Raw genomic sequence first — 461373 nt, forward strand, 5'->3', positions numbered from 1 at the left:
CGTTAAATCATGAATGCAGGGCTCGCCGCCGGTAATGACCACGTGGCGGGCCGTCCAGCCCTGACGCCCGATGATAGCCAGCAGATCTTCGCTGCTCGCCGGGCCCCATTTATCGCTCTCTTTGGTTTTTGCCAGAATGCTGAACAGCGACACTTCCCGATCGGCAAGCTTATCCCAGGTATGTTTGGTATCGCACCAGGCGCAACCAATCGGGCATCCCTGTAAACGAATAAAAATGGCGGGAACGCCGGTGAAGTAACCTTCGCCTTGCAAGGTCTGGAACATCTCGTTAATCGGGTACTGCATAATCATCTCTGCTTAGGGTTGTGAGCGCGCATTATCGCAGATTTGCCCGCGCAGATCTTGTCCCGCGCTGCGCCGCGTGGTGGGTAGAACCTAAACCTTAATGATAAACGTCCGGCAGCTGGCCGATTCCATTATCCCGCACCGGCTGATTTAATTAGTCTGATAATCATCAGGCGACTATTAAGCGGCACGGCTAAAATTTTTGGTGTAACAAAACATGTATAATTTTGAAAGCCAAAAATAAAATAACAAACTTAAAAATAATAAATTTCAACGATGTACAAATGGATACACGAAATAATGAATTTATTGTCATAGCTTAGGGTCAAATTCGATCCACGATGCTAAATTACCTTAAAATAACCTTAATAAACCGCATCTTATGTTCATTTTCCATTTAATATCCGTTTAATTTTCCGCGCCTAGAATCCAGTCAACCAACCATAATGAGACTGCATTCATGAATACATTATTAATTACTGGCGCGACCGGTTTTCTCGGTGGAGCAGTGTTAGAAAGCATTCTGAATAAAAAGAATGCGCCTAATCTATTACTGTTAGTTCGTGCAGATAATAGTGTAGCTGCCGTAGAACGGGTAAAGGAAAACCTGCGAAAATTCAATATTAGCGAAGAGAGATTAACGGCCCTGACGCCCGGCAACATTCTGCTGGGGGATCTGGCCAATCCGCAGCCCTTTCTCGACGACCCGCGCCTGAATCAGGTTACCCACGTGCTCAACTGCGCCGCCGTCGCCTCATTTGGTAATAATCCGCTTATCTGGAAGGTCAACGTCGAAGGCACGCTGCAGTTTGCCCGGCGGATGGCTCAGGTCGGCGGCCTTGAGCGCTTTCTGCACGTGGGCACCGCGATGTCCTGCTCGCCAGACCCCGATTCGCTGGTAGCGGAAAGCACGGCGTTTCGTGAACGCGCCGAGCATCTGGTCGAGTACACCCACTCTAAATCAACAATTGAGCGTCTCATGCGGCAGGAGTGCCCAACGCTACCGCTGGCGATCGCCCGTCCCTCTATTGTTGTTGGCCACACTCATCACGGCTGTCAGCCCTCCAGCAGCATCTTCTGGGTGTTCAGCATGGGGCTGATGCTGCAAAAATTTATGTGTTCGATGGAAGACCGCATCGATGTAATCCCCGTCGATTACTGCGCCGATGCGCTGCTGATGCTGCTTACCAGCCCGCTGGCGCGCGGAGAGGTGGTGCATATTTCCGCGGGAGAGGAAAACAGCGTAAGGTTTGCGGATATCGATAACGCGATGGCCTCCGCCCTCGAGCAGGCGCCGGTCGGCGATAAATACGCGCAGGTCAGCTATGAAACGCTGGTCAAAATGCGCCGTGAGCTGAAGGCTATTTTTGGCCCCTGCAACGAACGGCTGATGCTAAAAGCCATGCGCCTGTACGGCGCCTTCGCCACGCTTAACGTACGATTCAGCAACGACAAGCTGCTCAGCATGGGTATGCCAAAACCGCCGCGCTTTACCGATTACATTGACCGCTGCGTACAGACCACGCGCGGACTTTCTATCCCGCAGCAAATGGCGGTAGATTTTAAGTAGCCGCTTTTGCAGGTATAAAAAAAGCCAGCCCGAAGGCTGGCTTTTTCATATCAGATTAAGACAGGCTTATGCCTGACCTTTGATCTCTTTACGACCGTTGTACGGTGCTTTTTCGCCCAGCGCTTCTTCGATACGAATCAGCTGGTTGTATTTAGCAACGCGGTCAGAACGGCTCATAGAACCAGTTTTGATCTGGCCTGCAGCGGTACCCACAGCCAGGTCAGCGATGGTCGCGTCTTCAGTTTCGCCAGAACGGTGAGAGATAACGGCAGTGTAGCCAGCGTCTTTCGCCATTTTGATCGCAGCCAGAGTTTCGGTCAGAGAACCGATCTGGTTGAATTTGATCAGGATGGAGTTAACGATGCCTTTCTCGATGCCTTCTTTCAGGATCTTGGTGTTGGTTACGAACAGATCGTCACCAACCAGCTGGATTTTGTCGCCCAGTACTTTAGTCTGGTATGCGAAACCGTCCCAGTCAGATTCGTCCAGGCCATCTTCGATGGAGACGATCGGGTACTGTTTGGTCAGCTCTTCCAGGAAGTGGGTGAATTCTTCAGAGGTGAACGCTTTGTTGCCTTCGCCGGCCAGAACGTATTTACCGTCTTTGTAGAATTCAGAAGCCGCGCAGTCCATCGCCAGAGTGATGTCTTTGCCCAGCTCGTAGCCAGCAGCTTTAACCGCTTCAGCGATAACAGCCAGCGCTTCAGCGTTGGAGCCCAGGTTCGGCGCGTAGCCGCCTTCGTCACCAACAGCGGTGTTCATACCTTTAGCTTTCAGAACTTTAGCCAGGTTGTGGAACACTTCAGAACCCATACGTACGGCTTCTTTCAGGGATTTAGCGCCAACCGGCTGAATCATAAATTCCTGGATGTCGACGTTGTTGTCAGCGTGCTCGCCGCCGTTGATGATGTTCATCATCGGAACCGGCATGGAGTATTTGCCCGGGGTGCCGTTCAGCTCAGCGATGTGCTCGTACAGCGGCTGACCTTTAGAAGCAGCGGCAGCTTTGGCGTTAGCCAGAGAGACGGCCAGGATGGCGTTCGCACCGAAGTTAGATTTGTTTTCAGTACCGTCCAGGTCGATCATGATTTTGTCGATGCCAGCCTGATCTTTGGCATCTTTGCCAAGGATTGCCTGAGCGATCGGGCCGTTAACCGCGCCAACAGCTTTCAGTACGCCTTTACCCATGAAACGGGATTTGTCGCCATCGCGCAGTTCCAGCGCTTCGCGGGAGCCAGTAGAAGCACCTGACGGAGCAGCTGCCATACCGACGAAACCACCTTCCAGGTGTACTTCGGCTTCAACAGTCGGGTTACCACGGGAGTCGATGATTTCACGACCGATGACTTTAACGATTTTGGACATTAGGTTTTCCTCAGTACAAGTTAAACTAAAACTCCAGACAAACAATGCACCCGGATGGGTGCATTGCCGTTCTAACTCTTTTACTTCGCCTGACGCTTCTGGTACTCGCCAGCGGCTTTCACAAAGCCAGCAAACAGCGGATGGCCATCACGCGGCGTCGAAGTAAACTCCGGATGGAACTGACAGGCGACGAACCACGGATGGTTAGGCACCTCGATGATCTCGACCAACTGATCATCCCCGGAACGGCCCGCAATACGCAGGCCCGCATTTTCAATCGGCTTCAGCAACATATTGTTGACTTCGTAGCGGTGACGATGGCGTTCGGTAATGGTTGGCTCGCCGTACAGCTGGCGCACCAGGCTATCTTCAGCCAGCTGGCACTGCTGCGCGCCGAGGCGCATCGTGCCGCCGAGATCGCTCTTATCAGAGCGGACTTCGACATTACCGTCTTCATCACGCCATTCGGTAATCAGGGCCACGACCGGGTACTTACAGTCTGGCACAAATTCCGTTGAGTTGGCGTTTTCCATCCCCGCTACGTTGCGCGCGAACTCAATCAGCGCAACCTGCATCCCCAGGCAAATGCCCAGGTATGGAATGTTGTTTTCACGCGCGTAGCGCGCGGTGGCAATCTTACCTTCAACCCCGCGATAGCCGAAGCCACCAGGAATCAGGATTGCGTCTAAATTCTTCAGAATTTCGACGCCGCGCGTTTCCACATCCTGCGAATCAATCAGCTTGATGTTGACGGTGACGCGATTTTTCAGACCGCCGTGTTTCAGCGCTTCAATCACCGATTTGTAGGCGTCCGGCAGTTCAATGTACTTGCCGACCATACCAATGGTGACTTCACCTGCCGGGTTCGCTTCTTCGTAGATAACCTGTTCCCATTCGGCCAGGTTCGCTTCCGGACAGTTTAAGCTGAATCGTTTACAAATATAATCGTCCAGCCCCTGAGATTTCAACAGGCCCGGGATTTTATAAATGGAATCGACATCTTTCATCGAAATAACGGCTTTTTCCGGCACATTGCAGAACAATGCAATTTTGGCACGTTCGTTCGCCGGAATAGCGCGATCGGAGCGGCAGACCAGAATGTCAGGCTGAATACCGATGGAGAGCAGTTCTTTAACGGAGTGCTGGGTCGGCTTGGTTTTGACTTCACCCGCGGCGGCCATGTACGGCACCAGGGTCAGGTGCATAAACAGCGCGTTTTCACGACCGATATCCACCGCCAGCTGGCGAATCGCTTCAAGGAACGGCAGCGATTCGATATCGCCAACGGTGCCGCCGATTTCAACCAGCACCACATCATGGCCTTCACCGCCGGCCAGCACGCGCTCTTTGATCGCGTTGGTGATATGCGGAATAACCTGAACGGTGGCACCCAGATAGTCGCCGCGACGCTCTTTGCGCAGGACGTCAGAGTAAATACGACCCGTGGTGAAGTTGTTGCGACGGGTCATCTTGGTGCGAATGAAACGCTCGTAGTGACCCAGGTCCAGATCGGTTTCAGCGCCGTCTTCAGTAACGAACACTTCCCCGTGTTGGATTGGGCTCATGGTGCCCGGATCGACGTTGATGTACGGATCCAGTTTCATCATGGTCACGTTAAGCCCGCGGGCTTCGAGAATGGTTGCGAGGGAAGCTGCGGCAATGCCTTTACCCAGAGAGGATACGACCCCGCCGGTCACAAAAATATAGTTCGTTGTCATGCTGAACCTGAGAAGTTAGGTTTAAAAGACGATGGAATAACCAGGACGGGAAAGCAGTATACCCGATCATGACTGACGCCACAAACTTTCATTATCCCTCCTTTTCATCAGGCCCACACAAACGCAGGGAGTGAGAAAATAGCCGCTTTTGGCGAAATGTTTTTGACGTAAATCAAGCGCTTGTTATTTAAAAAATCACACAAATAGCGCTTGATCACGAAAACTCTTTAGAGATCAGTTTCCTGGCGTTTTACTTCCTGCCACACCCGCTCCATGGTATTGAGGTCAACGCCGGTCATTTCCAGGCCGCGCGCGGCGACAATCCGCTCAACTTCGCGGAACCTGCGTTCAAACTTCAGGTTGGCTTTTTGCAGCGCAACTTCGGCTTTTACCCCTAAATGGCGGGATAAATTGACCGTCGCAAACAGCAGGTCGCCCACTTCCTCCTCCAGTTTAGCTTCATCCACCACGGCCTGCTGCGCTTCGTGCATCACTTCATCTATTTCTTCGTGCACTTTATCCAGCACCGGCCCCAGAGAGGTCCAGTCAAAGCCTACCGCCGAGCAGCGTTTCTGGATTTTATGCGCGCGCATCAGCGCCGGAAGGCTATGCGGGATGTCGTCCAGCGCGGAGTGCTGGGACTTTTCCGCTCGCTCAGCGCTTTTGATCTGCTCCCAGCGGGCCAGCACTTCGCTGCTGCTACCGGCGCTCGCCTCGCCGAAAATATGCGGATGACGGCGCTCCAGCTTGTCGCTGATGGCGGCGCAGATATCGTTAAAATCAAAGCGCCCCTCTTCCTGCGCCATCTGAGCGTAGAAGACGACCTGGAACAACAGGTCGCCCAGCTCACCGCGCAGATCGTCAAAATCTTCGCGGGCGATAGCGTCGAGCACTTCATAGGTTTCTTCAAGGGTATACGGCGCGATGGTGGCAAAGGTCTGCTCTTTGTCCCACGGGCAGCCGTTTTCCGGATCGCGCAGACGCCGCATAATGCCGAGCAGGCGTTCGATTTGAGTCATAAGTCTGTCCTGATAAAAAAATGCCGGGTGGCGGTAGCGCCTGACCCGGCTGACATAAGCGTGGGAGTTTATCCGCCGTGCAGACGACGGGCGTCGATGACGTCAGGAACCTGATTCAGCTTCGCCAGTACGCGCCCCAGCACCTGCAGGTTGTAGATCTCAATGGTCATATCGATCGTCGCCATCTGCTGTTTAGTATCGCTGCGGCTGGCAACGCCCAGAACGTTGACCTTCTCATTGGCGAGAATGGTGGTGATGTCGCGCAGCAGGCCGCTACGATCGTTGGCCTGGACGCGCACCACCAGCGAGTAGCCCGCCGAGTAGCTCTCTCCCCACACCGCGTCAACGATGCGCTCGGGAGCATGAGACTGTAGCTCCGCGAGCTGATCGCAATCCGCGCGGTGCACCGAGATCCCGCGGCCCTGGGTGATAAAGCCCACGATCTCGTCGCCGGGAATCGGCTGGCAGCAGCGCGCAATGTGGTGCATCAGATTGCCGACGCCCTCCACCACCACGCGACCATTGTCTTTGCTGCGATTCTGCGGAGCGTGGGTTTTCTGCTGCAGCTGCTTTAACGCCGCCGCATCCTGCTCCGCCGCGCTGGGTTTATTAAACTGCGCCTGCAGGAAATTAACCATCTGGTTGAGGCGAATATCGCCCCCGCCAATCGCCGCCAGCAGTTCGTCCTGCTCGTTAAAGTTGTAGCGCGGCAGCAGATGCTTTTCCGCGTCCTTCAGGCTGATGCCGAGATGCTCGAGCTCATCATCAAGGATCTGTCGCCCGGCAAGAATATTCTTGTCGCGATCCTGCTTGCGGAACCAGGCGTGAATTTTGGAACGCCCGCGGCTGGTGGTGACGTAGCCAAGGTTCGGGTTCAGCCAGTCGCGGCTGGGGTTGGGCTGCTTCTGGGTGATGATTTCAATCTGGTCGCCCATCTGCAGCTGATAGGTGAACGGCACAATACGCCCGCCGATTTTCGCCCCGATGCAGCGGTGGCCGACATCGCTGTGTATATGGTAGGCAAAATCGAGCGGCGTCGAACCCGAAGGCAAATCCACCACGTCGCCCTTCGGCGTAAAGACATAAACCCGATCATCAAAGACCTGGCTACGCACCTCATCCAGCATCTCGCCGGAATCAGCCATCTCTTCCTGCCAGGCGATCAGTTTACGCAGCCAGGCAATGCGATCCTCATAGCCGCGCCCGCCGCTGGCCGCTGCGCTGGCGCCCTCTTTATACTTCCAGTGCGCGGCCACGCCCAGCTCGGCATCTTCATGCATCTGGCGGGTACGGATCTGAATTTCAATGGTTTTTCCGCCGGGGCCAAGCACGACGGTATGAATTGACTGGTAGCCATTAGGCTTGGGATTGGCGACGTAATCATCGAACTCATCCGGCAGATGGCGGTAATGAGTATGCACGATCCCCAGCGCGGCATAGCAGTCCTGCAGGCGCTCGGCGACAATACGCACCGCCCGCACGTCAAACAGCTCGTCGAAGGCGAGATGTTTTTTCTGCATTTTGCGCCAGATGCTGTAGATATGCTTGGGACGCCCGTAGACCTCAGCCTTGACGCCCTCGGTTTTCATTTCCGTGCGTAAATGGCTGACGAATTCATCAATATAATGTTCACGATCGATGCGCCGCTCGTGTAACAGCTTAGCGATTCGCTTATATTCCGCCGGATGCAGATAGCGGAAGCAGTAATCTTCAAGCTCCCACTTCAGCTGGCCGATCCCCAGGCGGTTGGCCAGCGGCGCGTAAATATTGGTACACTCTTTTGCCGCCAGTACGCGCTCATCTTCCGGCGCATCTTTCACTTCACGCAGATGGGCGATGCGCTCGGCGATTTTAATCACCACGCAGCGGAAGTCATCGACCATCGCCAGCAGCATGCGGCGAATGTTGTCCACCTGTTCAGAGGAGACCGAATCCGTATGGGTGGCTTTAAGCTGGCGTATCGCGGCCATGTCCCGCACGCCGTGGATCAGGGTGACGACCGATTTCCCGACGCTCTCCTGCATGATCTCTTCGCTGACGACGTTGCCGTCCGCCAGCGGGAAAAGCATCGCCGCGCGCAGCGTATCGATATCCATGCTCAACATGGAGAGAATTTCCACCATCTCCACGCCGCGCCATAGCAGGAGATCGGCCTGCGGATGCCCCTGCGTTTTCTCTCGACAATAATCCCAGGTTTCGGCTAAGCGTTCACACGACTGCTGGCTGGAAATTCCCAGACTCGCGATCCATTTCTTCGGGTCAAATTCACCAGCTTTATTTAAATGTGCACTTCTTACCGCAACCATTGTCCTCTCCTTAAGGGACCGCCTGCCGAAGTCGGCAAGCCTCAACTTTTACACTTCATCCTTCAAACCGCGTCAACGCTGGCGTTCGTCTTTTATCTCAGTCACCTGCTTCTGAGGATGCCGCTTCACTGCGATTTGAATGATTCTTGTGCTCAAACAACACCATTGATTCCAGATGTCCGGTATGCGGGAACATATCGAGCATCGCCAGGCGTTGAATGGTATATCCCGCCTGCAATAAAACGTCGCTATCGCGCGCCAGGGTCGCCGGGTTACATGAAACATACACCACCCGACGCGGCGCTAATTTTATAATATGTAACATAACGCCCGCCGCGCCGGCGCGCGCCGGGTCGAGCAAGACCTTATCAAAACCGTGCTTCGCCCACGCCTGGCGGGTGACGTCCTCTTCCAGGTTCTCATGGAAGAAAGTCACATTATGCAACCCGTTCAACGCCGCGTTCTCCTGGCCCTTCGCCACCAGCGCGGGAACCCCTTCAACGCCAACCACCTGCGCCGCACGCTTCGCCAGCGGCAGGGTAAAGTTGCCCATGCCGCAAAAGAGGTCCAGCACGCGATCCTGAGGCTGGATATCCAGCCATTCCAGCGCCGTACGCACCATCAGCTGGTTTACGCCATCGTTCACCTGGATAAAATCGCGCGGACTGAACACTAAGCGTAGACCGTCCGAGGTATACCAGGGGGCTTCCCCGCGAATATGTTCCAGTATCTCGCTTTGCGGGGCGAGGTACAGGGAAAGACCGTGAGATTGCGAAAAACGTTCCAGCTTTTCTTTATCTGCCGCGGGAAGCGCCGCCGTATGGCGCAATACCATCAGCGGGCCGTTATCCGCCTGCACCAGCTCAACGTGGCCAAGCTGACGCACCGATTTCAATTCGCTAAGACATTCACGTACCGCAGGCAATAACGCACCAAGAGTGGGCACCAAAACGGGGCACTGCACCACATCGACGATCTCGCTGGCGTTAGCCTTGCGGAAGCCCATCTGTAATTGTTGGGACTTTGGCTGATAATTCAAGCTCAGACGCGCCCGGCGGCGATAGCCCCACGGCGAAGCGGCTATAATGTCATCAACGTCGCGCTTCATCAGCCTCGCGAGCGCGGCGCGTTTGCTCTGCTGCTGCAGCTCAATGCTGGCGTGCTGCTGCTGGCACCCGCCGCAGATGCCAAAATGCGGGCAGCGCGGCGCCTGCCGCTGCGGGCTATCGCTAAGACGGCGTTTAACCTGGGCGCGGGCGTACTGTTTATTATCTTCGACCACAACAACGTCAGCCTGCTCCTGTGGCAATAAACCGCTGATAAACAGCGCCTTACCCTGATGACGCGCAACGCCCTGGCCGAAGGGGTCAAGGTCATTTACTGTAACGGTTATGATCTGGCGCGTCGTCACACGCCGTTTTGCAGAGTAGAATTGCGCCATCGTAGAGATTTGTCTCAATTAAATATACTGACTCTGAATAAGAGTTCGGTCAGGATGAGCCAGAGTAACAACGCACCAGCCTCCTGAAAGATGATGTGTATATTCTCCCATAATGGAACCGCATGACCAACTACAGCCTTCGTGCCCGCATGATGATTCTTATTCTGGCGCCTACCGTTCTGATCGGTCTGCTGCTCAGTATTTTCTTCGTCGCACACCGCTATACCGACCTACAGCGCCAGTTGGAGGATGCTGGCGCCAGTATTATCGAACCGCTGGCGGTCTCCAGTGAATATGGCATGAATTTGCAAAACCGCGAGTCAATCGGGCAGCTCATCAGCGTGCTGCACCGCCGCCACTCCGATATTGTGCGCGCCATTTCCATCTACGACTCGCAAAACAGGCTGTTTGTCACCTCTAACTTTCAGCTCGATCCCGGCGAACTTCAGCTGCCAAAAGGGGAACCCTTTCCCCGCCGCCTGAGCGTGGTGCGCCACGGCGATTTGATGATTTTGCGTACCCCTATTATCTCGGAAAGCTATTCACCGGATGAATCACCGGGAAGCGATGCCAAGATGCCGGACAATATGCTGGGCTACGTGGCGCTTGAGATGGATCTCAAATCGGTGCGGCTACAGCAGTACAAAGAGATCTTTATCTCCAGCGTGATGATGCTGTTCTGTATCGGTATTGCGCTGATCTTCGGCTGGCGTCTGATGCGCGACGTGACCGGGCCGATCCGCAATATGGTGAACACCGTTGACCGCATCCGCCGGGGCCAGCTTGATAGCCGCGTCGAAGGCTTTATGCTCGGCGAGCTGGATATGCTGAAAAACGGTATCAACTCCATGGCTATGTCGCTGGCGGCCTACCACGAAGAGATGCAGCATAACGTCGATCAGGCGACATCGGATCTGCGGGAAACGCTTGAACAGATGGAAATCCAGAACGTCGAGCTGGACCTGGCGAAAAAACGCGCGCAGGAAGCGGCGCGAATCAAATCCGAATTCCTCGCCAACATGTCCCATGAACTGCGCACGCCGCTCAACGGCGTCATTGGCTTTACCCGCCTGACGCTGAAGACCGACTTAAACACCACCCAGCGCGATCACCTGACGACCATTGAGCGTTCCGCGAATAATCTGCTGGCCATCATTAACGATGTTCTGGACTTCTCTAAGCTCGAAGCCGGGAAGCTTATTCTGGAGAGTATTCCGTTCCTGCTGCGCACTTCGCTGGACGAGGTGGTCACGCTGCTGGCGCACTCGGCGCACGATAAGGGGCTGGAGCTGACGCTGAATATCAAAAACGATGTGCCGGATAACGTCATTGGCGACCCGCTGCGCCTGCAGCAAATTATTACCAATCTGATGGGCAACGCCATCAAGTTTACCGAACACGGCAATATCGACGTGCTGGTGGAACAGCGCGCCATCAGCAACTCAAGGGTACAAATCGAAGTCCAGATCCACGATACCGGTATCGGAATTCCTGAACGCGATCAGTCGCGTCTGTTCCAGGCGTTCCGCCAGGCCGACGCCAGCATCTCCCGTCGCCACGGCGGAACCGGACTTGGGCTGGTCATCACCCAGCGGCTGGTGAAAGAGATGGGCGGCGATATCTCCTTCCATAGCCAGCCTAATCGCGGTTCGACGTTCTGGTTCCATATCAGCCTCGACCTCAACCCCAACGCGGTTCCCGACAGCGTGCCAACCCACTGCCTGGCGGGTAAAAAGCTGGCCTATATCGAGGCCAACGCGGCGGCGGCGCAGTGTACGATGGAGCTACTGGCGACAACGCCGCTGGAGGTGGTTTACAGTCCGACGATGACCGCCCTACCGGATGCTCACTACGATATCCTGCTGGCCGGCATTCCCGTATCAATACGCGACCTGAGCCAGCATCGCGATAAGCTGGAAAGAGCCAGCAAGCTTGCCGATCATCTGGTGCTGGCCCTGCCGTGCCACGCCCAGGTCAGCGCCGAAACGCTGCGCCAGGACGGCATTGCCGCCTGTTTGCTTAAGCCACTGACCTCAACGCGCTTACTGCCGGCGCTGACGGCCTCCTGCCAGACGCAGCCGACGGTTCTGCCGCCGCGTTCCGATAGTAAGAAGCTTCCGATGACGGTCATGGCCGTTGATGACAATCCGGCGAATCTCAAGCTTATCGGCGCCCTGCTGGAGGATTTAGTCCAGCACGTTATCCTCTGCGACAGCGGCCAGCACGCCGTCGAGCGGGCCAGAGAAACGCAGCAGGATCTGATTCTGATGGATATTCAGATGCCGGAGATGGATGGGATCCGCGCCTGCGAACTGATTCACCAGCTCCCTCATCAGCAGCAAACGCCGGTGATCGCCGTGACCGCCCACGCCCTGGAAGGGCAGCGAGAGAAATTACTCAGCGCGGGGATGAACGACTATCTGGCGAAACCCATTGAGGAGGATAAGCTCTACAGCCTGCTGCTGCGCTACCAGCCGGGAAAGACGCTACCGCCGCAGGTCACCGCGGAGCCTGTTGAGCCGCCCGTTAACCATGACATCACCCTCGACTGGCAGCTGGCGCTGCGTCAGGCGGCGATGAAACCGGATCTGGCGCGGGAAATGCTGCAGATGCTGCTCGCCTTTATGCCGGAGGTGCGTAATAAGGTAGAAGAACAGCTGGTGGGAGAGCAGCCGGAAGGCGTGCTGGATCTCATTCATAAGCTTCACGGCAGCTGTAGCTATAGCGGCGTGCCGCGGCTGAAAAAACTGTGTCACACCCTTGAGAGCCAGCTACGCGCGGGCACCGCCGCCGAGGAGATGGAGCCGGAGTTTCTGGAGCTGCTGGATGAAATGGACAACGTCGCGCGCGAAGCCTGTAAGCTGTTGGGGATTTAGAGGATGTAAAACGCGAGCCCCGGTCTGCGCTTCGCGACCGGGGAAAAACCTATAATAGCCGGCCCATTTTCAGCACGGCGGCGACGTTTCTCGCCGTCATACGCACGTTTTCGGCGGCATTTTCCAGTGCTTGCTCCAGGGTGCAAACTGAATAAATCACGCTGAATACCGCATCCAGGCCGTGCTGATGCACGACGCCGACGTCAGCCGTCAGGCTCCCGGCAATGCCGATGACCGGCAGGTTGTAGCGTTTTGCCACCCTCGCCACGCCAACCGGCACTTTGCCGTGAACCGTCTGGCTATCGATACGCCCTTCGCCGGTGATCACCAGGTCCGCATCCGCCACGATATCGGCAAGATGGAGGGCGTCGGTCACAATCTCAATGCCCGGCCGCAGCTTTGCACCGCAAAAGGCGTACAGGCCCGCGCCCATTCCCCCCGCCGCGCCGCCGCCTTCAAGATGCAGCACATCAAGTTCTAAATCGCGATGGATAATATCGGCAAAATGGGCCAGCGCGTTGTCCAGGCAGGGGATCATCTCTGCCGTCGCCCCTTTCTGCGGCCCAAATACCGCCGTCGCGCCCTGTGGTCCCGTCAGCGGGTTGGTAACATCGCAAGCGACGTCAATACGACAGCCGGCCAGGCGTTTATCAAGTTCGCTAACGTCGATGCGCGCGAGGCTCTCCAGCGCGCGTCCGCCGGCGGCAATCTGCTGGTTATCTTTGGTCAGCAGTTTCGCCCCCAGCGCCTGTACCATCCCGGCGCCGCCGTCGTTCGTCGCGCTGCCGCCGATGCCGATAATAATTTGGCTCACTCCGGCATCCAGCGCATGGCGAATCAGCTCGCCGGTCCCCCATGAAGTGGTCAGCAAAGGATTTCGCCGCGCCGGCGGTACGCTCTCCAGGCCGCTTGCCGCCGCCATTTCAATAAACGCGCACTGCCTGTCGCCCGACAGGCCATAAAAGGCCTCCACGGGTTCACCGAGCGGACCGGTGACGGTGACCGCAATCCGGCATCCCTGGGTCGCGGCAACCATGGCTTCAACGGTTCCTTCGCCACCGCCGGCAACCGGCAGCTTAACGTACTCCGCATCGGCGTAAATTTCCCGAAAACCTTGTTCTATCGCGGTTGCGACATCCAGCGCACTCAGGCTCTCCTTGTATGAATCCGGTGCGATCACTATCTTCATATGCTGTCCTTAAAATGAACGATTACCCGACGCCGTGCAGGAAACCGGTCCCCGAAGGGACCGGTATTTCTTTAGCGCACCATGCACGGACGCTTGTTATCAAACGTCCAGTTCGGGATCAAATACTGCATGCCCATCGCGTCATCGCGCGCGCCCAGGCCGTGTTTCTGGTACAGCTCATGGGCTTTCATCACCCGATCCATATCGAGCTCCACGCCCAGACCCGGTTTCGCCGGTACCTGTACCATCCCGCCTTTAATTTCAAAGGGCTCTTTGGTCAGACGCTGGTTACCCTCCTGCCAGATCCAGTGGGTGTCGATGGCGGTAATTTTACCCGGCGCTGCCGCTGCCACGTGGGTAAACATCGCCAGCGAGATATCAAAGTGGTTGTTAGAGTGCGAGCCCCAGGTCAGGCCAAACTCGTGGCACATCTGCGCCACGCGGACGGAACCCTGCATGGTCCAGAAGTGCGGATCCGCCAGCGGGATATCGACGGACTGCAGCGACAGCGTGTGGCCCATCTGACGCCAGTCGGTCGCGATCATATTGGTCGCCGTCGGCAGGCCGGTGGCGCGGCGGAACTCCGCCATCACTTCGCGTCCGGAGAAGCCCTGTTCTGCGCCGCACGGATCTTCCGCATAGGCCAGAGAGCCTTTCAGGTATTTGCCAATTTTGATCGCTTCATCCAGCGACCACGCGCCGTTCGGATCGAGGGTCACGCGCGCCTGCGGGAAGCGCTTCGCCAGCGCAACGATGGACTCCGCTTCCTCTTCCCCGGCCAGTACGCCGCCTTTCAGTTTAAAGTCATTAAAGCCATATTTCTCATACGCCGCTTCCGCCAGGCGCACCACCGCATCCGGGGTCATCGCTTCATCATGACGCAGGCGATACCAGTCGCATTTGTCATCGGGCTGGCTCTGATACGGCAGCGGCGTGGCTTTACGGTTACCGACGAAGAACAGGTAGCCGAGCATTTCCACTTCGCTGCGCTGTTGGCCATCGCCCAGCAGAGACGCCACGTTCACGCCCAGATGCTGGCCCAGCAGGTCAAGCATCGCCGCTTCGATCCCGGTCACTACGTGAATTGTGGTACGCAGATCGAAGGTCTGCAAACCGCGTCCACCGGCGTCGCGGTCGGCGAAAGTATTGCGCACGGCGGTCAACACGTTTTTGTATTCACCCAGCGTCTTACCGACCACCAGCGGGATCGCGTCCTCCAGGGTGGTGCGGATTTTCTCTCCGCCGGGGATTTCACCGACGCCGGTATGGCCGGAATTATCTTTGATCACCACGATATTGCGCGTGAAGAACGGGGCGTGCGCGCCGCTCAGGTTCATCAGCATGCTGTCGTGGCCCGCGACCGGAATGACCTGCATAGAAGAAACAACGGGGGTCGAAAATTGTGCGCTCATAATTTAGTCCTTATTCAAATCAGTGACGGCCGAAAACGGGGCGTTTACGGTCAAAAGTCCATCCGGGGATCAGGTACTGCATTGGGCCTGCGTCATTACGCGCGCCGCCGGGCAGCTTTTTATACGCCTCATGCGCTTTCTGTACCTGCTCCCAGTCCAGCTCAACGCCAAGTCCTGGCGCGTCCGGAACAGCAATTTTTCCGTGCTTAATCTCCAGCGGATTTTTGGTCAGGCGGCAATCTCCCTCCTGCCAAATCCAGTGGGTATCGATGGCCGTGGGGTTACCCGGCGCCGCCGCGCCGACGTGGGTGAACATGGCCAGTGAAATATCAAAGTGGTTATTGGAATGACAGCCCCAGGTCAGGCCCCAGTCATCGCACAGCTGCGCCACGCGCACCGCGCCGGACAGGGTCCAGAAGTGCGGATCGGCCAGCGGAATATCCACGGCGTTCAGCATCACCGCATGGCCCATTTCGCGCCAGTTGGTGGCGATCATGTTAGTTGCCACCGGCAAACCGGTGGCGCGGCGGAATTCCGCCATCACTTCGCGGCCGGAAAAGCCCTGCTCGGCGCCGCAGGGGTCTTCGGCGTAGGTCAGCACATCGTTCAGCCCTTTGCACAGGGCGATGGCTTCATCCAGCAGCCAGGCGCCGTTAGGGTCGACCGTAATGCGCGCATCCGGGAAACGCTTCTTCAGCGCGCGGGCGGTTTCGATCTCCTGCTCGCCGGGCAGCACGCCGCCCTTGAGTTTGAAATCTTTAAAGCCGTAGCGATCCTGCGCGGCTTCCGCCAGCCGCACCACCGCCTCGCTGTTCAGCGCTTCCTGATGACGCAGGCGATACCACGCGTGGCTGCCCGGCGTGCTTTCCAGATAGGGCAGATCGGTCTTCGTACGATCGCCCACGTAGAACAGGTAGCCCAGCACGGTCACCGCATCGCGCTGCTTGCCCGGCCCCAGCAGTTCGCAAACCGGCACGTTGAGCGCCTTGCCCAACAGATCCAGCAGCGCAGCCTCCAGCGCCGCCACCGCGTTCACCCGCAGTTCGAACGTCCAGGCGCCTTTACCAAAGGTGTCAAAATCCGCGGCCTGGTTGCCTTTATGCACCTGCTGAACCACTTTATTCAGGCGGGCGATTTCCTGCCCCAAAACCATCGGGATCGCCTCCACCAGCGTCTGATAAATCACCTCGCCGCCGGGCGCTTCGCCGACGCCGGTATTGCCGGCGCTGTCGGTCAACACCACGATATTACGGGTAAAGTACGCGTTATGGGCACCGCCGATATTGAGCAGCATACTGTCCTGCCCGGCAACCGGGATAACCTTCATGTCCGTGATAACGGGGCTCGATTGCGTTGTCATGATGATTGTCCTGCCACAGGTTTCAGTTCAATACGCTTAATATCGCCGACCAGAACCAGATAGCTCAGCACCGCCACCAGCGCATGGACGCCCACATAAATCAGCGCGCCGTTAAACGAACCGGTGGTGCCAACGATGTAGCCAATCGCAATTGGCGTCACGATGCCGGAGATATTGCCGAACATGTTGAACAGACCGCCGCTCAGCCCGCTGATCTCTTTCGGTGCCGTATCAGCCATGACCGCCCAGCCCAGCGCGCCGATGCCTTTACCGAAGAAGGCCAGCGCCATAAAGCCGATGATCATCCACTCCACGTTGACGTAGTTACAGAACACCATCACCATCGACAGCAGCATCCCCATCACGATCGGCGTTTTACGCGCGATGTTCAGCGAGCCGGTACGACGCATCAGCCAGTCGGAAATAATCCCGCCGAGCACGCCGCCCGCGAAGCCGCAGATAGCCGGCACCGAAGCGACAAAACCGGCTTTCAGAATGGACATGCCGCGCGCCTGCACCAGATAAACCGGGAACCAGGTGATAAAGAAATAGGTTAAAGCGTTAATGCAGTACTGTCCGATATAGACGCCAATCATCATGCGGGAGCCCAGCAGCTGCTTAATTTGCCCCCATTTTACGCTAAACGGCACCTTAGCTTTGGCCGCCGCCTGATCCATGTTGATCAGCGCGCCGCCAGCGGCGATGTAATCGAGCTCTTTTTGGTTCACGCCCGGATGCTGGTTGGGTTCATGAATGACCTTCAGCCAGACAAAGCTGATGATAATCCCGAGTCCGCCCATAAAGAAGAACACGTGCGACCAGCCCACCTCATGGGTCAGCCAACCCATGATTGGCGCAAAAATAACGGTGGCAAAGTATTGCGCGGAGTTAAAGATAGCCACCGCGGTGCCCCTCTCCTGCGCCGGGAACCACGCCGCGACGATACGGCTGTTTCCGGGGAAAGATGGCGCTTCGGCCAGGCCGACAAGGAAACGCAGGGTAAACAGCGCGACGATAATGCCGAAGCCGCTGAAGATATCGACGAAGCCCTGCAGCAGGGTAAACATGGACCAGATAAAAATGGACCAGAAGTAGACGCGTTTTGAACCGAAACGGTCAAGCAGCCAACCGCCCGGGATTTGGCCGATCACATAGGCCCATGAAAACGCGGAGAAAACATACCCCATGCCAACGGCGTCAAGACCAATATCTTTGGCCATCTCCGATCCGGCAATGGATAAGGTGGCGCGGTCGCCGTAGTTGAAGGATGTGACGATAAACAGCATCACCACTATCCAGTAGCGAGCATTGGTGCGCTTTTCAGCGCCGCTCGCCGCCTGACTTAATGAACTCATTGTTGCACTCCTGAATCATAGCGTTAGCTACGTTCATTCTGAACAGCACAACCTGTAGGGTACTCAGAATGACGTGTTAGTGTTTTTCATTGTTTTCGTTATATCTGGCACTGCATTGGGAACTGGCAGGGAAAGTATAAAAAGAGGGGCTGGCGGGCTCACCGTGCAAATACACAGCTTTCACCGGCTGAGTAAATGTGATTTATGGCGTATGCCTAATGAGATGGGGGATGGTTCACGGAAATGAAAAACCGCGCGCGTTCAGAGGCGGAAACGGCGGTGCAAAAGGCAGGAGTGTGAATCAACTCTCTTGACCCCGTGAAATAGCCCGGTAAAGGCCCTGGCATTACACAGGTTTTAAGGCAAATGCCCGAAGCCAGCCACGTGGAGAATTGGTACGATCTTTTTGACCGTTAATCTGGCTCTGGCATTGAACATCAGTAAAAAAGGAGCGCCCTCTAGTGTAGGGAGAGGGCGAAACTTTTTAATCGAGCAGCGACGCCCACTGCGTTACCCATGGGTTAGAGACGCTTTCGGGTTCCGGATCTTCGCTGGCGTCAATCATCAGCATCTCGCCAACGCGCGTGCCGCCCTGTTCCTGCAATAACGCATCAAACTTTAAGCCGCCGCCGCAGAAGTTAGCGTAGGTGCTATCGCCCAGGGCGATAATCCCATAGCGTAAATGCGGCTGATACATATCTTTGATGCCTTCGTACAAGGGCACGATACTGTCCGGTAAATCGCCCTGTCCGGTGGTCGATGTCACCACCAGCACATATCTACCGCTATACGACTCCCAGTCTTTGACCTCGGGATCCTCAAAGACTTTCGCCTGATGCCCCAGCCCGCTCAAAATAGCCTGCGCCTCTTCGGCGACCAGGAGCGAATTTCCATACATCGTGCCGACAAAAATTCCGACTTCTGCCATGACTATCTCCCTGAATTGACCTGTATCTCTTCATCCTGACCGCAGTCGTCGGCAAACTCAACCCTTTCATTTAGCGGGAGAAGGCCGCGCCAGCCAAACTGCGACAGCGCGCGCATCCAGACGTCGTCAAGACCGGCGCGAATAACCAACGGTTCGCCGGTAAAGGGATGCGTTAACGAGAGCTGGCTGGCGTGCAGCATCAGCCGATCGCAGCCAAAGTGCGCCGCCGCGCTGCGATTCTGCCGCAAATCGCCGTGTTTGCTATCGCCGATAATCGGATGGCGAAGATGGGCAAGATGGCGACGTAGCTGGTGTTTACGTCCGGTTTTCGGTTCAAGCTCCACCAGGCTATAGCGGGTCGTGGGGTAACGGCCGGTCGCCACCGGCATCTCTACCGTCGCCAGGCCGCGATAATGCGTCACCGCCGGCTGCGGGTCTTTATTTTCGCGGGCAAACTTATCGGCGATTTTATCCAATTCCTCAACCAGCGGGTAATCAAGCACCGCTTCGTCGCTCAGCCAGCCGCGAGCGATCGCATGATAGCGTTTCTGCATTTGATGCTGCTCGAACTGCTGCGACAGCAATCTTCCCGCTTCGCTCGACAGCCCCATCAGCAGCACGCCGGACGTCGGCCTGTCGAGGCGATGGGCGGTGAACACGTGCTGGCCTATCTGGTCACGCACGGTCTGCATCACCACCACTTTTTCATCACGATCCAGCCAGCTGCGGTGCACCAGCCAGCCCGATGGCTTGTTCACCGCGACCAGCCACTGGTCCTGATATAAAATCTCCAGCATCAGGCTTCGCCGCCGGCAAACAGCGCATCCAGCAGGACCAGTTCGGCCAGCACCCGCTCGCGCACGGGGTGAGCATTATCCAGAGCCATCTCATAATAGGGCGCAACGGCGAAGTTCTGCGGCAGCGGCGTTCCGCTTTCCAGAAGCTGGTGCATACGCGGAATCAATACCCACTGCAGCCATTCAAGCGGCTCCATGGTGTCGAGGCAAAACGGCTGTTCGCTGGCAAACGCGCGGCTATCGGGGGCACTATCCTGCCAGTGTTCCGTTTCGCGCAGCAGCGCTTCAATGGCGAGCAGGCGCTCGCGCACGCGATGGTCAAGAGTCATGGGAAACCTCGGTGAGTTAAAAACCGGCGCAGAATAGCAAATTCAGACGAGAAATAAAAAAAGGGAGCACTGTATAAAACAGTGCTCCCGGTTCGTTTTGCAGCAATCCAGCTACATTGGTGCTCCCTGCTCGTCCTTGAAAACTTTTCCTGAGGTCTCCTGACCATGTTCATCCATAAACAGTTGCATCCTGCTTTCACACCACCCCGATGCGAAATAACTCATCCTTAAGTCTGTCCTGATCTTCCTGATCCACCGAACGTCCCGCTCGGCTCTCGTTCTCCTTCCTGGAGGTGTCCTTTTACGCAATCCTGCGTTATCCTGTGCTTCATCCTGAAGCCTGTCCTTGCAACGCCATCCCGGCGGGTCCTGCAGAAGCGTCATCATCCTGATGTTCACTTCGTTTATCAACTCCCTGTCGATGTGTATAGAATCCCTGATTCCGCCCTGTCTTACAACCCTTGTTAAGACAATATCTTAAGATTAATCGTCAGTATCCTTAATGAGAAAATCATTAATCACTTGAAAAATATTATATTTCTTAAAATACGCCCCCTGAAGGATCGGCTTAAATGATGACGATCTCTTACAGGTCTTGTAAGAGATCTCTCACAAAAGTTTGGGTACTGTGGATTACAGAACTGGCTTAAGGGAATTAAGGAAACTCGCAAGCGAGGGAGAAAGGGTCGTCCGTTTTCGGGTGCCGAGGGTCTCTTTGATCACTTCACCGCTCATATTACAGACCGAAATGACCTCCAGTTCGCTGTCCAGCGTGGCGATAAACAGCGTGGGCGACAGCTTCAAACGCTTTTGCACCAGCAGATGACCAATCAGATTCTCCTGCACCCGCTGGAAATCATCCGGGCTCCAGGTTTGCAGCAGCGTCATGGTTTCATCGGCAGTTTCATCGGCAAAACGCGCCTGCATATCGCCGGCAAACTGAGTGGTATAATAAGCATGAAGCGGTTGTTGTACCACAATCTCCAGCGCCCGTTCAACCGCGTCAATATTTTGTGCTAATGAAAACGGCTGCGGCTGCCAGAAAACGCCGTCATCATCCGTGCCGTTGACGCACGGCGACGGGATACCGTAAAGCTCTTCGCTGCGCGGCAGGCTGGAGCGCTGCTGCTGCCACGCCTCACAATAACGTTGGGTAAATGCTTGTAGCGCTTCTGCGGTTTGCTGGTCCACCGGTTTCTCTCTTCACGTTAGACAGGATACACTTGGCATATAGTGTAACCGCTTTAACTATGGTGAAACATGTCTTCTTACGATAATCATCAGGCGCTGGCTGGCCTGACGCTCGGAAAATCAACCGATTACCGCGATACCTACGACGCAAGCCTGCTTCAGGGCGTCCCGCGCAGCCTGAACCGCGACCCGCTGGATCTGCACGCCGATAACCTGCCGTTTCACGGTGCCGATATCTGGACGCTGTATGAGCTCTCCTGGCTGAACGCCAAAGGCCTGCCGCAGGTCGCCGTGGGCCACGTGGAGCTCAGCGATACCACCGTAAACCTGGTGGAATCAAAAAGCTTTAAGCTCTATCTCAACAGCTTCAACCAGACGCGCTTTGCCGACTGGCAGGCGGTCGAGGCGACGCTGGCGCGCGATCTCAGCGCCTGTGCGCAAGGAGAAGTGAAGGTAGCGCTGTATCGCCTCGATGAGCTCGAAGGCCAGCCGGTCGCTCATCTGCACGGCACCTGCATCGACGACCAGGATATTGAAATCGATAATTACCAGTTCAGCGCCGATTATCTGCAGGACGCCGCGGCCGGCAAAGTGGTCGAAGAGACCCTGGTCAGCCATCTGCTGAAATCCAACTGCCTGATTACCCACCAGCCAGACTGGGGGTCGGTGCAAATCCAGTATCGCGGGGCGAAAATCGATCGCGAAAAGCTGCTGCGCTATCTGGTGTCATTCCGCCACCACAACGAGTTCCACGAGCAGTGCGTAGAGCGCATCTTCAATGACATTCAGCGTTTCTGCCAGCCGGAAGCCCTTTCCGTTTATGCGCGCTACACGCGACGAGGCGGTCTCGATATCAACCCGTGGCGCAGCAATACCGATTTTGTGCCGGCCACCGGTCGCCTCGCCCGTCAATAGTAAACATTTTCACAATTTGCGCGCGTTAACCCGCGCGCAAGGTTGTGAAAACGCCATCAGCAGGGCTATTGTAATCACAGGAAGACGATAATCGTCCTGTAAGGAGTTCACTTGATTACACATGTTAGCCCGCTTGGTTCAATGGATATGCTGTCGCAGCTGGAAGTGGATATGCTTAAACGCACCGCCAGCAGTGACCTGTATCAACTCTTTCGCAACTGCTCGCTTGCTGTGCTCAACTCGGGGAGCCTGACCGATAACAGCAAGGAGCTTCTGTCTCGTTTTGAAAACTTCGATATTAACGTGCTGCGTCGCGAACGCGGCGTGAAGCTGGAACTGATCAACCCGCCGGAAGACGCTTTCGTTGACGGGCGTATTATCCGTTCCCTGCAGGCCAACCTGTTTGCCGTACTGCGCGATATTCTGTTCGTCTACGGCCAAATCCACAATACCGTTCGCTTCCCGAATCTCGATCTTGAAAGCTCGGTACATATCACCAACCTGGTTTTCTCCATTTTGCGTAACGCCCGCGCCCTGCACGTCGGCGAAGCGCCAAACATGATTGTCTGCTGGGGCGGCCACTCGATTAACGAAAACGAATATCTGTACGCCCGCCGCGTCGGCACTCAACTGGGCCTGCGCGAACTGAATATCTGTACCGGCTGTGGGCCGGGCGCGATGGAAGCGCCGATGAAAGGCGCCGCCGTCGGCCACGCGCAGCAGCGTTACAGAGACAGCCGCTTTATCGGTATGACCGAGCCGTCGATTATCGCCGCCGAGCCGCCGAACCCGCTGGTGAACGAACTGATCATCATGCCGGATATCGAAAAACGTCTGGAGGCGTTCGTGCGCATCGCCCACGGCATCATCATCTTCCCGGGCGGCGTGGGCACGGCGGAAGAGCTGCTCTATCTGCTGGGCATTTTGATGCACCCGTCGAACAAGTCGCAGGTTCTGCCGCTGATTCTCACCGGGCCAAAAGAGAGCGCCGATTATTTCCGCGTGCTGGATGAGTTTATCGTCCATACGCTGGGTGAAGCCGCCCGTCGTCACTATCGCATTATCGTTGACGACGCCGCGGAAGTGGCCCGGCAGATGAAAAAAGCGATGCCGATGGTGAAAGAGAATCGCCGCGAGACCGGCGACGCCTACAGCTTCAACTGGTCGATGCGCATTGCGCCGGACCTGCAGATGCCGTTCGATCCGACCCATGAGAATATGGCCAACCTTAAACTCTATCCGGACCAGCCGGTGGAAGTGCTGGCAGCGGATCTCCGCCGCGCCTTCTCCGGTATCGTCGCCGGTAACGTTAAAGAGGTGGGTATCCAGGCTATCGAGAAATTCGGCCCGTATAAGATTCACGGCGACCCGGCAATGATGCGCCGCATGGACGATCTGCTGCAGGGCTTTGTGGCGCAGCATCGTATGAAGCTGCCGGGCGGCACCGCTTACATCCCCTGCTACGAAATCTGTTCCTGAGTTCTCTTCTGCTCTTCTCCCGGGCGGCGGCTTACGCCCCCGGGCTATTTCTCCCCGCCCGGGCGGCACTCTTTCTCCGCTTTTTCGCTTCTCCATTCGCCCGTATGCTTTCCAGATAAATCATTCCTTTTATGAATTTTTAGCATCGCCTTTACAAAAGCCAATCGTTTGCGTTTCCAAAAACTGCAATAAATATCACCAGGAAAAACGCCTTTTAACGTAAAAACGTCGAGAACTTCGCATTTTTACAGTAAAAACCTCGTTATTACGTCGCGCCACTATTCTCTCATATGCTGAAAATGATAGCCTCCGCGCCACAAATCTCTGGCTGATCACCAGAAACAGGCTGTTGGACTAAAATTGCTTACATTTAAAGTGGATTATTGCATTTGAGATCGCGATCACTGATGCATTCACCATATAAATGTATCTTCCCGCACCAATTGTTACGGAGAAAATGCCTAAAAAACCGTAAACAAACGAATTTCATATTATTTGGTCTTTTTTATTCAATAGATTTTGTTGCTTCCTCCAGGAGATACAGATGGAAACCACTCAAACCAGCACCATCGTTTCGGATGCTACCCGTAGCGGTTGGCGTAAGACGGACACCATGTGGATGCTGGGCCTGTACGGCACGGCTATCGGCGCGGGCGTCCTGTTTCTACCGATCAACGCCGGCGTCGGCGGTATGATCCCGCTGATCATCATGGCGATTCTGGCCTTCCCGATGACCTTCTTCGCCCACCGCGGGATGACCCGTTTCGTGCTGTCCGGTAAGAATCCGGGCGAAGACATCACTGAAGTGGTCGAAGAGCATTTCGGCGTTGGCGCAGGTAAGCTGATTACCCTGCTCTACTTCTTCGCCATCTACCCGATTCTGCTGGTCTACAGCGTGGCGATCACCAACACCGTGGAAAGCTTTATGCTGCACCAGCTGCACATAACGCCGCCGCCTCGCGCCATTCTTTCCCTGATTCTGATTGTCGGCATGATGACCATCGTGCGCTTCGGCGAGCAGATGATTGTGAAAGCGATGAGCGTGCTGGTGTTCCCGTTCGTGGTCGCGCTGATGATTCTGGCCTTTTATCTGATCCCGCAGTGGAACGGCGCGGCGCTGGAAACCCTCTCCCTGAGCAGCGCGACCGCGACCGGCAACGGCCTGTGGATGACCCTGTGGCTGGCGATTCCGGTGATGGTGTTTTCTTTTAACCACTCGCCGATCATCTCCTCCTTCGCCGTCGCGAAACGCGAAGAGTACGGCCAGGGCGCAGAGAAAAAATGTTCCAGCATTCTGGCCCGCGCGCACATCATGATGGTGCTGACCGTCATGTTCTTCGTCTTCAGCTGCGTACTGAGCCTCTCCCCGGCGGATCTGGCGGCGGCGAAAGATCAGAACATCTCGATTCTGTCTTACCTGGCGAACCACTTTAACGCGCCGATCATCGCCTGGATGGCGCCAATCATTGCGATGATCGCCATCACTAAATCCTTCCTTGGCCACTACCTGGGCGCTCGCGAAGGCTTTAACGGCATGGTGATTAAATCCCTGCGCGGTAAAGGCAAGTCCATCGAAATCAATAAACTGAACAAAATCACCGCCCTGTTCATGCTGGTCACCACCTGGATTGTGGCGACGCTGAACCCCAGCATCCTTGGGATGATCGAAACCCTGGGCGGCCCGATTATCGCGATGATTCTGTTCCTGATGCCGATGTACGCGATTCAGAAAGTCCCGGCGATGCGTAAATACAGCGGCCACGTCAGCAACGTGTTCGTGGTGATTATGGGCCTGATTGCTATCTCCGCGATTTTCTACTCTCTGTTTAGTTAATATCCCCCGCGCCGCCTGACGGCGGCGCTCCCGACAGCACTGGATGCATCATGATCAGCGTATTCGATATTTTTAAAATCGGCATTGGCCCTTCCAGCTCCCACACCGTTGGACCGATGAAAGCGGGCAAACAATTCACGGACGATCTTATTGAGCGCGGGCTGCTTTCCGAGGTAACCAAAGTCGTCGTCGATGTCTACGGCTCCCTTTCCCTGACGGGAAAAGGCCACCATACCGATATCGCGATTATTATGGGCCTGGCGGGCAACCTGCCGGATACCGTCGACATCGACGCGATTCCCGGCTTTATCCAGGACGTCAACACCCATGGCCGCCTGATGCTGGCAAACGGCCAGCAGGAAGTGGCGTTCCCGGTCGATCGGTGCATGAATTTCCACGCCGACAACCTGTCGCGGCATGAGAACGGCATGCGTATTACCGCCCTCGGCGGCGAGAAGGTTCTCTACAGCCAGACGTATTACTCCATAGGCGGCGGGTTTATCGTCGATGAAGACCATTTCGGCGTGACCCGCGAAGCGCCGGTCGCCGTACCTTATCCGTATAAAAACGCCGCCGATCTGCAGCGCCACTGCCGCGAAAGCGGGCTATCGCTCTCCGGGCTGATGATGCAAAACGAGCTGGCGCTACACAGTAAAGAAGCGCTGGAGCAGCATTTTGCCGCGGTCTGGGAAGTGATGAGCAGCGGAATTGAGCGCGGCATCACCACCGAGGGGGTTCTGCCGGGCAAGCTGCGGGTGCCGCGTCGCGCCGCCGCGCTGCGCCGGATGCTGGTAAGCCAGGACAACACCAACAGCGACCCGATGGCGGTCGTTGACTGGATTAACATGTTCGCCCTGGCGGTTAACGAAGAGAACGCCGCCGGCGGACGCGTCGTGACCGCGCCGACCAACGGCGCCTGCGGTATCGTACCTGCGGTGCTGGCCTACTACGACAAGTTCATCCGCAAAGTGAACGCCAACTCGCTGGCGCGCTATATGCTGGTCACCAGCGCCATTGGCTCGCTCTATAAGATGAACGCCTCGATTTCCGGCGCCGAAGTGGGCTGCCAGGGTGAAGTCGGCGTAGCCTGTTCAATGGCGGCGGCCGGTCTGGCTGAACTGCTTGGCGGCAGTCCGGGTCAGGTATGCATCGCGGCGGAAATTGGTATGGAGCACAACCTCGGTCTCACCTGCGATCCGGTTGCCGGCCAGGTGCAGGTGCCGTGAATCGAGCGTAACGCTATCGCGGCGGTCAAGGCGGTCAACGCCGCGCGTATGGCCCTGCGCCGCACCAGCGAGCCGCGGGTGTGCCTCGATAAAGTCATCGAGACCATGTACGAAACGGGCAAAGATATGAACGCCAAATATCGTGAAACCTCGCGCGGCGGCCTGGCAATGAAGATTGTCGCCTGCGATTAACGCCCCTCTCCCGGTATGCTGCGGCATACCGGGCTTCCTTTCCCTACCCTCCTCCTTCATTTATGTTATATAAATGATAATTTAGTTATTTATTAGTTATAAAGACGATTTGTTACCTTACGGAAAAACCGCTCAAGGAGAACAAATCATGCTCAGATTATCCCGCCCGGCGCTGCTGCTACTGCTTGCAGGCTTATCCGCATCCGCGCTGGCGAAAGCGCCGGAGACCGTGAATATCGGTTATCAGAAAGCTAATATCTTCGCGCTGCTTAAATATCGCGGCACCCTCGATGAAAGCTTCAAAAAGCAGGGTATCGCCGTCCGCTGGATTGAATTTCCCGCCGGGCCGCAGATGCTGGAAGGGCTGAACGTCGGCAGCATCGACCTCGCCGCCACCGGCGATGCGCCGCCGGCCTTTGCTCAGGCGGCGCAGGCGGATCTGGTCTACTTAGCCCACTCCCCGGCGAACCCAAAAACCGAGGCCATCGTGGTGGCGGAAAACTCGGCAATTAAGAGCGTGGCCGATCTTAAGGGCAAGCGCGTGGGGCTCAATAAAGGCTCCGACGTAAACTACCTGCTGGTGACCGCGCTGGAGAAAGCCGGGCTGAGCTATACAGATATCACGCCGGTCTATCTGCCGCCTGCTGACGCCCGCGCCGCCTTCCAGCGCGGCGCTATTGACGCCTGGGTTATCTGGGATCCGTTCCTCGCCGAAGTGGAAACGAATGCCAAAGCGCGACAGATTGGCAATGCCGAAGGGCTGGTGCCGCACTACACCTTCTACCTGGCCAGCCGCAAATTTGCCGACACCTATCCGGATACCGCAAAGCAGGTGGTGGATGAGCTGGGTAAACTGAGCGAATGGGCCAACAGTCATCAGGACGATGCCGCCGGGATCCTCTCCACCTCAACCGGGCTGGATAAGGCTATCTGGCTGAAGACGCTGGCGCGTCTGCCTTATGGCGCCGAGCGTATGACGCCTGCGGTCTATAACGAACAGCAGGCGCTGGCGGATACCTTCACCCGTATCGGCCTGCTGCCGGTGAAAGTCGATGTTCGCAGCGCGACCTGGTCGCTGGATAAGCAGTAAGCCTTCCCTTCCCGGGCCGCGGCGCAGGCGCCTTATCCGGGCTACCGGCCCGCAGACGGTGGTGGACCCGTAGCCCGGACAGGCGCGTCAAGCGCCGCCTCCGGGGAAAACCTCCCGCCCCACAGTTCAGTCCCTCACCCTTCGGGGAGAGAGGGACCGGCAAAATTAACTCACCTTCTCTTCACTTCCGACCGCGACCTGCGCGCCGTAGCGATAGCCTGCGCCCGGATGCGGCGCAGCCAGCCGCGGGCCGGCGCCAAACAGCTTCTCGCGCAGGGTTCCCTCGCGATACTCCTGCTTAAACACGCCGCGCTTTTGCAGCTCCGGAACCAGCAAATCCACCACGTCGCGGAAGGTTTCGTGGGTCACCGCATAGGCGAGGTTAAACCCATCGACGTCGGTCTCTTCGACCCAGGACTGCAGCTCATCGGCGACCGTCTGCGGGCTGCCGACCACCAGCGGCCCGAAGCCGCCGATCCCCGCCCAGTCCGCCAGCTTCTGCACGGTCCACTGGCTGTTCGGATCGGCGGTAGAAAACGCCTCTACCATCGACTGAATCGCGTTGGTATGCAGATACTCCAGTACCTGATCCGGCTGATACTGACCAAGGTCGATGCCGGTCCAGCCGGAGAGCAGAGCCAGCGCCCCTTCGTAGCTGACGTACGGTTTATACTCCTGCCATTTAGACTGAGCTTCACGGTCGGTTTCGCCGACGATGACCGTCTGCATATTGAAGATCAGGATGCTGCGCGGATCGCGCCCGGCCTCCTCGGCGCGACGGCGAATATCCGCCACCGTCTTTTTCAGCAGCACTTTCGACGGCGCGCCGACAAATACGCACTCCGCGTGGCCGGCGGCGAACTGCTTGCCGCGGCTGGAGGCTCCCGCCTGATAGAGTACCGGCGTACGCTGCGGCGACGGCTCGCAGAGGTGGATCCCCGGCACCGAGAAGAAGTTCCCCTGATGGTTAATCGGGTGAATTTTTCGCGGATCGCTGAAGATCTTACGTTCCCTGTCGCGCAGCACCGCGCCATCCTCCCAGCTCCCCTCCAGCAGCTTATAGACCACCTCCAGATATTCATCGGCGTAGTCGTAGCGGGCGTCGTGGTCGGTCTGCGCTTTCTGGCCAATATTACGCGCCCCGCTCTCAAGATAGGAGGTCACGATATTCCAGCCCACTCGCCCCTTGGTCAGATGGTCGAGGGTTGAAAGACGGCGGGCGAACGGATAGGGATGCTCAAAAGAGAGCGAAGCGGTCAGGCCGAATCCCAGATGCTCCGTCACCAGCGCCATCGGCGTAATCAGCGCCAGCGGATCGTTGACCGGCACCTGCGCCGCCTGACGGATCGCCGCATCGCCGTTGCCGTTCAGCACGTCATAGACGCCCAGCACATCGGCGATAAATAGCCCGTCAAACTTGCCCCGCTCCAGCAGACGCGCCAGGTCGACCCAATACTCGAGGTCTTTATACTGCCAGGAGCGGTCGCGCGGATGGGCCCACAGCCCCGGCGACTGATGGCCGACGCAGTTCATATCAAAAGCGTTCAGACGAATTTCACGTTGTGATGACATAGCACTCTCCACGGCGCGCCCCGCTGTCGGGACGCGCGCATAATCATTAAAGGAATCAGGGGATAAAAGGCGTTCAGAACGCCGGACATCGGGCGGATTGTTTGACGCCCAGGGTCCGCAGCGCTTCGTCGGCCACGGCGGCGGCATGGTCGGCCACCTGCGGCAGCCCCATTAATTCTCCGAAATACGCCCGCGCGGCGGGTCCGGAAACCAGCAGATTGGGCGTAATCCGCCCTTCCCGGCCTATCGCCCGCGAGCGGCGATCGACGTCCAGGCCAAGGCCGAACGCATCGGCGCGAATCAGCCCACGCTGGCTCAGCTGACGCAGCAGCGGCTGGCTGTCGGTCAACCCGCCGTGCGCCGGGCCGGTGGTTAAAATAAAGTGGTCAGCGCTCACCCGCAGCGTTTCACCGCGCCGGGGCGCCAGGGTTAGCGCCAGCTTTTGCGCGTCGCCTTCCAGCGCCGTCAGCCTGGCCGCCAGCACCCGCAGGCTGCCGTCGCGCTGGCGCTGCTCAAGGACCCCGGCGACCTGCGGAGCGATACGGTAGCGGTGAACGTCCCAGTAGCTGCGCAAATGACGCAGGAAGCGCTGGCGATCGGCCACCGTCAGCCCCTGCCAGATGCTCTGCCCCTGATTACGCACCGCGTCCAGCACCACCTGCCAGGCCTGTCCCTGCTCCGCCGCGCGCTCGATATCCAGACGAATTTGCCGCAGCCGCTGGCGCAGCGTTCCGCGATCGTATTCGCCAGGCCAGGGTTCACTACTGCCGCTGAGGTTGCTGCGGGACAGCAGCCCGCGGCGTGAAAATGCCGCGATCGGCCCCCGATGGCCCAGACGCGTCAGGGTCGCGACGGTGTCCGCCATCGTCAGGCCAGTGCCCATGACCGCGACGCTCGCTTCCGGGGCGATAGTTGCCAGCGCGCCCGCTCGCCAGGGGTTAGCGATGAGCGCCGGATGCGTTGCGAACGGCGTCGCCAGCGACGGCAGCGACGGCGGCGGATGGCTGATGGCCAGCACCAGCAGATCGGCCTGCAGCCGACGCCCGCCGTCGGTGACAACTTCACCATGATTAACGCTCAGCGCCTGCTCGCGCAGATGCGTCAGCCGCCCGCCGCTGGCGCGCGCCTCCTCGGCGAAACGCTGGGCGACATAGCGGCCAAACTGACCGCGCTGCGGATAGACCGCGCCGTCTGCCAGCAGGGCATGCGGGTCATCCGCAAAGGCGGGCTGGCTGCGGTACCAGCGATCGAACGCGCCCTCCTCTTCACCGGCAAGCTGCATCCGCGCGGCAGGAACGTTAATCCGATGGCTCGGTTCGGTCGTGGAGTAGGCCACGCCCGCGCCGGGCACCTCGCGCGGCTCCAGCAGCGTGACCCGCACGCCAACCGGCGCCAGGCGCAGGAGATGAATAGCCACCGCCGCACCGCTAAATCCGCCGCCGACAATCACCACGTGCGGTTCAGTTTGCATAGCCCACCGCCTTCACAAATCGGTGTAACATACGCGCCTCCTCAGCTTGCGCTGACCTGTTTCACCGGACGCTTATCGCCACCGATGGTTTCGCCAAACGGGCCGGTATTGACGCTACGCGCCTTAGGCTGATCGTGGCCTGCCAGCGGCAATAGCGGCATAACCAGGTCAGCGAAACGATGGGCTTCTTCCAGATGCGGGTAGCCGGAGAAGATAAAGTTGGTGATACCGAGCGCCTGATATTCACGAATGCGTTCTGCCACCTGCTGCGGATTGCCGACCAGCGCCGTCCCGGCCCCGCCGCGCACCAGCCCCACGCCCGCCCACAGGTTCGGCGCAATACGCAGATTGTCGCGCGATCCTTTATGCAGCGAACTCATTCGCGCCTGGCCGGTGGAGTCCATACGGGCAAAAATTTTCTGCGCCTGGGCGATAGTTTCGTCATCAAGGTGTGAAATCAGCCGATCGGCGGCGGCCCACGCCTCCTCTTCGGTTTCGCGAACAATCACATGCAGACGAATCCCGTACTGCAACGTGCGGCCCCGGGCGGCGGCGCGCTCGCGCACTATCGCCAGCTTTTCGGCCACCAGCGCCGGCGGCTCCCCCCAGGTCAGGTAGGTATCGATTTGATCGGCGGCAACGTCGATGGCTTCCTCAGAGGAGCCGCCAAAAAACAGCGGCGGGCCGTTTTCCTGTACCGGCGGAAACAGCACTTCCGCGCCTTCCACGTGGATATGGTCGCCGTGATAATCCACCTTTTCACCTTTCAGCAGGCGCGAGTAGACGTCGAGAAATTCGCGGGTGACCTGATAGCGTTCGCCGTGGCTGAGGAAAATACCGTCGCCTTTGTTCTCCACCGGATCGCCGCCGGTCACCACGTTAATCAGCAGCCGACCGCCCGACAGGCGGTCGAGCGTCGTCGCCATCCTCGCCGCCAGCGTCGGCGGCTGCAGGCCCGGACGAACGGCCACCAGATAGCGCAGGCGGCGGGTCAGCGGCGCCAGCGCCGAGGCCACCAGCCAGGAGTCTTCGCAGCTTTTCCCCGTTGGGATCAGCACGCCGTAGTAGCCGAGGCTGTCGGCCGCCAGCGCCACCTGCTGCAGGTAAGGCAAATCAACCGGGCGTCCGCCCTCCGAGGTGCCCAGGTAGCGGCCATCGCCGTGGGTGGGCAGAAACCAGAACACGTTGATTTTATCGTCGGTTTTTTGCGTCATTATCCATTTCCTATATAACCATATCCGATATTTATCGAAGAGTTGTTTTAATTTGGTTATATGAGTGTTAGCGATAATCGTGCCAATGGTGAATAAAAAATTAACAATATAAATTCAGTGAGTTACAGAAAACCGAACCTTACGCCGCTGTTGCAAATGCCGCAGCCAATGCGTCCGGACTGCGGCATTTGCAACAGACCGGCGAGTTAGCCCTCTGGTTTCCGTCCCCGGCACAGGATAACTTCAGGACATCAAATACCGGAGGTCACCATGCTGAATCCTGAATTTCCATCCTCTACGCCCGCGCTGATCGACCCGGCGTCAAAAGCGTTTCAGAGCCTGCTGGATAAACTGGCCCCCACCGAGGCGACCGTGCTGATTGTCGGCGAAACCGGCACCGGTAAGGAGGTCGTCGCCCGCTACCTGCATCACCATAGCCCGCGCCGCCACCGGCCGTTTCTGGCCGTCAACTGCGGCGCGCTCAGCGAAAGCCTGGCGGAAGCCGAGCTGTTCGGCCATGAAAAAGGGGCGTTTACCGGCGCGGTACAAGGCCATCCCGGCTGGTTCGAGGCGGCGGAGGGCGGCACCCTGCTGCTCGATGAAATCGGCGAGCTTAGCCTGCCGCTTCAGGTCAAACTGCTGCGCGTTCTGCAGGAGCGCGAAATCACCCGCGTCGGCTCGCGCAAGGCCATTAAGGTGGACGTGCGGGTGATCGCCGCCACCCACGTGGACCTGATGCAGGCCATCCGCGAGCGTCGTTTCCGCGAAGACCTCTACTATCGCCTGAATATCGCTCTCGTCCCGCTGCCGCCGCTGCGCCAGCGTCGCCAGGATATTCCCGTACTGGCGGACCATTTTCTCTCGCTCTACGCCCGCCGCCTGGGCCGCCCGGCTCGTCGTCTGGCCCCGGAGACGCTGGCAAGGCTGATGGAGTACCCCTGGCCGGGCAATATTCGCGAGCTGGAAAACACTCTGCATAACGCGGTATTGCTGAGTAAAGAAGAGGAGATCGGCCCCGCCCAGCTGCGGTTGACGACGCTGAACAATGAGCCCTCGGCGGCGAGCGATAATGAGCTCGACGATTTTATTCGTCGTCAGCTTTCCCTGCCGGGCGAGCCGCTGTGGGAGAGGGTCACCGGGGCGTTAATACGCGGCGCGATGGCCCACAGTGACGATAATCAAAGCCAGGCCGCGGCGCTGCTCGGTATTAGCCGCCACACGCTGCGCACGCAGCTGGCCAATTTTGGCATCATTAAAAGCCGCCGCCGTCAGGAGCCTCTCTTCGGCGCGGCGGTCAACAGCGTCTCTCGCGACCGGGAATTGCGCATCGGCTTCCAGCGCTTCGGCAATCTTGGCATCCTGAAAGCGCGGCAAAGTCTCGAGCAAGCCTTTGCCAGCCGCGGCGTCAGCGTGCTGTGGAGCGAATTCCCCGCCGGGCCGCAGCTGCTGCACGCCCTCGCCTGCGATGAGATCGATTTTGGCACCACCGGCGAAGCGCCGCCGGTTTTCGCTCAGGCGAGTAACGGCGAGCTGGTCTACGTCGCCTGGGAGCCGCCCGCTCCGCAAAGCGTGGCGATGGTCGTCCCGCAGCACAGCGACATTCGCACCATTGCCGACCTGCGCGGCAAGCGTATCGCGCTGAATAAGGGCTCTAACGTGCACTGGCTGCTGCTGCATATCCTGGAAGAGGCCGGGCTGGCATTAAACGACGTCAAAGTGGTCTATATTCCGCCGAAATATCCGCTGACCGCCAGCGATTACCTGGCGGTGGACGCCTGGATGATGTGGGATCCGCTGCTCAGCGACGCGGAATATAGCGGCGAATTACGGGTTGTTGCCAGCGGCGAGGGGCGCGTCAATAACCACCAGTTCTACCTGTCGCGCCGCGACTACGCCAGCCGCAATAGCGATATCATGCAGCGCCTGTTAGCCGAGCTGGCGCAGACCGGCCAGTTTATTGACCAGCACCGGGAGCAAGCCGCCGGACTGCTCTCCGCCGAGCTGGGGCTTAACGCCGCCTCTCTGACGCGCGCCTTATCGCGCCGCAGCCATCGTCCGCGGCCGATGGATCTCAACGTGATTCGCGCCCAACAAAGTATCGCCGATCGCTTTTACGCGCTGGGGCTTATCCACAAACCGGTTTCGGTGCGCGAGGCGGTCTGGTACGGCGAAGCCACCAATAGCGATCTCGGCCTGCTGATGCACGTTGATTAGCCGGAAACTGCGAGTCATCTTCCTGATTTCCCTGGCGCCAATAGCCTCATCCGCGCGGCGATGTTACCCTGAAAGGCACTGCAATAAGAGCCTATTTATGAGGATATCCGTGGCCGTTCATCTGTTAATCGTCGACGCACTTAATCTGATTCGCCGCATCCACGCGGTGCAGGGGTCACCCTGCGTCGACACCTGCCTGCATGCGCTTGAACAGCTGGTAGTCCATAGCCAGCCAACCCACGTGGTGGCGGTATTTGATGATGAAGACCGCGGCCACGGCTGGCGACATCAGCGTCTGCCCGATTATAAAGCCGGGCGCGCGCCGATGCCGGAGACCCTCGAAGCGGAAATGCCGGCGCTGCGGGCGGCGTTTGAGCAGCGCGGGTTTCGCTGCTGGGCGCTCAGCGGCAGCGAAGCCGACGATCTTGCCGCGACCCTGGCGGTCAAAGTGGCGCAGGCCGGCCATCAGGCAACCATCGTTTCAACCGACAAAGGCTACTGCCAGCTGCTGTCGCCAACGATCCGCATCCGCGACTATTTTCAGAAGCGCTGGCTTGATGCGCCGTTTATCGCCAAAGAGTTTGGCGTGACGCCGGAACAGCTGCCTGACTACTGGGGGCTGGCGGGCATCAGCAGCTCAAAGGTTCCCGGCGTGGCGGGCATTGGGCCGAAAAGCGCCGCCCAGCTGTTAACCGATTTTCAGGATCTGGAAGGGATCTACGCGCGGCTGGCGGACGTGCCGGAGAAGTGGCGCAAGAAGCTGGAAGAACAGAAAGAGATGGCCTTCACCTGCCGGGACATCGCGCGCCTGCAAACCGATTTACAGCTGGACGGCAACCTCCAGCAGCTGCGGCTGTCCCGGTAGCGCCGGGCTGCGGTGCGCGCGGCTTCCCGGAGGCGATGCTGCGCATCTGTCCGGGCTACCGGCCCGCAGACGGTGAGCGCATTCCCCGGGTCGCGGCTTACGCCTTACCCGGGCTACCGCAGACGGCGGAATACCTGTAGCCCGGGCAAGGCGCGTCAAGCGCCGCCCCCGGGAGCAGAGCGCAGCGTGGCACCATTTCCCCGGAGGCGATGCTGCGCATCTGTACGGGCTACCGGACCGCAGACGGTGAGCGCATTCCCCGGGTCGCGGCTTACGCCTTACCCGGGCTACCGCAGACGACGGTGAGCCCGTAGCCCGGGCAAGGCGCGTCAAGCGCCGCCCCCGGGAGCAAAGCACAGAGGGACAGCCCGTAGCCCGGCTAAGCGCTGCGCAAGCCGGGGAATAACAGCGCCGGGGTATCAGCCCAGCACATCTCCCGGAAGCAGCCGGCAGAAGCCTTCGCTTACGGCATCACTCTTCGATACGCAATCCGTAGGTTTTGAATTTCTCCAGCACGATAGCAATGGCCTCGTCGCCAAGAACCGGCACCGGATCGGTGATGGCCAGAGTGCTGAGATAAAGCTGCGCCAGCACCTCAACTTCATGCGCCAGCCACAGGGCCTTCTCCAGATTCTCTTCACAAGCGATCAGGCCATGGTGCTGCAGCAGCGTCGCTTTGCGGTTTTTCAGCGCCACGGCCACATGCTCAGACAGCTCGCGGGTACCAAACGTGGCGTAGGGCGCACAGGGGATAGAGTTACCGCCCGCCGCCGCAATCATATAGTGAATGGCGGGAATGGGACGATTGAGGATCGACACCGCCGTAGAGTGAACCGCATGATTATGTACCACCGCGTGAGCATCAGGCCGCGTCTGATAAGCCGCCATATGAAAACGCCACTCGCTGGACGGCAGTTTGCCCTGTTCATGCTGACCTTCGGCATCGATATACACAATGTGCGCTTCCGTCAGCTTTTCGTAAGGAATACCCGTTGGCGTGATCAGCATCCCCCCTTGATAACGCACGCTCACGTTACCGGCGGTTCCCTGATTTAACCCCAGGCGGGTCATTTCCAGGCAGGTATCAATAATCTGCCGGGCCAGTCTATTTCGTTCCATTCTTTACCTCTCTTTATGATGCGCAATGCGACAACAGACGGCTCGCCGGAGATGACGCTCCGACGCTGTTGAATAGCTCAAATAATTACTCACCATCATCATCCCGAATAAGCAGAAAGGAATTTACATCCGCCGGTTCTGTGATTCCTCTCACTTATTTCAGTATAAAAACAACCGTTCATTGATTTTTGCTTTCTGAAAAATGCCCGTTCTTACTAATAGATTTAAAAACGGGCATTTTACTGATAGTTTTAACAACTGCCCGTTTTCCACATAATAAAATAAATCGGTCATCGACCCTGTGGGTTTTACAATTAACTTTCTCAAACGGTCATGTTTTTCTGATTATTAAAGTGATGATAATCACATAAAATCACCGAGTGGATACGAAGTGTGACCGCTATCATATTAAAAGGCTTTTTTAATTTGAAAATGAATTCATGAGTTCACTCCGTGATGTTTATTTCACTGTTGATGTCGTCACAAGAGCTCGCCTGATTTTTGCGGTCTGGTGGGCATAAGCCGGCTGCTGAACACGCTTCTGAACCAATGAGGATGCTATGGGAAACACAACAATACAAACGCAGAGTTTTCGTGCGGTAGAGACAGGACAAAGCAAGCGCTACATTATTCCCTTCGCCCTGCTGTGCTCGCTGTTTTTTCTTTGGGCGGTCGCAAATAATCTCAACGATATTTTATTACCACAATTTCAACAAGCCTTTACCTTAACCAACTTCCAGGCTGGACTGATTCAATCCGCATTTTATTTCGGCTATTTCGTCATTCCCATTCCGGCCGGAATTTTGATGAAAAAGTTAAGTTACAAAGCCGGCATTATTACCGGACTGTTCTTATATGCTTTTGGCGCCGCGCTATTCTGGCCGGCCGCTGAGGTTATGAATTACACCTTATTCCTGATTGGCCTGTTTATTATTGCTGCAGGCTTAGGGTGTTTAGAAACCGCGGCAAACCCGTTTGTTACCGTCTTAGGACCAGAAAGCGGCGGTCACTTCCGGCTTAATCTTGCCCAAACGTTTAACTCGTTTGGCGCCATTATTGCGGTGGTTTTTGGGCAAAGTCTCATTTTGTCTAATGTGCCGCATCAATCGCAGGATGTGCTCGATAAAATGGCTCCGGAGCAGCTTAGCGCCTATAAACACAGCCTGGTGCTCTCGGTGCAAACCCCGTATATGATCATCGTCGCGGTTGTCTTACTGGTCGCTCTGTTGATTATGTTGACCAAATTTCCAGCCCTGCAGAGCGACGACCATAGTGACGCCAACCAGAGTTCCTTCTCCGCTTCCCTTGCTCGCCTGGTCCGCGTTCGCCACTGGCGCTGGGCGGTGCTGGCGCAGTTCTGCTACGTCGGCGCGCAAACCGCCTGCTGGAGCTATCTGATTCGCTACGCTATCGAAGAGATCCCCGGCATGACGCCCGGTTTCGCCGCCAACTATCTGACGGGCACGATGGTGTGCTTCTTTATCGGCCGCTTCTCCGGTACCTGGCTCATCAGCCGCTTCGCGCCGCATAAAGTGCTGGCAGCCTATGCCCTGCTCTCGATGATCCTGTGCCTGATTTCCGCTTTCACCGGCGGCCACGTGGGTCTGCTGGCCCTGACGCTGTGCAGCGCCTTTATGTCGATTCAGTATCCGACCATCTTCTCGCTGGGCATCAAAAACCTGGGGCAGGACACCAAATACGGCTCCTCTTTTATCGTCATGACCATTATTGGCGGCGGGATTGTCACCCCGGTGATGGGCTTTGTCAGCGACGCCGCCGGCAACATCCCCACCGCGGAGCTGGTCCCGGCGCTGTGCTTTGCCGTCATCTTCATCTTTGCCCGTTTCCGTTCGCAAACGGCAGCTAACTAAATATTTATCCGAATAACGTGAGGAATCTGGAATGAAAAAAATCAGCTTACCGAAAATTGGCATCCGCCCGGTGATTGATGGACGCCGCATGGGGGTGCGCGAGTCGCTGGAAGAGCAAACCATGAATATGGCGAAAGCCACCGCCGCGCTGATCGCCGAAAAACTGCGTCACGCCTGCGGCGCGCAGATTGAGTGCGTCATCGCCGACAGCTGCATTGCGGGCATGGCGGAATCCGCCGCCTGCGAGGAGAAATTCAGCAGCCAGAACGTCGGCGTCACCATTACCGTGACTCCGTGCTGGTGCTACGGCAGCGAAACTATCGATATGGACCCACTGCGGCCAAAAGCCATCTGGGGCTTTAACGGCACCGAGCGCCCCGGCGCGGTTTACCTGGCGGCAGCGCTGGCGGCCCACAGTCAGAAGGGTATTCCGGCGTTCTCCATTTATGGTCACGACGTGCAGGACGCCGACGACACCCCCATTCCGCCGGATGTCGAAGAAAAACTGCTGCGATTTGCCCGCGCCGGCTTAGCGGTGGCCAGCATGAAGGGCAAAAGCTATCTTTCCGTCGGCGGCGTGTCGATGGGGATCGCCGGTTCTATCGTCGATCACAACTTCTTCGAGTCCTGGCTCGGTATGAAAGTGCAGGCGGTGGACATGACCGAACTGCGCCGCCGCATCGACCAGAAAATCTATGATGAAAGCGAGCTGGAAATGGCGCTGGCGTGGGCGGATAAAAACTTCCGCTACGGCGAAGACCAGAACGCGCAGCAGTATAAGCGCAACGCCGAACAGAGCCGCGCGGTGCTGAAAGAGAGCCTGCTGATGGCGATGTGCATCCGCGACATGATGCAGGGCAACAAGAAGCTGGCGGAAAAAGGGCTGGTCGAAGAGTCGCTGGGCTACAACGCCATCGCCGCGGGCTTCCAGGGCCAGCGCCACTGGACCGATCAATACCCTAACGGCGATACCGCCGAAGCGCTGCTCAATAGCTCGTTCGACTGGAACGGCGTACGCGAACCCTTCGTCGTCGCCACGGAAAACGACAGCCTCAACGGCGTGGCGATGCTGATGGGCCACCAGCTGACCGGCACCGCCCAGGTATTTGCCGACGTGCGCACCTACTGGTCGCCGGACGCGGTTAAACGCGTTACCGGCCAACCGCTCACCGGACTGGCGGAACACGGCATTATCCACTTGATCAACTCCGGTTCAGCAGCGCTGGACGGCGCCTGCAAACAGCGCGATGCGGAAGGCAAGCCAACCATGAAGCCGCACTGGGAAATCAGCCAGCAGGAGGCAGACGCCTGCCTCGCCGCCACCGAATGGTGCCCGGCGATTCATGAATATTTCCGCGGCGGCGGCTTATCCTCCCGCTTCCTGACCGAAGGCGGCGTGCCGTTCACCATGACCCGCGTGAATATCATCAAAGGCCTCGGCCCGGTACTGCAGATTGCCGAAGGCTGGAGCGTAGAGCTGCCGAAAGCGATGCATGACCAGCTGGATGCCCGCACCAACTCCACCTGGCCCACCACCTGGTTTGCGCCGCGCCTGACCGGTAAAGGCCCGTTCTCCGACGTCTACTCGGTGATGGCGAACTGGGGCGCTAACCACGGCGTGCTGACCATCGGCCACGTTGGCGCCGACTTTATCACCCTGGCGTCGATGCTGCGGATCCCGGTGTGCATGCATAACGTAGAAGAGGCGAAAATCTACCGCCCCTCCAGCTGGTCTGCGCACGGGATGGATAGCGAAGGCCAGGATTACCGCGCCTGCCAGAACTACGGCCCGCTGTATAAACGTTAAAAATGCCTGATGGCGCTGCGCTTATCCGGCCTACGGATGATACCGTCCCGCAGGCCGGATAAGCCGTTTACGCCGCCATCCGGCAACGTCTCGGGAGAGATTATGAAGAATGAAGTCATCCTGGTCCTCGACTGCGGCGCCACTAACGTACGGGCGATTGCCGTTGACCGCCAGGGGAATATTATCGCCCGCGCCGCGACGGCCAACGCCAGCGATATCGCCGTGGAGAACAGCGCCTGGCACCAGTGGTCGCTGGAGGCGATCCTGCAACGCTTCGCCGAATGCTGTCGGCAAATTGCCGACCCGCTCTCATCCTGCACGGTTCGCGGCATCACGGTCACCACCTTCGGCGTCGACGGCGCGCTGGTGGATAAACAGGGTAAGCTGCTCTATCCGGTCATCAGCTGGAAATGCCCGCGTACCGCGGCGGTGATGGACAATATCGGCCGCTTTATGCCCGCGCAGCAGCTCCAGCAGATCTCCGGCGTCGGCGCATTTGGTTTCAACACCCTGTATAAGCTGATATGGCTGAAAGAGAACCACCCGCAGCTGCTGGAGCAGGCCCACGCCTGGCTGTTCATCTCCTCGCTTCTCAACCAGCGTCTGACCGGGGAATTCACGACCGATATCACCATGGCGGGCACCAGCCAGATGCTGGATATCCACCAGCGGGATTTCAGCGCGCAGATTCTGCAGGCCACGGGATTGCCGCGCCGCCTGTTTCCCCGGCTCGTTGAAGCGGGCCAGCAGATTGGCACGCTGCGGAGCGATGCCGCGAAGATGCTGGGTTTAGCCGTCGGCATTCCGGTTATCTCCGCCGGGCACGACACCCAGTTCGCGCTGTTTGGCGCGGGCGCGGAGCAGGATGAACCGGTGCTGTCGTCCGGCACCTGGGAAATTCTGATGGTGCGCAGCGCCCAGGTGGACACGTCGCTGCTCAGCCACTATGCGGGCTCCACCTGCGAGCTGGATTGTCAGCCGGGACGCTATAACCCCGGCATGCAGTGGCTGGCCTCCGGCGTGCTGGAATGGATACGCCAGCTGCTGTGGACGCCTGAAACGCCGTGGCAAACGTTGATTGAAGAGGCCCGGGCCCTCCCCCGCGGCGCTCAGAAAGTGAAGATGCAGTGCGACCTGCTATCCAGCCCAACCGCAGGCTGGCAGGGCATAACGCTGAATACCACCCGCGGTCATTTCTACCTCGCCGCGCTGGAAGGATTAGCCGAACAGCTGGCGCACAATCTGCAAACGCTGCAGCAAATCGGCCACTTCAAAGCCCGCGAGCTGCTGCTGGTCGGCGGCGGCAGCCGCAACGCGCTGTGGAATCAGATCAAAGCCAACAGGCTGGAGATCCCCATTAAAGTACTCGATGACGCCGAAACCACCGTCGCCGGCGCCGCCATGTTTGGCTGGTATGGCGTCGGTGAATTCAGCAGCCCGGAGCAGGCCAGAGCGCAGGTGAGCTACCGGTATCGTTACTTTTACCCGCAAACCGAACCCGAACTGATTGAGGGAGTATGAGATGCTAAAAACGATTTCCCCGTTGATTTCCCCGGACCTCCTCAAAGTGCTGGCGGAAATGGGGCATGGCGATGAGATTATTTTTTCCGATGCCCACTTCCCGGCCCACAGCATGGGGCCACAGGTCATTCGCGCCGACGGCCTGCGGGTGAGCGACCTGCTGCAGGCGATTATTCCGCTGTTTGAGTTAGACAGCTACGCTCCGCCGCTGGTGATGATGGCCGCCGTGGACGGCGACGCCCTCGACCCTCAGGTAGAAACGCGCTATCGCGAGGCGCTTTCCGGCCCCGCGCCCTGCCCGGAGATCGCCCGCATCGACCGCTTTGCTTTCTACGAGCGGGCGCAAAAAGCCTTTGCGATCGTTATCACAGGTGAGCGCGCTAAGTACGGGAATATTCTTTTAAAAAAAGGAGTAACGCCGTAATCTCATGCCGGAGCGCCCGTCTGATGCGGGCGCTCAGCGAACGCCAGGGTGAGAAAAATGAAAGCGGCACGACAGCAAGCGATACTAGACCTGCTCATTAACCATAACAGCCTGACCACCGAAGCCTTATCGCTACAGCTTAACGTCAGCAGAGAAACCATTCGCCGCGATCTCAGCGAGCTCCAGTCCCAGGGGAAAGTGCTGCGTAACCACGGTCGGGCAAAAGTCATTCACCGGCAAAGCCGTGACAGCGGCGACCCTTTTCATATCCGTCTGAAAAGCCACTACGCGCACAAAGCGGACATCGCCCGCGAGGCGCTTGCGTGGATAGAAGAGGGGATGGTTATCGCCCTTGATGCCAGTTCCACCTGCTGGTATCTGGCCCGCCAGCTGCCGGATATCAACCTTCACGTCTTTACCAACAGCCAGCCGATTTGCCAGGAGCTCAGCAAGCGAGAGAACATTCAGCTTACCTGCTCCGGGGGTACGCTCCAGCGAAAATACGGCTGCTACGTCAGCGCGTCGCTTATCTCACAGCTCAAAGCGCTGGAGATCGACCTGTTCATTTTTTCCTGCGAGGGCATCGACAGCGACGGCGCGCTCTGGGACTCAAATACGGTGAACGCCGAGTTCAAATCGCTGCTGCTTAAGCGAGCGTCGCAATCGTTATTGTTGATTGATAAGAGCAAATTTAATCGTTCAGGGGAGGCGCGGATCGGCCATCTGGATGATGTGACGCATATCGTTTCGGACGTGTCGCAGTCGTAACGGCTATTGCAGCGCCGGATAGCGGCTTAACACCCTATCCGGCCTACAGATCAAACTAGCGTTCGTCGCGACGTCCGCCGACGGCAGCCCACAGGCGGCGAACGTGAACCGTCACCTCTTCGCGATCGTGATACAGCTGGCGCGCCTGGATTTGCGCGTTGATACCGTGCTCATCCAGCTGCTCCTGGATATAGGCCAGATTGCGCGACAGCTCTTCGTAGCGTTTTTTCATCGGCAGCTTCAGGTTAAAGATGGTTTCCCGGCACCAGCCGTTCACCAGCCACTGCGCCATCAGCGCCGCCACTTTCGCCGGTTTCTCCACCATATCGCACACCATCCACGAAATGTTGTTGCGCGTCGGGCGATACTTGAAGCCATCTTCACGCAGCCAGGTCACCTGGCCGGTATCCATCAGGCTTTGCGCCATCGGACCGTTATCCACCGAGGAGACCCACATGTTGCGTTTCACCAACTGATAGGTCCAGCCGCCGGGACAGGCGCCGAGATCCACCGCGTACATACCGTTCGCCAGACGCTCATCCCACTCATCCGCCGGAATAAAGACGTGAAACGCCTCTTCCAGCTTAAGGGTCGAACGGCTCGGCGCATCGGACGGGAACTTGAGGCGCGGAATGCCCATATAGAACGGCGAGTTGTTGTTAGACAACGAGTAACCGGTGTAGCAGCAGCCGGGGGCGATAAAGAACACGTGGACCACCGGACGCTTTGGCGTTTCATAGTTGGTCAGCACGCCCGCTTCGCGCAGCGCCGCGCGCAGCGGTACCGTAAACTTGCGGCAGAACTTCATCAGCTCTTTGCTTTCGTTGGTATCGGCCACTTCAACGCGCAGCTCGCCGCCCTTCTCCACCACGCCCTGCAGCATACCGACGATCGGGGAAATCCGGTCTTCCGGCGGCAGGTCGCGCAGCAGTTCGCCAACCACAAACATCTGGCGGGCAAACACCAGCGAGCTGAACGGCAGTTCGCGCACCAGCTTTTCGCCATCTTCGGCCTGGTAGCACTCAAAAATCACATAGCCGGAGTCGTCTTTGACCCGGGCAAAACCAAACACCTCAAGGCGCGAGGCCTTATCGGTAATTTCTGCTGCGCACTCTTTCTCAAACCCAGGGCGACAATAGAGGACAACTTTATTCATGAACAACGCCCTTACGTTTCAGACGAATTGCACCAATTAACATTAATATCCAACCGGCGAGGAAGCAGACGCCCCCAACCGGCGTAACGAACGCCCACAGGCGTAAATGCGAGAGCGCCAGACAGTAGAGGCTGCCGCTAAAAAGAACGGTACCGAGCGCCATAAAGACGCTGCTCCAGTAAAACCAGATGCTGATGCGGCGCTGCATCGCCACCGCCAGGCCAAAAATAGCCAGCGTATGGAATGCCTGATACTGCAGGCCGGTGTGGATCCAGCCCATTTCCGCAACGCCCATGGTTTTACTCAAAACGTGCGCGCCAAAAGCGCCCAAAGCCACAAAGATAAAACCGCTTATCGCGGCGAAAATCAGCATAAAACGGCTGGTCATGTGTTTACCCTACGATGATTTATTGTTCATAACGAAAGCGAAATTTTTCTTGTTCATTAGCCGCTTTTGCCAGAATCCACTGGCGGAAGGCGGCTATTTTACCCAGTTCTGCCTGACTGTCATGACAAACGAGATAAAACGCATTCTTACTGACCAGAACATCATTAAACGGGCAGACCAAACGGCCCGCCTCAATCTCGGACTGCGCCATTACATTGTTGGCCAGCGCGACCCCCTGTCCATGGATTGCCGCCTGCAGCACCATTGCGCTGTGGCTAAATATAGGTCCCTGTTGAACATTAATATGGTTTAGACCTAACTGGCGGGTATAAGTTTGCCAGTCGCGGCGGGAAGCATCGTGCAACAGGGTATGTTGCGCCAGATCGGCAGGCGTTTTCAACGCTTTATCGCCGGTGAGCAACAGCGGTGAGCACACCGGGAGCAGATATTCGGCGTACAGCTTTTCCACCCGCAGCCCCGGCCAGTTGCCGCGGCCGTAAAAAATCGCCACGTCGACATCGTCGGCCAGCTTATCCTCCTGACGGTCCACGGCCTGGATCCTGACGTCGATTCCCGGATAAGCTGAGTTAAAGCTTGTGAGCCTTGGCACCAGCCACTGAATGGCAAAACTGGGGAGCATACTGACTGTTAAGGCCCCTTTTGCGCTTCGGGCCTGAAGCTTGCGGGTCGCTTCGGTGAGCTGCGTGAAAATCTCTTTGATATCCTGAAAATAGCTCTGCCCCTCCTCCGTCAAAAGAAGAGAACGATTGCGTCGACGGAACAGCTTGAGGCCGAGGAAATCCTCCAGGGACTTGATTTGGTGGCTGACTGCGGCCTGCGTCACAAAAAGCTCATCGGCGGCGCGAGTGAAGCTAAGATGGCGGGCGGCTGCATCAAAAACACGTAATGCATTCAGAGGTGGCAAACGCTTGGACATAGTTATTCTGGCTTAGATGTTAAGGCAATTTAACAAACAGGAAACAATAGTTAACCTATTAGTTTTTTTTATCTGAGCTATTATAATTTGTCCGTTGAGCTTCTACCAGCAAATACCTATAGTGGCGGCACTTCCTGAGCCGGAACGAAGAGCTTTTTTTGGAATGCGTGTTCCAACAAGCTTTTGGCTTACGGTTGTGATGTTGTGTTGTTGTGTTTGCAATTGGTCCGGGTTTGCGGACCATGGTAGCTCAGCTACCCCTTTTCACTTCCTGTACATTTACCCTGTCTGTCCATAGTGATTTAATGTAGCACCGCACTGCGCGGTGCTTTTTTTTGCCTGCTATACCGAAATCACTTATCCAGCTCGCCCAGCTGTTTTACGTCAGAACGGTTAATCTGCTGCTTGTTACCCCAGGCATCTTTGTACGAAATCATGCCAGTATCATTATCCGTTTGCGGTTTGCCGTCGGTCACGATGGTGCGCCCATCGTTGGTATGCATCACGTAGTTGGAGGAGCAGGCGCTCAGGCCAAAGGTCAGCACACAGGCAGAAATAATTGCGGCAGTCTTATTCATTTTCATCTTTCTCTCCTTTCGACTATTTATACTGTTTATGATTCGTTCTGTACCAGGTTAAAACGCAAACCCAACACTATTCAGCATAACTATCTTTTACCCACCCGAAGTCATATTCAGAAAATTCCAGTCGTTAGCAGAAACCTTGTATCACCCGCCGATTTGCGCGACGATCCTGATATCGATACGAGGAATCTCATGAACGCATTCAACCCCGTCCAATTTCGCGCCCAGTTCCCGGCGCTGGCCGACGCCGGCGTCTATCTTGATAGCGCCGCGACAACCCTCAAACCGCTGGCGGTCATTGAGGCCAGCGACCAGTTCTATCGCCTTAGCGCCGGTAACGTCCACCGCAGCCAGTTCGCCACCGCCCGTCAGCTAACCGAACGCTATGAAAACGCGCGCGAACGGGTGGCAACGCTGCTCAACGCCCCTTCCGGCCAGGATATCGTCTGGACGCGCGGCACCACCGAAGCCATTAATATGGTGGCGCAGAGCTACGTGCGCCCGCGCCTGAAACCCGGCGATGAGATTATCGTCAGCGAAGCGGAACATCATGCCAATCTGGTGCCGTGGTTAATGGTTGCCGGGCAAACCGGCGCGCGGGTGGTGAAGCTGCCGCTGGCGGGCAACCGCCTGCCGGACGTGGCGGCGCTTGGCGCGCTTATCACGCCGCGCAGCCGGGTGCTGGCGATTGGCCAGATGTCCAACGTCACCGGCGGCTGCCCGGATCTGGCGCTGGCAATACGCCAGGCCCGCGCTGCCGGGATGGTGGTGATGGTCGACGGCGCGCAGGGGGCGGTGCATTTCCCGGCGGACGTCCAGGCGCTGGATATCGACTTTTATGCTTTTTCAGGCCATAAGCTCTACGGGCCGACCGGCATCGGCGCGCTGTATGGCAAAAGCGAACGGCTGGCGGAGATGTCGCCGTGGCTCGGCGGCGGAAAAATGATTACCGAAGTCACCTTCGATGGCTTCAAAACCCAGCCCGCCCCCTGGCGCTTCGAGGCGGGAACGCCCAATATCGCCGGGGTGATCGGCCTGAGCGCGGCGCTGGAGTGGCTGGAGGAGACGGACATCGCGCAGGCGGAAAACTGGAGCCGCGGCCTGTCGACGCTGGCGGAAGACGAGCTGGCGAAACGTCCGGGCTTCCGCTCCTTCCGCTGCCAGGACGCCAGCCTGCTGGCGTTTGATTTTGACGGCGTTCACCATAGCGATATGGTGACGCTGCTGGCGGAGTCGGGGATCGCGCTGCGCGCCGGTAAGCACTGCGCCCAGCCGCTGCTGGCGGCGCTTGGCGTCAGCGGCACGCTACGGGCCTCCTTCGCGCCTTATAACACGCAAGACGATGTTTACGCGCTGGTGCACGCCGTGGACCGCGCTCTGGAAATACTGGTGGATTAATGACGACTTCTCACCCTTTTGGTACCCGCATCACCGAGGCATCTCTACGGCAGACCTTTACCCCGCTCAGCCAGTGGGAAGATAAATACCGCCAGCTGATTTTACTGGGTAAGCAGCTTCCCGCGCTGCCGGACGACCTCAAAGCGCGAGCCAAAGAGATTGCCGGGTGTGAAAACCGCGTCTGGCTGGGGCACGTCGTTGACGCCGAGGGCAAGCTGCATTTCTTCGGCGATAGCGAAGGCCGCATCGTGCGCGGCATGCTGGCGGTGCTGTTGACCGCTATAGAAGGCAAAAGCGCCGCTGAGCTGCTGGCGCAGGATCCGCTGGCGCTATTTGATGCGCTGGGGCTACGCGGCCAGCTGAGCGCCTCGCGCAGTCAGGGGCTCAGCGCCCTGAGCGAAGCGGTGCTCGCCGCCGCCCGCGAGGTTTAAGCTTATCCGGGGGCGGCGCTTGACGCGCCTTGCCCGGGCTACGGGTTCGTGCGGTTTTGTCGCCCGGACAGGTGCGCAGTTTTGTAGCCCGGGTAAGGCGCCTGCGCCGCGACCCGGGAATTTACGCCGTCTGCCGCTCCGCCTTCGCCAGCATTTTCTTCAGCGCGTGGGAGACGGCGACAAAACCAAAGGTCGCGGTCACCATCGTCGCGGCGCCAAAGCCGGATGCGCAGTCCATTCTCTTCGGCCCCTCAGCGGTGCTTTTCATCGCACAAACGCTGCCGTCCGCCTGCGGATAAACCAGCGCTTCGGTGGAAAACACGCAATCCACGCCGAGCTTACCTTTGCTGTTCTTCACCACCCCAAACTGGCTCTTCAAACGCTCACGCAGCTTTGCCGCCAGCGGATCCTGGATGGTTTTCGCCAGATCGGCGACCTGAATTTGCGTCGGATCGATTTGCCCGCCCGCGCCGCCGGTGGTCACCAGCGGAACCTTATGGCGACGACAGTAAGCGATTAGCGCCGCTTTCGGGCGCACGCTGTCGATGGCGTCAATCACGTAGCTAAAGCCAACGCCAAGATACTCGGCGACGTTTTCCGGGGTGACAAAATCGTCCACCACCGTGACCCGGCACTCGGGGTTGATCAGGCGAATACGTTCCGCCATCACCTCGGCTTTCGCCAGGCCAACGTTGCCGCCAAGGGCGTGGATCTGGCGATTGGTGTTGGTCACGCAGACATCATCCATATCGATCAGGGTAATCGCGCCAATTCCGGTTCTCGCCAGCGCTTCCGCCGCCCATGAGCCTACGCCGCCGATGCCGACCACGCAGACGTGCGCGTCGGCAAAACATTGCAGCGCCTTTTCACCATATAAACGCGCCGTGCCGCCAAAACGCTGGCGCCAGGCATCGCTGATTACAACAGACATAAAACCTCAGAATTAATGGACATTCCCGGGTCGCGGCGCAAGCGCCTTACCCGGGTGACAAAATCAGCCGTAGCCCCGGTAAGCGCAGCGCGACCGGGGAAGAGAACCGGCGTACTAGCCGCTAAAGACGTTGCCCGCGCCCGGGGCGTTTTTCAGCACCCATACGCGGCCGTAGTGGTTATACCAGCCGGCACGATGCCCGGCATCCGGGCCAATGCCCTGGTAAATATCGAAGTGCTGGCCTTTAATCGCCCCGCCAACATCGAGAGCCACCATTAAACGCAGCTCGTACTGGCCGTTAAACTTGCCGTTATTATCCAGCAGCGGCACCTCCGCCAGCAGCGTGGTGCCGGCAGGAACAATGGAACGGTCGGAAGCCACCGATGCCCGGCCGATCAACGGCACCGCGCTGGCGCCTTTCACTGGCGCAAAAGACTGCGGTTTAAAGAAGACGAACGACGGGTTCTGCTCCAGCAGCTCGCGCACTTCCGCCTCGCTGTGTTTTTCGCCCCATTCGCGGATCGCCTGCATCGACATATCTTCGCGCTTCACTTCGCCGCGGTCGATCAGCACTTTACCGATGCTGTAGTACGGCCAGCCGTTTTTCCCGGCATAGCTGAAGAAGTTCAGCGGCGAGCCGTCGCCAAAGTCAATGTAACCGCTGCCCTGCACGTCCATGATGAAGTTATCCATCAGCGAGTTGCTGTAGGCCAGAATGTAGTTGTCGCTCAGAGCCCCGGCGTAGATGCTGGCGCGGGACGGCAGCTTGCCGCGCTTCGGCGGCATCCGGTAAATCGGGTACTGGAACTCGCCCTGGCGAGTATGGCGCGCCTGCACCACCGGCGTGTAGTAGCCGGTAAACTGGACGTTACCGTAGTTATCCGTCCCCTGCATCTGCCAGGCGTCGATACCAAACTGGCTCAGCGTGCGGGTGTCGCCGCCGGAACGCAGCCACTCCTGAATCGCATTGTAGACGTTGCTCTGGCTGGTGTAGAGGCGCGGAGAGGCGCTACGAATCTGTCTCACCTGCTCGGAGAAATCGCCGGCGTTGATCGGCGAGCCGACCGCATCAGGCTGGTTAACCAGTGAAAACGGCTGGGTGAGTTTACCTTCATTATACTGCTGACCGCGATCGGTCGGTTTTGAGGAACAGGCGGCCAGCATTGCCAGCATCGCGCCTGTTACTGCGTATTTTGCCCAACGTCCTTTCATGGTATCTCTTCTTTATGCTGCTAAGCCCGGGTGCGTGATGAAGATAACAAACCCCCAGGGCTAATGAAATGCGCTTAGGCACCGCAAAGGCAGTTTTGCGCAAAAAATAGGCTGAAAGTGATTCTATATGCACCATTTTTTACAAAATTGATGATTTCTGCCAAAAAGGGTTGCATCAAAACGTTAGCGGAGTATAGTGCGCTTCCACGGACGCGGGGTGGAGCAGCCTGGTAGCTCGTCGGGCTCATAACCCGAAGGTCGTCAGTTCAAATCTGGCCCCCGCAACCAATTAAAATCAGAGAAGTAACGTTACTCGATGGAAGAGTAATGACGGACGCGGGGTGGAGCAGCCTGGTAGCTCGTCGGGCTCATAACCCGAAGGTCGTCGGTTCAAATCCGGCCCCCGCAACCAATTAAAATCTGATGCAAGTTTACTCGATGAAGAGTAAAGACGGACGCGGGGTGGAGCAGCCTGGTAGCTCGTCGGGCTCATAACCCGAAGGTCGTCGGTTCAAATCCGGCCCCCGCAACCAACATCATAAACACCCTCAAGGGTGTTTTTTTGTTTCTGCGCTGCGCAAAATCTTATGCCTGATTCAGGGAACGGCGCAGCGCCGCTCCCCGGCCCTTTTTCAGCCCTTCGGCAACACAATATTGCTCGCCGCCAGCATGCCCATCTCGTGATACATCGCGCAGGCCGCTTCCACGATCGGCATCGCCAGCGCCGCGCCGCTGCCTTCGCCCAGGCGCATCCCCATGTTGAGGTAGGGTTCCAGCTCGAGATGCATCAGCGCCGTACGCGTCCCCTTCTCCGCCGAATAGTGGGACGGGATCAGATAGGGTTTCACTTCCGGCGCAATTCGGCACGCCGCCAGCGCCGCCGCGTAGGAGAGGAAACCATCGAGCAGCACCGGCAGGCCGCAGGAGGCCGCGCCCAGCATCACGCCCGTCATCCCCAATAAATCAAAACCGCCCACTTTCGCCAGCACGTCGAGACCATCGTTCGGGTCAGGCCGGTTGACGGCGATAGCCCGGCGCACCACTTCCACTTTATTAGCGACCTTCGCCAACGGCAGATTAGCGCCAATCCCGACCACCTCCTGGGCATCGCTGCCGGTCAGAACGCTGACAATCGCCGCCGCCGGGGTGGTATTGGCCATTCCGAGCTCCCCGACGCCAAACAGCGTGACGCCATCCTTCGCCAGCCCTCGGGTATAGCGCATCACCTCCAGCAGCAGCTCTTCCGCCTGGCCGCGGCGCATTGCCGGACCGACGGCGATATTGCCGCAGCCGCGCGCCACGCGCATGTTGATAACGCCCGGTATCAGCTCGGCATCGATCCCGACATCAATCACGTGCATTTTCGCGCCCGCCTGCGCCGCCAGCACGCAAACGCCGGTTTTACCCAGCGTCATATTCGCCGCCTGGATGGCGGTCACCGCTTTCGGCGAGATGGCGACCCCTTCGTCCCACACGCCGTGGTCGGCGCACATCACCAGCAGCGCCTTCTTTTTCACCTGCGGCACGCCGTCAAGACCGGGCATGCCCGCCAGCTGTACGGCAAGATCTTCAAGGCGTCCAAGGCTTCCGGGCGGCTTCAGCAGGCCGTCGATATGAAGCCGGGCGCGCGCCATCGCGCTTTCATCAGGCGCCGGGATCGCGCCCAGTAGAGAGGTTAAGCTTTGCATAGAGGTTCTCGTCTTGTTGGCTGGCTCATGGCAGAGCCAGCAGGAAGAATAACGCCCGGTACGGCGCGCCTGGCCTATTTGATTTTTACGCCAATGCCCGACACCACCAGCCACACCTCGTCCGCCGCCGCCGCCAGGCGCTGGTTGACGCGCCCGGCGATGTCGCGGAAATGGCGGGCCAGACGGTTTTCCGGCACAATCCCCATCCCCACTTCGTTGGTCACCAGCACCACGCGGGCCGGGCAGCGCTGGCAGGCGGCAATCAGTACCGCGATTTCGGCGTCGATCGCCCGCTCCATCGCCGCATAATCCCAGTCGTCCGGCGCGCTGTCGCCCCCCAGCGCAAACAGCAGGTTGGTTACCATGGTGGTGATGCATTCCAGCAAAATCGCCTCCTCCGGGGCGATATCCGCGGTGATCAGTTCATCAAGCTGCTGCCAGCGCTCGGCGGTGCGCCAGTGCGCGGGCCTGCCGTCGCGGTGGTGCTGGATCCTCGCCGCCATCTCGTCATCAAAGATCTGTGAGGTGGCGATATAGAGTACCTGCGGCGCATGGGCGATCAGCGCTTCGGCATGGCGGCTTTTACCGCTGCGCGCCCCGCCGGTCACTAAAGTCAGCATACGGGCTCCTGATGTTGGCGCATGATGGCGTAGATTTTTTCGATATCAATATGCTGACGCATCGCGTCCGCCAGCAGATCGAACTGGTGAGATTTATACTGCGCATACTCGAAATCGCTATCCAGCGCCGCCAGCCCTTTACGCTGGCGCAGGCCGTTAACCAGCGCGCGGGTAAATGCATCGCTATCGAACAGGCCGTGCAGATAGGTGCCAAACGCCAGGCCGTCATCGCTGACCGCGCCGTCCGCCACGCTCAGGCCGCCTTTATGTAATTGCATCAGCGAACGGCAGCCGTCGCGCAGCTCGGTTTCGCCCATATGAATTTCGTAGCCGCTTACCGACAGCCCCGCCGTTGCCGCCAGCCACGCCGGCAACGGCGGAGCCAGAGTCGCCGTTACCTGGGTGGTCGTTTTGCTGTGCGCAAAGTGGGTGACGGTATTGAGCAACCCCAGCCCCGGCTGGGTGCCAAGCCCCGACTCCACCTCATCGATTATGGTTTCGCCGAGCATCTGATAGCCGCCGCAGATCCCCAGCACCGGTACGCCCTGACGCCGGGCCTGCAGTACCGCGTGCGCCATGCCGCTCTCGCGCAGCCAGCCCAGGTCGCCGAGCGTATTTTTACTGCCCGGCAGGATAATCATATCCACGCCCGCCAGCTCCTGGGGCTGGCGAACATAGCGGACGCGGACGTCCGGCTGCGCCGCCAGCGCGTTGAAATCGGTAAAATTGGCGATGTGCGGCACCTGAATCACGGCAATCTCAATATCACGCCTGTCGGTACGCAGATATTTCCCTTTTTGCAGCGCGACGCCGTCCTCATCTTCAAGATCGACGTCCAGCCACGGCATGACGCCGAGCACCGGGACGCCGGTGAGCGCTTCTATCTGCTCGATCCCGGAATACAGCAGCGCCACGTCGCCGCGAAATTTATTGATAATCACCCCTTTGACCCGCGCGCGCTCGCGATCGTGCAGCAGCGCGAGCGTGCCGTAGATGGAGGCGAATACGCCGCCGCGATCGATATCCGCCACGAGGATCACCGGGCACTGGGCCATCTCGGCCATGCCCATATTGACGATGTCGCGATCGCGCAGGTTGATCTCCGCCGGACTGCCCGCCCCTTCCAGCACCAGCACATCATGTTCGGCGGCAAGGCTGTTATAAACCGCGAGGATCTGTTCGCGCAGGCGCGGCTTGTACTCGTGATAGCTCACCGCGTCCATATCGGTCGCCACTTTGCCCATCAGCACCACCTGCGCTTTACGGTCGCTGGTTGGCTTAAGCAGCACCGGGTTCATGCGCACATCCGGGGTAATGCCTGCCGCTTCGGCCTGGAAAATTTGCGCGCGGCCCATCTCTTTGCCATCCGGCGTGATACCGGAATTAAGCGCCATATTCTGCGATTTAAACGGCGCGGTGCGCTGCCCGTCCTGATAAAAGATGCGGCACAGCCCCGCGACCAGCACGCTTTTGCCGACGTCGGAAGCGGTGCCCTGTAACATAATTGCCAGCGTCATGACGCCTCCTTCATCGCGTTGCTTCGCATCCGCGTAAAAAATTCTTCTTCGGTTTTACACAGCGGCAGCCCGAGCTGCGCGTGCAGCTTCACCAGCCACGGCTGGGTTAGCCCGGCCTGGGCCATCAGTTCGCTGCGGGCAAACACCTCCCCGGGTTCGCCGTGCGCCAGCACTTCGCCGCGGCGTAACACGTAAACCGCATCGCTGATTTCATAGATCAGATCGATATCGTGGCTGGAGATCGCCACGTGGTTGCCCCGATCGGCAATGCGCTTAATGATGTCGATCATCTGCGCGCGTCCCGAGGGATCGAGCCCCGCCGTCGGCTCGTCGAGCAGTAAATAGCGCGCCTGCAGCACCAGCGCGCCGGCTATCGCCACGCGCTTTTTCTGCCCGTGGCTCAGGCACTGAATCGGCTGGTGACGAAACCCCTGGGCATCGACGAGAGTCAGGGCATCGTCCACCCGGCGGGCAATTTCCTCTTCCGCAACCCCCAGGTTACGCAGGCTAAAGGCGATATCGCTGTCGATATCGGTATAGAAAATCTGCTGGTCCGGGTCCTGGAAAACGGTCGCCACCTGCTGACGCAGCGCCAGCAGGCCGCGTTTGCTGTAGTCCAGCGGTTTTCCCTGCCACAGCACCGCCCCGCTCTGCGGGCGCAACAGACCGCTCAGGTTCATAAACAGCGTGGATTTTCCGCAGCCGTTCGCCCCCACCAGTCCGGTCACCGCGTGACGGGAAAAATCCAGCGTCAGCCCCTTCAGCACCGGCTCGTCCTGATAGCGAAACCAGAGATCGGTCGTGGCAAGCATACTTATCCTTAGAGGTGAAAGTCACCCTGATACAGTTTGATATCCAGCGTGGTGCTCATCTGCTGGTAGCGGATCATCACCCGGGTAAACAGCAGCCCTACCAGCATCGCCAGCGAACGATAGCCCTTCGGCACGCTACGGTAGCCAAAACGTAATGTTTGCGCACGATGAATCGCCAGCGCTTCGTCTAACAGAATAAAAATAAAGCGCCAGGTTAGCAGAATTTGCTCGGTCAGCAGCCGCGGCACCCGCCCGCGCTTGAGCAGCACAATAAGCTGCGGGAACGGCAGATTCAGCACCAGCCAGAAGGTGGACGCCAGCGCCGCCAGACTGCGCCAGAAGGTCTGATTGGCGGTCGTCAGCCCCTCCGACGTAATGCCCAGCCAGACGCTGCCCAGCGGCAGGCTCACCAGCAGATCCTGCGGATTGCGGCTGACGCTAAACAGAATGGTCAGCACGCCGATCAGCAGGAAGCCAAACGGCAGCGCCATCCAGCGGCACCAGCGCCACGGCGAGACCCGCAGCAGCCAGCAGGTTAAGGCGGCAATCAGCGCCATTTCGATACCCTGCCCCAGCGGAGGCAGGGTAAAGGCCAGCACCATCAGCAGCAGCCAGAACAGGAACTTGCGCTCCGGCGCGACGTGAAACCAGCGGCTCTGATAGCTGAGTCGGTCAAACCCGGTCATCACGGCGCTGTCTGCCTTTGCTGTAGCCCAGAATATAGAAAATCACCGCCGCGCCGAGGGATCCCTGGAGCGTAAACAGCAGGCTCTCAATTTCTCCACTCGCCGGTTCGTACAGCGGCTGGAACCACGGCTCATAGTGCGGCGCGACCACCTGAATCTGGCTCTCCGCCTCGCCGTCCGAACCGCCAAACTCGCCGCCGTGATCGACAAAGAACGGCAGGATCACCAGCGCCACCACCATGGCTAACAATATCAGCGTCTTTTTCATGTTAATGCCCCTGTGCGGTAATCAGCTGACGTTTGGTCAACTGGTCGTAGATCATGACGGTTAACAGTCCTTCAGCAATGGCGATCGGGATCTGGGTCAGGCAGAAGATCCCCATAAACTTGACGATCGATCCGGTCGCGCCGGCGGTCGGATCCGGGAAGGCCACGCCGAGCTGTACGGAGGTGACAAAGTAGGTCACCAGATCCGCCAGCATCGCGCAGAGAAACACCCCGACATCGCGGCGAATGCCCGCGCGGCAGGCCATTTTCCACACCATATAGCCGACCACCGGCCCGATTACCGCCATCGACATCCCGTTCGCGCCGAGCGTCGTCAGCCCACCGTGCGCCAGCAGCAGCGCCTGGAACAGCAGCACGATGGCGCCAAGGATCGCCACCACGCCAGGCCCGAAGAGAATCACCGCCAGGCCGACGCCGGTCGGGTGCGAACAGCTGCCGGTCACGGAAGGAATTTTCAGCGCCGAGAGGACAAAAATAAACGCCCCGCACAGCGCCAGCAGCACCTTCTGGTTGTTATCTTCCTGCACGATACGGCGCAGGCGCACCAGCCCGTACCACAGGCAGGGTAAAAACAGCAGCCACCATGCCAGGGCCCACATCGGCGGTAAAAACCCCTCCATAATGTGCATCGCGAAAGCCTTTTCGGGTACCACTATCAGCAATAGCGCCGCGGCTAACCCGCTGAAAGACAGCTGTTTTAGCTGTTGTTCAAGTTTCATTCTGCATACTCCCACTGTTTATTGACCAGAATGGTCGAGAAATAGGGCAGCGGCTGGTCGTCGCTGACGTCACGGAGATGGCGCCAGCACTGCTCGCCCGGCAGCGTGGCTTCGGACATCATCAGCGCGGCATCCAGCAGACCGTTTTTCGCCAGCAGCGCTTTGATGCGGGGAAACCGCCCGTACACTTTCATCAGCACCAGGCTTTCATGCTGGCGCAGCGCCTGCTCGATTTCCGTTTCCGGCGCGGTGCAGGAGATCACCGCCAGCGACTGCTGCTCCATGGCCAGCGGCGTTTGCGAACGCGCGGCAATGGCGGCGAAAGAGGTGACGCCGGGAACAATCTCCAGCCACTCCGGGCTGCCGATACGCTGGAGTAAGAACACCCAGGTGCTGAACAGCATGGCGTCGCCGAGGGTAATAAACCCGACCTGCTTGCCCGCCTCCACTTCCTGCACCAGCGCGGCGGCGACCTCATCCCATACCGCCTCTTTTTCCGCGCTGTCGGCGCTCATCGGGAAATGGCAGCAGCGCACTTCGGTCCGTTCGCCGATATACTCCCGCACGATGGAGAGCGCGAGGCTGTCGCCGCCTTTACGTCCGGCGGGCGCGTAGAGAATGTCCAGCTTGCCCAGCACCCGCGCCGCGCGCACGGTGATCAGGTCAGCGGCGCCAGGGCCGGTACTCAGGGCATACAGTTTGCCGCTCATGCCGCCTCCTCCATCGCCAGGCTCAGCGCCTGCTGCAGGTGAGCGACGAACATTGCGCGCACCGCCGGATTCTCTCCCAGCCCGTTCAGCCACGGCGTCGCCGTGATACCGGCGGCGTTGAACAGCGTTTTCCAGGAGTCCTCTTCGTCCGAGGCCATATCGTTAATGGCGTGATCGCCGGCCACCAGCATCAGCGGCATCAGGTGCACGCCCTTCACCCCCTGCCGGCGCAGGCTGTCGATAAGAATATCGACTTCCGGATAGCTCTCGACCGCGCCGACCCGCGCCGGAAACCCCTTCGCCGTCATCATATGGTCCAGACAGGCGTAGGCGGCGAAAGCGTGATGGCTGGCGCCGTGGCCCATAAAGACCACCGTTTCATCGGCGGCAATCGGCGGCATCTGCTGGCGCAGCGCCTGCATCAGCTGGACATAATCATTATGGCTGCTCAGCAGCGGCGCCCCCAGCGTCAGGCGGAGGAACAGCGGGCGCAGGCTTTGCACTTCACGGACGATCTTTTCATATTCATCGCCGTTGATAATGTGCAGCGACTGAATCGCCACATCCTGGTAGCCCTGCTCGGCCAGCTTCTGCAACGCCTGCAGCGGCGTATCAATCTCGATACCGTCGCGCTGCTTGAGCTTGCGGATAATCATCCCGGAGGTGAAGGCGCGAAAGGTGTCGCGGTCCGGGCAGCTGGCCGCCAGCTCGCGCTCGCAGGCGACGATATTCTTTTCACAGGTGTCGGGATAGCTGGTGCCAAAACTGACCACCAGAAGCGCTTTTTTCATTTCGGACTCCTTAAGCAGCGGCCAGCCAGCGCGCTAAGCGCCGGGCAAAGGCAGCCTGACTTTCCAGTAATTCTTCACCGGTCACCAGCGGTGCCGGGCGCGTAATCACGATGCAGGGGATACCGGCATCCAGACAGGGTTGTACTTTTTCCTGATAGCCGCCTTCGGCGCCGGAGGCCTTAGTGATCACCACATCGGCCCGGCACTGGCGGTAGAAAGCGGCGTTGAACTCGGCGCTGAACGGCCCGCACAGGGCGAAGATCTCGCCAACGCCGAACCCCAGTCCGGCGCACTGGGCGATGACATCGGCGACCGGCAACACCCGGGCCAGCAGCGTTTTTTCGCCTAATCCCGCCCGCCAGCGCGCCAGATCTTTGCTTCCGGTGGTGAGCAGCACGCGCTGGCCGAAGCGCCGCGCCACCTCGCAGGCCTGTTCAATGCTCTCCACGGTATAGAGCAGCGGATGCGTCAGGCCGCTCAGCTGTTCAGGGCGCTGATAGCGGCTCAGCAGCACGCCGGCGGTTTCGCAGGCCCGGACGATATTGCGGCTCACCGCTTCGGCATAGGGGTGCGAAGCATCGATCACCCAGCGGGTCCGGTTAGCCTTCAGCCAGGCGATCATCTCCTCCAGCTCGAGACGCCCGCAGCGCACCTGGCCGCGAATGTCTCCCGCCAGCTGCTGGCCGGTGGGCGTCGCCACCGACAGGGTGTATTTAACCTGCGCCGCGTCAAGCTGCTGGCACAGCGCCCGCGCGTCGCTGGTTCCGCCCATCACCAGCACCTCGCCGTGGCTCACAGCACGTAGCCTCGTGGGGTGATCATCAGGCCATCCTGGATATACGTCGCTTTGTTGCCAACGATCACCAGGCTGGTCATATCGACCGGTGCAAAATCCATCTCCCCCAGGGTGGTCAGCCATTTCTCCTGTTTTTTACGTCCGGCGGACTTCACGACCCCCACCGGAGTCTGCGCGCTTTTGCTGGCCGACAGCAGCTCAAAGGCGCGCGCCAGATGGCCCTCGCGGCCGCGGCTGCGCGGATTGTAAAAACAGATCACGAAGTCGGCTTCCCCGGCGGCGACAATACGCTTTTCAATCACCGGCCACGGTGTCAGCAGGTCGCTGAGGCTGATATGGCAGAAGTCGTGCATCAGCGGCGCGCCCAGCAGCGAGGCGGCGGCGATGCTGGCGGTCATCCCCGGGATCAGGCGGACTTCCACATCCAGCTTCTGCTTGCTGACCAGCTCAAGCACCAGTCCGGCCATGCCGTAAATACCGGCGTCGCCGCTGCTGATCAGCGCCACGTTATGCCCGGCCTGCGCCAGCTCAATCGCCGCCTGGCAGCGCTCAATCTCTTTGCACATCCCGGTTTTGATCACCTGCTTATCGCCGGTAAAGGCTTTCACCAGGTGCGTGTAGGTTTTATAGCCAACGACGATTTCCGCCGCCTGCAGCGCTTCAATGGCTTCCATGGTCATCATGGACTGCGAGCCAGGGCCGATTCCGATTACGCTTAACATCAGTGTGAAACTCCCAAAGTGATAGTGACGCCCTGTTCGCGCAGGGTTTCGCCCAACAGTTGCCCATGGCTCAGCAGCCAGGCCGCCGGGCCGGATACGCTCCCCACGCCGACGGTTTTTCTGACGAACGATGAGGCGGGGAAATGGTGCTCATGCTCGCGCAGCGCATCAGCGGGAAAGGTTTCGAACGGTACGCGACAGCAGGAGGCCAGCTGAATCAGCCCCTGCTCGTGCTTCTTCAGCGTCACGCTGCCGATGGCTTTCAGCGCCAGCGGATCCAGGCGCTGCGCCTCAAGCTGGCGCGCCAGCAGCGCTGCTAACAGCGGGAATGGCGTATCGCGACGGCAGCCAATTCCGGCGACCACCCGCTGCGGCACCAGCTTCCAGTGCAGCACGGCGATGGCCGGCAGCTCGTTGCGCAGCGTGACGCAGACCAGCGCGTCCAGCTCGGGAAGCTGGTGCAGATCGGTCACGGTGATAAATCCCCGCCGGTCGCAGCGGCTGACGTCTTCATCCAGCTCGTCGTCCCACCACAGGCCGACGCGCTGCTGGCTGACCAGCATCTGGTTGACGGTTTTCACCGCCGCGCGGAAATCGCTCATCCGGGCATTAAGCTGGAATGCCAGGGTATCCAGCGCCGCCATCTCGTTGACGTCGGTGGCGGTGGTGATCACCGGGTCGGCGCCGAGCATCCCGGCCAGATAGCGGCTGAGGGCATTCGCGCCCCCCGCGTGGCCGGAAAGCAGGCTAATAACGTGCTGGCCGCGCTCGTCAATCACCACCACCGCCGGGTCGCTGAACTTGTCATTCACCAGCGGGGCCAGTACGCGTACCGCGATCCCGGTGGCGCCGATGAAAATCAGCGCCGAATAGCTGCTGAAGGCCTCGCGCGCGGCGCTGGCAAAACCGTTTTCAAAGGGGAGAAACCCCTCTTCCAGCAGCTTCTCGCTGGTAAAGCAGGTTAACGGCAGCATCGCCGCCAGCCGTTTCGCCAGCCGCACGCCGCCAGGGGTCAGGCAGAAAAGCGCGATTGATTCAGGCTTTACGGTATTCATGGCTAAAGTCCGCCGCGTAGAGTTTTGAGTAGTGATACTCAGAGCCCAGGAAATTCCCGACCAGAATGAGCGCCGTTTTGCGGATCCCCGCCTCGCGCACCTTGTCGCCGATATCAGCCAGGGTACCGCGTACGGTCTGGCTTTCCGGCCAGGTCGCTTTGTAGATCACCGCCACCGGCGTGGTTGCCGGGTAGCCGCCTTCCATCAGGCGCTCCGCCACCCGGTGAATGCGCTGTACGGAAAGGTAAATCGCCATCGAGGTCTGGTGGCTGGCAAACGACTCAAGCTGCTCGCGCTCCGGCACCGGCGTGCGCCCTTCGAGGCGGGTAATAATCAGGCTCTGGGAGACTTCCGGGACGGTGTATTCGACGCCAAGCTCCGCCGCGGCGCCCAGAAACGCGCTGACGCCCGGCACCACCTGCCAGTCGATGCCGCGTTTGGTTAGCTCTTCGCCCTGCTCGCGGACAGAGCCGTACAGCGACACGTCCCCGGTCTGTAAACGCACCACCGTTTTCCCGGCTTTAACGCCGGCTTCCATCAGGTCGAGAATTTGCGCCAGATGCAGTTCGGCGCTGTCGTGACACTCGGCGCCGGGCGGACAGTACTCCAGCAGCGCGGTGTTTATCAGCGACCCGGCGTAGATCACCACCTGGGCCTGCTGGAGCAAGCGGTAGCCCTTGAGGGTAATCAGCTCACGGTCGCCCGGCCCTGCGCCAACGAACCACACACAACGGGGGTCAAATGTCTCAGCCATGGTTTTCTTCCTTCTGACAGGCGATAACAAAAACGGGATTATTCGGTTTGAAATAGTGGCCGCTGCCCAGCGCGGTCAGCGATGAAACGTTCAGCTGCAGGCAATCAATCTGCGTAATTCCCCGCTGCCGCAGATAGTCGAGAGCGGCGTTCAGGTTCTCCTGCAGGATAAAGGTCATCACCAGGCGACCGCCGGGGTAGAGCTGCTGCCACGACCAGTCAATGAGCTCGTCGAGGCGGCCGCCGCTGCCGCCCATAAAAATGGCGTCGGCCCGCTCGGTGATCACCATCGGCGCTTCGCCGGGCAGGATCTCAATGTTGCCGCAGGCGAAATGCTGGCGGTTTTCGTCCAGCAGCTGCAGGGCCGCGGGATTGCGTTCGACCGCCGTTACCTGCAGCGAGGGGTACTGCAGCGCCGCCTCAATCGACACGCTGCCGGTACCGGCGCCGATATCAATCAGGTGGCTTGCCCGGTGTAGCTCAAGTTTGGCCAGCGCCAGCGCGCGAACCGCCTCTTTGGTCATCGGCACCTTCTCGCCGCGCAGAAAAAGCTCATCTTTCATCGAGGATCACCACCGCGTTCATCTCATATTCGCCGTCGACCTCACTGACCGGTAGCCAGCGGATCCGCTCGTTATCCATCGCCAGATTTTCGCCAATCACCATCCAGCGATACCCTTTACCCCGCGCCGCCAGCTGGGCGGCGATTTCCCGCGGCCCGCAGCGCCCGTCGGTCACCATCGCCACCTTGCGCTGGCGAGCCAGCTCATCAAAACAGACGTCCCGCCCGTGGCTGCTGGTCAGCCAGATATCGTTCATATCGATACCGGCCTTCGCGCAGAGATACTGCACCGCGCTGATGCCGGGGATAATGCGCACGCGCTCGATGCCAAAGTGGGCGATCAGCCGCGTACCGATGCCGTAAAACAGCGGGTCGCCGGAGGCCAGCACCACCACCTTCTGCGCTTCGCGTTCGCCGAGCCATACCAGCAGTTCGGCAATATTGGCGCCCAGCGCAAACCGTTCGCCGTCAAACTCAGGGAACTGCTGTAAATGCCGCTTGCCGCCCACCAGCGCGTCCGCGCTGGCGACCGCGTCCCGCGCCGCCGGCGTCATCAGATGCAGGCCTGACGGGCCCATGCCGACGACCGTTAACATGCCATCTCCCGCGCAATCTCGGCGATCGGGCGATTGCTGCCGAGGACCTTGTTATCAAAGGAGAACATGATGGCGTCGCAGACGGGCGGCGTTTTAGTAAAGCGCAGCATCTGCATCACCCGCAGGCAGATGCGTTCGGCAAGATGGTGATAGATATGCTGAAAACCGTACGCGTCGATGTGCTCCATCGCCGCTTCGGTGGTATCGCATTCGCTCACCAGCTGCAGCAGCGCCAGCGGCGCGCCCAGCAGCGCCAGATGCGCGACCAGGGTTTCCATCCGCGCATCGGCGATATGGCTGTGGGTGTGGAAGATCCCGGCGGCGACTTTAATCAGCTTGCCGGGATGGCCAATCAGCACGATCTGGCGGAACCCCAGGCGCACGGCCTCTTCAATCATGTAGCCGACGAAGTTGCTCATGGTGACCACCACCTGCGAGTCGATGCCCATCTGCTCGCGTACGAAGCGCTCGCCGTGGTTGCCCGGCACCAGCACTACCCGCTCCAGCCCCGCCGCGCGCTTAATTTCCAGCTCCAGCGATAGCGAACGCTTCCAGCTCTCCTCCGACATCGGCGTCACGATACCGGTGGTGCCGATAATCGAGATGCCGCCCAGAATCCCCAGCCGCGAGTTATAGGTTTTCTGCGCCCGCGCCTCGCCTTCCGGGGCGAAAATCTCTACCGTCGCCCCGCGCGACGGGCCAATCGCTTCGCGCACCGCCGACTCGATGGTGTGGCGCGGGGTGCGGTTAATCGCCGGGCTGCCGATGGGCAGGCCGATCCCTTTGCGGGTGACCGTGCCGACGCCTTCGCCGCCGCGCAGGGTAATCTCGCCGGAATCGTCGAGCGTCACGCGGGCGAAAATCAGCATCCCGTGGGTGGCGTCAACATCATCGCCGCCGTCTTTACGGATGGCGGCGATCGCCTGCTGCCCTTCAACGTGCGGCGACTCGACGTTAAGGCACAGAGTGACGCCGGAAGGGGTGACAATGGAGACCTGATGAATCAGATGCTGACGCATCACCATCAGCGCCGCGACCTTTGCTGCCGCCGTGCGCATGATCCGGTGGTATAGCCTTTGCGCAGCGCCTTGCCGTTGTGCCATACCGGGGCGTCAAAGGATTGCTCGCTCATCGCGCCCCCTGTAAGTGGTACAAAATGGCGTTGACGATGGCGGCGGCGACGTTGCTGCCGCCTTTACGACCCAGCGCGGCGATGCCCGGCAGGCCGCTCTGCGTCAGGGCCTCTTTCGACTCCGCCGCGCCGACGAAACCGACCGGCACGCCAATCACGCCGTTGACCGCGACGTCATGCTCCAGCAGACGAAACAGCGCGGTGGGCGCATTGCCGAAAACAAACACCTTCTCGCCCTCTTCGGCGACCGCGATATCAACCGCCGCCATCGAGCGGGTCATCCCCTGCGCTTTGGCCTCCGCCACCACCCGCGGATCGCTGATATAGCAGCGGCACTCGCCGCCGAATTTCGCCAGCAGGGTTTTATTGATCCCGGACAGGGCCATGGTGGTATCGGTATAAAGCGTGCAGGGCTGGCTCAGGGCGGCGCTCAAGCGCGGAAGCACGTCGGGTGAAAACCACAGGATATCCAGCCAGTCAAAATCAGCGGTGGTGTGGATCACCCGCTTGATAATGGCTTCGTGCAGCGGGCTGGCAAAGCGGTAGTCCGGGCGGGTCTGCGCAATAATATCGCCAATAATGTCGAAGCTTTTCGCCTCAATCGCCTGCGGTTGCTGGATATAGTGCATTCATTTGTCCTCAGGCAGCGCCGACCAGCCAGTACCGGACCGCCATAAACAGCGCCAGCGCCAGGGTCGAAGACACCCACATCAGTCGAATCGTTCGGGAAATATCGTCTACGGAAATATCGCGCGTCGCGTCGCCGATCCACGGCTTCTCCACGCGCTGTCCAAAGTAATCGTTAGGGCCGCCAAGCCGGATGCCGAGCGCCCCGGCGACCGCCGCTTCCGACCAGCCGCAGTTCGGGCTGCTGTGGTTGTAGCGGTCGCGCCAGCCGATGCGCAGCGCGCGGCCGCCCGCTTCACCGCAGAGGAGAGCGGCGAGGCTGATAAGCAGCCAGCTCAGGCGGGCGGGGATAAAGTTGGCGACATCATCGAGGCGGGCGCTGACCATGCCGATGGCCCGATATTTTTCGTGCTTATAGCCGACCATCGAATCCAGGGTGTTGACCGCTTTATAGGCCATCGCCAGCGGCGCGCCGCCCAGCAGCAGAAAGAAGAGCGGCGCAATAATGCCGTCGACGGTGTTCTCCGCGACGGTTTCCACCACCGCGCGATTAATCTGCTGCGGCGCAAGCTGCGACGTGTCGCGCCCGACGATCCACGACAGCTTGATACGGCTCTCCGCCAGATCCCCCGCGCGCAGCGGGCGCTCGACGTCCCGCGCCGACTGCGCCAGGCAGCGTCCGGCCAGCACGGTGAAAATCATCCATACCTCAACCAGCCAGCCAAGCCACGGATGAATCGTCCGCGCCAGCGTCAGCACGCCCCAGCAGACGCTCCACGTTAGCCCGACCACCACCAGCCACATCACGGCGCCGCCGACGCGCAGGGCGACATCGCTGCGGCAATAGCGGCGCACGTCGCGCTGAACGGCGGCGATCAGGTTGCCTATCCAGCGCACCGGATGCGGCCAGCTCTGCGGATCGCCGATGATAAAATCGAGGAGCCAGGCAACGCCCCATGCCAGCAGCGTCATAGCGCGCTCCTTGCCGCAGCCAGCCAGTGGTTAAGCATGATGGGACGCTGCGCAAAGTGCAGGTGCAGATAGCTGGCGAACGTGTTGCCCACCTGCCAGCCGCCCGACCACTGCTGAAGGGTCATACCGTCGCGGACTTTGCGGCAGGCCAGGACCGCCGGGATCTCAGGGGTAAAATCCGAGTAGTGAAACTCATGCCCGCGCAGGGTTTCGCCGGGCGCCGCCAGCAGCGTTTGCCGCATCGCCCGCGCCTCGCAGTAGCCAAAGCGGGTAAGCCGTTTGCCCATCTTGCTGTGGCCGGGAATCAGATTGGCCATCGGATAGATGTCGCCGCTGGCGTCTTCAAGGGTGCTGCCGAGATACATCAAACCGCCGCACTCGGCGTAAATCGCCACCCCGCGCCGGTGCGCCTCCCGCAGCTGCGCCAGCATCGACGTATTGGCCGCCAGCCCGGCGGCATGAATTTCCGGATAGCCGCCGCCGAGCCAAATCATCTGGCACGGCGGAAGCTCGCTATCGCGCAGCGGACTGAAGCGCACGATATTCACCCCGCAGCGTTCAAGCAGCGTAAGGTTATCCGGGTAGTAAAAGTTGAAGGCTTCGTCGTCGGCCAGCGCCAGCGTCAGGCCCGCGCCGGCGTCGGGCGACGGCAGCGGGGGCCACTCCCCGGCGGGTAGGGCGGTGAGCTGGCTAAGAGCCAGGAGCCGTTCAATATCCAGCGTTTGCGCCAGCGTTTGGGCAAAATCGCGCCACGGCTGCTGATTGACCAGCGACTCGCGGGCGGTGACCAGCCCCAGATGGCGTTCGGGTAACGCCACCCCTTCCACGCGCGGTACGTAGCCGAGCACCGGCAGCCCGCAATAGCGTTCAATGGCGCCTTTGAGAAGCTGATAATGGGATTCGCTGTTGACGCGATTGACGATAACGCCGGCGATATTCAGGCTGGGGTCGAAGTGTTGAAATCCCATCACCGTGGCGGCGATAGAGGTGGAAACCGCTTTGCCATCTACCAGCAAAATGACCGGACAGCCGAGCTGTTTAGCCATCGCGGCGGTGCTGCAGTAGCCAGGGTCGGTACCGAAGCCGTCATACAGCCCCATCACGCCCTCAATGACCGCGATATCCGCCTGCTGCATCCGTTCGCAAAACAGCGCATTGAGCACCGGTTCCGGGAGCATAAAGCTGTCGAGGTTGCGGGAAGCGACGCCGCTGACGGCGGTGTGCCAGCCGGTATCGAGGTAGTCCGGGCCGACTTTGCAGGGCTGAACCCGCATACCGCGCTGCTTCAACAGGCTGAGCAGACCAAGCGTAACGGTGGTTTTACCACAACCGCTGCCGGTACCTGCGAGAATAAATGCGTGCTGCCTGGCTGCCATACCCCGATCCTGTGCCGGGTGGTAGGGCTGCGTGCATTCCCAGTCTTTCGACTGTACGCATCTGAGCAACCCACTTCCCACCGAAGTTGTTGATTGTTACCGACAGGCAGGTCTTCTGGCTTAGCGTCGTCCTCTCCCATCCTTCCCAATCCGCTAAGCAGATCAGTGGCTAAATATGGGTTCGTCAGCATCACAGCAGCGGGGGCTGCGGGGGATTCACACCCCCTTCCCTGGCGCCTGTCGGTTTAGTCCGTCATGATTCGAGCGGGACTGCCCGGCTCGCATGATTTCCGGAATATCTTACGGAAGCTGGATGGCTCCCGTCGTGTTTAATTTTTAATTACCAAGGCCGTTTCATTACGCCGATGGCGCGCTGAAAGCCATTTCAGATATCACTCTATCCCATCAAATAAATAAAAACTGGTGCAGCTTATCGTTCTCTCATTATTATTTTGTTGCGCTATGACAATTTATTGCTCTGAATGAGATATTTTCATTTTAGAATGAGCCAGATACAAGGGCATATCAAAAATCGGCAATAACAAAATATTGTCATTTAAAATGACTCAGTTTGTGATCTGGCGTTAATTTGCTGGCGATAGGCCTGCGGAGTGACCTGATAAGCCTGGCGAAAAACTTTGCAAAAATAGCTGGTTTGCGAAAATCCTAAATTCCGCGCAATGCTGGCGATGCTCCAGTCGCTGTGGCAAAGCAGCTCTTTGGCGCTCACCATCCGCTGATGGTTCACCCACGCGTTAAAACCGATACCCTGATATTTTTTAAATAGCTTACTGAAGTAATAGGGGCTGAGATAAACGTGGGCGGCGACGTCTTCCAGGCGAAGCTCATCGGATAAATGGGCGTCAATGTAGCGCAGCGCTTTCTTCATTTTGCTGTCGTGAGGGCTGGCGACCCGGCTGGCGCGCGTGGGTTCCGGCTGCTGGGGATTATCTTTAATCACCACAAAGTTGAGCTGCTTTTTCAGGCAGTTCTCGACGATCAGCTTCAGTAAATCCGCGGAGGCAATCACTCTGGAGTAGTCCATCTCCGGCACGTCGCGGAACGCGTTGAGCAGCTCGGGGTCCGCCTGCCAGCCGTCGTCCACGTTGAGGATATCCACCAGTTCTACATCGTTGCTTAAGCGCACCTGCCCGCATAGCACGAAGCCCACAAGGTGCCCGGCGATAACCAGAGGAATGGAAAAATCAGTTAACCCGGCGTGGCAGCGGTAGATACAGAGCTGATCGGTTTTTGACGCCTCGAGGCCGCCGCAGCGGTCGCTCATCCGGCAGCGGGTGCTGTGCTGAGGGTGCTGGCGCATCAGCTGGCAGAAAGGGGTGAAGTTAAACAGTTCAGATATTTCATCACCGTGAATATTGACAACCACAACCGCCAGACTGGTGGCCTGCGCAAAATCCTGTGCGATTTTATTAATGAGTTCTGAGTTCAGTGTGCTCGCAGAAATCATGATAAAACCTCTCAGTTAATTTTTTGTTATAAATAAAACATTTCTTTAATATTCACTTCCTTTCATCATCATTTACCGCCAACGATAAAAGAATATTACGATAGCAAAAGTCTCCCATCCGTGGGAGACGTTTTTGGCCAGTTCGTGATACCGGTTCATGAAAATTTTTCGCTATTTCAGCGGATGCATTAATCCTCTAATTTACAGGTATTACACGGTAAGTTATTTCCTATCAGATAACGATAGATGGCCGCGCCGAGGCAGGCGCCGATCAGCGGCGCAATAATCGGCACAATAAAGTACGGAATATCCCTTCCGCCGGTCATCGCGATATCGCCCCAGCCCGCCATCCACGTAAACAGCTTCGGCCCAAAATCACGCGCCGGATTCATCGCAAAGCCGGTCAGCGGCCCGGTTGACGCGCCAATCACCGCCACCAGCAGGCCAATCAGCAGCGGGGCCAGCGGCCCTTTCGGCACGCCGTTGCCGTCGTCGGTCAGCGCCATAATCATCCCCATCAGCATGGAGGTGATCACCACTTCGACCAGCGCCGCATGCCAGATGCTCAGCGACGCCGCCGGGTAGGTGCTGAAAATACTCGCCAGCTGCAGGCTCTCAACGCTGCCGCGAGCGATATGGTGGGCGGATTCAAACTCGGTAAACATAGTGCTGTACAGCACATAGGCCAGCACCGCGCCGCCGAAGGCGCCCGCGACCTGGGAGACAATATAGGGGAAGACTTTGCGCCCAGGAAAACAGGCAAATAGCCATAACGCAACGGTCACCGCCGGGTTGAGATGGCCGCCGGATATTCCCGACGTCAGATAGACGGCAAGCGAGATCCCCAGACCCCAGATAATGCATATCTCCCACAGTCCGAGGCTGGCTCCCGCCACCTTTAACGCGCTCAGGCAGCCGATGCCGAAAAACAAAAACAGCCCGGTGCCCAGAAACTCGGCGGTACATTGCGCTTTTAACGAATCATTCATGGTGACACCTTCTTAGCAGAGTTCGTGTCCTGACCAGCCAACCTCCTGCTGGCAGTAGAGTACAACGGGCCCACTATATGAACTCCGCTCCGCAAATTGTTGGCAACCTGCTGACGGCGGCCCCGGAAAATTCGGGCATCAATAACAAATTATTGTCATTGAATAACTCAGAATAGCATTGCTCACGCGCGGATTTCGCAATTACGCCATCGCCATGACATGCAAAAATATTGCTAAAACCAACTCATCGTTTTCCAACAAACATCACAAATCAGTTTTTCTCGCATAGCAGATAAAATTAAATTCGTCATGAACAAATTTGTAAATATGGAATATACAAAACAAGATAATCACATAACAACAAATAAAAATAACAATTAAAATCAATAGATTAAATTTAAATTTGGCAATTTTATATTATTCAATACCCACTATATTTTCACCATCAAATTCAAGTCAGCCATTCTTTTTCCTCGCATCTTCTTATAGTCCCAACTATCGGAACACTCCATGCGAGGTCTTTATGCAACAAGAAGCACTAGGAATGGTAGAAACCAAAGGCTTAACCGCAGCCATAGAGGCCGCTGATGCAATGGTTAAGTCAGCCAATGTGATGTTAGTGGGCTACGAAAAGATTGGCTCCGGACTGGTGACCGTCATCGTACGCGGCGACGTTGGCGCGGTAAAAGCGGCCACCGATGCGGGAGCCGCCGCCGCACGTAACGTGGGTGAAGTGAAAGCCGTACACGTCATCCCACGCCCCCACACCGATGTAGAAAAAATCTTACCGAAGGGAATTAGCCAATGAGCAGCAATGAGCTGGTGGAACAGATCATGGCTCAGGTGATTGCCCGCGTGGCAACGCCGGAACAGCAGGCCATCCCTACTGAAAACCATCCAATACGAGAGACGGCTATGGCAGAAAAAAGCTGCAGTTTAACGGAATTTGTCGGGACCGCCATTGGCGACACCCTGGGTCTGGTTATCGCCAACGTCGATACCGCCCTGCTGGATGCGATGAAGCTTGAAAAGCGCTATCGCTCCATCGGCATTCTCGGCGCCCGCACCGGCGCAGGCCCGCACATTATGGCGGCGGACGAAGCGGTGAAAGCCACCAATACCGAAGTGGTCAGCATTGAGCTGCCGCGCGATACCAAAGGCGGAGCGGGCCACGGTTCGCTGATTATTTTGGGCGGTAACGACGTTTCCGACGTTAAGCGCGGTATCGAAGTCGCGCTGAAAGAGCTCGACCGCACCTTTGGCGATGTTTACGGCAACGAAGCCGGGCATATCGAGCTGCAGTACACCGCTCGCGCCAGCTACGCGCTGGAAAAAGCCTTCGGCGCGCCGATTGGCCGGGCCTGCGGCATCATCGTCGGCGCACCGGCCTCCGTGGGCGTGCTGATGGCCGATACCGCCCTGAAGTCAGCCAACGTGGAAGTCGTGGCCTATAGCTCTCCGGCGCACGGCACCAGCTTCAGTAACGAAGCCATTCTGGTGATTTCCGGCGACTCCGGCGCGGTCCGCCAGGCGGTCACCTCCGCGCGCGAAATCGGCAAAACCGTCCTTGCGACCCTCGGTGCTGAACCGAAAAACGATCGCCCGTCCTACATCTGATACCCACGAGGCTGATTCATGAGATCGAAAAGATTTGAAGCACTGGCGAAACGCCCTGTGAATCAGGACGGCTTCGTTAAGGAGTGGATCGAAGAAGGCTTTATCGCGATGGAAAGCCCGAACGACCCGAAACCGTCGATTCAAATCGTTAACGGCGCGGTGACCGAGCTGGACGGGAAACCGGTAAGCGATTTTGACCTGATCGACCACTTTATCGCCCGCTACGGTATCAACCTGAACCGCGCCGAAGAAGTGATGGCGATGGATTCGGTCAAGCTGGCCAACATGCTGTGCGATCCGAACGTTAAACGCAGCGAAATCGTCCCGCTGACCACCGCGATGACGCCGGCGAAAATTGTCGAAGTGGTTTCGCATATGAACGTCGTCGAGATGATGATGGCGATGCAGAAAATGCGCGCCCGCCGCACCCCGTCCCAGCAGGCGCACGTCACCAACGTCAAAGATAACCCGGTACAGATTGCCGCCGACGCCGCCGAAGGGGCATGGCGCGGATTTGACGAACAGGAAACCACCGTTGCGGTAGCGCGCTATGCGCCGTTCAACGCCATCGCGCTGCTGGTGGGCTCGCAGGTAGGCCGTCCGGGCGTGCTGACGCAGTGCTCGCTGGAAGAAGCCACCGAGCTGAAGCTCGGCATGCTGGGCCACACCTGCTACGCCGAAACCATCTCCGTCTACGGCACCGAGCCGGTCTTTACCGACGGCGACGACACGCCGTGGTCGAAGGGCTTCCTCGCCTCGTCCTACGCCTCTCGCGGGCTGAAAATGCGCTTTACCTCCGGCTCCGGCTCGGAAGTGCAGATGGGCTACGCCGAAGGCAAATCCATGCTTTATCTGGAAGCGCGCTGCATCTACATCACCAAAGCCGCGGGCGTACAGGGTCTGCAAAACGGTTCCGTCAGCTGCATCGGCGTGCCGTCTGCGGTGCCTTCCGGCATTCGCGCGGTGCTGGCGGAAAACCTGATCTGTTCGTCGCTGGATCTGGAGTGCGCCTCCAGTAACGACCAGACCTTCACCCACTCCGATATGCGTCGTACCGCGCGCCTGCTGATGCAGTTCCTGCCGGGCACCGACTTTATCTCCTCCGGTTATTCCGCGGTGCCGAACTACGACAACATGTTCGCCGGCTCCAACGAAGATGCCGAAGACTTTGACGACTACAACGTCATCCAGCGCGACCTGAAGGTGGACGGCGGTTTGCGTCCGGTTCGCGAAGAGGACGTCATCGCCATCCGTAACAAAGCCGCCCGCGCACTGCAGGCCGTGTTTGCCGGAATGGGGCTGCCGCCGATTACCGATGAAGAAGTTGAAGCCGCGACCTACGCCCACGGTTCGAAAGATATGCCGGAGCGCAACATCGTCGAAGACATCAAGTTCGCCCAGGAAATCATCAATAAAAACCGCAACGGTCTGGAAGTGGTGAAAGCGCTGGCGCAGGGCGGATTCACCGACGTGGCCCAGGACATGCTCAACATCCAGAAAGCCAAGCTGACCGGGGACTACCTGCATACCTCCGCGATTATCGTCGGCGACGGGCAGGTGCTGTCGGCCGTCAACGACGTCAACGACTATGCCGGTCCGGCAACGGGCTATCGCCTGCAGGGCGAACGCTGGGAAGAGATTAAAAACATCCCTGGCGCTCTTGATCCCAACGAGATTGATTAAGGGGTGAGAAATGGAAATTAATGAAAAATTGCTGCGCCAGATAATTGAAGACGTGCTCAGCGAGATGAAGGGCAGCGATAAACCGGTCTCGTTTAATGCGCCGGCGGCCTCCGCGGCGCCCCAGGCCACGCCGCCCGCCGGCGACGGCTTCCTGACGGAAGTGGGCGAAGCGCGTCAGGGCACCCAGCAGGACGAAGTGATTATCGCCGTCGGCCCGGCTTTCGGCCTGGCGCAGACCGTTAATATCGTCGGCATCCCGCATAAGAGCATTTTGCGCGAAGTCATTGCCGGTATTGAAGAAGAAGGCATTAAGGCGCGCGTGATTCGCTGCTTTAAATCCTCCGACGTGGCCTTCGTCGCCGTTGAAGGCAATCGCCTGAGCGGCTCCGGCATCTCTATCGGCATCCAGTCGAAAGGCACCACGGTGATCCACCAGCAGGGGCTGCCGCCGCTCTCTAACCTGGAGCTGTTCCCGCAGGCGCCGCTGCTGACCCTGGAAACCTATCGCCAGATCGGCAAAAACGCCGCCCGCTATGCGAAACGCGAATCGCCGCAGCCGGTCCCGACGCTGAATGACCAGATGGCGCGGCCGAAGTACCAGGCGAAATCGGCCATTTTGCACATTAAAGAGACCAAGTACGTGGTGACGGGCAAAAACCCGCAGGAACTGCGCGTGGCGCTTTGATAAAGGATAACTCCATGAATACCGACGCAATTGAATCGATGGTACGCGACGTATTGAGCCGCATGAACAGCCTGCAGGGCGAGGCGCCTGCGGCGGCTCCGGCGGCTGGCGGCGCGTCCCGTAGCGCCAGGGTCAGCGACTACCCGCTGGCGAACAAGCACCCGGAATGGGTGAAAACCGCCACCAATAAAACGCTGGACGACTTTACGCTGGAAAACGTGCTGAGCAATAAAGTCACCGCCCAGGATATGCGTATTACCCCGGAAACCCTGCGCTTACAGGCTTCTATTGCCAAAGACGCGGGCCGCGACCGGCTGGCGATGAACTTCGAGCGCGCCGCCGAGCTGACCGCGGTACCGGACGATCGCATTCTTGAAATCTACAACGCCCTCCGCCCCTATCGCTCGACGAAAGAGGAGCTGCTGGCGATCGCCGACGATCTCGAAAGCCGCTATCAGGCGAAGATTTGCGCCGCTTTCGTTCGCGAAGCGGCCACGCTGTACGTCGAGCGTAAAAAACTCAAAGGCGACGATTAATTACAGGGGTATGTGATGCGATATATAGCTGGCATTGATATCGGCAACTCATCGACGGAAGTCGCCCTGGCGACCCTGGATGAGGCTGGCGCGCTGACGATCACCCACAGCGCGCTGGCGGAAACCACCGGAATCAAAGGCACGTTGCGTAACGTGTTCGGGATTCAGGAGGCGCTCGCCCTCGTCGCCAGAGGCGCCGGGATCGCCGTCAGCGATATTTCGCTCATCCGCATCAACGAAGCGACGCCGGTGATTGGCGATGTGGCGATGGAAACCATTACCGAAACCATCATCACCGAATCGACCATGATCGGCCATAACCCGAAAACGCCCGGCGGCGCGGGGCTTGGCACAGGCATCACCATTACGCCGCAGGAGCTGCTAACCCGCCCGGCGGACGCGCCCTATATCCTGGTGGTATCGTCGGCGTTCGATTTTGCCGATATCGCCAGCGTGATTAACGCTTCCCTGCGCGCCGGGTATCAGATTACCGGCGTCATTTTACAGCGCGACGATGGCGTGCTAGTCAGCAACCGGCTGGAAAAACCGCTGCCGATCGTTGACGAAGTGCTGTACATCGACCGCATTCCGCTGGGGATGCTGGCGGCGATTGAGGTCGCCGTACCGGGGAAGGTCATCGAAACCCTCTCTAACCCTTACGGCATCGCCACCGTCTTTAACCTCAGCCCCGAGGAGACGAAAAACATCGTCCCGATGGCCCGGGCGCTGATTGGCAACCGTTCCGCCGTGGTGGTCAAAACGCCATCCGGCGACGTCAAAGCGCGCGCGATACCCGCCGGTAATCTTGAGCTGCTGGCCCAGGGCCGTAGCGTACGCGTAGACGTTGCCGCCGGCGCCGAAGCCATCATGAAAGCGGTCGACGGCTGCGGCAGGCTCGATAACGTCTCCGGCGAGTCGGGAACCAATATCGGCGGCATGCTGGAACACGTGCGCCAGACCATGGCCGAGCTGACCAACAAGCCGAGCAGCGAAATATTTATTCAGGACCTGCTGGCCGTTGATACCTCGGTACCGGTGAGCGTCACCGGCGGTCTGGCCGGGGAGTTCTCGCTGGAGCAGGCCGTGGGCATCGCCTCGATGGTGAAATCGGATCGCCTGCAGATGGCAATGATCGCCCGCGAAATCGAGCAGAAGCTCAATATCGACGTGCAGATCGGCGGCGCAGAGGCCGAAGCCGCCATCCTGGGGGCGCTGACCACGCCGGGCACCACCCGACCGCTGGCGATCCTCGACCTCGGCGCGGGCTCCACCGATGCCTCCATCATCAACCCCAAAGGCGACATCATCGCCACCCACCTCGCCGGCGCAGGCGACATGGTGACGATGATTATTGCCCGCGAGCTGGGGCTGGAAGACCGCTATCTGGCGGAAGAGATCAAGAAGTACCCGCTGGCTAAGGTGGAAAGCCTGTTCCATTTACGCCACGAGGACGGCAGCGTGCAGTTCTTCTCCACGCCGCTGCCGCCCGCCGTGTTCGCCCGCGTCTGCGTGGTGAAAGCGGACGAACTGGTGCCGCTGCCCGGCGATTTAGCGCTGGAAAAAGTACGCGCCATTCGCCGCAGCGCCAAAGAGCGGGTCTTTGTCACCAACGCCCTGCGCGCGCTGCGTCAGGTCAGCCCCACCGGCAACATTCGCGATATTCCGTTCGTGGTGCTGGTCGGCGGTTCGTCGCTGGATTTCGAAGTCCCGCAGCTGGTCACCGATGCGCTGGCGCACTACCGCCTGGTTGCCGGACGGGGAAATATTCGCGGCAGCGAGGGCCCCCGAAACGCGGTGGCCACCGGCCTGATTCTCTCCTGGCATAAGGAGTTTGCGCATGAACGGTAATTACAGCGCCCCGGCCATCGCGATCGCCGTCATCGACGGCTGCGACGGCCTGTGGCGAGAAGTGCTGCTGGGTATCGAAGAGGAAGGTATCCCTTTCCGGCTCCAGCATCACCCGGCCGGAGAGGTCGTGGACAGCGCCTGGCAGGCGGCGCGCAGCTCGCCGCTGCTGGTGGGCATCGCCTGCGACCGCCATACGCTGGTCGTGCACTACAAGAATTTACCCGCATCGGCGCCGCTTTTTACGCTGATGCATCATCAGGACAGTCAGGCCCATCGCAACACCGGTAATAACGCGGCACGGCTGGTCAAAGGGATCCCTTTCCGGGATCTGAATAGCGAAGCAACAGGAGAACAGCAGGATGAATAACGCACTGGGACTGGTTGAAACAAAAGGGTTAGTGGGCGCCATTGAGGCCGCCGATGCGATGGTGAAATCCGCCAACGTGCAGCTGGTCGGCTACGAAAAAATTGGCTCGGGCCTCGTCACCGTGATGGTGCGCGGCGACGTCGGCGCGGTCAAAGCGGCGGTAGACGCGGGCAGCGCGGCGGCGAGCGCGGTGGGCGAGGTGAAATCCTGCCACGTGATCCCGCGTCCGCACAGCGACGTTGAGGCCATTTTACCGAAATCAGCCTGATTGATGGCGAATAAGGAGCACCGCGTGAAGCAATCACTGGGATTACTTGAAGTTTGTGGTCTGGCACTGGCTATCAGCTGCGCCGATATCATGGCGAAATCCGCTTCTATCACGCTGGTCGCCCTCGAAAAGACCAATGGTTCAGGCTGGACGGTGATTAAAATTACCGGTGATGTGGCCTCCGTGCAGGCGGCCATCACCACCGGCGCACAGTTTGCCGAGCAGCGAAACGGCCTGGTGGCCCACAAAGTCATCGCCAGGCCCGGAGAAGGGATCCTGCGCGCGGAGGCTCCCCCGCCCTCCGTCATGCAACCTGAGCCTGAAGCGTCAGGGACGGCAGATGTCGTTTCACCAGCGCCAGCAGAAGAGCTTCCCCAGCAACACGGCGTGGTCAGCTGCAACCTGTGCCTCGATCCAAAATGTCCACGCCAGAAGGGTGAGCCGCGCTCGCTTTGCATTCATCCCGGCAAGCGAGGTGAAGCGTAATGGATAAACAGCTTCTGGAATCAACGGTCAGCAAAGTTCTCGACGAGATGCGGCTACGCCCCATCCCGCTGGGGGTTTCAAATCGTCATATCCACCTGTCGGCGGCGGATTACGAACGCCTGTTCCCCGGCCATCCCATCAGCGAGAAAAAGGCGCTGCTGCAGCCGGGACAGTACGCCGCGGAGCAAACCGTCACCCTGGTGGGGCCGAAGGGGCAGCTTAAAAATGTGCGCCTGCTCGGTCCGCTGCGCTCGGTAAGCCAGGTGGAAATCTCGCGTACCGATGCCCGAACCCTGGGGGTTGCGGCGCCGCTGAGGATGTCCGGCGATCTGAAAGGGACGCCGGGCATCCGCCTGGTCAGCCCTTTTGGCGAGCTGGAGCTGGCGTCAGGGGTTATCGTCGCGCAGCGGCATATTCATATGTCGCCGCTCGATGCGCTGATCCTGCGGGTCGCCCACGGCGACAGAGTTTCGGTGGCCATTGAAGGCGACGCGCGCGGGCTGATCTTCAACAACGTGGCGGTTCGCGTTTCGCCGGATATGCGCCTCGAAATGCACATCGATACCGATGAAGCCAACGCCGCCGGCGCCGATAACCCGCAGGTCTTTGCCCGGCTGGTAGGCCCGCGATGAACGGCGAAGTTCTGCAGCGCATCGTGGAGGAGATTGTCTCCCGGCTGCAGCGTCGCGCCCATAGCACGGCGACGCTGAGCGTGGCGCAATTGCGCGATGCCGACTGCCGGAGTCTGTTCTGCCAGCACGCGTCGCTGCGCATTCTGCTCGTCGACCTGCCCCTGCTGGGCCAGCTGACGGAGGCGGAAACCGACGATCCCGCGGCCCGCAACATTCACGACGCGCTGGCTTTTGGCCTCCGCGTACAGCTCACCCTGCACCGCCAGCTGCTGCCGGTTATCCCGGTTAAAAAACTGGCCCGCCTGCCGGTGAACTTCACCGACGAGCGCGGAGTGCCGCTGATCCTGCACGCGGGTTCGGTGCTGAGCTATCGCGACGTCGCGCCGCTGGGCCAGGGGCGCCTGGTTATCCACCGCAAATGCCTCGTGACCGCGCTGGCGCGCGACGCGGCGCAGGCGCGGAATATTGAACTCATTAAGCAGGAGTAAATCATGCATCTGGCACGAGTCACAGGCGCGGTTGTCTCCACGCAAAAATCGCCTTCCCTGGTCGGCAAAAAGCTGCTGCTGGTGCGGCGGGTCAGCGCCGATGGCGAGCTCCCCGCCTCGCCGACCTCCGGCGATGAAGTCGCCGTGGATTCCGTCGGCGCGGGGGTTGGCGAGCTGGTGCTGCTCAGCGGCGGTTCCAGCGCCAGGCACGTTTTTTCCGGGCCAAACGAGGCCATCGACCTCGCCGTTGTCGGCATTGTCGATACGCTTTCACGTTAAGGAGCGACTATGGCGATTTATACCCGAACGGGCGACGCTGGCACCACCTCACTCTTTACCGGCCAGCGGGTGAGCAAAACCCACCCGCGGGTTGAAGCCTACGGCACGCTGGATGAACTGAACGCCGCGCTGAGCCTGTGCGCCTGCACCGCCGCGGATGAACACCACCGCGCCCTGCTCGAAGCTATCCAGCAGCAAATTTTCTGGTTTAGCGCAGAACTGGCCAGCGACAGCGAACGGCCGTCGCCGAAACAGCGCTACATCAGCAGCGAAGAGATTTCCGCTCTGGAAGCCGCTATCGATCGGGCCATGGCCCGCGTCGAACCGCTGCACAGCTTTATTTTACCCGGCCGCTGCGAAGCCGCGAGCCGCCTGCATTTTGCCCGCACGCTGGCCCGCCGGGCCGAACGCCGGCTGGTTGAGCTGGCGGCGGAAGTCAACGTGCGCCAGGTGCTGATGCGCTACATCAATCGCTTATCAGACTGCCTGTACGCCCTGGCGCGCGCGGAAGATAGCGATGCTCACCAGAACAACATCATCCGCGAAGTGAGCCGGCGCTATCTGGCCGCCAGCCAGCCGAGCCGCAGCAAGGAGACGACGCCCGTGGCCCTCTCATTCCACGATCTGCACCAGCTCACCCGCGCCGCCGTTGAGCGCGCGCAGCAGCTAAAGGTGCCGGTGGTGATCAGCATCGTTGACGCGCACGGCACCGAAACCGTGACCTGGCGGATGCCGGACGCTCTGCTGGTCAGCAGCGAGCTGGCGCCGAAAAAGGCCTGGACCGCGGTGGCGATGAAAACGGCGACCCATGAGCTGAGCGACGCCGTTCAGCCGGGCGCCGCGCTTTATGGCCTCGAAACGCACTTACAGGGAAAAGTGGTCACCTTTGGCGGCGGTTACACCCTGTGGCGCGACGGCTTATTAATCGGGGGTCTTGGCATCAGCGGCGGCAGCGTTGAGCAGGACATGGACATAGCACTGGCCGCCATCGCGGCCATTAACGTGGGAACTCATCAATGAATACTTCCGAACTCGAAACCCTTATTCGCACCATTCTTAGCGAACAGTTAACCCCGGGGCAAACGCCGGAGCAGCCGCAGGGCAAAGGGATTTTTCAGTCCGTCAGCGAGGCTATCGACGCCGCGCACCAGGCGTTCTTACGTTATCAGCAGTGCCCGCTGAAAACCCGCAGCGCCATCATCAGCGCAATGCGTCAGGAGCTGACGCCGCAGCTGGCCGCGCTGGCGGAAGAGAGCGCCAATGAAACGGGGATGGGCAACAAAGAAGATAAGCTACTGAAAAACAAGGCTGCGCTGGACAACACGCCGGGCGTGGAAGATCTCACCACCACCGCGCTGACCGGCGACGGCGGCATGGTGCTGTTTGAGTATTCGCCGTTTGGCGTTATCGGGTCGGTCGCGCCGAGCACCAACCCGACGGAAACCATCATCAACAACAGCATCAGCATGCTGGCTGCGGGCAACAGCGTCTATTTCAGCCCGCATCCGGGAGCAAAAAAGGTCTCTCTGAAGCTGATTAGCATGATTGAAGAGATTGCCTTCCGCTGCTGCGGCATCCGCAATCTGGTGGTCACCGTGGCGGAACCGACGTTTGAAGCCACCCAGCAGATGATGGCCCATCCGCGCATTGCGGTCCTCGCTATTACCGGCGGCCCCGGCATTGTGGCGATGGGCATGAAGAGTGGTAAGAAAGTGATCGGCGCCGGCGCGGGCAATCCGCCCTGCATCGTCGATGAAACGGCGGATCTGGTCAAAGCGGCGGAAGATATCATCAACGGCGCCTCGTTCGATTACAACCTGCCCTGCATTGCCGAGAAGAGCCTGATTGTGGTGGAGAGCGTCGCCGAACGTCTGGTGCAGCAAATGCAAACCTTCGGCGCGCTGCTGCTGAGCCCTGCCGATACCGATAAACTCCGCGCCGCCTGCCTGCCTGAAGGCCAGGCGAATAAAAAACTGGTCGGCAAAAGCCCATCGGCCATGCTGGAAGCGGCCGGCATCGCCGTTCCGGCGAAAGCGCCGCGTCTGCTGATAGCGCTGGTTAACGCCGACGATCCGTGGGTCACCAGCGAGCAGCTGATGCCGATGCTGCCAGTGGTGAAAGTCAGCGATTTCGATAGCGCGCTGGCGCTGGCGCTGAAGGTTGAAGAGGGGCTGCATCATACCGCCATTATGCACTCGCAGAACGTGTCGCGCCTGAACCTCGCGGCCCGCACTCTGCAAACCTCGATATTCGTCAAGAACGGCCCCTCTTATGCCGGGATTGGCGTCGGCGGCGAAGGCTTTACCACCTTTACTATCGCCACGCCGACCGGTGAAGGGACAACCTCGGCGCGCACCTTTGCCCGCTCCCGTCGCTGCGTGCTGACCAACGGCTTTTCCATTCGCTAACCGAGGTCGCGATGAAGACTTTCTCACTACAAACGCGGTTGTACAGCGGTCAGGGTAGCCTGGCGGTGCTCAGGCGCTTTACCCACAAGCACATCTGGATCATCTGCGATGGCTTTCTTGCGCGCTCGCCGCTGCTGGAAACCCTGCGTCAGGCGTTGCCCGCAGATAACCGCATCAGCGTCTTTAGCGAGATAACCCCGGACCCCACTATCCATACCGTGGTGCAGGGCATTGCGCAAATGCAGGCCCTGCAGCCGCAGGTGGTCATCGGCTTCGGCGGCGGCTCGGCGATGGACGCGGCGAAAGCCATCGTCTGGTTTAGCCAGCAGAGCGGCATCAATATCGAAACCTGCGTGGCGATACCAACCACCAGCGGTACCGGTTCGGAAGTGACCAGCGCCTGCGTGATTAGCGACCCGGATAAAGGCATCAAGTATCCGCTGTTCGACAATGCGCTCTATCCCGATATGGCGATCCTTGACCCGGATCTGGTGGTCAGCGTGCCGCCGCAGATTACGGCCAACACCGGCATGGACGTGCTGACCCACGCGCTGGAGGCGTGGGTCTCTCCGCACGCCAGCGACTTTACCGACGCGCTGGCGGAAAAAGCCGCCAGGCTGGTGTTTCAGTATCTGCCCACGGCGGTGGAAAAAGGCGACTGCGTGGCGACGCGCGGGAAAATGCACAATGCCTCAACGCTTGCCGGGATGGCGTTCAGCCAGGCGGGGCTGGGGCTTAATCACGCCATCGCCCACCAGCTTGGCGGGCAGTTTCATCTGCCGCACGGGCTGGCCAACGCGCTGCTGTTAACCGCGGTTATCCGCTTTAACGCCGGTCATCCGCGCGCCGCAAAACGCTACGCCCGGCTGGCCAAAGCCTGCGGCTTTTGTCCGGCAGACGCCAGCGATAGTACGGCGATCAATGCGCTGATCCAGCAAATCGAACGGCTCAAGCAGCGCTGCGCGCTGCCGTCACTGGCGGTCGGGCTGAAAGAGGGACGATCCCAGTACTCAGCGCGTATTCCGGCAATGGTGCAGGCCGCGCTGGCTGACGTGACGCTACGCACCAATCCTCGCCCGGCCAGCGCCGGGGAGATTCAGGAACTGCTGGAGGATCTGCTATGAGTACCGCCGTCAACGCTGCTGAAATGGCCTGGAGCGCCGAGGAGATCCGCGAGCGCGTGCGCGCGGCGGGCGTGGTCGGCGCGGGGGGCGCGGGGTTTCCCGCCCACGTGAAGCTGCAGGCGCAGGTAGAGATTTTTCTGGTGAACGCCGCCGAGTGCGAACCGATGCTCAAGGTCGACCAGCAGCTGATGTGGCAGCAGGCTGCACGTCTTGTCCGCGGCGTGCAGTACGCGATGACGGCAACCGGCGCGCGCGAAGGGGTGATAGCCCTGAAAGAGAAGTACCGCCGGGCTATCGATGCGCTCACCCCGCTGCTGCCTGCCGGTATTCGCCTGCATATTCTGCCGGATGTCTATCCCGCAGGCGATGAGGTGCTGACTATCTGGCTGGCTACCGGTCGCCGGGTCGCGCCCGCCGCGCTGCCGGCCAGCGTCGGGGTCGTGGTGAATAACGTGCAAACGGTGCTCAATATTGCCCGCGCGGTTGAGCAGCAGTTTGCGGTGACCCGCCGTACGCTGACCGTTAACGGCGCGGTCGCACGACCGCTGACCGTCACCGTCCCCATCGGCATGTCGCTGCGCGAAGTGCTGGCGCTGGCGGGCGGCGCGACGGTCGACGACCCCGGTTTTATTAACGGCGGCCCGATGATGGGCGGCCTGATTACCTCCCTCGATAGCCCGGTAACCAAAACCACCGGCGGCCTGCTGGTGCTGCCGAAAAGCCATCCGCTTATCCAGCGGCGGATGCAGGACGAGCGCACGGTGCTTTCCGTGGCCCGTACCGTCTGCGAGCAGTGCCGACTGTGTACCGATCTCTGCCCGCGGCATCTGATCGGCCACGAACTCTCTCCGCACCTGCTGGTGCGGGCGGTGAACTTTCATCAGGCCGCTACGCCGCAGCTGCTGCTGAGCGCCCTCACCTGCTCGGAGTGCAACGTCTGCGAAAGCGTGGCCTGCCCGGTGGGGATCTCGCCGATGCGCATCAACCGCATGCTCAAACGCGAGCTGCGGGCGCAAAACCAGCGCTATGAAGGGCCGCTCTATCCGGCCGACGAAATGGCGAAATATCGCCTCGTGCCGGTGAAGCGGCTGATCGCCAAACTGGGGCTGAGCCCCTGGTATCAGGAGGCGCCGCTGGTGGAGGACGAACCGGCAGTAGAAACCGTGACGTTGCCGCTGCGCCAGCATATCGGCGCCAGCGCGGTAGCGAACGTTGCGGTGGGAGAGCGCGTTACGCGCGGGCAATGCGTTGCCGATATCCCGGCAGGCGCATTAGGCGCGCCGATTCACGCCAGCATCGACGGCGTGGTTGCGGCCATCAGCGAACAGGCCATCACGGTGGTAAGAGGTTAACCATGTCTCAGGCTATAGGAATTTTAGAACTCACCAGCATTGCCAAAGGAATGGAACTCGGCGATGCGATGCTGAAAAGCGCCAACGTCAATCTGCTGGTCAGCAAGACTATCTGCCCGGGTAAGTTTTTATTGATGCTCGGCGGGGATATCGGCGCTATCCAGCAGGCTATTGAAACCGGTGCCTCGCAGGCCGGCGAAATGCTCGTCGACAGCCTGGTGCTGGCGAATATTCACCCCAGCGTCCTTCCGGCCATCAGCGGCCTGAACAGCGTGGACAAGCGCCAGGCGGTCGGCATCGTTGAAACCTGGAGCGTTGCGGCCTGCATCAGCGCCGCCGATCGGGCGGTGAAAGGCTCCAACGTCACCCTGGTGCGGGTGCATATGGCCTTCGGCATCGGCGGTAAATGCTACATGGTGGTGGCGGGCGACGTTTCCGACGTCAACAACGCGGTCACGGTAGCCAGCGAAAGCGCGGGCGAAAAAGGGCTGCTGGTCTACCGTTCGGTGATCCCGCGCCCGCATGAAGCCATGTGGCGACAGATGGTGGAGGGATAATGGAAAGACAGCCGACCACGGATCGCATGATTCAGGAATACGTTCCCGGGAAACAGGTGACCCTCGCGCACCTGATAGCCAACCCCGGGAAAGATCTCTTTAAGAAGCTCGGCCTGCAGGATGCGGTTTCCGCCATCGGCATCCTCACCATTACGCCCAGCGAGGCGTCGATTATCGCCTGCGATATCGCCACCAAATCCGGCGCGGTGGAGATCGGTTTTCTTGACCGCTTTACCGGCGCCGTGGTGCTGACCGGCGACGTTTCCGCCGTCGAGTACGCCCTCAAGCAGGTGACGCGCACCTTGGGCGAGATGATGCAGTTTACTACCTGCTCAATAACCCGGACGTAGCGCGATGAAACGTCTGATGTTTATCGGCCCCAGCCAGTGCGGCAAAACCTCGCTGACCCAGGGCCTGCGCGGCGAAGCGCTCCATTACAAGAAAACCCAGGCGATTGAATGGTCGCCGATGGCCATCGACACGCCGGGCGAATATCTGGAGAACCGCTGCCTTTATAGCGCTCTGTTGACCAGCGCCTGCGAGGCCGACGTTATCGCTCTGGTGCTGAACGCCGACGCCCAGTGGTCGCCGTTTTCTCCGGGTTTTACCGCCCCGATGAACCGCCCGACGATTGGCCTGGTCACCAAAGCCGACCTGGCCGACCCGCAGCGGTTATCGCTCATCGAGGAGTGGCTCAGGCAGGCTGGGGCGCAGCAGATTTTTGTCACCAGCGCGCTGAATAATCTGGGTCTTGATGCCGTGCTGGATTTTCTGAATTCGAAGGAACCTCTATGTCTTACAAAATAATGGCCATTAATGCCGGCAGCTCATCGTTAAAATTCCAGCTGCTGGAGATGCCTCAGGGCGATATGCTCTGCCAGGGATTGATTGAACGTATCGGCATGGCAAACGCCCAGGTGACCCTCAAAACGCCGGCGCAGAAATGGCAGGAGACGGCGCCGATTGCCGATCACCGTGAAGCGGTCACCCTGCTGCTGGAAAAGCTCCTCGACCACCGGATTATCCAGAGTTTGCAGGATATTGACGGCGTCGGCCACCGCGTGGCGCACGGCGGAGAGCGCTTTAAAGATTCGACGCCGGTCACCGATGATACCTTAGCGGAAATCGAGCGCCTGGCGGAGCTGGCCCCGCTGCACAACCCGGTCAACGCGCTGGGCATTAACGTTTTCCGCCAGCTGCTGCCCGAAACGCCGTCGGTGGCGGTATTTGATACCGCTTTTCACCAGACGCTGGACGAGCGCGCCTTTATCTATCCGCTGCCGTGGCGCTACTACAGCGAGCTGGGCATTCGCCGCTACGGCTTCCACGGCACCAGCCATAAGTACGTCAGCGCGACGCTGGCGGAAAAGCTGGGCGTGCCGCTGAGCGCCCTGCGCGTGGTGAGCTGCCATCTCGGCAACGGCAGCAGCGTATGCGCAATCAAAGGCGGGCGCTCGGTTAACACCTCAATGGGCTTTACGCCGCAGTCCGGCGTGATGATGGGCACCCGCAGCGGCGATATCGATCCGTCGATTCTACCGTGGCTGGCGCTGCATAAGGGGCAAACGCCGGAGCAGCTTAATCAGTTGCTGAATAACGAATCCGGCCTGCTGGGGGTTTCCGGCGTGTCGCACGATTATCGCGATGTCGAGCAGGCGGCGGACAGCGGCAATCGTCGGGCGGCCCTGGCGCTCTCGCTGTTTGCCGAGCGCATCCGCGCCACCATCGGCAGCTATATTATGCAGATGGGCGGCCTGGACGCGCTGATCTTTACCGGCGGCATCGGCGAAAACTCCGCCCGCGCCAGGAGCGCCATCTGCCATAACCTGAATTTCCTCGGGCTGTCGGTCGATGAAGAGAAAAACCAGCACAACGCCACCTTTATCCAGGCCGAGAATGCGATGGTTAAAGTGGCGGTCATCAATACCAATGAAGAGCTGATGATTGCCCGCGATGTGATGCGCCTGGCGCTTCCCGAAGCGCAGACGTTAACCGTTTCAGCCTGAGCTCGCCGCCCGGCAAGTTGCGGTGAATCATGGTAATAGCGGGATCGGCATGACACTATGCGCTTAAAATTCTGAAACTTTACCCTAAATAATTCAAGTTACAGGACAAAGCACTTGTGCTTTGAACAGCGCTTGCGCTGGCCCCGTTGGGGCGAGGCCGCAGGCCGAGTAACGCGGCAAACGAGTGAGTCCCCAGGAGCTTACATAAGTAAGTGACTGGGGTGAATGAGAGCAGCCAACGCCCCTGTAGCTTGAAGTATAACGGGTAAAAAGGTGAATACGTGGCCGTAGCACAATGCCCCGCCTCCTGCGGTGAACTCATCCAGGGCTGGATCCTCGGCAGCGAGAAGCTGGTCTCCTGCCCCGTTGACTGGTACAGCACCGTCGAGGTGGACTACGGTTCGCCTCGCGCGGATGAACGTCCGCTGGCGCGGGCGATGGTCGACCGGCTGCTGAGCTACTGGCGCTATCCGGCGGAGCTCGGCAAAGAGATTCGGATCGATATTTGCTCCACGATTCCGGTCGCCAAGGGGATGGCCAGCAGCACCGCGGATATCGCCGCGACGGCGGTGGCCACCGCGCATCATCTCGGCCATCCGCTGGATGAAACCACCCTCGCCCGGCTCTGCGTCTCCCTGGAGCCCACCGACAGCACCCTGTTCCGCCAGCTGACCCTGTTCGACCACAACACCGCCGCCACGCAGATTGCCTGCGGCAGCCAGCCGCAGCTCGATCTGCTGGTGCTGGAAAGCCCCGCCACGCTGCTGACCACCGATTACCACCGCCTTCCCCGGCTTGAAAAGCTGCACGCCCACTCCGCGTCTCTGCAACTAGCCTGGGAGAAAGTTCAGCTAGCCTGCGAGACGGATAATCCGCGGCGGATGGGAGAGGCCGCGACGCTCAGCGCCGTCGCCAGCCAGCATCTGCTGCCTAAGCCGGGGTTTGATACGCTGCGGGGGCTGGTGGAAGAGTGCGATTTATACGGTATTAACGTGGCGCACAGCGGCAGCGTGGTCGGCCTGATGCTCGACCGCCAGCGTCACGATATTGAGTATTTGCAGCGACGGCTGGGAGAGACGCGGCTTAGCGAGCTCTGGCCCCGGCAGCACCTGCTGCGCATGGTGCAGGGCGGCGTCGAGCTGCGCTAACGCTTGCGCAGCCATGCCCCGGGTTGCGGCGCTGCGCGCCTTACCCGGGCTACCGACCCGCAGACGGCTATGAGCCCGTAGTCCGGCTAAGCGCAGCGCGAGCCGGGGAGAAGACCGCACCGATGCATTCATCCCGGCACATTCCCCGGGTTGCGGCGCTGCGCGCCTTACCCGGGCTACCGACCCGCAGACGGCTATGAATCCGTAGCCCGGCTAAGCGCAGCGCGAGCCGGGAAGAAGACCGCAACAAAACCTCATGCTGTGCACCTTCCCCGGAGGCGGCGCTGCGCGCCTTACCCGGGCTACCGACCCGCAGACGGCTATGAACCCGTAGCCCGGCTAAGCGCAGCGCGAGCCGGGAAGAAGACCGCAACAAAACCTCATGCTGTGCACCTTCCCCGGAGGCGGGCTACCGGTCCGCAGACGGCTGTAAACCCGTAGCCCGGTCAGCGCAGCGCCACCGGGAAGAACCGCAGACGAACAATGGCGGCAGACATCTACTCGTTAAATACCCGCCTGAAGGCCGTCAGCAGCCGGGTATTTTCCTGCTGGCTGCGGATCGCGACGCGGAAGTAGCGCCCGTCGAGCCCCGGGTAGTTGGCGCAGCTGCGGATCAGGATGTGCTGTTGCAGCATCGCGTATTGCAGATCCAGATCCGCCACGTCGCAGCGCAGAAACAGATAGTTTGCCCGCCCGGGATAGACCGTCAGGCCGGGAATATGGCGCAGCTGATGGTAAAAGCGCTGCCCCTCCTCCGCCAGCCACTGCCAGGTTTGCTGCTGGTAGGCGCTATCCTGGAGAATGATTTCCCCCGCCAGGGCGGCAAACGCGTTTATCGACCACGGCATCTGGCGCTCGCGCATTCTCGCCACCGCCCGCGCATCGCCATTGGCCAGATACCCCAGACGCAGGCCGGGAATAGCATAAAACTTGGTCAGCGAACGCAGTACCCACACGTGCGGGTTGTGGCCCAGCAGCGGAATAAATCCCGGCTCGTCGGGGATAAAATCGATAAACGCTTCATCGAGAATCAGGGCAATGCCCAGCGACCGACAGCGTTCAGCAATCATCTCCAGCAGACGGCGCTCGGGCAGCAGGCCGGTAGGATTGTTCGGCGTGCAGAGAAATAAGCAGTCCAGATCCGGCGTCAGGGCGTCAAGAATCGCCCCGGTGAGCTGCCAGCCATCCGCCTCGCGCAGCAGAAATTCCCGCACCGCGCAGTCCACCGACTGCAGCGCCCGGCGGTATTCGGCAAAGCCCGGGGTGACGATCATCGCCTGGCGCGGCTTCAGCCCCTGAACCAGCGTAAAGATCGCTTCGGTTTCGCCGTTTCCGGCGAGGATCCACGAGGCGGGGATCTGATGGTGTTCCGCCAGCGCAAGGTGCAGCTGCTGATACTCAACGTCAGGGTAGCGTTCGGCGCAGGCCATATTGTCGAGGATGGCGCGCTTTAAACTTTCCGGCATCCCCAGCGGATTAATATTGGCGCTAAAATCCAGCAACTGCGCCGCAGAGATGCCCAACAGCGCGGCGGCCTCGCGGATATTGCCGCCGTGCGCGCTCTTTAATAGAGCCATTTCACTTTCCTGTTGCGTTACCCTCGCCTTGCCAGCGTCGCGCCGTCGGCGAAGTAGGCTTTAATCCCTGCCAGAATCGACTCTGCAACTTCCTGCTGGAATTTCGCCGTTTTCAATTTACGCTCTTCTTCGACGTTACTGATAAACGCGGTTTCCACCAGAATCGATGGAATATCCGGCGCCTTCAGCACCGCGAAGCCCGCCTGCTCAACCCGGTTCTTGTGCAGGTTATTAATGTTGCCCATCTTTTCCAGCACCGCCTTGCCGAACTTCAGGCTGTCGGCGATGGTCAGCGACTGCACCATGTCGAACATCGTGTGGTCGACGTAGCGATCGCCGCTTTTGCTGACGCCGCCGATCAGGTCAGAGGCGTTCTGGGTCTGCGCCAGATATTTAGCCGCGGTACTGGTGGCTCCTTTGGTTGACAGGGCAAACACCGACGATCCGCTGGGCTGGCGGCTGGTAAACGCGTCGGCGTGAATAGAGACAAACAGGTCGGCGCGCTGCTTCTGCGCTTTGGCGACGCGGACCTTCAGCGGGATAAAGACATCCTCGTTGCGGGTCATATAGACCTTCATATTGCCCTCTTTCTCGATCAGCGCGCGCAGCCGTCGGGCTATCTGCAGCACCACGTCTTTCTCGCGGGTGCGGTATTTTCCCACCGCGCCGGAGTCTTCGCCGCCGTGGCCGGGATCGAGCATGATAACAATGGGCCGATCGCGCCCGGCTTTACCCGGTTTAGGCCCGCTCTCCGCAGGCGGAACCTGCCGCTGTAGATCGCCTTTGTTGTAATCTTCGAGCAGCGCCAGCAGCGGATCCTGCACGTCGGTGGCGTTAGCGGGATAGAGGTCCATGACCAGACGCTCTTTAAACCCGGCGACCGGAGCCAGCGCAAACAGCTGCGGTTTCACGTTCTGTTTCAGCTCAAACACCATGCGCACGGTTTGCGGATCGAACTGCCCCACGCGAGCGGATTGAATATAGGGATCGTCACCGCGAATCTGACTCCCCATACCTTTCAGTACGGAGTTGAGATTAACCCCTTCCAGATCCACCACCACACGTTCAGGATTGCTGAGCGCAAACTGCCGATATTTCAGGATATGGTTGGACTCCACGGTGACGCGCGTGTAGGTCGATGATGGCCAGACGCGTACGGCAACCACCTGCGCCGCGGCAGCCAACCCAACCGGACTCACACTCATTAACCACATGGCGCCCGCCCCCTGTAAAAATCGGCGGCGGCTTAATCCTGACTTGTATCCCGACATGCCACTCCCAAGCAGTAAGAAATCATTCGTATTTAAAACAAACAGATTGACCGGAAACTTTAACGAAAGGCGCATAACCTGTCATCTATAAAAGGGTAAACAATCTTTGACACCCTGATTTGGCTCACACTGTTTTCCCGGCTCAGCCAAAAATTGGGGCTTGCGTTTGCCGGCGAAACAGAATAAAAATACAGTAATTACGAATAATCATGCATTGAGGTTGTGTCATGGTGAAGGAACGTCGCACCGAACTGGTAGAGGGATTCCGCCATTCTGTCCCCTATATTAATGCCCATCGGGGTAAAACGTTTGTCATCATGCTGGGCGGGGAAGCCATCGAGCATGATAATTTCTCTAGTATAGTCAATGACATTGGCCTGCTTCACAGCCTGGGAATTCGTCTGGTGGTGGTCTATGGCGCCCGTCCGCAGATCGATGCCAACCTGGCGGAGCATCGTCACGAGCCGGTTTATCATAAACAAACCCGAGTGACTGACGCCAAAACGCTCGAGCTGGTTAAGCAGGCGGCGGGCATGCTGCAGCTGGAAATTACCGCTCGCCTGTCGATGAGCCTCAACAACACGCCGCTGCAGGGCGCCCATATCAACGTGGTCAGTGGCAACTTCATTATCGCGCAGCCGTTAGGCGTGGACGACGGCGTGGATTACTGTCACAGCGGGCGCATCCGGCGCATCGATGAAGAAGCCATTCACCGCCAGCTGGATAACGGCGCGATTGTGCTGATGGGCCCGGTTGCGGTGTCGGTCACCGGCGAAAGTTTTAACCTGACCTCCGAAGAGATTGCGACCCAGCTGGCGATTAAGCTGAAGGCCGAAAAGATGATCGGCTTCTGCTCATCGCAGGGGGTTCACAATCAGGATGGCGAGATCGTCCCCGAGCTGTTCCCCAACGAAGCCCAGGCGCGGGTGGAAGAGATGGAAGCGGACGAAGACTACAGCTCCGGCACCGTGCGCTTTCTGCGCGGCGCGGTAAAAGCCTGCCGCAGCGGCGTGCGCCGCTGCCACCTGATCAGCTATCAGGAAAACGGCACCCTGCTGCAGGAGCTGTTCTCACGCGACGGTATCGGTACCCAGATAGTGATGGAGAGCGCCGAGCAGATCCGCCGCGCCACCATTAACGATATCGGCGGCATCCTCGAGCTGATTAGCCCGCTGGAGCAGCAGGGCATTCTGGTCAGGCGTTCGCGCGAACAGCTGGAGATGGAAATCGATAAATTCACCATTATTCAGCGCGACAACACCACCATCGCCTGCGCCGCGCTCTATCCTTTCCCGGAAGAGAAGATCGGCGAAATGGCCTGCGTGGCGGTGCATCCGGATTACCGCAGCTCATCGCGCGGCGAAGTGCTGCTCGAACGCATTGCCGCGCAGGCGAAGCAAATGGGCCTCAGCAAGCTGTTTGTTCTTACGACCCGCAGCATTCACTGGTTCCAGGAGCGCGGATTTACGCCGGTCGACGTCGACCTGCTGCCGGAGAGCAAAAAAGAGATGTACAACTATCAGCGCCGCTCCAAGGTGCTGATGGCAGACCTGGCCTGATCCCTTCTCCCCGGAAAGCGCGCGGCCGACCGGGGAAAACCTCACTGGGCGGAAAAGATATCCGTCAGGCCGCTGCGTCGTTCGGTACGCGCAGCCACCGCCTGAGTCAGCACCTGCTCATCGGCATAGATCGACAGCTGCCGTTTCGCACGCGTAATGGCGGTATAAACCAGCTCGCGGGTTACCAGCGGCACGCTGCGCGAAGGCAGGATCAGCGCCGCGTGATCGAACTCCGATCCCTGCGATTTATGCACCGTCATCGCCCAGGCGGTATCGTGCTCCGGCAGACGACTTGGCTGTACCGACTTGATGCTGCCATCGGGCATCGGGAACCAGACGCGCAGGCCATCGCCTCTTTCCAGCGCGATGCCGATATCGCCGTTAAACAGCCCCAGCGCGCTGTCGTTGCGGGAGATCATCACCGGCCGTCCTTCATACCAGCGCGAATGCCGCGGTAACGCGATCGCCCGCTTGCGGTTCAGCATCTGCTCCAGCTGTTCGTTCACGCCGCTGACCCCATACGGCCCCTCGCGCAGCGCGCACAGCAGCTGGAATTCGCCAAAGGCGGCGATCATCTCTTCGGGCTCAGCCCGCTCGCGCAGCAGCTGCAGGAAGCGGCCATAGCCCGCCTGTGCCTGATTCAGCATCGCTTCATACTCTTCGGTGGCGCTCAGCGGATACAGGGCGATATCGTCGAACGACTGACGCAGCGTTGCGCGTACCGCGCTGCGCTCGCCGCTGTTCACCGCCCACGCCAGATGGCCGATACCGGAATGGCGACCAAAACGGTAGCTTTTTTGCAGCAGGCACAGGCTGTCGCGCAGCGCACCGGCAACGTTGCCCTCGCCCGCCGGCACCGGCTGGCCGGTCAACCGGGCGAGCTGTGCCGCCCGCGCCGGGGTATAGCCTGCATTAACCCAGGCGCAAATATCCCCCAGCACCGCTCCGGCCTCTACCGACGCCAGCTGATCGCGGTCGCCAAGGAAAATCACCCTTCCGTGCTCAGGCAGCGCGTCGATCAGGCGCGACATCATCGGCAGGTCAATCATTGAGGCTTCATCCACCACCAGCACGTCAAGATGCAGCGGGTTGCCGGCGTGATAGCGCATCCGCTGGCTGCCGGGCTGCGCGCCCAGCAGGCGATGGAGGGTGCTGGCTTCGGTGGGCACCAGCGCCTTTTGTTGGTCGCTGAGAGGGAGGCGGCGCAGCGCCGCGCCGAGGGACTCGGTCAGGCGCGCCGCGGCTTTACCGGTCGGCGCCGCCAGGCGAATACGGCAGCGCGGGTTGGAGAACGTCTGGATCAGCGCGGCCAGCAGTTTAGCGACGGTCGTGGTTTTACCGGTGCCCGGACCGCCGGAAATCACCGAAATCCGTCGGGTCAGGGCGACCGCAGCCGCCACTTTTTGCCAGTCCGTTTCCTCAGCGGGCGGAAACAGCGCGTCGAGCGTCGAAGCCAGCCGGGCTTCATCCACCTCCAGCACCTGATTGGCCTCATTGAAAAAGCGCGCGACGGTTAATTCGTTGCGCCACATGCGGTTGAGGTAAAGCCGTTCGCCGCAGAGGATCATCGGCGTCGGGCGCTCACCGCCGCTGACCGCCTCAGCATCGTTAAGCAGCGGCAGCCAGCCGTCCGGGGCGCCGGTCAGCTCAAGGATCTGCTCACTCAGGCCTGCCGCTTTTGCGCTCAGCAGCTCATCCTCGGCGAGACGCGAAATCGGCAGGCAGACGTGGCCTTCACCGGCATCGCGGCTGAGAATGGCGGCGGTGAGCTTCACCGCCGGATGCGCCTCCTGCGCCACCATGAGCGCAAACTGGACGTCCAGCGGGCGCAGCAGGCGCTGTTCAACCGCCTGCAGTAACAGTTCATCCATGGTCATAGCACAACCTCCTGGGTTTCCCCGGCAAACAGCGCATCGAGGCCGTTAATCAGCGGCAGCGCCGGCCGGGTGGTGAAGATACCCTGCCCGCCGTCCTGCCCGTCCATGCCGCGTAAAAAGAGATAAATAACACCGCCGAAGTGGCGTTCGTAATCATAATCGGCAATGCGGTGGCGTAAATATCGGTGCAGCGCCAGGCTATAGAGCTGGTACTGCAAATCGTAACGGTGCGAACGCATTGCCTGCCGCATCGCGTCCTGGGTATAGGCCTCGCGATTTTCCCCCAGCCAGTTGGATTTGTAATCCAGCAGGTAATAGCGACCGTTGTGGCGAAACACCAGGTCGATAAAGCCTTTCAGCATCCCCCGCACCTGGCGGAAATCGAGCGTTGGGGTATCCACGGAGAGCGGATCGTACTGACGAATCAGCGCATCCAGACGCAGGGGATCCAGCGGCTGTTCGATGGGCAGATAAAACGCCATCTCCACCTGTTTATCGCCTTCGCTCAGCTGATTAAGGGCAATCCCCGCGCCGGGCAGAGGGGTACGCAGCACGCCGTCGAGCCATGCGGTCAGTACCGGGGTCCACTTTTCCTCGAAGCCGCTCAGCTGGAGCCTGGCCGCCATCCAGTCGGCGGGAACCGGCTGGGTAAAATCGAGATCTTCGAACAAACTGTGGAGAAACGTCCCCGGCGACGCGCCGCGGGGGAACTGGTGCGGCGTAAGCTGCGGCTCTTCCGCAACCTCACCGACGCCGGCAGCATCGACATCCAGACGCGGCAGAAGATCCTGCGCCGCGCTGTGTCCATTCTGCTGCAGGCCGGAGTAGCTGGTGACCCGCCAGTCATCGGTCACCGAACGCGCGAGCAAACGGGCTGAAAGCGGCGGTAGCGCCGCCTGCGGAGCCTGCCACGGAGTTGGCGCAGCCGTATCCGGGAGCCGCAGGGCGATCTCCCCGCTGCAGAACGCCTGCAGGCGGGCCATCAGCCCTGCGGCATCCATCGCTTCCCCGCCCTGCAGCAGTCGGCCCAGCGCGCTGTGGTGAAAATCGCTGGCGCCGGGCTTGTCGCTGCGCCGGGTGCTGAGCGGCGCAACGCCAAGGCTGCAGTGCCAGACCGCACGGGTCAGCGCGACGTAAAGCAGGCGCAGATCTTCGGCCAGGCGTTCGGCCTCCGCCAGCTCCATGCTGCCCTCCGCCTGCCCCAGGTCGAGAACGGCGGCAAAGGAGGTTCTGTCGTGATAAAACGCCTGATCCTGTTTACGGAAACGCGCAATAAACGGCAGCCAGACCAGCGGATACTCCAGCCCTTTCGATTTATGGATGGTGACGATCTGCACCAGGTGCTTATCGCTCTCCAGGCGCATCTGCTGGCTGGAGGCGTTGCTATCCGGCTCGGCGATATGCTGCGCCAGCCAGCGCACCAGCGCATGTTCGCTCTCCAGCTGGTTCGCCGCCTCCTGTAGCAGCTCGCTGATATGCAGGATATCGGTCAGGCGCCGCTCGCCGCCGCTGGTCGCCAGCAGGTTTTCGGCAATGCGCCGCGCGGTCATCAGCGCGCGCAGCATCGGCATCACGCCGCGCTGCCGCCAGACTTGCCGGTAGCCGCTAAACTCTTCTACCAGCTCATCCCAGGCCCGTTCGCTCTGGTTGAGGTTTTCAATGTCCTGCGCGTTGAGGCCGAACATTGCGGTTGCCAGCGCGCTGCGCAGGGTATTTTCCCGCTCGGGGGCCAGCACCGCCTGCAGCACCCACAGCAGCTCCTGCGCCTCGGGGGTTTCAAACACGCTATCGCGGTTGGAGAGATAGACGGAGGGAATCGACAGCAGCTGAAGGGCATCGCGAATTAACGACGCCTCCTGACGATTGCGCACCAGCACCGTGATGTCCGAAGCCCGCACGGGTTCAGCTTTTTCACCGCGCCACAGCAGCGCCTTGCCCTGCTGGCCCGCGCTGAGCCAGTCGCGAATTTGCGCCGCGCACAGCTGGGCCATAAACGCCTGGTAATCCCCCGCCCCGACGGCCTCGCCCGACATCAGCCAGATATTCATCGCCGGTACCGCAGCATCATCGACGGTAAAGCGCAGCCCCTGGTTTTTATCGGCCGACTTCACCGGCATAAACGGGATTTCGCGGAACATAAAGGGGTTATCGCTGAGGCTAAACAGGCGATTGACGCTATCAACCATCCCCGGCGCAGAGCGCCAGTTGGTATCGAGCGTATAGTGGGCGGTGACGTCCCCACGCGCTTTCATGTAGGTAAAGATATCCGCGCCGCGGAAGGCGTAAATGGCCTGTTTGGGGTCACCAATCAGCAGCAGCGCGGTGTCTGCCTGGCGCCGCCAGATGCGGCGAAAGATGCGGTACTGCTGCGGGTCGGTATCCTGAAATTCGTCGATCATCGCCACCGGAAAGCGCTGGCGAATCGCGCTGGCCAGCGCTTCGCCGCTCTCCCCGCGCAGGGCGTCATCCAGGCGGCTAAGCATATCGTCAAAGCCCAGCTCGCCGCGGCGGCGTTTCTCCCGCGCGACCGCTTCGCGGATTTCAACCATCGCCCTGGCAATCACCAGATCGGTCAAGGTTAACGGTGTCGCCAGCAGCGCTTCTACCGCGCTGAACAGCGGGTGTACCGGCGGCGCGCCGTCCGCTTTGGTGCGCTCAAGCAAGAAGGCCTGGGAGAACTTCTCCAGCGCATCCGGAAGCTGGTAGCTGAGGGTCTCTTCCTGGGCCCAGGCGGTCACTTTCTCCAGCCATTTCCCCTGATTGCCGCGATTAAACTTGCGCCGGTCGAGGCCCGAGTTTTCCAGCACCGCCTCAACCTCGCCCACCTGTGCCAGCCACTGCTGCTTCAGCGCGTTGATGCGTTCGATAATTTGCTGATGGCGTTCGGCCAGCGTTTCGTCAGCCGGCGGCGGCGATTTGAGCTGCGGCGCCTCTCCCTGTAGCCAGCGGTCGATGGATTTCAGCAGATCGCGCGGCCCTTTCCACGCTTCGTGGATAACCGCCGCGATGTCACGCGGCAGCGGGTAACAGTGGCGACGCCAGAAGTCGGCGCAGGCCTGATAGCGCAGGCGGGATTCATCTTCAATCAGCTGCTGTTCGAACAGCATGCCGGACTCAAAGGCGTTAAGGCTCAGCATCCGCTGGCAGAAGCCGTGAATGGTAAATACCGCCGCTTCGTCCATCTGCCGTTCGGCCAGCAGCAGCGTTTGCGCCGCCTGGGTTTTATCGGCGATTTCCGCCAGCAGCCCGGCGTAGAGAGGATTGTCGGTACTTTCGCGCAGGCAGGCGATACGCAGCTCGTGGATATTGCTGCGAATACGCCCGCGCAGCTCTTCGGTCGCCGCTTCGGTAAAGGTCACTACCAGCAGCTCTTCCACGCTGACCTGGCGGGGAAAGGCGGATTCCCCGCCCAGCCCCAGCAGCAGCCGCAGATAGAGGGCGGCAATGGTAAAGGTTTTTCCTGTGCCCGCAGAGGCTTCTATCAGGCGCTCGCCCGTCAGGGGCAAGCGCAGTGGGTCAAGAGACTCGGCGGTGTCGGTCATTCATTCTCTCGCATCAGGGGTAAGGATTTCTGCAATGCGCTGACGTTCTCCCAGACTTTGCCATCCTGCGGATGCGCGTATTCCGCCTTGCCATTCTGGCTACCGGAAACCTGGGAGAGAATTGCCATGCCCTGCGGATCCACCACCGTCTGATGGAAGAAGTCGGCAAGCTTTTGCGGCGTCAGCAGTTTAATCTGAGCCACTACTTTATCACGTGAATCGAAGCGCATATTACCGCGATCGAAATCTTTGCTCAGCTTCGACGCTTCATCGCCCAGCGTTTGCGGCGCTTCCAGCATCTGACCGATCACCGCCTGCTGAATCTGCGCAAACTCTTCCGGCTTCATTGCCCGCAGTTTGGCTTCCGCCGTGGGGAAGAAGGCCTGGAAACGCTGCCAGAGGTAAGCCGGCTGCTTATCGCTGCTTTGCAGCAGGAAGCCCATCCCCCACTGGCGGCCAACGTTCATCGAGAAGGCGAAGACCGCGTAGCCCAGCTGCTCTTCCGTACGTAGCTGGTTATAGAACCACGGCTGTACGATTTGCCCGAGGAGCGAGCTGGCGGCAGAGCTGGCGTATTCGTCCACGTTCGGCGGCGCGAAGACGGCGGCCAGCGCGGAATCGGTACTGTTGCCCGCTTTTTCAAAAATCGCCAGCTGTTTACGATCGACCAGAACGTCTTTGTTACGGCACCACTCGTTGCCGTCGGCGCCCAGCTGTTTTTGAATCTGCCGCGCCATGGCGGTGGATTGATCGGCGGTAAGATTACCGATGACCATCAGCTCCGGTCGCCCTTTCGCCTTGAGATTATCGCGGTATTCCAGCACCTCTTTCAGGGTGATCGATGGCAGCAGCGCCCGACGCTCTTCGCGCTGGAAGTACGGCACCTGAGAAACCATCTGAATCGGCATGATCGCCTGATCGTAGGCTTTGCCTTTATCCGCCGAATCCATCATCTGGGCGTACCAGGATTTAGCCTGCTCCAGCTGCTCTTCGGTTGGCGTATAGCTGAAGTAACCGTCGAGCAGGGCGTTAAACAGCTCAGGTAGATGCTGCGTATAGCCGTTGGCGTTAACCATCAGGCCGTTATTCGCGCCGGTAGAGAAGCTTATCCCCCCGACCGCCGCCTGGTTGCTGAGCTGGTCGAGCGCAATGCCCGCCAGATAATCATTGAGCGCAAACATCACCTGCCGGCGGGCGCTGTCCATTGCCTGCGGGTTACGCAGAACCAGCGAAATATCCGCTTTCGGTTCGCTGGCGAAGTACTGGCTCGGCGCGTAAATCACCCGCAGCGTCGGTTCATCTACAATCAGCTGCGGATGCGGGTAAGCCTTGTCGCTTTTGATTAAGCTGAAATCATCCGGAATATAGGGGTTCAGCACCGGCAGCTTGAGGTCGATGGCGCTGGACTTCTGCTGCCAGTCGGCAAAGGTCTGCTCGCTGATCTTATCCACCTGATAGGGCGCATTGACGAAGTAGGCGGTCTTGTTATGCGGCTCTTTCGGGCTGATGTACCAGATGCGGGCGTTTTGCGGCGTCATCATCGCCAGGCGGTCTTCGATCGCCTGCGGATCGTAGCGATCGGCAATGTTGACAACGTCCAGCGTATGCTCGACCGGCACGCGGATCATGGTGTCCGCCAGCCATTCGACGTAATCCATATTGCGGTTGATGGACGGGTAGCGGAAGTCGAGCGCCAGCACGTGGGCCAGCTCATCAAAATAGCGCTTATCGATTCCCTGGCTGCGCAGCAGATTGAGGTAGCTGAAGATGGCCGCGGTAACTTCATCGCGGTGCGCCAGACCTTTGTCCGTCAGGGTCGCGGATATAGCCAGCACCCCGCTGTTGCCGTTCACCACCGGGTCGGAGTCCGCGCGAATCCCTTCAACCAGCCCCTGCTTTTGCAGCCAGTCTGAGAGCGTGCCGGGACTGCGATTACCGATCATATAGGTCACCAGCTCGTCGGTTTTGCTGCGGAACTTGTCGCTATTATTATCAATGCGGAACTCCACGCGCAGCACTTTACGAGGCATCGCCGGAACGTAGTGAATGATGATGCCCTTTTGCGCATCGGTCACCACCGGGACGGTAATCTCCGGTTTGCTGATATCGTGGTTCGGCACGCGACCGTAGGTGGCCGCCGCGATGCTCGCCAGCTCCGGCAGAGGCTTGTTGCTGTAGATCACCGCTTTCATCAGGTTGGCGGAATACCAGCTATCGCGAAAGGCGTGCAGGGCATCAAGCACCGGTTTGCCGGGCTTGTCGCTCAACGTTTCAAGGTTACCGCCGGAAAACTGCGAGCCGGGGTGCGCCGGGTTAATGGTTTCCGCGCTAACCTGCGCCATTCGCATCCCGTCCCGGGTACGCGCCATCGTGAGCTCGGCGTTAACCGCATTACGCTCGCGGTCGGCATATTTTTTATCCAGCAGCGGCGCGGCGATGGCGTCGGCCAGGCGATCGACCGCGCCGTCCAGGGCATCGTTTTCCACTTCAAGATAGAAGGCGGTGCGATACGGGGCGGTGCTGGCATTGTGGCTGCCGCCGTGCATTTTGAGATACTCGGCGAGGCTGTCAGGCTGGGGATACTTTTTCGAGCCCATCAGCGTCATATGCTCCAGGAAGTGAGCCAGCCCCTGATGCTCGGCGGGATCCTGCAGCGATCCCACGGGAACGACCAGCGCCGACAGCGATTTTACCGCCTGGGGATCGGAAACCAGCAGCACTACCATGCCGTTATCGAGGCGGATCGCCTGATATTGACGGGTATCTTTTTCGCTTTTACGGATGGTTTCCTGGATCGGTTGCCATCCGGTGTCTGCCTGACTTAACGGCGCCCAAAGGGCGGCCAGTAAAACAATAACCTTGAACCATAAACTGCGGGGCATTCACGGACCTCATCATTAACAAACCTGGCGCTGCATAATTGGCAGCCTTTATAAACATCAGTCCGTGATTCGTTGCGCATCATAAATGAACTGCCATCCAGTGCGCAATTTTTATACTATTACAATGTTATTCGGACTGATGGAAACGAAACACCGGTAGCAAATAACGCTGCGTTTGCGTCAGGATCTCTTCATAGTATTCCGCTTCCAGCGTGCGCCACAGGCGCTGATACCAGACGTCGGCACCTTCGCCGCTGACCACCATGTTCCCTTCATAAGCCTGAAGAAATTTACTGCGCGCTTTTTGCTGCGTCTCTTCGTCCATTAACATGACATCCTTTTCGGCGTCATAACAGACTTTTAGCCATGCGCCGCCGCTTTCCGGCAGCAGCAGCAGCGGTTTGGACATTCCCTGCAGGTAACCGTCAACCAGATCGTTGAGGTAGCCCTGGGCCTGCTCCTGCGCCAGCGGTGGAAAACGCCACTCGCCCTCTTTGCGCACAAAGAGCCGACTTTCGCCGGTACCGCCGCTAGCACAATAGACAAGATGCTCCAGCCAAAGTTGCATCCCCTGCGCCACGCTTAATAGCGAAGGCCGCCAGCGCAGCAAACCGTCGGATTGTACCTGCTGCAGCCAGCCGGTGATGTTGACTCCGTTGCATTGCAGATCGATTTCCATGCTCTGCCCCGGCTGGCGGCAGGCGATCACCCGTTCGGCCAGATTTTGCATCTCCTGACGCTGGGTCTCCCAGGCCAGTTCGCCGAACGCGCCATAGGGTAGCTCCCCGGCGGCACGGAAGCGGCGATACATTGCCGAGGCATCCTGCTGCTCAATCAGCGTATTGAGCAGCTGCTGGTTCAGCTGATAGCGGCTCAGCCCTTCGAGGGTAAAAGGTTCATCGTCGGGGATCTCGCTCTCCTCCGAGCGGAAATTCACCCGCAGCCGCTGCTGAAAGAACGCGCGAACAGGATGCTGCCAGAAGCGCAGCAGCTGTTCGAACGGTAAGTGATCGATGTCCGGTACCGGTAGCGGCTGGATGAACGCGCCGTGCGCTTCCCCCTGCTGGCTGGCGGCCGCCAGCCATTCCCGGGCATAGCTTTGATCTTCATTAGCCAGAAAATTGGCGGCATCGAAAGGCATGCGGGTATGCAGATGCGTGATGTGCTCTTTGACCCGCCGTTCGCTGGCATCGCAGTCCAGCTCTTCGTCCCCTTCCAGGCAGTGGCTCTGGCCGATGTAGTCCGCCAGCTCCTGAACCAGAACGGAGGGATAGCGCTCGCTATTGTCCTGAATGGAACGACCGATATAGCTGATATAGAGCTTCTGCTCGGCCGACATCAGGGCTTCAAGGAACAGATAGCGGTCGTCGTCGCGACGGCTACGGTCTCCGCGCTGCGGCTTCTGGCTCATTAAATCGAAGCCCAGCGGCGCCAGGGTGCGCGGATAAACGCCGTCGTTCATCCCCAGCAGGCAGACCACCTTGAAAGGAATCGAACGCATCGGCATCAGGGTACAAATGTTAACCGGCCCGGCGAGAAAGCGCTGGCTGATGCGCTGCTGATCGAGCCTCTGGGACAGCTCATCGCGCAGCAAAGAGAGCGGTACCGTTTCGCCATACTGCGCGTCGACGCCGCCGTCAATCACCGCCTGCCACTGCTGTTCTATCAGCGCCAGGGCGGCTTCCGTTTCGCTGTCCGGAAGGAAGAAGTCGTTCAGCAGGTCGCGGCATACCGGCAGCCACTCGGCTAATGGGCGATCCTGTGCCAGCCCGCGGCGCCAGAGATTAAGCTGCATCAGCAGCGATGCCAGGTTGCCCACCAGCTCGGCGATAAGCCCGCTCGACTCATCATAAGGCAGCACCGAGCGCCACTCCCCTTCGCTGCTGTCCATGGCGTAGCCCAACAGCATACGCGTCAGGCCAAAGCGCCAGGTATGCTGGCCGGTAGCCGGGAGATCGAGTTCACGCACGTTGTCGTCATCCATTCCCCAGCGTACGCCGGATTCGTTAACCCACTGGCGCAGGTAGCGCAGCCCCTCTTCGTTAATGTTAAAGCGCGCGGCCAGCACCGGCACATCCAGCAGCGCCAGCACGTCTTCGCTGGCAAAGCGGCTGTCGGGCAGCGAAAGCAGGGTGATAAACGCCTGCAGCGCCGGATGCGATTCGCGGGCCCGCCGGTCGGATATCGCCCACGGCAGCCAGCGCTCGCCGCTGGCGCTGCCGAAGACCGCCTGAATATAGGGGCTGTAGCTATCGATATCCGCCACCATGACGATAATATCGCGCGGCGTGAGCTCGGGATTCTCTTCGAGCATCGCCAGCAGCCGGTCGTGCAGCACCTCAACCTCGCGCTGCGGGCTATGGCAGACATGAATCGTCAGGCTGCGGTCGTCCGCCGCCAGCAGCCGCTTGCTGCGGCTGTTGGCAAACTCCTCGGCGCTGCGCCCGGCCACCGCCGCATTACGCAGTTCGAGAATATCCGCCTGAAGATTATGCAGCAGGTTATCCGGCGCGATATCGACAAAGGCGTCCAGCTCTTCATAGCGCTCAAGACCCGCCAGCAGGTAAATATAGTCGCGCCCCAGCTTGCCCCAGGAGGCCAGCAGCGGATTGCCGACATCCTGTTCCCCGGCATCGTTGAATAATCCCGGAGCCTGTTGCGTATCGCGAAACAGGGGCAGCTCTCGCGTCGTTTCGCGGTGGTGGCGGCGCTGGCGGGAGAGCAGCTTTGCCAGAAATGCCGGATCTTTAATGTCGCCCCAGTAGTAGCGGCACGGGTTAGTGAAGAGAACATATACATCGACATGCTTACCCAGCGCCTGGAGCGCCTGCAGGTATACCGGCGGCAGCGCCGAAATCCCGCAGATAAACACCCGCGACGGTAGCCCGGCGGGCGGCTGTTCGGCGGCCTCAAGCGCGCTGATAAAGCGTTGGTATAAATTGGCGCGATGCCACAGCGGCTGGCCCAGCTCAGCGGTATATTCCACCAGCGCTTTCCACAGCGGCGCCTGCCACTCCTGCGCGTCTCCAAGCCCGTCAACGCGCTGGTCGGCCTCCCAGCGCATCAGCCATTCGGGGCGATAAACCAGATACTGATCATAGAGATCCGCCACTCTGGCGGCCAGCTGAAACAGCTTGCGCTTGTCGCTATCGTCGTGCAGATAGTGGCGCAGTAGCGTAAAGGCTTCATCGTTCAGCCGCTGCGGTAGCAGGGTCATGAGTTTCCAGCTCATACTTTGCTTACTGAACGCGCTTTCTCCGGGAATATCTTTTAACACCCGCACGAACATGTCCCAGATAAAACTGGCGGGTAGCGGGAACTCAATGTTGGCCGCAATCCCAAAGCGCTGCGCCAGCGTCATCTGCAGCCACTGCGCCATCCCGGTACTCTGTACCAGCACCATTTCCGGCATAAAAGGGTCATCCAGCCGCTGGCGCTCGACGATAAACTCCATCAAGGCTTCAAGCACATCCAGACGGTTTGAGTGGTACACCCTTAACATATTCGCTCCTGGCTACTGACTGACCGGGCAGTGCAGCCGGGTCATCTGCGCCCGCCTGGCTGCGGGCATCGTGATCGTTACCGTGATGCTGACACATCTTTGCACCGATGTCTGCATGCGGGATACCTGGCGATTCGCGGGAATCACCGGTGGGCTAAGCTGACTGAATCGCCACGCATCGCGCCACAGTTGACGGTACTGGTTGAGCTGCATAAAGCCGTTGGCCAGCCCACGCTGATAGCCCGCCAGCGCGGTCACGGTTGCGATAAGCAAGACTAAAGCCAGCAGCGTTTCGGGCAGGCTAAACCCTCTCTGCCGCCTCAAGGCATCTGGCATAGGCTTGCCTCCTTTAACGGGCAAAAATCGCTCCAGCCGTGAGGCGAAAAGCGGACGCGGTTTTGTTCGATTACGCCTGACTGCCACAGCAGTATGCCGCCGCCATCGCTGCCGCCAATCAGCAATACCGAGGCGTCGCTAAAGACTCGCAGGCAGGCGCGCCAGCCGAGCGCCGCGTTCTGCTGGCAGCTAACCGTTTCCTGAAGCGGCCAGACGAGCCCCTTTCCCCACTGCAGCGCGGAATGCGCATCAGCGGCATCGCCAAGCGCCCGCGTTTCGCTGGCCGTCTGCGCTAACAGCGAACGCTGCTGCTGGTGCAGCCCCTGGAGTAATAGCGTGCCGAGCGCTAACAGCAGCAGCACCATCAGCAGCGAAGAGAGCCCGCGCTGGCGATTCACAGGTTATATCCCGTTACGCCGTATTCCGCCCGCGCGCGGATTTGCGGGTCGGCGACCGAGTGCGCCGCAAGGGTAATCGATAATTCAGGCGCGAAGCCCGCCCTCTCCAGGCGCGTAACCTGAAACGCGGTGACCTGAATCACCGCCGGGTTGGTCATTTTCTCCCAGCCTTTGCCGCTGCAGGCGCTTGCGCCGCGCAGGGTTTCCAGCGCGCCATCGCGCAGGCGAAACCCGGTGGTATCCGATTCCGATGACGGCGCGCTATTCCAGACGCCATCGCTGTTGCTATCCCAGCTCACCAGCAGGCAATCACCGCCCTCTGCGATATACAGCGCCTGCCCGTAACAGCGGCCGCGGCAGTATCCGGCGCGCTGCAGATGCTTCGCGACGGTGTAGATTCGCTGCCAGAGCTCATTTTCCAGCGACTGCTGCCGGGTCTGGCGAAGCGCGGCCCACTGCAGCGCCGGAAGAAAACGCGCGCTGCCGAGCAGCAGCACGGAGCTGATGGCCATCGCGATCAGCGTTTCCGGCAGGGAAAAGCCGCGCTGTTTTACAGACACGATGCCGTCTCCTCGCCGCGACACAGGCGGATGCGCCCCCAGTGAGAAACGATAATGTTCCAGCCGCCCGCCGCGCTTTGCAGGCGGATATGCCCGGCCCAGGCGGTATTACGCAGGCCATAAAACCCCAGCCCCGGCGTCATCGCGCTGAGCGAAACCTCCGGCCATAGCGGTTGCAGCGTGAAAGCGTCCCTGCGGAGACAGTCGGCCATCGCCCCGCTGGCGCTCAGGCACCAGCCCTCCGCGCTTTGGCCGACGCTTAATACCCTGTCGCGGTTGTGCCAGTTGGCGTCATCGCGTAGCAGCACCAGGTAGTCGCGGACCTGGCAGGCGGTTTGCCACAGGCGCTGCTGCCGTTGCCAGCTCTGCCAGCCGTACAGCCCGCTGGCGCCGAGAATGACGACCACGACCATGGTGAGCAGGGTTTCAATCAGGGTATAGCCATGTTCTCTGTTCATGGGCCAAGTATGCGGAGCATTGAGGCTTTATTCGAACGGTAAAATGCGGGTTTGCGGCGCGCGCCGGAGAGTATTAAAGGCGTTGCAGCGGGTTTCAACAGTGCCGGAAATCTGCTCGCAAAAAAGCGTTCCGTTGGGGGAATAAAGCTGGCCGTCGGCTCGGCTGAGGCATAAAAAAACCGGCGCTCGCAGGCGCCGGTTTTTCGTCGTCACTTCCGGGTTAAATCGCCACTGGCGCTTTAATCCCCGGATGCGGGTCGTAGCCTTCGATTTCGAAGTCTTCAAAACGGTAGTCGAAAATCGATGCCGGCTTACGTTTGATCACCAGCTTCGGCAGCGCCCGCGGTTCGCGGCTCAGCTGCAGATGCGTCTGCTCCATGTGGTTGCTGTACAGGTGCGTATCGCCGCCGGTCCAGACAAAATCGCCCACTTCGAGGTCGCACTGCTGCGCCACCATATGCACCAGCAGCGCGTAGCTGGCGATATTGAACGGCAGGCCGAGGAATACGTCGCACGAGCGCTGATAGAGCTGGCAGGAGAGCTTGCCGTCGGCGACGTAGAACTGGAAGAACGCGTGGCACGGGGCCAGCGCCATTTTGTTCAGCTCGCCGACGTTCCATGCCGAGACGATAATCCGGCGAGAATCCGGGTCGTTTTTCAGCTGTTCCATCACCGTGCTGATCTGGTCGATATGACGGCCGTCCGGCGCGGGCCAGGAGCGCCACTGCTTGCCGTAAACCGGCCCCAGATCGCCGTTTTCATCCGCCCATTCGTCCCAGATAGTGACGTTGTTTTCGTGCAGATACGCCACGTTGGTGTCACCCTGCAGGAACCACAGCAGTTCATGGATGATGGAGCGTAAATGACAGCGCTTGGTCGTCACCAACGGGAATCCTTCCTGCAGGTTAAAACGCATCTGGTGACCGAAGATGGAGACGGTGCCGGTACCGGTGCGGTCATTTTTTTGCGTGCCCTCATCGAGCACTTTCTGCATCAAATCAAGATACTGTTTCATGGTTCCTCAAGAATTTTGTTGCTGCGGACGACAACGGTACGCCCAGACCATCATGATGATACCCGCAAGCACCATCGGAATCGAAAGAATCTGCCCCATGCTGATGTACTGTACCCAGCCGCCGGTAAACTGGGCATCGGGCTGACGGAAGAACTCCACGATGATGCGGAACAGACCGTAGCCAATGAGGAACAGGCCGGAAACCGAACCGGCCGGACGCGGCTTGCGGATAAACAGGTTCAGGATCAGGAACAGCACGACGCCTTCCAGCGCCAGCTCATAGAGCTGCGAAGCATGACGCGGCAGCGCGCCGTAGGTATCGAACAGCGATTGCCACTCGGGATGCGACGGCAGCAGCGCCAGGTCTTCTGCCCGAGAGCCGGGGAAAATCATGGTGTAGTGGAAGTTCGGATCGACGCGGCCCCACAGTTCACCGTTGATAAAGTTGCCCAGACGCCCGGCGCCGAGGCCAAACGGAATCAGCGGCGCAATGAAGTCGGAAACCTGGAAGAAGGTGCGCTTCGTGCGTTTGGCGAAAATGATCATCACCAGAATCACGCCGATCAGGCCGCCGTGGAAGGACATACCGCCGTCCCAGACGCGGAACAGATAGAGCGGATCGTCGAGGAACACCGGCAGGTTGTAGAAGAAGACATAGCCAAGACGCCCGCCGAGGAAAACCCCGAGGAAGCCGGCGTACAGCAGGTTTTCAACTTCGTTTTTTGTCCAACCGCTGCCCGGACGATTGGCCCGACGGGTGGCCAACCACATCGCAAAAACAAACCCAACCAGGTACATCAGACCGTACCAGTGGAGGGAGACCGGTCCAATGGAAAAAATTACCGGATCAAACTCCGGAAAATGCAGGTAGCCACTATTCATCTGTCACCATAAACACTTGTTATTCCGCCGAAAGTGGACAGCGGGGATCGTTCGCGCGCGTCAGAAACGGGCGCTCCAAAGGCTGCGAATGATAGCATAAGCGCGAAGGGCGATCCGCGCCGGACATGTAAAAGATATGTATACGAATGCGAATTCGCGGCTGAGCATTCCCGGAGGCGGCGCGCTGCGCCTGTCCGGGCTACCCAACCCTCAGGCCGCCCGAACCTCGTCAGCGTAGTCCCGGGTCACGGCTAACGCCTTACCCGGGCTACAAATTCATGAACCGTAGCCCGTGCTAGCGGCCGCCGCGAATCAGGCCGCCGAGTCCGCGTCGCTCCATAAAAGCCGCGACCTGATGGCGCACTTCGGCGGTCATCTGCGCTTCCAGGCTACGCTGGGAAAGCTCCTGGGCTTCATTGATATCGATGCGCCGCAGCAAATACTTCACTCTCGCCACCGAACGACCGTTCATCGACAGATGACGATAGCCCATACCAATCAGGATCGTCACGCACATCGGATCGCCCGCCATTTCGCCACACAGGCGCAGGTCGATACCAAAACGCTCGGCGTCGCGGGCAATCATCGCCAGCGCCCGCAGTACCCCCGGATGCAGGCTGTCATACATACTCGCGACCCGGGTGTTGTTGCGATCCACCGCCAGAATGTACTGGGTCAGATCGTTGGTGCCAACGGAGATAAAATCAACGCGGTTCGCCAGCTGCGGCAGCATAAAGACCATCGACGGCACTTCCAGCATCACGCCAAGACGCGGGCGGGGAATGGCGTAGCCGATCATCTCTTCCACTTCGCGGCTGGCGCGATCGATCAGGCGACGAGCCTCATCCACTTCATCCAGGCTGGTGACCATCGGTAGCAGGATGCTGAGGTTTCCGGTTGCCGCGTTGGCCCGCAGCATCGCGCGGACCTGTACCAGAAAGATCTCCGGCTGATCGAGCGTGATCCGAATACCGCGCCAGCCAAGGCACGGATTCTCTTCGCTGATCGGCATATACGGCAGCTGTTTATCCGCGCCGATGTCCAGCGTGCGCAGCGTCACCGATTTCTCGTTGAACATCTGCAGCATGCCCTGATACTGGGCAACCTGCTCCTCTTCGGAAGGGAAGCCGCTTTGCAGCATAAAGGGGATTTCGGTACGGTAAAGGCCAATACCGTCGACGAAATTGCCGAGTTTTTCTTCATGCTCGGGGCTCAGGCCCGCGTTGAGCATGACTTTTACCCGCTCGCCGCTTTTCAGTTCGGAAGCGCGTTCAAGATCGTCCTCGGCCAGGCGGCTAAGCTCGTTCTCTTCGCTGATCAGGCGCTGATACTCTTGCAGCAGCACCGGCTCGGGATCGACCAGCAGCTCGCCGCGATAGCCGTCGACAATCAGCGTATGGCCGTGCAGCAGCGAAGGCTGAATATCCGCCCCCATCACCGTCGGAATGCCCAGCGCGCGCACCATAATCGCGGCGTGGGAGTTCGCCGCGCCATCGCGCACCACCACGCCGGCTAAACGATCCTGAGGAACCTCCGCTAAGGTGGTGGCCGACAGTTCATCCGCCACCAGCACGATGCGCTCCGGCCAGGTATTGGGCCCCTGGATACTGTCATCGAGATGGAAAAGCAGCCGCTGGCCCAGCGTGCGCAGATCGCCCGCGCGCTCTTTCAGGTAGCCGTCGCTGAGCGCGGCAAACTGTTCGGCGAATTTCTCGATGATCTTCTTCACCGCCCATTCGGCCACCGCGCCTTTATCCACTTCAGCGAACAGCTCGCGGCGCAGGCGCGCGTCGGAAAGCAGGTGCGAATAGAGGTCAAAGATGGCCGCCGTTTCTTTCTGCGCGCCGGCAGAGTAGCGTTTGCTGTAGCGGCGAAACTCATTCGCCGCCTCTTCCAGCGCGCCGGTCAGCCGCTCGCGCTCGGAAGCGGTATCGAGCGTCGAGGCTTCATAAACCTGCTCCATCAGCGGCAGGCTGACGTCCATCCAGCCTTCGGCAATCGCCACGCCTGACGAGGCGGGCAGCGCGCGGATGCGGGTCTGACGATATTGGCCAAACAGCGCGTTCAGCTGGGATTGAGAGAGAATGCCGGCGATTTGCGTGGCCAGGGTGACCAGGAAGGACTCTTCGCTTTCGTCAAACTGGCGCAGTTCGCGCTGCTGCACAACCAGCACGCCGAGCAGCTGACGCCGCTGGATAATCGGCACGCCGAGGAAGGCGCGAAAGCGGCCCTCTTTGACCGCGGGAATATATTTAAAGCTGGGGTGCTTTTGCGCGTCGGCGAGGTTAATAGGTTCGGCCAGGCGGCCAACCAGGCCCACGAGGCCTTCGTCAAAAGCGAGCGCAACGATGCGCCCGCGCGGCTTTTTCAACCCGCGCGTCGCCATCAGGTAATAACAGCGTCGGTCATTGTCAGCCAGATAAACCGAACAGACTTCCGTCTCCATCGCGGCGCAGATATCGGTGACCAGGATATCCAGCGCCTCGTTTAAACGCGGCGCACTCGCGACCTTCTCGACTATTTCTCGCAACCGAGTGAGCATAATGTGCGTGGCTTAACCTCTTTTACGTCGATATGCAGGCGCGCTTTGCGGCTTAGGCGTGCTTTCCGCCAGCGCCATGGTGACGCTGGCAAACTCTTTCATCACCCTGCGGTATACGTCGCGCTTAAACGACACCACCTGACGCACCGGGTACCAGTAGCTTACCCATCGCCAGCCATCAAACTCAGGTGTACTGCTGGTTTGCATATTGACATCCGCATCGCTGCCGATCAATTGCAGGAGAAACCACTTCTGTTTCTGGCCGATACATACCGGCTTTGTGTCCCAACGCACCAAACGTTTAGGCAATTTGTAACGCAACCAGTTACGGGTTGAAGCAAGGATCCGCACATCTTTACGGCTTAGCCCAACTTCTTCGAACAATTCCCGATACATCGCCTGCTCTGCTGATTCCCCTGGATTTATGCCCCCTTGCGGGAACTGCCACGAGTGCTGACCATAGCGCCTGGCCCACATAACCTGGCCCTGGCGATTACAGATTACAATACCGACATTTGGGCGGTAGCCATCGTCATCAATCACCGGACTACCTCAAAATAAGCTTCAATGTGAATGATTGTTTCACACTCGTTGGAAACGGTAAACCACTCTGTGAGGGGGATGAGATCGAATAACATTTGAATAACTCACAGTAATACCCGGAGTTATAAACAGCGAAAGCCATACCCGGACGATTTTATTCACTTTTTCTGTGGATAGAGTTGTGAAGAAGTACGGAATTAACCAGGGAAAACCCGGAATCATCCGAACAGCGTAGCGATAGCACCTGATTATAATGACCTAATTTTCATAAAGTTAGCATGTTAAAATTTCATAATTCACAGTATAACGTGACGATCATCACATAAGAGATCCTGGAACTGATGAAAGATCGAGCAATGTTGGTTTTATCCACAGATTACGCATGTGCTCTGGGCATATTTTGTCTAAAAACTCGATTTTCATCTCACGTCAAGGCTGTAAATGGAAACAGTAGTGGGGCTTTTCCCCAGTTATCCCATTTTTCTGTGGATAACAGGGTGTAAGATCCTGTTCATTGTCGGTGACCAGTTCTGGAAAACCCGGTTTCACCATTTTCACCGCGGCAAAAAATCGCAAAAAAAACCATATGAATCATCAAATTGTCATACTTACTCAAGAAAAGGTAAACTCTATCCACAACGGATGAAATTACTGCTCACTTTTTAGTCAGAGGTTTTACGTTATGCCGACCATCGCGCCGCTCTTATCCCCCCCGCAAAGCCAGGAGCAGCTTCTGGCCCAGGCGCAGCAGCTGGCAGGCTATTCGCTGGGGGAGCTGGCCCAGCTTGCCGGAATTCCGATTCCGCGCGATTTAAAACGTGATAAAGGCTGGATCGGCATCCTGCTGGAGATATGGCTTGGCGCCAGCGCAGGCAGCAAGCCGGAGCAGGATTTCGCCGCCCTCGGCGTCGAGCTGAAAACCATCCCCATCGATTCATCAGGTCGCCCGCTGGAAACCACCTTTGTCTGCGTCGCGCCGCTGACCGGCAACAGCGGCGTCACCTGGGAGAGCAGCCACGTGCGTCATAAGCTCAAGCGGGTACTGTGGGTACCGGTAGAGGGCGATCGCGCGATTCCTTTGGCCGAACGCCGCGTCGGCGCACCGCTGCTGTGGAGCCCCAGCGAAGAAGAAGATCGCCAGCTGCGTATGGATTGGGAAGAGCTGATGGATTTGATCGTCCTCGGCCAGGTCGAGCGCATCACCGCCCGCCACGGCGAAGTGCTGCAGCTGCGCCCGAAAGCGGCAAACAGCAAAGCGCTGACCGAGGCGGTAGGCGCCCGCGGCGAACCGATCCTCACCCTACCGCGCGGTTTCTATCTGAAGAAAAACTTTACCGCCGCCCTGCTCGCCCGCCATTTCCTTCTCTCCTCGAAATAACGGCCTGGAGATGATTAATTTTTTGTTCTGCCGTGGCGGTTGCATATACTCGCATCTTTCTATTTTGCAGGACTTTGAACGATGTTATTTGCATGGGTAACCGATCCTAACGCCTGGCTGGCGCTTGGTACGCTGACGCTGCTGGAGATAGTGCTCGGGATCGATAATATTATTTTCCTCTCTCTGGTGGTGGCAAAACTGCCCACAGCGCAACGGGCCCACGCCCGCCGTATTGGGCTGATGGGGGCGATGATCATGCGTCTGGCGCTGCTGGCGTCAATCGCGTGGGTCGTCAAGCTCACTAATCCTCTCTTTACCGTGCTAGGCCAGGAGATCTCGTTTCGCGATCTGATCCTCCTGCTGGGCGGGCTGTTCCTGATCTGGAAGGCGAGTAAAGAAATTCACGAATCCATTGAAGGCGAAGAAGAAGGGCTGAAAACCAACGTCCATTCATTTATGGGCGCCATCGTGCAGATTATGCTGCTGGATATTATTTTCAGCCTCGATTCGGTGATCACCGCCGTCGGGCTGTCGGACCATCTGTTTATTATGATGGCGGCAGTGGTTATCGCGGTGCTGGTGATGATGGTTGCCGCCCGTTCGATAGGCGATTTTGTTGACCGCCATCCTTCGGTGAAAATGCTGGCGCTGTCGTTTTTGATCCTCGTCGGCTTTACGCTGATGCTCGAAAGTTTCGACGTGCACGTGCCGAAAGGCTACATCTATTTCGCGATGTTCTTTTCGATTGCGGTTGAAAGTCTCAACCTGCTGCGCAATAAAAAAAATCCGCTGTAGCCCGCTAAAATGCAGCCCTGAAACGGGCTGCAATTCTTTTTTAAGACTTAACTGCTTTTTATGTCTCACAAATCAGGCTATTAATATACTGGTACGAGGTGCGGCTATAATAGGGGTGATAGCGATGAAAAAATGGGCAGTATTGATTTCCGCGGTAGGACTGGCGTTCTCGGTTTCCGGTTGCAGCAGCGATTACGTCATGGCAACCAAAGATGGTCGCATGATTCTGACCGACGGCAAACCCGCCATAGACGACGACACCGGCCTTATCAGCTACGAAGATCAGCAGGGTAATAAAATGCAGATCAATCGTGACGACGTTTCGCAGATTATTAAACGTTAAGTCCCGCCGTCAGGTCGCGATTTAGCGTTTTATCGCACCATTGAGCAGCGTTCTTTATTCTTCAGCATTCAGAGAAAAGTCGGGATAAACCTGATCTGTCCGCGAGGATTCATCAGGCCGGATTCCGTCAGCCCGGCTTTTTTGATTTTTTTACTTCCCCTTTTTCTCCCCCTCTGCCATTTTTATATTCCTTTGTCGGGGAACGCCTGACCTTGTTGATAAAAAAGGAAGCCGGCTATGCAGTATCACCGTATCCCACACAGTTCTCTTGAAATCAGCACGCTGGGGCTGGGCACAATGACGTTTGGTGAGCAGAATAGCGAGGCAGACGCGCACGAGCAGCTCGATTACGCGGTGAGTCAGGGCATTAACCTGATTGACGTCGCGGAAATGTATCCCGTCCCGCCGCGCCCGGAAACCCAGGGCCTGACGGAAACCTACGTCGGTAACTGGCTGGCGAAGCGCGGCAATCGCGAAAAGCTGATTATCGCCTCTAAAGTGAGCGGCCCTGCCCGCAATAACGACAGCAGCATTCGTCCTGACCACAAGCTGGATCGTAAAAATATCCGTGAGGCGCTGCACGACAGCCTGAAGCGCCTGCAGACCGATTATCTCGACCTCTATCAGGTACACTGGCCGCAGCGCCCGACCAACTGTTTCGGCAAGCTGGGCTACACCTGGGCCGATTCCGCCCCGGTCGTCACCCTGCTGGATACGCTGGACGCGCTGGCCGAATTCCAGCGCGCCGGCAAGATTCGCTATATCGGGGTCTCTAACGAAACGGCGTTTGGCGTGATGCGCTATCTTCATCTGGCGGACAAGCACGACCTGCCGCGCATCGCGACGATCCAGAACCCGTACAGCCTGGTGAACCGCAGCTTTGAAGTGGGCCTGGCGGAAGTCAGCCAGTATGAAGGCGTGGAGCTGCTGGCCTATTCCTGCCTGGCGTTCGGCACGCTGACCGGGAAATACCTCAACGGCGCAAAACCGGCAGGCGCACGCAATACGCTGTTCAGCCGTTTTACGCGCTACAGCGGCGAGCAGACGCAAAAAGCGGTGGCAGCCTATGTCGATATCGCGAAGCGGCACAACCTTGACCCGGCGCAGATGGCGCTGGCCTTCGTACGTCGTCAGCCGTTTGTCGCCAGCACCCTGCTGGGCGCGACCACCATGGAGCAGCTGAAAACCAACGTCGAAAGCCTGCATCTGGAGCTGAGCGCAGAGGTTTTAGCCGAGATTGAAGCGGTGCATCAGGTTTATACCTACCCGGCACCGTAAGGCCGTAAAAGCCCCCGGAGGCGATGCTACGCATCTGTCCGGGCTACAAGTTCGTGCGGTTTGTAGCCCGGACAGGCGCGACGCGCCGCCTCCGGGAGATTATTTACGCCGTCCCCAAATCCACAGGGAAGTAATCGCCAGGGCGAACACCACGCCAAAGCCAATCCCTACGCCGACGACAGGAATACCGATGCTCACCGCCAGCGAATAGAGGCCCAGCATCAGCAGCATCGCCACGTTTTCGCCGAGGTTCTGCACCGCGATAGCGTTGCCCGCGCCGACCGTATGTTTCCCTCGCTCCTGCAGCAGGGCGTTAAGCGGCACGATAAAGAAGCCGCCGAACGCGCCGAGCAGCAGCAGCAGGGCAAACGCCGGCAGCAGCGCCTGCTGGATGGCGAAAAAGATGACCGCCACGCCAATCAATATCCCGGCGGGCATGCAGCGCGACACCGTTTCCAGCGTCACCAGCTTCGCCGCCGCGCCGGCTCCCAGCACAATCCCCACCGCCACCATCGCGTTAAGGTAGGTCGGCATGGCGTTGCTGGTAATGCCCAGCGCCGCCGGCACCCACAGCACCAGCAGGAAGCGCAGCGTCACGCCCGCCCCCCAGAACAGGCTGGTGCCGACTAACGAAAAGCGGGTCTCACCGTTGCGCCATAGCGTCGTACAGGCGCTAAAGAAGCTGTGGGTCACCGGCCTGAAACGCCATGATTGCCCGGGACGCGCCGCCGGCAGCTTCGGGATCCACAGGTTGGCGACCACCGCGCCGGCGTACACCACCGCGCAGACGCCGAGCGCCGCCATGATATGCCAGTCCGCCAGGATACCGCCCGCCATCGAGCCGAGCAGGATCGCCGCAATGGTCGAGGACTCCATCAGGCCGTTCGCTTTCACTAACTTATCGCCGGTGGTCAGCTCGCCGAGAATGCCGTATTTAGCCGGAGAATAGGCGGCAGCGCCGATGCCCACCAGCGTATAGCCAATAAACGGATTCACGCCAAAGCAGATACAGCCTGCGCCAACCAGCTTCAGGCCGTTCGCCACCATCATCACCCGCCCTTTGGCAAAGCTATCGGCAAACTGTCCGACAAACGGCGCGAAGAGAATGTAAGCGCCCACAAACAACATCTGTAATACCGGTTGGCTCCACTCCGGGTAGAACAGCTGCTTCATCAGCGCCAGGGTGGCGAACAACAGCGCGTTATCGCCAAACGCCGAAAGAAACTGGGCGCAGATAACCGCCATCATCCCTTTCGAATACAGCGACGTGTTAGTGTGTACTGACTCACTCATTCGAATCTTCCGCCTGTTCAACCATGCCTTTAAGGGTGACAAAGTCCGGCTTGCCGCTGCCCAGTACCGGGAGCTGCTTCAGCCAGCGAATGTCGCGCGGTACCGCCAGCTCCGGTACGCCGTGTTCACGGGCATAGCGCAGCAGTTTTTCACGATTCAGTTCATTATCGGTGGTAAACAGCACCAGCGCCTCGCCTTTGCTGGCATCCTGTTTAATCGCCGTGGCGTGCATTTTGTCCGGCGAAACCGCCAGCGCCACCTGCTCGACCATCTCCAGCGACACCATCTCACCGGCGATTTTGGCAAAGCGCTTCGCGCGGCCCTGAATCCGCACATAGCCCTGTTCGTCAAAGCTGACGATATCCCCGGTGTCATACCAGCCGGCCTCGACTACGCCGTGCTGATTTTCCGCCGCGGGCGCTTCCAGCACGCCGGGATTCTCCACCCGCAGATAGCCGTTCATGATGTTCGGCCCTTTAAGCTGTAAACGGCCCCCCTCTTCAATACCGGGCATGGCCAGCAGACGCGCGTCCATCCCCGGCAGAATGCGGCCAACGGTGCCCACTTTCGCCGCCATCGGCACATTGATCGATACCACCGGCGCGCATTCAGTGACGCCGTAGCCTTCAAGAATGCGCAGGCCAAACTTGTCCTGCCAGATCTGCTTTGTGCTCTCCTGCAGCTTCTCCGCCCCGGCGACAACGTAACGCAGGCGATAAAAATCATACGGATTCGCAAAGCGGGCATAGTTGCCAAGGAAGGTGGAGGTGCCGAACAGCACGGTACAGTTGCGGTCATATACCAGCTCCGGCACCACGCGGTAGTGCAGCGGGCTGGGATAGAGGAAGACCTCCGCGCCGGTAAACAGCGGCGTCAGCAGGCCGACCGTCAGGCCAAAGGAGTGAAACAGCGGCAGCGCCGACATAAAGCGGTCGTTGGCGGTAAAGTCGGCAATGGTTTTAATCTGCTCGACGTTGGCCAGCAGGCTTTTATGGCTATGCACGACCCCTTTCGGATTACCTTCCGAGCCGGAGGTAAACAGAATCATCGCCGCGTCTTCCGGCTGCTGCGTAACCTGAGCCAGCTTCGGCATCAGCAGATGGCCAAAAATCCACAGCTTATCGGCGGCGGTAACCTCGCCTTTTAAATCTTCGAGAAATACCCAGCGTACCTGCGTCAACTGCTCCGGCAGGTGCCAGAGCTTGCCTTTATCGAGGAAGGTGCGGGAGGTAAAGATGGTTTTGATTTCCGCCGCGGTAATGGCGCTGCTCAGGCCTTTGACCCCGGCGGTATAGTTCATCATCGCCGGGATTCGTCCGCGGGCGATCGCGCCAAAAATCACCGCCGCGCTTATTCCGGCGTTCGGCAGCATCAGGCCGATTTTTTCGCCCTGGGCGCTGTATTTTTCCAGAATGCGCGCCACGAAGAGGGTTTTGGTCAACAGCTTACGGTAGGTGTCCGGCTGAAAATTGATATCTTCCACGCAGTGTTTGCGCGCGCCGAAGCGGTCCTGGGCCGCCAGCAGCGACTCATACAGCGTTTCGCGCGGGCGCACCGCCATCCGCGCCTCCATCATGATCTGATGCAGCATTTCACCGGCAATTTTACGCCGGTCGCGGGCGCGCGGCGCATCGGGCATCGGCAGATGCGTCGGCGGCAGCAGATGCAACTGAATGCGCGGGAACAGGCGGCGCTTGACCAGCCCCTTCAGGCGGCTAAAGGGGGTTAATTCAGCGCCTTCGATTCTCAGCGGCACGATGGTCGCCTGCGACTTCGCCGCCACAAAGGCGGCGCCGTCGTAAATTTTCATCAGCGAACCGCTCACCGAGATCCGCCCTTCCGGGAAAATCACCACCGGGCGCCCCTGCTCAATCAGGCGGACCAGATGTTTTATCGACATCGGTTTGGTCGGGTCCAGCGGCACAAAATCAATAATCGGCTTTAGCGCGCGCATAAACCAGCGATCGCTGATTGAGGAATAGACCGCAAACACCGGGCGCACCGGCAGGAAAAGCGCCAGCAGTACGCCGTCAATAAAGGAGACATGGTTTGGCGTAATCAGCACCTTTTGCTGCTGCAGCGCCTGGGGGTCACCGGTTAACTTGACCCGGTACAATCCTTTGAAAAGTAGTCTGAAAAATCCCAAAAGCATAACAACTCCGTTTGACCGGTTAATCAGTCAAAGCAGGTTACATGAGAAGGGACGGGAAATGCACCAGGAGGAGCGGAATTCAGGACAAAAAAAACCTGCGCATCCGCGCAGGTCGGTGCAAGATAATCAGTACGAAAAGCGTACTTAAAAAACTCACCAATCAATACCTCTGGGATCCTGATTGTCTCGTTTTTCCCGCCGCCGGCGCCAGCCATAAAACGCAAGGGAATGAGCCTAAGTGCAACCAGTTATTACTTTTTTCGCGAACTGTAACAACGGCTAGCGGCGGGCAAAAAAAAACCTGCGCATCTGCGCAGGCTGGTGTAATTAAGTGGTCAACCTGAAGTTGACTCCACCTATCAATACCTCTGGGATAGCCAGAGTATCAATGCAATGAATGGGTAAACCAGCGAACATTCGCAACAGCCAATCGCAAAGTGTAAGCAAAGGTGTGAATTGTCCGTTCCCGGAATCATTCTCCGCACCCCTGTGGGTAACTATTTCACCCGCAACGCTAATCTGCGTCACAATTGCATTAACCCAAAAGTACCAACCCTTGAATCTGCCGCGCTTTCCCGTAACATAAATGCCATGTAAACGCTTACCCTAAAAAAGGCCTGGTATGGCGACTATTAAGGATGTAGCCCGGCTCGCAGGAGTCTCCGTCGCTACCGTCTCCCGCGTTATTAACAATTCACCGAAAGCCAGCGAAGCCTCGCGCCAGTCGGTAGGCGCCGCGATGGAAACGCTAAATTATCACCCCAACGCCAACGCCCGCGCGCTGGCGCAGCAGTCAACGGAAACCGTCGGCCTGGTGGTGGGCGATGTCTCCGACCCCTTCTTCGGCGCGATGGTGAAAGCCGTCGAGCAGGTCGCCTACAATACCGGCAATTTTTTGCTGATCGGTAACGGCTATCACAACCTCCATAAAGAGCGCCAGGCGATTGAACAGCTGATTCGCCACCGCTGCGCGGCGCTGGTGGTCCACGCCAAAATGATCCCCGATGACGAACTGGCCTCGCTGATGCAGCAAATCCCCGGCATGGTGCTGATTAACCGCATCCTGCCCGGTTTCGAGCAGCGTTGCGTGGCGCTGGATGACCGCTACGGCGCATGGCTCGCGACCCGCCACCTGATTCAGCAGGGGCACACCCGCATCGGCTATCTCTGCTCTAATCACGCTATTTCCGATGCTGAAGACCGGCTGCAGGGCTACTGGGCAGCGTTAAAAGAGAGCGATCTGCCGTGCAACGATCGCCTGGTGACCTTTGCCGAGCCCGATGAGAGCGGCGGAGAACAGGCGATAACCGAGCTGCTGGGCCGCGGCAGGAACTTCAGCGCCGTCGCCTGCTATAACGACTCGATGGCCGCCGGCGCGATGGGCGTATTAAACGATAACGGGATTGATGTGCCGCGTGAGATTTCGCTGATTGGCTTTGATGACGTGCTGATTTCGCGCTACGTGCGCCCGCGTCTGACCACCGTACGCTATCCGATTGTCACCATGGCGACGCAGGCCGCGGAGCTGGCGTTAGCGCTGGCGGAGCATCGCCCGCCGCCGGAGATTACCCACCTTTTCAGCCCCACGCTGGTCCGCCGTCACTCGGTGATTGCGCCCCTCGACAGCGATAAATCGTAGCGGTATAAACTGACGGCGCTGGCCGGATAATCCAGGCCTTCGCCGATATACTGCCAGCCAAAACGCTCATAAAAATCGCGGCAGGCGGAGTAGAGAAATAGCTCGGTATAGCCCTGCGCTCTGGCATATCCGATGACGTGCTGCTGTAGTTTTCCCGCCAGCCCCTGCCCGCGCGCCTCAGGCGCCACGTAGAGCGCCGCCATCCACGGATAGAGATCCTGACGGCTGATTAAATCGCAGCGCCACAGGCCGACGGTGCCCAGCAGCCTCTCGCCCTCCACGGCCACAAAGGTAATGGGCAGCGCTCCCGGCGTCTGGCTATGTTCGACAATGCTGGCGAAGAACGCCCGCGGCAGCGCGTCAGCGCCAAACGCTCGCCAGAGCCACTCCGTTACGCATGAAGCGTGCTGCGGCGCAGCGTAGAGGGGGTGAATAATCATACCAGCTTTCCCTGAAAAATCGGTACCGATTCAAAGAGATAGCCGTCAAAGTCCGGCGCGTCTTCATCGGAGAGCTCCAGCAGGCTGTTTTTGACATTTTCAAGATGCTGCCACATTGCCTGCCAGGCCCCCATCACATCGCGTCGGCGCAGGGCGGCGAGCAGCGTTTGCCGGTCCCCGAGCCACTTCAGCCGGTACGCCCTGCTGGCGATATGCACGTTGAACTGCTGCCACAGCGGGCTGCTGTCCATCTGCAGCCAGATGCGCTCAACCGTCGCCAACAGCATCTGATTTTGCGTCGCGCCGGCCAGCACCAGGTGAAACAGCCGGGCGTTATCCTGGCTGGTATCGTTGGCGGCAATCGCCCGCTGTTCCTGCTCGATAATCCGCTTCAGGTTATCGATATCGGCGCGGGTGGCCATTTTGGCGGCAAAAGCGGCGATATTGCTCTCCAGCAGCTGGCGGGCCTGCAGGATTTCGAACGGCCCGACGTCGCTGCTCAACATCTGTTCTTCCTCGCTATCGTCCTCGTGCGGGATGCGCATCACGTACACCCCGGAGCCCTGGCGAATGTCGACCGTCCCCTGCAGCTCCAGCATCAGCAGCGCTTCGCGGACGATGGTCCGGCTCACGCCGTAGGTCTCGGCGATATTGCGTTCCGGCGGCAGGCGCGACCCGATGGGATAGCGCCCCTGCGCAATCTGTGCGCGTAAATCATCACCTATTTCCTGGTAGGGTTTCTTTTCCGGCGGAATGATAGCCTTCTCCACAATATCACCTGTGCGTTATGAGCCTGCGAGTCAATATCGGCCGCTATCTTAGCAAAATTTCAGCCCGGCTAGCGCCACTCATCGTCAATATCCAGCGTCAATTCCCGGCTCTCGCCTAGCTTACGGAACCAGCTGGCGGACGCCTTGGGCCGCCGCGCACGATTATTTTGCAGATCGATTTCAATCAGCCCGTAGCGATTTTTAAACGCGTTCATCGGCGAAACGTTGTCGGTAAACGCCCACAGCATGTAGCCGTGGCAGTTGGCCCCCGCTTCCCGCGCGCGCAGCGTTTGCCACAGATGCTCGCTGATAAAACGGATCCGGTAGTCGTCGGCGATGGTGCCTTCGCCATTGCGAAACTGCCCTTCGTTTTCCACGCCCATGCCGCTTTCCGCCACGAACCACGGAATATTGCGGTAGTCCTGCTTGATCCGCATCGCCATATCAAAAACGATTTGCGGATAAATTTCCCAGCCGCGGGAGTGGTTCATCCGCCGCCCCGGTAGCTCAAAGGGCTCATAGTAGTAAGCCGGATGGAACGGCGTCTGCGGATGCCAGGCGCGCGATGGAGCCTTAACCCGATGCGGGTAGTAGAGGTTAATCCCCAGCTCATCAACGGTGTTGTCGCGGATTATCGCCAGCTCCTCCGAGTTATAATCCCAGGAGACCCCGTGCTGTTCGAGCAGAGCCAGTAGCTCAGGCGGGTAGAGGCCGTGGACCAGCGGATCGAGGAAAACCCGGTTATAAAACAGATCGTAGCGTTCGGCGGCGCGTACATCGTGCGACGCTTTTGAGCGCGGGTAGGTGACCTCCGGGTTAAGAATGCAGCCTACCGTGCCGCGATAGCCTTTCTCGCGAAACAGCCGGACCACTTTTGCCGTCGCCAGCACCTTGTGGTGATTCCACTGCATCCAGGTGCCGGTGTTCTGCTCGTAAGGCCAGCGCAGCGCATCCAGATAAACGCGGGTCTGCACCACGATCGGTTCATTGAAGGTAAACCAGCGCGTGACTTTGTGGTGATAGCGGGCGAACACTTTCTCCGCGTACTGCACAAACAGCTCAACCACCTTTTTTGACGCCCAGCCGCCGTACTGCTCCAGCAGATAGCCGGGGAGTTCATAGTGCTCAAGACAGATCATCGGCTCGATGCCGTTGGCCAGCAGTTCATCGAACAACTGGTCGTAGTACGCCGCATAGTCTTCATCGACCGTGACGTTTTCATAATCGGTGAGAAAGCGCGACCAGTTAATCGACGTGCGGTAGTGGGTCAGCCCCGCCAGCTTCATCAACTGCACGTCTTCGCGGAAGCGGTTGATAAAATCGGTCGCCACCGCCGGGCCGTAGCCGTTATGCCAGACGCGGCGGTCGTTCTTGTACCAGAGATCCGGCCAGGAATCCTGGCCCGCTTTCTTACCGCTCCAGCCCTCGGTTTGCCACGCCGAAGCGGCGGCGCCGAGGATAAAGTCGTGGGGGATCGCCATCTTTACTGTCGTCATTGTGTCCTCATATCTGTTGGCTGGCCTGCTCGTTCTCCGCCTGGCGCTGAGCGTTTTCCGCGCGGCGGGAGGCTATTTTGACGAACGGCAGATAGATCAGCACCGCGGTCAGGATGCAGATAAGCTGCGTCACCACCGCCCCCATCGAACCCGCCGTAGAGAGCCAGGCGTTGATCAGCGGCGGGGTGGTCCACGGCACCATCACCACCGCTTTACCGGCAAAGCCGGCGGCGGTCGCGAAGTAGCCGATGCTGCCGGTCACCAGCGGCGTGATGATAAAAGGGATCGCGAGGATCGGATTGAGCATGATCGGCATGCCGAAAATCACCGGTTCGTTAATATTGAACAGACCCGGCCCAATCGACAGCTTGGCGATCTCTTTCATCTCTTTGCGTTTGGTGGCGATCATGACCGCGATCAGCAGGCCAATCGTCAGCCCCGATCCGCCGATGCTCATATAAACGTCCCAGAACGGCATGGTGATGATATTAGGCACCTCTTTGCCCTGCTCAAAGGCGCTCATATTGACGGTGATGGCTCCCAGCAGCAGCGGTTCGCGGATCGGTTTGATCAACTGGTTGCCGTGGATACCGATAACCCAGAACAGCTGCGCGACAAACATCAGCAGCAGGATCCCCGGCAGGCTTTGCACCACCCGCTCCAGCGGCTGCTGCACCACCTGATAGACCGCGTCATACAGGTACATGCCGGTGGCCTGATGGAAAATAAAGCCAAAGGTGGCAATCACCGTGGTGGTGATAATGGCCGGGATCAGGGCGGAGAACGACGCCGATACGTTGGGCGGTACGGTATCCGGCATCTTGATCTTCAGCCCCTTGCGGCCCTCCAGCCAGCAGTAGATCTCCACCGACAGAATGGCGATAAACATACCGAGGAACAGGCTACGGGTATCGGAAAACTGGCGCAGCAGCACATCTTTCACTTCATGCATTTGCCCGTCGACCATCATTTCGACGGTGGTCGGCGTCACGCAGATAAAGCAGATCACCGCCAGCAGACCGGGGAACAGGCTCTTGATGCCGTTAATCCGCCCCAGCTCGATGCCGATAAGAAAGACCGCGCCAATATTGAGAAAGTTAAGGGTGGCGTAGTTGATCGCGCTGGTAATGGGTTTCAGCGCCGCCAGAAAAGAGAGCGCCTGAAAGCTGGCGAGTCCGTTTTTCGGATCCAGCACCATATTGGAGATCAGCACCGAAAAGGCGCCGACGATGATCACCGGCATCAGGGTAATACAAGCGGATTTTATCGCCATGATGTAGCGGTAGCTGTTGAATTTCGTGGCGAAACTCCCCAGTGAGTCGATCAGTTTGTCCTGCAATGCCATAGAGGATACCTCAGGTTTAAGGGCTTTTAGCGCACCAGGTGTACAGCCAAACACCTATTGGCATACCAAAAAATAGCCACTGGGGAGAATAAGTTCTGTGATTAAGCTCCCAACCCGTTCATTGGTATTCCAGAAAGGCGATAATTGGCATACCGCATTTGCGGTTTTCTTTTCCCTGCGATCAATTCCTGTAAAAGCGTGATCGCGATGGTTTTTTACCGCGCCATGAAGCCATATCCCCCTGAATGTCTGTGATAAACTGCGGTTCACCACGTGATATCAGGAATCGGATGAATGGCTACAATGCTGGATGTCTCAATTCGCGCAGGCGTCTCTAAAGCGACGGTTTCCCGCGTGTTGAACGGCACAGGTCAGGTGAAAGAGAGCACCCGCCAACAGGTTTTTAAGGCGATGGAAGAGCTGGGCTATCGGCCTAACTTTCTCGCCCGCTCGCTGGCGAACCGCACAAGCAACAGCATCGGTCTGGTGGTTTCCACCTTTGACGGCTTCTATTTTGGCCGCCTGCTGCAGCAGGCTTCTCGCCAGACGGAAGCCTGGGGCAAACAGCTGATCGTCACCGACGGCCACGATGCGCCGGAGCGTGAAGAAGAGGCAGTGCAGATGCTGGCCGATCGCCAGTGCGATGCCATCGTGCTCTACACGCGCCATATGAGCGAAAAGAAGATTATGTCGCTTATTGAGTCTATCGCCATGCCGCTGGTGGTGATCAACCGCGACGTTAGCCAGGCCCGGGAGCGCTGCGTGTTCTTCGAACAGCAGGACGCGGCGTTTCAGGCGGTTGAGTACCTCATTGCCCAGGGCCATCGCGATATTGCCTGTTTGACCGTGCCGATGCACACGCCGACGGGTAAAGCTCGCCTGGAAGGCTATCGCAACGCGCTGAAGAAGCACGGCATCAAGTGGGATCCGGCGAAGGTGAAATACGGCGACTCCACCATGAGCCGCGGCTATGAACTCTGCTGCGAGCTGCTGGAAGAGAAAACGCCGTTTAGCGCGCTGTTTTCCTGTAACGATGATATGGCGCTGGGCGCGTCGAAAGCGCTGCATCAGGCAGGGCTGCGGATCCCGCAGGATATTTCGCTATTTGGTTTTGATGACGCGCCGAGCGCGAAATGGCTGGAGCCGGGGCTATCGACGGTCTATCTGCCGATCGATAACATGATCACCACCGCTATCGATCAGGCCATCAAGCTGGCCAACGGCCAGCCGATCGAGACCATACCGCCGTTTACCGGCAAGCTGGTGCTGCGCGAGTCGGTCACCACCGGGCCGTATTACGCATAATTAGCGGGCCCGATAAGCGAAGCGCCATCGGGCACCACCTTACAGCTGCTCGAGCGACAACAGCTCTTCAATGGTCTGGCGACGACGGATCAGCCGCGCTTTGCCGTTGTCGAACAGCACTTCCGGCAGCAGCGGACGGCTGTTGTAGTTAGAAGACATCGACGCGCCGTAAGCGCCGGTATCGTGCAGCACCAGATAATCCCCCGGCGCCACCGCAGGCAGCAGGCGGGTTTCCACTTTCCCCCCCTCCTGCTGGGTAAATACATCGCCCGATTCGCACAGCGGCCCGGCCACTACGGTTTCAACCTCCGCCGCGGCGCGCAGATCGCGGCCGTCCGCGGCGAGAGCGGTAATATGGTGATAGCTGCCGTACATCGCCGGGCGCATCAAATCATTAAAACCGGCGTCAATCAGCACGAAGTGGCGGCTGCCCATCTCCTTCACGCTGCGAACCTGAGAAACCAGCACGCCGGACTCCGCCACCAGGAAGCGACCCGGTTCGATCTCAAGCGCGACCGGATGGCCCAGATGTTTAGCGATCTGCTCGCGCGCCGCGTTCCACAGGCCGAAGTAGTGATCGGTATCGATCGCCTCTTCATCTTCGTGATACGGGATCGACAGTCCGCCGCCGGCGGAGATCGCCTGCAGATCCTGCCCGAATTCAACAACCTGACGCACCATCGCGCCGCAGACCTGTTCCAGGTGACCATAGTCGACCCCAGAACCGATATGCATGTGAATCCCCACCAGCTGGAGCTGATAGCGACGCATCACTTCCAGCGCCGCCGTTAAATGGCTGTGCCAGATCCCGTGCTTGCTGTTCTCGCCGCCGGTATTGGTTTTTTGGCTGTGGCCGTGGCCGAAGCCCGGGTTAACGCGCAGCCAGACGCGGTGGCCCGGAGAGACTTCGCCCAGCTGGCTCAGCATATCAATTGAGCCGGCGTTGACTGGGATCTGCAGCTCTTTAACCCGCGCCAGGGTTGCATCGTCGATCAGATCGGCGGTAAAGACGATATCTTCCGGATGCTGATGCGGATCGTACCCGGCCGCCAGCGCGCGCTCGATCTCGCCCAGCGACACCGAATCCACCTTCACGCCCTGCTCGCGCATCAGGCGCAGAATGTGGATATTGGAGCAGGCCTTCTGCGCAAAACGCACCACGTCGAACTGGCTCAATTGGGCAATCTGGCGGCGGATAATCTGCGCGTCGTAAACCCAAACCGGGCAGCCGAATTCGGCGGGCAGACGCAGCAGGTTTTCTGCGCTCAGGTCGGTATCGGTAGCGTAAAGCGAGTGTGGCATAAGGAACTCCGGTGCTGTGTGTGCGTTATTTCTGTTTTTTACGATTACGCCACAGCGCGTACGCAATAAAAAATATCGTTTTATTGCCACTCTATGCAAAAATGATATGGCTTGCGCCACTTAAGGAACCCCCATGCCCGCCGTCAACCTGCGTCATATTGAAATCTTTCATGCGGTGATGACCACCGGCAATCTGACCGAGGCCGCACGCATGCTGCATACCTCGCAGCCCACCGTCAGCCGCGAGCTGGCGCGCTTTGAAAAGGTGCTGGGGTTGACGCTGTTCTCCCGCACGCGCGGGCGCCTGCAGCCTACGGTTCAGGGATTACGTCTGTTTGAAGAGGTGCAGCGATCCTGGTACGGTCTGGACAGAATCGTCAGCGCCGCAGAAAGCCTGCGCGAGTTCCGCCAGGGCGAGCTGTCGATAGCCTGTCTGCCGGTCTTCTCCCAATCGCTATTGCCGCTGCTGCTGGCGCCGTTTTTAGCGCGCTACCCGGACGTCAGCCTGCAAATTGTCCCCCAGGAATCACCGCTGCTGGAGGAGTGGTTGTCGGCCCAGCGCCACGATCTGGGATTGACGGAAACCCTGCATACCCCCGCCGGAACCGAGCGTACGCCGCTGCTGACCCTGAATGAAGTGTGCGTACTGCCGCAGGGCCATCCGTTAGCGGCTAAGCCGATGCTGACGCCTGCGGATTTTCACGGCGAAAACTACATTAGCCTGTCGCGCACCGATAGCTATCGCCAGCTGCTCGATGCCCTGTTTGTCGAACATCAGGTCAAACGGCGGATGGTGGTGGAGACGCACAGCGCCGCCTCCATCTGCGCGATGGTAAGAGCCGGGGTCGGCATTTCGGTGGTTAACCCGCTCACCGCCCTCGATTATGCCGGGAACGGCGTGGTGGTACGCCGCTTTAGCGTTGAAGTGCCTTTTACCGTTAGCCTGGTGCGCCCGCTTCACCGCCCCGGCTCCGCGCTGGTCGATGCCTTCGCCCTGCATTTGCAAAACAGCATGTCGCGTATCCTGACGCCGCTCGAAGCGGTACTCACGACAGCATAAACTCCACCGCGTCCGCCGCGTGAATCGCGGCCGTATCAAACACCGGCAGCGGGCTGCTCTCTTCCGGCACCAGCAGGCCGATTTCGGTACAGCCGAAAATCACCCCTTCCGCCCCCTGCTCCGCCAGGAGCTCGATGACCTGAAGATAGTAGTCGCGTGAATGCTCGCTAAAGACGCCGAGGCACAGTTCATCAAAAATGATCTGGTTAATCCGCTCACGATCTTCAGCCTCCGGGATCAGCGTGTCGATAGCGAACTGCTGCTGCAGGCGCCCGCGATAAAAATCCTGCTCCATGGTATAGCGGGTCCCTAATAGCGCAACGCGGTTCTGCCCTTTCGCGGTAATCGCCCGTCCGGTCGCGTCGGCAATATGCAAAAACGGCACATCGCAGCGCGTTTCAATCGCCTGCGCGACTTTATGCATAGTGTTGGTACACAGGACAATCCCCTCTGCGCCCGCCTGCTGCAGGCCGGCCGCCGCCTGGGCGAGGATCTCGCCCGCGCGCTGCCAGTCGCCGCTTGACTGGCAGGCTTCAATTTCGTGGAAATCCACGCTGTGCAGCAGCAGGCTGGCGGAGTGCAGGCCGCCGAGGCGCGCTTTAATACCTTCGTTAATCAGCCGGTAGTAAGGAATCGTCGATTCCCAGCTCATGCCGCCTAACAGACCAATCGTTTTCATCATCCCTCCTTGTGTGAGGTTTTCAGTAAAACAAAGTTGTGATCGACTTTCCACTTCTCCCGACGATCGTTTCCTTTTAGAAGATTATGCGATAGATTAAATGAAACATTGTTTCATTTAATTACAGGACCAGCGGATGTTTATTTTTCATAAAGAGACCACCCTTGAAGATCTGGGCAATGGCGTCACCCGCCGCATCCTTGCGCACGATGGCAAGATGATGGCGGTTGAAGTGAACTTCGAAGCGGGCGCTATCGGGCCGATGCATAATCACCCGCACGAGCAGCTCACCTATGTGCTCTCCGGCGAGTTTGAGTTCACCATCGGTGATGAAAAGCACGTGGTCAGCGCCGGCGATACGCTCTATAAGAAGCCGGAAATTATGCACGGCTGCGTCTGCCTGAAGCCGGGCACGCTTCTTGATACCTTTACTCCCGTTCGTCAGGATTTTCTGCAAAAGTAATTTCTCCTGCCCCAGGGCATGCCAGGCGTGCCCACCATTTTCTGAACTTTTCCGCTAATAATAATTGTCATAAAGTATGTCGTAGCATAATGATTAGCAGAGCAATTAATCCCGCCTGAATAGCCTCACTGCGCCTGCCGCTCATCCTTTTCTATGACCTGGCCTCCTGCAAAATGCGCGCGCCAGCACCTTTTTGAAACATCGTTTCGACTTTGATCACATTTCCGCGATCAACCGAATGACTCCGTAATAAATAGCAATAAAATAAAATTAAAACGGCGTTTTACAAAATCAGGACGCCGGGTAAGACAAAATCAAAAAACAGATGTTCTCCAGGGACGACAAGCGCGCAAAAGCGCTCAACACACGCACCGTTAACAAGGAATGATTTACCGCTGACATACCAGGAACGCATTAACTTTCCGGCGGCACGGGCCGCGGGAAAGGCAGTAACCCCGAATCCGTATTACAAACTCGTAAGCCAGGTAGGTATGTATGAATGAAAACAGAATGCTGGGATTGGCATGGATATCCCCCTATATCATAGGGTTGATAGTCTTTACCGCCTTTCCCTTTGTTTCATCTTTCTTCCTCAGTTTCACTGAGTACGATTTGATGAGTCCACCGGTGTTTAACGGCATCGAAAACTATCGCTACATGCTGACCGAAGATGGCCTCTTCTGGAAATCAATGGGCGTGACGTTTGCGTATGTCTTTTTAACCATCCCGTTAAAGCTGGCTTTCGCGCTGGGGATCGCTTTTGTCCTCAACTTTAAGCTGCGCGGCATCGGTTTTTTCCGTACCGCCTACTATATCCCGTCCATTCTCGGTAGCTCGGTGGCGATCGCCGTTCTGTGGCGCGCGCTGTTTGCTATCGACGGCCTGCTGAACAGCTTTATCGGCGTACTTGGCTTCGACCCGGTCAACTGGCTCGGCGAGCCTTCGCTGGCCCTGATGTCCGTCACCCTGCTGCGCGTCTGGCAGTTCGGTTCGGCGATGGTCATCTTCCTTGCGGCGCTGCAGAACGTTCCGCAATCACAATATGAAGCGGCGATGATCGATGGCGCGTCAAAATGGCAGATGTTTATGAAGGTCACGGTGCCGCTAATCACGCCGGTGATTTTCTTCAACTTCATCATGCAGACCACTCAGGCGTTCCAGGAGTTTACCGGCCCGTACGTCATCACCGGCGGCGGCCCAACCTACTCCACCTATCTGTTCTCGCTCTATATCTACGACACCGCCTTTAAGTACTTCGATATGGGCTACGGCGCGGCGCTGGCGTGGGTACTGTTCCTGGTGGTCGCGGTCTTTGCCGCCATTGCGTTTAAGTCTTCAAAATATTGGGTGTTCTACTCCGCCGATAAGGGAGGCAAAAATGGCTGATATCCAACAAATCTCTGAAGCAAGGGACATCGCCGAACGTGAAGTCGCGCGGACGCTGCGTCGTGAAAAAGTCAGCCGCTCAATTCGCTACGTGATCCTGCTGTTCGTCGGCCTGCTGATGCTCTACCCGCTGGTATGGATGTTCTCGGCGTCGTTCAAACCGAACCACGAGATCTTCACCACCCTGAGCCTGTGGCCTGCCCATGCGACATGGGATGGCTTTATCAACGGCTGGAAAACCGGCACCGAGTACAACTTCGGCCACTACATGCTGAACACCTTCAAGTATGTGATCCCTAAAGTGCTGCTGACCATTATCTCCTCCACCATCGTGGCCTACGGCTTTGCCCGCTTCGAGATCCCGTGGAAGAAATTCTGGTTCGCCACGCTGATCACCACCATGCTCCTGCCGAGCACCGTACTGCTGATCCCGCAGTACCTGATGTTCCGTGAAATGGGCATGCTGAACAGCTATCTGCCGCTGTACCTGCCGCTGGCCTTCGCCACTCAGGGGTTCTTCGTTTTCATGCTGATTCAGTTCCTGCGCGGCGTTCCGCGCGACATGGAAGAAGCGGCGCAGATTGACGGCTGCAACTCCATTCAGGTGCTGTGGTACGTGGTGGTGCCGATTCTGAAACCGGCGATTATCTCGGTGGCGCTGTTCCAGTTCATGTGGTCCATGAACGACTTTATCGGTCCGCTGATTTACGTCTACAGCGTGGATAAATACCCCATCGCGCTGGCGCTGAAAATGTCCATCGACGTCACGGAAGGCGCTCCGTGGAACGAAATTCTGGCAATGGCGAGCATCTCCATTCTGCCGTCCATCATCGTGTTCTTCCTGGCACAACGCTACTTCGTACAGGGCGTTACCAGCAGCGGAATTAAAGGTTAAGAGGGAAATATCATGGCTGAAGTTATTTTCAACAAACTGGAAAAAGTCTACTCCAACGGCTTCAAAGCGGTACATGGTATCGATCTGAAAATCGCGGACGGCGAGTTTATGGTTATCGTTGGGCCGTCCGGCTGCGCCAAATCCACTACCCTGCGCATGCTGGCCGGCCTGGAAACCATCAGCGGCGGCGAAGTGCGGATTGGCGAAAAAATCGTGAATAACCTCGCGCCAAAAGCGCGCGGTATCGCGATGGTCTTCCAGAACTACGCGCTCTATCCGCATATGACGGTGCGCGAAAACCTTGCCTTCGGCCTGAAGCTAAGCAAGCTGCCGAAAGATCAGATTGAGGCCCAGGTAAACGAAGCGGCGAAAATCCTTGAGCTGGAAGAGCTGCTGGACCGCCTGCCGCGTCAGCTCTCCGGCGGCCAGGCACAGCGCGTGGCGGTTGGCCGCGCGATTGTGAAGAAACCGGATGTATTCCTGTTCGATGAACCGCTCTCTAACCTTGACGCCAAGCTGCGCGCCTCGATGCGCATCCGTATTTCCGACCTGCATAAGCAGCTGAAGAAATCCGGTAAACCGGCGACCACCGTGTACGTTACCCACGATCAGACCGAGGCGATGACCATGGGCGACCGCATCTGCGTGATGAAGCTGGGCCATATCATGCAGGTGGATACCCCGGACAACCTCTATCACAAGCCGAAAAACATGTTTGTGGCCGGGTTTATCGGCGCGCCGGAGATGAATATTCGTCCCAGCAAGCTGGTTGAGCAAGCGGGTCGCCTGCATCTGACCGTTGGCGACGGGCTGCTGCCGCTAAACGACAGATTGCAGAGTAAGGTCGAGACCCATAAGAACCAGCAGGTGTTCTTTGGCGTCCGCCCGGAGTTCGTCTCCATCTCCGATGAACCGTTTGCTGAAGGCTCCTGCGCCGGTGAAATGGTGCGGGTGGAAAACATGGGCCATGAATTCTTCGTCTACCTGAAGGTTGCCGATTATGAACTGACCGCCCGCGTGCCTTCCGATGAAGCGAAGCCAATGATTGAGAAAGGGCTTCATCGCACGGTGCATTTCAAGTTCGATCTCAACAAGTGTCATATCTTTGACGCCAAAACTGAACAGAACATCTCTCTGTGAACCCTGGAGTATTAAAATGAAAAAAGTGCTTTTAAGCGCCGCAATCTCCGCAACTTTGGGCCTTACCGCGTTACCTTCCATGGCGAAGGATGTCGACCTGCGTATGTCATGGTGGGGCGGCAACGGCCGCCACCAGGTAACCCTGAAGGCGCTGGAAGAGTTTCATAAACAAAACCCGGATATTAATGTTAAAGCGGAATATACCGGCTGGGACGGCCATCTTTCGCGCCTGACCACGCAAATCGCCGGCGGCACGGAGCCGGACGTGATGCAAACTAACTGGAACTGGCTGCCGATCTTCTCGAAAAACGGCGAAGGCTTCTACGATCTGAATAAGATGAAGGACGTAATCGACCTAAGCCAGTTTGATGCCAAAGAGCTGCAAACCACCACGGTGGACGGCAAGCTTAACGGTATCCCTATTTCCGTCACCGCGCGCGTGTTCTACTTCAACGACGAGACCTGGAAAAAAGCCGGCGTCGAGTACCCGAAAACCTGGGACGAGCTGATGGCGGCGGGTAAAACCTTTGAGAGCAAGCTGGGTAAACAGTATTACCCGGTGGTGCTGGAGCACCAGGACACCCTGGCGCTGCTCAATTCATATATGATTCAGAAGTACAACCAGCCGGCTATCGACGAAAAAACCAAGAAATTCTCCTACAGCAAAGAGCAGTGGGTCGAATTTTTCCAGATGTATAAAAAGCTTATCGACAGCCACGTCATGCCGGACACCAAGTACTATGCCTCGTTCGGTAAGAGCAATATGTATGAAATGAAGCCGTGGATTCAGGGCGAGTGGGCGGGGACCTATATGTGGAACTCCACCATTAACAAATACTCCGACAACCTGAAGCCGCCGGCGAAGCTGGAGCTGGGCAGCTATCCGATGCTGCCGGGCGCTACCGACGCGGGTCTGTTCTTTAAACCTGCGCAGATGCTCTCCATTGGTAAATCCACCAAAAATCCGGAAGCGGCGGCGAAGGTGATCAACTTCCTGCTGAACAGCAAAGAAGGCGTTGAGACGCTGGGACTTGAGCGCGGCGTGCCGCTGAGCAAAGTCGCGGTGCAATACCTGACCGAAAACGGCGCGATCAAAGAGGACGATCCGGCGGTATCAGGTCTGCGCCTGGCGCAGTCCCTACCGGCCAAACTCTCGGTGTCGCCATACTTTGATGACCCGCAGATCGTCGCCCAGTTTGGCACCTCTCTGCAGTACATCGACTACGGGCAGAAAACCGTAGAAGAGACGGCAATTGACTTCCAGCGTCAGTCTGACCGCATCCTGCGCCGCGCGATGCGCTAACAACCCGTTATCGGTCCCTACCCCGCAGCTCCGGCTGCGGGGTATTTTTTTAGCAAGGAGTGAATGAATCATGAAAGGCAAAATCATCCCGCTGAGCTTTCTGCATACGCAGGACAGCGAAACCGGTCACCAGGTGATCCGGATGACGCCACCGCATGTTATCTGCCACCGCAACTACTTCTATCAAAAATGCTTTACCCGGGACGGCAGCAAGCTGATTTTCGGCGGCGCGTTTGAAGGCCACTGGAACTACTATTTACTCGATATCGCCGGCCAGCAGGCCACCCAGCTCACCGACGGGCCGGGCGATAACACCTTTGGCGGTTTCCTTTCCGCCGACGACCGGTCGCTGTGGTACGTGAAAAACAACCAGCAGCTGCGCCGCGTGGATCTGGCCTCGCTGGAGGAGCAGGTGGTGTATCAGGTGGATGACCAATGGGTGGCCTACGGAACCTGGGTCGCCAATAGCGATTGCAGCCAGATGGTGGGTATCGAAATCAAAAAAAGCGACTGGCAACCGCTGACCGACTGGGGCAAGTTCCGCGCATTCTACTTCACCGAGCCGGAGTGCCGGCTGATTAATATCGACCTGCGCAGCGGCGAACAGCGCGTGGTATTGCAGGAAAAACGCTGGCTCGGCCACCCGATTTACCGCCCGTTTGATGACGGCACCATCGCCTTCTGCCACGAAGGCCCGCGCGATGCTATCGATGCCCGAATGTGGCTTATCAACGCTGACGGCAGCCATATGCGCAAGGTTCGCCAGCACCGGTCGGGAGAGAGCTTTACCCACGAATTCTGGGTGCCGGATGGTTCCGCGCTTTACTATGTCGCGCATCAGGAAAACGATCCGCATCGCTATCTGTATCGCGCCGACCCGGCAACGCTGGAAAATCGCCAGCTGATGGCCATTCCTCCCTGCTCACATCTGATGAGCAATCACGATGGCAGCCTGGTGGTCGGCGACGGCGCGCCGCACAGCACCGGCGATATACAGCTTAACGATCCGTTTATCTGGGTGTTTGATATTGCCGCCGATAAGCAGACTGCGGTGTGCCGCCACGACTCCACCTGGAAAGTGATTGAAGGCGAGCGCCAGGCGACGCATCCGCATCCGTCATTTTCACCGGATAACCGCTGGGTGCTGTTTACCTCCGATAAAGAGGGTATGCCGGCGCTGTATCTGGCGGAGGTGTAGTGATTCGGCAACGTCCCGGCTCGCGCGGTGCTTAGCCGGGCTACATGTTCACAGCCGTCTGCGATCCAGTAGCCCGGGTAAGGCGTTTACGCCGCGACCCGGGAAGACCGTCAGAAGAAATATTTAAACCGCACCCGCGCGCCGTAGCGTTCATCGGTATTGCCGCTTTTCGCTGCCGATGAATCAAGCCATGACGCATAGGCTCCGAGATAAATATTAAAGTTCGGCATATCCATAATATTCGGCAGATGCCATGAGGTATGAATGGTGTGAATGTCGTAGCGCCCCGGCGCCAGAATCGCGCAGTCGCTATCGCACTCCGCGTTGACGCCGGACATATTAAACTGGTCGATTTTGTTATGCGCATAGATATAGCCCAGCTCCACGCGATGCCATAACGCATTGATACCGGCGCTGAAATCCTTTTCGTCCGCCGCGTCCAGATACGCGGTGCTTAAGTTCACCACCGCCCCGTCCTCGGCATCGGTTTTCAGCGTGTTCCAGCTCATCGTCATGCCGTAGCCGGTGCGGCTGGACTGATCGACCCAACGTCCATTCTGATTCTCATAACCGTAAGCATTATTAACGAGGTTACTCTCCATCGCCGCCGCCACCGACCAGGCGCCGGATTGCCAGGCCGCGACCGGACGCACGTAAACCACATTTTTACGGTTATCCAGCGCGTTGCCGTGATAATTCTGGTCCACGAACAGCGAGCTGCCGTCCTCCACCAGCGTATTCACCTCAAAATACCAGTTATCGAGATTTTTACTCAGCAGGAAGTTGCCGCCGCTGCTGCTGCGTCCGCGCCCCTCTTTCATCATATAAATATAGCCGTAGCCGTCGCTATACAGATCGTTCGCCGTGTTGCCGGAATATTCAACAAACGTATCCTGATTAAGCGGGAACATATCGTAGGCTTCGAAGCGACCGATTTTAATTTTCCAGTCGTCCTGCTGACCGAAGAAAAAGGCTGCATCATCAAGATTCATTTTACCGTTCATATCCGCCAGCGGCTGCACGCTGAATCCGGCATATTTACCGTTAGCCCCTTTGCGTAATCCATCAAAGCCCAGAAGAATACGGCCGTTAATATCCCAGCGTTCTTTATCTCCCGGCGCCCAGTTTTTATTGGCGCTGGTTTTCACCGACGTCAGGCTACCGGTGCGGCTGGCGCCGTCCATATTAAACTCAACGTCGCCATAGAATTTTAATTCACCATAATCATTAAGTTGTAAAGCGGGTTTAGCCGGTGCGGCGCTGGCCACCGTCGTCGCTTGTGCCTCCTGTTTTTTTAGCTCGCGGATTTCCGCCTCCGCGCTGGCCGCCCGCTGCTCTGTCGCCTTTAGCCGTTGTTCCATTTGCGCCAGCCGCTCCTCAAGGGATAGCGGCGCCTGTGCATTAGCCAGAGGGGTAAATAAAGACGTCAGAACACACCCGACCCAGATTTTATTCATCGGAATAACCCTTTATTATTTAGTTAAATAGTATTTTTTATTTATGGGTAAAGCTCGACAATAATAACCCGTCCACCGTCGAAGACGGGTTATTAACAACTATTCAGTAAAACTTATTCCAGCTGCCAGGCGCCGGCTTCGGTTAAATAAGCCGAACCGCTCCAGGCAAATAAAGCCAATTCGCGACGATCGGCATCCGGATATATACGACTGCTAAGACAGGCCTCGCCATCATTAACAAACACTTCGACGGAAGAGCTATCGAAGAATATCCTTAGCTTCAGATCGGCGCCTTCATTCAACGGGACGCTGCGGGTGCCGCACAGGCCATGCTGCGGATAGTGCCGCTCGAGCACCAGGCGCTGCATCTGCGCATCCACGTAAACGCGCAAACCTTCGCCGAAGCTCAGGCCATACTGCTCGGCGCTGCTGTTCAGGCCATCCCAGTGCAGGATCACCTCCATCGCTTCGCAGTTCTCCACCATCGTGGTCTGCTGGTTTTTCAGGGTCGTCACCGGCCACGGGAAGCTGGCGCCGCGCATGCTCTCGACCTCTTTCGCCGGACGCATCTGCAGTCGATTATCCGCGCTCAGGCTCAGTTCACGCGGCAGCGACAGCATGCCTGCCCAGCCGTCCTGCTGCTCCGGCAGCGGCGACTCCCACATATCCAGCCAGCCGATGACAATGCGGCGGCCGTCGGGAGTGAGGAAGCTTTGCGGGGCATAAAAGTCGTGGCCGTGATCCATTTCCACAAACTCGCCCTCACGCACAAACGCCTGCCCCGGCCGCCATTCACCGAGCAGATAGCCGCTCTGGAACAGGTTGCGGTTTTGATAGCCTTTAGCCGCCAGCCCCTGCGGAGAGAACATCAGAATATGCTTGCCGTTGAGGGCGAAGAAGTCCGGGCATTCCCACATGTAGCCCATCTCTTTTTCCGCCTCATCGAGGACGCCAGCATCCTGCCACTGGCGCAGATCGGCTGAACGATACAGCCGCACCTGGCCGGTGTCGCCATCGCGAGCGCCGACGATCATGTACCAGCTGTCCCCTTCTCGCCACACTTTCGGGTCGCGGAAATGGTGCATGCCCGGCGGAGTGTCGACCACGATCCCCTGGCGCTCGAAGTGAATGCCGTCGCGGCTGGTAGCCAGACATTGCACCTGATAAAGGTTGGCTTCATCGCTGGGATCGCCATGAAATTTATGCCCGGTATAAATCAATGCCAGCGTATCGCCATCCACCACCGCGGAGCCGGAGAAGCAGCCGTCTTTATCCTCCGGGCCTTCCGGGGCCAGCGCCACCGGCAGATGCTCCCAGTGCACCAGATCTTTACTGCGCGCGTGGCCCCAGTGCATCGGCCCCCATTTGGTGGAGTACGGATGGTGCTGGTAAAACGCGTGGTACCAGCCGTCAAACCAGACCAGGCCATTGGGATCGTTGATCCAGCCCGCACGGGCGGCCAGGTGATAGCGCGGATACCAGCGCAGGTTCAGCTGTTCATGTTTAGCCTGCAGTTCTTGCTCAGCCCGGGAAATTGAATACGTCATATTCATTACTCTTTTGATTCAGATAGCGGAAGTTTGCGGCATTAGCGGGTCCGAAGAGGACTTACTGGAGCGCAACAAGAAGATGGAGATAAAGGTGGTGCAGAACACCAGCAGTCCCATAATCAGATAGGACTGGGCGAAGCCGTATTTCTCATAGCTATAGCCAGCGAGCGGCGACAGAACCGTCGCGATAACCGAGCTGGTGCAGGCAAAGCCGACCAGATACAGCGTGGATGAAAGACGCTTGTCGAAGTTTAAGCTGTTGTATTTAAAGATAGATACCAGCAGTACCGGCAGCTCGACGGCGTGGAGCAGCTTGGTGATGGAGATCAGCAGCGGCCCCTCCACCAGCCCAGAAGCCACCATACGCATGGCCATCACCATTCCGGCGAAGATCAGGCCGTTTTTCGCGCCGACGCGGTTAACCAGCCACGGTGCGCAGAACATACCGGCGGCTTCCAGGAACACCTGGAACGAGTTCAGGTAGCCGTACATCGCGTTGCCTTCCTGCAGGGTCGGGAACTGGGAAGAGAAGTAGACCGGGAACTGCTGGTCATAAACGCCGTAGATGCAGGTGCCGATGACGAAGAAGACCAGCGCCCAAAAGCGCGGCAGGGTCAGCAGACGCAGGGCGTCTTCCAGCGTGACTTTACCGCCGGATACCGCCTCCTGCATGGCATGCGGCGCGGAAGAGACCCGCAGTCGCGCCAGTAGGAAAAAAAAGACCAGTCCGGAGCAGCTGGCCACCGCGAAGTTTAAGTGCGGGTTAATGTTGAACAACAAACCGGCGAAGAAGGTCGCCACCGCCCAGCCCAGCGAGCCCCACATCCGCGCCTTGCCGAATTCAAACTGGCTCTGGCGCGCGACGCGCTCGGTGTAGGATTCCAGCACGCCGATACCGCCGTTAAAGGTCAGTCCGATATAAATCCCGCCGAAGATGCTGCCGAGTAAGACGTTAATTTTGAGGAGGTAGCCAAACGCCATATAGGCCGGGCCGGAGAGGATCAGCAGTACGGTGATGTACCAGAGCAAATTTTTACGCAGGCCGAGTTTGTCCTGAATAAAGCCGTAGCACACCTGGGCGAAAAGCGCGGAGACGGAAAGCACTGAGAAGATAATTCCCGTATCCCCCGGCTTAAGTCCCACTTCCTGATGTAGCCAGATAGAGAGCAGCGAACCTGAAGAGGACCAGGTCACGAAAAAGAAAAAGAGTAACGCACTGAGTAACGGATAGCTGTGAGAGTGATGCGCTTTCATCATGACATTCTCATGTTGGAGTAATGCTATTATGGTAACGTTAACAAAAAGCGAAACTCACTTCGTTTTGTTGCGATTCATGATGTTAATCACAAAAGTTAACGTTAACATAAAGGAGATGAGATCTCGATCAAATATTCATCTTCTTCGCTCGCGCTACGTGTACGATAGAATATTGTATGATCCTTTTACATCAGTAACTTAGTTGACCCCGCTGCTGGCGGCAAGGGTGGAGCACTTAATATGGCATCTCTGAAGGATGTAGCAAAGCTGGCGAATGTCTCGCTAATGACGGTCTCCCGGGCGCTTAATAGCCCGGAAAGGCTCAAGCCGGAGACCCTGGCTCGGGTCCAGGCGGCTATCGAAGAGACCAACTACGTCCCCGACCTGTCGGCGAAGAAAATCCGCGGCGCTCACGCGACGCCAAACACCATCGGTGTACTGGCGCTGGATACCGTCACCACGCCGTTTTCGGTGGAGATTACGCTCTCCATCGAAGAGACCGCGCGAGCGCACGGCTGGAACAGCTTCGTGGTCAACATGTTCTCTGACGATAGCCCGGACGCTATCGTCGACCTGCTGCTCTCCCATCGTCCGGACGGCATTATCTACACCACGATGGGTCTGCGTCAGGTACCGCTACCGGCCAAGCTGTTAACCCTCCCCTGCGTGCTGGCCAACTGCGAAAGCCTGCACGACCCGGTGGCCAGCTATATCCCGGACGACGAACAGGGTCAGTATACGGCGGTGCAGGCTCTGCTGGCCGCCGGTTATCGCCGGCCGCTGTGCCTGCATCTGCCGGCGAATCATCTGGCGACCGTCCGCCGCCGTCAGGGGCTGGAACGCGCCTGCCGGGAAGCGGGTGTTGACCCGGATACGCTCGCTCACTGCTATATGGCCTACGGCGATGAGCACTATCGCGATATTCCCGCTGTCGTGCTGGCCCATATTCAACAACGCAAGCCGCAGTTCGACTCGGTGATTTGCGGCAACGACCGCATCGCGTTTATGGTCTATCAGACGCTGCTGGCGCGCGGGCTCCGTATTCCGCAGGATGTGGCGGTGGTGGGTTATGACAATATGGTGGGGATTGGCGATCTGTTTTTCCCGTCGCTCTCAACGGTGCAGCTACCGCACTATGATATCGGGCGCCTGAGCGCCCAGCACATTATTAACGGCGACAGCCATCGGGAGACGGTGAAAGTAACCAGCCCGTGGCTGCCGCGCGAGTCGTTGTAATTAATTGCCGATATTGCGCAGCTTCTCGCCGGACATCAGCCTGCGTTCAATATGCTCCAGGGTGACGTTTTTGGTTTCCGGGATCAGCCAGAACGTCACGCCGATAAAGGCGACGTTCAGCGCGGTGTAAAGCCAGAAGGTTCCTGCCGCGCCGATCGCGTCCAGCAGCGTCAGGAAGCTCGCGCCGATAATCATGTTCGACACCCAGTTGGTGGTGGTTGAGCAGGTGATGCCGAAATCGCGGCACTTCAGCGGCTGAATTTCCGAACACAGGATCCACACCACCGGCGCGGCGCTCATCGCATAGCCGGCAATACACATCATGGTCATCCCCACCGACAGCCAGGAGAGACCGCTGGAGGCGGTGCCGTTATCAAACTGCATCAGACAGTAGCCCAGCACCAGCGTGCCGATGGCCATCACGCTAAAACCGATTTTCAGCGCCGGCTTACGTCCGGCCTTATCGACGGTAAAGACGGCGATAAAGGTAGCGAACATAAAGGTCAGGCCAACCACCAGGGTCGCGACCATCTGCTGTTCGGTGGTGGTGAAGCCCGCCATTTTAAAGATGCGCGGCGCGTAGTACATGATGATATTCATACCGGTAAACTGCTGCATCGCCTGCAACAGCATGCCGAGGAATACCGCCCGCCGCACGTTGCGGTTGACCTTAAACAGCGCCCAGCCGCCCTGCTTCAGCTTCAGGCTTTCGCGGATCTCGTTGAGCTCGTCACGGGCTTTTTCTGACGTGTCGCGCAGCATCCGCAGCACCTCTTCCGCTTCCACGTGACGCCCTTTTTCCGCCAGCCAGCGCGGGCTGTTCGGCAGGAAGATCACCAGAATAATCAGCACCACCGCCGGCAGCGCCAGTACGCCAAGCATCGCCCGCCAGTTGCCGCTATAGCTGAACGCGGTGTCGGAGAGAAACGCCATCACGATACCCAGCGTCACCATCAGCTGATACATGCTGATCATCTTGCCGCGCACGTTTTCGCTCGCCATTTCCGACAGGTACAGCGGCGCGGTATAAGAGGCGATCCCCACGGCGACCCCGAGAACGATCCTTGCCACCAGCAGCATTTCGACGCTGGTCGCAAACGCGGAGCCCACGGAGCCAGCAACGAACAGCACCGCCCCCACCATCAGGCTGTATTTGCGCCCGAGGCGGAAAGAGAGCCAGCCGTTAAATAACGCGCCGATGGCGGCTCCCAGCATCATGCTGCTCACCACCCACTCCTGCAGGCGGCTGGATAAAACAAAATGGTCGGTAATAAAGGGCAGCGCCCCGGCAATCACCCCGATATCGAGGCCAAACAGCAACCCTGCCACCGCGGCGGCAATGGAGACAAACTGATTCATGCGCCGGGTATCGCGCTGCGTACGCGGCATGGTTGTAGAGTCGTGACTGAGAGTGGTCATTTTTTTCCTGCCAGACGAAGTAAGACATACGATGAAACTACGGGATCGGCGGCGTAAGGTGTCAGGCAGGACACGCCAAAGATATGGATTAAGTTGCTACAGGCAATGGTTTTGTGATGGACATTCAACTTTCAGAAGAGCATAAAATAAACATTTCATCTTCAACAACCCCTGTTACATATAGATACTTACCTCAAAAACAAATAAACCATATGGACTATTTCAGTTTCATCATATGGACAATTGTTATTCAGACATAAAAAAACCCTGCCGAAGCAGGGTTCCATTTTGCGCTGATAACGCGGCAAATATTAGCGCGCCAGCCAGCCGCCATCCACCGCGACGGTGTAGCCATTGATGTAGTCAGAAGCGCTGGAGGCCAGGAAGACCACCGGCCCCATCAGGTCGCTCGGCAGACCCCAGCGTCCCGCCGGGATACGGTCGAGGATCTCGCTGCTGCGCTGTTCGTCGGCGCGCAGCTGCTGGGTATTGTTGGTCGCCATATAGCCCGGCGCCAGCGCGTTGACGTTGATGCCGTGCTTCGCCCACTCGTTCGCCAGCAGACGAGTCACGCCCATCACCGCGCTTTTTGACGCCGTGTAGGAAGGTACGCGGATCCCGCCCTGGAAAGAGAGCATCGAGGCAATATTGATAATCTTGCCGCCGGTCCCCTGGGCAATAAAGTGCTTCGCCGCCGCCTGAGACATAAAGAACACGCTCTTAATGTTCAGGTTCATCACGTCGTCCCAGTTTTTCTCGCTGAATTCGATCGCGTCTTCGCGACGGATCAGGCCGGCGTTGTTAACCAGGATGTCGATATGGCCGAACTCCGCCACCGCGCGCTCCAGCAGCTGCGGGATACCGTCAATCTGGCGCAGATCGGCGGTCAGGCTGAGAAAACGACGGCCCAGCGCCGTGACGCGCTCAATGGTTTCCGTCGGTTCAACAATATTGATACCCACGATATCGCAACCGGCTTCCGCCAGGCCCACCGCCATGCCCTGGCCCAGACCCGTATCACAACCGCTCACCACGGCTACTTTGCCCTGCAGGGAGAATGCGTCGAGAATCATACTTGGTTCCTTAATCTTTCAGAGCCTGTGTAGGTACAGGCAAGGTTCTGATAGTCCAGCCTGCGGCTTGTGCAGACCCTTATGGTTTGAAGAACTCGCAGGGATTGCCCCTTCTAAAAATAAAACAGAGTTCCGTTTTACAGTGAGCACATCTTAGCCCCGGCTAAAGTCATTTTCAATTATTATTAAAACATCGTTTCAATTTTAAGACTGTTAAATGTTAAAAATGCAAAACAGATCACGAAGCGGTGATTGATAAACCGTGAAACTCCTATTTAATTCAATAAAATACAATGAGTTATTCAAACTTTAAAAAAAGACGGCGGATCGAAAAAAAACGGCAGGAAAACAAAGAGAGCGGGGATGCCGGCCGTACTGTCAGCAAAAAAAGGCGATCTATAGCAAGAAGTTGTTGCGAATTGCGTCCGCCATCACAAATAATGAAACGATGTTTTGATAAATTAACACCCATCTTTTAAATCTACTTCCACTGGCCGGTCAACGCAGGCGGGCAACATCTCAGGAAGAAAAAGGAGTACATCATGGCTAAAGGCATGCGGGTTAAACTGAATTATGACGTCAGCCGCGATCCGGACACCGGCGCGGAGATCACCCGCTTAACCCCACCGGAAGTAACCTGTCATCGTAACTATTTCTATCAGAAGTGTTTTTTTAACGATGGCAGCCACCTGCTGTTTGCCGGCGAATTCGACGGCAACTGGAACTACTATCTGCTGGACCTCGCAAAGGCCGAGGCGGTGCAGCTAACGGAAGGCGCCGGTGATAACACGTTTGGTGGTTTCCTTTCTCCGGATGATAAATCCCTTTATTACGTGAAGAACGACCGTACGCTGCTGGAGGTTAACCTCACCACGCTGCAAGAGCGTGAAGTGTATCGCGTCGCCGATGACTGGGTGGGCTACGGTACCTGGGTGGCCAACAGCGATTGCACCAAACTGGTTGGCATCGAGATTGCCAAAAGCGACTGGACGCCGCTCAACGACTGGCAGATTTTCCATGATTTCTTCCACAAAGGCCCCCACTGCCGCCTGCTGCGCGTCGACCTGCAAACCGGCGAAAGCAGCGTGATCCACGAAGAGAAGAAATGGCTGGGCCATCCGATTTATCGTCCGTTCGATGACCATACCGTCGCCTTCTGCCATGAAGGGCCGCATGACCTGGTCGATGCGCGGATGTGGATGGTAAATGAAGACGGTAGCAACGTGCGTAAAGTCAAAGCGCATGCGGAAGGCGAAAGCTGCACCCACGAATTCTGGGTACCGAACGGCTCCGCGCTGGTGTACGTCTCTTATCTGAAGGGCCAGCAGGGCCGGACGATCTACAGCTTCAACCCGGATACCGGCGTTAATGAAGCGGTGATGCAGATGCCGGCCTGTTCGCATCTGATGAGTAACTTTGACGGCACGATGCTGGTTGGCGATGGTTCCGGTACACCGGTGGACGTCAAAGACACCAGCGGCTACACCATTGATAACGACCCGTATCTGTACGCTTTCGATGTCGCGAAGCAGGCCTATTTCCGCGTTGCGCGTCACGATACCTCCTGGGCAACCGTGGCCAATAGTCGCCAGGTTACCCACCCGCACCCGTCCTTTACGCCGGACGATAGCGCCATTTTGTTCAGCTCCGATAAAGACGGCAAACCTGCCGTGTATATCGCGAAGCTGCCGCCCCAGCCTGAGATGCTGAAGGCATAGCGTTAGCCACTGTTTGAGTTAGTGTTTCTGTAACTGGCCTTGCCCTCCTTTCGGAGGGCTTTTTTATGCCCGGCGTTTTCCCCGGATCGCGCTGCGCTTATCCGGGCTACATTCCGTGCCGATGGGGCGCATTGCGCCGCTCCGGGAAGAGGGATTCATACCAACGGAAAACCCCGGCTGACCGCTCCGGGGTAAACGATGAGGACATTTTTTAAGTTAGAACGAGTAGGCAACACCTACGCGGAAACGGGTCTGGCGGTCGCTGCGATCGTTGACGCCAACGTTGCCGAGCTCGCCGTACGGCGCCCAGTTTTTATCCAGCTTGTAGGCAACCTTGAGATTGTACTCCTGCGAGTACGGTTTGTTGTCGTTGCGCTTAACCCCTTCGGTACTGCGCGCATAAACGTAGTTCAGCTCGGTACGCCAGTCGCCTAAAGCAAAACCGGCCCAGGCATCGCCGCGGTTAACTTTGTCATCATCTTTCCCTGCATTCGCCGGGTAGCGGGTATAGTCGTAACGATAGCGGGCGGCGACGTAGAAGCCATTATCGAAGCTGTACTGCACGCGCAGGTTTGGCTTGTAGATCGAGCGGCTATCGTTACTTTCAATATTGAACCCCGGCGTGACCGAGAAGTTTTTATTCGCCTTCCACTGCCAGGTAATGCTCTCTTCATGACCATTACCGACGAAATCTGAATAAGGCTGGCTGGTGTTATCGCCGCCCGACTTCCACTTCGCCTCAACGGAGAAGCCAAAGCCGTTAGCGAAACGATGGGAGACGGAGACGCGGTCGGCGTTGCTCTTATCCGATTTGCCGCCGTCAATGAATTCGTGACGTAAATCTACCGTGACGGCTGAAGCCGCGAAAGACATGCCACAGAGTGCAGCAAGGGCCAGAGATCTTGCGAACATAAATTACCCCTCATAATTAAAATATCGTTTCGTTTTTATAAAACCGTATTTTATTTTTTAGGCGATAATGTTTTAGTGATCGCGATCGTAAATATTTGTTTCAAAAAAGGTGGCACAGAAAGACGTGACAACGCTCAACAAAATAGCGCGTCAGAAAGGAATTTTTGGCAGGGTAACGGCTGGCGGGAAGCAAAAAAAAGCCTCCACAGGGAGGCTCAGTTAACGCATATATCAGAAGGGGCTTATTCGCGTTCAACTGCCAGCGCCACGCCCTGGCCGCCGCCGATGCATAGCGTGGCCAGCCCTTTGCGGGCATCGCGTTTAATCATCTCGTGCACCAGGGAAACCAGAATGCGGCAGCCGGAAGCGCCAATCGGGTGGCCCAGCGCAATGGCGCCACCGTTCACGTTCACCCGCCGCTCGTCCCATTCCAGTACCCTGCCCACCGAAATGGCCTGAGCGGCAAAGGCTTCGTTGGCTTCGATAAGATCGACTTCATCCAGCTTCCAGCCCGCGCGTTCAAGGCAGCGACGGGTGGCATGGACCGGCGCGATCCCCATCAGCGCCGGATCGACCCCCACGCTGGCAAAAGCGCGGATCCGCGCCAGAATCGGCAGCCCCAGCTCCTCGGCTTTAGCTTCGCTCATCATCATCACCGCCGCCGCGCCATCGTTAATGCTTGAGGCATTGCCGGCGGTGACCGAGCCCTGCTGGTCAAAGGTCGGCAGCAGGCTGGCCAGCGCTTCTGCGCTGGGGTCGACGCGCGGCTGCTCATCGGTATCCACCAGGCGCGGAATACCGTTAAGTTCGCTGGTCACCGGCACGATTTCATCGCGAAAGCGTCCGGAATCAATCGCCCGCCGCGCTTTGTGCTGCGAGCTAAGCGCCCACGCATCCTGCAGTTCACGGCTGATGCCATACTCGCGCGCCAGGTTCTCCGCCGTCACGCCCATATGGTAGTCGTTAAACGCATCCCACAGGCCATCGTGGACAAGGCTGTCGATAAGCTGGCTATTGCCCAACTGGGCGCCGGTACGGCTGTCGGTCAGCACGTGCGGGGCGCGGCTCATATTCTCCTGCCCGCCGGCGATCACTACGTCCGCTTCGCCGCACTGAATCGCCTGGGTCGCCAGGTGCAGCGCCTTCAGTCCGGAACCGCAGACGTCGTTGATGGTAATAGCAGAAACGGTATTAGGCAGCCCGCCGCGGATCGCCGACTGACGCGCCGGATTCTGTCCGGTTCCTGCCGTCAGCACCTGGCCGAGGATCACCTCATCAATACTTTGCGGATCGACGCCGCTGCGCTCAACAAGCGCCTTCACCACCACGCTGCCCAGCTCCACCGCCGAATGACGCGACAGCGCGCCCTGAAAACAGCCGATTGGCGTTCGCAACGCGCCGACGATTACGACATCTTTCATCCTCTACCTCTGCGCAAAGAAACAGCATCATAGTAGTGAATTGTTATCAAAAATTTTCGCAATTGTTTAAAAAAAGTGAGGGGAATCACAAAGATCGTCGGCGATGGCAAAAATGGCCCCTATTCGCGCCCGTGCCCCTGCAGATGCTGACGCAGCCAGCTTCCCGCTTCTCCCGGCGGCGCCTTTTTATTCCACAGCAAATCGGTGGAGATCATCCGCGGCCAGCCGGCAATATCCAGCGCCACCAGGCTTCCGCTCCCGGCGAACTCCTCCACCAGCGCGCTGGGCAAAATACACCATCCCAACCCCTGCGCCGCCATGCTGAACAGCAGCAGATAGTTAGGCGCCGACCATACCAGACCGCGCGCCGGTTCCGCCGTATTTTCCAGATAGGTGCTCAGGCGCAGCTCGCGCCAGCTGAACAGCTCGTCGCGGGTGACGCTGCCCTGGGCCGCCAGCGGGTGCCGGGGCGCCACGAAGATAGCCATTTCGGTTTGCATCGGCAGCCGGATACTGCCTATTTCTGTCGGATAGCTGTCCCTGGCCTCAATCAGCCCCACCTGCGCCCGCTCCTTTTGCAGCAGATCGATAACGTCGTCGTCTTCGCCAATCAGGCACTCAAATTCGGTGTGCGGAAAACGACGATCGAACTGCGCCAGCAGATCTTCCAGCACATCGGGATGCAGCGTATCGGAGAGCACAAAGGTCAGACGCGCTTCGGTGTTGCCAGACAGCGAAATGGCCAGCTCATCCAGCCTGTCGCTGGCCGCCAGAATCGCCTTCACGTAGCTCAACACCTGTTCGCCCTGCGGCGTGAGCGTCGGCTGTCTGGAGGTGCGATCGAACAACGTCACGCCAAGATCGGCTTCCAGGTTGGCGATTGCGGTGCTGATGGTGGACTGGCTTTTGCGCAGCCGCCGCGCCGCGGCAGAGAATGAACCGCAGGCCACGGATTCGACAAACGCGGTTAAAGCTTCGGGAGAATAGCGCATGAACTATCTACTTTATCGATGGATACTATCTTTTGTTTATCATATTTATCCATAAAATGCCGGGTAATTTCATATAAAGACCGGAGGCAACAAGCCATGCAACAAGTCAACGCCCAGCGCAAAACGCTGACGGAACGGGTAATCCACGCGATAAGCTTTGAAGGTCTGGCGACGCTGATCCTCGCCCCAACCGCCGCATGGCTCATGCAGCGTTCGGTCGTTGAAATGGGCGGGCTCAGTATCCTGCTCGCGACGCTGGCGATGGTCTGGAACATTATCTATAACGCCCTCTTCGACCGGCTGTGGCCGGTAACCCGGGTCGTCCGTACCCTGCGGGTCCGCGCGCTGCACGCGATCGGCTTCGAATCAGGCTTTATTATTATCGGCGTCACGATGGTCGCGCTGGTGCTGGGCGTTTCGCTGATGCAGGCGTTTATGCTGGAAATCGGCTTTATGCTGTTCTTCCTGCCCTACACCATGGCCTTTAACTGGGTCTGGGATATGCTGCGCGAGCGGGTCATTAAGGTTCGCCAGCAGCGGATCGCCGCCCGCGAGTAATCTTTAGCAAAGCGCCCGGCCGGTAACGGGCGCTCCGCCGCTTCATTTCTGCGCCAGAAACTATCGCCACAGCTCATCCATAAATGTGATAAATTGCACTCCTTTTTGTTCGTTTTCTGGTTGATAAAGTCGCATAATGTCTAAAATTTGGTCTAAAGAAGAAACTCTCTGGAGTTTCGCCTTATATGGCACTGCTGTAGGCGCTGGCACGTTATTCTTGCCGATCCAACTGGGATCCGCGGGCGCTATCGTTCTGTTCATCACCGCGCTGGTCGCCTGGCCGTTAACCTACTGGCCGCATAAAGCGCTGAGCCAGTTTATTCTCTCCGCCAACATCGCCCCGGGCGCGGGGATCACCGGCGCCGTTAATCACTATTACGGTAAAAAGATCGGTAGCCTGATTACCGGCCTCTATTTCCTCGCCTTTTTCGTGGTGGTGCTGATCTACGCCGTCGCCATTACCAACTCGCTCGCGGAGCAGCTCTCCAGACATGTGCCCATCACTTCTCAGGTCAGGGCGCTGCTCAGCCTGGGCGTGGTGCTGGTGCTGAATCTGATCTTTTTAATGGGCCGCCACGTCACGATTAAAGTCATGGGCTTTTTAGTCTTCCCGCTGATCGCCTGTTTCCTGTTCCTCTCCATCTATTTAATGGGGAGCTGGCAGCCGGCTTATCTGACCAGCCAGATGCAGCTGACCCCGCACACGTTCCACCAAATCTGGATCTCGATTCCCGTGATGGTTTTCGCTTTTAGCCATACGCCGATCATATCGACTTTTGCTATCGATCAGCAGGAGAAATACGGCGAGCAGGCCATGGGTAAATGCAAAAAAATCATGAAGGTGGCCTACACCCTCATCTGCGCCAGCGTGCTGTTTTTCGTCTTCAGCTGCCTGCTGTCGATACCGGCGGGCTATATTGAAACCGCCCGCCATCAAGGGGTCACGATTCTTTCCGCCCTGTCGATGATGCCGGGGTCGCCGGCGTGGCTGGCGATCACCGGGATTATTGTGGCGGTGGTGGCGATGTCGAAATCGTTCCTTGGCACCTATTTTGGCGTGATTGAAGGGGCCAGTGAAATCGTCAAAACGTCCCTCGCCCAGGCGGGGATTCGTAAAAGCCGCGCGTTTAACCGGGCGATGTCGATCCTGCTGGTTTCGACGCTGACCTTCGTGGTGTGCTTTATCAATCCCAACGCTATCTCAATGATTTACGCCGTCAGCGGCCCGCTTATCGCGATGATCCTGTTCATCATGCCAACCCTCTCGACGTATCTTATTCCGGCGCTGAAGCCCTACCGCTCGGTGGGTAGCTTTATTACCCTGGTTGTCGGTTTGCTCTGCGTGTCGGTGATGTTTTTTAGCTAATCCTCTCCGTGCGGCGAGTCTTTTCCTCGCCGCACGTTCTGCCAACATTCTCCCCCCACCAATCTCCCTGACGGAGATACACTTATCCCTTGCACACCTAGAAAGCAGGGGTTTATATGTCCAGCGTAAAATTATCCGGTACTGCGACGTTAGGCGATCGTCAGGTTTATCGTCTGGGATACGGGGCGATGCAGCTTGCGGGGCCCGGCGTCTTCGGCCCGCCAAAAGATCCGCAAACCGCTATCCGCGTACTGCAGGAAGCGGTCGAGTCGGGCGTCAATCATATTGATACCTCCGATTTTTACGGTCCACACGTGACTAATCAGCTCATTCGCCAGGCGCTGCATCCCTATTCCGCCGATCTGTGCATCGTCACCAAAGTCAGCGCTCGCCGCGACGATAAAGGCAACTGGCTGCCCGCGATGTCGCCCGCGGAGCTCACTGCGGCGGTGGAGGACAATCTGCGCAATCTGGGCCTCGACGTGCTTGAGGTGGTGAACCTGCGCAGTATGCTCGGCACGCATGGCCCGGTTGAAGGTTCGCTGGAGGGGCCCTTAACCACCCTTCTGGAACTGAAAGAACGCGGGTTGATTCGCCATATCGGGCTGAGTAACGTCACCGCCAGACAGGTGAGCGATGCGCAAAAACTGACGCCAATCGTCTGCGTTCAGAACCAATATAACGTGGCGAACCGTCAGGATGATCCGCTGATCGACGAGCTGGCGGCGCAAAATATCGCCTGGGTGCCCTTTTTCCCCCTCGGCGGTTTTACCCCGCTTCAGGCCCGGGAGCTTAACGAAGTCGCCGCTTCGCTTGACGCCACGCCGATGCAGGTGGCGCTGGCCTGGCTGCTCCAGCGCTCGCCGAATATCCTGCTCATTCCGGGTACCTCCTCGCTACAGCATCTGCACGAGAATCTTGCCGCCGCGCAATTAACGCTCCCACCAGAAGCGTTAGCCATTCTGGATAATCTCCAGCCCCACTCCTGATTTCAGGCTTCTGCGGATCGATATTCGCAGAAGCCTTCTCCTCAATATTTGCCTGGAATTACCTTAACGCCACTGGCACTATACATCCTACAAATTAGGCGTTATCCGCTTTATTCTCTTACGGATAACCCTATGCAAAGCATAGATTTAAACTTTTTCGACTGGCCTCCTAATTGGAGGCTTCTGTCGTTTTTGTCTCGCCAAAATTTTCGAACTCTTGATTACAGGAAAAACAATATCTCATTCAAAGTTTATACAAATCAATTTAGCTGCAAAGATAGCTAACAACATCAAATGCTCATAAAAACATCTGGTTAACACAATCAGAATGTTTGTATTGCTATATAAAAAATCGACCACACACAATAACAATTTACAAGGATTTCACATGACAGAGGGAACGATAAAGACGAGTAAGTATGAAATTATTGCTATTTTCAGGGAAGAGCTCCGAAAGCAGGCGGAGATAGAAGTTTTTGTTAATAACAAAAGCACTATTACCCAGCTAACGCGGGTAGATTTTGCCGAGTTTCATATCTCCACCACCAGCAAAATCCCCGCGGGGCATAAAGTTAAATTTATTCTGCATAGCGATTCAGGGAAAATCGAGTTTTGCTCTACGCTAAAGAAAAGCTATGCCGGCGGCGAAGGGAAATGCAGGAAGGTCGCATTTACCTTACCGGAATGTATCCAGGTGGTTCAACGCCGGCGCGATCCCCGATTCCGCCTGCGCCACGAGCACGAATTCTTCTGTCACGGCCGACACAAAAACGGAGAAAACTATCTATTCGAAATCAAAGACATTTCGGACGGCGGTTGCGCGCTGATGACCAGGAGCCCCAATCTGAAATTCCTCAGCCATAACGCCATCCTCAAGAACGCTATCCTCGCCCTCGCTGAATATGGCGAAATCACCGTAGATTTAGTTATAAAAAATGTTGTTATGGTGACTTTAGATGATAACGAGAAGTCAGATAGCTACTACCAGATCTCCTGTCAGTTTAAATTTCGCCATCTTGATAACAAGAAGCGAATAGAGAAAGTACTGCTCGACTTGATTATGGAAGCCAAGAGAAAAAAGAGAGTCTGAACCATTGGACAGTATATTACTTTACACTGATGACAATATCATCGGGCAATCAATCCATGATTATATGATTGATCGCGCCAGGGATATCACCACCCTGAAATTTCAGGATATTGTGAAAGGGGTCGGCGCCTCCCCGGCAGCCACCGTTATTATCAATATCATCCACAAAGATATCTCTGCGGCCACAACGGTCGCATTACTGAACACTTTGCGCAAGCGCCTGACGCATTGCGCGCTGCTGGTGCTGATCGTCAAAAGCGAGCTGTCCAGCCTGTTCCGGGAGCTGCTTGATCTAGAAAACCTGTTGATTCTGACCGAAAAATCCTCGCTGGCAGATTACTCAGCTATCATCAGCAGGCCCTCAACCGCCGAAGGCTGCCAGGGGCTATGCACCCGCCGCAAGCTGACCGCCAGGGAACTTCAGGTGCTGGAGTTAATTATTGCCTGCAATAACAGTAAAAGGATTGCGGTGCTTCTCGACATTGATCATAAAACGGTCCACAGCCATAAGGTACATATTATGAAGAAACTCGGGATGAATAACTCGCGAATAATGAACAAAAGCATAGTCAATATGTATCAGTGCTAAAACCAAAAATATGTGGGTGACCAATCAAAACCCGATAATTTATTGGCGATAAGCCATTAATAATCATTCCCATCGGTAGAAAGGTCACCTATAATATTCTCCTCTCTTTACCTCTGACCTGATTTTTGACGAGAGATAATGAACGCAACTCTTTTTTCCAGGCATAATTTATCACGTAGCGATATATCCGTTCGTTATGTCTTTCAAAAAATGTTTTCCCCAAAAGGTACGCTCGTCGCCGTTGAGTGCCTGAGCCGCTTTGACCGCCTGTCTATATCGCCGGAAAACTTCTTTCGCTACGCCAATACGGGACTACGCGAAAGCATTTTTATGGAACAGCTGGCGCTTATTGAAAAACATAAACAGTGGTTTAAGCAAAATGCTATCTCGGCGACGATTAATGTTGATGACCATATACTTAACGTATTGCAACGCCCGGAGATTAAAGCGCTCGTCGACCAAATCGGCTGCGTCCATTTTGAAGTGACCGAGAATTCCCATAATCTTTTGAATAATGCTCTCGCAACCTGGAATAACCCGCAAAGCACTACGCTCTGGCTCGATGATTTTGGCTCTGGCAACGCCGGTATTCACGCTATTCGCGACTATCATTTCGATTATGTCAAAATCGATAAAGACTTCTTCTGGCTTTTAATGCAAAAAGATTCCGGTCGTCCGTTAATGGATGCCCTCGTCACTTTCCTTTCCCGCAACCACCATAATGTGATTATTGAAGGTGTAGAAAGCGAAGCGCATAAGGCCTGGTTGCAGGACATGGAATGGTTTGCTATTCAGGGACACTACTGGAAGGAAGTGAGCATTGAACAATTGGTCCAGGAAGATATTACCGCATAAATAAATGCCGGATAACTCCGGCATCAAAAGTCATACTCGCGCAATACCCTCTCCCCTTCAATTATAAACGAGCTCCCATGTTGCCCAACTGGTCAACGGGCCGCTGGTTGCTTTTTCCGGCGCGGGGGTCACGTAGCCGATGTAATAGGTAAATACGCCGCCATCGACCGCTTTTTCGACCAGCGGCACCCGGTTTTGCAAGGGGTCGGCCGGGACGATTTTATTACTTTTATCGAGGGTATTATTATCATTGGTCGACAGCGCGAGGAAAATATGGCTGGCGCCGTCCGCCCGCGTATTCCTCAGGTAGCCGGCATTTTCATTGCCCACCGCATTGACCGTAAAGCCGTCAACCCAGCGGACGTTAACCAGGCGGATCTCGTCTTTATCCGCCGCGCCGCCGTCGTGACGCAGCTGGCAGTTCGAGAGTTCCAGCGTAAAAGGCTGCGGCTTCATAAATGCCCCGGCGCCGCGATCGTGTACTTCGGCCAGGCTGACCGGCGCCAGCCAGACGCTGCCGCTCCCCGCGTTGTTGCCGCCGTTCAGCGCCACGCTACAGGAGATATCCGTCACCCGTCCGGCAAAATCCACCCGCCCTCGATCGTAGTTGGTCTCAAAACCCGACGCCGGGGAGGCCATCAGCATCCCGCCGATCAGCGCCAGCTGAATGAGTCGTTTGCTATTTTTATATTGTGCTGAATCACGCATACCCGCCTCCCGAATTAATCGTACGTCAGGTTAAAGATCATGTGCGACTCTACCTCACCGGTACTGGTGGTCGGCGCATATTGATAGAAACGCGCATGCAGAGGCAGGGTGATGTATCGGGTTTCTTGCGTGCGCAGCGTACCGACGCTGTATTTCTTGTTGAATTCCAGCGGTACGCCCTCTTTCAGAACCTGGATACCAATTCCTTTCGCCAACGAGGAGCCGGATTTTTCGTTCAGCAGCGCGCCTCGGCTCACCGTGGTGCCGGTGGCCAGCGTGCCGGAGAAAGAGGTCTGGATATTGGCGTATCCCGACTCGCTTAACCCGCCGCTGCACTGCAGCTCAATATTAAAATCCTTCCCGCCCGCGGTGGTGCCGACGCCGTTGAGATCGCTGCGCTTGATGGTACCGACATCGACGTTCATATTTTTGCCGCTCAGGATGGTACATGAGGGCGATACCACGGTGATGGCGTTGGCGCTCAGGCGGGTTTCGAGGATCGGGTTGTTGCCGTTCTCCCAGTCGTAAGAGGTGTACTTACCTGCCGCCAGGGTTCCGCTGCCGGTCACGCTCGCGGTTTTAATCACCTCCAGCGTAAAGCGGGAGCCTTCCAGCGAGTAATTCGTGGTCCGGCTGACGTAGCTGGAGAACGTGTCAGGGTAGATAATATTGACCGTCGCCCCGCCGCGGCTGAACCGCAGGCCAATCCCGGGCACGTTGGTGGAATAAATTTTATTTCCCAGATCGGTCGCCCCGGGGGCGACGATTTTGGCCACAAAGCGGTTAGTGCCGCTGCTGCAGCTATAGCTGGCCCCGCCCGGCGCCGACATGGTCCAGTCCCGGGACACGATCACCGAGCCTACCGGCAGATCCGGCGGAACCACCACCCGACCCACAACCATGTCGAGGCTAACCGTCGGCTGCGACAGGCGCGTACAGTACGCCCATGCCGACGTGGTCCCCATCGCCATTAAGCCAATAAAAAGCGTCAGTTTTTTCATTAGCGACATAGCGTTTCCTTTGTTTTTTCCTGACTTAATTCCACCGAGCACTGTCCGCCGCTCCACTTAACCGTGGCCTTCGGCGCGCTGGCGTCGCTGATAAACATCATGCTGCCCTGGCCCACCACGCCGATCTCTTTCCCGGAGGGGTTGTAAATCGTGGCGGCGAACGGTAGCGGCAGACCGTTTGCCTGACGCGCCTGCAGAGTGACGTTGTTCTGCAGCGTGGTATCGAAGGAGACCTTGACCACGCTCCCTTCCCACGGCACCACCTGCGCCACGGTACTGCCGAAGGCGACATCGTCGTTGCTGCCTTTCGGGTCAATTTCAACGGAATTTATCCGGTAAGGCCGCAGATACGGCAGAATGGCGTAGCCGTTGCTGTCGATGCGGGTACCCGGCGAGCCGGGCAACATCGCCCCCGCGGCGTCTTTCGCTTCGATCAGCGCCATGGTGGTGCCGCTTTCCGGCGAGAATACGACGCCGTGCTGATGCGCGATCAGCGTCCCGCTGGCGCCTACGCCGCTCTGGCGATAGCCTTCGCCCTGGCTATAGCTGCCGTTCAGCGTGGTCCACGGGGTACGGTAGCTGCCGTTCAGCGCCACATCGTGCTGGCCACCGGTAGAGGTCGTGGTCGACACGCCGTAGTTGAGGTTGTTTTCACTATCCAGCGAACCGTTGACGCCAATCTGCGAACTGGCGAAGCGTGAGTTATTAAACGCGGTATTCGACGTCAGGTTAGCCGTACGGTTTTCACCGAACCACAGCGGGTAGCTAAAGTTGAGCGACACGCGATCGTCGCGACGGTGGCCGGAGCTATCCGGGGTATAGACGCGCTGGGCGCTGACCGACCACGAGAGCCGACCGTACATGTTGTTGTAACTAAACTGGTACTGCTTCTCCGTTCCCGAACGGTTCCAGTAATCCGCCACCCGGCCGCTCAGATAAAAACCGCCCCAGCCGTCCGGCAGGTTCTGGTTGACGGTAAAGGTCATCCCGTTTTTCTGGCGCCACACGGTGTAGTTGCTGTTGTAGTTCTTCTCCTGATCGACGGCGTAGAGGGCGTCGTTCAGGTTGTAGTAGCCTTTGGTGGAGTAGCGATACGCCGCCAGCACGATGCTGGTCTGGGTTTCGGTAAACATGCGGTTAAAGGTGGCGCGATAGCTTTGACCGTGCTCGTCAAGGGTATCGCTCTTCAGCCGCGAGTGAGTCACGTCGAAGGAGAGCGCGCCGATGCCGGTATTCATCCCGGTCCCCAGCAGGAACGCCTGATAGTCATCAAATCCGGTGACGCCGGTATAGCCGGTAAACAGGTTATTTAAACCATGCTGCCAGGTTCCCTGGTAGAGCATCGGTTTATTACGCAGCGAACTATCGTCGACTTTACCGGCGGAGAGCGCGTAGCGGGTCATCCCCGGACGCAGCAGCTGCGCTACCGAGGCGTAAGGTACGCTAAATACCTCGACCGAACCATCGGCCTCTTTAACCGACACTTCAAGGTCGCTACCGTAGCCGGAAGGATAGACATCCTGCAGGGTAAACGGCCCCGGCGGCACCGTGGTCTGATAGATAATATTGCTGCCCTGGCGCACCGTCACCAGGGCGTTGCTTTGCGCCACGCCGCGAATTTCAGGGGCGTAGGAGCGCATGCCGTCGGGGAACATATTGTCATCGGTCGCCAGGTTAACCCCGCGCAGGCCGATGGTGTCAAAGAACTCGCCGTTGGTAAAAATCTGCCCGCCGCTGACTATCGAGTTAATCTGCGGAATCGGCCGCTGCAGGTAGGTCTGGTTGCTGTTCCAGTGCGCTTTCCCCTGCTGCTGCTGCCAGTTCAGGTTACCGATATGCTTGAGCAGCCAGCCGTCCCACGACAGGCCCGCGTTAACGCCAAGATACGCGCTGCTGTTATCGGAACCGTTGGCCGAGGAGATATGGCTGTTCCAGGCGTTGGCCATCCAGCCTAAATTCAGCGCCGCAACGCCTTTATCCCAGAACTGCGGGCTGACAAAGTTTTTCAGGCGCTGATCTTCGTAGATTTGCGGTACGGCAATATCCAGTCTCAGGGAGGACTGAATCAGCGTGTCTTTGACGTTATCTTCGTGACGCCACTCCTGCAGGCGTCCGCAGAAGCCCTCTTTTTCGCTGAGCTGCGGATTTAATTTTTCCGGCGAAATACCATACTGCATCAGCATCGCTTTGGTATAGCAGACGCCCATTTTGCCGTCTTTACCGGCGGTGATTTTCAGGTCGTAGCGCCCTTTCCATTCGCCGTTGGTATAGACATCAAGGGAGTAGACGCCCTCGCTGATAGCGCTGGTCGAGAAGCGCGACAGGTCGACCTTTTCGCGACTGCCGACGATAAAACCATCGTTAAATTGATAGATCGTTCCCGGGTTTTCCTGTCCGCTGGAAAATGGCGGAAAGCAGCACAGCGCAACCGCGATAGCCGTGCTTAATCTTCCCGGGCAGATTGACCTCTGCTTCATGATCGTTTCCCTTATTTGACGGTAACTTTCACTGCGACATCTGCACCATAATCATTAATGTTGTTAACGGTCAGGGTCTCGCCTTTGCTCACCGCTGAAGAGAGGGCGATGGTCTGGCTGGACTGCGGGGCAAACATGACCGTTTTGCTGTTGAGCGCTTTGCCGCCGTTACGGGAGATACGGCTTACGGTGATATAAAAGGGCGTTGGGTTACTGACGGACAGGCTGCTGCCGTTAGCGGAGAGCGCCAGTTTTTCTGCCGCAGCGTCGCGATTGCCTAGCCCGGCAGGGCGATAAATAAACTTAAAGCGCGAACGAATCGCCAGCTGCAGAATATTTTGCCCTTCGTTTTTCTGGCTGGCCTCAACCGGCGGTATTTCCAGAAGGTTCAGCCACCACAGCGTCTCTTTATCTTTAGCCAGCCCTGCATTACTGCCGAGCTTAATACGCAGGGTTTGACCGCTTTTCGCATCAACCCGGGAAATAGGCGGCGTGATAATAAAGGGGGTAGTAATGGTATCCGGCGTCGCGTCGGCATTACCGTTATCCAGCCAGGCTTGCGCCAGCGCCGGACGGTCGGCGGTGTTAGAGAGCTGCACCGTTATTTCTTTTTCATTTCCTGGATAAATAAAGCGGGTACCGTTAACAATAATATTATTGGCATGGGCCGCAAAACTAAAAATGAAACAGAAAAAAAGGGCAATACGCTTCATGCTGACCTCAGAATAAAAAAATAAGCGGCAGCAGTGGCCGCTTTATTATTGTTGTATACCCTGAATAATTCGAATTACAGAAAGGCGGCCAGAGAGTGACTGGGGTGAGCAAACGTCGCCAACGCCTGTGCAATTCGAAGTATGACGGGTATAGACCGCCCCGGCGCGAGGCGGCTTTATCTCTCAGTCGATATTACTGATAAGTAATTTCGTAAGTCGCGTAGCTGTTAACCACACCGGTGGTAACCGTGGTCGGGGTGCTGGTCGCGTAGCCGACGTAGTAAGTGAAGCGCGCGCCATCCTGAACGGCAGAGGCATCACCGGCCGCTTTAGGCTGGGTGCTGTCGCCCGGGATGATTTTGTTGGTCAGCGCGGTGGCGTTGTCGGTGGAGAGAACCAACTGGATATTCTGCGCGCCGGCGGCTTCGGTGTTAGCCAGGTAGCCCTGCTGTTTAGCGGTTGCGCCCGCCAGCAGGTTACCGCCGGTCCAGTTCACGCCCAGTTTGCTCACATCATCCTGTTTGGTGCCATCAGCCGCCTGGCAGTCAGAAACATCGATGGTGAAAGATTTCGGTTTCAGATAGGTATCCGCCGCGGCAGCTTTAACTTCCGTTAAAGTCACTGGTGACAGATAAACGTTCGCATCGCTGCCCTGGCCGTTTACGGAAACAGTACAAGATACGTCGGTAACTTTACCGAAGAAATTAACCTGACCGCCGCCTACATTGGTATCAGCAGCATTTGCCGCAGCCATACCAAAAAACGCAGTTGCCATTGCAGCAGAGAGAAGAACCTTTTTCATTGCCATTTCCTTGTCAGAGTGAATTAAGTATCAATGAGCAAACAGTTAATACGCACAAAAGTCAGAAGCGATTTGCGATGCTCACTTTTGCAACTGTTAATAGAAACTTCGACTGACCGGAAGCCGCAATATTTAAGGCGTCAGGAACGAACTCGATAAAAGAATTCGTCAAGGCTGTCGGCGTCAAAGAATGCTATTTTTCGCTGACAAATATACATATGTTCACGAGCTGTTAATCAATGTAACAGATAGCTCACAACTATTAATTACTGGAGATTGATAGCAAGAAACAAAGCTATTGTTATTTACACTGAAGGGGAAAAGACGATATGGAATTAACAATATAGCAACCTATAGTTGCATAAAAGGTTATTTCTCTACAGAGAGAACAATCCTAATCCGTCAGCAGTCTCCCTTTTTCGTCAGTTGAAAATGCAGATACAAAGCGCGCCACCCTGCCGGCGTAATCGTCACTTCGCGAAATCCCGCGGTAGTGCTAAACCAGCCGTTCTCCAGACCGTGCTGCAGCAGCGCCGCGCCCGCCGCTCCTCCAAGATGAAAGCGTCGTTCGCTCCAGTCCAGACAGCCGCAGCAGGCTTTGCGCCGGGAGCCGCGCTTCACCACCACTCCCAGCCGCGCAAAGTGCGCTTCCCCGGCGGGCGTCAGCGCCGTTCCGTCAGGCGTTATCCACGCTTCACGCTGCAGAAAATCATACAGCGATACCGCCACTTCTCCGGCCAGATGATCGTAACAGGTGCGCGCCAGGCGCAAATTGACCGGCGTGCTGGTTGCGAGCGCCACCGCGCGCTTGCCGGCCATGGTCATCATATTCTCCAGCAAACCGGCGACATCGCTACCGGCGAAGCGGTAGTAGCGATGCCGGCCCTGGGCAAGGCAGATTAATAAACCGCTGTTGACCAGGCGGCTAAGATGCGCGCTGGCGGTCGAAGGGGAAATATCGGCGACGGCAGAAAGCTCGGTCGCCGTCCACGCCCGGCCGTCCATTAAGGCGCACAGTATCTTCAGGCGCGAGGCATCCGCCATCGCCGACGCCACTGCCGCCATCGCTTCGGCCAGGGACTCATCGTCTTCAATCAGCTCAACAGGCTTTAACATAGGGCCTCGCTTATTTTCCCTAACCACAAACAGCAGCCAGAGTACCGGGGATGGGCAGGTTAAGCACGGTATTCGCGCAGCACCTGAGCCACCCGAATGTGATAACAGGCGAAAATGCTCTCCCGCCCCTCTTTCTGCGCAGCCTGATGGCAAAGGTTGCGTTTCCACGCCTGCACCGCTTCCTCATCCCGCCACCAGGAGAGCGACAAAATTTTCCCCGGTGTGGTCAGGCTTTGGAAACGCTCAATGGCAATAAAACCGTCAATATTGTTCAGCAGCGGCTTCAGCTCCGCCGCCAGCGCTAAGTAACGTTCCTGACTCGCCGGAGTGACCTCGGCTTCAAAGAGTACGGCAATCATCCCATTGTCCTCACGCAATCTGTGTGAGGGTCACTGTATCTTTTCACCCTGGCTCAATGCTTCGTTGACGGGCGAAATATCGCCGCCTTATTTGTTCAAAAAACAGCCAATGCATTCACATTAAAAATAATTAATCACGCGAGGCGAGAAAACTGCGCGGCTGTTGAGATCGTTTTCCACGGCGAAAGAGACGCTGCAGAATAAATCATCTGTTTGTTTTTATTGAAAATAAAAAATTAAAATTTAGGCATCCGTCATCATACCGTCACGAAAGTGTGATCTAAATCGCACTTTTTGCAACGCGCGTTATAGTTAGCAGGCTTATTATAAGTCCATCGAAAGCAACAACGCTTTCCACCATAAAAGTTAAAAGGATAAACACCATGAAAAACGTAAAATTACTTGCCGCTGCCGGTATGCTGTCTCTGGTCTCTTTCGCTAGCTTCGCTCAGCCTGTTAGCGTAACCGCTGATACGCTGGACAACGCCGAAGCCAAAATCGCCGCCATTGCTAAAGACCAGGGCCAGTCTTACCACATTACCGAAGCGTATACCGGTAACCAGGTTCATATGACCGCCGAGCTGTCTAAATAACCGAATGGTTGCAGAGGGAGCTGCCGGACAGGTCGCCTGACGGCGGCTGGTCTGGCTCCCGCCACATAATAAGCACACAGCAATGTCGAGCCCCTTGATGGGGCTTTTTTTGTTGCTGGCGAACAGTGCCCCCACAGCCTGGTTTGTGGGTTCACTGCCGTCTGCGGTGCCGTAGCCCGGACAGATGCGCAGCATCGCCTCCGGGAAATTCAGCCACTCTGCGCGCTGCTCCCGGGGGCGGCGCCTGACGCGCCTTGCCCGGGCTGCAGGTTCATTGCCGTCTGCGGGCCGGTAGCCCGGACAGATGCGCAGCATCGCCTCCGGGAAATTCAGCCACGCTGCGCGCTGCTCCCGGGGGCGGCGCCTGACGCGCCTTGCCCGGGCTACAGGTTCATTGCCGTCTGCGGTGCGGTAGCCCGGACAGATGCGCAGCATCGCCTCCGGGATTTACCGACCTGCTACAGCTCTCTTATTCGATAACGCACGCTGAATCGACAGCACGCTGAACAGCACAATCACCAGCCCCACCAGCGCCAGCCCCTCGATCTTTTGCCCGAGGAAAACCCAGCCTAATAGCACCGCCGTCACCGGACTCAGCAGGCTCATCGCCGACACCGCCACCGGGGAAAGGCGGCTGATACCGCGAAACCACAGGCCGTATGCCAGCATAGCCCCGGCAATGCACAGCCACAGATAGCCCGCCGCCTGAGTCAGCGTCATCTGATGCAGCGGCGGATCGACCAGTAACGCAATTGGTGCCAGTACGATACCGCCAATCAGCAGCTGCCAGCCGGTCAGTGCGATAACCGGCAAAGCGATCGCCCAGCGACGCGACAGCCAGGTTCCCAGCGCCATGCTCATCGCCCCCAGAAACGCCGCGGCGATCCCCAGCGGTTCGAGCGTGGTTTGCGGCGACAGCAGCAGCATCGCCATTCCCGCGATCCCCATAAATGCCGAGAGCACCGCCAGCCAGGGCGATCGCTGACGATCGACGCACCAGGCCAACAGCATCACCAGCAGCGGCTGGATCGCCCCTATCACCGCCGCCAGGCCGCCCGGCAGCCGATAGGCGGCAATAAACAGCAGCGCCTGAAACGCGCCGATATTCAGGATCCCGGTAACGATCAGCTTCCACCACTCGGCGCGCAGCGGGAAACGGCGGCTCCAGATCAGCAGAGCGATCCCGGCCGGCAGCACCCGCAGCAGCGCGGCGATAAACGGCCGATCCGGCGGCAGAAACTGCGAGGTCACAATATAGGTGCTGCCCCAGATGGCGGGGGCCAGCGCGGTTAAAAACAGATCAACCATCAAATTGCGCGAAACAAAGGCCATGATTTTATCTTCACATCAAGGTAAATTGTGGCCTAAGTATGTATCGATATTTATCTTGATATCAAGACAAGTGAGCATTAATGGACAAATCACCGCAGACCGACGCCGTGGATCGCATTCTTGAACAGTGGAAACGGGAACGTCCCGATCTCGATTGCAGTCCGATGGGGCCGTTTGGCCGCCTGAAACGCTGCGCGCTGCTACTGGAGCCGCGCATTGAAGCGGCTTTTCTTCGTCATGATTTAGTGCGCTGGGAGTTTGATATGCTGGCGACGTTGCGGCGGGCGGGCGAACCGTTCGTGCTGTCGCCCACCCAGCTCTTTTCAACGTTAATGATCACCTCCGGCACCATGACCCATCGTCTGAAAGCGCTGGAAAAACGGGGGTTTATTCGCCGTCTGCCAAACCCGGACGATGCGCGCAGCATGCTGGTCGCGCTGACGCCAGGGGGGCGAGAGTTAATCGACAGGGCGGTGGAAAGTCACGTGGAGAATGAACGGGAGCTGCTAAGTGGACTCTCTGCGGCGCAGCGCCAGCAGCTTGATGAAGCGCTGACGATTTTTATGCGCCTGCTGGAAAAAGAGTAATACCCACCCGCTTTGAATAAGGCGCTTACCTTGTTGCCGGATGGCGGTTGATGAAGCACCACCGTTATTTCCCGGAGGCGATGCTGCGCATCTGTCCGGGCTTGTATGATTACTCCGTCAGAAAGAACCGGCCAGTTCTCTCTGATGGCGGTCCGGATGCCGTGTCCGGGCTTAGGCTTTCGCGCCTGTTCCGTAGATCCTTTGCACCGGACCGCCGTTCTTTCTCATGTGATAAACCGGACAGTATCATGGACCGGCTTTCACCGGTAACCCGTATTTGCAAGGTTGGTTTCACTATGGAAAATGAACTCCACTTCATCGGTATTGATGTCGCCAAAGCTAAACTGGATGTCGATATTCTTCGCCCTGATGGCCGGCATCGCTGTAAAAAATTTGACAATACCCTCTCCGGACACGAAGCGCTGGTCCGCTGGCTTCGCGGCCATGACGTGAACCGTGCCCATGTCTGCATGGAGTCCACCAGCACCTACATGGAAGACGCGGCCGCGCATCTGAGTGATGCCGGGTATACCGTGTCCATCATCAACCCCGCCCTCAGTAAAGCTTTCGCACAGAGTGAGGGGTTGCGCAGTAAAACTGACAAAGTGGACGCCCGTATGCTGGCTCACTTCTGCCGGGAAAAACGCCCGTCAGCCTGGGAGGCCCCTCATCCGACAGAGCGGGCACTGAAAGCCCTGGTGTTAAGGCATCAGGCGCTGACAGAGATGCAGACGCAGGAGAAAAACCGGCGGGAAACCGCGCCGGAGGTTCAGCTGGCCAGCATTGACATCCTGCTGGGATGTCTGAGCGCGGAGCTGGCGCGTATCGAAAAACAGATAAAAGACCTGACGGATAACGACCCGGATATGAAACGACGGCGGAAGCTGCTGAACAGTATCCCGGGCATCGGGGAGAAAACAGCGGCTGTTCTGCTGGCGTATACGGGCCTGAGGCTGAAGTTCGGTACAGCGCGGCAGTTCGCGGCGTATGCAGGACTGACGCCGGTGCAGCATGAGTCGGGCAGCAGCGTGATGCGGGCGAGCCGGATGAGCAAAGCGGGGCCGGTTCAACTGCGCAAGGCGTTATACATGCCAGCGTTATCGGCGCTGTACCATACGGCGTGGGGAAAAGCGTTCAGGAAAAGGCTGGAAGAGAGCGGAAAGGGGGCAAAAGTCATCATAGGGGCGATGATGCGAAAGCTGGCGCAGGTGGCTTATGGAGTACTGAAGTCAGGAAAGGCGTTCGATGCCTCACAGCATGAGCTGTTGATAGCGTAACAACGTTCCCTGAGAAAAAACGACAGCACCAGAGAGTGCTGTCGTTGGTGTGCCTGTCATCCGGGAGCCGGAGAAAGTATCGGCAACTAAAAATGGTTGCAGGCGTTCACAGTATCTACCGGCCCGCAGACGGCGGTGAACCCGTAGCCCCGGTAAGGCGTTAGCCGCGACCGGGGAGCAGAGCGCAGAGTAGCTGAATTTCCCGGAGGCGATGCTGCGCATCTGTCCGGGCTACCGGCCCGCGGACGGCTGTTAACCTGTAGCCCGGGCAGGCGCTTTGCGCCGCCCCCGGGAGCAGCGCGCAGAGTAGCATAATCACCCCTTACCGAGCGGAAACGGGCGATCCTGCACAACCGTTTTCATCACCAGCGTCGACCGCAGGTGCTGCACGCCGGGCATTGCCGAGAGTTTGTCATCATACAGTTTCTGGAACGCCGGGAGATCGCGGGTTACCACGTGCATCAGGTAGTCCGGATCGCCAAACAGGCGCTGCGCCAGCACGATTTGCGGTATCTCTTCCACCGCCTCCTCAAACGCGCTTACCGCTTTCTTATCGCCCTCTTTTAGCGTCGCGAAGACGATCGCCAAAAAGTTAAAGCCCATTTTGGCCGGATCCAGATTAGCCCGATAGCCGGTAATCACGCCTTCTTGCTCCAGCGTCCGCAGCCGTCGATGACAGGGCGAAAGGCTGAGATTCACCCGCTCGGCCAGCTCGGTTATCGACAGCCGTCCGTCAGCCTGTAGCTCAGCAAGAATTTTTCGATCGATGCTATCCATTTGGAAGATTTTCCCTCAGAAGAACGCCTTAAAGCATAACATTGAAAGCTCATTGCGCAATAAACTCGATATTCTTTCCCTCAAATAACCGCCGCTTAACGAGGGAAAATGATGAGAAATTGCCGTCAGCACGCAGAGGTGAGCCGTCCATGGAAATGAGCTTTATCGCCAGCTTTTGGCTGGTCTCCTTTCTGCTGATCATTACGCCGGGCGCTGACTGGGCCTATACCATCAGCGCGGGGATCAACGGACGGCGCGTGATACCCGCCGTCGCCGGACTCATGTCTGGCCACCTGCTGGCCACGCTGATCGTCATCGCCGGAATCGGCGTGTTAATCGCCAATCATCCGCTGGCACTATCGACGCTCACGCTGCTGGGCGCAGGCTATCTGATGTGGTTGGGGATCGCTATTTTACGCCATCCGCCGATGCCTGATACCCAGCAGCACAGCGCGGGCAGCTGGAATCGCTGGGCGATTAAGGGATTATGCATTAGCGGCCTGAATCCAAAAGTCTTTCTTCTGTTTCTGGCCCTCCTGCCGCAGTTTACCGACCCCCAGGGAAGCTGGTCGGTCACGCAGCAAATGCTGATACTCAGCAGTTTACATCTGTTAACCTGCACACTGGTTTACCTGGTCGTTGGATACTGTTCACGCGCTATTTTAACAACCCGCCCTCATGTGGCGTATTTAATTAGTATGCTATCCGGCTCTATTATGATTCTGACCGCCTCCATCCTGATTTACGGAGAGTTGACTTAACCAAATAGCCAGAGTGTGAGATCAGATCTCACACTCTGTGTTATTCGTTGTTGTGCCGAAGCTAAAGCTTATATGTGAATATGCATATGCCAATCTTTGATTATGTACAGCTATTTGATACATGTAACATCTCTACTATCCTTCTCATCCATTACGTAGTTATACGTAATTCCCCCTCTCTCTTAAATGTTGAAATTGGTTTACTTCAGTCAGCTTTTTTAGTTTTGTTTAACATGTGTTGTAGTTTCTCTTTAGTAAAAAAGATATATTATCTTCGCACTGAGTTGGTTCCAGGAAAACCCTCACATCAAACAATTTAACTTATTGATTTTTCAACAATTAATAAATCAAAAAGCAAGCCAACGGCATTTTTGGGATTGAGACTCAAATACATGCCAGCATCATAAAAATGGATATAAACAAACAGCACACCATAACAAATGATACAATTCACCTCGCAAATTGAATACAACAAATAAATCATGAGAAGCATGTGAAGTAGCATAATAAAAGAATATCTATTGTACGTAACTCAAGCGGCTACAACTCTTTTATGCCACCAACTCTTACGCTTACTGGCTGGACTTCAATTTCCGTTCCGAGACATAAATCAGGCCCATTATATACTTATCCGAAATAGTATTGATTTCACACGCAGAAAAAAATCAATCTAAACATTCATGTTCAAGAAATAAAATGGAGTAATAATATATACCCTAAATAATTCGAATTACTGAACAAAGCGAATAAACGTTTTGAAAAGCGCTTAGGCTGGCCCAACGGGGTGAAGCTGAAAGGCGAGTCCCCGGGAGTTACTGGAGTCAGTAACGGGGGTGAGCGAAAGCCCGTAAGGGCAAGGTCATCATGGATGATGACGAGTCACTCAGAAGCCAATGCGCAAGCAAGTGGAAGTATGACCGGTATCCATTAGTTAAATGGCTGTTAGCTGGATGCTAGCCCCATATCGCGTAATAAAAGGGACATTATGAAGAGCAATACAGGCAATACGAAAAGGAATTTCTTAACGCAAAACGAAATTGAGGCACTGTTAGCCGCAGCGAACACAGGAGCTCACGCCACACGTAACTACTGTTTGACGTTGTTGTGCTTTATTCACGGGCTACGCGCCAGTGAGATCTGCCGTCTGCGGGTCTCAGATATCGATCTTCAGTCAAAATGTATCTACGTCCACCGGCTGAAAAGAGGATTCTCGACCTCCCACCCATTAATTAATAAAGAAATTCAGGCATTAAAAAGCTGGCTGACTGTTCGGGAAACCTATCCGCAGGCAGACAGCGAATGGTTATTTTTGTCACGTAAAGGAAATCCTTTATCGCGGCAGCAGTTTTATCATGTTATCTCAGTCGCAGGTGGCAATGCCGGCCTGCCAATTGAAATCCATCCGCATATGCTTCGCCACTCATGTGGTTTTGCTCTGGCCAACATGGGCATTGATACCCGTCTGATTCAGGACTATCTCGGACATCGAAATATTCGCCATACCGTCTGGTATACCGCCAGCAATGCCGGTCGTTTCTATGGTATCTGGGATAGCGCCCGCGATAAAAAAAGGCGAGTTATTTTATAACCCTTCTCTTCGACGCCGATTACGGCGTCGAAATCCTTCCGTACGCAGCGAATACATCTTTAGCGTCAACACATACCCACTCGTTACTATTAAAATCAAAACAGTCACACACATAACTACATTGCAAAATAATTATGACTTTCCGCACTGATTTACTGTAATGCAAAATATTTAAGTAAGATATTTCTCAAGCCAATCAGATTTAATTATTTTTCCTTTAATTTTAATAACCTGATAGCAGGGGGACTGCGCGTCTCTTGTGATATCAAATAAAAATCGATAAACATTATGGGTGACAAATTTGTCAGCTTGAACTTATCACAGCTTCAGTAACCCGTATTTATATACCCTAAATAAATCGCGTTGCAGGACAACACGGTTAACCGTTTTGCACAGCGCTTGCGCTGGCCGCGTAAGGAGGAGGCCGAGTATTGCCAACGCACAAGCAACTGGAAGTATGACGGGTATATGCGCAGATAATTTTCGGCTTTATTGCGGTGCGTCTGACGCATGCTGATGATTTGTCCCGCGACATCCGCCCACATGCATATATCAGGAGTGATACATTATGAATCGACGTCGTTTTCTTACAGCTAAAGAAGTTCAGGCAATGATGTTAGCTGTACGTCATGGCCCTACCGGCGAACGCGATTATTGCCTTATCTTGCTAGCGTTTCGCCATGGTATGCGCATCAGTGAACTTCTTGATTTGCATTATCGGGATTTTGATCTCAATGAAGGACGCATCAATATCCGTCGGCTGAAGAACGGCTTCTCCACGGTGCATCCCTTGCGTTTTGATGAACGTGACGCGCTTGAATGCTGGAGCCAGATTCGCGCCAGTTGGTATAGGGCAGATAAAAGCGATGCGGTGTTCATCTCGCGCCGCGGCACCCGACTTTCCCGTCAACAGGCTTACCGCATCATTAAAAGCGCAGGTATCGCTGCCGGCACCGCTACGCCTACCCATCCGCATATGTTACGCCATGCCTGTGGTTACGAACTGGCAGAGAGAGGAGCGGATACCCGCCTGATACAGGATTATCTCGGTCATCGTAACATTCGCCACACAGTACGATATACCGCCAGTAACGCTGCTCGATTCGCTGGATTATGGGAGAGAAAAAACTTATTAGCTGAAAATTTATACAATCAATAATTTATGGCTAATTTATTGATTTTTTTCTTTTTTTTGAAAAACGAATGGGTCAATTAGGACCAAACTGTCCGTATGATAAAAAAGTTTTGAAACATTCTGCAACTCAAATATGATCTTTTTTGGCAAAATAAATATAACCACCTGATTTATAAATAAATTACCCTCCACCATTTATGGTATTCCTCCTCCTGTTTCAGCATATTCACTTTTCCATCGACTCTCATCATCAGCTTGTTTGTTTTCCTTTCCCACCTCACCACATACGATAAAGAACCAAGAAAACAACAAAAAACAGATTAAAAACCCGCTTAAAAAAATGAAAAGCGATAAAACAAGACATTTATTTCAATGAGTCAAAATGGTCCTAACTGTTACATCAGTCAGGTAAAAACTTTGAAGAACCGGCAGTCGGACCATCGGCTAAAAATGGAGTGCCTGGAAGGCATAACGACTGCCAACAACGGTTCGTAATATCGATAATGTTTAAAGGAAAACAACATGAAAATCAAAACACTGGCTATCGTTGCTCTGTCAGCTCTTTCCCTGAGTTCTACCGTTGCTCTGGCCGCAACCACCACCGTAAACGGCGGCACCGTGCATTTTAAAGGGGAAGTGGTCAACGCAGCCTGTGCGGTAGATGCCGGTTCTCTCGATCAAACCGTTATGTTAGGTCAGGTGCGTTCAGCAAAACTGGCTACCGCTGGCAGCACCAGCTCTTCCGTTGGTTTCAATATCCAGCTGGATGAATGTGACACCACCGTTGCAACTAAAGCGTCTGTTGCGTTCTCTGGTACTGCGGTTAATAACACCAATACAAACGTACTGGCACTGCAGAACTCCGCTGCGGGCAGCGCAACCAACGTTGGCGTACAGATCCTCGACAGCACCGGTACCCCGCTGGCACTGGATGGCGCAACCTTCAGCAAGGCGTCTACCCTGAACGACGGCACTAACGTCATTCCGTTCCAGGCTCGCTACTACGCAACCGGTGCAGCCACTGCCGGTATCGCTAACGCTGACGCGACCTTTAAAGTCCAGTACGAATAATCCATTTGTTGGCAAGGAAGCAATTCGGGCCAGGATGGCCCGTTTTTCACTAAACAACTGGAGCGATCACGATGCATAAAATGAGATTAGGTTTGTTCATTTTTCTGCTACCGCCACTCGCCCTGGCGGGTAATCGGTGGAACGTCACTTTACCCGGTGGAAATATGCGTTTTCAGGGAGAAATTATCGCTGAATCCTGCCGGGTAGAAGCCGGGGATAGGCAGATGATCGTCAATATGGGACAGATCTCCAGTAACCGATTTCACTCAGCCGGCGAGGATACCTCCCCTGTGTCTTTCGATATTCATCTGCAGGACTGTAATACCACCGTTAGCCGGCATGTTGGCGTAGCGTTCAGAGGGGTCGCAGACGGTAAGAATCCAGACGTACTTTCGATTGGTGAAGGACCGGGGATTGCTACAGGTATAGGTATCGCGCTATTCGACAAAGATAACAGCCTCATACCGCTCAATCACCCTCCCAGAAGGTGGATGCAAATTTATTCCGGGCCTACCACTCTCCATTTCGTTGCAAAGTATCGGGCCACAGGAAAACAGGTGACTGGAGGCGTCGCAAATGCGCAGGCCTCATTTTCTTTAACCTATCAATAACTGGCCTGCCAACCTACCGAAAAGGGAAATAACGGTGAATACACAAGGAATATATGTGAAAAATAAGCTGAAAATGACACGTGGCCTGCTGGCAGGCATGATGATGACTGTCCTGGCAAGTTTTACTTCCTCCGCTGAAGCGGGCGTGGCTTTAGGGGCAACCCGAGTTATTTATCCAGCTGAACTCAAACAGGTCCAGCTAGCCGTCACTAATAATGACGAGAAAAGCACCTATTTGATTCAGTCATGGATCGAGAATAATGACGGGAGTAAAGATGGTCATTTTGTCATCACCCCACCGTTATTTTCTATGCAGGGGAAAAAAGAAAATACTCTGCGAATTATCGATGCCACTAACAATCAATTACCGCAGGATCGGGAAACGCTTTTCTGGATCAATGTTAAAGCTATTCCTTCAATGGATAAATCAAAGCTTAATGATAATACCCTGCAGTTGGCAATTATCAGCCGTATCAAGCTCTATTATCGCCCGGCAAACCTGGCGCTCTCGCCAGATCAGGCTGCAGAAAAACTAACATTTCGTCGTAATGGAAATGTTCTCACGCTTAGCAATCCAACGCCGTACTACCAGACGGTCACCGAGCTTAATGCTGGAAAACGGGTACTGGAAAATGCGCTGGTGCCGCCTTTAGGAGAGACCTCCGTCAAATTACCGTCCGATTCAGGTAGCGAAATTACCTACCGGACAATTAATGATTATGGCGCGCTGACCCCGAAAATGACGGGTAAAACACAATAACTTAAGGCAATAGTTAACGCTATCGCTTGAAATAAAAAGAACTGACAGCCGGCGATTTTAGACCGGAGGGACTATGTCATATTTGAAATATGGACTTTACCATTTGGGCTCACAATGCATTCGACGCAATAACCTGCGCTCAACACGCATCCTGGCCAGGATTCCCCTTTTTATTTTACTCACCTCACAGGCTTTTTCTGCGCAGGCAGAGTTTTATTTCAATCCACGGTTCCTGTCAGACGATCCTACCGCCGTAGCGGATCTGTCCGGTTTTGAAAATGGACAAGAGATACCGCCGGGAACCTACCGTGTGGATATATATCTCAATGACGGTTATATGACCACCCGCGACGTCACGTTTGATGCCGGAGATAAAGGTAAAGGATTGCTGCCCTGCCTTACCCGCGGGCAGTTGGCCAGCATGGGCCTCAGCACCTCTTCAATCGCAGGGCTGGGGGAACTGCCCGCCGATAGCTGCGTCCCCTTACTTGAGATGATCGAGGATATGACGATCCGTTTCGATGTGGCTCAACAACGTCTTTACCTCACCATTCCTCAGGCATTTATGGGCAACCGCGCCCGCGGTAGCATTCCTCCGGAGCTGTGGGATGATGGTATCAATGCGCTACTGCTGAACTACAACTTCACCGGCAACACCGTGCATAACGACGTCGGCGGTAGCAGCAACTACGCGTACCTGAACCTGCAGAGCGGGCTGAATCTGGGCGCCTGGCGCCTGCGCGACAACACCACCTGGAGCTACAGCAGCGGTTCCGCAAACAACGAAAATCAATGGCAGCACATTAACACCTGGCTGGAGCGAGACGTTACGCCATTACGCTCGCGCCTGACCCTTGGCGACAGCTACACCAACGGCGATATCTTTGACGGCATCAACTTCCGCGGCGTGCAGTTAGCTTCCGACGATAATATGCTGCCGGACAGCCAGAAGGGTTTCGCCCCGGTCATTCACGGGATTGCCCGCGGCACGGCCCAGGTCTCGGTCAAACAGAACGGCTATGAGATCTACCAGAGCACGGTACCGCCCGGCCCGTTTACCATCAACGATCTCTATGCGGCCGGTAATAGCGGCGATCTACAGGTCACCATCAAAGAGGCCGACGGCAGCAGTCAGGTGTTCACCGTCCCTTACTCTTCCGTTCCGGTGCTCCAGCGCGAAGGCTACTCCCGCTATACGGTCACCGCCGGCGAGTACCGCAGCGGCAACAATCAGCAGGAGAAACCTAAATTCTTCCAGGGCACGTTGCTGCAAGGACTCCCGGCGGGCTGGACGCTGTACGGCGGCACCCAGCTGGCGGACCGCTACCACGCCTTTAACCTCGGCGTGGGGAAAAACATGGGGGAGCTGGGGGCGCTGTCGCTGGATGTCACCCAGGCCAATGCCACCCTGCCCGATGACAGCGATCACCAGGGTCAGTCGGTCCGCTTCCTCTATAACAAGTCGCTGACGGATACCGGCACCAATATTCAGCTGGTGGGTTACCGCTACTCCACGCACGGCTACTTCAGCTTCGCCGATACCACCTACAGCCGGATGAGCGGCTACAACGTCGCGACCCAGGACGGGGTGATTGAAGTGAAGCCGACGTTCACCGACTACTACAACCTCGCTTACAACAAGCGCGGCAAAATACAGGCCAGCATCACCCAGCAGCTGGGGCGTACTGCGACTCTTTACCTGAACGGCAGTCATCAGACCTACTGGGGCACCGGCAAGGCCGATCAGCAGCTCCAGGCGGGGCTGAACACCGCCGTCAATGATATCAACTGGACGCTCAGCTACAGCCTGACCAAAAACGCCTGGCAGCAGGGGCGCGACCAGATGCTGGCAGTCAACGTCAATATTCCGTTCAGCCACTGGCTGCGTTCCGACAGCAAATCGGCCTGGCGGCACGCCAGCGCCAGTAGCAGCATGTCAAACGATCTGCATGGTCGGATGAGCACTCTGGCGGGCCTGCACGGCACGCTGCTGGAGGACAACAACCTGAGCTACAGCATGCAGACCGGCTACGCCGGCGGCGGTGAGGGCAACAGCGGCGGCACCGGCTACGCGGCGCTGAACTACCGCGGCGGCTACGGCAACGCCAACGTCGGCTACAGCCGCAGCGACGGTATCAAACAGCTGTACTACGGCCTGAGCGGCGGCGTGCTGGCTCACGCCGACGGCGTCACCCTGAGCCAGCCGATGAACGACACGGTGGTGCTGATCAAAGCCCCCGGCGCAGACAACGTCAAAGTGGAAAACCAGACCGGGGTTCAGACCGACTGGCGCGGCTACGCCGTGCTGCCCTACGCCACCGAATACCGGGAAAACCGGGTGGCGCTGGACACCAACAGCCTGGCCGATAACGTCGACCTGGACGATGCGGTTGTCAGCGTCGTCCCGACCCACGGCGCGATTGCCCGTGCGGAGTTTAAAGCCCACGTCGGGCTCAAGCTGCTGATGTCGCTCATCTATAACGGAAAGCCGGTTCCCTTCGGCGCGCTGGTCACCCCGGCCGGTAGCCAGGGCAGCAGCATCGTCGCCGATAACGGCCAGGTCTATCTAAGCGGGATGCCGCTGGCCGGCAAAGTCCTGGCGAAATGGGGCGAAGGTCCGAACGCCAGCTGCGAGGCTGACTACAGCCTGCCGCCCGAAAGTAAGAACCAGGCATTGAGCCAGCTGTCGGCAGTCTGCCGTTAAGGAGTCATGATGATGAGAATACCTTTTTATCTACTGAGCGCCGCCCTGTCGCTGGTGATTACCAACGCCAGCGCGGCGGATAGCACCATCACCATCAGCGGCTACGTTCGCGATAACGCCTGCGCCGTGGCGGGTGAGTCGAAAGATTTTACCGTCGATCTGATGGATAGCACCGCGAAGCAGCTGTCCAGGGTCGGAGCCACAACGCCTTTGGTGCCGTTTCGCATTGTGCTGTCGCCCTGCGGCAGCGCGGTCACCTCGGTGAAGGTCGGCTTTGTTGGCGTTGCCGACAGCATCAATACCGACCTGTTACAGCTCGATCGCGGCACTTCAGCGGCGGCGGGGATGGGCGTGCAGATCCTTGACGCGCAGCAGACGGCGCTGCCGCTTAATGCCGCGTCGTCTGCAATCCCGTGGACTATTCTGACCCCCAGCCGGACCAACACGCTGAACTTTTACGCCCGGCTGATGACCACCCGGGTGCCGGTCACCGCCGGGCACGTTAGTGCTACCGCGACATTCACGCTCGAATTCCAGTAAACGGAGGCTCTGATGAAATGGATTCATGCCGGGTGGCTTCTGGCAATCACGCTGACCGCATTTTCCCCGGTGCTGCAGGCCACCGACATTACTATTACCGTTAACGGCAAAGTGGTGGCCAAACCCTGTACCGTTTCCACCACTAACGCCAGCGTCGATCTGGGGGAACTCTATACCTTCAGCCTGGTATCAGCAGGTTCCGCGTCGGCCTGGCACAGTACCGAGCTCGATTTAAGCAACTGCCCGGAGGGCACTTCACGGGTGGTAGCCACTTTTAGTGGCACAGCAGACAGCACCGGCTATTACAAAAATCAGGGGACTGCGGGCAATATCCAGCTCGAATTGCAGGATAACAGCGGCACAACGCTTAATAACGGAAAACAGAAGTCGGTTGAGGTTAACGATAGCTCGCAGTCGGTGCGTTTTCCACTGCAAGTCCGCGCTTTATCAATCAACGGCGGCGCCACCCAAGGAACTATTCAGGCTGTGATTAACGTCACCTATACCTACGCCTGAGCCAGGAGAGTGTGTTAATGAAAAATGTCCTTGTTCTTTTTACTACCCTGCTTCTAATAGGCTGGTCGCTGGGTGCCGCGGCATTCACCTGTAAAGTTGTCAATTCAGGGCAAACGCTGCCTGCCGGCTCGGCGAGTGTTTACGTCGCTCTGAATCCTTCTATTGGCGTGGGGCAAAACTTGATTGTCGATTTATCCTCTTCAATAGACTGTAAAAATGACGACTTAAGCAACTCAATTATTGACTACGTTAACCTCACCAGCGGTACTGCATTTGGTGGGGCATTGGCAGCGTGTACCGGTAGCATTTATTGGGATAAAAATAGTTATCCATTACCAATGAATAATGATTCATCAGTGTATTCTATCACCCATAAGGACTATCGCGGGTTGCCGTTGCGCATGTATCTTACGGCAACAGGCACCGCGAGCGGCGTCGTGATTAATGCTGGCGAACTCATAGCGAGACTTAATATGCATAAAGTTGCCAGCGACGGAAACCCCAGGGATTTTACCTGGAATATCTACGCTAATAATAATGTTGTCGTCCCCACTGGCGGTTGCGACGTGTCAACCCGAGATGTCATCGTCACGCTTCCAGACTACCCGGGCACAATGGCTGTCCCCGTCACGATTCACTGCGCACAAAATCAAAACATCGCTTATTACCTGACGGGGACAACGGCGGACACGAGTAATTCCATTTTCCGCAACACTGCTTCCGCCTCACCAGCGCAGGGAATTGGCGTGCAGATGGTTCGCAATGGTACCGTCATCCCTGCCAACCGTAACGTCTCGCTGGGTAAGGTAGGCACCTCATCGGTGAACCTGGGTCTGACCGCTACCTACGCGCGCACCAGCGGCAAGGTGACCGCTGGCAATGTACAATCAATTATTGGGGTAACATTTGTCTATGAGTAATCTCGTAACACGCCGGTTGCCGATGACTTATAATAGAAAGTACCGCAGTACGTGGTGACCAGCTCTCGACTCAAATTGTTGCGCCAGCATGCTGGCGCATTTATTCAGGCGCGAATATCGTCGTACTCGCGAGTATTATCAAATTCATGTTTGGCAAACGGGCATAGCGGAATAATTTTACGCTGCTCGCCGCGCATTTTTTCCACCACTTTCGCCACCAGCTTTTTCCCCACCCCCTGACCTTTCAGGCTGGGGTCGACGTCGGTGTGTTCAATAATGCTGAGGTGCTCGCCCGTGGGTACAAAAACAATTTCCGCCACCTGCTTCCCGTCGGCGTCATTGACGTAAAACTTGTTATGACCTTCAAGTATTTCCATCATTTCCTCGCTTATTTTTGGCGATACTTTAGTGCGCCGCTCGGGCAGGTATCAATAACCTTAACCACCGTGGCCACGTCCACTTCATCCGGGACGATCCACGGTTTGCGTTTCAGGTTGAAAAGCTTCGCGCTACCGCGCACGCAGTTACCCGAGTGCTGACAGATATCGGTGTTAAAGTAGACATCGATTTTCTCGCCGGTATAGGCGCGATAGCCCGCTTCCAGTAGTTCTTTATCCATGACATTGCCTCAGTTCTGACTATTTTTTTAGCTTTGGCTCTAAGCATAGCCCTGCCAACAACCGCTGACTATCGGCGACGGGCGAAATTTATATTCCAGCGGCCTCACGCCATTAATGCAGAATGAATGATTTTCTATGCACTCGTTATCCAAAGAAAATGTTCTGTTTATCGATGAAATACAGACGCTTCGGTTATATCTATCTTTTATTTCCCCGGTAGGGAGATTACACTCATTTCACCTTAACCCGAGCACTCAGGTATTCAGTCTTGAATCGCATTGTAAAGCTGCCGCGCCCTACGCTCTTATTCTTGCTATTTACGCTCTCCGGCTGCTCATTATCCCCGGCGATTCCGGTATTAGGCGCCGCATTCCCGGGCTGGTTTTTCTGCTTAACAGGCGCCGCGCTGTTACTTATTCCCTGCCATATCCTGATTGTGCGTAAAGGATGGCAGTCGCGATTTTCTCCGCTGGTCTTCAGCTATCTGGCGCTGATGTTCCTGTTCGCCACGATTCTGTGGTTCCTGCTCTTCGTAAACTAGATACCTATGACCTCATCCCGCTCAAGCGTTATCCGCAAAAAATGGCCCCTGCTGGCGCTCGTTCTCGCCGCTATCGTGGCGCTGATTCTGGTTATCTGGCAGCTGCAAACCTCGCCGGAAACCAACGATGCCTATGTCTATGCCGACACCATCGACGTGGTGCCGGAAGTGAGCGGGCGGATCGTCGAGATGCCGATTCGCGACAATCAGCGGGTAAAAAAAGGCGACCTGCTGTTCCGCATCGATCCGCGCCCCTACCAGGCGATGCTCGACGATGCAAAAGCCCGCCTGACCACGCTTGATGCGCAGATTATGCTGACTCAGCGCACGATCAAAGCGCAGGAGTACAACGCGCAGTCGGTCAGCGCCGCCGTTGAACGCGCTAAAGCGCTGGTTAAGCAAACCACCTCTTCACGCATTCGCCTTGAGCCGCTGGTACCGCAGGGGTTTGCCTCCCAGGAGGATCTTGATCAGGCGCGAACGGCAGAAAAAGCGGCGCGCGCCGAGCTGGAAGCCACCCTGCTGCAGGCCAAACAGGCTTCCGCCGCCGTGACCGGCGTCGATGCCATGGTGGCGCAGCGGGCGGGCATCCTCGCGCAAATTGCGCTGGCCGAGCTGCACCTCGAATTTACCGAAGTCCGCGCGCCGTTTAACGGCGTGGTGGTGGCGCTGAAAACCACGATCGGCCAGTACGCCTCGGCCCTGAAGCCGGTCTTTACCCTGCTTGATGACGACCACTGGTACGTGGTGGCGAACTTCCGCGAAACCGATTTAAAAAACGTGCGGCCCGGCGTTCCGGCCAGAATCACCGTGATGACCAACCACAGTCGCGCCTTCGAGGGCGTAGTCGACTCGGTCGGCACCGGCGTTCTGCCCGACGGCGGCAGCGTGATTGAAGGCCTGCCGGTGATCCAGAAGAGTATCAACTGGGTCCACGTCTCCCAGCGCTTCCCGGTCAAAATCGCCGTTAAAGACCCCGACCCGAACCTGTTTCGTATGGGCGCCTCCGCCAGCGCCGTTCTGCAGCCGCAATAAGGAGACGGCATGCAGAGCTTGTGGCCCTTTCTGACCCGGGAACTCCGCGATGCGCCGGGGCGGGCGAACTACACCCTGCGCCTGACGCTCAGCTGCGCGGTGCTGATTGTGCTGTTTATGACGCTGCATATTCCCTTCCTCGCCGTCGCGCTGATCGTGGTGTTTTACGTCAGCCAGCCGAACGTCCTGATGATCAAACTGGTAAGCGTGGTTTTCGTGGTGACCGTCAGCGTCGCGCTGGGCGGCGTGCTGCTGATTATCAAGTGGACCTATGACTATCCGCTGATCCGCCTGGTCGCCTCGGTGATCCTGTTCTTCTGCGCCATTTACCTGATGCGGGTGCTCGGCAAGCTCGGGCTGGCGTTTTTCGTGGTGGCGCTGGCGGTCATCTATGCCCAGACCTTCCCGTCGATGACCAGCCAGAGCGAAATTCTGGTGCGCCTGCTGCTGTGGCTATGGGTGGCGATCAACACAGCCATTCTGGTGACCCTGCTGGTCAACGCCTGTTTCCAGCAGGCCTTTCCCGGCTATCAGTTCAAAGCCCGGCTGGTGGTGATGCTCCGCCAGACAGCGCGGCGCCTGAGCCAGCCGGACGATGGCACGCCGCCGCCCACCGTTACCGAGATTGCCGGGCAGTTTAACCAACTGCGGTCCCTGTATCAGCAGGCCGCGCGCGCCACGCCGGAGATTGCCGCCAGCCCGCAGGCCTGGCAGTCGCTGATGGCCGCCGCGCTGAGCTGCTCTCATTTGACGGCGCTGCTCCAGCCGGGCGACGACCATCCCGATGCGCGTCGGCGGATAGCCAGCCAGCTTAACGCGCTGGCGGATAATCTGCCCGCGGCGGCGGAGGTCCAGCCGCTGATTGTCCCGCGCGACGGCGCCAACAGCGCCATTTTGCAGGAGATCGCCGAGGTTCTGGCGCGGCTGGCGCGCGGCGAAACCATCCCGCTGCCGCAGGGCGAAGTGGAAAAAGCGCCGCTGCTTTTGCCGGACGCGTGGTCCAATCCGGCCTATCTGCACTTTGCCCTGAAAACGCTGCTGGCGACGCTGCTGTGCTACGTTTTTTACACCGCCGCCGACTGGCAGGGCATCCACACCATCATGCTGAGCTGCGTGATCGTCGCCCAGCCGGGCCTGGGCGCCACCATGCAGAAAACGTGGCTACGCATCGGCGGCGCGCTGCTGGCCACGCTGATTGCGCTGCTTCTGATCGTCTTTGTGCAGCCCTGGACCGATTCGCTGAGCGGCCTGCTGGCGATGACCCTACCGGTCTTCGCGCTGGCAGCGTGGATTGCGGCGGGGTCGGAGCGCATCGCCTACGCCGGCATTCAGATAGGCTTTACCTTCGCGCTGGCGTTCCTGAGCTGGTTTGGTCCGCTCAGCAATCTTACCGAGCTGCGCGACCGGGTTATCGGCATCCTGCTCGGCGTGCTGGTTTCCTCCATTGTTCATCTCTATTTATGGCCCGATAGCGAAGCGCCGCAGCTGAAAGCGCGTCTGGCCCAGCTGTATCGCCAGCTGGCGCAAACCCTCGCCGCCCGCGACGATGAGGTTCAGCAGGTACCGCTGTTTGCCGCGCTGACCGAGAGCGAAACCTTAATCAACCGGGTGGCCGCCGAGCCGCTGGGAACCTATGCGCACCCGTGGCCGGAAGCCAAAAGCTGGCCGGCGCGGGCAACCTTTCGTCAGGCAGAGGAGATCCTGCGCCTCAGCGAAGGCTATCGCCTCTACGCCGCGCCGGAAGATACCTTTTTAGCCCGCTGCGCCCGGCGGCTTGAAGCCTATGCCAGCGATATCGATGCGCAGCAAAATACCGTTGAGCGCGTTCAGGCGCAGCAGCCGGATCCGGCGAATCCGTTCGGCGCGCCGCTGGTCAATGCGCTGGCCGCGCTGCCCACGTGGCCGCTTGCGTCTTCCGTTATTCCGCGACAGGCAACCCGATCATGACGAAAACCACTCCTCTTCCGCGCGTCTGGCGCTCCCTGGCGCTTGCCTTCGCCCTCACGCAATTAGCCGGCTGCGCGTTAATTCAGGACGATCCCGGCCAGGTACCGCTGGTCAACCCGCAGCAGGCCGAGCTGGCGCAGGTGATCCACCTGGCGAACAGCGGCTGGCCGACGGCGCGGTGGTGGGAAGGCTATCAGGATCCCCAGCTCAATATGCTGGTTAATCGCGCGCTGCAGAACTCCCCCACCATGCAGGCGGCGCGGCTGCGTATTTCGCAATCGCAGTCCACGGTTGAGCTGGCGCAGTCGGCAATGGGCGTTCAGGCCACCGCCGTGGCGGCGCAAAACCGCCTGCGGGTAACCAATAAACAGTTTACCTGGCCCTACTCCTTCTCCCTGCCTGTGGATAAAAACGGCCCCTGGTACACGCTGAACACGGTCGGCGTCGGAGCGACGCTGAATATCGATTTATGGGGCGCCGACCGCGCCCGCGTCGCCGCCGCGATTGGCGAAAAGAACGCCCGCCAGGCGGAGACCGCCGGTATCGAGCTGGATCTCGCCAGCAGCGTGGCTCAGCTCTATTTCGCGATGCAGGCAACTTTTCAGAAAATCGAATTACTCAACCAGCTGGAGGCTATCGCCCGCCTCTCGGTGCAGGCGCACGAGCATCGTACCGCGCGCGGCGTCGAGGATAGCGTCGATGTCGCCAATGCCCAGGCGGAGCTGCTGGCGGCGCAGCAGCAGGTGATTACGGCGCAGGGGACGCTGACGCAGTACCGGGAAACCCTGCGGGCGCTGATCGGCGCCGATGCGCATAGCATGCCGGAGATTCACCCCGTGGCGCTGCCGACGCTGCAGGAAACGCTCCCGGACTCGCTCTCGTTTGAGCTGCTGGCCCGCCGCCCGGACCTGCAGGCGCTGCGCGGCTACGTTAGCGCCTCCATGAGCCAGGTGGACGCGGCAAAAGCGGCCTTTTACCCGCACTTTGATATCAAGGCCTTCTGGGGCTACAACGCGCTGAGCGTCGGCGATCTGTTTAAGTCCTCATTCCAGCAGATCAATATACTGCCGGGGCTCTATTTACCGCTGTTTGACGGCGGGCGCTTAAACGCCAACCTGAAATCGACGCGTACGGCGAGCAATATTTTGATTAAGCAGTACAACCAGGCGGTGCTGGACGCGGTGCGCGACGTGGCGATTAGCTCGAGCCAGCTGAACGATTTGAACCAGCAGGCCGCCCTGCAGCAGCAGAAAGTGACGGCGGCGATGGTGACCACCCGCAGCGCTAGCGCGCACCATCAGCGCGGGCTGGTCAGCTACTATGCGGCGCAGGAGGCGCGTCGCCCGGCCATCGCGCAGCAGCTTTTGCTGCTGGATATCCAGGCCCAGCGGCTCAGCACCGATATCACCTTGATTAAAGCGCTGGGCGGCGATTATCGCGGCCCGGCGCTGAGCGAGAACGCCCCATCGCGCTAGCTTAACAGGCGCCATTCGCGCGCCTGGTTTACCGCCTGGATGCGCCCCTTCACCTGCAGCTTTTCATACAGCTGCTTAAGGTGCCATTTGACGGTTTCCGCCGAAATGCCCAGCTCGCGCGCCACGCCCTTGTTGGAATGGCCGTTGGCAATCAAACGCAGGGTCTGCTGCTCCCGTTCAGTCAGCCGCAGCGCGGGCGGCTGCGGACGCGCCGTATCAATCACGATACCGGCGGCGGCGAAGCGGGACAGCAAAGCGACGATATCGGCGGTCAGCGCATCATCCGCCGCGCCGCGCTTGTGCATCTCCGCCAGCAGCGCAGCCATCTCTTCCCTCCCCTCCAGCAGGCTGCGCCACAGCCCCTGACGCAGCGCGCGCGCAAGCGCCGGTCGGCAGACAGCCATCGCCTGCTCCCGCTCGCCGGCACGCCAGAGGGCAAGCGCCTGTTTGAGCCGCAAACGCACGGCGAATAGCCACTCGCCGCTGGTTTCCCGCACGCCGGCCAGCGTATCCAACAGCCGGGCGGCGGCCTGCGGTTCGCCGGCGGCGATAAGGAGACGGCTCTGGCTGAGCGCGATATATCCGCCGGCAGCCTCCGTCTGGCTAAGGGTCTGCAGGCGAAGCAGCAGCGCGTCGGCGGCCAGTTTGTCGCCCGCGTGAAGGGCAACGGCAATCCGCTCCGCCAGCAGCGGAGCCTGCGCCCGCAGCCAGCCGCGCTGGGCCGCCAGCCCTTCGGCATGCAGTAATAGTGATTCGGCTTCCGCCAGTCTCCCCATTTCACGGGCCTGACGGGCCAGGATGATATAGCCGCGGCTAAGGCCGTCGGGCGGACAGAAGCTATCGATGGTCTCCAGACGCGGAACCAGCAGGCTTTGCGCCTGCTCGCCCTTCCCCTGCTCCCAGGCGATCTCGGCGAGAATGGGCGCCAGGGTAGCGCCGCTGCTGGCGTTCTCGCCGGTATGCTGCTCCGCATAGCGCAGCGCCCCCGCGGCCTGACGTTCCGCTTCGGCAAGATTCCCCTGGCGCAAATAGCTCTGCGCCATAACAAAGGCCCGGTAGACCGTCACGAACAGGTTGCGGTTAGCAACGCTGACGCCGGATACCCGCTGCTGTACCTCCAGCGCCTGCTGCGGCCGGGAGTCCGCAAGATGGCAGTAGCTGAGGATGTTACACACCAGGCCATCAACCCAGATATCGCCGCAGGGCACCTCGCGCAACAGCGGTTCGACTATAGCGATACTGCGGGCAATATTGTCGGCAAAGGCTTCGCAGATCGCGCGAACGACCCGCAGCTTCACCCACGAGCTGTGGGCCAGCGCCCCGCCATGCGCCGCCGATTGCGTCTCAATGGCGTCGAGCAGCTGGCGAGCGTCGCTAAACCGAAAGCGGTGGGCTAACGCCCAGGCCAGATTAAGCTGAAGCTCGATGCGCGACGGGTCGAGATTGGCTGGCAGGTAGCGTATCCATTGTACCAGGGTATCGATATCCCCCTCCTCCGCCAGAGACTGCGCGCCCGCTTCCGCATCCCTGGCCGCCGATTTTCCGGCGGCCAGCGCATGGCGTATCGCCTCGGCCCACAGCTGCTGCGAGGCGAACCAGGCGCTGGCGCGATCGTGCAGCTGGCGAATATCAATTTCCCCGCCGTGGCGCAGGCGATGCAGCAGCGCGTCGCGCATCAGCGGGTGATAGCGAAACCAGCGGCCGCTGTCGTCCAGCGCGGAAAGAAACAGATTGTGCTGTGCTATCCACCTCAGCATCTCGCCGCCGTTATGGCGGCCGCAGACGGCATCGCACAGATCCGGATGCAGGCGATTAAGCACGGAAGTATGCAGCAGGAAGTCGAATACTTCAGGCGGCAGCGGCGCGAAAATCACTTCATCCAGATAGCGGGAGATTGACCGCGAGCCGGCGCCAAGGCCCATCGCCGTAGACGCGTCCGGGGAGAGCGCGGCCATTTTCATTCCCGCGACCCACCCTTGTGTGAGCGCGATAAGCCGGGGGATCGCCTGCGGATCCAGTCCCGACGCGCCGGCGAAATAAGCGCGGGCTTCGCTGGGGTTAAAGCGCAGCTCCGGGTCATAGACCTCCAGCAGCTGATCCTGCATATGCAGACGGCTCAGGGCTAAAGGCGGCTGACTACGGCTACCGATAAGCAGATGCAGCGCCGGCGGCGCATGGTGCAGCAGCCAGCTCATTCCCTGATGAATCGCCGGGTCGCTGATGCACTGATAGTCGTCGAGGATCAGGTAGAGCGGGTGCGGGCACTGATTAAGCTGATTAACGAGCTCAGCAAAGAACAGGGGGAGCTCGACCGGAAGATCGTCTTGTAACAGATGCAGAAACGACGGGCTCCACCCCTGCCACAGCGGCCGCAGCGCCTCCTGTAGATAGCGCATAAACAGCAGCGGCGCGTTGTCGTCCTCTTCAAGGCTCAGCCAGGCCAGCGCATCCCCTTGTCGAAGGCGGTGCCGGTACCACTGCGCCAGCAGAGTGGTTTTGCCAAACCCGGCGGGCGCGCGCAGCAGGGTTAAACGGCGGGAGACGGCGCCGTCGAGGCGCTGCAGCAGGCGCTCCCGCGACAGCAGGCTTTCCGGCGTACGGGGCGGCGTAAAGCGCGTGGAAATAAGCGGCAGCGTCCCGGTGAAACGTAAAGGTTCCTGATGAACAAACGCTGTCAGTGAATCATCCGCCGAGGGTAAAAAAGCCATACCGCGATTACTCCTTAAATCCAGTCCGTACGCTCATTATCCCCCCCATCAGGGGGGTAGGCCACGCTTATTGCGCCCGATAGAGTAGTGCCATTCGCCGCAGCGGCTACGACGACATCGGCCGCGGGCCTCCCTGGTTTATTAATCAGTACAAGGTGAGTACAGACATGGCTATCGAAAATAAAGTTGCGCTGGTGACCGGCGCCGGTCAGGGCATTGGTCGCGGTATCGCGTTGCGTCTGGCTAAAGACGGCGCGTCGGTGATGCTGGTCGACGTGAACCCGGAAGGGATTGCCGCCGTCGCCGCCGAAGTGGAAGCGCTGGGGCGCAAAGCGGCCACCTTCGTCGCTAACATAGCCGACCGCACGCAGGTGTACGCCGCCATTGATGAAGCGGAAAAACAGCTCGGCGGCTTTGATATTATCGTGAACAACGCCGGGATCGCCCAGGTTCAGGCGCTGGCCGATGTGACGCCTGAAGAAGTGGACCGCATCATGCGCATCAACGTTCAGGGTACCCTGTGGGGCATTCAGGCGGCGGCGAAAAAATTCATCGATCGTCAGCAGAAAGGGAAAATCATCAACGCCTGCTCTATCGCCGGTCATGATGGTTTCGCGCTGCTGGGCGTCTATTCCGCCACCAAATTTGCCGTACGCGCCCTGACGCAGGCAGCGGCGAAAGAGTACGCCAGCCGCGGCATCACGGTAAACGCCTACTGTCCGGGGATTGTGGGAACCGGAATGTGGACCGAGATCGATAAGCGCTTCGCCGACATTACCGGTGCGCCGGTGGGCGAAACCTATAAAAAATACGTGGAAGGCATCGCCCTTGGCCGCGCCGAAACGCCGGACGATGTGGCAAGCCTGGTCTCTTATCTGGCAGGCCCGGACTCCGATTATGTTACCGGTCAGTCGATTCTGATCGATGGCGGTATTGTTTACCGTTAAGGGATAAACCCGGCGCAGAACGCGCCGGGTTTTTGCGGGATTACGCGTTAGCCGCGGGCTCCTGCGGCTTGTCGCTGCGGGTGTTTTCCAGCATCCGGCGAACCGGAACAATCAGCAGGCACAGCACCGCGGCGCAGATCAGCAGCGCAATGGAGCAGCGTGCGAACAGGTCAGGCAGCATATCCAGCTGATCGGCCTTAACGTGCCCGCCAATCAGGCCCGCCGCCAGGTTACCCAGGGCGCTGGCGCAGAACCACAGCCCCATCATCTGGCCGCGCATTCTTTCCGGCGCCAGCAGGGTCATGGTCGCCAGGCCAATCGGGCTAAGGCACAGCTCCCCCAGCGTCAGCATCAGAATACTGCCCACCAGCCACATCGGCGAAACGCCCGCGCCGTTGTTGCTCAGGACGTTTTGCGCCGCCAGCATCATCAGGCCAAAGCCCGCCGCCGCGCATAAAATACCGATAACAAACTTAGTGATGCTGCTCGGACGGACGTTTTTGCGCGCCAGCGCAGGCCATGCCCAGCTGAATACCGGCGCCAGCAAAATAATAAACAGGGCGTTGATCGACTGGAACCACACTGCCGGGATCTCGAAGGAGCCGAGCATACGGTTGGTATAGTCGTTAGCGAACAGGTTAAACGAGGTCGGTTTCTGCTCAAACGCTGACCAGAAAAAGGCGGCGGAGATGAGCAGGATAAAGCATACCAGCAGGCGGGCGCGCTCTTTGCGGCTGAGTCCGGCGAAGACGAACAGGTAGATAAAATAGAGCACCACCGACGCCGCAATCACGTAGACCAGCACGCTGGCGACCGCCACCGGGTTAATCACGATAACGCCCTGGGCAATCAACGCGATGATAACCGCCACGCCGACCGTCAGCGCCAGCAGCCATGCGCCGACGCCGTTTCGTTTCACTACCGGGCTGTTCCAGGTGGAGTCGAGGCCGACTTCGCTGTCGTAGCGTTTCATCGCCGGAACGGCAAAGACGCGGAAGATAATCAGCGCGACCAGCATCCCGATGCCGCCGATGCCGAAGCCCCAGTGCCAGCCGTGAGATTTAATCAGCCAGCCGGAGATCAGCGGGGCGATAAACGACCCCATGTTGATGCCCATATAGAACAGCGAGAAGCCGCCGTCGCGGCGCGCATCGCCTTTCTTGTACAGCGTACCGACCATCACCGAAATACAGGTTTTGAACAGGCCGGAACCGAGCACGATAAACATCAGGCCGATAAAGAACAGGCTATCCCCCATCACCGCCGACAGCGCGATGGAGAGATGGCCGAGGGCGATCAGAATCGAGCCGTACCAGACCGCCTTTTGTTGCCCGAGCCAGTTATCCGCCAGCCAGCCGCCGGGCAGTGCGGCAAGATACATGGTCCCGGCAAAGATCCCGACAATGGCCGACGCGTTCTCGCGCGCCAGCCCCATCCCGCCGTCATAGACGGTGGCCGCCATAAACAGGATCAGTAATGGTCGAATACCGTAAAACGAGAACCGTTCCCACATTTCGGTGAAAAACAGCGAACCGAGGGGGTAAGGATGACCAAAAAAGGTCCGAGTTTCATTTTTATTAACAGAGGAATGCATAACTTCTCCCAAAGATGTCCGCAGCGCTTTAACGCAGCGGAAAGCGTGTTGGCCTTTTATACACAAGGCCAATCATTCACATTTAATGTGACGTAATTTAACCATTTGATAACCTAATAATGGTCCTGTCTAGTCCCTTCCCCCAACTTTTTAGATGAAAAGTCGACAAACGTCTACTTTTACAGATTTAAAGTTGGCAACAGAGGAAATGTGATTGACAGAGGCATTCATGACAAAAATGATACTTTTTCATTTATTTACAAGGAGTTAAGAAATCACCCTGGCAACTTCATCCCACCAGAAAACCCGGGCGATAAAAGGGGTAAAAGCGGGAAAAAACAGCATTAATGGGGGCTTTATTGAGTAATGCCGTTTAATGACATTCTCATCGACTCAAACCAGGAGGAACTCGCGGCAGGAAATATCCAACCTGCAGCCGGAAGAACGATCGAAGCGAGCATCCCGGCTCATTGGCCCATTGGCGGAGAGGAAATATCTACAGATAGCGGATCAAAAAGACGATAAGCTCCTCAATCAGCTGTGGCTTCATGACTCTAAAAATATACTTAAACTTTTTATGGGATATTTTTACAATGCGCCATTTCGCTTTTGATGCCGTCAGCCGCAGGGTGAGCCTGACTTTCAGCGACAGGCTTTCTTCAGATACAATAATCCGCACTTTATTTCTTGCGTAGTCATATTTGAAACTAATATCAAAAAAGAAACCATCGTTTGCCACGGTGATTTTTTTAGCATCACCAAAAGAACCCTTAGTAACTTTATTACCAGGATTTGCTTTTAGATGTGACAATATTGAGACATATAAGCACACGAATTTTATTTTAAACTCACGCCGCTGTCGCTTTATCTCCTCCTTTTCCTTCCTTAATCTTTCCAGGCTATTTGTCATCGAACTCATTTATTCTTCCTGCCATATGATTTATATCCTATATAATCACCAGCGAGGTTTTTAAGACAGGATAGCATCACGATAATTCTCCATGCGAATAATCAGACAACGCCTCAGAATGTTATTTCTGTAGCGTTCGTTAGTATCCGCTCATTATGGCTTGCATAATGACAATATATAAAATATGGTTTTTACTGCCATAACGCGATTCTGACATAAAGATTGAAATAAAATCCACTTTTTATTTCATTGGACATCTTTTTCAGAAGTTTCGCGTTACATTTTAAATGTCCGCGCGCTAAGAATTATATTAGCTACGCGCATAATGTATTGAAAACTTTTAAAAAGGGAGAGAACCAGTAACCGTTTGTTCGTTGACGGATAAGCCGATGCTCCCGATGGCATACAGGAACGTTTGAGGGGCTATACCCTTCAGGGGGTATCTTTCCTGTACGCCACTATCAACGACGCTTTAATCCAGCGCGCTTTAATTGCGCTATATTCGGGAGAAGCCGTCACTTTCTCCAGCGCCGGATTGATACGCGGCGCAATACCGAGCCCTTTACCGTAGTACTCCGGATCGGTGCGCCTCTGCCGGAACAGAACGCTAGAGGTGCGCCTCTTCATCCAGGGAGATCACCTGAATGCCGGCATTACGATACGCCTGAACGTCATCGGGCAGACGATCGACCACCACGGTATCAATCCGATCCGCGGCGGTAAACTGGGCAAGCGAGGTATTATTCAGCTTGCTATAGTCGCAGACGATAATCACCTGGCTGGCGTGTTCAACCATGCCGCGTTTCGTTTCTGCCAGCATGATATCGGCCACGCAGGCGCCGTGTTTCAGCGACAGCGAATTGGCGCCCATAAACGCTTTATCGACGTTCAGGGTATCAAGAATAGAGCGTCCGTTGATCGCCACCACGCAGTGGTACCCCTTCTTCACGATCCCGCCCAGCAGAATGGTTTGAATCGAGGGGCTGGCTTCCAGCTCGCGGGCGATTTGGTAATCGTTGGTGACCACCGTGACGTTTTGTCGGTCGCGAATATTGCGCGCGATATGCAGGGTCGTTGTGCCGGTATCCAGCACGATAATGTCGCCATCCTCAACCAGCGCCGCTGCGCGCTGGCCGATCCGCTCTTTCGCGCTGAGGTTGACAATTTCACGCGCGTCCGACGCCTGTTCAAAGCTCGCCCGCGTGCGAAGGACGGCGCCGCCGTGGGTACGGGTCAGCAGTCCCTCCTCTTCCAACTGGCGGAGATCGGCACGAATGGTGGCGCCAGATACATTAAAGACGTCACACATCTCAGAAACAGCCACTTTGCGTTTTTCCCTGAGAATACTGAGCAACTTCTCCTGTCTTTCTTCTGCAAACATTCTGCCTCTCTCTTATTTACGGCACGTTACGCGCGACGCGGCGCTGGCTTACCGTTGCTTATCAGTCGGGTCCTGCGCTCAGGGCATCCAGCCTGTCGTATAAGGCGGCGGATTGCCGGTAGAGCGTATCAAAAAGCTCGCTGCAGGCGTGGTAATAATCCCGCAGACGGGGATCCGGCGAAATCAGCTTACCGAACTGCACCGTCTGCCTCACGCCGCTGGCAAAATCCGCGTACAGCCCCGCGCCAACCCCGGCGATAATACCGCATCCGGTGACGCCATTCTCCTGGTTGCGCGTAGATAATATCGGAAGATTGTACGCCGCGGCTTTGATTTCAAGCCACAGCGGGCTTCGCGCGCCGCCGCCGGAAGCGATCATTTGTTGCGGATATTGCCCGCACGCCTGCAGCTGGCGCAGATTGCGCCAGGACGCAAAGGCCACCCCTTCCAGGACCGCGCGGAATAAATGACCGCGGCGATGCTTGCGCTGCAGGCCGAAGAACTGCGCCCGCGAGTTCGTGTGTTCGGCCAGGCGCTCTCCCGTCAGATAGGGAAGAAAGAGCAGCCCTTCCGCACCGGCCGGCACCGCCGCCGCTTCCTGCAAAAGCTGCGGGTGGGTAATCTGGTTATCGGCAAGCGCCAGCCGCGCCTAGCGGACGGCATCGCCGCCGGCGTCGAGAATCGTAAATCCGCCCCAGGCCGCGTTAGCCAGATGAAGGTTATTGACCAGCGGGTGGCGTAACGGCCGCGGCGACACCACGGTGATCAGCGTCGACGTGCCGGTGGAGTCGGACGCCATCCCCGGCTCATATACTCCCGAGCCCAGCAGAGAGGCCGCCATGTCCGACGTACCGGCAACCACCGGGATCCCTGGAGGCAGGCCCGTCAGGCCGGCGGCGCGTGGGGTTACCTGGCCGATAATGTCGCTGGAAAGTTTGAGGTCCGGTAGCTGATCGACCCGCAGGCCAAACGTTTCGCAGGCTTGCGAAGACCAGGCGCGGGTTTCGCTGTCCATCAGGAAATAGCAGGACGCCTCGCTATAGTCGGTCGCCAGGGCGCCGGTCAGCATGAAATTAATATAGTCCTTCGGCATTAACACTTTGGCGAGCTGCGGCCAGCGCTCCGGATGATGTTCACGCCACCAGGCTAATTTGAAAGCGGGCCACGCCGCCGCGGGTGGATTATTTAAATGCGCCAGCCACTTTTCCCGCCCTTCGCGCGCGGTAAAAGCTTCCACCTGCGGCTGGCTGCGCTTGTCATTCCACAGCAGCGCCCTGTCCTCCACCAGCTCGCCGCGATCGTCCAGCAGGACGGTGCCGTGCATCTGCCCGCAGGCGCCAATAACCGCAATCTGCGCAGCCGTTTCAGGATAGCGGTAAAGCACCTCGCGTATACAGTCGCAGGCGGCCTGCCACCATAAAGACGGGGCCTGTTCTGACCAACCCGCACGCGACGTGGTCTGTTCATACTCTCTTTGCGCAAAGCCGACCATCGTGCCGTCAACGCGCAAAAGAGCGGCGCGGGTACTGCCAGTGCCAACATCAATCGTGAGTATTTTATCTTTCATCACTGACTCCGGTGACGTCTTAAGGCGGGCCATCAGGCCCGCGGTCTCTCAGTTTAATCGGCGTTCAGCTCGGGAAAGCGTTCCGGGTGCTGCTCCAGTTCAGCCAGCACCTTTGTGACCGCGCCATGGCTCATGCCAAAGCGGCGGACGCCAAGCTGGTACAGGGCGCGCACCGTTGCCAGATCGCGAATCCCCCCGGCACCTTTGATATCGATTCGGCCTTTAAGCTGGTCGGCAATAATGCTGACTTTTTCCACCGTCGCGCCGGTCGGCGCCCAGCCGGTGGAGGTTTTGACCCACTTCATCCCCACCTCTACGGCGATATCGCACACGCGGCGAATCTGCTCCTCATTGAGATAGTGCGTTTCGAGGATCACCTTCGCCGGTACCGGCGCGGCGGCCTCCACCACGCGGCGCAAATCTTCGCGCACATAGTCATAATCGCCGGATAACACTTTGCCGATATTCACCACCATATCCACTTCGCGGGCGCCATCGGCAATCAGCTGCCGCACTTCCTGAACCTTGGTGTCAGTCGCATGCCCGCCGCCGGGAAAGCCGACCGGCCCGCCAATCATCACCTCTCCCGTCCCCTGCTGTGGCAGCAGCGTACTGAGAAAACGCGTCCAGCAGGGCAGAACGTGGACGGAAATAATGTTGTATCGGGTTGCCAGCTCGGCGCAGGCGCGAACGTCCGCTTCGGTACTGGTGGCCTGGACTGCGCTCAGGTCGACTAAACGTGCAAAACGACGGGTTGTTTCATTCATGGTTTTATCCTGCTCTTTGTTTTTAGTTGCTTTCATTTAATGCTCTTACTCGGCTTAAATCCATTTAAAAACGCATCAAATGAAAATAACGTGATCAAATTAGCATTTTTTTATTTTCATTTGCTTTTAATTAGCAGACGAGAAATGAGCGAAGCCCTTGATGAACGGGCGTAAACGGGCATAAACGGGCGCAAAGGCAATATTGCATTTATTTTTGTTTGTTTTTGTTTATGCCTGAATAACGGGCGAGAGAGCGAAACCGCTGCCGGATATGACGCCAAAATGCGTACGCTGTCACATTGACCGGCGACAAAACGGTCGCCTTCGCCGGATATTCCGGAGGTCTCAACGCCCTGCGCAAGGGAAAGGTAATCTGATTATGTACTTCAGGAGAGAGCTATGTTGCCGCTGGAACGTCATCGTTTGATTGTTGAACTGCTGGGCCAACGCGGCGTGATGCGGGTGAATGAGATTGCGCAAGCGACTCGGGTCTCCAGGGAAACGATTCGCCGCGATCTGAGCGAGCTGGAACGGAAAGGGATCTTAAATCGGAGCCATGGCGGAGCGCTGGCGGCGGAGAACCCGCTGCCGGCGATCCGAGCGGCGTCGCCCGCCCTGCCGGTCGAAGATAGCCAGGGAAGCTTTCAGCAGAGAACGCTGCTGCACAGCGAAGGAAAAATGCGCGTTGCCCGCAAAGCGCTGCAGTGCCTCCAGCCGGGACAGACCATCGTCCTGGACGGCAGCAGCACCAGCTGGTTTTTGGCCCGGCAGATGCCGGAGATGGCGCTAACGGTTATCACGCCCTCTATCCGCATCTTGCAAACGCTGATGAGCAGACGCTCGTTGCATCTCGTGGGACTGGGGGGCGATTTTTCCCCGACCGAGGAGTCGTTCTTCGGTGAAACCGCCTCACGAACGCTGCGCGAGTACGCCGTCGATACGCTCTTTTTCTCCTGCCAGGGGCTGGAGCGCGATAGCGGTTTATATGCGGGTACGGAAGCCCACGCCGCCCTGTTGAAACAGATGATGCTGGCCGCCCGTCAGACCGTGGCATTGGTCGACGGCAGCAAGCTGGGGCGAACAGGCGTCGCACGGATCGGCGGATTGGGCGAGCTGGACTGTTTAATCACCGAAAAGTTTGTCGATCCGCTGCTGGAAAAAGAGATGACCTGGCATAACGTCGGGCTACAGATCGCCTGAGTACGCCGTCATGACGTGACGGTGACTACGCGCATTGTCGAAACGCTGCTTCCCGCGGCAGGGCCAGACTTTGCCTGAAATCAGCCACTACCGGAATAAAAGAGGCCTTATGCGTTATTACCTTTCTCCCTCGCTCATGTGTATGGACATGATGAAGCTGGCGGAACAGCTGCACTTTTTAAACGGCAAAGCCGACAGGCTGCACGTCGACGTGATGGACGGGCACTATGTGAAAAACCTGGCGCTATCGGCCAGCTTTGTGGCGCAGATTCGGCCCTATACGTCGCTTCCCATCGATGTCCACCTGATGGTCGAAGAGCCCGCCCCGTTTATCCCGGCGCTGATAGAAGCCGGAGCAGACGCCATTTCACTACATCCGGAAACCATCTGCCGCGAAGCTTTTCGGGTCATCAATATGCTTCGCCAGGCGGGGAAAGAGGTGGGGATGGTGCTTAATCCCGCCACGCCGGTTGAGAGCATCCAGCACTATCTGCATCTGCTCGATAAGGTCACGGTGATGACCGTCGATCCGGGCTATGCCGGTCAGCCGTTTATTCCCGAAATGACCGCCAAAATCGCGCAGCTTCATCAGCTAAAAGAGAGCCGCAGCCTCAACTTCTTGCTGGAAGTCGACGGCTCATGCAACCGCAACACCTACCGTGAGCTGCTGGGAGCCGGGGCGCAAGTATTGGTGATGGGCAGCAGCGGTTTATTCCGCCCGGATATGCCGCTCGAGCAGGCCTGGGAAAAAATGTCCCGGGATCTGTCCGCCGCGCTGCACTCCCCCGAGCACGTATAAAGGAGCGAATGATGTCAGGAAAAGTCTGTGTTTTTGGTTCATTCAATTTCGACATGGTGGCCAGAGTGGAGCGCTTCCCGGTGCCGGGCGAGTCGTTAGTGGCCTGCGGGAGCATGACCAGCGCCGGCGGAAAAGGGGCGAACCAGGCCGCCGCCGCGCTAAAAGCGGGGGCGAATGTCCACTATATCGGCAAGATTGGCAATGATACCTTCGGCCATTTTGCCCGTCGTCATCTGAAGAGCGTGGGGTTTAACGCCGTGACGCTGCTGGTCGCCGAAGAGGTCCCCACCGGCAATGCGCTGATTTATGTGGCCGGCAACGATGCCGAAAACATGATTGCCGTCGACCCCGGCGCGAATATGACGGTGACCGATGATGAAATCGCCGGCTGCATTCCCGCTATCGGCTGCGCGGATGTGGTGCTGGTTCAGCTGGAGAATAATCTTTCCGCCATTGAACAGGTCGTTGACGCCGCGAAAGCAGCCGGGGCCTTCGTGGTGCTTAATCCCGCTCCCTGGCAGCCCGTTGAGCACGCCTTTCTAAGCAAAGTGGATTTGCTCACGCCGAACGCGACGGAGGCCGGGTTAATGACCGGGCGCCGGGTTGACTCTCTGGCGGCCGCGGCCGAGGCCGTCGATGCGCTGCATGCCCAGGGCGCGCGCAACGTCATTATCACCCTCGGCGCTAAGGGCGCCCTGCTGAGCGAGCAGGGCGTGAAATCCCCTGTTCCGTGCTTTCCTTCTCATCCCCGCGATACCACCGGCGCGGGCGATGCCTTTAACGGCGCGCTGGCGGCGCGTCTGGCCTGCGGCGATCCGCTGCATAGCGCGGCCCGATTTGCGGCAGCCTACGCCGCCGTCAGCGTCGAAAAGCAGGGCGCATCATCTTTACCGGATTACCAGGAGGCACGAGAACGGCTTTTACGTGCCGCCTCTGATTATGAAATGGCTTAAACCCTACTGTATAAAAACCATTAAGAGGATAGCTCAATGAGTACGCTAATCACGGATAAGGTCGATAAAGCGGCGGTCCACAATGAAAAACTGGACACCAGCGCGTATTTACCGCACACCCCCTGGCTGCAATTTTTACTGGTCTGTTGCCTGTTTGCGCTCTGGGGGATGGCGGGCAACCTGAATGATATTTTGATCGCCCAGTTTAAAAAGGGCTTCGATTTAACGGATACCCAGACGGCGCTGGTGCAGTCGATTTTTTTCCTCGGCTACTTCTTTGTCGCCCTGCCTGCGGCGGCGCTGATTAAGCGTTATTCCTATAAAGCGGCGATTATTATTGGGCTGTGCCTGTACGCCCTCGGCTGTTTCCTGTTCGTCCCGGCCGCGCAGATCATGACCTACGGCGCTTTCCTCGCCTGCCTGGGGGTAATCGCCTGCGGACTCTCTTTTCTGGAAACCTCGGCAAATACCTACTCCAGCCTGCTGGGCCCGATCCACTCCTCCACCCAGCGCATTAACTTTTCGCAGATCTTCAACTCGCTGGGCGTGATTTCCGGCGTGCTGATTGGCCAGGTGATGGTCTTCGGCGAAAACGATGCGAGCCATGAACAGCTGCTGGCGATGCCCGCCGCCGCCGCGGACGCCGCGCGCCATCAGATGGTCGGCCAGGTGGTCGGGCCTTATCTGATTATCGGCTCCGTGCTGGTGGTGCTGGCGCTGGTGTTCGTGTTTATTAAATTCCCGTCGTGCAAGGGCACGCCCTCTCAGCAGCAGCAGCTCCCGACGGAAAGCATGGGGCCTACGCTGAAACGCCTGTTTGCCATCCCGCGCTTTCGCCTCGGGATCCTGTCGCAGTTTTTATACGTCGGCGCCCAGGTTGGCGTATGGAGCTTCACGATTCGCTTTGTGCAGCTCGTGCAGCAGGGCACCAGCGAGCACTCCGCAACCTACTGGCTGCTGGCTTCTCTGGTGATTTACGCCGTGGGTAAAACCGTGGCCACCTGGTTGATGAACCGCCTGAATCCGGCGCTGCTGCTCGGTACCTTTGCCCTGGCCGCCACCGCCCTTTTACTGGTTGCCGTATTCAGCAGTTCAATGCTGGCGGTCTATGCGCTCATTCTGGTCAGCTTCTGTATGGCGCCATGCTGGCCGACAAACTTTGGTCTGGTCATCAAAGGGATGGGGAAAGATACCCAGACCGCAGGCTCGATCGTGGTGATGTCGATTATCGGCGGGGCCGTGATTCCGCTGGTGATGGGCATTATCTCGGATATGAACGGCGGCAATATGCAAATCGCTTTTATCGCCCCACTTGTGTGCTTTGTGTATGTCGCTTTCTACGGTTTCTGGTGCGTGCGTAAGGGGGTATAACATGCGCGAACTGATCAACACGATTGCTCATATTGGCTATCAGGTCAGCGACTTAACGCGTTCGCTTGCCTTCTATGAACCGCTGGGCTTTCAGCGCCAGCAGCGGTTTAGCAAACCGTCGCCGCAGGGCGCTATTGAAGTCGCGTTTCTTGAAATGGCGGGCGCCGTCCTCGAGCTGTACCAGCTTCCCGAAGGAACGCCTTTTGACGCCCCTCGCTGCGGTATCGATCATCTGGCGCTGGAAGTCAGCGATCTGGATGCGGTGCAGCAGCGGCTGGCGGCGCTCGGTTATCCGCTCGATGAAGGGCCGATTGAAGAAGAAAATGTGCGCTTCCTGCTTATTCGCGGCCCCGATGGCGAACGGCTCGAGTTCGATGCCTTTAAGCGCTAAACGGCCGGGCTGATCCCCTTCTCCCTTTTAGGCCCGGTTAACTCGGGTCTAAAAGTGGGCTTCCTCAGGCTTTACAAAAGCCTGCCTGCTTCCAGATTTTCTCTCCCCCAACCGGCCTCTCCTGCCTATTGTGCAATGTTACAAAATTGCTTCTGTTTTGTTGATTTTCTATTGTGAGCCATTCGGCAATTTCCTCTCCTGAATTTCCCCAGACTACTTCCAGTCAATACGCAATATCAGGAGAGACAAATGAGCAGCACCTCCGCCGACTTCCAGAATCTGTACCAGGCCCTGAGCCACAGCGCCGCCCGCAGCCCGGATGCCCTGGCGCTGGCGTTTGAGGATCGGCGCTATCTGTACCGCGATTTTCACCTGCGGGTACAGCGAGCGATGGCGCAGCTTGACCAGGTCTGGTCGCTGCGCAAAGGCGATCGAATCCTGCTGGCCTGGGGGAATCATCCCGCTTTTTGCGAAGTCCTTTTTGCCGCGCTTGGTCTGGGCATCGAAGTGGTGCCTTTCAGCACGAAGCTTAAGCAGGCCGAAAGCGAGGAGCTGGTGGGCCATATCGCCCCGCGGGTCGTGCTGTTCGATGCGACCGTGCAGGACTGGCTGAAAAACACCCCCGACGCGCGCGCGGTTTCGCTCAGCGAATGGCAGGCGCTCCCCCTTCCCGAACCGCTGACCCGCCAGCCGGTCCCGGTTAACCGCGACGATACGGCTGTGATGATGTTCACCTCCGGTACCACCGGAGAGCCTAAAGGGGCGATTATCACGCACAATAACCTGCTCTGCGCGATTGACGCCTATACGCAAAAACTGAATCTCACCGCCGCGGATAGCACCATTCTGGCGGTACCTATCTATCACATCACCGGCCTGTCGGCGCTGCTGGCGCTGTTTATTAGCCTCGGCGCGAGCATCTGGCTGCAGCACCGGTTCAACGCCCCGCAGGTGATCGGCACCCTGCGCGAACAGAACATTACCTTTCTGCACGGCTCGCCAACCATCTTTATCCTTCTCTGCCAGGCGGCACGCGAGCAGAGCGCCAGTCATCCTGGCGATTTCCCCGCGTTGCGCACGATTGCCTGCGGCGCGGGCCATCTGAGCGATGGACTGATCAACGAGTTAAAAACCCTGTTCCCGCATACGGCGATTCAGCCGATCTACGGTCTCACCGAAACGACCTCACCCGCGACGATTTTTCCGGGCGACGTCTGGGGCAGCGATAAATGCGGCAGTTCGGGCCAGGCGATCCCCGGCCTCGCCATTACGATCCGCAACGATCGCCAGCAGCCCCTCCCCGCCGGGCAAATCGGGCATATCTGGCTAAAAGGCGACGTGGTGATCCGCGAGTACTGGCAGCACAGCGAACGACGCCCGAGCTGCGATGCGCAGGGCTGGTTTTGTACCGGCGATCTGGGCTATCTCGACGACGAAGGCTGGCTGTACATCAAAGACCGCAGCAAGGACATGATCAATCGCGGCGGAGAGAAGATTTACTCGCTGGAGCTGGAAAACATTCTCTCTACCTATCGGGGAGTGCGGGAAGTTGCCGTCATCCCGACCCCCAGCCCGATCTATGGCGAAGAGCCGGTGGCGTTTATCGTGCCGGACGGCCAGCACCACCTGACCAGCGAAGAGATCCTCGGCTGGCTGAAGGTCAAAATCGCCCGCTTTAAGCTGCCGGCGCGCATTATTTTCACCCGCGTTTTACCGCGCACCCATAACGGAAAAGTGAGCAAACAACAGCTCAAAACGCGCCTCGCGGAATCCATCATCACGCTATCAACGGAGGATAAAAAGTGAGCAGCAAATTTATCAACGCCCATCAAGCGGCTCAGTGGGTCGCCAGCGGCGACACCGTCTGTACCGTCGGGATGACGCTAATCGGCGCGGCGGAGTCCATTTTAAGCGCTATCGAAGCGCGCTTTCTGACCGCGGGCGAACCGCGCGACCTGACGCTGCTGCATGCCGCCGGGCAAAGCGATCGCCAGCGCGGCATCCAGCACTTCGCCCACCCGGGTATGGTAACGCGGCTTATCGGCTCGCACTGGGGCCTGGCGCCGCGCTGGATGGCGATGATCAACAACAACGAAGTGGAAGCCTGGTGCCTGCCGCAGGGGCAGATCGTCCATCTCTATAGCGCGATGGCCGCCGGGCTTACCGGGCGGCTTTCCCCCGTCGGGCTCGGTACCTTTGTCGATCCGCGCATGGAAGGCGGGCGGATGAACGCCCGCACCCGCGAACGACCCGATCTGATCGAGCACGTGACGTTTCGCGGCGACGAATATCTGTTCTACCCGGCCATTCCTCTGGACGTGGTCATTGTGCGCGGCACCCATGCTGATGAAGAGGGCAACCTCACGACCGATGAAGAGGTGATGAAGCTGGAAGTTCTGCACGCGGTTCTCGCCGCCAGACGCTATGGGGCGAAGGTGCTGGCGCAGGTGAAATATCGCGTGGCGAAAGGCTCGCTGCATCCGAAAAGCATCACCGTTCCCGGCAACCTAATCGACGCCATTGTGGTATGCGAAGAGCCACAGACGGATCACCGCCAGACCTCCAGCTGGGACTTCGATCCGGCGCTGTGCGGCGATATCCAGCTTCCCGCCGCGCAGAACGCGCCGCTGCCGCTCGACCTGCGCAAGCTTATCGGGCGGATTGCCTGCCGCTATCTGACGCCCGGCTGCGTCATCAATCTCGGCACCGGCATTCCCAACGACGTTATTGGCTCCATCATTCACGAAGAACGGCTCGGCGAGCAGGTCACCATCACCGTGGAGTCAGGGATCTACGGCGGGCAGCAGGCGGGCGGCGTTGATTTCGGCATCGGTCGTAACCTGAGCGCGATGATAAGCCACCAGGATCAAATGCTCTATTACAACGGCGCGGGGGTCGATATCACCTTTATGGGCGCCGGCGAGGTGGACCCGCACGGCCACGTCAACGCCACGCGGCTCGGCGCATCCTGCCCCGGCGCGGGCGGTTTTATCGATATCACCCAGAATGCCCGCCACGTCGTGTTCTGCTCCTCTTTTACCGCCAAAGGGCTGGAGATCGCCTGTGAACAAGGGGCCCTGCATATCCGCCGCGAAGGCGAGGTACGTAAATTCGTCGCCGGGGTTAATCAGATTTCTTACAACGGCGAGCTGGCCCGCGCCAAAGGACAAACCATGCATTACGTCACCGAACGGGCGGTTTTCGAACTGCGCCCGGAGGGGCCGGTGCTGACGGAAATCGCCCCCGGTATCGATCTTGAGCGCGACATCCTGGCGCATATGGATTTTCGTCCGGCGATCGCCGCGGATCTTCAGGTTATGGACAGCCGCTTGTTCACCCCGCAGCCCTGCGGCCTCGCGGAACATCTGTCCCGGAATTCATCCTCTGACTTACAAGGAAATTAGCTATGAAACTTGCCAGTAAAACCGCCATTGTTACCGGCGCCGCGCGCGGTATCGGCTTTGGCATTGCTCAGGTGCTTGCGCGGGAAGGCGCGCGAGTGATCATCGCCGATCGCGACGCTCACGGCGAAGCCGCCGCCGCATCCCTGCGCGAATCGGGCGCACAGGCGCTGTTTATCAGCTGCAATATCGGTGAAAAAGCGCAGGTCGAAGCGCTGTTTTCCCAGGCCGAAGAGGCGTTTGGCCCGGTGGATATTGTGGTGAATAACGCCGGAATCAACCGCGACGCCATGCTGCACAAACTCTCCGAAGCGGACTGGGACACGGTGATCGATGTCAATCTGAAGGGCACTTTTCTCTGTATGCAGCAGGCCGCCATCCGCATGCGCGAGCGCGGCGCGGGCCGCATTATCAATATCGCTTCCGCCAGCTGGCTTGGCAACGTCGGGCAAACCAACTATTCGGCGTCAAAAGCCGGCGTGGTGGGGATGACCAAAACCGCCTGCCGCGAACTGGCGAAGAAAGGCGTCACGGTTAACGCCATCTGCCCGGGCTTTATCGATACCGATATGACGCGCGGCGTCCCGGAAAACGTCTGGCAAATCATGATCAACAAGATCCCTGCGGGCTACGCCGGGGAGGCGAAAGACGTTGGCGAGTGCGTGGCGTTTCTGGCGTCCGACGGCGCGCGCTATATCAACGGGGAAGTCATTAACGTCGGCGGCGGCATGGTGCTGTAAGGAGAAAAACGATGACACAGGCTAATGATATTGTGGTTGTCAGCGGCGTCCGTACCGCTATTGGCACGTTTAACGGCAGTCTTAAGCATACCCACCAGCACGATCTCGGGGCAGCGGTTATTCGCGAAGCGATCGCCCGCGCCGGGCTTGCGCCACAGGATATCGATGAAACGATCGTCGGCAACGTCGGGCAAATCGCCGAAAGCGGTTTTATCGCCCGCATCTGCCAGCTGCGGGCGGGGATCCCGCAGGAGAGCACCGCGTATTCGGTTAACCGCCAGTGCGGCTCCGGGCTTCAGGCCCTGGCGGACGGCATGATGCAGCTGCAAAGCGGCCAGGCCGAGGTGGTCGTCGCCTGCGGAACGGAAAATATGACCCAGTTGCCCTACTACCTGCGCAAAGCGCGCGATGGCTATCGCATGGGCCACGGCGAGCTGGAAGATGGACTGATCTCCATCCTTACCTGGCCAGAAGGGCCTTATCACAACGGCATCACGGCGGAAAACGTCGCGCAACGCTTCGGTATTACTCGCGAAGCGATGGACGATTTCGCCTGGTCGAGCCAGCAGAAGGCGCTGAAGGCGATCGCTGAGGATCGCTTCCGCGAGCAGATTCTGGCCCTTGAGGTGCCGGACGGCAAAAAAGCGACCCGCCTGTTCGCGACCGATGAACACCCGCGCGACACCCCGCGCGAAAAGCTCGCCGCGCTGCGTCCGGCATTTAAAGCCGACGGCGTAGTGACGGCGGCCAACTCCTCCGGCATTAACGACGGCGCGGCCGCGCTGGTGATGATGACCCGCCAGCAGGCGGAACAGCGCGGCTTAACTCCGCGCATGCGGATTCGCGGCTGGGCGGTCGCCGGCTGCGGCGCGGAGATTATGGGGTTTGGCCCCTCTCCCGCTACCCGACGCCTGATGGACCGTCTCAATATGGATGTTCACGCCATCGATTTAATTGAACTCAATGAGGCCTTCGCCGCCCAGGCGCTGGCGGTGATGAACGATCTGCGTCTCGATCCAGCCCGCGTTAACGTCAACGGCGGCGCGATCGCCCTCGGCCACCCGGTGGGCGCCAGCGGTGCGATCCTGCCGGTCAAACTGATGTATGAAATGGCGCGCAGCGGCGCGCGCACCGGTCTGGTCACCATGTGCATCGGCGGCGGCCAGGGGATTTCTATGCTGTTCGAGCGCGAAGGCGCTTAGGAAAAGACGGCCCGAAGTGGGGCTTCGGGCCGGGCGTCGTTCGGGTCAGCACCCGGCGACAACCTGTGAGCTGACGAACGGGATCGACGCGATCCCGGCAAGGCTTCTGACCACGAATACGGGGAAATAATAACCATGTCCGCAATAAATGAAAAGGCGGTAAACGGGACGCAGCTACAGCGCACCCATAAAAAGATCTACCGCCATTTGATGCCGCTGCTTATCGTGGCGTACATCATCAGCTTTATTGATCGTACCAATATTGGCATGGCGAAAGCGACCATGTCGGTGGATATCGGCCTTTCCGCAACCGCATTCGGCCTCGGGGCCGGGTTGTTTTTTCTCACCTACGCGGTGCTGGAGATCCCCAGCAACCTGTTTTTAACCCGGATTGGCGCACGGCGCTGGATCGCCCGCATCATGATCACCTGGGGGATCATCTCCTGCGGCATGGCGTTTGTCACCGGGCCTACGTCCTTTTACGTGATGCGCCTTTTGCTCGGCGCCGCCGAAGCGGGGCTCTATCCGGGCATTATTTACTACCTGACCCTCTGGTTTGGCCGCGAAGAGCGCGCTAAAGCCACCGGTCTGTTCCTGCTGGGAGTCTGCCTGGCCAATATTATCGGCGCGCCGCTGGGCGGATTGTTATTAAGCCTTGATGGAATGTCCGGCTGGCACGGCTGGCAGTGGATGTTCTTTATCGAAGGGCTGCCCGCGATAGCGCTGGCGTTCGTCGTCTGGCGCAGACTGCCGGATAAACCGGCTGACGCCCGCTGGCTGGACAGCAACGACGTGCAGGCAATCAACGCGGTACTGGAGAAAGAAGCCGAGGAGACGCGCCATACGCCGAGCCGTTTTTCCCTGAAAACAGCGCTCACCACCCGGGTATTTTTGTTGCTGGTGCTGATTTACTTTACTCACCAGTTTTCGGTTTACGGCCTGAGTTATTTCCTGCCGGGGATCATCGGTAGCTGGGGCCAGCTTACCCCGCTGCAGATCGGTCTGCTGACCGCCATCCCGTGGATCGCAGCCGCCGCTGGCGGGATCCTGCTGCCGCGCTTCGCCCGGACGGAGCAGCGTTCGCGCAGCATGCTGATGGCCGGATATCTGGTCATGGCGACCGGCATGGCCATTGGCGCAATTGCCGGTCACGGCGTGGCGCTGCTTGGCTTCTCGCTGGCCGCCTTCATGTTCTTCGCCATGCAATCCATCATCTTTAACTGGCTCCCCTCGATCATGAGCGGGCATATGCTGGCGGGCAGCTTCGGCCTGCTTAACTGCCTCGGGCTGTGCGGCGGCTTTCTCGGGCCGTTTATTCTCGGCGCGTTTGAGGACCGCACCGGCGCGGCAACGTCCGGCTTATGGTTCGCCGTCGCGCTACTGATCGTCGGCGCGCTGGTGTCTGTGTTCATCAAAAGTTCGTCATCCCCCGGCAGTGCATCGGCAAAACAGGCCGACGGCGAAAAAGCGTAATCAGGAGGTTCTTATGCGCATCGAAGTCTTACTGGATTTAAAAACTCGACTCGGCGAAAGCCCGGTCTGGGATGTCGAACAGCAGCGTCTTTGGTGGGTGGACAGCCTCGACGGGCGCCTGTTCGCCTGTAACGCGCAGGGCGGCGCGATTAAGAGCTGGGACGTGCGGCAGAAAATTGGCTCTTTCGCCCTGCGCCAGAACGGCGAAGGCGCGGTGGTGGCGCTACAGAATGGCGTGCATCTGCTCGACTTCGCCAGCGGCGAGCTGACGCTACTGCACCATCCGGAAGCGGACCGGCCCTTTAACCGGCTCAACGACGGCAAAGTCGATCGTCAGGGACGTTTTCTGTTCGGATCGATGGATATGCGTGAAGAGGAGCCGAGCGGCGCGCTATATCGCCTGGACGCCGATCTGTCGCTGCACGTGCTGAAGAAAAATATCATCGTCTCTAACGCCCCCTGCTGGAGCCCCTCCGGCGAGACGTTCTATTTTGCCGATACCTGGACGGGCGAAATCTGCGCCTGGGACTACAACACCGCGACCGGCGATCTCTCCGGAGAACGAGTCTTTTGCCGTGTCGATCGCAGCGAAGGCGGCGCGGCGGATGGCGCCACCGTGGACAGCGAAGGCTATCTGTGGAACGCGCTGGTCTACGCGGGCAAGCTGGTACGCTACACGCCGGAGGGCAAGGTCGATCGCATCATTGAGATGCCGGTGAAAAAAGTGACCAGCGTAATGTTCGGCGGCGAAAACCTCGACGTGCTGTACGTCACCTCAATGGCACAGCCGCCCCTCCCGCGCTTCCCGGAAGATAATCAGCTGCGCGGCAGCCTGTTCGCCCTATACGACCTGGGCGTGACCGGCGTAGCGGAACGGCGTTTTGCCGGCTAAGCCAACCTCCGGCTCGCCGCGATAACAATAATACCCGGCGAACTGACTCTGACCCTGACACCAGGCGGCGCGCATCATGCTGTCGCGACGCCGCGGAGTAAACACGACTATGACAACAATCAATCACACACCTGCCGGCGAACAAGGTGGAAAAAAGCGGCTGATACATCGTTTCTCCTGGGTTTCGCTGCTGGTTTGCTGGCTAATCTGGGTGCTTAACGCCTACGATCGCGAGATGATCCTGCGCCTTGGCCCGGTCATCTCTAAAGAGTTTTCGCTCTCGCCGGAACAGTGGGGCAACGTCGTCGCCCTGATTATGGTTGCCCTTGCGGTGCTGGATATCCCCGGCTCCATCTGGAGCGATCGCTACGGTTCAGGCTGGAAGCGAGCGCGCTTTCAGGTACCGCTGGTGCTGGGCTATACCGCCCTCTCTTTTCTTTCCGGAATTAAAGCGATCAGCCACGGGCTGACGGCTTTTGTGCTGCTGCGCGTTGGCGTCAACCTCGGGGCCGGCTGGGGCGAGCCCGTCGGCGTCAGCAACACCGCAGAGTGGTGGCCGAAAGAGAAACGCGGCTTCGCGCTGGGGGTGCATCATACCGGCTATCCGATTGGCGCGCTGCTGAGCGGCGTGGTGGCAAGTCTGGTGCTTTCCGCATTTGGCGAAGGCAGCTGGCGCTACTGCTTCCTGCTGGCGCTGATCGTCGCCATCCCGCTGATGATTTTCTGGGCGAAATATTCCACCGCCGATCGCATCAACACGCTTTATCTGCATATCGATAGCCAGGGGATGACGCGCCCGGCGACCCAGGAAAGCAGCCATGTTGCCAAAGGCGAAGGGATGAAGACCTTTTTACGCACCCTGCGCAACCGCAATATTTCGCTAACGGCGGGCAATACCCTGCTGACGCAAATTGTCTATATGGGCATTAACGTTGTGCTGCCGCCGTACCTTTATCACGTCTCCGGCCTGTCGCTGGCGGCATCCGCCGGGCTAAGTATTATCTTCACGCTTACCGGTACCCTGGGCCAGATAATTTGGCCCTGGCTCTCCGATAGCTTTGGCCGTAAACGTACTCTGATCGTCTGCGGTCTGTGGATGAGTATCGGCATTGCGCTGTTCTATTTCGCCACCAATATGCCGCGCCTTATCGCCATTCAGCTATTTTTTGGCCTGGTGGCCAACGCCGTGTGGCCTATCTACTACGCCATGGCTTCGGACTCCGCCGAAGAACGCGCCACCTCTACCGCCAACGGCATTATCACCACGGCGATGTTTATCGGCGGCGGCATTTCGCCATTGCTTATGGGCTGGCTCATCCAGTTCGGTGGGGGATGGGAAAATCCGGCGGGTTATATCTACGCCTTCTTTACCATGGCGGGATGCGCGCTGCTGGGGATGTTATTGCAGCTTATGACCACCGATAAAACGCCGCGCAAAGCGCATTAACGCAGGAGAACGCATGAAGATTGTTATCGCGCTGGATTCGTTTAAGGGTAGCTGTAGCGCGCAGGCCGCTTGCGCAGCGGTAGCACAGGGGTTGCGCCGGGTTGACGAGGAGCTGGAGCTGGTCGAAATGCCCGTGTCGGACGGCGGAGAGGGGCTGCTCTCGGCCCTTGCGGAAAGTCCGCAGCTGAAGGGCTCGAGGTGGCAGCAGCAGCGTTGCGCCTCGCCTTACGGTCTCTCCGTACAGGCCGCGTTTCTGCTCCTGCCCGGCGAACGGGCCATTATCGAGATGGCGCAAAGCTGTGGGCTGGAGCTCACGCCGAAAGCGCAGCGGGATGTGCGCCTGGCCAGCAGCTTTGGGCTGGGTGAGCAGGTAAAAACGGCGCTGGATGCCGGGTGTCGGCGTTTGATTATCGGGCTGGGCGGCAGCGCGACCAACGATGGCGGCATCGGTTTTGCCCAAGCGCTTGGCGCCCGCTTCTGGCGCGAGGACGGCACGCTGCTGCCGGTTCCCGCGGCGGGCAAGGACCTAGCGCATATTCAGCGCATCGATTTAAGCGCCATGGACCCGCGCTTACGACAGGCCGAAATACAGGCCTCCTGCGACGTCACAAATCCTCTACTCGGGGAAGATGGCGCCACCCGGGTGTATGGCGCGCAGAAAGGCGCGGACGAGGCGGCGCTCAGGGAGCTGGAGGCGGGTATGGCGCACTACAGTCGGCAGCTTAAGCAAACGCTCGGCTACGACGTCAGCGAACGGCCCGGCGCCGGGGCTGCGGGCGGTATGGGGGCCGCGCTAATCGCCTATGCGGGCGCCACGCTGCGCCCGGGCATTGACCTGGTGCTCGAACTGCTTAACGCCGACCGTCATCTTAGCGATGCCGCGCTGACCATCGTCGGGGAAGGCTGGCTCGATCGTCAGAGCGCCTTTGGTAAAGCCCCGGTGGGCGTGGCGGGCAAAGCGGCGCGCCACGGCGTACCGGTTGTGGCCCTTTGCGGCGGACGCGATGAGAGCAGTCGGCAATTGTATCAACACCATATTGACGCGATGTGGTCTATCTGCCAGCGCCCTATGCCGCTGGCGGAGTCGATGAACACATGCGAACAGCTCCTCGCCGACGCAGCGGAGAATGTTCTACGAACCTTTCTGAGCGGGCGGCGCGGAGAGGCACATAAGCGGATAACTGTATGATTATTACGACGGCGCTGGCTAATGAAATTGTCGCCCGGGCAATGGCGATAATTCATCATAACGTGAACGTGATTGACCATCATGGACAGATCATTGCCTCAGGTGAACGGCATCGTATCGGCGAGCAGCATGAGATCGCCCGTGAGGTGATACGTACCGGTAAACGCATTTGTATTAACAACACCGCGGAAGCCGCGCGTTTCCAGAATGTGCATCCCGGTATTAATCATCCCATTATCTATGACGATCGCGTGGTGATGGTGGTGGGCATCAGCGGCGATCCCGCAGCGATCAGCCGCTATGCTGAACTGGCGGTACTCACCGCCGAGCTGCTGGTCCGCCAGGCCGTGGAGATGCGGGAAACCAACTGGCGACAGCGTCTGCGCGATACCCTGTTTGGTCAATATCTTGATCAAGGCGCTTCGCCCGCCGGACAGGAAGCGCTGCATCGCCTGGTGGAGCTTGGCTTCGCTTTTGATGCGCCGCTGGTGCCGGTCGTGGTAACCGTCCAGGTCGAACAGCACCAGCTAAGCGAAATACTGAGTACGCTGCTGCGGGAATTCTCGCAGCTGTCCGGGGTAAGAGACGTGATTTTGCTGGGCAGCAATGAAATATTGCTCCTCAATACGCTGAGCGAATCCCAGGAAACGCTGCTGCGGGGCATCGAGTTTGTCCTCAGCAATCAGATCAGCCATTACCATATCGGCATTGGCGTGCAGGCGGACAGCGCTCCGGATATTCGCGAGGCCATCCGATTCGCCCGTTCGGTGATTGAGGTGGGGAGCAAAGTGCAGCCGCAGCGGCAGATCTACTACTTTCGCGAAATGGCGATGCTCTGCCTGTTCCGGGTGCTGGAAGACAGCTATATGGTCAATTTTTTCATCAATAACGTACGCCAGCTGCTTGAGCATGATTCCGGCGAAGTGCTGCTGGATACCCTCAGCAGCTTTATTGCCAATAACGCCGAGCCGGGCAAAACGTCGCTGCTGTTGGGGATTCATCGCAATACGCTCACCTACCGGCTACAGCAGATAAAAAAGCATATTCAGCTCGATCCGATGGTCTTCACCGACCTGACGCAGCTGGCGGTGTCGGTACACTGCTATCGTCGGCAGAACCCGCGCCAGAGCGAATGGATTGATACCTTAAGCTAACGAGCGGCGGGCGAGCAGGCCGGTACGCGCCCTCGCCACCTGGTACCGCGTATCACTCTGAGATCGCCGTTTATCAAAATAATAGCGCGCCCGGCGATTTTATCGCGGGCGGTGCCTCCTTCGCCGATGGCGGGCTTTTCGCCTCAGCCGTTCGGCGAAGCTTGCTCGCTTCAGTCGCCATTTTTGTACACAATTTAATCAAATGGCACCGTTCTTGCCTTTTATCTACGTTCCCCGACCGCAGCATTCGTCGGCCAATATCGATAAAAAGGACAGGAAAATGGCGCAAATGAATGAAAACATCGCGACCGCACCGGTCTCTCCCCTCCGCGATTTTTTCGCGAAACCCCGTATCATCGCCAGGCCCGGCTTTAACCGCTGGCTGGTGCCACCGGCCGCGCTGGCGGTTCATCTCTGCATAGGTATGGCCTATGGATTTTCCGTTTACTGGCTGCCTATGTCGCAGCTCATAGGAGGAAGCGCGTCCTTGCAATGCCCCGTCACGATGTCGTTCTGGCAGCAGCTGTTTACCCGCGATTGCGACTGGAAAATCTCCATGCTGGGCTGGACCTACACGCTGTTTTTTGTTTTTCTCGGCTGTTCGGCGGCGCTGTGGGGCAGCTGGCTTGAGAAGGTTGGACCGCGGCTGGTGAGCTTTATTGCCACCTTGTGCTGGTGCGGCGGCCTGCTGCTATCCAGCGTCGCTATCTATTTCCATCAGCTATGGCTGCTGTGGCTGGGGGCCGGGGTCATCGGCGGAATCGGTCTCGGACTGGGCTATATTTCACCGGTTTCGACGCTGTTGCGCTGGTTTCCTGACAAGCGCGGAATGGCGGCCGGGATGGCGATTATGGGTTTTGGCGGGGGAGCGCTGGTGGGCGCGCCGCTGGCAAACGGTCTGATGAATTACTTCGCCGGTCCGGCCGGCAACGGGGTATGGCAAAGCATTCTGGCGCTGGCGGCGATTTATGCGCTGTTTATGCTCGCCGGTACCTTTGGCTATCGCCTGCCGCCCATGGGCTGGCATCCTTCGGGTGAGAAGGCGCAAAAAACGATCCGCAATAATCCCACGATCCAGGTGCACGTCCGCGTTGCCTGCCGCACTCCGCAGTTCTGGCTGCTGTGGATGGTGCTGTGGCTCAACGTCACCGCGGGGATCGGCATTCTCGGTATGGCTTCGCCGATGCTGCAGGAGATCTTTGCCGGCAAACTGCTGTCGCTCGATCTCAGCTGGCATGAGCTGAACGGCGAGCAGCTGAAACGCATTGCAACCATGGCCGCAGGATTTACCGGTCTGCTCAGCCTGTTTAACATCCTGGGACGTTTTTTCTGGGCATCGGTATCCGACCTGTGCGGGCGCAAAATGACCTTTGCGATCATTTTCTGCCTGGGCGCCGTGCTGTACGGCACGTTGCCGCTGGTGAATCACGGCGGCTATATCGCGCTGTATGTCTGCGCAATGTGCATTATCATTTCGATGTACGGCGGAGGCTTTGCCAGTATTCCCGCCTATCTGGCCGACGTCTTTGGCTCACAAATGGTGGGCGCGATTCATGGACGCCTGTTAACCGCCTGGTCGGCGGCGGGGATCAGCGGCCCGGTTCTGGTGAACTATCTGCGCGAGTATCAGCTAACGCACGGGGTCTCGCCCGAGCGCGTCTACGATATTACGCTGATGGTCCTGACCGGCCTGCTGGTGTTGGGTTTTATCTGTAATCAGCTGGTGCGTCCGCTGACGGAAGAGCATGCGATGACTGCGGAACAGCAGCAGCAGGCGAAAGGACTGTATACCATCAACAAGGATGCCCAGCTCACGTAGGAGCCCCGCCCGTCCACGCTGCTGTTAACCGTAAGCTGGCTGGCGGTGAGCGTGCCGCTGTTATGGGGCGTCGGTACCACCCTCCAGCAGGCCGTGAAGTTCTTTATGTAGATTGTTGCCGCCGATGCCGGACGGCATCGGCTTGAGATAGCAATGGCGCGCTAAAGATACCGCCCGGTCTTCATCGCAGGTTTAATCTGGTACAGCGAGACGAATAATTACGAGGTGGATTTTTGGTGTCCCGTAAAAACGGTGTGACGTAGAGCAACGCTTCCCAAACCCGTGGTAGAGGACTTATTTTCTGGATTAATAAATACATGGAGTTGCGCATTTTCGATCAAGTCATCTGCGCCTGTAGTACAAACAACGAGGAATTGGCTGCGAAATGCTCGTTTGAATATGATTCGATTTTGTCGAGTTTAAGGCCAAAGCAGTCCAGAAGTGACTGCAATTTCTCAATTTGACCAAACACCCGGATAGGAAGTGGGGCTATTTGCTTCCCATTAGAATCAAATCCGGCCTCAACAGCTGTTCTTTCCAGGCAAAACGAATTGTTATTGTGAAATCTACTGATACCCGCCACCATCTTTTTCTCATCGACAAGAAAGTATTGCCAACCGCCAGCTTTTGCCATTTCGATAGCATAGGTCAATCGAAGTAGATCCGGCATATTGTGAAGATCGCCGCTGCTCATGAGCCATAAATAATGCAGTTTCTGATACAAACGCGCCCGAACGCCAAGTCGGCGTCCCTGAGCAAGCAACCAGTCTATATCCGCAGTTAAATGTCTGGAGAATCTTTTCTGTTTTCGGGCAGTGGCCAGCCAGCGTGTCAGAAAAAGGTTTTCCTCGGCCTCGGTAACAACGAGCCGATCGTGCCGCTGAAGGCCGAGAGCCACCAAAGCACACCAGGCTAAATGCCCAATATTGTCGTAAGAAGAATCTTTGTTCATGCGCAAAAGAACCAACGACATTAATGCTAAAAAGGAAACGTCCCTTCAAGGGACGTTTTCTGCCGATTACTCAAGGTCAGCGTGTCTCTTAAACATCGTTTCGCTGGTTTCGCCGAGCTGGGCCATCAGCTCAAGCACGATTGCGTCATAGGCGATAAAGCAGAGCTGCTCAAAAGCCGATCCCATAGGCTGTGAAAAAGCACCGTCTTCACGCTCGTTGTCTTCTTTCACGGTTCCAGGCAACACAAGAGTGCTTTTGGCCAGTTTGCCGATTGTGGACTCCGCTTTCATTGTGACAAGCGCCACATCCACGCCACAGGCTACGGCCTTCTGCGCCAGGCTCACCAGACTGCCGGTCTCACCGCTGCCGGAACCAATAATGACCAGATCGCCCGGCTTCGTATGAGGAGAAGAAATTTCGCCAATAACGCTTACTGAAAAACCGAGGTGGAGCAGACGGTTTGCAAAGCCGCGGATGGCAATACCGCTACGGCCCGCGCCCTGCAGAAAGATATGTTTGGCATTCTTGATCTGTGCGACGAATTGCGCAGCCTGGGCATCATCAATCTTCATCGCATTTTGCTGCAATTCGCTCAGGATATTTAAAGTGTTTTGTTGAACGCTCATGTGATTCTCTCCCTTTTAAGCGATGGTACGACCACCATCCATCAGAATGGTTTGCCCCTGGATGTACGAGTTGTCTTTATCAGCCAAAAAAATTGCCAGGTTTGCCACATCGTCAATGGTGCCAAGACGGCGCACCGGAATTTTTTCCAGAACAGCATCAAGATCGGCCTGAGTTGGGTAATTGACACGCATCATTTCACCGGTATCAATCAGACGTGGAGCGATAGCATTAACGTTGACCCCCTTCGGCCCTAATTCTTTTGCCAGGCCGCGAATCAATCCCTCACCGCCAGCTTTACTGGCCGGGTAACTCACGCCGCCGCCGGTGCCGGAAAGCGCCGAGCCGGACGAGATATAAACGATAGATCCATGATTAGTGGTGAAGTCGTCATAGAATGCTTTGACGGTGTTAAACAGGCCAGTAAGGTTAATCGCTATCGTTTTATTCCACTCTTCAAAAGTGATGTTATTGACCTTATTAGCAAACGCCACACCTGCATTTAATACCAAAATATCAATGCGTCCGAAGGTTTGAAAAACCTGGTCGCGAACGTTTTCCAAAGCTTTCGGATCGGATACATCGGTTTTAACGAATAAGGATTTAACATTACCGAAAGTTAACTCTTCAGCGGTCTTTTTGCCATTTTCCTCATTGTAATCGACAATGACCGTATGAGCCCCACGGTCAGCGAATTGCTTAGCAATACCTTTACCGATGCCATGCGCCCCACCGGTTACTAGCGCGACTTTACCTTCAAAATTACTCATTTCACTATACTCCTCAAAATCTTATGACAAAGGGGAGGACAACTCCCCTTTCAGGTAATTGGTAATTTAATTAATGCTAATAATAGCTTGTAGGGTTACTGGGTTTATTTGGTAGCAAACTGTTATTGGATCGCTGCCCTTAATGCCTGATAGCTTTCTTTCGGAGAACCGTTAAATAGCGCACCACCAACGACAATTAAATCAGCACCCGCATCCTTTACCTTTTTCGCGATTTCAACGTTGACGCCGCCATCGACCTCGATCTGAATATTACGACCGGCAACCATTTTTTTAGTATTCCTGATTTTCTCCAGACTTTTTTCAATAAAAGTCTGGCCTGGCTGACCTGGATTAATGGTCATAATTAAAATGTAATCAATATCATCCAGAAGATACTCAATTACGTTTTCTGGCGTCCCCGGATTAAGCACTACGCCAGCTTTGCGCCCCGCTTTCTTGATCTTCTGGATAATATAATGAACGTGCGGCGTTGATTCATAATGAACCGAGATCATTTCCGCGCCGGTCTTAATAACTTCATCAACATGTCTTTCCGGATTTGCCAGCATCATATGCACATCAAATGTCATTGAACTGGCTTTTTTCATCGCTGCAATTTGGTTCGGACCGAAAGCTATATTGCTTACATAAGTGCCATCCATTAAATCAACATGCAGAATTTCTGTTTTTTCTGTTTCCAGAAACTGAATTTCTTCCTGCAAACGTAATATGTTTGCACCAAATACTGATGGTAAAATTTGTGCCATTTTAGTCAACTCCGTAAATTAATGAGTAACTGTGCTCAACCAGTAGGTCAGAATCTCCCATGGGCCGGTTAATACGAAGTCCGTACCCTGGCCATTCAGGCCGACGCCAGCACCGTTCAGGAACTGAGTTGCACCGGGCGCGACATATCCCCCCAGATACATAACCACCACACAGAACAGTAAGGTTGAGATAATCGAGCGAATAACGTTGCCGTTACTGACCATAACTGTCATGGTCGTCATGTAGATAATTGACATCAGCACGCCGATTGGGAATATCTGAATACCCGGTAAAACCAGCGCACAAAGCATTGTCAGAGGGATGGTAATAACGGTGACAGTCACCGTTGCCGGATCGCCAAGCGCCAGGGCGCAGTCCATCCCGATATTCAGTTCCGCATCTTTACCCATCTGCTTTTGCATGATTTCTTTAGCACTCTTACCTATCGGGTTGAGCCCTTCCATAAGGACCCCAACTACTTTTGGCAACAGCACCATGACGCCAGCCACGCCCATCGCCATTGGCACGATGGTTGTAATGGGTTGTTTGGTTAACAATCCCAGGAGACAACCGACAATCACACCGATGATCGCGGGTTCACCGAATACACCCAGTCGTTTCTGAACGCTCTCTAAATCCACATCCAGCTTGTTTAAACCCGGAATGAAATCGATAATTTTGTTAACAACCCATGCAAATGGAAGTGTCCATCCGATGTGGATCATTGTGGTACAGGTCGTCCCCTCCAGGCCGTAGTATTTCTGCCATCTTGGCGCAATAAGATCGCCAATAAACAGTGCGGCTACGCTCAGAGCCACGGCGACACCCAACCCAAGGAAAAAGCTGTCAAAGACGAAATACGCAAGAGCCCCCGGAACCAGGAAATGCATGTAGTTCCAGATGTCCACATTAAGAGTTTTGGTAAGCTTCAGACGAACCAGGATCAGGTTCAGGATAATGCCAATAGGAATAACCATTGCAGCAAACGGGGCAACCCACGCAGCTGCGCCAACGGCAGGCCATCCAATATCAGCCACGGTGAACCCGCTGCCAATTTTTGAATAATACGTAATAGCTGGCTGCAGGGCTGTGTTTAGCAGCCCAACAACCAGCCCCAGACCGATGAAACCGATACCGACAGTGATGCCAGATTTAATGGCGGCACCCACTTTCATTCGAAAAACCAGACCTAAAAGGAAAATAACAAGCGGCAATATTGCTGTAGCGCCCATGCTTGTAATAGTAAACATAATGCTTTTTAACATTTCCATTTAACCATCCCCCGTCTTTTTTAGACTTTAGCCTTTGGAAATTTCGCTTAACAGTTCACCTAATTTTTTACGCAGCGCGGCTTCGTTAATACCGGTAATAAAACCTGCGACGCTCATGTGCGGCTTACCAATATCACCTTTATAATTATTCGTTGTCAGCACCACATCAGCGCTTTGCATTTCGGAGGACAGTTCGGACATGCTGCATTTATTAATCTTAACGTTGGCAATGCCGTATTCAGCACAAACCGATTTAACTTCATCAGCGGCAAGTGTGGAGGTTGCTACACCGCTTCCGCAGGCTACGAGGATAGTAATCATGGTAAAATCTCCGGGTAATTGTTATTTAATTATCGTGTTAATAAACAATGCCTTTGCTTCTTCAGCAGGAAGCTCCAGCATCTGGTGGTAAAAATCAGCTAGCTGAAGGTGGTTAAACAACGCCTTCAACAACTGCAATTGATCTGCAGGTTGAGTTACAACCAGGTTGACAACCAGGCGAACCCACAATTTTTCATCGCCATCAGCCTGATTAACTTCTATTTCCTGTGGCAAACGAATGATATAAATCGCCGGGCTGACGGCGTGCTGACTATCGCAATGAGGGATGGCGACAGCATAGCCGTCCAGTAAAATTCCAGTTGGGTAGTCGGCTTCACGTTCACGCAGCGCCTGGAGGTAAGTCTCTCTTACAATCCCATCGGCCAGATGTTTCTGGTGAATATGCTCCAGCACTTCATCATAATTTTTGTACGCCGCCCCATCCGCGACATTGATAGAAATTGCACCCACTTTTTTCTCCTCACCTAACCATTTGCTCATGTGAGCATAAGCTTAATCACATGAGCAGTTATAGCACATCAGTGAATTGCTGAAATGGGGAGCTTGCAAAAGTTATATCTCGATCACACAAAATAACATAAGCGCATTATAAAAATTGCTCATATGAGCAAATATCACCTACCACCAATAAGCGAAATATGCTTAATATAATGATTTTTATAGCATTTTAATAATGTGATTGATTCTGAGAAGTTTTTCAATGGCGCTGCTTTAAATGCTCTTATGAGCAATGCATTCAGGTTGCAGTTGTATTTGCAGGACAACGGCACATGAGATGTACCGTTATTGAAATGATTGAATTTAGAATCAACAGGTTACCACTGTCGTATGCTTCGCAACTTCGGCAACACCGTCTTTATCAGCAATATCATTAGTGATCAGCGCGGTAATCTCAGACCAGTCGCAGATCTTAAATAAGCTGCTTCGCTGGAACTTAGTGTAATCGCCCAGGATATATTTCTTCTCGGAATGGGCAATGATCGTTCGATCCAGAAAGGCATCCGAGGAGGACGGAGTGGAGGGGCCCGTCATATTGTTGAAGCCATCGGTGCCGATAAAGCAGAGATCAACGTTAATATCATTAATCATTGACACAGCCCACCCGCCAAAGACAGAAGAGCTTTTCCTCCTCAGTTCTCCGCCGAACAAAAAGACCTGGTTATCTGACTCGATCAGCACACTGGCCACCGGCAAAGAATCGGTAAAAATTTTAAAGCCAGATTTCATGCACAACAGATTGGCCAGTTCATAGTTAGAACTCCCTGTACCAATGATCATTGAGCTATTGGGGGGGATAAAGTCCAGCGCTTTTCTGGCGATAGCTTGTTTGAAAGTACTGTTTTCTTTTTCCCTGACCTGGAAAGGATGTTCGACAGCCCCCTGCTTTAAGGTCGCCCCTCCGTGGCTTTTAACCAGCAGCCCTTTTTTTTCAAGGTAGGTGAGATCTTTGCGGATGGTTTCATAAGTGACCTCATACTTTTTGGCAAGATCGCTAACGTACACGGTACCCGCCGAAATGATCTCTTCCAGGATCAATTTTCTCCTTTCTTCAACCAGGTACATCCTTCCCCCCTATAACCTTTCAACTCAATGCAATGAAGCGAATCATAGCACAGAAGATACAAACTAAAACAAACCCAAGGAGAAGACGAGTCGCCATCGGCCTGTGGACGTTTATTCGTGCAAACAACGGAAAAAAACAAAACCATTTAAAATCAAACAAATAATTAAACAAAATCAAGTTCCATTCCTACTAACTGTAAATACCCCTTCCCTGAATAGTACTGCTTAATTGGCATAAATTAGTATTTATTTGTTTTTATTGGTTTTTAATTCAAGTAAAATCAATAAGTTATAAAATTTGTGATTTAGATCTCAGTTGACAACCAATATTTACCAACCGCATACTTGGCTTAAGTTCTTTATGACAGGTTAGTTGAGATGAAAACGAAAATTGCAATCGCATGTGACGATGTAGGGTTTGATCGTAAGGAGGAAATTAAAAAGTACCTCGAAGAAGAGAAAAATGCAGAGGTCGTGTACGATCCCGTTAAACGAAAAGAAGACGGTTTCAACAACTTCGCTCGTCTTGCGGATGAAATGGCAGGTGTTATTCAGCGGGACGAATGCCGCCTCGGTATCTACATTTGCGGAACCGGAATTGGCTTTACTTGCCAGATAAATAAGCACTGGGGGATTCGTGCTGTCGCCGTCACCAACCCCTACTCGGCCAAGCGAGCAAGACTAAGTAACAATGCGCAGGTGATTGGACTTGGCTGCAGAGTTAATGATCTTGAATACACAAAAATGATCGTTGATGCCTGGTATGACAACGCGTTCGACTTTGCCACTGCAAGGGAAAATTCCAAAAAGAATCTACTGGAAGCAGAACGCAGTGACAACGCATTGCTGACGAAACCTGAAGATGTTCAATGGAATATGGGTTTCAGACCAGATGATGAGAAATCTGAGGGCTAATAAATGGAACTGATCACACAGTTTATCAATGACCTGGGTAACTTTATTTTTATACCGGTCATCTTCCTTATACTGATGAAACTCTTGGGGCGTCCCCTGTCGGAGTGTATTTCATCAGCCATTAAAGTCGGCATTGGTTTTATTGCATTAACCATGACCATCAAGCTGATGCTTGAAAAAATGCAGCCAGCGGTGACGGGACTTGCTGAGGCCACCGGCTCCTCGCTGAGCGCCATTGATGTTGGCGGCGCAGCCACAGCCGTAATGGGTTTTGGCTCAAGTATGGGGGCAATTATTATCCCTCTGTGCGTCGCGGTGAATATTGCCATGCTGGTGGCCCGTCTCACGGACTGCGTAAACGTTGACGTGTTTAACCTTCATCAGAATGCCTCTATGGGGGCAATTGTTGGCGCTTACTCTGGCAGTTTCCTCTACGGTGTTCTTACGGCTGCATTGTTCCATGTCTGGGCGCTTATCGCAGCTGACCTGGGTGCTAAAAACAACGAGAAATTCTTCAATCTGCCAAAAGGCGTTGCCATCTCCCACCCGGTTGCAAACACCTATTTGCTGTTCGCTTATCCGTTTAACTGGATTTACGACCGCATCCCTGGGTTCCGTAATCTGAACGTTACGGCGGAAAGCATTCAGAAACGCTTTGGTATCCTTGGCGATCCGACCATGGTTGGTTTCATTATTGGTATTCTTCTTGGCTTCTGTGGATATGGTTGGGAATCGCCGTATCACACCATTATCGCCAGCCTGCAGTTGGGTATGTACCTTGCCGCTGTGATGCTCCTGCTGCCACGCATGACCTCAATCATGATGGAAGGTCTGGTTCCGCTATCCAACGTGGCACGTAAGAAACTGGTTAAACGTTTCCCGGACCGTGAGATCACTGTCGGGATGGATACCGCGTTGATTGTTGGTCATCCTTCAGTTATCGCGCCTGCACTGCTGCTGATCCCGGTCATTGTTATCCTCGCTGTTGTCCTTCCCGGCAACCGAGTGATGCCGCTGGGGGACCTCTCGCAGTTCGTATTCTTTATTGCGTGCATGGTGCCGGTTTTTAATGGCAACATTATTCGTACCTGGGTGACTTCTATCATCCTGTTTGGCGGCGGCTTATACATCGCATCCTGGATGGCTCCAGCAACAAATGAAGTGTTTCAGAAATTCGGCACTAATCCTGATGCCAGCGTGATGTACTCATCGCTAAACCCTTCAGCTAACCCGTTCACCGGTCTCTTTGCTGGACTCAGCCATGTTGGCATTGCAGGTTATGCTCTCGCCGCTGTGTTGCTGTTGTCCGTAGGCTATTTACTCAAACAGAAAGCGCGCCGTCAGTTGAAAACTGAGGCAGAAAAAACGGCTTAAAACTTCATAAGGTAATTGAAAATGAAAAAGATTTTAGTTGTATGCGGAAACGGCATTGCCTCCTCTTCCATTATGGTTTCTGTCCTGCAGGACTACCTGAAAGAACAGAATATCGAAGCGCAGGTCGATAAATCCTCTTTGATGGCCTGCACCACGGACACGTTTAACAGCTATGACCTGATTGTTTCTTCAACCAAGCTGGATAATCCAGGTATCACCACTCGCGTGATTGTGGGTGCAGGCCTGTTAACGGGTCTGGGCGAAGATGAGATTTTTGATGCTGTTAAAGAAGAAATGCTTAAGTAGGTGAATAATGAAACTTGAGATTCTGGTAAATGACGTCGAGGGTACGATCGCTGACTGGCATGCAGCAATTGAGTTTGCCGGCCAGAAGCTGTTGGAAAAAGGCTATATCACTCCCGAGTATATTCAGGCCTGTCTGGAGCGTGAGAAGACTTATCCAACTGGTTTATTGATGGCGAACGGTCAGGGCATTGCCATCCCGCATGCAGACTATACGCTGGTAAAAACCAACAGCATAAGCATTGTGCGTTTTGATAAAGGTGTCGTGTTTGGTCAGATGGAAGATGCTGACCTCACAGTGGAATGCAGCATTATGTTTAATCTCGCATTCGCCACCAGCGATCAGCATATGTCTGTGCTGCGCCGCCTCTTTACGCTCTTCCAGGATATTTCGTTCATCGAGTCGTGCCGTAATCTCAAAACGCACGAAGTCGGGAAATATGTCGAAGAGATGCTTGTAGCATCCTGATAAACAAAAGGCAGATATCCCCTATCTGCCTTTTTCAATAAAAGAATGCCCATCATGAAAAAGTACTCACTATCCAGGCAGATCACAGCGCCCAACCGATGGGCTCTCTTTTCGAACAGGCTTCCCTGCTGACCTATGACATTATTGTTCTGTCATTAATGGCCAATCTTAATCAAACAAACCAGACGATGAAGGAACGCCACGCTGATATCAAATAATACCGGCGAGGCGTTAAGCGCTAGCGGCTATTAATCCAGCAGTTTGATAGCCGTATCAAAATCAGTGATCAGCACATTCAGAAGGCCTGATTTGAGAGAGGCAACAATGCCTTCATATTTTTCGTCCCCCCCAGCAACCCCAATCAGTTTTTTTGTGGCGCGCAATTGTTCTGTCGTAATGCCGAAACCCAGGCGGCTTAGCGGGCTATCGAGTATTTCCCCTTTACTATTTACCAGGGTTACGCATACATCAGCGGTAATGTCCTGGCTCATTAAAGTCTCACGCCATGCTTCAGGGAATATATCGCACAGACTGGAAGAACCGGTTTTCCAGGCCCCAATGCCCGTAATAACGACATCCATACTTGAGTAAAACTTTTGCGTATCCTGAACAGCCTGATCGTCTGCAAGTTTCTGGGCTAAACTTTCGTCATCTACCCACATAGGGACATACATTGGGTGTGCTCTTCCGTGGGAAATAGCAGCAACTTTGTGAATCAAATCAATGGGCCCCTGACTAAATTCAATGCCTGGATGAACGCCAGAAAGCTGAACCACATCCAGAACAGGTAATGTCGTCAGTTGACTCACCGTACTTGAGAGTACCCGTCCCCAGGCGAGACCAAACTTCATTCCCTCTTTGAGAATTTCACTCAAGTAGGTCGCCGTTATCCCTCCCAGCTTGACGTTTAATTGTTCCTGCGAAGACCAGGATTCAGAAACAGAGAGTACAACGGCATCCTGCAATCCGTATTTTTTACACAAATTTTGCGCTATTTCCTCGTCCAGAGCCTGCTGTTTAGGAAAAGTAAATTTTACATACTCTTGCGCAATGGCTTCATCAATCAGGCGTGCAACTTTGAAGCGGGACAGACCGAGTTCCTCAGCGATTTCTATCTTTGTCTTCATTTCAGAGAAGTAACGCTTAACAACAAGAGAGTAGATAAAACGAGGATCGTAGTTGCGCAGTTTCGGATTTTTGTTCTCTTTAGGCATAGCGGTTATCCATATATAACAAGAGGCATCACAAGTCATTCGAGCGACACGCTCAGATGCAATACTCAAAAGAGTACACTTTTAATTGCTCATCAGATACGGAACCTTGACGGAATTTTGTGTTTTGTGATGTAAACCGGTCTGACAATGTGAATTGTAAATGGTGCTAATCGTTGAGAACGAAAATATGAACGACCGAACAATACCTTACAACTCAAGTTTCTGAACACTCGAGATATCTCAAGAAACTTCGTTTCATAACACTGGGCTATTGTTTCACCGGAGATGCGCAGGCGCCTTCTTTTATGTGCCCTGCAAACGTTTGTCCGGCTTCCTCTATGAACCTACCGGCCGCGTAACGCAATATGCTCAACGATCCGCTCTACCGCCTCTTCTGCGGTCAGCACCGAGGTATCCAGAGTCAGGCTGGCGGTGCGCCAGGGTTCGTACTCACGGGTGATAACCTTTTGCCAGTCCGGCAGAATATGGCCGCGAATATCCGCCACTCGGTTTTCCACGCGATACCGATGCTGCGTTTGGTCGGAGCAGGTCAGTTCTATCTCCAGATAAGGCGCTGCATTCTCGGTCGCGACCGCTCTCCATGCCTGGCGGGTAATGGCTATAGGGTTAACTGAGTCGGCAATCACCACGTTGCCCTGCCTGAGGTTATCCGCAGCAATGGCATACGCCACCAGATATCCGGCCGGCCCTATATCGTGCCGGGTGACGGTTTCGGCGCGAATCAGCGCCTGTTCAATTGAATCAATCCGTAACCAGACGGCCCCCAGCCTGGCGGCCAGCAGGCGAGCAATGGTTGATTTCCCGGTACCGGGCAGGCCGCCAAAGATCAGTAACATCGATATCCCATTACGGCAGCGTCATGTTATTGCCGCTGGCGATGATTATTGGTGATTTTCCAGCTTACCTGACCAGGGTTCTTATTCAGCCAGGCATTATTAATATTCAATACTGGCTGAAACTGCATAAGCGGCATCAGGAAGCGTCTGCAGATAATAGTCATAGTCACCCTCCAGAATATCGTTCAGCGATAATGATACCGTCCCGCAGGCCAGATTGTGATAAATGGTGACGTTGCTCATAGCTAGCAGTATCTCATGACAAAGTGAAAGAGAGACGTAGCGCCAGGATAAAGAAGTACAGTTGTTCAAGCGCCTGGGATTCAGTGATTATTGTAGCCTGGCGACGTCAGATAGAGAGGCGTGCCTGCCATCTCATGCCGGGTAAGCCCTTGTAGTATAATAATTTTCGCTATCCAATCATGACCCATATAAACTCTTCAGCCGGAAAAATTTTTCCCACATAAGACGTTCTGAGCATCCAGTACAGCCTCCCGCGTCTCATTGACCCTGATTGCCGAGTAGATATCAATATTCAGTTTCTGAGATTCATCGTCTGTCAGTTCGCGGTAGCACAGCCCTTCCTGATTAAACGTGCATTTCGACTGGGGCATCAGTGCAAACCCTTTGCCTCTTGCGATGCGGGTGAGCATAACGAGTGAATCATCCGGCTCTTTAACCCTTTTGAGCGGGACATTGAGCTGTTCAAAAAAACTTTCACATTTGTCATAAAATGAAGGGTTTGCGCTTCTTGAAAACCAGAAAAGTGGTAAATCACTGACGTCTTTGAGTGATACTTTTTCTTTCAGGCTGGCGGGATGTATGGCCGGCATTGCTATCAGCAGCGGTTCGCAGCAAACCCAGCGATACTGAACCATATCTTCATGGCCAGTGCCCTTTTCCCCCGTAAGCACGAGATCAAGCGTGTTTTTTGACAGGCATTGAAGGAGCTGGGCAGAAGTCAGATTAGGTGTTTCAACGTCGTCTCCGGCATCCAGTTCGATAAGCTGTCTGCTGACGGGTTCGATAAATTCAAAATTAAGCGTCCGGGTAAGGCCGATCCGTACCTTCCCCCCGGATGCCAGTGAACCGGTTTTCAGTTCATTAAGCTCCAGCAGAATCTTCTCTGCTCTTATTACCAGGGCCTGGCCAGCCTCCGTCAGGCTGACGTCATGCGTACTGCGGCTGAATAACTGCTGATTCAGCACGCCTTCGAGGCACTTTATATGTCGGGTTAACGGAGGCTGAGTCATTCTGAGCCGTTCAGCAGCTCTGCGAAAATTCAGTTCATGAGCAACAGCAAGGAAGCACTGGAGCTGTTTAACGCTGGGGAGGTGGTTACTTATCAGGTGTCCTGCGATCGCCATAGATTCGAGCCTGCCAGTCAAAAAATTTATTCTAAACTCTTTTGTATTCTGAGTGTTAACACGAATGATCATATCAGGGATCAGTCTGTTTACAGTAATACGAAAATTGAATTACACATTAAACAATTCCATCCTCGTCACAGATTGATAAATTTCTCCCGAACTCAATCAGAACTCTATTTGGAGATGAAAATGTCAGCTAACTATGTACTGGTCTCACGCTTTCCGTTAAAAAATAATGTTTCCGCTGCTGATTTCTCGTTCTTAAAAAACAGCGGCAGCACACGATACTATTATTCAGAAGAGCAGGGAGTGAATGAACTTCTGGAGCTGCGTGCATTTAACGACATCAAGGAAATTTCGTGGGTAGAAGAAGAGATGGTATCCATGTTCCACAGACTGGCTGATGTTCTTTCTGCAGATATTCGCAGAGAATTGCTTAAGTTTGTAGAATCTCCGATTGACAACAAGAAAGATCTCCCTGAAAGCCAGTACATTCAACTTCGCCATGTTGAAGTTCCGGCTCATAATTATCAGCAGTATCGTCAGTGGCGCGATGAGACCATTTTTAATGTTGTCAGGGACAATAAAGATAAAATTGAAAGCTTTGAAGCATTCCACTCTCTTATTAGCGGTGTTCCGGGTGTAATGTTTATCTCCTCCTTCAATGGCGATAAGCAATCCTATAAGGAAGCCTTCACCAATGCGCGTTACCAGGAAATTATCCAGCAAGCTGGAGACAATTACATCACCGGAGGCAATGAAGGACTTTACACCCGCATCTACCATGCCTGTTGCAGCTGAGGAATGATAAATGAACTATAAAAAACTGGTTATTGTAGGCGATAAGTTTAATGAATTCGCAAATGGTAAAGATGTTCTGACAATTTCTCAGCTTGAATTACTTTCGCAAATTCCAGCCAACATTATTGATAAAGAACATGAGATTATTATCGGCCAGGGTGTACGTAAAGATTTCGCAGGAAAAGTCATTTCGAATCAGGCAAGAAATGTTGTTCATGGCAATAAACTTAAAATGTGCTCTCTGGAAAAATTGGTCAGAGATAAAAAAAATGCACATTGTCATAAAAGGCTGGAGCAGAATGTTCTTATCGGCTCAGCAGAGCAGACCGAACATAACAGTGATCTTTTTGCAATGCCGCTGCTGATTGACGAACGCTGTGAGCTCATGGCCGATCATCAGACCGGCCAGCATATTCAGGGGATGCTTCTGGTCGAGGCAAGTCGTCAGGCTTTTATCGCCGTTACCGAAGAGTTTATTTATAAGCAGGAAGCAGGACGCTACTACGTCATTAACAGCATGGCGACGACCTTTTCCAGCTTTCTGTTTCCTTTACCAGCGCTGGTCCATTTTGAATTCCTTGAGAAGGACATTAATGAGCGAAGGGGGCGTTTCAGAGCGCAGGTTCGCGTGACTCAGCATCAGACGCTTTGCGCGACGATGGATGTATCGTTCACCGTATATCCTTCAGCTCTGATTGCTGAAAAGGAAAAACTGCTGGCTGAAGCCGCCATGCAGGCGGCAATTGCTGAACAGAACATCGCGACACACGGGGTGACGCATGTCCAAATCAGCTAGCCGAACATACCGCCTGGCTGTGACCACGCAGGGGCCGCTTTACCCCCCTGCGGAGGTCATGGACGGTAACGGCAACTTTGTGGTGGTTGGCATGGTGCCGGGTGATAACGGGCTGGAATGGCGAAGCGTGCTTGTGGCAGCAGACAGCCCCGTGCCCGAATTCGGCGCGACGAAGCCTTACAGAATACTGCGAGATATTGAAGGTATGGCGCAGGATGAAGTTAAGGATATCATCCTGCATACCCTTCCTTTACCCATCCCATCAAATAATTACGGGATGCTTTTTGCACCGGAGCAGCGACCGCAGGCGAACACCGAAAGCCGCCCCAGTCTGCCTCTGCATGAAGGCTATATTGCTGATTACCGCAGCAGTGATGGCAAACGTCAGGTTCAGCCTGTCACTCTGGAAAACTGGATGCATGCGGAGGGTACGCTGGATGTCTGTCTGTCTGAAGACAGCAGGCGCGCAAGGTTTACGTTTTCTTTCCGTAATCTTGTTCCCGACAGTGTTTATACCGTGATGAGCCTTCGGGAAAAAGATTTAGCGACTGAGAATCCAAGCCGACCGGGACCTCTGGGCATACCTAACGTATTTATTACCGATCATAACGGTAATGCAGATTACTGGGCGGAATTGCCCGATCCCTTCCCGGCACATGAACGGAATGAAAACCGGATTATTAACGTTGTTGTCCTGTATATGAGTTCCCGCCAGAGCTACGGCGGCGCAATCGGACTTTATGGTCTGGGTGGTGACATTCATGCTCATTTAAAACTAAAGGTCCGTTCCTTCGATGAATTTACTACCGTAGAGTGAGGTAAAATATGCCATTTGTTCACATCACCACCTGGCCTATAAAAGATGAAGGTAAAATTATCCGGCTCCAGGAAGATATTACGTTTGCTGTGCATAAACATACCGGAGCGCCGCTGGATAAAATCTCGGTTGTCATTTCTGAAATACATCCTTCTCGCTGGGCAGACGCAGGGGTTCCCGGAAACCATAAAGATTTTCAGGAAAAAAGCCGGTAATGACTCCAACTTACTGATAGTGTTTTATGTTCAGATAATGCCCGATGACTTTGTCATGCAGCTCCACCGATTTTGAGAACGACAGTGACTTCCTGCCCAGCCTTGCCAGATGCTGCCTCAGATTCAGGTTATGCCGCTCAATGCGCTGCGTATATCGCTTGCTGATAACGTGCAGTTCTCCCTTCAGGCGTGATTCATAAAGCGGCCAGCCATCCGTCATCCATACCACGACCTCAAAGGCCGACAGCAGGCCAAGAAGACGCTCCAGCGTGGCCAACGTGCGTTCACCGAATACGTGCGCCACAACCGTCCTCCGTATCCTGTCATACGCGTAAAACAACCAGCGCTGGCGTGATTTAGCGCCGACGTAACCCCACTGTTCGTCCATTTCCGCGCAAACAATGACGTCACTGCCCGGTTGTATGCGTGAGTTTACCGACTGCGGCCTGAGTTTTTTAAGTGTCGTAAAATCGTGTTGAGGCCAACGCCCATAATGCGTGCACTGGCGCGACATCCGACGCCATTCATGGCCATATCAATAATTTTCTGGTGTGTACCGGGCTGAGAGGCGGTGTAAGTGAACTGTAGCTGCCATGTTTTACGGCAGTGAGAGCAGAGATAGCGCTGATGTCCGGCAGTGCTTTTACCGTTACGCACCACGCCTTCAGTAGCTGAACAGGAGGGACAGCTGATAGAAACAGAAGCCACTGGAGCACCTCAAAAACACCATCATACACTAAATCAGTAAGTTGGCACCATTACCAAAAAGCCGAAGGAAAAATTACGAGGAGTGAGTTTTGCAACAGGCCGCCGCTTTTTTTGACGTCGATGAGACGCTGATCAATATTAAAAGTATGTTTGATTTTTTTGACTTCTGGTGCAAGGAGAATAATGAACCCATTAAACTCCATAAGTATATGGCGAATTTCCAGTCTGAAGTTAAAAAAGGAATTCCCCGTGAGCATCTCAACAGGGAGTACTACCGGCAATTTGCAGGTATCAGTTATAAGGCGCTTGAAGAGGCTGGTGAAAAATGGTTCAGATTTAAGCTGAATTCAGAATTATTTATAGGAAGCGCGGTTTCGGCTCTTAAAAAACATCAGGCTGAAAATATGGATATTGTTTTTATATCCGGTTCAATGCTTCCCGTTCTTTCTCCTGTCGCAAGATACCTTGGCGTGAAAGATATTCTTTGCGCACCACTGAAGTTCACTGCTGCAGGGGAAATGACGGGTGAAATAGGTTATCCACAGACGATTGGTGACGGAAAGAAAGATGCGCTCCTTCAGTTTTGCGAACAGAGAAATATTAATCCTTCTGACTGTTATGCCTATGGTGACGATCTCTCTGACATTCCGATGCTTGCATCAACCGGCCACCCTGTCTGCGTAGGAAAACATTCAGCGCTGGCCAGACACGCGATAACACATCGCTGGCAGGTTATTTAAACCAACCTTGAGGTAAGAATATATGCATTCAGAAAAATCCCCGCAGGATATGACCTTCAGGTCTTGGCTTGCCTTGTTTATTCTGGCTCTTTCAACGTTTACTATCGTTACCACCGAACTGGCTCCGGTAGGCCTGCTGACGCCCATTGCAGAGGGACTTGGCGCCTCTGAGTCAGCGGTTGGCATGACGGTTTCACTTTACGCCTGGGTGGGCGCACTGAGCGCACTCTTTGCATCAGTATTCCTTGGTAATGTGGCCAAGAAGCGGCTTCTGCTCACACTCACGGTCATACTTTTTCTTTCTAACGTTCTTGCCGCCACGGTAAACACATACGCCATACTGCTAGTCGCACGCGTACTGGGCGCGCTGGCACATGGCGCATTCTGGGCGATGATCGGCGCCACCGCAGTGGCTATCGTGCCAGCCCGATTCCTTGGCGCGGCAACGTCTATCGTTTTTGGTGGCGTCTCGGCTGCCAGCGTATTTGGCGTGCCGATATCAAATTATATTGGTATACACTTCGGCTGGAGACAGGCGTTCTGGCTGATGGCTTTACTCAGCGTGGTTGCCTTTGCCGGCATTACCATACTGGTGCCACAGATAACCAGTAAAAGTGCGATCGGCCTGGGGGCGCTCAAAAGCGTATTTAAATCCTCCGCGCTGTGGAAAATTTATTCCGCCACGTTACTGGCCGTAACCGCACACTTTGCCGCTTTTACATACATTGAACCCTGGCTGCACACGCAGCATTCCCTTGCCACATCCGTCATCCCGGCGGTTCTGTTTGTTTACGGTATCGCTGGTCTTGCCGGCAATTTTCTCACCGGAATGATGATTGATAAACATCTCAAAGCAACGGTATCGGTATCGGTCGTGCTTATCTGTGCTGTGCTGGTATTTCTGGGTTTATCCGGTACATCCCTTTCAGGCACTGCGGTCTTTACCGCAATGGTTATCTGGGGCGTGGCTGTATCCGGGATTTTTGTGGGCTTCCAGACGTGGGTCCTGCGCCTGGCGGAAGATAAAGCCTTCCCGGCGTCCGCGGTTTACGTTTCATTCTTCAATACCGCTATTGGTGTCGGGGCATCTGCAGGTGCCTGGATGGTATCCGCTTTTTCCGTCCCACTGCTTTATATCGCAGCCGGCGCAGCTATCGGACTTTCTGTCCTGCTCGTTGCCGCTATTCCGACGCGCCTGAGGTCTGAACAAACCACTCCGGAGAAATATTATGAGCCCAACTGATGAGCTGACACGTTATGGCAGAGATATTATGGATCGTCTTGAGTCCGGACTCGCCGATAAAGTCACCACCCGACTGAGCGAAATTGATTCCACCTTGCCGGCCCTGATGTAGTGGCACACTGAATTTGGCCACCTGAGTAGAGGTGATATGCTCACCTCAACATCTTACAGGTGAACCAATGAGCAAAATATTTACTGCTGAATTTAAAGCCGAAGCGGCAAAACTGGTTCTTGATCAGAACTACACTCACGGTGAAGCGGCTAAAGCGATGAACGTCAGCCTCTCCGCCATCAACCGCTGGGTTAAATCGTTACGTATGGAGCGCCAGGGGAAAACGCCCCCGGGGCTGCCTCTGACGCCTGAGCAGACGGAACTCAGGGAAATGAGAAAACAAATACAACGCCTTGAAATGGAAAATGAAATCCTAAATAAGGCTACTGTAGATTCAATTGGTCAACGCAACAACCATGTGAAAACATGTGGTTGCGGAGGATCGTTTGATGAAACGTACATTTACAGCAAAAGAAAAATCGCTCGTTTTCGGGTAATGGTGCCAACTTACTGATTTAGTGTATGATGGTGTTTTTGAGGTGCTCCAGTGGCTTCTGTTTCTATCAGCTGTCCCTCCTGTTCAGCTACTGAAGGCGTGGTGCGTAACGGTAAAAGCACTGCCGGACATCAGCGCTATCTCTGCTCTCACTGCCGTAAAACATGGCAGCTACAGTTCACTTACACCGCCTCTCAGCCCGGTACACACCAGAAAATTATTGATATGGCCATGAATGGCGTCGGATGTCGCGCCAGTGCACGCATTATGGGCGTTGGCCTCAACACGATTTTACGACACTTAAAAAACTGGTAATGGTGCCAACTTACTGATTTAGTGTATGATGGTGTTTTTGAGGTGCTCCAGTGGCTTCTGTTTCTATCAGCTGTCCCTCCTGTTCAGCTACTGAAGGCGTGGTGCGTAACGGTAAAAGCACTGCCGGACATCAGCGCTATCTCTGCTCTCACTGCCGTAAAACATGGCAGCTACAGTTCACTTACACCGCCTCTCAGCCCGGTACACACCAGAAAATTATTGATATGGCCATGAATGGCGTCGGATGTCGCGCCAGTGCACGCATTATGGGCGTTGGCCTCAACACGATTTTACGACACTTAAAAAACTCAGGCCGCAGTCGGTAAACTCACGCATACAACCGGGCAGTGACGTCATTGTTTGCGCGGAAATGGACGAACAGTGGGGTTACGTCGGCGCTAAATCACGCCAGCGCTGGTTGTTTTACGCGTATGACAGGATACGGAGGACGGTTGTGGCGCACGTATTCGGTGAACGCACGTTGGCCACGCTGGAGCGTCTTCTTGGCCTGCTGTCGGCCTTTGAGGTCGTGGTATGGATGACGGATGGCTGGCCGCTTTATGAATCACGCCTGAAGGGAGAACTGCACGTTATCAGCAAGCGATATACGCAGCGCATTGAGCGGCATAACCTGAATCTGAGGCAGCATCTGGCAAGGCTGGGCAGGAAGTCACTGTCGTTCTCAAAATCGGTGGAGCTGCATGACAAAGTCATCGGGCATTATCTGAACATAAAACACTATCAGTAAGTTGGAGTCATTACCCGTTTTCGACTTGTGGAAGAGTGGGACAGGATTTAGTGAAATAGCTAAGATTCTGGATTCAAAACCCGGAACTATTTTCACCATGTTGAGGGACACCGGCGGCATAAAACCCAATGAGCGTAAGCGGGCCGTCGCACACCTGACCTTGTCTGAACGTGAGGAAATACGCGCTGGCCTGTCAGCCAAAATGAGTATTCGGGCGATTGCTACTGCATTAAGACGCTCTCCTTCGACGATCTCGCGAGAAGTCCAGCGTAATCGTGGCAGGCGCTATTACAAAGCTGTTGATGCTAATAATCGCGCCAACAGGATGGCTAAACGTCCCAAACCGTGTTTGCTGGATCAGAATGAGCCGCTGAGGGACCTTGTTCTGGAAAAGCTGGAATTAAAGTGGTCTCCGGAGCAAATTTCGGGATGGTTAAAACGAACGAAGCCGCGTCAGAAAACGATGCGAATATCAGCTGAGACAATTTATAAGACGCTGTACTTTCGTTGTCGTGAAGCTCTGCACCACCTGAATATTCAGCATCTGCGGCGTTCGCACAGCCTGAGGCATGGGCGACGCCACACCCGCAAAGGGGAAAGAGGAACAATCAATATCGTGAATGGCACGCCAATCCATGAGCGCGCGCGGCATATTGATAACAGGCGCTCTGTTGGACACTGGGAGGGGGATTTAGTCTCGGGCACAAAAAACTCGCATATTGCCACTCTGGTAGATCGTAAATCGCGCTATACGCTTATTCTCAGGTTAAAGGGGAAAGATGCTGTTTCAGTGAATCAGGCTCTTACTGAAAAATTCCTGAGCTTACCGCCCGAACTCAGGCAATCATTGACGTGGGACAGAGGAATGGAGCTGGCCAGGCATCTGGAATTTAGCAGCAGCACGGGAGTGAAAGTTTATTTTTGCGATCCTCAAAGTCCCTGGCAACGAGGCACCAACGAAAATACGAATGGACTAATACGACAGTTCTTCCCCAAAAAAACATGCCTTGCTCAATACACACAGCAGGAGCTGGATCAGGTTGCAGCGCAACTAAACACCAGGCCGAGAAAGACACTGAAGTTCAAAACACCGAAAGAGATAATTGAAAAGGGTGTTGCGTTGACAGGTTGAATCTACAGTAGCCTTTTTTAGGATTTCATTTTCCATTTCAAGGCGTTGTATTTGTTTTCTTATTTCCCTGAGTTCCGTCTGCTCAGGCGTCAGAGGCAGCCCCGGTGGCGTTTTCCCCTGGTGCTCCATACGTAACGATTTAACCCAGCGGTTGATGGCGGAGAGGCTGACGTTCATCGCTTTAGCCGCTTCACCGTGAGTGTAGTTCTGATCAAGGACCAGTTTTGCCGCTTCGGCTTTAAATTCAGCAGTAAATATTTTGCTCATTGGTTCACCTGTAAGATGTTGAGGTGAGCATATCACCTCTACTCAGGTGGCCAAATTCAGTGTGCCACTACAGAGGAAATGTCATGAACGAAGTTGTGATTGTTTCTGCAAAACGTACTGCAACGGGTGCATTCATGGGTTCCCTGTCGGGCCATTCCGCAGCAGAACTCGGGAGTCACGTCATTCGTGCGCTTCTTGAAGACTCAGGAGTGGAGGCCAGTGAGATTTCTCAGGTTATTATGGGACAGGTACTGACGGCAGGATGTGGCCAGAATCCCGCACGTCAGTCCGCGCTGAACGCCGGGCTACCCGTTGAAACGCAATGTCTGACGATTAACAAGGTCTGCGGTTCAGGTCTCAAATCAGTTCATCTGGCCATGCTGGCGCTGCAGACGGGTGAGGCAGAATTCGTCATTGCCGGCGGTCAGGAGAGCATGTCTAACGCCCCTCATATTCTGATGGCTTCACGCTCAGGGACAAGGCTGGGGGATTGTAATATGAGGGATAGCGTGGTGTCCGATGGACTCTGGGATGCTTTCGATAATAACCATATGGGCGTCACCGCCGAAAATGTTGCAGCTGAGTTCAGCATCAGTCGCGAAATGCAAGATGAATACGCGCTACTGTCCCACATAAAGGCAATGGATGCTCAGGAAAAGGGAATATTTGCTCGTGAAATAGTTCCCGTTGAATGGCAGGACAGGAAAGGTAAAACCCTGAGAGTTGACACGGATGAAGGCCCCCGCAAAACCAGCATTGAAAAACTAATACAGCTGAAACCCGTTTTCAGAAAGGGAGGAACTGTGACGGCAGGTAATGCATCCTCTCTTAATGATGGCGCGGCCGCTGTCCTTCTTTGTACCAGAAAAACTGCCGAGGCACGTGGGCTGCTGGTTTTAGCGTCTCTTGCCGCGTTTGCGAATTCGGGGATTAAGCCGGCATTAATGGGTGCCGCTCCGGTACAGGCTATCGCAGACTGTCTTTCCCGCTCTGGCTGGAAACCAGAAGATGTTGATCACCTGGAGTCCAATGAAGCGTTTGCAGCCCAGGCGCTGGCAGTGGTTGACCAGACGGGTATTTCACCCGATCGTATTAATCCCTATGGCGGAGCAATCGCACTCGGGCATGCTATCGGTGCCTCGGGATGCCGCATTCTGGTCACCCTCGTGCATGGACTCCTGCGTAATGATAATAAACGCGGTGTTGCAGCGCTGTGTGTTGGCGGCGGTGAAGGGGTGGCGCTGAGCGTTTACCGCTGAAGAAAAATTATCGGCTGTACAGCGGCTGGGCTGTTAATAAAAACAAAATAACCGGGCAATGCCCGGTTTCATATTATGTAAACGGATTTCAGGCGTTAACGCCTTTCATACCTTCTTCAGAATACCGGCCGCCTTTAATCTCAACGCGCTGGTGAATATCGTTCAGTAGCGCAACATCTGATTTGTCCAGAGCGATGTCAGCCGCCTGCGCATTTTCGGCCAGATAACTGATGTGCTTGGTACCGGGGATCGGTACCAGCTTATCGTACTGCGCGAGCAGCCAGGCCAGCGCCACCTGACCCGAGGAACAACCGTACTTTTCAGTAAGCGGGAGAACAGCATCGAGAAGCTGTACGTTGTGATCAAGGCTGGACTGAATGAAACGCTCATTATTTTTACGGAAGTCACCTTCAGAAAAATCACTGTTTTTACGGTATTTTCCTGTCAGGAACCCCCTTCCCAGCGGAGAATAGGGTACCAGGCCAATCCCCAGCTCTTTCACTGTCGGCAGGATTTCATCTTCAATGTCACGTGTCCATAGTGAATATTCTGTCTGCAGGGCTGTGATTGGGTGTACAGCATGGGCCCGGCGAAGGGTCGATGCAGAGACTTCACAAAGTCCGATATGATTGATCTTTCCATCTTTGATGAGACGGCTCAGACATTCCATGCTCTCCTCGACAGGCGTCGCCGGGCTGACCCTGTGAAGATAGAACAGATCGATCCGTTCAACACCGAGCCTTTTGAGGGATTCATTACAGCAGTGGGTAATGTAGTCCGGTTGATTGTTAATGGTGCGGGCATAAGCCTCATCAGGAGCCCGATCGATTCCGCACTTTGTGGCAATTCTGAACTGCTCACGCGTAGCCTTATCGAGTCCGGCAAGAAAGTGGCCAATCAGCCGTTCATTGTGACCCCGCCCGTACAGGTTAGCGGTATCAATGAACGTAATATCCAGGTCAATGAGTTTATGTAATAGCTGCCGGGAAGCCTTGTCATCTGTCTGGCCATAAAATTCGCTCAGTCCCATCGCACCATAGCCGACTGAACTGACAATAAGGTTTTGAGATAAATTTCGGGTATGCATAATGACTCCTTTTTTTTACACCATGATTGTTTCACCCCGATTACGGTTAATGAATTGTCATTTTCGTTATGCAAAAAAAGTATCAAGGCGGGCTGCATAAGGTGTAGCTCGTAACGCGCTGGCGTGTCGGTATGCATGCATCGGCAGGAAGAAATCAGGGACCGAATGACCGCCAAAGGCTGGAGAGATCCAGCCTTCCCTTTTTCCCTGATTTTGGACAATCCCATCCATAAAGCCCGTTGGTGGTAAGACACCTCGCGGAGCCGTCAGGCGACAACATCAGGGTATGTCAGACATCAGGATGACCATGTATCCGAAGGAGCGAGGCCGAACCGCTGGCAGCGCCTGCATGTGGTGTGCAAGTACCGTGACCACTAACAGTGTACCTTGTGTTGGTAAACTATCGTTCAATGGTAGGACGATTACAGACAATTTAGCTAAGGCAAGCTGTTGATAGAAATGAGAATTTTAATGAAGTTTTGCCACAGCGGGAGATATTCTGGAGCGGGCGAAGGGAATCGAACCCTCGTATAGAGCTTGGGAAGCTCTCGTTCTACCATTGAACTACGCCCGCGAAGAGGTGCGAGGGCCATTATAGACCTTACGCACCCGCTGACAAGCCCAAACCAGGCTAAATGCCGATAAAATAACCTTTTAGCACTTAGGCTTACTGCCCTGCGGCGGCAAATAGCGCAGCGGGTCGATCGCTGTCGCCCGGTAGCGAATCTGGAAATGCAGGCGCACGGAATCCGCGTCCGAGCTGCCCATGGTGGCAATCTGCTGGCCAATCTTCACGCTCTGGCCGTTATTCACCATTAGCTTGTCGTTGTGCGCGTAGGCGCTGATATAGTCCTCATTATGCTTAATCATAATCAGGTTGCCGTAGCCGCGCAGCTGGTTGCCCACGTACACCACTTTGCCCGCCCCTGCCGCATACACCGGCTGGCCGCGCCTACCGGCGATATCGATACCTTTATTGCCGCCATCGCTGGTGGAGTATGGCAGCACTACTTTACCGCTGGTTGGCCAGCGCCAGCAGCGTTGCCCGACCGGCGGCCAGGAGGATTGCGGCACCGCCGAAGATGGCGTCACGGCGGCGGTACGTTTCGCTGACGATTTCTTGCCGGATGCCCCCGCCTTCGCCGTGGTCCCGGAACCGCTGTTTAGCTTCAGCTTTTGCCCGACTTCGATGGTATAGGGAGGTGAAATATTATTGAGACGGGCGAGATCCCTGACGCTGGTGCCAGTGGAACGTGAGATAGCGTACAGCGTGTCACCGCGCTTCACGGTGTAGGTAGAACCGGAATCGGATGAGCTGGAACACCCTGCGACAATCAGGCTGCTCAGCAACATTATTGCAATAACAAAGCGTTTTCTCATCAGGCATCCTGCGCTTAACACGAACATTCACCTCAAAACCAGGGCGATTATCATACCAGTCCCTAAGGCAATCCCCAATCGCTACCCTTCATACAGAAGTATTAAAGGCCTGCTAAGCGGCTGAACATCTACGCTCTCCCGGGAGAGTCCGGGAGCGTCGCGGTGCGTCCGGGTTAAACCGCTGGTGATTCAATTAGCCCCCTGCCGGCACCTCTGCAATATCACGCTCTCCCCGGAGGCCAACATGTTTTGGTAATGCCTTTGTCCCATTTATGGGCTACCCTAGTGGCCTGAGTACATGACCCGGCGGGTTTGTGCCGGGTCATTTTTTATTTCAGGAGTTGTCATGGCCGGGGAACATGTCATTTTGCTGGACGAGCAAGATAAGCCTACAGGTATGCTGGAGAAGTATGCCGCCCACACCCTCGATACCCCTTTGCATCTCGCGTTTTCCTGCTGGCTGTTCAATGAACAAGGTCAGCTGCTGGTCACGCGCCGTTCGCTGGGCAAAAAAGCCTGGCCAGGCGTATGGACGAACTCAGTCTGCGGGCATCCGCAAACCGGCGAAACCTTCGAACAGGCCGTTGAGCGCCGCTGCCGCTTCGAGCTCGGCGTTGAGATTACCCGCATCGCCCCGGTCTTCCCGGGATTCCGCTATCGGGCCGTTGCGCCGAATGGCATTGTTGAAAACGAGGTCTGCCCGGTCTATGCGGCACGAGTCGCCAGCGCGTTACGGATAAATCCTGACGAAGTGATGGATTTTCAGTGGAGCAATCTTGCGGATGTGTTAAGCGGGATTCGCGCGACGCCCTGGGCTTTTAGCCCGTGGATGGTGCTGCAGGCGGCGGACGATAATGCGCGTAACGCATTAATCAGCTTTAGCAACCAGGCATAAAAAAACCCAGCTCTGCTGGGTTTTTTTATTCGCGTAATGCTTATTTTACCGGACGCATCGCCGGGAACAGGATCACGTCGCGGATGGTGTGGCTGTTGGTAAACAGCATCACCATACGGTCGATACCGATACCGAGGCCCGCAGTCGGCGGCAGGCCGTGCTCCAGCGCGGTAACGTAGTCTTCGTCATAGAACATCGCTTCGTCGTCACCGGCGGCTTTCGCGTTAACCTGATCGAGGAAACGCTGCGCCTGGTCTTCCGCATCGTTCAGCTCGCTAAAGCCGTTACCGATTTCACGCCCGCCGATGAAGAATTCAAAGCGGTCGGTGATTTCCGGGTTCTCGTCGTTACGACGCGCCAGCGGAGAGACTTCTGCCGGATATTCGGTAATGAAGGTCGGCTGAATCAGGTGCGCTTCCGCCACTTCTTCGAAGATCTCGGTCACGATGCGGCCCAGACCCCAGCTCTTCTCAACGTGGATACCGATGCTTTCCGCAATGGCTTTTGCGGAATCGAAGTTATCCAGATCGGCCATCTCGGTTTCCGGACGATATTTCTTGATCGCTTCGCGCATGGTCAGCTTTTCAAACGGCTTGCCGAAATCAAAGGTCTGATCGCCGTAAGGCACTTCAGTATGGCCCAGAACGTCCTGCGCCAGGGTGCGGAACAGGGATTCGGTCAGCTCAATCAGATCTTTGTAATCCGCATACGCCATGTAGAGTTCCATCATGGTGAACTCTGGGTTATGGCGAACGGAGATACCTTCGTTACGGAAGTTACGGTTGATTTCGAACACGCGCTCGAAGCCGCCAACCACCAGACGCTTCAGGTACAGTTCCGGCGCGATACGCAGGTACATGTCCAGATCCAGCGCGTTGTGATGGGTGATGAACGGACGCGCGGACGCGCCGCCGGGGATCACCTGCATCATCGGGGTTTCAACTTCCATAAAGCCGCGGCCGACCATGAACTGGCGGATGCCCGCCAGGATCTGCGAACGCACTTTAAAGGTGTTGCGCGATTCATCGTTGGAGATCAGGTCCAGGTAGCGCTGACGATAGCGCGCTTCCTGATCCTGCAGGCCGTGGAATTTGTCCGGCAGCGGGCGCAGGGCTTTGGTCAGCAGACGCAGCTCGGTGCAGTGAATAGAGAGCTCGCCGGTCTTGGTTTTGAACAGCTTACCGCGCGCCGCGATGATATCGCCGAGGTCCCACTTTTTGAACTGCTCGTTGTAGACGCCTTCCGCCAGATCGTCGCGGGCGACGTACAGCTGAATGCGGCCGCCAACGTCCTGCAGCGTAACGAAAGAGGCTTTACCCATGATACGACGGGTCATCATGCGGCCAGCGACGGCGACTTCAACGTTCAGCGCTTCCAGCTCTTCGTTTTCTTTGCCATCGAAGTCAGCGTGCAGAAGGTCTGAGGTGTGGTCACGACGGAAATCATTCGGGAACGGGATACCCTGCTCACGCAGCGCGGCCAGCTTCTCACGACGGGCTTTCAGTTCATTATTAAGGTCAATTGCCGCGTCAGCGCCCTGTGCTTGTTGTTCAGACATGTTGGTTCCTCATAACCCTGCTTTCAAACTTGCTTCGATAAATTGATCCAGGCTGCCGTCCAGCACCGCCTGAGTGTTGCGGGTTTCCACCCCGGTGCGCAGATCTTTAATGCGGGAGTCATCCAGCACGTAAGAACGGATCTGGCTGCCCCAGCCGATGTCGGATTTGGTATCTTCCATCGCCTGCTTCTCGGCATTTTTCTTCTGCATTTCCAGCTCATAAAGCTTCGCTTTCATCTGCTTCATGGCCTGATCTTTGTTCTTGTGCTGTGAACGGTCGTTCTGGCACTGGGTCACTAAGCCGGTCGGAATGTGGGTAATACGCACCGCGGATTCCGTACGGTTAACGTGCTGACCGCCCGCGCCGGATGCGCGATAAACGTCAATGCGCAGATCCGCCGGGTTGATGTCGATATCAATATCGTCATCCACTTCCGGATAAACGAACGCGGAGCTGAAAGAGGTGTGGCGGCGGCCGCCGGAATCGAACGGGCTCTTACGCACCAGGCGATGAACGCCGGTTTCGGTACGCAGCCAGCCGTAGGCGTAGTCGCCGATAATCTTGATGGTCACGGACTTAATGCCCGCCACTTCGCCTTCAGACTCTTCGATGATCTCGGTCTTGAAGCCGCGCGCTTCGGCCCAGCGCAGATACATGCGCATCAGCATGCTGGCCCAGTCCTGCGCTTCCGTTCCGCCGGAACCGGCCTGGATATCGAGGTAGCAATCGGCGCTGTCGTATTCACCGGAGAACATGCGGCGGAATTCCAGCTGCGCCAGCTTCTCTTCCAGCACATCGAGCTCGGCGACGGCTTCGTTGAAGGTCTCTTCGTCTTCGGCTTCAACGGCCAGCTCCAGCAGGCCGGAAACGTCCTCCAGCCCCTGAGACATCTGATCCAGCGTATCAACGATGGCTTCCAGCGAGGAACGCTCTTTACCCAGCGCCTGCGCACGCTCTGGTTCGTTCCAGACGTCAGGCTGCTCCAGCTCGGCGTTTACTTCTTCGAGACGCTCTTTCTTAGCATCGTAGTCAAAGATACCCCCTAAGAACGTCCGAGCGCTCCGTGAGGTCCTGAATACGGTTTTTTACCGGATTTATTTCAAACATGGTCGGTTTCTTTTAATGGATTCGTCAAAATGCGGTGATAAGAGCGGAATTCTACCGGATTCGCGCCCTCATTAATATACTGTTCTCAATTTGGCCAGAGGTGGTCAATGATCAGCTGCAGGCTGCGGTTGCCGCGGAACTCATTGATGTCAAGCTTATAGGCAAGCTGAACTTCGCGAACGCCGTTATCCGGCCAAAGGGAAGTATCAACATTGAACGCGATACCGTCCAGCAGCGGGCCGCCGCCGACCGGCTCAACCATCACCTTCAGATGACGCTCGCCGACCAGGCGCTGCTGTAGCAGACGGAAACGGCCGTCAAACAGCGGCTCCGGGAACATCTGCCCCCACGGTCCGGCGTCGCGCAGCATCTGCGCGACCTCCATGCTCATCTCTGCCGCCGCCAGCGGACCGTCGGAGACCACTTCCCCCTGCAGCAGCGCAGGATCGAGCCACTCGGTCACCAGCTCGCCGAAGCGCTGCTGGAACTCTTCAAAGCGCGCCTCTTCCAGCGATAGTCCCGCCGCCATGGCATGGCCGCCAAACTTCAGAATCAGCCCGGGATAGAGCGTATCCAGACGCTCCAGCGCATCGCGCATATGCAGCCCCTGAATCGACCGACCGGAGCCTTTGAGCGTACCGTCGCCGGTGGGCGCAAAGGCGATAACCGGACGATGGAAACGCTCTTTGATACGCGAGGCCAGAATGCCGACGACGCCCTGATGCCACTGCGGATGGTACATCGCCAGGCCGCCGGGCAGCATCTCACCGCTGCGCTCCAGCTTCTCACACAGGGTCAGGGCTTCCGCCTGCATCCCCTGTTCTATCTCTTTGCGCGTCTGGTTCAACGCATCCAGCTCATTGGCCAGCACCCGCGCTTCGCCGGTGTTGTCGCACAGCAGCAGCGCCACGCCGACGGACATATCGTCCAGCCGCCCAGCCGCGTTAAGGCGCGGGCCGAGTGCGAAGCCGAGATCGCTTGCCGCCAGCTTTTGCGGGTCGCGGTTGGCGATCTCCAGCAGCGCCTTAATGCCCGGACGGCATTTCCCCGCCCGGATGCGGCTCAGCCCCTGCCAGGTCAGAATACGGTTGTTGGCATCCAGCGGTACGACGTCCGCCACGGTGCCGAGCGCCACCAGATCGAGGAGATCAGCCAGATTAGGCGGCGCAATGCCGCGCTCCTCAAACCAGCCTTTATCGCGCAGAAAAGTGCGCAGCGCCAGCATCAGATAAAAAGCCACGCCCACCCCGGCCAGCGATTTCGACGGAAACTCACAGTCGCGCAGGTTCGGGTTAATAATCGCTTCCGCCGCGGGCAGGGAATCCCCCGGCAGGTGGTGATCGGTCACCAGCACCGGAATACCCAGCGCATGGGCGCGATCGACGCCAGCGTGCGAAGAAATACCGTTATCCACGGTCATAATCATCTGCGCGCCGCGGGCGTGAGCCTGATCGACCACTTCCGGGCTCAGGCCGTAGCCATCTTCAAAACGGTTTGGCACCAGGTACGAGACGTTGCCGTAGCCCAGCGCCCGCAGGGCCAGAACGCTCAGCGCGGTGCTGGTGGCGCCGTCGGCGTCAAAATCGCCGACCACCACAATATGCAGCCCCTTCTTAAATGCGCCGTAGAGCATCTCTACCGCTTTTTCGACGCCGGTCAGCTGCGACCACGGCAGCATGCCTTTCACGCCGCGCTCCAGCTCCTGCGCGCTACGCACGCCGCGGCTGGCGTACAGCCGCTGCAGCAGCGGTGGGAGATCGGCAGGTAAATCGACGCCGTCAGCCGCCTCGCGGCGGCGTAGTTGTATCTGTTGTTTCACGCGAATCAGTTACCGCTTGTCTGTTTTTGATGCTCATCAAGGAGCGCTTTCAGGTCTTTAGGATCGCGATAGCCGGGCATCAGCGTGCCGTCGCTCAGCACCATCGCCGGCGTGCCGTTAACGCCAAGCTGCACGCCCAGCATGTAGTGTTTAGCGATATCAACATCGCAGCTGGCTGGCTGCACGCCCTTGCCGCTCATCGCGTCATCCAGCGCTTTGTTACGATCTTTAGCGCACCAGATAGCCTTCATATTCTGCTCGGCTTCGCTTTGCAGCCCCTGGCGCGGGAAGGCCAGATAGCGCACGGTAATACCCAGCGCGTTATAGTCGCTCATCTGCTCATGCAATTTATGGCAATAACCACAGGTAATATCGGTGAAGACGGTGATGACGTGTTTTTCCTGCGGCGCTTTATAGACGATCATCTCTTTTTCCAGCGCGTTCAGCTTACCGGCCAGCAGCGTATTGGTGACGTTTACCGGCTGCGCGCCGCTGACGTCGTACATCGGCCCCTGGATAATGTGCTTACCGTCATCGGTAACGTATATCACGCCGCTGTCCGTCAATACGGTGCTGATGCCTTTGATCGGCGAAGGTTGCACGTCCGAACTCTGCACGCCCAGCTTCGCCAGCAGTTGCTTGATCGCCGCGCTATCGGCATGCGCCGCACCGGATAAGGTGGTCGCCAGCAGAGTGAACATCAGTAAACCTTTTTTCATACTCAGTCCTTTTTTTCAGCACTCACGCACGCGGGTGATGCTGTTGATGGAGTTGTCGCAGACGCTCGGTCGCCACGTGGGTGTAGATCTGCGTCGTGGAGAGATCGCTGTGTCCTAACAGCATCTGCACCACGCGTAAGTCGGCGCCATGGTTAAGTAAATGCGTCGCGAACGCATGGCGTAACACGTGCGGGGAGAGCTTTTCGCTGTCAATCCCCGCCAGTACGGCATAGTGCTTAATTCGATGCCAGAACGTCTGGCGCGTCATCTGCTGCGCGCGCTGGCTGGGAAAAAGCACATCGGACGCCACGCCGTTCAGCAGCCAGGGGCGCCCGTATTCAAGGTAATTCTCAACCCACAGCACCGCCTCTTCACCCAGCGGTACCAGACGTTCTTTATTTCCTTTACCAATCACGCGCAGCACGCCCTGTCGCAGGCTAATGTCGCTCATGGTCAGGCCCACCAGCTCGGAAACGCGCAGACCGGTGGCGTACAGCACTTCCAGCATCGCTTTATCGCGCAGCTCCAGCGGTTGTTCAACCAGCGGCGCCTGGAGCAGGCGTTCCACCTGCGCCTCGCTCAGATCCTTCGGCAGCCTCTGCGGCAGCTTTGGCGAGGCCAGCAGCGCGCTGGGATCGTCCGGGCGAATTTTCTCCCGGTAAAGATGCTGGAAGAAACGGCGCACGGCGCTTAGCAGGCGCGCGGTGCTGGTGGCTTTATAGCCGCCGGTTTGCCGCTCCGCCAGCAGCGACTGGAGATCTTCGCCGCTGACGCTGGCAAGCGACAGGCCACGATGATGCAGCCATTCGACCACCATCGTCAGGTCCCGGCGGTAGGCGCTTAGCGTGTTCTCCGCCAGATTCCGCTCCAGCCATAAGGCATCAAGAAACTGCTCGATTTGTGCGAGATCCTGTTCCACTCTGGCCTCTTTGCTTATTAAAACGGCGCCATTATACCCTAAATAATTCGAGTTGCAGGCGGGCGCGGCCTTTCTGGTACACTAAGCGCAAAGTCACAGCAAGAATTGAGACGTTTCCGCGATGAACATAGGTCTTTTTTACGGTTCCAGCACCTGCTACACCGAAATGGCGGCGGAAAAAATCCGCGATATTATCGGCCCTGAACTGGTCACGCTGCACAACCTGAAAGATGATTCCCCTGCCCTGATGACGCAATACGATGTGCTGATCCTCGGCATTCCAACCTGGGATTTCGGCGAGATCCAGGAGGACTGGGAGGCGGTCTGGCAGCAGCTCGATACGCTGGATCTGCAGGGTAAAATCGTCGCGCTGTACGGCATGGGCGACCAGCTAGGCTACGGCGAATGGTTCCTTGATGCGCTCGGCATGCTGCACGATAAGCTGGCGACCAAAGGGGTGAAGTTTATCGGCTACTGGCCTACTGAAGGCTATGAATTCACCAGCCCGAAACCGGTCATTGCCGATGGGCAGCTGTTCGTTGGCCTGGCGCTTGATGAAACGAACCAGTACGACCTGAGCGATGAGCGCATTCAGAACTGGTGCGAGCAAATCCTCGGTGAAATGGCTGAGCAGTTCTCCTGAGTCCTTGCCTACTCTTGCGTCGGTTTTAGCAACACCAGCCGACGCAGGTCTCGCCATTCTCCCGCGTCCATGCTATCCGCCGCGACCCACAAATGCTGGGTTCGTTGGTTTTCCGTATTCCGCAGGCGCAGCAGCATTCCGCTGTAAATCACCCACGGGGTGCCGATGATATCCCACTCCGCCTTTTGCCAGCGCAGACGGGAGTCGATCAGCAGTTTGATTTCTCCCTGACGGGCATGGATCCGCCGCTGGCTGCGCACGCAGTCGAACACCACCAGCGACAGCAGTATCAGCCACAGCGGGGTATAGCTCAGCGGCCAGGGCATCAGCAGCACCAGCGCCGCCACCACGCCGTGCATCAGCAGCGAAAACCACTGCGCTCGCCACGAGATGCGTAAATCAGATTGCCACAGGACCACGTTCCCGATTCCGTGTCTGAATTAATTTTACCATCCGCTGCAGTTCTGCATCAGCCGGCTCGCCATGATTCATCAACCAGTTGAACAGATCCGGATCGTCGTTTTCCAGCAGGCGGATGAATAACGCTTTGTCGCCATCGCTGAGCGTATCGTACTCATGCTCGAAAAACGGCATGATGGAGATATCGAGTTCACGCATACCTCGACGGCATGCCCAGTGGATGCGGGCTTTATTGTTAATGTCCATGTTTTACTTCCTGCTTATAAATATCTCTTAGTTTAACCCGTTTTCGGCGCTGACTTCACTGGAATATCAAGTTTCGCGAGCGCTATTCCATGAAAACCCTAAAATAATCAGGCCATTTATTATTTCGCTGGTTTCAGCGCCCCGTTTTTGAGGGCACGAATGGCCTGTCAAAAGCGCTTGCATTGCACCATAGCTCTTTTACCATTAGTCACACACTCTGCGTTAAGCTATTCAGGATATGACTATGGCTTTTACACCTTTTCCTCCGCGTCAGCCTTCCTCTTCCGCTCGTCTGCCGTTAACGCTGATGACGCTGGACGACTGGGCGCTGGCGACGATTACCGGTCCGGATGGCGAAAAATATCTGCAGGGGCAGATTACCGCCGACGTCAGCCACCTGACCGACGAGCAGCATCTGCTTGCCGCGCATTGTGACGCCAAGGGCAAGATGTGGAGCAATCTGCGCGTTTTCCGCCGCAACGAGGGTTTTGCGTGGATTGAGCGCCGCAGCCTGCGCGATGCGCAGCTGACCGAACTGAAAAAATACGCGGTGTTCTCTAAAGTGACCATCGCCGCCGATGATGAATCCGTACTGCTGGGCGTTGCCGGGTTCCAGGCGCGCGCTGCGCTGTCGCCGCTGTTTAGTGAACTGCCGAACGCCGAGAAACAGGTTGTCAGTGAAGGAGCCACCAGCGTGCTGTGGTTTGCGCATCCGGCCGAGCGTTTCCTGCTGGTGACCGATGTGGCAACCGCCACCCGCATCACCGATGCGCTACGCGGTGAAGCGCAGCTCAACAACAGCCAGCAGTGGCTGGCGCTGAATATTGAAGCCGGGCTGCCGGTTATCGACAGCGCCAACAGCGCGCAGTTTATTCCGCAGGCCACCAATCTACAGGCGCTGGGCGGCATCAGCTTTAAGAAAGGCTGCTATACCGGCCAGGAGATGGTTGCCCGCGCTAAATTCCGCGGCGCCAACAAACGCGCCCTGTGGTATCTGGCGGGAACAGCCAGCCGCGTGCCCGAGGCCGGGGAAGACCTGGAACTGAAGATGGGTGACAACTGGCGCCGAACCGGCACCGTTTTAGCGGCCGTGCAGCTGGACGACGGTCGCTTGCTGGTACAGGTGGTGATGAATAACGATATGGAGCCGGACAGCGTGTTTCGCGTCCGCGATGATGCCGGTAGCCTGAGCATCGAGCCGCTGCCGTATTCGCTGGAAGAGAGTTAAAGCGATATTCCCTGCCGCCTTCTCCCCGGAGGCGGCAATCACGCCTGTCTGGGCTACCCCACCCGCAAACCACGAAACACCCGCGGCCGCGCGCTTTGCGCAAATGCGCCATCTCTGGCCCAGGCCACTTTCTTGCGTAGAAGAATAGTGTATGTTCTGAACAATCATTTATTTCTTAAGCGGTAAAAGAGATGAGACGGATTGAGGTCATACTGGGGGAACTGGAGCGATTAACTCGCGGGCTGAATCTTGCGGATCTGGAACAGGAAACGGCATTTACGGCGGAAGCCATCGGCTTTAACCTCGGGCTTGCGCGCAACTCGGTCAGCAAAGACCTCAATCAGTTATGGAACGACGGCCTGGCGATTAAGAGCAGAGGACGCCCCGTGTTCTTTTGGCACCGCCAGGCAATGGAAACGCTGCTGGGGCGCAGACTGAATGATACCGAATGTGAAGTGCGTACGGTTGCCGACCTTCTGCCGCATCAGGAAGGTTGCTCAACGGATGACCCCTTCAGCGGCCTGATTGGCTACGATCGCAGCCTCCGTGATGCGGTGGAAAAAGGCCGCGCAGCGGTGCTTTATCCTCACGGGCTCCACGTATTGCTGACCGGCCCCTCCGGGGTAGGTAAAACTTTCTTTGCCGAGCTGATGCACCGTTTTGCCTGCGAGCATGCGGCGGGTTCCCCCCCGCCGCTGGTCTACTTTAACTGCGCCGAGTATGCGCATAACCCGGAGCTGCTCTCTTCGCATTTGTTCGGCCATCGGCAGGGAGCATTTACCGGCGCCAGTGAGAATAAAGCCGGTCTGGTGGAGCAGGCGGACGGCGGATATCTGCTGCTTGATGAGGTGCACCGCCTGCCGTATGAAGGACAGGAAAAACTCTTCTCCATTCTCGACAAAGGCCAATATCGCCCGCTCGGTTCAAGCGCCACGGCGCGGTCCATCACGGTGCGCTTGATTTGCGCCACCACCGAACCGGTCAGCTCAGCGCTGCTGCGAACGTTCCAGAGACGCATCCAGGTCTGTATCGATCTCCCCGGGATCCGTCAGCGCTCGGTGGAAGAACAGGTGGAACTTATTGTCGGTTTTCTCCAGCGCGAGAGCCGCAAAATTGAGCGTACGGTCAGTATCGACAAAACGCTGTTGCTCTGGCTGCTGAATAAACCGCTGGAAGGCAATATCGGCCAGCTCAAAAGCGATATCCAGTTTCTTTGCGCCCAGGCGTGGGCCGCGGGAATGACCGAGCATAACGACACGCTCCAGCTGGATAAACGGCTGGTAGAAGTGCCGTTCAACGCCACCCCGGAACAGCGTCTGCTGGTCGATACCTTGTTTGACGGCCAGGATCGGCTAAGCGTCGATGCGCGCACGTTACCCGCATTGAAAACCACTCTGGCGACAGGAGCGGAGATCGAAGAAAGCGATCTGTTTTACAGCTTCCTGACCCGCGAATACGTCAACCTGCGCAACAGCAACGTCCCACCGGCTGAGACGCTGGCGATCCTCAAAAACAAACTCAGTTCTATCTTTGAATATGGTCTCTACAGCCGCGACAGCGTGGCCCATCCGCCGCGCTATGGCGATCGGATTGAAGAACGCGTGACCCTGCTGATTGGCTGTGTGGAACAGGTGCTGGGCTTTACGCTGCCAGAAAACCTGATGAATCCGCTGCGTAAACACTTTCTGGCGCTGATTGGCTACGTGCAGCGCGGGCTGATCCCGCAGCTCTACTCCTCCAGCCTGATCCTCGACCGCTGCAAAGACGAGTATGAAAACGCGACTCTGCTGTGCCGGAAAATCAACGAACTGCTGCATATTCAGTGCCCGGCGACGGAGGTCGTCTGGCTATGTCTGTTCCTGAAAGAGTGCCGCCATTATCGCCAGCGGATCGACGCCAGTCCCGACTGCGGCGTCATTTTAATCGCCCACGGCGCGACGACGGCGACCAGTCAGGCGCAGTACGTCAACCGGGTGCTGGAGCGCGAGCTGTTTAGCGCCATCGATATGCCCTTTGAGCAGTCGGTGCATGACACGCTGGAAACGCTAACCCAGCGGATCCAGAGCCAACGCTACCGGCGGCTGATTCTGATGGTGGATATCGGCTCGCTGGTGCATTTTGGCAGCACCATCAGCAAGCTATTCCAGATTGACGTCCTGTTAATGCCCAATATTACGCTGACCAGTCTGCTGGAGCTGGGTCTGGATTTAAGCTATGAAACCAGCGAGCTACCGCAGCTGGCGGAATTACTGCAGAGTAAAAATATCCCCTGTCAGCTCTGTACTCCGCAGCAGGAAAACGGCGGTAAGGTGCTGGTGATCTCCTGCATTACCGGCATGGGAACCGCAGAGAAAATCAAAAAAGTGCTGGAGGAAAGTTTTGGCGAGCTGATGTCGCAGGATACGCGAATGGTGATCCTCGATTACAACGAGGTTCGCAGCCTGGAGCGCGTTCAGCAGTCGCTGCTGGCCGGTGAGCGACTGGCGGGGATTGTCGGCACCTTCCAGCCGGGACTGCCGGATATTCCGTTTATCTCGCTTGAAGAGCTGTTCTCCGAGCAGGGGCCGGAACTGGTGCTCAGCCTGCTCACGCCGGACCTCTCAAGCAGTGAGCGCCGTCTGGAGATGGAGCGCAGCGCGATGCGCTTCATCAGCGCGCTGACCATGGAAAGCATCATCAACCATATTTCGGTACTCAATCCCCAGCGCATTCTCAAAGAGATGGAGGGGGTGTTTAACCATTTAACCACCTCGCTTTCGCTGAAACCCAGCCGCCAGGTGACACTGCGCTTCCTGATCCACTGCTGTTGCATGGTCGAGCGTATCGTAATTAACCGGAAACCGTTACAGATGTCGCTGGAGAGCCAGCCCGCGCTGGACGTCCGCGCGTTTAGTGTCATTAAATCCGCCTTCCAGCCGATCGAAGAGGCTTATGCCATTCGTTTATCCGACGCGGAATATTTTTATATCTACGAACTGCTGTATCGCTGATCCCTTAACTGGCGTGGCTTTACGCCGCGCCTGCCCCTCTTCGCCCCCCATGTGACACAAATTCTGGCACAGCCTTTGCTCTTATTACGTATATCAACGTAATAGCGCCAGGAGGCCATTTTGATTACCACTGAACCTTTGTCCCAGATCCTGCTGCTGACCCATGGCGGCTGGGGACAACAGCTCTGCAACAGCCTGTGCATGGTGACGGGCGAAATTAAAGGCGTAACGGAAATCGCCCTGATGCCCGTCGATACCTTGGGCGAGTTTTATCAGCGCGTAGAAGCCGTCGTGAAAACCCTGCCCGAAGGCTCGCTTATTCTGACCGATTTTATTGGCGGGACCACCTCTAACGTGGCCGCGCGGCTAAGCGCCGATTATCCGGTGGCGGTGATTTCCGGACTGAATGCCTCGCTGCTGCTGGAGGCCCTGGACAAGCGGGAACAGGGGCCGCTATCCGCCTGCGTAGCTGAATTAGTGGAAGCCGCGCGCAGCAGCTGTCTGGACGTTGTCGCCCACGTTCGGCAATTACAACAATCACAATAAGGAAAAAATATCATGGCTAACATCGTGTTATGTCGCATCGACAGCCGCCTCATTCATGGACAAGTGGTGACGAAGTGGGTCGGACAATCCCAGGCCAACCGGATTGCGGTAGTGAGTGATGAGCTGGACGCCGATCCGTTTATGAAAAATATCTATCTGATGGCGGCACCGCCAAACATCAAAGTGGATTGCTACAGCAATCAGAGCTTTGCCGCATCATGGAAAGAAAACCAGCTTGGCGACGGCAGCGTGCTGGTGCTGTTCCCCTCTCTCGCGGCGATTCAGGAAGCCGTACAGCTCGGGTTTGATGTTTCCGCCATTCAGGTTGGTGGCTTAGGCGGCGGGCCGAACCGCAAGGTCGTTTTCCAGAACATCACGTTGGATGAAAAAGACGTTGGCATTCTTCACGACCTGAAAAGTCGAGGGATTAAGGCGGTCTTCCAGACTATCCCGGAAGATAAGCCGCAGTCGCTGGACGATATCCTGAAAAAATTCTAACCATTTAACATACACAAAATCATTCTGGATGCATCGAGGCGGCAACTGAGTGAATCCCCTGGAGCTTACTTAAGTAAGTGACTGGGGTGAGCGAAGGCAGTCAACAAAGAGGCAGCCTGAAAGATGAAGTGTACAGGAAAAAACTATGGATACTTTAGTCTTTGCAAGCCTGATGGGGTTGTATTACTGGTTTGCCCGCTTACGCCTTGGCTACACCTTCTCCGCCATGCTGTTACAACCTGTTGTAATCGCCGTTTTTGTCGGCCTGCTGTTGGGCAATATGGAAACGGCGATGATTATTGGCGCAGGTATGCAGCTGGTTTACCTCGGCGTGACCTCAACGCCCGGGGGTAACGTGCCGTCAGATCCGGCGCTGGCGGCCTGTATCTCGATTCCTATCGCCGTAAAAGCCGGGATGGACCCGAACCTGGCCATCGCGCTGGCCATCCCGTTTGGCGTGATCGGCGTTTTCCTTGACCAGCTCAGACGCACGCTGAACGCCGCGTGGGTGCATATGGCGGATAAACACGCGGAAACGGCCAACATGGGCGGTATTATGCGCTGCGCGTTCCTCTACCCGGCGTTGCTCGGCCTGGTGCTGCGTTTCCCGGTGGTGTTTGCTGCCAACTATTTTGGCCAGGACGTGGTAGAGAGCTTCCTTAAGCTGATGCCGCACTGGTTGACCCACTCCTTTGAAATTATGGGCGGAATTCTGCCGGCGCTGGGCTTTGCCATCACCATCATGGTGATCGGTAAGAAGAGCCTGCTGCCGTGGTTCATCGGCGGATTCTTTGCGGTGCTGTACCTGAAGGTGGACATTATGGCGATGGCAATCTTTGGTACCTGCGTGGCCTTCCTGATTAAAGGCCTGGCGAAAAATGAAGGAGCAGCATGATGAGCAGCGATGTAATGCAGCATGAACTGGTGGAGCGCGCGCGGGAGAACGGCACGCTGACCAAAGCGGACATCACCAAAGCCTGGTTTATTTACTGGCTGGGCGCGGAAGTTTCCAGCTCCTATGAGCGTTTACAAAGCCTGATTTTCTGCGCCTCAATGACGCCGATTATCAAAAAACTCTACCCGCAAAAAGAAGAGCAGGTGGAGGCGCTAAAACGCCATCTGAACTTCTTCAACTCTGAGCAGACCTTTGGCGCGGTGATTCAGGGGATCTCGATTGCGATGGAGGAGCAGAAAACCCGCGGTGAACCGATTAGCGACGCGTCTATCACCGGGATTAAAACCGGGCTGATGGGGCCGCTGGCCGGAATGGGGGACTCCATCATCTGGGCGGCCGTCATGCCGTTGCTGATTGCGATTTTCATCCCGTTCGCCGCCAGCGGCAGCGCGATGGGCGGCATTGTGCCCTTAATTCTCTATCCGGCCATTACGCTGGCGATCAGCTACGGCATGGTGCACAAAGGCTATACGCTGGGACGCGACTCAATCATCGGTCTGCTCCAGGGAGGGCGAATTAAGGAGCTTATCTACGGCGCGAACGTGCTGGGCCTGATAATGATGGGCGCGCTCTCCGCAAGCTACGTCAAAATAACGACCCCCTTAAAGCTCAGCGCGCTGAAGGGCTCGGAGGTGGTGGTCCAGCAAATCCTCGACTCTATCGCGCCCGGCCTGTTGCCGCTGGCGGCGGTGTTTGCCATCTACTTCTATCTGGTGAAGAAAGGGCCGCGCTACACCACCATTCTGCTGTCAATTGTCGCGCTCAGCGTGGTCTGTTCGCTGCTGGGAGTGCTGTAAACCATGACGCAGAATATCTATCAACAGCTGGGGTTAAAACAGGTGATTAACGCCTGCGGCAAAATGACGATTCTGGGCGTTTCCAGCGTGGCGCCGGAGGTGATGCAGGCAACGGCGCGGGCGGCATCGGCCTTTGTGGAAATCGACAGGCTGGTAGACCGAACCGGCGAGCGGGTCTCCCGCTTTACCGGCGCGGAGGACAGCTATATCACCTCCTGCGCCTCGGCGGGAATCGCCATCGCCGTGGCCGCCGCGATTACCCATGGCGACCAGGCGCGAGTGATGCAGATGCCGGACAGTCGCGGTATGGCCAACGAAATCGTCATGCTCCGCGGTCATAACGTCGATTACGGCGCGCCCATCACCAGCGCGATTCGCTTAGGCGGTGGGCGCGTTGTGGAGGTCGGTTCAAGCAATCTGGCGGCGCGCTGGCAGCTGGAGAGCGCGATCTCTACCAGCACCGCCGCCCTGCTGTATGTGAAATCACACCACTGCGTGCAAAAAGGGATGTTGAGTATCGAGGATTTCGTGCAGGTCGCACAGACTCACAACCTGCCGCTGATTGTCGATGCCGCCGCCGAGGAGGATTTACGCGTCTGGGCGGCGAGCGGAGCGGACATGGTTATCTATAGCGGGGCAAAAGCGTTTAACGCGCCCACCTCCGGATTCATCACCGGGAAAAAACAGTGGATAGCGGCGTGTAAGGCGCAGCATCACGGTATTGCCCGGGCGATGAAAATCGGCAAGGAGAATATGGTCGGTCTGGTTTATGCGCTGGAACACTATCATCAGGGGCAGAAGGGGGTCACAGCCGAGGAACTCCTGCCCGTCGCGAAAGCGATCTCAGCGATAAACGGCTTACAAGCCGATATTGAGCAGGATGAAGCCGGACGCGCTATCTGGCGTATCCGCATTCAGGTGAATGCCCAGGAGCTGGGCCTGGATGTCCGCGAAGTCGAAGCACAGCTGCGCAACGGCGATATCGCCATTTACGCCCGGCGCTATAACCTCCATCAGGGGGTTTTTAGCCTGGATCCACGAACGGTAGCCGAGGGTGAAATGAGCCTGATCGTGGCGCGCCTAAAGGAGATTGCAGACCATGCAGCAAATTAATTTTTACCGTCAACGCGTCGCGATTAACGTGCTGGCGAAAGATATCGCCAACGCCCGGGACATTTATGATGCCGCCGAAGGCCATGCGGCGATTGGCGTCCTCTCGGCACAGTTTGCCTCCGTGGAAGAAGGTGTTCAGGAGGTAAAACGCTGGATGGCGGAGATACCCTCCATCTCCGTAGGCCTGGGCGCCGGCGATCCTGCGCAGTATTACAAAGCGGCGATGATCGCGTCAGCGCTTCACCCGGCGCACGTTAATCAGACCTTTACCGGCTGCGGGTTTGCCGCAGGGGCGCTGGCGGCTACGGGTGGGCAGCAGACCTGCATTAACGCGCTGGTCAGCCCGACGGGAACCCCTGGCGAGGTTCTGATCTCCACCGGCGTCAGCAGCTGTCAGGGCACGCCGGCACGCGTCTCCTGCGATGCGGCGGTACGCATGATGCAGGACATGGGGGCCCATGCGGCGAAGTTTTTCCCCATGGGCGGCGAAAAGTCGTTACCGGAGCTGTATATGCTGGCGACCACGGCAGCCCGTAACGGGATGACGTTAATCGAACCAACCGGCGGAATCGATCTCGATAACTTTGGCATTATTTTGCAAAGCTGTCTGGAAGCAGGCGTACCTCGCGTGATGCCCCATGTTTACAGCTCGATAATCGACCCGCAAACCGGCAATACCCGGCCAGAAGATATCCGCAGATTAATGGATATCGTGAAAGCCGTGGTCTGAATAAAAAACACCAGGCCGTAGCCCAGGCAGGCAGGCCATCACCAACGAAGAATGTCCCGGAGGCGGCGCTGGCGCGCCATGTCCGGGCTACCAGCCCTCAGACGACGGTGAACCTGTAGCCCGGCTAAGCGTAGCGCGAGCCGGGAGATTTCGCGAAATTTAAACCTGCCCGACGTACAAATAAATGGCCAGGAAGTGGCACACGCTGCCGCCCAGGACAAAACCGTGCCAGATAGCGTGGTTGTACGGAATACGTTTGCAGACGTAGAAAATAACCCCCAGCGAATAGACCACGCCACCCACGGCAAGCAGCGTCACGCCGCCCACCGCCAGCTTAATCGCCAGTTGATAAACGACGATCAGCGACAGCCAGCCCATGGTCAGGTAGGTCACTAAAGAGAGGATCTTAAAACGATGCGCAATGGTCAGCTTAAACAGGATCCCCAGCAGCGCCAGGCTCCAGATGACGATCATCAGCCCACGCGATAGCGGCGAATTTAGCCCCACCAGCAGAAACGGCGTGTAGGTCCCGGCAATCAGCAAATAGATGGCGCAGTGGTCGAATTTTTTCAGCCACAGCTTAGCCCGCTGATGCGGAATCGCGTGATAGAGGGTCGAGGCGAGGAACAGCAAAATCATGCTGCCGCCGTACAGGCTGTAGCTGGTAATGGCCGTGGCGCCGGCGTTGCTGTCCACCGCCTGCACCAGCAACAGCACCAGACCGACGATACCGAACACCAGCCCAATCCCGTGACTGACGCTGTTGGCAATTTCCTCTGCCAGAGAATATCCCTGTGTGATTAACGATTTGCGAACCATATTTGACTCCGAAAACAAGTACGCTTTCAATGCACACTTAGGTTAACTGAGAATGATTCCAGTGAACACCTGTTCGCTAAAATAAAAAGATGAATATTTATGAACAGTATAAAATCAATAGGTTACATAAATATTTCAACTAACAGACGTTCACTGTTTATTTAAAGCTTTTCGAATTCAATAACATAAAACTGCTTTTCTTCAGGATAGATCTCCGCAATCACCTCACGCAGCTGCGCCAGGGTCATATTCTCCTGCTGCGCGTGCAGTTCACTCAGCGTATCCAGCGTCACCGTTGAGGTGGCCACCACGCGAATGGTGCAAAAATAGCCGTCATCTTCATAGCGGCCAACGCGCAGCACATCGCCCGTTTTAAAGTGCGATTCAGCCGCATCGCGGATGGTAATGGTTTTGCGTCCGGCGAGGATGTCGTCCTGAAAACGCTGAAAAAAGGTTATGTCATTTGGCTGCATGATATCATTCCGTCCTGGTCATTATGAATTGTGAGTTTGCCACTGTGAGTATCTTCTCCCACGCCGCTATCGCCAGTCTCAATAATCTTGAGATGATGGTCTATCACTACGTCATTAAAAATCGCGACAAAGTGATGTACATGACCATCCGCGAGCTGGCGGAAGCGGCCGGAGTCTCCACGACTACCGTTTTGCGCTTCTGCCGCAAGCTGCAGTGCGAAGGCTACTCGGAGTTTCGCGTACGCTTTAAATTATATCTGGAGCAGAATGAGCCTCAACAGGCAAATATCGGCGCCAGCGAAATAATGAGCTTTTTTAAAAGCGTTAATAACGATGAATTTGACCAGCTGCTCGAGCAGGCGGTCGATATTATTCTGTCTTCAGAACGTATTATTTTTGTTGGTGCTGGCACCTCCGGCGCGCTGGCAAAATATGGCGCGCGTTTCTTTTCTAACGTCGGGAAATTCAGTAACCATATCGACGACCCTTATTTCCCGGTGACCAATGATATGGCGCGTAATGCGCTGGCCATCGTGCTGTCGGTCTCCGGCGAAACCGAAGAGATCCTGCGCTTCGCCAGCCAGTTCAGCCTGCATCGCTGTAAAGTGATGTCCATCACCAGCCACGAGCACTCGCGGCTGGCAAAGCTTGCCGACTTTAATCTCTCCTGGCACGTTCCGCAAACGCGCATCGGCGGCGTCTATGACATTACCACCCAGATCCCGGTCATTTATATTCTGGAAACGCTTGGGCGTAAATTAGCGCGCAAACTCGCCTGAAAATAACAGGGTGTTTTTTCGATGTAACAAATTCCATTCCGGGCAAATTGTTATATCGTGACATTTATATTCCCTTTGTTAGACTCGCAGCCAACAAGTCATTAAGACGAGATGAGCAAAGATGAAGAAAATTCCTTTACCAAAAGACTTTTTATGGGGTGGCGCCGTCGCCGCGCACCAGGTTGAAGGCGGCTGGAATAAAGACGGCAAAGGCCCGAGCATCTGCGACGTGCTTACCGGCGGCGCGCACGGCGTGCCGCGCGAGATAACCCAGCAGGTAGAGCCGGGCAAGTACTATCCGAACCATGAAGCCATCGATTTCCACGGCCGCTACAAAGAAGACATCAAGCTGTTCGCCGAGATGGGCTTCAAGTGCTTCCGCACCTCTATCGCCTGGACGCGCATCTTCCCGCTGGGCGACGAAAGCCAGCCGAATGAAGAAGGGCTGAAATTCTACGATGACATGTTCGATGAACTGCTGAAGTACAACATCGAACCGGTTATTACCCTCTCCCACTTTGAGATGCCGCTGCATCTGGTTCAGCAGTACGGCGGCTGGACCAACCGCAAAGTGGTCGATTTCTTTGTGCGCTTCGCCGAAGTGGTCTTCGAGCGCTATAAGCACAAAGTGAAATACTGGATGACCTTTAACGAGATCAACAACCAGCGTAACTGGCGCGCGCCGCTGTTTGGCTACTGCTGCTCCGGCGTGGTCTATACCGAGCATGAAAACCCGGAAGAGACCATGTACCAGGTGCTGCACCATCAGTTTGTCGCCAGCGCGCTGGCGGTGAAGGCAGCGCGTCAAATCAATCCGGAGATGCAGGTGGGCTGCATGCTGGCAATGGTCGCCCTCTATCCGTTCTCCTGCAAGCCGGAAGACGTGATGTTTGCCCAGGAATCAATGCGTGAACGCTACGTCTTTACCGACGTCCAGCTGCGCGGCTACTACCCGAGCTACGTCCTGAACGAATGGGAACGCCGCGGCTTCAATATCAACATGGAGGACGGCGATGCGCAAATCCTACGCGAAGGCACCTGCGCGTATCTCGGCTTCAGCTACTACATGACCAACGCGGTGAAAGCGGAAGGCGGCACCGGCGACGCGATCTCCGGCTTTGAAGGCAGCGTGCCCAACCCGCACGTCAAAGCCTCCGACTGGGGCTGGCAGATTGACCCGGTCGGCCTGCGCTATGCGCTGTGTGAACTGTATGAGCGCTACCAGAAGCCGCTGTTTATCGTCGAAAACGGCTTCGGCGCGTACGATAAAGTCGAAGAAGACGGCAGCATCAACGACGACTATCGCATCGACTATCTGCGCGCTCACGTCGAAGAGATGATCAAAGCGGTGACTTACGACGGCGTTGAGCTAATGGGCTATACCCCGTGGGGCTGCATCGACTGCGTCTCCTTCACGACCGGTCAATACAGCAAGCGCTACGGCTTTATCTACGTCAACAAACATGACGATGGTACCGGCGATATGTCCCGCTCGCGCAAGAAGAGCTTTAACTGGTACAAAGAGGTTATCGCCAGCAACGGCGAGAAACTGTAATCATCTTGCCCCTTTCCAGCCGGAAGGGGGAAAAACTTCCCACAAAACAGACACTTCTTTACAGCTTTAGCATTGCTAACCCACGCTCAGCCGATAAGATAAACCACATCAATCGTTGAGTCGCTGACGCTGACTTCGTGAATCAACGCCGCACGCTGCCGGCCTTTCCGGCGCATCACAATGTAGAAAAATGATGCTAAACGTCTTCAGACAGATCCTGATATGGCTGCTGATTGTCGCCGCCGTCAGCCTGGCGGTGGATTACCTGCGCAGGCCCGCGCTGCCGCAGAATTTCTCCAGCATGCCGCTGCAAACGCTTGATGGCCGAACGGTCGATCTGGCGGCAATGAGCCACGAGCGCCCTTTGCTGCTGTACGTCTGGGCCACCTGGTGCGGCGTTTGCCGCTATACCACCCCGTCGGTGGCCGCTTTAGCCAACGATGGCGGCAATGTGATGACGGTAGCGCTACGCTCCGGCGACAACGCCGCTCTGGCGCGATGGCTGGCGCATAAAAAAATGGCGCTGCCGACGATCAATGACGCCAGCGGTCAGCTATCCCAACGGTGGGAGGTGCAGGTCACGCCGACCCTTATCGTTATCTCGCGCGGCGAGGTGAAGTCAGTCACCACCGGCTGGACCAGCGGCTGGGGGATGCGCCTGCGGCTGTGGCTGGCGTCGTAGCGCATTTCCCTGCTTGCGCTGCGCTTAGCAGGGCCAGGGATGGGGTGAGGTAAACAGATGTTGTATCCCGGGCAAGGCGTTAGCCGCCCCCCGGAAAACGAGTTGCCGATTATCTCCCGCCCGCCAGCTCCAGAAAGCTGCCGGTCACGTAGGAAGCCTTCTCACTCAGCAGCCAGACGATAGCCTGAGCCACCTCCTCCGGCTGCCCGCCGCGCCGCATGGGCAACATCGACTTCACGCGATCCACGCGCCCCGGTTCACCGCCGCTGGCGTGCATGTCGGTATAAATTAAGCCGGGGCGCACGCCGTTAACCCGAATCCCCTGCGCCGCCACCTCCAGCGACAGGCCGGTGGTCAGAGTATCAACCGCGCCCTTTGACGCGGCATAATCCACATACTCCCCCGGCGCCCCGAGGCGCGATGCCGCGGACGACACATTCACAATCGCCCCGCCCTTACCGCCGTGCTTGTGCGACATCCGCTTTACCGCCTCCCGGCAGCAGAGGAAGTAACCGGTCACGTTGGTGGCCAGCACCCGGTTAATCCGCTCCGCGCAAAGGCTTTCAATCGTCCCCTGGGTAAATAAAATGCCGGCGTTATTGACCAGCGCGGCGAGCGGTTCGCCGAGGCGATCGATAGCGGTAAACATCGCCATCACCTGCGCTTCATCGCTGACGTCCGCCCGTAGCGCAACGGCTTTGCCGCCGCTGGCGATAATTTCGTTCACCACGCCGGTCGCGGCAGCGCTATTTTGATGGTAATTCACCGCCACGGTATAGCCTTCCTGCGCCAGCAGCAGCGCCGTCGCTTTACCTATTCCCCGGCTGCCGCCCGTCACCAAAGCTATCGTCATGCCATTCTCCCAAAAAATAAAGGCGCCGCAGCGCCTTTAAAAGATAGTCTAATCAGCAGATTACTGGTATTCGCTCATCGGCACGCAGGAGCAGAACAGATTACGGTCGCCGTAAACATCGTCCAGACGCTTAACGGTCGGCCAGTACTTGTTGTTCAGCCCCGCCGGGAAGACCGCCAGTTCACGGGTGTACGGATGGTTCCACTCGCTCACCAGTTCACCCTGAGTATGCGGCGCGTTCACCAGCGGGTTATCCTCCAGCGGCCATTCACCGCCTTTCACGCGGTCGATCTCGCCGCGAATCGCCAGCATCGCATCGATAAAGCGGTCCAGCTCCACTTTGCTTTCCGATTCGGTCGGTTCCACCATCAGCGTGCCGGCAACCGGGAAGGACATGGTCGGAGCGTGGAAACCAAAATCAATCAGTCGCTTGGCAATATCCAGCTCGCTGATGCCGGTCTCTTCTTTCAGCGGACGAATATCCAGAATACATTCGTGCGCCACGCGACCGTCGCGGCCGGTATACAGCACCGGGAACGCGTCTTTCAGCCGGGTAGCGATGTAGTTGGCGTTCAGAATCGCCATCTGGCTCGCCTGTTTCAGCCCCTCTGCACCCATCATACGGATATACATCCAGCTGATCGGCAGAATGGAGGCGCTGCCGAACGGCGCGGCGGAAACCGCGCCCTGGCGGGTCAGCATGCCTTCAATTTGCACCACGCTGTGGCCCGGCACAAACGGCGCCAGATGCGATTTCACGCCGATCGGCCCCATACCCGGGCCGCCGCCGCCGTGCGGAATGCAGAAGGTTTTATGCAGGTTGAGGTGCGAGACGTCCGCGCCGATAAAGCCCGGAGAGGTAATGCCGACCTGGGCGTTCATGTTCGCGCCGTCAAGGTAAACCTGGCCGCCAAACTGATGCACCACTTCGCACACTTCGCGAATAGTCTCTTCATAAACGCCGTGGGTGGACGGATAGGTCACCATGATGCAGGAGAGGTTCGCCGCATGCTGCTCGGCTTTCGCCCGCAGATCCGCCAGATCGATGTTGCCATTTTTATCACAGGCGACCACCACCACCTGCATTCCCGCCATCTGCGCGGAAGCCGGGTTGGTGCCGTGCGCAGAGCTTGGGATCAGGCAGATATCGCGATGCCCTTCGTTGCGGCTCTCGTGGTAATGGCGAATCGCCAGCAGGCCCGCGTATTCGCCCTGCGCGCCGGAGTTCGGCTGCATGCAGACCGCATCATAGCCGGTCAGCTTAACCAGCCAGTCGGAGAGCTGGGCAATCATCTGATGATAGCCTTCAGCCTGATCAACCGGGCAGAACGGATGTAGTTCGGCGAATTCCGGCCAGGTGATCGGGATCATCTCCGCGGCAGCATTCAGCTTCATGGTGCAGGAGCCCAGCGGGATCATCGCCTGGTTCAGCGCCAGATCCTTACGCTCCAGCGCGTGCATATAGCGCATCATCTCGGTTTCGCTGTGGTAGCGGTTGAACACCGGATGAGTGAGGATCGCATCGTCACGCAGCATGCTGGCCGGGATCGAACGGCTGTCCAGGGCCACGTCTTTATCCAGCGTGTCGATATCCAGGCCGTGATCGTCGCCCACGATGGCGCGGAACAGGTTCAGGACGTCTTCGCGCGTGGTGGCTTCATCGAGCGTGATCCCGACGGCGTGATGAATATCGCTGCGCAGGTTGATCTGCAGCGCTTCCGCCCGCGCCAGCACAGCGGCTTTATCGGCGACGTCCACGCACAGGGTATCGAAGTAGTGCGCATGGCGGAGCTTAAGGCCTTTTTTCTGCAGGCCATCGGCGAGAATATCGGTCAGGCGATGAATACGGCTGGCGATACGCTTCAGCCCAGCCGGGCCGTGGAATACGGCGTACAGGCTGGCAATATTGGCCAGCAGCACCTGGGAGGTACAGATATTGGAGTTCGCTTTCTCGCGGCGAATATGCTGCTCGCGCGTCTGCATCGCCATGCGCAGCGCGGTATTACCCGCCGCATCTTTCGATACGCCGATAATACGGCCCGGCATGGAGCGTTTGAATTCATCTTTTGCGGCAAAAAACGCCGCGTGCGGGCCGCCGTAGCCCATCGGTACGCCGAAGCGCTGGGCGGAGCCAAACACAATGTCCGCGCCCTGCTTGCCCGGGGCAGTCAGCAGAACCAGGGCCATAAAATCGGCCGCGACGCTGACAATCACTTTGCGCGCTTTCAGGTCAGCTATCAGTTTGCTGTAATCGTGAACCTCGCCGGTGGTACCTACCTGCTGCAGCAGCACGCCAAAGACGTCCTGATGGTCGAGCGCTTTTTCCGCATCATCGACAATCACATCGAAACCAAAGGTTTCCGCGCGGGTGCGCACCACGTCCAGCGTCTGCGGATGAACGTCGGCGGCGACGAAGAAACGGTTGGCGTTTTTCAGTTTGCTTACGCGTTTGGCCATTGCCATCGCTTCCGCAGCGGCGGTGGCTTCGTCCAGCAGCGAGGCCGAGGCAATATCGAGCCCGGTCAGGTCGAGGGTCACCTGCTGGAAATTCAGCAGTGATTCCAGGCGACCCTGGGAAACCTCCGGCTGATAAGGCGTATAGGCGGTATACCAGCCCGGATTTTCCAGCATGTTGCGCTGAATCACCGGCGGCAGCTGCACGGCGGTGTAGCCCATGCCAATGTACGACTTGAAGCGCTTGTTACGACCGGCGATCGCCTTCAGTTCCGCCAGCGCGGCGAATTCCGTGGTTGCTTCGCCCACCTGCGGCGGCGTTGCCAGCTGGATATCCTGCGGCACAATCTGGCCAATCAGGGCGTTAAGCGAATCGGCGCCAACGGTTTTCAGCATCTCCTGCTGCTGCCGGGCATCCGGGCCGATGTGACGTTCAATAAAGGCGTCACGGTTTTCAAGCTGGCCTAAAGTCTGGGTCATGAGCGATGGTTCCTGAACGTGCGGTGAATCGTGATTGTCTGACGGGGTTGCCCGGCGAGCACTGACGCTAACCGGGCCAGAAGACGCAAATCATTCGCGTTGCAGGAAGCCAACGCCCCTGCAACGTGAAGGATGAAGCGTATTTATTCGTCTTCTAACAGAGCTTCATATGCGGTCGCATCCAGCAGCGCGGCAACCTGAGCTTCATCGCTGGCTTTGATTTTAAAGATCCAGCCGCCGGCGTACGGCTCGCTGTTGACCAGCTCAGGGGAGTCGTTCAGCTCTTCATTGACGGCAACAATTTCGCCGCTAATCGGCGCGTAGATATCGGAAGCGGCTTTGACGGATTCGGCAACCGCGCAGTCGGCGCCCGCTTCTACGGCGGCGCCCACTTCCGGCAGGTCAACGAAAACCATATCGCCAAGCAGCTCCTGCGCGTGCTCGGTGATACCGACGGTATAGGTGCCGTCCGCTTCTTTACGCAGCCATTCGTGTTCTTTGCTGTATTTCAGTTCTGCTGGTACGTTGCTCATCAATTCATCTCCAAATGGGAAATCACGCCACGGCTTTGCCGTTGCGTACAAAAACGGGTTTGGTCACTTTGACCGGCATTTCGCGATTGCGAATCTGCACCACGGCGGTTTCACCGATGCCTTCCGGTACGCGCGCTAAGGCAATACTGTAGCCCAGCGTCGGGGAGAAGGTGCCGCTGGTGATAATGCCTTCTTTCTGATTGCCATCGGCATCGCTGAAGCGCACCGGCAGGCCGCCGCGCAGAACGCCTTTCTCGGTCATCACCAGGCCGACCAGCTGTTCGGTGCCTTTTTCACGCTGGAGTTCCAGCGCTTCACGCCCGATAAAATCACGGTCAGCCGGTTCCCAGGCAATGGTCCAGCCCATGTTAGCCGCCAGCGGAGAGACGCCTTCGTCCATCTCCTGGCCATAAAGATTCATGCCCGCTTCCAGGCGCAGCGTATCGCGCGCGCCAAGGCCGCACGGCTTAACGCCCGCGTCCAGCAGGCCGCGCCAGAAATCCACCGCCTGCTCGTTCGGCAGCGCGATTTCATAACCCGCTTCACCGGTATAGCCGGTAGTCGCAATAAACAGATCGCCCGCCTGCACGCCAAAGAACGGCTTCATGCCTTCCACGGCCTGGCGCTGCGCGTCGGTAAACAGCGTCGCCGCTTTCTCTTTCGCCTTTGGACCCTGTACGGCGATCAGGGATAGATCGTCACGCACGGTTATCTCAAGACCATAGGATTCAGACTGCTGGGTGATCCAGGCGAGGTCTTTTTCACGGGTGGCGGAGTTAACAACGAGGCGGAAATAGTCTTCAGAAAGGAAATAAACAATCAGGTCATCAATGACGCCGCCGGAGGCGGTCAGCATGCCGCTATAGAGCGCTTTACCCGGCACGGTGAGCTTCGCAACGTCGTTAGCCAGCAGATAGCGCAGGAACTCGCGGATTCGGCTGCCGTGAAAATCGACGATGGTCATGTGCGACACATCGAACATTCCGGCATCACCGCGCACCGCATGATGCTCATCGATCTGGGATCCGTAATGCAGCGGCATCATCCAGCCATGGAAATCCACCATGCGCGCGCCGCATAGCGTGTGTTGTTCAAACAACGGAGTCTGTTGAGCCATCTTTTCCTCATCGAATAAAACGGAACCAGCCACGATTTTTGGCGTTTTTTGCGCCGCGAAAAACGCCGCCAGCATCGCTAAAGGACGCCGACGCAAACGTTCTCTTTGGCCTGAACTTACCACCGATATCCGCACTAAACCATAAGCCTGGTCAGGACATCACATTAGCTTATGACCAAAATCAGCCGCAGAGCCTACAGAGTTTTTATCTGCAATAAAGCGATTCAACCCGCACAAAACCAAACCCATTAATTAAAAAAGCAGCGCATGATGATATTTTCTGCGAAATGACGGGCCTAATTTCTATAACAAAAAAAAGGTAACATTAATAAAACTAATGCGAAAAACGAGGTGAAATTAGATTATTTCAAATGAGAGGAGATAACCCGGCGCGGCGGCCGGGTGAGAGAAGTGTGACGTACTTAACGTAACCAGGCGGGCAGGTCGTTGAGCCCCATCGCTTGACGGATAAGCTGCGGCTTCACGCCGGGCAATGTATCCGCCAGCTTAAGACCGATATCGCGCAGCAGCTTCTTCGCCGGATTGTGGCCGGAGAACATGTCACGAAAGCCCTGCATCCCCGCCAGCATCAGCGCAGCGCTATGTTTACGGCTGCGTTCATAGCGACGCAGATACAGATGCTGGCCGATATCCTTGCCCTGCGCGTGCAGGCGCTTCAGTTCGTCGATCAGCTCGGCGGCATCCATAAAGCCAAGATTAACGCCCTGCCCCGCCAGCGGATGAATGGTATGGGCGGCATCGCCGACCAGCGCCAGACGATGGGCGGCAAACTGACGCGCATAGCGGCCGGTGAGCGGGAAGACCTGGCGCTCGCTCTCCACGGCGCATAAGCCGAGGCGGTTATCGAAGGCAATATTCAGCGCCTGGTTAAAAGCGGCATCGTCCGCCTGCCGCATCCGCTCAGCCTCTTCGGGAGAGAGCGACCAGACAATCGAGCAGAGGTGCGGATCGCTCAGCGGCAGAAATGCCAGAATCCCTTCGCCGTGGAACGCCTGACGCGCCACCGCTTGGTGCGGTTCTTCGGTGCGAATAGTGGCAACCAGCGCATGATGGTGATAATCCCAGTAGGTGAGCGGGATATCGGCTTTATTGCGCAACCATGAATTGGCCCCATCGGCGCCAACCACCAGCCGGGCGGTTAACATCGTGCCGTCCTGCAGGCTAAGAAAGGCCTCGTTCTCCCCCCACGCAACCTGCTGCAGCTGCGCCGGGGCCAGCAGAGTGACGTCCGCGCAGCGCTGCGCTTTTTGCCACAGGGCGTGGTGAATCACGGCGTTTTCAATAATATGCCCAAGGTGGCTAAAGCCCATGCTCTGGTCATCAAAGCTGATGCGGCCAAAACTGTCTTTATCCCACACTTCCATACCGTGGTAGCAGCTGGCGCGCTGGGCGATAATATCCTGCCAGACGCCCAGTTTGCTCAGCAGCTTCTCGCTGGCGGCGTTAACCGCCGACACCCGCAGCGCCGGCGGCGCATCCGCGCTTAACGGCTGAGGCGCGGCCTGTTCCAGCACCGCAACGCGCAGCCCGCTGCCCTGCAAACCGCAGGCAACCGCCAGCCCCACCATTCCACCGCCAACAATAGCGACATCAACACTTTGCACGTTTCACTCCTTAACGGGGAACCCAACCGAGGGTACGCTGCGCCAGCGCATCGCGCGCCGGGGTAAATAATTCCATCGCCATCAGACCGACGTTGCGCCCCACCACCAGCGGCGCCCAGCGATTGGCGAACAGATGCACCAGCCCATCGGTCACGCCGACGGTGGCGGCTTTATCTGCGGCGCGTCGGGTCTGATAGCGGCTCAGAAGCGGATAGCCGCCCGGATCCTCTCCTTCTGCCTGCGCCTGCGCCAGCATTTCCGCCAGGCTCATGACGTCGCGCAGACCGAGGTTAAATCCCTGTCCGGCAATAGGATGCAGCGTTTGCGCCGCGTTGCCGACCAGCGCCAGACGATGCGCAACCGTGCGGCTGGCTCGGGTGAGCGAGAGCGGATACACGCTGCGCTTTCCGACATGGACGATCCGGCCAAGACGCCAGCCGAATGCCTGCTGAAGCTCATGACGAAAGCGTTCGTCCGACCAGCTCAGCACCTCTTCATGCCGCGACTGCGGATGACACCACACCAGCGAGCAGCGGCCCTGCGACATGGGCAGCATCGCCAGCGGGCCGTGTGGGGTAAAGCGTTCAAACGCGCGCCCGCTATGCGGCTGCGCGGTACTGACGTTGGCGATAATCGCCAGCTGTTCATAGGGTTCCTGCTGCCAGCTGATACCACAGCGGGCCCCCAGCGTCGAGCGCGAGCCGTCGGCGGCGACCAGCAGTTTACCGCTGAGGGTTTCGCCGTTGTCCAGAACCAGGCTTACGCTCTCTTCGCTGCGGCTGACATTTTCCACCTTTGCCGGGCAGTGCAGCGTCACGCCCGGCGCCTTGCGCAGCTGCGCAAACAGGCGCTGGCCGACATCGTGCAGCTCAACCACCTGGCCCAGCGCCGCCAGCCCATACTCCTCAGCCTCGAGCGTCACAAACCCCGCGTGGCCGCGATCGCTGACGTGAACGCGCTGAATGGCCGTGGCGCAGTCGGCTATCTCTTGCCAGATATCCACGCGAGCCAGCTGCTGGCAGGTGCCGGCAGCCAGAGCGATGGCGCGGGCGTCAAAGCCCGGATGCTGCGCGGAATCCGGCGCTGATGCTTCAACCAGATGCACCGGCAGCATACCGCCGGTCAGGCGAGATATCGCTAGCGCCAGCGTCGCGCCGGTCATTCCTCCGCCGACGATCAGGACGCTCATAGCTGGCGCGCCGCCGCCATCAGCGCCTCGATATCGTCCGCTTTTTTCACTACGCCGGCGGTGAGGTTCTCATTACCGTCTTCGGTAATGACGATGTCGTCTTCAATACGAATGCCGATGCCGCGGTACTGGGCCGGCACGTCGGCATCCGTCGCAATATACAGCCCCGGTTCAACGGTCAGCACCATTCCCGGCTCAAGAATACGCGAGCGGTCAACGTCATAGCTGCCGACATCATGCACGTCGAGCCCCAGCCAGTGGCTCAGGCCATGCATAAAGAAAGGACGATGGGCGTTATTAGCAATCAGCTCATCAATTTCACCTTTCAGGATCCCCAGACGCACGAGGCCGGTAATCATAATCCGCACCACCTGCTGGTTAACCTCTTTAATTGAGGTACCCGGGCGATAGAGCTTCAGCGAGGTTTCCAGAGATTCAAGGACGATATCGTAAATCTCGCGCTGGGCCGGGCTAAATTTGCCGTTAACCGGGAAGGTGCGGGTGATATCGCCCGCGTAGCCGCGGTATTCGCAGCCTGCGTCAATCAGCACCAGATCGCCGTCGCGCAGCTCGCACTCATTTTCGGTGTAGTGCAGGATGCAGCCATTTTCGCCGCCGCCCACGATGGTGTTATAAGAAGGAAAGCGCGCGCCGTGACGGTTGAATTCGTGAAGGATCTCGCCTTCCAGATGATATTCGAACATCCCGGGACGGCATTTTTCCATAGCGCGGGTGTGGGCCAGCGCGGAGATCTCCCCTGCGCGGCGCATGACCTCCAGCTCTTCTGCCGATTTAAACAGGCGCATCTCATGCACCATCGGCCGCCAGTCAATGACCGAGCCTGGCGCCTGCAGATTCTGCCGTACGCCTTTGCGCAGTTTTTCCAGCGCGTTAAACACGATGTCGTCGGCGTAGGCATATTCGCCCTGCGCAAAGTAGATAGCGTCGAGGCCGTTAAGGAGCTGGAACAGCTGCTGATTGATTTCACTAAATGCCAGCGCGCGATCGACGGCCAGCTTCGCGGGGGCAGCTTCCTGCCCGAGGCGGCGGCCAAACCAGATTTCAGCGGTCAGATCGCGCACGCGGTTAAACAACACGCTGTGGTTGTGCGTCTCATCGCTTTTAATCAATACCAACAGCGCTTCTGGCTCATTAAAGCCGGTGAAGTACCAAAAATCGCTGCTCTGCCGGTAGGGATATTCTGAATCTGCGCTGCGTACCGCTTCCGGCGCGGCGAAAATGAGCGCTGCGCTGCCCGGCTGCATCTGCGCCAGTAGAGCCTGGCGACGAGAGAGAAATTCCTGCTGAGTCATGACGCCCCCTGAACGATTTAATGAATGATTAGTGTAGCGTCGGCTTTTGAACTTCCGGCGCAGTGGGTTTCTGAAGAGAGAAGGTGTCGTGGCACAGCAGCGCAGCAACGCGTACGTATTCGATAATCTCCTCCAGAGACATTTCGAGCTCTTCCTGATCCTCGTCTTCGTCATACCCGAGCTGAGCAATATTGCGCAGATCGTCGATGGCTTCACCCGTTTCGTCTTTGACTTTATCCAGCTTAGGCTGCGTCACGCCCAGCCCAAGCAGAAAATGGTTCACCCAACCCGCGAGCGCATCGGCGCGATCGAACACGCTCACCTCGTCGCCATCCGGCAGGTAGAGCTGGAATAAGAAACCGTCATCCTCCAGCGAATCGCTGGTGGCGGAATGCATGTTACGCAGCGCCTGCGCCAGCTCGTGACCAAAAGCCAGGCCTTCGTTAGTCAGATCGTGCACCAACGGCTGCCAGCTGCTGTCTTTGTTGCCGCCGCACAGGATCCCGCTAATCAAACCGTGCATTTCGGCAGGGGTTAATCCTACCCCTTGTTGGTTCAGTAACTGGTCTACAGCGTTGTAGCCAGGCATTTCGTTCTGTATAGACATGCGCATTCGTCATCGTTGGGAGGAATATTCATGATATGCTACCACTTTGGACCCTGGTGAACCAGAATAGGGCTTGTATCTTAAAACCAGGGTAGCTATAGTGTCGCCCCTTCGCAGACCCTCCCAGGGCGTGAAGGCCGCGCAGTCAATCAGCAGGAAGGTGGCATGTCTGCACAACCCGTAGATCTCCAAATTTTTGGCCGTTCACTACGAGTGAATTGCCCGCCTGAACAAAGGGATGCCTTAAACCAGGCAGCTGACGACCTGAATCAGCGGTTGCAAGATTTAAAAGAACGCACTAGAGTCACAAATACTGAGCAGCTGGTCTTCATCGCCGCGTTGAACATCAGCTATGAGTTGACTCAGGAAAAAGCGAAAACCCGCGACTACGCCGCCAGCATGGAGCAGCGTATTCGGATGCTTCAGCAGACCATCGAACAAGCATTGCTTGAGCAAGGTCGCATAAGCGAAAGACCCGGGCAGAAGTTTGAATAACACTTTGCATTTAACTGTGTTAGAGTAATCGCAAGAACAAAATTTCTCTGAGATGTTTGCAAGCGGGCCAGTCCCCTGAGCCGATATTTCATACCACAAGAATGTGGCGCTCCACGGTTGGTGAGCATGCTCGGCCCGTCCGAGAAGCCTTAAAACTGTGACGACACATTCACCTTGAACCAAGGGTTCAAGGGTTACAGCCTGCGGCGGCATCTCGGAGATTCCCTTCTTTTTCGTTTCATCCCCCCCCTAAGTTAATTTTCGGCTTTTGCCGTCGTGTATTAGACTACGCCTGTTGGTATCGTTTGCTCACCGATGAGACTCAGGTATGACCCTATTGTCAGATATCCCCTTTACCAGGCAGCAAATTCGTCAGCAGATCCGCCAGCGCCGACGCGCGTTAACACCGGAGCAGCAAACCCAGTTCGCCCTCCATGCGGCGGACAGAATGATGGCGTATCCGCCGGTTCTGCTCGCGCAGACGGTCGCGGTATTTCTTTCGTTTGATGGCGAGCTGGATACGCGGCCGCTGATTGATCAGCTCTGGCGGGCAGGCAAACGGGTCTATCTCCCCGTGCTTCATCCGTTCAGCCCCGGCAATCTTCTGTTTCTGCACTACCACCCAAGCAGCGATCTGGTGGTGAATCGTCTGAACATCCGCGAACCGAAGCTCGACGTGCGCGATGTCCTCCCGCTTAGCCAGCTGGATGTACTGGTAACGCCGCTGGTCGCGTTTGATGCCGCCGGACAGCGCCTGGGTATGGGCGGCGGATTTTACGACCGGACGCTGCAAAACTGGCGGCAGCATCGCCTGCAGCCGGTCGGCTACGCGCATGATTGCCAGCAGGTTGACGCGCTGCCGACGGAGCAGTGGGATATCCCGCTGCCAGCGGTCATCACGCCGTCAAAAACCTGGCTCTGGTAAAACGCCCGAACAATTGACATTGCTGTTTTTTTCACCTAAATTCCTGGGTAAAGGGTGAGGGAGGCGAACCTCCCTCCTGCATTCTCTCTGTTAATATGCTGGCCAGGCGATGATTAACAGGATAAGCAGCATGATGAAGAGTCTCATCATCGTCCCTTTCCTTTTAGAGCCCCTGCCTCGGTAGGGGCTTTCCCGTTTCAGCCCCACGCTGAGTCTTTATCGTAAATCCCTTTCTTTCAGGCACAACGACATCCGACGGTTTTAATCGCCGTTTGCGGCAAGCTTCGCAAAGCGTTTGGGTGGCGACGGGAAATTGCAGAAGGGTCTATCAGGAGAAAAGGGGCAGGTCGATGACCTGCCCGCTGGCATAAAAGGAGTTAGAACAGCAGACGGGCGCGGATGGTACCAGGAATAGCCTTCATCGCCTGCAGCGCGCTCTGGGCGACATCTTCTTCGGCTTCGATATCAATGACCACGTAGCCCATTTGCGGAGTGGTTTGCAGATACTGCGCCGCGATGTTAATGCCCTGCGCGGCGAAAATCTGGTTAATCGCGGTCAGAACGCCCGGACGGTTTTCATGGATATGCAGCAGACGGCGCCCGCCGTGCAGCGGCAGCGACACTTCCGGGAAGTTAACCGCCGAGAGCGTAGAACCGTTATCGGAGTATTTCGCCAGCTTGCCCGCCACTTCCAGACCGATGTTTTCCTGCGCTTCCTGAGTTGAGCCGCCAATGTGCGGGGTCAGGATAACGTTGTCGAACTCACAGAGCGGAGAGTTGAACGGATCGCTGTTGGTCGCCGGCTCGGTCGGGAAGACGTCGATCGCCGCGCCCGCCAGGTGCTTGCTCGCCAGCGCATCGCACAGCGCCGGGATATCCACCACGGTGCCGCGAGAGGCGTTGATCAGCAGCGCGCCGGGTTTCATCAGCGCCAGCTCTTCCGCGCCAATCATGTTCTTCGTAGAGGCGTTTTCCGGCACGTGCAGGCTCACCACATCGCTCATGTTCAACAAATCAGAAAGATGCTGGACCTGAGTCGCGTTACCTAACGGCAGCTTGCTTTCAATATCGTAGAAATAGACATGCATCCCCAGCGATTCGGCCAGAATACCCAGCTGCGTGCCGATATGACCATAGCCGATAATACCCAGCTTTTTGCCGCGCGCTTCAAAGCTGCCGACCGCCAGCTTGTTCCATACGCCGCGGTGCGCTTTGGCATTTGCCGCCGGTACGCCGCGGAGCATAAGCAGCAGTTCGCCGATCACCAGTTCAGCAACGGAACGGGTATTGGAGAACGGGGCGTTAAACACCGGGATACCGCGTTTCGCCGCCGCGTTTAAATCAACCTGATTGGTACCGATACAGAAGCAGCCAACCGCGACCAGCTTCTCCGCCGCCGCGAAGATCTCTTCAGTCAGATGAGTACGGGAACGCAGGCCGATGAAATGGGCATCACGGATGGACGCTTTCAGCTCTTCGCTATCCAGCGCGCCTTTATGAAATTCGATATTGGTGTAGCCCGCTGCGCGAAGGCTGTCCACCGCTTTTTGGTGCACACCTTCAACCAGCAGAAATTTAATCTTGTCTTTTTCCAGTGATACCTTAGCCATTTCCCCGTCCTGTTTTTGTCTTAACTGATGTCGTGCGGAACGAAAGTTCTTCTCAGCAACATATCAAAAAAAACTATTGCGGCAATATGAACGTTTGCGTCGGCAACCTGAAGAAATATCAATCAGCGGGAAATAGCAGGACAAAACACCAGAAAGTAAAAGAAAGGTAGATTGTTACTAAGACAAGGCGCATAAATGTGACAGAAGTCACCAAAATAGGCCTGGAGAAAAAATATTTGCGAGGGAGCGATTCGCTCCCTCGGATCAGACTATTTAGTGATAGTTTTTACACCATCAGCGGTGCCAATCAGCGCAACGTCCGCACCGCGATTCGCAAACAGGCCAACGGTCACGACGCCCGGAATACCGTTAATGGTATTTTCCAGCGCAATAGCGTCCAGAATTTCCAGACCAAACACATCGAGGATCACGTTGCCGTTATCGGTCACGACGCCCTGACGATACTCCGGACGGCCGCCCAGCTTAACCAGCTGACGCGCCACGGCGCTACGCGCCATCGGGATCACCTCCACCGGCAGCGGGAATTTACCCAGAATATCCACCTGCTTGGAAGCATCGGCGATACAGATAAATTTGTCGGCGACCGAAGCGATAATTTTCTCACGCGTCAGCGCTGCGCCACCGCCCTTGATCATCTGCATATGGCCGTTGATTTCATCTGCGCCGTCCACGTAAATACCAAGACGATCAACGCTGTTCAGATCAAAAACCGTGATACCGAGGCTTTTCAGTTTTTCAGTAGAGGCATCAGAGCTGGAAACCGCCCCTTCTATTTGCCCTTTCATGGTACCCAGCGCATCGATAAAGTGCGCCGCCGTCGAGCCCGTACCGACCCCAACGATAGTGCCCGGTTGTACATACTGCAGTGCCGCCCAGCCTACCGCTTTTTTCAGTTCATCTTGCGTCATGATTATGGTCCGAGATGTGAATTCCTGAGGCGCATTATAGAACATCAGGGGGGTCATTGTCCCTGCGACGGCGATCACACAACGCGGTCGCCAATTTTTCATCTTCATCAAAAACAAATTTATGTCATAGTGCGAGTTAACGAAAAGTATTAGGGGGCACGCCAGAGCAATGAAACGACCGGACTACAGAACACTACAGGCGCTGGACGCGGTAATCAGGGAACGAGGGTTTGAGCGCGCCGCGCAGAAGCTTTGTATTACGCAGTCCGCCGTCTCTCAGCGCATCAAACAGCTGGAAAACATGTTTGGACAACCGCTGCTGGTGCGAACCGTACCGCCGCGTCCCACCGAACAGGGGCAAAAGCTGCTGGCCCTGCTGCGTCAGGTCGAACTGCTGGAAGAGGAGTGGCTGGGCGATGAACAAACCGGCTCCACGCCGCTGCTGCTATCGCTGGCGGTCAACGCCGACAGCCTGGCCACCTGGCTGCTGCCCGCGCTCTCCAGCGTGCTTTCCGACTCCCCTATTCGGCTGAACCTGCAGGTGGAAGATGAGACCCGGACCCAGGAACGCCTGCGCCGCGGCGAAGTGGTCGGCGCGGTCAGTATTCAGCCGCAGGCGCTGCCCAGATGCCTGGTCGATCAGCTCGGCGCCCTCGACTACCTGTTCGTCGCCTCGAAGGAGTTTGCCCAGCGCTATTTCCCCTACGGGGTGACCCGCTCGGCGCTGCTGAAAGCGCCGGTGGTGGCATTCGATCATCTCGATGATATGCACCAGGCCTTTTTGCAGCAGAACTTCGATTTGCCGCCGGGCAGCGTGCCCTGCCATATCGTGAACTCCTCGGAAGCCTTTGTGCAGCTGGCCCGTCAGGGAACAACCTGCTGTATGATCCCGCATCTGCAAATTGAGAGAGAGCTGAACAGCGGCGAACTGATTAACCTCACGCCGGGCCTGTTCCAGCGCCGGATGCTCTACTGGCACCGTTTTGCCCCGGAAAGCCGCATGATGCGCCGGGTGACCGATGCGCTGATCGATTACGGCCACAAGGTGTTGAGACAAGATTAACCCCCGCAAGCAGGCCGGCGCCGTCCGGCCTGTATGACCCACCTTCTCCTGTTCATATCTTTGAAATACATCACAAAATAAAACATTTCATGCGGCAAAAAACGACGCATCGATGGCTATTTTTTGCTGGCGACAGGGACGATGAAAAAGCTCACCGTATTCGCAATATCCCATTTCATTGCGCATACGGAGCACAACATGTCAGAGTTACGGGAGTGGCAAACGCTCGCCAACAAAGAGCTCAGCCGGCGGGAAAAAACCGTCGATGCCCTGGTAAAACAGACGGCAGAGGGCATTGACGTTAAGCCGCTGTATACCGAAGCCGATCTTGATAATCTGGAAGTGACCGGCACCCTACCCGGCCTGCCGCCTTACGTTCGCGGTCCGCGCGCCACCATGTACACCGCACAGCCGTGGACCATCCGCCAGTACGCCGGTTTCTCCACCGCCAAAGAGTCCAACGCTTTCTATCGCCGCAACCTCGCCGCCGGGCAGAAAGGGCTTTCCGTCGCCTTCGACCTCGCGACCCACCGGGGCTATGACTCCGATAACCCGCGCGTGGCGGGCGACGTGGGGAAAGCCGGCGTGGCGATCGATACCGTCGAAGACATGAAGATTTTATTCGATCGGATCCCGCTGGATAAGATGTCCGTATCGATGACCATGAACGGCGCGGTGCTGCCGATAATGGCGTTTTATATCGTCGCGGCGGAAGAACAAGGGGTTACGCCTGAACAGCTCACCGGCACGATCCAGAACGATATTCTGAAAGAGTACCTGTGCCGGAATACCTATATTTACCCGCCAAAGCCCTCAATGCGCATTATCGCCGACATCATCGCCTGGTGTTCGGGCAACATGCCGCGCTTTAACACCATCAGCATCAGCGGCTACCACATGGGCGAAGCCGGAGCCAACTGCGTGCAGCAGGTGGCCTTTACCCTGGCCGACGGTATCGAATACATCAAGGCCGCGCTCTCGGCCGGGCTGAAAATCGATGACTTCGCCCCGCGCCTGTCGTTTTTCTTCGGCATCGGTATGGATCTGTTTATGAACGTCGCCATGCTGCGCGCCGCACGCTACCTGTGGAGCGAAGCGGTAAGCGGCTTCGGCGCCACCAATCCGAAATCCTTAGCCCTGCGCACCCACTGCCAGACCTCCGGCTGGAGCCTCACCGAGCAGGATCCGTATAACAACGTAATCCGCACCACTATCGAAGCGCTCGGTGCCACGCTCGGCGGCACCCAGTCGCTGCACACCAACGCTTTCGACGAGGCGCTTGGCCTGCCCACCGACTTTTCCGCCCGTATCGCGCGTAATACGCAGATCATCATCCAGGAGGAGTCAGAGATCTGCCGCACCGTGGATCCGCTGGGTGGTTCGTATTACGTCGAGTCGCTGACCGATCGGATCGTTAAGCAGGCGCGGGCCATTATGCAGCAGATCGACGACGCGGGCGGAATGGCGAAGGCGATCGAGGCCGGACTGCCGAAACGGATGATCGAAGAGGCCTCCGCCCGCGAACAATCGCTGATCGACCAGGGCAAGCGCGTCATCGTCGGCGTCAATAAGTACAAGCTGGAAAAAGAAGATGAAACGGCGGTACTGGAGATCGACAACGTCAAGGTGCGCAACGAACAGATCGCCTCGCTGGAAAAAATTCGCGCCAGTCGGGACGACGTGACGGTAAAAGCCGCGCTGAACGCCCTCACCCACGCCGCGCAGCATGGTGAAAACCTGCTGGCCGCCGCCATCAACGCCGCCCGCGTCCGCGCCACGCTGGGCGAAATTTCCGACGCGCTGGAGGCGGCGTTTGACCGCTACCTGGTGCCCAGCCAGTGCGTCACCGGCGTGATTGCGCAAAGCTACCACCAGTCAGACAAAGCCGCCGGCGAGTTCGACGCTATTGTTGCGCAAACCGAAAAATTCCTCGCGGAACGCGGCCGCCGCCCGCGCATTCTGATCGCCAAAATGGGTCAGGACGGTCACGATCGCGGGGCCAAAGTGATCGCCAGCGCCTATTCCGATCTCGGCTTCGACGTTGACCTGAGCCCGATGTTTTCCACGCCAGAAGAGATCGCCCGCCTGGCGGTGGAAAACGACGTGCACGTGGTGGGCGCCTCATCTCTGGCGGCAGGCCACAAAACCCTGATCCCCGAGCTGATCGATGCCCTGAAAAAATGGGGGCGGGAAGATATCTGCGTCATCGCCGGCGGCGTCATCCCGCCGCAGGATTACGCCTTTCTACAGGCGCGCGGCGTGGCCGCCATTTACGGCCCCGGTACGCCGATGCTGGAGAGCGTACGCGACGTCCTGATGAGGATTAGCCAATATCATGATTAACCACGCCACGCTGACGGACGCCGTGCGGCGACTACGCCTGGGCGAGCGGGCCACGCTCGCCCAGGCCATGACGCTGGTGGAAAGCCAGCATCCCCGCCATCAGGCGCTAAGCGCACAGCTGCTGGATGCCATTATGCCCTTCACCGGCAACGCCCTGCGCCTCGGCGTCACCGGCACGCCGGGGGCGGGAAAAAGCACTTTTCTGGAAGCTTTCGGCATGCTGCTGATTCGCCACGGCCTGCGGGTCGCGGTGATAGCGGTCGATCCGAGCAGCCCGGTCAGCGGCGGCAGCATTCTTGGCGACAAGACGCGCATGATCGAACTGGCGCGATCGGATTCGGCCTTTATTCGCCCGGTGCCCTCCAGCGGCCATCTGGGCGGCACCAGCCTGCGCGCGCGGGAGCTGATACTGCTGTGCGAAGCGGCGGGCTATGACGCGGTGATTGTCGAAACCGTCGGCGTCGGCCAGTCGGAAACGGAACTCTCCCGGCTGGTGGACTGCTTTATCTCGCTGCAGATCGCCGGCGGCGGTGACGATCTGCAGGGCATTAAGAAGGGGATTATGGAGATGGCGGATATCGTGGTTATCAATAAAGATGATGGCGAGAACCGCGCCAGGGTGGCAATCACCCGCCATATGTATGAATCCGCCCTGCATATTCTGCGCCGCAAGCACGCCGCGTGGCAGCCGCGCGTTTTGAGCTGTAGCGCGCTGGAGCAGCGCGGCATCGAAGCCGTCTGGCTCGCAATTCTTGACTTCAAAACCACCCTCACCGACAGCGGCGATCTGGAAAAACTGCGCCAGCGCCAGGCGCTGGAGTGGCTACAAAAACAGGCCGAAACCGAGGCGCTGCACCTGCTGTTTGCCAGAACCGACTTTGCACGCTACTTCCAGCAAACGCTACAGGCGGTGAAAAACAAAGGCCTCTCGCCGCGCACCGGCCTGCGGCAGATTAGCGAATTCCTCCAGAATCATTACTTTGCGTAAAAGGATATTTATGTCTTATCAATATGTTAATGTCGAAATTATCCGCAAGGTTGCGGTGATTGAGTTCAACTATAGCCGCAAGCTCAACGCCTTAAGCAAGGTGTTTATCGACGATCTGATGCAGGCGCTGAGCGACCTCAACCGGCCGGAAATTCGCTGCGTCATTTTACGCGCGCCCGGGGGAGCAAAGGTTTTCTCCGCCGGCCATGACATCCACGAATTGCCCGGCGGGCGCCGCGATCCGCTCTCGTATGACGATCCGCTGCGTCAGATCACCCGTATGATCCAAAAGTATCCGAAACCGGTGATCTCCATGGTCGAAGGCAGCGTCTGGGGCGGCGCGTTTGAGATGATCATGAGCTCCGATCTGATCATCGCCGCCAGCACGTCCACGTTCTCTATGACGCCGGTGAATCTCGGCGTGCCCTACAACCTGGTCGGCATTCACAATCTGACCCGCGACGCCGGCTTTCATATCGTGAAAGAGCTGATTTTCACCGCCCTGCCGATTACCGCCCAGCGCGCGCTGGCGGTCGGTATTCTCAATCACGTGGTGGACGCCGACGAACTGGAAGATTTTACCTTGCAGATGGCGCACCACATCTCCGAGAAAGCGCCGCTGGCGATCGCGGTCATTAAGGAAGAGCTGCGCGTGCTTGGCGAAGCCCACACCATGAATTCCGATGAGTTCGAACGTATTCAGGGAATGCGTCGCGCCGTCTACGACAGCGTGGATTATCAGGAAGGCATGAGCGCGTTTATGGAAAAGCGTAAACCTGAGTTCGTCGGCCATTAATCACGCCGGATTAAGGAGTATAAAATGAAACGGATGAGCGCCGATGAAGCGGCGGAGATTATCCAGCACGACCAGATGGTGGCGTTCAGCGGATTCACGCCCGCCGGTTCGCCTAAAGCGCTGCCCGCGGCCATCGCTCGCCGCGCTGATGAATTACATCGGGCGCAGAAGCCTTTTCAGATCCGCTTGCTGACCGGCGCCTCCATCAGCGCCGCCGCCGATGATGCGCTATCGGCAGCCGATGCCGTCTCGTGGCGCGCGCCGTATCAGACCGCCTCCGGACTGCGGCAAAAAATCAACCAGGGGCAGGTGAAGTTTGTCGATCTGCACCTGAGCGAAGTGGCGCAAATGGTCAACTATGGGTTCTTTGGCGAGATTGATGTCGCGGTGATCGAAGCTTCGGCTATCGCGCCGGACGGACGGGTCTGGCTCACCAGCGGTATCGGCAACGCGCCAACCTGGCTGCTGCGGGCGAAGAAAGTGATCATTGAGCTGAATCACTACCACAGCCCGCGGGTTGCCGAGCTGGCCGATATCGTGATCCCCGGCGCCCCGCCGCGGCGCAACAGTATCGCCATCTTTCATGCCATGGATCGCGTGGGCAGCCGGTACGTGCAAATCGATCCGAAAAAGATTGTCGCTGTGGTGGAGACCGAGCTGCCCGACGCCGGAAACGTTCTGGATAACAATAATCCGGTTTGTCAGAAAATTGCCGATAACGTGGTCACCTTTCTGCTGGAAGAGATGGCTCGCGGACGCATCCCGCCTGAATTTCTGCCGCTGCAAAGCGGCGTGGGCAATATCAACAACGCGGTCATGGCGCGGCTGGGCGAAAATCCGGATATCCCCGCTTTTATGATGTACTCGGAAGTTTTACAGGAGTCGGTGGTTCATCTGCTGGAAACGGGGAAAATCACCGGCGTCAGCGCCTCCAGCCTGACGATATCCGCCGGTTCGTTGCGCAAGATTTACGACAATATGGATTTCTTCGCCAGCCGCATTGTCCTGCGCCCGCAGGAGATCTCCAATCATCCGGAAATTATCCGCCGTCTGGGGGTTATCGCCCTCAACGTGGGGCTGGAGTTTGATATCTACGGTCACGCCAACTCGACGCACGTAGCCGGGGTGAATCTGATGAACGGCATCGGCGGCAGCGGCGATTTTGAACGCAACGCCTGGCTCTCTATCTTTATGGCGCCGTCCATCGCCAAGGACGGGAAGATCTCCACCATCGTGCCGATGTGCAGCCATGTCGATCACAGCGAGCACAGCGTGAAGGCGATCGTTACCGAGCAGGGTATCGCCGATCTGCGCGGGCTATCGCCGCTGCAGCGCGCCCGCGCCATCATTGATAACTGCGCGCATCCGCTCTACCGGGACTATTTACATCGCTATCTGGAGAGCGCTCCCGGCGGACATATTCACCACGACCTCGCCCACGCCTTCGACCTGCATCGTAATCTGCTTGAGCACGGTTCAATGCTCGGCTAGCCCTCCGCGCCGTCGCGATCTTCAGTAATGTGCTGAAGCATCGTGGCGGTATAGCGATGATTTTTCAGCGAATAGAGATACTCCTGCATATACATCGCGCTGCCGGGCGCGTCGAAGTACTTCAGCTTCGCCGGATTCACCAGACGCCAGGCGAAGTAAGGAATAACCGTCAAAAACTGCCCGCGCTCTACGGCGCTAATTTTGGCCATAAAGCTGTAGGGGCGATAGATAATCGTCGGGTTGATCCCGCTGGGGCGCATATACGCGTCCAGCATCGCCTCAAAATTGGCCCGGTTCTGGAAACGCATCTGCAGCCAGGGCAGCTCACGTAACAGATCCTGCGGCGGCTTATCTTCATAACGGCGGGAAACAAGAAACCCCAGACGCAGCGGCGCCAGTTCGCTAATGGTCAAATTTTCCAGCTCCTGCACGCGGGGCGAAACATGCTGCGGCGAGATAATAAAATCCAGCTGGCGATCGAACAGGTTATCAATCACGCCATTCTCGCTGAACTCCACGGCCTGGGTGGTTACGCCATCGTATTTATCGCCCAGGCTGATGAGCTGATCGAAAATAATCGTTGGATAGGTATTGTCGATGCCGATAACGATGTTGCGCGAGCGGTGCGCGGAATAGTGAATTTCGTTATCGATGGCCGATAAGCGCTGATAAATGGGAAACAGTTTCTGATAGAGCTCCTGCCCCGCTTTATTGAGGCTGATGCTGTTATCTTTACGGGTAAATAGCGTATAGCCGATCTGATCCTCCAGCGCAGCGATGCTTTTGCCGAAGGGAGACGCGGTCATATGAATTTTTTCCGCCGCTCTGGCAATATTATTGGTCTGCGCCAGCAGAATGAAATTGCGCATCTTTTTCGAAATAAAGATATCCATGCTCACCTCATCGTAGAACAGGGATATATCCTTACTTTATTCAGGGAAAAGACTTTTGTCGCGCTCTCAATTTTACAGATAGTGACAGAAAAAACCCGGCGCGAAGGCCGGGCGACAGGATTACTGCGCGGCTTTGGGTTCTTCAGCGGGTTTCGCCGGTTCCGCAGGTGCTGGCGCAGGCTGGGTCGGCTGCAGCTCAAACACCACGTCCACCTGGTCATCAAACTGAATGGTCGCCTGCTCGTAGGTTTCCTGAGCAGAAACCGGCGCCGCATCGGCTTTCATCATCCGCACCATCGGGCTCGGCTGGTAGTTGGAGACATGATAGCGAACGCTGTAGACGGGCCCCAGTTTGCCGTGGAACCCGGTAGCCAGCTCCTGAGCCTGGTGAATGGCATCATCAATCGCCGCTTTACGCGCTTTATCTTTATAAGCGTCCGGCTGCGCCACGCCCAATGAGACCGAACGGATCTCATTCAGACCGGCTTTAAGCGCCCCATCTAACAGACCGTTGAGCTTATCCAGCTGGCGCAGCGTCACTTCAACGCTACGCACCGCGCGGTAGCCCTTAAGAATGCTTTTACCGTTCTGATAGTCGTAATCAGGCTGGGTACGCAGGTTAGCTGAGTTAATGTCTTTCTTCGCAATGCCGCTCTTCTCCAGGAAGGAGAGATACTGGGCCACGCGCTCATCGGCCTGTTTTTTAGCGGATGCCGCGTCTTTCGCGGAGACGTTTACTTCAATCGCCAGCGTAGCGATATCAGGAACCGCTGCGACGCTGGCGGTACCTGAAGTGACGATATGTGGGCCGTTTGGCAACTCATTTGCCTGAACTGCCATTGCGCTAAATCCGAGTGCCGCCGCCAGGGCCATGACTTTTAACTTCACTGTCGTTTCTCCATCTTACATTGGTCGTCTATACGCAGACGCATGCCTGCAAGCTTAGCGCGTACGCGGAGAAAGTCCATCGGACAAGGCTTAGTTAAGCAGCGCCTGCACATGAGCGAAGCCATCCTTCGCCAGCTGGAAGGCAATGACCCACATCACCAGACCGACCAGCACGTTGATAATGCGCTGCGCCTTCGCCGTACGCAGGCGCGGGGCGAGCCAGGCGGCCAGCAGGGCCAGCCCAAAGAACCATAAGAATGAGGCGCTGATGGTACCTAAGGCAAACCAGCGCTTCGGCTCCATCGCCAGCTGCCCGCCAAGGCTGCCCAGCACCACAAAAGTATCCAGATACACGTGCGGATTCAGCCAGGTGACAGCCAGCATGGTGACGATAATTTTCCAGCGCCCCTGCTTCATCACTTCCGCGCTTGCCAGTTCGAGGTTGCTGCTCATCGCCGTTTTCAGGGCACCAAACCCGTACCACAGCAGGAACGCCACGCCGCCCCAGGTGACCAGAGCCAGCAGCCACGGCGACTGCATCAGCAGCGCGCTGCCGCCGAATATCCCAGCGCAAATCAGCAGCAGATCGCTGATGGCGCACAGCAGAGCAATCATCAGGTGGTACTGACGGCGAATGCCCTGATTCATCACAAAGGCGTTTTGCGGACCGAGCGGCAAAATCATGGCCGCTCCCAGGGCAAGGCCCTGAAAGTAATACGATAACATCGCAAGTGATTTCCACTGAAAGAGTCAATGCCGGGGAATATAGCGCGCGGAAATCATTAGAGGAAATTGAAAATTTTAATCGTTAATAAGAACCACTAATAGGGCGCAGAAAAAAGGCCGGACGAACCGGCCTGTATAAAAGAGGAGAATTACTCTGCTTTTTCCTGCGGACGAATGACATGAACGTCCATCTGCGGATACGGGAAGCCGATGCCGTTGGCGTCAAAGTCGCGCTTAATACGCTCCAGAACGTCCCAGTATACGCTTTGCAGATCGCTGCTCTTACTCCATACGCGCACCACGTAGTTCACCGAAGAAGCGCCCAGTTCATTCAGACGCACGGTCATTTCACGATCTTTGAGGATACGTTCATCCGATTCGATGATATTGGTGAGCAGCTGCTTCACTTTATCGATATCAGCGTCGTAGGCCACGCCGATGATAAACTCGTTGCGGCGCACCGGCTCGCGGGAGAAGTTGATGATATTCCCGGCAATGATTTTACCGTTCGGCACCACCACGATTTTGCCATCCGCGCTGCGCAGGGTCGTGGAGAAAATCTGCACGTTCAGCACGGTTCCCGCGATACCGCCAAGGTCAACGTATTCACCGGCGCGGAACGGGCGGAAGACCACCAGCAGGACGCCAGCGGCAAGGTTAGACAGCGAGCCCTGCAGCGCCAGACCAACGGCTAAACCTGCGGCGCCGAGGACGGCAATAACCGAGGCGGTTTGCACGCCCACGCGGCCGAGGGCGGCGATCAGCGTAAAAGCAATAACGGCGTAGCGTACCAGCGCAGAGAGAAAATCGGCAACGGTGGCATCAATATGCCGCGCCCGCATCAGGCGATTGACGGTGTTGGAAACAATCCGCGCCACGATCAAACCGACAATAATAATCGCGATAGCCGCGACAATGTTGACGGCATAGCTCAGCAGTAACGCCTGATTGCGCACCAGCCATGAACCGGCGTTATTTATGCTATCGACAACGTTCAAATCTTCCATTTAGTAATCCTTGGGTCATATCAAAAAAAAGCAAATGAGATCATTCTCACGAAAATGACCTTTTAAAGGTAAACAAAAACCACCGAAGATGCCATTTCTCAATCTGTTCCAGATGAAAGCAACGCTGTTTCACGCTTGCGCAGGACGATCCACCATCCGCAAAAATCCGCTGACTAACACGTCTTTGTGTTTAAACTTCCGGGCGATTTCACTGACCACTTTGCCGCTACCGGCGTTTTTCCACGCAACAGAGAGCGGCGAAGGCTGGCGGCCATTAGCGACCGCGCGGGCCACCAGCGCCCCGGACTCCAGATAGGAACGACACATCCGTTCCGGTAAAAAACCCACTCCCAGGCCGCTGAGATGACAGGCCAGCTTGGTGCTGAGGTCCGGCACCTTAATCTCTTTTTGCCCATTGAGCAGCCAGGCGACGCGGCGGGTTAACGTCCGCGACGTATCCTCGATATTGATCGCTGGATAGCGACGCAGCATATCGTCGGACAACACCGCGGCGGGGTGGTTGGCAAGCGGATGGTTCTGCGCCACCACAAACTGCCAGCGAATATCACCGAGCGGTAATAAGGAGATATTGTTCGACAGCGATTCCGAGCCGGTGACGCCAATCGCCAGTTGGAAATCGTCATATAACAGCGAATCCCAGACGCCCATATAAACCTGGCGGGAAATCTGAAAACGGGTAAAGGGAAACTGCTGATGCAGCCAGGTCAGCAGATCTGCGGCGGTTTGCGGTTGATACAACAGGTTATTGATAACGATATTGACCTGCCTTTCTACGCCGGCATTGATTTGCTGGAGTTCATCAGGCATCACGTCGAGCCAGTTAAGCCACTGTCGGCAGTGCTCAAGCAGATGCTGCCCGGCCAGCGTCAGGCTCACCGAACGGGTCGTACGTAAGAAGAGCTGCGTCCCCACCTGCTCTTCCAGCGTTTTGATGCGATAGCTAATCGCCGCTGGCGTTTTATGCAGCGTGCTGGCCGCGCGGGAAAAACTTCCGGTCTCAGCGACCTGAATAAACGTGCGGATGGTTTCCTGATCGAGCATGCATTCTCCTTGAGTCCACTTTCTGTAACCAGTGCTGCGCGAATGCAATTCCTAGTAGCGTATCAGCGCCTGAAGTATGGCCTACCGCCAACAAACGCTGAATAGCCCGCTGCGGGTCGCTTGTCGACTGCAGCCCGCGCATCACTTTAACGACCGGCAGCGAAAACTCGCCCCGTCTGGCGCTATTCAGGTAGCTACAGCTTACCGAAGTTGTCAGAGATACAAGTTGATCCGCCGGGGGGATAAATAGTTTAAGGCGGCAGGAAAACCCCGCGCCGTGCAGTGCCGCCAGCATCCCGGCAAGCATATCATCGCCGCTGGGGGTTAATCCCGGCCCATTGCCGATAAGCCAGCGCCAGTCCGGACGCTCGCCGCAGTACCAACGCTCAAGCTCGCTGACTAACGATGAATAAAACGGCATGTCCGCCAGTGGCTGATTGAGCGCGCCGCACAGCCCGCTTAAGTGGGAATAAGCAGAAAGATCGAGAGGGAACGCATTGCCGGTGTGGAGAGGTAATTTGAGCGTCCGGCGCGGACGAATCAGCACGCCCGCCCCCCACAGTAACGCCCCTTGTTTGACCAGCCGCGTCAGATGACCCAGCCGCGCGAACTGCGCGCTGCTCAGCAGAATGCCCGTCGGACCTATTCCTTTGCCATAGCGAAATAACGTCAGTAGGGAGCCATCGGCGTGGCAAAAATTGATCGCCTGTGAAAATTGGCTATGGCGTTGCCACACGCCGTCCGCCAGACGTTCAAGGCCCGTGCAGGCAAGTGAGTTGATCGTTTTCATCGCGGTGACTCCGGGGCGGCGAGGCCGCCCCTTTTCCAATCAGGCGGTGAGATGGTGCAGTTCCGCCAGCGCTTCCAGCGCTTTTTCAAAGCACAACAGCGGCGCCCGGACGGTCCCCGCCCCGACCTGACCAATACCCGCTTCGCGATGGGCGATCCCGGTATTGATAAGCGGCGTTATGCCGGTCTCCACGACCCGACGAACATCCAGTCCCAGACAGGCGCCCTTGAAATCCCAGGAGGGGATCTGGAACAGCGGGTTGTTGGTGAGGTAAATTTCAGACATCTCTTCCGAGGTCTCCAGCGCGGCGCCCATCCCGCCTGCGCCGACAAAGCGTGTGACGCCCGGGGCGGCAATCATCGCCGCCCCGCCGATCCCCAGCGTTTCGGTAATCGCGCTATCGCCGATATCCGGGTTGGCGTCGGCCTGACTGTAGCCGGTGAAGAACAACCCCTGCGGCGTATTGACCGGCGCGGTAAACCAGCGGTCGCCGGTGCCGCTAACGCGAATGCCGAACTCTCGACCGTTGCGGGTCATCGCGGTGACTACTGAACCGGCTTTGATTTCCGCCGCCGCATCCATCACCGCTTTGCTGTAGGCCATCGCCAGGTTAAGGAAGAACTGATCGGTCACGCTCAAAAACTGCAGCACCGCGACGATCTCCGCATTCGGCCGATCCAGACCGGCAATCACCGGCGACAGCGTACGCAGCAGCAGCGATGAAGCGGCGATATTACGCTGGTGGAACTCATCCCCCATGGTAATTGCCTGCGCCATCATTGCCGTCAGGTCGATGCCGTTTTCCATGCGCGACAGCGCTTCCTGCAGCACCGGCGCGAGGGTATCGCGCATCCAGCGCAGACGCGTCTGCACGTCCTCGCCGTAGGCCCCGAAGCGCATCACTTTACCGATCCCTTCGTTAAGGTTGCAGCACGATTGATTGCCATGAACCACATCGCGCACCACCAGCACCGGCATATTCGCCGAGGTGATCCCTCCCATCGGTCCTACCGCGCCCACGTGATGACAAGGGATGAATTCCACCTCGCCCTGCTCCAGCAGGCGCACGGCTTCTTCTTCGCTCGCCGCCCACCCTTCAAACAACGACGCGCCGATACAGGCTCCGCGCATCGGCCCGGTCATCTCCTGCCAGGCGATCGGCGGCCCGGCGTGCAGTAATTTACGTCCAGAAGATAATTCAGCCACCGCGTCTTTCGCAGGGCGTACGGCAACCCAATGCGGGCGCGCGGCTTTCATTCGTTCGATAATGGCTTCGTTAGCCTGTGCAATAGATGAGTACATATCCATACCTCTGAACTTAATGTAACTGCTTGAGTAAACTGGCGAGACGGGCGTTGCCGCCGGCAACAGGCGCCCACTGATAATGCACCACCCGCGTGCCGCTGCTTTGCAGATCCAGCGCGAAGCTGCGCAATCCGGCATTGATAACCTGAACGCCGTCGAGCAGCGGGTTGTGCGCTGCCGATTCGCAAGGTGGTTGATGCTGCGTCAGGCTAACCGCCAGCAGCGCCGCCTCTTCGAGGGTATCCACCACCGCAATCCCGGCCTCGCGCAAGATGGCGATCTGCCCGCTCCGTCCCTGCGGGTCGGCATCAGTACCGGTCATGGTGGCGATGACGACCAGCGGCGCGGCGCGTTTGCCGCGAACTTGCTCGACGGCTTCCACCACGGCGCCAGCAGGATCCGCACAGGCGCCGTAGCCCAACACCACATCCAGCAGCAGCACGCCGACTTCCGGCATGGCCGCCAGCTTCTCGATTTCAATGCTACGGGTGGTGGGGTCGATCATCGGATGCGGTCTGCCGAGGGTGTAGCTATCGTCGCCGAGATCGACAATGCGATGCCCGTCGGCTTCCAGCATCACGCCGTCGGCGTGGGTGTTGCTGACCGGAAGCCCCAGGCTAGCGGAGAGCAGCATCGCGGCCTCGGCAGCAAGGGTGCCGCCGGCATACAAACCATAAATCCCCTTGCCCGCAACCTGCGGCTGGCTCTGCCGCTGCTGCGCCACGCGCATCAGCAGGACCGCCAGCTGCGCGGCATCCGCCAGCGAGTTCGCCAGCCAGACATTGCCCTCGCGGCGCTGCTCGGCGCGGCTGCCAAGGAACAGCGCTACCACCGGTTTATGCTGTTTTTGCATTGCTGCAATAATGCGAGAACGAACCTGCGGCGACGGCGGTTTCGAAACAAAGGCAATAACCTGCGTCGCGCTGTCAGCCGCCAGCATCTCCAGCGCGGTCAGGGCGCTGATGCCGCCGACTTCAGCGCTGAGATCGCGCCCGCCAAGGCCGATAGCGTGGCTAATTCCCTGCTGGTGCAACGCCACCTGCGAGGTGATTTCCTGGATCCCGGTTCCTGACGCGCCAATCACGCCAATCCCGCCCTGCGGCAAAACGTTGGCGAAGGCCAGCGGGCTGCCGGCAATCATCGCCGTTCCACAGTCCGGTCCCATCACGATGAGCCCCTTCTCGCGGGCCAGCGTTTTCAGTTCCACCTCTTGCCCCAGCGAGATGTTATCGGAGAACAGCATTACGTTTTTGTTTGCCAGCAGCCCCTCTTTCGCCACTCCGGCGGCGTACTCGCCAGCCACCGACACCAACAGCAGGTTAGCGTCCGGCAGTTTCTGGCAAGCGCTCTCCCAGCGCCGCGCCTTAATCAGTTGCGTAGAGCTTCCCGACGCATTGGCGATAGCGATCAATTCTTTCTCTAACTGCTCACGGATTAAATCGAGGATTTCCGGCTGCGCTTCATGGGTGCGTACCGCCACGCAAATATCATTCGGCGTGGCTTCGCTGAAATCCGGGTGCCAGAAACCGGTCGATTCCAGCATCGATTTATTCGCCGGGGTTCCCATCATCACCGAAACCTGATCCACTTCCGGGCGTTCACTTAATTTGCGGGAAATAATCATCAGGCTCACGGAGTCCTGAAAGCTTCCCTTTTTAATAAAAGCGTAAATCATTACCGCTACCTCTTTATGTGCGTTTTTCTTTTAAAAACAGCATGGCGACCAGACCAACAACCAGCAGCCCGGCGGAAACATAAAAACTCGATGCCAGACTGCCGGTAATATCACGCGCTGCGCCTGCAATAATTGGCGCCAGAATCGATGAGCTCATGCCGATAAAATTAAATAAACCAAATGCGGTGCTGTAATTGGTTTCATCGACGCTATCGGCGACCAGCGCCACCAGCACCGGATCCAGCGCCAGTTTGCCGACCAGGCCATACACGCACAGCGCGGCGATGACCCCGGTCATGCTCGGCATCCAAATAATTGACAGCATGCTGGCGATCGCCACCGGCACGAGGAACAGAATTAACGGTTTACGACGGCCTAATTTATCCGACAGACCAGAGAACAGCAGCGCACCGGGAATGGAAATCCACGCGACCAGCGATGAAATAAATCCAGTTTCACTACCGGCAATGCCGCGTTCGTTTTGCAGATAATAAGGAAGCCAGGTCAGAATCACGAAGAATCCGAACAAACTGCAGAACACCATGATATAAGTCAGAATTAAATTACGGTTTTTCAGCAGATCGCTAAATTTGCCTTTTTGTACCGGCTTACCGTCAACGTCGGCGGTACGCTTTTTCTCTTTCACGAATAACCAGATGGCAATCCCGACCAGCACCGATGGTACCGCCATGGCGTAGAACGGCATCCGCCATGAATAGCCCAGATCGTAAACCAGCCAGCTCGACGTCATCAGGCCAAGGGCAATACCGAAGGCCATACCGCTATTGATGATCGCGCTACCCAGCGAACGGAATTTTTTCGGGATCTGCTCAGAAGACAAACCGTACTGCGGGCCATAATACGTTCCCTCGCCAGCGCCGGTGATCGCGCGGGCAAACAGCAGCATATACCAGCTTTTTACCCAACCGGTGACGGCAGTAAATACGCCGAACAGAATAAACCCCGGCACCAGCACTTTTTTCTTACCAATTTTGTCGCCGAGAATTCCCGCCGGGACCTGCAGCAAAGCGTAAGAAAAATAAAAAACAGAGTTGAGTATGCCTAATTGCGTGCCGCTTAAACCAAACTCTTTTTCCAGTTCCCCCATCACCGGATTTAACACCGTGCGATCGGCATACATAAATACCCAGCCCAACCAGAAAAGAAATACCGTGACCCACCAGGCCGGTATTCCTTTTCTTTTCGTCACCTCGGTGACCTCATATGTTCCTGACATAAGCTTTCTCCCGGCAATATTCTCCTCATGGCATCACAGCCGATGCGTGAGGGATTGATGATTTAACTACGCTAACCATATCGAGCTAACCACGAATTTCTTTTGAACAAAGTCACACAAAACCTATTGTTTTAAATTACTAAAAACTGGAATCTGCATTATTAAAAAAAATCTAATAATCATTTTAAAAAATTTTTAAATAAAACCAGCGGATATAATATTTATTGGCGAGATATTTTTTACTCTCCATGAAGTGGCGATCTCATCACATAACAAGACCGCTAAAACGATATTTTTAGCGCACATCCTTTTATTCAATGAGGTCATCATGAAAAAGAAAATTGTCATTGCGCTGGGCGGTAATGCGTTACTGCAGCGCGGGGAAGTGCTCAGCGCGGAAAACCAGCAGCGTAGTATTCAACTCTTTGCCCGGATGGCGGCCGAATTAGCCCGTGATTATCAGTTGGTGATCGTACACGGCAATGGCCCGCAGGTTGGATTGCTGGCGCTGCAAAACGCCGCCTATAGCGAGTCCCCCACCTGGCCGCTGGATATTCTGGTGGCGGAAAGCCAGGGGATGATTGGCTGCGCTATCGCCCAGGAGCTGATGCAATACGCTGGCGATACACCGGTTAGCACCCTGATGACCCGCGTGGAGGTAGCGGCTAATGATGACGCCTTTGCCGCCCCCGGCAAATATATCGGCCCGGTGTATCCGCCGCAGCAGCAGGCAGAGTTGGAAAAACGCTATGGTTGGCAGATGAAAGCGGACGGCGGCTATATCCGCCGGGTGGTTCCGTCGCCGAAGCCGCTGAGTATTGTTGATAGCGCGGCGATCCAGACGCTGATGAATGCCGGTCATCTGGTTATTTGCTGCGGCGGCGGCGGGATCCCGGTGGTCGCCGAGACGCACGGCTACCGGGGGGTGGAAGCAGTTATCGATAAAGATCTGACGGCGGCGGCGCTTGCCAGCGCGATTAATGCCGACCATCTGCTGATTCTGACAGATGCCGATGCCGTGTATGCCGATTGGGGTACGCCGCAGGCCCGCCCGCTGCATCATGCCACTGTTGCTACGCTCGCGCCGTTTGCCGCGCCGGACGGCGCAATGGGCCCGAAAGCGGAAGCGGTGATTCAGTTTGTCGAGCATACCGGGAATCGCGCGTTTATCGGCGCGTTAAAGGATGCGCCGCAGATACTGGCTGGCAAGAAAGGCACCTGCGTGACCCGCTAAAAAAAATGGCTTCCCGTAGGAAGCCATTTTTATACCGGCCAGGAAGGAAAACGGCGTTTTCCTTCCTTACGCTAGCAGCATGCGAAATTACAGAACGTCGATCGCGTTCAGCTCTTTAAATGCCTGCTCCAGACGGGTCACCATGGACGTCTGTGCAGCGCGCAGCCATACGCGCGGATCGTAGTATTTCTTGTTCGGCTGGTCTTCGCCTTTCGGGTTGCCCAGCTGGCCCTGCAGGTAAGCTTCGTTAGTTTTGTAGTACTGCAGGATACCGTCCCAGGTTGCCCATTGGGTATCGGTATCGATGTTCATTTTGATCACGCCGTAGCTTACGGAGTCTTTGATTTCCTGAGCGGAAGAACCGGAACCACCGTGGAATACGAAGTTCAGGCTGTTGTGCGGCAGGTTGTGTTTCTTAGAAACGTATTCCTGAGAGTCGCGCAGGATAGTCGGGGTCAGTACCACGTTGCCCGGCTTGTAAACGCCGTGTACGTTACCGAAGGAAGCGGCGATGGTGAAACGCGGGCTGATTTTGCTCAGCTCGGTGTACGCGTAATCAACGTCTTCCGGCTGGGTGTACAGAGCAGAAGCGTCCATGTGGCTGTTGTCCACGCCGTCTTCTTCGCCGCCGGTGCAGCCCAGTTCGATTTCCAGAGTCATGTCCATTTTGGCCATACGCGCCAGGTACTTAGAACAGATCTCGATGTTTTCGTGCAGGGACTCTTCAGACAGGTCGATCATGTGAGAAGAGAACAGCGGTTTGCCGGTTGCGGCGAAGTGTTTTTCACCCGCGTCGAGCAGACCGTCGATCCACGGCAGCAGTTTCTTAGCGCAGTGGTCAGTGTGCAGGATAACCGGAACACCGTAGTGCTCAGCCATCTGATGCACGTGATGCGCGCCAGAGATAGCGCCCAGGATGGCTGCGCCCTGAGGAACGTCAGTTTTCACGCCTTTGCCCGCGATGAACGCAGCGCCGCCGTTAGAGAACTGAACGATAACCGGAGAACGAACTTTTGCAGCTGCTTCCAGAACAGCGTTGATGGAATCAGTACCCACGCAGTTTACCGCTGGCAGAGCAAAGTTGTTTTCTTTAGCTACCTGGAACACTTTCTGAACGTCGTCGCCAGTGATGACGCCCGGTTTTACGAAATCAAAAATTTTAGACATGTTACGTAGTCCTGTATCTGTATCTTCGACCGTTGAAGAAGGTTCGCGAGCTTTTACGCGCGCTGAAAAACAGGCGGGTCTCCCCGCCTGAACTGAATTACTGCTTAGCGCGCTCTTCGAGCATGGCTACTGCCGGCAGAACTTTACCTTCCACGAATTCGAGGAATGCGCCGCCGCCGGTGGAGATGTAGGAGATTTTGTCAGCAATACCGAACAGGTCGATTGCTGCCAGGGTGTCGCCGCCGCCTGCGATGGAGAACGCTTCGCTGTCTGCGATGGCGTTAGCTACGATTTCAGTACCTTTGCGGAAGTTCGGGAATTCGAACACGCCGACCGGGCCGTTCCACAGGATGGTTTTCGCGTTTTTCAGGATTTCAGCCAGTTTCTCTGCGGAAGCATCGCCCAGGTCCAGAATCTGCTCTTCATCTTTGATGTCGTTAACAGATTTCAGGGTAGCGGTTGCGGTTTCAGAGAACTCGGTTGCCACGCGAACGTCAGTCGGAACCGGGATATCGCAGGTAGTCAGCAGGCGTTTCGCTTCGTCAACCAGATCGGCTTCGTACAGGGACTTACCGACGTTGTGGCCCTGAGCGGCAACGAAGGTGTTGGCGATGCCGCCGCCGACGATCAGCTGGTCAGCGATTTTAGACAGGGAGTCCAGAACGGTCAGTTTGGTAGAAACTTTAGAACCACCCACGATAGCGACCATCGGACGAGCCGGTTCTTTCAGCGCTTTACCCAGGGCGTCCAGCTCAGCGGCCAGCAGCGGGCCTGCGCAAGCGACGTCAGCGAATTTGCCGATACCGTGAGTAGAAGCCTGCGCGCGGTGAGCGGTACCGAACGCGTCCATGACGAATACATCGCACAGCGCAGCGTATTTTTTCGACAGCGCTTCGTCGTCTTTCTTCTCGCCTTTGTTAAAGCGAACGTTTTCCAGAACCACCAGCTCACCGGCAGCGACTTCAACGCCGTCCAGGTAATCTTTAACCAGACGTACCGGGTTAGACAGTTTGTCTTTCAGATAGTTAACAACCGGCAGCAGAGAGAATTCTTCGTTGTACTCGCCTTCGGTAGGACGACCCAGGTGGGAAGTGACCATCACTTTCGCACCCTGTTTCAGGGCCAGTTCGATGGTCGGCAGAGAAGCACGGATACGCGCGTCGCTGGTTACTTTCCCTTCTTTAACCGGTACGTTCAGATCCGCACGGATAAAAACGCGTTTACCAGCCAGATCCAGATCGGTCATCTTAATTACAGACATGGTGAATCCTCTCGTTGATTCTTGATAAAGTTTTGCAGGCGCCTGAGCGCCTTACCTGAAACCTTGTGCGGCCATCGCTAACGTGGTGTCGAGCATCCGGTTAGCAAAGCCCCATTCGTTATCGCACCAGACCAGCGTTTTGATCAAATGCGCGCCACTTACCCGCGTTTGTGTGCCATCGACAATGGCGCTATGGGGATCGTGGTTGAAATCTATCGAGACTAACGGCAATTCCGTATAGTCAACTATACCATGAAATGCACCCAGTGCTGCTTTTTGCAGCAACTGGTTGACTTCACTTGCTTTTACCGGTTTTTTCACCGTTACGCTAAGGTCGATCGCCGTCACATTAATCGTCGGTACACGAACCGCGATCGCTTCAAAGCGATCGTTAAACTGAGGGAAAAAACGCGTGATCCCCGCAGCAAGCTTAGTATCAACCGGGATGATTGATTGGCTGGCCGCTCGCGTCCTGCGTAAATCCGGATGCCAGGAATCAATGACCTGCTGATCGTTCATTGATGAGTGGATCGTGGTTACCGTTCCTGACTCTATGCCGTAGGCATCATCTAACAGCTTAATGACCGGAATAATGCAGTTGGTGGTGCAGGAGGCGTTGGAGACGATACGGTGCTCGGTTCTGAGCTCAGCATGGTTTACGCCAAAAACGATCGTCGCGTCGAGGTCGTTGCCGCCAGGGTGTGAAAAAAGCACTTTTCTGGCGCCGGCCTGAAGATGGGCTTCGCCATGCTCGCGGCTGCCGTAAACGCCGGTACAGTCAAGCACCACATCAACCGCCAGTTCCCGCCAGGGCAACGCCTCAAGGGAAGATTCATGCAGAAGACGAATGGCATCGTCGCCAACAAACAGCTGCTCTCTCTCCTGACGTACATCCCAGGCAAAGCGCCCATGGCTGGTGTCATATTTCAATAAATGCGCGATGCCGGCAGCATCCGCCAGTTCATTGATTGCCACCACGGTAATTTCCGCACGACGCCCGGATTCATACAAAGCACGAACCACGTTACGCCCGATGCGACCGAAGCCATTAATCGCAATGCGTATGGTCATAGGTCTCCTGCAAGACTATCCATGATATGAGGTGGCTGACAGAGTAATGCAGCAACGCTCTAAGGGAAACCTTACCTGTCGCAAACTGCGACTGATTGATTAATTGTCGAACATTTAGACGACTGAAACGCTTCAGCTAGAATAAGCCAAACAAGGAATAAAAGGAATGATTGTCCAGCCGGAGAAACCATTTATCTGACTTACATCACACTTTTACCCTCTCTGCCGCGGAATTTATTCCCTATTCCACAATGACGAATAAGCGTAGCAAAATCTTTTCGTTGCCGGGCGGCAAACACTGATTTATATCAGAAACTATACCGTATAGCGGCGATATGATGACCGTTACGTCCGAGTCTCGGAGTCCCTCGAAAAAATGACAATCCCCCACTTGCAGCCCTCTGCGGCTCGTTACTATGCGCTTCGCTTACTTCCGGGCGATGAGGTTTTTTCACGCCTGCGCGCCTTCATACAAGAGCAACAGATTCAGGCTGCCTGGATAGCCGGTTGTACCGGCAGCTTAAGCGATGCGGCATTACGTTTTGCCGGCCAGGATGAGACCACTTTTTTGACCGGAACCTATGAGGTTATCTCCCTGAACGGCACGCTGGAATGGCAAGGTGAACATCTCCATTTAGCGATATCCGATCCGCAAGGCGCCATGCTCGGTGGCCATATGATGCCCGGCTGTGCCGTCCGCACCACCCTTGAGCTGGTGATAGGCGAACTGACCTCCCTGGCGTTTAGCCGTCAGCCGTGCGCGGTTTCCGGCTATGACGAACTGGTCATTTCATCCCGATAACTTTTCCCCTTAAAGAGGTTTCTATGGTTCGTCGCCAATTTACCAGCCAGTCCCTGGTGCTGATTGCGATCGCCGTCGCCATCAATATGATCGGCGGACAGCTCATCAGTCTGTTAAAGCTTCCCATCTTTCTCGATTCGATCGGCACCTTAATCAGCGCGGTTTTACTCGGCCCGGTCATTGGCATGTTGACCGGGTTACTGACCAACCTCCTGTGGGGGCTGCTGACCGATCCGATTGCCGCCGCCTTTGCGCCGGTGGCGATGGTGATTGGTCTGGTCGCCGGATGGCTGGCGCGCGCGGGATGGTTCCGCACCTTACCGAAGGTGGTCATTAGCGGCGTTGTCATTACCCTCGCCGTGACCGCGGTCGCCGTACCGCTGCGTACGGCGCTGTTCGGCGGCGTGACGGGCAGCGGCGCGGATCTGTTCGTCGCCTGGATCCATTCGGCAGGTCAGAATCTGCTGGAATCGGTGGCGATTACCGTCTTAGGCGCTAATCTGGTGGATAAAATCCTTACCGCGATTATCGTCTGGATCCTGCTGCGCCAGCTGCCGCTGCGCACGCTGCGTCAGTTTCCTGCGATGTCTGCCGTACGCTAATGCACCCTTTTACGTCATTAACTCTCTGGGCGCTGGCGGCGGCGACTACGCTGCTGCTGCCCGCAGAGACGGCGCTGCCGGTTTATAGCGCAGCGGCGTTTCTCAGCTTGCTGCTGTTCAGGGCGACGCGGCGGCGGGCAAAATACGTTGCCTGGCTCCTCTTCTCGCTGGGCATTGGCCTGTGGCTGGTCCACGGCGGCTGGTTTACCCAGTGGCTGAGCGGCCACCCTCGCGACCCGCAGCGCTGGGCCAGCGCCATCACGCTGTGGCTGAGAATTCTGGCAATTGTTTCAACGTCACAGCTGTGGATGGAGTACGTACCGGTACAGCGCTTTATTCGCGCCCTGTTTGCTTCACGCCTGCCGCCGGGCGTCGCTTATCTGTTCGCTGGCCCGCTGCTGGTTGTCGAACAGCTAAAGCGCCAGCTGACGATTATCCACGAGGCCCAACGCGCCCGCGGCGTACCGCTGGACGAGAACGGCTATCAGCGGCTGCGCGCTATGCCTGCGCTCATTATCCCTCTGACCCACAACGCGCTTAACGATCTGGCGATACGCGGAGCGGCGCTGGATATGCGGGCATTTCGTTTACATCGTCGGCGCACCACGCTTTGGGCGCCGAAAGGCAGCGCCTTACAACGTCTGGCGCGTTACGGCATGCTGCTGGCGATGGTCGCTGAAGCTGGAGCCTGGCTATGGTTACGTTAGAACAATTCCGCTATCACCCGACCCAGGCGGCGCGATCTGCGGCATGCTTTGATTTTCATTATTCGCAGCCCGGCATTGTGGCGATTTTTGGCGATAGCGGCAGCGGGAAAAGCACTCTGGCGCAGATTATGGCGGGCTGGTATCCGGATTTTCTGCCCGGCGATATCGAAGGTAAAGGCACCCTGCTTGGTATCCCCATCGGGCAGCAATCGCTGGTCGAACGGGCGCAGACCATCCAGCTGGTCCAGCAATCACCCTATCTCCAGCTTTCCGGCTGTACCTTCAGCGTCGAAGAAGAGGTCGCTTTTGGCCCTGAAAATCTCTGCCTCAGCGAAGAGGAGATTATGCGCCGTATTGACGAAGCGCTGACGCTGACGGCGTGCCAGGCGTTACGACATCGCCACCCCTCCACCCTATCCGGGGGAGAAACCCAGCGCGTGGCGATCGCCTGCGCGCTGGCTATGCGGCCAACGCTACTGATCCTTGACGAAGCCTTTAGCCGCCTGACGGCGCAGGCAAGCGCTATGCTTCTGGAGCGCCTGGGGCACTGGGCGCTGGCGCAGCGTTCATTGATTATCCTTTTTGAACGCCCCCCTTCGCCTTTTCTTGCCTGGTGTCAGCAGGGATGGCGACTGCACGATGGAGCGCTTTCCCCGCTATGCTAACATTGAATCAGGTGACCTGGCGCTGGCCCGGCGCGACGGCTGACTGTTTGCAAAATATCTCGCTGGCGCTCGGCCAGGGGGAATGGCTGGCGCTCACCGGCGATAACGGCGCGGGGAAATCCACCCTGCTGCGGGTGATGGCCGGACTGCTACCCGCCACGTCCGGTAGCGTCAATTTGCTGGATAAGCCGATTGCGCAATACAAAAACCGTCAACGCGCCAATATCATCGGCGTGCTGTTTCAGGAGGCCGAAAACCAGCTCTTCCACAGCAAAGTCGCGGAAGAGATCGCCTTTGGGCTGCGGCTCCAGAAATTGCCTTCTGCGGAGGTTGCGCAACGCACCGCGGCGGCGCTGAAATTATGCCGGCTGGAGAGCGTAGCCGACGCGCATCCGCTGGATTTACATACCGCCCAACGCAGGATGGTCGCCGTCGCCTCTCTGGAAGCCATGGCGCCAGAAATACTGCTGCTTGACGAACCCAGCCGCGATTTTGACCAGCACTGGCTGGCAATATTTGAAGCGTGGCTGGCGGTTTGCCGCAAAAGAGGGACCAGCGTAGTGGCCATCAGCCACGATGAGGCGTTTACACGGCGGCACTTTTCCCGCCGGGTGCTTCTGGAAAAAGGCAGAGTGCTGAGGATGGTCTGAAAAAGAAACGGGCCGCCAGAGCGACCCGTTTTTTACGGTGGCAGCCAGAGTTTTTACCCGGAGGCGGTGCTGCGCACCTTCCCGGGCTACCCGACCGCGCTGGCCCGTAGCCCGGAGGCGGTAAAAGAACTACAGCAGCGCTTTCGCTTTCGCGACCACGTTATCCACGGTGAAGCCAAACTCTTCAAACAGCTGCTCCGCCGGCGCAGACTCACCGAAGGTGGTCATGCCAACGATCGCGCCGTTCAGGCCCACGTATTTGAACCAGTAGTCGGCGATACCCGCTTCGATGGCCACGCGCGCAGAGACGGCTTTCGGCAGCACGGCTTCACGGTAAGCGGCATCCTGCTTGTCGAACGCGTCGGTGGACGGCATGGAAACCACGCGCGCCTTCACGCCTTCGGCAGTCAGTTTTTCGTAAGCGGCAACCGCCAGCTCCACTTCAGAACCGGTGGCGATGAAGATCAGCTCCGGCTGTCCCGCGCAGTCTTTCAGCACGTAGCCGCCGCGGGCGACGTTCGCCAGCTGCTCTTCGGTACGCTCCTGCTGCGCCAGGTTCTGACGGGAGAGGATCAGCGCGGTCGGGCCGTCCTGACGCTCTACGCCGTATTTCCACGCGATGGCGGATTCCACCTGGTCGCACGGACGCCATGTGGACATGTTCGGCGTGACGCGCAGGGAAGCCACCTGCTCAACCGGCTGGTGCGTCGGGCCGTCTTCGCCCAGACCGATGGAGTCGTGGGTGTAGACCATCACCTGACGCTGTTTCATCAGCGCCGCCATACGTACCGCGTTACGCGCGTACTCGACGAACATCAGGAAGGTGGAGGTGTACGGCAGGAAACCACCGTGCAGGGCGATGCCGTTGGCAATCGCGGTCATACCGAATTCACGTACGCCGTAGTGGATATAGTTACCGGCAGTGTCTTCGTTGATGGCCTTAGAGCCGGACCACAGGGTCAGGTTACTTGGCGCCAGGTCAGCAGAGCCGCCGAGGAACTCAGGCAGCAGCGGGCCGAAAGCTTCAATGGCGTTCTGGGATGCTTTACGGCTGGCGATTTTCGCCGGGTTAGCCTGCAGCTTCGCGATGAATTCGTTCGCTTTCGCGTCGAAATCAGCCGGCATGTCGCCTTTCATACGGCGGGTAAACTCGGCAGCTTCCTGCGGGAAGGCTTTGGCGTAGGCGGCGAATTTCTCGTTCCACGCGGACTCTTTCGCCTGGCCTGCTTCTTTGGCATCCCACTGGGCATAGATTTCAGACGGGATTTCAAACGCCGGGTGTTTCCAGCCGAGCGCTTCGCGGGTCAGCGCGATTTCCGCGTCGCCCAGCGGCGCGCCGTGGGAGTCGTGGGTACCGGCTTTGTTCGGCGAACCGAAACCGATGATGGTTTTGCACATCAGCAGGGACGGTTTGTCGGTGACCGCACGCGCTTCTTCTACCGCGCGTTTAATCGAGTCAGCATCGTGACCGTCAACGCCGCGCACCACGTGCCAGCCGTAGGCTTCAAAACGCTTCGCGGTGTCATCGGTGAACCAGCCTTCCACGTGACCGTCGATAGAGATGCCGTTGTCGTCATAGAACGCCACCAGCTTGCCCAGTTTCAGGGTACCGGCCAGGGAGCATACCTCGTGAGAGATACCTTCCATCATGCAGCCGTCGCCCATGAACGCGTAGGTGAAGTGGTCAACAATGTCGTGGCCCGGGCGGTTGAACTGCGCCGCCAGAGTTTTCTCCGCGATGGCCATACCAACCGCATTCGCAATACCCTGACCCAGCGGACCGGTGGTGGTTTCCACGCCCGCGGTGTAGCCGACTTCCGGGTGACCCGGCGTTTTAGAGTGCAGCTGACGGAAGTTCTTCAGCTCTTCAATCGGCAGATCATAACCGGTGAGGTGCAGCAGGCTGTAAATCAGCATGGAACCGTGGCCGTTGGACAGGACAAAACGGTCGCGGTCGGCCCAGGACGGGTTCTGCGGGTTATGATTCAGGAAATCACGCCACAGGACTTCGGCAATGTCAGCCATACCCATCGGGGCACCCGGGTGACCGGATTTGGCTTTCTGTACTGCGTCCATGCTCAGCGCACGAATAGCGTTAGCAAGCTCTTTACGTGAGGACATTTTGACTCCAGATCGGATAATGAAGGCCATGCCCGCAACGACTTGACGACAGCGCGTTTTGGGCTACGCCGGAAAAAAGTGTGAACAATGTAACCTAAGCGGCAAAGCATGTACATGGAGCATCCTTTTGCCGTTTAAGAAATCTCTGGAACACGTTGTGCTACGGCGTAATCCTCTCGCCCGCATTCTCATATAGTATTTATAATTTGCACAGGATACGGCAGGCAGCCATCGCCGTTTTTTCGGATAAATAACCATAAGATTGTGGAAGATAAAAAAATGAAAATTCGCTCAGCTCTTCTTGCCCTTGGGATCGCAGCCACGCTTACCGGATGCCAGAACATGGATTCCAACGGCCTGCTTAGCTCCGGCGCGGAGGCTTTCCAGGCTTATTCGCTCAGCGACGAGCAGGTGAAAACCTTAAGCGACAAAGCCTGTCAGGAGATGGATGCGAAAGCGACTATCGCGCCTGCCAGCAGTGAATACAGCAAACGCCTGAGTAAAATCGCCGCCGCGCTGGGGGATAACATTAACGGTCAGCCGGTGAACTACAAGGTGTATCAAACTAAAGACGTTAACGCCTTCGCCATGGCTAACGGCTGCATCCGCGTTTACAGCGGACTGATGGATTTGATGAATGATAATGAAGTCGAAGCGGTTATCGGCCACGAAATGGGCCACGTCGCGCTGGGCCACGTGAAGAAAGGGATGCAGGTAGCGCTGGGCACCAACGCGGTACGCGCGGCGGCGGCCTCCGCGGGCGGCATCGTCGGCAGCCTGTCGCAGTCGCAGCTGGGCGATCTGGGCGAGAAGCTGGTGAACTCGCAGTTCTCCCAGCGTCAGGAATCGGAAGCGGACGACTACTCGTACGATCTGCTGCGCAAGCGCGGCATTAATCCGGCAGGACTTGCCACCAGCTTCGAGAAACTGGCGCAGCTGGAAGCCGGACGCCAAAGCTCCATGTTTGATGACCACCCGGCATCGGAAGCCCGCGCTCAGCATATCCGCGATCGCATGAAGGCCGACGGGATTAAGTAAGCCCCGGCTCCCCAAGTGGCATAACAAACAGAATTGGGGGAGCTTATCGGTATGCCGGGTAGCGGCTCACACCTTACCCGGCAACACAATCTGCACTTATTCTTAGGCCGGTGCAAGCACTGCGCCTCCAGGTCGTTCGAGGAAAACGCACGCTGTGAGCGACCTAATTACTCGCCTTTTTTCGCCGCCTGAATGTAGAGCATTTCCAGCGCCAGCGTCGCCGCCGCCAGGGCGGTGATTTCGGACTGGTCGTAGGCCGGAGCGACTTCCACCACGTCCATGCCGACGATGTTCAGATCCTTCAGGCCGCGCACCAGCTTGATCGCACGATCGGAGGTCAGCCCGCCGATCACCGGCGTACCGGTACCCGGGGCAAACGCCGGATCCAGGCAGTCGATATCAAAGGTCAGGTACACCGGCATATCGCCGACGATCTGTTTCACCTGCGCAATCACATCGTCAACGCTGCGATCGTTTACCTGGCCCGCATCCAGCACCGTGAAGCCGTTGTCTTTATCAAACTCGGTACGGATACCGATCTGCACCGAATGATGCGGATCAATCAGGCCTTCGTTGGGCGCGGTGTAGAACATGGTGCCGTGGTCAAATTCGCAGCCATTGGCGTAGGTATCGGTATGGGCGTCGAAATGCACCAGCGCCATTTTGCCAAAGTGCTTCGCATGAGCGCGCAGCAGCGGCAGCGTCACAAAGTGGTCGCCGCCAAAAGAGAGCATGCGTTTTCCTGCCGCCAGCAGTTTTTCCGCGTGGGCCTGCAGCTTTTCACTCATTTCACGCGCGTCGCCAAAGGCGTAAACCAGATCGCCGCAGTCCACGACGTTCAGGCGCTCGCGCATGTCAAAATTCCACGGGAAGCGGTTGTGCTCCCACGCAAGGTTCGTCGACACCTGGCGGATCGCCGCCGGGCCATGACGGCCGCCCGCGCGTCCGGAGGTCGCCATATCAAACGGTACGCCGGTGATGACCCAGTCCGCATCGCTGTCGTACGGCATGAAATTCATCGGTAGACGCAGAAAACCAAATGCGTTGGATACCAGGGAGTTATCGTATTGATGACCTAAGGTGCTCATGGGTATGACCTCTTTTACAGTCGTTGTATTGAAATACAAATATAAAAAAACCCTTCCGCGTCGTTAGGCCCGACGAGGAAGGGTTTGAATGAGTTTACTGCTTAGTTGGCCGAATTATCGCCGTAAATGTCTACGCGTTCAAGTGAGTCTGGCAAGTGGTGAACCAGGCCTCTCTCTCCCTCTTTCCTCTCCGCTACGGAGAGGGCATAGATCACTCGTCTTCCAGATAAGTGTAGCCGTATAAACCGGCTTCGAACTCTTCAAGGAACTGCTGCTGCAGGTCAGCGTCGAGATCGGTCTTTTTCACCTGATCGCGGAACTGGGTCAACAGCGTGTTCGGATCGAGCTGCACGTACTGCAGCATATCCGCGACGGTATCCCCTTCATCAGACAGCTCCACTTCGACGCTGCCGTCAGGGAAGACAAACACGTCGACGGCTTCCGTATCGCCGAACAGGTTGTGCATATTGCCGAGGATCTCCTGGTAGGCGCCTACCATAAAGAAGCCCAGCATCGGCGGGTTCTCCGGATCGTATTCCGGCATCGGCATGGTGGTCGCAATACCGTCGCCATCCACATAGTGGTCAATCGCGCCGTCGGAGTCGCAGGTGATATCCAGCAGCACCGCGCGGCGTTCCGGCACCATATTCAGCCCTTCCAGCGGCATCACCGGGAATAGCTGATCGATACCCCAGGCGTCCGGCATCGACTGGAACAGGGAGAAGTTGACGTAGATCTTATCCGCCATACGCTCCTGCAGTTCGTCGATAATTGGGCGATGCGCGCGGTTGCTGGGATCGAGCTGTTTCTGCACTTCATGGCACATATTGAGATACAGCTGCTCGGCCCAGGCGCGCTCCTGAAGATTAAAGGTGCCGGAGGAGTAGCCGATATGAATATCGTGCAGATCCATCTGGCTGTCGTGCAGCCATTCGCGCAGCGAGCGGCGATTGCCGGTTTCCTGCATCTCCTGCCAGGTTTCCCACATGCTTTGCAGCGGACGCGCGGCGTCTTCCGCGGGCGGGGTCGCCTCGGTATATTCGTTACGCTCAACGCCGATAATATTCGATACCAGCACGGTGTGGTGCGCCGTGACCGCGCGGCCGGATTCGGTGATCACCGTCGGGTGCGGCAGGCCGTTCTCTTCACAGGCATCGCCAATCGCCCAGATGATGTTGTTGGCGTATTCGTTCAGGCCATAGTTCACCGAGCAGTCGGACTGCGAACGGGTCCCTTCATAGTCGACGCCGAGACCGCCGCCAACGTCGAAGCACTGAATATTCACGCCCAGCTTGTGCAGCTCAACGTAGAAACGCGACGATTCACGCACGCCGGTGGCGATATCGCGAATATTGGCCATCTGCGAGCCAAGGTGGAAGTGCAGCAGCTGCAGGCTGTCCAGATGCCCGGCTGAGCGCAGAATTTCAACCAGCTGCAGAACCTGGGTCGCCGCGAGGCCAAATTTGGATTTTTCGCCGCCGGAGGACTGCCACTTACCGGAGCCCTGCGAAGCCAGACGCGCGCGCACGCCGAGACGCGGCACCACGTTCAGCCGCTCGGCCTCTTCCAGCACGATGGCGATTTCGGACATTTTCTCGATGACCAGATAGACCTTGTGGCCCATCTTTTCGCCCACCAGCGCCAGGCGGATATATTCACGGTCTTTATAACCGTTACAGACAATCACGCTGCGGGTCATACCGGCGTGCGCCAGTACCGCCATCAGCTCGGCCTTAGAGCCCGCTTCCAGACCCAGCGGCTCGCCGGAGTGGATCAGCGATTCAATCACGCGGCGATGCTGGTTAACCTTGATCGGATAAACCAGAAAGTAGTCACCGTTATAGCCATAAGATTCGCGCGCGCGTTTAAAGGCGGCGTTAATCGAACGCAGGCGGTGCTGCAAAATCTGCGGGAAGCAGAACAGCGCAGGCAGGCGCTGCCCCTGAGCTTCACGCGCTTTCACCAGCTCGGCAAGGTCAACGCGCGCTTCCGGGACGTCAGGATCCGGGCAGACGCTAATATGGCCCAGTTCGTTAACGTCGTAGTAGTTATTACCCCACCAGGCAATATTGTAAGTACGTAGCATCTTGCTGGCTTCCTGGGAGCTCATCGCAACCTCCTGCATGGAACGTAGTACACCGTGATCGCCTGCTGACGAAGGCGAAGATAAAGACATGTCGTCAGACATAGCGAACCTCAAATTTTAGTAACAAGTGTAAAACAGTTGACTACTATCGCAATCCGAAGAAGCGATAACAACCCATAAACAGTCCGAAATCCCAGTAGATAGTGCTGGTCTTGCGGCTGAGCGACCGGTTTCTTATTCATATCATCGTAAAACACGTACCCGAACGGAGTATGACAGTCCGGAGAAACCACGAGAAAACCCTTGCTATCGCAAGAGCGCCCTTGTTCAGTTTTCCAGCAGCCTGCCGGCCCGGGAATCCTGAGAAGCGCCGAGATGGGTAGAACATCGGCTGGTTTGCATGAGAGAGATGCGGATTGAGGAGTAGTGACGCGCGACGGAACGACGCGACGAATCAGGCGAAAAACGTGGGTTCATTATCTGGTATCACCTCCACACTGCCCCGAGTCGGGCCAGCGACAAGCCAAAGCTATAGGTTCCGGACAGCCAGCGAAAACGCCGCTGCGGGACTCTGTCAATAGAGACTGCTTAACCCGGCTGGAAGTGGCGTCACGAGGTGAGTGCTCGTGCGCTGTTTTAATGAGCCGCGCGCGGCGTTTTATACCGAGAAGCGGGGTAAAAAGCAAAATAAAAATATGCGCGTTGCCGGGTATTGTCAGGAAAAATTGCCACTGCCCTTTTTCTATAAATGCGACGAATATCAAAAAAGGCTGGAAATGGGGTCAAGAACTGCCCTAAAATAGCCGTCCAGAAGTTAATCCATCTATACTGATTAACACTCAGACTGCTCGTGTCACTACCTGCAAGCTTTGGTAGAGTCATCCGTCAAAGCCATTCTACACAACAGTATGAGCTACCCGAATCGTCCACAGGTGAAATAAAACATGGCAAAACACCTCTTTACGTCAGAGTCCGTATCAGAAGGGCATCCCGACAAAATTGCTGACCAAATCTCCGACGCCGTGCTGGATGCGATCCTCGAACAGGATCCGAAAGCGCGCGTAGCATGTGAAACCTACGTCAAAACCGGTATGGTTCTGGTCGGTGGTGAAATCACCACCAGCGCATGGGTTGATATCGAAGAGATCACCCGCAACACGGTCCGTGAAATTGGCTACGTGCATTCCGATATGGGCTTTGACGCCAACTCCTGCGCGGTGCTGAGCGCCATCGGTAAACAGTCTCCGGACATCAACCAGGGCGTTGACCGTGCCGATCCGCTGGAACAGGGCGCGGGCGACCAGGGCCTGATGTTTGGCTACGCCACTAACGAAACCGACGTGCTGATGCCGGCGCCGATCACCTATGCGCACCGTCTGGTGCAGCGTCAGGCTGAAGTGCGTAAAAACGGCACCCTGCCGTGGCTGCGCCCGGATGCGAAAAGCCAGGTCACCTTCCAGTACGACGACGGCAAAGTTGTTGGTATTGATGCGGTCGTTCTCTCCACACAGCACGCCGAAAGCATCGATCAGAAATCGCTGCAGGAAGCGGTGATGGAAGAGATCATCAAACCGGTTCTGCCGACCGAGTGGCTGAATAGCGCGACCAAATTCTTTATCAACCCAACCGGCCGTTTTGTTATCGGCGGCCCCATGGGCGACTGCGGCCTGACCGGGCGTAAAATCATCGTTGATACCTACGGCGGCATGGCTCGTCACGGCGGCGGCGCTTTCTCCGGTAAAGATCCGTCTAAAGTGGACCGTTCTGCGGCCTATGCGGCGCGCTATGTGGCGAAAAACATCGTTGCCGCTGGCCTGGCCGATCGTTGCGAAATCCAGGTTTCCTACGCCATCGGCGTGGCGGAGCCAACTTCAATCATGGTTGAAACCTTCGGTACCGAAAAAGTGCCTTCTGAGCAGCTGACCCTGCTGGTGCGCGAGTTCTTTGACCTGCGTCCGTATGGCCTGATTCAGATGCTGGATCTGCTGCACCCGATCTACAAAGAGACGGCGGCATACGGCCACTTTGGCCGCGAGCATTTCCCGTGGGAAAAAACCGACAAAGCGGCCCAGCTGCGCGAAGCGTCCGGTCTGAAATAAGACGCCGCTCTCCTCGCTTTCAAGGCCAGCCTCACGCTGGCCTTTTTATTTTACGCCCCTCAGTCGCCCGGCATACCGCCTGCAACTCCCTTTTATGGAAGCGATTACATCATATGCAGAGCAAACCTTTTCCGTTATTGCATGCAAAATGTAATAAGACTTCACTTTGTTACACAATATTTCAGTAAAGTCCGATTAGCGCTTTTAATTTCTTGAGCTAAACTTAATTAATATACTGATTTAAATGCGTTTATAGTCATTACGTTTCTTTACTCTAGTGTAACCGATTACACAGCCGTGATTACTATCACATTTTTTTACGACGTATTTACATACCCTACGCATCGACAAGATCAATAACTCAACCGGAGGGCGTTATGCCTGACAACAAAAAACAAGGGCGTTCCAACAAGACGATGACGTTCTTTGTCTGTTTCCTTGCCGCACTGGCTGGCCTGCTGTTCGGCCTTGATATCGGTGTTATTGCGGGTGCCTTACCCTTTATTGCCAACGAGTTCCAGATAAGCGCCCATACTCAGGAGTGGGTGGTCAGCTCTATGATGTTCGGCGCCGCCGTCGGCGCAGTGGGCAGCGGCTGGCTCTCCTTCAAACTCGGGCGTAAAAAAAGCCTGATGATTGGCGCCATCCTGTTCGTTGCCGGCTCGCTGTTCTCCGCCGCCGCACCGAACGTGGAAGTGCTGCTGCTCTCCCGCGTGCTGCTCGGCCTGGCCGTGGGCGTCGCCTCCTACACCGCCCCGCTGTATCTGTCTGAAATCGCCCCGGAAAAAATCCGCGGCAGCATGATTTCGATGTATCAGCTGATGATTACCATTGGTATTCTCGGCGCCTATCTTTCCGATACGGCATTCAGCTACATCGGCGCCTGGCGCTGGATGCTCGGGGTGATTATTATCCCGGCGGTGCTGTTGCTGATTGGCGTGGTTTTCCTGCCTGACAGCCCGCGCTGGTTTGCCGCTAAGCGCCGCTTTGTCGACGCCGAACGCGTCCTGCTGCGCCTGCGCGACACCAGCGCTGAAGCGAAACGCGAGCTGGATGAGATCCGCGAAAGCCTGAAGGTAAAACAGTCCGGCTGGTCGCTGTTTAAAGAAAACAGCAACTTCCGCCGTGCGGTATTCCTCGGCGTCCTGCTGCAGGTGATGCAACAGTTCACCGGTATGAACGTCATCATGTACTACGCGCCGAAGATTTTTGAACTGGCGGGCTATACCAACACCACCGAACAGATGTGGGGAACCGTCATCGTGGGGCTGACCAACGTTCTGGCGACCTTTATCGCCATCGGACTGGTTGACCGCTGGGGCCGTAAGCCGACGCTGATCCTCGGCTTTATCGTTATGGCGCTCGGCATGGGCGTACTGGGCAGCATGATGCATATCGGCATCCACTCCGCCACGGCGCAGTACTTTGCCGTCCTGATGCTGCTGATGTTTATCGTTGGCTTTGCGATGAGCGCCGGCCCGCTGATTTGGGTGCTGTGCTCCGAAATCCAGCCGCTGAAAGGGCGTGATTTCGGTATCACCTGCTCAACGGCCACCAACTGGATTGCCAACATGATCGTCGGCGCGACCTTCCTGACCATGCTGAACTCGCTGGGCAGCGCCAACACCTTCTGGGTCTATGGCGGCCTGAACATCCTGTTCATCTTCCTGACCCTGTGGCTGATCCCGGAAACCAAAAACGTTTCGCTGGAACATATCGAACGTAACCTGATGAAAGGCCGTAAGCTGCGCGAAATCGGCGCGCGCGACTAGACTAACCCGCTTCCTCCTTCCCGGGAGGAAGCTTCTTCTTGCTCTCCTCATCCCGCCGCACTATCCTCTGGCGCTATGAAAACACCCCGAATTCCCATTGCCCTTCAACAGGCCGTTATGCGCAGCCTGCGGGAAAATCTTGCCAAAGCGAACCTCAAGCTGGAACGACATTACCCTGAACCGGTGCTGGTTTATCAGCAGCGGGGAACCTCCGCCGGTACCGCCTGGCTGGAGAAAAATGAAATCCGCCTTAACCCGGTGCTGCTGCTGGAAAACCAGCAGGCGTTTATTGATGAAGTAGTGCCGCACGAGCTGGCCCACCTGCTGGTATGGAAGCACTTTGGCCGCGTGGCGCCGCACGGCAAAGAGTGGAAATGGATGATGGAAAGCGTGCTGGGCGTTCCGGCTCTGCGCACCCATCGTTTCGAACTCGATTCAGTGCGTAAAAATACCTTCCCCTACCGCTGCCAGTGCCAGCAGCACCAGCTTACCGTCCGCCGCCACAATCGCGTGATGCGCGGGGAGGCCACCTATCGCTGCGTGCGCTGCGGAGATGTTCTGGTGGCGGAAAAGTAATCTCCGGAAATAACTGGAAATTTTCTGATCTGACTGATTGCGTCTGGCAATCACATTCGATACGTTGCGGGCTCGTATTGACACGGAGTTAACGATGTCACGTATTCATATTTTTGCTGCCGCGTTTCTCAGCGCGGCGGTATGCGCACCGCTTGCAGCGGAAGGAATCAACAGTTTTTCTCAGGCCAAGACCGCTGGGGTCAAGGTCAATGCCGACGCCCCCGGCGATTTCTACTGCGGCTGTAAAATCAACTGGCAGGGAAAAAAGGGGGTTATCGACCTGGAATCTTGTGGCTATAAAGTGCGTAAAAATGAAAATCGCGCCAGCCGGGTCGAGTGGGAGCATGTGGTTCCCGCGTGGCAGTTTGGCCATCAGCGTCAATGCTGGCAGGACGGCGGGCGTAAAAACTGCGCTAAAGATCCGGAATACCGCAAGATGGAAAGCGACATGCATAACCTGCAGCCGGCGGTCGGTGAGGTCAACGGCGACCGCGCCAACTTTATGTACAGCCAGTGGAACGGCGGCGAAGGCCAGTACGGCCAGTGCGCGATGAAGGTTGATTTTAAAGATAAAGTTGCCGAGCCGCCGGCTCGCGCCCGGGGCGCTATCGCCAGAACCTACTTCTATATGCGCGACCGCTACCAGCTCAATCTTTCCCGCCAGCAAACCCAGCTGTTTACCGCCTGGGATAAGCTGTACCCGGTAACAACCTGGGAGTGCGAACGCGACGCGCGTATTGCAAAAGTTCAGGGCAACCATAATCCTTACGTCCTGCAGGCTTGCCAGGCGCAAAAGAGCTAACCTACACTAGCGGCAATTGTTAATTTGCAGCTTCACTCCTTCCCCTGTCATGGGGAGGAGAATATCTGCGCAAAGAACGGAATATCAAGCATGCGCATTCCTCGCATCCATCACCCGGAACCGATTACCACGGGTAGCCAGATAGCTCTTTCCGACGACGCGGCCAACCACGTCGGTCGCGTTTTACGCATGGGTAAAGGCCAGACAATTGAGCTTTTTGACGGCAGCAATCAGGTCTTCGAGGCGGTCATTGTCGAGGCAGGTAAGAAAAACGTTCTGGTTGACGTTCAGAGCAGCAAAATGGATAACCGTGAATCCCCGCTGCATATCCATTTAGGCCAGGTGATGTCCCGCGGCGAAAAAATGGAATTCACCATCCAGAAATCGATCGAACTTGGCGTAAGCCTCATAACGCCACTGTTTTCCGAGCGCTGTGGCGTTAAACTGGACGCCGAACGTTTGCAGAAGAAGATCCAGCAGTGGCAAAAAATCGCCATTGCCGCCTGCGAGCAAAGCGGCCGCAACGTGGTGCCGGAGATCCGCCCCGCCATGCAGCTTGAAGCCTGGTGCGCGGAGCAGGACGAGGGCCTGAAGCTTAATTTGCACCCTCGCGCCAGCGCCAGCATTAATACGCTGCCGCTGCCGGTCGAACGTATCCGGCTGCTGATTGGCCCGGAAGGCGGGCTTTCGGCAGAAGAGATAGCGATGACCGCTCGCTACCAGTTTACTGATATCCTGTTGGGACCGCGCGTTCTGCGTACAGAGACAACTGCGCTCACTGCCATTACCGCCCTGCAGGTGCGTTTTGGCGACTTAGGTTGAAGCGTTAACGGAGAAGAACAATGATTAAGCTCGGCATCGTGATGGACCCCATCGCAACCATCAACATCAAGAAAGACACCAGCTTCGCCATGTTGCTGGAGGCGCAGCGTCGCGGCTATGAACTCCATTATATGGAGATGAACGATCTGTACTTAATCAACGGCGAAGCCCGCGCCCGTACGCGTAAGCTGAGCGTCGAGCAGAACTACGATAAATGGTACGCGTTCAACGGCGAACAGGATCTGCCTCTGGCGGACCTTGACGTCATTCTGATGCGTAAAGATCCGCCGTTCGATACCGAGTTTATCTACGCGACCTACATCCTCGAACGCGCCGAAGAGCAAGGCACGCTGATCGTCAATAAGCCGCAGAGCCTGCGCGACTGTAACGAAAAGCTGTTTACCGCCTGGTTCTCCGAGCTGACCCCGGAAACGCTGGTCACCCGTAATAAAGCCCAGCTGAAAGCCTTCTGGGAAAAACATGGCGATGTCATTCTCAAACCGCTGGACGGTATGGGCGGCACCTCCATTTTCCGCGTTAAAGAGGGTGACCCCAACCTCGGCGTGATTACCGAGACGCTAACCGAGCTGGGCAGCCGCTACTGCATGGCGCAGAACTATCTGCCGGCCATTAAAGATGGCGATAAGCGCGTGCTGGTGGTTGACGGCGAGCCGGTTCCTTACTGCCTGGCCCGTATCCCACAGGGCGGCGAAACCCGCGGTAACCTTGCGGCCGGTGGTCGTGGCGAAGCGCGCCCGCTGACCGAAAGCGACTGGGCTATCGCCCGCCGCGTGGGCCCGACGCTGAAGGCCAAAGGCTTAATCTTCGTCGGTCTGGATATCATTGGCGATCGCCTGACGGAAATTAACGTCACCAGCCCCACCTGCGTACGTGAAATCGAAGCCGCCTTCCCGATTTCCATTACCGGGATGCTGATGGATGCCATCGAGAAGCGCCTCAATAAATAAAGCGCTTATTCAGGCTACAGGCCAGCGCCTGTAGCCTGTAGCCTGGAGCCAGCTCAGGAGATTCACGCTCAGGTTCATACCGACAACGCGCCTTGAGCCTGCAAGATAAAGTGAATCGACACTCCCTTGCTTTACCCGCATACTGGGTGCTGCTTTTTTGAACCAGGAACAGAACCTCTGACAATGAATTTACAGCATCACTTTCTAATTGCCATGCCTGCTCTCCAGGACCCGATGTTCCGTCGCTCCGTAGTCTATATCTGCGAGTATAACGATGACGGTGCCATGGGCATCATCATCAATAAGCCGATGGAAAATCTGCAGGTTGAAGGGATCCTGGAGAAGTTAAAAATCACGCCTGAACCGCGCAATCCCGAGATTCGCCTGGATAAACCGGTGATGGTTGGCGGCCCGCTGGCCGAGGATCGGGGTTTTATACTGCATTCGCCGCCTTCCGACTTTTCTTCCAGCATTCGTATTTCCGATAACACGGTGATCACCACCTCCCGCGACGTGCTCGAAACGCTGGGTACGGATAAACAGCCGGACAACGTGCTGGTTGCGCTGGGCTATGCCTCCTGGGAGAAAGGCCAGCTGGAGCAAGAGATTCTGGATAACGCCTGGCTCACCGCGCCGGCCGATCGGAATATTTTGTTCAGCACGCCGATAGCTGACCGCTGGCGCGATGCTGCGAAGCTCATTGGCATCGATATCGTGACGATGCCAGCCGAAGCGGGGCATGCGTAATGAGCGGCACTTTTTTAGGCTTTGATTTTGGCACCAAAAGCATTGGCGTCGCCGTAGGGCAGCGCATCACAGGCACTGCCCGCCCCCTTCCCGCGTTGAAAGCGCAGGACGGTAAGCCTGACTGGAATATTATCGAAAAGCTGCTGAAAGAGTGGCAGCCCGAAGCCGTGATTGTCGGCCTGCCGCTGAATATGGACGGTACGGAACAGCCCCTCACCGCGCGCGCACGCAACTTCGCGAATAAAATCCACGGCCGCTTCGGCGTGCAAATAACCCTGCATGATGAACGTCTGAGCACGGTTGAAGCCAGAGCCGGGCTATTCGAACACGGTGGATTCCGGGCGCTCAATAAAGGCAGCGTGGATTCCGCTTCTGCAGTCATTATTCTGGAAAGCTACTTCGAGCAAAGTTTCTGAACATCAATGATGGCGCCCTACCGCAGCGGCAGGCGCCATCATCCTGATTTCATTTTTAGTGGCGCAAATGCTCATTCGCCCAACTGACCGCCTGAGTCCGGTTCTTCACGCTTAGCTTACGGAACACGTTGTACAGATGGGTACGCACCGTGTTTTCACTGATAAACAGCGCGCGGGCAATATCCAGATTGGTCGCCCCGCAGCGAAGTTCATTCAGGATTTCACATTCACGCTCGGTCAGCGGTGAATTTTCCGCAGGCGCCGATACATGATCCGCAGCATACATCGCCGGGTGCATCACGCTCAATTCAGCCGTCTGTTCGCCGTTCAGCACAGCCTTAACGCCCTCAATTAAGCGCGATTCATCATCGTCATGACGGAAAACGCCGTACAGCGCTGGCCACTGCGCCATTTCGTAGAGCTCATACTTTTGCGCGCTATTGATAATCAATAAACGGGGGTTATCCGCCTGCAGACGAATAATGTCACGCCATACGCTATTCAACTTTTTATTTGAAACTGCAATATCAAATAATATTACAGAATCTTTCAAAAGACGCTGCGCGAGGGGTTTGTTAATATTTTGCAGAACGACTGATGCAGATAACTTCTCAGCCAGCCAGGTTGCGAATGCTTTGCTTTGAATAGAGGGGTGAGTAATAAAAGTAACCTGGTGAGAAAAAGCCGAATTCTCAGATAAATTAATCACTTAAAACTCTCCTTAGTTGATTCCCGCCTTCATAGCGGTTAAATGAATTAACAAGAATACGATCGCTGGTGTATTTATAAATTCAAACCAAACTTACACCTTGAAACATTATTCCATGGGAATTTTCCTATCCCTGTAAACAGCATAAATCGAATGCCTTAAGAGAGTCAAAAGATTATCAAACTTTTTTCCTGGTTATGGGAGGTTTATGTCAATTCGTTTTTCATAGCGTGCATTATTCGGCTTAATTTTAGGTACTTATTTGTAATATAAAATAATGATACCAAACATTAATAAAACATTATCATAACAAGCCATTGGTATGATGTCTGAATATAAAAGATGCAGCTATAAAAGACCCGCAGCCGTACGTTGCTGAAAGCTTTGCGTAAAAGTTTGCATCCCGAATTGCTGCCCGGTTTGCATCACGCCGGGCAGCTGATGCGTTTTCCCCTCGCGGATCAAATTCGCCACCGCCGGGGTATTAACCAAAAGCTCGTATAGCGCAACTCTTCCGCCAGCAGTATCCGGAAACAATTTTTGTGCCAGCACCGCGCATAAACTTCCCGCCAGCTGGCTACGAACCTGCTCTTTCTCATGGGCAGGAAAAACATCCACCAGCCTTTCAACCGCCTGTGCCGCGCCGCGCGTATGCAGCGTCGCCATAACCAGATGTCCGGTCTCCGCCGCGGTCAGTGCCAGGCGGATCGTTTCGCTGTCACGCAGTTCCCCTAGCAGAATGACATCCGGGTCCTGACGCAGCGCAGCGCGCAGGGCCGCGGCAAATGAGGGGCAGTGGCGACCTATTTCCCGCTGCTGGATCAGGCAGCGCTCGCTGCGGTGAATAAACTCAACCGGATCTTCCAGCGTCAGGATATGGCCATTGAGGCGCTGATTAAGATAGCCCACCATCGCCGCCAGGGTGGTGGATTTCCCGCTACCGGTGGCGCCCGTGACCAGGATAAGCCCGCTCTCCTCATTGAGCAGCTCCGTTAAGGCGGCCGGCGCGCCGAGATCCGCCAGCTGCGGACAGGTTTCCGCCAGCAGACGCAGGGCCAGCGACAGACCGCGGTTGTGGACAAATGCGCTGGCGCGCAGGCGCGGTCCGCCGGCCGGAGCCAGCGCGAAATCGACCTGTCCGCAGGCCTGCCACTGGGCGAGCTGCTCGGCGTTGAGCCAATCAGCGAGTATCTTGCCAATATCCGGAGAGGTAAACGGCGCGGGCTCCAGCTTGCCCTGGCGACGCCAGCGCGGCGTTGAAGCATTGCACAGGTGTAGATCGGAGACGTTATGCTTTACACTAAGGGCCACTATTTCTTCCAGTTCCATAACTCATCCTCGGTATATGAACGATATTGCGCATAACCTGGCACAGGTCCGGGACAAAATCTCAGCCGCTGCCGCACGCTGCGGCCGTGCTCCAGAAGAAGTTACATTGCTTGCAGTCAGTAAAACGAAACCTGCGGGCGCTATCGAAGAAGCGATGGCCGCAGGCCAGGTCGCGTTTGGCGAAAATTATGTTCAGGAAGGGGTGGAGAAAATCCGCTACTTTCAGGAAAAGGGCGCAACCGGGCTACAGTGGCACTTTATAGGGCCGCTGCAGTCCAATAAAAGCCGTCTGGTGGCCGAGCATTTTGACTGGTGCCATACCGTCGATCGCCTGAAGATCGCCATGCGCCTTAGCGAACAGCGACCTGCGCAAATGCCGCCGCTTAACGTACTGATTCAAATAAATATTAGCGATGAGCAGAGCAAGTCGGGCATTCCCGTTGACGAGCTGGACGCGCTGGCGGCAGAGATCGCGAAACTGCCGAATCTGCAGCTGCGCGGTTTAATGGCCATTCCCGCGCCAGAGTCAGAATATGTAAGGCAGTTTGCCGTCGCCCAACAAATGGCGGTAGCATTTGCGCGGCTAAAAACGCACTACCCTACCGTCGATACGTTGTCGCTGGGAATGTCGGATGATATGGAAGCCGCCATCGCGGCGGGAAGCACTATGGTGCGCATCGGAACCGCAATTTTCGGCGCGCGCGACTACAGCAAAAAATAAGGAATCTGAGGAACGCCATGAAGACGTTGACTTTCCTGCTCTCAACGGTCATTGAGCTTTACACAATGGTCGTGTTGTTACGCGTCTGGATGCAGTGGGCGCGCTGCGACTTTTATAACCCGTTTTCGCAGTTCGTGGTCAAGGCTACGCAGCCTGTCGTTGGGCCGCTGCGCCGTATTATCCCGGCGATGGGGCCGCTCGACAGCGCCTCCCTGCTGGTCGCCTTTATTCTCTGCGTCGTGAAAGCTATCGTGCTGTTTATGGTCGTCACCTTCCAGCCGATTATCTGGATCTCCGCGCTGCTGATCCTCATTAAAACCGTCGGCTCGCTGATATTCTGGGTTCTCCTGCTCATGGCAATCATGAGCTGGGTAAGCCAGGGACGCAGCCCGGTGGAATATGTCCTGATGCAGTTGGCCGATCCGCTGCTGCGTCCGATCCGCAGACTGCTGCCATCGATGGGCGGCATTGATTTCTCGCCGATGGTGCTGGTTCTGCTGCTGTACGTGATCAACATGGGTATCGCCGAACTGTTGCAGGCTACCGGCAACGTTCTGCTTCCGGGGCTGTGGATGGCGCTATGAGTGCCGTCGAAGCCTGCGCTGATGGGTTGGTCTTACGGCTGTATATTCAGCCTAAGGCCAGCCGCGACAGCATCGTTGGTTTACATGGCGACGAGCTTAAAGTCGCCATTACCGCGCCTCCCGTTGACGGCCAGGCCAACGCCCATCTGGTAAAATTCCTCGCCAAACAGTTTCGCGTAGCGAAAAGCCAGGTGCTTATTGAGAAAGGCGAACTGGGCCGCCACAAACAGATAAAAATCATTCATCCGCAGCAGATCCCCGATGGGGTCGCCGCCCTGAAAGAATAAACAGGATCTCATATGCAAAAAGTTGTTCTCGCCACCGGCAATCCCGGGAAAGTGCGCGAGCTGGCCTCGCTGCTGGCAGATTTTGGCCTCGATATCGTGGCGCAAACCGAACTGGGCGTGGATTCCGCAGAGGAAACCGGCCTGACCTTTATCGAAAACGCCATTCTGAAAGCGCGTCATGCCGCGCAGATTACCGGCCTCCCGGCCATCGCCGATGACTCAGGTCTGGCCGTCGATGCGTTAGGCGGCGCGCCCGGCATCTATTCCGCCCGCTATTCCGGCGAAGACGCGACCGACCAGCGCAATCTCGAAAAGCTGCTCGACGCGCTGCGCGACGTGCCTGACGATCGGCGCCAGGCGCAATTCCACTGCGTGCTGGTCTATCTGCGCCATGCGGAAGATCCCACCCCGCTGGTTTGCCACGGCAGCTGGCCGGGCATCATCGCTCGCGAAGCCGCAGGCAGCGGCGGCTTTGGTTACGACCCGATATTCTTTGTTCCGACGGAAGGTAAAACCGCAGCGGAGCTGAGCCGTGAAGAAAAGAGCGCCATTTCCCACCGCGGACGCGCGCTCAAACTGTTACTGGAAGCCTTACGTAATGGCTAATTTGCCGCCCCTGAGCCTCTATATTCACATCCCGTGGTGCGTGCAGAAATGCCCGTACTGCGATTTCAACTCGCATGCGTTGAAGGGCGAGGTACCGCACGACGACTACGTTCAGCATCTGCTGAACGATCTGCGGGCCGACGCCCACTATGCGCAGGGACGTGAAATCGGGACTATTTTCATCGGCGGCGGTACGCCGAGCCTGCTCTCAGGCCCGGCGATGCAAACCCTGCTCGACGGCGTGCGGGAAGCTCTTCCCCTGGCGGACAACGCGGAAATCACGATGGAAGCCAACCCCGGCACCGTAGAAGCGGATCGTTTTGTCGAGTATCAGCGCGCGGGTATTAATCGCATCTCCATCGGCGTACAGAGCTTTAGCGAACAGAAGCTCCAGCGTCTCGGGCGCATCCACGGGCCACAGGAAGCCAAACGCGCGGCAAACCTGGCAAGCGGTCTGGGACTGCGCAGCTTTAACCTCGATTTAATGCACGGTCTGCCGGATCAGTCTCTGGAAGAGGCGCTGGACGACCTGCGTCAGGCGATTGCGCTCAATCCGCCGCATCTCTCCTGGTATCAGCTGACCATTGAGCCAAACACCCTGTTTGGCTCGCGTCCGCCGACCCTGCCGGACGACGACGCGCTGTGGGATATTTATGAGCAGGGGCACAGCCTGCTCAGCGCGGCGGGCTATCAACAATATGAAACCTCCGCCTACGCTAAGCCGGGATATCAGTGCCAGCATAACCTGAACTACTGGCGCTTTGGCGACTACCTGGGCATTGGCTGCGGCGCGCACGGCAAAGTGTCCTTCCCGGACGGGCGCATTCTGCGGACGGCGAAAACCCGCCACCCGCGCGGCTATATGGAAGGCCGTTATCTGGAGCGCCAGCATGATGTGGAAGATGCGGATAAGCCGTTCGAGTTCTTTATGAACCGTTTCCGCCTGCTGGAAGCGGCGCCGCGAGATGAATTTAGCCGCTACACCGGGCTTGATGAGCGTACAATCCGTCCGCAAATCGATGCCGCCATTGCTGAGGGCTATCTGACGGAAGATGAGCGCTGCTGGCAAATTACCGAGCACGGTAAGCTCTTTTTGAACTCCCTTCTCGAATTATTCCTCAGCGAATAAACCTCGCTATGCTTATCCCGTTATAAAAATAACGGGATAATTAATTATTCGTTTTTCCCGAAATATTAATATCGTTATTTCCGAATCATCTCAGCTCAACATTTCCAATAAAAATAAATTCACATTCATTTATTAAAAATAAATATAACCTACCGCACAAAAATACGTATTTGATCGCCTGATTGCGAAAAAGTGTGAGTCAGACAGCTTAAAGATGTACGACAACAAGGATAATATGTCATACAGAAACAAAGAATACTCTTTAAGATATTGACCAATTACCCTAAGTGCATGGAGCCGACTCATGAAAAAACTCTCTTTTTCTCGTTCTCTGGCGTGTGTATCTCTGCTTGCCCTGCTCGCTTCCGGCGCTAGCGCAGCTGAAAAAGTCACGTTAAAACTGGCACATAACCTCGAACGTAGCCACGTTGTCCATCAGGCCTTTGAGGCGATGTCCAAAGAGGTTAACCAACTTTCCAACGGTGATATGAAGATTCGTATATATCCCAGTAGCCAGATGGGCAGCGCGCGCGAAACGATGGAGCTATTACAAAACGGCGCGCTGGATATGACCAAAGGTTCCGCCAGCGATCTGGAATCATTCGATAACGTCTACGCGATATATAATTTACCGTTCCTGTTTAAAGATCAGAATCATTTCAATAAAGTCGTCTTTGGTGACGTGGGCAAGGAAATTATGGAGTCCACGAAAGATAAAGGATTCTTTGCGCTTTCCGCCTATGTTGCCGGGACCCGCAGTTTTTACGCCAAAAAGCCCATCACTAAACCGGAAGATTTAAAAGGATTGAAGATCCGCGTCCAGGCCAGCCCGACAACCTTAAAAATGGTCGAATTAATGGGCGGTTCGCCAACCCCTATTTCCTTTGGTGAAGTTTATACCGCCATGCAGCAGGGCGTGGTGGACGGCGCGGAGAACAACGTGCCTTCCTGGGTGCAAACGCGCCATATCGAAATCGCGAAAGTGTTCTCAGAAGATGAACATGCCTCCATCCCGGATTTCCTCGTTATCTCCAGTAAAACCTGGGGCAAACTGACGCCGGATCAGCAGCAAATCCTGATCAAGGCGGCGAAAGCTTCCGAAGCGTATCAGCAAAAACTGTGGGACAAGATCGACGCCGACACCCGCGCGCAGGCCAAAGCCATGGGCGGCGAAATTATCAAAGTGGATAAAGCGCCGTTCCGCGCCGCCGTGCAGCCACTGTTTGATGACTTCAAAAAAGATCCGAAGCAGGCCGCCCTGCTGGCCAAATTTGAAGCTGCCGCCGAATAACACTTAGCGGGCCAGCCGCTGGCCCGCTTTCATCGGGAAAACAATGATGATACTTAACCGCATAAAGCTGGCGGTGGACCGCACGATCGCCGCATTCTCCGTCGCCGTTATGATTGCGCTGGTTGTTTGCGTCGTCTGGCAGGTGTTCAGCCGCTACGTACTCAACCAGCCCAGCACCCTGACCGACGAGCTGGCGCGCTTTTTGATGATCTGGGTCGGGCTACTGGGTGCGGCATATACCGTCGGCGCCCAGCGTCATCTGGCTATCGACTTACTGGCGATGACGCTCCCTCCCCGCAGGCAGGCGCTGCTCAGCGTCATCATTAATCTGCTGATCTTTATTTTTGCCGGATCGGTGATTGTGACCGGCGGCGTGAAGCTGATTGAAAAAACGCTGTCGACCTCCCAGGTCTCAGCGGCAATGCAGATCCCCATGGGCTACGTCTATCTGATCCTGCCGTTAACCGGCCTCATTATGATGTTTTACGCAGTATGTTTTGTCAGCAATGGGCTAAAAAACATGAAGCACGCTGAAGCGGGGGCAAATTAATGGACAGCTATATCGCACTGATGCTATTTGGCTCTTTCTTTATTCTGGTTTTTATTGGCGTACCTATCTCCTTCTCCATCGGCATCGCCACCGTCGGTTCAATGCTGCTGATGTTCCCGTGGGATATCGCGGTGATTACGGTTTCTCAGCGCCTGGCGAACGGCCTCGATAACTTCGCCCTGCTGGCGATTCCATTCTTTATCTTTGCCGGTACGCTGATGAATAGCGGCGGGATTGCCATACGCTTAATCAATCTGGCTCAGGTGATGGTCGGACGCGTACCGGGCTCTCTGGGCCACGTCAACGTGCTGGCAAACATGATGTTCGGCTCGATTTCAGGCTCGGCGGTCGCCGCCGCCGCCGCGGTAGGGGGCACGCTGAACCCCATTCAGACGCAGAAAGGCTACGATCCGGCTTTCTCCACGGCGGTGAACGTCTCGTCGTGCATCACAGGCCTGCTTATTCCGCCGTCAAACGTGCTGATCGTCTTTTCCCTGACGGCGGGAGGCGTGTCGGTCGCGTCGCTGTTTATGGCCGGCTATCTGCCGGGCATTCTGATGGGCCTGGCTATTATGGTGGTCTGTGCCGTCATTGCTAAACGTCGCGGCTATCCGGTTTCTGAACGCCCTACCTGCGCCCAGGCGGCAAAAGCGTTTTTCGACGCCCTGCCCAGCCTGCTGCTGGTGATTATTGTGATGGGCGGGATCCTCGGCGGCATTTTACCGCTACCGAAGCGTCGGCTATCGCCGTGGTCTACACCTTTATCCTGTCGGTGCTCATTTATCGGGAAGTGAAATGGCGCGATCTGCCGAAGCTGATCCTTGAATCGGTGGTGATGACCTCTATCGTGCTGCTGCTGATCGGCTTTTCCGTCGGCATGTCGTGGGCGATGACCAACGCCGACATTCCCTACATGATAAGCGATGCGCTAATGGGGGTGTCAGAAAACCCGGTGGTGATACTGCTGCTGATTAATATCGTGCTGTTAATCGTTGGGATCTTTATGGACATGACCCCGGCGGTGCTGATTTTCACGCCGATATTCCTGCCCATCGCGCAGGATTTAGGGATGGACCCGGTGCATTTCGGCATCATGATGGTCGCCAACCTGTGCATCGGTCTGCTGACGCCGCCGGTAGGCAGCGCGCTGTTCGTTGGCTGCTCCATTTCCGGCGTTAAAATTCAGCAGCTCATCAAACCGCTGCTGCCGTTCTACGCCGCCCTGCTGATCGCGCTGATGATGATTGTCTATATCCCGCAGATCTCGCTGTTTATTCCGCAGCTGCTGGGGCTGATGTGATCGACTGACCATAATCGCTACCTGCGGGCGCAGGTAGCGAAATAAAACTTACTTTAACGACCCCACCAGCGCTTTGCGGCTCTCCTCAAGGGAGACCACGCGGCTGCAGACATCCTTACCAAACTGCTGGAAATCGGCTTCCTGGTTTTTCCATTCATCCTGAATGGCCGTTTGCAGGCCGCCAAGGCTGCCGAGGATCCCCTGCAGCGGGTTACCGCCGCCTTTAAGAACCGCCTTCGCCCCCATCTCGTTGATGCTATCCTGCAGAATGCCGCCCATCGCCTGATTTACCAGCTGCTGGCCGTCGGCGCGCACCTGATCGATGGCTTTATAGTGGAAGGTCAGGCCATCGTTACGATGTTCAATTATGCGGCTCATTTGCGCTTTCAGCTGCGCATCAAGCTTGGTCAGGCGGCTATGCATGCTGCTGCTGGCCCCCACCTGTTCGGTAATAATTTTATCCAGCGCGGCGCGGCCTTTTTCTACCCGCGTGCGGGCGCCTTCATCAATCCACGGCAGGCTGCTGCGCAGGCCAGCCTGATAGTCCTGAGCCTGCTCGCGCTGAGCGGCGTTCAGGGAATACGCTTTACCGTTAAAGGTCAGGTTGCCGTCCGGCTTAATCACCAGATCGCCGTTTTCGCCTTTTACCTGCACCTGCTGCGGGCTGAGGATGACATCGTCACGCGGCGTGACGCTACACTGGTAGTCCGCATGCGCGGACAAAGCGGTGACGGAAAGCGCCAATGCCAACAGCGTTTTGCGCATCATTTAACTCCCTTCAGACAAAACGGGCCGGCAGTTGCCGACCCTTGTCAAACTTAGTCCCACCAGATATCAAAAAGTTCGCTGGTGCGTACATCGGCAAGCCCGCGGTCTTCCAGCCATTTACGTACGATGGCCTGGTGTTCCTCGGTGCATTTGCCGATTTCCTGCAGGCAGATCAGGCCTTCCCAGGAAAGATAACCGCTGCCGTCAAAGGCCAGCTTATTAGGCTCAATCACTTCATCAATCAGATCGTTAACGGTCTGGTCGATCTGCTCTTCGCTGGTTCCATCCGCGAAACGCCACGCGACGGAAAAACCCACTTCCTGAAACTCGTCGATATGCATTTTTTTACGCAGACGACGGCTACGATTCGTTGCCATTATTTCACCCTCTCGAACATTAAGTCCCATACGCCGTGGCCAAGACGATGGCCACGCTGTTCAAATTTGGTTACCGGGCGCGATTCCGGGCGCGGCACATAGTCGTTGCTTTCAGACCGGTTACGATACCCTTCAAGCGAGGACATCACTTCCAGCATATGCTCGGCATATTGCTCCCAGTCGGTCGCCATATGGAAGACGCCGCCCAGCTTCAGTTTACTTTTCACCAGTTCGGCAAAAGGCGGCTGAACGATACGGCGCTTATTATGACGCGCTTTGTGCCACGGGTCAGGGAAAAACAGCTGCACCATGCTCAGGGAGTTATCCGGAATCATCGTATGCAGCACTTCCACCGCATCGTGGCACATGACGCGCAGGTTCTGCACGCCCTCTTCTTCGGCGGACGCCAGGCAGGCGCCGACGCCCGGCGAGTGCACTTCAATGCCGAGGAAATTCTGCTGCGGCTTCTCTTTCGCCATCGCCACCAGCGAAGCGCCCATACCGAAACCGATCTCCAGCGTGACCGGCGCCTCACGGCCAAACAGCGCGGCGAAATCGAGTGGCGCATCGTTAAATTCAACGCCCATCACCGGCCAAATATTGTCCAGCGCGTGCTGCTGACCTTTGGTCAGGCGGCCCTGACGACGGACGAAGCTGCGAATACGGCGCAGCGGACGGCCGTTTTCATCGAATTCCGGAGATATGACGTCGTTTTTCATAAAAGTTAAGTCTGCTTGTGAGAGTGTTCGGAAAACGGGCATTATCCAAAGTTACCCGGCGGATGCAAGGGTTTACAGCCTCTCGCCCTTGTGCTGCAATCTGCCACCTTATAATCGCTATCCCGGAGCCGTAGCTTTGACTTTTCTCGCCGCGCAATTTTCAGCCCAGGTGCTGGACTGGTACGACAAATACGGGCGTAAAACCCTGCCCTGGCAAATCGGCAAGACGCCCTACAAAGTATGGCTCTCCGAGGTGATGTTGCAACAAACACAAGTGGCGACGGTCATCCCCTATTTTGAACGCTTTATGGCGCGTTTCCCAACGATTACCGACCTGGCGAACGCGCCCCTCGATGAAGTCCTGCATCTGTGGACCGGACTTGGCTATTACGCCCGCGCGCGCAATTTACATAAAGCGGCGCAGCAGGTGGCCACCCTGCACGACGGCAAATTCCCGCAGACCTTCGATGAAGTCGCCGCGCTGCCGGGCGTGGGCCGCTCTACCGCCGGCGCGATTTTATCCCTTTCTCTCGGTCAGCATTATCCGATTCTCGACGGTAACGTGAAGCGCGTGCTCGCGCGCTGCTATGCTGTCAGCGGTTGGCCGGGGAAAAAAGAGGTTGAGAAACGCCTGTGGGAGATCGCCGAGGACGTCACGCCGGCCAAAGGCGTCGAGCGTTTTAACCAGGCCATGATGGACCTCGGGGCGATGGTGTGTACCCGCTCTAAGCCAAAATGCGAGCTCTGTCCGCTGAATAACGGCTGCGTGGCCTACGCAAATCATTCATGGGCTCAATACCCAGGCAAAAAACCGAAACAGACGATCCCCGAGCGTACCGGCTATTTCCTGCTGATGCAGCACGGCGACGAGGTGTTCCTCTCCCAGCGCCCGCCGGTGGGCTTATGGGGCGGTTTGTTCTGCTTCCCGCAGTTTGAGGATGAAGATGCGCTGCGGGCGTGGCTGGCCCAGCGTCAGATTAAGACCGATAATCTGACGCAATTAACCGCGTTCCGCCACACTTTCAGCCATTTCCATCTGGATATTGTGCCGATGTGGCTTACAGTGCACTCATCCGGCGCATGCATGGATGAAGGGGGCGCACTCTGGTATAACTTAGCGCAGCCGCCGTCCGTCGGTCTGGCGGCTCCCGTGGAGCGCTTGTTGCAACAGTTAAAAGCCGGAGCACCGGTTTAGCTTTCTGGCGATTAAAGAGGATTAAGAATGAGCAGAACGATTTTTTGTACTTTCCTGCAGCGTGAAGCCGAGGGCCAGGATTTTCAGCTGTACCCGGGCGAGCTGGGCAAACGCATCTATAACGAAATCTCCAAAGAAGCCTGGGCCCAGTGGCAGCATAAGCAGACGATGCTGATCAACGAGAAAAAACTCAGCATGATGAACCCGGAGCATCGCAAACTGCTGGAGCAGGAGATGGTTCAGTTCCTGTTTGAAGGTAAAGACGTGCACATCGAAGGCTACACGCCGCCAGAAAAACAGTAAGGGCCTGACGGCCCTTTACAACAATAAACACAACACGCACTCCCGGAATGATGAAAAAATACTTAGCGCTAGCGCTGATTGCGCCTTTGCTCGTTTCGTGTTCCAGCTCAACCAAAAAAGGCGCCGAGTACAACGAGGCGTGGGTAAAGGACACCAACGGCTTTGACATTCTGATGGGCCAGTTCGCCCATAACATCGAGAATATTTGGGGTTATAACGAAGTTCTGCTCGCCGGGCCGAAGGACTACGTCAAATACACCGACCAGTATCAGACCCGCAGCCATATCAACTTTGATGCGGGGACGATTACCGTCGAAACCATCGCCGGCACCGACCCGGCCGGGCGCCTGCGCCAGGCGATTATTAAAACCCTGCTGATGGGCGACGACCCGAACTCCATCGACCTCTATTCCGACGTCGATGATATTCAGATTTCAAAAGAGCCGTTCCTGTACGGTCAGGTGGTGGATAACACCGGCGAGTCGATTCGCTGGGAGTGGCGCGCCTCGCGCTTCGCCGACTATCTGCTGCAAACGCGCCTGAAAAGCCGCAGCAACGGCCCGCGCATGATCTACAGCATCACCATCAACCTGGTGCCGAACCACCTCGACAAACGCGCGCATAAATACATTGGCATGGTCCGTCAGGCATCGCGCAAATACGGCGTTGATGAATCGCTGATCCTGGCAATTATGCAAACCGAATCTTCCTTTAACCCCTATGCGGTCAGCCACGCCGACGCGCTGGGGCTGATGCAGGTGGTGCAGCACAGCGCCGGGAAGGACGTATTCCGTTCGCAGGGCAAATCAGGCCTGCCGAGCCGCAGCTATCTGTTCGATCCGGTCAATAACATCGACACCGGCACCGCCTATCTGGCGATGCTGAACAACGTCTATTTGTCCGGCATCACCAACCCGACCTCGCGTCGCTATGCGGTCATCACCGCCTATAACGGCGGCGCGGGCAGCGTACTGCGGGTCTTCTCCAGCGATAAGGTTCAGGCGGCGAATATCATCAACAACATGACGCCGGGAGATGTTTATCAGACCATCACCAGCCGTCACCCCTCCGCCGAGTCGCGTCGTTATCTGTATAAGGTTAACTCTGCGCAGAAAGGCTACCGCCGCAGGTAATCTCCCTCCAGCGCCCTTGTTTCCTCAAGGGCGTATTCCTTCTGCTATACACAATAGAGTTGCGCAACTGTTTTGCGATTTTCTGCGGCAGTTAACAAAAGCATCCATCGCATAAATGATAGAATCCAACCAAAATAACGCCATAAATGTTATTTAAAACACAAAACAATTCTATATCCGTGAGGATCAAAACATGAATCTTAAGCTGCAGCTCAAAGTACTGTCGTTCCTGCAGTTCTGCCTCTGGGGAAGCTGGCTGACCACGCTCGGCTCGTATATGTTCGTCACCCTCAAGTTCGACGGTGCGGCCATCGGAGCGGTCTATAGCTCACTCGGTATCGCCGCAGTGTTTATGCCGACGCTGCTCGGTATCGTTGCCGATAAATGGATCAGCGCCAAGTGGGTTTATGCCATTTGCCATCTGGTCGGCGCGCTGACGCTGTGGCTCGCCGCCCAGGTCACCACGCCGGGGGAAATGTTCCTCGTCATCCTGCTCAACTCGCTGGCCTATATGCCAACGCTGGGGCTGATTAACACCATTTCGTACTACCGCCTACAGTCTGCGGATATGGATATCGTGACCGATTTCCCGCCGATTCGTATCTGGGGCACCATTGGTTTTATCCTCGCCATGTGGGGCGTCAGCTTCTCCGGCTTTGAACTGAGCCATATGCAGCTCTATATCGGCGCGGCGCTCTCCTTGCTGCTGGTGCTCTTCACCCTGACGCTGCCGCATATTCCGGTGGCCAATCAGCAGAAAAACCAGAGCTGGACCGCCATGCTGGGCCTTGATGCCTTCGCGCTGTTTAAAAACAAACGTATGGCGATCTTCTTTATTTTCTCGATGATGCTGGGCGCCGAACTGCAAATCACCAATATGTTCGGCAACACCTTCCTGCACAGCTTTGATAAAGATCCGCTGTTCGCCAGCAGCTTTATCGTACAGCACGCCTCGGTGATGATGTCGATTTCGCAGATCTCGGAAACCCTGTTCATCCTGACCATCCCGTTCTTCCTCAGCCGCTACGGCATCAAAAACGTGATGTTGATTAGTATCGTGGCGTGGATGCTGCGCTTCGGCCTGTTCGCTTACGGCGACCCGACCCCGTTCGGCACCGTGCTGCTGGTGCTGTCGATGATCGTTTATGGCTGCGCCTTTGACTTCTTCAACATCTCGGGTTCGGTGTTTGTGGAAAAAGAGGTTCGCCCGGAAATCCGCGCCAGCGCGCAGGGGATGTTCCTGATGATGACCAACGGCTTCGGCTGCATACTTGGCGGGATGGTAAGCGGTAAAGTGGTGGAGCACTTTACCGTCGAAGGGATCACCGACTGGCAAACCGTGTGGCTGATTTTCGCCGGCTATTCGCTGGTTCTGGCTTTTGCCTTTGTGGCGCTGTTTAAGTACAAGCACGTCCGCGTACCAACCGGGGCGCAGACCGTCGCACATTAAATAAACGGCTTACCCCAGATTTACGAATAAAAAAACGCGCCCCGGTGTTATCAACGGGGCGCGTTTTTTATGCTTTCAGCACATAGCCATATAGCCGCTTAATGCCGTCAGGGTCCGTTTCGCTGTAGACCCCCTGGAGCTCCGGCGAGAAGCCCGGCAGCATATTGACGCCTTCCTCCAGCGCCAGAAAATAGCGCAGCACCGCCCCGCCCCAGATTTCGCCAGGCACGACGCACAGCACGCCCGGTGGATACGGCAGCGCGCCCTCCGCCGCAATGCGCCCTTCGGCTTCGCTTAAGCGCACCAGTTCAACGTTACCGCGAATAAACTCGCGGTTGGCGTCCTGCGGGTTCATCACCGCGCGCGGGAAGCTCCTCTTGCGGAACATCTCTTTTTGCAAATCCTTCACGTCAAAGCTGACGTACAGGTTATGCATTTCCTGGCACAGCTCGCGGATGGTGTAATCCCGATAGCGCACCGGATATTTATTAAAGATGGTCGGCAGAACGTCGGCCAGCGGGGTGTCGGATTCAATATGCTGCTCAAACTGGGCGAGCATCGCCACCAGCTGCGCCAGCTTCTCGGCGCTCTCTGCGGGCGTCAGCAGGAACAGAATGGAGTTCAGATCGCACTTCTCCGGCACGATGCCGTTTTCGCGCAGGTAGTGGGCCAGAATGGTCGCCGGGATACCAAAATCGGTATATTTTCCGCTCTCCGCATCGATCCCCGGCGTCGTCAGCAGCAGTTTACAGGGGTCAACGAAATACTGATCGCTGGCATAGCCTTCGAAGCCGTGCCAGCGCGCGCCCGGCTCAAAGCTAAAGAAGCGCCGTTCGCGGGCGATGGCTTCAGTGGGATGATCCTGCCACGGACGCCCCGCCACCACCGGTGGAATAAACGGCTGGATCATTTTGCAGTTGGCGATAATCGCCTTGCGCGCTTCGATACCCAGCGCCACGCACTCCGCCCACAGGCGGCGCCCGCTCTCTCCTTCGTGAATTTTGGCATTCACGTCCAGAGCGGCGAACAGCGGATAAAACGGGCTGGTCGAGGCGTGCAGCATAAAGGCGTTGTTGAGCCGCTTATGCGGGCAAAAACGTTCCTGTCCGCGCAGGTGGTTATCTTTTTTATGGATCTGCGACGTTTGCGAAAAACCGGCCTGCTGTTTGTGCACCGACTGAGTGACAAAAATGCCCGGGTCGTCCGGCGTCAGGTCCAGCAGCAGCGGCGAACAGTCGGCCATCATCGGGATAAACTGCTCGTAGCCGACCCAGGCCGAGTCAAACAGGATGTAGTCGCACAGACCGCCGATTTTATCGACCACCTGGCGGGCGTTGTACACCGTCCCATCATAAGTACCGAGCTGAATCACCGCCAGGCGGAACGGGCGCGGCGCATCGGCTTTTTCCGGCGCCGTCTCGCGTATCAGTTCGCGCAGGTATTTCTCATCGAAGCAGCGATCGTCGATACCGCCAATAAAACCGAACGGATTGCGCGACGCTTCGAGATAAACCGGCGTTGCGCCGGCCTGAATCAGCGCGCCATGATGATTGGATTTATGGTTGTTACGGTCAAACAGTACCAGATCGCCGCGCGTCAGCAGCGCGTTGGTCACCACTTTGTTCGCCGCAGAGGTGCCGTTAAGGACGAAGTAGGTTTTATCGGCGTTGAAGACCTTCGCCGCAAACTTCTGCGCGTGTTTGGCAGACCCTTCATGAATCAGCAGATCGCCAAGCTTAACGTCGGCGTTGCACATGTCGGCGCGAAAGACGTTTTCACCAAAGAAGTCGAAAAACTGCCGTCCCGCCGGATGCTTCTTAAAGAAGGCGCCGTGCTGATGGCCCGGGCACGCGAAGGTGCTGTTATCCATCTCAACGTATTGGGTCAGCGTATCGAAGAACGGCGGCAGGAGGTTCTCTTCATAGCCGCAGGCGGCGGCTTCCAGTTCGAGCCACTCCTGCTCTTTGCCGCTAACGATGGCCGTCACGCCTTCTGGTTTTTCGTGGTCAGCGTCACTGAACAGATAAACCGGCAGGTTGAACCCGGTGCGTTTCAGTAACGCAAGGATGCCGCTGCGGCTGTCCGCTACGGTAATGACGACTGCCGCCACATCGGTAAAATCTGTACTGTCCAGGGCCACCACGCGACGGTGGGTGGACAGGCGGGATACCAGCTCGCGGCTGGCGGCAATGTGCATTGATTTCATGAGCGCGAATACCCGTTTCCGGAGAGTAAAAGGCTTCGGCCAGGGCGTCTGGGCTCTGGCCAACGAAATGTCAGGGTCTGGCTGGATCCCAGCTCCGACCGCCAGACATCAGTAAAAGCAGACCGCGTCCGATCTTACTGTTGTCCTGCAGTGAGCCTGCGTTACGCTCACCGCATGGTGGGCAGAAGTTGCAGTGTAAGGGTAGCAAGACGAGGCTGCCTGCGCATCTGTACGCAGCGGCAACGGCGATGTAGCGGCGATGTCGTCATCACGGCGGCCTCATTCAGGAGAGGAGAAAATTCGCGCAATCATGTCACCTTTAAATCTACCGCGCAAGATGAATTACGTATGCAGCCATACCACGGATGCGCAAGCCTTTTGGCCCGTTTAGCGTCATAATAATGCAGTCATTAGGGATAATTAACAGGAGTCATGCTGTGGTTACAGGGCCATTTATTAACGCCGGCGCGGTCCTTTTGGGCGGCGTACTCGGCGCACTCTTAAGTCAAAGATTGCCGGAACGGATTCGTACATCAATGACCTCTATTTTTGGCCTCGCGTCGCTGGGCATCGGCATTCTGCTGGTGATCAAATGCGCCAACCTGCCGGTGATGGTGCTTTCAACGCTGGTGGGCGCGCTGCTCGGCGAAGTGTGCAACATGGAGAAAGGCATTAATACGCTGGTCAGTAAGCTCCAGCAGCTGCTTTCGCCCAAAAAGGGGCAGAAAAAGGTCTCAGCGCATGAGTCCTATATTCAAAGCTACGTCGCGATAATCGTGCTGTTCTGCGCCAGCGGAACCGGGATTTTCGGCGCGATGCGCGAAGGAATGACCGGCGACGCCAGCATTCTCATTGCCAAAGCGTTTCTCGACTTCTTTACCGCCACTATCTTCGCCTGCACCCTGGGGCTGGCCGTCTCGGCCATTTGCGTACCGATGCTGGCCATCCAGCTGGCGCTGGCGGCCTGCGCGTCGCTGATTATGCCGTTAACCACGCCGATGATGATGGCGGATTTCACCGCCGTCGGCGGTATGCTGCTGGTCGCGACCGGTCTGCGCATCTGCGGAATTAAAATGTTCGCCGTGGTGAATATGCTGCCGGCCCTGGTGCTGGCGATGCCGATTTCAGCGGCCTGGACGGCGTTTTTCGCCTGAAGATGCGTGCTTTTGACGCAATGTGGTGATAGATTGTTCAGTCTGCTGCGAAACAGATAAATTTCGTTGACGAGGTGCGGTGAATCAGGTTTAATGCGCCCCGTTGCCCGGATAGCTCAGTCGGTAGAGCAGGGGATTGAAAATCCCCGTGTCCTTGGTTCGATTCCGAGTCCGGGCACCACTTATTTGCATCAAAGCACGCTGGTTAAGAGATGAGATCCTTAACGGGCGGAAAATGCAGGGTCCGGTCATGCGGAATGTCCTCCGGTGTTTTCAAGAGCGTTTGCACTGGTTGATATATCCAGAACTTGTCCCTCAAGATGGGGAACCTGTGGCGCAGGTTCCCCTTTCTCGATCACCGTTAATCATCCCAGTCAACTACGCTTGTGTCAACAGGTGTAAATTTCTTTCGCCTGTAACATCTGTGTGAAGTGACAGCTCAGCTTCGAGTGTTTTCCCGACAATATCCATCTTCAGCTCTACATATTCCATGGTTGTACTGACGCTCCGGTGCCCCAAAAGGTCCTTTACCAGCTGAAGATTTCGTTCCGGTGATTTCATCAGTTCCGTTGCCAGCGTATGGCGAAAACGATGTGGCGACACGGTAAAACCACACTCTTTCGACAGGCGCCGGAAAAATGATCGGATCTTCTGATGGACCTTAGCTGCATCCCATGCCACATGACGGTTAAGGTAAATTCTGTTCACATCAAACAGATAATCTTCCTTCCCCGCACCCAGCGCTGTTGATTTTTCCATCAAGTGATGCAACCGGGGCTTTAACGCACTGACAATGGGTACCCGCCATTCACGGTGTGTCTTACTGCCCTCCAGACAGAGATCCAGATATCCCTCGCTGAGATTTATGTCACCCAGGCGGATATGCAGCAGCTGATTTAACCGCATTCCCGTATATCTGAATGCATCCAGAACAGTCAGCCAGTACCACGCCGGCCATAGCGCATTACGTCCGCCCCTGATACCGCGCCCTGCCCGTTCAGCCTCTTCAAATTGCTGCATGACAAGATAAACACGAATCAGCTGCGAACGTGTCAGCGTTTTTTTCTTCCTGGTATCCCGCTGAACATTGCTTTTATTGAACGGATTTTTCCCCGGGGGAAGGATTTCATGTTCCATCCCGTAATTATACAGCGCCCGCAGATGTGCAATTTTGTTGTTCCATGTCTGAGCCGATTGTTGTTTATCCTGAAGCAGATAACGCCGCCACTCCAGCACCTGACGGTGCGTAATTTGCGCTGGCAGGGTATCACCAGAATAACGCCTGAACCCTCTGACAACCTTGTTGTAGCTCCATTCGGTAGCGGGTCTCAGCCGGTGAGCAAAAAAGTATTCTTCAAGCAGTTCATCCCAGGTTATTTCATTACGCATCTTATTCTTCTCCCAAAAAACCAAAACAGATCCCTGTAGAGATCCCTGTGTGTAACATCCCTATGGAAAGAAAAGGAGTTTGCTGTCCTCCGGAGGTCTCACCCCTTTCAGACGGGCAGCTTTGATAAGATAACCATTAACCTTGCTGAACCGCCCCTGTTTATCTTCTGAGCAGTAAAGTTTCGCCCGGGTAAAGCGCTCTCCTTTGCGGACACGATGTAGCTGGAGTTTTTCAAACGACGTCTGAATCTCCTCCCTGTGGCTGTCACTTCCGGTATCTTTCAGAAAAAGAAAGAAAATATCCGGCACCAGAAGGTAAATAAAGCCGGCAACGGAATGCACCCGTGAATCATGCTGGTTGACGGTGATCCTGCCGGATGCCACGCCGTCAGACAGCCAGGCGAGAAACACCTCACCCGACCGTCGGGCATCAGCACCGACATTAATCGGGTGGCTCTGCTCTTCATGTGTGCCAGACAACCGACCACCGGAATCGGTATCGCTATGCCGGAAGGACTCTTCCGTCTCAGCAGACTCTTCAGGAGCGTCTTTCCCGATGACCACAACGGTTTCATCCGGCGCTACCGTGGCTGGCGTATTCACACTGGCGTCATCTGCAACCTCCGGGACTTCTGCATCCGCCACTGCGGAAAAAAGACTGAGCAGCATATCGGCATCCCCCTGACCCGGGCTGGCGTTATCCGGTTCTTCCGGCGACTCCACTGTACTTACCCCGTCCAGCGGTGGCTGACAGTCCCCGCCACCGGTATCGTTGAGTGACGTCATCAGCTCCGAAGCGGCCAGCTCTACCGCAGAAGAGGATAAGTTATCGTCCGTCTGAACGACCAACGACCCCTCCTGTGACGTTACCGAATCTGGCGGCGCAATTACCACAGAAGATCCACCAGTCTCTTTCCGGAGTACTGGCGAATCAACCTTCTCTGCCGCCTGGTCGAGCAACGTCCTGATGAGGGGCATATCAGGAGAACCATTGCGAAATGCACAGGCAAGACTGAACAACGCTGCCGGGGTACCTGAAAGCCAGTTTATCGCTTCAGTGGGGAGCAACTGACCGGCGGCCAGCGCCGCCAGAGCAGAAGCATCATGCGCGTTCGGAGGAGAATGACGAAACCGGAAGCGATAAGGCGCATCCGGCACAGATATGCCCGGCTGCCAGTTAACGCCGCCGGTGGTTTCGCCTTCAATACTGGCCAGTAACGGCAGGTGATAACACAACGCAGCCCAGAAAATAACGGCCTGCCAGATAACACCCTGAGCAGCCTGTTCTTCCGGCATCGCGCCAGGCGGAAACATATACCCCCGGGCAAGCCTGACGGCATAAGCGGTAAAACGCAGGCTTAAATCACCAAAACCTCCGGCATACGCCCACTCGCCATCAGGTGCCGCCGGCACGTTCTGGGTCCGTTCAAGTATGTTGTACACCGGTGCCAGATAAAGACGCTGGTATACTCCTGCCAACAGCGCATTATTTTCCCGGATTTTCTGCAGGGCATCCTGGCGTAATGCGGTAATGACCAGTTCTTCAGCCTTAACCGGAGAGAAATACCCCGTCGGCACCGAAACAGGGAGTTTATCGAATGGTTCTGTGACAGCTGGCGTAAGGGAAAATAAGGCTTTGATTTTATTTAACATGGGAAAATCGCTTCTCCCCCATCGTTCTCAACATCATCCGTTGCAGGTTGTTCGCAATCTTTCTGCTCTTCACCAGCTTTCAGGCACTGCATCAGGTCATTCAGCACCAGGATCTTACGGGCGCGGGTCACGGCCACATACAGCAGATTTGTTTCGTCCTGTCGCTCTTCTGCAGAGAGTAACGGGTCGGTGATGTCACAAAAATCCTCATTCAGTACGACCACTTCCCACTCAAGTCCCTTACTGCGGTGCGCTGTGGAAACTGTGACCTGCGCATCCTTTTCATGCGTCACAACCTGCCGACGCATGATGGCTAGCTTTTGCGGCAGCGGAAAATACTCGTCGAGCAACCGGATAGCCTGATTCATCTCCACGTCCTGCGTCGCCTTTGCAATAGAGCAATATTCTTCAAAGTCCCGGTAATCCTGACGGAGACGGGGGGACTGCATCCGTTCAGGCATATCGGCAGAGAACCAGTAAAGATCTTCCAGCTCTTCCGTTTTGTACCCTTCAATTCCGCCCACCCAGAAGACTTTTTTCTCCTGCAGGCTGGCAGAGAGCGCAGCACCAATGACACCGGATACCGTCCGGCTAAGTACGGAGAAATGGGGTACGTCAGCAGGCAGATGAGCAACCACCTCATCATCCTCACCGCTGCCGGAAACTTTCATTTCCTCTCCGGACATGGCCAGCAGCAAGTTCGCCATTTCTGCGACCGCAGGGCCAAACCGGAAGCTGGTCGTCAGCCACAGTCGATCGGCCTGTTCCAGCCGGGGAGAACTGAGCGCATTATCCGCACCCCGGAAGCGATATATCTGCTGGTAGCGATCGCCAACCAGCACGACCCTGCAGGGCTGGCTGAGGACAAAGGCACTGGTGACCGGATTGGCATCCTGGGCCTCATCAAAAAGAATGGTGTCCCACTTACTGGCAAGTTTCGGGCCGGAAATCTGAAAAAGCTTCAGGTAAACATCATGCGTGATTGGGAAATCAGATTCGGTACGACTCACCTCATACCAGAGAACCTGTACAGCCCCGAGAATTTTATCTGCGGAGAGGCCATGACGCTCATCCTCTGCCAGCAGGTGGATAATGCCGGGTTCCGACTCCGCACTACAGAGAAATGTATTCAGCCCCGTCAGCGCCAGACGCGCCAGCGGCCAGTGCCGGGTATTCAGTTTCCGGGCCACATCGGTAATACGCAGATTTGCCGTCAGCCGGTGCCTGAAATGTCGGCCGAAATGCGACCAGGCTAGTTGATGGGAGGTTTTGCATTCAACATTGAAGGGAAACTTTTGTTCGGCTTCGTCGCGGATGGCTCTGTTGTAGGCAAGGTACAGCATTTTGCTGTCCGGGTTCGCCTGCGCAAACTGTACCAGTGTGGTGGTTTTACCGGTACCTGCAAACGCGTTGACCACAAGCTGATTGCCCTGCCATTCGATAATCGCATTTTGCTCTGGTGTGGTTTTCCAACTCATTGGGTTCTCCGGGAGTGACAGTTGAACACTCACACTGTCACCCGTGTGAACCTGCGGCGAGAAAAAACCAGATATCCATTTTCAGAAATAAAAAAACTTTTGGGCGGGAGCATGATGCCTCAAAAGCATCAAATTTCGATTGTATTCGCTTTGCTCAGCAAAGTTACTTGCAATGAGAGTATAGATGCCCGCTCTAACGGTCTTAGAAGTACCAGCTGTTGTTGCTAAGCCCGTAGTGTGTGAATTTGTAGTGATCTATTCATTAGCAATCAAAAAACGAAGTCACCCAGGTCATCATCTCCCTGCTCCTCAGGTATTAAATCGCTAAAGGAAATAGTATTACTTTTAGGCTTCTGTCCCAATGGAAGTTCAGCCACCCTTAATTTAAGCGGCATGGGGCTGACGACACCACTAAATATACAGGTTCCTGTTGATAACGTCGGAATAGACTCTTCTGTTAATCGATCAATGTATGATACGGATTTTTCAATTGCATAGAGATCATTCTGATTAATAAGACGATGAATAAAATAGTTGTGCGCCTGCGATATGATTGTTGAAGATATATCATTAGGTCTCTGACTGGAAATTGTAATAAAAACGCCAAACTTTCGCCCCTCTTTTATAATTTCCTCAAAAGTTTCCAGCCTGTAATCTTTCCAGCTTTCCGTCTCCCGAAAAGAGGCATTAGATAAGATATTGTGGGCTTCATCTATAATTATGTGCAGCGTTGATGGTTCAGTAGACATCTTCTTCATGTTATAAGCCCATTTGGCTATCAACAGAGGAAGTGTTTTCTTCATGGTTATATTAACCATGTTTAAATTTACTACCGTAAAATTATTTCCACCCCAGAAATCTAGCCGACCAGAAGTATCAAAAATTTTGGCAATATCTTTACGATTAGCATTCATCCGATTTATAACTGGTGAGATATGCTCGGGATTAGATTTGTTAGATAAATACTCTTGAATTAACTGCAGATACATAAAATCCAACAAGTCCTCAATCATATCTTCTTTAAAAACAAAATCACTTGCGAGACTAAAAAGATAAGAACGCTCAGTGTCAGCCTCAGCATTAAAAATACTACCTGCCCTCAGTTTCCATTTGTATGCAACTGAATGAAACTCAAGGTCAGATATCAGGTCTGGGTCATCTTTAAAAATTGGACTAAAAAGCTGGTTGACAATATCGCATTTAGGCTTATCGCCACTAAAAAGATTTTGCCTGACTTTTTTCTTTAGGATATTACGCATAAACTCAAGGGGGTCGTCAACACCCATCACTCTCGTGCGAAATTCAAGTACTCGCTTCAGAAATGGTTTCTGCGTTTTGTCGGTTGCATCGGTCAGAACAGAGAGCATGTCATGCTCAAGCAGAACTTCCCTTGGTAGAGGAAGCTTGTCGCCGTTTGCATGATGCGTGTTGAGGTTATAGACCGTCTTTTGTTCAGTAATACATTGTGAGGCAGTATATTCTCCGTTAAAGTCGAATAGTATAAATTTGCATCTTTCTCTAAAATGGTCACCGAGCATATATTGTATTTGGGCAGTGCCTGCTTTATATAGTGCGGCCAAGGTATTAGACTTTCCGCTTCCAGTATTTCCGAAAATGGCAATATGCGAATTAATAAGTCCGTTGACCGGCAACGCAATTTCGATATCTTCAAGGTCTGTGCGGGTAAACCTCATTACCGTTTCGTCTGCATCAGCTATCTGATGAACCGTCTGTATCATCTCTTCAGTCACCACGAAAGCCTCATTACCGATGAGGGGCAGTTCACGCGAACCACCAATGAAGCACCCTTTGCGATCAATATAGCCCGTCAGGGTCGTAGTCAAGTATCGCCGATAGCGCCAAGCATCGCTGCCGCTCCCACCGAGATGTTTTTCTTCAATGACTCGTTCCGCTTCAACCTTGCCAATCAGACTCATGAATCCTTTTTTGATCTCAATGAAGCTACCCACTGATACATTTTTCAGTACTTTCCCCTGATAAAACAAGTCGCTGAGATTCTTGTTTTTATCTACAAGAATGGAAACCACGCGTCCAGATACCTCACAGACTTCGCCTACACGAAGTACCGCTTCCTCATCGGAAAAATGCTTGCTCACTTCACTCCTCCCATATAGCACGTGATAATATTATTCATTACCGGGAAATCAACATTACCTCCCGGGCGATAAATAACCTCAACATTGGAGTAATCACGGAATTTTGCCATAAAGCCTTGAACGCTGGCCTCATTGAAAGCGAAGATTAGCAGCTTCAGGGTGGCATTGCGCAAGGCTTTTTTGGTTATTGTTTCAAGGTGCTCATCAGCAAATGAAAAGCCAAAAACAATCAGAAGGGTGGCTTCTTTATCAAGCTCGTTGGAATAGGTTCTCAGTAAATCATAGTAAACGTTCTGTAGCAGGGTCTCTTTAAATTTCTCCTTGCGAGGAAGAATAAGTGCATGAGAGAGCACCCACTTTTTCATTTCTACCAGAGTGGAAAAGCTAAGCGGTTTTATATCACCAATATTATAAACAACCTTTCCTTTATAATGTTCCCATGAAAGCGACCCATGAAGCTTTATAAGATTTACGGTGGGAAGTTCAACTTTATAATTATACAAATTTCCGGTTGCACTCACAGAATAGTTAAAACTGCCTGCATCAAACTCTTCGTCTCCCCAGATGTTTGTTCTTTTATTGAACCCATCATTAAAAAGAATATTATTGTTTCGCGTGGCAGCGTCTTCTATGAATAAATCATAATTAGTTGTGAATACATTAATGCGCCTTGGAAGCAGGCCAGTACGGCGACGGGTCAGTATTTTTTCCATCGAGGACATGAAAGAATCATAATTCTCTCGGGTTCGTTTCACGCTGGTGATCACCTCAGGAGCAAAGGGAGGACCGTAGCTACGCTCCAGCATGCAGTCATGCGGAAGCCAGACCGCTGACAAAAAGTCAGCGGCCATCCTGAAGTATTCTTCTTCTCGCTCACCATTAACAAGCTCCTGAAGATCGGTTTCGATTGTCCCCAGTACTCTAATTGCAGGCAGCGATGCGCCTGATCCAATGAGAAAGTTAATATTAGCTGACTGAAATACCCGCTCAAAGTAGTCCCGATCACTATCGTTGCCGTAGTAGGCGCGCTTAACTGCCATCCAATCCTTCCATAAAACATGGGATTAATTTGTATCATTTAATCATAACGCCGAGCCGAATACTTTGACACTCTTCAGTGATAACGCTTACCGTTCATGTATACCTATCTTTAAGCCATGAGGTGTCTGTTAAACCCGTGGCGATTCAGAGCAGGAGCCGCTTGTTGCTCTTAGTCAACTATTCGATGCCTTACATCCACCAGCTATGCTAAAAAACGCTCCCGGGCGGGAGCGCTATAGTGTGATTATGCGACCTTATTTCGCAGTGAATGCAGACGAATTGACCAGTTGCCAAGGTAATGGCCTGGCGTCAGCAAGACGCGGCGTCGTTCATCAGACAATGCGTTACCAATGACGATCTCACCGGCTACTCCGCAAAGCGATAGCTGGATATAGGCCATCCCGGCAGCGAGCGGATCGATATCCGTCGCGGAAACCCACAGATAGCGGTGTGACGCATAGCCAGCCTGGTTAAGAGCATCGGCAAAAGCCAGTATCATGCAACCGGCACCGCAGGCAGGCTCGCTGAGAGTGATGAAAGGCTTTTCATCAAACATTGTCTTCACATCTCCCAACTGCAGCTGCGCCATCATTCTGGCCACATCCCAGGGGGTGAAGAACTGACCGCGATACTTATCGCCCAGTTCCAGCTGCATAAATACGTTCCCCAGAAAGTCACAGAATCCATTCTGCAACCCGTTAACCACATGGGCCAGCAGTTGTGCCATGCGGACGACATCCGGCTTTTCATAACCACCGATTATTCGAAGATATTTAGCTTCTCGCTTTTCGCTGAAACAGAGACGGTTTTCCAGTGCAATAACGCTGCAGCTGACAAAATCTTCGAATACCTTATGGCGGTGATGATATCGTGCGGTCTGATTAAAAAGTGAGATAAACGCTTTTTCATGGTCAATAAAACCGGCCATACGCATTCTCCATAAAAAAGAGGAACACGTATCCCGGGCAGGAGAACAGTGTTCCCCTGAGGGTAAAAAAGCTGCAGCCGGTGAAGGCTGCAGTGCGGTTAAATGGTCAGAAATCGGTTATCGACGGACTTCGCTGTAACCAGCCGTCTCCGGTTCAGGATGCGGCTGTTCACTACTGACCTGATACAGAGCCGGCGCGGATTGTAGAGTGTCCACCGGCAACCCCTGGTGGCCATCCACATGCGCCCCGAGGTCATAACAGTCATAACCACTGAGGCCGCTGACCGGTTCGCTGTACGTATGTCGCACTTCACACTCAAAGAGAGCGGAAATACCGGCCACCACCTCACCTGACGGCGGATACCATGGAGAATCCAGCCGCAACGTTAACCCGTTAGTGGCATGGCGGTGCAGGTTTACATTATGCCCGGCCGGCCACTCCATCCCGTAAATGCGGCTGTAGAAGCTCAACGTTGTGGATACTCCCGTCAGCAGCCCACCGGAGCCATTAAGCTCTGTGGCCAGCCGCGTCGGAATAACCATCAGCATATCGCAGGGCTGCGACCGTTCCGGGTATTCCCGCAGACGTTCCCAGCAAACCGCAGCATCAGGCTCATCGTTCAGGCCGGCCAGACCGAACCAGTCCGCATACTGCCTTTTCATCAGCATAGCCATGATGTCCCGTGACGCCTGAGGGATATTTTCCCACTTCAGCGCCCCCAGGCCGGACTGGTGATACAACCGGTCAATCCGGCGTGTAGTCTCCGTATCCAGCGCCACGTCTTTCTGCAGCAGCTCCAGCCACTGCTCAAACGCAAGGTTAGCGGACGTTGACTGCCCGACACCATGACGAACCAGCCCCTGAAAGGGGATGTACGAGACAGTTCGCACCGGTTTCAGTATCCCCGCACACCCTGCCAGGAACAGCTGTATACTCTGCAGTATTGCGTGGCGATAACGCGGCGTGTCTGCACCGTTTATCCACTGCAACAACACATCGATACAGACAGATTTACCGGTAATTTCAAAACGGTTCTGGCACCATTCAGACATAAGTTGATACTCCTTTTTTCAATAAAAAAGAGGGCATCGTCCCGTGAGGAACAATGCCCTCACGGGAGAGTGACGATGGTATTACTGCCGTCACCCGGTAGATTAATTACGCCGTTTCAGCCTGACAGCTGAGTGGCGCGAGCAAATATTCCGACGCTTCCCGGGCCTGCCGGCAGGCACTGAACAGCGCCTTTTTGTCGGACTTCAGTTTTGACAGCCATCCGTCAACATAACTTTCATGCTGCAAATCACCGGCTATCCCGAGATGTGCGCACAGAAAGGCACTGCCAATTTCGGCTATCAACTCCTCGAAGGCATACACCGGGTCGCCGAATTTCTTTGACGCCTGCGTTATCCCTTCACGGTTCAGTCGCTTCGCATGGCCACTGGCATGCACCAGCTCGTGAAGCACCGTGGACCAGTAGTCACCCTCAGCATCAAACTGCGATGTCAGGGGCAGCACTATCTGGTCTGTGGCGGCACGGTAATACGCCCGGTTCTGCGGCCGGGGTGAAAACTGCACGCCGGTGGCGTTCACCACCGACAGGACCTGCTGCAGTTGTGCCGGACTGACACCAGCGAAATCCTCCTGCGGCCGGGTGACGGTGGCAGTGCCACATACCTGGTCGGGAAGATCATCGCACTGTTCAACATTGAACAAAGGAAACTGGCGCAACATCGGTACCGTTTCCATCTGCGGCTTACCGTCAGCATCAACCAACTTATTGCCGTTGCTGTCTTCAGCCTGCTTTGTCCAGTCGCGGTATATCACCGCAAGCGTGGCGGTTTCGCCTTTGCGGACCTGGCCTCCAGCCTCCTGCGCCTGGTTGTATGTCAGCCAGCGGTCACTGGTAAAACCGCGCTCTTCAGCCGCCAGCCACAGCAGCAGAACATTCACGCCGCTGTAGTCCCGGCCGGTAAGCGCGTTGACCGGCATCAGGGTGTTTCTCCCCTGCTGCGCATTTCGCCATGGACGTCGCCAGGGTGGGATACCGTTTTCCAGCGCAACAATTATCCGGTCAGTGACCAGACGGTAAATATCACCGCAGCCGGTGAGCGTCGCGGCCGTTCCTGCCCGGCGACGTTTACCGGAGGAAGTTTTGCGTGCCGCCGGCTTTTTACAGACCGCGGTTGTGGTTTTACAGTTATCAGTTTCCATGGAGCACTCCTTAAAACTGGCGTGCCCCTCCCCTGCGGGTGTGAGGCACGCCGCAGGCGGGTGGTCGTTAAATCAGGCGCTCAGAAGCAACAGCGCCCCGTCAGGTGAAACACATTCTGTCCGGCGTTGCAGATTATGAGCGGCCATCAGAAATCGGCTATGGTCCGCAGGTCTGGCATGACGGCACGCAACGGAATGAACATCCTCAAGCAACCGTAATGCAGTCATACGCCAGTATTTCAGCTCGCTGCGACTGCTGCAGGCAGAAAAATATCCGGTGGCCGTCACATGCAGCCGGTCCGTCAGATCCCGGTAACCGGCCACCGGCACATAACGCCGTTCACCGCTGTATACCGCAATATCGTTCTCTGAAAGCCTCAGTGTCAGCTGATGATTTTTCGTCAGCATGTCCCATATACGCCCTTCCGTCAGGACGAGAGGTTTAGTGAAAACAGCATTGTCGACCAGCACAGGGGCCAGCGTAGCCCATCCCTGATCCCTGTCGGGATGACAGCAATCTGCAAATGTCTGGTGACGTAACTGGTCTTCACGCCCGGAGGCCGAACGGAAACGTTCGCCATCCTGAACGGACAAAGACACGGTTACGTCACAGGTGAGTACCACTGGCCTGTCGTTACTTAAGGACTCGGTCAGAACAGCCTTCAGGTCTTTTCCGTGAAAACGCAACATATTCGCACTCCTGAAAGACAGGGCCCTCCGGCAGGAGGTCTCCCTGCCGGGTTGGTGTTATTCAGGCGGCGTTACAGCACCGCTGAAGAGTTAAGACGAATCATCACTTACCAGATCGCAAACAGGAAAACGCTTTCCCGCTCCATATCCAGCGTACGGATGCAGTATTCCGCCCACACGGCAATCAGCTGCAACTCGGTACAGAACATCTCTCCATAGGTCGGATCGTTGTTGTACGACGAGAACCAGCCGTTGCGGATGTCATCGCGCAGTAATGCGAGATGATTGCGGGACAGAAATATCGGTTCCTGATCCGGAACGCGTTCCGCATAGTCCGGCATATTGACGCTGACCCAGTAAAGCAGAGCGTCTAAACCACTCAACGTCACCAGATCAGCGGTACTGGAGCCTAAAACGAGTTCCAGCGAAGGGGCTTCCGGATCGGCTGAAAGACACGCCTGGGGTTCATACAATCTGAACTCCAGAGCGGCAATATCCTCCCACTGCTCGCGGGAGAGATTTATTCCCGCGCTCAGCGTCAGACTGCCGGCAATAGCCTGTTCAGTCAGCCGGGCATTTTCCTGCGAAAACGATGTGGCATACTGCACCGCATCAGGAATTTCCCAGCCCGCAAACTGGTCGTCACGGGCCCGGTTCAGGATGGCCAGCGGCAGCGCCCATGAACAGGCACCTGCCGTGGAATGAACAAGAAAATGCGCACCGCAGATATTATGAAGCGCCAGCATCACCATGCGGGTAAACAAATCTACCGACATCTGATGCTCTGTTTCAATCTCATCCACGCTCAGGACATCCCGGGTACGCTCACGCGATATGGTAATGATACGATGCCTGTAACCTTCGCCCGTTTTACCGCTGAAGACCAGCTCGTCAGCTTTTGGACTACTGTCGGGATGGAAAAGTGAGAAAGCACCGGTTTGCTCATTGTTCCGGCGCGGATTCACCGGCCGCATGCAGCATGGCAGGCAGTGGTATATATCGATAATCGCTGAGGTAAATTTGTTCCAGGTCTCGACCGGAACGGTACTCCGCTGCTCGATAGTGTAAACAACAGGGTGGCCTGCTGGTAAGAAATGTTCAGTCATGGATAAATCCTCTTTAATAGTTAATAAAAAGGGGATTTATCCCCCGGACGGGAAATAAATCCCCGTCAGGGTGGGTCACAGACTACAACTGTTAAGCTGACATCAACTGCTCAGATATATGAGGTAATGGATGGCTGTTATAGCTGGAAGCGATAACGAAAGTGAGTAAGATGCTCGGCCTGCCGGCACGCAAGTCGGTAAGCTTTACGCCATCTGGCATTTTCAGGAACCGGGACAGCTAAACGAGAATAAACATATTCACCGCTGTGCCAGCCTCTGCGTAGTGTGAGCCATACCCGCAGCCCCTTCTCTGTCGACGCGACATGAGCGCGAACAGCAAAATTACCGGACACATTGGTAAACCACTTACTGTCATGGGGTAACCGTCTGCCCCGAATTATTCGCTGAATGACCGTTTTTAAGCGATAAGGCCAGTGAACAATGAGGGGAAGTGCTAAACCGGATGATTCGGACATCGTGTTTCTCCTGTAAAAAAAACGGGAAACACCTGCCCGATCGGGAAGATATTTCCCGTCGGGGAGTCAGAAACGGCATTATTCTGACTGTCTGGTAAGTTTAAGAAACCTTCATCGTCGCGTCATAGTGCGCTTGTATTGACGATATCTGCTTCCAAAGGTGCGCAGATGTACCACATTCGATATGCTCTCCCTTTCAGGCTGAGGGAGATTTTCTTGCAGTCACCCGAAGGCGTTTCTCACAGACTGCTGAAACATTGGTGGTCGCTTAAGCGACAGGTTAGCGTTTAAATAATAAGCGCATCCGCAAGGTGATTTCAAGCCACCGTCGCCTATCGTGAGCGACGGTGACAAACGTCTTCAGTCATCATACGGAGACGGTACGTCGGGTTGATTATCATTACGCACATAAACACGTCCTGTACACGAAGCACCACCCATCGTCTGCCAGCCCCACTCAGGTTTTACTGCGTCCCCTTCAACAAGGTGGCGGAGCCGATGAATATTACTTTCAACATCGCTGCTCCATTTGTCAGGGTTTTCCAACCAGAACTTTCCTTCGCGATATCGACTGATCGCATCCCGACATTCAGCTATCATATTTTGCAGCAATTTTTTGTACGCATCTGGTCTGGCAACCTGAATAATCTCATGCATATATTCACCCAAACGGCCGCCACAGTATTCATTCCAGTTATCATGAAAATCCAGTGTTTGTGAATATTTTTCCTCTTCATAAACAGACTCAGCATTAAAGACGGTTTTAAGTAATTTCTCTCCATTATCCTCTGCGATGGTATCTTCTGCGCCATCAATACGGGGAAGTTCAAAATGTAACAATTGCAGATATGCGCACAGGACATTCAGTTCGTGAAATGTCAACGTTGTACGCACACCATAAAACTTATGCGAGCGGGAATACTGATGCTCTAACTTATAAACATTCATTCATCCAAACCCTCTTTAAAATACACTTGCTTTATATAACGTCCTCGTCCATCTCCATGACCTAAATCCATCGATACTAAAGCCTCCGCTTCATTCCGGCTCATGCCATTATTGACATGGAAATTCACAGCATCTTTTGCATACGCATAGCGCAAAGAATGCGGCGCATTCTCCCCTGTCATTCCGGCATCGCGAAGAATATTACGATAGCGTTCTATTGCAGTATGCAAGGTTGGCTTGTTGATAAGTTTCCCGTTATTATCGTCACAATACGTAATAGCTTTATTTAAAAGCGTCAGAACTTTTTCCCTGTCAAAAACTGTTGTCTCTCTCGGACGCCCCCCTTTTGTTCCGAATACAACCCGGACACGTTCATTTCCACTTAAAAGCGACTGCTGCCACGTTTTTAATGATTTAGCTGACTGAACAGTTTCTTCAGTTCTAAGTCCAATATAACGAGCCAGTTGAACCGCGAGGGCCACACCTTCGTCTTTTTTCATTGCATAATTAATAACCTCACGAAGCGTGTCGTCAGATATTGCCTTTTTAGTACCATCCCGGCTTGCACCAGAAATCCCCAGCGCTTTGTTACTCAACATTTCATGCTGCGGATCAGCCAGTTTATTCCTCCCGGCGACAGACATGATTGTACGCACAGCCGCCATTTCATTTTGCAGCGTACGGCTTGATATATTTTCATTCTGTCGACTATGAATATATTTTTGGATATGCACTGTTTTTATGTGTTTTACATCCCGAATTTGAATATTTAACTTTGCCAGACGTTCAGAGAACCGTTCTGCAATTCTGGAACGATCAGCTACAGTTTTAAAACTGCCCTGCCCCTTACGGGCAAGCGTGACAAGCTGTTTTTCGAGTTGCTTGCTGAATTTGGACATCGCTATACCTCCATATGACATACACAGCCTTCTGCTTTTCACAAAACGGACGGATCTGTACCCATAATTTCAACCCCGACGACACGGTTACTTTTGCGCTTCCTGCGTCTCAGCTGATATCTGTGCATCGGGGCGGCGAAATGTTGAGTTCTTGCGAGGCACCGCAGGTCTCTGACCTGTTTGCTGCTAATGCAGAGCTGACGTTCGTCAAGCTGCCTCCAACACTACCTGCGTAGTGTCGCCATCGATATCGAGCCGATTTTCTCCTTATTAAGTTTGAGACGTTCAGACGGGTATTCCGTCGTGCAGACGTTGATGTGAAGACGTTTTCTCTCCGAATAACACGGACTACGTGTGTGTCAGATGGTACGAAAACGATGAAAACCACGCTGTGCGTGTGTTTGAATGGTATGCGCTGCGCGCGTCACTTGGTGTTCGCTTCGCTTGCACACAAGTGACACCGCGCAGTTTCGTGCTCCTAATGCAACGCCGTAAGCGGCCAAATGTACCAAATGGCCTTATCCGGTCGATGCAAAAATCGTACGAAACTCAGGACGTATCACTGAAGAAACGAAATGTTGATGCGACTTCCATAGACGACATTCGTCTGACTGGAAGCTGCCAGCCCGTTGTGCAACACCCGAACCGGTATGCAACTGAGCAAAGAGAAAGAAACCCTCATCGCCACGTCATAGCGCGCTTGTATTGACGATATCTGCTTCCAAAGGTGTGCAGATGTACCACATTCAATATGCTCTCCCTTTCAGGCTGCGGGAGAATTCTTTTGCAGTCACCCGAAGGCGTTCCTCACAGACTGCACGGAACATTGGTGGTCGCTTTCGCGACAGTAGCCACCCGAAGGCGCTCCTCACAGGCTACAGGAGCATTGGTGGTCGCTGTAGCGACAGTAATACCCGTTTAGCGTATCAGAAAAATATTGAAAAGGTCAATCCATGAGACATGGCAGGTTATTTTTTTCTTCCCCTCACAACTTTAATATCTCCAATTGAATCGGATGTCACTCTGACACAATCAGCGAAACGCTCCCATGCAACGCCCGGGAATATATTTTTCTCACCTGCAAGCCAACGCTTATATAGCTGCCTATCCGATAAAGCCATAAATAAAGACCTATTCATTTCATGGCTATCCATAAATAATCCATTTTTATAAACCGCTACAGAAAGGATTTCTGTAAACTCTGATACCGATAATAAAAGACGATTATCTTGCGGAGGAGATCCCGCAAACTGATTGCAAATATCAATATTACCAGATACAAATCGCCTGCATGCTCCAGGACGAAAATCATAAATTAAACACTGACCAGATGTTTTACCAAGAAATACACAAGGTGCTCTATATGTATCGTCACCGTATTTTTCTGAGATCTTAGTTCTTAGGAGAAGTTTCTTCTTAATAAAGTAAACTTGAGATTCACTAAAACTTTCTTCAATCATTTCTGAAATATAGAATACTACTGGGGTCAATAATGACACATGAAGATTGCAACAAGCCGAACATCCTTTTTTACAAACCGGAACAACTCCTCCATTTAATATACATTCCTTTAAAACACCGCCTATCATTTTATTATAAAGACTAACAGACAGCCTATTTTGTCTTTTGCTTTTTTTCTGATATGATAAAAAAACCGTGTCGAAAAACGCTTTCTGTAATCTATTCATATTCCTGCCCAGAATTTACACCACACAAAATAAACACGAACGTATAATGGCAGGATGTGATTCCACATTCTGCCATCGATTTTATCGTTTTGTCCCCTCAGCCACATCTTTAATATTCTTCATTAACTGCTGAAGGCTATCACTTGCCAGTCTTTTTTGTGACGATGAACTATAGGTAATATAAAGTCGACTTCCTGCTCCATTTTTTTCAACCTCTATGGTAAGGTGATCATCCTGATCTCCCCAATCAGATCCCATTTTATAATAACTTCCTGGCATGGCTTCCCATTCCTGGCCATTACCGGTTATTGCGCTTGCGACCCAGGCACCATTAGTATTTTTCTTCTTGATGGAATCAACTTCTTCATTGGAAATAAACTGATAATGGCGTTTAAGCCTTGCAGCTGCCGTATCCACGTCAACAGGCAAATCATATTTATTAGATGACGACTCTTTTTTTGAAGGCTGCGATGGAGATAAATGAGGCATTCCACTATCCGATGAACTACTACTCCCACGTAGCGTATTCATGATATTTGAAGCACCATCACTTACCTTTTTATTGGCCGCTGAAAACTCTTCCATAGAGCAGGCTGTCGTAAGCATCGAAACAATACAGAGTGCCAACATTTTCTTCCCGAACATTCTTTCCTCCTTAAATAACTATTCAAATAAGCATAATCGAACATATCCCGTACAGATACAGTCAAAGTTGCGCATTTCTTCAACAACCCTTATGATACAAGGGTGATTCGAACAAAAAACAGCGCTCGGTCAAACAGGAGAAAGGTGGGATATGAATATTCTCATGAAAAAGCTGTTGAATGCGGTGCTACCTGACCCTCAGCCGAACAATCACACTGACGATGGCTCTTTACTTACGTGCTTCAACGATGAAGCAGAAACGCTTTTCAATGATGACCCTCTTATTGAAAGAACCTACGAGGGGTTAAACGCTATTGATGATGGAGCCCCTTATGGAGAGTCGTATGGAACATGGTCTGATAGCGACTGAACTTCGGAAAGTCGCTATCAGACTAATGATACTCGCCTAATTAACTTATTTACCTTTCATCACACCACCTGCGAAAGACGAAACAGCTTGTTCTGCGACTTTTCCACCTTTTTCACTTGCTTGTGTAGCTTTGTCCGTTCCAGCTTTCACACTGTTACTAATAGCGCCTCCTAAATGAACCCCCGCCCAACTCAGTGCCCCTATCCACACGGCAGGCAGAACGAGAAACATCGTCCCCATAACCAGATTCATAATAAGATCATCCGATGTATTCTGAAATCCCATCATATTGAAGCGTGTATGTGTATCGGAACTGTAAAGCGCCGTCAGCAACCAACTGTCGAGCCAGCGAGCCAGTTCCCACCAGAACGTCAGGAAGTTAACGGCAAAAATAACAAACGTCAGGGTGATCACCGTTTTGAATTCATAGGCCGCAAAGGCCAGGATCAACGGCACCATAATATAAATGGCCATCAGCATAACGGCCTGCACCATCGGCAGTGCCTGGCGCATCGCATCCAGAGCCGGGAACGCTCCCAGAGAGGCAACTGAAGCACCTGCCGTACCGGCGATACGGGAAACAGCGTTCATTGCAGTCATATCCGCATTACCACCATAGCCGTTATACACTTCACCGCCATGAGATACCGTCAGGTTCACCGGGCTGACGAGCCGGCGTATAACCTCCTCCTGATAATCAGTCTGACTGCTGCCAATCATCTTCATCGCCGCAGATAACCGCAGCCAGTAGCTGTCATCAACCTGCTTCATCACCCTGGCCTTCAGGCCAGTGTCTGCTACCGACCACCACTCAGAACAGTAGGGGTATCCCCCATTACCGGTATTCGGCCGGCCGCTGTCACGGGCGTCACTCCAGGAGAACATCCCGCGCGGCAATTTCGACTGCAGGGTGGTGTAGTCCCCTTTCAGAAAGGTACTGCTGCCTATCCAGCTGAGGTCTGACAAAGCCGCCTTATCTGTTGTCTGACCCTGATCACGTCGTTTCCACTGGTAAAGCGCCAGCGAGTAGCAGTCGTTGGTAAAATCCTGCAGCTCATCGGCCAACGCACGGTTCTCAATGAATGTCCGTTGCACCTCAAACCGCAGTTGTCGCAGATCCGGCCGACAGGGAATGCTGGCAACTGCCGCCTGGGTCACACCTTTGGAGAGCTTATGGACCAGAACCCACCAGACTGGCGCAGCTGCGCTTTCGCCGTCCATACTGGAGATAATGTTGTTGTAACCACTTTCATCAGGTGCTTTTGGTGTCCAGGTTCCGCATGTTTTCGCCCGGGTTTTATCAAATTCCAGCGTGGTCAGGCTCACCTGAATCAGCGGTACACAGCAGGCAATCATCACAAAGAACGCACCATAAAGCGCATTCTCGATACGGGGTAGCGACAGCATACCCTTGTTACCTTCATCTTCCCCTTCTTCGCGAACCTTCAGCCAGATACCCACGACCTTAAAGGCCATTGGCAGCGCAAACAGTCCGGTACTGACAAGGACGTCCCAGAGGCCATTATTGACCAGCCAACCCAGCAAGGTCAGGAAATACTCCAGATAGCTATTCGTTGTCATAGTGAATCAGCCTCCCACACCGGAAAAAATGGAGTACTCGCAGACCAGAAAGAATAATGTGCTGGCGCCGGCGATGCGCAGCAGTGGCCGACGATATTCCTGCCGAAAGCCCGGAGCATGCCAGATTTTCCACAGCCCCCACCCGACGGCGCAGTAGATAACCAGCCGCCACGCCAGCCAGCCGTAGCGCGTTGCGTGCATCCATCGCTTCAGGGATGCCACGCTCTCCGGATGACGCATTCCCGTATCGGCCAGCCAGAATCCCAGGACCATTACCAATGCCAGAACCAGCAGATAAAGCATCCCGACTTTTAACCCTTTTCCTGTTTTACGCAGCAGGTCGCGGTGACTGCTTTTCATAATCACAATTTCCTTACTCTGCATCAGGGGTATCAAGTTTCTGGAACCGGCTGTCGGCATTGTCCGTCTGCTGAATCATTGGGTTTGTGCCGACTCGTTCGTTGTCCCGCTCGATGATGGTCAGTACAGAGTTCCGCGCCAGTTCTCGCTTCAGGTCCATTTCATTCTTCAATGCCATGATTTCGCGATCGAGCGCGTCAATACGTCGTTCCCCTTCCTGCAATGCAGCATCCTGAGATGCTGCATTGGGTTCCGACATACCTGTTATCAACATCCGACGCATCAGTAGTGCGGTTTCGACCGTATCAGACATGGCAAGCTCACTGGCAAGACGGGCCGTTAGCGCAGTATTATCCGGATCACGTTGCAGAGCCTTTATCACATTGGCCGTCAGGGAAAGCCCGCCTGTTTTCAGCTTTGCCAATTCAGCCGCGGTTGGCTTCACTGTGCCGTTGACCAGCTTAACCAGTTGTTCTGTATTAACCTTTGTCGCTTCTTCAAGTAATGGAGCAAATCCTGTACCAGCCACAGATGAACCAGGCTGCTCATCCTCTCCTCCACTGGTACATTCAGAGGCATTACCACAGGTTCGTAATGATTTATCACCCAGCACCTTCACAACAGCCTTAGCCGCTTCTTCAGCATTACTAAATTTACTGCAGGCACCGCCATTACAACTGTTTTCGCTGACTGATTGTGTACTGGTTACAGACAGGTCATTCATCATATTGAACCCTGCAGCAGCAAGGTCATGTGTAGGTTTAATAGCTGGTTGTCCAGCACCTCCTCGCTGTTGCCCCCCAATCCAGTTATTACCTTTATTACCTGAAGCTTTGCGCCCCGCCTCATTAGTGCGCACGGCGTCTGCATCACCGCTATTAACAATGGACTTGTATTCTTCCAGCATGGCCTGCTGAGTCCATTTGCTACTGTCGGTGAAATCTGCCATTTTCTTCGCCATGTTCTGGCAGTTCAGTTGTGCTTTGTCGAACGAGACATTCGCCTGTAGTACACCGTTGGTCAGCATGTCATACAGCCCCGGATTGGCCCGCTGAATAAGCATCGCCGGCAGGCTGGCCACCGCGCCGGTTGCCCCCTGAATAACATCGCCCATCAGGTTTTTAAAGCCATCGGTTACGCCGTTTAACTGGTTGCCAATTGTGGTTTTGAGGTCAAAATTGCCGCACATCAGATCACTGCTCCACCCCACATCCAGACCCATTTTCTTCATATTGCTGCGCGTCGCCGGCTGCGATATCACCGATCCACCGCCCAGGGTATAAAACAATTTATCGGATACCGCGCCGTCAACGGATTTGCCGTAGCCAAAAGCGCTGTCATTAACCTGTGGTAGCGAAATTTCAGCCCGGGCAGGGAATATGGTGCCCACTGTGACGGCAAGCAGTAGCACTGCGCCGGTTACTGATTTAAATGTATCGATGTTCATGTTTTACCTCGTCAAAAATCAGTGCTGCTCAGGAATCTCTGCCCCATACGCTTGCAGCAACTGTAGGGCTGCCACAGCGCAAAGGCCTCGTTATTATCAGTAGCCGCGCTGTGGCTCCCGTCCGGAAATACCGTGCAGCTTTGGGTCATCTGAGGCACCAGACGCTGCCACTTATGGTTCTTGGTGCCGGTGTTTTCCGTGACTTCTCCCGGTGGCCAGTACCCGTCGCGGTGGGTCCCCTTCAACACCTGATAAACGTGCGGTTGACCTGTGCGGGTAATAATGTCCGCCACACGCTGCGCCACCACCGCAGACGCTTTGTCATCATCGGTCTGGCTGACAAACCCGGAGCGCGGGTAGACGTTGCCCCACATGTTGCCGGATGCCTGACTGCCGATTTCTCGTCGGCCGGGGACCAGAGCCTCGGGATAAAGCGATTCCGGCACACCCGTTCGCCAGGCAATCGAGTCCAGCGTGCTGAGAAAATACGGCATCAGGGGGGTGGCGGCGCTGTCGCAGGAATACCCGGCGATACTGCCACCGATAAGAGACGTGGCCGGATGCCCAATGGCATCGGCGTATTTAAAGCGAATACTGGATTTACGCTGCCCCGGGTTCTTCATATCTGCCGGATTAGCACCACCGGCAGTTACTCCTGACAAAGCTCCAGTAACGGCATTTTCCAGGCCACCCGCCGTCTGGCTGACAAAAGCCATCTCTGTCCAGGGATTTCCACCGGGCGCAACGTAGGTCGAAACCACCGCTTCCGGGATAAAATGGGTGACCTTTACAGAGGTTTTTACGGTGCAGCCGAATGCAGTACAGAACAGCCAGTAGCAGATACCGCTTACCCGCCAACTAATGCAGTCCTGCGTCACTGCGCTGGCCACAATCTGTGCCGTATTCAGCGCAGCAAACGCTGCAGGTATTGACGCTGTGGCCAGAACGGTGGCAACAGCGGCAGAGCAGAACGTTTTTCTGAGTCGGGAAGGAGGCTGATTCACTGACCACCTCCTGCCTGCAGCCGTAGTGCCTGAGCCCGCGCTACATCAGTTGTGCCATAAACCACATCCCGGTCGTCAAAAACGACAGCGGGCACCTTGCGAATACCGAGTTCCCGGGCATGCACTACCTGGCGATATGCCGTGACCAGTTGCTGCTGCTTTTGTTGCCACTGAGGGGAGGACATCACCTGCCTGGCCTGCATTGCAGCCAGCTCCGGGTCAGCCGGAAGCTGGCCAAACACTTTCGCCTGCAGGCGTTCAGGTTCATCCAGTAACACAACCACGACATCCGGGGAAAGATTTTCAGGCAAGTGCTGGCTGTCGGTATATACCACCGTGCTGGCCAGAACGGATACCGGCAACAATGCCGGCAGAAGGATAAAATCACGTAATTTCATTAGGGAGACTCCGTCAGACTGAATCACCTGACAGCGTGCTCGCCCGTAGAAAAAAAAACCTTAATAAACTAAAAATGAAACTCCGGAAATTAATTTACCTGAAGCAGGGATATAAATCAGGTGATGCCTCCAATTAGTAGAACATGTATTTTTCGATAAAAGCTCCAATGACTTTTTCATGAAGCTCAACAGAGCGGGAGAAGCAAATGGTTCTGCGAGACAGACGCTTGATTCGGGTTCTCAATGTCAGGTTGTTGCGCTCAATGCGTTGAGTAAAGAGCTTGCCGGTCAGGTGCTTCTCTTTCGGAGGCTCTCTGGCATAGCTGCCCCATTCATCAGTGGTCAGCATACCGATGTTAAAGGGGGGTGGCAGTGCCAGTAACTCGCGACAGGTTGCATCGGTTCGTGGACCAAAAGTGTAGGCCAGTCCCCCCGTGTTTGTGTTGTACGCGTACCAGAGCCAGTGCTGTCGGGCCTTACCACTGATAAAGCTCCATTGTTCGTCGAGTTCACAGATAAGCGCTACGTCAGCATGAGCCATCGGAGATGATGTTATTCGTCGTGGCGAGAGTTTTTTAAAGTCCTGATGACGGTATTGATACCCACTTTCAGCGTCCGGGCGGTATTGCGAACCCCGGCACTGTTGAAGGCCATTTCGATGCTCTGCTCTTTAACCCCCGGCTTGCGGGCCTCGTATAAGTAAGTGAGCTGAAACACGCGGTGGCAGTCCCGAAAGCGAAACCGGTCGTGCCCGTTCGGGTTCTGCCCGTGACGATAAACCTGAGCAGACTAACAACGGGGACAATGAACGGTAACGCTGGCCATAGTAAACCTCAAAAGCGTGCATTATACATCTAATTCAACCAATTAGAGACATCGCCGTAAAAAACAAGTTAAATTTATCTTGACATATCTCTGAAGTACTAGTTAGTTTATGTAGTTAGATACCTAACCAGTTTGCTTAAAAGAGAATTCTGATGTGAAGTTGGAAAAAAAATATAGCTCGCTAACAAATATAATTAAAAAGCATGAAATGTTTGATATATCAGGAGTAAAGGCCTGCTTTAGTCTGCTTTCCGCCGGAAATAGGATCGATAAAGAGTGTGCTAAGCGCTTAGGAGTTTATCAGCTCTCTGAAAGCCGCTTTATGATACTAACGCTGCTATTTGAGTATGAAGTGCTGTCACCAGTAGAGATAGCCAATCTAAGTGGAGTGACGAAACCAACTACTACATCGTTAATTACATCGCTGGAGAAAGATGGCCTGATAAAAAGAAGTAATGCGCCCTCTGATGGTCGAAAGCTTGAAATCACGCTGACCGAAGAGGGGCGAGAGTTAATACAGAAAGTATTTCAGGAGCATAGCTATTGGATAGCTAACATAACAAAGAACTTGACAGATTCAGAGATGGAAACGTTAGTCTGCATTCTAGATAAAATGTTCCGGAATGCCTCTGATGACTAAACCGTTTTGAATATTAAGGATAGTTAGTATGTATCAGGACAGAAAGCGTCAACAATTTGCTTCACAACTCAACAAATTAGCCAATTTAGAGGAAAACATAAAAATAAAATTCGCCGCCACGTCCGAAGAATTTATTGAAGCAATGCAGCTGATACATAAAGTGTATGCCAAAAAAGGGTTGCTCGCAAGTGACAAGAAGCAGCCTTACTTCTCACCTCACTTGGTTTTGCCTAATAACAGGCTCGTTATTGCGACAAAGAACGATCGTATAATTGGTACAATATCGTTAATTGAAGACTCACCTATCGGTGTACCAATGGATAATGTTCATTCAGGTGAAACGACAGCTCTACGTCAACAAAATATCAAGTTTGCTGAAGTCGGCTCATTCGCTATTGCTCCTGAGTACCAACATCATGGAATAACATTTTTATTATGTAAAGCATTATTTCTCTATGTCTGTTCACATAGGAATATCGAATCAATACTTATTGCGGTTCACCCAAGAGTCGCCGAAGTTTATAAAGATCTATTCAGATTTGAACAAATAGGCATGATTCAAGAATATTCGACGTTTAATAACGCCAAGTCTATACCTTTAAAACTTGATACTATCGATGCAATAACGGCCATCGAAAAAAACAACATTTTTAGCGCAGTCAGCAACGGCATCCGTATTGAATATCTGCTCCATCAGCACGATGAAATTTATCATCACTATGTAGAAAATCGCAAAAACGATTTTAGCTACCTTCCTGTATGGCAGGAATCGCATATTAAAAAATATTTTTATGAATGCAACGTAAATATTAAAAACCTACCTGAAAAACAAAGAACAATTATTAGCTGGCTATACCCAACACTCAACTAATAAAGGACTAACATAATGTTACTTAGGCTATTACCTTGTATAGCAAGGGAGCTATTTCTTGGCCAAAATTTTATACGAGAGCCAGAACCAGATATGTTAATGGACGATCATTCTGGTGCTGTCGCTTATGATATTGAAGGGAAAGAGGGTGTACTATTAGGGGTATATTATTACCAGACAATCCAAATGTGCGGCCTAATTAAAGCGGGCGATACGGTTATTGATCTTGGGTGTGGCCCTTGCAATTTACTTTGTGTTCTTGCGCAGCTCAATCCTGAAAGCCAGTTTATTGGTGTTGATCTATCTGAAGAGATGCTGACGCTGGCTAATAAAAACATACAGGAAAAGAACATCCATAATATTAAGCTAATAAAACAAGATGTAACCAATATTAAAGAGATAGCAAGCGGAAGTGTAGATGTTGCTATTTCATCAATGGCAATTCACCACCTGCCGAATAAAGAATTGCTGACTCATCTATTTATTGAAATTAGCAGAATATTAAAATCAGAAAAGCGCGTCTATCTCTACGATTTTGGCAAAGCCAAAAGAACCGAAACGATCGATTTCTTTCTGAACACGGTGACAAATAATTTTGTTAAAGAAGATTATAGAAACTCGTTAAAAGCAGCATTTGAGCTTGACGATTTCAAATACCTGACACAGAAACACTTGGGTGAAAAGACACAGGTTTTCTCTACGCTCATTGTACCAATGATCGTCGTGATAAAAAGCGCTTCACATCCGCTTACTGATGACCAGACAAGGCGGCTTAAGTTAATGATTGAGCTGCTTAATACTCAGCAGCGCAATGATTTTAACATGCTCAAGCTATTTCTGCGTATGAGCGGCATGCGGAGCCTGCTATGACAGAAAACCTTGAACAAGTTGAGATAGCACTTAAGGCTATTCTGCCTGAACATTGCATCATATCTGACAGTAGAGCGGCAGAACCGTTTATTGCTGATACGTCATCGAGTATGCAAAAAATCAGCCTTGTGGTACGCCCGGACAGCAAGGAGCAGGTCCAGCAGCTTATCGTTTTGGCTAATACAATTAAGCTTCCGCTTTACCCAGTCAGCACCGGCCATAATTGGGGGTATGGCACTGGTCAGCCGCCACAGCCAGGATGCGTTTTGGTGCTTTTAGATAAGCTAAAGCGGATAGAATTTGACGAAGATCTTAGCTTACTAACCATTGAGCCAGGTGTCACCCAAGCTGATTTATATGATTATTTCCGGTCGCGAGATCTCGAATATATGGTGCCGACGACTGGAGCCGGCCCCAACTGCAGCATTGTCGGCAACGCGCTTGAAAGAGGATACGGTATTACACCAATAGCCGATCATTTTGCAGCTGTAACGGGATTAGAAGCGATATTACCTAATGGTGATATTTATCGTTCCCCTCTAGTCGAATACGGTCTTCCTCTCCTATTAAAATGGGGAATTGGCCCTTATCTGGATGGTGTATTTAGCCAGAGCAATATGGGAATAGTAACGTCAATGACGCTGATTGTGGAAAAGAAGCCTCAATCAGTACAAATGGTTATAGCTCAAGTTAAATACGAGCAACTTGCCCAGACAATAGCTGCTATTCGCACTTTGCTAGCGCAAGCGAGAGGGAATATTGGCGGAATAAACGTGATGAATGCCGAGCGGGTAGCCATTATGAGTGAGGATGCTACTCAAGACGCAAAACGTGTAACGACGCGAAACCGTGAATCACAATGGCTAATCGTTGGTACTATTTACGGCACTAAGCACCATGCAAAAGCAACGAGAGTTTTAATTAAAAAGGAACTTGCGCCAGTTAGTAGAAAAATACTGTTTATAACGCTGAAAAAAGCAGATTTTGTTCGCAAAATCTCGTCTATTATTCCTGGTATATTTAGCAAGCTGAAGCAAAGTATGAGTGGACTGCCAGAAGTTTTAGGCTTATTCGCCGGCATACCTTCTGATATTTCCCTACGTCTCGCTTATTATAAAAATCGCAGCCAAGAGAAGCGCGGTAGCTTAAACCCTGCCAACGATAAGTGTGGATTGCTGTGGTACTCACCGCTTGTTCCGATGAGATCTGCTGACTTTGAGAAGTACATTGACTTCATCTATACCATCTGTAAAAAGCACGATATCGAACCGGCTATTACGTTGACATCATTATCCGCAAATGTTTTTGATAGCACACTACCATTGATTTTTTCTCCAGGCTCGCCGGATGAGCAGCGCGCCTATGATTGTTATCACGAATTACTCAGCTCAGGACAACGTTTAGGCTTTACGCCTTACCGGTTGCATTCTGCATTTATGCATTCGCATTTTGTCAGGGATACAACTCACGCTAATTTTGCCAAGCAAATCAAGAAGACGATTGATCCTAATAATATTATGTCCCCGGGAAGGTATGAATAATGGACCGATTCGAAAGCTTAAATAATGGTCTTGCTGCTACAACGAATTTAAATGAGTGTCTGAAAATAGATCAGGAACATTTATTCAAAGTCGTTATTGGCCCCTTATGCAACCACAGCCTTCTAGATGAAATGATGACGGCGATTGCAGATAGTCAGCCATCAGGCATCCTGCCCAGAATGCGAGTGACGGGAAAGGTACTTGCAGAAACGTTTGGCGCGGCCGATGCGCTGCAAAACGTTTATTCGGTCTTGTCACAGCACGTCTCTGATACGGTCAGGGGCTGGGCCTGTTTTATTCTCCCCCAACAGCTGCCAGAGCTTTCTCTACCAGAACTGCTTACCAAAATCCAACCACACGCTAAAGATGCGCATTTTGGCGTTAGAGAATGGGTTTGGATGGCTGCTAGAGGAAAGCTGGAACTAGATCTGGCTTATTCAATAGAACTTCTTTCTCCTTGGGTGGTTGACCCGCAGCCTTTTATTCGTCGTTTTGCCGTGGAAAGCCTTCGGCCACGCGGTGTCTGGTGCAGGCATATCAATAAACTAAAAGAGCAGCCGGCAATAGCGCTTCCCCTGCTTGAGCCATTGAAGAATGAGCCTGAAATCTACGTTCAGGATTCCGTAGCCAACTGGCTAAACGATGCCAGTAAATCTCAGCCCCAATGGGTTTCCAACATATGTGAAAAATGGTTAACGGAAAGTAATTCGAAATCAACACAGCGCATTGTCAAACGGGCATTGCGTTCAATTAGCAAATCCAAATAAGGACAATAAATATGAAACTACAAGAAAAATTTCAACATATCCAGCAAGGCATGATTCAGCAAGTACCAGAGAACATCCTGAATGCTTTTGCGCAATCACTTGGCGAGCTGATGGAACAAAATTTAGAAGCGCACGCGCTTAAGATTGGTGATACTGCACCTGACTTTACGTTGCCTTCTTCTAACGGTAAGCAAATCTCACTGTATGAAGTGCTAAAAGAAAACAGCGTAGTTCTCAGCTTTTTCCGTGGCAACTGGTGCCCATTTTGTATGGCGGAACTTAACCACTACCAGGAAGCCATAAATAATAAAATCGTAGATAGTGCGGCAGTCATTGCTATTTCACCGCAGACTGTGGCGCTTAACAACGCGGCAACTGAAGAAAATGGCCTGCAATTCAACGTATTGTCCGATAAAGGCAACAAAATCGCTGAGCAGTATGGGTTAGTATTCACATTACAAGAAAATATTCGTGATATTTATAAAGGGCTTGGTGCAGATCTTGAAGTTTTTAACGGTGATGCGACCTATCAGTTGCCAATTCCGGCAACCTACATTATCGGCAAAGACAAAAAAGTCCTTTTTGCCTCGGTGAGCACAAATTATATGGAGCGAGCAGACGTCTACGATATAAGTGCCAAACTTTAATTAATGTTAGATTAATTCATACATCTGAGAGCTTATTACGGAAAGGATTTATATGGACAAGAATAAACTAGTTATTATCGGCAATGGAATCGTAGGGAATTTAGCTGCGCTATACCTTTCCCAAAAGTTACCTGAGCTGGAAATCACTATTGTAGGTAAAAGTGAACAGCGCCGAGCAATTGTTGGTGAATCAACAGTTGAGCTATCCACTCATTTTTTTGAAGGTCTTGGGTTAGGTAAAATTCTTGAAGACAAGCATTATCACAAGTATGGGTTAACCTATTATTTCAAAGTAAAAAATGACCCCAAAGATAATGACTATGTTGTCCATGAGGCTCCCGGCGTTATTCGCCTTCCTGCCTATAATTTAAATCGCTTCACGTTCGATAAAGATTTGCGTGAGGTTAATGCCAAGAGGAATATAAGAGTTATTGAAGGCACCGTAAGCGATGTCTCACTAAAAGCGCCTGAGCAGCACTACCATGTTCTCAGTGTGAAAACACTTGGCGGTGAAACCACTTCATTAGAAGCCGATTGGTTTATTGACTGTTCTGGTACCCGACGCTTTCTAGTGAAAAAGCTGGGTCTAGAAAAAGCGCCAGCCTATCAAAGAAGCAGTTTTTGGTTCCGATTAAAGAAATTTGACCGGGCAATCTTTGATAAGATAAACATGCTGAAAAATGAGCATCACTGTTACGATCCTTACTATGTGACCCACCACTTCTACGGTAAAGGTTATTGGATCTGGATGATACCAATGCGAAGCCCTGACGGTGAAACGATGATGAGCATCGGCTACACCTACCGCCCTGAGCTAGGAAGCGATGTCGTCAAAAATTATGATGATTTTCTAACGACAGTTGGAAAAGATCATCCCATGATTGCCGAACTGGTAAAAAGCGGAGAAATAAACAGGCTACCGGGTAATTTGCCAGATACTACTGGATACCGTGACTATATGTATGAGTCCCAAAAATACTACTCTAAAGACGGCTGGTTTATCATCGGCGATGCTGCCTTCCTGTTCGATCCGATCAATAGCCTGGGCCTTTCCTATGTCTCCCACATGGTCTGTCAGGTTGCGGCAATAGTCAGCAAGGACAGAGAAGGTACTCTCACCGATACCTACATTGATTGCCACGAAAAACATATCCAAGCCATCTTATCGCTGCAAGACTCTTGGGGGAAATGGTATGAGTTTATGCACGATCCGGTAAAAATGTCGTGGACTTTGCTGATGAATAATATGTCTTATTTTAACGTGCTGTTACCAGCCTTTATCAACGGCGGTTTCCTTGACGGTCGTCATATTAACATTTTTGCCGAACTGTTCAAACGCCAACCGGTTGAGATGCATAAAGCAGCCTATCCCTTCCCAAAACTGCTAGATATATTGTCTGAACAGGTTGACGAAATTGATTTAATCAGCACACCAAACCTTTATTCCAAGAATATTCCGTTTGAACTCTATCGGGCTGATGAAAAATTACGTAGAAAATTGCTGGCTCGCTACTTCTTTAGGCTTATTACACTAAGAACATCATTAATAAGGCGCATACGCTGGCAATTAAATAAGCGTCATTTGACCATTCTGTGTTTGGCTTTAGGAGATAACCTGGCAGATGTATTCAGGATGGTATCTGTCCGCCTATTTTCCCACGATATGGTTAAGTATCATGAGCCGAATAGCTCTGATGCCACACCATTTGGCCAAAATGGCGAGTTTCTTAATTTCGACAAGAATTCAGCTTAATCGAGCAGTTTCATGATAAAAGAGTGCATCCAAATGAGCGCGATAGAAATATCGCGCCTTATCGCTTCGCGGCAAATTTCGGTGTATGAGGCCGTTTCTAGCCATATTGACCAGGCTCAACGAGCCAATGCCAATATTAATGCGATTATAGGCCCACGCTATGATGAAGCCTTAGCACAAGCCAAAGAGTTCGACCGTGTGGCCACCATAGCGCGGGATCAACCGTTGTTTGGCGTCCCCTTTACAGTGAAAGAAAGCATTGCCGTACAGGGGTTACCTAATACCTATGGCTCTTACTATCGTCGAACCGACATTGCCAATAAGCATGCAACAGCAGTAGAACGGCTGTTAAACGCAGGCGCCATTCTTATCGGACAAACAAACCTTTCTGAGCTGGCATTGTGGCCCGAGTGCGCTAACGTTATTTACGGCAAAACCTCAAACCCCTACAGTCCAAGGCATACTTCCGGCGGCAGCAGTGGGGGGGATGCAGCGATTGTAAGCGCAGGCGGCGTTCCCTTTGCCTTGGGAACCGATGGTGGTGGTTCCGTCAGGATTCCGGCTGCGCACTGTGGTGTTTTTGGTCACAAGCCTTCCAGTAAGTTTGTACCCATGAGTGGCCATTTCCCACTTGATAGATATTGCAGTCAGTACCCATCCTCGCAATTTATTGCTCGCTTTTTCTCAATGGGGCCATTGTGTAGAAAAGCAGAGGACTTGCTACCGTTATTAAAAATCATCAGCGGACCTGACGGTATAGATAAAAACATTAATAGTAATTTTGACTGCAACCAACAACTCGACTCGCTGAAAGGAATAAAGGTTTATCTTCTTGCAGATAAACTTCATCCGCTGCTGAAATCAGTCGCACCTAATGTCGAGCAGAATTTGCGCTCTGTTGCCTCTGTATTGGAAAAAGAGGGTGCTGAAATTATTCCCTGCCACCTACCTTTTCTAGCGGATGCTTGCGAACTGTGGTTCGATATTGTACTAACAGCGCAAGACATTACCTTAAGTTCAGCCGTCAACGAAGACCGTTCTTTAATAGCTGAAATGCTTTACATGATATCAGGTAAAAAAAGGATGATGTTAAGTACGCTACTGTTACTTTTCACGGAGAAAATCGCCACTCTAAATAAAAAAAGCTATATTCAATTCCTCTATATAAAAAATAAAATAAGCTTACAGCTTAATGCTTACCTAGATAACAAAAGCGTATTATTGTTGCCCACTTACCCAACGACTGCAACTAAGCACAACAGGAGCTATATTTCGCCATTTGAATTTTTATATAGCGCTCTATTTAACGTATTAGAACTACCCGCTACAAGTATTCCAGTCTCATTTTCAACCGATAACTTCCCTGTATCTATTCAAATAGCCGGTGCTCATGGGTACGATCATCTACCTATATCACTAGCCTGTTATTTAGAAAAAATATTAGGTGGTTGGAAACTACCTACTATGGCATAAACGGATAATCACTATGAATGCAGAAAACTCAACGTTGTTAGGCTCTTATGCAGAGCATATTACTTTTTTTATACTCATCCAAATTGTCACTATACTAGTATTCTCCAAAATAGTTAGTTTTTTGGCAAGAAAGCTATTAGGACAAACTAACGTCGCCGGAGAGATACTTGCAGGCATATTGCTTGGCCCTAGTTTTTTGGCCTCATTATTTCCTGGTATATTTAACATCGTCTTTACTAGCGACACATCCATTGCGTTCATTGGTCTGTCGCAAATAGGGCTTATTTTTCTGATGTTTCAAATCGGAATGGAATTTGACTTTTCACGTCAACTAAAAGGGAAGAAATCGGCATTCGTATTAATTAGCACCGCCGGAATTACTTTCCCATTTATCATAGGTTTCTTTACTGCCGATTATTTCTGGGAAATATTGCCTGATCCTAAACCCGATTTATTAGGGTTTAAGCTATTCTTCGCTGTCGCCATGTCGATTACTGCGATTCCAATTTTAGGCCGAATATTTATGGAACTAAACTATTCAGGCACTAGAATTGCCACGCTTATTATCAGTGCGGCAGCAATTGATGACGTTCTCGGTTGGCTATTACTTGGAACTATTACGGCCTTAGTAACTTCAAGTTTTAATGGTCTTGTCGTCATTCAAAACATTTTCTTGCTTTTTCTATTTAGTCTAACTGTTTTCTTTATCGGTAGTCGCCTAATATCCCCCTATATAGAGAGACTGCTAAAAAATACTCAACAAATAAATTCCATTATCGTTTTTTATATTGTCTCAGGACTGCTTGTTAGTGCCATCATCACGAGCTACTTGGGTGTATACGCTATTATCGGTGGTTTTATCTTTGGCTTAAGCTTACATAAGAATAGAAATTTTGTTCATGCTTGGAATGTAACCATTGGCCGCTTTGTTAACGTCTTTTTTCTGCCATTATTTTTTGCCTATACCGGCTTAAAAACCAATATAGGTTTATTATCTGAACCGTCAGACATTATGTTATGTATAGTAATTTGCCTGCTTGCATTCGTTGGTAAATTTGGTGGAACCTACCTGGCTAGTCGATTCGTCGGAGAAACGCACAAAAATTCACTTATTATTGGCTTCTCCACGAATACGAGAGCTTTAATGGAGTTAATCGTCTTAAACGTTGGTTACGACCTGGGCCTCTTACCGCAAAAAATATTCACAATGCTGGTTATTATGGCCGTTGTCAGCACATTTATGATTACCCCTATTCTAAAGGCATTATTAAGAAATAAAGAAGATAGCCCACAGGCAGTACAACTCACATCATAGCCGTCCTGCCGCATTAGTTGTAACCTCAAGCGCAATGGAAACATAACAAGCCTATTGCGCCTATTTTTATAGTAAAAAGTCAATATCAGGATAAGTAATAAAAGCATTGCCTCTTACCCCCTAAAACCTCTAACCCCCTATTAAAAATAGCAGACAAAAGCCCTGCAAAACCTAATCCTTCTCAATGAATGTCAAATAAGGATTATTTTCTGGTAGGCTATCAGGAAAAAGAGTCGTAGGATTCTCTAGAATATATCCTTTTACTTTTCGCGTATTCCGCGGGTCTCGAACCTCACAGGTCCAGATATTCTTCCCCTCCTTGCCTCGGAGATGCGGCCTCAATTTCTGGAATGCTTTTTGCTCCTCTCGCCACTCTTCACCGACAGAACCACTGGTTTCTTTGATGAGCAGCTTAAAGATCTCCGGTGAAACAAGAAAGACTGCAGCATCCGCAATATGAATTTTAGCCTGTACATCATTAATCTCTAAGTGGTTAGTCGATGCTCCTTGTCTCAACCAATCTAAGAATGACATCTCAGGTGCTAGAGCCATATTAGCTGCGGTTTCAGCTTGTGATGAAGGCGAAAGCTGAATGACAGCACCTATATAGCAGTAGGCGAAGACCCCAGCAAACCTGCTTCATGATGTTCTTGTGGCGTGCTGGTGTGGTCTTCTATAGCAGAAAATAGCGATAGTGTAAGATCGTCAAGGTTTGCCGTGTTGTCGAGATAATCCTCCGTAGCAGTTACCACGACCTCCGGCTGTATGTCTGCTGATGTTTCTGCCAGGGGTAAGCTACAGGAAAAAGACGGCGAAGGCAGTAACCAGCGCGGCTTAACGCTGCACTAAAGGATGCGGGCAGCATAGTTGGCGTCAGTAGGAAAAACTAGTTGACGTCTAATAACGCGTAATCCATCCACACTCTCCGGTGACAGGTCCATCACTGTTTTAATGCTCGTCTCGATACAACTAATGATGGATTCACGTGGCCCGCAGCGCCAGTCTGAACTCGTGTAGAAGGAATCAAGAACCGTATTCATATTTTCAGCACTTTTAAAGGCCCGAATAAGATAGTAACAATTGGGGTCATGCAGAGAGTTCCCAAACGACACAACATCGATTCCATGACGTTGATGAAGAGGAACGCTAATTTCCTTCATGATGGCATGAAAAGCAGCACCGGAGCCTTTGCGCAAAGTGTATAGTAGTATTTCAACTGTTTTTTTCATAAATATCCTTCCGATGCAGGTGTCTTACACAAAGCGGATTGTTCCAGTTTATTGTGTTACACCAAAGAAAGCGCTCAGTTTAAGTCTGACCGAATACATAATAACTCAACGAACAATTAAGCTGTTGAGCCACAGCACCAGGTAAACCATATCAGCCGCGTCCATCACTGTGATATACCAGCGGGGATGTTCATACTCTTCCTCCGCTGGCCAGCTTCCCTGCCCGCTGACGGTGATAAGAATATTAACCGCTCTGCGGAGTCTGCCCTCCACCGTCACCGCCACACAGCTGCTCAGACCCACCCGATGAGGGTGACAGGTCACGGTCACCGGGCCATTCAGTCGCTGTCGGATGTGTTCGCTCAGACGTTGCAGATTAGCCTGCGTCACCACAGACATCCCGGGTTCACCCTGCGGTGGCAGGGTGAAAACAGTGTTATCCGGGCTGTCATTACCGCCAACACAGGGTACCGGAAACTTCAACGTCATCATGCTGCAGTGCTCTCCTCGTCGTGTGCGTCAGTCAGTCCGCGCAACCGGTCCAGTTTACGGGCAATCAGCTTCGCCGCGTCCAGTTCGCTACAGTGATGCTCACGCATCAGCGCCCGGCGTTCCGCCTTTTCCTCTTTCTCCGTCATGCCCAGAGCAAGATACAGACTGGGGGGAACAGCACGGAACAGCGCCTCAATACGTTTGGCCAGCACCACCCCTTCTGTATAGCAACCTGACAGCTTACGGGCGGAAAGCAGCACGGCTTCCTGTTCAGGTGTGAGTGCACGGAACCGGCTGATGTCTTTCACCTCTTCCGGTGGCATGGTGAGGCAAATCCACCATTCCGCCATATTCAACATTTTCTCCGCAATATCCGGAAAATCCTTCAGGTTCTGCGTGGCCAGCCACAGCCAGGCCCCTAGCTTTCGCCACATTTTGACCACTTTGGTCATATACGGCGACAGCAGTGGATTAACCGTCACAATATGCGCCTCATCCACCGCGAAGACTATATCGCGGCCGAGATACTGATCCCGCTCCGCAATATTGTTAATCATGTTGGTCATTGACACCATGGTCAGCGCCATCTGAGCTTCATAACCCTCACGCGCCAGATGACCGAGATCCACCAAGGTCACATCCGCTTCAGGCCACAATTCCCCCTCGCGGTTGAACAGCTCCGCCTCAAAGCTGCCTTCCTGAGTGAACATCCCCAGCGCCTCCGCCATCTCTGCGGCTTTCGCCTTACGCTGGGCATTACGGACATTCTGCCCCTCATCGCTGTCATCGCCGGCAATGCTGTATAACGCTTTCTGCAAGTCAGAAGGCAGCATCTGCCTCCCTTCTTTATATGTTGCATGCGCGGCCATCAGCAGCGCTTCACGGATCATAGCCCGGTCGGCACGCTTCATTTCGGCTTCTTCTTTCGGATCGCCGCCCGTTATCATCATCCGGGCTGAAATCTCCATCTCACCGAGAATATCCCGCTTATCCTCGTCTTCACCCTCTCCATCGCTGTCAGCATCAATATCGGGGAGGTCGCTTTCATCAACGGCATGTGCTGCCAGCCCTTCTTCGACCAGTTTATGCGCGTCGGCAAAGGGTGGCAGGCTGACACCACTACCCGGTTTGACGCTTATCTTGTTGACAGAAAGTCCAAGGCTTTCAAAATAATCGGCCTGCAGGCCGAAACTGTTCCCGGCTTCAGCGATAAACAGACGTGGCCGGTGAACCGCCATCAGTTGAGAAAAGGCATAACACAGCGTGGCCGACTTACCTGCCCCCGTCGGTCCGAACAACAACAGATGCGCATTCTGGGTACGGTCATACTTGTTCAGTGGATCAAACGTCAGAATATCTCCGCCACGGTTAAAAAAGCTGAAACCCGGGTTGCCGGTACCGGTTTCTCGCCCGGTAACCGGCAGCAACCCCGCCAGGTGTTGTACCCAGGTCAGACGGGTGTACCAGTGTTTTTTATCGCTGTCCGGGTTAAAGCACATTGGCAGCGCCCGCAGCCAGGTATTCAGCGGCCCCACCTCAAACTCCGGGCGAACCGGCTGCAGACCAGCACCCAGCAGTACAGTAGTCAGGTCAAGTCGTTTGCGCTTAAGATTATCCATATCATCACCGCGCAGCAGGAAGGTGATCCCGGCGCGGTACAGCTTATGCCGGTTTCCCAGATACTCTTTCACTGTTTTCACATCCTGGCGGACACGGCCGGATTCGGTATTTTCCCCGACGGCATTTTTCGACAGGCGGTTGAACTGTTCTTCCAGTCTGTCCTGCGGCTGCACAACAATCGTCATGCACAGCAGCGTCCCTTCCGGAAACATATCCATCAGCGCGTTAATTTTTTTCTCACCGCGGGCCTGTTCACCGGTGATGGTACCCGGCTCCGGTGGAGTACGCAGTCTCTCAACCGGCAGCGCACAATGTGGTTTATTATCTATCCACCATACGCCGTTCTCCGGATCCGAAACGGGTGGCGTAAACCACAGCGTTTCAGCAAAATCATTGCTGACCGGCGCCACGCCCGCCGGGAAGTCGCGCGGATCGGCATACGCCGCCTGACGATAGAGTGTGGATTTATCCACCCAGTCCGGAGACGGATTAAACAAGCGCAGCAGCCAGCTGTGCACCTGCAGGCCATTCTGACGGGTACAACGAATACCGGCCCCACCCAGCGCACTTACCACACGTTCACACGCCTGGTTGAGCATCGCCACTGGCGGCATCGGGTCCCGTGACGCGGATTTCCCGATCCAGCGATAAATGACCATACGAGTGCGGCGCTGCTGACCGCGCCACGGCTGCCCTGTGATCAGCGCATCGGTAAACAGTCCTTCCGGCCGCGAGATACTGCGGATATGGCGCGCCATTTCGCCCAGCCAGGCTTCCGTAAATGCCGTGCGCTGCGCATGCGGTTTCACGTAACCGCGTAAGTGGTCCAGATACGCTTCGGCATCATCTTCATCCTGGCAGAAGAACTGCACCACCCAGGGATTCTCATCATATTCATCAAAGCTGTCCTGCAGGGCATCTTCCACCGTATCGCGGATTTGCTCCAGCCGATCATCCGTGCGCCCCTCCGTGGCCACCGGCGTTACGTCATAAATGGCACCGACGGAGATACCGTCCTCAAGCAGAAGGCACTGATCTTCATCCAGGAATTCCACCCAGGGCAGATAATCAATGATGGACGGGTTAGCGTGATAGACTTTTGTCTCTTCCTGCCGGTTCATCCGGCCCGGTCGCGTCAGCGGCTCCCGGCCATGAATAACCAGAGGAGAAGCCTCCTCCTTTAGTTGCTTTGCCGTACCATCTGGCTTCGTTTCATTTTTACGACTGAAAAGAGAGAACATTACAGCGCCTCCGTACGTTCACCAGGCATTGCATACTGTGTCTGGTTGTAAAAAGGAAATACTGTGCTGTAGCCAGGCACTGGCGTATTACCGCCAGCCAGATGGGGATACAGGTACATCACCATATCCGGGTTGGGCAAACGGGAGAATTGTTGTGAAATTTCGCTCTCCTGCGTGCGGCTGTAGCTGCGATCGTCCTGTGTACCTTTCCGGTGTTCATCGTCGGTTAACGGGCGGCGCAGTGCATCCCTTGCAGCAGCAGACTGTCGTGCTGTTCCCCCCTCTCCGTCCGCCCCGTTCCACAGCTCAAGCATGGTATGCTCGCCAGTGGGCAGCATCTCCTCTTTTGTCGTTGAACAGCCGGTCAGTAAAATAACCGTCAGAATAAAAAGGCAGACCAGGAAAATGCGATACGGAGGATTTATTAAAGAAAAGCCCGCGTTCTTTTCCTCCGGCACAACTGTGGACACAACATCGTCGCCCTGCGGACCCAACCGGGTCGCCTTACATGAAATCAGCTCAAAAGAAGCATATTCAGGGCGGCAGAAAAGAACGTCTGTTGTCTGAAACAGTGACTTCTGGATACCTCCAGACTCATTCATCAGTGGACCGGCAATAAACCTGTCGTTCTCAACCGGTATCATCTTATATGTGGTACTCAGATCCAGCATCAGGCTCGCATCCACCCAGAGCAACTGTGCGAACGGTGCCAGACTCATCACCTGTTTTGCTTCTTCCATGGTGTCAAAATAACCGCTGGTGAACTGGATCCCCCACTCACCCTGTCCACGAAACAGCCAGGTCAGGGTAAGACCCTGTGTGACATTCTGATTCATCATCTTCCCCTTCAGTCCAGACCGCCGTTGTCGCTGACACCACCCGGGAGGGTGAAATCGTAGCGAACCCTGCGGCCGTTATCTTCATAGTCAATGGCAAGCTGGCGGGTAATATGCACGGCCAGCTTCGCACCCGGCGGCACGTAAATCGCGTCAAACGTCTGCCCGTAGCGCTGCTTAACCCAGTCAGTGGTCTCACTCATGCCACCTGAGAGAGCTTTCCCCAGCGCCGCTTCGCCGGCACTGCCGGTCAGCGTGGATGAAATCCCGTTAACATTATTCTGCGTGGTGTATTGCCCCTCGCTGAGTGCTTCCCCGGCAGCGCCGGCAGCAGAGAGCGCAAAGAGAGTAGGCAGATACGTTGACGCGTTAGACTTGCGGGTACCGCTGATACACGGAATACCGTCATTATCCGAAATCCAGCCGATGCCGCCGTCGGTACCGGTTTTATTCTGCGTATTACCGTTACCGGTGTTTTTCCCGCTGGCATCTGGCTGGGGCACGGTACGGACCGTACCGTCAGCAAAAACGAAGGTGATGCTGTTCACCTGCCCACGAACGCAGGAGAGTGTCCAGTCACCGCTGGCACTGCCAGAGACAATCGCCCCCTCCACATCCGGCAGTTCAATCCCATTGGCGGTCAGGTTGTCTTTGCCAATCAGGATCTTGAAAGGATAGGGATCAGTCACCGTGCCGTTAATCGGGATGCGGCCCAGTAACGCCGTCATCGCCCGGCTGCCCACCAGGGTGGAGTTTTCCGGCAGGGTGTAGACGGGTTCAGCGCTGTCCTGCGCCCCCTTCTCGTTCGTGTGGCCCTTAACCTGCTGCTCATAGGCTGCTTTCTGCCGGGTCAGAGGGTTGTTGTCCAGAAATGAGGTGGGGAACTGCGGCGAAGCCTTACCACTGGCAGCATCGCGCGGATCGATAGCTTTTTGATCGCCTGGCGTCACCCACATCAGCCCATCATCGCCCCGGATGGCGGTACCATGGATACTGCTACCCAGACCATCCAGACCGAGGCCCAGCGGAATATCGCTGTCAGAAGCCGGTTTTGCGCCTGCGGAACCACTGCCGGTGGTTTTCAGCTGTTCAGACAGTGCCTGCACTTTTGCCAGCAGGCTGGTCTGTTCGTTCTGTAGTTGCTGCTGACGTTTGTCATACTCCTTACGCAGCCCCTGCACAGCCTCGTCAACCTGCCCGGATACATTAGTGCCGCGCTTACGCAGTTGCTCATTCTCTTTCAGCAAATCAGCATTCTGCTTGTCCAGTGTTTTCTGGCGATCGCGGACGTCGTTCAGCCGACCTATCAGTGTGCGCAGAGTATCTTCCGGCGTATCACCTTCCACTCCGAGCGCCTTAAGCTCATCCTGTGAGAGATTTTTCAGTACTGTCGTCACATCACCCGATGAATTCTCTGGTGGTCGCTCTCCTTTACAGCTTTTCAGGCCCACAGCCAGCCCCGCCACCACCACTGCGGGAACAATGAATTTCACCATGGCATTGGACTTAATCTGCATGGTTGACCCCCTTCTTCGCGGTATGAACAGCCTTACGTGCCACGGAAGGTTCAGCGATGAAAGCGCTCTCCGGCCGCGAGCCCGTCACGATATAGGCTGTGGTGGTATCTTCCGGCGTGCCCACCGGCCCTAGCCAGCGGTGCTGGAACGTCGCCGCGACAAACTGTCCCTGCAGGGCCCGGGGATCCAGTACAATCCTGCGACTGGCGGTGTTTTGCAGACGGACAGCCACGACGGCGCGATTTGCCACACCCCAGGCGGCCAGCGGCGTGGCCGTTATGGCTTCAGACGGATACAGTGTTGTCAGGCGTCTGGGCAGATGCGGATTCACCGGGCGGATGCCCGGCACGGCTTCGACCGTACGCAGCGGCGCGTACAGACTTTGTGCAGCATAACGGGTCAGCAACACCGGGATGGGAGCGCTGTACTGCACCTTTTTACGCTTCGCCTGCGTACCGTCATCACTTCCCGGCTGGACGCTGCCGCCGCTGTTTTCCGCCTCTCGACGGGTATCGGTCGTCTGGCTTACCGTGTTCACCTCGCCGCTGTAGACCAGACGAACGGGTTCGGAAGGGCCTTTTTCACCGGCGGTGACATCGAGAAGAATAACCTCGCCACTTTCCACATCCTGCAGTTGTACCCGCGTCTGAGGAAAAGCGCTGTCGGCCTTCAGGTAGACAGCCCCGCCGGTACTCTGCACACGCAGCTTACCGTTGAGTACCGGAGGAAAACCTACCCGGACATTTTTATCCACAAATACCCCCCGTTCCTGCCCCACCTGCAGCGGGATTTGCAACGGGATACGCTCCCATTTCATAAATTCATCAGCTTTAGCCGGCTCGATGTTCAGAGAGACCAGCGGCAACAGCAAAATGGACAGCGCCATCAGCCCGGCGCGGGTATCATTACGGGTATTCATCACTGAAATACTCCTGATTTCGCGGGAATTTCCGTCGGCAATGCCGCTTCCAGACGCTGCGGTACACCGTCATAACAGTCCAGCGCCAGGCCAAACGGATTGCGTTCAGCATCCCCCTCCCAGCGCACTACTTTCAGTGGATAGCGGACCAGGGCGCGTTTTACCGGTTCAGCATGAAAATACTCATCCGCCACCAGGTCGAGACGCACCACCCAGTTATCTCTGCTGATAACGCTGACGCTCTTCGACTGGTATCCACGGCCGGGAATTTCATACACCACGCGAACACGATCAGTCAGCTCGCCGGCGTTGCTTCTTTTCCGGGCCTCGGTATTCAGATAGTCCTGGCAACCCAGCGTCAGATAGGCTGACAACGCATGAATTTTTGCCGGATAATCCACTTCACCATTTTTCGGCCAGGCGTTGAGCTGCTGGAAAATATAGAAGGCAAAGGAGTAGACCGACGACGCCGGTACTTCCCACCAGGGTCGGGTACTGCCGGTACGTAAATCCGGCGGGTTATGGACAGTCAGTTTGTTTGGGGCCAGCATCCAGCCGGCGCAGGTTATTAACAGGAAAAAGGCCAGCACACCGCAGGCAATACGCAGTGTCAGAATATGCTGATCCCGGTCTTTGACCGCATGACGAAAACGGCTCATTTTTCTCTCCCGGTTCGTTTCAGGGACCATCCCCGGGCATCAACGATCAGTGTCGGGTTGCCCAGGCTGTGACGACGTTTGAACGCCTCCAGCCGCTGCCAGATATAGTTTTCCGGCTTGCCGCGTTTAATGCGGCTCAGCCACCGGCCACCGAAACCGATAACCAGTAACGGCGCCAGTAACATGCCGGTCGGGATAATGACCCAGCCGGCAAGAGGAATAAATGGCAGAGACAGGAGCAGACCCACGCCCAGACCGGCCAGGGCGGCAAGCCCCATCTCCGGTGTAGTGAATCCGCGAAACACCACCGGTTCACTGTTCAGACGGTCAGGTAAAAAGCGAATGGTCTGCATGGGGTCGCCTCAGAGAATAATGTCGGCGGACTTGCCCAGCAGCCAGATAACAGCAACCAGTAACACCACCCCCACTACGATGATGGAGCCAAACTTCGTCCAGGTTGACTTCTCATTCCGGACCTCGGTAAAGGTATGGACTGCAGCAATCGCCACATTAATGAACGCAATGGCCGCCACCACCAGTCCGCCAATAACGACACCATCCTGCAGATAGCCTTTGATCTGTCCCATCAGACCAGATCCGCCATTAGAGGTTGGCGCTTCAACCGTTGGCAGGTCAGCAAATGCGGGTTTACAGGTCAGCCAGACCAGAAGCGCCAGCGTGAACGTACGGTTAATAACGCGGTCAATACCACGACGCACGCGGGTGGCAACAGACGCAAAGTAATACATAAATTTTTCTCCAGAAATTGATTGGTTAATTCAGTTGGCAAACATCCAGATACTCACAACCAGCAGGAGCACGGCCCGGATAGCAAAGCGACCCAGCGCAGCATTCCGAACTTTCTCGTTACTCCAGCCGGTCCACACATCGGACAGTGCCCATGCGGCCCACAAAAACAGAAAGGCCAGCAACACACCGATGCAGACCAGGTGCAGAATGCTGACCTCGACATTGCCGGAGGCAGCTTTGAAGGCTGTGGATTGTGCGGAGGTCATTCCCATCAGGGACGCTCCCGACGATAATTGCCGCTGACAGATGAAGCCCGGGGTTGGGACCGGGATGGCTCCAGATAGCGGTCAATACCGGCACGAATGGTGTTTAAATCGGATGTGGCCTGACGGTAGTCAAAAAAGAAACGCCCTTGCTCAGCAGGATCGGCCTGGGCCGCCGCTACACGGGCACGTTCAAGCGAGGCCTGCACCTGATCCAGCTGGCGCTGGGCTGAGGCAAGCTCGTCTTTTTCTGCCGCCTGTACAGTCGTGGACAATGTGGCCAACAGCAACAGACCGGTGATGCCCGGTATGCAGGCAATATATCTCCAGGCCGGACGGGGATGGTTCATACGCACCTCCTTGAGGATTAACAGGTGCGTACAGAATGCGCAGCCCGGGAGGGCTGGTCAGCGATAAACTCTATTTGCGTTTTTGAAAATTTATGCAGAAAAATAAACAATGCTGGCAACAGTGAGAAAGACGATGATGTCGATCATACGGAGACTGAAGTTGTTCGGTATTGTTCACTGCGATACATATTTGCCAGCTGAACATCTAAGTCAACATGGACACACCATGCAGGGAAAATGGCTACGCTATAAAATCAAAAAATGGCGTTCTACAGAGAGTAAGTGCCTGTCTGATCACTTTATGGGATGATACACCCATAGAAACGGGAGACATTGAGTGAACATAATACCGATTCGGAGCGATTACGAATGGACCGCGCTGGAATTCTTTGCGGGTATCGGCCTGGCGAGAGCCGGAATGGAACAAGTGGGAATTAAAACTGTTTGGTCTAATGACTATGACCTGAACAAAAAATCGATGTACGAAGGCCATTGGAAATCTCACAAACTTTTGCTGGCAGACATTCATACCCTGAAAAGCGAAGACCTGCCGGTCGCAGATGTTGCCTGGGCCTCCTCACCCTGTACGGACCTCAGTCTGGCTGGTAAGCGAGTAGGCCTAAGGGGAGGCCGGGAATCATCCGCTTTCTTCGGTTTTACTGATCTACTTGCTGGCATGAATGAGCGCAGACCTGAAGTGATCGTTCTTGAAAATGTCACCGGTCTTGCCTCATCCCATAACAGAGAAGATTTGAGAGCTGCGGTTAAAGAGTTTAACACATTAGGTTATGCAGTTGATGCTATCACCCTGGACGCCCGACGTTTTGTGCCACAGTCCCGGCCTCGGCTATTCATTATAGGCGCAAAAAATCCAATTGATGGCGGTGAGCAGGATTCGTGCCTGAGGCCGGACTGGCTTTCCTGGCTACATAAAGACCCTGAAGTACGTACTTTCATGATGCCTTTACCCAAAGCACCTGATCTATTGAGCCATGGCTTCACTCAAGAGATTGAGACTATGGCTGACAGTGATCCGCGGTGGTGGAATGCAGACAAAGTTGCACTTTTTAAAGAGTCGATGACAACAGTCCAGCGTGAAAGGTTAGAACACTTTGTCGCTCTGGACAGTACAACTGCCCGCACAGCCTATCGCCGCACACGTAGTGGCATTCCTGTATGGGAAATGAGAGCAGAAGATATTTCCGGGTGCTTACGCACAGCGCGAGGTGGCTCCTCCAAACAGGCAGTTGTGATCATGGGTCAGGGGACGCTAAAAATCAGATGGATGACCGGGCTTGAGTATGCACGTCTGATGGGGGCTGGGTGGTACACACTGGAAAATATGCGTGACTCTCAGATTCAATATGGTTTCGGGGACGCCGTCGCGGTTCCTGTTGTTGGCTGGGTGGCCAGGCATATGATCCTTCCGCATCTGGAGGCGGCAAAAAAATCACAGGGAATAAAAGTGAATGGATAAGTTGAGTTACACCGAAGCATACCTTGCAGCGGCAAAATCCTGGTACGAAGGAGAGCGAGCCAAGAGTGGTTCAATAAATACCAACGTTATGAATGCAGGACTGATTGTCTCACGCATGATGGCTGATGGTATGCCCATTACTGACGAACGCCTGTACAGTGAGGGTAAAAGCCAGGTTCGAGGGCTCAGCGGTTCTACCATATCGAAGATTCTGGAACAACATGGCGAAACCCGTGTTTTCACTCGTGAAGGGGGACGCACATCCAGAGGAACTATCTTCCTTGCTGCAGCATTTCGGGATGTGCTGAACAACACTCAGGTTAATGAAAATGAGCCCGTCGACGCTGCATTGGTTTCAAATCAGCTTGAAGCATTTTTCACACAATGTGTGCGCCTAGACTATTTTGACAAACAGAGGATAACGGTCGACCTAGATTACAGTAAGCCAGTTTCCTCTGTAGTAAGCGATATTCTTAAGGCAGCAGCGGAGCGTTCCGACAAACCCACCGGGGCGGTACTGCAGCATCTTATTGGTGCCAAACTTCAGTTACGCTTTCCCGACGTTAAAATCGGCAATGACAGGGCCAATGCGGCAGATCTTCACACTGACCGGGAGGGGGATTTTCAGGTAGGTACAACTGCATTCCACGTAACCACCGCCCCTATGGAAAAGTTGATTACACGTTGTGTTGAAAACAAGCGTGCAGGTTACAGGCCCGTTATACTGACCCTTGAAAGCAAGGTTATTGCTGCACGTCAGATGGCCGATAACGTTGGCATGTCCGAGCAGATTGCTGTCCAGGCAGCTGAAACCTTCATCGGCAACAACATTGAAGAAATTGCTATCTATGATGGCGATAAAATCCGTGAAGGTCTCGCAAGGCTTATTCGGACATACAACACCCGCATCAATGCTATCGAGATAGATAAATCTCTTATGATTGATGAGCCTCGTTGGATCGTTAACATACTGAACGGCTCCTGAGATATACAGGGGCACCAAGCTTAACGAGCCGCGGCTTGCCACGGGATCTAAGCCGCGGGCCCTAAAAGCACTGACCTACCCCTTGACGTTCAGAACGTCCGCTTCATAGAGATGCCGGTCAAATTAGGTTTACCTCTGTGACGTAACAGCACTTCGGACAAAACGGCACCGATAATACCGATGCTGGCAGGAACGACAGCCAAATAAGGCTGACGCGCCAGCGAATGGCTATTGCGGGGGCTTGTCTGCTGACGAAGACGCACAAAAACAAGTTTTGTACGCCTTCGTCCAGCGCCGATAACTAAAGATATTTCTTGAATGAAGCCGTGGTGACCGTGATAGCGACACCCAGCAATATGGCAGCAGGCAACAGCAGCAGGTTGGGGTATACCGCCGTCGGCCAGGAAAGATACAGCATCATGGGTACCACGATAGCTGGTTTCACCATCTTTTTAGCATGGTGATAAACAAACGAACTTTCATAACCCGCCCCATAGCGCCGAAGATCCCTGCGTCCCAGCCCTTCGACCAGCGAAACCAGCACCACCATCAGAAACAGCGGGACTGACAGAACCAGTATGGTTACCCGCACCAGGGTAATCACGCATATCCATACGGTCGCCATCAGATATTCATGCAGATAGCCCGCGAGCCACCCACTCCAGTTGTTCAGATTACGGGTCAGCTCGTTATCGCTGCCAGTCTGCAACACATTCTGCTGCTTTATCCAGCCAGTAAACCCACTGTCAACAAACAGCCACTGATACGCTAATGTTACCCATCGAACAACAGTCACAGAAGGCTCAGACAGCAACAGGCTGCGGGTGAATTCTGTCGACAGCCAGCCCAGTTCAGTATTCATCACCGCCTCGCTGTGGGCTGCCCCCGCTTCCGGCCAGAAGAACGCTATGCCGGTGTACTCAATCAGCAGGCTCAACATCAGCGAACCCAGCAGCATGCCGATCAATGCCCAGGGCCAGCCCCAGAACACATTATAAAGCAAACCATGTGGCTTCTCCGGCCGGGGCGGAGGAGGACTGGTACGCTGAGGTTCAGCCACGTTCACCTCCTGCTGGCACAATGGCCGGCGCATCATTCCACCACGCTTCACCACGGTGATAATTGCGGCGCATTTCCTCGGCAATTTTCGCAATACTCTGCGGCATCAGTTTATCATCCACATCACCGGCAGGCAGCGGCATACGGATTTTCCACAATTGCCCGCCTTCCAGCAGGGCGAATGCCTGCCCTTTCGGTAGTGTTACCACATCAGCCGGCTCCAGCAACGGTACCTTGACCGTCCCGACACGATCCTGCGTACTGGAGGTAAAATCCTGGCCCGCACTGATATCGGTATCCTGATGACCAGAGACCAGCGTCTTGGTGTAAATCTCCACCTGCGGCAGTTGCGTGGTCAGGAGTTCGGCGGTACGGTTCTCCCTGACACGTAACATAATCAGATTGTTGAAGTTGCCCTGGACCTGAGCCGTTTTAGCCGCATTGCCGATCCGGGCCTCAATATCCGATGAGGTCTGGGTGTAGGCCGTCACCTGCATGCCGGCACCGCCTCCTTTGTTAATAAGCGGGATAAATTCATCACCCATCAGCTCATTAAACTCATCGCAGTGCAGGTTAATCGGGACCTTGCTCTCCCCCTCTCCCGGTTGCCCCGCATGAATACCGTGCTTGTAGATATGACCCGCCACGCTCACCAGATCGGCAAACATGGAGTTTCCCACGGCGCTGGCCACTTCACTGTCGCTGAGTGCATCAAGGCCGATATACACCACGGCCTTTTTGCGGATTATCTGCTCCCAGTCAAAAATCGGTCGTGAATCGCTCATATCCAGATAGTCCGGTGCCAGCAACTCCGCGGTTTTCCCGGTTGTCAGTTTCTCCAGCAAAGGCAGCAGGGAAGCCACAATTTTATCAAAATAGGTACGGTCATAGCGTACTGCGCTACGCAGGCCATCCAGAATGGGATCATACAGCTGCTTTCCCTCTTCTGAACTGAGTGCCACCTCAATGGACCAGATACGCACCGCATCCGGCTGCCCCTGCATATTCCGTGGAACATCATCATCCCCCAGAACCTGCTCGTTATTCTGAATTTGTGCCTGTAACGAGGGAAGCTGCTCACGGATAACCTTCTCAGCGTAACGGATATACAGATCGGCAATATTATTCACATAACGCATAATCAGCGTGTAATCCGGACGCTCCCCCAGTGCCACCAGAGCCCGGGCGATTATGTTGACGAACCGCCAGGCAAACTCGCGAAACGCCGCACTGTTCCCTTCGCCGGACAACTGCCCCGCCACGCGGGACGCCACTTCGGAAACACGACCAAAACGTCCTACTGCGTTATAGCGGGCGGAGATTTCGGGCCAGCCCAGGTGGAAAATATACAGCGCGTCGCCCCGGCCGGCACGGTGTGCTTCAGCCCAGACGCGCTTCATCAGATCGGCATCGCCCTTCGGGTCAAAAACAATGGTAACTTCACCGCGACGAATATCCTGGGTAACCAGCAGCTCTGCCAGGCGTGTTTTTCCCACGCGGGTGGTGCCATAGACGATGGTGTGCCCCACACGCTCCAGCAGCGTCAGCCAGACATCCTGCTCATTCGGCTCAATACCATGCAACACCGGATTACCACCAACCGGCGGCAATGGGCGAACCGGGTTCAGGGGCGAATCCGTACGCAGCAGTTTTCCCAGCCCCGGAGCTGAATGCTCCGTCCTCATTTCCAGCCAGCGAGCGGTCTGATACAGCCAGCCCGGCTGCAGGTACTTCGCCACTTCCGGACGAAGCGTATCCTGCAGTCGCTGGGTGTGTTTTTGCGTCCAGCGAAACCCGCGTCCGAGAAACAGGCGCTGACGGCTGACCGGTATCTGTCCGGCGCTCATGACGTAGCGAGGGAGCCGGGTCAGATTGCGGCGATAACGAAGGATCTTCATCCCCTGCCGAGCACGCACAACGGATAACACCGCGAAGCCAGACGCGGTCACATAACTGACTGAAGGTGCCAGCGCCACAGCCCAGGGAGCCTGTACACAAACATATGCCGCCATACCGGCCACAACAGCAGTATTCAGCTCAACCGCCGGACGCAGCAGGGCTTCAATCACGTAGCGGTTACTCATTATCTTCCTCCCTGACGATACGGACGCCGCCCTTTGCCATGCGAACATGCGCCACCGCGCCACTGTGCCCCCTTCCCCTACGAGCACGAACCGTCATAAACAGTTCCAGGCAAACGCTGATCACCAGAACAATTTTCATCAGCAGGTGTAATGCACGGATATCGTTTTCAGCTGCCTGTTCAAACGGTTCCGCCACTGTCGGGCAGTCAGTTTCCCTTGCTGCCATCACACGCCACTCATCCCCGCTCAGCGGTGCAACAGGGAATACGGCATTGCCCGTAGCGGCATCGATACAGCGCCGCACCATAAGGCTCCCTTCCGGCGCGTTGCGCCAGCGGGCAGCCTCATACGTGTAATAATCCAGCCGCGATGTGACGCCCCCCTGATACGACAGGAAGGCCATCACCAGCATCACGGCTCCGGTCAGTAACGCCGGCCACAAAAAAAGTAAACGGGCGAGGCTGAGACAGCCGGTCCGCAGTAAACGCTGTAAAGAAAATGTCATACAGATGTCCTCTGAAAATATGAACAACCTGACAGCCAGCCATGTCGGCCGGCAAGCAGATCCAGCAAGCGCTGGCCGCTGATGATAAAAAGACGCGGAGAGGTGGAGCAGACCGTCCGACTCATGTGTCCGGTCCGCCCGGTGTGAATGAAAAAACCGCAGCAGGTGCGCTGTTCAAGAAGCTGGTCAAAGTCGCGAATATGGGCAGGTGTAATCGCCCGGCTGTAGCGTTTGGCCTGGATCAACCAGCATTCGTCATCAATAATGACCTGTCCGTCAGTGCCGCCATCCCCGCTGTAAGACGCATTACGAACCACCGTCAGCCCCTGTCGTTCCAGCGCCAGCAACAGCAATTCCTCAAATACATAAGGGTTAATTTTGCGCAGGTACCGCATACGCTGGCCGTCCCCCGGCAGAGTGCCCAGTTTTTCCAGCACCCGTGCCGCCGCAGCCTGATAGCGACGGTGGCGACGAACGCTGGCTTTCTCCCGCTGGCGAAAGCTCAGACGCAGCATCACCATGATAAACAGCGCCGCCAGGAGCAGGGCCGGCAACGGGTTGACCAACAGCGCAGCACTCAGTTGCAGTGCGCTCATCACGGCCGCACCTGTCGGGACAATCCGGTATCGGTGATCAGCACCGGGTAATGCCGTAACTGCAAACGGCGGGCCAGCTCAGAGCCGGATGCCGGTGCCATCGGAACACCGGGAGCCAGATCCCGCAATGACTCAACAGCCGACGCACTGTCAACACTGACAATCATGCCTGCCGCATGGCGGGCAATTAGCGCCTGCGCATTCTCCGCCAGCCAGTACCGTGACTGTTCGTCATCACCGATAAGGAAAAGCGCACCAATGCCCGGCAACTGCAGCGGACGATCCTCCACCGTCCCCGGCGTCATCTCCGGCGTGCTGATCGGAAACATTGCTGCCATCGCAGAAACTGGCGGGGTTGCCGGTGACGCCTCCGGCAGGCCGGGTTGTTTATTAATGCCGTCAAAATAAGGCGTGGCATCCTCCCCGCCGAGGTCAGCGAGGACGTTCAGTCCGGCATGGCCCGTCAGGGGCAGAAAAAGACACATCATTAAAAACAGTTTTTTCATCAGGGTTCACTCCCGGGCTCAGTCCAGATAAAACCAGGTTCAGGGGCAATGGCTGCCACTGTCTGCGGTAATAAAGAAGGCGGCAACAAAGAGGACTGGCGGGGCGTGCCGCTGAGACGGACAAGATGACGTTTCACGATAGTTTTGTATCGTGCTGCAGCTTGCCCACCCGCCGGATGGTGATAACAACCGGCCGCATCCAGCCAGCTACCCGGTTTACGCTCCCAGCACTCGCGCAGAATGCTGGCTGCAGCATTGAGGTTGGTGTACGGGTCAAACGCCGCCCAGGTCGACACAAAGTGATGCCCGTTCCAGCCCAGGTTTACCTGAGCCAGACCGACATCAATACGTTTAAGGGAATAGCGTGACATAAAAACCTGCAGTGCCCGCCAGGCCTCCAGACGGCTGGCGTAGCGGTATCCCTTACCCGCCACATTAATCGTCCACGGCCAGGGACGACTCACCGCAGGCAGATTTGTCTTCTGCCTGACCACCGCAGCAATTGATCGTGGCGCCATAGCGGTTTCCGTTAGCGAGACAGAATAGAGCGCTTCCGGCGGTACTCCATGCGCAACGGCCACCCGGATATACCCTTCCGGTACAGTCTCACCTGCTGCCGTTGCACTGCCACTTACAGCCAGCATCAGGGCGATCAGAATGCGGCGATATGCCATCCTTTTTCTCCCTGTTGCAGCAACACCGGCATCATTCCGTCGCCAAAGCGCAGCCAGCGGCCACCGTCATGGTTCAGCGTAATCTGGCGGGAACGGACTTTTTCCTCCGGGATACGGTGAGCACGGGCCCACTGGCGTAACTTATCGTCACTCCCCTCGCTGTCGACCAGATAAATATCAACCGGACGATTGTCACTAAGCACCGCAGACAGCCGCGCATCGCAAGTCGGACAGTTCTTCGACTTAACGAACAACGCCAGACGCCCCCCGGTATCCCGGGCAACACCGGCAGCATTCCCCATATTCACCGGCAGTCTGTCCGGATAAAGCCGTTGCCATGCCGTATTGATTTCCCGCTGGAAATCCAGTTCTTTTTGCGTACGGGCAAACTCCTCTTTAACCCATTTTTCCGCATACTGACGGCGCTCTGCCGGCGTGCGGGCCTCAATCCCCAGCGCCGAGAGTGGGTCCAGCCCCGGGGACTGAATCCCCCTGGGGCCATTCATCAGTTGCTGATACCGCTGGTAATCCTCCGGGCTTAGCCCCCATTCGCCAGCTTTCTGCTGCAGGGACTGCGTCTGGCTCTGTGTGGTTTGCGAGTTTTCAACTACGGAGATATCAGTGGCCGCCAGAGCCTGCGAACTCAGCATGACCAGCGCCAGAAAGGTCAGTTTCAATTGCATGATGGTTTACTCCACCTTAAGGACAGTCAGGTGCCCGTTGACACGGAAAGTCGCTTCGCTGTAACCGGCACGAACCAGAGTCCAGCCGGATACAGTTTCCCCTTCCCCAATAAGCGCTATCTGCGACAGGCTGTGGTAACCGCGGGGGGCCACCGCCGCCCAGGACTCCGCGCCTCGTCTTTCCACGCCGGTCAGCACAAACGGCGCATGACGTGCAACAACAGCCGTCGAACGGGGTTTAACGGGTAACTGTTTTTTGACTTCTGTCGGTGTTTTTTCCGGAACCGGAGTCGCAGCAGCCGGTACCGCTTTCAGGGCATTCAGCTGGTCAGCAAGCGCACTCAGCCGGGTCTCCATCTCCTGCTGCGCCTGTTGCAGCCGTGCTGCAGATGCCTGCAGAGTGGCCAGTTCCTGCGAGGGCCCGGTCCGGGCTTCAGTCTCTTTCTGTAGTGCGGCCACACGCTGCTGGTTATCAGCCAGCCCGGCCTGCAGCGTTGAGACCTGCGACTGAAGAGTGGATAACATCGTGCTGGTTGTGGCTGTATTATCCTGTGCTTCCAGACGTGAAAGGCGCGTATCCAGGTCAGTCACGCCGCTGACCAGCACGTACAATACAAAGCCGGCCGCTGCCATCATCAGACAAAGACAGACGCCGGCAGCAGACCACCATGACCACAGACGCCTCTTTTCCCCGGCGGGAACAGACTCAGTGATGTTCTTTTCGCTCATTTTTTCAGAAACCCTCCCTTAACCGGGGGAGTGACCTGCGAGGGGGTTAATGCCGGTGGTAACTGGCTGGCCGGTAACTGATACCCGTCACGCAGACTGTGGCAGACCACGCGCTGAACATCATCAACCTCCAGTTGCCAGGCCGGGCCAGCCATCACCTGCAGGGCGGTGCGCAGGCGCATGGGCCCTAACTGATACTGCACGGCCGGCAGTGGCTGGCGATACAGCACGCCGTTTGCCGGTCCTGTGGCGCAAAGTGAATAACCGGACTGTTTCAGGGTATAGCGCAGGGCATCCGCCACGGTCGGATGCAGGGATGACGGGATACGTATATCAATAATCTGCGACAGCGGATCGCGCTGGGCAGCCATCGGATCCGTGCTGACCAGCAGATAACGGTCATAACGCACCACCTCCGGCGTTCTGGCATATTCATCAGGCGCGACGGTCTGAACATTGCGGGTGACAGCCACGGAAGGCGTGGGTACAGCGGCTTCACGCTGTTGTAGTTTCTGAGGTGGAGAGGAGCAGCCGGCCAGTAAAAGCAGCGGCAGAACAACAGACAGGGTCTTATAACGGGGTTGAAATTTCATCCGGGGTTTCCTTTACAGTGATTAACAGGCCTCACTGTGCGAAATCCCCCCGCATTCACTCAATTAACAACTGATTTTCCACAGATGAAAAAAAACGCCGACCGTAAGGTCAGCGTTCTGTTTGTCAAATTACACCGGTTAATGTCGTGGAATCGCACCTTTAGCACCACGAAGCAGCCCTTCGGTACTCAGGTCCTCATCCAGTTCAGGCCAGTGGATACCATAACCAGCACCACACAGCTCCCAGTTTTGTCGCTGCTCAGTTGTACCAGCAGCAAGACGCGGGAACCAGGCAACGGGCACAGAGATACTGCGTCCATCCATGAGATCAACAGTCAGGCGATCATCATCAATACAGACATTCATTACGCGAATATCATTCTCACTTTGTAAAGTAAGCATCCCAGGCCTCCCGGAGTGTTATCTGATATTCTTTAACCAGACGTTGTAATTCACGAAGCTCGTGCGAAGCAAATCCCACACTACGCGCGACACTGATATCATGTAACCATATTTTAGCGGTTGCATTGCCTTTATCAATATGGACATGCGCCGGTTCATTAGGTTCATGGCTGTAAAAGTAGAATCGATAAGCGCCGATCCTTAATACTGTAGGCACAATATTCTCCCTGTCAGATTGCGTGTATGGTCACGCGATTAACGCCATAGCCACACCCGATAAAGGGGATGTCGTCGTCAAAATCCATCGGCATACCGGCAGCAGAGCTTCCGGTTGACGACGGCCCAACCTGGGACGGCTGACCACCTGATACAGGCTGCTGAGGTTGTCCCCATCCCTGCTGTTGAGAGCCCTGGTGTTGAGAGGAGGAGCTGCCCGAGTGCTGACGACTACCCAGCATCTGCATGCTACCGTTCACGTTGACCACCACTTCGGTAGAATAACGATCCTGGCCATGCTGATCCTGCCATTTACGGGTACGTAACTGGCCTTCAATATACACTTGTGAGCCTTTACGCAGATATTCACTGGCCACTTCCGCCAGTTTGCCGAACAGCACAACACGGTGCCATTCGGTCTGCTCTTTCATTTCGCCGGTTTGCTTATCGCGCCAGCTCTCTGAAGTCGCGATCGACAGCGTGGTCACTGCGTTACTGTTGGGCATATAGCGCACTTCAGGATCCTGGCCTAAATTTCCAACCAGAATGACTTTGTTAATTCCACGTGAAGCCATGATGCTCTCTCCTTATGCCCACTCACGTTGAGTCCAGGCACCAGTGGTGAACGCCTGAACCGCTTTTTTATGGGTACTGAAGTATTCTTCAGACTCACGGGAAACAGGTCCCTCATGATTTGCCGTACCGATATAATAACCGCGACCGCTTTTGAGCACCTGCAAAGGTAAAGTAAAACCGGACTCTGCTGCCAGAATTCCTGTTGAATTATTCATGATGTGTTTCCTTAATAAAGAAAACAGACCGCCCTGAAAGAAGGTCCGTTATTCAGGGAGGTGAGGGTAAAAATAACTCAGAAAGAATTTTCAGCGTATTCGGGCTGAGCAGAACCATTCTGAGGCGGCATGGAGTCCGGTTTTTCAGTCTTATAAACCATATCCTGGCCTATTTTTATCCAGTCCACTTTTATTAAGCGGGCTTTAAGGCTGACACGCTGCTCGCCGGCATGATCGCCTTTGTTAAGCGTAAAGATATCCGTGGACGGATTACTTAAGGTGAAGCCGATAAGGACTTTTTTATCCTCATCAACGGCTTTCTGACAGCGACCAATCAGGCTGGTCGCTTCTTTGCCGGCAACGGAAACATCAAAGCGAACATATACCGGGTTATCCGTCGGACCACTCAGCGCGTTAATCACACAACTGAGAAAAGAGCCGTTCTGAAGATTGACCTGGCGAATATTGCTGAGATATCCCAGACCTTTAATGGTCAGGTTGAAATATTCCGTTTTGCCGGAAGCAGGATTATTTGCAGACATGATGTTTTCTCCATGGAGGTAAAAATAAGATACGACGGAGAAAACATCTGCCCGGACGGGAGTGTTTTTCCCGTCGGGGAGTCAGAATCAGCTAAATTCCGACTGTCTGGTGAGTCATTAAGAAACCTTCATCGCCGCGTCATAGTGCGCATGTACTGGCGATATCTGCTTTCAAAGGTGCGCAGATGTACCACATTCAATATGCTCTCCCTTTCAGGCTACGGGAGAATTCTTTTGCAGCCACCCGAAGGCGTTTCTCACAGACCGCTGAAACATTGGTGGTCGTAAAAACGACAATTAAGCACGACCATCATTAAACTGCCCGGCGAGAATGTCAACCTGAAACCAGAGGAGGTGCTGCTGCGAGTTGCAGAATAAAAAAAGGCGCCGTTGCCGACGCCCTTATGGCCAGTACCAGAACCTGCGGTGTCTCATCATTCTCCGGGGATTAAGGACATTATCCCGACGCGGTTTTCACGGAGTGTATGCGTCTTGCAGGCCAGTCGGAACGTACAATTCACTGCCTGCCGGGCCAAGCTATCATCAGACCCCGTTAAAGTCCGTGACAGCCCCGTAGCCTGCGGGGTACCTTTGCATCAAAGCGGGTTTACAATAGCAGAACTTACTGCCCTGGTGTACCCAAAACCATTATTGCGGTGCAGAGAATTCCGCTTTCGTCTTTGCTGCCGGTTTTTTGCCCCGCGCTGTTTTCCGGCCCTTCCCGCCATTTTTCCCTGCAACAATACCGCTACACTCCGGATAACGAACGCATCCCCAGAAATCACCATTTTTTCCCTTACGCCTGCGGGTCAGGCCCTTACAGACCGGGCAGGGAGGCGTCACGGGCGCAGTAATTTTCACTGTGTCAGCTCGCCCTTTGTCAACCAGATGGCGGGTCCACTGCAGCTGTTTCTGCATAAAGGTATCCAGCGGCATTTTCCCCTGAGCGATATCATCCAGCGCCTGTTCCCACAGCGCGGTCATTCCGGGGCTGGTCAGCGTTTCGGGCAACGCCGCTATCAATTCCCTGGCCAGCAACGTGGTGTGAATATGTTTGCCTTTTTTCTCCAGGTAATGACGGGAGAAAAGTGTCTCCAGCACCCCGGCCCGGGTCGCTTCGGTTCCCAGTCCTGCATTATCGCGTAGCACTTTTTTCAGCTTCGGATCGCTGACAAAGCTGGCAGCATTTTTCATCGCAGCAATCAACGTTCCCTCGGTAAACGGGGGAGGTGGACTGGTTTTTTTGTCTTCCACCGCTGCGCCATTGACAATACAGTTGTCACCTTTGTTTAACGGTGGCAGCGCCATGTCGGCATCGTTATCACTGGTATCTTCAGATTGCTCATTCTGATGGTCCTTCTGAAATAACAGTTTCCAGCCCGTGACAACATTGACTTTCCCTCTGGCCCGGAACAACTGCCCGCCTATGTTAAAAGAGGCATCGGTCACATCAGACTCCTGCAACGGCAAAAACTGGGCAAAATAATGCTGTCGGATAAGCTGATAAACCTTCAGCTCATCCGCGCTGAGGCGCGAGAGATCAAATGCCTGGCGTGTGGGAATAATGGCATGGTGTGCCGTGATTTTTTTATCATTCCAGACCCGGGAGACAAACCCGCGGTCCAGTTGGGCCAGCACCGGTGCAACTGACGGATCGGATTTGGCGACGGCGGTCAGTACATCAGGAATTTCCTGCTGCATCGATGTCGGAAGATAACCGCAGTCGGTTCGCGGATAGGTCGTCGCTTTATGCGTTTCATATAATGACTGGGCAACAGCCAGCGTCTCTTTAGCCCCCATCCCAAATTTACGAGAGCAGACCTGCTGCAGCGTTCCCAGATCGAAGCAAAGTGGCGCCGGTGTTTTATCGCGCTTCTGATTCACGTCCAGAACCGTTGCACCTTTCTGCTGCTGGCAGAGTTGTCCAACGGCTTTCGCCGCCTGCTGATTCACACAGCGCTTTTCGTCATCGCAGTACTGCGTCGCCGCCTGCCAGGTCGCCCTGAAACGCACGCCGTCTTTCTCAACGAGAGCCTGCACCTGCCACCATGGAACCGGGACAAAATCAGCGATTTCTTTATCACGGTTAACCACAATGGCCAGCGTCGGCGTCTGAACCCGCCCAACAGACAGTACATCGGAAACACCGGATTCACGAGCTATCAGAGTATACAAGCGGGTCAGATTCATTCCGATAAGCCAGTCCGCCCTGCTGCGCCCCAGCCCGGCGTCATACAGTTTTGCCGTATTTTCCCCGGGAAGAATACCGGCCAGCGCCTCCCGGACGCTGGCTTCGTCCAGCGCGGATAACCATAGCCGACGTACTTTGCCACGATATCCACAATACGCCAGCAGCTCACGGGCAATAACCTCACCTTCCCGGTCAGCATCGGTGGCAATAATCACCTCTCCGGCCTGCTTCAGCAACTTACTGATAACCGTAAACTGATCCCGGGTCTGGGGTTTGACCACCATTTTCCAGTTATCAGGTAAAACCGGGAGCACATCGGCCCGCCAGGGTTTACCAAACTGTTCGCCATAAGCATCCGGGCTGGCCTGCTCCAGCAGATGGCCAATGGCCCAGGTGACGGTGATATTGCCACCGCTGATAAATCCCTGTCCCCGTTTACTGATGCCGAGAACCCGCGCAATATCTTTCGCCTGAGACGGTTTCTCACACAGATAAAGCTGCATGTCTCACCCCCTCTCAGCGCTTTTCGCTCTGGCGAACAGAGTGTTCCCGCAGAGGCGATGAAAAAGAAGATCGCTTTTTACCGGAGAAAATATCTGGATCGGGTTCACCCAACCGTGCCAGGGCCTCTTTCCCGCGGGTGGTCAGATTAATAATGTCACTCCGGTTAACCGCCACGGTGTAATAAGGCTGAATAGCCCCATAAACCTGTCTGACCGCATGTCCGCCTCTGTTGAGATATTGATCGCGCTGAGCGCGTGAAATCAGCCCATAATGGAAAGCCTGAAACGCTTTCATTGCCAGTTGGTCGTAACCGACCAGAAGCCATACGCACCGGTACCCCAGGGGGGAACGACTGTAAACGCTGATATTCAGTGGATGCGCAGACGCAATGTCAGAAAGCGTTATCCCTTTGGGAACAGCTGTCAGAATCACATCCAGTTCATTCACTATCGTACTGATCTTACTGGACGCCATGTGAAGCGTGGTTTCCAGCTTCACCAGTACCATATCAGCATAAGGGTTATCTGCTGCTGAATCCCGGGAAGCCACCCCGGCACGCTGAATGGCCTTTGGCATACTAATGATTTCAGGCCGTTTTTTCTCATGGAGACTACGGGAATTACTGTCACTTTGCTTACGCCCTTCCCATAATCTGATGGCATAGTGAGTATGAAGCTCTACCGAGAGTGCGGACTGTAGTGCGCCTGCCCGCGGTGAAGATGCTTCATTACCGACCTTCGCATCCGCGTTCTTTTTACCCTTTTCCATATATAGCCCCTTGCTGTTGCGATATCTCAGTCAGGATTGAGATAGTCCCCAGCAAGAGGAAGCAGGACAATTGAAAACCAGATCGCCAGATGATGAAATTTTGATTTATCCATTGCCAGTATGTACCGCACGCTTTTTGACCACTGTTGGCAGTGTCAGCACCGTACACTTTTTGTATCACTGCTGGCAGTGCCAGCACCGTATACTTTTTAACCACTGCTGGCAGTGCCAGCACCGTACACTTTTTGACCACTGCTGGCGGTGCCAGCACCGTACACTTTTTGACCGCTGTTGGCAGTGCCAACACCGTATACTTTTTGACCACTGTTGGCAGTGCCAATACCGTACACTTTTTAACCACTGCTGGTAGTGCCAGCACCGTATACTTTTTAATCATCGGGTATTATGTCTCAGTTGTTCCCGCAGACTGGTGACGTAATTCCTGACCTGCTCTTCAGAAGCTACCACAGGTCGCGGAGGCGCGGAGAACGGCTGTTGTTCGGGTCGGCATGGTCGCGTCTGAGTCTCCGGCTGAACCGATTGCGGTTGCTTAACGGGCCTGAAGGTCCCTTCCCGGGCTTTTTTCATCACCGCCAGCATCCAGCCGAGCGGATTGTCTACTCGCTGCCTGGCCATCAGATTCTGCAGGGCAAACAGGACCTGTTGTGCCTGTTCTTCAGGAAGAGCCTGAAGCTGGCGAATCAACATCGCCTGGTCTTCCTGCGACACTACGGCTTTCAGCGCATCAGGCAACACAACCGGATTGTCCACATACGTTTTTTTATTCACACTGTGTGTGAAACTACGTACGTAATGGTTCGGTTTCCGAACTCTGTCATAATCCCCTGATTTTACTGGCAGTTCGGAATCCGAACTCTGTATTATTCGCACCGGATTCTGACTGAGTTCGGTTTCCGAACTCAGTTCGTGATGGTTGTTTTTTATTCGATTTACACTGAGTTCGGATCCCGAACCCGGCTTCGGGGTTAATAATGAGGAATGCTGCCGCGCTGCTAACTGACCGGCATTTTGTGGGCAACCCAGACGGGTTTCAAGCAGAGACAGGTGGCTGTGATAGTGTCGCATGGTGGGATCGTTTTTAATCTCGTCCAGCACATCCCGGGCGATCTGACTGACCGTCCGGTTTTTACTCAGGCAGGCATCGGCAACAACATCAAGAAAACGCGGGTCCAGTGATTCTGCATCCCGGAAAGTCAGGGGCTCGTCATGTTGCGCGTAGATATTGCCGCGAACCCGCCCTTTATCGTCGCGAACCCGCTTACACAGGCTGAGCCAGCCGGTTATTCGTAACATCAGCAACACCCGGCTAACGGTTTCACGGGAGGCTTTACCTTTACCCGGGGAAGCCAGTTGCACCTGCAGCTCATCATAACTGGGGAATATCGCGCCTTCATTATTCTGCGCATACAGGCGGATCATCATCCAGCCCATCTTATCAAGGGGGGAAAGCCGTGGATCCAGCAACAGCCTTCGGGGGATGGCATCATGCATGTTCCCCGTAAACAGCAGGCCGCTGCGTACCCGTCCGTCATCGAGCAGCGGATTAGCCGCCAGACGGGCATTCATTTTTTCCAGCGTAAACGCTATCAGGCTGTCCGCAGGCAGCGTCATATCCTCTTCCTTATGATGGCTCCCATCAGGCCATTCTGTTCTGTCAGTATGCTTATGCCTGCATCCGCGTACAGATGCAGGGTAAACATACTATTTGCGGATCGCTGAGTTGTACCGTCCGTGACTCAGCAGTAACCAGGTTCTGCCCCCGTTACGACTGAGCAGACGCCAGAACGGGCCAATATTAATCTTGACGTATCCACTGCCCCGGTCCTCAAGCCGGGTATAATTACGATCGCCACGATGATACTGACTGACCAGCCGTAAGGCTTTACGACAACACTGCGATGGCACACCGGGAGAGGCCCACAGGTCGGGGCCAACGATTTTCATCCTCATGCACGCTTCCTCACTGAGGGTTTCGGGGACTGACCCACAGAACGGCGGGGTGTGGTTCTGTGCCATCCTTTCACAGCATGCCAGACAGAGGTAAGAGGGATATTCAGTTGCTCTGCGGCCAGCATCATGACATCAAGCCCGTCCGGGCTTTCCACTTCTTCAACGCCTGATTTCTGCCACAACCGCCAGATTTCCGCATTGTCTTCATCCCCGAGCGTATTGCCTCGTCCGGATCGGGCTTCGATACCGGCAATCCTGCGACGGGCCGCCACATCCGTACTGGAAAGCCCGAAAAACGTCTGCATCAGTTCTATCGAGCTGCCCAGCGCCAGCGCCCGGTCGATGCGTTGCATGCGCTTTTGCTCCATTCTGGCCCGCTGCAGCATGCTGACCAGATTGCTGTGATCGATGCTGACGCTGACCACAGAAACTTCGCTGTTCGCGAGATAATGCAGCTCCTCAAGGGAGAGTCCCTGCAACATCTGCATCTCTTCTCGCTTGATCCCCAGCGACTCACAGCGACGGAGATAGCCACTTTTCAGATCCATCACCAGCTGCATCAGCAGCCCGTTGGCAGCCTGAGATAAACCACCGGAATTAGTCACTCAACACCTCCGGGAGACAAGATAAACAAAAAGCTAAAGGGGACTATTAAGAAGTTACATGCTCCCCACACAAGGAAAACAACTGGCAGAACCGCCTCCCGGATGAAGAGAGCAAAATCGTAGTCCCATTTCCAGAAAATAAAGCTGTAACCCAGCCAGCCCACATGACAGAGGAGTAATGCGGCCAGCGGAGGCAGGAACATCGCCCCCCAGATATACGTCCAGGAAACGTCCTCCAGGTAACTCACCATCATCCACAGCAGGACAGAAATGAAGCTGGCAACAGCCAGCCCCCGTAAAACGGCCCCGGAAAATGCCGGAACGCCACCGGGATACATATCTGCGGCCAGCAGCCCCAATACCACACCGCACCACAGACAATGGGAGGTACCCGACAGCAACACCCGTTGATGCTTCGTCATGACGTACGTTCCTCCCGGTGACCAATGGCGGCCGTATTTTCACCTTCAACACCATGATGCAACCTGGCGTTCTTACCCGCCTCATAACCCCGGTGGCGGGCAATATCGCCTCCGCGGCAGCTTTTCTGTTCCCGGATGGTCGCCGCCTTCATATTCTGGTTATCCATCCAGCGGGTCATCAGTTGCGTTTCCCGTTCTGTAACCCGGAAAACTGTGATGACGCGACGCATGCCGTCAACCCACCCGGCACGAAAAAGCTCTGCCCGGTTTCGGCGGGTCGACAGCTTCAGCTTTTTACTCTGGGTTTTCAGGTATACCGCAGTGGCATCTTTCAACTGGCGGGTCAGCACATCAAAAGCATAAGCCGCCACGGCAGGCCGTTCACTGAAACCATAAAATGTTACGGTTCGTCGACAGGCACCCGATGATGTATTGCGCCATGAGAAGTAAGGCCGACAGCCAAAAGCATGACCAACCGCCCATGCCAGACGGGTCATCCACTCAGGCACCTTTTCGGCCTCTGATGGCGCGCTCTGGGAGGCAACGTCACGAACTGACGAAAGAGTGGCGTCCAGCTCGCTGATACCATATTTTTCCATCAGGCGCTGCGCCCTTGAAAGCGCCAGTCCGGCTTCATGCGCATTGCTGTTGCTTCGGCTCAGTTCCAGCAGTTTCCTGACCAGACTGACCAGCCGCTCCTGGCGTTTGTCATTATTCATCATGCTCCTCCTCTACCACCGTTACGCCACGCTGCAGCTCCCGCAGGCGGCGCATGACACGCATCAGCCTCAGCAGTTTTATGGCATTTTCATCATCAAGAACTGGCACATCCTGCTGTGCAGAACCGCCGATCAGCACAACATCCATCCCGGTTGTCGGACACTGTGCCGGACAACACCCCGCAAGGGACAAAAGGAAGGCGGCCGGTGCGCTGCAGCTGTCACCCGCAGCGCAATAGCCAGGCGACAGACTACTGGCGCGGTCTGGCAGGATTTCATCTTCACACCCCAGCTTTTCCCCCAGTTCCCACGCCATGATGAAGGCCATATTCTGCAGATGTTCGATATCATCCTGAAAAGCCGGAACAGACCAGATCGCATCTCCGGCAATGTGACAGGCCGGATGCAGGGCCTCTCCCTCATCCTCCAGCCCCGGCGCCAGCATGGAGATAAGCGTCTCATCATTGTCCGGAGAAAGCCCCGGCCCCGTGCCGTCACCCGAAATAACCGGGGAACCACCGTACATATCGGGCTGTACCTCTGTGCGCGGAAGAGACAAAGGAGCCTCTTTATTGTCCTCTGGCGATACCCGTAAATTTTCATCTTGCTGCGGCCATTCCTCCGTAACCGCTGGCGTGGCAGGCGGCGACTCAGTTAGTGCTTTCGGCAGGGCAAAATCTGGCTCGGGTGCAGTATCCTGAATGCCGTCAGTGAACGGTGATGGCACCACTCCCTGAAGACGGGTAGCCTCTTCTGGTTCGCCAAAGTGATAGCGCCGGTTACGCTCGCCAGGATCCAGTTCCATCACCCAGCGGTCATAATTCAGATCCGGATGCGGTAGCGCCAGCAGCAGATCACCAATAAATTCATCGCGGAACATTTCCGGTGACCACAGTTCGGGGGAATTAAACTTGCGGCAACATTCACCAAATACATCGGTAAAGCATTTATCGCTTCGTTCAGACAGAAGGCAAAACTGATCCCAGACTTTCTCCGCATCCTGGCGCAAGGCAAGCAATAGCCTGATTTGTGGAGCGCCAAGCCCGGATTCAAGGAGGTCCGGCATCCAGGGGAAGAGGTACTTCAGGGCATCTTCCATCCGGCTGATTGTCGAATTATGAACAGGCAGGCCTTCACTGGTTAACAAAGTGGATAATTCGCGCAGAGAAACTGATTTTCCCAGTTGTTCTTCATAGATAATCCGCGCCTTATGGATCCCCCTGGCCTTTTCAATAAAGGACAAATCGCCACGGACTTCATTCTCAGCAAGATGACCAATCACACACTGGAGCCGTCCGGGCCAGGGTTTCACGAGCACATGGATGCGGAAAAACCGCTCTTCCCCCGTTTCCTGCCACAGTTCCGTCAGTATCTGATAACGGGTGTTACCGCCATCACTGAAAATGTATTTATTCGGATCGCCATCCGGATCGCGGGTGACTTTTGGTACCGTGTCCAGCCCGCGGGCTTTAATTGACGCTTTTATCTCGTCATAACGTGGATTACGCGATGTTCGCGGGTTATCCGGGTTCGGCGCCAGCTGTTCAATCGTCAGTACCATCGGCATTTCAACCACCGGTGTACTCTCAACGCTCCCTGAGGCCCTGCGGCCCGGCTGGAGCATGGACGCCCCGATATTCGTGCGGTTACGGCTCATGCCCGACCTCCTGTCCTGTGGTACCCGAGGTCATATCCCCCTTCCTGATATTCGGAAAAAAGCGTATAGCGGCCGTCAAACTGCACTTTCACCGTTCCGGTTGGCCCCTGACGCTGCTTACCGATAATGATTTCTGCCACACCCGGCGTCATGGTGCCCGGGTTATACACCTCATCCCGGTAGATAAACATAATGAGGTCGGCATCCTGTTCCAGTGCCCCCGAATCGCGCAAATCGCCGTTATTGGGACGTTTATCCGCCCGCTGCTCCACCTGACGATTGAGCTGAGAAAGCGCCAGCACGGGACACCCGAACTCCTTGCCCATCGCCTTCAGGGAGCGCGATATTTCGGCAATTTCCTGCGTCCGGTTTTCCTGTTCGGGGGAGCGGATCAGTTGCAGGTAGTCGACCATAATGAGGGCGGGATTGCCGTACTTACGGACATAACGGCGGGTACGGGCACGTAAGGTTGCCGGTGTCTGATAGCTTGTGTCATCAATAATCAGACGATTGTTCCACTGAATAATCTCCTTCATAGCCTGTGAAAGACGGGCCCATTCTTCATCACCCAGTGATGCACTACGAAGCCTGCTGAGTTCAACCCGCCCTTCCATAGACATCAGACGCATGGAGAGCTGTTCTTCCGGCATTTCCATGCTGTAGACAAAAACGTAATCATCCGGTTTTCCCCGTACAGCGGCGGCACATGTCGCCAGCGCCAGAGCGGTTTTCCCCATCGATGGACGTGCGGCCAGTAAAACCAGATCGCCCGGCTGAAGGCCGCAGGTCATCTCGTCCAGTTGACTGAAACCAGTTGGCGTACCGGTCAGACCGTCCAGCGCCATCATGGCTTCAAGCCGGCTGACCAGCTTGTCCATGGCATCGTTTACGGTGGTTTCAGTACCTGCCTGCAGCATGCCCTGCTCAGCAATGCAGAACAGCTGGTTCTCAGCCACCTCCAGAACGTCAGAAGAGCGCGCATTCAACGCCTGCACGTCAGCAACCAGCATATTGCCGACGCTCTGCAGTTTGCGTAGCCGGCTTTTTTCCGCCACTACCCCTGCATATGCCAGAATATTGGCGGCCGATGGCGTGTTCTTACTCAACTCAGCCAGATAAGCAAAGCCGCCAACCCGCTCCAGCAAACCAGCATTCTCCATCCGGTCAGAAAGCGTAATCAGATCCAGCGGCAGACTTTCACCGACCAGCTCAGCCATTGCCCGGTAAATGGCGCGGTGCCAGCCCACAAAGAAATCATCCGGAGCCAGCAATAAAACCACTTCATCCCAGCGGTCGTTATCCAGCATTAATCCGCCCAGAACGGCCTGCTCTGCTTCTGCCGAGTGGGGAATATTTGTATTGTCCATAACCCCTCCTCAGTCGAAATCTGGTGTGCAAGGGTGGCTCAGGAACTCAGGGCAACAGGAACAAACCCCCAGCCCTGTTTCGCGATTCACCTTAAGCCAGTAGCAGGTTTCACGGTATTCGTTCACGCAGGCGTTATTGTCTGTACAACCGCATCCAACACAGGTTGCTGGTTCAGTTCCAACGAGCTTGTCGTCATAAGGCTGTCGCTCCAGAAGCTGCGTCAGAATGGCATTAACAATCATGTTGCTCATGCCGTCACCTCCCGCAACGCACTTTCCAGCACTTCACGCAGACGTGGGGATGCAACCAGAATCAGAGGCTTCGTATCATAAATTGCTCTCCCTCCCCCCCAGCCACTCTCAAGCAACGGCATACCTGCCGGTACCCGCGTCCCCAGGGCCATATCGCGTAATTCTTTCTCATCACAGAGATTATGAAATTCGATACGTGCAGGCTTATCATCCCACTGACTCGCTCTGCTAATTTCCCACTCTTCAGCCAGCCGCTCGTAAATCCGCTCTTTCGCTGTTTCCTGATCCGGCGCATCGACGAAAACATGAACTTCGTCCTGGAATCTACAGGTGTTAATTGAATAAGCGACAGCCCGCCAGATTAGATTCTGGTTCATATGCACGCCCCCCGAGCCAGAACATCATCAAAGAGGGCTTTCCACTCAGGAAACAACTCGCAGGCAAGGCGGTGCATGGTATCTGCCGCCGCAGGTCCCTTACGCCGGGTTTTATATTCAAGCCGGTGAACCGGCTGTGACTTAACATGGCCCAGTTTGAAGATATCCAGTTGCTCGATACAAGTATCGAGCAGACTGAACATATTTCGCTCTCCCAATACACTGCTGTCATACAGCTTCTCGCTGATAATTTTTGAGAGACCGTCCATCGCCTCCCGGTCAAGAAGCGTATTTTCGAAACAGTTCACAAGAATAGAGATATCGGGCAGGTGTATACCGTAATTTTCGTAGGTTTTGAGGCGGGAAAACATATGCAGGGAACCGCGAATAAACTCGCGAACGTCGGGAAGTATGGGTTTCACAACTCCCATGACGCGGCCGGTTGACGCAAGTATGGAAAGCTCAGTCATCACCCCGGTGGCACCTTTGGAGTCGATAATAATTGCCCCGTAGCGGGCAAAGGCAGGATGCTGAAGAATATTCCTTAAGCGGATACGACCGTCTGCCGCGTGCAGCATCGCTGTCGGCAGAAGTTCGTCCGGATCGTTTGAGTAAATAAGGTCCAGATTATCTATTGAGGTCTGAGAAATAGCCTGAATTGGGTCGGGGATCGTCTGCATGAGAAGTTCATACAGCCCGAAAGGAGCTTCTTGCTGCAGGGCAAAAATGCTGCTGGCCGTCGGCTGAGTCCAGTCTGCATCAATAAGAAGTGTCTTTACACCGGCATCGGCAAGGAAACCGGCGAGATAAGCAGCGAAAGTCGATTTACCTTCACCGCCTTTTGGGGAAATAACGGGTAAAATTTTCATAGTTTGTACGTTCACTCATGTAACGTACAAACGCTCTTTTACATCCGATTAACACCTGCGAAGGGATTGAAAATCCCCGTGTCCTTGGTTCGATTCCGAGTCCGGGCACCACTATTTAAAGAACCCGCCCAAAAGGCGGGTTTTTGCTTTTCTGCGACCGGACTCTCCATCGAACTGCGTTCGATTATTCGCCGCACAGCAGTCTTAATTTGCAAGATATTGGGTGGAAACTCGCTTATCAGAAGTTATACCCAAAACAACATACTAAATCCGGTCAAAACGACGATACAAGCGACATTCAAAAACAGGCCGGCGCGCATCATCTCCTGCTGCTTGATATGGCCGGTGGCGAAAACGATAGCGTTTGGCGGCGTCGCCACGGGCAGCATAAAAGCGCATGAAGCAGCAATGGCAATCAATACCGACAGAATCACAGGCGACATGCCGAACGCTTCGGCCACTGAGGCAAATACGGGAATAAGCAAAGCGGCGCTGGCCGTATTACTGGCAAACTCGGTTAAAAACACCACGAATGCTGCAATAACCAGGATAATAATAAATATCCCCATATGAGCCACCATCCCGCTAATCTGGTTTGCCAGGAACAGACTGGTGCCCGTCTCTTTCAACACATTACTTAAGCAGATACCGCCGCCGAATAATAACAGCACGCCCCAGTCAGCCGTTTTCTCTATATCCTTCCAGTGAACCACCCGGGCGAAATTGACTAATATAATGGCGCCTAAAGCCACGATGGTATCGAAGGATTTAAAACCGCCCAGTAGGTCGTTAATGGGGCCGCTGAAAATCCAGAAGAATACGGTAAGCGCAAAAATAGCCAGGGTGACTATTTTGCCTTTATCCCAATCGACCTGTTCACTATTCGTTTCGAAGGTCCCCTTAAGTTCCGGCCTGAACACGAGGTAAAGAATCGCAATAGCGACAGGCAGTAAGACGATCATTGCCGGGAAACCGAACTTCATCCAGTCAAAGAAGGAGAGCCCCACCTCGGCGGCGGCAATCGCATTCGGTGGACTGCCGACGATGGTCGCCATTCCGCCAATACTGGCGCTATAGGCAATACCGAGGAGCACAAACACATAGGTCGAATGGCGGTTTTTGCCATCGACTTTACTCAGGATCCCCAATACCAGCGGCATCATCATTGCGGCCGTCGCCGTATTACTGATCCACATTGACAGCAGCGCCGTCACGCCAAATAGCATAAAGACCGCGAGGCGCATTTTGCCCCTCGCCATCGCTAATACCTTATCGGCAATGACTTTATCCAGCCCCTGTACATGCATCGCCGCCGCCAGAGCAAAACCGCCGAGGAAAAGGAATATCGTTGAGTTGGCGAAACTGTTTAGCGCCGCCTGGGTATTAAATACCCCCAGCAGCACGGCCATGACGGGAACCATTATTGCCGTAACGGTCACGTGCAGCGCTTCCGTTAACCATAATACGGCGATAAAAGCGAGCATACTCAGCCCCATGACCACCTTCGGCTCATAGGGTAGCGTGTTGTAGAGAACGATAAACAGAACAATATCGAGCAAAATGATGATGCTGTTACGATTAAAAAACCACTCGTGGGTATTGGTGGGTAAAGGACTCATGTCGTTTTTATTCATAGTAGCTTCCTTGTAACTGGTTACGACTGAATCATTACATGTATATGTCTTTCAGGTATAAATTATGTTCCTGTTCTGTTAACTGGATCGTACCAGACAATTTCCCGCCTGAATGACACCCAGGTCAGGATATTTCCGGAAAGAGGTTCCTGATATAGACGATTTATTGAAGCGAGCAGGCCGACTTTATTAGCTTTAATTTCCTTCGTCTGAATTACTGTCTTTGGCTGCCGCGCCGGTATACGCGGCGTTGATAGTTTCACCAACATCTAAAATAGCCCCAGAGATCCATCGATTATTTTCGGCAATCCATTTCTGAAATAGAGATAAAGCAGCGCGTAAAAACGGATAATTCGGTGAAAAACCGGGCAAAAGCGCGCTATTCTGGAAATCAACACGCCCAGGCGGCTAACTACCTTTCCCTCCGGACGGCTAAAAAGCATCTTATATTCCTTTTTGCTCTTAGCGACAGACAAAAGTTCTTTAAAATGCCAATTTTGCAGCCCTACCATTCAAATCATCTCGATACGAATGGGCAAAATGTTATGTCAGTTTTTCATTCCGTTAGCGACCTGATTGGTCATACTCCCCTGCTGCAGCTCCATAAGCTTGATACCGGCCCCTGCAGCCTGTTTCTAAAACTGGAAAATCAAAATCCCGGCGGCTCGATAAAAGACCGCGTCGCGCTATCCATGATTACGCAGGCAGAGCGCGAAGGGAAATTAAAACCCGGCGGCACGATTATCGAAGCCACCGCCGGCAATACCGGCCTCGGTCTGGCGCTGATCGCCGCGCAGAAAAATTATCGCCTGATTCTGGTGGTGCCGGACAAAATGAGCCGCGAGAAGATTTTCCATCTGCGCGCGCTGGGAGCGCAGGTACAGCTTACCCGATCGGACGTTAACAAAGGCCATCCCGCCTACTATCAGGACTACGCCCGGCGCCTTGCCGACGAAACGCCAGGCGCCTTTTATATCGACCAGTTTAATAACGAGGCTAACCCGCTGGCGCATGCCACCACCACTGCCCCGGAAATCTTCCAGCAGCTGGATGGCGATATCGACGCGATCGTCGTCGGCGTCGGCTCCGGGGGAACGCTCGGCGGGCTTCAGGCCTGGTTTGCTGAGCACTCCCCTGAAACGGAATTTATCCTCGCCGATCCGGCGGGCTCCATTCTGGCGGACCAGGTCGAAACCGGGCGCTACGGCGAAACCGGCTCCTGGCTGGTGGAAGGGATCGGCGAAGACTTTATTCCGCCGCTGGCCCATCTTGAAGGCGTCCGCAGCGCATACCGCGTCACCGATAGCGAAGCTTTCGCCACCGCCCGCCAGCTGCTGCAGGTTGAAGGCATTCTGGCAGGCTCCTCTACCGGAACGCTGCTCACCGCCGCCCTGCGCTACTGCCGGGCGCAGACATCACCTAAACGCGTGGTGACCTTCGCCTGCGACAGCGGCAATAAATATTTATCAAAGATGTTTAACGATGACTGGATGCGCCAGCAGGGCTTTTTAAGCCGTCCATCGCGCGGCGATCTCAGCGATTTTATCGCTCTGCGCCACGACGAAGGAGCAACCGTCACCGCCGCGCCGGACGATACCCTGGCGGCCATCCTCGCGCGTATGCGCCTCTACGACATCTCGCAGCTGCCGGTGCTGGAAAACGGCCGCGTCGTCGGCATCGTCGACGAATGGGATCTGATTAGCCACGTCCAGGGCGACAGTCAGCGCTTTTCTCTGCCGGTCAGGGAAGCGATGACCCGTAACGTGGAGACCCTGGATAAGCACGCGCCGGAAAGCGCGCTGAAGGCCATTTTCGATCGCGGCCTGGTGGCCGTTATCGCCGACAACGATCGTTTTCTTGGCCTCATTACCCGCAGCGATGTGCTGACCACCTGGCGTAACCGACTCGAACAGTAAGGACTTCTCAATGACAAATTTGCATACCCTGAGCGTACATAGTGGCACATTTACCGATGAACACGGCGCGGTGATGCCGCCTATTTATGCCACCTCCACCTTTGCTCAGCCCGCGCCGGGGCAGCATACCGGGTACGAATATTCGCGCAGCGGCAACCCGACCCGTCACGCGCTGGAGACGGCGATTGCCGACCTGGAAAGCGGCACGCGCGGCTACGCCTTTGCTTCCGGCCTTGCGGCCATCTCAACCGTGCTGGAGCTGCTGGATAAAGACAGCCACCTGGTCGCCGTCGACGACGTCTACGGCGGCACATACCGGCTGATTGAAAACGTTCGCCGCCGCAGCGCCGGCCTGCGGGTGAGCTGGGTGAAGCCCGACGATCTGGCGGCCATCGAAGCGGCCATTCGGCCCGACACGCGCATGATCTGGGTTGAAACGCCGACCAACCCGCTGCTTAAGCTGGCCGACCTCAGCGCCATCGCCGCCATTGCGCGGCGGCATAATATTATCAGCGTCACCGACAACACCTTCGCCTCGCCGGCGATCCATCGTCCGCTGGAGCTGGGCTTTGATATCGTGGTGCATTCGGCGACCAAATACCTTAACGGCCACTCCGATGTGGTCGCCGGGCTGGCGGTGGTCGGCGACAACGCCGCGCTGGCGGAAAAGCTGGGCTACCTGCAAAACGCGGTCGGCGGCGTCCTCGACCCGTTCAGCAGCTTCCTGACGCTGCGCGGTATTCGTACCCTGGCGCTGCGTATGGAGCGCCACAGCAGCAATGCGCTGCTGCTTGCCGAGTGGCTGGAGCAGCAGCCGCAGGTCGAAAGGGTCTGGTTCCCGTGGCTGGCCTCGCATCCGCATCATCAGCTGGCGCGCAGGCAGATGGCGCTTCCCGGCGGAATGATCTCCGTGGTGGTCAAAGGCGACGATGGCTACGCCGAGCGGATCATCCGCAAGCTGAAGCTATTTACCCTCGCGGAGAGCCTCGGCGGCGTGGAAAGCCTGGTGAGCCAGCCGTTTAGCATGACTCACGCGTCGATCCCGTTGGAGCAGCGTTTAGCCAACGGCATTACTCCGCAGCTGATTCGTCTGTCGGTAGGGATTGAGGATCCGCAGGATCTGATCGCCGACTGGCGTCACGCGCTGCGCGACTAAGCAGATTGCCCGGCGGCGGCTAACGCCTTGCCGGGCGACAAGATCCCCCATCACATCAGGCCCGCCGCCCGGCAGAGAATTAAGCAGTCTACCCGTTCTGGCCCTGCCCCTGCAGAAGATGCTCAACAAATCGCGTCAGCTTCGGCAGCGGCCGCAGATCCTGCCGCCAGAGCAGGTGAATCGGCCTCGGCTGCGGGGTATACGCCTCGAGCACGCGCACCAGTTTGCCGCACTCGAGCGCATCCGCCAGCAGCACTTCCGGCTGCAGCAGCAGCCCGGCGCCGGCGATCGCCGCCGTTCGCAGCGCGTAGCCATCATTACAGCGCAGAACAGCGTCGCGCTTCCAGCGTACGCCCTCCTCCGCGCCCGGCAGCTTCCACTCATTGCGCGCGGTCCACACCGTATGCGACAAACAGAGATGATCGACCAGGTCCGCAGGCGTTGTCGGCGTACCGTGGCGGGCTAAATACCCGGGCGCGGCGCAGATCGTCATCCGGTAGGGCGCGAGATACTTTGCCACCAGATCGTTATTGCGGATCTCGCCGATGCGGATCGCCAGATCGATGCCCTCATCCACCAGATCGACCATCCGGTTGGTCAGATCCAGCTCCACGCGCACGTCGGGCCAGGCCTGCAGAAACGTGGCGGTCAGCGGGGCAATCACGCAGGCGCCAAACGACGTCGGCGCGCTTATCCGCAGCGTGCCCGCGGGCGCGACCCGTAGTCTCTCCACTGAACTTTCGGCGATGGAGACCTGCTCCAGGACGCGTTTCGCCTCGTCAAAATAGACCCGCCCGGCGTCGGTCAGGCTCTGGCGGCGGGTATTGCGCTCAAGAAGACGGGTATTAAGCTGCCGCTCGATCAGCGCGATATATTTCCCGACCATCACCGCCGACATCTCGAGCCGCGCTGCGGCGCCGGTAAAGCTTCCGCACTCCACGACCGCAATAAAGGTCTCCATCGCCCGCAGCTTATCCATATTACAAACCCCTGGTTAGCAATCATTTAACTTTTAGCCAGTTTATCCGATATTTGTTTTATTAAAGAATAGCCTCTCACCCGAGAGAGGAACCTGCTATGAAAATCATCATTATTGGCGCCAGCGGTACCGTTGGCCGCGCGGTTGCGCAAGAATTAAACCAGCGTCATGAAGTCATTCGCGTCGGCCGCACTCAGGGCGACTATCAGGTCGATATCACCTCACAGCAGAGCGTGCAGAACCTGTTTGCGAAAACCGGTCGGGTAGACGCGATTGTTTCCGCCACTGGCAATCTCTTCTTTGGCCCGCTGGCGACCATGACCGACGGCGATTTCAACCAGGGCCTACAGGATAAACTCCTGGGGCAGATTCGCCTGGCGCTGACCGGCCAGCATTATCTGAACGACGGCGGTTCTATTACGCTGATTAGCGGGATCGTCGCCCATGAGCCCATCGCTCAGGGCGTCAATGCCACCACCGTCAACGCCGGGCTGGAAGGATTCGTTCGCGCCGCCGCCTGCGAACTGCCGCGCGGAATACGTATTAACCTGATTAGCCCCACCGTATTAACGGAATCGGCGGCAGCCTACGACGGTTTCTTCCCCGGTTTTACCAGCGTCCCCGCCGCCAGCGTGGCTCAGGCCTACCGCCGCAGCGTAGAAGGCGTTCAGAGCGGACGGATCTATAAGGTCGGCTACTGACCGGCGCCGCTGCGGGCCGGAATTACGCTGCCGGCCCGCGACGGCGCTTACATCCTGTTTCATCAACGGCTACACTGATCCTTCAATTTGCCTTTTTGAATGACTCATGTTGAAGAAACTCGTTTTTATTGCCCCGCTTTTGGCGCTTATCGCTCTACTTATCTGGTGGTTCACGCCCCGCTACGCCGAAGAGGACGTCGCGTACTACCGCTCCGTCTTCTGCGTTATTGACCATCAGGACAGCCGTGCGTTTCTCCGCGATATGGAAAATATGATTGAAGGCGGCAATTCGGATTATGCGCTGCATAAGACCCACTACGTGCCCGCTCTGGGCCAACGGATGCTGGACACCTGGCAGCAGTTGACGCCGGAAGAGCAGAAAAGTATCAGCCAGGACCAGCAGCGCTGTCGCCAGCTGATGAGCGAAAAGCAGCGCCCGGATTAAGGCGTATTACTGCGCAAAATGACTCGCTGACAATAATAGAAAATAACATTCTGCTGCGACGAGCGGAATGTTAAACATAAACATGGCGAATGAATAACAGTATTTAGCGCGCGAAAAAGTTATATTTAATCGATATCCCGACGTTATTATCACCCTATTTATTTTAAAAAAATCGTTCTGGAAATAATTCCGTCACAATCTCCTCTTATATTTCCAAGCCTTAATAAACAGTAAATTATAACCAATAATTATCGAGGCTTATTTTGATTCGCTATATTCCCGTTTCGCTCTCTCTGGTCGCCGCCGGCGTTTCCGGCGTGCTCTACGCTGCGCCGATAAATACGCCCGTACTCGCTACGATGGATAATTTCCGCGATATCGCTGGCACGACGTCTGTTTATACCACCAGCCACGACGGCACCCTGCGCACCGGCGTTTTTTATCGTTCTAATGCTCTGGCATTATCCTCCGCGGACCAGGCGACGCTGAGCACGCTCGGTATCAGCGATGTTTATGATTTGCGCACGGCCAGCGAAATCGCCAGCAGCCCGGACGTGATGCCCGACGGGGCGAGGTATACCCATATTGATATCATCGGCAACACCGCTTCGGGCAGCAACATCACCTCAATAACGTTCAGTAGCGCCGCTGAAGCCAAAGCGATGATGCAGCAGACCAACGTCTCCTTCGTCAGCGATGCCGGGATGCGCGCCCGGTTCACCACGCTATTTAACGATCTGGCCAGCGCCGACGGCGCAGCGCTGTTCCATTGTACCGCGGGCAAGGACCGCACCGGCTGGACCGCCGCGATGCTGCTGAGCATTGCCGGCGTCGATGAGGGGACCATTATGGAAAACTACCTCGCCACCAACGACTATACCCGCCAGCGCGTCGAAGCGACCCTGGCGATGATGCCCCCCGCCATGGCGGCGATTTACGAGCCGCTGCTGGGCGTCGATGCCAGCTATCTTCAGGCCGGGCTGGATGAAATCAGCCGCGAGTACGGATCGGTGGATAACTATCTGAAGCAGGGCCTGGGGCTGTCGCAGGAGACGCTCTACGTCCTGCGCGGCAAAATGGTGCAGTACGGCCAGCTGCCGGGACAAAGCGAACTGCGGGGGAATGCGGCGCAGGGCGCTGCGCTGCTTAACGCCCTGCAAAACAGCGAGCTATCGGGCCGCTACACCGACTATAACTATTATCTGCAATCGGCCATTGATGCCGGAACCCTCGGCGGCGTGGAGACTCAGGTCGGCGGGCAGATTTACGCGGACGCCGCCAGCTACCTGCTGCGCAGCGGCTCGCGATTAGACAGGGCGTTAACGCCGAATATTGATAGCCGTCAGCTGCGGGATGGGGAAGGAAAACTGTGGCTGACCGGGCTTAGCGGCTATCTTGGCACCGATGGTTCCGCCCGCGCCGCCAGCAGTAATGAGCATACCACCGGCTCGCTGCTGGGCTATACCTGGCGGTTTAACGCGCAGCTTAGCGGCTACGGCACTCTGGGATATAGCTGGGGCTCGCTGGGCAGCGCCAGCGCCGATGCGGATGCCAACACCACTCTGCTGGGGTTCGGCGGTCGCTATGCTTTTGAGGATTTAAATCATGGCCTCTTTGCCGCCGCCGATCTTAACGCAGGCTGGATCGATTATAGCAGTACGCGCCGGCTGAATGGCGGGCTGGGTACGGCCACCGGCGATACCCATGGCCAGCTGGTTGGCGGCACGCTGCGCCTCGGCTACGTCAGTCCGCTCGATTTTGCCAGCGTTGAGTACGCCGTCGGGACCCGCCTGACCCACCTGCGGATGGACGCTTTCCGCGAAAGCGGCAGCGAGCTGGCGCTCAACGTCGACCGCGTCAGTGAAAATAACGCCAGCGGTATTGCCAATGTGAGTATCGCATTTCATTCGCAAAACGGCGGCGGCTGGCGCTTCACGCCGGCGATAAATATCGGCTATGAACACAGTTTCAGCGGCCCTTCGGTACGCACTCAGGGACAGGTTTATCACTATGAGGTCGTACAGAACGCGGCCTTCGATAGCCGTGACATGGTCAACGCTGGCGCCAGTTTGAGCATCACGCGCGGTGCGCTGAGCCTGAACCTTGGCGGCCAGGCTGACGTCGCCAGCGGCGGCGACAGCCACGGCTACAGCGGCAGCCTTAGCGTGGGCTACGCCTTTTAAACATCCCCAGCAGGCCGCCGCCGCGGGCGGCTTGCTCTTAGCCACGAAAATGCAAAGCGGTTAAACATACACCGCCGAGGATCGGCGCATTTTTCGCCGCCATGGGCAAAACGAAACGCTGGCAGGAAAGGTAAAACAGAAATTATGTTTCAATCCGCTACTGGCAGCGGCAATCATCAATCTGATGCATGATTGTCCTTACCATAAAAAGTAGTTGATCTGGTATCGACAAGCTCTTATTTTGCTTCTCAGTTTTTAAACGAGATGAAACTGATGCCTACTATTACAGCCAGTAGTATGAAAGAAGCAAAAGAGTTAATGAATTGTGGGAAGTACAAAGAAATCGTTCTCAATTTCGATATTGATGCTGACGATTTTTTCACCCTCGCAACATCCCAGTCAGGAACAAAAGTCACCATCACAGACAGAAATAATCGCTCATCGGTCAAAGCAGAAAAATAATAAAAACCCCTGAGGCTCTTCTTATGCTGTTAGCTATTGGTACCGTCGCTGTTGCTTTTCTTTCCACGTTGATGCTGATCTGGCTTGACGATCGCATTACCGACCAGGATTAACGACCGGGGCCGGCGATAAGCCGCAAAACCGCCCGCCTCTGTGTTTCTCTCGCCCGTAGCCATCGGCTGCGGGCGATTCAAAAAACCCGCCAATCCCGTTTTCACATTACGCACTGATGATTTTCGCCCGCCGGCAGATCATGCATTCGCATAAAAACAGGGGCTTAAAGAAGAAAACGAGAAGGGAGCCCCGCGCCGCCGACGGCGCGGAGCACGGCGATTACAGCGACTTCGCCAGGCGCTCGACGGCGGTCATCAGACCCTCTGTCGACACCGTCGAGTAGGACAGGCGCAGCGTGCGGGTATCCGGGTTATCGTTATAGAACGCTTCTCCTGGTACGTAGACCACGCCATTTTCCAGCGTTTTCTTCATCCATTCCATGGTATCGAACGGATAACGGAAGCGAGCCCACAGGAACATACCGCCTTTAGGACGGCTGAACGCCAGATGCTCGCCAAGCTGCGATTCCAGCGCGTCGGCCAGCGCCACGCACTTCTTGCGGTAATCTTCGCGGATCAGGGCAATCTGGCTTTCCAGACGGTTCATGCTCAGGTATTCCGCGGTGATGACCTGCGAGAGCATATTAGTGTGCAGATCCGCCGCCTGTTTAACGATCACCGTCTGCTGCGCCAGCCAGTCCGGCATCACGATCCAGCCAATACGCATCCCCGGCGCGAGGATTTTGGAGAAGGTGGAGGTATAAACCACCTGATCTTCACAGCCCAGCTCAACCGCATACTGATACAGCGGACGGCGTACTTCATCAGTGAAGCTGATTTCACCGTACGGATCGTCTTCGATAATGACGAAGTCGTGCTTTTTCGCCAGCTCAACCAGGCGGCGGCGACGCGCTTCGCTCAGGGTTTTCCCGCCGGGGTTGCCAAACGTCGGTACCAGGTAAACGGCTTTCACACGCGTGGTTTCCAGCAGATCGGCCAGCTGTTCCACCAGCATGCCGTCATCGTCGGTATCCACGCTGAGAATATTGGCCTGCGCCAGCTGGAAGACCTGCAGCGCCGCCAGATAGGTCGGACGCTCAACGACAATCGCATCACCCGGATCGAGCAGAGTGCGGGCGACGATATCCAGCGACTGCTGCGAACCGGAAGTGATATAGACATGGCTTGCCGAACAGGCCACGCCGCGCGCCTGACACAGTTCGCTAACGGCCTGACGCAGCGGCGGATAACCTTCGGTCAAACCGTACTGGAACGCATCGTTAAAGCGCCCGTTCATCACCTGCTGCACCGCCAGGTTCAGGCCTTCGGTATCAAAAAGCTCCGGGGCCGGAATACCGCCGCCCAGAGAGATAACGCCGGGCAGCTTACTGTGCTTGAGGAGTTCGCGGACGGCGGAGGGCTTAAGTTCACCCGCGCGGGCGGCGAGTCGCCGATCGTGCATACTATTTTCCTTTTCTGTCTTGTTGTTGTGATGTTTTATCTGTTTTTTACCGTTCATTCCCCCGGTCGCACTATGCTCACTGGGGCTACGGGTTCGTATGTTCGGTAGCCCGGACAGATGCGCAGCATCGCCTCCGGGATATTCTTCAGCATCCTGCGGCCTTCCCCCGGGGGCGGCGCGATGCGCCTTGCCCGGGCTACAAATGCCGCAGGTGACGAGAACCGCAGCCCGGATAAGGCGCTCACCGCCGCAATCCGGGGCCAAACTTAACGGCTATCTGTGTCTTTTAGCACGATTAACGGCTCAATATCGCTCTCTTTTTTAACCACCAGAGAATCATCTCCGCGCAGGCAGGTACCGCCATAGTTACCGCCAACCGTAAAGGTGCAAACCTGGATGTATTTGCCATCCACTTTTGGCAGGCACCACAGCTGCTGGTAGATATTTTTGCGATCGAAAAACTGGCCGCTGGTTTTATCCAGCACTTCATCCTGCGGGCCAATCAGGTCGATATTGTTGCCGCAGCGGCCCGAGATAGGCTTAACCGCATAGCCGCTTTCCGCCAGCTGCTCGTTGACCACAAAATCCGTATCCAGAAGATAGCGATGATTGGGGAACAGCGACCACAGCACCGGCAAAATCGCCTTGTTGCCGGGGATAACCGTCCACAGCGGCTCGAAGACTAATACTTCCGGGCGCAGCAGGACGTCTATCAGGCGCACTTCATTATTCGGGTGTCCGGTACGTATCGGCACCGCTGCGTACTCATCGGCGCTGACTTCCCGCACCTGCTCAATGGCGGTCTCCCATGCCCAGGTTTTCCAGACGCAGTTGACCAGACGCCCGTCGGCATCAATCAGCTGCCCGGCGGCATCCCAGCGCAGCTCATCCAGGCCAAACAGAATTTTGCTCTCGAAGCCGGCCTGAGTCAGCGAACGCTGGATAAACTGCGCGTGGTAGTTCTCCTCCAGATCCTTATCCTGCATGATGTGCACGAAAGGACGCGCCCGGCTGTGCTTCCACGCTCCGGCCAGCTCATCCAGCAGATTTTCCGCCGGGTTGTGACCGGTGCCGTAGTAGCCCTGCTTCAGCCACTGCTCGAGGATCAGCCCGCCTTCGGTATGGCAGGACGCGGAATCGGCGTTGTACTCATACACCTTGAGCCCGCGCTCATCCATACAGAAATCCATGCGGCCGGTAATCATATGATGGCGACGGCGCTGCCACGAGAGGCGCAGACGCGGCCAGAGAATTTTCGGAATATCGAACAGCGCCAGCAGGCTGTCATCCTTCATCACCTTGTCGGTGGCGTGCAGGTACATCAGATGCAGCTCATTGGTGGCTTTGATAAGCTCCTGCTCGGCGCTTTCGGTGATGGTGAAATACTGGTAAGGGTCTTTATTGATGACGTGGCCGTTGGCTTCCACGTAGGCTTTTTGCAGCGAATCTTTCTCGTTGAGCCAGTTGCCGCGGTATTGGCCTTTATTCGGCAGACGCGCGCCTTTGATGGCCATCGCCTCACCCGGCAGCACCGGCTGCGGCAGGCTGTGCTCGGTATCGGCGGTTTGAATCATCCAGCCGAGGATTTCGGTATCGGCAAAGGTGTCTTTAATCGTGTAGAGGCCGTTTTTCACTTCCAGCGTCAGCTCGCGGGTCCACTGCTGGCCCTGCGGCAGCGGCGAGTGAATGACGTTCTGTTCGGCGATCCTGACCTTATTCCCTATCAGTTGCGTAATCACCGCCACGTGGCCCGTGTGCTTAAACTCGCCGCCTTTCTGCCAGATCAGCAGTGAGCCGGCGAGAGGCGGACGGCGGGAGCCGTTGGCGAACGCCTGCAGCGGCAGAATATTGTCGTTGACCACCTCGCGGAGAAAACGCAGGGAGAAGATTTCGTAGGCCATGCCGACGTCGGTGAAAACAAAACCGTAGGTGAGGAACAGAAAGCGGCGCGCGAACTCCACGCACTGCCATTTGTGCCCCATATACTCATTACCGATATAGCTGCGGAACGTGGCGTCATCCGGATAATCTTGCGGATTTAAGCTACTGTAATTAGAAGAATAAATCGCCACGCCGCCCGGTGCGTAGCCTAATAGTGTACCAAACGGGGCGTCACTGCTTGTGGAACCTTTGCTCATTTAGCCTGACCTCAAATTAATGCAGCCCGGGCAGTTGGCGAAACAAAACTCCCTCTTCTTATCCTGCCGCAGGCACTTACCAGACAGAGGTGGAATGATGATACCACTCATTGGATTCGCTAATCGTGCCCTTAAGGAAAATAAGCCTGCGCCCCCGGGCAAAAGTGATATCGTTATTTGAGATAAAAAAACAATCAGGAGTCGACAATGAGCACACCATCGCATCTGACCGCCCAACCGCTGGTCTGGGGGCATGGCCCCCGCACCTTTGAGGTGTTCCTCGAACCCACCTGTCCTTTCTCCGTGCGGGCATTTAATAAGCTTGATGACCTGCTGGATGAAGTTGGCGCGGATAACGTGACGATCAAAATTCGTCTGCAGTCTCAACCGTGGCATCTGTTTTCCGGCGTCATCGTCCGCTGCATTCTCGCAGCCTCCACCCTGCCGCACGGCCGCGAGCAGGCGCATAAGGTGCTTAAAGCCGTCGCCGACCACCGTGAAGAGTTTGAGTTTACCGACCACTGCAGCGGGCCGAACATGAACGCCACGCCGCAGCAGATTATCGAGCGTATCGAACGCTATAGCCACGTCTCGCTGGCCGCGGCGTTTGCCCGCCCGGAGCTGCAAAACGAGATCAAATGGCATAGCAAGTACGCGCGCCAGAACGGCATCCACGTGTCGCCGACCTTTATGGTTAACGGCCTGGTGCAGGCGGATCTCGGCAGCGGCGACGACGTCAGCGTATGGGCCGCGCGGATTCTGGCTTAGTACGACTCTCCCGCGCCGGCGCGGTAGCGCCAGCGACACGACATCAACACCTCACTAAAAAGGCAGATCAGCATGTCAGAGAATAACTACCAGCCACCTAAAGTGTGGGAATGGAAGCAAAACAACGGCGGCGCATTCGCCAATATCAACCGTCCCGTCTCCGGCGCAACGCACGATCGGGAGTTGCCGGTGGGCGCGCATCCGCTTCAGCTCTATTCGCTGGGGACGCCCAACGGCCAGAAAGTGACCATTATGCTGGAAGAGCTGCTGGCGTTAGGCGTCAGCGGCGCGGAGTACGACGCCTGGCTGATTCGCATCGGCGAAGGCGATCAGTTCTCCAGCGGCTTTGTCGAGGTTAATCCGAACTCAAAAATCCCCGCGCTCCGCGACCACTCCACCACTCCGCCGACCCGCGTTTTTGAATCCGGCAGCATCCTGCTCTATCTGGCGGAAAAGTTCGGCTTCTTCCTGCCCAAAGATCCGGCAGGCCGCGCCGAAACCCTCAACTGGCTGTTCTGGCTGCAGGGCTCGGCTCCGTTCCTCGGCGGCGGCTTTGGCCACTTCTTCAGCTATGCGCCGGTGAAAATCGAATACGCGATCGACCGCTTTACGATGGAAGCCAAGCGCCAGCTTGACGTGCTGGACAAGCAGCTTGCCCGCGGCCGTTTTGTGGCAGGAGAGGAGTACACCATCGCCGACATGGCCATCTGGCCGTGGTACGGCAACGTGGTGCTGGGGAATGTTTACAACGCCGCCGAGTTCCTGGATGCCGGTAGCTATAAAAACGTGCTGCGCTGGGCGCAGGATGTGGGTAAGCGCCCCGCCGTTCAGCGCGGGCGGATGGTTAACCGCACCTCAGGCCCGCTCAACGAGCAGCTTCACGAGCGCCATGACGCCAGCGACTTCGACACGCAAACCGAAGATAAACGCCAGGCGTAGCGCCCATGCCCGCCGGAGGCTTCCGCCTCCGGTTTTTAGCGCAAATACTTCTCAAACCACGCCAGCGTGCGTTGCCAGGCCAGGTCAGCCGCGGCCCGGTCGTAGCGCGGCGTGGAGTCATTATGAAAGCCGTGGTTAACACCCTGATAAATATAGGCCTCGTAGACTTTATTGTGTGCCTTCAGCGCTTTTTCATAGGCGGGCCAGCCTTCATTAATGCCGCTATCGAGTCCGGCATAATGCAGCAGCAGCGGCGCTTTAATTTTATCGACCTCATTCAGCGGCGGCTGGCGGCCGTAAAACGGCACCGCGCAGGCCAGCTCAGGGATCGCCACCGCCGCCGCGTTGCTGACGCCGCCGCCGTAGCAGAACCCGGTGATACCGACCTTCCCCGTCGCCTGCGGATGCTTCGCCATAAACGCGACCGCCGCAAAGAAATCATTCATCAGCTTCACGGGATCGACTTTCTGCTGTAGCGCGCGGCCTTCATCATCATTACCGGGATAGCCGCCGACGGAACTCAGGCCATCCGGCGCCAGCGCGATATAGCCCGCTTTCGCCACCCGCCGGGCAACGTCTTCAATATAGGGATTCAGGCCGCGATTCTCATGAACCACCACCACGGCGGGCGCTTTGTCGGCTATTTTCGCCGGCGTCACCTGATAAGCCCGCACTTCGCCGTGGCCGTCAGGAGAAGGGTAATGAATATACTCCGGGCGGATATCCGGGTCGGTAAACGCCACCTGCTCCGCCAGAGCATAGTCGGGCTTCAGCAGGTTAAACAGCGCCAGCGCGGTCATCCCGCCGACGGTATACTTCCCCGCCAGCTGGAGAAACTCGCGTTTGCTGATTTTGCCGTGGGCGTAGTAGTCATAGTATTCGAGCAGCTGCTGCGGAAAATCTTTGGCCGTTAGTCGCGTCATCACCCTGCCTCCGTTATTAAGCGCCCTTTAAGCAAAGCAGAAGCCCGGACATACGCCAGCGGAGAAAAGCAGAAACGGGGAGTAAAAAGCCCAGCGGCCAACACCGCCGGGAGAGGAGGGATCAGTGTTTCACTTTGGTCAGACGATCGAGGTAGCCCATCACAAAGGCCGACAGCACAAAGGTCAGGTGGATGATGACGTACCACATCAGCTTATTGTCCGGGACGTTTTTCGCATCCATAAACACCCGCAGCAGATGAATGGAAGAGATCGCCACGATGGAGGCGGCAACCTTATTTTTCAGCGAAGTGGCGTCCATTTTGCCCAGCCAGCTGAGCTTCTCCTTGCCCTCGTTGATATCCAGCTGGGAAACAAAATTTTCATAGCCGGAGAACATCACCATCACCAGCAGACCGCCCACCAGGGTCATATCCACCAGCGACAGCAGGGTCAGAATCATATCCGACTCACTGACGCTGAAAATATGCGGCAGTATGTGGAAGATCTCCTGAAAAAATTTGATCGTCAGCGCAATCAAACCGAGCGAAAGGCCAAAATAAACCGGCGCCAGCAGCCAGCGCGAGGCGTACATAGCATTTTCCAGAAAGCGTTCCATAAGATCCTGTCAGTTAACATAAACGGCCGCCATTATACCGCAACAGGGCAACGTTATAGCAACAGGCGTCCAACAAGAGAGCGATTCGAGGAGATAAAAAAGGCTGGCGCAAGGCCAGCCTGAGAAGATGGGTGGAGAGAGGTTACTTCGCTTTGACGGTTTCTTCGCCCACCAGGCCAATCTTCAGATAGCCCGCCTGGTGCAGGGTATCCATAACCTTCATCATCGTCTCGTAGTCCACGGTTTTATCCGCGCGGAAGAAGACGGTGGTGTCTTTCTTGCCTTCGGTCAGCGCATCCAGCGAGGCGATCATGCTCTCGTCGGTAATGGGGTCATTGCCGAGGAACATGGTTTTATCCGCCTTCACCGACAGATAGATCGGCTTTTCCGGACGCGGCTGCGGCTGGCTGGAGGAAGCAGGCAGATTCACCTTCACGTCGACGGTAGCCAGCGGCGCCGCCACCATAAAGATGATTAACAGCACCAGCATGACGTCGATAAACGGCGTCACGTTGATGTCGTGCATTTCGCCGTTATCATCGAGGTTTTCGTTAAAATGCATCGCCATAAAGCATTAACCTACGCGTAGTTTCTGGGCGGTACGTACCGGCTTAACGCCGCTGGCGCTCAGGTCCAGGTCGCGGCTTTGCAGCAGCAGAACCTGGGCGGCGACATCGCCAAGGGACGCTTTGTAGCTGGCGATCATGCGGGCAAAAATGTTGTAGATGACCACCGCCGGAATCGCAGCGAACAGGCCAATTGCCGTGGCCAGCAGCGCTTCCGCGATACCCGGAGCAACCACCGCCAGGTTAGTGGTCTGGGTCTGGGCAATCCCGATAAAGCTGTTCATGATGCCCCAGACGGTACCAAACAGGCCGACGAACGGGGAAATCGCGCCGATGGTCGCCAGATAACCGTTGCCGCGTCCCATGTAACGACCTACCGCCGCCACGCGACGCTCCAGTCGGAAACCGGTACGCTCTTTAATGCCTTCGTTATCTTCAGAACCCGCGGAAAGCTCAAGCTCATTTTGCGCTTCGTTGATCAGCTGCGAGGTCAGGCTTTTCGCATCGAAACCGTTAGCGATATCGCTGGCCTGGTCGAGAGAGCGTGCTTCAGCAACCAGCTGCTGTTCGCGCTTGAGGCGGCGCTTGCTGGCCAGGATTTCTGCGCCTTTGCCGAAAAAGATAGCCCATGTAACGACCGACGCCAGAATCAGGCCGATCATCACTACCTTAACGACAATATCGGCATGATGATACATACCCCAAACGGAGAGATCCGCCTGCATCAAATTATTACCCACACTGTATCTCCAGGACGTAAATCACAAAATCTGCGCACAATAATATCAAAACGACATCGAATTGATAGTGGTTCTCATTAGTATTTACACTGTGCAGCAAATCACGTTTATTTTCCTTGCGCTTACGCAGTAAAAAAGTTGCTGACCCCGCCGTTGATAAAATTTTTACCTGTATCCGCCGCGACCCGGTACATCAACGGGCATTCATGTTAGTTTAGACGTCCAGACGTATAAAAACAGGTTATCTGAACATGGCTGATAAACATCTTGATACTGCGCTGGTTCACGCCGGGCGCAGCAAAAAATACACCCTGGGCTCGGTAAACAGCGTCATTCAGCGCGCCTCATCGCTGGTTTTCGACACCGTCGAAGCGAAAAAGCACGCGACGCGCAACCGCGCCAAAGGCGAGCTGTTCTACGGGCGTCGCGGGACGCTGACCCATTTCTCCCTGCAGGAAGCAATGTGCGAGCTGGAAGGCGGCGCCGGCTGCGCCCTCTTCCCCTGCGGCGCGGCGGCGGTCGCGAATACCATTCTGGCGTTCGTCGAGCAGGGCGACCATATTCTGGTGACCAACACCGCCTATGAGCCTACCCAGGATTTCTGTACGAAAATTCTCGCCAAACTCGGCGTCACCACCGGCTGGTTCGACCCGCTCATCGGCGGCGATATCGCTCGTCTGGTGCAGCCGAACACCCGCGTGGTGTTCCTCGAATCCCCCGGCTCCATCACCATGGAAGTCCATGATGTTCCGGCGATCGTCGCGGCGGTACGTCGCGTCGCTCCCGAAGCCATCATTATGATCGACAACACCTGGGCGGCGGGCGTGCTGTTTAAAGCGCTGGAGTTTGGTATCGATATCTCCATTCAGGCCGGCACCAAATATCTGATCGGCCATTCCGACGCGATGGTGGGTACCGCCGTGTCCAATGAGCGCTGCTGGGCGCAGCTGCGCGAAAACGCCTATCTGATGGGGCAAATGGTGGATGCCGATACCGCCTATATGACCAGCCGCGGCCTGCGCACCTTAGCGGTACGCCTGCGTCAGCACCATGAAAGCAGCCTGCAGATTGCCGAATGGCTGGCGCAGCATCCGCAGGTGGCGCGCGTGAATCATCCCGCCCTGCCCGGCAGCAAAGGCCATGAGTACTGGAAGCGCGACTTCACCGGCAGCAGCGGTCTGTTCTCTTTCGTGCTCAATAAACGCCTGACCGACGCCGAACTCTCCGCTTATCTGGACCACTTCAGCTTGTTCAGCATGGCCTACTCCTGGGGCGGCTTTGAATCGCTGATTTTAGCCAACCAGCCGGAACACATTGCCGCAATCCGTCCTGATGCTGAAGTTGATTTCAGCGGCACGCTGATTCGCCTTCATATCGGGTTAGAAAATGTTACCGATCTGCTGGATGATTTAGCGGCGGGCTTCGCGCGTATCGTGTAAAGTGACGGTCAGTGGCAACAATAGCGGACGTTTTTTAGAAAAACGGCCGCTTTAGTTGCGCCCGGGATCAAGGTGCCCGAGCCTCTTCAGGAGTACACTAGACAAAAAACACGGTACCACTTAGGAAAGTCCATGGTTGTCATTCAAGAAATTGTCGCCGCGCTGTGGCAGCATGATTTTGCCGCGTTGGCAAACCCCCACGTTGTGGGCGTTGTATATCTGGTCATGTTCGCAACCCTGTTTCTGGAAAACGGTCTGCTGCCCGCCTCATTTTTACCGGGCGATAGCCTGCTGCTGCTCGCCGGGGCGCTCATCGCCAAAGGCGTAATGGACTTTGTACCTACGGTCGCCATTTTAACCGCCGCGGCCAGCCTCGGCTGCTGGCTGAGCTATATCCAGGGGCGCTGGCTGGGTAACACCGTTACGGTTAAGCGCTGGCTTGGGCATCTGCCGCATAAGTACCATCAGCGGGCAACCTGCATGTTTGACAAACACGGCCTGCTGGCGCTGCTGGCTGGGCGTTTCCTGGCGTTTGTTCGCACCCTGCTGCCCACCATGGCGGGCATTTCCGGGCTGCCAAACCGCCGCTTCCAGTTCTTCAACTGGCTGAGCGCGCTGCTGTGGGTTGGCGTAGTCACCGGTCTGGGCTATGCGCTGAGCATGATTCCCTTCGTTAAGCGCCATGAAGATCAGGTTATGACCTGCCTGATGATTCTGCCTATCGCGCTGCTGATCGCCGGGCTGCTCGGTACGGTTATCGTGGTGATTAAAAAGAAATACTGTAACGCCTGATCGTTTACCGGGGCGGCGCGAATTCGCCGCCCTTACATCGTTCGTCACATCCCCTGAATCGTTCTGATACGCGCCGCATCCTCCCCCGGCGTCATGCCGAAATAACGCTTAAACTCGCGGCTGAACTGCGACGCGCTTTCATACCCCACCCGCATCGCCGCCGCGCTGGCCTTCATACCATCGTGGATCATCAGCATGCGCGCTTTATGCAGGCGATAGGTTTTCAGGTACTGCAGCGGGGAGGTGCTGGTGACTGATTTAAAGTTATGGTGGAACGCCGAGACGCTCATATTCGCTTCCGCCGCCAGCTGATCGACGCTGAGGTTCTCTGTGTACTGGCTTTCAATACGCTTCAATACGCGGCTAATCAGGCTGAAGTGGGTCTGACGACTGACCAGCGCCAGCAGCGCCCCCCCGCACGGCCCGGTCAGCACGTGATAGAGAATCTCGCGGATAATCTGTTTGCCAAGAATGCGCGCGTCCAGCGGGCGCTCCATGACATCCAGCAGGCGCTCCGCCGCGCACAATATCTCTTCGGACAGTACCGCAGAGTTGATCCCGCTCGACGCCATGGACGGCTGAAACTGCTCATCTTCCCCGATATCCATCAGCAGTTCTTGCAGCTGAAGAATATCGACGTTCAGCCGTATTCCCGCCAGCGGGACTTCCGGAGTGGCGAAGGTTTCGCATTCAAACGGCAGCGGTACCGTCAGCAGCAGATACTCATTGGTGTCATAGCGAAAGGTACGCTCGTTAATGTAGCCAATTTTATGCCCGGAAAAGAGAAAAACGATCCCCGGCTGATACATAACCGGCGTGCGCGTCCCCGGCTGGGTACCGTACAGCAGGCGAATATCCGGCAGCAGAGCATTAAGCATTTCTTCTTTATCTTTCAGCTGATTAACCTTATGCGTTAATAGCTGGCATATCTCAGCGCGGTTCATTTATCGTGCTTCTCCGAACGTTTTTATACCTTCGCATTGTGCGCACTTCCGGCGAATTTCTCCAGCCCCAAGGAGAAATGGGCAAGACAACGGCAGGAATGTGCATTGAGGGGAACGGCCCGCGGGAACACAATGTCCGTCATCTGGCAGAGGTATTGTCTCTGTTGGCGGTTTTATCTATTTGAGGGCACCAGCCATGAATAATTTCGACCTACATACCCCAACCCGTATTCTGTTCGGTAAAGGCGCGATTGAAAATCTGCGCGATCAAATCCCGGCGGATGCACGCGTGCTTGTCACCTACGGCGGCGGTAGCGTGAAGAAAACCGGCGTGCTTGATCAGGTTCTGAGCGCGCTGAACGGCATTGACGTTCGGGAATTTGGCGGCATCGAGCCAAACCCGGCCTACGAAACGCTGATGAACGCGGTGAAAATCGCGCGTGATGAAAAGATCACTTTCCTGTTGGCGGTGGGCGGCGGCTCCGTTCTCGACGGCACCAAATTCATCGCCGCGGCGGCCCACTATGCGGCCGATAGCGATCCGTGGGAAATCCTCGAAACCTACGGCAGCAAAGTGGCCAGCGCTATCCCGATGGGCTCCGTGCTGACGCTGCCGGCGACCGGTTCCGAATCCAATAAAGGCGCGGTGATCTCGCGTAAAACCACCGGCGACAAACGCGCGTTTATGTCCACCCACGTCCAGCCGGTGTTCGCTATTCTGGATCCGGTTTACACCTACACCCTGCCGCCGCGCCAGGTGGCTAACGGCGTCGTTGACGCATTTGTCCATACCGTTGAGCAGTACGTTACCTATCCGGTCGACGGCAAAATCCAGGACCGCTTTGCCGAAGGTATTCTGCTGACCCTGGTGGAAGACGGCCCGAAAGCGCTGAAAGAGCCGGAAAACTACGACGTTCGCGCCAATATTATGTGGGCGGCCACCCAGGCGCTGAACGGCCTGATTGGCGCAGGCGTGCCGCAGGACTGGGCGACCCATATGCTCGGCCACGAGCTGACCGCCATGCACGGTCTCGATCACGCCCAGACGCTGGCTATCGTTCTGCCGGCCCTGTGGAATGAAAAACGCGATGCTAAACGCGCCAAGCTGCTGCAGTACGGCGCCCGCGTCTGGAACATCACCGAAGGTTCCGAGGAAGAGCGCATTGACGCCGCCATCGCCGCAACGCGTGATTTCTTCGAACAGATGGGCGTCCCGACGCGCCTTTCCGCCTACGGTCTGGATGGCAGCTCCATCCCGGCGCTGCTGGCGAAACTGGAAGAGCACGGCATGACCCAGCTCGGTGAAAATCAGGATATTACGCTGGACGTCAGCCGCCGTATTTACGAGGCTGCGCGCTAATCAACGCCCTCTCCGACGCGTAAACTCGCGCAAAGGAGAGGAGTTTAACTACCGTTTTTAGCTATTTCGTCCAGACTTAATGCTACCCCTCAGCGGAATTTATTCCGCTGAGTTCATTAACAGGAGGAAGGCATGACACATCCAACCGTTATAAAACTACACGACGGCAACCTGATGCCGCAGCTGGGGCTCGGCGTGTGGAAAGCAGGCAACGAGGAAGTCGTCTCCGCCATTCATAAGGCGCTGGAAGTCGGTTATCGCTCGTTTGACACCGCCGCCGTGTACCAGAATGAAACCGGCGTCGGCAATGCGTTAAGCAGCGCAGGCGTCGCCCGCGATGAGCTGTTCGTCACCACGAAACTGTGGAATGACGATCAAAAACAGCCCAAAGAAGCGCTGCAGGAAAGCCTTAAAAAACTGAAGCTCGACTACGTCGACTTATACCTCATTCACTGGCCGGTTCCGGCAACTAACCATTACGTCGACGCCTGGAAAAGCTTAATTGAGCTGCAGCAGCAGGGACTGGCAAAAAGCATCGGCGTCTGTAATTTCCAGGTTCATCATCTGCAAAAAATCATCGATGAAACCGGCGTCGCTCCGGTGATAAACCAGATTGAACTTCACCCGCTGATGCAGCAGCGCCAGCTTCACGCCTGGAATGCGACGCATAAGATCCAGACCGAGTCCTGGAGCCCGCTTGCGCAGGGCGGCGAAGGGGTATTCGATCAGAAAATTATTCGTCAACTGGCGGATAAATACGGTAAAACCCCGGCGCAGATCGTTATCCGCTGGCATCTCGACAGCGGCCTGGTGGTGATCCCGAAATCGGTGACGCCATCGCGCATTGCCGAGAATTTTAACGTCTGGGACTTCCGTCTTGATAAAGATGAATTGAGTGAAATCACTAAACTGGACCAGAACAAACGCCTGGGACCCGACCCGGATCAGTTCGGCGGTTAACCTTTCCTGCTCCGTCGGCTTCCGGCGGAGCATCGCTTTGCTATCTGGCTAAAACCACGTACATTCAGGGTTTATTGCAATCAAATGGATGCGTGCTGATGAGCTGTATTTTCTGCCAAATTGTTGAGGGGAAAGCCCCCTGCCATAAGGTGTGGGAAGATGAACACCACCTCGCCTTTCTCTCTATTTTCCCTAATACCGACGGTTTTACGGTCGTGATCCCGAAGAAGCACTACCCCAGCTATGCGTTTGATATGCCGCCGCAGGCATTGGCCGATCTGGTGCTGGCTACGCAGAAGGTGGCGAAGCTTCTGGATAAAGCCTTTGATGACGTGGGCCGTACGGGGATGTTTTTTGAAGGCTATGGCGTTGACCATGTCCACAGCAAACTCAGCCCGATGCACGGCACCGGCGATATGACCCAGTGGCGGCCTATCGAGTCGCGTCAGACTAAGTTTTTTGCGCAATATGAAGGCTATCTCTCTTCCCACGATCATGAGCGGGCGGATGATGAAAAGCTGGCGGCGCTGGCGGCCAGAATCAGAGAGGCATAGCCATAGAATTTGCTTTGCCGTTTGGCAAGCGGCTGACCGGGCCCGGAATTATCAGGCCCGGTCATACAGAAGCGCCAGCGGGCAGGCAGCCGAATTAACGACCGGCAACCTTACCGCGTTTTACGGGCTTCTTCGCCGTCGCCCCGCCGTTCGAGCGCTGGTGCACAATCGGCGTATGCTTGGTCAGCGCCGGACGGGTATGGCGGTTCTGGCGACGCGCTTCGCGCATTTCGTCGATCGTCGGCGCCGGTACCAGGCAATCGCGACGGCTGCCGATCAGGTGCTTTTTACCCATGGTTTCCAGCGCCTGGCGGATCAGCGGCCAGTTGGCCGGATCGTGATAGCGCAGCAGCGCCTTGTGCAGGCGGCGCTGTTTGTCACCCTTCGGCACCACCACATCCTCACTCTTATAGCCAATCTTACCCAGCGGGTTCTTGCCGGTGTAATACATGGTGGTCGAGTTCGCCAGCGGCGACGGATAGAAGTTCTGCACCTGATCCAGGCGGAAACGATGCTGTTTAAGCCACAGCGCCAGATTCACCATATCTTCATCCCGCGTGCCGGGGTGGGCGGAAATAAAGTATGGGATCAGATACTGCTCTTTACCGGCCTGCTTCGAATAGGTATCAAACAGCTGCTTAAAGCGATCGTAGCTGCCCATACCCGGCTTCATCATTTTCGACAGCGGTCCCTCTTCCGTATGCTCCGGGGCAATCTTCAGATAGCCGCCAACGTGGTGGGTAGCCAGCTCTTTGATATAGCGCGGGTCTTCAACGGCGATGTCGTAACGTACGCCGGAAGCGATGAGGATCTTTTTGATGCCTTTCAGGTCACGGGCGCGGCGATAGAGATTAATCGTCGGCTCATGGTTAGTGTCCATATGCGGGCAGATATCCGGATAAACGCATGACAGGCGGCGGCAGGTCTGCTCGGCGCGCGGCGACTTGCAGCGCAGCATATACATGTTGGCCGTTGGGCCGCCAAGATCGGAAATAATGCCGGTAAAACCGGGAACCGTGTCGCGAATCGCTTCGATTTCATTAATGATCGAATCTTCGGAACGGCTCTGAATGATACGCCCCTCATGCTCGGTAATTGAGCAGAAGGAACAGCCGCCAAAACAGCCGCGCATAATGTTAATCGAGAAGCGGATCATCTCGTAGGCCGGAATGCGGGCATCGCCGTATGAGGGATGCGGAACGCGCTTATACGGCAGGGCAAACACGCTATCCATCTCTTCGGTGGAGAGCGGGATTGCGGGCGGGTTAACCCAGATATAGCGCTCGCCGTGCTTCTGCATCAGCGCGCGGGCGCAGCCGGGATTGGTTTCATGGTGCAGAATACGCGACGCGTGCGCGTAGAGAACCTTGTCGCCTTTCACCTTCTCAAAGGAAGGCAGCAGGACGTAGGTCTTCTCCCACGGCTTCGGACGCGGGGGCTGCACGGTAACGCGCTTCGCTTCCTGTTTTGGCGGTGCGACGGTTTTGTTATCCGCGCACGGCAAATCTTCACCGTACGGATGCGGAATCGGGTCGATTTTCCCCGGCGTATCCAGACGCGTGGAATCCACTCCGCTCCAGCCCGGCAGCGCCTCTTTCACCATGATGGCGGTGTTGCGTACGTCACGAATTTGCCCGATGGGCTCGCCGGCGGCCAGACGGTGCGCCACTTCCACCAGCGGACGCTCGCCGTTGCCGAACATCAGCATATCGGCTTTGGAGTCCACCAGAACCGAGCGACGCACGGTATCAGACCAGTAGTCGTAGTGCGCGGTACGGCGCAGGCTGGCTTCGATACCGCCGAGGATCACCGGGACATCTTTCCAGGCTTCTTTACAGCGCTGGGTATAGACCAGCGTGGCGCGATCCGGGCGTTTACCGGCAACGTTACCCGCCGTGTAGGCATCGTCATGACGCAGCTTGCGGTCGGCGGTGTAGCGGTTGATCATCGAATCCATGTTGCCGGCGGTGACGCCGAAGAACAGATTCGGTTTACCCAGGCGCATAAAATCGTTTTTATTATTCCAGTCCGGCTGGGAAATAATCCCCACGCGAAATCCCTGCGCTTCCAGCATGCGTCCGCAAATCGCCATGCCGAAGCTCGGGTGATCGACATAGGCATCGCCGGTAACCAGAATGATGTCGCAGCTATCCCAGCCAAGTTGATCCATCTCTTCTCGCGACATCGGCAAGAACGGCGCGGGGCCAAAGCAGGCGGCCCAGTACTGCGGCCAGGAGAAAAGGTCACGATCCGGTTGGATCAGGGATATTGCGCTCATATTGCTTCCGGGGAAATGATAAAAAAATAATCAAAAAGGGCGGCGATTATAAGCCGGAACGATGGAAGAAATGAAGGAGGTTTTTCCAATCCCGGCCGCATGGAACCGGGACAGAATAAATTACGGCGCCGGATTCACCAGAATCTGGCCAATGGAGCCCCGGTCGGCAAGCTCCAGCGTCTGGCTTAAATACTGGAACGGGAAGTGCGGCCAGGAGGGCTGATTGTAATAGACCAACAGTTCAACCTGGCCGTCGATCCAGACGGTATCCTTCCAGCCGCGATCTTCCGGGAACGGCGCGGAGCCGTTGACGTTACGCACCTGGAACATGACGCCTTCAATATGGAACGACTGCGGCCGATCGGCGCGCACAATCCAGCGCTCCCAGGTGCCCTGCTGCGCCGTAATATCGATACGCTGCGGATCCCACAGCTGACCGTTGATCCCCGGATCGTCGCCAAGGGTGATCTCACGGCTGCGAATCGCCGCGCCGGCCAGAATTTCCGTCGGCAGCAAACGCACGGGCAGACTATCGGTCACCAGCGGCAGCAGGCCCGTCGGGCGCAATGTCAGAATCAGCGTGGAGATCAGAATGCTCGACGGTTCGAAGAAGCCGCGAATACGATCGACGATGCTTGCCGCTTCCCCGCAGGTGATCGACACTTCATCGCCGTTGGTCATATCGACCAGAATTTCTCGACGCTCGCCCGGCGCCAGCGACAGCTGCTTCAGCGAAACCGGCGCGGGCAGGAGCCCCTGGTCACCGGAAATCACGTGCAGCAATCGGCCATCGCTCATCTGCAGCTGATAGCGACGGGAGTTGGACGCATTCAGCAGGCGCAGGCGCACCCAGCCGCGCGACACCTCAACGAAAGGCCCCTGTACGCCGTTCACCAGCAGCGTATCGCCCACGAAACCACCGCTACCGGGCTCGCTGTATTCAGGCGTACCGAAGTTATCCAGACGCTTGTCCTGAATAATCACCGGGAAATCATCCACGCCGTAGTGATTGGGGATCGGCAGATTCTTACTGACATCATCTTCCACCAGCCACATGCCGGCCAGGCCGTTATAGACCTGTTTTGCCATATGGTTTGGGGTGTTGGCCTGATACCATAGGGTCGCCGCGCTTTGGCGGATTGGCAGTACCGGCGCCCAGTCGGCGTTAGCGGACATCATGCGCGCGGCGCCGCCGATCAGCGGACCGGGGACCTGCAGACCACGGATAGTCATCGCCACGTTTTCCGTCAGGCGGTTGCTGTAGATCAGCTTGACATCGTCGCCGTTCCAGACGCGAATGGTTGGCCCCATATAGCGACCGTTAATCCCCCACACCGAGGCGCGGGTACCGGGCGTAAACGACCAGTGCGCGCGCTGTAGCGTCAAGAATAGCGGCTGCCCGCGGCGGGACTCCAGCAGAGGGGGGATCGGCAGCGCAGGCTGCTGGCCAGCGGCCTGTGCCTTCAGCGGCGCGGCGCCCGCGCACAGCGCTACGCCTGAAGCCTTAATGAACTGACGCCGACTGAGTGACATATTAACTCCATGAAATACTGACTAATTAATAAGGGAATTCGTTTCCCGCCAGCAATCCGCGCGCTGTTTGCGGCGTTTCCTGTGTTATTTCTTTGCGGCCGCTTCGCGTTCGGCAACTTCTTTATCCAGCTCAGCGATTTTCGCGGACATCAGCTCGCGGCAGTGCGTGGCCAGCGCGCGAACGCCCTCTTTTCCATACTGGCTGGTATCTACCGGCGGCAGCATTTCTACAATCACCAGACCGTTATTCAGGCGATTGAGATTAATTTTATTCGATGTATTAGACACGCACACCGGAATAATGGGCACGCCAGCCGCGACAGCGGCATGAAAAGCGCCGGTTTTAAAAGGCAGCAAACCGCGGCCGCGGCTGCGGGTCCCTTCCGGAAACATCCAAAAAGAGATATTGCGCTTTTTAAATGCGTTCACGACTTCGGCAATAGTGCCATGCGCCTTTGCCCGGTTATTGCGATCGATCAGCAGGTTCCCCGTCAGCCAGTAGAGCTGGCCGAAAAAGGGGATCCACGCCAGGCTCTTTTTACCCACGGTCACGGTCGGCGGCTGCACGATATTTGATGCCGTCACCATATCATAGTTATTCTGGTGGTTAGCGATATAGATAGCGTTGCCGTAGCTTTCCGCGTCGGCTGGCTTGCGCAGCTCGACTTTCAGGCCGAAGACCGGCGACAGTTTGCCAAACAGGTGGCCGAAGGTGGCGACGTGCTTAGGGTTACGCGGGCTGAACAGACAATAAATACAGCCGAAGATGCAGACCAGAATACAATAGATGACAACGATAATTAGTCGAAAAATAAATAGCATAGCTACCTCTGAAACCCAAACCGCTTAGAATTATACTCGCTGTTTCGCAGATTGCAGGCATCGGGCATCATTGCAAAGCGCGTTGCGCATCTCGAATGACGCTGGCGGATATTGTTCATCGCAATGCCTGAATAAACAACGATTTTGCGGTAAATATTAACCTCCCCCGCCGAACCGCGGGGGAGGATGTTCCTACTCTTCGCTATCGCCCGCGGAGGCGCGACGCGGTGAATCAATCTCCACCCGGTCAATTTTCTGTAGTCCGCGCATCAGAGAGCCGCGGCGGCCGCGCTCGCCGGTGACTTTTTGCAGCTCTTCCGGGCGTAGTTTGATTTTCCGTTTGCCGACGTGAATCGTCAGCGTACTTTGCGGCGGCAGAACGAACAGGTGCGCCAGGCCATCCTGGCCCGCAGCCGCTTCCGCCGACGGAATACTGATGATCTTGTTACCTTTGCCTTTCGACAGCTGCGGCAGGTCGCTCACCGGGAACATCAGCATGCGGCCGGCTGCGGTAATGGCCAGCAGCATATCGGACTCATCCTCAATCACCAGCGGCGGCATTACGTGCGCGTTATCCGGAAGGCTAATCAACGTCTTACCGGCACGATTGCGCGCGACCAGATCGTTGAAAGTACAAATAAACCCGTATCCTGCGTCGGAAGCCAGCAGCAGTTTTTGGTCATCGGCCTCCATCAGCATATGTTCTACCGTCGCCCCCGGCGGCAGGGTCAGCTTACCGGTGAGCGGCTCGCCCTGTCCGCGTGCGGACGGCAGGGTGATAGGGTCAATCGCGTAGCTACGCCCGGTGGTGTCAATAAAGACCACCGGCTGATTGCTCTTCCCTTTCACTGCGGCTTTAAAACTGTCGCCCGCTTTATAGTTCAACCCCGGCGCGTCGATATCGTGGCCTTTGGCGCTGCGCACCCAGCCGCTCTGCGACAGAACGATGGTGACCGGCTCGGACGGCAGCATATCGTGCTCGCTCATCGCTTTCGCTTCTTCACGCTCGCGCAGCGGCGAACGGCGATCGTCGCCAAAGGCGTCGGCGTCGGCCTGCAGCTCTTTCTTCAGCAGGTTATTCATTTTGCGTTCAGACGCCAGAATGGCCTGCAGATGGTCGCGCTCTTTCTCCAGCTCGTTCTGCTCACCGCGAATCTTCATCTCTTCCAGCCGGGCGAGATGGCGCAGTTTTAATTCCAGAATCGCTTCCGCCTGAGTTTCGCTGATGCCAAAGCGCGACATCAGGGCCGGCTTAGGCTCATCTTCGTGACGGATAATTTCGATAACTTCATCGATATTCAGAAACGCCACCAGCAAACCTTCCAGGATATGCAGGCGCTTAAGGACTTTTTCCAGACGGTAGCTGAGACGACGGCGCACGGTATCGCGGCGGAAAGTCAGCCATTCCGAGAGGATTTCCAGCAGGTTTTTTACCGCCGGACGGTTATCGAGCCCGATCATATTCAGGTTGATACGATAGCTCTTTTCCAGATCGGTCGTCGCGAACAGGTGGTTCATCACCTGCTCCATATCCACGCGGTTAGAGCGCGGGACGATCACCAGGCGAGTCGGGTTTTCGTGATCCGATTCGTCGCGCAGGTCATCCACCATCGGCAGCTTTTTGTTGCGCATCTGGGCGGCGATCTGCTCGAGCACGCGGGCGCCGGAAACCTGATGCGGCAGCGCGCTGATCACCACCGCGCCGTCTTCTTTCGTCCACACCGCGCGCATCCGCACCGAACCGCGGCCATTCTGGTAGATTTTGCGGATCTCGGCGCGGGGGGTGATGATTTCCGCTTCGGTCGGGTAATCCGGCCCCTGTACGATATCCAGCAGATCGTCCAGCGAGGTCTGCGGTTTTTCAATCAGGGTAATGGCCGCCTGAGCGACTTCACGCAGGTTGTGAGGCGGAATATCCGTCGCCATGCCGACGGCAATGCCGGTAGTGCCGTTGAGCAGAATATTAGGCAAGCGCGCAGGCAGCATCTTCGGCTCCTGCAAAGTGCCGTCGAAGTTCGGTACCCAGTCAACGGTGCCCTGCCCCAGTTCGCTCAGCAGCAGTTCAGCATACTTCGACAAACGGGATTCGGTATAACGCATCGCGGCGAAGGATTTAGGATCGTCCGGTGCCCCCCAGTTCCCCTGACCGTCAACCAGCGGATAGCGGTAAGAGAAGGGTTGCGCCATCAGCACCATGGCTTCATAGCAGGCGCTATCGCCGTGCGGATGGTATTTACCCAGCACGTCGCCGACGGTGCGGGCGGACTTTTTGAACTTGGCGCTGGCGTTGAGACCCAGCTCAGACATCGCATAGACGATGCGACGCTGGACCGGCTTCAGGCCATCGCCAATAAACGGCAGCGCCCTGTCCATGATGACGTACATGGAGTAGTTCAGGTAGGCGTTTTCCGTAAATTCATGCAGCGCAAGGCGCTCTGCCATATCGCTCATTAATCGTGAATCCTCAATCTGCGTACCGGCCGTTCGGACGGCAAAACTACCGGCGATAATACCCTATCTGACGCCCTGAGTCACAGGGCGTTAGGCTGGTTGAGGAATTCAGTGGACATCCTTCATTTCAGCGGAAGATAAACGTCCGTCTGCAGCTCATGCTCACCGACTTCATGCACGAAAGTGAGGTAGCGAAAGAAAACAGGGAAATCGCGCAGCGACTCTCCCGATGCGGGCAGCCAGTCGCGATAAAGAAACCAGATGCTCTGCGCGAGCGTGTCCAGAGAGCCATGATGACGCACCACTGCGCAACGTCCGCCGGGGATCTCGCCATTCACCACGCCGAAGCTGTTTTCCGGCACCGGCTGGCTGACCGTACCGCCAATATCGAAACGAAAATCGTCAGCCGGCGTGGCCGCGGGGTCGTCCCAGGAGATTCCCCAGGTTGCGCAGCTGGCGACCGGGGACAGACCGCTCACCTTGCGCCAGGCGATAAACTTCGCGGCGGTCTCATTGACTAAATCAGGGTTGCCGCGATGCCGCAGCCTCGCGATCTGAGTGGTAGGTAGCTGGATTATTTTAACATCCATCGGGTGTTGCTCCTGTAGCGTATGTTTCGGCACGCGTCGATGCCATTCCAGCCAGTCCGGCTGTTGACGGAACTGGCTGGGGCTTTGCGCGAAAGCGCTGCGGAAGGCACGGCTGAACGACTCAGGATTCTGGAACCCCGCATCAAGGGCAATATCGATAATCTTTTCCTGTGGATTAAACGCCAGTCGCCAACAGGCGCGACGCAGACGTAGCCACTGGATATAGCGATAGAGCGGTACCCCGCTATAGGCGCTGAATTGCCGGTGAAAATGATACGGCGAGCTGTGGGCTATCGCACTAAGCGTCTCCAGCGACAGCGGCGTGTCCAGATGGCGTTCAATGTACAAGCACACTTGCTGAAAACGCCCGGCAAAGGCCGGGCTTACCTGAGTATCGTTCATCGCATCCTCCCGGAAACATACTCTGACAGAGCGAGGAGTGCGGTTCCTGACCGATCTTGCTTAAGATGATAAGAAAATTATGGCGTGATTTTACGAATCTGCTTTACGTCGATTTCCACTGAGTTCCAGTCTTTATCCACTTCACCCTGAATCTCTACCGTATCCTGCGGGGTCACGGTCACGCCGTTCCAGCGCTTGTGATCGATATCGACGTTCACGGTGCCGGAGCTGTCCTGGAATTTATACAGGTCGTCGGAAATACGCTCCACGATTTTACCGCGCAGGGTCACCCAGGTATCGTCACGCAGGCTTTTCGCATTCGCAACCGTCGTTACGCTCCCGTTCGGGCCAATGAACCCGCCGTTTTGCGTGGTCGTCTGGCTGGTTTGCGTCGAGCCGGGTCCGGAAAATCCGCCCTGCCCGGCGGCCAGTACCGGCATGGAAACTAAGGCGATGATAGCGGTCATTGCGGCGATTTTCTTCATGATGTGTTCTCCCTTTGTGTTTATATCGTCACTATTACACCGGGCAAAACTTAACGACTTCTTAAGCGGAAAAAATAAATTTTATTCCTGTACAGCGCGCGCCGCAACGCGCTTTACTGCGGGAATATCCGAGGGACACAGGAGCAGAAAATGCGCATTTTACTGGTGGAAGACGACAAACTGATCGGCGACGGCCTTAAAACCGGACTGACCAAGCTGGGCTTCAGCGTCGACTGGTTTACCCGCGGCGAAGAGGGCAAAGCCGCGCTGTACCACGCCCCTTACGACGCCATTATTCTGGACCTGACCCTGCCCGGCATCGATGGGCTGGATATTCTGCGCGAATGGCGCGACAAAGGCCGCCACGAACCGGTACTGATCCTCACCGCCCGCGACGCGCTCAGCCAGCGCGTTGAAGGGTTACGTCTCGGCGCCGATGACTACCTCTGCAAACCTTTCGCACTGGTTGAAGTCGCCGCGCGTCTGGAAGCGCTGATGCGTCGCGCCCACGGCCACAGCAGCAGCGAGCTGCGGCACGGCAATGTTGTTCTCGATCCAGGCCGACTCACGACCACGCTAAACGGCGAGAGCCTGCCGCTCAAGCCAAAGGAGTTTGCTCTGCTGGAACTCCTGATGCGCAACGCCGGACGCGTGCTGCCGCGTAAGCTGATTGAGGAAAAGCTCTATAGCTGGGATGACGATGTCTCCAGCAACGCGGTAGAAGTACACGTCCATCATCTGCGCCGTAAGCTCGGCAGCGGCTTCATTCGCACCGTGCACGGCATCGGTTATACCCTGGGGGACGCATGAAACGGCTGGGTAGACTGAGCCTGCGCGTCCGCCTGACGCTGCTTTTCCTGCTGCTGACCAGCGCCGCCTGGGGCATTGCCAGCCTTGTGGCCTGGCAACAAACCGCCGACAAACTGGATAAGCTGTTCGATACCCAGCAGCTGCTGTTCGCCCGCCGCCTGAGCGCGATGAATGTTGACGAACTCCATACCCTCGCTCCGCAGGTACGGGAGCAGAAAAAGGTCAAACATGGCCATCTCGATGACGATGCGCTGGCTTTCGCTATCTTTACCGCCGATGGCAAAATGGTGCTTAACGATGGCGAAAATGGCCAGGATATCCCGTGGGGTAACCATCGGGAGGGGTTCAGCGATGGCTACCTGCGCGGCGACGATGACGAGTGGCGCTTCCTGTGGCTTACCACCCGCGACGGTCGCCATCGTATCGCCGTCGGTCAGGAGTGGGATTACCGCCGCGAGATGGCGCTGGATATTGTCACCTCCCAGCTTACGCCCTGGCTGGTTGCGCTGCCGCTGATGTTTTTGCTGCTCATCGTGCTGTTGAGCCGGGAGCTGGCGCCGCTGAAAAAGCTGGCCACCACGCTGCGCGCCCGGGCGCCGGACTCCGCCGAAACGCTAAATAGCGAGAACGTGCCCAGCGAAGTTCGCCCGCTGGTCGACGCGCTAAATCAGCTCTTTACCCGGACGCATGACACCATGATCCGCGAGCGTCGCTTCACGTCCGATGCCGCCCACGAGCTGCGCAGCCCGCTGGCGGCGCTGAAGGTGCAGACCGAAGTGGCCCAGCTCTCAACGGACGATCCGCAAGGGCTGGATAAAGCGCTGGCGCAGCTTCACCAGGGGATCGATCGCGCCACTCGCCTGGTCGACCAGTTACTCACTCTGTCGCGTCTGGATTCGCTGGCGCAGCTGGACGATCTCCAGACTATCGCCCTTGATGAACTGCTGCAGTCGGCGGTCATGGAGATGTACCACCCCGCCCAGCAGGCCGGCGTTGAGCTACGCCTGCACCTGAACGCGAAAAACATCACGCGCACCGGCCAGCCGCTGCTGCTGAGTCTGCTGGTGCGCAATCTTCTGGATAACGCCGTGCGCTATAGCGCCGCCGGAAGCCAGGTCGACATCATCCTTGATGCGGGTGAATTTCGCGTACGCGATAACGGCCCGGGCATCAGCGCCGAGGCCCTGACGCGCATCGGCGAACGCTTTTATCGCCCTCCCGGCCAGGAACAGCCCGGCAGCGGCCTTGGGCTCTCCATCGTCAAACGCATCGCCGCGCTGCACGGGATGACGGCCAGCTTCGACAACGCCCGGGACGGCGGATTCGAGGCGCGCATTCGCTGGTAGCGGCATTATTGCTAAAAAAGCAAAAGACTTTGCACATTTTGCTCATTTTACCGCTCTGCCCTGCGGGGTAAAATTAGCCTCAAAATTGAAAAGTTGAGGATAAAAAATGAGCAACATCCTGATTATTAACGGTGCGAAAAAATTCGCCCACTCTAACGGCCAGCTGAACGACACCCTGACCGAGGTCGCGGATGGTTATCTGCGCGACGCCGGGCATGATGTTAAGGTCGTCCGCGCCGAGAGCGACTACGACATCAAAGAAGAAGTGCAGAATTTTCTCTGGGCAGACGTGGTTATCTGGCAGATGCCGGGCTGGTGGATGGGCGCACCGTGGACGGTGAAAAAGTACATTGATGATGTCTTTACCGAAGGTCACGGCGCGCTGTATGCCAGCGATGGCCGCACCCGCTCCGACGCCAGTAAGAAATATGGTTCCGGCGGCCTGATTCAGGGGAAAAAATATATGCTGTCCCTGACCTGGAACGCGCCGATGGAAGCGTTCACCGAGAAAGATCAGTTCTTCCACGGCGTTGGCGTCGACGGGGTGTACCTGCCATTTCATAAGGCCAACCAGTTCCTTGGGATGAGCGCCCTGCCCACCTTCATCGCCAACGATGTGATCAAAATGCCCGATGTTCCGCGTTATACGGCAGAATATCGCAAGCATCTGGCGGAAATTTTTGGTTAACTGTAGTGAGTTATGAAAAGACGACAAGCGCGGCTCATTTTAGCGGCGGCTTGAAGTATGATGAGAATATACAGAAGGAGTTGAGTTAACCATGTTGACAGTGATCGCTGAAATTCGCACTCGTCCGGGCCAACACCATCGTCAGGCGGTGCTGGATCAGTTCGCAAAAATTACCCCGATCGTTCTCCAGGAAGAAGGCTGCCACGGCTATGCGCCGCTGGTGGATCACGCCGCTGGCGTCAGTTTTCAGACTACTTCACCGGATTCTATCGTGATGGTCGAGCAGTGGGAAAGCGTCGCGCATCTTGAAGCGCACCTGCAGACGCCGCACATGAAAGCCTACGGCGAAGCCGTGAAAGGCGACGTACTGGAAATGAATATTCGTATTCTTGAAGCGGGTATTTAAGCAAGCAAACGACATCGGCCGGTTTCCCGGCCGATTTTTTATTATCCGTCCAGCTCCGCCAGATCGCCCTTCTCCTGCAGCCAGTTACGCCGATCTTCAGAACGCTTCTTCGCTAACAGCATATCCATCATGGCGGTCGTCTGCTGCTCGTCTTCATCGTTGATAATCAGCTGTACCAGACGGCGGGTATTCGGATCCAGCGTGGTCTCGCGCAGCTGCATCGGGTTCATCTCGCCCAGCCCTTTAAAGCGCTGCACGTTCGGCTTGCCTTTCTTGCGCTTAAGCTGCTCCAGCACGCCGGTTTTCTCTTCTTCTGTAAGCGCGTAATACACCTCTTTGCCGAGGTCGATACGGTACAGGGGCGGCAGCGCCACGTAGACGTGACCCTGCTTAACCAGCGTGCGGAAGTGCCTGACGAACAGCGCGCACAGCAGCGTCGCGATGTGCAGGCCGTCGGAGTCGGCATCCGCCAGAATACAAATCTTGCCGTAGCGCAGCTGGCTCAGGTCGTCGCTATCCGGATCGATACCGATAGCGACGGAAATATCATGCACTTCCTGAGAAGCCAGCACCTCATCGGAAGAGACTTCCCAGGTGTTCAGGATTTTACCTTTCAGCGGCATGATCGCCTGATACTCGCGATCGCGCGCCTGCTTGGCCGATCCGCCCGCCGAATCCCCTTCCACAAGGAACAGTTCGGTTCGGTTCAAATCCTGGGCGGTACAGTCCGCCAGCTTACCGGGCAGCGCCGGACCGCTGGTCAGCTTTTTACGCACCACTTTCTTCGCCGCGCGCAGGCGACGCTGGGCGCTGGAAATCGCCATTTCCGCCAGCAGCTCTGCCGACTGAACGTTCTGGTTCAGCCACAGGCTGAAGGCGTCTTTGACCACCCCTGAAACAAACGCGGCGCACTGACGTGAAGAGAGGCGCTCTTTCGTTTGCCCGGCAAACTGCGGGTCCTGCATCTTCACGGACAGGACGTAGGCGCAGCGCTCCCAGATATCTTCCGCCGACAGCTTCACGCCGCGCGGCAGAATATTGCGGTATTCGCAGAACTCGCGCATGGCGTCCAGCAGCCCCTGGCGCAGGCCGTTAACGTGGGTACCGCCCTGCATCGTCGGGATCAGGTTGACGTAGCTTTCGGTCAGCAGTTCACCGCCTTCCGGCAGCCACAGCAGCGCCCAGTCGACCGCTTCGGTATCGCCGGAGAAGGTGCCGACGAACGGTTTTTCCGGCAGCAGCGGCAGGCCGTTAACCGCTTCGCTAAGATAGTCGGTCAGACCATCGGCGTAGCACCAGCGCTGTTCGCTGTCGTTAACCAGATCGCGGAAAACAATCTCTACGCCCGGGCAGAGAACGGCCTTGGCCTTTAATAAATGAGAAAGGCGCGAGACGGAAAAACGCGGGCTATCGAAAAAGCTTTCGTCCGGCCAGAAGTGCACGCTGGTACCGGTATTGCGCTTACCGCAGGTACCGGTCACGTGCAGATCTTCTACTTTATCGCCGTTTTCAAACGCGATGCTGTAGACCTGGCCGTCGCGGCGCACGTTCACCTCAACGCGTTTCGATAAGGCGTTGACCACCGAAATCCCTACGCCGTGCAGGCCGCCGGAGAACTGGTAGTTCTTATTGGAGAACTTCCCCCCGGCGTGCAGGCGGCAAAGAATCAGTTCAACTGCCGGAACCCCCTCTTCAGGGTGGATATCCACCGGCATTCCGCGTCCATCGTCGATGACTTCCAGCGACTGATCGGCGTGGAGAATCACCTCCACGCGTTTCGCGTGACCGGCCAGGGCCTCATCCACGCTGTTATCAATAACTTCCTGACCAAGATGGTTTGGACGTGTGGTATCAGTGTACATTCCCGGACGGCGGCGAACCGGCTCTAGCCCGGTGAGTACCTCAATGGCATCAGCGTTATATGAAGATTGCGTCATGGTGTGTATTCGTAGGTCGTTCCGAACCGCTCAGCGCAGGCCCAGAAAATCGATAATCTGAGTGAAATGATCTTCAAAGCCAACAAATGCGTGATTACCGCCCTCCTCTACCGTTTGTCGGCAGGAGGCGAAATAATCCACGGCCTGGCGGTAATCAAGCACTTCATCACCCGTTTGCTGCAATAACCAGATTAAATCCGGCGCTTCCAGCGGGTCAATTTGCATGACCTTGAGATCGTAAATATGGCGAGACTCTAGCACATATTGCTGCCCCGTGTATGGATTCTCATTGGGGCCAAGGAAATTGTTCAACAGCTCAAACGGGCGCACCGCGGGGTTCACTACCACGGCGGGCAGCATAAAGCACTGCGATAGCCAGGTCGCGTAATATCCCCCCAGCGACGACCCGACAACGCCCAGCGGTTCACCGCCATGCTCCAGCACGATAGACTCCAGATGCTCAGCCGCCTGCGCGGGATAAACCGGGAGCTCCGGTATCACCATCGAGATGTCAGGATAGGTCTGCGCCAGCCACGCTTTCAGCGCAGTCGCTTTTGCCGACCGAGGCGAGCTGTTAAAACCATGCAGATAGAGAAGCGTAGACATCAGTATCCTTCTGAAGCGATATCCGGGTGAAATTTCACGCCTTCGAGACGGCAAACTTCAGTGGTCAATGTGCCGTCAGGATGCAGTTCCAGCCAGCGCCAGCCTGGGGAGACGGTATCGAGCGTGAAGTTCGCGCAGTGCGGCTTAAACTGCACGCAGGTGGATGGCGTGGCCATCATGCGCCGTCCGTTCCAGTCAAGGTCCAGCTCCTGGTGAATATGGCCGCAGAGCAGATGCTTAACGCGAGGAAAAGCGGCCAGCGCGCAATCAAGCGCCCCGGCATTGCGCAGGCTATGCTGATCCAGCCAGCTACAGCCTGACGGCATGGGATGATGGTGCAACAGCAGCAGCGTATAGCGCTGCGGAACTTCGGTCAGCTTCTGCTCAAGCCATTCCAGCTGGAAATCGCTCAGCTCGCCGTGCGGCACGCCGAACACCTGGCTATCCATCAGCAATACTTGCCAGTGGTCGCCCAGCAATACGCGTTTAGCGGGAGAGATGCCGGATTCCTGCAGCGTGCTGTACATTGCCGGTTGAAAATCATGATTACCCGGTAGCCAGACGCAGGGTGCAGTAAAACTCGCGATGCCTTCAGCAAAATGCTGGTAGGCCGCGGCAGAGTGATCTTGCGCCAAATCGCCTGTAGCAACGATCAGGTCGCACTCTCGCTGTGAGGCGCGGATCGCATCCAGTACGGCCTGATAGCTTTCCCAGGTATTGATACCTAACAGCGTTTCATGTTTTTCAGCAAACAGGTGAGTATCGGTAATTTGTAATATCCTGACTCTGGCCTCACCAGCCAAAGGTAGGTTTAACAGGCTTTCCAAATGGTGTCCTTAGGTTTCACGACGCTAACAAACCGGAATCGCCATCGCTCCATGTGCAAAACAGTATCGCAGCCAATCGGCCAGAAACTGATTAATTTGATGCTTTTCGTCGCGTTGATGCAACTTTTTATTAGGATAATCATACCGCGCTTTAAAGCGAAAGATCTGCTGACTTGAACACACTTCAGCGACCATTGCATCGTGATAGAGCCGTACCGTCATTGACGGCAGACTCCAGTAGCTCACCGACGGCGCCGTCTGTTCAATCGCCACTAACGTAGTGTAGCGGGTCGATTCGACGATGGTTAATCGGTATTGCGCGTTGCCCACCTGGTAACTCACCTTTTCTCCCGCTGCATCCGTTCGCGGCAACAGGCGGCGCAGCTGGGCAAAGTTGGTTTCACACAGGCGCATCATTTCAGGAAAGTCAGGCGTATAACGCTTCATTTTGTCCACTCGTTTCGTAAATTGTGATAATGCAGTTGCAGCCATTGCAGCGCGATGACAGAGGCTGCGTTGTCGATTTTCCCCTCTTCCACCCATCTGTAAGCCTGTTCCCGGCTCACCACATGAACGCGAATATCCTCGTTTTCGTCGGCCAGTCCATGAATTCCTTTTGCCGTCGTTGCATCGACTTCACCCACCATAATAGACAGCCTTTCGCTGGTGCCGCCGGGGCTGGCCAGGTAGCTCAGGACCGGTTTAACCCGGCCAACAATAAGCCCGGCCTCTTCCACCGCTTCACGACGGGCGACATCTTCAGGAGATTCGCCTTCTTCTATCATACCGGCGACCATTTCGAGCAGCCACGGGCTCGCGCTGGTATCATACGCCGCAATACGGATCTGCTCGACGAGCACAACTTCATCGCGTACCGGGTCAAAGGGTAGCAAGACTGCGGCGTGGCCGCGCTCAAAAATTTCGCGGGTCACTTCGCCGCTCATCCCGCCGTTAAACAGGCGATGGCGAAAACGATATAAATCGAGCGAAAAAAAACCGCGATAAAGCGTTTCGCGTGCAATAATTTCTACATCGTTTTTAGAGAAGGTAATCCCCTGCTGATTGACGTCGCTCATTTCGATATCCTGTAGAACATGAAGTTATGAATTTATAGGCGGTGTGGCTACCGTTTTACGGCTCGTATGCTAGATTGGTGCAAATTACCGCCCCATGGCACATAACGCCAACTTTTTACGGTAACAGACTCTATACAATCAGTGATTATTTTTAGAATTTGAGTAGCGCTAAATGCTTCACAACAAGGAATGCAAATGAAGAAACTCTTTCCCATCCTTATCGGCCTGGGCCTGACTGGCTTCAGCGCCATGAGCCAGGCTGAAAACCTGCTGCAGGTTTATCAGCAGGCGCGTGTCAGCAACCCTGATCTGCGTAAATCAGCAGCCGATCGTGATGCCGCATTCGAGAAGATCAACGAAGCGCGTAGCCCGTTATTGCCACAGCTCGGTCTGGGTGCAGATTATACCTATACCAGCGGCTTCCGTGATGCTAAAGACCAGAATTCCGACGTCACCAGCGGATCGCTGCAGCTCACGCAGGTTCTGTTTGATATGTCGAAATGGCGTGCGCTGACGCTGCAGGAAAAGAACGCCGGCATTCAGGACGTCACCTATCAGACGGATCAGCAAACGCTGATTCTGAACACCGCGACGGCCTATTTTAAAGTGCTGGCCGCTATCGATACGCTCTCCTATACCGAAGCGCAGAAACAGGCTATTTACCGCCAGTTAGATCAGACCACCCAGCGCTTTAACGTTGGCCTGGTTGCGATTACTGACGTACAGAACGCCCGTTCGCAGTACGATGCCGTGCTGGCGAATGAAGTCACCGCGCGCAACGACCTCGATAACGCCGTAGAAGGGCTGCGTCAGGTGACCGGCAACTACTATCCGGAGCTGGCCTCGCTGAACGTTGATGGGTTTAAAACCACTAAACCATCGGCGGTGAACGCGCTGTTGAAAGAAGCGGAAAACCGCAACCTGTCGCTGCTGCAGGCCCGACTCAGCCAGGACCTGGCACGCGAGCAAATTCGCCAGGCGCAGGATGGGCATCTGCCGACCCTGAATTTAAACGCGTCCAGTAGCGTATCTAATAACAGCTACAGTGGTTCTAAAAACACCACGCAGGACAGAGATATCGGGCAGAACCAAATCGGCCTGAACTTCTCCCTGCCGCTGTATCAGGGCGGGATGGTGAACTCCCAGGTTAAACAGGCGCAGTACAACTTTGTCGGCGCCAGCGAGCAGCTGGAAAGCGCGCATCGTAGCGTGGTGCAGACCGTTCGTTCCTCTTTTAACAACGTGAACGCGTCCATCAGCAGCATCAATGCCTACAAACAGGCCGTGGTGTCTGCCCAAAGTTCACTGGATGCCATGGAAGCCGGTTATTCAGTGGGTACGCGTACCATCGTCGATGTCCTGGACGCGACCACCACGCTGTATAACGCAAAACAGCAGCTGTCCAACGCGCGTTATAACTACCTGATTAACGAGCTGAACATCAAGTCCGCGCTCGGTACGCTGAACGAGCAGGACCTGGTTGCGCTGAACAACACGCTGGGTAAAGCGATTCCGACCTCGCCGGACAGCGTGGCGCCGGAAAATCCGCAGCAGGATGCCAGCGCTGACGGCTACAGCAACACCGCCGCGGCAAAACCGGCTTCCGCACGCAGCACCAGCGGCAGCAATCCGTTCCGCCAGTAATTAAGCTTGCGCACTCCACGCTTCGCTTACCCCGCGGGTAAGCGAAGCGTTAAACGTAAGGCAACGTAAAGATCCCCCGCTTTCCGCCCCTATTCGCTTCATTTTCCACCACTCATCCTCTATCCTGAGCGTTAACAAAACGCATACCACTGGGTCCAGGAAGACAAACATGAAACGGACAAAAAATATTAAACACGCCTCCTTCCGCAAAAGCTGGAGCGCTCGTCATTTAACTCCCGTTGCGCTCGCCGTGACGGCGGTATTTATGCTCGCCGGCTGTGAACAAAGCGATGAAACGGTTTCTCTGTATCAAAACGCCGATGACTGCTCTGCCGCTAACCCGAGCAAATCCGCAGAGTGCACCACCGCTTACAACAACGCGCTCAAAGAAGCAGAACGTACCGCGCCGAAATACGCCTCTCGTGAAGATTGCGTCGCCGAATTCGGTGAAGGTCAGTGCCAGCAGGCGCCGGCTCAGGCAGGCATGGCTCCGGAAAACCAGGCCCAGGCGCAAAGCAGCGGCAGCTTCTGGATGCCGCTGATGGCTGGCTACATGATGGGCCGGATGATGGGCGGCGGAATGGGCGCTCAGCAGCCGCTGTTCAGCTCAAAAAACCCGGCCAGCCCGGCCTATGGTAAATACACCGACGCGGGCGGTAAGAGCTACGGCGCAGCGCAGCCGGGCCGTACCATGACCGTGCCGAAAACCGCGATGGCGCCAAAACCAGCCACCACCAGCACCGTAACGCGCGGCGGGTTTGGCGACTCGGTCGCTAAGCAATCAACCATGCAGCGTAGTTCAGCAAGCTCCTCTTCTTCACGCTCGATGGGCGGCTAAGCGACATGGAAAGAATCAGCATTACCGAGCGCCCGGACTGGCGCGAAAAGGCGACAGAATATGGCTTTAACTTTCACACCATGTACGGCGAGCCGTACTGGAGCGAAGAAGCCTATTACAAACTGACGCTGGCGCAGGTTGAGAAGCTTGAAGAGGTCACCGCTGAGCTGCATCAGATGTGTCTGCAGGCGGTGGAAAAAGTCATCGCCAGCGATGAGTTAATGGCCAAATTTCGCATCCCCAAACACACCTGGGGCTTCGTACGCCAGTCGTGGAAAACCCATCAGCCCTCGCTGTATTCGCGTCTCGATCTCGCGTGGGACGGCGTGGGTGAGCCGAAGCTGCTGGAGAACAACGCCGATACGCCGACGTCTCTCTATGAAGCGGCATTCTTCCAGTGGATCTGGATGGAAGATCAGCTGAACGCCGGTCAGCTGCCGGCGGGCAGCGATCAGTTCAACAGCCTGCAGGAGAAGCTGATCGATCGCTTTGGCGAGCTGCGCGAGCAGTTCGGCTTCCAGCTGCTGCATATGGCCTGCTGTCGCGATACCGTTGAAGACCGCGGTACCGTGCAATATTTGCAGGACTGCGCCGCAGAAGCGGGCGTGGCAACCGAGTTCCTCTACATCGAAGATATTGGTCTCGGCGAAAAAGGCCAGTTTACCGACCTGCAGGATCAGGTGATTGGTAATCTGTTCAAGCTCTATCCATGGGAGTACATGCTGCGCGAGGTGTTCTCCACCAAGCTGGAAGATGCCGGCGTGCGCTGGCTGGAGCCGGCCTGGAAGAGCATTATCTCCAACAAAGCGCTGCTGCCGCTGCTGTGGGAGATGTTCCCCAACCATCCGAACCTGCTGGCCGCTTATTTCAGCGAAGATGCGCACCCGGAGCTGGAAAAGTACGTTATTAAGCCGATCTTCTCCCGCGAGGGCGCTAACGTCTCTATCGTGGAGAATGGCAAAGTGCTGGAGGCGGTAGAAGGGCCGTACGGTGAAGAGGGCACCATCGTGCAGGCGTTCTATCCGTTGCCGAAATTTGGCGACAGCTACACGCTCATCGGCAGCTGGCTGATTAACGACCAGCCGGCGGGAATTGGCATTCGCGAAGACCGGGCGCTGATCACTCAGGATCTGTCGCGCTTTTATCCGCACATTTTCGTCGAGTAACAGCAAACCCCGGCGGCATTGTTTACTGCCGGGGTTTATCTATTTTCAGGCGCCAATGACCACCGACAGCATGCTCAGGGAGCCCATTTCCATTCCTTCAACCGGGATCGTAATCGGCTCTTCACCGTCCCAGGCGCCCAGCACGTACAACAGCGGCAGAAAGTGATCGGCCGTCGGGTTCGATAACGATCCGCCTTCATGCGCCAGGTAATTCACCAGCGGATGTTCCGCTACGGGACCTTTCCAGTCCAGGTTCGCCTTCACGTAGTCATTAAACGACGCCGCCCAGGGATAAGGTGTATTTTCGCCGTGCCAGCGTGCGGTACGCAGGTTATGCACCACGTTGCCGCTTGCCACCAGCATAATGCCCTCATCGCGCAGCTGAGCCAGCTTACGCCCCATTTCGAAATGCCATGCCGCGGGCTTCGTACTATCAATACTCAGCTGTACCATCGGAATATCAGCATCGGGATACATTTTAATCAACACGCCCCAGGAACCATGGTCAAAGCCCCAGGCTTCTTTATCCAGCGTCACCGGCACCGGCGCCAGCAGCTCGACCAGACGCTGGGCCAGCTCAGGCGAACCCGGCGCCGGATAATGCGTATCGTAGAGCGCCTGGGGAAAACCGCCAAAATCATGAATCGTTTTCGGCGCCTCCATCGCGGTCACTCCTGTACCGCGAGTGAACCAGTGCGCGGAGATCACCACAATGGCTTTAGGCCGCGCCAGCGTCTCGCCCAGATGCCGCCAGGCGCGAGTATAGATGTTATCTTCCAGCACGTTCATCGGGCTACCGTGACCTAAAAACAGCGCGGGCATGCGGGTACGGGACATAGTGATATCCTTTATTAAGAAAGTTGATGTATTTACATTACGCTCTTTCTATGGAGGATAAACTCAGATAAGCATGATGATGATCGTCAGAAAATTTGAATGTAAGCGGCGGTAAAGAGTGAATCCGCGCGCTCGCGATCGTCAATGGATCAGGATACTCTTAATAAGAATTATTTTCATAAGGAGGTGAATGTTGTCCTCACCCGTCATTTTGACCCTGCTGGCAGGGAGCGCTACCTTTATTGGCGCCATTTTCGGCGTTATCGGGCAGAAACCCTCGAATCGCTTACTGGGATTCTCACTGGGATTCGCCGCCGGGATCATGCTGTTGATTTCGTTGATGGAGATGCTGCCCGCCGCGCTGGCTACCGAAGGCATGTCCCCCCTGCTCGGCTACGGCATGTTTATTATCGGCCTTCTGGGCTACTTTGCGCTTGACCGCATGCTGCCTCACGCCCACCCGCAGGATCTGATGTCTCCCGGCATTTCCCGCCCGCGCAACCTGCGCCGTACGGCGATTTTGCTGACCTTAGGCATCAGCCTGCATAACTTCCCCGAGGGCATTGCGACCTTCGTGACGGCCAGCAATAATCTCGAGCTGGGCATGGGGGTCGCGTTAGGCGTTGCGCTACACAACATCCCGGAAGGACTGGCGGTAGCCGGACCGGTATATGCCGCCACGGGCTCCAGAAGTAAAGCGGTGTTCTGGGCGGGTCTTTCCGGCATGGCGGAAATCTTCGGCGGCGTGCTGGCCTGGCTGGTGCTGGGCAGCGCGATATCCCCGGTGATGATGGGCGCCGTTATGGCCGCGGTTGCCGGTATCATGATTGCGCTGTCGGTTGATGAGCTTATGCCGCTGGCGAAAGAGCTCGATCCACAAAGCAACCCGAGCTATGGCGTGCTGTGCGGGATGTCAGTGATGGGATTAAGCCTGGTGGTTTTGCAAACGGTGGGCATTGGCTGAGTCAATGCCCCCATTATTTCACTTGTCAATTCATTACATGAATTCATCATTAATGATGAATTGAGAACAGGTATTAAATTTAACCTTTAGTCAATTAAGACCATGCGTAAATAGCCTTTTCACAGCATTCGCCCTCATTGCTTTGGCATTAATTTGACGTTAATTCTGCGGGTATCAAACGAAATTCATTCACATCAACAATCAATACAGGTAAAGCCACCGTCAAAAGAGATATTACATTGCGAAATATCCTAAAAAAAGCGCACTAAAATGCATACATTAAGGAAAACTGCGAGTTACCTTTAATTACAATTAACATGCGTAACAGTGAGCAGCATGATAGTTTTTACGCGTTGAATTAATATTAATTCAAGCAAACCCAATCCCATACCAGTTGTCGTAAACCTCATATTTAATATTGATCATCTATAAAGGACTATATTCCATGTTTAAAAAAACGCTGCTCGCTGTTGCCACTACCGCTGTTTTTTCTGCGACTGCTTTTAATGCCAGCGCTGAAGATCAGGGCCACGGTATTGTCACCTTCTCCGGTACCGTTATTACCGCCCCTTGCTCTGTGACACCGGAAAGCTCTCAGATTGATGTCGATCTCGGCCAGGTTGCCGATAGCGTACTGAACGGCGGCCAGTACTCTCAGCCTGCAGATTTCTCTATCAAACTGCGCGACTGTATTCTGAGCACAACGGATGATAAAGGCGTGAAAACGACAACGGATAAAGTGAACGTGACCTTCACTTCTGCCAACGTCGACAGCAATGACGCCAGCCTGATGGTAAATACCAAAGAAAGCAACTACGGCGGCGCTACCGGCGTTGGCGTACGTATTATGGACGCAGGTTACAACACCGTAACCCTGGGATCCGCAGTGCCGGTAGTGTTTACCGATACCAACCCGACTCAGAACCTGGACTTCCACGCCCGCATGGAATCTAAAGGTAAAAATGCAACCGAGGGTGATGTTTACGCTCAGGCAAACTACGTCCTGGCTTATAAATAATTATCGCTTTCGCTTAATTTTTATCGATTCAAGCCGGTGATGGATTCACCGGCTTTCCTGGTCTATTTTATTAAAAGAAACGGATTTTATGCGCACTATTATTCATAGCGGTTTAATGCCAGGAAAGTTATTCCTTTTAATAAAGCATACCCTTTGCTCAGTATGTTTTACCGCATCACTATCAATGCCGCTTTATGCAATAGAATTCAATACCGATATGATTGATGCTGAGGACAGGAAAAACATCGATCTCTCGCAATTTGAAAAAAAAGGCTATATTCCTGTCGGCACCTATGTAGCACGCGTACAGATCAACAAAAATACCTTACCAAAAGCCTATCACCTGGAGTGGATAAAAGCTGATAACGAAAGCGGATCTCAGCTTTGCCTCACTAAAGAGCGCCTGGCAGAGTTCGGCTTTGCCGATGCGTTTATTGAACCGCTACAAATGTGGAATCAAAAAGGCTGTCTCGATCTCAGCCATCAGCCAGAGCTGATTATTCGTCTGGATAAAGCGAACATGGTACTGACGTTAACCGTACCCCAGGCATGGATGAAATATCAGGCTAAAAACTGGACGCCGCCGGAGTACTGGGACGACGGTATCGCGGGGCTTATGCTGGATTATAACCTTTACGCCAGCCAGTACACGCCGAGCCACGGCGACAGCAACCAGAGCGTCAACTCATATGGCACACTGGGTTTCAACCTCGGTGCATGGCGCTTACGTAGCGATTATCAGTACGATCAATCGTTTACTGAGCGGAAATCAACGGGTACCAGCAGCAGCCTGCCGCGTACCTATTTATTCCGCCCGATTCCGTCCCTGGCGTCAAAATTCACGATGGGCCAGTACGACCTGAGCTCAGGCCTCTACGATACTTTTCACTTTACCGGCGCCTCTCTGGAAAGTGATGAACAAATGCTGCCGCCGGATTTACGCGGCTATGCGCCGCAAATAAGCGGCATCGCGCAGACCAACGCTAAAGTCACCGTTACGCAAAACAGCCGCACGCTCTATCAAACGACCGTCTCCCCCGGGCCATTCACCATCGCCGATCTGGGCACAACCTTGCAGGGGCAGCTGGATGTCACGATCGAGGAAGAAGACGGACGCAAAAGTACGTTCCAGGTTGGTTCCGCCTCTATCCCTTACCTGACGCGTAAAGGGCAGGTACGTTATAAAAGTTCAGTGGGTAAACCCACATCAACGACCCACAATGATGTGAATAACCCCCTTTTCTGGACCGGGGAGGCTTCCTGGGGCTGGTTGAGTGATGTTTCTCTCTACGGCGGCGCTATCGTCACCGCCGATGACTATCAGGCGGCAACCGGTGGGGTTGGCTTTAACCTTAACCGTTTTGGCTCATTCTCCCTTGATATTACCCGCGCCGAGGCTAATCTACGTAATGACGATCAAGGTAAACAGCGCGGCTTCAGCTATCGCGCTAACTATGCCAAACGTTTTGAAGAAACAAACAGTCAGGTAACCTTCGCGGGTTACCGGTTCTCAGATAAAGAGTACGTCACGATGAGCGAATATATCAGCTCGCGCGATGGCTCCGACTCCAGCTCCAATGAGAAAGAGAGCTATGTGCTCTCCTTTAATCAGTTCGTTGCGCCGCTGGAGCTAAATACCTATCTGAGTGTCACACGTAATACCTACTGGAACAGTGAAACCAATACGAACTACTCGTTTTCTCTGAGCCGGAGCTTTGATATTGGTGCGTTTAAAAATATTTCAGCTTCATTGGCGATGAGCCGCGTGCGCTGGAATGATGATGAAGAGAATCAATATTACTTTTCACTCACCCTGCCGCTGGAAAATAATCGCAATATTATGTACAGCCTGCAGCGCTATGGCGACGACGCAACGACGCAAACGGCAACCTGGTACGATGGTTCAGATCGTAATAACCCGTGGAATATGTCCGTTTCAGGCACAGATAAAGAGTTTGGCGATGGCGAAGCGGCCATGCGCGGATACTATCAGCACTATTCACCCTATGGCCGGTTGAATGTAAACGGTAGCGTGAAGCCAAGCAGCTATCGCTCGCTCAGCGCTGGCTGGAACGGCTCGTTCACGGCAACCCGTTACGGTGCGGCATTACATGATTACAACACTGGCAACAGTTCTCGCGTCATGGTGGATGCGGATGGAATAGCCGGTGTTGAGGTAAACAATCATCGTAGTATGACCAATATGTTTGGTATTTCCGTGGTTCCGTCAGTGGGTAACTACACAACGGCGATGGTGATGGTGAACAACAACAACCTGCCGGATGGCGTGGATGTAACCAACTCGGTAATCCGCACCACGCTGACCGAAGGCGCTATTGGCTATATGCCCCTGAGCGCGACCAAAGGCTATCAGATCATCGGCGTCATCCGCCTGGAAGACGGACGCTATCCACCGCTGGGCGTGACCGTAACAGACAAAGCAACAGGTCGCGATATAGGTTTAGTCGCTGATGACGGCTTTGTATACCTGAGCGGAATACAGGAAAACAGCATCCTGACGCTAAAATGGAACGACAACGTGTGTGATTTGACACCGCCTAACCATAGCAATCTCGATGGTCAGGCCATTATTTTACCATGTAAGCCCGCACATTAATTCAGGATGAATGATGATGAAAATTAAGACATTTGCGAAAGGACTATTCTGTCTGTTGAGTACCAGCTTTGCGGTAAATGCCGCCGTGTCGCCCGACAGAACCCGCATTATTCTTAACCAGTCGGATAAGAGCGTCTCCGTGCGCTTGACCAACCAGAGCACAACGGCCCCTTTCCTTGCCCAATCATGGATTGAGGATAAGGATAATAAAAAATCCCGAAACTATATTACTGCTGTTCCGCCAATGGTGCGCCTCGAGGCGGGTGAGCAAGTACAGGTTCGCCTGATTCCTCAGCCAACGTTGACGCAGCTTCCGGCGGACAGGGAATCGCTGTTTTATTTCAACGTGCGCGAAATTCCGCCGCGCTCGGAACAGAAAAACGTCATGCAAATTGCCATGCAGAGCCGCATTAAAATTTTCTGGCGACCAAAGGCAGTCGAAGTGAAGAACGGGCAGGTGAATCTGACCGGTAAATTCGATATTAGCCGAACGGCCAGCGGGTTAACGTTAAAGAACAACTCCCCCTACTTTATCACCGTGGGTTATATCGGCACGAATGGCAAAACGCTGCTGCCAAAAACATCCAGCATGATGGCTGAACCGTTTGGCCTGGCGTCGCAGGAGATTAAAGACCTGCCGGCTAATTTCCAGGTAGGCTTTATTGGCGATTACGGCGGCCTGAATATGTTTAAAGTCAGCTGTAATTCTGTACAAGTGGTGGTAATGACTCCAACTTACTGATAGTGTTTTATGTTCAGATAATGCCCGATGACTTTGTCATGCAGCTCCACCGATTTTGAGAACGACAGTGACTTCCTGCCCAGCCTTGCCAGATGCTGCCTCAGATTCAGGTTATGCCGCTCAATGCGCTGCGTATATCGCTTGCTGATAACGTGCAGTTCTCCCTTCAGGCGTGATTCATAAAGCGGCCAGCCATCCGTCATCCATACCACGACCTCAAAGGCCGACAGCAGGCCAAGAAGACGCTCCAGCGTGGCCAACGTGCGTTCACCGAATACGTGCGCCACAACCGTCCTCCGTATCCTGTCATACGCGTAAAACAACCAGCGCTGGCGTGATTTAGCGCCGACGTAACCCCACTGTTCGTCCATTTCCGCGCAAACAATGACGTCACTGCCCGGTTGTATGCGTGAGTTTACCGACTGCGGCCTGAGTTTTTTAAGTGTCGTAAAATCGTGTTGAGGCCAACGCCCATAATGCGTGCACTGGCGCGACATCCGACGCCATTCATGGCCATATCAATAATTTTCTGGTGTGTACCGGGCTGAGAGGCGGTGTAAGTGAACTGTAGCTGCCATGTTTTACGGCAGTGAGAGCAGAGATAGCGCTGATGTCCGGCAGTGCTTTTACCGTTACGCACCACGCCTTCAGTAGCTGAACAGGAGGGACAGCTGATAGAAACAGAAGCCACTGGAGCACCTCAAAAACACCATCATACACTAAATCAGTAAGTTGGCACCATTACCCAAGTGGTCTGTCAGTCTGAACCGGTGAAAAAGGGATAATAATGAAAAGACTACTAAGTTTTTTAACGTTATTAATCAGCCTGTTTTCTGTGCCATCATGGGCAGTAAATTGCTATCAAAATAACGAAGGAGGAGCGCTTTCTTACATTGCTACACTTCCTTCCTTTACCATTCCTAACGACATTACGCCTGGCAAGAAAATTTGGGAAAGTTCCGACATTAATATTACCGTGTACTGCGATAAAGCCTCCCACTGGAGTCGCGCTGCCCCAACGGAAGAGCTTTATGCCTGGATAAAACTCTCGGCGTTTAATAGCAGTGAGGTACTCAATAATCCTTATTTTACTTTTGGCGTAACATACGATGGTGTCGATTACGAAGGCATTAATCAAGGCATCAAGACAGGCGCCTGTCTGGATAGAATAGATCAGAAACCGCTGCCAAATATCTATCATGACCCGGTATGTAATGGTTCGGTACTGCAAAAAAATGTATCCTTTAACGCCCGCTTCCGCCTGTATATTAAAGTTAAAGCGATTCCTCCCGATAGCTCAACAGTCTATAATTTTGGTGACATTAATGTACTGCAATTTGATGGCGAAGGGGGAGCAAACCTGCTCAGTGATGCCAAAAATTTACGTTATTATATTACTGGATTAGATAACGTGCGGTTTTTGACCTGTACAGCTTCCGTTAAGCTTTTCCCTGAAAGTCAGACAGTGGATTTTGGCGTCATTCATGCTTATAAAACCGACATGCCAGCGCTGAAAAAAACGTTCAGCCTCTCCACCATCCGGGATCAGGCGGCAGGCTGTACTGAACAATTCGATATCACGACCAGCTTCTATACTAATGATACCCTATACGATATTACTCATTTGGATATGAATAATGGCTTTCTATTGAATATCTATGATAGCACGGCTAGTACTAACGTTATATTCAACCAATATATGCCATTCGCTACCTATATTCCGGGACGACCATCAACCGTCACGCATAACTATATTGCTGAGCTGACCCAAAATCCCTCCGTCTCAGTCAAGGATGGCCCTTTTAGCAAAGATGTGATTATAAAGATTAACTATCAGTAGCTTTCTTTTGGAACTATTCAACAATAAAGCCGGGATATCCCGGCTTTCTCATTTTTTAGCGCAACTTTTAGCGCAACGACTGCAATCAGCTGGCTTTACGCTCGTGTTCGCGACGGTAGGCCACTAAATCTTCAATCGTGACCACTTCCATATTGTGCTGCTGAGCAAACTCGATGCACTGCGGCGCACGCGCCATAGAGCCGTCGTCGTTGGTCAGTTCACACAGTACGCCCGCCGGTTTGAGGCCAGCCAGCGTGACCAGATCGATGGTTGCTTCAGTATGGCCGCCGCGGGTCAGAACCCCGCCCGGCTGCGCGCGCAGCGGGAAAACGTGTCCAGGGCGGTTCAGGTCGGACGGCTTCGCGCCATCGGCAATTGCCGCGCGCACGGTGGTCACGCGGTCAGCGGCGGAAACGCCGGTGGTCACGCCTTCAGCGGCTTCGATGGTCACGGTAAAACCGGTACCGTAGGCGCTGGTGTTGTTCTCAACCATCATTGGCAGGTCGAGCTGTTTACGGCGATCTTCCGTCAGGCACAGGCAGACAATGCCGCTGCCGTGGCGAATGGTCAGCGCCATCTGCTCAACGGTCATGGTTTCAGCGGCGAAAATCATATCGCCTTCGTTTTCACGGTCTTCATCGTCAAGCACCATCACACCGCGGCCTTCGCGCAGTGCATCCAGAGTACGTTCTACACGTTCAAAAGCGGTACCAAAAGAGGAAAGTAGCGTCTGATTCATGGTAAAAAAAACCTCATTAATTGTATGGTTACCAGAATCAGGGCAGTCTTAGGAGCGCCGGTTTAGCGGCAAAAGTCAACGCAAGCGGGTACAAACCCGGCTGAGCCGTTACTCTCTCCCATCCGGACTCTAACCGTCGGCCCCGGAATTACACCGGATCTGCTGACCTTTCTGCATTCGCAGAAAGCGCTCGCGGGCTTTCAACGCTATGGTTGATTTACCGCCGGTGGGGAATTTCGCCCCGCCCTGAGAATAAGCAAAGCAACTATAACGCTATTGACTATCGTCGGCAATGCATAAGCTTCAAACATTTATGGTTTATAGGCGCCGACGATCGCACTACAATGAGCGGATAACCGACCAGAGCAGGAAACCACCATGATTGACCCGAAAAAAATTGAACAAATCGCCCGTCAGGTTCATGAATCAATGCCGAAGGGGCTCCGCGATCTGGGGGAAGACGTGGAGAAAAAAATCCGTCAGGTGCTCCAGTCGCAGTTAACTCGCCTGGACCTGGTAAGCCGCGAAGAGTTCGACGTGCAGACGCAGGTGCTGTTGCGCACGCGTGAAAAGCTGGCGCTTCTGGAGCAGCGTCTTAACGATCTGGAAAACCGTTCGCCGAGCGCGCCGGACGTCGAAGAGAAGCCGTAAAACAAGCAACGGGCCGTCAGGCCCGTTGTCGTATCTGTACTGCGGTAAGTAGATTAGTGCTCCAGCTCCGCTTCTGGCGTCATGGTTTTATTCGCCTGGCGGCAGTAAATTTCATAGCGTTGACAAAACCATTCGCGATGCGCTTCATCCATATTACCAACAATGGCCTGAAGATCGACGGGCTGACCTTGTGCGTTCATTCTGGCGAAGCTCTGGGCCAGAAAATCAAAATTCTTCATTAAATACATATCGTTTTTCTTCATACGCATACTCCTTCAGCCGTTGGTGTTCTGATTGGTCATATGCTTTTTACTGACTTCAGTATTTATCCTTACCTTAGCTTTTTTTGTACGAAAAATGCGCCTCAAATGGCGATTTGTTGAGCCAAATCATTTATGCCGTCATTAAATAAAAAGAGGCCCGCGATTAGGCGATCGCGGGCCTCTTTTGTCCTGTTTTGCAGCGTTATCGCCGGTTACGCCTCGGTTAGCGCGATAATTCCGGACATACCGCCGCTACGGTGCGAAGAGAAAACATTACTGTTTGTTATCTTTCTGGATCTTCTTGATGATGTTGGTCGTCGAGCAGCCATCTTCAAAGTTGAGCACCAGCACCTCGCCGCCGTTTGCCCAGACTTCTTCGCTACCGGCGATCTGTTCCGGCTTATAGTCGCCGCCTTTCACCAGCAGATCCGGCAGAATTCCGGCAATCAGACGCTGCGGGGTATCCTCTTCAAAAGAGACCACCCAATCGACGGCTTCCAGCGCGCCCAGCACGATCATCCGCTGATCCAGCGGGTTGACCGGGCGAGAGTCGCCTTTCAGACGCCGGGTTGACGCGTCGCTGTTCACCGCAACGATCAGCCGATCGCCCAGCTTGCGCGCGTTAGCCAGGTAGGAAACGTGGCCCGCGTGTAAAATGTCGAACACGCCGTTGGTCATCACCACTTTCTCGCCGCGCTTGCGCGCCGCGGCAACCGCCAGCTTCAGCTCTTCTTCGCTCATCACGCCAAAACCGGTCTCGGAGCGCCCGCGTACCGCGTTCTCCAGTTCGATAGGCGAAACGGTAGAGGTACCGAGTTTGCCCACCACGACGCCCGCCGCCGCGTTGGCAAAGTAGCAGGCCTCTTCCAGAGTGTTGCCGGAGGCCAGCGTCGCCGCCAGCACGCCGATGACAGTGTCGCCCGCGCCGGTAACGTCATAGACTTCCTGGGCCTGCGTGGGCATATGCAGCGGCGGTCGCCCCGGCTGCAGCAGCGTCATCCCCTGCTCGGAACGGGTCACCAGCAGCGCCGAGAGGTCAAAATCGGCGATGATTTTCATCCCGCGCTCAACGATCTCTTCTTCATCCTTACATTTACCCGCGACCGCCTCAAACTCTGAGAGGTTAGGCGTCAGCAGGGTGGCGCCGCGATAGCGTTCAAAATCCGTACCCTTCGGGTCGATAAGCACCGGGACGCCCGCGTCGCGAGCCAGCTTAATCATGGTCTGGACGCTGGTCAGCGCGCCTTTGGCGTAATCAGACAGCACCAGCGCGCCAATGGAGCTCAGCGCCTGCTGAATACGCTCGTGCATCGGCTGCGGATCGACGCCGGAGAAACCCTCTTCAAAATCGAGACGAATCAGCTGCTGGTTGCGCGACAGCACGCGCAGTTTGGTAATCGTCGGATGGGTCGGGACGGACACAAAGTCGCACTTCACGTTGACGTCGGCCAGCGCCTTGCTTAACGCGCGGGCGGCATCGTCAATCCCGGTCAGGCCAACCAGACGAGAGGTCGCGCCGAGCGACGCAATGTTCATCGCCACGTTTGCCGCGCCGCCAGGACGTTCTTCGATATTTTCCACCTTCACCACCGGCACCGGCGCTTCCGGCGAAATACGTCTGGTGGGACCATACCAGTAGCGGTCCAGCATCACATCGCCAACCACCAACACTCCTGCACGTTCAAACTCTGGCAGCGTTACTTTCATTCCTCTCTCCTGCGAGACGCAAACTTTGCGCGCGATAATAGCACACCCGGTTTTTTAGTTAAGCCATCAACCACTTCTGCCAGCTGGCGCTGACCTGTTCACGCTCCTGGCTAAACGCTTCTGGCGCCACGTTCCCCGGCTGCTCCTGCAGCGCCAGGTGATGGAGCGCATCGCGCAGCGTGGTGTAAGCGTGAGTTAACGCCCTCGCCTCTGCTTCGTCCATAATGTCGTTCTGCGCCAGCAGTTCCAGAATACGGACGTTATCGGACCAGCGCGTGAGCTTCGGTTTATCACTGGCATAGCGTAGGACCAGATACTGGGTAATAAATTCAATATCCGTGATACCCCCGGCATCGGCTTTAATATCAAAGCGATCGTGATGCTTATTCCCCAGGTGAGCGCGCATTTTTTCGCGCATTTCCCGCACTTCGGTCTGCAGTTTTTCGCCTTCTCGCGGGGTAGTAAGAATATCCCGACGAATGGCGTCAAAGCGCGCCTGTAGCTCAGGATCGCCATACACTACGCGGGCGCGAACCAGCGCCTGATGCTCCCAGGTCCATGCCTCATTTTGTTGATAATCAGCAAAGGCATCGGCGGTGGTCACCAGCATGCCCGCCGCGCCAGAAGGACGTAAGCGAGCGTCCACTTCGTACAGAATGCCCGACGAGGTGCGAGTGCTGAAAAGATGCATGATGCGCTGCGCCAGCCGCAGATAAAACTGACGACCGTCGATTTCGCGCTCGCCGTCGGTCATCACCTCCATCGGACAATCGTGGAGGAACACCAGATCGAGATCGGAACTGTAGCCCAGCTCCCAGCCCCCCAGCTTACCGTAGCCAACCACCGCAAAACCGCGCCCCTGGCGATCGTGCAGGTGCGTCGGCTGCCCGTAGCGGGCCACCATCTGCAGCCAGGCCTGCTGGACCACCGCGTCAATCATCGCCTCCGCCAGCCAGGTTAAGTGATCGCTCACTTTCATCACCGGCAGGGTTCCGGCGATATCGGCCGCGGCGATATGCAGCAGCTGCGCCTGCTTAAACTGGCGCAGCGCCTCCAGCTGCTGCTCTTCATCATCTTCCGGTACGCGCAGCAGATACTGCCGAAGCTCGTCGCGATAGGCATCGGTGGCCGTCGGTTGATAAAGCGTATTCGGATCCAGCAGCTCGTCCAGCAGCAGCGGATGGCGAGCCAGCTGGCTGGCGACCATCGGCGACGCCGCGCACAGGCTAATCAGGTGCTTTAACGCGCCGGGGAATTCGCTCAGCAGCTCCAGATAGGTTGTGCGGGTGACAATCCCGGTGAGCAGCGGCGTAATGCGCGCCAGCGGCACCGGGGCATCCGCGCGCGAGCAGATTTCGCTGAGCAGATGCGGCATGAGCTGGTCGAGCACCTGACGGCCGCGCGGGCCAATCGTGCGCCGGTCCAGCTCTTTACGAAAATCGGCGATCAGCGCCAGCACGCTGCGGCGATCGCTGTCGGCGAGATGCGCCAGCGCCGGGCTGGTATCATCCTCCTGCAGCGCGTCCTGCCACAGTTCGCGCCAGTACTCTTCAAGCTGTTCATCCGGCGACTGGGTTTCATCGTCGCCGATCAATTCATTAAACACGCGCCGCACGTTGGCCATCTGCTCCGCCAGCCGCGCGCTGAGCGTATCCCAGCCGGCAGCCCCCATCCCCCAGGCCAGCCGGGCGCGATTAAGTTCATCCTGCGGCAGGGTTTGCGTCTGCTCGTCGTTGATGCTTTGCAGCAGGTTTTCCAGGCGACGCAAAAACAGATAGGCTTCGCGCAGCCTCTGCGCATCCCCTTCCGGCAGCAGGTGCAGCTCTTCGATGGCGGCCAGCGTCGGCAGCAAAGCCCGCTGTTGCAGCATCGGTTCGCGTCCGCCGCGAATCAGCTGGAAGACCTGGACGATAAACTCCACTTCGCGGATGCCGCCCGCGCCGAGCTTGATATTGTCCTTCAGTCCCCGACGGCGCACCTCACGGGCGATCATTCCCTTCATGTTACGCAGAGACTGAATCACGCTGAAATCAATATAGCGGCGGAAGACAAACGGCCGCAGCATGGCGCGCAGCTCGCTGGCGTAAACGCCATCGTTATCGCCCATGATTCGCGCTTTCACCATCGCGTAGCGCTCCCAGTCGCGCCCCTGCTCCTGGTAATAATCTTCCAGCGCGGCAAAGCTCAGCACCAGCGGGCCGCTGTCGCCAAACGGGCGCAGGCGCATATCCACGCGGTAGACAAAGCCATCCTGGGTGGGCTGATCCAGCACCTTAATCAGGCGCTGCCCGAGGCGGGTAAAAAACTGGGCGTTGTCCAGCTCGCGACGGCCGCCGCGCGTGGCGCCATGCTCCGGCCAGGCGAAAATCAGATCGATGTCGGAGGAGAAATTCAGCTCGCCGCCGCCGAGCTTGCCCATCCCGAGGATCAGCAGCGGCTGCGGCGTACCTTCAGCATTACACGGAGTGCCCCATTCACGGCAGCAGGCGGCGTATAGCCAGTCGCGCGCGGCGACGATTAAGGTCTCCGCCAGCGCGCTTAGCTGCTGCAGGCTGCTCTCTTCGCTGACCAGCGATAGCGCCTGGGCCCAGGCGATACGCACCATGATCCGACGGCGAAACTGGCGCAGCTCGCGCATCAGCGCGGCTTCATCATTGACCTCGGCCAGGCGAACCTGCAGCCAGTCGGCATAGTGATGCCACTCCTGCGCCTCGGGGGGCGCACTTTCAAGCTCCGCCAGCCACTGCGGCTGCGCGATCAGACTCTGTTCGACGAAATCGCTAAAGGCCATGACCGATTGCGCCCGATCGCTCAACGTCGATACGGGAAAATCCGCTGGTAGCCGGCCTGCGACCGTCTGCCAGTGCTGCTGTAATTGCGAAGAAAGCGGCATCTTAGGGGCTCCCTGGCCTGAAATTATCGTTTTCCACTATGCAGCCAGAACGGCTCCGCGGCCAGCGCCTGGCGACGAAAATATTCGATAACGCTGCTGTCGTTATGCGCAATCGCCCGGCGGGTTTCTTGCCAGTTTTCCAGCCACGGCGCAGCAGCGTCGATATAAGCGCCGGATAGCAGCTGAACGGTGTCAATTTCACGGGTCAGGCGCGGAAGCTGATCGACATAACCGTCAGCGGACGGCTGGCGGAAGGCGTTTTTCAGCTCCGCCGCCGCTCTGGAGAGCTGAATATCCGCGAAGCGTTTAAACGAACCGGCAATTTTCTGCTCTCCGGCTGCGTTCAGGAAGGGACGCCAGCCGCGGTTTATCAGCAGATCGGTCAGCGTCAGCTTGGCTCTGACGGTCGCCACGCTGAAAAGCGCCGCCTGGGCGGTTTCGGCCTCCGCCAGCGCCGCCTCAGCTTCGCTCAGACGCTCACGCAGCAGCGTGGTGGCCTTGCGCGGGACAATACCGCCAAACAGCACCAGCGCGTGCCGCACGCGGGCGATAGCGTGCAAAATCTCCGCTTTCGCTTTTGCATTGCCGCGATTGAGGAGTTCATCATGATACAGCCAGTGCGCCAGCGCGCTTTCCAGCGCCGCTTCCAGACCCTGCTCGACGCTGGCCTTCGGCGCGACGCGAAGGATCGTTAACGCGGTCAGCGGACGTTCTTCATTGCCCTGCGCCAGATGATAACCGCGCGCCGCCTTGCTCAGGCTGCCCTGACGCAGTACGCCGGTATCCAGCAGGCGACGGGCAAGGGTCAGAATGTCCTGGGTAGTACCGGACAGCAGTTCCAGCTCCAGTTCACAAATCGGTTCCTGATGCTCGCCGGCTTTAACTTCGCCGCGGTCAAGCGCGATTTCAATTTCGCTGTCGCCTTCTTTGACCACCCATCTTTCACGCTCAAAATCGGTGCTGAAAAGCGGCTGTACGTTCTGTGCGAGCGCCGCCGGCAGTTCCCCCTGCGGCCAGACCTCAGCCGGCAGTTTCTCCAGCGCCAGCTCCGGGGTGTCCAGAGGAATGTTGTATTCCGGACGCTGATGCAGGCCGCCGACGACGCGCCCGGCAATTTTCAGCGTCATTTCATAGCGCCCCTGGTCGCCGCGAATGCGCAGCCCCATGTCGTGGCGGCGCAGCCAGTTATCCGCCGTTTCATAGTAAATATTCAGCAATTGACCCGCTGGCGTATGCTTTGCCTCCAGCGCGTTGAGGTGCTGACGCAGCGCGTCAACGCCATCCTGAGCGACGATAAACTTTAATTCGATTTCTTGAGCCATGACTGAATTCTTCCGCTTATATGCTGTGCCGGGAAATTGCGGCGAACTAACAACGATATTTCTTGTCAGTAAATAGTATTTTGCGGCGAATCGCCATGCAATGCGCATTTTGCCGGGCCACCTCCTGGATGATTCCGATTGTGGCGGAAAACTTTGCGTCGCTTCGGCGATGCCACTACTATCGTTCAACTTTTTATGACCAAACGATGACCTGATGCCAAAATTACGCCTTATTACATTGACTTTGCTGGCGCTGAGCGCCGCCACGGCGGTTCACGCGGAAGAAAAACGTTACGTTTCAGATGAACTGAATACCTGGGTGCGCAGCGGTCCGGGCGATAACTATCGTCTCGTGGGCACCATCAACGCCGGTGAAGAAGTCGCGGTGCTGCAAACCAACGACAGCACGAACTACGCTCAGGTACGCGACAACAGCGGCCGTACCGCCTGGATCCCCTTGAAAGAGCTGAGCAACGAGCCCAGCCTGCGCACCCGCGTGCCGGATCTGGAAAACCAGGTCAAAACCCTGACCGACAAACTCAACAACATTGACACCACCTGGAATCAGCGCACGGCGGACATGCAGAAGAAAGTCGCCGGTAGCGACGCCGTGATAAACGGTCTGAAAGAAGAGAACCAAAAGCTGAAAAATGAGCTGGTTGTCGCGCAGAAAAAGGTAAACGCCGCAAATCTGCAGCTTGATGACAAACAGCGCACCATTATCATGCAGTGGTTTATGTACGGCGGCGGCGTGCTGGGCGTCGGCCTGATCCTCGGACTGGTGTTGCCGCACCTGGTACCGAGCCGCAAACGCAAAGACCGCTGGATGAACTAATTCGTCTTCTCTGCCAGACTTACGTATCATCGTAAGAAAATAAAGACGGGAGAGTGAGGCGTGAAGGTTTATCTGGTCGGTGGTGCAGTACGAGATGCGTTATTAAGGCTACCGGTTAAAGACAAAGATTGGGTCGTGGTTGGCGCCACGCCTCAGCAACTTCTCGACGCGGGCTACCAGCAGGTAGGCCGTGATTTTCCCGTGTTCCTGCATCCGCAAAGCCGCGAAGAGTATGCGCTGGCGCGCACCGAGCGCAAGTCCGGCTCCGGCTACACCGGCTTTACCTGCTATGCCGCCGCTGACGTCACCCTTGAGCAAGACCTGCTGCGCCGCGATCTGACGATCAACGCGCTGGCCCAGGACGCCGACGGCCAGATTATCGATCCCTACGGCGGCCAGGCTGATTTACGCCAGCGCCTGCTGCGCCACGTCTCGCCCGCCTTTAGCGAGGACCCGCTACGCGTCCTGCGCGTGGCGCGTTTTGCCGCCCGCTACGCGCATCTGGGGTTCCGTATCGCCGATGAAACCATGGCGCTGATGCGGGCGATGGCCGATGCTGGCGAGCTGGCGCACCTCACGCCCGAGCGGGTGTGGAAAGAGACGGAAAGCGCCCTATCTACCCGCAATCCGCAGGTCTTCTTCCAGACATTACGCGACTGCCGCGCGCTCAAGGTGCTGTTCCCGGAAGTCGACGCTCTTTATGGCGTACCGGCTCCGGCTAAATGGCACCCGGAAATCGACACTGGCCTGCACACGTTGATGACCGTCACCATGGCGGCGATGCTCTCGTCCGAAGTGGATGTCCGTTTTGCCACCCTATGCCACGACCTCGGGAAAGGGCTGACGCCGAAAGCGCTCTGGCCACGCCATCATGGTCACGGTCCGGCTGGCGTTAAGCTGGTCGAGCAGCTCTGCGCCCGTTTGCGGGTGCCAAACGAGCTGCGCGACCTGGCAAAACTGGTCGCCGAATTTCACGATCTGATTCATACGCTGCCCATCCTGCAGCCGAAAACGCTGGTCAAGCTGTTCGATAATATCGACGCCTGGCGCAAGCCGCATCGTGTCAGGCAAATCGCGTTAACCAGCGAGGCCGACGTGCGCGGGCGCACCGGCTTTGAAGCCTGCGATTATCCGCAGGGTCGCCTGCTGCTGGAAGCCTGGGACGTTGCCCGGTCGGTTTCAACTAAAGAGGTGGTGGCGGAAGGTTTTCAGGGCGTTGAAATTCGTGAAGAGCTGACGCGTCGGCGGATTCAGGCCGTCGCCCGCTGGAAAGAAAAGCGTTGCCCTCAGCCGCGGGACTGAGGGCGGGCGCTTAGAAGAAGACCACGTAGACCGCTGCCGCAACGATAAAACGGTAGATGGCGAACGGGATAAACGAAATACGTTTAATCAGCTGCAGGAAGGTTTTAATCGCAATCAGCGCGACGATAAACGCCGTGATAAAACCGACGGCAAACATCGGAATATCGCCGGCGTTCAGGAAGCCAATGCTCTTGTACATATCCAGTACGGTTGCGCCCATCATCATCGGCACAGCCAGCAGGAACGAGAACTCAGAGGCAGCATAGCGGCTGACGCCCATCAGCATCCCGCCGGAAATCGTCGCCCCGGAACGCGAGAAGCCCGGCCACAGCGCCAGACACTGGAAGCAGCCGATGACGAACGCCTGACGATAGGTCATATCATCAATGCCCACCGCGCGCGGCTGTTTCGGCTTCAGCACTTCCGCCGCGATCAGCAGCACGCCGCCCACAATCAGCGCATACATCACGTTTATCGGGTTAAACAGCGACTTGATGGTATCGTGGAAAATCAGCCCCAGCACCACCGCCGGGATCATCCCCAAAAGAATATGGATAAGCGACAGGCGACCGCTGCCCTGGCCTTCATGCTCGGGCTTTTTGCCAAAATGAATGCCGATAAGACCAAACAGGCGGCGCCAGAACATCACCACAACGGCCAGAATGGAACCAAGCTGAATGACGACTTCAAACGTATTCGCGGTATCGCCTTCAAAACCCAGTAGATGACCGACAATAATCATATGACCAGTACTGGAGACAGGTAAAAATTCTGTCAAACCCTCAACCACACCCAATATTGCCGCTATCAGCAGCGAGTGTATATCGCTCATCCAATTAAACCCTTTAAAAAGTAAAATGAAAAAAACCAGGAACGAAGAACCGAGCTATCAGGCGTGCTTATTTGGCCACAGACAGCGCGCAGAAAAGTGAGCGTACAGGTTGTACGCAAGGATTTCGAGCGCTGTCACAGGGCAAAACGGCAAAGAAAATAGCCTGATGGCCGGATTCTATGACCGGTATAAACGCAATTTGTTTAACGAGTATGACCTGAAAAGTTTTGTTTCAGATTAAGGCCACGTTCAATAATGACGCCGACGTTAGCCGCCCGGGCTACCGCCCCAGGTTTGCTGACTTTAATACGTACCCATGGAGATTGAAAATTTTCCAGCAGCAGGTCGGCAATTTCTTCCGCCACGCGTTCCACCAGCGCAAAACGCCCGCCTTCGACGTGGCTGATTACCAGCTCGCTGATATCAGCATAGCTGAGACAATCGCTGACATCATCGCTGGCCGCCGCTTTGCGGTTATCCCACGCCATTTCGATATCGAACACCAGCTTCTGTTCGATGGTCTGTTCCCAGTCGTAAACACCAATTGTGGTGATTACCGAAAGTTGCTCTATAAATACAATATCCATCACGACCTGCCTGCTTTTTGGCTAAACCGGATACCACTTCCGGCCAATTATGCGTATTATCCACAGATGCAAAGACATCCCCTAAATAATTTGCGTTGCAGGAAGACAGCGACGCGGCAAGGCTCCAGGAGCATAGCGTCGCTATGGGTCCCGGCGAGCCAATGCGCGGACAACGCGCAGTGCGCAGGGGATAAAACGACACTTTCAAAATGGAACAGCTGATGAGTGCAATCGCGCCTGGACTGGTTATCCTCGCCTACCTCTGCGGCTCAATCTCCAGCGCCATTCTCGTTTGCCGCCTCGCTGGCCTTCCCGACCCTCGCGACAGCGGCTCCGGCAATCCAGGGGCGACGAACGTCCTGCGAATTGGCGGCAAGGGCGCAGCCGTAGCGGTGCTTATTTTTGACGTACTGAAAGGCATGCTGCCGGTCTGGGGCGCGTGGGCATTAGGCCTGACGCCGTTCTGGCTCGGCCTGGTGGCGATCGCCGCCTGCGTGGGCCATATCTGGCCGGTATTTTTTAACTTTCGCGGCGGTAAAGGCGTGGCCACCGCTTTCGGCGCCATTGCTCCTATCGGCTGGGATCTCACCGGCGTGATGGCCGGAACCTGGCTGCTGACGATTCTGCTCAGCGGCTACTCCTCGCTGGGGGCTATCGTGAGCGCGCTGATTGCGCCGTTCTATGTCTGGTGGTTCAAACCGCAGTACACTTTCCCGGTTTCGATGCTGTCATGCCTGATTCTGCTGCGCCATCACGACAACATACAGCGTCTGTGGCGTCGTCAGGAAACCCGCATCTGGACCCGGCTCAAAAAGAAGAAAAAAACGCCGGAGCAGAAATAAACGTTGCTGCGCCGCAACTTCGCGGCAAGTAAGCCCCAGGTGATTAAAGTAAACCAACGCGGCTGCGGCTCGAAGCATGACAATTCTATGCCCTAAATAATTCGAGTTGCGGCAAGGCGGCAAGTGAGTGAGTCCCGATGAGCTTACTCCAGTAAGTGATTCGGGCGAACGACAAATCTGCCGGGAGCAGATTTGAACGTCGCTTGCGACGGTCCGCCAGGGCGAGGCCCATGGATGGGCCGAGTAGCCCGTAGCCAACGCGGCTGCGGCTCGAAGTATGATGGGCATAAGCTTTTCATATGACCGGGATGATTGGCCCCCGATCAATACTCTTCGCTGCTGTTTTATCTTGATTTTGCAGGGGCGCGACATTGCACGGCACCGTGTTACCACAGAATAAAAAAGGCTGGCAGGCCTCGCTGGACCTCCAGTTTCAATTTCTCGGCGGGAAAACCACGCTCGCCTCCCGTCGTCATGTCGGTCCCCTCACCGTTCAGCGCCCGTTTTATCCCGAAGAAGAGACCTGCCACCTCTATCTGCTTCATCCGCCCGGCGGTATCGTCGGCGGCGATGAGCTCACCATTAGCGCGACGATGGATCCCGGGTGCCACACGCTGATCACCATGCCCGGCGCCAGCAAGTTCTATCGCAGCAGCGGCGCGCAGGCGCATCTTCAGCAAACCCTGACGCTGGCCGAAAACTCAACGCTCGAGTGGCTGCCGCAGGACGCGATCTTCTTTCCCGGCGCCAACGCCGCTTTGTCTACCGCCTTTCATCTCGCCGCCTCCAGCACGCTGCTGGCGTGGGACCTGCTGTGCCTTGGCCGGCCGGTCATCGGCGAAGCCTTTAGCCACGGCGCGCTCACCAATCGCCTGGAGGTGTGGGTCGGCGGCTCTCCGCTGCTGATTGAGCGCCTGAGCCTGGCCGATGGACAGCTGGCCTGCGTCGCGCAGCAGCCGTGGGTGGGAACGATGCTGTTCTACCCGGCGAACGAAACGCTGCTCGAAGGCGTACGCGAAAAACTTACGCCGCTGGCAAACTACGCCGGCGCGACGCTCACCGACGGCCTGCTGACGGTACGCTTTCTAAGTGACGATAATCTGCTTTGCCAGCGGGCGATGCGCGATATCTGGCAATTTATGCGCCCGCACCTGACCGGCAAATCTCCGGTACTCCCCCGAATCTGGCTGACTTAAGAGAACGCTATGGAACTGACACCCAGAGAAAAAGACAAGCTGTTGCTGTTTACCGCCGCGCTGGTGGCGGAGCGTCGCCTGGCCCGCGGTCTGAAGCTCAATTATCCCGAATCCGTGGCCCTGATTAGCGCCTTTATTATGGAGGGCGCGCGCGATGGCAGAAGCGTCGCGGCGCTGATGGAAGAAGGACGCCACGTCCTGAGCCGCGACCAGGTCATGGAAGGCGTGCCGGAAATGATCCCCGATATCCAGGTCGAAGCCACCTTCCCGGACGGCTCGAAGCTGGTTACCGTCCATAACCCGATAATCTGAGGTAGCGCGATGATCCCAGGAGAATATCAGGTAAAACCCGGCCAGATAGCGATTAACGTCGGCCGCGCCACCTGCTGCATTATCGTTGAAAATCACGGCGACCGGCCGATTCAGGTCGGCTCGCATTACCACTTCGCCGAGGTCAACCCGGCGCTGAAGTTCGATCGCCAGCAGGCGACCGGCTATCGCCTGAATATCGCCGCCGGCACCGCAGTGCGCTTCGAACCTGGCCAAAAGCGCGAGGTGGAGCTGGTGGCGCTGGCCGGAACCCGCGCGGTGTACGGTTTCCGCGGAGACGTTATGGGCGCGCTGGAGGCAAACGATGAGTGACATTTCACGTCAGGCCTATGCCGACATGTTCGGCCCCACCACCGGCGATAAAGTTCGCCTGGCGGACACCGAGCTGTGGATCGAGGTCGAAGATGATTTGACCACCTACGGCGAAGAGGTCAAATTCGGCGGTGGCAAAGTGATCCGCGACGGTATGGGCCAGGGACAGATGCTTTCCGCCGGGTGCGTGGATCTGGTGCTGACCAATGCCCTGATCGTCGATTACTGGGGGATCGTCAAAGCCGATATCGGCGTCAAAGACGGGCGGATCTTCGCGATCGGCAAAGCCGGCAACCCGGATATTCAGCCCAACGTCACGATCCCGATCGGCGCGGCCACGGAAATTATTGCGGCGGAAGGCAAGATCGTCACCGCCGGCGGCGTCGATACGCATATTCACTGGATCTGTCCGCAGCAGGCGGAAGAGGCGCTGGTCTCCGGCGTCACCACCATGATCGGCGGCGGGACCGGCCCGGCGGCGGGCACCAACGCCACGACCTGCACGCCCGGGCCGTGGTACATCTCGCGGATGCTGCAGGCCGCGGACAGCCTGCCGGTCAATATTGGCCTGCTGGGTAAAGGCAATGGTTCGAATCCGGATGCGCTGCGTGAGCAGGTCGCGGCCGGGGTTATCGGCCTGAAGATTCACGAAGACTGGGGCGCGACCCCGGCGGCAATCGACTGCGCGCTGACGGTGGCCGACGAAATGGACGTGCAGGTCGCGCTGCACAGCGACACCCTCAATGAGTCCGGATTCGTTGAGGATACCCTGGCGGCCATCGGCGGGCGCACTATCCATACTTTCCATACCGAAGGGGCGGGCGGCGGCCATGCGCCGGATATTATTACCGCCTGCGCGCACCCCAATATTCTGCCCTCGTCAACCAACCCGACGCTGCCCTATACCGTCAACACCATTGACGAACATCTGGATATGCTGATGGTTTGCCATCATCTCGACCCGGATATCGCCGAGGACGTGGCGTTTGCCGAATCGCGCATTCGGCGGGAAACCATTGCCGCGGAAGACGTCCTGCACGATCTGGGCGCCTTCTCCCTTACCTCGTCTGATTCACAGGCGATGGGCCGCGTCGGCGAAGTGGTGTTGCGCACCTGGCAGGTAGCGCACCGGATGAAGGTCCAGCGCGGCCCGCTGGCGGAAGAGAGCGGCGATAACGACAACTTCCGCGTGAAGCGCTATATCGCCAAGTACACCATTAATCCGGCGTTAACCCACGGTATCGCCCATGAAGTCGGTTCGATTGAAGTGGGTAAACTGGCGGATCTGGTGCTGTGGTCCCCGGCGTTCTTCGGCGTGAAGCCGGCGACGATCGTCAAAGGCGGCATGATCGCGATGGCGCCGATGGGCGACATCAACGCCTCTATCCCGACGCCGCAGCCGGTGCACTATCGCCCGATGTTCGGCGCGCTGGGCAGCGCTCGCCACCGCTGCCGTTTGACCTTTCTGTCGCAGGCGGCGGCGGAAAACGGCGTCGCTGAACGGCTGAACCTGCACAGCGCGACGGCGGTGGTTAAAGGCTGCCGCACGGTACAAAAAGGCGATATGCACCACAACGGCCTGCTGCCCACTATTACCGTGGATTCGCAAACCTACGAGGTGCGCATCGACGGCGAACTGATAACCAGCGAACCGGCGGATGTGTTACCGATGGCGCAACGTTATTTCCTGTTTTAAGGAGCGCAAATGCTTTATTTGACCCAACGGGTGGAGACCCCGGCGCAGGCCACGGCCAGCGTTACCCTACCGATTGACGTGCGGGTAAAAAGCCGCATTAAAGTCACGCTTAACGATGGCCGTCAGGCGGGCCTGCTGCTGCCGCGCGGTCTGCTGCTGCGCGGCGGCGACATTCTCAGTAACGAAAACGGTAGCGAATTCATTGAAGTGATCGCCGCTGATGAAGCCGTTTCGGTCGTACGCTGCGCCGATCCTTTTATGCTGGCGAAGGCCTGCTATCACCTTGGCAATCGCCACGTGCCGCTACAGATTATGCCCGGCGAGCTGCGCTATCATCACGATCACGTCCTGGACGATATGCTGCGCCAGTTTGGCCTGGCCGTGGATTTCGCGCATCTGCCGTTTGAACCTGAAGCCGGCGCCTACGCCAGCGAATCGCACGGCCATCACCACCACCATCACGATCGTGAGCACAGCCACTAAATGCCGACGCCGGAAAAACGTCTGCGCTTGATGCAGCTTGCCAGCAGCAGCCTCCCGGTTGGCGGCTACAGCTGGTCCCAGGGGCTGGAGTGGGCGGTGGAAGCAGGCTGGGTAGCGGATACCGCCGCCTTTGAGCGCTGGCAGCTGCGCCAAATGGAGCAGAGCTTTTTTACCGTCGACCTGCCGCTGTTTGCCCGCCTCTACCGGGCCTGCGAAGCGGGCGATCTGGCCTGCGCCCGGCGCTGGACCGCTTATCTGCTCGCCTGCCGGGAAACCCGCGAGCTGCGCGATGAAGAGCGCAACCGCGGCGCGGCCTTCACCCGGCTGCTGGCCGACTGGCAGCCGGACTGCCCGCCCGAGTGGCGCAAGCTGTGCCAGCAAAGTCAGCTAACCGGCATGGCGTGGCTCGGCGTACGCTGGCAAATCGCCATTCCTGACCTGGCCCTGAGCCTTGGCTATAGCTGGATTGAAAGCGCGGTGATGGCGGGCGTCAAGCTGGTGCCCTTTGGCCAGCAGGCGGCCCAGCAGTTGATTCTTCGCCTGTGCGACCGCTACGCGGCGGACATGGACAGCGCCCTGGCGACCCCGGACGACGCCATCGGTTCGGCGACGCCGCTTGCGGCTATCGCTTCCGCCCGGCACGAAACCCAGTATTCCCGATTATTCCGTTCTTAGGAGAAGGTATGAACATGATTAAGCAACCGCTGCGCGTCGGCGTCGGCGGCCCGGTCGGCTCCGGAAAAACCGCGCTGCTGGAAGCCCTCTGCAAAGCCATGCGCGACACCTGGCAGCTGGCGGTGGTGACCAACGATATCTACACCAAAGAAGATCAGCGCATTCTCACCGAGGCTGGCGCCCTGGAGCCTGAACGAATTGTCGGCGTCGAAACCGGCGGCTGCCCGCATACCGCTATTCGGGAAGATGCGTCGATGAACCTTGCCGCGGTGGAAGCGCTGAGCGAGAAATTCGGCAATCTCGATCTCATCTTTGTAGAAAGCGGCGGCGATAACCTGAGCGCCACCTTCAGCCCGGAGCTGGCGGATCTCACCATCTACGTCATCGACGTGGCGGAAGGGGAAAAAATCCCGCGCAAAGGCGGACCGGGGATCACCAAATCCGACTTCCTGGTGATCAACAAAACCGATCTTGCACCGTACGTGGGCGCGTCTCTGGAAGTGATGGAGCGCGATACCCTGCGCATGCGCGGCGAACGCCCGTGGAGCTTCACCAACCTGAAAAGCGGCGACGGCCTGCAAAATATCATCGCCTTTATCGAAGACAAAGGCATGCTCGGCAAGTAACCCCTGCACCATCCCGGCGCAGAGGTGTCGGGATGGTGCATACCCTGCCCTCTCTTTAGCCATCCCCTTCATGAAGCCCTGATAGCGCCTGCCCTGCGATGTGGCATAAGGTTTGCTAATTCCAGTCATGCCTAACCATTAAGGAATGACTATGTCATCACTGGATATAAAAACTGATTTACCTGCGCAAACCAGTGCCTCCGGCTCCAAAGAAACGCTGGAAGATTATACCCTTCGCTATGCTCCGCTGAGCTTTCGCCGCTGGGGACCGGGGGTTGTCGCGGTGACCGCATTGGGCGGCATCGCCTATCTGGCTGACTTTTCTATCGGCGCCAGCATCGGCATGGCCTGGGGCACCACCAATGCGATTTACGCGATCCTGCTGGCGGCGCTGGTTATTTTTCTTACCGGTATTCCGCTGGCGATTACCGCCGCGCGCTATAACATCGACCTCGACCTGATCACCCGCAGCGCCGGTTTCGGCTACTTTGGTTCGGTGATCACCAGCATTATCTTCGCCGGATTTACCTTTATCTTCTTCGCGCTTGAAGGCTCGATCATGGCGCAGGGGCTGCTGGTGGGCCTGGGGATCCCGCTGTGGATGGGCTACCTCATCGCCACGCTGATGGTCTTGCCGCTGGTGGTCTACGGCATGAAGGCGCTGACTCGCCTTCAGGTCTGGACGACGCCGCTGTGGCTGGTCCTGATGGTGGTTCCGGTGGCGTGGCTTATCGCCAAAGACCCGGATCTGGTGGACGGCTTTATGAACTTCGCCGGTAAAAACAACGCCTCAACGGTAGATTTAACCGCCATTATGCTCGGCGCGGGGGTCTGCCTGTCGCTGATCATGCAGATTGGCGAGCAGATCGACTATCTGCGCTTTATGCCGCCGAAGACCGCGGAAAACAGCAAAAGCTGGTGGCTGGCGGTGTTCTCCGCCGGCCCGGGCTGGGTCGTATTAGGCGCGATTAAACAGATTATCGGCGCTTTCCTCGGCTTCTATCTGCTGACCCGCTTCCCGGCGGTGCACAACACCGAACCGGTGCAACAGTTCGTCAGCGTCTTCGATAACCTGGTCCCCGGCTGGCTGGCGCTCACCCTCGCGGTGGTGCTGGTGGTTATCTCACAGATTAAAATTAACGTCACCAACGCCTATTCCGGCTCGCTGGCGTGGACCAGCGCCTGGACGCGTACCACCAAACGTTATCCGGGGCGGATTATTTTCGTCATCGTCAACCTGACGATTGCCCTTGCCCTGATGGAAGGCGACATGTTTAGCGCTCTGGCGTGGATCCTCGGCTTCTATTCTAACTTTGCCATCGCCTGGGTGGTGGTGGTCGCCACCGACATCACCGTCAACAAAGGGGTGCTGAAGCTGGCGCCGGCGCAGCCGGAGTATCGCCGCGGGATGATCTACAACGTCAACCCGGTAGGCGTGGTCTCTTTTGCCCTCGCGGCAGGCCTTTCGATTAGCGCCTTCTTCGGCCTGCTGGGCGAAACGCTGGCGCCGTTCTCGCCGCTGATTGC

General features: G+C 55.9%; 437 protein-coding genes, 5 tRNA genes, 1 other RNA gene, 13 pseudogenes and 2 riboswitches (2 of these 458 running past the window's edge). Of the genes and pseudogenes, 212 read left to right on the top strand and 244 right to left on the bottom strand.

Annotated elements, in window-relative coordinates; translation table 11 throughout:
• A protein-coding gene (queE, locus tag MKleb_RS21805; RefSeq protein WP_025106431.1) for a 7-carboxy-7-deazaguanine synthase QueE crosses the window boundary here: on the bottom strand, nt 1-306 show its start. Its footprint begins 366 nt before the window's first position; 306 of the gene's 672 nt are visible here — the first part of the coding sequence; its start codon is at nt 304-306; its stop codon lies off the left edge, out of view.
• A gap of 460 nt (nt 307-766) precedes the next feature.
• Here queE and MKleb_RS21810 point away from each other — a divergent pair, with 460 nt between their 5' ends.
• Entirely contained in the window at nt 767-1876 is a 1110-nt protein-coding gene (locus tag MKleb_RS21810) for an SDR family oxidoreductase (RefSeq protein WP_025106430.1), read from the top strand.
• A gap of 66 nt (nt 1877-1942) precedes the next feature.
• Here MKleb_RS21810 and eno read toward each other — a convergent pair whose 3' ends face one another.
• The 5 genes from eno to rlmD form a co-directional block, all read right to left on the bottom strand.
• Nucleotides 1943-3241, bottom strand: a complete 1299-nt coding sequence (gene eno, locus MKleb_RS21815; RefSeq protein WP_004124327.1) for a phosphopyruvate hydratase — start codon at nt 3239-3241, stop codon at nt 1943-1945.
• Between the two features lie 80 nt (nt 3242-3321).
• Nucleotides 3322-4959, bottom strand: a complete 1638-nt coding sequence (pyrG, locus tag MKleb_RS21820) for a glutamine hydrolyzing CTP synthase (protein WP_217076186.1) — start codon at nt 4957-4959, stop codon at nt 3322-3324.
• A 227-nt stretch (nt 4960-5186) separates the two neighbouring features.
• The gene (mazG, locus tag MKleb_RS21825) at nt 5187-5978 is read right to left on the bottom strand and encodes a nucleoside triphosphate pyrophosphohydrolase (RefSeq protein ID WP_025106429.1); all 792 of its coding nucleotides are present in this window, start codon (nt 5976-5978) and stop codon (nt 5187-5189) included.
• 68 nt (nt 5979-6046) lie between these two features.
• A complete protein-coding gene (relA, locus tag MKleb_RS21830) occupies nt 6047-8284 on the bottom strand; it encodes a GTP diphosphokinase (protein WP_004853643.1) in 2238 nt (745 codons plus the stop codon).
• 97 nt (nt 8285-8381) lie between these two features.
• The gene (rlmD, locus tag MKleb_RS21835; protein ID WP_217076774.1) at nt 8382-9725 is read right to left on the bottom strand and encodes a 23S rRNA (uracil(1939)-C(5))-methyltransferase RlmD; all 1344 of its coding nucleotides are present in this window, start codon (nt 9723-9725) and stop codon (nt 8382-8384) included.
• A 122-nt stretch (nt 9726-9847) separates the two neighbouring features.
• Here rlmD and barA point away from each other — a divergent pair, with 122 nt between their 5' ends.
• Nucleotides 9848-12601, top strand: coding sequence for a two-component sensor histidine kinase BarA (barA, locus tag MKleb_RS21840; RefSeq protein ID WP_217076187.1), 2754 nt, complete (start codon nt 9848-9850; stop codon nt 12599-12601).
• 49 nt (nt 12602-12650) lie between these two features.
• Here the strand turns inward: barA and MKleb_RS21845 are convergent, their stop codons facing one another.
• The 8 genes from MKleb_RS21845 to syd all read right to left on the bottom strand — a co-directional run bounded on the left by MKleb_RS21845 (nt 12651) and on the right by syd (nt 21162).
• Nucleotides 12651-13790: a glycerate kinase gene (locus MKleb_RS21845; protein ID WP_217076188.1), complete on the bottom strand. Its 1140-nt coding sequence runs from the start codon at nt 13788-13790 to the stop codon at nt 12651-12653.
• A gap of 71 nt (nt 13791-13861) precedes the next feature.
• Complete coding sequence (gene gudD, locus MKleb_RS21850) at nt 13862-15202, bottom strand: glucarate dehydratase (protein WP_014226600.1); 1341 nt, start codon at nt 15200-15202, stop codon at nt 13862-13864.
• Nucleotides 15203-15221: 19 nt separating this feature from the next.
• Nucleotides 15222-16562: an enolase C-terminal domain-like protein gene (locus MKleb_RS21855; RefSeq protein ID WP_014226601.1), complete on the bottom strand. Its 1341-nt coding sequence runs from the start codon at nt 16560-16562 to the stop codon at nt 15222-15224.
• Nucleotides 16559-17917, bottom strand: a complete 1359-nt coding sequence (gene gudP, locus MKleb_RS21860; protein ID WP_004124361.1) for a galactarate/glucarate/glycerate transporter GudP — start codon at nt 17915-17917, stop codon at nt 16559-16561. Before gudP ends, MKleb_RS21855 begins: the two co-directional genes overlap by 4 nt.
• A gap of 484 nt (nt 17918-18401) precedes the next feature.
• Nucleotides 18402-18845, bottom strand: a complete 444-nt coding sequence (locus MKleb_RS21865; protein ID WP_014226602.1) for a flavodoxin — start codon at nt 18843-18845, stop codon at nt 18402-18404.
• A 2-nt stretch (nt 18846-18847) separates the two neighbouring features.
• Entirely contained in the window at nt 18848-19642 is a 795-nt protein-coding gene (gene truC / locus MKleb_RS21870) for a tRNA pseudouridine(65) synthase TruC (RefSeq protein WP_032720181.1), read from the bottom strand.
• Nucleotides 19642-19971 carry a YqcC family protein gene (locus MKleb_RS21875; protein WP_014226604.1) on the bottom strand — a complete coding sequence of 110 codons (330 nt, stop codon included), beginning with the start codon at nt 19969-19971 and terminating at the stop codon, nt 19642-19644. Before MKleb_RS21875 ends, truC begins: the two co-directional genes overlap by 1 nt.
• A 633-nt stretch (nt 19972-20604) precedes the next feature.
• Nucleotides 20605-21162, bottom strand: a complete 558-nt coding sequence (syd, locus tag MKleb_RS21880; RefSeq protein WP_014226606.1) for a SecY-interacting protein — start codon at nt 21160-21162, stop codon at nt 20605-20607.
• A gap of 69 nt (nt 21163-21231) precedes the next feature.
• Between syd and queF the strand changes: the two genes are divergently transcribed.
• The 5 genes and pseudogenes from queF (at nt 21232) to MKleb_RS21905 (ending at nt 27898) form a co-directional block, all read left to right on the top strand.
• Nucleotides 21232-22077 carry an NADPH-dependent 7-cyano-7-deazaguanine reductase QueF gene (gene queF, locus MKleb_RS21885; RefSeq protein WP_004853651.1) on the top strand — a complete coding sequence of 282 codons (846 nt, stop codon included), beginning with the start codon at nt 21232-21234 and terminating at the stop codon, nt 22075-22077.
• A gap of 111 nt (nt 22078-22188) precedes the next feature.
• Nucleotides 22189-23556, top strand: a complete 1368-nt coding sequence (gene ppnN, locus MKleb_RS21890) for a nucleotide 5'-monophosphate nucleosidase PpnN (RefSeq protein ID WP_004853652.1) — start codon at nt 22189-22191, stop codon at nt 23554-23556.
• 544 nt (nt 23557-24100) lie between these two features.
• Nucleotides 24101-25390 carry an HAAAP family serine/threonine permease gene (locus MKleb_RS21895; RefSeq protein WP_004124376.1) on the top strand — a complete coding sequence of 430 codons (1290 nt, stop codon included), beginning with the start codon at nt 24101-24103 and terminating at the stop codon, nt 25388-25390.
• A gap of 50 nt (nt 25391-25440) precedes the next feature.
• Nucleotides 25441-26808: pseudogene (locus MKleb_RS21900) on the top strand (L-serine ammonia-lyase).
• 148 nt (nt 26809-26956) lie between these two features.
• Entirely contained in the window at nt 26957-27898 is a 942-nt protein-coding gene (locus MKleb_RS21905; RefSeq protein WP_217076189.1) for an aliphatic sulfonate ABC transporter substrate-binding protein, read from the top strand.
• A 165-nt stretch (nt 27899-28063) separates the two neighbouring features.
• Here the strand turns inward: MKleb_RS21905 and MKleb_RS21910 are convergent, their stop codons facing one another.
• The 3 genes from MKleb_RS21910 to ssuD all read right to left on the bottom strand — a co-directional run bounded on the left by MKleb_RS21910 (nt 28064) and on the right by ssuD (nt 32155).
• Nucleotides 28064-29470, bottom strand: coding sequence for an LLM class flavin-dependent oxidoreductase (locus MKleb_RS21910; protein WP_163586346.1), 1407 nt, complete (start codon nt 29468-29470; stop codon nt 28064-28066).
• 73 nt (nt 29471-29543) lie between these two features.
• The gene (locus tag MKleb_RS21915) at nt 29544-30941 is read right to left on the bottom strand and encodes an FAD/NAD(P)-binding protein (RefSeq protein ID WP_163586347.1); all 1398 of its coding nucleotides are present in this window, start codon (nt 30939-30941) and stop codon (nt 29544-29546) included.
• Nucleotides 30942-30982: 41 nt separating this feature from the next.
• On the bottom strand, nt 30983-32155 hold the full coding sequence (gene ssuD / locus MKleb_RS21920; protein ID WP_163586348.1) for an FMNH2-dependent alkanesulfonate monooxygenase: 1173 nt from the start codon (nt 32153-32155) through the stop codon (nt 30983-30985).
• 270 nt (nt 32156-32425) lie between these two features.
• Here ssuD and MKleb_RS21925 point away from each other — a divergent pair, with 270 nt between their 5' ends.
• Both MKleb_RS21925 and xni read left to right on the top strand, forming a co-directional pair.
• Complete coding sequence (locus MKleb_RS21925) at nt 32426-34369, top strand: sigma-54-dependent Fis family transcriptional regulator (RefSeq protein ID WP_025108013.1); 1944 nt, start codon at nt 32426-32428, stop codon at nt 34367-34369.
• Nucleotides 34370-34478: 109 nt separating this feature from the next.
• Entirely contained in the window at nt 34479-35234 is a 756-nt protein-coding gene (xni, locus tag MKleb_RS21930) for a flap endonuclease Xni (protein WP_025108014.1), read from the top strand.
• A gap of 471 nt (nt 35235-35705) precedes the next feature.
• On the opposite strand, the gene fucA is transcribed toward xni, so the two are convergent.
• Nucleotides 35706-36353, bottom strand: a complete 648-nt coding sequence (gene fucA, locus MKleb_RS21935) for an L-fuculose-phosphate aldolase (protein ID WP_004853673.1) — start codon at nt 36351-36353, stop codon at nt 35706-35708.
• A gap of 560 nt (nt 36354-36913) precedes the next feature.
• On the opposite strand from fucA, the gene fucP (MKleb_RS21940) reads away from it, so the two are divergent.
• The 5 genes from fucP (MKleb_RS21940) (at nt 36914) to fucR (ending at nt 42744) form a co-directional block, all read left to right on the top strand.
• Nucleotides 36914-38224 carry an L-fucose:H+ symporter permease gene (gene fucP / locus MKleb_RS21940; protein WP_004853675.1) on the top strand — a complete coding sequence of 437 codons (1311 nt, stop codon included), beginning with the start codon at nt 36914-36916 and terminating at the stop codon, nt 38222-38224.
• A gap of 31 nt (nt 38225-38255) precedes the next feature.
• Nucleotides 38256-40031, top strand: coding sequence for an L-fucose isomerase (gene fucI / locus MKleb_RS21945; RefSeq protein ID WP_217076190.1), 1776 nt, complete (start codon nt 38256-38258; stop codon nt 40029-40031).
• Nucleotides 40032-40133: 102 nt separating this feature from the next.
• Nucleotides 40134-41552 (top strand): L-fuculokinase, encoded by a 1419-nt coding sequence (fucK, locus tag MKleb_RS21950; protein ID WP_163586449.1) that lies wholly within the window; start codon nt 40134-40136, stop codon nt 41550-41552.
• A gap of 1 nt (nt 41553) precedes the next feature.
• On the top strand, nt 41554-41976 hold the full coding sequence (gene fucU, locus MKleb_RS21955) for an L-fucose mutarotase (RefSeq protein WP_046876658.1): 423 nt from the start codon (nt 41554-41556) through the stop codon (nt 41974-41976).
• A 57-nt stretch (nt 41977-42033) separates the two neighbouring features.
• Complete coding sequence (fucR, locus tag MKleb_RS21960) at nt 42034-42744, top strand: L-fucose operon activator (RefSeq protein WP_025108018.1); 711 nt, start codon at nt 42034-42036, stop codon at nt 42742-42744.
• A 55-nt stretch (nt 42745-42799) separates the two neighbouring features.
• On the opposite strand, the gene rlmM is transcribed toward fucR, so the two are convergent.
• The 4 genes from rlmM to MKleb_RS21980 form a co-directional block, all read right to left on the bottom strand.
• Nucleotides 42800-43900 (bottom strand): 23S rRNA (cytidine(2498)-2'-O)-methyltransferase RlmM, encoded by a 1101-nt coding sequence (rlmM, locus tag MKleb_RS21965; protein ID WP_014226619.1) that lies wholly within the window; start codon nt 43898-43900, stop codon nt 42800-42802.
• Complete coding sequence (locus tag MKleb_RS21970) at nt 43893-44288, bottom strand: DUF423 domain-containing protein (RefSeq protein WP_004853688.1); 396 nt, start codon at nt 44286-44288, stop codon at nt 43893-43895. Before MKleb_RS21970 ends, rlmM begins: the two co-directional genes overlap by 8 nt.
• Before the next feature lie 19 nt (nt 44289-44307).
• Nucleotides 44308-45225, bottom strand: coding sequence for a glycine cleavage system transcriptional regulator GcvA (gene gcvA / locus MKleb_RS21975; RefSeq protein ID WP_163586450.1), 918 nt, complete (start codon nt 45223-45225; stop codon nt 44308-44310).
• 353 nt (nt 45226-45578) lie between these two features.
• Nucleotides 45579-45803 carry a YgdI/YgdR family lipoprotein gene (locus tag MKleb_RS21980; protein WP_014226620.1) on the bottom strand — a complete coding sequence of 75 codons (225 nt, stop codon included), beginning with the start codon at nt 45801-45803 and terminating at the stop codon, nt 45579-45581.
• Nucleotides 45804-46001: 198 nt separating this feature from the next.
• On the opposite strand from MKleb_RS21980, the gene csdA reads away from it, so the two are divergent.
• Complete coding sequence (gene csdA / locus MKleb_RS21985) at nt 46002-47207, top strand: cysteine desulfurase CsdA (protein WP_163586451.1); 1206 nt, start codon at nt 46002-46004, stop codon at nt 47205-47207.
• The gene (gene csdE / locus MKleb_RS21990) at nt 47207-47638 is read left to right on the top strand and encodes a cysteine desulfurase sulfur acceptor subunit CsdE (protein WP_025108020.1); all 432 of its coding nucleotides are present in this window, start codon (nt 47207-47209) and stop codon (nt 47636-47638) included. Before csdA ends, csdE begins: the two co-directional genes overlap by 1 nt.
• A 121-nt stretch (nt 47639-47759) precedes the next feature.
• On the opposite strand, the gene tcdA is transcribed toward csdE, so the two are convergent.
• A complete protein-coding gene (gene tcdA / locus MKleb_RS21995; protein WP_009651598.1) occupies nt 47760-48569 on the bottom strand; it encodes a tRNA cyclic N6-threonylcarbamoyladenosine(37) synthase TcdA in 810 nt (269 codons plus the stop codon).
• 114 nt (nt 48570-48683) lie between these two features.
• Nucleotides 48684-49781, bottom strand: a complete 1098-nt coding sequence (gene mltA / locus MKleb_RS22000) for a murein transglycosylase A (RefSeq protein ID WP_004124438.1) — start codon at nt 49779-49781, stop codon at nt 48684-48686.
• Nucleotides 49782-49992: 211 nt separating this feature from the next.
• Here mltA and MKleb_RS22005 point away from each other — a divergent pair.
• The 3 genes from MKleb_RS22005 (at nt 49993) to MKleb_RS22015 (ending at nt 50314) form a co-directional block, all read left to right on the top strand.
• Nucleotides 49993-50069, top strand: a tRNA-Met gene (locus MKleb_RS22005).
• A 47-nt stretch (nt 50070-50116) separates the two neighbouring features.
• Nucleotides 50117-50193: transfer RNA gene (locus MKleb_RS22010), tRNA-Met, on the top strand.
• 44 nt (nt 50194-50237) lie between these two features.
• Nucleotides 50238-50314: transfer RNA gene (locus tag MKleb_RS22015), tRNA-Met, on the top strand.
• A 99-nt stretch (nt 50315-50413) separates the two neighbouring features.
• On the opposite strand, the gene cobT is transcribed toward MKleb_RS22015, so the two are convergent.
• The 21 genes and pseudogenes from cobT to pduF form a co-directional block, all read right to left on the bottom strand.
• Nucleotides 50414-51469, bottom strand: a complete 1056-nt coding sequence (cobT, locus tag MKleb_RS22020) for a nicotinate-nucleotide--dimethylbenzimidazole phosphoribosyltransferase (protein WP_025107442.1) — start codon at nt 51467-51469, stop codon at nt 50414-50416.
• Nucleotides 51470-51543: 74 nt separating this feature from the next.
• Nucleotides 51544-52089: a bifunctional adenosylcobinamide kinase/adenosylcobinamide-phosphate guanylyltransferase gene (cobU, locus tag MKleb_RS22025; RefSeq protein WP_025107441.1), complete on the bottom strand. Its 546-nt coding sequence runs from the start codon at nt 52087-52089 to the stop codon at nt 51544-51546.
• On the bottom strand, nt 52083-53606 hold the full coding sequence (locus tag MKleb_RS22030) for a cobyric acid synthase (protein WP_025107440.1): 1524 nt from the start codon (nt 53604-53606) through the stop codon (nt 52083-52085). The genes cobU and MKleb_RS22030 overlap by 7 nt, the downstream gene beginning before the upstream one ends.
• Nucleotides 53603-54418, bottom strand: a complete 816-nt coding sequence (locus MKleb_RS22035; RefSeq protein WP_025107439.1) for an energy-coupling factor ABC transporter ATP-binding protein — start codon at nt 54416-54418, stop codon at nt 53603-53605. The genes MKleb_RS22030 and MKleb_RS22035 overlap by 4 nt, the downstream gene beginning before the upstream one ends.
• Nucleotides 54419-54426: 8 nt before the next feature.
• Complete coding sequence (locus tag MKleb_RS22040) at nt 54427-55104, bottom strand: energy-coupling factor ABC transporter transmembrane protein (RefSeq protein ID WP_014839396.1); 678 nt, start codon at nt 55102-55104, stop codon at nt 54427-54429.
• Nucleotides 55091-55372, bottom strand: a complete 282-nt coding sequence (locus MKleb_RS22045) for an energy-coupling factor ABC transporter substrate-binding protein (protein ID WP_004133685.1) — start codon at nt 55370-55372, stop codon at nt 55091-55093. Before MKleb_RS22045 ends, MKleb_RS22040 begins: the two co-directional genes overlap by 14 nt.
• A gap of 1 nt (nt 55373) precedes the next feature.
• Nucleotides 55374-56111 (bottom strand): cobalt ECF transporter S component CbiM, encoded by a 738-nt coding sequence (gene cbiM, locus MKleb_RS22050; RefSeq protein WP_004124457.1) that lies wholly within the window; start codon nt 56109-56111, stop codon nt 55374-55376.
• Complete coding sequence (locus MKleb_RS22055) at nt 56108-56821, bottom strand: cobalt-factor II C(20)-methyltransferase (RefSeq protein WP_014839398.1); 714 nt, start codon at nt 56819-56821, stop codon at nt 56108-56110. Before MKleb_RS22055 ends, cbiM begins: the two co-directional genes overlap by 4 nt.
• Nucleotides 56818-57612: a sirohydrochlorin cobaltochelatase gene (cbiK, locus tag MKleb_RS22060; RefSeq protein WP_025107438.1), complete on the bottom strand. Its 795-nt coding sequence runs from the start codon at nt 57610-57612 to the stop codon at nt 56818-56820. Before cbiK ends, MKleb_RS22055 begins: the two co-directional genes overlap by 4 nt.
• A 10-nt stretch (nt 57613-57622) precedes the next feature.
• Nucleotides 57623-58408, bottom strand: a complete 786-nt coding sequence (locus MKleb_RS22065; RefSeq protein ID WP_025107437.1) for a cobalt-precorrin-6A reductase — start codon at nt 58406-58408, stop codon at nt 57623-57625.
• Nucleotides 58405-59130 (bottom strand): precorrin-3B C(17)-methyltransferase, encoded by a 726-nt coding sequence (locus MKleb_RS22070; RefSeq protein WP_004105101.1) that lies wholly within the window; start codon nt 59128-59130, stop codon nt 58405-58407. The genes MKleb_RS22065 and MKleb_RS22070 overlap by 4 nt, the downstream gene beginning before the upstream one ends.
• On the bottom strand, nt 59130-60185 hold the full coding sequence (cbiG, locus tag MKleb_RS22075) for a cobalt-precorrin 5A hydrolase (RefSeq protein WP_025107436.1): 1056 nt from the start codon (nt 60183-60185) through the stop codon (nt 59130-59132). The genes MKleb_RS22070 and cbiG overlap by 1 nt, the downstream gene beginning before the upstream one ends.
• The gene (locus tag MKleb_RS22080; protein WP_014226631.1) at nt 60166-60939 is read right to left on the bottom strand and encodes a cobalt-precorrin-4 methyltransferase; all 774 of its coding nucleotides are present in this window, start codon (nt 60937-60939) and stop codon (nt 60166-60168) included. The genes cbiG and MKleb_RS22080 overlap by 20 nt, the downstream gene beginning before the upstream one ends.
• A complete protein-coding gene (locus tag MKleb_RS22085; RefSeq protein WP_025107435.1) occupies nt 60932-61501 on the bottom strand; it encodes a decarboxylating cobalt-precorrin-6B (C(15))-methyltransferase in 570 nt (189 codons plus the stop codon). The genes MKleb_RS22080 and MKleb_RS22085 overlap by 8 nt, the downstream gene beginning before the upstream one ends.
• A complete protein-coding gene (locus MKleb_RS22090) occupies nt 61491-62096 on the bottom strand; it encodes a cobalt-precorrin-7 (C(5))-methyltransferase (RefSeq protein ID WP_025107434.1) in 606 nt (201 codons plus the stop codon). Before MKleb_RS22090 ends, MKleb_RS22085 begins: the two co-directional genes overlap by 11 nt.
• Nucleotides 62090-63228 (bottom strand): annotated as a pseudogene (cbiD, locus tag MKleb_RS22095) (cobalt-precorrin-5B (C(1))-methyltransferase CbiD). The gene MKleb_RS22090 and the pseudogene cbiD overlap by 7 nt, the downstream one beginning before the upstream one ends.
• A complete protein-coding gene (locus tag MKleb_RS22100; RefSeq protein WP_004133657.1) occupies nt 63225-63857 on the bottom strand; it encodes a cobalt-precorrin-8 methylmutase in 633 nt (210 codons plus the stop codon). Before MKleb_RS22100 ends, cbiD begins: the two are co-directional and overlap by 4 nt.
• A 10-nt stretch (nt 63858-63867) precedes the next feature.
• A complete protein-coding gene (gene cbiB, locus MKleb_RS22105) occupies nt 63868-64827 on the bottom strand; it encodes an adenosylcobinamide-phosphate synthase CbiB (RefSeq protein WP_025107432.1) in 960 nt (319 codons plus the stop codon).
• Nucleotides 64824-66203 carry a cobyrinate a,c-diamide synthase gene (locus MKleb_RS22110; RefSeq protein ID WP_025107431.1) on the bottom strand — a complete coding sequence of 460 codons (1380 nt, stop codon included), beginning with the start codon at nt 66201-66203 and terminating at the stop codon, nt 64824-64826. Before MKleb_RS22110 ends, cbiB begins: the two co-directional genes overlap by 4 nt.
• Nucleotides 66204-66290: 87 nt before the next feature.
• Nucleotides 66291-66459, bottom strand: a riboswitch (cobalamin riboswitch).
• A gap of 300 nt (nt 66460-66759) precedes the next feature.
• Nucleotides 66760-67671 carry a transcriptional regulator PocR gene (pocR, locus tag MKleb_RS22115; protein ID WP_025107430.1) on the bottom strand — a complete coding sequence of 304 codons (912 nt, stop codon included), beginning with the start codon at nt 67669-67671 and terminating at the stop codon, nt 66760-66762.
• Between the two features lie 188 nt (nt 67672-67859).
• Nucleotides 67860-68660 carry a propanediol diffusion facilitator PduF gene (gene pduF, locus MKleb_RS22120; RefSeq protein WP_004105118.1) on the bottom strand — a complete coding sequence of 267 codons (801 nt, stop codon included), beginning with the start codon at nt 68658-68660 and terminating at the stop codon, nt 67860-67862.
• Between the two features lie 523 nt (nt 68661-69183).
• Between pduF and pduA the strand changes: the two genes are divergently transcribed.
• The 21 genes from pduA to MKleb_RS22225 all read left to right on the top strand — a co-directional run bounded on the left by pduA (nt 69184) and on the right by MKleb_RS22225 (nt 86144).
• Nucleotides 69184-69468 (top strand): propanediol utilization microcompartment protein PduA, encoded by a 285-nt coding sequence (gene pduA / locus MKleb_RS22125; RefSeq protein WP_001183618.1) that lies wholly within the window; start codon nt 69184-69186, stop codon nt 69466-69468.
• Complete coding sequence (gene pduB / locus MKleb_RS22130; protein WP_004205485.1) at nt 69465-70277, top strand: propanediol utilization microcompartment protein PduB; 813 nt, start codon at nt 69465-69467, stop codon at nt 70275-70277. Before pduA ends, pduB begins: the two co-directional genes overlap by 4 nt.
• Before the next feature lie 18 nt (nt 70278-70295).
• Nucleotides 70296-71960, top strand: a complete 1665-nt coding sequence (gene pduC, locus MKleb_RS22135) for a propanediol dehydratase large subunit PduC (RefSeq protein WP_217076192.1) — start codon at nt 70296-70298, stop codon at nt 71958-71960.
• A 10-nt stretch (nt 71961-71970) separates the two neighbouring features.
• Complete coding sequence (gene pduD / locus MKleb_RS22140) at nt 71971-72645, top strand: propanediol dehydratase medium subunit PduD (protein WP_004853784.1); 675 nt, start codon at nt 71971-71973, stop codon at nt 72643-72645.
• A 14-nt stretch (nt 72646-72659) separates the two neighbouring features.
• A complete protein-coding gene (pduE, locus tag MKleb_RS22145; protein ID WP_004133648.1) occupies nt 72660-73181 on the top strand; it encodes a propanediol dehydratase small subunit PduE in 522 nt (173 codons plus the stop codon).
• A gap of 15 nt (nt 73182-73196) precedes the next feature.
• Nucleotides 73197-75029: a propanediol dehydratase reactivase alpha subunit PduG gene (gene pduG / locus MKleb_RS22150; protein WP_025107429.1), complete on the top strand. Its 1833-nt coding sequence runs from the start codon at nt 73197-73199 to the stop codon at nt 75027-75029.
• The gene (pduH, locus tag MKleb_RS22155) at nt 75019-75396 is read left to right on the top strand and encodes a propanediol dehydratase reactivase beta subunit PduH (RefSeq protein WP_025107428.1); all 378 of its coding nucleotides are present in this window, start codon (nt 75019-75021) and stop codon (nt 75394-75396) included. The genes pduG and pduH overlap by 11 nt, the downstream gene beginning before the upstream one ends.
• Nucleotides 75389-75664: a propanediol utilization microcompartment protein PduJ gene (pduJ, locus tag MKleb_RS22160; protein ID WP_004853788.1), complete on the top strand. Its 276-nt coding sequence runs from the start codon at nt 75389-75391 to the stop codon at nt 75662-75664. The genes pduH and pduJ overlap by 8 nt, the downstream gene beginning before the upstream one ends.
• Nucleotides 75665-75667: 3 nt before the next feature.
• Nucleotides 75668-76150: a BMC domain-containing protein gene (locus MKleb_RS22165; protein ID WP_086073861.1), complete on the top strand. Its 483-nt coding sequence runs from the start codon at nt 75668-75670 to the stop codon at nt 76148-76150.
• Nucleotides 76150-76782, top strand: a complete 633-nt coding sequence (locus MKleb_RS22170) for a phosphate propanoyltransferase (RefSeq protein ID WP_014226641.1) — start codon at nt 76150-76152, stop codon at nt 76780-76782. Before MKleb_RS22165 ends, MKleb_RS22170 begins: the two co-directional genes overlap by 1 nt.
• Nucleotides 76779-77270: a microcompartment protein PduM gene (pduM, locus tag MKleb_RS22175; protein ID WP_025107427.1), complete on the top strand. Its 492-nt coding sequence runs from the start codon at nt 76779-76781 to the stop codon at nt 77268-77270. Before MKleb_RS22170 ends, pduM begins: the two co-directional genes overlap by 4 nt.
• A 3-nt stretch (nt 77271-77273) precedes the next feature.
• Nucleotides 77274-77549 (top strand): propanediol utilization microcompartment protein PduN, encoded by a 276-nt coding sequence (pduN, locus tag MKleb_RS22180; RefSeq protein ID WP_004133641.1) that lies wholly within the window; start codon nt 77274-77276, stop codon nt 77547-77549.
• A gap of 9 nt (nt 77550-77558) precedes the next feature.
• Nucleotides 77559-78569, top strand: a complete 1011-nt coding sequence (gene pduO / locus MKleb_RS22185) for a two-domain cob(I)yrinic acid a,c-diamide adenosyltransferase PduO (protein ID WP_025107426.1) — start codon at nt 77559-77561, stop codon at nt 78567-78569.
• On the top strand, nt 78566-79957 hold the full coding sequence (gene pduP, locus MKleb_RS22190; protein ID WP_025107425.1) for a CoA-acylating propionaldehyde dehydrogenase PduP: 1392 nt from the start codon (nt 78566-78568) through the stop codon (nt 79955-79957). The genes pduO and pduP overlap by 4 nt, the downstream gene beginning before the upstream one ends.
• Nucleotides 79958-79968: 11 nt before the next feature.
• Nucleotides 79969-81081 carry a 1-propanol dehydrogenase PduQ gene (gene pduQ, locus MKleb_RS22195; RefSeq protein WP_217076193.1) on the top strand — a complete coding sequence of 371 codons (1113 nt, stop codon included), beginning with the start codon at nt 79969-79971 and terminating at the stop codon, nt 81079-81081.
• Nucleotides 81078-82433 (top strand): cobalamin reductase PduS, encoded by a 1356-nt coding sequence (gene pduS / locus MKleb_RS22200; RefSeq protein WP_025107423.1) that lies wholly within the window; start codon nt 81078-81080, stop codon nt 82431-82433. The genes pduQ and pduS overlap by 4 nt, the downstream gene beginning before the upstream one ends.
• A gap of 2 nt (nt 82434-82435) precedes the next feature.
• The gene (pduT, locus tag MKleb_RS22205; RefSeq protein WP_004124543.1) at nt 82436-82990 is read left to right on the top strand and encodes a propanediol utilization microcompartment protein PduT; all 555 of its coding nucleotides are present in this window, start codon (nt 82436-82438) and stop codon (nt 82988-82990) included.
• Nucleotides 82990-83340, top strand: coding sequence for a propanediol utilization microcompartment protein PduU (gene pduU / locus MKleb_RS22210; protein ID WP_000441103.1), 351 nt, complete (start codon nt 82990-82992; stop codon nt 83338-83340). The genes pduT and pduU overlap by 1 nt, the downstream gene beginning before the upstream one ends.
• 4 nt (nt 83341-83344) lie before the next feature.
• Nucleotides 83345-83797 carry a propanediol utilization protein PduV gene (pduV, locus tag MKleb_RS22215; protein ID WP_004853831.1) on the top strand — a complete coding sequence of 151 codons (453 nt, stop codon included), beginning with the start codon at nt 83345-83347 and terminating at the stop codon, nt 83795-83797.
• Nucleotides 83782-84996 (top strand): acetate/propionate family kinase, encoded by a 1215-nt coding sequence (locus MKleb_RS22220; protein WP_014839416.1) that lies wholly within the window; start codon nt 83782-83784, stop codon nt 84994-84996. The genes pduV and MKleb_RS22220 overlap by 16 nt, the downstream gene beginning before the upstream one ends.
• Nucleotides 84997-85277: 281 nt before the next feature.
• Nucleotides 85278-86144, top strand: coding sequence for a GHMP family kinase ATP-binding protein (locus MKleb_RS22225; protein ID WP_025107422.1), 867 nt, complete (start codon nt 85278-85280; stop codon nt 86142-86144).
• 67 nt (nt 86145-86211) lie between these two features.
• Here MKleb_RS22225 and MKleb_RS22230 read toward each other — a convergent pair whose 3' ends face one another.
• The 3 genes from MKleb_RS22230 to amiC form a co-directional block, all read right to left on the bottom strand.
• Nucleotides 86212-86517 carry a hypothetical protein gene (locus MKleb_RS22230; RefSeq protein WP_162557308.1) on the bottom strand — a complete coding sequence of 102 codons (306 nt, stop codon included), beginning with the start codon at nt 86515-86517 and terminating at the stop codon, nt 86212-86214.
• 124 nt (nt 86518-86641) lie between these two features.
• Complete coding sequence (gene cobD, locus MKleb_RS22235) at nt 86642-87721, bottom strand: threonine-phosphate decarboxylase CobD (RefSeq protein WP_025107421.1); 1080 nt, start codon at nt 87719-87721, stop codon at nt 86642-86644.
• Between the two features lie 17 nt (nt 87722-87738).
• A complete protein-coding gene (amiC, locus tag MKleb_RS22240) occupies nt 87739-88992 on the bottom strand; it encodes an N-acetylmuramoyl-L-alanine amidase AmiC (RefSeq protein ID WP_014226651.1) in 1254 nt (417 codons plus the stop codon).
• A gap of 227 nt (nt 88993-89219) precedes the next feature.
• On the opposite strand from amiC, the gene argA reads away from it, so the two are divergent.
• Nucleotides 89220-90551, top strand: coding sequence for an amino-acid N-acetyltransferase (gene argA, locus MKleb_RS22245; RefSeq protein WP_004853841.1), 1332 nt, complete (start codon nt 89220-89222; stop codon nt 90549-90551).
• Nucleotides 90552-90592: 41 nt separating this feature from the next.
• On the opposite strand, the gene recD is transcribed toward argA, so the two are convergent.
• The 12 genes from recD to rppH all read right to left on the bottom strand — a co-directional run bounded on the left by recD (nt 90593) and on the right by rppH (nt 109088).
• Nucleotides 90593-92428, bottom strand: a complete 1836-nt coding sequence (recD, locus tag MKleb_RS22250) for an exodeoxyribonuclease V subunit alpha (RefSeq protein ID WP_025107420.1) — start codon at nt 92426-92428, stop codon at nt 90593-90595.
• Entirely contained in the window at nt 92425-95970 is a 3546-nt protein-coding gene (gene recB / locus MKleb_RS22255; RefSeq protein ID WP_025107419.1) for an exodeoxyribonuclease V subunit beta, read from the bottom strand. The genes recD and recB overlap by 4 nt, the downstream gene beginning before the upstream one ends.
• The gene (gene ptrA, locus MKleb_RS22260; RefSeq protein ID WP_025107418.1) at nt 95967-98852 is read right to left on the bottom strand and encodes a pitrilysin; all 2886 of its coding nucleotides are present in this window, start codon (nt 98850-98852) and stop codon (nt 95967-95969) included. The genes recB and ptrA overlap by 4 nt, the downstream gene beginning before the upstream one ends.
• Before the next feature lie 127 nt (nt 98853-98979).
• Nucleotides 98980-102354: an exodeoxyribonuclease V subunit gamma gene (recC, locus tag MKleb_RS22265; protein WP_025107417.1), complete on the bottom strand. Its 3375-nt coding sequence runs from the start codon at nt 102352-102354 to the stop codon at nt 98980-98982.
• A gap of 12 nt (nt 102355-102366) precedes the next feature.
• Complete coding sequence (locus MKleb_RS22270) at nt 102367-102690, bottom strand: prepilin-type N-terminal cleavage/methylation domain-containing protein (RefSeq protein ID WP_014226656.1); 324 nt, start codon at nt 102688-102690, stop codon at nt 102367-102369.
• The gene (locus tag MKleb_RS22275; protein ID WP_014226657.1) at nt 102675-103088 is read right to left on the bottom strand and encodes a DUF2509 family protein; all 414 of its coding nucleotides are present in this window, start codon (nt 103086-103088) and stop codon (nt 102675-102677) included. Before MKleb_RS22275 ends, MKleb_RS22270 begins: the two co-directional genes overlap by 16 nt.
• On the bottom strand, nt 103085-103648 hold the full coding sequence (locus MKleb_RS22280; protein ID WP_025107416.1) for a prepilin peptidase-dependent protein: 564 nt from the start codon (nt 103646-103648) through the stop codon (nt 103085-103087). Before MKleb_RS22280 ends, MKleb_RS22275 begins: the two co-directional genes overlap by 4 nt.
• Nucleotides 103639-104106, bottom strand: a complete 468-nt coding sequence (locus MKleb_RS22285) for a prepilin peptidase-dependent protein (protein WP_025107415.1) — start codon at nt 104104-104106, stop codon at nt 103639-103641. Before MKleb_RS22285 ends, MKleb_RS22280 begins: the two co-directional genes overlap by 10 nt.
• A gap of 220 nt (nt 104107-104326) precedes the next feature.
• Nucleotides 104327-105121, bottom strand: a complete 795-nt coding sequence (thyA, locus tag MKleb_RS22290; protein ID WP_004124584.1) for a thymidylate synthase — start codon at nt 105119-105121, stop codon at nt 104327-104329.
• A gap of 6 nt (nt 105122-105127) precedes the next feature.
• Complete coding sequence (gene lgt / locus MKleb_RS22295; protein WP_014226659.1) at nt 105128-106003, bottom strand: prolipoprotein diacylglyceryl transferase; 876 nt, start codon at nt 106001-106003, stop codon at nt 105128-105130.
• Nucleotides 106004-106298: 295 nt separating this feature from the next.
• Nucleotides 106299-108545: a phosphoenolpyruvate--protein phosphotransferase gene (ptsP, locus tag MKleb_RS22300; protein ID WP_004853863.1), complete on the bottom strand. Its 2247-nt coding sequence runs from the start codon at nt 108543-108545 to the stop codon at nt 106299-106301.
• Nucleotides 108546-108557: 12 nt separating this feature from the next.
• Complete coding sequence (rppH, locus tag MKleb_RS22305; protein ID WP_004124593.1) at nt 108558-109088, bottom strand: RNA pyrophosphohydrolase; 531 nt, start codon at nt 109086-109088, stop codon at nt 108558-108560.
• A 453-nt stretch (nt 109089-109541) separates the two neighbouring features.
• On the opposite strand from rppH, the pseudogene MKleb_RS30235 reads away from it, so the two are divergent.
• The 5 genes and pseudogenes from MKleb_RS30235 to MKleb_RS22325 all read left to right on the top strand — a co-directional run.
• Nucleotides 109542-109682 (top strand): annotated as a pseudogene (locus tag MKleb_RS30235) (hypothetical protein); the annotation flags it as partial.
• An 88-nt stretch (nt 109683-109770) separates the two neighbouring features.
• Nucleotides 109771-110466 (top strand): DNA mismatch repair endonuclease MutH, encoded by a 696-nt coding sequence (gene mutH, locus MKleb_RS22310; protein WP_014226661.1) that lies wholly within the window; start codon nt 109771-109773, stop codon nt 110464-110466.
• A gap of 81 nt (nt 110467-110547) precedes the next feature.
• Complete coding sequence (locus tag MKleb_RS22315; protein WP_004105253.1) at nt 110548-111261, top strand: TerC family protein; 714 nt, start codon at nt 110548-110550, stop codon at nt 111259-111261.
• A gap of 124 nt (nt 111262-111385) precedes the next feature.
• Complete coding sequence (locus tag MKleb_RS22320; RefSeq protein WP_004105255.1) at nt 111386-111604, top strand: YgdI/YgdR family lipoprotein; 219 nt, start codon at nt 111386-111388, stop codon at nt 111602-111604.
• Between the two features lie 237 nt (nt 111605-111841).
• Nucleotides 111842-112882, top strand: coding sequence for an NADP(H)-dependent aldo-keto reductase (locus MKleb_RS22325; RefSeq protein WP_025107413.1), 1041 nt, complete (start codon nt 111842-111844; stop codon nt 112880-112882).
• 99 nt (nt 112883-112981) lie between these two features.
• Here MKleb_RS22325 and lplT read toward each other — a convergent pair whose 3' ends face one another.
• Both lplT and aas read right to left on the bottom strand, forming a co-directional pair.
• A complete protein-coding gene (gene lplT, locus MKleb_RS22330) occupies nt 112982-114175 on the bottom strand; it encodes a lysophospholipid transporter LplT (protein ID WP_217076195.1) in 1194 nt (397 codons plus the stop codon).
• Nucleotides 114168-116327 (bottom strand): bifunctional acyl-ACP--phospholipid O-acyltransferase/long-chain-fatty-acid--ACP ligase, encoded by a 2160-nt coding sequence (gene aas, locus MKleb_RS22335; protein ID WP_025107411.1) that lies wholly within the window; start codon nt 116325-116327, stop codon nt 114168-114170. Before aas ends, lplT begins: the two co-directional genes overlap by 8 nt.
• A 622-nt stretch (nt 116328-116949) precedes the next feature.
• Between aas and galR the strand changes: the two genes are divergently transcribed.
• Nucleotides 116950-117966 (top strand): HTH-type transcriptional regulator GalR, encoded by a 1017-nt coding sequence (gene galR, locus MKleb_RS22340; RefSeq protein ID WP_014839434.1) that lies wholly within the window; start codon nt 116950-116952, stop codon nt 117964-117966.
• On the opposite strand, the gene MKleb_RS22345 is transcribed toward galR, so the two are convergent.
• The 4 genes from MKleb_RS22345 to MKleb_RS22360 form a co-directional block, all read right to left on the bottom strand.
• Nucleotides 117927-118406 (bottom strand): GNAT family N-acetyltransferase, encoded by a 480-nt coding sequence (locus MKleb_RS22345; RefSeq protein WP_014226666.1) that lies wholly within the window; start codon nt 118404-118406, stop codon nt 117927-117929. The two genes, galR and MKleb_RS22345, sit on opposite strands and share 40 nt — an antisense overlap.
• Complete coding sequence (locus tag MKleb_RS22350) at nt 118403-119176, bottom strand: GntR family transcriptional regulator (RefSeq protein WP_004105268.1); 774 nt, start codon at nt 119174-119176, stop codon at nt 118403-118405. Before MKleb_RS22350 ends, MKleb_RS22345 begins: the two co-directional genes overlap by 4 nt.
• Nucleotides 119177-119244: 68 nt before the next feature.
• A complete protein-coding gene (locus tag MKleb_RS22355) occupies nt 119245-120672 on the bottom strand; it encodes a glycoside hydrolase family 1 protein (RefSeq protein ID WP_025107410.1) in 1428 nt (475 codons plus the stop codon).
• Between the two features lie 7 nt (nt 120673-120679).
• Complete coding sequence (locus MKleb_RS22360) at nt 120680-122017, bottom strand: PTS sugar transporter subunit IIC (protein ID WP_217076196.1); 1338 nt, start codon at nt 122015-122017, stop codon at nt 120680-120682.
• Nucleotides 122018-122320: 303 nt separating this feature from the next.
• Between MKleb_RS22360 and MKleb_RS22365 the strand changes: the two genes are divergently transcribed.
• On the top strand, nt 122321-123322 hold the full coding sequence (locus MKleb_RS22365; RefSeq protein WP_162140818.1) for a LacI family DNA-binding transcriptional regulator: 1002 nt from the start codon (nt 122321-122323) through the stop codon (nt 123320-123322).
• Between the two features lie 39 nt (nt 123323-123361).
• Here MKleb_RS22365 and lysA read toward each other — a convergent pair whose 3' ends face one another.
• Nucleotides 123362-124624 (bottom strand): diaminopimelate decarboxylase, encoded by a 1263-nt coding sequence (lysA, locus tag MKleb_RS22370; protein ID WP_025107409.1) that lies wholly within the window; start codon nt 124622-124624, stop codon nt 123362-123364.
• Nucleotides 124625-124757: 133 nt separating this feature from the next.
• Between lysA and MKleb_RS22375 the strand changes: the two genes are divergently transcribed.
• Entirely contained in the window at nt 124758-125684 is a 927-nt protein-coding gene (locus MKleb_RS22375) for a LysR family transcriptional regulator (protein ID WP_025107408.1), read from the top strand.
• On the opposite strand, the gene MKleb_RS22380 is transcribed toward MKleb_RS22375, so the two are convergent.
• Nucleotides 125671-126363: an aspartate/glutamate racemase gene (locus tag MKleb_RS22380; RefSeq protein WP_025107407.1), complete on the bottom strand. Its 693-nt coding sequence runs from the start codon at nt 126361-126363 to the stop codon at nt 125671-125673. The genes MKleb_RS22375 and MKleb_RS22380 overlap by 14 nt on opposite strands.
• Before the next feature lie 136 nt (nt 126364-126499).
• Here MKleb_RS22380 and MKleb_RS22385 point away from each other — a divergent pair, with 136 nt between their 5' ends.
• From MKleb_RS22385 to MKleb_RS22410, 6 genes are all read left to right on the top strand, one after another.
• Complete coding sequence (locus MKleb_RS22385; protein ID WP_004853896.1) at nt 126500-126826, top strand: cupin domain-containing protein; 327 nt, start codon at nt 126500-126502, stop codon at nt 126824-126826.
• Between the two features lie 495 nt (nt 126827-127321).
• Nucleotides 127322-128212 (top strand): carbohydrate ABC transporter permease, encoded by an 891-nt coding sequence (locus MKleb_RS22390; protein ID WP_014226679.1) that lies wholly within the window; start codon nt 127322-127324, stop codon nt 128210-128212.
• Nucleotides 128205-129107 (top strand): carbohydrate ABC transporter permease, encoded by a 903-nt coding sequence (locus tag MKleb_RS22395; RefSeq protein ID WP_014226680.1) that lies wholly within the window; start codon nt 128205-128207, stop codon nt 129105-129107. The genes MKleb_RS22390 and MKleb_RS22395 overlap by 8 nt, the downstream gene beginning before the upstream one ends.
• Nucleotides 129108-129119: 12 nt before the next feature.
• Nucleotides 129120-130247: an ABC transporter ATP-binding protein gene (locus MKleb_RS22400; protein WP_014226681.1), complete on the top strand. Its 1128-nt coding sequence runs from the start codon at nt 129120-129122 to the stop codon at nt 130245-130247.
• A gap of 16 nt (nt 130248-130263) precedes the next feature.
• Nucleotides 130264-131550, top strand: coding sequence for an ABC transporter substrate-binding protein (locus tag MKleb_RS22405; RefSeq protein WP_004105307.1), 1287 nt, complete (start codon nt 130264-130266; stop codon nt 131548-131550).
• Nucleotides 131551-131617: 67 nt separating this feature from the next.
• A complete protein-coding gene (locus tag MKleb_RS22410; protein ID WP_025107406.1) occupies nt 131618-132748 on the top strand; it encodes an oligogalacturonate lyase family protein in 1131 nt (376 codons plus the stop codon).
• A 110-nt stretch (nt 132749-132858) separates the two neighbouring features.
• Here MKleb_RS22410 and MKleb_RS22415 read toward each other — a convergent pair whose 3' ends face one another.
• The 3 genes from MKleb_RS22415 to MKleb_RS22425 form a co-directional block, all read right to left on the bottom strand.
• Nucleotides 132859-134205, bottom strand: coding sequence for a carbohydrate porin (locus MKleb_RS22415; RefSeq protein WP_025107405.1), 1347 nt, complete (start codon nt 134203-134205; stop codon nt 132859-132861).
• A gap of 113 nt (nt 134206-134318) precedes the next feature.
• On the bottom strand, nt 134319-135752 hold the full coding sequence (locus tag MKleb_RS22420) for a glycoside hydrolase family 32 protein (protein ID WP_025107404.1): 1434 nt from the start codon (nt 135750-135752) through the stop codon (nt 134319-134321).
• 18 nt (nt 135753-135770) lie between these two features.
• On the bottom strand, nt 135771-137012 hold the full coding sequence (locus MKleb_RS22425) for an MFS transporter (RefSeq protein WP_014226685.1): 1242 nt from the start codon (nt 137010-137012) through the stop codon (nt 135771-135773).
• A 240-nt stretch (nt 137013-137252) separates the two neighbouring features.
• On the opposite strand from MKleb_RS22425, the gene MKleb_RS22430 reads away from it, so the two are divergent.
• Nucleotides 137253-138248: a LacI family DNA-binding transcriptional regulator gene (locus MKleb_RS22430; protein ID WP_025107403.1), complete on the top strand. Its 996-nt coding sequence runs from the start codon at nt 137253-137255 to the stop codon at nt 138246-138248.
• On the opposite strand, the gene MKleb_RS22435 is transcribed toward MKleb_RS22430, so the two are convergent.
• Nucleotides 138249-139667: an arabinose-proton symporter AraE gene (locus MKleb_RS22435; protein WP_025107402.1), complete on the bottom strand. Its 1419-nt coding sequence runs from the start codon at nt 139665-139667 to the stop codon at nt 138249-138251. It lies immediately after the preceding gene.
• Nucleotides 139668-139978: 311 nt separating this feature from the next.
• A complete protein-coding gene (kduD, locus tag MKleb_RS22440; RefSeq protein WP_004124661.1) occupies nt 139979-140740 on the bottom strand; it encodes a 2-dehydro-3-deoxy-D-gluconate 5-dehydrogenase KduD in 762 nt (253 codons plus the stop codon).
• Between the two features lie 542 nt (nt 140741-141282).
• On the opposite strand from kduD, the gene MKleb_RS22445 reads away from it, so the two are divergent.
• Nucleotides 141283-142458, top strand: coding sequence for an oligogalacturonate lyase family protein (locus MKleb_RS22445; RefSeq protein ID WP_004853909.1), 1176 nt, complete (start codon nt 141283-141285; stop codon nt 142456-142458).
• Between the two features lie 216 nt (nt 142459-142674).
• Here the strand turns inward: MKleb_RS22445 and MKleb_RS22450 are convergent, their stop codons facing one another.
• From MKleb_RS22450 to MKleb_RS22460, 3 genes are all read right to left on the bottom strand, one after another.
• A complete protein-coding gene (locus MKleb_RS22450) occupies nt 142675-143370 on the bottom strand; it encodes a porin (protein WP_025107401.1) in 696 nt (231 codons plus the stop codon).
• Between the two features lie 242 nt (nt 143371-143612).
• Nucleotides 143613-144791: an acetyl-CoA C-acetyltransferase gene (locus tag MKleb_RS22455; protein ID WP_009651683.1), complete on the bottom strand. Its 1179-nt coding sequence runs from the start codon at nt 144789-144791 to the stop codon at nt 143613-143615.
• 119 nt (nt 144792-144910) lie between these two features.
• A complete protein-coding gene (locus MKleb_RS22460; protein WP_014226691.1) occupies nt 144911-145783 on the bottom strand; it encodes a LysR family transcriptional regulator in 873 nt (290 codons plus the stop codon).
• A 96-nt stretch (nt 145784-145879) separates the two neighbouring features.
• Here MKleb_RS22460 and MKleb_RS22465 point away from each other — a divergent pair, with 96 nt between their 5' ends.
• From MKleb_RS22465 to MKleb_RS22490, 6 genes are all read left to right on the top strand, one after another.
• Complete coding sequence (locus MKleb_RS22465) at nt 145880-146341, top strand: multidrug/biocide efflux PACE transporter (protein WP_025107400.1); 462 nt, start codon at nt 145880-145882, stop codon at nt 146339-146341.
• A gap of 136 nt (nt 146342-146477) precedes the next feature.
• Nucleotides 146478-147707 (top strand): amino acid permease, encoded by a 1230-nt coding sequence (locus MKleb_RS22470; RefSeq protein ID WP_014226692.1) that lies wholly within the window; start codon nt 146478-146480, stop codon nt 147705-147707.
• Nucleotides 147708-147823: 116 nt separating this feature from the next.
• A complete protein-coding gene (locus tag MKleb_RS22475; RefSeq protein WP_025107399.1) occupies nt 147824-148696 on the top strand; it encodes an aldo/keto reductase family oxidoreductase in 873 nt (290 codons plus the stop codon).
• 388 nt (nt 148697-149084) lie between these two features.
• A complete protein-coding gene (locus MKleb_RS22480; RefSeq protein WP_014226694.1) occupies nt 149085-149786 on the top strand; it encodes a flagellar brake protein in 702 nt (233 codons plus the stop codon).
• 4 nt (nt 149787-149790) lie between these two features.
• Nucleotides 149791-150375: a helix-turn-helix transcriptional regulator gene (locus MKleb_RS22485; protein WP_025107398.1), complete on the top strand. Its 585-nt coding sequence runs from the start codon at nt 149791-149793 to the stop codon at nt 150373-150375.
• A 138-nt stretch (nt 150376-150513) separates the two neighbouring features.
• Nucleotides 150514-151230: a cyclic-di-GMP phosphodiesterase MrkJ gene (locus MKleb_RS22490; RefSeq protein WP_163586413.1), complete on the top strand. Its 717-nt coding sequence runs from the start codon at nt 150514-150516 to the stop codon at nt 151228-151230.
• Nucleotides 151231-151287: 57 nt separating this feature from the next.
• Here MKleb_RS22490 and MKleb_RS22495 read toward each other — a convergent pair whose 3' ends face one another.
• From MKleb_RS22495 to MKleb_RS22525, 7 genes are all read right to left on the bottom strand, one after another.
• Nucleotides 151288-151938: a fimbrial protein gene (locus tag MKleb_RS22495; protein ID WP_014226696.1), complete on the bottom strand. Its 651-nt coding sequence runs from the start codon at nt 151936-151938 to the stop codon at nt 151288-151290.
• 14 nt (nt 151939-151952) lie between these two features.
• Nucleotides 151953-152948: a fimbrial protein gene (locus tag MKleb_RS22500; RefSeq protein ID WP_004124708.1), complete on the bottom strand. Its 996-nt coding sequence runs from the start codon at nt 152946-152948 to the stop codon at nt 151953-151955.
• Nucleotides 152939-155425: a fimbria/pilus outer membrane usher protein gene (locus MKleb_RS22505; protein ID WP_014839452.1), complete on the bottom strand. Its 2487-nt coding sequence runs from the start codon at nt 155423-155425 to the stop codon at nt 152939-152941. Before MKleb_RS22505 ends, MKleb_RS22500 begins: the two co-directional genes overlap by 10 nt.
• An 11-nt stretch (nt 155426-155436) precedes the next feature.
• Complete coding sequence (locus MKleb_RS22510) at nt 155437-156138, bottom strand: fimbrial biogenesis chaperone (RefSeq protein ID WP_000820820.1); 702 nt, start codon at nt 156136-156138, stop codon at nt 155437-155439.
• Between the two features lie 193 nt (nt 156139-156331).
• A complete protein-coding gene (gene mrkA, locus MKleb_RS22515; protein ID WP_001493056.1) occupies nt 156332-156940 on the bottom strand; it encodes a type 3 fimbria major subunit MrkA in 609 nt (202 codons plus the stop codon).
• 402 nt (nt 156941-157342) lie between these two features.
• A complete protein-coding gene (locus MKleb_RS22520; RefSeq protein WP_025107396.1) occupies nt 157343-158056 on the bottom strand; it encodes an ArsR/SmtB family transcription factor in 714 nt (237 codons plus the stop codon).
• A gap of 59 nt (nt 158057-158115) precedes the next feature.
• Complete coding sequence (locus MKleb_RS22525; protein ID WP_014226700.1) at nt 158116-158415, bottom strand: antibiotic biosynthesis monooxygenase family protein; 300 nt, start codon at nt 158413-158415, stop codon at nt 158116-158118.
• 383 nt (nt 158416-158798) lie between these two features.
• On the opposite strand from MKleb_RS22525, the gene MKleb_RS22530 reads away from it, so the two are divergent.
• Nucleotides 158799-159008, top strand: a complete 210-nt coding sequence (locus MKleb_RS22530) for a YdgH/BhsA/McbA-like domain containing protein (protein WP_014226701.1) — start codon at nt 158799-158801, stop codon at nt 159006-159008.
• Between the two features lie 447 nt (nt 159009-159455).
• Here MKleb_RS22530 and MKleb_RS22535 read toward each other — a convergent pair whose 3' ends face one another.
• The gene (locus MKleb_RS22535) at nt 159456-160340 is read right to left on the bottom strand and encodes an EamA family transporter (RefSeq protein WP_217076197.1); all 885 of its coding nucleotides are present in this window, start codon (nt 160338-160340) and stop codon (nt 159456-159458) included.
• An 80-nt stretch (nt 160341-160420) separates the two neighbouring features.
• Here MKleb_RS22535 and MKleb_RS22540 point away from each other — a divergent pair, with 80 nt between their 5' ends.
• Nucleotides 160421-160927, top strand: coding sequence for a MarR family winged helix-turn-helix transcriptional regulator (locus MKleb_RS22540; RefSeq protein ID WP_025108512.1), 507 nt, complete (start codon nt 160421-160423; stop codon nt 160925-160927).
• Between the two features lie 296 nt (nt 160928-161223).
• Entirely contained in the window at nt 161224-162204 is a 981-nt protein-coding gene (locus MKleb_RS22545; RefSeq protein ID WP_108703487.1) for an IS110 family RNA-guided transposase, read from the top strand.
• A gap of 315 nt (nt 162205-162519) precedes the next feature.
• Here MKleb_RS22545 and MKleb_RS22550 read toward each other — a convergent pair whose 3' ends face one another.
• Entirely contained in the window at nt 162520-162981 is a 462-nt protein-coding gene (locus MKleb_RS22550) for an Lrp/AsnC family transcriptional regulator (protein WP_014226704.1), read from the bottom strand.
• 149 nt (nt 162982-163130) lie between these two features.
• Between MKleb_RS22550 and MKleb_RS22555 the strand changes: the two genes are divergently transcribed.
• The 10 genes from MKleb_RS22555 (at nt 163131) to MKleb_RS22600 (ending at nt 173587) form a co-directional block, all read left to right on the top strand.
• Complete coding sequence (locus MKleb_RS22555) at nt 163131-163742, top strand: LysE family translocator (RefSeq protein WP_025106051.1); 612 nt, start codon at nt 163131-163133, stop codon at nt 163740-163742.
• Nucleotides 163743-164727: 985 nt separating this feature from the next.
• Entirely contained in the window at nt 164728-165330 is a 603-nt protein-coding gene (locus MKleb_RS22560; RefSeq protein WP_025106050.1) for a tyrosine-type DNA invertase, read from the top strand.
• 568 nt (nt 165331-165898) lie between these two features.
• A complete protein-coding gene (locus tag MKleb_RS22565; protein ID WP_025106049.1) occupies nt 165899-166489 on the top strand; it encodes a tyrosine-type DNA invertase in 591 nt (196 codons plus the stop codon).
• A gap of 498 nt (nt 166490-166987) precedes the next feature.
• Nucleotides 166988-167536: a type 1 fimbrial major subunit FimA gene (gene fimA / locus MKleb_RS22570; protein ID WP_025106048.1), complete on the top strand. Its 549-nt coding sequence runs from the start codon at nt 166988-166990 to the stop codon at nt 167534-167536.
• Between the two features lie 71 nt (nt 167537-167607).
• Nucleotides 167608-168147 (top strand): type 1 fimbrial minor subunit FimI, encoded by a 540-nt coding sequence (locus MKleb_RS22575; protein WP_025106047.1) that lies wholly within the window; start codon nt 167608-167610, stop codon nt 168145-168147.
• A gap of 73 nt (nt 168148-168220) precedes the next feature.
• Nucleotides 168221-168907: a fimbria/pilus periplasmic chaperone gene (locus MKleb_RS22580; RefSeq protein ID WP_029946879.1), complete on the top strand. Its 687-nt coding sequence runs from the start codon at nt 168221-168223 to the stop codon at nt 168905-168907.
• Nucleotides 168908-168980: 73 nt separating this feature from the next.
• Nucleotides 168981-171611: a fimbrial biogenesis usher protein gene (locus MKleb_RS22585; protein ID WP_025106045.1), complete on the top strand. Its 2631-nt coding sequence runs from the start codon at nt 168981-168983 to the stop codon at nt 171609-171611.
• Nucleotides 171612-171620: 9 nt separating this feature from the next.
• A complete protein-coding gene (locus MKleb_RS22590; protein WP_086074241.1) occupies nt 171621-172151 on the top strand; it encodes a type 1 fimbrial adaptor subunit FimF in 531 nt (176 codons plus the stop codon).
• A gap of 12 nt (nt 172152-172163) precedes the next feature.
• A complete protein-coding gene (locus MKleb_RS22595; RefSeq protein ID WP_025106043.1) occupies nt 172164-172667 on the top strand; it encodes a type 1 fimbrial minor subunit FimG in 504 nt (167 codons plus the stop codon).
• A gap of 17 nt (nt 172668-172684) precedes the next feature.
• Nucleotides 172685-173587, top strand: coding sequence for a fimbrial protein (locus tag MKleb_RS22600; RefSeq protein ID WP_217076198.1), 903 nt, complete (start codon nt 172685-172687; stop codon nt 173585-173587).
• 104 nt (nt 173588-173691) lie between these two features.
• Here the strand turns inward: MKleb_RS22600 and MKleb_RS22605 are convergent, their stop codons facing one another.
• Together MKleb_RS22605 and yjdI are read right to left on the bottom strand one after the other, a co-directional pair.
• Nucleotides 173692-173964 (bottom strand): GNAT family N-acetyltransferase, encoded by a 273-nt coding sequence (locus tag MKleb_RS22605; RefSeq protein WP_014226706.1) that lies wholly within the window; start codon nt 173962-173964, stop codon nt 173692-173694.
• Nucleotides 173965-173975: 11 nt separating this feature from the next.
• The gene (gene yjdI, locus MKleb_RS22610) at nt 173976-174206 is read right to left on the bottom strand and encodes a 4Fe-4S mono-cluster protein YjdI (protein WP_004134525.1); all 231 of its coding nucleotides are present in this window, start codon (nt 174204-174206) and stop codon (nt 173976-173978) included.
• Nucleotides 174207-174475: 269 nt separating this feature from the next.
• Here yjdI and MKleb_RS22615 point away from each other — a divergent pair, with 269 nt between their 5' ends.
• From MKleb_RS22615 to MKleb_RS22630, 4 genes are read left to right on the top strand one after another with little or no spacing between them, the layout of a single operon-like run.
• Complete coding sequence (locus MKleb_RS22615; RefSeq protein WP_014226707.1) at nt 174476-174748, top strand: YtcA family lipoprotein; 273 nt, start codon at nt 174476-174478, stop codon at nt 174746-174748.
• A gap of 6 nt (nt 174749-174754) precedes the next feature.
• A complete protein-coding gene (mdtN, locus tag MKleb_RS22620; protein WP_014226708.1) occupies nt 174755-175783 on the top strand; it encodes a multidrug transporter subunit MdtN in 1029 nt (342 codons plus the stop codon).
• A 9-nt stretch (nt 175784-175792) separates the two neighbouring features.
• Nucleotides 175793-177730, top strand: coding sequence for an FUSC family protein (locus MKleb_RS22625; protein WP_025106041.1), 1938 nt, complete (start codon nt 175793-175795; stop codon nt 177728-177730).
• Nucleotides 177727-179205, top strand: coding sequence for an MdtP family multidrug efflux transporter outer membrane subunit (locus MKleb_RS22630; RefSeq protein ID WP_025106040.1), 1479 nt, complete (start codon nt 177727-177729; stop codon nt 179203-179205). Before MKleb_RS22625 ends, MKleb_RS22630 begins: the two co-directional genes overlap by 4 nt.
• Here MKleb_RS22630 and MKleb_RS22635 read toward each other — a convergent pair.
• The gene (locus MKleb_RS22635) at nt 179202-181913 is read right to left on the bottom strand and encodes a LuxR C-terminal-related transcriptional regulator (protein WP_033836473.1); all 2712 of its coding nucleotides are present in this window, start codon (nt 181911-181913) and stop codon (nt 179202-179204) included. The genes MKleb_RS22630 and MKleb_RS22635 overlap by 4 nt on opposite strands.
• Before the next feature lie 167 nt (nt 181914-182080).
• On the opposite strand from MKleb_RS22635, the gene MKleb_RS22640 reads away from it, so the two are divergent.
• Entirely contained in the window at nt 182081-182860 is a 780-nt protein-coding gene (locus MKleb_RS22640) for an acetoin reductase (RefSeq protein WP_025106038.1), read from the top strand.
• A gap of 40 nt (nt 182861-182900) precedes the next feature.
• Here the strand turns inward: MKleb_RS22640 and MKleb_RS22645 are convergent, their stop codons facing one another.
• The 6 genes and pseudogenes from MKleb_RS22645 to deoC form a co-directional block, all read right to left on the bottom strand.
• Nucleotides 182901-184454 (bottom strand): peptide MFS transporter, encoded by a 1554-nt coding sequence (locus MKleb_RS22645; RefSeq protein WP_004124798.1) that lies wholly within the window; start codon nt 184452-184454, stop codon nt 182901-182903.
• Between the two features lie 496 nt (nt 184455-184950).
• On the bottom strand, nt 184951-185373 hold the full coding sequence (locus MKleb_RS22650) for a hypothetical protein (protein ID WP_025106037.1): 423 nt from the start codon (nt 185371-185373) through the stop codon (nt 184951-184953).
• Between the two features lie 423 nt (nt 185374-185796).
• On the bottom strand, nt 185797-185991 hold the full coding sequence (locus MKleb_RS22655; RefSeq protein ID WP_170873298.1) for a type 2 periplasmic-binding domain-containing protein: 195 nt from the start codon (nt 185989-185991) through the stop codon (nt 185797-185799).
• Nucleotides 185972-186745: a DeoR/GlpR family DNA-binding transcription regulator gene (locus MKleb_RS22660; RefSeq protein ID WP_009654966.1), complete on the bottom strand. Its 774-nt coding sequence runs from the start codon at nt 186743-186745 to the stop codon at nt 185972-185974. The genes MKleb_RS22655 and MKleb_RS22660 overlap by 20 nt, the downstream gene beginning before the upstream one ends.
• A 61-nt stretch (nt 186746-186806) precedes the next feature.
• Nucleotides 186807-188312, bottom strand: a pseudogene (locus tag MKleb_RS22665) (xylulokinase).
• A gap of 53 nt (nt 188313-188365) precedes the next feature.
• Nucleotides 188366-189115 (bottom strand): deoxyribose-phosphate aldolase, encoded by a 750-nt coding sequence (gene deoC / locus MKleb_RS22670; protein ID WP_046876706.1) that lies wholly within the window; start codon nt 189113-189115, stop codon nt 188366-188368.
• Between the two features lie 363 nt (nt 189116-189478).
• Between deoC and MKleb_RS22675 the strand changes: the two genes are divergently transcribed.
• The 15 genes and pseudogenes from MKleb_RS22675 to MKleb_RS22745 all read left to right on the top strand — a co-directional run bounded on the left by MKleb_RS22675 (nt 189479) and on the right by MKleb_RS22745 (nt 207221).
• On the top strand, nt 189479-190279 hold the full coding sequence (locus MKleb_RS22675) for a DeoR/GlpR family DNA-binding transcription regulator (protein WP_046876704.1): 801 nt from the start codon (nt 189479-189481) through the stop codon (nt 190277-190279).
• A gap of 109 nt (nt 190280-190388) precedes the next feature.
• Nucleotides 190389-191078 (top strand): D-allulose 6-phosphate 3-epimerase, encoded by a 690-nt coding sequence (gene alsE / locus MKleb_RS22680; RefSeq protein WP_014839469.1) that lies wholly within the window; start codon nt 190389-190391, stop codon nt 191076-191078.
• A gap of 11 nt (nt 191079-191089) precedes the next feature.
• Nucleotides 191090-192031: a ribokinase gene (locus MKleb_RS22685; protein ID WP_217076775.1), complete on the top strand. Its 942-nt coding sequence runs from the start codon at nt 191090-191092 to the stop codon at nt 192029-192031.
• 36 nt (nt 192032-192067) lie between these two features.
• The gene (gene fucP / locus MKleb_RS22690; protein WP_185219825.1) at nt 192068-193402 is read left to right on the top strand and encodes an L-fucose:H+ symporter permease; all 1335 of its coding nucleotides are present in this window, start codon (nt 192068-192070) and stop codon (nt 193400-193402) included.
• 1 nt (nt 193403) lies between these two features.
• Nucleotides 193404-193793, top strand: a complete 390-nt coding sequence (locus tag MKleb_RS22695; protein ID WP_032694034.1) for a VOC family protein — start codon at nt 193404-193406, stop codon at nt 193791-193793.
• Between the two features lie 249 nt (nt 193794-194042).
• A complete protein-coding gene (locus MKleb_RS22700; protein ID WP_163586134.1) occupies nt 194043-195599 on the top strand; it encodes a class I adenylate-forming enzyme family protein in 1557 nt (518 codons plus the stop codon).
• Nucleotides 195596-197197 carry an acyl CoA:acetate/3-ketoacid CoA transferase gene (locus MKleb_RS22705; RefSeq protein WP_163586135.1) on the top strand — a complete coding sequence of 534 codons (1602 nt, stop codon included), beginning with the start codon at nt 195596-195598 and terminating at the stop codon, nt 197195-197197. Before MKleb_RS22700 ends, MKleb_RS22705 begins: the two co-directional genes overlap by 4 nt.
• 2 nt (nt 197198-197199) lie before the next feature.
• A complete protein-coding gene (gene fabG, locus MKleb_RS22710) occupies nt 197200-197934 on the top strand; it encodes a 3-oxoacyl-ACP reductase FabG (RefSeq protein WP_032720110.1) in 735 nt (244 codons plus the stop codon).
• A gap of 11 nt (nt 197935-197945) precedes the next feature.
• Nucleotides 197946-199136 carry a thiolase family protein gene (locus tag MKleb_RS22715; RefSeq protein WP_004105426.1) on the top strand — a complete coding sequence of 397 codons (1191 nt, stop codon included), beginning with the start codon at nt 197946-197948 and terminating at the stop codon, nt 199134-199136.
• 135 nt (nt 199137-199271) lie between these two features.
• Complete coding sequence (locus MKleb_RS22720; RefSeq protein WP_025106028.1) at nt 199272-200609, top strand: MFS transporter; 1338 nt, start codon at nt 199272-199274, stop codon at nt 200607-200609.
• 13 nt (nt 200610-200622) lie between these two features.
• A complete protein-coding gene (locus MKleb_RS22725; protein ID WP_025106027.1) occupies nt 200623-201501 on the top strand; it encodes an SMP-30/gluconolactonase/LRE family protein in 879 nt (292 codons plus the stop codon).
• A 76-nt stretch (nt 201502-201577) separates the two neighbouring features.
• Nucleotides 201578-202948 (top strand): MFS transporter, encoded by a 1371-nt coding sequence (locus tag MKleb_RS22730; protein ID WP_023321586.1) that lies wholly within the window; start codon nt 201578-201580, stop codon nt 202946-202948.
• Between the two features lie 13 nt (nt 202949-202961).
• Nucleotides 202962-204137, top strand: coding sequence for a glycerate kinase (locus MKleb_RS22735; protein WP_025106026.1), 1176 nt, complete (start codon nt 202962-202964; stop codon nt 204135-204137).
• Entirely contained in the window at nt 204134-205291 is a 1158-nt protein-coding gene (locus MKleb_RS22740; RefSeq protein ID WP_025106025.1) for a CdaR family transcriptional regulator, read from the top strand. Before MKleb_RS22735 ends, MKleb_RS22740 begins: the two co-directional genes overlap by 4 nt.
• 280 nt (nt 205292-205571) lie before the next feature.
• A pseudogene (locus MKleb_RS22745) lies at nt 205572-207221 on the top strand (OFA family MFS transporter).
• Nucleotides 207222-207447: 226 nt separating this feature from the next.
• Here the strand turns inward: MKleb_RS22745 and MKleb_RS22750 are convergent.
• The 8 genes from MKleb_RS22750 to MKleb_RS22785 form a co-directional block, all read right to left on the bottom strand.
• The gene (locus tag MKleb_RS22750; RefSeq protein ID WP_217076199.1) at nt 207448-208062 is read right to left on the bottom strand and encodes a DUF2913 family protein; all 615 of its coding nucleotides are present in this window, start codon (nt 208060-208062) and stop codon (nt 207448-207450) included.
• A gap of 66 nt (nt 208063-208128) precedes the next feature.
• Entirely contained in the window at nt 208129-208689 is a 561-nt protein-coding gene (hxlB, locus tag MKleb_RS22755; protein ID WP_025106022.1) for a 6-phospho-3-hexuloisomerase, read from the bottom strand.
• A 15-nt stretch (nt 208690-208704) separates the two neighbouring features.
• Entirely contained in the window at nt 208705-209457 is a 753-nt protein-coding gene (locus tag MKleb_RS22760; RefSeq protein ID WP_025106021.1) for an SDR family NAD(P)-dependent oxidoreductase, read from the bottom strand.
• 122 nt (nt 209458-209579) lie between these two features.
• Nucleotides 209580-210224: a ribulose-phosphate 3-epimerase gene (gene rpe / locus MKleb_RS22765; RefSeq protein ID WP_025106020.1), complete on the bottom strand. Its 645-nt coding sequence runs from the start codon at nt 210222-210224 to the stop codon at nt 209580-209582.
• A gap of 18 nt (nt 210225-210242) precedes the next feature.
• Entirely contained in the window at nt 210243-211496 is a 1254-nt protein-coding gene (locus MKleb_RS22770; RefSeq protein ID WP_025106019.1) for a PTS transporter subunit IIC, read from the bottom strand.
• 27 nt (nt 211497-211523) lie between these two features.
• A complete protein-coding gene (locus tag MKleb_RS22775; RefSeq protein ID WP_025106018.1) occupies nt 211524-211817 on the bottom strand; it encodes a PTS sugar transporter subunit IIB in 294 nt (97 codons plus the stop codon).
• Between the two features lie 21 nt (nt 211818-211838).
• Nucleotides 211839-212318, bottom strand: a complete 480-nt coding sequence (gene gatA, locus MKleb_RS22780) for a PTS galactitol transporter subunit IIA (protein WP_051586028.1) — start codon at nt 212316-212318, stop codon at nt 211839-211841.
• Nucleotides 212319-212645: 327 nt separating this feature from the next.
• Nucleotides 212646-213401: a DeoR/GlpR family DNA-binding transcription regulator gene (locus MKleb_RS22785; RefSeq protein WP_025106016.1), complete on the bottom strand. Its 756-nt coding sequence runs from the start codon at nt 213399-213401 to the stop codon at nt 212646-212648.
• A 378-nt stretch (nt 213402-213779) separates the two neighbouring features.
• On the opposite strand from MKleb_RS22785, the gene MKleb_RS22790 reads away from it, so the two are divergent.
• From MKleb_RS22790 to MKleb_RS22805, 4 genes are read left to right on the top strand one after another with little or no spacing between them, the layout of a single operon-like run.
• Entirely contained in the window at nt 213780-214316 is a 537-nt protein-coding gene (locus MKleb_RS22790) for an RpiB/LacA/LacB family sugar-phosphate isomerase (protein WP_025106015.1), read from the top strand.
• 3 nt (nt 214317-214319) lie between these two features.
• A complete protein-coding gene (locus MKleb_RS22795) occupies nt 214320-215690 on the top strand; it encodes a PTS galactitol transporter subunit IIC (RefSeq protein WP_004105509.1) in 1371 nt (456 codons plus the stop codon).
• Between the two features lie 21 nt (nt 215691-215711).
• The gene (locus MKleb_RS22800; RefSeq protein ID WP_000723161.1) at nt 215712-215996 is read left to right on the top strand and encodes a PTS sugar transporter subunit IIB; all 285 of its coding nucleotides are present in this window, start codon (nt 215712-215714) and stop codon (nt 215994-215996) included.
• A gap of 7 nt (nt 215997-216003) precedes the next feature.
• Nucleotides 216004-216462 (top strand): PTS sugar transporter subunit IIA, encoded by a 459-nt coding sequence (locus MKleb_RS22805; RefSeq protein WP_025106014.1) that lies wholly within the window; start codon nt 216004-216006, stop codon nt 216460-216462.
• A gap of 248 nt (nt 216463-216710) precedes the next feature.
• On the opposite strand, the gene MKleb_RS22810 is transcribed toward MKleb_RS22805, so the two are convergent.
• Together MKleb_RS22810 and MKleb_RS22815 are read right to left on the bottom strand one after the other, a co-directional pair.
• Nucleotides 216711-217676 carry a sugar-binding transcriptional regulator gene (locus tag MKleb_RS22810; protein ID WP_108703535.1) on the bottom strand — a complete coding sequence of 322 codons (966 nt, stop codon included), beginning with the start codon at nt 217674-217676 and terminating at the stop codon, nt 216711-216713.
• 344 nt (nt 217677-218020) lie between these two features.
• On the bottom strand, nt 218021-218533 hold the full coding sequence (locus MKleb_RS22815) for a P-loop nucleotide/nucleoside kinase family protein (protein ID WP_217076201.1): 513 nt from the start codon (nt 218531-218533) through the stop codon (nt 218021-218023).
• A gap of 23 nt (nt 218534-218556) precedes the next feature.
• On the opposite strand from MKleb_RS22815, the pseudogene MKleb_RS30000 reads away from it, so the two are divergent.
• A pseudogene (locus MKleb_RS30000) lies at nt 218557-218640 on the top strand (hypothetical protein); the annotation flags it as partial.
• Here MKleb_RS30000 and MKleb_RS22820 read toward each other — a convergent pair.
• Together MKleb_RS22820 and MKleb_RS22825 are read right to left on the bottom strand one after the other, a co-directional pair.
• Nucleotides 218633-218776, bottom strand: coding sequence for a thioredoxin domain-containing protein (locus MKleb_RS22820; protein ID WP_157835614.1), 144 nt, complete (start codon nt 218774-218776; stop codon nt 218633-218635). The pseudogene MKleb_RS30000 and the gene MKleb_RS22820 sit on opposite strands and share 8 nt — an antisense overlap.
• A 197-nt stretch (nt 218777-218973) precedes the next feature.
• Nucleotides 218974-219900: a LysR family transcriptional regulator gene (locus MKleb_RS22825; RefSeq protein WP_025106011.1), complete on the bottom strand. Its 927-nt coding sequence runs from the start codon at nt 219898-219900 to the stop codon at nt 218974-218976.
• A gap of 192 nt (nt 219901-220092) precedes the next feature.
• Here MKleb_RS22825 and MKleb_RS22830 point away from each other — a divergent pair, with 192 nt between their 5' ends.
• The 4 genes from MKleb_RS22830 to MKleb_RS22845 are packed head-to-tail and all read left to right on the top strand — an operon-like array spanning nt 220093 to nt 222532.
• Complete coding sequence (locus MKleb_RS22830) at nt 220093-220704, top strand: hypothetical protein (RefSeq protein WP_071998069.1); 612 nt, start codon at nt 220093-220095, stop codon at nt 220702-220704.
• A gap of 10 nt (nt 220705-220714) precedes the next feature.
• Nucleotides 220715-221500, top strand: a complete 786-nt coding sequence (locus MKleb_RS22835) for an AfsA-related hotdog domain-containing protein (protein WP_025106009.1) — start codon at nt 220715-220717, stop codon at nt 221498-221500.
• 58 nt (nt 221501-221558) lie between these two features.
• A complete protein-coding gene (locus MKleb_RS22840) occupies nt 221559-222317 on the top strand; it encodes a hypothetical protein (RefSeq protein ID WP_196587669.1) in 759 nt (252 codons plus the stop codon).
• Between the two features lie 8 nt (nt 222318-222325).
• Entirely contained in the window at nt 222326-222532 is a 207-nt protein-coding gene (locus MKleb_RS22845; protein WP_217076202.1) for a tautomerase family protein, read from the top strand.
• Between the two features lie 10 nt (nt 222533-222542).
• On the opposite strand, the gene MKleb_RS22850 is transcribed toward MKleb_RS22845, so the two are convergent.
• Nucleotides 222543-223240, bottom strand: a protein-coding gene (locus tag MKleb_RS22850) for an IS1 family transposase (RefSeq protein WP_223274117.1) whose coding sequence is annotated in 2 segments (ribosomal slippage) — nt 222543-222991 and nt 222991-223240 — 699 coding nt in all. Because the reading frame shifts where the segments join, the coding sequence is not laid out codon by codon here.
• Between the two features lie 89 nt (nt 223241-223329).
• On the opposite strand from MKleb_RS22850, the gene MKleb_RS22855 reads away from it, so the two are divergent.
• The 7 genes and pseudogenes from MKleb_RS22855 to MKleb_RS22885 all read left to right on the top strand — a co-directional run bounded on the left by MKleb_RS22855 (nt 223330) and on the right by MKleb_RS22885 (nt 227966).
• Complete coding sequence (locus MKleb_RS22855; RefSeq protein WP_025106007.1) at nt 223330-223980, top strand: HAD family hydrolase; 651 nt, start codon at nt 223330-223332, stop codon at nt 223978-223980.
• A gap of 22 nt (nt 223981-224002) precedes the next feature.
• On the top strand, nt 224003-225223 hold the full coding sequence (locus tag MKleb_RS22860; protein ID WP_025106006.1) for an MFS transporter: 1221 nt from the start codon (nt 224003-224005) through the stop codon (nt 225221-225223).
• Complete coding sequence (locus MKleb_RS30165; protein WP_267460468.1) at nt 225210-225335, top strand: hypothetical protein; 126 nt, start codon at nt 225210-225212, stop codon at nt 225333-225335. Before MKleb_RS22860 ends, MKleb_RS30165 begins: the two co-directional genes overlap by 14 nt.
• Before the next feature lie 67 nt (nt 225336-225402).
• Nucleotides 225403-225657, top strand: a pseudogene (locus tag MKleb_RS22870) (transposase); the annotation flags it as partial.
• A 165-nt stretch (nt 225658-225822) separates the two neighbouring features.
• Nucleotides 225823-226077 (top strand): annotated as a pseudogene (locus MKleb_RS22875) (IS1-like element transposase); the annotation flags it as partial.
• 59 nt (nt 226078-226136) lie between these two features.
• A protein-coding gene (locus MKleb_RS22880) for an IS1 family transposase (protein WP_223274117.1) occupies nt 226137-226834 on the top strand; the annotation gives its coding sequence in 2 pieces (ribosomal slippage) (nt 226137-226386 and nt 226386-226834; 699 coding nt in all).
• Entirely contained in the window at nt 226827-227966 is a 1140-nt protein-coding gene (locus tag MKleb_RS22885) for an IS30 family transposase (protein WP_217076776.1), read from the top strand. The genes MKleb_RS22880 and MKleb_RS22885 overlap by 8 nt, the downstream gene beginning before the upstream one ends.
• A 12-nt stretch (nt 227967-227978) precedes the next feature.
• On the opposite strand, the pseudogene MKleb_RS22890 reads toward MKleb_RS22885, so the two are convergent.
• A pseudogene (locus MKleb_RS22890) lies at nt 227979-228233 on the bottom strand (transposase); the annotation flags it as partial.
• 83 nt (nt 228234-228316) lie between these two features.
• On the opposite strand from MKleb_RS22890, the gene MKleb_RS22895 reads away from it, so the two are divergent.
• On the top strand, nt 228317-229492 hold the full coding sequence (locus tag MKleb_RS22895) for an acetyl-CoA C-acetyltransferase (RefSeq protein ID WP_025106004.1): 1176 nt from the start codon (nt 228317-228319) through the stop codon (nt 229490-229492).
• Between the two features lie 88 nt (nt 229493-229580).
• On the opposite strand, the gene MKleb_RS22900 is transcribed toward MKleb_RS22895, so the two are convergent.
• The 3 genes from MKleb_RS22900 to actS form a co-directional block, all read right to left on the bottom strand.
• Complete coding sequence (locus tag MKleb_RS22900; RefSeq protein WP_025106003.1) at nt 229581-230579, bottom strand: aldo/keto reductase; 999 nt, start codon at nt 230577-230579, stop codon at nt 229581-229583.
• Nucleotides 230580-231079: 500 nt separating this feature from the next.
• A tRNA-Gly gene (locus MKleb_RS22905) sits at nt 231080-231153 on the bottom strand.
• An 80-nt stretch (nt 231154-231233) separates the two neighbouring features.
• Nucleotides 231234-231959, bottom strand: coding sequence for an amidase activator ActS (gene actS / locus MKleb_RS22910; protein ID WP_025105974.1), 726 nt, complete (start codon nt 231957-231959; stop codon nt 231234-231236).
• 346 nt (nt 231960-232305) lie between these two features.
• Here actS and idi point away from each other — a divergent pair, with 346 nt between their 5' ends.
• Nucleotides 232306-232854, top strand: a complete 549-nt coding sequence (gene idi / locus MKleb_RS22915; protein WP_025105973.1) for an isopentenyl-diphosphate Delta-isomerase — start codon at nt 232306-232308, stop codon at nt 232852-232854.
• A 40-nt stretch (nt 232855-232894) separates the two neighbouring features.
• Here idi and lysS read toward each other — a convergent pair whose 3' ends face one another.
• The 5 genes from lysS to xerD form a co-directional block, all read right to left on the bottom strand.
• Nucleotides 232895-234412 carry a lysine--tRNA ligase gene (gene lysS / locus MKleb_RS22920; RefSeq protein ID WP_014226789.1) on the bottom strand — a complete coding sequence of 506 codons (1518 nt, stop codon included), beginning with the start codon at nt 234410-234412 and terminating at the stop codon, nt 232895-232897.
• 9 nt (nt 234413-234421) lie between these two features.
• Nucleotides 234422-235520 (bottom strand): peptide chain release factor 2 gene (gene prfB / locus MKleb_RS22925; RefSeq protein WP_100248296.1). Its coding sequence is split into 2 segments (ribosomal slippage): nt 234422-235444 and nt 235446-235520, totalling 1098 coding nucleotides; the frame shifts between segments, so codons are not numbered across the junction.
• A gap of 85 nt (nt 235521-235605) precedes the next feature.
• Nucleotides 235606-237339 carry a single-stranded-DNA-specific exonuclease RecJ gene (gene recJ / locus MKleb_RS22930; protein WP_025105972.1) on the bottom strand — a complete coding sequence of 578 codons (1734 nt, stop codon included), beginning with the start codon at nt 237337-237339 and terminating at the stop codon, nt 235606-235608.
• 5 nt (nt 237340-237344) lie between these two features.
• Nucleotides 237345-238058 carry a bifunctional protein-disulfide isomerase/oxidoreductase DsbC gene (gene dsbC / locus MKleb_RS22935; RefSeq protein WP_004854054.1) on the bottom strand — a complete coding sequence of 238 codons (714 nt, stop codon included), beginning with the start codon at nt 238056-238058 and terminating at the stop codon, nt 237345-237347.
• Nucleotides 238059-238080: 22 nt separating this feature from the next.
• A complete protein-coding gene (gene xerD, locus MKleb_RS22940; protein ID WP_004105555.1) occupies nt 238081-238977 on the bottom strand; it encodes a site-specific tyrosine recombinase XerD in 897 nt (298 codons plus the stop codon).
• Between the two features lie 121 nt (nt 238978-239098).
• Between xerD and fldB the strand changes: the two genes are divergently transcribed.
• Nucleotides 239099-239620: a flavodoxin FldB gene (gene fldB / locus MKleb_RS22945; RefSeq protein WP_014226792.1), complete on the top strand. Its 522-nt coding sequence runs from the start codon at nt 239099-239101 to the stop codon at nt 239618-239620.
• Nucleotides 239621-239628: 8 nt separating this feature from the next.
• On the opposite strand, the gene MKleb_RS22950 is transcribed toward fldB, so the two are convergent.
• The gene (locus MKleb_RS22950) at nt 239629-240039 is read right to left on the bottom strand and encodes a protein YgfX (protein ID WP_217076205.1); all 411 of its coding nucleotides are present in this window, start codon (nt 240037-240039) and stop codon (nt 239629-239631) included.
• Nucleotides 240020-240286 (bottom strand): FAD assembly factor SdhE, encoded by a 267-nt coding sequence (gene sdhE / locus MKleb_RS22955; RefSeq protein WP_004124953.1) that lies wholly within the window; start codon nt 240284-240286, stop codon nt 240020-240022. Before sdhE ends, MKleb_RS22950 begins: the two co-directional genes overlap by 20 nt.
• 244 nt (nt 240287-240530) lie before the next feature.
• Between sdhE and ygfZ the strand changes: the two genes are divergently transcribed.
• The 8 genes from ygfZ (at nt 240531) to dagF (ending at nt 249143) form a co-directional block, all read left to right on the top strand.
• Nucleotides 240531-241514 (top strand): tRNA-modifying protein YgfZ, encoded by a 984-nt coding sequence (gene ygfZ, locus MKleb_RS22960; protein WP_025105971.1) that lies wholly within the window; start codon nt 240531-240533, stop codon nt 241512-241514.
• A 191-nt stretch (nt 241515-241705) separates the two neighbouring features.
• A complete protein-coding gene (dagR, locus tag MKleb_RS22965; RefSeq protein ID WP_025105970.1) occupies nt 241706-244504 on the top strand; it encodes a transcriptional regulator DagR in 2799 nt (932 codons plus the stop codon).
• A gap of 120 nt (nt 244505-244624) precedes the next feature.
• A complete protein-coding gene (locus MKleb_RS22970; protein WP_004854067.1) occupies nt 244625-245050 on the top strand; it encodes a PTS sugar transporter subunit IIA in 426 nt (141 codons plus the stop codon).
• Nucleotides 245051-245062: 12 nt separating this feature from the next.
• A complete protein-coding gene (locus MKleb_RS22975) occupies nt 245063-245548 on the top strand; it encodes a PTS sugar transporter subunit IIB (RefSeq protein ID WP_004854068.1) in 486 nt (161 codons plus the stop codon).
• 145 nt (nt 245549-245693) lie between these two features.
• Nucleotides 245694-246443: a PTS mannose/fructose/sorbose/N-acetylgalactosamine transporter subunit IIC gene (locus MKleb_RS22980; RefSeq protein WP_004124968.1), complete on the top strand. Its 750-nt coding sequence runs from the start codon at nt 245694-245696 to the stop codon at nt 246441-246443.
• The gene (locus MKleb_RS22985) at nt 246440-247300 is read left to right on the top strand and encodes a PTS system mannose/fructose/sorbose family transporter subunit IID (RefSeq protein WP_014839507.1); all 861 of its coding nucleotides are present in this window, start codon (nt 246440-246442) and stop codon (nt 247298-247300) included. The genes MKleb_RS22980 and MKleb_RS22985 overlap by 4 nt, the downstream gene beginning before the upstream one ends.
• A 3-nt stretch (nt 247301-247303) precedes the next feature.
• Nucleotides 247304-248413, top strand: coding sequence for a D-glucosaminate-6-phosphate ammonia lyase (gene dgaE / locus MKleb_RS22990; protein WP_025105969.1), 1110 nt, complete (start codon nt 247304-247306; stop codon nt 248411-248413).
• Nucleotides 248400-249143: a 2-dehydro-3-deoxy-phosphogluconate aldolase gene (gene dagF / locus MKleb_RS22995; protein ID WP_014226798.1), complete on the top strand. Its 744-nt coding sequence runs from the start codon at nt 248400-248402 to the stop codon at nt 249141-249143. The genes dgaE and dagF overlap by 14 nt, the downstream gene beginning before the upstream one ends.
• Nucleotides 249144-249302: 159 nt before the next feature.
• Here the strand turns inward: dagF and trhA are convergent, their stop codons facing one another.
• Both trhA and yqfB read right to left on the bottom strand, forming a co-directional pair.
• Nucleotides 249303-249962, bottom strand: coding sequence for a PAQR family membrane homeostasis protein TrhA (gene trhA / locus MKleb_RS23000; RefSeq protein WP_014839509.1), 660 nt, complete (start codon nt 249960-249962; stop codon nt 249303-249305).
• 161 nt (nt 249963-250123) lie between these two features.
• Entirely contained in the window at nt 250124-250435 is a 312-nt protein-coding gene (gene yqfB, locus MKleb_RS23005) for a N(4)-acetylcytidine aminohydrolase (RefSeq protein WP_025105968.1), read from the bottom strand.
• Nucleotides 250436-250485: 50 nt separating this feature from the next.
• Here yqfB and MKleb_RS23010 point away from each other — a divergent pair, with 50 nt between their 5' ends.
• The 3 genes from MKleb_RS23010 (at nt 250486) to MKleb_RS23020 (ending at nt 253451) form a co-directional block, all read left to right on the top strand.
• Nucleotides 250486-251214: a MurR/RpiR family transcriptional regulator gene (locus tag MKleb_RS23010; protein ID WP_025105967.1), complete on the top strand. Its 729-nt coding sequence runs from the start codon at nt 250486-250488 to the stop codon at nt 251212-251214.
• A 121-nt stretch (nt 251215-251335) separates the two neighbouring features.
• Nucleotides 251336-252769 carry a 6-phospho-beta-glucosidase BglA gene (gene bglA / locus MKleb_RS23015; RefSeq protein WP_025105966.1) on the top strand — a complete coding sequence of 478 codons (1434 nt, stop codon included), beginning with the start codon at nt 251336-251338 and terminating at the stop codon, nt 252767-252769.
• A 190-nt stretch (nt 252770-252959) separates the two neighbouring features.
• Nucleotides 252960-253451 (top strand): protein disulfide oxidoreductase, encoded by a 492-nt coding sequence (locus tag MKleb_RS23020; RefSeq protein WP_004854083.1) that lies wholly within the window; start codon nt 252960-252962, stop codon nt 253449-253451.
• Between the two features lie 109 nt (nt 253452-253560).
• Here the strand turns inward: MKleb_RS23020 and MKleb_RS23025 are convergent, their stop codons facing one another.
• The 8 genes from MKleb_RS23025 to MKleb_RS23060 form a co-directional block, all read right to left on the bottom strand.
• Nucleotides 253561-254304 carry an SDR family oxidoreductase gene (locus tag MKleb_RS23025; protein ID WP_025105965.1) on the bottom strand — a complete coding sequence of 248 codons (744 nt, stop codon included), beginning with the start codon at nt 254302-254304 and terminating at the stop codon, nt 253561-253563.
• Between the two features lie 60 nt (nt 254305-254364).
• Entirely contained in the window at nt 254365-257238 is a 2874-nt protein-coding gene (gene gcvP / locus MKleb_RS23030) for an aminomethyl-transferring glycine dehydrogenase (RefSeq protein WP_014226805.1), read from the bottom strand.
• A gap of 143 nt (nt 257239-257381) precedes the next feature.
• The gene (gene gcvH / locus MKleb_RS23035) at nt 257382-257771 is read right to left on the bottom strand and encodes a glycine cleavage system protein GcvH (protein ID WP_004854088.1); all 390 of its coding nucleotides are present in this window, start codon (nt 257769-257771) and stop codon (nt 257382-257384) included.
• A 22-nt stretch (nt 257772-257793) separates the two neighbouring features.
• Entirely contained in the window at nt 257794-258888 is a 1095-nt protein-coding gene (gcvT, locus tag MKleb_RS23040) for a glycine cleavage system aminomethyltransferase GcvT (RefSeq protein ID WP_025105964.1), read from the bottom strand.
• 422 nt (nt 258889-259310) lie between these two features.
• Entirely contained in the window at nt 259311-260513 is a 1203-nt protein-coding gene (gene ubiI, locus MKleb_RS23045; RefSeq protein WP_025105963.1) for an FAD-dependent 2-octaprenylphenol hydroxylase, read from the bottom strand.
• Between the two features lie 10 nt (nt 260514-260523).
• Nucleotides 260524-261702: a 2-octaprenyl-6-methoxyphenyl hydroxylase gene (gene ubiH, locus MKleb_RS23050; protein ID WP_025105962.1), complete on the bottom strand. Its 1179-nt coding sequence runs from the start codon at nt 261700-261702 to the stop codon at nt 260524-260526.
• The gene (gene pepP / locus MKleb_RS23055; RefSeq protein ID WP_217076206.1) at nt 261699-263015 is read right to left on the bottom strand and encodes a Xaa-Pro aminopeptidase; all 1317 of its coding nucleotides are present in this window, start codon (nt 263013-263015) and stop codon (nt 261699-261701) included. The genes ubiH and pepP overlap by 4 nt, the downstream gene beginning before the upstream one ends.
• A gap of 28 nt (nt 263016-263043) precedes the next feature.
• Complete coding sequence (locus tag MKleb_RS23060) at nt 263044-263622, bottom strand: YecA/YgfB family protein (RefSeq protein ID WP_004133578.1); 579 nt, start codon at nt 263620-263622, stop codon at nt 263044-263046.
• Nucleotides 263623-263787: 165 nt separating this feature from the next.
• Here MKleb_RS23060 and zapA point away from each other — a divergent pair, with 165 nt between their 5' ends.
• The 3 genes from zapA to MKleb_RS23075 all read left to right on the top strand — a co-directional run bounded on the left by zapA (nt 263788) and on the right by MKleb_RS23075 (nt 265042).
• A complete protein-coding gene (zapA, locus tag MKleb_RS23065) occupies nt 263788-264117 on the top strand; it encodes a cell division protein ZapA (protein ID WP_004105598.1) in 330 nt (109 codons plus the stop codon).
• 41 nt (nt 264118-264158) lie between these two features.
• A non-coding RNA gene (ssrS, locus tag MKleb_RS23070) (6S RNA) lies at nt 264159-264342 on the top strand.
• A gap of 103 nt (nt 264343-264445) precedes the next feature.
• Complete coding sequence (locus MKleb_RS23075) at nt 264446-265042, top strand: 5-formyltetrahydrofolate cyclo-ligase (RefSeq protein WP_014226809.1); 597 nt, start codon at nt 264446-264448, stop codon at nt 265040-265042.
• 377 nt (nt 265043-265419) lie between these two features.
• Here the strand turns inward: MKleb_RS23075 and serA are convergent, their stop codons facing one another.
• Nucleotides 265420-266652 carry a phosphoglycerate dehydrogenase gene (gene serA, locus MKleb_RS23080; protein WP_004115297.1) on the bottom strand — a complete coding sequence of 411 codons (1233 nt, stop codon included), beginning with the start codon at nt 266650-266652 and terminating at the stop codon, nt 265420-265422.
• Between the two features lie 269 nt (nt 266653-266921).
• Nucleotides 266922-267581, bottom strand: coding sequence for a ribose-5-phosphate isomerase RpiA (gene rpiA / locus MKleb_RS23085; protein WP_004125006.1), 660 nt, complete (start codon nt 267579-267581; stop codon nt 266922-266924).
• Nucleotides 267582-267750: 169 nt separating this feature from the next.
• On the opposite strand from rpiA, the gene argP reads away from it, so the two are divergent.
• The 5 genes from argP to MKleb_RS23110 all read left to right on the top strand — a co-directional run bounded on the left by argP (nt 267751) and on the right by MKleb_RS23110 (nt 274262).
• Entirely contained in the window at nt 267751-268644 is an 894-nt protein-coding gene (argP, locus tag MKleb_RS23090) for a DNA-binding transcriptional regulator ArgP (RefSeq protein WP_217076208.1), read from the top strand.
• 198 nt (nt 268645-268842) lie between these two features.
• A complete protein-coding gene (scpA, locus tag MKleb_RS23095) occupies nt 268843-270987 on the top strand; it encodes a methylmalonyl-CoA mutase (protein ID WP_025105961.1) in 2145 nt (714 codons plus the stop codon).
• Nucleotides 270980-271975: a methylmalonyl Co-A mutase-associated GTPase MeaB gene (gene meaB, locus MKleb_RS23100; protein ID WP_025105960.1), complete on the top strand. Its 996-nt coding sequence runs from the start codon at nt 270980-270982 to the stop codon at nt 271973-271975. The genes scpA and meaB overlap by 8 nt, the downstream gene beginning before the upstream one ends.
• A gap of 10 nt (nt 271976-271985) precedes the next feature.
• Complete coding sequence (scpB, locus tag MKleb_RS23105; protein WP_014226812.1) at nt 271986-272771, top strand: methylmalonyl-CoA decarboxylase; 786 nt, start codon at nt 271986-271988, stop codon at nt 272769-272771.
• Nucleotides 272772-272795: 24 nt separating this feature from the next.
• On the top strand, nt 272796-274262 hold the full coding sequence (locus tag MKleb_RS23110) for an acetyl-CoA hydrolase/transferase family protein (protein WP_014226813.1): 1467 nt from the start codon (nt 272796-272798) through the stop codon (nt 274260-274262).
• Here the strand turns inward: MKleb_RS23110 and srsR are convergent.
• The 9 genes from srsR to MKleb_RS23155 form a co-directional block, all read right to left on the bottom strand.
• Nucleotides 274259-275155: a LysR family transcriptional regulator SrsR gene (srsR, locus tag MKleb_RS23115; protein WP_014226814.1), complete on the bottom strand. Its 897-nt coding sequence runs from the start codon at nt 275153-275155 to the stop codon at nt 274259-274261. The genes MKleb_RS23110 and srsR overlap by 4 nt on opposite strands.
• 120 nt (nt 275156-275275) lie before the next feature.
• Nucleotides 275276-276043: an oxidative stress defense protein gene (locus MKleb_RS23120; RefSeq protein ID WP_025105958.1), complete on the bottom strand. Its 768-nt coding sequence runs from the start codon at nt 276041-276043 to the stop codon at nt 275276-275278.
• 90 nt (nt 276044-276133) lie between these two features.
• Nucleotides 276134-276769: an arginine exporter ArgO gene (gene argO, locus MKleb_RS23125; protein ID WP_025105957.1), complete on the bottom strand. Its 636-nt coding sequence runs from the start codon at nt 276767-276769 to the stop codon at nt 276134-276136.
• Between the two features lie 149 nt (nt 276770-276918).
• A complete protein-coding gene (locus MKleb_RS23130; RefSeq protein ID WP_014839522.1) occupies nt 276919-277776 on the bottom strand; it encodes a small-conductance mechanosensitive channel MscS in 858 nt (285 codons plus the stop codon).
• Nucleotides 277777-277905: 129 nt separating this feature from the next.
• Nucleotides 277906-278838 (bottom strand): HTH-type transcriptional activator AllS, encoded by a 933-nt coding sequence (allS, locus tag MKleb_RS23135; RefSeq protein WP_025105956.1) that lies wholly within the window; start codon nt 278836-278838, stop codon nt 277906-277908.
• Nucleotides 278795-279628: an oxamate carbamoyltransferase subunit AllH family protein gene (locus tag MKleb_RS23140; protein WP_025105955.1), complete on the bottom strand. Its 834-nt coding sequence runs from the start codon at nt 279626-279628 to the stop codon at nt 278795-278797. Before MKleb_RS23140 ends, allS begins: the two co-directional genes overlap by 44 nt.
• 39 nt (nt 279629-279667) lie before the next feature.
• Nucleotides 279668-280930: a YlbE family protein gene (locus tag MKleb_RS23145; RefSeq protein WP_025105954.1), complete on the bottom strand. Its 1263-nt coding sequence runs from the start codon at nt 280928-280930 to the stop codon at nt 279668-279670.
• Between the two features lie 16 nt (nt 280931-280946).
• Nucleotides 280947-282608, bottom strand: coding sequence for an acyl-CoA synthetase FdrA (locus MKleb_RS23150; RefSeq protein ID WP_025105953.1), 1662 nt, complete (start codon nt 282606-282608; stop codon nt 280947-280949).
• Between the two features lie 13 nt (nt 282609-282621).
• Nucleotides 282622-283845, bottom strand: coding sequence for an MFS transporter (locus tag MKleb_RS23155; protein WP_025105952.1), 1224 nt, complete (start codon nt 283843-283845; stop codon nt 282622-282624).
• 328 nt (nt 283846-284173) lie between these two features.
• Here MKleb_RS23155 and MKleb_RS23160 point away from each other — a divergent pair, with 328 nt between their 5' ends.
• Nucleotides 284174-285079 carry a carbamate kinase gene (locus MKleb_RS23160; RefSeq protein ID WP_025105951.1) on the top strand — a complete coding sequence of 302 codons (906 nt, stop codon included), beginning with the start codon at nt 284174-284176 and terminating at the stop codon, nt 285077-285079.
• 87 nt (nt 285080-285166) lie between these two features.
• On the opposite strand, the gene fbaA is transcribed toward MKleb_RS23160, so the two are convergent.
• The 3 genes from fbaA to epd all read right to left on the bottom strand — a co-directional run bounded on the left by fbaA (nt 285167) and on the right by epd (nt 288578).
• Nucleotides 285167-286246, bottom strand: coding sequence for a class II fructose-bisphosphate aldolase (gene fbaA, locus MKleb_RS23165; RefSeq protein WP_009654956.1), 1080 nt, complete (start codon nt 286244-286246; stop codon nt 285167-285169).
• 97 nt (nt 286247-286343) lie between these two features.
• Nucleotides 286344-287507 carry a phosphoglycerate kinase gene (pgk, locus tag MKleb_RS23170; RefSeq protein WP_004125049.1) on the bottom strand — a complete coding sequence of 388 codons (1164 nt, stop codon included), beginning with the start codon at nt 287505-287507 and terminating at the stop codon, nt 286344-286346.
• A 51-nt stretch (nt 287508-287558) separates the two neighbouring features.
• On the bottom strand, nt 287559-288578 hold the full coding sequence (epd, locus tag MKleb_RS23175; protein WP_014226819.1) for an erythrose-4-phosphate dehydrogenase: 1020 nt from the start codon (nt 288576-288578) through the stop codon (nt 287559-287561).
• 376 nt (nt 288579-288954) lie between these two features.
• Here epd and MKleb_RS23180 point away from each other — a divergent pair, with 376 nt between their 5' ends.
• The 5 genes from MKleb_RS23180 to MKleb_RS23200 are packed head-to-tail and all read left to right on the top strand — an operon-like array spanning nt 288955 to nt 292004.
• The gene (locus tag MKleb_RS23180) at nt 288955-289380 is read left to right on the top strand and encodes a PPC domain-containing DNA-binding protein (protein WP_025105950.1); all 426 of its coding nucleotides are present in this window, start codon (nt 288955-288957) and stop codon (nt 289378-289380) included.
• Between the two features lie 23 nt (nt 289381-289403).
• Complete coding sequence (locus MKleb_RS23185; protein ID WP_025105949.1) at nt 289404-289982, top strand: ECF transporter S component; 579 nt, start codon at nt 289404-289406, stop codon at nt 289980-289982.
• A complete protein-coding gene (locus MKleb_RS23190; RefSeq protein WP_025105948.1) occupies nt 289982-290689 on the top strand; it encodes an energy-coupling factor transporter transmembrane component T in 708 nt (235 codons plus the stop codon). Before MKleb_RS23185 ends, MKleb_RS23190 begins: the two co-directional genes overlap by 1 nt.
• Nucleotides 290677-291354 (top strand): ABC transporter ATP-binding protein, encoded by a 678-nt coding sequence (locus MKleb_RS23195; RefSeq protein WP_025105947.1) that lies wholly within the window; start codon nt 290677-290679, stop codon nt 291352-291354. The genes MKleb_RS23190 and MKleb_RS23195 overlap by 13 nt, the downstream gene beginning before the upstream one ends.
• Complete coding sequence (locus tag MKleb_RS23200; protein WP_025105946.1) at nt 291348-292004, top strand: ABC transporter ATP-binding protein; 657 nt, start codon at nt 291348-291350, stop codon at nt 292002-292004. The genes MKleb_RS23195 and MKleb_RS23200 overlap by 7 nt, the downstream gene beginning before the upstream one ends.
• A gap of 129 nt (nt 292005-292133) precedes the next feature.
• Here MKleb_RS23200 and tkt read toward each other — a convergent pair whose 3' ends face one another.
• Nucleotides 292134-294125, bottom strand: a complete 1992-nt coding sequence (tkt, locus tag MKleb_RS23205; protein ID WP_025105945.1) for a transketolase — start codon at nt 294123-294125, stop codon at nt 292134-292136.
• 279 nt (nt 294126-294404) lie between these two features.
• On the opposite strand from tkt, the gene MKleb_RS23210 reads away from it, so the two are divergent.
• Nucleotides 294405-295163 carry a metalloprotease LoiP gene (locus MKleb_RS23210; RefSeq protein WP_025105944.1) on the top strand — a complete coding sequence of 253 codons (759 nt, stop codon included), beginning with the start codon at nt 294405-294407 and terminating at the stop codon, nt 295161-295163.
• Nucleotides 295164-295330: 167 nt separating this feature from the next.
• On the opposite strand, the gene speB is transcribed toward MKleb_RS23210, so the two are convergent.
• From speB to MKleb_RS23230, 4 genes are all read right to left on the bottom strand, one after another.
• Nucleotides 295331-296251, bottom strand: coding sequence for an agmatinase (gene speB, locus MKleb_RS23215; RefSeq protein ID WP_004105690.1), 921 nt, complete (start codon nt 296249-296251; stop codon nt 295331-295333).
• Nucleotides 296252-296462: 211 nt separating this feature from the next.
• On the bottom strand, nt 296463-298439 hold the full coding sequence (speA, locus tag MKleb_RS23220) for a biosynthetic arginine decarboxylase (protein WP_004854144.1): 1977 nt from the start codon (nt 298437-298439) through the stop codon (nt 296463-296465).
• A gap of 8 nt (nt 298440-298447) precedes the next feature.
• Nucleotides 298448-298579: an acid stress response protein YqgB gene (gene yqgB / locus MKleb_RS23225; protein ID WP_075210876.1), complete on the bottom strand. Its 132-nt coding sequence runs from the start codon at nt 298577-298579 to the stop codon at nt 298448-298450.
• An 85-nt stretch (nt 298580-298664) separates the two neighbouring features.
• Nucleotides 298665-298814: a hypothetical protein gene (locus tag MKleb_RS23230; protein WP_155774231.1), complete on the bottom strand. Its 150-nt coding sequence runs from the start codon at nt 298812-298814 to the stop codon at nt 298665-298667.
• Between the two features lie 467 nt (nt 298815-299281).
• Here MKleb_RS23230 and metK point away from each other — a divergent pair, with 467 nt between their 5' ends.
• The 8 genes from metK (at nt 299282) to ruvX (ending at nt 306539) form a co-directional block, all read left to right on the top strand.
• Nucleotides 299282-300436, top strand: coding sequence for a methionine adenosyltransferase (gene metK, locus MKleb_RS23240; RefSeq protein ID WP_014226830.1), 1155 nt, complete (start codon nt 299282-299284; stop codon nt 300434-300436).
• Nucleotides 300437-300813: 377 nt separating this feature from the next.
• On the top strand, nt 300814-302208 hold the full coding sequence (locus tag MKleb_RS23245; protein ID WP_025105943.1) for a sugar porter family MFS transporter: 1395 nt from the start codon (nt 300814-300816) through the stop codon (nt 302206-302208).
• Between the two features lie 75 nt (nt 302209-302283).
• On the top strand, nt 302284-302784 hold the full coding sequence (locus MKleb_RS23250) for a SprT family zinc-dependent metalloprotease (RefSeq protein ID WP_025105942.1): 501 nt from the start codon (nt 302284-302286) through the stop codon (nt 302782-302784).
• Nucleotides 302785-302878: 94 nt separating this feature from the next.
• Nucleotides 302879-303586, top strand: a complete 708-nt coding sequence (gene endA / locus MKleb_RS23255) for a deoxyribonuclease I (protein ID WP_014226832.1) — start codon at nt 302879-302881, stop codon at nt 303584-303586.
• A gap of 90 nt (nt 303587-303676) precedes the next feature.
• Nucleotides 303677-304408, top strand: a complete 732-nt coding sequence (rsmE, locus tag MKleb_RS23260; RefSeq protein WP_025105941.1) for a 16S rRNA (uracil(1498)-N(3))-methyltransferase — start codon at nt 303677-303679, stop codon at nt 304406-304408.
• 20 nt (nt 304409-304428) lie between these two features.
• Nucleotides 304429-305376 (top strand): glutathione synthase, encoded by a 948-nt coding sequence (gshB, locus tag MKleb_RS23265; protein WP_014226834.1) that lies wholly within the window; start codon nt 304429-304431, stop codon nt 305374-305376.
• A 183-nt stretch (nt 305377-305559) separates the two neighbouring features.
• Complete coding sequence (locus MKleb_RS23270; protein ID WP_014226835.1) at nt 305560-306123, top strand: YqgE/AlgH family protein; 564 nt, start codon at nt 305560-305562, stop codon at nt 306121-306123.
• A complete protein-coding gene (gene ruvX / locus MKleb_RS23275; protein WP_014226836.1) occupies nt 306123-306539 on the top strand; it encodes a Holliday junction resolvase RuvX in 417 nt (138 codons plus the stop codon). The genes MKleb_RS23270 and ruvX overlap by 1 nt, the downstream gene beginning before the upstream one ends.
• Before the next feature lie 55 nt (nt 306540-306594).
• Here the strand turns inward: ruvX and MKleb_RS23280 are convergent, their stop codons facing one another.
• Together MKleb_RS23280 and MKleb_RS23285 are read right to left on the bottom strand one after the other, a co-directional pair.
• Nucleotides 306595-307248: a LuxR C-terminal-related transcriptional regulator gene (locus MKleb_RS23280; RefSeq protein ID WP_014226837.1), complete on the bottom strand. Its 654-nt coding sequence runs from the start codon at nt 307246-307248 to the stop codon at nt 306595-306597.
• Nucleotides 307249-307596: 348 nt separating this feature from the next.
• Entirely contained in the window at nt 307597-308577 is a 981-nt protein-coding gene (locus MKleb_RS23285; protein WP_025105940.1) for a type IV pilus twitching motility protein PilT, read from the bottom strand.
• Between the two features lie 16 nt (nt 308578-308593).
• Here MKleb_RS23285 and MKleb_RS23290 point away from each other — a divergent pair, with 16 nt between their 5' ends.
• The 8 genes and pseudogenes from MKleb_RS23290 (at nt 308594) to MKleb_RS23325 (ending at nt 315045) form a co-directional block, all read left to right on the top strand.
• Nucleotides 308594-309298 (top strand): YggS family pyridoxal phosphate-dependent enzyme, encoded by a 705-nt coding sequence (locus tag MKleb_RS23290; RefSeq protein ID WP_025105939.1) that lies wholly within the window; start codon nt 308594-308596, stop codon nt 309296-309298.
• Nucleotides 309299-309315: 17 nt separating this feature from the next.
• A complete protein-coding gene (locus tag MKleb_RS23295; RefSeq protein WP_004105714.1) occupies nt 309316-309882 on the top strand; it encodes a YggT family protein in 567 nt (188 codons plus the stop codon).
• The gene (gene yggU, locus MKleb_RS23300; protein WP_004854155.1) at nt 309879-310169 is read left to right on the top strand and encodes a DUF167 family protein YggU; all 291 of its coding nucleotides are present in this window, start codon (nt 309879-309881) and stop codon (nt 310167-310169) included. The genes MKleb_RS23295 and yggU overlap by 4 nt, the downstream gene beginning before the upstream one ends.
• Before the next feature lie 12 nt (nt 310170-310181).
• Complete coding sequence (locus tag MKleb_RS23305; protein WP_004854157.1) at nt 310182-310775, top strand: XTP/dITP diphosphatase; 594 nt, start codon at nt 310182-310184, stop codon at nt 310773-310775.
• Entirely contained in the window at nt 310768-311904 is a 1137-nt protein-coding gene (gene hemW, locus MKleb_RS23310; protein WP_025105938.1) for a radical SAM family heme chaperone HemW, read from the top strand. The genes MKleb_RS23305 and hemW overlap by 8 nt, the downstream gene beginning before the upstream one ends.
• A 304-nt stretch (nt 311905-312208) precedes the next feature.
• Nucleotides 312209-313195, top strand: coding sequence for a TRAP transporter substrate-binding protein (locus MKleb_RS23315; protein ID WP_025105937.1), 987 nt, complete (start codon nt 312209-312211; stop codon nt 313193-313195).
• Between the two features lie 46 nt (nt 313196-313241).
• Nucleotides 313242-313745 (top strand): TRAP transporter small permease, encoded by a 504-nt coding sequence (locus MKleb_RS23320; protein WP_014226842.1) that lies wholly within the window; start codon nt 313242-313244, stop codon nt 313743-313745.
• Nucleotides 313745-315045: pseudogene (locus tag MKleb_RS23325) on the top strand (TRAP transporter large permease). Before MKleb_RS23320 ends, MKleb_RS23325 begins: the two are co-directional and overlap by 1 nt.
• Before the next feature lie 48 nt (nt 315046-315093).
• On the opposite strand, the gene MKleb_RS23330 reads toward MKleb_RS23325, so the two are convergent.
• From MKleb_RS23330 to trmB, 3 genes are read right to left on the bottom strand one after another with little or no spacing between them, the layout of a single operon-like run.
• On the bottom strand, nt 315094-315813 hold the full coding sequence (locus MKleb_RS23330; RefSeq protein WP_009651812.1) for a YggN family protein: 720 nt from the start codon (nt 315811-315813) through the stop codon (nt 315094-315096).
• Nucleotides 315814-315863: 50 nt separating this feature from the next.
• Nucleotides 315864-316190: a YggL family protein gene (locus MKleb_RS23335; protein WP_004854168.1), complete on the bottom strand. Its 327-nt coding sequence runs from the start codon at nt 316188-316190 to the stop codon at nt 315864-315866.
• A complete protein-coding gene (gene trmB / locus MKleb_RS23340; protein WP_004854170.1) occupies nt 316190-316909 on the bottom strand; it encodes a tRNA (guanosine(46)-N7)-methyltransferase TrmB in 720 nt (239 codons plus the stop codon). The genes MKleb_RS23335 and trmB overlap by 1 nt, the downstream gene beginning before the upstream one ends.
• A 136-nt stretch (nt 316910-317045) precedes the next feature.
• Between trmB and mutY the strand changes: the two genes are divergently transcribed.
• The 4 genes from mutY to MKleb_RS23360 all read left to right on the top strand — a co-directional run bounded on the left by mutY (nt 317046) and on the right by MKleb_RS23360 (nt 320990).
• Nucleotides 317046-318104 (top strand): A/G-specific adenine glycosylase, encoded by a 1059-nt coding sequence (gene mutY, locus MKleb_RS23345; protein WP_025105936.1) that lies wholly within the window; start codon nt 317046-317048, stop codon nt 318102-318104.
• Nucleotides 318105-318131: 27 nt separating this feature from the next.
• Nucleotides 318132-318407 (top strand): oxidative damage protection protein, encoded by a 276-nt coding sequence (locus MKleb_RS23350; protein WP_004854175.1) that lies wholly within the window; start codon nt 318132-318134, stop codon nt 318405-318407.
• A 50-nt stretch (nt 318408-318457) separates the two neighbouring features.
• On the top strand, nt 318458-319540 hold the full coding sequence (gene mltC, locus MKleb_RS23355) for a membrane-bound lytic murein transglycosylase MltC (protein WP_014226844.1): 1083 nt from the start codon (nt 318458-318460) through the stop codon (nt 319538-319540).
• Between the two features lie 193 nt (nt 319541-319733).
• A complete protein-coding gene (locus MKleb_RS23360) occupies nt 319734-320990 on the top strand; it encodes a nucleoside permease (RefSeq protein WP_009651814.1) in 1257 nt (418 codons plus the stop codon).
• Nucleotides 320991-321057: 67 nt separating this feature from the next.
• Here MKleb_RS23360 and MKleb_RS23365 read toward each other — a convergent pair whose 3' ends face one another.
• Nucleotides 321058-323196: an ornithine decarboxylase gene (locus MKleb_RS23365; RefSeq protein WP_014226846.1), complete on the bottom strand. Its 2139-nt coding sequence runs from the start codon at nt 323194-323196 to the stop codon at nt 321058-321060.
• 437 nt (nt 323197-323633) lie between these two features.
• Between MKleb_RS23365 and MKleb_RS23370 the strand changes: the two genes are divergently transcribed.
• On the top strand, nt 323634-324350 hold the full coding sequence (locus tag MKleb_RS23370) for a DUF554 domain-containing protein (RefSeq protein ID WP_025105935.1): 717 nt from the start codon (nt 323634-323636) through the stop codon (nt 324348-324350).
• A gap of 105 nt (nt 324351-324455) precedes the next feature.
• Nucleotides 324456-324531: transfer RNA gene (locus MKleb_RS23375), tRNA-Phe, on the top strand.
• 197 nt (nt 324532-324728) lie between these two features.
• Here MKleb_RS23375 and MKleb_RS23380 read toward each other — a convergent pair.
• From MKleb_RS23380 to MKleb_RS23445, 14 genes are all read right to left on the bottom strand, one after another.
• Nucleotides 324729-325739: a tyrosine-type recombinase/integrase gene (locus tag MKleb_RS23380; RefSeq protein ID WP_198893998.1), complete on the bottom strand. Its 1011-nt coding sequence runs from the start codon at nt 325737-325739 to the stop codon at nt 324729-324731.
• A gap of 60 nt (nt 325740-325799) precedes the next feature.
• On the bottom strand, nt 325800-327392 hold the full coding sequence (locus tag MKleb_RS23385) for a TraI domain-containing protein (RefSeq protein WP_217076209.1): 1593 nt from the start codon (nt 327390-327392) through the stop codon (nt 325800-325802).
• Entirely contained in the window at nt 327386-328870 is a 1485-nt protein-coding gene (locus MKleb_RS23390; protein WP_217076210.1) for a UvrD-helicase domain-containing protein, read from the bottom strand. Before MKleb_RS23390 ends, MKleb_RS23385 begins: the two co-directional genes overlap by 7 nt.
• A gap of 269 nt (nt 328871-329139) precedes the next feature.
• Nucleotides 329140-330987, bottom strand: a complete 1848-nt coding sequence (locus MKleb_RS23395; protein WP_199954851.1) for an ATP-binding protein — start codon at nt 330985-330987, stop codon at nt 329140-329142.
• Entirely contained in the window at nt 330984-332027 is a 1044-nt protein-coding gene (locus MKleb_RS23400; protein ID WP_198894002.1) for an SIR2 family protein, read from the bottom strand. Before MKleb_RS23400 ends, MKleb_RS23395 begins: the two co-directional genes overlap by 4 nt.
• A gap of 245 nt (nt 332028-332272) precedes the next feature.
• Nucleotides 332273-332956: an N-6 DNA methylase gene (locus tag MKleb_RS23405; RefSeq protein WP_217076211.1), complete on the bottom strand. Its 684-nt coding sequence runs from the start codon at nt 332954-332956 to the stop codon at nt 332273-332275.
• A 117-nt stretch (nt 332957-333073) separates the two neighbouring features.
• Nucleotides 333074-334009 carry a DUF1281 domain-containing protein gene (locus MKleb_RS23410; RefSeq protein WP_217076212.1) on the bottom strand — a complete coding sequence of 312 codons (936 nt, stop codon included), beginning with the start codon at nt 334007-334009 and terminating at the stop codon, nt 333074-333076.
• A gap of 106 nt (nt 334010-334115) precedes the next feature.
• Nucleotides 334116-335168: an ArdC family protein gene (locus tag MKleb_RS23415; RefSeq protein ID WP_228740760.1), complete on the bottom strand. Its 1053-nt coding sequence runs from the start codon at nt 335166-335168 to the stop codon at nt 334116-334118.
• A gap of 72 nt (nt 335169-335240) precedes the next feature.
• A complete protein-coding gene (locus MKleb_RS23420; RefSeq protein ID WP_217076213.1) occupies nt 335241-335858 on the bottom strand; it encodes a hypothetical protein in 618 nt (205 codons plus the stop codon).
• Nucleotides 335859-335965: 107 nt separating this feature from the next.
• A complete protein-coding gene (locus MKleb_RS23425; RefSeq protein WP_217076214.1) occupies nt 335966-336964 on the bottom strand; it encodes a hypothetical protein in 999 nt (332 codons plus the stop codon).
• An 836-nt stretch (nt 336965-337800) separates the two neighbouring features.
• Entirely contained in the window at nt 337801-338388 is a 588-nt protein-coding gene (locus MKleb_RS23430) for a hypothetical protein (RefSeq protein WP_217076216.1), read from the bottom strand.
• Nucleotides 338385-339287: an integrase domain-containing protein gene (locus MKleb_RS23435; RefSeq protein ID WP_217076217.1), complete on the bottom strand. Its 903-nt coding sequence runs from the start codon at nt 339285-339287 to the stop codon at nt 338385-338387. Before MKleb_RS23435 ends, MKleb_RS23430 begins: the two co-directional genes overlap by 4 nt.
• A 968-nt stretch (nt 339288-340255) precedes the next feature.
• Nucleotides 340256-340975: a YkgJ family cysteine cluster protein gene (locus tag MKleb_RS23440; protein WP_217076218.1), complete on the bottom strand. Its 720-nt coding sequence runs from the start codon at nt 340973-340975 to the stop codon at nt 340256-340258.
• A gap of 81 nt (nt 340976-341056) precedes the next feature.
• The gene (locus MKleb_RS23445) at nt 341057-341620 is read right to left on the bottom strand and encodes a hypothetical protein (RefSeq protein WP_217076219.1); all 564 of its coding nucleotides are present in this window, start codon (nt 341618-341620) and stop codon (nt 341057-341059) included.
• A 151-nt stretch (nt 341621-341771) separates the two neighbouring features.
• Here MKleb_RS23445 and MKleb_RS23450 point away from each other — a divergent pair, with 151 nt between their 5' ends.
• Nucleotides 341772-341990 (top strand): hypothetical protein, encoded by a 219-nt coding sequence (locus MKleb_RS23450; RefSeq protein ID WP_217076220.1) that lies wholly within the window; start codon nt 341772-341774, stop codon nt 341988-341990.
• 45 nt (nt 341991-342035) lie between these two features.
• Here the strand turns inward: MKleb_RS23450 and MKleb_RS23455 are convergent, their stop codons facing one another.
• The 6 genes and pseudogenes from MKleb_RS23455 to MKleb_RS23480 form a co-directional block, all read right to left on the bottom strand.
• Nucleotides 342036-343571 carry a conjugal transfer protein TraG N-terminal domain-containing protein gene (locus MKleb_RS23455; protein ID WP_217076221.1) on the bottom strand — a complete coding sequence of 512 codons (1536 nt, stop codon included), beginning with the start codon at nt 343569-343571 and terminating at the stop codon, nt 342036-342038.
• A gap of 6 nt (nt 343572-343577) precedes the next feature.
• Nucleotides 343578-343931 carry a hypothetical protein gene (locus MKleb_RS23460; RefSeq protein WP_217076222.1) on the bottom strand — a complete coding sequence of 118 codons (354 nt, stop codon included), beginning with the start codon at nt 343929-343931 and terminating at the stop codon, nt 343578-343580.
• Nucleotides 343932-343944: 13 nt separating this feature from the next.
• Nucleotides 343945-345378, bottom strand: a complete 1434-nt coding sequence (locus MKleb_RS23465) for an integrating conjugative element protein (protein ID WP_217076224.1) — start codon at nt 345376-345378, stop codon at nt 343945-343947.
• 11 nt (nt 345379-345389) lie between these two features.
• Entirely contained in the window at nt 345390-346382 is a 993-nt protein-coding gene (locus MKleb_RS23470; protein WP_217076225.1) for a TIGR03756 family integrating conjugative element protein, read from the bottom strand.
• Nucleotides 346379-346780 carry a TIGR03757 family integrating conjugative element protein gene (locus tag MKleb_RS23475; protein WP_217076226.1) on the bottom strand — a complete coding sequence of 134 codons (402 nt, stop codon included), beginning with the start codon at nt 346778-346780 and terminating at the stop codon, nt 346379-346381. The genes MKleb_RS23470 and MKleb_RS23475 overlap by 4 nt, the downstream gene beginning before the upstream one ends.
• Before the next feature lie 133 nt (nt 346781-346913).
• A pseudogene (locus MKleb_RS23480) lies at nt 346914-347605 on the bottom strand (IS1 family transposase).
• A 154-nt stretch (nt 347606-347759) separates the two neighbouring features.
• Between MKleb_RS23480 and MKleb_RS23485 the strand changes: the two are divergent.
• The 9 genes from MKleb_RS23485 (at nt 347760) to MKleb_RS23525 (ending at nt 357482) form a co-directional block, all read left to right on the top strand.
• Nucleotides 347760-348245 (top strand): MarR family winged helix-turn-helix transcriptional regulator, encoded by a 486-nt coding sequence (locus MKleb_RS23485; protein WP_217076227.1) that lies wholly within the window; start codon nt 347760-347762, stop codon nt 348243-348245.
• Nucleotides 348246-348273: 28 nt separating this feature from the next.
• Nucleotides 348274-349116, top strand: a complete 843-nt coding sequence (locus MKleb_RS23490; RefSeq protein WP_217076228.1) for a GNAT family N-acetyltransferase — start codon at nt 348274-348276, stop codon at nt 349114-349116.
• A 93-nt stretch (nt 349117-349209) separates the two neighbouring features.
• On the top strand, nt 349210-349986 hold the full coding sequence (locus MKleb_RS23495; RefSeq protein WP_217076229.1) for a class I SAM-dependent methyltransferase: 777 nt from the start codon (nt 349210-349212) through the stop codon (nt 349984-349986).
• On the top strand, nt 349983-351527 hold the full coding sequence (locus MKleb_RS23500; protein ID WP_217076231.1) for an FAD-binding oxidoreductase: 1545 nt from the start codon (nt 349983-349985) through the stop codon (nt 351525-351527). Before MKleb_RS23495 ends, MKleb_RS23500 begins: the two co-directional genes overlap by 4 nt.
• The gene (locus tag MKleb_RS23505) at nt 351527-352294 is read left to right on the top strand and encodes a DNA alkylation repair protein (protein WP_217076232.1); all 768 of its coding nucleotides are present in this window, start codon (nt 351527-351529) and stop codon (nt 352292-352294) included. Before MKleb_RS23500 ends, MKleb_RS23505 begins: the two co-directional genes overlap by 1 nt.
• Nucleotides 352295-352305: 11 nt before the next feature.
• Complete coding sequence (locus tag MKleb_RS23510; protein WP_217076234.1) at nt 352306-352941, top strand: peroxiredoxin-like family protein; 636 nt, start codon at nt 352306-352308, stop codon at nt 352939-352941.
• 52 nt (nt 352942-352993) lie between these two features.
• Nucleotides 352994-354694, top strand: a complete 1701-nt coding sequence (locus MKleb_RS23515; protein ID WP_217076235.1) for a tryptophan 7-halogenase — start codon at nt 352994-352996, stop codon at nt 354692-354694.
• A gap of 33 nt (nt 354695-354727) precedes the next feature.
• Nucleotides 354728-356167: an amidase gene (locus tag MKleb_RS23520; protein WP_217076236.1), complete on the top strand. Its 1440-nt coding sequence runs from the start codon at nt 354728-354730 to the stop codon at nt 356165-356167.
• A gap of 13 nt (nt 356168-356180) precedes the next feature.
• Entirely contained in the window at nt 356181-357482 is a 1302-nt protein-coding gene (locus tag MKleb_RS23525) for a cation:proton antiporter (protein ID WP_217076237.1), read from the top strand.
• A 171-nt stretch (nt 357483-357653) separates the two neighbouring features.
• Here MKleb_RS23525 and MKleb_RS23530 read toward each other — a convergent pair whose 3' ends face one another.
• From MKleb_RS23530 to MKleb_RS23585, 12 genes are all read right to left on the bottom strand, one after another.
• Nucleotides 357654-358034 (bottom strand): conjugal transfer nickase/helicase domain-containing protein, encoded by a 381-nt coding sequence (locus tag MKleb_RS23530; protein ID WP_217076238.1) that lies wholly within the window; start codon nt 358032-358034, stop codon nt 357654-357656.
• A gap of 293 nt (nt 358035-358327) precedes the next feature.
• Entirely contained in the window at nt 358328-358711 is a 384-nt protein-coding gene (locus MKleb_RS23535) for an NIPSNAP family protein (RefSeq protein WP_217076239.1), read from the bottom strand.
• A gap of 105 nt (nt 358712-358816) precedes the next feature.
• Entirely contained in the window at nt 358817-359203 is a 387-nt protein-coding gene (locus tag MKleb_RS23540; RefSeq protein ID WP_217076240.1) for an acetyltransferase, read from the bottom strand.
• Complete coding sequence (locus MKleb_RS23545) at nt 359200-362064, bottom strand: conjugative transfer ATPase (RefSeq protein ID WP_217076242.1); 2865 nt, start codon at nt 362062-362064, stop codon at nt 359200-359202. The genes MKleb_RS23540 and MKleb_RS23545 overlap by 4 nt, the downstream gene beginning before the upstream one ends.
• Nucleotides 362064-362471 (bottom strand): TIGR03751 family conjugal transfer lipoprotein, encoded by a 408-nt coding sequence (locus MKleb_RS23550; RefSeq protein WP_131002727.1) that lies wholly within the window; start codon nt 362469-362471, stop codon nt 362064-362066. Before MKleb_RS23550 ends, MKleb_RS23545 begins: the two co-directional genes overlap by 1 nt.
• 440 nt (nt 362472-362911) lie before the next feature.
• Nucleotides 362912-364417: a TIGR03752 family integrating conjugative element protein gene (locus MKleb_RS23555; RefSeq protein WP_217076244.1), complete on the bottom strand. Its 1506-nt coding sequence runs from the start codon at nt 364415-364417 to the stop codon at nt 362912-362914.
• Complete coding sequence (locus MKleb_RS23560) at nt 364407-365336, bottom strand: TIGR03749 family integrating conjugative element protein (protein ID WP_217076246.1); 930 nt, start codon at nt 365334-365336, stop codon at nt 364407-364409. The genes MKleb_RS23555 and MKleb_RS23560 overlap by 11 nt, the downstream gene beginning before the upstream one ends.
• The gene (locus tag MKleb_RS23565) at nt 365336-365995 is read right to left on the bottom strand and encodes a PFL_4703 family integrating conjugative element protein (protein WP_217076248.1); all 660 of its coding nucleotides are present in this window, start codon (nt 365993-365995) and stop codon (nt 365336-365338) included. The genes MKleb_RS23560 and MKleb_RS23565 overlap by 1 nt, the downstream gene beginning before the upstream one ends.
• Complete coding sequence (locus tag MKleb_RS23570; protein ID WP_016190714.1) at nt 365992-366348, bottom strand: TIGR03750 family conjugal transfer protein; 357 nt, start codon at nt 366346-366348, stop codon at nt 365992-365994. Before MKleb_RS23570 ends, MKleb_RS23565 begins: the two co-directional genes overlap by 4 nt.
• 9 nt (nt 366349-366357) lie before the next feature.
• Complete coding sequence (locus tag MKleb_RS23575) at nt 366358-366744, bottom strand: TIGR03745 family integrating conjugative element membrane protein (RefSeq protein ID WP_217076249.1); 387 nt, start codon at nt 366742-366744, stop codon at nt 366358-366360.
• A 30-nt stretch (nt 366745-366774) separates the two neighbouring features.
• On the bottom strand, nt 366775-367017 hold the full coding sequence (locus tag MKleb_RS23580; protein WP_217076250.1) for a TIGR03758 family integrating conjugative element protein: 243 nt from the start codon (nt 367015-367017) through the stop codon (nt 366775-366777).
• Nucleotides 367017-367358 (bottom strand): integrative conjugative element protein, RAQPRD family, encoded by a 342-nt coding sequence (locus MKleb_RS23585; RefSeq protein ID WP_101862488.1) that lies wholly within the window; start codon nt 367356-367358, stop codon nt 367017-367019. Before MKleb_RS23585 ends, MKleb_RS23580 begins: the two co-directional genes overlap by 1 nt.
• 337 nt (nt 367359-367695) lie before the next feature.
• Here MKleb_RS23585 and MKleb_RS23590 point away from each other — a divergent pair, with 337 nt between their 5' ends.
• Together MKleb_RS23590 and MKleb_RS23595 are read left to right on the top strand one after the other, a co-directional pair.
• Nucleotides 367696-368835, top strand: coding sequence for a DNA cytosine methyltransferase (locus MKleb_RS23590; protein WP_181693915.1), 1140 nt, complete (start codon nt 367696-367698; stop codon nt 368833-368835).
• Nucleotides 368828-369820 carry a DUF4928 family protein gene (locus MKleb_RS23595; protein WP_217076251.1) on the top strand — a complete coding sequence of 331 codons (993 nt, stop codon included), beginning with the start codon at nt 368828-368830 and terminating at the stop codon, nt 369818-369820. Before MKleb_RS23590 ends, MKleb_RS23595 begins: the two co-directional genes overlap by 8 nt.
• Nucleotides 369821-370121: 301 nt before the next feature.
• On the opposite strand, the gene MKleb_RS23600 is transcribed toward MKleb_RS23595, so the two are convergent.
• The 29 genes from MKleb_RS23600 to MKleb_RS23735 all read right to left on the bottom strand — a co-directional run bounded on the left by MKleb_RS23600 (nt 370122) and on the right by MKleb_RS23735 (nt 393048).
• The gene (locus MKleb_RS23600; RefSeq protein WP_217076253.1) at nt 370122-370880 is read right to left on the bottom strand and encodes a TIGR03747 family integrating conjugative element membrane protein; all 759 of its coding nucleotides are present in this window, start codon (nt 370878-370880) and stop codon (nt 370122-370124) included.
• On the bottom strand, nt 370873-372963 hold the full coding sequence (gene traD / locus MKleb_RS23605; RefSeq protein ID WP_217076256.1) for a type IV conjugative transfer system coupling protein TraD: 2091 nt from the start codon (nt 372961-372963) through the stop codon (nt 370873-370875). Before traD ends, MKleb_RS23600 begins: the two co-directional genes overlap by 8 nt.
• Nucleotides 372956-373468: a hypothetical protein gene (locus MKleb_RS23610; RefSeq protein ID WP_217076258.1), complete on the bottom strand. Its 513-nt coding sequence runs from the start codon at nt 373466-373468 to the stop codon at nt 372956-372958. Before MKleb_RS23610 ends, traD begins: the two co-directional genes overlap by 8 nt.
• On the bottom strand, nt 373465-374064 hold the full coding sequence (locus MKleb_RS23615) for a restriction endonuclease (RefSeq protein WP_217076260.1): 600 nt from the start codon (nt 374062-374064) through the stop codon (nt 373465-373467). The genes MKleb_RS23610 and MKleb_RS23615 overlap by 4 nt, the downstream gene beginning before the upstream one ends.
• The gene (locus MKleb_RS23620) at nt 374064-374570 is read right to left on the bottom strand and encodes an integrating conjugative element protein (RefSeq protein WP_162122441.1); all 507 of its coding nucleotides are present in this window, start codon (nt 374568-374570) and stop codon (nt 374064-374066) included. The genes MKleb_RS23615 and MKleb_RS23620 overlap by 1 nt, the downstream gene beginning before the upstream one ends.
• Nucleotides 374570-375244: a transglycosylase SLT domain-containing protein gene (locus MKleb_RS23625; protein WP_123828783.1), complete on the bottom strand. Its 675-nt coding sequence runs from the start codon at nt 375242-375244 to the stop codon at nt 374570-374572. The genes MKleb_RS23620 and MKleb_RS23625 overlap by 1 nt, the downstream gene beginning before the upstream one ends.
• Complete coding sequence (locus tag MKleb_RS23630) at nt 375223-375927, bottom strand: TIGR03759 family integrating conjugative element protein (protein ID WP_217076262.1); 705 nt, start codon at nt 375925-375927, stop codon at nt 375223-375225. The genes MKleb_RS23625 and MKleb_RS23630 overlap by 22 nt, the downstream gene beginning before the upstream one ends.
• A 6-nt stretch (nt 375928-375933) precedes the next feature.
• A complete protein-coding gene (locus tag MKleb_RS23635; RefSeq protein ID WP_217076264.1) occupies nt 375934-376656 on the bottom strand; it encodes a hypothetical protein in 723 nt (240 codons plus the stop codon).
• A complete protein-coding gene (locus MKleb_RS23640) occupies nt 376653-377249 on the bottom strand; it encodes a PFGI-1 class ICE element type IV pilus protein PilL2 (protein ID WP_217076266.1) in 597 nt (198 codons plus the stop codon). The genes MKleb_RS23635 and MKleb_RS23640 overlap by 4 nt, the downstream gene beginning before the upstream one ends.
• A gap of 138 nt (nt 377250-377387) precedes the next feature.
• Nucleotides 377388-377651 carry a DUF2442 domain-containing protein gene (locus tag MKleb_RS23645; protein WP_032191376.1) on the bottom strand — a complete coding sequence of 88 codons (264 nt, stop codon included), beginning with the start codon at nt 377649-377651 and terminating at the stop codon, nt 377388-377390.
• Entirely contained in the window at nt 377632-377868 is a 237-nt protein-coding gene (locus MKleb_RS23650) for a DUF4160 domain-containing protein (RefSeq protein WP_016190698.1), read from the bottom strand. Before MKleb_RS23650 ends, MKleb_RS23645 begins: the two co-directional genes overlap by 20 nt.
• Nucleotides 377869-377881: 13 nt before the next feature.
• Nucleotides 377882-378442, bottom strand: coding sequence for a single-stranded DNA-binding protein (locus MKleb_RS23655; protein ID WP_032191375.1), 561 nt, complete (start codon nt 378440-378442; stop codon nt 377882-377884).
• A gap of 12 nt (nt 378443-378454) precedes the next feature.
• Nucleotides 378455-378658, bottom strand: coding sequence for a hypothetical protein (locus MKleb_RS23660; protein ID WP_032191374.1), 204 nt, complete (start codon nt 378656-378658; stop codon nt 378455-378457).
• A gap of 77 nt (nt 378659-378735) precedes the next feature.
• Entirely contained in the window at nt 378736-379200 is a 465-nt protein-coding gene (locus tag MKleb_RS23665) for an STY4534 family ICE replication protein (RefSeq protein ID WP_131002602.1), read from the bottom strand.
• A gap of 648 nt (nt 379201-379848) precedes the next feature.
• Entirely contained in the window at nt 379849-381894 is a 2046-nt protein-coding gene (locus tag MKleb_RS23670) for a DNA topoisomerase III (RefSeq protein ID WP_217076268.1), read from the bottom strand.
• 13 nt (nt 381895-381907) lie between these two features.
• Nucleotides 381908-382663 (bottom strand): PFL_4669 family integrating conjugative element protein, encoded by a 756-nt coding sequence (locus tag MKleb_RS23675; RefSeq protein ID WP_217076270.1) that lies wholly within the window; start codon nt 382661-382663, stop codon nt 381908-381910.
• Nucleotides 382650-383060: a hypothetical protein gene (locus MKleb_RS23680; protein WP_217076272.1), complete on the bottom strand. Its 411-nt coding sequence runs from the start codon at nt 383058-383060 to the stop codon at nt 382650-382652. The genes MKleb_RS23675 and MKleb_RS23680 overlap by 14 nt, the downstream gene beginning before the upstream one ends.
• Nucleotides 383057-384295, bottom strand: coding sequence for an STY4528 family pathogenicity island replication protein (locus MKleb_RS23685; protein ID WP_217076274.1), 1239 nt, complete (start codon nt 384293-384295; stop codon nt 383057-383059). The genes MKleb_RS23680 and MKleb_RS23685 overlap by 4 nt, the downstream gene beginning before the upstream one ends.
• Before the next feature lie 90 nt (nt 384296-384385).
• Nucleotides 384386-384634 carry a ParE family toxin-like protein gene (locus MKleb_RS30005; RefSeq protein ID WP_228740762.1) on the bottom strand — a complete coding sequence of 83 codons (249 nt, stop codon included), beginning with the start codon at nt 384632-384634 and terminating at the stop codon, nt 384386-384388.
• Nucleotides 384631-385194, bottom strand: a complete 564-nt coding sequence (locus tag MKleb_RS23690) for a DUF2857 domain-containing protein (RefSeq protein ID WP_222841561.1) — start codon at nt 385192-385194, stop codon at nt 384631-384633. Before MKleb_RS23690 ends, MKleb_RS30005 begins: the two co-directional genes overlap by 4 nt.
• 41 nt (nt 385195-385235) lie before the next feature.
• Nucleotides 385236-385661: a hypothetical protein gene (locus MKleb_RS23695; protein ID WP_217076276.1), complete on the bottom strand. Its 426-nt coding sequence runs from the start codon at nt 385659-385661 to the stop codon at nt 385236-385238.
• Nucleotides 385658-386380, bottom strand: a complete 723-nt coding sequence (locus tag MKleb_RS23700) for a DUF2786 domain-containing protein (RefSeq protein ID WP_217076777.1) — start codon at nt 386378-386380, stop codon at nt 385658-385660. The genes MKleb_RS23695 and MKleb_RS23700 overlap by 4 nt, the downstream gene beginning before the upstream one ends.
• Entirely contained in the window at nt 386373-388037 is a 1665-nt protein-coding gene (locus MKleb_RS23705) for a ParB family protein (RefSeq protein ID WP_217076278.1), read from the bottom strand. Before MKleb_RS23705 ends, MKleb_RS23700 begins: the two co-directional genes overlap by 8 nt.
• A complete protein-coding gene (dnaB-PI, locus tag MKleb_RS23710; protein WP_217076280.1) occupies nt 388034-389404 on the bottom strand; it encodes an SPI-7-type island replicative DNA helicase in 1371 nt (456 codons plus the stop codon). The genes MKleb_RS23705 and dnaB-PI overlap by 4 nt, the downstream gene beginning before the upstream one ends.
• A gap of 9 nt (nt 389405-389413) precedes the next feature.
• A complete protein-coding gene (locus MKleb_RS23715) occupies nt 389414-389656 on the bottom strand; it encodes a hypothetical protein (RefSeq protein WP_217076282.1) in 243 nt (80 codons plus the stop codon).
• Nucleotides 389653-390033, bottom strand: coding sequence for a hypothetical protein (locus tag MKleb_RS23720; protein ID WP_217076283.1), 381 nt, complete (start codon nt 390031-390033; stop codon nt 389653-389655). Before MKleb_RS23720 ends, MKleb_RS23715 begins: the two co-directional genes overlap by 4 nt.
• Nucleotides 390030-390902 carry a ParA family protein gene (locus MKleb_RS23725; RefSeq protein WP_217076284.1) on the bottom strand — a complete coding sequence of 291 codons (873 nt, stop codon included), beginning with the start codon at nt 390900-390902 and terminating at the stop codon, nt 390030-390032. The genes MKleb_RS23720 and MKleb_RS23725 overlap by 4 nt, the downstream gene beginning before the upstream one ends.
• Nucleotides 390903-391147: 245 nt before the next feature.
• Entirely contained in the window at nt 391148-392536 is a 1389-nt protein-coding gene (locus MKleb_RS23730) for an SLC13 family permease (RefSeq protein WP_025105934.1), read from the bottom strand.
• A 269-nt stretch (nt 392537-392805) separates the two neighbouring features.
• Nucleotides 392806-393048, bottom strand: coding sequence for a hypothetical protein (locus tag MKleb_RS23735; protein ID WP_033836451.1), 243 nt, complete (start codon nt 393046-393048; stop codon nt 392806-392808).
• Nucleotides 393049-393081: 33 nt separating this feature from the next.
• Here MKleb_RS23735 and MKleb_RS23740 point away from each other — a divergent pair, with 33 nt between their 5' ends.
• Nucleotides 393082-394452, top strand: coding sequence for a pyridoxal-phosphate dependent enzyme (locus MKleb_RS23740; RefSeq protein WP_025105933.1), 1371 nt, complete (start codon nt 393082-393084; stop codon nt 394450-394452).
• A gap of 10 nt (nt 394453-394462) precedes the next feature.
• A complete protein-coding gene (locus MKleb_RS23745; RefSeq protein WP_004854188.1) occupies nt 394463-395608 on the top strand; it encodes a trans-sulfuration enzyme family protein in 1146 nt (381 codons plus the stop codon).
• Between the two features lie 88 nt (nt 395609-395696).
• On the opposite strand, the gene MKleb_RS23750 is transcribed toward MKleb_RS23745, so the two are convergent.
• Nucleotides 395697-396587 carry a LysR family transcriptional regulator gene (locus MKleb_RS23750; RefSeq protein WP_029946875.1) on the bottom strand — a complete coding sequence of 297 codons (891 nt, stop codon included), beginning with the start codon at nt 396585-396587 and terminating at the stop codon, nt 395697-395699.
• A 98-nt stretch (nt 396588-396685) separates the two neighbouring features.
• Here MKleb_RS23750 and MKleb_RS23755 point away from each other — a divergent pair, with 98 nt between their 5' ends.
• From MKleb_RS23755 to MKleb_RS23770, 4 genes are all read left to right on the top strand, one after another.
• A complete protein-coding gene (locus MKleb_RS23755; protein WP_025105932.1) occupies nt 396686-397288 on the top strand; it encodes a short chain dehydrogenase in 603 nt (200 codons plus the stop codon).
• 106 nt (nt 397289-397394) lie between these two features.
• On the top strand, nt 397395-397733 hold the full coding sequence (locus MKleb_RS23760; protein ID WP_032692867.1) for a hypothetical protein: 339 nt from the start codon (nt 397395-397397) through the stop codon (nt 397731-397733).
• Between the two features lie 263 nt (nt 397734-397996).
• Nucleotides 397997-399916, top strand: a complete 1920-nt coding sequence (locus MKleb_RS23765; protein WP_025105930.1) for a tyrosine-protein phosphatase — start codon at nt 397997-397999, stop codon at nt 399914-399916.
• Between the two features lie 273 nt (nt 399917-400189).
• On the top strand, nt 400190-400378 hold the full coding sequence (locus MKleb_RS23770) for a hypothetical protein (protein WP_014226855.1): 189 nt from the start codon (nt 400190-400192) through the stop codon (nt 400376-400378).
• Nucleotides 400379-400711: 333 nt separating this feature from the next.
• Here MKleb_RS23770 and MKleb_RS23775 read toward each other — a convergent pair whose 3' ends face one another.
• The 3 genes from MKleb_RS23775 to MKleb_RS30240 form a co-directional block, all read right to left on the bottom strand.
• On the bottom strand, nt 400712-401893 hold the full coding sequence (locus MKleb_RS23775; RefSeq protein WP_014226856.1) for an aminotransferase-like domain-containing protein: 1182 nt from the start codon (nt 401891-401893) through the stop codon (nt 400712-400714).
• A 266-nt stretch (nt 401894-402159) separates the two neighbouring features.
• Complete coding sequence (gene gss, locus MKleb_RS23780; RefSeq protein ID WP_009654105.1) at nt 402160-404031, bottom strand: bifunctional glutathionylspermidine amidase/synthase; 1872 nt, start codon at nt 404029-404031, stop codon at nt 402160-402162.
• Between the two features lie 76 nt (nt 404032-404107).
• On the bottom strand, nt 404108-404251 hold the full coding sequence (locus tag MKleb_RS30240; protein WP_305955792.1) for a hypothetical protein: 144 nt from the start codon (nt 404249-404251) through the stop codon (nt 404108-404110).
• Between MKleb_RS30240 and MKleb_RS23785 the strand changes: the two genes are divergently transcribed.
• Nucleotides 404239-404799 (top strand): DsbA family protein, encoded by a 561-nt coding sequence (locus MKleb_RS23785; protein WP_014839560.1) that lies wholly within the window; start codon nt 404239-404241, stop codon nt 404797-404799. The two genes, MKleb_RS30240 and MKleb_RS23785, sit on opposite strands and share 13 nt — an antisense overlap.
• Nucleotides 404800-404871: 72 nt before the next feature.
• Entirely contained in the window at nt 404872-405738 is an 867-nt protein-coding gene (yghU, locus tag MKleb_RS23790) for a glutathione-dependent disulfide-bond oxidoreductase (RefSeq protein ID WP_014226859.1), read from the top strand.
• Nucleotides 405739-405773: 35 nt separating this feature from the next.
• Here the strand turns inward: yghU and yghX are convergent, their stop codons facing one another.
• The 4 genes from yghX to exbB all read right to left on the bottom strand — a co-directional run bounded on the left by yghX (nt 405774) and on the right by exbB (nt 408583).
• Nucleotides 405774-406661 carry a YghX family hydrolase gene (yghX, locus tag MKleb_RS23795; RefSeq protein ID WP_025105929.1) on the bottom strand — a complete coding sequence of 296 codons (888 nt, stop codon included), beginning with the start codon at nt 406659-406661 and terminating at the stop codon, nt 405774-405776.
• Between the two features lie 121 nt (nt 406662-406782).
• Complete coding sequence (locus MKleb_RS23800; protein ID WP_004105804.1) at nt 406783-407277, bottom strand: TIGR00645 family protein; 495 nt, start codon at nt 407275-407277, stop codon at nt 406783-406785.
• Nucleotides 407278-407419: 142 nt separating this feature from the next.
• On the bottom strand, nt 407420-407845 hold the full coding sequence (exbD, locus tag MKleb_RS23805; RefSeq protein WP_014226862.1) for a TonB system transport protein ExbD: 426 nt from the start codon (nt 407843-407845) through the stop codon (nt 407420-407422).
• A gap of 6 nt (nt 407846-407851) precedes the next feature.
• The gene (gene exbB / locus MKleb_RS23810; RefSeq protein ID WP_004105812.1) at nt 407852-408583 is read right to left on the bottom strand and encodes a tol-pal system-associated acyl-CoA thioesterase; all 732 of its coding nucleotides are present in this window, start codon (nt 408581-408583) and stop codon (nt 407852-407854) included.
• Between the two features lie 251 nt (nt 408584-408834).
• Between exbB and metC the strand changes: the two genes are divergently transcribed.
• A complete protein-coding gene (gene metC / locus MKleb_RS23815; protein ID WP_004854212.1) occupies nt 408835-410022 on the top strand; it encodes a cystathionine beta-lyase in 1188 nt (395 codons plus the stop codon).
• Nucleotides 410023-410154: 132 nt separating this feature from the next.
• Entirely contained in the window at nt 410155-410814 is a 660-nt protein-coding gene (gene yghB, locus MKleb_RS23820; protein WP_004125241.1) for a DedA family general envelope maintenance protein YghB, read from the top strand.
• A gap of 44 nt (nt 410815-410858) precedes the next feature.
• Here yghB and MKleb_RS23825 read toward each other — a convergent pair whose 3' ends face one another.
• Nucleotides 410859-411758, bottom strand: coding sequence for an AraC family transcriptional regulator (locus MKleb_RS23825; protein WP_014226863.1), 900 nt, complete (start codon nt 411756-411758; stop codon nt 410859-410861).
• 196 nt (nt 411759-411954) lie between these two features.
• On the opposite strand from MKleb_RS23825, the gene yqhD reads away from it, so the two are divergent.
• The 3 genes from yqhD (at nt 411955) to MKleb_RS23840 (ending at nt 414632) form a co-directional block, all read left to right on the top strand.
• Nucleotides 411955-413118 carry an alcohol dehydrogenase gene (gene yqhD, locus MKleb_RS23830; RefSeq protein WP_025105928.1) on the top strand — a complete coding sequence of 388 codons (1164 nt, stop codon included), beginning with the start codon at nt 411955-411957 and terminating at the stop codon, nt 413116-413118.
• A 132-nt stretch (nt 413119-413250) separates the two neighbouring features.
• The gene (gene dkgA, locus MKleb_RS23835) at nt 413251-414078 is read left to right on the top strand and encodes a 2,5-didehydrogluconate reductase DkgA (RefSeq protein WP_025105927.1); all 828 of its coding nucleotides are present in this window, start codon (nt 413251-413253) and stop codon (nt 414076-414078) included.
• A gap of 98 nt (nt 414079-414176) precedes the next feature.
• Entirely contained in the window at nt 414177-414632 is a 456-nt protein-coding gene (locus MKleb_RS23840; RefSeq protein ID WP_025105926.1) for an HIT family protein, read from the top strand.
• 127 nt (nt 414633-414759) lie between these two features.
• On the opposite strand, the pseudogene MKleb_RS23845 reads toward MKleb_RS23840, so the two are convergent.
• The 6 genes and pseudogenes from MKleb_RS23845 to MKleb_RS23870 form a co-directional block, all read right to left on the bottom strand.
• Nucleotides 414760-417000: pseudogene (locus MKleb_RS23845) on the bottom strand (YgiQ family radical SAM protein); the annotation flags it as partial.
• 30 nt (nt 417001-417030) lie between these two features.
• Nucleotides 417031-418443 (bottom strand): cell division protein FtsP, encoded by a 1413-nt coding sequence (gene ftsP, locus MKleb_RS23850; RefSeq protein ID WP_004854230.1) that lies wholly within the window; start codon nt 418441-418443, stop codon nt 417031-417033.
• A gap of 84 nt (nt 418444-418527) precedes the next feature.
• Nucleotides 418528-419265, bottom strand: a complete 738-nt coding sequence (plsC, locus tag MKleb_RS23855; RefSeq protein ID WP_004125254.1) for a 1-acylglycerol-3-phosphate O-acyltransferase — start codon at nt 419263-419265, stop codon at nt 418528-418530.
• A gap of 192 nt (nt 419266-419457) precedes the next feature.
• Nucleotides 419458-421716: a DNA topoisomerase IV subunit A gene (gene parC, locus MKleb_RS23860; RefSeq protein WP_025105924.1), complete on the bottom strand. Its 2259-nt coding sequence runs from the start codon at nt 421714-421716 to the stop codon at nt 419458-419460.
• A 122-nt stretch (nt 421717-421838) separates the two neighbouring features.
• On the bottom strand, nt 421839-422708 hold the full coding sequence (locus tag MKleb_RS23865) for an AraC family transcriptional regulator (RefSeq protein ID WP_009651841.1): 870 nt from the start codon (nt 422706-422708) through the stop codon (nt 421839-421841).
• A 77-nt stretch (nt 422709-422785) separates the two neighbouring features.
• Nucleotides 422786-423193, bottom strand: a complete 408-nt coding sequence (locus MKleb_RS23870; protein ID WP_014839568.1) for a YgiW/YdeI family stress tolerance OB fold protein — start codon at nt 423191-423193, stop codon at nt 422786-422788.
• 150 nt (nt 423194-423343) lie between these two features.
• Between MKleb_RS23870 and qseB the strand changes: the two genes are divergently transcribed.
• From qseB to MKleb_RS23890, 4 genes are all read left to right on the top strand, one after another.
• Nucleotides 423344-424003 carry a quorum sensing response regulator transcription factor QseB gene (qseB, locus tag MKleb_RS23875; RefSeq protein ID WP_014226870.1) on the top strand — a complete coding sequence of 220 codons (660 nt, stop codon included), beginning with the start codon at nt 423344-423346 and terminating at the stop codon, nt 424001-424003.
• Nucleotides 424000-425349, top strand: coding sequence for a quorum sensing histidine kinase QseC (gene qseC, locus MKleb_RS23880; protein WP_025105923.1), 1350 nt, complete (start codon nt 424000-424002; stop codon nt 425347-425349). The genes qseB and qseC overlap by 4 nt, the downstream gene beginning before the upstream one ends.
• Nucleotides 425350-425455: 106 nt before the next feature.
• Nucleotides 425456-426037 carry an NAD(P)H-dependent oxidoreductase gene (locus MKleb_RS23885; RefSeq protein ID WP_014226872.1) on the top strand — a complete coding sequence of 194 codons (582 nt, stop codon included), beginning with the start codon at nt 425456-425458 and terminating at the stop codon, nt 426035-426037.
• Between the two features lie 91 nt (nt 426038-426128).
• Nucleotides 426129-426443 carry a putative quinol monooxygenase gene (locus MKleb_RS23890; protein WP_025105922.1) on the top strand — a complete coding sequence of 105 codons (315 nt, stop codon included), beginning with the start codon at nt 426129-426131 and terminating at the stop codon, nt 426441-426443.
• A gap of 41 nt (nt 426444-426484) precedes the next feature.
• Here MKleb_RS23890 and parE read toward each other — a convergent pair whose 3' ends face one another.
• The 5 genes from parE to nudF are packed head-to-tail and all read right to left on the bottom strand — an operon-like array spanning nt 426485 to nt 430889.
• Nucleotides 426485-428380 carry a DNA topoisomerase IV subunit B gene (gene parE / locus MKleb_RS23895; RefSeq protein WP_004854242.1) on the bottom strand — a complete coding sequence of 632 codons (1896 nt, stop codon included), beginning with the start codon at nt 428378-428380 and terminating at the stop codon, nt 426485-426487.
• Nucleotides 428381-428410: 30 nt separating this feature from the next.
• Nucleotides 428411-428986 (bottom strand): esterase YqiA, encoded by a 576-nt coding sequence (gene yqiA / locus MKleb_RS23900; RefSeq protein WP_004854243.1) that lies wholly within the window; start codon nt 428984-428986, stop codon nt 428411-428413.
• Nucleotides 428986-429813 carry a 3',5'-cyclic-AMP phosphodiesterase gene (cpdA, locus tag MKleb_RS23905; RefSeq protein WP_025105921.1) on the bottom strand — a complete coding sequence of 276 codons (828 nt, stop codon included), beginning with the start codon at nt 429811-429813 and terminating at the stop codon, nt 428986-428988. Before cpdA ends, yqiA begins: the two co-directional genes overlap by 1 nt.
• 24 nt (nt 429814-429837) lie before the next feature.
• Complete coding sequence (locus tag MKleb_RS23910) at nt 429838-430260, bottom strand: DUF1249 family protein (protein WP_004854247.1); 423 nt, start codon at nt 430258-430260, stop codon at nt 429838-429840.
• Entirely contained in the window at nt 430257-430889 is a 633-nt protein-coding gene (nudF, locus tag MKleb_RS23915; RefSeq protein ID WP_004854249.1) for an ADP-ribose diphosphatase, read from the bottom strand. The genes MKleb_RS23910 and nudF overlap by 4 nt, the downstream gene beginning before the upstream one ends.
• Nucleotides 430890-431084: 195 nt before the next feature.
• On the opposite strand from nudF, the gene tolC reads away from it, so the two are divergent.
• The 3 genes from tolC (at nt 431085) to MKleb_RS23930 (ending at nt 434537) form a co-directional block, all read left to right on the top strand.
• A complete protein-coding gene (gene tolC, locus MKleb_RS23920; RefSeq protein ID WP_004854252.1) occupies nt 431085-432533 on the top strand; it encodes an outer membrane channel protein TolC in 1449 nt (482 codons plus the stop codon).
• 169 nt (nt 432534-432702) lie between these two features.
• Nucleotides 432703-433371, top strand: coding sequence for a DUF1190 family protein (locus MKleb_RS23925; RefSeq protein ID WP_004125303.1), 669 nt, complete (start codon nt 432703-432705; stop codon nt 433369-433371).
• Between the two features lie 5 nt (nt 433372-433376).
• Entirely contained in the window at nt 433377-434537 is a 1161-nt protein-coding gene (locus MKleb_RS23930) for a glutathionylspermidine synthase family protein (RefSeq protein WP_025105920.1), read from the top strand.
• Nucleotides 434538-434582: 45 nt separating this feature from the next.
• Here MKleb_RS23930 and ygiD read toward each other — a convergent pair whose 3' ends face one another.
• Nucleotides 434583-435374: a 4,5-DOPA-extradiol-dioxygenase gene (ygiD, locus tag MKleb_RS23935; protein ID WP_014226877.1), complete on the bottom strand. Its 792-nt coding sequence runs from the start codon at nt 435372-435374 to the stop codon at nt 434583-434585.
• A gap of 193 nt (nt 435375-435567) precedes the next feature.
• Here ygiD and zupT point away from each other — a divergent pair, with 193 nt between their 5' ends.
• From zupT to MKleb_RS23955, 4 genes are all read left to right on the top strand, one after another.
• Nucleotides 435568-436338 carry a zinc transporter ZupT gene (gene zupT / locus MKleb_RS23940; protein ID WP_217076778.1) on the top strand — a complete coding sequence of 257 codons (771 nt, stop codon included), beginning with the start codon at nt 435568-435570 and terminating at the stop codon, nt 436336-436338.
• A gap of 445 nt (nt 436339-436783) precedes the next feature.
• Nucleotides 436784-437356, top strand: a complete 573-nt coding sequence (locus MKleb_RS23945; protein WP_025105918.1) for a fimbrial-like protein — start codon at nt 436784-436786, stop codon at nt 437354-437356.
• 88 nt (nt 437357-437444) lie between these two features.
• The gene (locus tag MKleb_RS23950) at nt 437445-439973 is read left to right on the top strand and encodes a fimbria/pilus outer membrane usher protein (RefSeq protein WP_047722904.1); all 2529 of its coding nucleotides are present in this window, start codon (nt 437445-437447) and stop codon (nt 439971-439973) included.
• A gap of 13 nt (nt 439974-439986) precedes the next feature.
• A complete protein-coding gene (locus MKleb_RS23955) occupies nt 439987-440715 on the top strand; it encodes a fimbrial biogenesis chaperone (protein ID WP_217076779.1) in 729 nt (242 codons plus the stop codon).
• On the opposite strand, the gene MKleb_RS23960 is transcribed toward MKleb_RS23955, so the two are convergent.
• A protein-coding gene (locus MKleb_RS23960; RefSeq protein ID WP_223274117.1) for an IS1 family transposase occupies nt 440709-441406 on the bottom strand; the annotation gives its coding sequence in 2 pieces (ribosomal slippage) (nt 440709-441157 and nt 441157-441406; 699 coding nt in all). The two genes, MKleb_RS23955 and MKleb_RS23960, sit on opposite strands and share 7 nt — an antisense overlap.
• Before the next feature lie 96 nt (nt 441407-441502).
• On the opposite strand from MKleb_RS23960, the gene MKleb_RS23965 reads away from it, so the two are divergent.
• Complete coding sequence (locus MKleb_RS23965) at nt 441503-442555, top strand: pilus assembly protein (protein ID WP_025105915.1); 1053 nt, start codon at nt 441503-441505, stop codon at nt 442553-442555.
• An 85-nt stretch (nt 442556-442640) separates the two neighbouring features.
• Here MKleb_RS23965 and ribB read toward each other — a convergent pair whose 3' ends face one another.
• On the bottom strand, nt 442641-443294 hold the full coding sequence (gene ribB, locus MKleb_RS23970) for a 3,4-dihydroxy-2-butanone-4-phosphate synthase (RefSeq protein WP_217076298.1): 654 nt from the start codon (nt 443292-443294) through the stop codon (nt 442641-442643).
• Nucleotides 443295-443400: 106 nt separating this feature from the next.
• Nucleotides 443401-443552: riboswitch (FMN riboswitch) on the bottom strand.
• Between the two features lie 120 nt (nt 443553-443672).
• On the opposite strand from ribB, the gene ubiK reads away from it, so the two are divergent.
• The gene (ubiK, locus tag MKleb_RS23975; protein ID WP_025105914.1) at nt 443673-443945 is read left to right on the top strand and encodes a ubiquinone biosynthesis accessory factor UbiK; all 273 of its coding nucleotides are present in this window, start codon (nt 443673-443675) and stop codon (nt 443943-443945) included.
• Nucleotides 443946-443998: 53 nt separating this feature from the next.
• Here ubiK and glgS read toward each other — a convergent pair whose 3' ends face one another.
• The 4 genes from glgS to MKleb_RS23995 form a co-directional block, all read right to left on the bottom strand.
• On the bottom strand, nt 443999-444208 hold the full coding sequence (gene glgS / locus MKleb_RS23980) for a cell surface composition regulator GlgS (protein WP_033836441.1): 210 nt from the start codon (nt 444206-444208) through the stop codon (nt 443999-444001).
• A 273-nt stretch (nt 444209-444481) separates the two neighbouring features.
• The gene (gene hldE / locus MKleb_RS23985; RefSeq protein WP_217076300.1) at nt 444482-445915 is read right to left on the bottom strand and encodes a bifunctional D-glycero-beta-D-manno-heptose-7-phosphate kinase/D-glycero-beta-D-manno-heptose 1-phosphate adenylyltransferase HldE; all 1434 of its coding nucleotides are present in this window, start codon (nt 445913-445915) and stop codon (nt 444482-444484) included.
• 58 nt (nt 445916-445973) lie between these two features.
• Nucleotides 445974-448808 (bottom strand): bifunctional [glutamate--ammonia ligase]-adenylyl-L-tyrosine phosphorylase/[glutamate--ammonia-ligase] adenylyltransferase, encoded by a 2835-nt coding sequence (gene glnE, locus MKleb_RS23990; protein ID WP_217076301.1) that lies wholly within the window; start codon nt 448806-448808, stop codon nt 445974-445976.
• A gap of 23 nt (nt 448809-448831) precedes the next feature.
• On the bottom strand, nt 448832-450130 hold the full coding sequence (locus tag MKleb_RS23995; RefSeq protein WP_014226885.1) for a CYTH domain-containing protein: 1299 nt from the start codon (nt 450128-450130) through the stop codon (nt 448832-448834).
• 214 nt (nt 450131-450344) lie between these two features.
• Here MKleb_RS23995 and MKleb_RS24000 point away from each other — a divergent pair, with 214 nt between their 5' ends.
• Together MKleb_RS24000 and MKleb_RS24005 are read left to right on the top strand one after the other, a co-directional pair.
• A complete protein-coding gene (locus MKleb_RS24000; protein WP_014226886.1) occupies nt 450345-450965 on the top strand; it encodes a TIGR04211 family SH3 domain-containing protein in 621 nt (206 codons plus the stop codon).
• Between the two features lie 60 nt (nt 450966-451025).
• Complete coding sequence (locus MKleb_RS24005) at nt 451026-452267, top strand: multifunctional CCA addition/repair protein (protein ID WP_025105912.1); 1242 nt, start codon at nt 451026-451028, stop codon at nt 452265-452267.
• A 10-nt stretch (nt 452268-452277) separates the two neighbouring features.
• Here the strand turns inward: MKleb_RS24005 and bacA are convergent, their stop codons facing one another.
• Both bacA and folB read right to left on the bottom strand, forming a co-directional pair.
• Nucleotides 452278-453099 (bottom strand): undecaprenyl-diphosphate phosphatase, encoded by an 822-nt coding sequence (gene bacA / locus MKleb_RS24010; protein WP_004854277.1) that lies wholly within the window; start codon nt 453097-453099, stop codon nt 452278-452280.
• Between the two features lie 203 nt (nt 453100-453302).
• Entirely contained in the window at nt 453303-453686 is a 384-nt protein-coding gene (gene folB / locus MKleb_RS24015; protein WP_025105911.1) for a bifunctional dihydroneopterin aldolase/7,8-dihydroneopterin epimerase, read from the bottom strand.
• A 221-nt stretch (nt 453687-453907) separates the two neighbouring features.
• Here folB and plsY point away from each other — a divergent pair, with 221 nt between their 5' ends.
• Nucleotides 453908-454528 (top strand): glycerol-3-phosphate 1-O-acyltransferase PlsY, encoded by a 621-nt coding sequence (plsY, locus tag MKleb_RS24020; RefSeq protein WP_004854283.1) that lies wholly within the window; start codon nt 453908-453910, stop codon nt 454526-454528.
• Between the two features lie 298 nt (nt 454529-454826).
• On the opposite strand, the pseudogene MKleb_RS30010 reads toward plsY, so the two are convergent.
• Nucleotides 454827-454910 (bottom strand): annotated as a pseudogene (locus MKleb_RS30010) (short-chain dehydrogenase); the annotation flags it as partial.
• On the opposite strand from MKleb_RS30010, the gene MKleb_RS24025 reads away from it, so the two are divergent.
• The 8 genes from MKleb_RS24025 to MKleb_RS24060 all read left to right on the top strand — a co-directional run.
• Nucleotides 454900-455724, top strand: coding sequence for an urease accessory protein UreD (locus tag MKleb_RS24025; RefSeq protein WP_025105910.1), 825 nt, complete (start codon nt 454900-454902; stop codon nt 455722-455724). The pseudogene MKleb_RS30010 and the gene MKleb_RS24025 sit on opposite strands and share 11 nt — an antisense overlap.
• 9 nt (nt 455725-455733) lie before the next feature.
• Nucleotides 455734-456036, top strand: coding sequence for an urease subunit gamma (locus MKleb_RS24030; protein ID WP_025105909.1), 303 nt, complete (start codon nt 455734-455736; stop codon nt 456034-456036).
• A 9-nt stretch (nt 456037-456045) separates the two neighbouring features.
• Nucleotides 456046-456366 carry an urease subunit beta gene (locus MKleb_RS24035; protein ID WP_014226892.1) on the top strand — a complete coding sequence of 107 codons (321 nt, stop codon included), beginning with the start codon at nt 456046-456048 and terminating at the stop codon, nt 456364-456366.
• Complete coding sequence (gene ureC / locus MKleb_RS24040; protein ID WP_014839580.1) at nt 456359-458062, top strand: urease subunit alpha; 1704 nt, start codon at nt 456359-456361, stop codon at nt 458060-458062. The genes MKleb_RS24035 and ureC overlap by 8 nt, the downstream gene beginning before the upstream one ends.
• A 9-nt stretch (nt 458063-458071) precedes the next feature.
• Nucleotides 458072-458545 carry an urease accessory protein UreE gene (gene ureE, locus MKleb_RS24045; protein WP_014226894.1) on the top strand — a complete coding sequence of 158 codons (474 nt, stop codon included), beginning with the start codon at nt 458072-458074 and terminating at the stop codon, nt 458543-458545.
• Entirely contained in the window at nt 458546-459220 is a 675-nt protein-coding gene (locus MKleb_RS24050) for an urease accessory protein UreF (RefSeq protein WP_014226895.1), read from the top strand.
• An 8-nt stretch (nt 459221-459228) separates the two neighbouring features.
• Nucleotides 459229-459846 carry an urease accessory protein UreG gene (ureG, locus tag MKleb_RS24055; protein WP_004105899.1) on the top strand — a complete coding sequence of 206 codons (618 nt, stop codon included), beginning with the start codon at nt 459229-459231 and terminating at the stop codon, nt 459844-459846.
• A gap of 151 nt (nt 459847-459997) precedes the next feature.
• Nucleotides 459998-461373: the 5' portion of a purine-cytosine permease family protein gene (locus tag MKleb_RS24060; protein ID WP_025105908.1), read on the top strand. It continues 232 nt past the right edge of the window; only the first 1376 of its 1608 coding nucleotides appear in the window; its start codon is at nt 459998-460000; the stop codon falls past the right edge of the window.

The organism is Klebsiella sp. PL-2018 (assembly GCF_019048985.1).
GTDB classification, from domain to species: Bacteria; Pseudomonadota; Gammaproteobacteria; order Enterobacterales; family Enterobacteriaceae; genus Klebsiella; species Klebsiella michiganensis.

Excerpts from the sequence above, each read along its gene's own strand:
- metC (WP_004854212.1), top strand. The coding sequence starts at position 408,835 with ATGGCTGATAAACATCTTGATACTGCGCTGGTTCACGCCGGGCGCAGC.
- MKleb_RS22460 (WP_014226691.1), bottom strand. The coding sequence starts at position 145,783 with ATGCGCTATTCTCCCGAAGCTTTAACCGCGTTTGTCGAATCCGTGGCC.
- glgS (WP_033836441.1), bottom strand. The coding sequence starts at position 444,208 with ATGAAGAAAAACGATATGTATTTAATGAAGAATTTTGATTTTCTGGCC.
- MKleb_RS30165 (WP_267460468.1), top strand. The coding sequence starts at position 225,210 with ATGAGCCCAACTGATGAGCTGACACGTTATGGCAGAGATATTATGGAT.
- MKleb_RS22830 (WP_071998069.1), top strand. The coding sequence starts at position 220,093 with ATGTCAGCTAACTATGTACTGGTCTCACGCTTTCCGTTAAAAAATAAT.
- ruvX (WP_014226836.1), top strand. The coding sequence starts at position 306,123 with ATGAGCGGCACTTTTTTAGGCTTTGATTTTGGCACCAAAAGCATTGGC.
- zapA (WP_004105598.1), top strand. The coding sequence starts at position 263,788 with ATGTCTGCACAACCCGTAGATCTCCAAATTTTTGGCCGTTCACTACGA.
- MKleb_RS21915 (WP_163586347.1), bottom strand. The coding sequence starts at position 30,941 with ATGCAAACTGAACCGCACGTGGTGATTGTCGGCGGCGGATTTAGCGGT.
- MKleb_RS23140 (WP_025105955.1), bottom strand. The coding sequence starts at position 279,628 with ATGAAAACGATCAACTCACTTGCCTGCACGGGCCTTGAACGTCTGGCG.
- yggU (WP_004854155.1), top strand. The coding sequence starts at position 309,879 with ATGAGTGCCGTCGAAGCCTGCGCTGATGGGTTGGTCTTACGGCTGTAT.
- MKleb_RS23230 (WP_155774231.1), bottom strand. The coding sequence starts at position 298,814 with ATGAACCCACGTTTTTCGCCTGATTCGTCGCGTCGTTCCGTCGCGCGT.
- MKleb_RS23680 (WP_217076272.1), bottom strand. The coding sequence starts at position 383,060 with ATGATTAAAAAGTATACGGTGCTGGCACTACCAGCAGTGGTTAAAAAG.
- qseC (WP_025105923.1), top strand. The coding sequence starts at position 424,000 with ATGAAACGGCTGGGTAGACTGAGCCTGCGCGTCCGCCTGACGCTGCTT.
- MKleb_RS22815 (WP_217076201.1), bottom strand. The coding sequence starts at position 218,533 with ATGTTACTGATCTTTGGCGGCCTGCCCGGTACCGGGAAATCAACCATT.
- fucP (WP_004853675.1), top strand. The coding sequence starts at position 36,914 with ATGGGAAACACAACAATACAAACGCAGAGTTTTCGTGCGGTAGAGACA.
- tkt (WP_025105945.1), bottom strand. The coding sequence starts at position 294,125 with ATGTCCTCACGTAAAGAGCTTGCTAACGCTATTCGTGCGCTGAGCATG.
- MKleb_RS23155 (WP_025105952.1), bottom strand. The coding sequence starts at position 283,845 with ATGTCAGGAACATATGAGGTCACCGAGGTGACGAAAAGAAAAGGAATA.
- MKleb_RS22580 (WP_029946879.1), top strand. The coding sequence starts at position 168,221 with ATGACACGTGGCCTGCTGGCAGGCATGATGATGACTGTCCTGGCAAGT.
- MKleb_RS23450 (WP_217076220.1), top strand. The coding sequence starts at position 341,772 with ATGAATATTCTCATGAAAAAGCTGTTGAATGCGGTGCTACCTGACCCT.
- MKleb_RS22760 (WP_025106021.1), bottom strand. The coding sequence starts at position 209,457 with ATGAGTAATTTTGAAGGTAAAGTCGCGCTAGTAACCGGTGGGGCGCAT.
- pduD (WP_004853784.1), top strand. The coding sequence starts at position 71,971 with ATGGAAATTAATGAAAAATTGCTGCGCCAGATAATTGAAGACGTGCTC.
- MKleb_RS22375 (WP_025107408.1), top strand. The coding sequence starts at position 124,758 with ATGCCCGCCGTCAACCTGCGTCATATTGAAATCTTTCATGCGGTGATG.
- recC (WP_025107417.1), bottom strand. The coding sequence starts at position 102,354 with ATGTTAAGGGTGTACCACTCAAACCGTCTGGATGTGCTTGAAGCCTTG.
- plsY (WP_004854283.1), top strand. The coding sequence starts at position 453,908 with ATGAGTGCAATCGCGCCTGGACTGGTTATCCTCGCCTACCTCTGCGGC.
- hxlB (WP_025106022.1), bottom strand. The coding sequence starts at position 208,689 with ATGAGCGTTCAACAAAACACTTTAAATATCCTGAGCGAATTGCAGCAA.
- pduT (WP_004124543.1), top strand. The coding sequence starts at position 82,436 with ATGTCTCAGGCTATAGGAATTTTAGAACTCACCAGCATTGCCAAAGGA.
- MKleb_RS22820 (WP_157835614.1), bottom strand. The coding sequence starts at position 218,776 with ATGAGCAACGTCACCATTTATCACAATCTGGCCTGCGGGACGGTATCA.
- MKleb_RS22860 (WP_025106006.1), top strand. The coding sequence starts at position 224,003 with ATGCATTCAGAAAAATCCCCGCAGGATATGACCTTCAGGTCTTGGCTT.
- MKleb_RS23295 (WP_004105714.1), top strand. The coding sequence starts at position 309,316 with ATGAAGACGTTGACTTTCCTGCTCTCAACGGTCATTGAGCTTTACACA.
- MKleb_RS22500 (WP_004124708.1), bottom strand. The coding sequence starts at position 152,948 with ATGTCGCTAATGAAAAAACTGACGCTTTTTATTGGCTTAATGGCGATG.
- fucK (WP_163586449.1), top strand. The coding sequence starts at position 40,134 with ATGAAGAATGAAGTCATCCTGGTCCTCGACTGCGGCGCCACTAACGTA.
- scpA (WP_025105961.1), top strand. The coding sequence starts at position 268,843 with ATGTCAGAGTTACGGGAGTGGCAAACGCTCGCCAACAAAGAGCTCAGC.
- MKleb_RS22675 (WP_046876704.1), top strand. The coding sequence starts at position 189,479 with ATGTTGCCGCTGGAACGTCATCGTTTGATTGTTGAACTGCTGGGCCAA.
- mdtN (WP_014226708.1), top strand. The coding sequence starts at position 174,755 with ATGACCTCATCCCGCTCAAGCGTTATCCGCAAAAAATGGCCCCTGCTG.
- MKleb_RS23185 (WP_025105949.1), top strand. The coding sequence starts at position 289,404 with ATGGTTCGTCGCCAATTTACCAGCCAGTCCCTGGTGCTGATTGCGATC.
- MKleb_RS23725 (WP_217076284.1), bottom strand. The coding sequence starts at position 390,902 with ATGAAAATTTTACCCGTTATTTCCCCAAAAGGCGGTGAAGGTAAATCG.
- fucP (WP_185219825.1), top strand. The coding sequence starts at position 192,068 with ATGAGTACGCTAATCACGGATAAGGTCGATAAAGCGGCGGTCCACAAT.
- MKleb_RS22085 (WP_025107435.1), bottom strand. The coding sequence starts at position 61,501 with ATGAAAGATGAGCTTTTTCTGCGCGGCGAGAAGGTGCCGATGACCAAA.
- MKleb_RS23505 (WP_217076232.1), top strand. The coding sequence starts at position 351,527 with ATGGACCGATTCGAAAGCTTAAATAATGGTCTTGCTGCTACAACGAAT.
- yghB (WP_004125241.1), top strand. The coding sequence starts at position 410,155 with ATGGTTGTCATTCAAGAAATTGTCGCCGCGCTGTGGCAGCATGATTTT.
- MKleb_RS23775 (WP_014226856.1), bottom strand. The coding sequence starts at position 401,893 with ATGCACGATCGGCGACTCGCCGCCCGCGCGGGTGAACTTAAGCCCTCC.
- MKleb_RS23525 (WP_217076237.1), top strand. The coding sequence starts at position 356,181 with ATGAATGCAGAAAACTCAACGTTGTTAGGCTCTTATGCAGAGCATATT.
- actS (WP_025105974.1), bottom strand. The coding sequence starts at position 231,959 with ATGAGAAAACGCTTTGTTATTGCAATAATGTTGCTGAGCAGCCTGATT.
- MKleb_RS23420 (WP_217076213.1), bottom strand. The coding sequence starts at position 335,858 with ATGTTGCGTTTTCACGGAAAAGACCTGAAGGCTGTTCTGACCGAGTCC.
- MKleb_RS22770 (WP_025106019.1), bottom strand. The coding sequence starts at position 211,496 with ATGGAAATGTTAAAAAGCATTATGTTTACTATTACAAGCATGGGCGCT.
- MKleb_RS22395 (WP_014226680.1), top strand. The coding sequence starts at position 128,205 with ATGGCTGATATCCAACAAATCTCTGAAGCAAGGGACATCGCCGAACGT.
- pduB (WP_004205485.1), top strand. The coding sequence starts at position 69,465 with ATGAGCAGCAATGAGCTGGTGGAACAGATCATGGCTCAGGTGATTGCC.
- pduO (WP_025107426.1), top strand. The coding sequence starts at position 77,559 with ATGGCGATTTATACCCGAACGGGCGACGCTGGCACCACCTCACTCTTT.
- MKleb_RS22315 (WP_004105253.1), top strand. The coding sequence starts at position 110,548 with ATGTTATTTGCATGGGTAACCGATCCTAACGCCTGGCTGGCGCTTGGT.
- MKleb_RS23965 (WP_025105915.1), top strand. The coding sequence starts at position 441,503 with ATGAAAAGACTACTAAGTTTTTTAACGTTATTAATCAGCCTGTTTTCT.
- MKleb_RS22400 (WP_014226681.1), top strand. The coding sequence starts at position 129,120 with ATGGCTGAAGTTATTTTCAACAAACTGGAAAAAGTCTACTCCAACGGC.
- trmB (WP_004854170.1), bottom strand. The coding sequence starts at position 316,909 with ATGAAAAACGACGTCATATCTCCGGAATTCGATGAAAACGGCCGTCCG.
- cbiM (WP_004124457.1), bottom strand. The coding sequence starts at position 56,111 with ATGAAACTTGAACAACAGCTAAAACAGCTGTCTTTCAGCGGGTTAGCC.
- speB (WP_004105690.1), bottom strand. The coding sequence starts at position 296,251 with ATGAGCACCTTAGGTCATCAATACGATAACTCCCTGGTATCCAACGCA.
- plsC (WP_004125254.1), bottom strand. The coding sequence starts at position 419,265 with ATGCTATTTATTTTTCGACTAATTATCGTTGTCATCTATTGTATTCTG.
- MKleb_RS23570 (WP_016190714.1), bottom strand. The coding sequence starts at position 366,348 with ATGCAGACCATTCGCTTTTTACCTGACCGTCTGAACAGTGAACCGGTG.
- MKleb_RS23245 (WP_025105943.1), top strand. The coding sequence starts at position 300,814 with ATGCCTGACAACAAAAAACAAGGGCGTTCCAACAAGACGATGACGTTC.
- gss (WP_009654105.1), bottom strand. The coding sequence starts at position 404,031 with ATGAGCAAAGGTTCCACAAGCAGTGACGCCCCGTTTGGTACACTATTA.
- MKleb_RS21970 (WP_004853688.1), bottom strand. The coding sequence starts at position 44,288 with ATGACCAGCCGTTTTATGCTGATTTTCGCCGCGATAAGCGGTTTTATC.
- MKleb_RS22685 (WP_217076775.1), top strand. The coding sequence starts at position 191,090 with ATGTCAGGAAAAGTCTGTGTTTTTGGTTCATTCAATTTCGACATGGTG.
- MKleb_RS22495 (WP_014226696.1), bottom strand. The coding sequence starts at position 151,938 with ATGCGTGATTCAGCACAATATAAAAATAGCAAACGACTCATTCAGCTG.
- glnE (WP_217076301.1), bottom strand. The coding sequence starts at position 448,808 with ATGCCGCTTTCTTCGCAATTACAGCAGCACTGGCAGACGGTCGCAGGC.
- yqfB (WP_025105968.1), bottom strand. The coding sequence starts at position 250,435 with ATGCAGCCAAATGACATAACCTTTTTTCAGCGTTTTCAGGACGACATC.
- mutH (WP_014226661.1), top strand. The coding sequence starts at position 109,771 with ATGCCGACCATCGCGCCGCTCTTATCCCCCCCGCAAAGCCAGGAGCAG.
- MKleb_RS22715 (WP_004105426.1), top strand. The coding sequence starts at position 197,946 with ATGACACAGGCTAATGATATTGTGGTTGTCAGCGGCGTCCGTACCGCT.
- MKleb_RS22510 (WP_000820820.1), bottom strand. The coding sequence starts at position 156,138 with ATGAAGCGTATTGCCCTTTTTTTCTGTTTCATTTTTAGTTTTGCGGCC.
- yqiA (WP_004854243.1), bottom strand. The coding sequence starts at position 428,986 with ATGTCTACGCTTCTCTATCTGCATGGTTTTAACAGCTCGCCTCGGTCG.
- MKleb_RS22700 (WP_163586134.1), top strand. The coding sequence starts at position 194,043 with ATGAGCAGCACCTCCGCCGACTTCCAGAATCTGTACCAGGCCCTGAGC.
- galR (WP_014839434.1), top strand. The coding sequence starts at position 116,950 with ATGGCGACTATTAAGGATGTAGCCCGGCTCGCAGGAGTCTCCGTCGCT.
- MKleb_RS22435 (WP_025107402.1), bottom strand. The coding sequence starts at position 139,667 with ATGACCACTCTCAGTCACGACTCTACAACCATGCCGCGTACGCAGCGC.
- MKleb_RS22840 (WP_196587669.1), top strand. The coding sequence starts at position 221,559 with ATGGACGGTAACGGCAACTTTGTGGTGGTTGGCATGGTGCCGGGTGAT.
- dagF (WP_014226798.1), top strand. The coding sequence starts at position 248,400 with ATGCAGCAAATTAATTTTTACCGTCAACGCGTCGCGATTAACGTGCTG.
- MKleb_RS22055 (WP_014839398.1), bottom strand. The coding sequence starts at position 56,821 with ATGAGCGGCAAACTGTATGCCCTGAGTACCGGCCCTGGCGCCGCTGAC.
- MKleb_RS23755 (WP_025105932.1), top strand. The coding sequence starts at position 396,686 with ATGAAAATCATCATTATTGGCGCCAGCGGTACCGTTGGCCGCGCGGTT.
- rpiA (WP_004125006.1), bottom strand. The coding sequence starts at position 267,581 with ATGACGCAAGATGAACTGAAAAAAGCGGTAGGCTGGGCGGCACTGCAG.
- MKleb_RS23760 (WP_032692867.1), top strand. The coding sequence starts at position 397,395 with ATGTTGAAGAAACTCGTTTTTATTGCCCCGCTTTTGGCGCTTATCGCT.
- MKleb_RS22605 (WP_014226706.1), bottom strand. The coding sequence starts at position 173,964 with ATGGAAATACTTGAAGGTCATAACAAGTTTTACGTCAATGACGCCGAC.
- ureG (WP_004105899.1), top strand. The coding sequence starts at position 459,229 with ATGAACATGATTAAGCAACCGCTGCGCGTCGGCGTCGGCGGCCCGGTC.
- MKleb_RS23075 (WP_014226809.1), top strand. The coding sequence starts at position 264,446 with ATGACCCTATTGTCAGATATCCCCTTTACCAGGCAGCAAATTCGTCAG.
- kduD (WP_004124661.1), bottom strand. The coding sequence starts at position 140,740 with ATGATTCTCGACGCATTCTCCCTGCAGGGCAAAGTAGCCGTGGTGAGC.
- yqhD (WP_025105928.1), top strand. The coding sequence starts at position 411,955 with ATGAATAATTTCGACCTACATACCCCAACCCGTATTCTGTTCGGTAAA.
- MKleb_RS22575 (WP_025106047.1), top strand. The coding sequence starts at position 167,608 with ATGCATAAAATGAGATTAGGTTTGTTCATTTTTCTGCTACCGCCACTC.
- pduH (WP_025107428.1), top strand. The coding sequence starts at position 75,019 with ATGAACGGTAATTACAGCGCCCCGGCCATCGCGATCGCCGTCATCGAC.
- meaB (WP_025105960.1), top strand. The coding sequence starts at position 270,980 with ATGATTAACCACGCCACGCTGACGGACGCCGTGCGGCGACTACGCCTG.
- MKleb_RS23685 (WP_217076274.1), bottom strand. The coding sequence starts at position 384,295 with ATGACGCTGCCTGCGGACAGCCTGATAGCGTTTACGCTGGAAAAAATG.
- MKleb_RS22320 (WP_004105255.1), top strand. The coding sequence starts at position 111,386 with ATGAAAAAATGGGCAGTATTGATTTCCGCGGTAGGACTGGCGTTCTCG.
- MKleb_RS22505 (WP_014839452.1), bottom strand. The coding sequence starts at position 155,425 with ATGAAGCAGAGGTCAATCTGCCCGGGAAGATTAAGCACGGCTATCGCG.
- alsE (WP_014839469.1), top strand. The coding sequence starts at position 190,389 with ATGCGTTATTACCTTTCTCCCTCGCTCATGTGTATGGACATGATGAAG.
- fimA (WP_025106048.1), top strand. The coding sequence starts at position 166,988 with ATGAAAATCAAAACACTGGCTATCGTTGCTCTGTCAGCTCTTTCCCTG.
- MKleb_RS22165 (WP_086073861.1), top strand. The coding sequence starts at position 75,668 with ATGGCGAATAAGGAGCACCGCGTGAAGCAATCACTGGGATTACTTGAA.
- MKleb_RS23160 (WP_025105951.1), top strand. The coding sequence starts at position 284,174 with ATGAAAAAGAAAATTGTCATTGCGCTGGGCGGTAATGCGTTACTGCAG.
- cbiK (WP_025107438.1), bottom strand. The coding sequence starts at position 57,612 with ATGAAAAAAGCGCTTCTGGTGGTCAGTTTTGGCACCAGCTATCCCGAC.
- cobT (WP_025107442.1), bottom strand. The coding sequence starts at position 51,469 with ATGCAAAGCTTAACCTCTCTACTGGGCGCGATCCCGGCGCCTGATGAA.
- scpB (WP_014226812.1), top strand. The coding sequence starts at position 271,986 with ATGTCTTATCAATATGTTAATGTCGAAATTATCCGCAAGGTTGCGGTG.
- MKleb_RS23110 (WP_014226813.1), top strand. The coding sequence starts at position 272,796 with ATGAAACGGATGAGCGCCGATGAAGCGGCGGAGATTATCCAGCACGAC.
- MKleb_RS23390 (WP_217076210.1), bottom strand. The coding sequence starts at position 328,870 with ATGAGTTGGAAAACCACACCAGAGCAAAATGCGATTATCGAATGGCAG.
- MKleb_RS22465 (WP_025107400.1), top strand. The coding sequence starts at position 145,880 with ATGCAACAAGTCAACGCCCAGCGCAAAACGCTGACGGAACGGGTAATC.
- MKleb_RS23290 (WP_025105939.1), top strand. The coding sequence starts at position 308,594 with ATGAACGATATTGCGCATAACCTGGCACAGGTCCGGGACAAAATCTCA.
- gcvP (WP_014226805.1), bottom strand. The coding sequence starts at position 257,238 with ATGACCCAGACTTTAGGCCAGCTTGAAAACCGTGACGCCTTTATTGAA.
- MKleb_RS23540 (WP_217076240.1), bottom strand. The coding sequence starts at position 359,203 with ATGATGACGTTGAAGTTTCCGGTACCCTGTGTTGGCGGTAATGACAGC.
- MKleb_RS23335 (WP_004854168.1), bottom strand. The coding sequence starts at position 316,190 with ATGGCAACGAATCGTAGCCGTCGTCTGCGTAAAAAAATGCATATCGAC.
- pduA (WP_001183618.1), top strand. The coding sequence starts at position 69,184 with ATGCAACAAGAAGCACTAGGAATGGTAGAAACCAAAGGCTTAACCGCA.
- lplT (WP_217076195.1), bottom strand. The coding sequence starts at position 114,175 with ATGAGTGAGTCAGTACACACTAACACGTCGCTGTATTCGAAAGGGATG.
- MKleb_RS22625 (WP_025106041.1), top strand. The coding sequence starts at position 175,793 with ATGCAGAGCTTGTGGCCCTTTCTGACCCGGGAACTCCGCGATGCGCCG.
- MKleb_RS24030 (WP_025105909.1), top strand. The coding sequence starts at position 455,734 with ATGGAACTGACACCCAGAGAAAAAGACAAGCTGTTGCTGTTTACCGCC.
- MKleb_RS23535 (WP_217076239.1), bottom strand. The coding sequence starts at position 358,711 with ATGAAAAAAACAGTTGAAATACTACTATACACTTTGCGCAAAGGCTCC.
- MKleb_RS22805 (WP_025106014.1), top strand. The coding sequence starts at position 216,004 with ATGAAACTTGAGATTCTGGTAAATGACGTCGAGGGTACGATCGCTGAC.
- MKleb_RS22430 (WP_025107403.1), top strand. The coding sequence starts at position 137,253 with ATGGCATCTCTGAAGGATGTAGCAAAGCTGGCGAATGTCTCGCTAATG.
- MKleb_RS23190 (WP_025105948.1), top strand. The coding sequence starts at position 289,982 with ATGCACCCTTTTACGTCATTAACTCTCTGGGCGCTGGCGGCGGCGACT.
- MKleb_RS22550 (WP_014226704.1), bottom strand. The coding sequence starts at position 162,981 with ATGGATAGCATCGATCGAAAAATTCTTGCTGAGCTACAGGCTGACGGA.
- MKleb_RS23740 (WP_025105933.1), top strand. The coding sequence starts at position 393,082 with ATGTCAGTTTTTCATTCCGTTAGCGACCTGATTGGTCATACTCCCCTG.
- MKleb_RS23825 (WP_014226863.1), bottom strand. The coding sequence starts at position 411,758 with ATGAACCGCGCTGAGATATGCCAGCTATTAACGCATAAGGTTAATCAG.
- MKleb_RS23020 (WP_004854083.1), top strand. The coding sequence starts at position 252,960 with ATGATGCTAAACGTCTTCAGACAGATCCTGATATGGCTGCTGATTGTC.
- tolC (WP_004854252.1), top strand. The coding sequence starts at position 431,085 with ATGAAGAAACTCTTTCCCATCCTTATCGGCCTGGGCCTGACTGGCTTC.
- MKleb_RS23930 (WP_025105920.1), top strand. The coding sequence starts at position 433,377 with ATGGAAAGAATCAGCATTACCGAGCGCCCGGACTGGCGCGAAAAGGCG.
- MKleb_RS23800 (WP_004105804.1), bottom strand. The coding sequence starts at position 407,277 with ATGGAACGCTTTCTGGAAAATGCTATGTACGCCTCGCGCTGGCTGCTG.
- MKleb_RS23510 (WP_217076234.1), top strand. The coding sequence starts at position 352,306 with ATGAAACTACAAGAAAAATTTCAACATATCCAGCAAGGCATGATTCAG.
- ftsP (WP_004854230.1), bottom strand. The coding sequence starts at position 418,443 with ATGTCACTCAGTCGGCGTCAGTTCATTAAGGCTTCAGGCGTAGCGCTG.
- MKleb_RS23610 (WP_217076258.1), bottom strand. The coding sequence starts at position 373,468 with ATGACATTTTCTTTACAGCGTTTACTGCGGACCGGCTGTCTCAGCCTC.
- pduU (WP_000441103.1), top strand. The coding sequence starts at position 82,990 with ATGGAAAGACAGCCGACCACGGATCGCATGATTCAGGAATACGTTCCC.
- csdA (WP_163586451.1), top strand. The coding sequence starts at position 46,002 with ATGAACGCATTCAACCCCGTCCAATTTCGCGCCCAGTTCCCGGCGCTG.
- cobU (WP_025107441.1), bottom strand. The coding sequence starts at position 52,089 with ATGCTGACTTTAGTGACCGGCGGGGCGCGCAGCGGTAAAAGCCGCCAT.
- MKleb_RS22595 (WP_025106043.1), top strand. The coding sequence starts at position 172,164 with ATGAAATGGATTCATGCCGGGTGGCTTCTGGCAATCACGCTGACCGCA.
- MKleb_RS22775 (WP_025106018.1), bottom strand. The coding sequence starts at position 211,817 with ATGATTACTATCCTCGTAGCCTGCGGAAGCGGTGTAGCAACCTCCACA.
- MKleb_RS23145 (WP_025105954.1), bottom strand. The coding sequence starts at position 280,930 with ATGTACTCATCTATTGCACAGGCTAACGAAGCCATTATCGAACGAATG.
- ptrA (WP_025107418.1), bottom strand. The coding sequence starts at position 98,852 with ATGCCCCGCAGTTTATGGTTCAAGGTTATTGTTTTACTGGCCGCCCTT.
- MKleb_RS21895 (WP_004124376.1), top strand. The coding sequence starts at position 24,101 with ATGGAAACCACTCAAACCAGCACCATCGTTTCGGATGCTACCCGTAGC.
- MKleb_RS23670 (WP_217076268.1), bottom strand. The coding sequence starts at position 381,894 with ATGCAGCTTTATCTGTGTGAGAAACCGTCTCAGGCGAAAGATATTGCG.
- MKleb_RS22795 (WP_004105509.1), top strand. The coding sequence starts at position 214,320 with ATGGAACTGATCACACAGTTTATCAATGACCTGGGTAACTTTATTTTT.
- recD (WP_025107420.1), bottom strand. The coding sequence starts at position 92,428 with ATGACCATGGATGAACTGTTACTGCAGGCGGTTGAACAGCGCCTGCTG.
- MKleb_RS21910 (WP_163586346.1), bottom strand. The coding sequence starts at position 29,470 with ATGTCATCACAACGTGAAATTCGTCTGAACGCTTTTGATATGAACTGC.
- fucA (WP_004853673.1), bottom strand. The coding sequence starts at position 36,353 with ATGGAACGAAATAGACTGGCCCGGCAGATTATTGATACCTGCCTGGAA.
- ubiH (WP_025105962.1), bottom strand. The coding sequence starts at position 261,702 with ATGAGCGTCCTGATCGTCGGCGGAGGAATGACCGGCGCGACGCTGGCG.
- MKleb_RS22630 (WP_025106040.1), top strand. The coding sequence starts at position 177,727 with ATGACGAAAACCACTCCTCTTCCGCGCGTCTGGCGCTCCCTGGCGCTT.
- MKleb_RS23195 (WP_025105947.1), top strand. The coding sequence starts at position 290,677 with ATGGTTACGTTAGAACAATTCCGCTATCACCCGACCCAGGCGGCGCGA.
- MKleb_RS23305 (WP_004854157.1), top strand. The coding sequence starts at position 310,182 with ATGCAAAAAGTTGTTCTCGCCACCGGCAATCCCGGGAAAGTGCGCGAG.
- pduP (WP_025107425.1), top strand. The coding sequence starts at position 78,566 with ATGAATACTTCCGAACTCGAAACCCTTATTCGCACCATTCTTAGCGAA.
- MKleb_RS22040 (WP_014839396.1), bottom strand. The coding sequence starts at position 55,104 with ATGACCGGGTTTGACCGACTCAGCTATCAGAGCCGCTGGTTTCACGTC.
- MKleb_RS21980 (WP_014226620.1), bottom strand. The coding sequence starts at position 45,803 with ATGAATAAGACTGCCGCAATTATTTCTGCCTGTGTGCTGACCTTTGGC.
- MKleb_RS30005 (WP_228740762.1), bottom strand. The coding sequence starts at position 384,634 with ATGAGGATGAAAATCGTTGGCCCCGACCTGTGGGCCTCTCCCGGTGTG.
- MKleb_RS22735 (WP_025106026.1), top strand. The coding sequence starts at position 202,962 with ATGAAGATTGTTATCGCGCTGGATTCGTTTAAGGGTAGCTGTAGCGCG.
- traD (WP_217076256.1), bottom strand. The coding sequence starts at position 372,963 with ATGAGTAACCGCTACGTGATTGAAGCCCTGCTGCGTCCGGCGGTTGAG.
- MKleb_RS23520 (WP_217076236.1), top strand. The coding sequence starts at position 354,728 with ATGAGCGCGATAGAAATATCGCGCCTTATCGCTTCGCGGCAAATTTCG.
- epd (WP_014226819.1), bottom strand. The coding sequence starts at position 288,578 with ATGACCATACGCATTGCGATTAATGGCTTCGGTCGCATCGGGCGTAAC.
- relA (WP_004853643.1), bottom strand. The coding sequence starts at position 8,284 with ATGGTTGCGGTAAGAAGTGCACATTTAAATAAAGCTGGTGAATTTGAC.
- MKleb_RS22420 (WP_025107404.1), bottom strand. The coding sequence starts at position 135,752 with ATGACGTATTCAATTTCCCGGGCTGAGCAAGAACTGCAGGCTAAACAT.
- argA (WP_004853841.1), top strand. The coding sequence starts at position 89,220 with ATGGTGAAGGAACGTCGCACCGAACTGGTAGAGGGATTCCGCCATTCT.
- MKleb_RS23695 (WP_217076276.1), bottom strand. The coding sequence starts at position 385,661 with ATGACGAAGCATCAACGGGTGTTGCTGTCGGGTACCTCCCATTGTCTG.
- pduC (WP_217076192.1), top strand. The coding sequence starts at position 70,296 with ATGAGATCGAAAAGATTTGAAGCACTGGCGAAACGCCCTGTGAATCAG.
- MKleb_RS23200 (WP_025105946.1), top strand. The coding sequence starts at position 291,348 with ATGCTAACATTGAATCAGGTGACCTGGCGCTGGCCCGGCGCGACGGCT.
- MKleb_RS23415 (WP_228740760.1), bottom strand. The coding sequence starts at position 335,168 with ATGGAAACTGATAACTGTAAAACCACAACCGCGGTCTGTAAAAAGCCG.
- rlmD (WP_217076774.1), bottom strand. The coding sequence starts at position 9,725 with ATGGCGCAATTCTACTCTGCAAAACGGCGTGTGACGACGCGCCAGATC.
- MKleb_RS23440 (WP_217076218.1), bottom strand. The coding sequence starts at position 340,975 with ATGAATAGATTACAGAAAGCGTTTTTCGACACGGTTTTTTTATCATAT.
- dnaB-PI (WP_217076280.1), bottom strand. The coding sequence starts at position 389,404 with ATGGACAATACAAATATTCCCCACTCGGCAGAAGCAGAGCAGGCCGTT.
- pduG (WP_025107429.1), top strand. The coding sequence starts at position 73,197 with ATGCGATATATAGCTGGCATTGATATCGGCAACTCATCGACGGAAGTC.
- qseB (WP_014226870.1), top strand. The coding sequence starts at position 423,344 with ATGCGCATTTTACTGGTGGAAGACGACAAACTGATCGGCGACGGCCTT.
- MKleb_RS21925 (WP_025108013.1), top strand. The coding sequence starts at position 32,426 with ATGCTGAATCCTGAATTTCCATCCTCTACGCCCGCGCTGATCGACCCG.
- fldB (WP_014226792.1), top strand. The coding sequence starts at position 239,099 with ATGAACATAGGTCTTTTTTACGGTTCCAGCACCTGCTACACCGAAATG.
- gcvA (WP_163586450.1), bottom strand. The coding sequence starts at position 45,225 with ATGTCCAAGCGTTTGCCACCTCTGAATGCATTACGTGTTTTTGATGCA.
- MKleb_RS23430 (WP_217076216.1), bottom strand. The coding sequence starts at position 338,388 with ATGAATGTTTATAAGTTAGAGCATCAGTATTCCCGCTCGCATAAGTTT.
- MKleb_RS22405 (WP_004105307.1), top strand. The coding sequence starts at position 130,264 with ATGAAAAAAGTGCTTTTAAGCGCCGCAATCTCCGCAACTTTGGGCCTT.
- MKleb_RS22545 (WP_108703487.1), top strand. The coding sequence starts at position 161,224 with ATGGAAAATGAACTCCACTTCATCGGTATTGATGTCGCCAAAGCTAAA.
- ygiD (WP_014226877.1), bottom strand. The coding sequence starts at position 435,374 with ATGTCCCGTACCCGCATGCCCGCGCTGTTTTTAGGTCACGGTAGCCCG.
- pduV (WP_004853831.1), top strand. The coding sequence starts at position 83,345 with ATGAAACGTCTGATGTTTATCGGCCCCAGCCAGTGCGGCAAAACCTCG.
- MKleb_RS22170 (WP_014226641.1), top strand. The coding sequence starts at position 76,150 with ATGGATAAACAGCTTCTGGAATCAACGGTCAGCAAAGTTCTCGACGAG.
- MKleb_RS23575 (WP_217076249.1), bottom strand. The coding sequence starts at position 366,744 with ATGTATTACTTTGCGTCTGTTGCCACCCGCGTGCGTCGTGGTATTGAC.
- MKleb_RS23625 (WP_123828783.1), bottom strand. The coding sequence starts at position 375,244 with ATGGCATATCGCCGCATTCTGATCGCCCTGATGCTGGCTGTAAGTGGC.
- MKleb_RS23490 (WP_217076228.1), top strand. The coding sequence starts at position 348,274 with ATGTATCAGGACAGAAAGCGTCAACAATTTGCTTCACAACTCAACAAA.
- MKleb_RS22655 (WP_170873298.1), bottom strand. The coding sequence starts at position 185,991 with ATGAAGAGGCGCACCTCTAGCGTTCTGTTCCGGCAGAGGCGCACCGAT.
- yghU (WP_014226859.1), top strand. The coding sequence starts at position 404,872 with ATGTCAGAGAATAACTACCAGCCACCTAAAGTGTGGGAATGGAAGCAA.
- pepP (WP_217076206.1), bottom strand. The coding sequence starts at position 263,015 with ATGACTCAGCAGGAATTTCTCTCTCGTCGCCAGGCTCTACTGGCGCAG.
- MKleb_RS22520 (WP_025107396.1), bottom strand. The coding sequence starts at position 158,056 with ATGTTAAAGCCTGTTGAGCTGATTGAAGACGATGAGTCCCTGGCCGAA.
- MKleb_RS22660 (WP_009654966.1), bottom strand. The coding sequence starts at position 186,745 with ATGTTTGCAGAAGAAAGACAGGAGAAGTTGCTCAGTATTCTCAGGGAA.
- dagR (WP_025105970.1), top strand. The coding sequence starts at position 241,706 with ATGAGACGGATTGAGGTCATACTGGGGGAACTGGAGCGATTAACTCGC.
- MKleb_RS22740 (WP_025106025.1), top strand. The coding sequence starts at position 204,134 with ATGATTATTACGACGGCGCTGGCTAATGAAATTGTCGCCCGGGCAATG.
- MKleb_RS23890 (WP_025105922.1), top strand. The coding sequence starts at position 426,129 with ATGTTGACAGTGATCGCTGAAATTCGCACTCGTCCGGGCCAACACCAT.
- gudD (WP_014226600.1), bottom strand. The coding sequence starts at position 15,202 with ATGAGCGCACAATTTTCGACCCCCGTTGTTTCTTCTATGCAGGTCATT.
- MKleb_RS22035 (WP_025107439.1), bottom strand. The coding sequence starts at position 54,418 with ATGCTTGCCACGACCGATCTCTGGTTTCGCTATCAGGACGAGCCGGTG.
- MKleb_RS21845 (WP_217076188.1), bottom strand. The coding sequence starts at position 13,790 with ATGAAGATAGTGATCGCACCGGATTCATACAAGGAGAGCCTGAGTGCG.
- MKleb_RS22490 (WP_163586413.1), top strand. The coding sequence starts at position 150,514 with ATGAACGCAACTCTTTTTTCCAGGCATAATTTATCACGTAGCGATATA.
- ureE (WP_014226894.1), top strand. The coding sequence starts at position 458,072 with ATGCTTTATTTGACCCAACGGGTGGAGACCCCGGCGCAGGCCACGGCC.
- MKleb_RS22980 (WP_004124968.1), top strand. The coding sequence starts at position 245,694 with ATGGATACTTTAGTCTTTGCAAGCCTGATGGGGTTGTATTACTGGTTT.
- ubiK (WP_025105914.1), top strand. The coding sequence starts at position 443,673 with ATGATTGACCCGAAAAAAATTGAACAAATCGCCCGTCAGGTTCATGAA.
- parC (WP_025105924.1), bottom strand. The coding sequence starts at position 421,716 with ATGAGCGATATGGCAGAGCGCCTTGCGCTGCATGAATTTACGGAAAAC.
- trhA (WP_014839509.1), bottom strand. The coding sequence starts at position 249,962 with ATGGTTCGCAAATCGTTAATCACACAGGGATATTCTCTGGCAGAGGAA.
- MKleb_RS22425 (WP_014226685.1), bottom strand. The coding sequence starts at position 137,012 with ATGATGAAAGCGCATCACTCTCACAGCTATCCGTTACTCAGTGCGTTA.
- MKleb_RS23690 (WP_222841561.1), bottom strand. The coding sequence starts at position 385,194 with ATGCAGCTGGTGATGGATCTGAAAAGTGGCTATCTCCGTCGCTGTGAG.
- MKleb_RS22650 (WP_025106037.1), bottom strand. The coding sequence starts at position 185,373 with ATGAGTTCGATGACAAATAGCCTGGAAAGATTAAGGAAGGAAAAGGAG.
- MKleb_RS24000 (WP_014226886.1), top strand. The coding sequence starts at position 450,345 with ATGCCAAAATTACGCCTTATTACATTGACTTTGCTGGCGCTGAGCGCC.
- MKleb_RS22730 (WP_023321586.1), top strand. The coding sequence starts at position 201,578 with ATGCTGTCGCGACGCCGCGGAGTAAACACGACTATGACAACAATCAAT.
- MKleb_RS22900 (WP_025106003.1), bottom strand. The coding sequence starts at position 230,579 with ATGCATACCCGAAATTTATCTCAAAACCTTATTGTCAGTTCAGTCGGC.
- MKleb_RS23515 (WP_217076235.1), top strand. The coding sequence starts at position 352,994 with ATGGACAAGAATAAACTAGTTATTATCGGCAATGGAATCGTAGGGAAT.
- MKleb_RS22975 (WP_004854068.1), top strand. The coding sequence starts at position 245,063 with ATGGCTAACATCGTGTTATGTCGCATCGACAGCCGCCTCATTCATGGA.
- MKleb_RS23785 (WP_014839560.1), top strand. The coding sequence starts at position 404,239 with ATGAGCACACCATCGCATCTGACCGCCCAACCGCTGGTCTGGGGGCAT.
- MKleb_RS23380 (WP_198893998.1), bottom strand. The coding sequence starts at position 325,739 with ATGCGTAATGAAATAACCTGGGATGAACTGCTTGAAGAATACTTTTTT.
- MKleb_RS23270 (WP_014226835.1), top strand. The coding sequence starts at position 305,560 with ATGAATTTACAGCATCACTTTCTAATTGCCATGCCTGCTCTCCAGGAC.
- MKleb_RS23750 (WP_029946875.1), bottom strand. The coding sequence starts at position 396,587 with ATGGATAAGCTGCGGGCGATGGAGACCTTTATTGCGGTCGTGGAGTGC.
- MKleb_RS22455 (WP_009651683.1), bottom strand. The coding sequence starts at position 144,791 with ATGAAAGATGTCGTAATCGTCGGCGCGTTGCGAACGCCAATCGGCTGT.
- MKleb_RS23445 (WP_217076219.1), bottom strand. The coding sequence starts at position 341,620 with ATGTTCGGGAAGAAAATGTTGGCACTCTGTATTGTTTCGATGCTTACG.
- MKleb_RS23320 (WP_014226842.1), top strand. The coding sequence starts at position 313,242 with ATGATACTTAACCGCATAAAGCTGGCGGTGGACCGCACGATCGCCGCA.
- mltA (WP_004124438.1), bottom strand. The coding sequence starts at position 49,781 with ATGAAAGGACGTTGGGCAAAATACGCAGTAACAGGCGCGATGCTGGCA.
- MKleb_RS23425 (WP_217076214.1), bottom strand. The coding sequence starts at position 336,964 with ATGACTGAACATTTCTTACCAGCAGGCCACCCTGTTGTTTACACTATC.
- MKleb_RS23720 (WP_217076283.1), bottom strand. The coding sequence starts at position 390,033 with ATGAACCAGAATCTAATCTGGCGGGCTGTCGCTTATTCAATTAACACC.
- rpe (WP_025106020.1), bottom strand. The coding sequence starts at position 210,224 with ATGGCACAAATTTTACCATCAGTATTTGGTGCAAACATATTACGTTTG.
- MKleb_RS23735 (WP_033836451.1), bottom strand. The coding sequence starts at position 393,048 with ATGGTAGGGCTGCAAAATTGGCATTTTAAAGAACTTTTGTCTGTCGCT.
- mazG (WP_025106429.1), bottom strand. The coding sequence starts at position 5,978 with ATGACTCAAATCGAACGCCTGCTCGGCATTATGCGGCGTCTGCGCGAT.
- MKleb_RS22725 (WP_025106027.1), top strand. The coding sequence starts at position 200,623 with ATGCGCATCGAAGTCTTACTGGATTTAAAAACTCGACTCGGCGAAAGC.
- MKleb_RS23285 (WP_025105940.1), bottom strand. The coding sequence starts at position 308,577 with ATGGAACTGGAAGAAATAGTGGCCCTTAGTGTAAAGCATAACGTCTCC.
- MKleb_RS22045 (WP_004133685.1), bottom strand. The coding sequence starts at position 55,372 with ATGAAAAAGACGCTGATATTGTTAGCCATGGTGGTGGCGCTGGTGATC.
- pgk (WP_004125049.1), bottom strand. The coding sequence starts at position 287,507 with ATGTCTGTAATTAAGATGACCGATCTGGATCTGGCTGGTAAACGCGTT.
- MKleb_RS22475 (WP_025107399.1), top strand. The coding sequence starts at position 147,824 with ATGTCCAGCGTAAAATTATCCGGTACTGCGACGTTAGGCGATCGTCAG.
- pduJ (WP_004853788.1), top strand. The coding sequence starts at position 75,389 with ATGAATAACGCACTGGGACTGGTTGAAACAAAAGGGTTAGTGGGCGCC.
- MKleb_RS23580 (WP_217076250.1), bottom strand. The coding sequence starts at position 367,017 with ATGGGAATGACCTCCGCACAATCCACAGCCTTCAAAGCTGCCTCCGGC.
- MKleb_RS22030 (WP_025107440.1), bottom strand. The coding sequence starts at position 53,606 with ATGACGCTGGCAATTATGTTACAGGGCACCGCTTCCGACGTCGGCAAA.
- MKleb_RS23250 (WP_025105942.1), top strand. The coding sequence starts at position 302,284 with ATGAAAACACCCCGAATTCCCATTGCCCTTCAACAGGCCGTTATGCGC.
- pduQ (WP_217076193.1), top strand. The coding sequence starts at position 79,969 with ATGAAGACTTTCTCACTACAAACGCGGTTGTACAGCGGTCAGGGTAGC.
- MKleb_RS22720 (WP_025106028.1), top strand. The coding sequence starts at position 199,272 with ATGTCCGCAATAAATGAAAAGGCGGTAAACGGGACGCAGCTACAGCGC.
- MKleb_RS22090 (WP_025107434.1), bottom strand. The coding sequence starts at position 62,096 with ATGTTAACGGTCGTCGGCATGGGCCCGTCAGGCCTGCATCTGATGACG.
- lysS (WP_014226789.1), bottom strand. The coding sequence starts at position 234,412 with ATGTCTGAACAACAAGCACAGGGCGCTGACGCGGCAATTGACCTTAAT.
- mrkA (WP_001493056.1), bottom strand. The coding sequence starts at position 156,940 with ATGAAAAAGGTTCTTCTCTCTGCTGCAATGGCAACTGCGTTTTTTGGT.
- eno (WP_004124327.1), bottom strand. The coding sequence starts at position 3,241 with ATGTCCAAAATCGTTAAAGTCATCGGTCGTGAAATCATCGACTCCCGT.
- yqgB (WP_075210876.1), bottom strand. The coding sequence starts at position 298,579 with ATGAATAAGAAACCGGTCGCTCAGCCGCAAGACCAGCACTATCTACTG.
- MKleb_RS22825 (WP_025106011.1), bottom strand. The coding sequence starts at position 219,900 with ATGGCGATCGCAGGACACCTGATAAGTAACCACCTCCCCAGCGTTAAA.
- MKleb_RS23870 (WP_014839568.1), bottom strand. The coding sequence starts at position 423,193 with ATGAAGAAAATCGCCGCAATGACCGCTATCATCGCCTTAGTTTCCATG.
- MKleb_RS22590 (WP_086074241.1), top strand. The coding sequence starts at position 171,621 with ATGATGAGAATACCTTTTTATCTACTGAGCGCCGCCCTGTCGCTGGTG.
- tcdA (WP_009651598.1), bottom strand. The coding sequence starts at position 48,569 with ATGTCTGTTGTAATCAGCGATGCCTGGCGCCAGCGTTTTGGCGGCACG.
- MKleb_RS22365 (WP_162140818.1), top strand. The coding sequence starts at position 122,321 with ATGCTGGATGTCTCAATTCGCGCAGGCGTCTCTAAAGCGACGGTTTCC.
- MKleb_RS22360 (WP_217076196.1), bottom strand. The coding sequence starts at position 122,017 with ATGGCATTGCAGGACAAACTGATCGACTCACTGGGGAGTTTCGCCACG.
- MKleb_RS22645 (WP_004124798.1), bottom strand. The coding sequence starts at position 184,454 with ATGCATTCCTCTGTTAATAAAAATGAAACTCGGACCTTTTTTGGTCAT.
- MKleb_RS23150 (WP_025105953.1), bottom strand. The coding sequence starts at position 282,608 with ATGATTTACGCTTTTATTAAAAAGGGAAGCTTTCAGGACTCCGTGAGC.
- MKleb_RS21875 (WP_014226604.1), bottom strand. The coding sequence starts at position 19,971 with ATGACTCTTGACCATCGCGTGCGCGAGCGCCTGCTCGCCATTGAAGCG.
- MKleb_RS23840 (WP_025105926.1), top strand. The coding sequence starts at position 414,177 with ATGAGCTGTATTTTCTGCCAAATTGTTGAGGGGAAAGCCCCCTGCCAT.
- MKleb_RS23350 (WP_004854175.1), top strand. The coding sequence starts at position 318,132 with ATGAGCAGAACGATTTTTTGTACTTTCCTGCAGCGTGAAGCCGAGGGC.
- MKleb_RS21905 (WP_217076189.1), top strand. The coding sequence starts at position 26,957 with ATGCTCAGATTATCCCGCCCGGCGCTGCTGCTACTGCTTGCAGGCTTA.
- pocR (WP_025107430.1), bottom strand. The coding sequence starts at position 67,671 with ATGATTTCTGCGAGCACACTGAACTCAGAACTCATTAATAAAATCGCA.
- idi (WP_025105973.1), top strand. The coding sequence starts at position 232,306 with ATGGCCGGGGAACATGTCATTTTGCTGGACGAGCAAGATAAGCCTACA.
- srsR (WP_014226814.1), bottom strand. The coding sequence starts at position 275,155 with ATGGATATCTTTATTTCGAAAAAGATGCGCAATTTCATTCTGCTGGCG.
- MKleb_RS22325 (WP_025107413.1), top strand. The coding sequence starts at position 111,842 with ATGCAGTATCACCGTATCCCACACAGTTCTCTTGAAATCAGCACGCTG.
- ptsP (WP_004853863.1), bottom strand. The coding sequence starts at position 108,545 with ATGCTCACTCGGTTGCGAGAAATAGTCGAGAAGGTCGCGAGTGCGCCG.
- fabG (WP_032720110.1), top strand. The coding sequence starts at position 197,200 with ATGAAACTTGCCAGTAAAACCGCCATTGTTACCGGCGCCGCGCGCGGT.
- ureC (WP_014839580.1), top strand. The coding sequence starts at position 456,359 with ATGAGTGACATTTCACGTCAGGCCTATGCCGACATGTTCGGCCCCACC.
- MKleb_RS23885 (WP_014226872.1), top strand. The coding sequence starts at position 425,456 with ATGAGCAACATCCTGATTATTAACGGTGCGAAAAAATTCGCCCACTCT.
- MKleb_RS23545 (WP_217076242.1), bottom strand. The coding sequence starts at position 362,064 with ATGTTCTCTCTTTTCAGTCGTAAAAATGAAACGAAGCCAGATGGTACG.
- speA (WP_004854144.1), bottom strand. The coding sequence starts at position 298,439 with ATGTCTGACGACATGTCTTTATCTTCGCCTTCGTCAGCAGGCGATCAC.
- MKleb_RS23025 (WP_025105965.1), bottom strand. The coding sequence starts at position 254,304 with ATGACGATAGCTTTGGTGACGGGCGGCAGCCGGGGAATAGGTAAAGCG.
- rsmE (WP_025105941.1), top strand. The coding sequence starts at position 303,677 with ATGCGCATTCCTCGCATCCATCACCCGGAACCGATTACCACGGGTAGC.
- pduE (WP_004133648.1), top strand. The coding sequence starts at position 72,660 with ATGAATACCGACGCAATTGAATCGATGGTACGCGACGTATTGAGCCGC.
- dgaE (WP_025105969.1), top strand. The coding sequence starts at position 247,304 with ATGACGCAGAATATCTATCAACAGCTGGGGTTAAAACAGGTGATTAAC.
- pduN (WP_004133641.1), top strand. The coding sequence starts at position 77,274 with ATGCATCTGGCACGAGTCACAGGCGCGGTTGTCTCCACGCAAAAATCG.
- argP (WP_217076208.1), top strand. The coding sequence starts at position 267,751 with ATGAAACGACCGGACTACAGAACACTACAGGCGCTGGACGCGGTAATC.
- MKleb_RS22285 (WP_025107415.1), bottom strand. The coding sequence starts at position 104,106 with ATGAACAGAGAACATGGCTATACCCTGATTGAAACCCTGCTCACCATG.
- MKleb_RS23675 (WP_217076270.1), bottom strand. The coding sequence starts at position 382,663 with ATGGAAAAGGGTAAAAAGAACGCGGATGCGAAGGTCGGTAATGAAGCA.
- MKleb_RS22110 (WP_025107431.1), bottom strand. The coding sequence starts at position 66,203 with ATGGCAGCCAGGCAGCACGCATTTATTCTCGCAGGTACCGGCAGCGGT.
- gudP (WP_004124361.1), bottom strand. The coding sequence starts at position 17,917 with ATGAGTTCATTAAGTCAGGCGGCGAGCGGCGCTGAAAAGCGCACCAAT.
- MKleb_RS22800 (WP_000723161.1), top strand. The coding sequence starts at position 215,712 with ATGAAAAAGATTTTAGTTGTATGCGGAAACGGCATTGCCTCCTCTTCC.
- MKleb_RS22790 (WP_025106015.1), top strand. The coding sequence starts at position 213,780 with ATGAAAACGAAAATTGCAATCGCATGTGACGATGTAGGGTTTGATCGT.
- MKleb_RS22560 (WP_025106050.1), top strand. The coding sequence starts at position 164,728 with ATGAAGAGCAATACAGGCAATACGAAAAGGAATTTCTTAACGCAAAAC.
- fucR (WP_025108018.1), top strand. The coding sequence starts at position 42,034 with ATGAAAGCGGCACGACAGCAAGCGATACTAGACCTGCTCATTAACCAT.
- serA (WP_004115297.1), bottom strand. The coding sequence starts at position 266,652 with ATGGCTAAGGTATCACTGGAAAAAGACAAGATTAAATTTCTGCTGGTT.
- MKleb_RS22585 (WP_025106045.1), top strand. The coding sequence starts at position 168,981 with ATGTCATATTTGAAATATGGACTTTACCATTTGGGCTCACAATGCATT.
- MKleb_RS23560 (WP_217076246.1), bottom strand. The coding sequence starts at position 365,336 with ATGAATACCCGTAATGATACCCGCGCCGGGCTGATGGCGCTGTCCATT.
- MKleb_RS23595 (WP_217076251.1), top strand. The coding sequence starts at position 368,828 with ATGGATAAGTTGAGTTACACCGAAGCATACCTTGCAGCGGCAAAATCC.
- MKleb_RS22385 (WP_004853896.1), top strand. The coding sequence starts at position 126,500 with ATGTTTATTTTTCATAAAGAGACCACCCTTGAAGATCTGGGCAATGGC.
- MKleb_RS23745 (WP_004854188.1), top strand. The coding sequence starts at position 394,463 with ATGACAAATTTGCATACCCTGAGCGTACATAGTGGCACATTTACCGAT.
- MKleb_RS23385 (WP_217076209.1), bottom strand. The coding sequence starts at position 327,392 with ATGTTAAATAAAATCAAAGCCTTATTTTCCCTTACGCCAGCTGTCACA.
- yjdI (WP_004134525.1), bottom strand. The coding sequence starts at position 174,206 with ATGGATAAAGAACTACTGGAAGCGGGCTATCGCGCCTATACCGGCGAG.
- fbaA (WP_009654956.1), bottom strand. The coding sequence starts at position 286,246 with ATGTCTAAAATTTTTGATTTCGTAAAACCGGGCGTCATCACTGGCGAC.
- MKleb_RS22415 (WP_025107405.1), bottom strand. The coding sequence starts at position 134,205 with ATGAATAAAATCTGGGTCGGGTGTGTTCTGACGTCTTTATTTACCCCT.
- gcvT (WP_025105964.1), bottom strand. The coding sequence starts at position 258,888 with ATGGCTCAACAGACTCCGTTGTTTGAACAACACACGCTATGCGGCGCG.
- csdE (WP_025108020.1), top strand. The coding sequence starts at position 47,207 with ATGACGACTTCTCACCCTTTTGGTACCCGCATCACCGAGGCATCTCTA.
- MKleb_RS23360 (WP_009651814.1), top strand. The coding sequence starts at position 319,734 with ATGAATCTTAAGCTGCAGCTCAAAGTACTGTCGTTCCTGCAGTTCTGC.
- MKleb_RS23365 (WP_014226846.1), bottom strand. The coding sequence starts at position 323,196 with ATGAAATCAATGCACATTGCCGCCAGCCGCGAGCTGGTATCCCGCCTG.
- MKleb_RS22470 (WP_014226692.1), top strand. The coding sequence starts at position 146,478 with ATGTCTAAAATTTGGTCTAAAGAAGAAACTCTCTGGAGTTTCGCCTTA.
- MKleb_RS22985 (WP_014839507.1), top strand. The coding sequence starts at position 246,440 with ATGATGAGCAGCGATGTAATGCAGCATGAACTGGTGGAGCGCGCGCGG.
- metK (WP_014226830.1), top strand. The coding sequence starts at position 299,282 with ATGGCAAAACACCTCTTTACGTCAGAGTCCGTATCAGAAGGGCATCCC.
- MKleb_RS22100 (WP_004133657.1), bottom strand. The coding sequence starts at position 63,857 with ATGCACTATATCCAGCAACCGCAGGCGATTGAGGCGAAAAGCTTCGAC.
- MKleb_RS23330 (WP_009651812.1), bottom strand. The coding sequence starts at position 315,813 with ATGATGCGCAAAACGCTGTTGGCATTGGCGCTTTCCGTCACCGCTTTG.
- bglA (WP_025105966.1), top strand. The coding sequence starts at position 251,336 with ATGAAGAAAATTCCTTTACCAAAAGACTTTTTATGGGGTGGCGCCGTC.
- rlmM (WP_014226619.1), bottom strand. The coding sequence starts at position 43,900 with ATGAATAAAGTTGTCCTCTATTGTCGCCCTGGGTTTGAGAAAGAGTGC.
- MKleb_RS23455 (WP_217076221.1), bottom strand. The coding sequence starts at position 343,571 with ATGACAACGAATAGCTATCTGGAGTATTTCCTGACCTTGCTGGGTTGG.
- thyA (WP_004124584.1), bottom strand. The coding sequence starts at position 105,121 with ATGAAACAGTATCTTGATTTGATGCAGAAAGTGCTCGATGAGGGCACG.
- endA (WP_014226832.1), top strand. The coding sequence starts at position 302,879 with ATGTCACGTATTCATATTTTTGCTGCCGCGTTTCTCAGCGCGGCGGTA.
- cobD (WP_025107421.1), bottom strand. The coding sequence starts at position 87,721 with ATGGCTCTATTAAAGAGCGCGCACGGCGGCAATATCCGCGAGGCCGCC.
- recB (WP_025107419.1), bottom strand. The coding sequence starts at position 95,970 with ATGACCGACACCGCCGAGTCTCTTGACCCACTGCGCTTGCCCCTGACG.
- truC (WP_032720181.1), bottom strand. The coding sequence starts at position 19,642 with ATGCTGGAGATTTTATATCAGGACCAGTGGCTGGTCGCGGTGAACAAG.
- MKleb_RS23660 (WP_032191374.1), bottom strand. The coding sequence starts at position 378,658 with ATGAATAATTCAACAGGAATTCTGGCAGCAGAGTCCGGTTTTACTTTA.
- MKleb_RS22600 (WP_217076198.1), top strand. The coding sequence starts at position 172,685 with ATGAAAAATGTCCTTGTTCTTTTTACTACCCTGCTTCTAATAGGCTGG.
- nudF (WP_004854249.1), bottom strand. The coding sequence starts at position 430,889 with ATGAGCGACGTCAATCAGCAGGGGATTACCTTCTCTAAAAACGATGTA.
- hldE (WP_217076300.1), bottom strand. The coding sequence starts at position 445,915 with ATGAAAGTAACGCTGCCAGAGTTTGAACGTGCAGGAGTGTTGGTGGTT.
- MKleb_RS22355 (WP_025107410.1), bottom strand. The coding sequence starts at position 120,672 with ATGACGACAGTAAAGATGGCGATCCCCCACGACTTTATCCTCGGCGCC.
- MKleb_RS23620 (WP_162122441.1), bottom strand. The coding sequence starts at position 374,570 with ATGAAAAAACTGTTTTTAATGATGTGTCTTTTTCTGCCCCTGACGGGC.
- gcvH (WP_004854088.1), bottom strand. The coding sequence starts at position 257,771 with ATGAGCAACGTACCAGCAGAACTGAAATACAGCAAAGAACACGAATGG.
- MKleb_RS23715 (WP_217076282.1), bottom strand. The coding sequence starts at position 389,656 with ATGAGCAACATGATTGTTAATGCCATTCTGACGCAGCTTCTGGAGCGA.
- MKleb_RS22220 (WP_014839416.1), top strand. The coding sequence starts at position 83,782 with ATGTCTTACAAAATAATGGCCATTAATGCCGGCAGCTCATCGTTAAAA.
- MKleb_RS21865 (WP_014226602.1), bottom strand. The coding sequence starts at position 18,845 with ATGGCAGAAGTCGGAATTTTTGTCGGCACGATGTATGGAAATTCGCTC.
- MKleb_RS23955 (WP_217076779.1), top strand. The coding sequence starts at position 439,987 with ATGATGAAAATTAAGACATTTGCGAAAGGACTATTCTGTCTGTTGAGT.
- MKleb_RS24050 (WP_014226895.1), top strand. The coding sequence starts at position 458,546 with ATGCCGACGCCGGAAAAACGTCTGCGCTTGATGCAGCTTGCCAGCAGC.
- MKleb_RS22640 (WP_025106038.1), top strand. The coding sequence starts at position 182,081 with ATGGCTATCGAAAATAAAGTTGCGCTGGTGACCGGCGCCGGTCAGGGC.
- MKleb_RS22445 (WP_004853909.1), top strand. The coding sequence starts at position 141,283 with ATGGCTAAAGGCATGCGGGTTAAACTGAATTATGACGTCAGCCGCGAT.
- MKleb_RS22390 (WP_014226679.1), top strand. The coding sequence starts at position 127,322 with ATGAATGAAAACAGAATGCTGGGATTGGCATGGATATCCCCCTATATC.
- MKleb_RS23460 (WP_217076222.1), bottom strand. The coding sequence starts at position 343,931 with ATGAAAAGCAGTCACCGCGACCTGCTGCGTAAAACAGGAAAAGGGTTA.
- MKleb_RS23180 (WP_025105950.1), top strand. The coding sequence starts at position 288,955 with ATGACAATCCCCCACTTGCAGCCCTCTGCGGCTCGTTACTATGCGCTT.
- MKleb_RS23770 (WP_014226855.1), top strand. The coding sequence starts at position 400,190 with ATGCCTACTATTACAGCCAGTAGTATGAAAGAAGCAAAAGAGTTAATG.
- queF (WP_004853651.1), top strand. The coding sequence starts at position 21,232 with ATGTCTTCTTACGATAATCATCAGGCGCTGGCTGGCCTGACGCTCGGA.
- MKleb_RS23925 (WP_004125303.1), top strand. The coding sequence starts at position 432,703 with ATGAAACGGACAAAAAATATTAAACACGCCTCCTTCCGCAAAAGCTGG.
- MKleb_RS23730 (WP_025105934.1), bottom strand. The coding sequence starts at position 392,536 with ATGAATAAAAACGACATGAGTCCTTTACCCACCAATACCCACGAGTGG.
- MKleb_RS23950 (WP_047722904.1), top strand. The coding sequence starts at position 437,445 with ATGCGCACTATTATTCATAGCGGTTTAATGCCAGGAAAGTTATTCCTT.
- MKleb_RS23630 (WP_217076262.1), bottom strand. The coding sequence starts at position 375,927 with ATGCAATTGAAACTGACCTTTCTGGCGCTGGTCATGCTGAGTTCGCAG.
- MKleb_RS23555 (WP_217076244.1), bottom strand. The coding sequence starts at position 364,417 with ATGCAGATTAAGTCCAATGCCATGGTGAAATTCATTGTTCCCGCAGTG.
- ssuD (WP_163586348.1), bottom strand. The coding sequence starts at position 32,155 with ATGACGCAAAAAACCGACGATAAAATCAACGTGTTCTGGTTTCTGCCC.
- sdhE (WP_004124953.1), bottom strand. The coding sequence starts at position 240,286 with ATGGACATTAACAATAAAGCCCGCATCCACTGGGCATGCCGTCGAGGT.
- MKleb_RS22895 (WP_025106004.1), top strand. The coding sequence starts at position 228,317 with ATGAACGAAGTTGTGATTGTTTCTGCAAAACGTACTGCAACGGGTGCA.
- MKleb_RS23130 (WP_014839522.1), bottom strand. The coding sequence starts at position 277,776 with ATGGAAGATTTGAACGTTGTCGATAGCATAAATAACGCCGGTTCATGG.
- MKleb_RS23585 (WP_101862488.1), bottom strand. The coding sequence starts at position 367,358 with ATGAACCATCCCCGTCCGGCCTGGAGATATATTGCCTGCATACCGGGC.
- MKleb_RS22635 (WP_033836473.1), bottom strand. The coding sequence starts at position 181,913 with ATGGCTTTTTTACCCTCGGCGGATGATTCACTGACAGCGTTTGTTCAT.
- MKleb_RS22810 (WP_108703535.1), bottom strand. The coding sequence starts at position 217,676 with ATGCCTAAAGAGAACAAAAATCCGAAACTGCGCAACTACGATCCTCGT.
- MKleb_RS23400 (WP_198894002.1), bottom strand. The coding sequence starts at position 332,027 with ATGGCAGTTAAGCGCGCCTACTACGGCAACGATAGTGATCGGGACTAC.
- hemW (WP_025105938.1), top strand. The coding sequence starts at position 310,768 with ATGGCTAATTTGCCGCCCCTGAGCCTCTATATTCACATCCCGTGGTGC.
- MKleb_RS23640 (WP_217076266.1), bottom strand. The coding sequence starts at position 377,249 with ATGAAATTTCAACCCCGTTATAAGACCCTGTCTGTTGTTCTGCCGCTG.
- MKleb_RS23565 (WP_217076248.1), bottom strand. The coding sequence starts at position 365,995 with ATGAGCCGTTTTCGTCATGCGGTCAAAGACCGGGATCAGCATATTCTG.
- MKleb_RS23615 (WP_217076260.1), bottom strand. The coding sequence starts at position 374,064 with ATGAGCGCACTGCAACTGAGTGCTGCGCTGTTGGTCAACCCGTTGCCG.
- MKleb_RS23995 (WP_014226885.1), bottom strand. The coding sequence starts at position 450,130 with ATGGCTCAAGAAATCGAATTAAAGTTTATCGTCGCTCAGGATGGCGTT.
- MKleb_RS23500 (WP_217076231.1), top strand. The coding sequence starts at position 349,983 with ATGACAGAAAACCTTGAACAAGTTGAGATAGCACTTAAGGCTATTCTG.
- pduS (WP_025107423.1), top strand. The coding sequence starts at position 81,078 with ATGAGTACCGCCGTCAACGCTGCTGAAATGGCCTGGAGCGCCGAGGAG.
- aas (WP_025107411.1), bottom strand. The coding sequence starts at position 116,327 with ATGCTTTTGGGATTTTTCAGACTACTTTTCAAAGGATTGTACCGGGTC.
- MKleb_RS22480 (WP_014226694.1), top strand. The coding sequence starts at position 149,085 with ATGACAGAGGGAACGATAAAGACGAGTAAGTATGAAATTATTGCTATT.
- MKleb_RS22565 (WP_025106049.1), top strand. The coding sequence starts at position 165,899 with ATGAATCGACGTCGTTTTCTTACAGCTAAAGAAGTTCAGGCAATGATG.
- allS (WP_025105956.1), bottom strand. The coding sequence starts at position 278,838 with ATGCTCGATCAGGAAACCATCCGCACGTTTATTCAGGTCGCTGAGACC.
- fucI (WP_217076190.1), top strand. The coding sequence starts at position 38,256 with ATGAAAAAAATCAGCTTACCGAAAATTGGCATCCGCCCGGTGATTGAT.
- ribB (WP_217076298.1), bottom strand. The coding sequence starts at position 443,294 with ATGAATCAGACGCTACTTTCCTCTTTTGGTACCGCTTTTGAACGTGTA.
- MKleb_RS23465 (WP_217076224.1), bottom strand. The coding sequence starts at position 345,378 with ATGAACATCGATACATTTAAATCAGTAACCGGCGCAGTGCTACTGCTT.
- gatA (WP_051586028.1), bottom strand. The coding sequence starts at position 212,318 with ATGAGCAAATGGTTAGGTGAGGAGAAAAAAGTGGGTGCAATTTCTATC.
- MKleb_RS22525 (WP_014226700.1), bottom strand. The coding sequence starts at position 158,415 with ATGATTGCCGTACTCTTTGAAGCCGAGGTCACTCCGGCGAGTCAGGAA.
- MKleb_RS22450 (WP_025107401.1), bottom strand. The coding sequence starts at position 143,370 with ATGTTCGCAAGATCTCTGGCCCTTGCTGCACTCTGTGGCATGTCTTTC.
- MKleb_RS22080 (WP_014226631.1), bottom strand. The coding sequence starts at position 60,939 with ATGGCTGAGACATTTGACCCCCGTTGTGTGTGGTTCGTTGGCGCAGGG.
- MKleb_RS23945 (WP_025105918.1), top strand. The coding sequence starts at position 436,784 with ATGTTTAAAAAAACGCTGCTCGCTGTTGCCACTACCGCTGTTTTTTCT.
- parE (WP_004854242.1), bottom strand. The coding sequence starts at position 428,380 with ATGACGCAATCTTCATATAACGCTGATGCCATTGAGGTACTCACCGGG.
- MKleb_RS23410 (WP_217076212.1), bottom strand. The coding sequence starts at position 334,009 with ATGTCTGAATGGTGCCAGAACCGTTTTGAAATTACCGGTAAATCTGTC.
- MKleb_RS23865 (WP_009651841.1), bottom strand. The coding sequence starts at position 422,708 with ATGAACGATACTCAGGTAAGCCCGGCCTTTGCCGGGCGTTTTCAGCAA.
- lysA (WP_025107409.1), bottom strand. The coding sequence starts at position 124,624 with ATGCCACACTCGCTTTACGCTACCGATACCGACCTGAGCGCAGAAAAC.
- MKleb_RS23705 (WP_217076278.1), bottom strand. The coding sequence starts at position 388,037 with ATGAGCCGTAACCGCACGAATATCGGGGCGTCCATGCTCCAGCCGGGC.
- MKleb_RS22535 (WP_217076197.1), bottom strand. The coding sequence starts at position 160,340 with ATGGCCTTTGTTTCGCGCAATTTGATGGTTGATCTGTTTTTAACCGCG.
- MKleb_RS23635 (WP_217076264.1), bottom strand. The coding sequence starts at position 376,656 with ATGAGCGAAAAGAACATCACTGAGTCTGTTCCCGCCGGGGAAAAGAGG.
- MKleb_RS23665 (WP_131002602.1), bottom strand. The coding sequence starts at position 379,200 with ATGTCTGCAAATAATCCTGCTTCCGGCAAAACGGAATATTTCAACCTG.
- MKleb_RS22750 (WP_217076199.1), bottom strand. The coding sequence starts at position 208,062 with ATGAACAAAGATTCTTCTTACGACAATATTGGGCATTTAGCCTGGTGT.
- MKleb_RS22695 (WP_032694034.1), top strand. The coding sequence starts at position 193,404 with ATGCGCGAACTGATCAACACGATTGCTCATATTGGCTATCAGGTCAGC.
- MKleb_RS23210 (WP_025105944.1), top strand. The coding sequence starts at position 294,405 with ATGAAAATTCGCTCAGCTCTTCTTGCCCTTGGGATCGCAGCCACGCTT.
- MKleb_RS23060 (WP_004133578.1), bottom strand. The coding sequence starts at position 263,622 with ATGTCTATACAGAACGAAATGCCTGGCTACAACGCTGTAGACCAGTTA.
- deoC (WP_046876706.1), bottom strand. The coding sequence starts at position 189,115 with ATGAAAGCAACTAAAAACAAAGAGCAGGATAAAACCATGAATGAAACA.
- dkgA (WP_025105927.1), top strand. The coding sequence starts at position 413,251 with ATGACACATCCAACCGTTATAAAACTACACGACGGCAACCTGATGCCG.
- MKleb_RS24035 (WP_014226892.1), top strand. The coding sequence starts at position 456,046 with ATGATCCCAGGAGAATATCAGGTAAAACCCGGCCAGATAGCGATTAAC.
- MKleb_RS23530 (WP_217076238.1), bottom strand. The coding sequence starts at position 358,034 with ATGGCTCTAGCACCTGAGATGTCATTCTTAGATTGGTTGAGACAAGGA.
- MKleb_RS23315 (WP_025105937.1), top strand. The coding sequence starts at position 312,209 with ATGAAAAAACTCTCTTTTTCTCGTTCTCTGGCGTGTGTATCTCTGCTT.
- MKleb_RS22345 (WP_014226666.1), bottom strand. The coding sequence starts at position 118,406 with ATGATTATTCACCCCCTCTACGCTGCGCCGCAGCACGCTTCATGCGTA.
- pyrG (WP_217076186.1), bottom strand. The coding sequence starts at position 4,959 with ATGACAACGAACTATATTTTTGTGACCGGCGGGGTCGTATCCTCTCTG.
- amiC (WP_014226651.1), bottom strand. The coding sequence starts at position 88,992 with ATGTCGGGATACAAGTCAGGATTAAGCCGCCGCCGATTTTTACAGGGG.
- ygfZ (WP_025105971.1), top strand. The coding sequence starts at position 240,531 with ATGGCTTTTACACCTTTTCCTCCGCGTCAGCCTTCCTCTTCCGCTCGT.
- cbiB (WP_025107432.1), bottom strand. The coding sequence starts at position 64,827 with ATGACGCTGCTGGCATGGGGCGTTGCCTGGCTCCTCGATTTTATCATC.
- MKleb_RS23645 (WP_032191376.1), bottom strand. The coding sequence starts at position 377,651 with ATGCTTACTTTACAAAGTGAGAATGATATTCGCGTAATGAATGTCTGT.
- bacA (WP_004854277.1), bottom strand. The coding sequence starts at position 453,099 with ATGAGCGATATACACTCGCTGCTGATAGCGGCAATATTGGGTGTGGTT.
- argO (WP_025105957.1), bottom strand. The coding sequence starts at position 276,769 with ATGTTATCGTATTACTTTCAGGGCCTTGCCCTGGGAGCGGCCATGATT.
- MKleb_RS22380 (WP_025107407.1), bottom strand. The coding sequence starts at position 126,363 with ATGAAAACGATTGGTCTGTTAGGCGGCATGAGCTGGGAATCGACGATT.
- MKleb_RS22070 (WP_004105101.1), bottom strand. The coding sequence starts at position 59,130 with ATGTTAAGCGTAATCGGAATCGGCCCTGGCTCGCAGTCCATGATGACC.
- MKleb_RS23910 (WP_004854247.1), bottom strand. The coding sequence starts at position 430,260 with ATGAAGCGTTATACGCCTGACTTTCCTGAAATGATGCGCCTGTGTGAA.
- fucU (WP_046876658.1), top strand. The coding sequence starts at position 41,554 with ATGCTAAAAACGATTTCCCCGTTGATTTCCCCGGACCTCCTCAAAGTG.
- pduF (WP_004105118.1), bottom strand. The coding sequence starts at position 68,660 with ATGAATGATTCGTTAAAAGCGCAATGTACCGCCGAGTTTCTGGGCACC.
- cbiG (WP_025107436.1), bottom strand. The coding sequence starts at position 60,185 with ATGAATACCGTAAAGCCTGAATCAATCGCGCTTTTCTGCCTGACCCCT.
- barA (WP_217076187.1), top strand. The coding sequence starts at position 9,848 with ATGACCAACTACAGCCTTCGTGCCCGCATGATGATTCTTATTCTGGCG.
- folB (WP_025105911.1), bottom strand. The coding sequence starts at position 453,686 with ATGGATATTGTATTTATAGAGCAACTTTCGGTAATCACCACAATTGGT.
- mltC (WP_014226844.1), top strand. The coding sequence starts at position 318,458 with ATGAAAAAATACTTAGCGCTAGCGCTGATTGCGCCTTTGCTCGTTTCG.
- pduM (WP_025107427.1), top strand. The coding sequence starts at position 76,779 with ATGAACGGCGAAGTTCTGCAGCGCATCGTGGAGGAGATTGTCTCCCGG.
- MKleb_RS22555 (WP_025106051.1), top strand. The coding sequence starts at position 163,131 with ATGGAAATGAGCTTTATCGCCAGCTTTTGGCTGGTCTCCTTTCTGCTG.
- MKleb_RS23700 (WP_217076777.1), bottom strand. The coding sequence starts at position 386,380 with ATGAATAATGACAAACGCCAGGAGCGGCTGGTCAGTCTGGTCAGGAAA.
- MKleb_RS22835 (WP_025106009.1), top strand. The coding sequence starts at position 220,715 with ATGAACTATAAAAAACTGGTTATTGTAGGCGATAAGTTTAATGAATTC.
- MKleb_RS23405 (WP_217076211.1), bottom strand. The coding sequence starts at position 332,956 with ATGGCCGGTTTTATTGACCATGAAAAAGCGTTTATCTCACTTTTTAAT.
- exbD (WP_014226862.1), bottom strand. The coding sequence starts at position 407,845 with ATGGCGATGCATTTTAACGAAAACCTCGATGATAACGGCGAAATGCAC.
- lgt (WP_014226659.1), bottom strand. The coding sequence starts at position 106,003 with ATGAATAGTGGCTACCTGCATTTTCCGGAGTTTGATCCGGTAATTTTT.
- MKleb_RS23475 (WP_217076226.1), bottom strand. The coding sequence starts at position 346,780 with ATGAAATTACGTGATTTTATCCTTCTGCCGGCATTGTTGCCGGTATCC.
- gshB (WP_014226834.1), top strand. The coding sequence starts at position 304,429 with ATGATTAAGCTCGGCATCGTGATGGACCCCATCGCAACCATCAACATC.
- MKleb_RS22270 (WP_014226656.1), bottom strand. The coding sequence starts at position 102,690 with ATGCCAGATGCCTTGAGGCGGCAGAGAGGGTTTAGCCTGCCCGAAACG.
- dsbC (WP_004854054.1), bottom strand. The coding sequence starts at position 238,058 with ATGAAAAAAGGTTTACTGATGTTCACTCTGCTGGCGACCACCTTATCC.
- MKleb_RS30240 (WP_305955792.1), bottom strand. The coding sequence starts at position 404,251 with ATGGTGTGCTCATTGTCGACTCCTGATTGTTTTTTTATCTCAAATAAC.
- MKleb_RS23435 (WP_217076217.1), bottom strand. The coding sequence starts at position 339,287 with ATGTCCAAATTCAGCAAGCAACTCGAAAAACAGCTTGTCACGCTTGCC.
- MKleb_RS22785 (WP_025106016.1), bottom strand. The coding sequence starts at position 213,401 with ATGTACCTGGTTGAAGAAAGGAGAAAATTGATCCTGGAAGAGATCATT.
- MKleb_RS22540 (WP_025108512.1), top strand. The coding sequence starts at position 160,421 with ATGGACAAATCACCGCAGACCGACGCCGTGGATCGCATTCTTGAACAG.
- MKleb_RS21855 (WP_014226601.1), bottom strand. The coding sequence starts at position 16,562 with ATGACAACGCAATCGAGCCCCGTTATCACGGACATGAAGGTTATCCCG.
- MKleb_RS22530 (WP_014226701.1), top strand. The coding sequence starts at position 158,799 with ATGAAAAACGTAAAATTACTTGCCGCTGCCGGTATGCTGTCTCTGGTC.
- MKleb_RS23655 (WP_032191375.1), bottom strand. The coding sequence starts at position 378,442 with ATGGCTTCACGTGGAATTAACAAAGTCATTCTGGTTGGAAATTTAGGC.
- yghX (WP_025105929.1), bottom strand. The coding sequence starts at position 406,661 with ATGACGCGACTAACGGCCAAAGATTTTCCGCAGCAGCTGCTCGAATAC.
- MKleb_RS22845 (WP_217076202.1), top strand. The coding sequence starts at position 222,326 with ATGCCATTTGTTCACATCACCACCTGGCCTATAAAAGATGAAGGTAAA.
- MKleb_RS23495 (WP_217076229.1), top strand. The coding sequence starts at position 349,210 with ATGTTAATGGACGATCATTCTGGTGCTGTCGCTTATGATATTGAAGGG.
- MKleb_RS21810 (WP_025106430.1), top strand. The coding sequence starts at position 767 with ATGAATACATTATTAATTACTGGCGCGACCGGTTTTCTCGGTGGAGCA.